This window comes from Pseudoduganella sp. R-31, assembly GCF_049913235.1.
Classification (GTDB): domain Bacteria; phylum Pseudomonadota; class Gammaproteobacteria; order Burkholderiales; family Burkholderiaceae_D; genus Rugamonas.
On the sequence record NZ_CP183986.1, the window covers coordinates 3,571,239 to 4,032,611 of the forward strand.

Here is a 461,373-nt window from a genome sequence, read left to right on the forward strand (position 1 = left end):
TCCGTCCAAACATGCGGCCATATCGCCCGAGATCGCCGCCCGGATCATCAACCAGTCGAAACCGACGCTGGAAAAGATCGTCGACGATATCGCCACCCGGCAGGCAAAGGGCAAGGACGGCCAGCGGACCATCACAGATATCGGGTCGGGTATCAAAGTAGCCAAGGCGCTGTCGGCGGCGGTGGACGTCGCAGCTGCCGGCGGCGACTGGGAGAAGAAAGAATACAGCAACCCTGAAATCAAGGCTGCGGTGGAGGGCATCGCGCACCTCATCGCCACCAAACCCGCGTCGGATATTACCCAGCTGGGCTTCAAGGATGCGGTGGCCGACGGCCACGCGACACTTGCCCTGGAAACCGTGCGCCAGGTATCGACCCTGAAAATGGATGAAGTTGATATGGGCGCGGCCGGGAAGTTCCACGATGCGGGCCGCTTTGAAAAGCAGCAGGGGGTGTGGCGCGATGCGACGCTGCGCGCGATCAATGACGGCCTTAACGGCTTGAAGAAAAATAACGAGGGCATGCTCGACAAGGCGACCAAAGGCATGGCGCCCTTGCTGGTCCAGGGCAAATACTCGCAACTTCTGACGGAGGACGATTTCGTCAAGGGTCAACGGGCGATGATTGAAAAATTCCCGGGACTCAAAAAAGACATCATCGACGGCCGCAAGGACATCGACGATATGGGATACAGGCTGCTGCGCACCAGCGAGGCCGTTGATTTCTACAACAAGGACCTGGGCGGGATGGACGGCTACAAGAAGGCCGATGGCACTCGCAAGTCCCTGATGGCCGATGAGAAAGTGACCTCGACCATCCTGCTGAGCGATAGCGCTTCGATGCGCGCGAGTACCCAGATTGCCCGCAAGATGCTCTCGGACGATCTGAAAAACGGCGGCGGCGAGGCGCAGAAATTCGGTATTGGCGCGCAGCTGACCGGCGACCTGGCGGAATTCCTGGCCGAGACTTATGTCATCGGAAAGGTGAACGGCGGCGTGAATTTGCCAGGCGCCGCGATCAACGCCTCGCGCGCGGCCCACCTGCCTTACTTTGGCGGCACTGTGATCTGGGGTGTCGGCGGCGCCTTCCAGGCAGCCTTGACCGGGTATCTCTTCGACAACGTGCAGGTCGGTGACGTCGGCGGGCCCTTGCGCAAAGCCTTGTTGCTCGGCCTGGTGGGCGGTTTCGCCGGTTTCCACCTGATGCAGGCCGGCATGGGCGCGGCGCGCATCCAGCCGCATTCGCTTGGCGACGGCCTGCTGGGGAAAGGTGGCGATAAGCTCGACACCAAAATCAAGAATTTCGGGACGAAATTCTTCGATGCCGCCGAATCCGGCGAGAGCAGCTGGGGTCTTTATGTCAAGGAAGGCTCGGTGCGCGACCGCTGGACACGACTCGCGACCGAGGCGACACAGCCGCTGGTCAAGCAACTGGTTGGCCTGATGACGATAGCCACGGCATGGGATGGCAGCGGCGTATTCATGAATCTCAACGGAACACTGCCCTTCAAAAACCCGGATGGCACGGCGGCCACCGATACGCAACAGTTTAAGCTGGGCACGCAATCCGTCAATCTCGCCAGCGACGCCATGCTGTTGCGCCTGCAGGTGCGCGAGATGACCTTGCGTTCCCTCGGCGCCAAGGTCATGGCCGATCCGGCGCTCAAGGCTGCCGCCGAAACCCGCTGGAAGATCGAACGGTTTGCCTTCGCTGCGTCGGAAGGAAAGAAGGTCGCCGAATTGAAACCGCATGAGTTCAGCTTCAATACGCGGCTGGCAGGCAAGTATGCGCTCGGCGAATCGGGAGTCGACGGTGCCACCGCCCGAACTGCGCTCGGTGAAGCAAGTGCGACCAGGAAGTTCCTTGGCACGAGCAAAATGCTGGATGTGTTCGAGCATCTGTTCGGCACCGGATCAAAGGGCAATGCGGCGAAGTGGGCAGAGACGCTCAGCCCGTCGGTCAGGGGCCTGCTGTTCAGAAACATCGTCAAAGAGGGCGCCACGAAAACTGTGGGGCGTTTCGCCGTATTCGGCAGTAACCCGATCGGCTGGGTTGTCAACATCGCCTACCTGGGCACGACGGTCGCCAATTGGGCCTGGGACCACAACAAGAACATACAGAACTTCCAGAACTATGATCGGACCTTCATGGAAGGCGTCGGCCTCGACAAGGCGCATGCCGACGTGATGGCGGAGCACGATTGGTGGAGCAGCAACGCCAAGGTCGACGGCTTCCTGAAAGCCTACGCAACCACCGGCGGCGACCCGGAAAAGTTCATCGACTACATCAACAAGACCGACACCAAGGTGCTCGGGAAGATGCTGGAGGCCACCGAATCGCTCACCGATCATCTTGACGGCAACGGTAATGTGGCCGATGCCAACCCGTTCTATGACAGCTACCTGGCCCTGCCGCCCGAGCCGGCCGACGTGGACCTGTCCAAGCATCCGACGATCCATTTCAATGCCGAGAAAAACCGCTATGAAGATTCGGCCACAGGCATGTTCCACGAAAAGGGCAAACTCGACTGGCGCCTGGATCGCAATGGCAACATTACGTCCTACTTCCCTGAGGAACGCAAGCTGACGTTCTATTCGCTGGCGGGTCCGCACACCACGACGATCCATATCAGCAGTGCCGCCGGGTGGAAGAACTGGCTGGCAGCGCGCGATCTGCCGCTGCCGCCGCAGGCGCCGCCGCCGTCGACCGTGCCACCGGATTTGCCGGCCGCGCCGCCGGTATCGACCCAAAATGTGTATACCGTCAAACCCGATGACAACGTCTGGGATGTCGCGGGTAACGATCCAGGCATCGTCGCCAAGATCTATGATCTGAATCCCTGGCTGAACGAACGCCTGGAGGCTAGCGCCAAGGACAGCGGGCATGGCCGGAATCCAAACATCCTCAATGCTGGGGAAATTCTGATCTTGCCAGAAGGCTTCAAGGCGCACGGGTGATCTAGCGCCGCCAGCCATCGCTTTCCCTGACCCTGCCGCCGGTGACCTCGTCCGTCACCGGCACAGCGGCCCCGTCTCATCCGGACCCGACCTCTGCCTAGTCATTTGCAATAAATTGTATCGGGACAACCTCCCGTACCGCTTTCCGGTATTCTGGTCAACCGTCACCGCGCGGTCGTGCGTCGGGACCCCCGGTAAAACCTCTAAATCACCAAGCGCTCACCATTTGAGGTGATTTTCAAACCGGTTTGAATTCGTTAAGCTGTATTTATTGTTGTTTCCAATGCAAGAGCAGGCGGGGACATTCATCGTTGCTGTCCCGGCCGCCTAGAATGGATCAGTAATCAGATGAGCGATTTGTCCCACCATCCCTGCCAAGTCTTGCTGGCCGACCAGATTCTGTCGACCAAATTCGTGATCCCCGCCGCCACTGCGCACTTGCTGGCGCGGCCGCGCTTGCAGCAGCCGGAACAAGCGCCGCGCGTGGTGCTGGTCTGCGCACCCGCCGGCTACGGTAAGACGACACTGGCCGCGAGTTGGGCCGCCGCCAGTTCCACGCCTGTCGCATGGCTGTCGCTGGATGCCGGCGACAACGACCCACTGCGCTTCCTGGTGCATTTCATCCGCGCGATTCAAGGCCAATGTGCCGAGTTCGGCAAAGTCCTGGCCGATATGTGTGCCTTGGTTCCACCGCCCCCGATCGATGTCCTGATGCGGCCACTGATCAATCAGCTGTGTGCGCTGCCGGAACGGCTGTGCTTCATCCTGGATGACTTGCAGTTGGTGACTGAGCCGGCCGTGCACAAAGCCATTGCGTTCCTGGTCGACCATCAACCGGCGCGATTGCAGCTGATCTTCGCGAGCCGCAGCGAGCCGCCATTCTCGCTGGCGCGGCTGCGCGGCCAGGGGCAGATTGCGGAATACCGCAGCGAAGACTTGCGCTTCAGCCTGGAGGAAACGGAAGCGTTCTGCAACGATGTCATGCAGCTCTCTTTACCGCATGAGCAGGTCAGCATACTGGCTGAGCGCACTGAAGGCTGGATCGTCGGCCTGCAGCTGGCGGCAGTGTCCCTGAGCCATCATCCCGACAAGGCCGGTTTCGTCCGGAACTTCGCCGGCGACAACCGGCACGTGACCGATTTCCTGCTGGACGAAGTGTTGCAGGGCCATGCCGCTGATATCCAGAACTTCCTGCAGCAAACCTCTGTGCTGGAACGCTTCAATGCGGCGCTGTGCGATGCGGTGACCGGGCGCGACGATAGCCGCGCCCTGATCAGCGAGATAGAGCGGGCCAATATGTTCATCTTCGGGCTCGATGAGCAACGCATTTGGTATCGGTATCACCATCTGTTTGGCGCCTTGCTGCAAAGCCGGCTGCGCCTGGCCGCGCCGGACTCGATCCGGCTGTTGCACCGGCGTGCCAGTCAATGGTTCAGCGAGAACGGTCTCATTACGGAAGCGGTCCACCATGCGCTGGCAGCGCGCGATCACGAATGGGCTGCCGATTTGATGGAGAAGCACCACAGCGAACTCTTTTCCCACGGCCGGATGGGCAGTGCGCTGGCCTGGTCGAGACAGCTGCCGGAGACTGTGCTCGCGCAGCGCCCCTTGCTGTCGATGGTTTGCGCCTGGGGCTATCTGTACCGGGATGACTTGGCCGAGCTGGAACGCCACCTTTGCCTCGTGGACAAGTGCCTGGCCGGACTTCACGACGCGCCTTTCGGCGGCAAGGAGCGCGCGATGCTGGGCCAGCTTGCGCTATTGCGCGGCTGCCAGTCGGCGTACGAGGGCAATATCGACGAGGGCCTTGCCCATCTGGACGAAGCGCAGGCGTCGCTGGCGCCAGCCCGGACCCTGTATCGCGCCGCAGCCGTGGCACGCGGCGTGTTTTACTTTGTCAGCGGGCGCCTGGATGAGGCGCAACGGCTACTTGAGAACAACATCCTGGTCCGGGAAGCGACCCACAACGTCCAGGTGCCAATCACCGCCGCCCTCGCGCTGGCGCGCAGTCATTTGCTGCGAGGCCGACCGTTGGCAGCGAAGCAGATCTACGACAAGACCATCCAAGCCCTGATGGTGTGCGGTTGGCAGGACCTGCCGGCGTGCGGCATGCTGCATATCGGCCTTGGCGAGGTCGCCTACGAAATGAACGAGCTCGTGTTGGCGGAACAGCATCTGGCGCGCGGCGTCGAGATGACTGCGGCCGGGATGCAGTACGCCAATGCCTGGGGCCGGGTGCTGCTGGCGAAGACGCGCAAGGAACTGGGGGCGGCCGTGGAAGCTTGCGACCCCCGGTTCGAGGTCCTGTTGCTACGCTACGCAGGCCGCCTGGTAGTGGAGGTCGCGCCGCTGTCAGCCGTGATTGCGGACTATTGGCTGAGTCTCGGCCAGATGGATGCGGTCCAGCTCTGGAGCGAAGCCGCGCGCTTGCCGCTCGAGGAAGCGCTGGCCCCTGGCCGCGAGGCAGAATACCTCGTGCTGGCGCGCTTTTTCATCCTCGCCGAACGGCGCAACCAGGCGCTCGACCTGTTGGACCGCTTGTGGTATCCGGCTCTGCAAGACCAGCGTCTGGCGGTGATGACCGAGATCCTGGTGCTCAAGGCGATCTGCCTGCAGAAAGACGGCCGCAGCGACGAAGCGATGACGGTGCTGCAAGAGGGGGTCAGCCTGGCCGAAAGCACGCATCTGCTGCGTGTATTCATCAATGAAGGTGACGCACTGACCGGAATGCTTAAAAAGCTGGCGCGCGGCGCTGATTACAAATCCTATGTTCATACCTTGCTTGGTCATATGGGCGCAGATGCCGCCCAGGACTCGACGCAGACTTTCGAGCGCCTGCCCCAGTTGTTCAGCAAAAAAGAAAAGCTCGTCGTCAGTCATATTGCGCGAGGTGCGACGAACCATGAAATCGCCGAGAGCCTGTTTATCTCATTGAATACGCTGAATTCGCACGTGAAAAAAATCTACGTGAAATTGGGCGTGAACAGCCGGCTGCAGGCAGCCGAACGCCTGCGCCAGCTTGGCCTTTCCGATTAGCTTGTCCGCGCCGCCGGACGCACGCGTGGCGCTTGTCAGCATCGACCCGCCTGCAAAGGCTATAGCGCTAGTTCGCTGGCACGGCGTCGAATTCAATCAGCGTGCCGTCGGACCAGCCGTGCTGGTCCGACGGCAGGGACAGCGACAGTTGAGGGGTTGGCCAAGTACGGCGCTCTGTGCGGTCGCCGTCGTGGAATGTCACGGCCTGGAAGGCGAAGGGAGCCCGCACGGATTGTCCGCCATGGCGTCCGACAACGCACCAGTCGCGCTGGCCCGCCATGACCGATAGGGCCGCGCTTTCCCAGAAGCCCAAGTTCTTCTTGAGGATGGCCATGTTAACCTGGCACGCCAACCTCAAGTCTCCGATTCGCAAGACGTGGGATGACAAGCCAGGGGTACGTACTGCGGCCGTCGGCCAGTGCTGGTCGAACAGATCCTGGTGCTTGTTCACCGAAAGAACAGCGTCGTCCGGGTCATACCGGGTAAGACGTGGTAAAACGAAACTCGTCTTTTCCGCGTCCAGCACCAGGCGCTGATCGCCATGTTCGATGACGATTTGAACGTTGTCGAGAGCTAGACCTGGATCGTTTGGCACCAGATGAAAATGCAGCTCGCTCTTTGGCGCCAAATGCCTATGCTCCTCAAAAGCATCCAGGCCGGCGCGGAATGGATCATAGGGCCAACTCGCGGGATTGCGCAGCGCCGTGACGTGGACAACGGCGTCCTGTGCCAGGACCGGGCCACAAGGGCCGCAACTGGCAGCGATTAGAGCAGCAATCAGCAGGGAGGTCAGGCGCATGAAGCAATAGTACTGGCCGATGGAATGCAATTTAATTTGGATGCGATCGAATGCCGATTGGAGCGGACGAACGGTAAAATCAGCCAGTGGAGCAGTTCTATGGGATGCGGAGTTATGGAAGCCATTGCGACAAAAGTCGAAGCAATTACGGACGATGATGATGACCTCTCGTCTTTGTGCATTTGGTTTGACAGAGGGGGGTATATCGCCCTTGCAAGGGAAATGGGTGATCGCGATATCGAGTGCGAATTTCTGGATCAGATGAATGGCTTCAAGCCGAAGCGGCTCGAGTACGAGTTAGAGAAACGGGTACTGCAGTTGACGGTATTCGATGACGAGTACTTTGATAGAGAACGGACGCTGCAACAGTTGAAGGTCAATCTTCCTGAAGGGCTCTTTAAACTTGATCACGTCATCGAATGCCTTGAATCAATCTTTGCCGGGTGTGCGCTTTGATCGTTGATCCTGCAAGTTGCCGAATAATGAAAGGCAAGCTCAAGCCGCTATCACGCTGTAGTCTCCCTGCCGGACCCGATCCAGCATCGTCAGCTGGGCAGGCAGGCAGATGGAGTGCAGGTCATACCGTTCAATAATGGTCTGGCGCGCGCGCAGGCGAATCTTTGTGAACGCTTCGGGATCGGCCAGGACCTGTATTGCGCGCTCTGCGATTTGTTCAGGGGAAAAGAAGTCGACCAAGAACCCGTTGTCGCCATCCCGAATAACTTCTTCCACCGGCGGCGTGCGCGAGCCGATGACTACGCAGCCGCTGGACATCGCCTCCAGCATCGACCATGACAGTACAAAGGGATAGGTCAGGTAGACATGGGCGCGCGACAGCGCCAGGATGCTGGTGAAGTGGGAATACGGCACCTTGCCAAGGAAGTGCACTCGGCTCCAATCGACTGAATCGCCCAGCTCCTTCAACATGACGTCTTTCCAGGAGCCGCCTCCAGCAGGCGCCGCGCCATAACTGACGCCATCGCCGCCGACAATCAACACGCGCGCATGCGGCCGGCGGCGCAGGATCTCGGGCAGGCTGCGCATAAAGCTTGGGAAGCCGCGATGCGGTTCCAGGTTGCGGCCGACATACGTCAGGACTTCGTCGCCGGCCTTGACGGTAATGCCGGCACCCGGAATCTGGTAGCTCGCGTTGGGATTCGGGCGTATGCGTGCCGTATTGACGCCTTCGTGCAGCACGTGCAAGCGTTCGCGATAGGGCTCCGGGTAGAGCGATTGCTGCCAGCGCGTCGGTGTCATGCCGGCATCGGCCGCGTCGAGTGACAGCAGGTTCACCGTGTTGCGGGCACGCAGGCGAGGTGCGGTGTCCGGCGTGACAGGTTCGTCGGGTGCAAAGCCGACGTCGCCCTTGCTGATGTGGTAGAAGTACTCGAAGTAGCCGACCAACGGCACGTGCGGAAATACGTCCTTGAGGAACAGGATCTCGCCCCAGCCGCTATGGCCGACAATCAGGTCGGGCTTGAAGCGGTTGTGGCGAAGCCGCATGGCGACGCGCGCCACTCCTTGCCCATAAAGCACCGCCGATTCTGCGCTGCGCAGGTAGTGGTGGGTCTGGCGGGACGCCCCACGCTCTGGCTGGTAAACCATCGTGCGCACCCCGGGCACTTTCATGCCCTTGCGTTGTGTTATGAAAATGACATGATGGCCGGTGGCTGCCAGGTGCTGCATCAGGTGCAGGAATTGGCCGGGCATGTTCTGGTGGACAAAGATGATATTCATGGCGGCAGCACTTTACACCGAAAAAAAAGTTCATACATCCCTAAATTGTTGCGGAAATCGATGGATATATTGATATGAGGTTGGCGCGGTGCAGGCCGTGGACAACGAAAAATATCAATTGGGAGTGGTGGATGGTTGCAGTAGTTAGCGGTAGCGGTGCGGGTTTGTCGAATTCTTCGCTGGGTTTGATGGGGCAGGGCGGCGTGGCGGGGCGCTGGCCGCAAGGGGCGGCAGGCGAGGCTGGCTACCTGAATATCGCTAACGGTAACCTTGTATTACAGCGGCGCGATGACTTTGTGGCGGCCGCCGGCGTCGACCTGAAAATGGTACGCACCTATAACTCCCAGGGTGCTTTCGACGAAGGCGCCGGGCGCCAGTGGAAAATCGGCCTGCACAAGCAGGTCGGATCGCTGATCGGCACATTGAACGCTTCCGGCAGCAACATCACCCGCCTCGAGGGCGATGGCAGTTCCTCTGTTTTCGTTTTCGACTCCACCAGCGGTCGTTACCTGAACGAGAACGGCAGCCAAAGCCTTGTCTTCGGCTCTTACCAGAAATGGACGTGGCGCGACGAAACCGGCACGGGTCTGTACGAGGTTTATGACGAGGCTCACAATGGCCGCCTGCTGCTGGCCGGGGACCGCGAAGGTGTGCGCCTGAACTACGAGTATGGAGAAAGCGGCCTTGTCGCTGCCATCCGCACGTCTTCCGGCGACACTACCCATTTCGACTACGACTCCAACGGCAACCTGACCCAATACCGAACGGTGACCGGCGATAGCGCACGGGAGTTGATCCGGGTGCGCTACGCTTACGACGGCCTTGAACGCCTGGCCAGTGTGACGACCGATTTGAGCCCGGAAGACAACAGTGTCGCCGATGGCAATACGTACGTGGTGCAGTACACCTACGATGGCGACAGCAACCGCGTAGCAAGCATTGCGCAAACAGATGGCACGTTGGTCAGGATGAGCTACGTGTACGCGGACGATGCGTGGAAGGTTGCGAGTATTACAGATGCGCAGGGCACCCTGGCCATCGAATACAAGCAAGGGCAGACGGTGCTGACGGATGCGGCTGGCAAGGCCGTCGCCTATAGCTTTGACGGCGAAGGCCGCCTGCTGGCAGTCGGTACTCCTGGCAGCCTGCCGCAGGCAAGCTTTGAATACGATGCGAATGGCAACGTGGTTCGCGCAGCTTCTGCCGATGCCGCGACCATGTCTTACGAGTATGATGCACGCAGCCAGCGCGTCGCCATCCGCGGCGCGGACGGCATGCTGGTCCTGCAGCGTGGCTTCGCGCCCGATGGCCGGTTGCTGGCGGAAATTTCATACGATGCCACTTACCAGGCGTCGTTGACGAATTATGTTTACGATGGCGCCAGCAGGCTGGCGTTCGTGGTCGCGCCTGACGGTCAGGTACAGCAATATCAATATGACACTGCGGGCCAACGCATCGCAACGGTCCGCTATCCGGACTCGCGCTATGGCAGCGGCCCGCGCACGGAAACGGCCCTGCGCGCCTGGGCTGCCAATGAAGTGCAGCAAAAGCATGCGGTACAGCGGACGAACTATACGTATGACGTGCGCGGCCTGGTTGCGACCCGAGCCGACGAGCACGGCACAACGTCATTCGTCTACGACCAGGCAGGCCAGCTGCTGCAGGTGATTTCCCCTGACGGCAGCACCACCCAATACACCTACGATGGACTGGGCCGCTTGCTGACGACCACCACCGCCGCTGGCCAGGCAGAAGTGACGGACCTCGATGCCACTGCCAACGTAATGGCCACCTCCTACGACAAGGGCTTGGCGAGCAGCAGCGTGATGAGCGGAGCCGACATGATGTTCATGGGCGCCGTAGCGATGAGTGCGCCGGTATATGCTTCGATCGTCACCGGCACTACCAGCGACGAATCGTTGAAAGGCAACTCCGGCGACGACTATATCAACGGCGGTGAAGGCCGCGATTCGCTGTCTGGCGGCTACGGTAATGACGTGCTGGAAGACGCCTTCGACGCCAACATATTGCATGGAGAAGCCGGCAACGACACGCTTGCGGGCATCAGCGCCTCTGACGACACCCTGTACGGCGAGGCAGGTGCTGACACCTACCTTTACAGCCTCGGATATGGCAACGACATCATCTACGGGCAGCGCAACGAGGATACGTTGCGCCTGGGCGAGGGAATCAGTCCTGCTGACGTGACGTTCGAGCGTTACAGTTACGATAGCCTGCAGCTTGTCATCCGCCAGGGTGGCCTGGAAAGGGGCCGCGTTGCCCTGATGGGCATGGCGGCCGAAGTCACTTCCGGCTCCGGCGGGGTCATGCAGCTCATTTTTGCGGACGGAACAGTATGGGATGCGGCGACGATTCGCGCGCGCGCCCTGATCGGAAGCGATGGGATCGACGACAACCTGACCGGCTACAGCAGCAGCGATTTCATCGCCGGCAATGCCGGCACGGATACTTTGGCCGGCGGCGCCGGAGCCGATACCCTTGATGGGGGGGCGGGTGCCGATTCGATCGATGGCGGCTCCGGTAACGACAGCGCTTTCGGCAACTCTGGCAACGACACCCTTACCGGAGGCGATGGCAACGATATCCTGGATGGCGGCGAAGGTGCTGACGACCTGTCGGGAGGCATTGGTGATGACACGCTCAGTGGCGGCCTTGGCATCAGCGCGGGCGACGACACCCTGAGGGGCGACGCCGGCGCAGACACGTACGTCTATGAGCTGGGTAGTGGCAAGGACTGGATCTACGGCCAGCGCAATGAAGACACGCTGCGGCTGGGCGCTGGCATCAATCCAGCCGACGTCTCGGTGGAGCGAAATGGCAACGACCTGGAGTTGGCGATTCGACAGCAGGGAGTTGAAGTCGGGCGCGTTGTGCTGGTCTACCAGGGATATGACTCTGCCAATGCCTACGACGGCGTCAAGCAGGTCGTCTTTGCCGATGGATCGGTATGGGATGCCGCCTCTCTTCGCGTGCGCACCCTCTCCGGGTCCGCGGCCAGTGAAGCAAGCCTGAGCGGGTATGGCAGCAACGATGCGATCCAGGGCAATGGCGGCAGCGATACCATCTCTGGCGGTGCGGGAGATGACACCATTGACGGCGGCGCAGACTCCGACCTGATCTACGGTGACGCGGGCAACGATTCCTTGCTCGGAAACAGCGGCAACGATTCACTGTATGGTGGGAACGGCAACGACGTCCTGAACGGCGGCCAAGGCAATGACGAACTGAGCGGCGGAGCGGGCGCCGACACCTATGTCTATGAACTGGGTGACGGCAATGACTGGATCTATGGCCAGCGCAATGAGGATACCCTGCAATTGGGGGCTGGTATCAATCCTTCCGATGTCAGCTTCGAACGCGTCTATCATGGTGTCTCCGGCCCCTGTCTTGATGTCGTCATTCGACAGAGTGGTGTGGAAGTCGGCCGTATCGTGCTGTCGAACCAGGCTAACGATTCCGACACCACCAGCGGTGTCCAGAAAATGGTCTTCGCCGACGGCACAGTGTGGGATGCGGCAACGATCCGTGTACGTTCATTGGTCGATGATGCCAACCGCAACAACGGCGAACTGCGGGGATATAACGGCGGCGACATAATCCTGGGCAATGGTGGTGCCGATACACTGTACGGCGGTAACGGCAACGACTTACTGAATGGCGGCGCTGGCGACGACTTCCTTGACGGAGAAGCCGGAACCGACACCTATGTCTACGAGCTGGGTGACGGCAATGACACCATCTTTACCAGGCGCTATGAAGACACGTTGAAGCTGGGTGCTGGCATCAGTACAGGCGACGTTACCCTGGTTCGGCGCGGCAACGACGTAGAGGTGATGGTGCGCCCAAATGGCACTGAGGCCGGTCGCATCCTTTTGCAGGGCCAGGCCTACGACGCTAGCTACGGCATCGGCATCAAGCAGATCATCTTTGCCGACAATACGGTGTGGGATGCGGCGAAGATTTTGTCGATTGCCGCGATTCCACCGGCAGGCGAAACGCGAAATGGAACAGAGTATGGAGGTGTGGTACTCGGCACTCCAGGCGACGACAAGTTGAATGGCGGTGCCAGCACCGATTCCATTGACGGTGGCGCTGGCAATGACAATATATCTGGATATGCGGGTAGCGATTCCTTGCTCGGAAAGCAGGGCAATGACTACTTGTATGGCGGCGATGGCAACGACCTGATCGACGGCGGCGAAGGCACTGATCGATTGTACGGCGACGCCGGCAACGACACGCTCAAGGGCGGCACTGGCTACAGTGATGACACTTTGCAGGGCGGTAGCGGTTCCGATACTTACATCTATGAGCTTGGTGGCGGGAAGGATGAAATTAATGGGCAGCGTGATGAAGATACGCTCCGGCTAGGGATTGGTATCGATCCGGCCGACGTGTCGATCGTGCGAAATGCTGCGAACCTTGAGCTGGTGATCCGCAAAGACGGATACGAAGCCGGCCGTGTCGTCTTGATCAATCAAGCGTCGGACGCAACAACCGACGTAAGCGGTGTCATGCAGGTTCAATTTGCGGACGGCACGTCCTGGGATGCTGCGGAGATCCGGACGCGTGCGCTGACCGGTTCAGTATATGACGACGGCAACCTGGACGGGTACAGCAGCAGCGATTTCATTTCCGGCAGTGCCGGTGACGATCGCCTGTCCGGCGAAGCTGGTGACGATATCCTTGATGGCGCAGCCGATACCGACACCCTGTACGGCCACGCAGGGAACGATGTTCTGCTTGGTGATTCCGGCAACGACTTCTTATACGGCGGCGATGGCGACGATACGCTGGACGGCGGGACTGACACGGACAGGATGTATGGCGACTCCGGTAATGACGCCTTGTTCGGCAAAGGCGGCAATGACGACCTTTCTGGTGGCGACGGCAATGACCTCCTGGATGGAGGGGAAGGGGGCGACAACCTGCACGGTGGCACCGGCAACGACACCCTCGCTGGCGGGACTGGCAACGATTATTTGTACGGGGAGGCCGGCGCCGATACTTATATCTACCAGCTGGGTGATGGAAAAGAGACGATCTACGGCCAGCGCAACGAGGACATCCTGAAGTTTGGCGCAGGGATCTCGCCAGATGATGTGACTGTCGTGCGAAACGACATTCACCTGGAACTTGTGATCCGCCAGCGCGGGATGGAGGTTGGCCGCGTTGTACTGCACTACCAGGGCGCTGATTCCCAATATAGCGAGGACGGTGTCAAAGAGGTGGTTTTTGCTGATGGAACGGTGTGGAATGCCGCGAAGTTAAGAACCCTGTACCTGGCTGGCACAGACGCCAACGATCGCTACTACGGCTATGCCAGCGGCGATTCCATACTGGGTGGTGCTGGCAACGACTTGCTGTCGGGCGGTGCAGGCGACGACCTGCTTGACGGCGGTGGTGACGCCGACAATATCTCGGGCGAAGCCGGCAACGACACGTTGCTTGGGGGCGGTGGCAAAGACATATTATACGGTGGAGACGGCGACGATTCCCTTGATGGCGGAGAGGGCGGCGATTCCCTGTACGGTGGCAATGGCAATGACACGCTCAGGGGCGGCACAGGTTTTGGCGGCGGCGACGACGAGCTGACAGGCGGCGCCGGCGCAGATACCTACATCTACGAACTTGGCGGTGGCAGGGACAAGATCACTGGCGAGCGCAATGAAGATGTCCTGCAACTTGGAATCGGCATCGATCCAGCCGACGTATCGATCGAGCGATACAGCGATAACCTGGACCTGGTCATTCGCCAGGCGGGTTCAGAGGTCGGGCGCATTGTGTTGGTTAATCAAGCTTCCGACTACTATGAATCTGGCGTCAGGCAGGTCATTTTTGCCGACGGCACGGTGTGGAGCGCGGACATGCTGCGTGCCCGGGCATTGATCGGCACGGAATTTAGCGAAAGCAACCTGCGAGGCTACAACAGCAACGACTCCATCGTTGGCAACGCGGGCAACGATTCCCTCTTCGGAGGAAGTGGGGCCGATACAGTTGAAGGCGGACGCGGCAACGACTCCCTGGACGGCGGCGATGGTGACGATTACCTGGACGGCGGTGAAGGCAACGACACGTACACGGGCGGGAACGGGGCAGATACCTTCAACTATGAACTGGGCGATGGCAACGACACGATCTTCGGCCTGCGCAACGAAGATACGCTGAGGCTGGGGGCGGGCATCAATCCAGGTGACGTCAGCTTTGTGCGTCCGATCGACAGCTACAACCTTGAATTGATGATTCGCCAGGGTGGGGTTGAAGTCGGGCGCATTGTGTTATCCAACATGGCGTCCGATACCACAGCCAGCAGTACCGGTGTGAAGCAGATTGTCTTCGCCGATGGTACGAGCTGGAGTGCGGAAACGATCCGGGCGCGGGCCCTGATCGGCACGGAAGCCAATGACCCTAACCTGCGCGGCTACAACAGCAATGACAGTATTGTTGGCAACGGCGGCAATGACTTTATCAATGATCCGGGCGGCAGCGACACGACTGATGGCGGCGCGGGCAACGACACGATCAGCGACGCGGGTTCCGGCAGCAATCTGATATTGGGTGGCTCGGGCAACGATTCCATCACCTACAGCAATTCGTCGAACAATACTATTTTCGGCGGCGCTGGAAGCGACACGGTGACCTTTTATAGTCCCGGCAATTTTGCCTACGCAAACCAGCTTGCCGGAGGCCGCGGGAACGATCGCCTGGTTGGCTCGAACGCGGCGGACTCGTACATGTTCTACCGTGGCGACGGACAGGACACGATCTCCGACTACGATGTCAATGCATATGGAAAAATCGACCGCCTGGTGCTGGGCGAGGGCATTTTGCAAAGCGACATGGGCTTCAGCCGCGTCAATGCCTATGACCTGCTGATTTCAATTGGCGACGCGGGCAGCCCAACCCTGGATACCATCCTGGTCGAAAACTGGTTCAATTCAACTGGCGCCTACCAGTTGGAGCGGATCGAATTTGCCGATGGCGCCAGCCTGTCGAAGGACCAGGTCAACGCGCTGGCAAACGTGCGCAACGGCACGGAGTTAAATGACGGGTCGCTTGGGCCGATCGCTGGCGAGAACAGTGCGACTTATGGACTGGGCGGCAACGACACAATCACTGGCACCTCCAGCGGGAACGACACGATCGACGGCGGCAGCGGGAATGATTCGATCAGCGACTCCGGCGGCACGCGCAATGTGCTCCTGGGGGGAGACGGCGCCGACACGATCCAGTTCGCGTCCACCAGCGACAACACGGTCAAAGGCGGCACCGGAAACGATTGGGTGAAGATTTCCTCGGCTGGAGCCGGACAGGGCAAGACCAATGAAGTGGAAGGTGGCAAAGGCAACGATCGCCTGGAAAGCGGTTCCAGTACCGACACCTACCTGTTCAACCGGGGTGACGGCCAGGATACGATCTACGATTACGACAGCGCGAATGGCGGCGCCACGGACCGCGTGCGCTTTGGCATGGGCATCGCCCCGTCCAACCTGAGTTTCATGCGGATGGGGAACGACCTGGTGATACTCGTCGGTGGCGACGGCAAGCCGGGGCGTTCCGACCAGGTCACCATTGAGAATTGGTTCACGAACGCACAATACCAGATCGAACGCTTCGAGTTTGCAGATGGCAGCTCCATCGCAAGCAACGCTCTGCCGGCGCTGGTGAACTTCATTGCCGGCACCAGCGTTTCCGATACGCTGACCGGCGACTCCGCCAACAACACCATCCTTGGCGGCGCCGGCAACGACAAGATCACCGATACGTCGGGCGACAACAACCTGCAGGGCAATGGAGGCACCGACACCATTAACTTCAGTGGCGGCAGCAATTACGTCGATGGCGGCGCGAACGATGACCAGATCAGCGGTAGCGGTGTGGCCGGCAGCAACAATGTCATTGTCGGCGGCACCGGCAACGACCGCATGGTCAGTGGCGCCAGCAACGATACCTATCTCTTCGCGCGCGGCGACGGCATGGATACCATTGCCGATAGCAGCAATGCCGACCTTGACGTGCTTGAATTTGGCCCAACGATCACGTTGGCACATTTGAATGTTACCCGTAACGCTAACAATCTTGTCGTGCGCGTAGTCGACCCAGCGAACTCCTCCCAGGTCGACCAGGTCACGTTCGAAAACTGGTTTGTCGGTACCAGCAACATCATCGAGAGATTCCGCTTTGCCGATGGCACGGAAATCGCCACCGCGCAGATTGTTGCCATGATGAGCAACGGCTCCAGCTTTGGCGGAATGGGTATCGAGAACCTCGATGCGGGCGCACTGCAGGCAGCAGGCAGCGTCGGTACTGACGCAATGCTGACGCTGGTAAATACCGGCAACGGCAATTTTGTGCTGCGGGAGCAGGATGCAGCGCTGGCGTCGCTCGGCCTGGATGTGAGTCTCGGCCGAACCTATAACTCGCAGTCCCAGATTGGCCTCACTGGCTGGACCAACTGGCAACTGAGCACCGGCAGGACGGTGCGCCTGGATTCCGCCACCAATACCGCCTATCGCAGCAACGGCGATGGGTCCAGCGGTAAATACACTTGGGATGCCTCGATCGCTGCCTATCGCTCGCTGGACGGGCAGGGCGCCTACGACAAGCTGGTATTCAATGCGAGCTTGCAGCAGTGGATCTGGACGGACGGCGCTAGCGGTGTAATTGAAACATATGACGCGGCCAACAATGGCCGTCTTATGAACTCGCGCGACACGAGCGGCAACGTCACTACGTATGCCTACCGGACCGACGGCCAGTTGGACTACATCGCCGGCGCTTCCGGCGAAAAAGTGGTGATGGTATATAACAACGCGGCCCAGCTGATTTCGGTGCGCGTGGACTACACCTCGAACGGCCTGGCGAAGAACAGCACCCGTGTTTATTACGACTACGACGGTCAGCGTCGCCTGACGATGGTGCGTACCGACCTGACACCGGACGACAACAGCATCGCCGATGGCGACGTCTACTGGACGATGTACAGCTACGACGGCGACAGCGGACGTATCGCCCGCATCTCGCAAAAGGATGGCAGTTCCTTGCGCTTGACGTACAAGCAGGACCCCGTGAGTGGCGCATCGTGGGTTGATACGATGACTGATGGCACAGGACGTATGACGCGCCTGGTTCGCGGTGCGGACGGTACTGTTATCGAAGACCCCGCAGGCCACCAGGTCAAGTACACGTATGACAGCGCAGGCAAGCTCGATAAGGTGACCGACCTGACGACCCTTCAATCGTCGGACTACGCCTACGACGCTAACGGCAACATCCTCAGCGTGACCGACGCCAATGGTGTCGTCAATCAATTCGCCTACGACAGCGACGGCAACCAGGTTCTCGACCGAATTGCCGGCGTGCGTGAGATCAGCCGCACTTTCGCAAAACCCGGCCTCGTGCAAACCCAGACGGTTAACGGCGAGACCACCCGCAACGTCTATGATGCCCAGGGCCGCCTGCGCTTCCAGGTATCCCCGGAGGGACGCGTCACCGAATCGCTCTACAACGCCAAGGGCGAGGTGGTAACGACATTCGAATACGCCGGTGAAAAATTCAATGTGTCCACCCTGGGGGCGACGGAAGCGCCGTCGGAGGCCGCGCTGGCGGCCTGGGCTGAAGGGATTGATCGCCGCAACAGCGTGCGCACCGATTTCATCTACGACAGCCGCAGCCAGGTACGATCCTCGACCACCTATGCCGCGCTGGCGGCCGACGGAAGCGGTGTGGTGGATGGCACGGAGTCCGTCCGTCGCTATACCTATGACCAGAACGGCTTGCTCCTGCAAACCATCGACACCAATAACAAGCAGGTCAGCTACAGCTACGACGGCCTTGGCCGCGTCATCGCGACGCTGGATTCTCGTCCGGAGATCGCACAAGCCACGGCAACGGTGTACGACGATGCAATTCGCACGGTAGTCACGACCGACGTGAACGGCAACACGGTCAGCGAAGTCCTCAACCGCGCTGGCCAACTGCTCAGCAGGACCGCCAGCTCGGCCGTGGCAACCGGCACCTCGCGCATTCTCCATGATGCTGCTGGCCGCCCGGTCATGACCGTGGATGCTGCCGGTATGCGCAGTTTCGTCATGTACGATGCCGCAAGCCGCAAGATCGCCGACATCGATGGCGACGGCAGCCTGGTCGAATACCGCTATGGATCGAACGGCCAGCTGACGCATAGCATTGCCTACGCCACGCCGGTCGATACGTCGGCACTGGTCGATGCCGGCGGCAAGCCGGTTGCCAGGACGCTGGCGAGCGTAAGGCCCGACGCGAAAGCCGCTGACCGTCATGCCTGGAACATTTATGACTCCGTGGGGCGCCTGGTTCAGGCTGTTGACGCTCAGGGGGAAGTCACGGAAACCCTGTACGATGCGGCCGGCCATATCGCATCGGTAGTGCGGCACGCAGAAACCGTAGACGCGTCTGCACTGAAACTCACCGATGCGCCGGCTGCATTTGCGCTGGCAACCGACCCGGCCGACAGCGTTACGCGCTACTTCTACGACAAAGACGGAAACCGGCTGGGCGCGCTCGATGGTTCGGGCAATCTTACGGAATTCGTCTACGGCGCCACTGGTGAACTGGTATCGAGCATCGTCTACCGCCAGGCAACCAACACGGCTTTGCGCACGACTGGCAGCCTTGCCGATCTGCGTGCAGCAGTCGCAGCCAGCGCCGTAGCGACGAACTACTTGTATAACGGCAAAGGCCAACAGGTAGGCACGGTGGATGCTGGCGGCACGCTGACCGAGACCGTCTACGACAAGGAAGGCAATGTCTCGCGCAAAGTACGCTATGCCACGACTGTGAACTGGCAGGCTGGCGCAACCATCGCTACCTTGCGCCCTGGAGCGTCCATCGCCGACCGCACCTGGGACTACACCTACACTGCGCTGAACCAGCTTGCGACCGAGACCGCACCTGACAAGACGGTGACCCAGTACAAGTACGACAAGCTGGGCAAAGTCACTTCGGTGATGCGCTTTGCGGGTACCCCTGTAGCCGAATCGGCATTGGCGCGCTATGACGTAGAAGGCCGCCTGACCGCAGAACTGCCGGCCAGCGCAGCATGGCGCATCATTGAAGCGGGCGCAGCTCCCGCCGCGATCGATGCGGTCTGGAATACCTACGGCGTAAGCTACCAGTACGATAATGCTGGCCGCCGCATCAGCATGACTGCGCCGGGCGGAGCGCGTACGCTGTACTTCTATGATACAGATGGCCACCTCGCGCATACGGTCAACACCCTGGGCCAGGTTGTCAGTACGGAGTACAACGCCTTCAACCAGGTTGCGCGAAATGTGACCTATGACGGCGTGATCGATGCGTCGACGCTGGCAACGCTCAACGGCGGCAATGTATCTGCCCTTGCCGGGGTCCTGCAAGCCCTGGCGCCGGTTGCCATCGCCACTCGTACCTTGTACAACGAGGACGGCCAGGTTGCCGCCACCGTGGATCCGATGGGCGCGCTTAAGGCCTATCGCTACGATGTGCTGGGGAATGTGAGCGAGACCTTTGCTTTCGCCACCCCGATCAACCCTGCCATGACGGAAGCCGACATCCTGTCAGGCATTGACGCCGGCAGGTTTACCAACGCCGCACACGACCAGCACCAACGCTTCGTTTATGACAGGGCAGGCCGCCTGGCTGCCACCTTCACGGCGCTGGAGGCCGGGCAGAACGGTCAGCAATGGTCGGTCTCCACTCGCAGCTACGACGGCGCCGGCAACCTGGTCGGCACCACGTCCTTCGCAACGCCGCTCACCCACGGTGCTCCCACGGCAGATCAACTGGCTGGCATGAGCCCTGCCGCAGGCGACGAGCGCGTACGCATTGTCTACGATGCAGTAGGCCGCGTTGCAGCCACGGCGACCGCCCAGGCCTGGGATGGCGACAAATACACCTGGACACTGCAAACCCGGGAATATGATGCCAACGGCCTGCTGGCCGTGCAGCGCACATTGGCAACGCAGATTACGTCGGCCGAACCGAGTGCCGCTGAATTGTCGGCGGCCTCATTGAAGTACAGCATCAACGATGCCATGCAGCGTTTCGCGTACGACGAGATGGGCCGGGTGACGCATACCGCCACGGCGCAAGGCGTGGTGGACGGCGCGTTGCGCTGGGCCGTGTCGAGCGCAGCCTACGACAAGGCAGGCAACGTTACCGAACGCACGGCTTACGCGGCGGGCTTGACCTCCGCCACGCTGCCTGCCAACCCAACGCTCGCCGACTACACGGCCTGGCTGAAGAGTGGCCAGGCCAATGCCACCCGCGACTGCACCACACGCTATGTCTACGATGCCGGCAACCGTCTGCAATACACCATCGGCGCCCAGGGCAATGTCGTCGGGCAGGAATACGATGCACGCGGCAACGTCGTGGCGGTGACGGAATACGTCACGCAAGTCTTGGGTGCTGTACCTGTCAACTTCACGCCCGGTGCGGCGTATAGCGTTAGCCGCACGATCTATGACGCCGCAGGCCGCGCGCAATACACGATCAACGCGGAAGGTGGCGTGAGTGAACTGCGCTACGACGCGCTGGGACGTGTCGCCACGACGATCGCCTACGCAACCCCGATCTCGGCGGACTTGTTGTCGGGAATGAATAGCGCCAAACTGGTCGGCGACTTCATCAAACTGCACCTTGATGCCGACAACGACCGGACCAGCCGCAACGTCTACGACAAAGACGGGCGTGTGAGCTTCAGCATCGATGGCAAGGGCTATGTTAAGGAAATGCGGTACGACGCCCTGGGGCAGGTGACCGATACCTACGCCTACCAGGACCAGATGACCCTGTCCGAGGCCGACCAGACGCTGGATAAACTGGCAGAGTTTGGCACCGCGCAGATCGCGGCTGGAAAGAGCCGTCACGAATCGTTTGATTACGATTCGCAGGGCCATCTTGTGCGCTCGACCGACGGTGAGAAGCATTCGGAGGTCTTCCATTACGATGGCGCAGGCAACAAGATCTCCTTCACCAACAAGCTTGGCAAGGAATGGATCTATCGCTACAATGCAGCCGGCCAACTGATGGAAGAAGTGGCACCGCCGGTGCAGGTAATGGGCAACGATCATGTCACGGCCAACGTCTCGCTGACGACGCGCCTGGATTACGACGCGTTGGGCAATCTGGTATCGCGCACAGAAGCCGCCGGCGTGGCTGGCTACGAGCGCACTACCAGCTATCGGTACGACCTGGCCGGGCGGCAGGTGAAGACCATCCTGCCGCGCTTCAGCATTTACAATTCTGCTGAAACGCCTTCCACCGAACAGGATGCCGGCATGGCGGAGATGGACTCGGGTGAAGTCGCTGTTACGGTAACGTACGACCTGATGGGCAATGCCATTATGAGTCGGGACGTCGGCGGCGGGATCAGCCGCAAGGTCTATGACCGCATGGGCCGCGTGAAGTACGACATCGATGCGAAAGGCCAGGTCACTGGATTCGAGTACGACGCTTTTGGCCAGCAGACGGCGTTGACGCGCTATGCAGTGGTGCCGAACTTGACGGGTAGTGACTTCAGCGAAGCGGACGTCAAGCAACGCCTGGAAGCGCTGGATCACAGCCAGGATCGCACGATCAAGACCAGTTACGACCGCCTTGGCCGCGTGGCTACCGTTGCCGAGCCGGGCAGCTACGTCTTCGATAACGTGAATGGCGCGCCAGGCTACCGCATGCTGGTGCGTGTCACCGCCAATGAGTACAACGCTTTTGGCGAACTGCGCCACAAATTCGTCTACGGTGCAGATCCCGCAAACATCAACGCAAAACTTACCACGCCAAGCGAAGAACGCTACTACTACAACCAGCGCGGTGAGCGCATTGCGCAGTTCGTAGCGGAAGACGCAGCACGTGGCTTCCTGACCACGACGGAATACAGCGCATTCGGCGAAATTGACAAGGTCACCGAGTTCTCCAACCGGGTCAATGCAAGCTCCATGACCGATTCCGCCTTTGGTGCCGCGGACGTGAGCGAACAGGACCGCGTGACCAGTTATGACTACGACAACGTCGGCCAGAAGACCGCCCAGACACGCCACAATGTTGACGTTGGGGCGTGGGCGAACAACGCCATGGCGACTGACCATGTCCTGGTGACCACCCGCTATGAATACGATGCCGTCGGCAATTTGCTCTCAACCAAGGATGCCAGCGGCGCCGAGACCCGTAGCTACTACGATGCCACGGGACACGTGGCCGCGATTACGGTCAAAGGAAGCAAAGACGGCAAGTTGGCACTGACCACGTTCGACCGCGACGTCTACGGCAATGTGGTCAAGCAGACTGCGTACGCCACGGCAGCTTTTCTGGACGCGGCCGGGAACTACATTGTCCCCGCCTCGGATAGCGCAGATCGTACTACCTGGACGACTTACAACATCAACGGTCATGCCATCGCGCAGACGGATGCTGAAGGGAAGACTTCCTATACCTCGTACGATATTTATGGCCGCGTAGCCAAGCAATGGCAGAACGTGACCAGCATGTTGTCGGCCAGTGAGTCCTTTGTGCGGACAACCTTCACGATCACACAGTACGACCAGCTGGGCCAGGTGCTGAAGGTCATCACCCCGGGTGTTGCAGTAAAAGCAGAGAACAACCAGGTACTAAGCTCAATTGAGTTGAGTGCGCCGAATACTGGTTATCCCACCCTTGCGAGGGAACTATCTTCCTCGTATACCGGAACCAATAGGGTACGGTTGAATTATCCGGACCTGGGTAATGGGCCAGTCAAAGTCGAGCTGAATTACAAGACGAAGATGGGCTATTTCCAGGAGGCGAGAGAGCAGGGCGGTGTGGCCCCGCCCAACTATGTCGAAGAAGGTATCGACCGCGTCAAGGTGCTGGAGGAGACGGAAAATGGACCAGGCCTCTGGACGCCCTTGTCTGGAACTACAGGTGTCACCGTTTCCTGGAGCGACTCTTCCGAAGCCTTTGGCGGTATTGAATCTATCAACAGCGTTAAGGTCTATATCCGTGACGGGCAAGGCCAGTGGGTGCTGAAATATGACAGCACAGGTACGGACCCATCTCGCGCAGCTTCGGTTACCGATCATATGCGCGGCGATGTCGGCACGACTGTCAACGAGAACGAATTCAATGCCTTCGGCGAACTCGTAGGCAAGAGCCTCAACGGAACCCTCTACGAGACTGCCTCGTACGACAACGCCGGCAATATGTGGCGCACCAATGCCGGCGACCGGGTCGAAAAGGTTATGTTCTATAACGTGGCGGGCCAGATGACGGTCCAGATCCGCAGCGCAAAGGACATCGACCTTAAATCGTACGATTCCGCCAAGGCTGTAGCGGAAAAACTTGATCGCAACCTGGATACAGCCAACGGTATCATCCGTAACGAAACCAGCTATGACCTGATGGGCCGGGCTGTCAGCCAGACCGGCACCGCGCACGGCACAGGCGCTCCCGCCAACATACCCGCAAACGGTTCGGTCGTTAATGCCAGCGTTTCTGCGGAGGAGAAGGAAACCTCTCGGGTTGCTTGGAGATATCATTCTCCTGACGGTTCGGACATCGTCGAGGTAGACGGGCCGAACTGGAGCTACTACTGGTCAGGCAGCAACGTCGTTAACGTCGGATTCACCCTGCCGGATGGCCTGGGCAGCGGCGATATCAAGATCGAGGTCTCTTACTACAACGGTGGCGTTTCACCGCTGGATCGCGGCACCAGCTTTGCAGAGCCAAGCTCGCCGACATTCGAGCAGATTCTGCGAGTTGACCAATTGCCTGAGCCCGATAAAGATAGCGGCGTTCGGCACACTACCCTGAGTATGTATGGCTGGCCGTCAATCGATGGATGGAACGCGGTCCGCATCTATAAGAAGGACGTGACCGAGGGCTGGGTGCTCCTGAGTGAAAACAAACAGGTAGACAACCCTCAGGCCGCACGCGGCGGGCCATACGTGACAATGCCGATGCCTGCCGATGGCCTGGCGACGCCACGCATGGAATACACGCTGCCAAACGGACAGCTTGTCTCGTCGAGTGGCGGCCAGGTCCACAACTTCGGCGACCAGGCCCTGTTCGATATGTCAGCGGCGCCTGCAGGTCAGTACGATGTCCGCCTTTACTACACCCCACAGACAGGGACATCGGAGATACTGAAGGAAACCGTCCGGGTGCTGGTCACCATCGATGATGCGGGCAAACGCACTGTCAAATACCTTGGCAGCACGGCCGGACCGGTCGAGCAGAATGTGCGCGCCACCAGCATGCAGCGCCTGGATCGCTGGGGCAACGTGCTGGAAGTGACCGATCCCCGCAATCCCGACTGGTTCATCCGTTATAGCTATAACGACAATAACCAGATGGTCAAGCAGGAGGCAGTGGACAGTGCCCTTGGCGAAGTGCGCTATCTGGGCGAAACCTATTTCGATGAAGCCGGCCGCGAAGTCGGCCAACGGGATGGCCGCCTTAACCTGCAGCGCAAGGTCTATGACGCCGATGGCCAGCTGGGTGAAGAACATCACGCCGACGGTGGCCTGATCGAGTACAAGTACAGCATGTTTGGTGACCGCACCGACATGTTTACCTTTACCAGTGCAGACCGAAGCGTCCACACCCAATACGCCTATGATCACCTGGCCCATTTGAGCAAAGTCTCCAACTTTGCCGAAACCTGGCATACCTACGAAGACAGCAATGGCAGCTTGTGGGCTGGACAACTGAACGCAGAAGGCGAAGTGGCCGAGTCGTATGCATACGATGAGCTTGGCCGCCGCACGGTGACCACGGACGGCATGAACGGCAAGCGTGTGGTGCGTTACGACCACGCCGGCAATATCCTGGCCGAAGTTGACCAGGTAGGCGTGACCACCTCCTACGCCTATGACGCCTTTGGCCACAAGACCGCCATGGTGATGATGGACGACGGCGGCCCGCGCATTCAGTACTGGGAGTACGACCCGCTCACCGGGCGGCTTGCCTCGCATACCAACGGCGGTAACGTCAGGACGACCTACACGTACACCGGCCTCGGCCAGTTGGCGACACAGACTTCGCCCGAGCGCGGCACGCTGCCGGGCCAGAACCTGAAATACACCTATGATGGCGACCGCCTGATGCGGATCGACGACCTCACCAACAACAAGGTGACCAGTTACGCCTACGACCTGGCCGGCAACCACCTGCGCGAAAGGACGGAAGCAGGTGGCCGGGTGGTGCAGAACAATTCCATCGAATACGACCAGCTGGGCCGTATGGTCCACGTCGGTGATGGCCGTTTCGACCTGCAAATCACTTATGATGCGGCTGGCAACAGGGAGACAGTCCGCACGACGTACACGAACGACAGCGGGCAGGAAAACGAGCGCTGGGTAATGAACAAGTTCGATGCGATGAATCGCCAGACCCTGGTCGATGGCATAGTCACGTTCGAACTCCTTCCAGGGAACACGCGCCAGATTGCCCAATTTGGCCAGGGCAGCCACGAAATCACTTACGACTGGGCCGGCAATCGTACCAGCGACAAGTACTACGCCTCGAACGTGGTGGCCACCGAACGCTTTGAATATGACGGCGCGGGCCGCTTGCAGAAGACCTTCCGCGATGAAAACCTGATCGACCTGCGTTATTACGATGGCGCAGGCCGCGTGGTGCGCTCCGGCGTCGACGCAGGCGCGACCTGGGGCTGGCTGATGGACGAATGGAAGCTGGCCAAGGAATACCGGATCACCGAATACGACGCCGCAGGCCGCATGACGCGCCAGAAGATGCGCGACCTGGGCAACAACGCCCTGGACGACATCTTCTTCAAGATGGTTACCGGCTACGTGATCGACGGGACGCATATCGGTTACAGCAAGGCGGGCAACCTGCGCGGCTACATTGTCGTGCCGCCCAACGGCGGCCCGGTCACGCAGTTCACAACGGACTACCTTTGGTTTGATACGGCGAAAGAATCGCTCGCGTCGGCGCGCAACGCAGATGGGATCTCATACACTACGACCCAATACGACAGCAATGGCTTCGCCGTTAAAGTCATTGAAAAGCCGGACGACGCAGAAGAGAAGTCCCGCACCTTCATCAACGATGTCAACGGCCAGATGTTGATCAGGAATGACGGCGGGCTCGATACGTACTCCTTGATCGTCAACGGCCAACTGCTGGGCCGCAGCAAGGTGAACGATTACGACGCCAGCTTCGTCAACACCTACCAGCCAGCGACCGCCAGTGGCCTGTCGGCGCCGCCAAGCGCCTACGTGGTGCGCGGCAACGGCGAGACGCCATCGAGCATCGCGCAAGCGCTTTGGGGCGACAGCAAGCTGTGGTATCTGATCGCCGATGCCAACGGCATGGCAGGCGATGACCAGCTCGCTGTCGGCAAGACGCTGCGTATTCCAGCGCGCGTGAATACGGTCCGCAACGACTACCAGACCTTCAAGCCGTATGATGCGGCCGATGCGGTTGGCAACACCACGCCTGCAATGCCGATCCCAGCTGCCCCGGCGGGCAGCAAGGGATGCGGTGTGGTTGGGCAAATTGTCGCCGTTGTTGTGATCGTTGTCGCGACCATATACGGCCAGGAGTGGGCAGCGAAACTTGCAGCCGAGGCGGCGTGGACGGGGGCCGCTGCCACTGCGGCAAGTATGGCGGGGGCGGCGGCCGGCGCGATGGTCGGCAGTGCCATCACTCAAGGCGCCTCGGTCGCCATGGGGTACCAGTCCAAGTTCAGTTGGAAACAGGTCGCGGTTTCCGGTATCGGTGCTGCGATCACTGCTGGGATGAGCGGAGTGGGCGAGGGTATTGCCGGCGCAGCGATGAGAGGTGCGTTGAGCAATGCAATGACACAAGGCGTCAGCATCGTGCTGGGCCTTCAGAACGGATTCAAGTGGCGCGGGGTCGTAGCAGCCGCAGTCGGTAGCGCAGTGGGCAAGGCCATGGGGGATGGGCTGAACCTTAATGATAAAGTTGCCGTCGCCCAGATGGATTGGGGCGAGCGATTGTTCAAAGCCTCTCTTGTCGGATTTGCAGCGGGGACCGCAACCGCTGCTATGCGTGGAGGGAAGATAAGCGTAGCTCAGGTGGCGACAGATGCATTCGGCAATGCAGTCGGGTCAAGTCTGGTTGAAACAATGAACGGCAGCGCGCGACGTGCTCAGATAGCCGAGGATCAGATGCGTTCGGGACGCGAAGACGCTGAAGCGGATTTATATCGGTGGACTAAGCAACAAGAACAGGCGCCGGCGCCGTTAACGCCAATTAAACTGGGTCAGTATTTAGATGCGCTTCGCTCAGGCGGCGATCTGAGAGCGTCATTGGATTCTGACGTAGAAGATGACGAGAAGTTCATTCCCGGTGGTGGGGGGCGTTCAGCGCCACGACCAATGAATCGAGGCCCATTGTCGGCTCAATTTGAGTTGGCGATAAATGGGCGGGCACACAGTCTCGCAGAGGCGCTTTCGGACATTGATCAACTTGGTGACTATGCTCAGGCCAAGAATGACATTGCCTTAGTTGGTGAATGGACACGACATTTACAGCGTGGTGAGTTTATTGAGAAAGTCCGACAAGAATTATCCAGCGATGGTTACAATGCCCCTGACCTTGGAAAACGTTATTTGCCTGCGCTCGACGGTTCGAGCAGGCGAATAGAGGTGCCAGATTTTAGTGCCTCGGTACTTGAAAATCATATCGAGTACAGCCGGCTCGTAGCACTAGAAAAGATGGGGGCGATTGCACTCAATAGCGATCTTTCGATCAAGTTCATCGGGAATAGCGGGCATACGCCTGAAGCCTTCAGGGCAATGCTGCAGAAAGAGTACCAGTCGGCAGTTGACATGGGACACACAATTGCATCGCAACAGTTGGAACGGGGCGAGTTGTTCGTGCCGTATAGCTATTTCAAGGATCGCTATACCGCTGAACAAATCGCGAAAGGCGGAGCAACAGATCGATTCGCAAAGACTGCAATGGAGAAGGTGCTTGCTTTTTATGGTGTCCCAGATGGTCCATTTAGTGTCGTTTCGCTCGACAGGCACTTTTATCGGTACTCTGATCCATCGACGTATAAGCGTCCTGATCTCCTAATGCGCTTTGGAGTTCAAGATATTCATGTTTTGGACGCCACACTTGGAGTTAAATCTGCGTCAACGCCCCAGGTTAGTGTTACGTTGAAAAACGGTGCAAGTTCCTGGACCAATATTTCGCCGAACCAGCCCGCAAGTACCATTTATAGGAAGAAATAAATATGTCGGAAACAAAGCTCAAAAAGGCCCTTACGGACTACGCCGGGGAATTGACATATATGAGTTTTACCGCTGACCAACCGGAAGGAACGTCTATGTTCAGTCACGAACAGAACCGCGCAAGCTGTGCGGCAAAGTTTGAGACTCTAAAGTCATGTTGGAATCGCGACACGCAGACAATTGAACGGCTAGAGGTGCTAACAAAGAATGCGATTAATTACTTTGCTGCGGCCGAATTCCACGAAGGTCGACTAACAGTAAAGTCAATCGAAGAGATACTCTGGGGCATTCGCACTGGGAATCGCGAGACTTGATCCTATGCCAGGCAGTCATGACTATCGCCGCGTCGGGCTAGGCCAAATGCATTCGGCAATGCGTTAGGGAGCACCTTGGTAGAAGCAGGGAAGGATGCTGCGCGACGCGCACAAATTGAAGCCGATCAGATGCGCGCCGGTCAGGAAGAAGCCCAAATTGAGAAAGAAGTGTGGGAGGCAAGTTCTTCGCAAAATTATCTAGTGCCGAAGCCTCGGTCGTTGGCAGAGGCATATGCAGCGACATATGGATTGCAGCTCACTGATGGCGTATATCATCCAGGAACAGATGACGCCGACTACCTGGATGCAGGGTTCATCGGCGATTACAAAAAGAAATCGCTTTGGGAGCAAGTTAACAAAAGCAGAGTACGGTCAGATGAACTTATCCCTTATCCGAAGGACTATAATGTCAAGGAACCAAAAAACTGGGTCGCCAAAGGCGAAGAGGTTGATCCTGTGTTTCGGATAGGCGCAAGCGATCCACCACGCCGTCCTGATATCGGAAGTGGCACTTGGAAAAGTGAGGATGCGACGCTAGTATCGAGAATGGAAAAGCAGAGCATTCTTTCTTCGCTTAATGGCGTAGAGGTTATTTGGCCGGATGCCGTGGCGCACTTGCGCCACTACTTCGAAAATACCGGTGAGCCTTTAACAGTAAACCTGCAGCGTATTGTCGAAACAACGCCGGCTGGACGTGATTTTTATATAAATCAACGTAACGCAGCACTTATCTTTTGCTCAAGATAATCTGCGCGATGGCGAAACTATTACTTTTACATCAACGCAATGGAGCAGCGACGATTTTCCGGAGATGAAAATTGGATTCGTGCAATAGGAACATTTTCAGGCTGGTCTACTGCTACCGCTACTAGATCCGGAAATGACTACAGCATGAGTTTTGATCTTAAAATTTACGATAAATACAACTGGAATTCCGGCCAGTCGTTCGATTCATTTGGAAAAGATATATCCGATGATTTTATGGGGAAATTCCATAAGCAGGGCATAGCTCGCGAGTATGAGGTGTTTGGGAACTTGCCACTTAAATTCACGTGGAAAGGCAATCCTTATGGCGACAACGTAACAACTGCAGTAAGAATTCAAAAGAATGGACTAAAATGAAGAATGGGTTTAGATTGCTATTGATATCTGAATTGAGCTATCTTGTATTCATATCTTCAATTTATGTTGTTGACTATCTCAAGTTGGGCACTGAGGTATCTTCAACTGCAGAGATTTCTATATTTTTGTTTGGTGCGGCGACCTTTTTAATTATGCAATTCTGCTTAGTGTTTTCGCTGATGCGATTATTGGGAAATAAAGACCTTTGCGATTTGAAGCATCTATCATCAATTGGCACAGGAATTCTATTAACGGCAGTCACTTGGTTGCACCTGATGGGAGTATTCTCGGCAGCCCTCAAGCCTCAAGGATAGTTGCGGCTATCTAAGTATTGCGATAGTTGCATTCGGCAATGCTATCGGGTCCAGCCTAGCGGAACAGATGCAACAAGGAGGACAGGATGAGGCCACACGCAAGAAGTTATACAGTGTCGGTGGAATGAAGTCGGGAATGAGATTAAAGAGCACGGGAGGCTTCAGTCTAGGCAATGTGAGGGTTGACTTTGACCCGGAATATTCTGCTGGCTCGGAAATCTCAGACGATCAGAAATTGGCATTGAGCGAGGGGGCGGGACCACTTGCCGCCGATGTGGCTAGAAACTGGCTCGCACTTGGAGACGACATTGGTCCGGCAGCTAATGGCCGTCAACTGCCTTCGTCCGATAAGCAAAAAGCTGAAAGTGCCGCCGTGCGCAGGCGCCTTGCCCAACTGGCCACTGATTTCGGTACGGGCACAGGAGAATTTGCTCCCACAACCAAAGATAACAAGAGTCTATGGAGCGCAGTGAAGGACTCTGCGAAAGTTCCATGGAACCTTGCAATGGATGCAGCAGAGTTGGGTGAATACACGCCACTGGGCATGATGCAACGCGGAGCGTACCGTGCTGCTGGCTGGGACTTGCCTCGTCCTGCCGAATTGCGTGCAGGGTATGAAACTCCGGCGTTTGGCTTGTCGCTAGAGTTCCTTGCTCCGTTAGTGCCTGTGTCTAGAATTGCTCGCATTCCTCGGACGCTCGGCGGTGCGGCGTTTGTTGAAGGAAAATTTGTTCATGACCTCAAACCGCTCACCAATTTGGAACTGTACGGGCGGGAGATTTCTCGGACGCCAGACGAAGCAGTGGCACTCTTACGCCGAGTTGGTCACGATGCCGATGAGTTGGCAGGTTATCGCTTTGTTAAACTGAGTGATGGACAAATCGACGAAGCTGAAGATGTTGAAGCGATGGGCCTGCTCATGCGTGGGAGCCGGGAAGACATTGAATTCGCGCGTGCTGCCTTCAAGGATCAAAAGGACATCACCGACGGGACCTGTCAGGAATTTTGTGTGCCGGGGTCGCTGTTAGTTAATTGAGCGCGTTGGTAAAACGTTCCCCAAACAGGATGGCAAACTGATTGGCGGCCATCTTCCAGGTCCGCTGCGGCATCTTCCAATCTTTTTCGATATTGCGCAAGGCCAGGTAGAGCAATTTCGTCGCTGCCTCGTCGCTCGGGAAGTGTCCGCGATTCTTGACGATCTTCCGCAAGCGCATATGCAGGCTCTCAATGGCGTTCGTTGTGTAAATGATCGAGCGTACTTCCGGTGGGTAGGCAAAGAACGGAATTACCTGCTCCCACTGCCGGCGCCACATGGCTACCACTGTCGGGAAGCGTTGGCCCCAAGGGCCTGCCGCAAAGGCATCCAGCGCCGCTGCCGCCGCATCGGCGTTAGAAGCCTGGTAGATTGGCTTGAGCGCTGCCGCAAGCTCCTTACGATCCTTCCAGGAGGCCAGCGTCATCGAGTTGCGAATCAGGTGCACGATGCAGGTTTGGATATGCGCCTGTGGGAACACCGCTTCAATCGCCTCAGGGAAGCCGCGAAGGCCATCAACGACGGCGATCAGAATGTCTTCCAAGCCGCGGTTGCGCAGCTCGTTAAAGACCTTCAGCCAGAACTTGGCGCCCTCTGTTTGCTCGATCCACAGCCCCAGCACTTCTTTGCGGCCGTCGGCACGAATGCCCAGCGCCAGGTACACGGCCTTGTTTTTGACGGTGCCTTCGTCGCGGATCTTCAGGCGCAATGCATCGAAGTACACGATTGGGTACATCGCTTCCAGTGGACGCTGCTGCCACTGCGTCACTTCGTCCATGACCTCGTCGGTGATCGTTGAGATCAGGTCTGGCGACACTTCGGTGCCGTACAGCTCCAGTAAATGTGCCTGGATTTCGCGCACTGTCATGCCTCGGGCATACATGCCGATCACATGGTCGTCAAAACCCGGCATGCGGCGTTGATGCTTGGCTACCAGCTTAGGCTCAAAGCTGGAAAGTCGGTCACGCGGGATCTCCAGTTCGAGCTCGCCGCCCGGTGCCAGCACGGTCTTGCGGCTTTTTCCGTTTCGGTGGTTCTTGGCGTCGCCTTCGGTGGCGAGATGGTGGGTCAATTCAGCCGTCAACATGCGCTCGGCCAGCATTTTCTTCAGCTGGCCGGCAAGGCCCGATTCACCCAGAATGGACTCGGCGTCCTTGTTCTCGACCTGGGCCAGCAACTGGTCGATCAGTTCAACGGGGAATGGGTACTGCTTCTTGGTCTTTGGCTTTTTAGTGGTCATTACGTCGGTCATGGACAATCCCTTTCGGTATTATTTCATGACCCCGGTTTCACACTAAAATTCTGACAGGCTCCACCGACGAATATCAATCGATGCAGATCGGCACCTACTTCCACGGCGAGGCGAATGCATGGCGGCGCGGAGACACCTTCATCATCATTGGAACCCACGAGCTAGGATACGATCCCGTGGAAATGGCCTTGCATCTGGAAATGGGCACCAAACGGGGCCTGGCCGACATGGGCAAAGACCTGAACTCCTGCGGCAAACCCAAATAGGTGCCGTACCGGGCACGCGCTATGCCGCTATTTCTGGCGTAGCGTTTCAATGGTGAGGACGGCCTTTTCCGTGTCATGCGGGAATTTCAAGAATTGTCGCAAGCCCTCGAAGACGGGGCCGACCAACTCCGAGTTCGCTTCCCGGTCGAAGAATGGACTCAAGCCGGCTGCGCTGGCCAGCACCTGGCGGGCTTCATCTCCCAGCCGGATATTCCCAAACGAAGCGTCGGCTTGCGCGGGCAAGGTCTGGTCCGCTTCGGCGATGTGGCGGATGGCGCCGGTTTCGGCGAGGAAGGTCAGGAAGCGCTTTCGACCGTGGGGATTTGCTGCTCGCGATGGCAAGACCAGCACGTCCAGCGGCGCGTCTTCATATTGCGGCATGTCGCGAACAATGCCTGGAAATGCGAAGAAGCCCATATCGTCCGCAATCGCCTCGGGAAATTTTGCGGCAACAAAGCTCCCCATCAACGTCATGCCCACCTGCTTGCGATAGATGTAAGGCAGTACGCGTTCGTGATCGAGCTCGATGGTCGGTTCGAAGAAGTAGCCTTTACGCAGCAGTTCACCCCAGGCATCGAATACTTTTCGAACGCGGGGATCGGTAAAGGGCACATCGCCGCGCAGTACTTTGCGATGGAATTCCAGGCCATTGAGGCGCAAATCGAAATAGTCGAACCAGCCGGTGGCAGGCCAGTTGTGCGCGGCTCCCAAGCCGAGCGGGGTTACGCCAGCACCTTTCAGGCGTTCGCAGACTTTCAAGAAATCATTCCACGATGCCGGTGGTTCGATCCCGAGGCTTTGGAACAGCGATTTCCGATAGACGAAGCCCCAAGGGTAGTAATACATCGGGAATCCGAATACCTCGCCGTCGATCCGGGTTCCCTCCAGCGTGACCGGGTAGAACTTCTTCTTTTTCAGCAGCGCCACCGTATCGGCATCAAGCGGCACCAGCAGCTTGCTTTGGACTGCGTCGCGCAGCCGCTCTCCCGCGTACCAGAATGCCAGGTCGACCTGGCCGCTGCGCAGCCGCGCGGAGAAACTGCGCTTGTATTGCTCCTGCGGATAACCGTGATGTACCACCTCTAGATCGGGGTTTGCCTTCGAGAATTCATTGATGATGCGTATCCATGCAGTCCTTTGGGCGCTGTGCGACACGATATAGTCGACGACCAATTGTTCGGCCCCTACAGCGATCGATGGCAGGCTGGATGACAGGCATAGCGCCACTCCCATCAGCCAAATTCGGCGACGGTCAACCATGTGGATCGATCGCTTCGTCTGCGTAGCCAGCATGAAACAAGTTTGTCCGCAACAACGAATCGTGTCAACGGAGGCCAGCGCGACGCACCGATTCGGGCTATGTCCGTTTCCGCACGGAGTGGCTTTATGCTGAGTCGTATGCTCAGGCTATGAAGATGACAGCAAATCCCTCTGCAATTCCGGATGAACCAGCGCCATCGAGACGGCGCCGTGTTCCCCCATTGTCGCTGGCCGCATGGAGGCAATTCATCAGCGTGGCAAAGCCGTACTGGCTTGGAGATGAAAAGAGGTCTGCCTGGGGCTTGCTGCTGCTGTTGATTGTGCTGATGCTTGCCGAAACCGAGCTTGCCGTGATGCTGAACAACCAGTCCGGCGAGATGACTTCGGCGCTGGCCGGTCGGGATGGCGACCGTTTCTGGCAGTCGGTGCGGGCTTGCCTGCTGATCCTGGTGTTTGCAGTGCCAATCTACGCCTTCTACTACTACATGCGGGACATGTTCGCCAACCAGTGGCGGCGCTGGCTCACCGGACGCTTCCTCGATGGCTATCTGCAGGGGCGCAAATACTACGAACTGACCTCGGAAGGCGAGATCGATAACCCGGACCAGCGTATCAGCGAAGATGTCAACACATTCACCGGCCGCTCGATCCATTTCCTGCTGATCTTTCTGGGCTCGATCATGCAGCTGGTGGCGTTCAGCGCGGTGCTATGGTCGATTTCGCATCTGCTGGTTGGCGTGCTGGCCGTGTACGCCCTGACGGGTACCGTGGTCGCGCTCTACGTCTTTGGCACGCCACTGATCCGTCTCAATTTCTCGCAATTGCGGCGCGAAGCGGATTTTCGCTTCGGCCTGATGCGTTTGCGTGAGAATGCCGAATCGATCGCCTTTTACCGGGGCGAGGCGCAAGAGCGTGCTTACCTCGACGGCAAATTCGACAAGCTGTTCCACAATTTCAGCAGGCTCATCAAGAAGCAGCGCACCCTGAATTTGTTCCAGCGCACGTTCAGCCAACTCACATTGGTGCTGCCCGGGGTGATTCTCGCCGAAGGCGTGCTTTCCGGCCAACTGGAAGTAGGGCGGGCAATCCAGGCGGCAGGCGCCTTTACTGCAGTGCTTGGCGCTGTGGGTGTGATCGTCGATAACTTTGAGAGCCTGAGCCGCTTCGTGGCGGGTACGGAGCGCCTGCAAACCCTGTCCAAGCTCGTGCTGCCGGTGCCGGAGGGCGAGGCAGTTAGCGGGAAAACACGTCCGCGGATCAGGATGCGGCCTGGCAAGCAGATCGCCGTCGATGCCCTGACGGTGTGTCCACCGCAGTCCGAGCGCGTACTCGTGAAAGACTTGTCTTTCGTCCTGGCGCCGGGCGATGCGCTGCTGATCACAGGCGATAGCGGTTGCGGAAAAAGTTCGCTGTTGCGAGCAATCGCCGGCCTTTGGGATACCGGCAGCGGCCTGATTCATCATCCGCCGCTGGAAGACTTTTTCTTCCTGCCACAGCAGCCTTACCTGCAGCAGGGCACGCTGCGCAGCCAGCTCATCTACCCAAGCGTGCAGACGCGGCTGAGCGACGAGCAGTTGCTGGAGATCCTGGTGCAAGTACACCTGCCGCAGCTCGCCGAGCGTGTCGGCGGGCTCGATGCGGTACAGGATTGGGAAAAACTGCTATCGGTGGGCGAGCAGCAGCGGCTCGCCTTTGGCCGTGTGCTGGTGCATGAACCGAGCATCGTGATCCTGGACGAAGCGACCAGCGCGCTCGACTGCGGCAATGAGGCTTCGCTCTACAAAAGCCTGCGTGAAAGCGGAGCTACCCTGATCAGCATTGCCCACCGGGCAGCCGTCAGGCGCCACCATACGCATGTGCTGCACTTGAAAGGCGACGGTGGATGGGAATTGCGTGAGGTGGCTCACGCGTTTTCAAGGTCCCAGGGAACCCGATGAATGCGGATGATCTGGAAGTTGTACTGCTCGGCAGCTAACGAGGTGTCAGTGCTGCTTGCCTGTTGCTGCCGTAGGTAGTCGCTCACCAGCATGGCTGCACCTTGCTCCGTCAGCACGCCAGCCGCCTTTGCCTGTATCTGATGCTCAGACCGGTCGGCATTCCGGTAGGCAATTACCCAAGTTGACACCTGCTTTTCTTCCTGCTGTTCTTGTAAGGGAATCGCGTATGTTATCAAAGCCGAACGCGTACTAGCGCCCGCCTGGCGGCTGCCGTTCATCATATTTCCCAAGTGCAAAGTTTGATGTCGTAAAATTTAACACATCCCTCGTAGCAGATTTTGCTAACTCAGCATAATCAAGTACTTATCTCGTAGGCATGATTGATGCTTCGGTCAGCTTGTAGTTTTCTCAACCTAAATATGGAGCGCGATATGAAAGCTAATACGCTGTTCAAGTCTTGCCTGCTGGCCTGCTCCGTTCTGGCGGGTGCTCAAGCGATTGCCGGTCCTGGCACCGTAAACAGTATCGAATTTAGCTTCATGAACTACAGTAATACCGCTTCACAGTCTTTCAGCAGTTTGCCGTTGACGAGTTTCGACAATACGCCGTCGGTCTCGCCGATCTCCATCCCGACGCCACAGGAAATCCTTCCGGTCGTTGAGGTATTCATCCCCTCGATGCCGGTCCAGACCACTGCACCTGAAGTTATTGCGGTGGTGGATTTGCCGCAAGCGCCAGCGGCCATCCCTGAGCCAGGCACCGCCGCCTTGCTGGGCTTGGGCTGTGCCTTGCTCTTCCTGCGTCGCCGTGGGGGATTCCATGCATAACTCGCGGAGTTTTCCGGCGCTTGCCCTGGCCTTGCTGCTGGCGGCTTGCGGTGGCGGCGGTGGCTCGGGGGGCGCGCCGGTAGTGTCTCCTGCTCCAACCACGCAGACGCCATCGCCTACCGAAGGCAACATCGTCACGTCGGTTCCGGCGCCGACTTACGCGGCAGGCAGCGGCAACCTGAGCATCTTCAACGCCATCAATGCCTTGCGCAGCAAGATCGGTTCCGGGTTGCTGGCCCAGAGCCTGTTGCTGGACAAGTCGGCGGGGGCGCACTGGAGCTACATCAACCAGAACGGCATCAGCGAACTGCATGGCGAAACGGCGGGCAAGCCTGGGTACACAGGCGTTCGCGCGGGGGACCGGATTGCCGCGGCGGGCTATACCGCCTCGGTCTCGGGGGAGGCGATCTTCAGCACAGTCGGTACGGACAAATACATGACCTGTGTTGCGGAGTGGGCCAATTCGGTTTATCACGCGGCCCTGCTGTTTGCCAGCACCATTGATATCGGTGTAGCGGCAAACAACTTCAACCCGGCGGAGGGCGCGTCGACCCTGTGCGTGGTGGACGTTGCGACGAGTACAACGCAAACGGCGCAGTTGCCGGGCGCGGGCAGTATTCGCGCATATCCCTACGCAAACCAGGCGGACGTGCCTTTTGTCTTCTTCAATCGCACCGAAACGCCAACGCCTGTGCCGGACCTGGTCGAAGCGGGCACGCCCGTAACGGTCAGTTTCGAAACCAGGGGAATGGCAGTGACGGCGCCGATTGCGATCAGCCAGTTCACGCTGACGCCTGCGGGCGGCACGGCAGTCGAAGCGCGCATCCTGGTGAACAAGGGAGGCAAGCTGGGCCCGGTCATCGCGAGCAATGGTCCTGCACTGACGGATGACGGGAACATGCAAGGTTTCACCGCAACGCTGGTGCCGGTGCTGCGGCTGAAGGCCGCTACCGCCTACAACGTGGCGCTGATCGCTGTCGTGGATGGAAAGACCATCAACAAGTCCTGGACGTTCACAACCGCCGCACAGTAATGCTCGTACCGAGGGCCGGCAATCCTGTGCGGAATGCCGGCTCATTTCATTTACTTCGGGCGCGGGGAACGCACGCCTTTATCGGGCCGCGCAAGGGTGCCTGAGCGCAGCATGCGCACGGCATGCCCGACGGCGCGCGCGACGTTGCGGACTTCTTGCTTGAGGGCTTCGTCCTTGTCCATCGCATCGTGGCTAGTGGCGTAAGGCTCGTAATAGCCAAGGTAGCGGTCAAGCCGGGCCTGCGCGCCGGCATCGATCAACTCCATCCAATCGAGCCAGTCGGAGAGATTGCGCCGCAGGCTTTCCACGCCGGCGACGTCGCCATGCACCACAAGGCCATAGGCGCGCCCGGCCAGGTGTTTGGGGTAGGGCCAGCCAGCCAGCTCCAGGGCCTTGGCTTCCTCGGGCTTCTTGCCATGGGTGCTGGTCGGGTCGGGATTGCCGCCGTCTGCGCATACCAGGCGATCGATCATCAGCTTCAGCACGGAAGGCGCCTGGTACCAGTACACCGGCGTAAAGATGATGACACCGTGCGCGGACACCCACTTTTCATATATATCGTTCATCCAGTCATTGACCTGGCCAAGGCCGTGATTGGGGTAGCAGCTGCAGGGCCAGTGGCAAAGCGGCATGGCGGTGGAAACGCAGCCCTTGCACGGATGGATGCGCAATTCAAACTCGGAGGTCAGGCGGCTCAGATCCAGGACGTCGGTATCGATTCCTTCGCTGGCCAGCGTGGCCTCCGCCAGCTTGAGCATGCGCCAGGTTTTCGACATTTCGCCGGGGCAGGTGCCGTCATTCCGCGCGGCGCCGCAGATCAACAGGACGCGTGAAGGCGTGGCCGGATCTTTCTGTCGCTGTTCGGCTGCTTGCAGGCGGGCAGCAGCGGCCTTCCATTCAACTGACAGCTCGTAGCCAGGATCGGCATATCCCGACCCGGCCGGTTCCGTCACCGGCGCCTTGCGGCTGTCGCTGAAATCTTGCCACGCCACTTCCTCCAGCTTCGCCACCTCGTCGCGCAGTCTGTCGAAGCGCGGGTCGGCAAAATTGCGCGTAAAGCGCAGGTGGAACTCGGCGCGTTCCAGCTTGGCGGGGGCCTGGCCTTTGCGGACTTCACTCATGTTTGTCTCCCGTTCACGGGCAATGTGCCATGGCTGGATCAGCGGGTCAGTTCGACAGCGAACGCAGGGTTAGTGGAAACTTGATCTGGATCAAGGTTGAGGCGAGGGTGAGAGAGCTAGGATTGAAGCATGGCAAAGAAGTTTCCAATCATTCCCTTGCACCCGGAGCGGGTCTGCTGGGGTTGCGACAAGTACTGTCCCGCTGACAGCCTGGCGTGCGGCAACGGTTCCGAGCGAACCCAGCATCCATCGGAGCTGTTTGGACCCGACTGGATGGAGTGGGAATCTCCTCTCCTGGAACCCCAGCCGGAAGCCAAGGCGAAGAAGAGCGCCTGACGCGGGCCTATTCAGGCAGCCTGTAAGAATACGAGACCGGGAACTTGCGCTGCGTCCCCGGCGGGAACACCTTCGTGTGTTGCAAGGTCCGGGCAACCGCTTCGTCATACGCCGGGTCGCTGGATGACTGGGTTCTCTGCACGTTGATGACTTTGCCCATCCCGTCCAGCTCGACGTCGAAACTCACTTTCAGCACTCCTGACCCTTTGCCCCGTTCCGGTACATAGAAGATCTGTCGCCGAACTGCCTCCAGCTGCTCCTCGGTGGGCGGCGTCTCTTCCGGGGCGATCTGCAGCGTCCTGGCGGCTTGCAGTTCTTCGTGCATGGCCTGGTTGACCGCATTCTGGTAGGCGACCGGGTCGGCTTGGCGCGTCGTGGAGGTATAGCTTGGTCCGTGGCTGCCGCTGGTAAGAAGCGCGGCGCATCCTTTCACCAGCAAGATGATCATGAAAGTGATCTGCCAGCCCGACCAGCTCCAGCCCGACTTGCCGCTGCTTTCCACCGGAGCTTCGCCAAGCGGAACGGCGCCCGTTGTGCCGTTGCGCGCGATCTCGGCCTGCGCTGCCTGGTGCCATTTCTGCAGGATCTCGCGATCGATGATGATTGAGAACCAGTGATAGAAGCGGTCCGTCAGCTGATGGAACAGAATCAGGTCGTCCCTCGCCGCGACGCGTTCGGGATTTGGCGTATTGCGGACCGTCTGGATCAACTGTTTGACGGTCCCCATGGCGTGTGCCGACATCGATTCATACAGTTTCCACTGGTCTATGGCACGGTCCACCATGGCGCCGGCCTCGCCAAACTGCTGGATGCGGCGGCTGTCGCGTGCCCAATCCAGTACTTCACTGGCGGCGACGAACAAGGTTTCGTGCCCGGGCTTCCAGCCGGTGGCCAGGAGATGGGCAATGCGTGCCTCGAAGATGGTGCGCGCAGTCAGATTGAGCAGGCTGTCGTGTGATAGCGATGCCTGCAGCGCTTCCCGCCAGCGGGACTGGTGCCTGCTCTCGTTTTTCGACACCAGTTCCTGTGCGCTGGACTGGAATTGTGTGAAAGCCTGGTCGGCGAGTTGGTATGGATCGTCGGGAGCCGGCTGCGCGACAATGACGGGCTCGGTTTCGGGGGCGGCGGCCAGCGGGGTGCCCACGTCGTCGACGCCGGCGGGAGCCGCTGCCTGGCGCTCGACTTCCAGGTGCGCTTGCCATTGAAGTGCTACTTCATAGGCCTGGCGAAGTTCCTGGAAACCGTCCGGGTCAGCCTCCTGGTCGATCTTTTTCAGCTCGCGCGCATAAGCACGGCGAATATCCTTGGCGTCCGCGCCGGCATCTAGTCCAAGCCGGAGCAGGAAGGGGAAAGTGTCGCGCATGCTAGGAATCCAGGTTCAGGAAACTCTGGTGCTCGAAGTATTCCAGCGCTTCGTTGAAGGTGCGGGCGGCCTGGCGCGAAACCCGCATGTCCTGCGCCTCCAGCGCGCGCTCGAACTGCATGATCTGGCGGCCCAGGTGTTCGCGGGCTTCGCCGCGCAATTGCTGGTACAGGCGTTCGCCGCGGGCCAGCATGGTGCGGAATTCGATGCGCTCGCGCGGGTGGATCTTCAGCTCGGACAAGGCTGCGAAACGTTCCTTGATTTCTTCCTGGGTCAGCATGCCTGGATTACCTTCAATCACCAGGGCGTGGGTCTGCTTGGTCAGGAGCACCGTCGCTTCCACTTGCAGCAAGCCGTTGGCGTCGTAGGTGAAGCGCACGTCCACGCCGTTGTTCTGGCCAGGCACCTGCGAAATCGGTACTTCGATGGTTCCGAGCTCGATATTGTCGCGGGCCATGCGCGCTTCACCCTGGAAGACGTTGATGCGCAAGGCAGTTTGCCGGTCGCTGGTCGGATGGTAGTTCTTGACCTTGCTGACCGGGACCACGGTGTTGCGTTCGATGACCGGATCGAAGTGGCCGTGCGAATACTGGTCGCCACCCAGGTGCATCGATACCTCGACGCCCAGCGAGTAGGGAGCCACGTCGGTCATGACCACTTCATCCAGGGCGGCATCGTTCATTTTCAGGCCGGCTTGCACGGCCGCGCCCAGCGCTACCACTTCATCCGGATTGATGTCGCAGGATGGGAAGCGGCCAAACATGCGTGCCACCATGCGGCGCACGATCGGCATGCGCGTGGCGCCGCCGGCCAGCACGATGTTATCCAGGCTGGCAGTCTGCAGGTTGGCGTCACGCAGTGCGCGCTCGACCGGCGAGCGCAGGCGAGCCAGCAAGGGCGCGGTAATGCGTTCGAGGCCTGCCTCGTCCAGCGGCATGGAATAGGTGATGCCGGCGTGGTTGGTCTGCAGCAGCGCTTCCGGCGCTTCGCTGAGCTTGCGTTTGGCCTGCTCGGCTTGCGCCACCAGGCTTTGCATGAACCGGCCGTCCTGCTTCAGTTCGACGGGAATGGAAGCCTGCTTGAAGAACTCGTCGATCAGCAGGTTGACGAAGTCTTCGCCGCCCAGGAAGTTGTCGCCGGCGGAGGCCCGCACTTCCATCACGCCTTCAAACAGGTCGAGTACGGAAACGTCAAAGGTCCCGCCGCCCAGGTCGAACACCAGGAATTGGGTTTCCTTGCCGCGCTGGTGAATGCCGTAGGCGAGGGCGGCGGCCGTCGGTTCGTTCAGCAGGCGTTCGACCTTGAGGCCTGCCAACTGGCCTGCGGCGCGGGTTGCCTTGCGCTGCGCGTCGGAAAAATAGGCCGGAACGGTGATGATCGCTTCGGTGATTGGCTGGCCGAGGGCCGCTTCTGCATCCTCTTTCAAGGCGCGCAGGATCAGCGCCGACAGTTCCTCGGCGCGGAAGTTGCGCCCGCCGAGCGTGAACTGCTTGTTGCTGCCCATATGGCGCTTGAAGACGGAAGCGCTGTTGGTGGGGTGGGTCTGCAGGCGCTCGCGCGCCGCCTTGCCGATCAGGATGGTGCCGTCTTCGTCAACGCTGACGCAGGACGGGGTGAGGAACTCCCCCAGGCTGTTGGGGATCAACCGTGGCTCGCCGTTGTGCCAGGCGGCGATGAGGCTATTGGTGGTGCCGAGGTCGATGCCGACGATCATTTGCTGCTCCGATGTAAATTTCACAAAAGAGTAGCCTAGCATTTATTTCTGAATGAGAAAAGTCGTTGCCTTTTATGAAGGCTTCGGCGCCATAGATTAGTCATGAAAGCGACAGTCCGCCCGATTGCCAGAATCTGTGGCAAGCCGCCTGATCGAGGCCTAAAATATTGTCGCATTACGAGAAAGGAGGAAATCATGGCTAATCTGAGGCGTTACGATCCATTGACTGAGCTGGCCCGTTTCGATCCCTTCCGCAACTTTGAAGACCTGTTCCGCGACTTCAGGATGGCAAACATCACGCGCGAAGGAGAGGGGCAACAGCCGATCCGCATCGACGTGCACGAAAATGAATCCTCGTACACCGTTCGAGCCGACGTGCCGGGCGTGAACAAGGACGACATCAAGGTCGACATTTCCGGCAACCGCGTGACGATCGCCGCCGAGACCAAGCGGGTCGAGGAGGAAAAGCAGGGCGGTACCGTTGTGCGGAGCGAACGCTATTTCGGCGAGCAGTATCGCAGCTTTACCCTGGAACACGATATTGATGACAGCCGGGCCACCGCCAAGTGCGAAGGCGGCGTGCTGGAGCTGACTTTGCCGAAAAAGGCCAAGCAGGGTAGCCGCAAGCTGGAAATCCATTAAACCCTGACCGGCAAGGTCAGGATGAAACTGGTGCCCTCTCCGAGGGCACTTTTTACGTCTATGCGCCCGCCGAGCAAGCCATACACGATGTTGTAGACGATGTTGAGCCCAAGGCCGGAGCCGCCGCGTCCCAATTTGGTGGTGAAGAAGGGATCGTAGATCTTGCCCATGTTTTCGGGAGCGATGCCGATGCCGTTGTCGCGTACCGAGATCGCTACCGAGTCCGTGCCGATGGCGTCGGCCGTGATGACGATTTCGCCATGCTCCTTGCCTTCAAAGGCATGAATCAATCCATTGTTGACGAGGTTGATGAGCACCTGGCCGAATGGTCCCGGGTAGCTGGCCATGACGATCCCGCGCGGTATGGCGTGGCTGACCCGGATGCCGGACTTCTTAAACGTCGGCATCAGCACCAGCAGGATTTCTGATACCAGTTCATCCAGCTGGAATTCACGGCTTTGCGAAGTCGCCCGGTCGACGGCAACCTGCTTGAAGCTCGACACCAGGTCCACCGCACGATGAAGGTTGCGCAGCACGATCTGGCTGCCGTTGTTGACGTCGCCAAGATAGGCGGCGAGTGCGGAGCGCTTGACGCCGGATTCCACCGCGGAGGCAAAGGCCGTGGTCTGGTCCAGCAGGGTGCTGACGGCCAGCAGGCTGTTGCCGATAGGCGTATTCAATTCGTGCGCCACGCCGGCAACCAGAGAACCCAGCGCCGCCAGCTTTTCGCTGCGCACCAGCTCCTCTTGCGCGCGCTGGAGGCTGCCGAGGGAATCGGCCAGTTCGCGGTTGGTGTCGGCGATCTGGCGGGTACGCACATTGACCAGGTCTTCGAGTTCCAGTTCGCTGCGCTTGCGGTCCGTGATGTCGGTGGAGACGCCGCCCAGCGCCCAGATATGGCCGAATTCGTCGATCAGCGGGAATTTCTCGGAAATATAGGTGCGTGGGCCGCCCACCGTGCCGCCGGAGGTCTCTTCATGGCTGGAGGCCCGCCCGCTCGCCAACACTGCGCGGTCGGCCTGGCGGATCGAATGCGCCATGTCGCGGCTGAACAGCACTTCGTCGGTATTCCCGAGCGGCTCAGGCGACCCGGGAGGCAGCAGCATGCGGAAGCTGTGGTTGACCATCAGGTAGCGGCCGTCGAGGTCTTTGACGTAGATCACCGCTGAGGACTTCTCGACGATGTTGGTGAGCAGGGCCTGGCTGCGGCGCAGGGCTGCATCGCGCGCTGCGATGGTGGCGAGCATGGCGTTGAAGGCCGTGGCCAGCCGGCCGACTTCGTCTCGGCTGCTGACCGGCGAGCGCAGGTCGAAGCGCTGCTCGCGCGTGACGCGGTCGGCGACGGCAGACAGCGCGAGCAGCGGCTGCGTGACCAGCCGGCGTGAACTGAAGGCATACAGGATGCCGCCAAACGACAGGGTGAGCAGCACCACGCCGAGCACCAGGCCGTACTGGCGCAGTCGCTCCAGCACCGACGGCAGGTGGTAAATGGTCGCCAGGTAGCCGACCAGCTCGCGCTCGAACCGGATGGGGGATAGCGTCGCCAATGCGTAACCGTCGAAGCGATGCCCTTCGCGTTCCAGTTCCTGCGACCATTCGCACCTTTCGGAGGGATCGCGGTTGAAGTGGCTAAACACGCGTTTGTCGGCAGTGAACAGGCAGGCCTGGGTAATCTCGGGACTGCTGCGCAAGGCTTCCAGCTTGCGCGCCGCGGCGCTGCTGTCGCCGAAGTTGAGGTCCGAATCGAAGCTCAATGCGAACAGTTCGCTGCGCACGGCGAGGTCTTGCACCACGCGCGGGCGGGCGACCAGCAAGTCGTAGCTGGCCAGTGCAAGCAGTGCAACGAGCATGGCCGCAATCGTCGTGAGGACCGACACCAGCAAGAGTTTGCGCTGGAGTCCTAGATCACGGAAGAAGCCCTGGAAGCTTTTCATGGGTGTGGCCCATTTGCACCGGAGTAATTATCTTAGCTCAAGCGTCACGTGAGCCACAAGCATGCGACATTCCCATGTAATTGTTGCTATGTTTGGCGTATGACAGAACAACAAGACGACAGCGAAAAGCCACAGCCGCCGCCGGCGCAGGATGCGGGCGCGGAACCGCCTGTGCGTCCCGGCCGCTCGTCGCGGGCGCGGCTGCTGGAGTGGCAAGGGCCGGTGTTCTGGATGTCATGCGGGGCGCTGCTGGCCGGCCTGGCGGGTGGCGCGGTCGTCCTCGCGCAGCGCGTAGGCATTGAACGGGACCTGATGGCAGTCGCCACCACGCTTGCACCGGATGGCGGCAGGGCGCAGGCGGCGCCAGGGCCGCAGGCCGTGGCGCGGGCGCCGGCGCTTGCGGAACCGGGAATGCAGGGCGCCAGCAGGCAAGGCGGGTCGGCGTTGGAGGGTTCATCGGTGACGGAGCCCGCAGCAAGCAAGCCCGTCGCGGCTCCGCGCCACCGCGCGCGCCCTGGGAATGGCGCTACTGCGCGCTCGAAGCATCAGGCCAGCGCCAAACAGCCGCCACGCAAGAAAAGTGCACTGCGCCGCAAGCTTGTAGCCGAACCGGAGAGGTACGCGGAAGTCTTCAAGCGCTGCCCATGGCCTGGGGAGCGCGGCGCCGTGGAGTGCCGGCGGCATATCTGCAATGGCGCGGAAAGCGAAGGCCCGGCATGCAGGCCATACAGGTCGAAGCTGCGTTAAGCGGCAGGAAGCGAGATGAAGGAGCGCTGGCGTTCGGCGAGTTCCTGGCATGCCAGGCAAGTCGCGGCCCCAGGCTGGGCCTGCATGCGCCCCGCGGAGATCGCGCCCCCGCAGCGCAGGCACTGGCCAAAGGTCCCGGCCTGCAAACGCTCCAGCGCAGCATCGATCGCCGCCACTTCGGCAGAGTCGCGGCCAGCCAGTACCTCGCGCCGCTGGCGCAGGACGGCAGTCCAACGGTCAATTTCTTCAGGTAGCATGGCTAGTCTCCACTTTTGGGGCACTTTAACGGGCATCTTGCGCCGCGTCACCAGTGTCGCTTGACCTAAGTCAAGTTTGACCGCCTTATTCTTGAGGAGCCGCATTTGGCCTCTTGCCCCAAGGGACGCTACAATCTTAGGATGACTGGATTTGACCACCGACAGGACCAGGCTTTGACACATTCAACGATTGCGGAACGCAGCCTGCAATGGCTGCTGGCGTCGGCGACGGACGCGATGCTGATCATCGACAAGGAAGGCCAACTGATCCTGGTCAACCCGGCGCTGGAAAACCTGTTTGGCTATGAGCCGGGCGAACTGCAAGGCAAGTCGCTGGAATCGCTGATTCCCGAACGCTTCCGCCACGGCCACGTTGGCCTGCGCGGCAGCTATTTCGAACGCCCGCATCCGCGCGCCATGGGGGCCGGATTCGAACTGTTCGCCACCCGCAAGGACGGCACCGAGTTCCCGGTCGAGGTGAGCCTGTCGCCCCTGCAGGATAATGGCACCCAGCCGATGGTGATGGCGACCATCCACGATATCAGCGCCCGCAAGAAGGCCGAACACGCGCTGCAGGAAAGCGAAGCGCGCATGCGCGCGATCTTCGAAACAGCGGTCGATGCGATCATCACGATCGACGAGCACGGCATCATCGAACGGGTCAACCCGGCCGCAGAGCGCATGTTCGGCTATCCGGAATCGGAAGTCCTGGGCCGCAACGTCAAGATCCTGATGCCGGCGCCGCACCGCGAAGCGCACGACGGCTACCTGCAGCATTACATGACCACCGGCGAAAAGCGCATCATCGGCAAGGGCCGTGAAGTGCAGGGCCTGCGCCGCGACGGCAGCATCTTTCCGATGGACCTGGCCGTCACGGAAATGTGGCTGGGCGGGCGCCGCATGTTCACTGGACTGGTGCGCGACATCACCGAGCGCAAGCACGCCGAAGAAAAGGCGCAGCAACTGCTGCAGGAGCTCACCAGCGCCAACGAAGAACTGACCAACTTTGCCTACGTCGTGTCGCACGACCTGAAAGCGCCGCTGCGCGGCATCGGCTCGCTGGCCGACTGGCTGGCGCATGATTACGCCGACAAGTTCAATGAAGAAGGCAAGGAGCACATGCGGCTCCTGATCAACCGGGTCCACCGCATGGGTGCCCTGATCGACGGCATCCTGCAGTATTCGCGCGTGGGCCGCATCAAGGAAGCCGTGGTGCCGGTGCAGCTCGACCAGCTGGTGGCCGAAGTGGTTGACCTGCTGGCAGTTCCGGCGCATATCAAGGTTACCGTGATGCCCGGCATGCCGACAGTTGCCGGCGAACCGACCCGCATCCAGCAGTTGTTCCACAACCTGGTGTCCAACGCGGTCAAGTACATGGACAAGCCGGAAGGCGAAATCGAAGTGGGCTGGGCCGACGAAGGCAGCCAGTGGCGCTTCCACGTTCGCGACAACGGCCCCGGCATCGCGGAGCGTCATTTTGAACGGATTTTCCAGCTGTTCCAGACGCTGGCGCCGCGCGACCGGGTTGAAAGCACGGGTGTCGGCCTGGCGCTGGTGAAAAAAATTGTGGAAATGTACCAGGGCAGGGTGTGGCTGGAGTCCGAGCTGGGCAAGGGCACGACCTTCTATTTCACCCTGCCAAAGAAAAGAAAGAATAACGCATGAATAATACGAGCAAGCCGATCCTGCTGGTGGAGGACGACCAGGTCGACGTGATGACCATCCTGCGCGCGCTGAAGGAAGTCCATGTCAGCAACCGTGTCGTGGCGACGGAAAACGGCGAGGCCGCGCTGGAATACCTGCGCGAGCCGGGCAACGAACAGCCATGCATCATCCTGCTGGACCTGAACATGCCGATCATGAACGGCATCGAGTTCCTGCAGAACGTCAAGCAGGACCCGCTGCTGCGCCGCATCCCGGTCATCGTCCTGACCACGTCGGAAGAACAGCAGGACAAGATGCGCAGCTTCGACCTGGGTGTCGCCGGCTACATGACCAAGCCGGTGGACTACCGCCAGTTCGTGGAGGTGGTCCGCTCCATCAACCTGTACTGGACGATCAGCGAGCTGCCATGAACAGGGTAAGGGTCCTTATCGTCGAAGACGATATCGTTGACCGTATCGCCTGCCGCCGCGCCTTTGCGCAGGCGCCGGGCTTCAACTGCGAATTGCTGGAAGCGGAAAGTGGCCAGGAAGGCCTGGATATCGCCTTGCGCGAAGAGCCCGACTGCATCCTGCTCGATTATCACTTGCCCGACCTGACCGGGCTTGAATTCCTGGCACGTCTCGCGGCAGACCGCGGCGAACCCCAGCCAAATATCCCGGTGATGATGCTGACCGGCGCCGACAGTGCCACCGTTGCGGCGGAAGCGATGCGCCGCGGCGCGCGCGACTACCTGGTGAAGGACAACGACGGCCGCTACCTCGACTTCCTGGCGGGCGCCATCGACCGCCTGCTGCGCGAGCAGCGCCTGATCGACGAGAAACAACTGGCTGAACAGGTGCTGCGGCAGTCGCAGAAAGAGCTGCGTGAACTGGCCGCGTACCAGGAAAAACTGAAGGAACACGAACGCACCCGCATCGCCCAGGAAATCCATGATGAACTGGGCGGCCTGCTGACCGGCATCAAGGCCTATATCTCGGTCGCCATCGAGCGCGGCGGCGAGCAATCGGACCCACTGTTGAAGGATGCGGCCAAGCTGGCGCAAGATGCGATAGAGACCGTGCGCCGCGTGATTACCGACCTGCGTCCAAGCGTGTTGGACCAGCTGGGCATCTGGCCTGCGCTGGAATGGTATGCGGAACAGGTGGCGCAGCGCAGCGGCTTGCAATGCACCTGCAATATCACGCCGGAGGCGCAGGCGCTGGAGCTCGATGCGGAGCGCAGCACCATGTTGTTCCGCGTCGCGCAGGAAGCGCTGACCAACGTGGTGCGCCATGCCGAAGCGAGCGAGGCGCGCGTCATCGTGGATATTGACGGCGAAAACGTGGTGCTGCGGGTGGAAGACAATGGCAAGGGTATCGAAAGTGCCGGCTTGTCCGACCGGGAATCGTGGGGCTTGTTCGGCATGCACGAGCGCACGCGCCGCTTTGCCGGCGAACTGAATATCAGCGGCAAGGCCGGGCAGGGCACTACCCTGCAGCTGCGGCTGCCTTTGGAGGACAAGAATGGGTGACAAGATCACCGTTTTGCTGGTCGACGACCATGCGATTGCACGCAATGGCGTGCGCCTCATGCTGGGCACGGCGCCCGACATCAGCGTGGAGGGCGAGGCCGGCAACGCCGTCGAAGCGATGCAGCGCGTGGCCGAGCGCAGTTTCGACGTGGCGCTGGTGGACATCAAGATGCCGGGCAAGAATGGCCTGGACCTGTTGAAGACCCTGCGCAGCGAATGCCCGCGCATGGCGGTGCTGGTGCTGAGCACCTATTCCGAGGAAATTTACGCGGTGCGCGCGCTGAAATCGGGCGCCTCCGGCTACCTGACCAAGGATGCGCCGACGGCGACCCTGATCGAGGCCGTGCGCAAGGCTGCCTCGGGCGGCAAGCACGTGAGCCCGGCGTTGCTTGAAAAACTGGCAACCCTGGTCGGCGGCGGCCCGAGCGGCGACCACGAAGAGCTCTCCAACCGCGAACTGGAAGTTTTCAAACTGATTGCCCAGGGCGAGTCCCTGGTGCGCATAGGGGAAAAACTACATCTCAGTCCTAACACTGTGACAACCTATCGCAGCCGCATCCTCGAGAAAATGGGCATGTCCACGAATGCTGAGCTGACCCGCTATGCCCTCGAGCACGGGCTGATCTGAGCGGCTGTAGGGGAACCACTACAGCAACTACACAGGATGCTTGATACCGGGAAATGACGCCGGGCGCGATACTGCTTCCATCGAAAACAAGGAGCAGCAAAATGAGCCCGGTCATCCCAATCACCCCTGCAAACGCCACCAAATCCTGCGCACCAGTCGCAGCCAAATGCTCGCTGTGCAGCTTCAACCGCCTTTGCTTGCCACAGGGCCTGGCCGACGAAGATGTTGCTCGCCTTGACCAGATCATTTCCCGCCGCCGCCGCGTGAACCGCGACGAGCCGCTGTACAAGACCGGCGACAGCTTCCACAGCCTGTATGCCGTGCGCTTCGGCCACTTCAAGACCGTGCAGGTGAACCAGCGCGGCGAACAGACGATTGGCGGTTTCCACATGGCCGGCGACCTGCTGGGCATGGAAGCCATCGGCAATGGCCAGCATTCCTGCAATGCCGTGGCGCTGGAGGACAGTGAAGTCTGCGAGATCCCCTTCAACCGCCTGCAAGAGCTGGTGATGCAGATTCCCGGCTTGCTGCAGCAGTTCCACCGCACCATGAGCCGCGAAATCCAGCGCGAGCAGTCGGTGATGCTGTTCCTGAGCCATATGCGCGCCGAACAGCGGCTGGCCATGTTCCTGCTGAACCTCGCTGGCCGTTACGCCCAGCGCGGCTACTCTTCGACCAGCTTCCAGTTGCGCATGTCGCGTGAAGATATCGGCGGCTACCTGGGCCTGACCGTGGAAAGCGTCAGCCGCCAGCTGGCCCGCCTGCGCCAGGATGGCTCGATCGTCCTGAGCAACCGCGATCTGCGCATTACCGACCGCGCCAGGCTCGAGGCCATGTCGTCCGGCGGCATGGCGCAGGAACTCGCTGTCGCCTGACCGGCTTACCAGTTTTCTCACCTGTAGGGGGTGTATGGGGCAGCTCTTGCTGCCCCTTTTTTATTGCGCGAACACTTCTTTGGCGGCCATCAGGCCGTTGAGCGCAGCCGGAAAGCCGGCGTAGACGGCCATCTGCATGATGGTCTCCACGATCTCTTCGCGGCTGACGCCGACGTTGAGGGCGGCGTGGATGTGCACCTTGAGCTGGGGCGCAGCGTTGCCCATGGCGGTCAGCGCGGCCACCACAGCGATCTCGCGTGATTTCAGGTCAAGCCCCGGGCGCGAATAGATGTCGCCAAAGGGGAATTCGATCAGGTAGCGGGCGAAATCGGGCGCAATATCTTCCAGGCTTTGCACGACGCGGTCGCCGGCCTGGCCGTCGACTTCACGCAGTTTTGCGAGCCCGCGCTCGTAGCGGCTTTCGGTGTTCATTGGCATGTGCTCCATCGGTGGTTGGATTCGACGCCAGGGACTGCTCCAGGGAGCGGTAATACTCGATCTTGGCCTGCAATGATGCTGCAGATTGTTGCATCGCCTCGATTTCGGCGAGCACGTTCTGCATATGCTCTTCCAGCATCCGGCGCCGTTCCGGCACCGTCGAGTCCCCAGCGCCGCGAAGTTTTGCGAATGACTGCATTTTGCCGATTGGCATATGGGTCGTTCGCAGACGCAGCAGGAATTCGATCCAGGCAAGGTCCGAGGCCGCATAGCGCCGCCGGCCGCCCGCTGCACGATTGACCGGGGCAATCAGCCCGATGCGCTCGTAATAGCGGAGGGTGTAGGCTGTGAGGCCGGTACGTTTGGCGACTTCGTCAATGCTCAGGTGCGATTCCATGGGGTGATCGTAAAAGTTAGAGTGCACTCTAAGTCAAGCACTTTATTACTCTAACCGGGAAGCCGCAACTGCGAGCGCAAGGTCCATCGTGTTGATGTGGGCTTCGAGCCAGTCCGGCAGCGTGCGGATGATGTCGCGTGCCGTGGCTTCCTCGTCGTCCTTCAGCAGGCGCAGGGTGCGGGCGACCTTTTCCAGCAAGTAGCCATGGGCTGCGCGGTGGGCCTGGGCAGCCGGGTAGGCGATGCGCTCCATCAGGCTGTTTTCTTCGCGCAGGTGTTCCATGAATTCAGCTGCCAGGTCGCGGCAGGCTGCGTCAAAGGCGGGACGGGGCAGGCTTTCCATGGCGTCGAGCATGTCGAAGACGATGCGGTGCGACTGGTCGAGAACGGGAATGCCCAGTGCGAGGTCCGGCCCGAAGACGATGGAATCCATGGGGTTCTCCAGTAGTGTCGAACCGCAATTGTGCCGCTGGAAAAAATTCGGGCACATGATCCATGTCAATTTTCACTTTTGACAAAGTCTATGAAGGCGCGCAAGGGCGGCGGAACCAGCCGGCGCCCTGGGTAGTAGAGGAAAGGGCCCGTAAAGGATTGCCACCAGGGTTCCAGCACCGCTTCCAGGGCGCCATTGTCCAGGTGCGGGCGCAGCCAGTCTTCGAACAGATAGATGACCCCGCTTCCTGCCTTGGCCGCGTCGACGATCAGTTCAACGGCACCGGATGGCTCCACCAGCAAGGGGCCGTTGACATCGACTTTCACGGTTTCCCCATCGCGCCTGAATTCCCATGGCGGTACGGCGCGCCCGGCAAAGCGCATGCGCAAGCAATCGTGCTGGAGCAGTTGTTGCGGATGGTCGGGCCGCCCGCGTTTGTCGAGGTAGACAGGCGCGGCAGCGGCGGCAAAGCGCTGGACCCGTGGGCCGATGGGTACCGCGATCATGTCCTGCTCAAGGCGCTCGTCATAGCGAATGCCTGCGTCGCAGCCCGCGGCAAGCACGTCGACGAGGCCCTCTTCTGCGGCAATTTCCAGTTGTATGTCGGGATAGGCGGCCAGGAACGCCGGTACGATGGCCGGCAATACCAGTCGTGCTGCACTGATGGGGACGTTCAGCCTCAATCTGCCGGCTGGCCGGTCGCGCAAGCCGTTCACTTCGGCGAGGGCGGCATCGACTTCTGACAGGGCGGGCTGGAGGCGCGCCAGCAGGCGCTTGCCCGCTTCAGTGGAGGTGACGCTGCGCGTGGTGCGGTTCAGCAGCCGCACTCCCAACTGGGCTTCCAGGCGGCGCACCGCTTCGCTGAGACCGGATGCGCTGACGCCCATCGCACGCGCGCCATCGCGAAAGCCTTGGGCGCGTGCAACGGCAATGAAAGCATTCAGGTCGGCAAGATCGACGCGCATTGTGCAAATTTTCGTACGGGCTGTTTTGATTATACCGGCTTATCGAACGGTCGATTCGCTTCTAGACTGGGAACCTCATTGAAAAGGAGCTCTACCATGTCCCAGCAACCATCCACTTACTGCCTCGGAGACCTGATCGTCAATCGCATGGGTTACGGCGCCATGCGCCTTTCAGGGCCGCATGTTTTCGGGCCGCCGGCCGATACAGCAGGCGCATTGAAGGTCTTGCGCACGGCGGTTGAATCCGGTGTCGATCACATCGACACCAGCGATTTCTACGGCCCGCACGTAACCAACCAATTGATCCGCGAAGCCTTGCGCCCCTACCGCGATGGCCTGGTGATTGCCACGAAAATTGGCGCCCGGCGCGGCGCCGATTCTTCCTGGCTGCCGGCTTGTTCGCCTGCTGAACTGGAACAGGCCGTGCATGACAACTTGCGCAACCTGGGGCTCGACAAACTGGATGTCGTCAATTTGCGCCTGATGATCGATCCGATGCAGCCGGCTGAGGGCTCGATCGAAGAGCCGCTTGCCGCGCTGGCCGAGCTGCAGCGCAAAGGCCTGGTACGCCACATCGGCTTGAGCAACGTGACCCATGCCCAGGTAGCCGAGGGCCGGCGGATGTGCGAGATCGTGTGCGTGCAAAACCAGTACAACCTGGCCCACCGCAATGACGACGCCTTGATTGATGAACTGGCACGCGATGGTATCGCCTACGTGCCGTTCTTCCCCTTGGGCGGGTTCTCGCCGCTGCAGTCGTCTACCTTGTCGCGTGTCGCCGCCCGCTTGGGCGCGTCCCCGAACCAGGTGGCCCTGGCTTGGCTGCTGTACCGGTCGCCGAATGTGCTGTTGATTCCGGGGACCACCTCGATTGCCCACCTCAAGGAGAACCTTGCCGCGCAGGCGCTCGATTTGCCCGGCGAGGTCCTGGCGGAACTGGATGGCATGGCGCGCTAGCGGCGCGCTTAGAGGAATCGATCGAGGATCTTCTTGCTGTGCTTATCCAGCGCGAACTGGTCGCGGATCAGGAAGTGGATGCCGTGGCTGTCCGACACCAGCAAGGAAACGCTGCCGATGCGGCGAATATCTTCTTCGCCGCGCAGCACGAAGGTGGTATCGCCGCGGTCGGTTTCGACGCTCCAGGTGGAAGGGCAGGCATAGCTGCCCACGTCCACGATACGCTGGATGACCGGCATGAATTCACGGCCGGCCAGTTCTTCGCGCACAATGTCCGCCAGTTGCGGCGACAGGTCGGAAATACGATCCAGCCAGGCCACTTCCTTGCCGTCGGTGTTTACCAGCGACAGGCCTTCATCCGGCGCCTGGATGGGAAACGCGCGTACCGGCGACACGCCTTCATGCAGCACGCCGTTGGCGTCGATCAGGTTCAGCTTACCGAAGCTGTCCCGGCTCAAAGTAAAATTAATCATCTTCACGGCTCTTTGCCTTGTCATCCATGTCTGTATCGACGTTACGTGCCTGCGCCTGGTAGAGGCGGTAGTAGGCGCCTTCCCTGGCCATCAGTTCTTCATGAGGGCCTTCTTCGACGACCTTGCCGCGGTCCATCACCACCAGGCGGTTCGCGCGTTGCAGCGTTGAGAGACGGTGCGCAATGGCAATCGTGGTGCGGCCGGCGACGAGGTTGTCCAGCGCCTTCTGGATTTCTTTTTCCGTTTCCGAGTCCACCGATGCAGTCGCTTCGTCGAGGATCAGGATGCGTGGATCGATCAGCAGCGCGCGCGCAATCGAAATACGCTGGCGTTCACCGCCCGACAGGCCCTGGCCGCGCTCGCCCACCATCGAATCGTAACCCTGCGGCAGGCGCAGGATGAAGTCGTGGGCGTGCGCTGCGCGGGCGGCCTTCATGATTTCTTCGCGGGTGGCTTCCGGCTTGCCGTAGGCGATGTTTTCCGCAATGGTGCCGAAGAACAGGAATGGCTCCTGCAGCACCAGGCCGATATTGCGGCGGTAGTCCGACACCGCGTAGTTGCGGATATCGACGCCGTCCAGCAGGATCGCGCCTTCCGCCACGTCGTAGAAGCGGCAGATCAGGTTGACCAGGGTCGACTTGCCGGAGCCGGAATGGCCCACCAGGCCAATCATTTCGCCGGCCTTGATCTCGAGGTTCACCCCGCGGTTGACGGCGCGGTTACCGTAGCGGAAGCCCACTTCGCGCAGCGTGATGTCGCCGCGGACCTTCTCGACCTTCACCGGCTGCACCGGATCGGGCACGCTCGACACGTGGTCCAGGATGTCGAAGATGCGCTTGGCGGCCGAAGCGGACTTCTGCGTCACCGACACGATGCGGCTCATGGAATCCAGCTTGCCATAGAAGCGGTTGGCGTACAGGACGAAGGAGCTCAGGACGCCGACGGTGATGTTGTGCTTGGAGATCATCCAGATGCCGAACACGTAGATCACCAGGATGCCCAGTTCGGTCAGGAAGGACACGGTCGGCGAGAACAGCGACCATACCTTGTTCAACTTGTCGTTGACGGCCAGGTTGTGCTTGTTGGCGGTACGGAAGCGGGTTGCTTCGCGGGTTTCCTGCGCAAACGCTTTCACCACGCGGATGCCTGGAATCGTATCGGCCAGCACGTTGGTCACTTCGCCCCAGACGCGGTCGATCTTTTCAAAGCCGGTACGCAGCTTGTCGCGCACCAGATGGATCATCCATGCGATGAAGGGCAGCGGCAGCAGGGTGGCAATGGCCAGCCAGGGATCGATGGTGAACAGGATCACGCCGGTCATGATGATCATCAGGACATCGGAGGCGAAATCGAGCAGGTGCAGGGACAGGAAGACGCAGATGCGGTCCGATTCGGAGCCGATGCGCGACATCAGGTCGCCAGTGCGCTTGCCGCCGAAATACTCCAGCGACATGCGCAGCAGGTGTTCATACGTCGTGGTGCGCAGGTCCGCGCCGATGCGTTCCGAGACCAGCGCCAGCACATAGGTCTTGGCCCAGCCGAAGATCCACGCCAGCACGGCGGCGCCGGTCAACGCTGCCATGTACTGCACCACCAGCATGTGCTCCACCGGCTTGCCGTTCTGGTAAGGGATCAGCACGTTGTCCGTCAGCGGCATGATGATGTACGGCGGGATCAGGTGCGCGCCGGTCGACAGCAGCATCATTGCAAAGCCAAGCGCCAGTTGCCATTGGTAGGGGCGCGCAAAGCGCCACAGGCGGAACAGGGTCCAGGTGGACGGCGGCGTGTGGACGACTTTGGTGCAGACCGGGCATTCTTCCTGGTCGGCTTCCAGCGGCGCCTTGCAGGTAGGGCAGGAATTCTGTTCGACCTGCTGCAGCGGCTTGCCGTGCACGTGCGCTTCCAGCAGGCGCGGGAAGTTCTCGGACAGGCGGATGGCGAGCAGGTTCTGGCCAAGCGTAAAGCGCCACGCGGCCAGGCGCTGCTTGTCATCCACCAGTTCCAGGTGGCCGACACCGGCGTGATCGTGCAGTTTTAGCGACATGCCAGGACGATAAGTCCAATCTCGCCATACCGTTTCACCGGGTGCGCGTGCCATAATGCGGCGCTCCGTAAGGAGTACCAGGCCTTTGTTGAAGTGAAGCTTGGAGTCCAGGTCAACCTCCAGCGCGCCAAGTACGTTTTCTTCGGGGGCAAGCGCTGGCAACTCTGTGCGCCACCTGTCGGGAAGTTCTGTCAGGCTGAGCTCAGAGGAAAGTTGGTTTGTTATCATTGTGGATCAGACTCCGGCACTCTTTGCCAAGTGGCAAGAATTGCGAAACAGTGGGAAAATAGAAGGACGGGCGGAGTATACCGCAAGAGGTACAAGAGCTAAAACATGACAAAAAAGAAAGACATTGAGTTTCTCCGTGTAACACACCTGCGCGGACCGAACATCTGGACCTATCGCCCGGTGATCGAGGCTTGGCTGGATATCGGCGAGCTTGAAAACTACCCCTCGAACAAACTCCCCGGTTTTTATGAACGCTTGACGGCCTTCCTGCCTGGCCTGATCGAGCATCGCTGCGGCGTGGGCGAACGCGGCGGCTTCTGCGAGCGCCTGCGCGACGGCACCTATGCCGGCCATATCCTCGAGCACGTGGTGCTGGAATTGCAAAACCTGGCCGGCATGCGTACCGGCTTCGGCAAGACCCGCCAGACCGCCGAAGGCAGCGGCATTTACAAAATGGCATTCCGCACCCGCCAGGAGCAGGTTGGCCGCGCCGCACTGGCCGCCGGCAAGGACCTGCTGATGGCGGCCATCGAAGACAAGCCATACGACCTGGCCGCCACCGTTGAAAAACTGACTTCGATGGTCGAATCGCTGTGCCTCGGCCCATCGACCGCCTCCATCGTGGACGCGGCGACCGACCGCAAGATTCCGCATATCCGCCTGACCGACGGCAACCTGGTGCAACTGGGTCACGGTGCGCGCCAGCGCCGCATCTGGACTGCGGAAACCGACAACACCTCCGCCATCGCCGAAGGCATTGCCTCAGACAAGGACATGACCAAGGACCTGCTGAAGTCCGTTGGCGTGCCGGTGCCGGAAGGCACCCTGGTCAAGAGCGCCGACGAGGCCTGGGAAGAAGCGCAGGACATCGGCCTGCCGGTGGCCGTCAAGCCTTACGACGGCAACCATGGCCGCGGCGTGTCGCTGAACCTGATGACCGAAGCCGACGTGCGCGCTGCTTACGATATTGCCGTTGTGCGCGGCGGCAGCAAGAGCGTGATCGTCGAGAAATTCATCGTCGGTAATGAACACCGGCTCCTGGTGGTTGGCCGCCGCATGGTGGCAGCGTCCATGGGCGAATCGCTGTGGGTGACTGGCGACGGCAAGTCCTCTGTGCAGGAGCTGGTGGACAGCCAGATCAACACCGACCCGCGCCGCGGCACCACTGAAGAATTCCCGCTGAATATCGTTGAACCGAAGAAGTCGGAAGAAGTGCAGCTGGACCTGAAGCGCCAGGGACTGACGCCGGACTCGGTGGTGGAAGCCGGCCGCAAGGTCCTGATCCAGGTCAACGGCAACGTGGCCAACGACGTGACCGACCTGGTGCACCCGGCGGTTGCCGAAATGGCAGCACTGGCGGCCCGCACGATTGGCCTCGACATCGCCGGCATCGACCTGGTTGCCGCCGACATTTCCAAGCCGCTGGAAGAGCAGGGCGGCGCGATCATCGAAGTGAATGCGAGCCCCGGCTTGCTGGCCCACCTGAAGCCTGCCGCCGGCGGCGTGGCGCGTCCGGTTGGTCACGCGATTGCCGACCAGCTGTTCGCGGAAGACGACGATGGCCGCATCCCGATCGTGGGCGTGGCCGGCAGCCGCCAGAACGCGCTGATCGCACGCCTGATCGGCTGGCTGCTGCAAATGAGCGGCCGCTACGTCGGTACTGCAACCGAGCAGGGCGTGTTCCTGAATGGCCGCAATGTGGCGCGCGGTCCGCTGACCGAATGGGAATCAGGCGAGCGCCTGCTCCTGAACAAGAATGTGGAAGCGGCGGTATTCGCCAATTCCGGCCGCATGATCCTGAGCGAAGGCTTCTCTTACGACAAGTGCATGGTGGGCGTGGTGACCGACGCCGCCGGCCACGAGGAACTGGGCGAGTTCTACATCAACACTGCTGAACAGATGTACGGCGTGCTACGCACTCAGGTCGACGTCGTGCTGCCGGAAGGCGCTGCCGTGCTGAATGCCTCCGATGCGCAAGTGGTCGAAATGGCCGAACTGTGCGACGGCGACGTGATCTTCTACGGCACCGACGAACACGTGCCTGCGATCGACTCGCACCGCCAGGATGGCGGCCGCGCCGTGTTCCTGCGCGATGGCGGTTTCGTCATGGCTGCCGGCCGCGACGAACTGGCTGTCTTGCCGCCGTCCTGCCTGCCGGCCAGCGGTGAAGACCGCAAGGAAGCAGTGCTGGCTGCAATCGGCGCCGGTTGGGCCATGGGCCTGTCGCCGGACCTGATTGGTGCCGCGCTGCGCACCTTCGAGTGGAATACCAAGAAAAACTAAGGATTACCAGGAATGGAAGTTATTCGCCTCCGCGCACTGCGCGGCCCTAATCTGTGGAGCCACCATACGGCTGTTGAAGCCATCGTGTCCTGCACGCCGGAAGAACGCTCCGTCGACAAGATCCCTGGTTTCGAAGTGCGCCTGCGCACCCGCTTCCCGCGCCTGGCGCAGCTGCAGCCGGACGGACATGCCGACACCATCCCGATGGCGCACGTGCTGGAACTGGCGGCCCTGGGTCTGCAAGCCGAAGCTGGCTGCCCCGTCACCTTCAGCCGCACCACGCAGACCCTGGAAGATGGCATCTACCAGACCGTCGTGGAATACACCGAGGAAGCGGTAGGCCGCCTGGCGATGGAATGGGCTGAGAAGCTGTGCAAGGCCGCCATGGACGACGCTCCATTCGATCTGGCAGCTGCCTTGCACGAACTGCGCGAGCTGGACGAAGATGTGCGCCTGGGCCCATCCACCGGTTCGATCGTGTACGCCGCCGTGGCGCGCAAGATCCCGTTCCGCCGCATGACCGAAGGTTCGATGGTGAGCTTCGGTTGGGGCTCCAAACAGCGCCGCATCCAGGCTGCTGAAATGGACAGCACCAGCGCGATCGCCGAAACCATCGCGCAGGACAAGGAACTGACCAAGAAGCTGCTGGACGCCGCCGGCGTGCCGGTGCCCGTTGGCCGGACCGCGGTCGACGCAGAGGACGCATGGAAAGCCGCGCTGGAAATCGGCCTGCCTGTCGTGGTCAAGCCGAAAGACGGCAACCAGGGCAAGGGCGTAACGGTCAACATTACCACCCGTGAGCAGACCATCGCAGCGTACAACGCGGCCAAGGAATTCCGCGACGACATCATGGTCGAACGCTTCCTGGCCGGCCACGACTTCCGCCTGCTGGTGATCGGCAACAAGCTCGTTGCTGCCGCTCGCCGCGATCCTCCGCATGTTGTGGGCGACGGCGTGCACTCGGTGCGTGAGCTGGTGGACATCGTCAATTCCGACCCGCGCCGCGGCACCGGCCACGGTACCGCGCTGACCAAGATCCGTTTCGACGACATCGCCCTGGCGCGCCTGGCGCTGCAAGGACTGGCGGCCGATTCCGTGCCGCCGATCGGCCAGCGCGTCGTCCTGCGCAATAACGCCAACCTGTCGACCGGCGGCTCAGCCACCGACGTCACCGACGACGTGCATCCTGAAGTGGCGGCGCGTGCGGTGGAAGCGGCGCAGATGATCGGCCTGGATATCTGCGGCGTGGACGTGGTGTGCGATTCCGTGCTGCGTCCTATCGAAGAACAGAATGGCGGCGTGGTGGAAGTCAACGCCGCGCCTGGCCTGCGCATGCACCTGTCGCCGTCCTACGGCAAGGGCCGTCCGATTGGCGAAGCAATCATCAACACCATGTTCCCCGAGGGCGACGATGGCCGCATTCCGGTGATTGCGGTGACCGGGACAAACGGCAAGACCACCACCGTGCGCCTGACCGCGCACCTGATCGCGTCCTCCGGCCTGCGCGTGGGCATGACCAATACCGATGGCGTGTACGTCAACGGCCGCCAGATCGATTCAGGCGACTGCTCCGGCCCGCGTTCGGCGCGCAATGTGCTGCAGCATCCCGACGTGGATGCGGCCGTCTTCGAAACCGCCCGTGGCGGCATCCTGCGCGAAGGCCTGGCTTATGACCGCTGCAAGGTGGCCGTGGTGACCAATATCGGCGCCGGCGACCACCTGGGCCTGAACTACATCACCACCGTGGAAGACCTGGCGGTGCTGAAGCGCGTGATCGTGATGAATGTCGACGAGCATGGCTACGCCGTGCTGAATGCGACCGATCCGATCGTGGCTGCGATGGCGGCCAAGTGCAAGGGCAAGGTGATCTTCTTCGGCGCCGATCGTTACCACCCGGTTGTAGCGACGCACCTGGCGCAGGGCAAGCGCACCGTCTACATCGAAAATGGCCAGCTGGTGGCGGTGGAAGGCAAGAACGAGCAGCGCATTCCGCTGGCCGATGTGCCGATCACCTTCAATGGCACCATCGGCTTCCAGGTGGAGAACACCATGGCGGCGGTGGCAGCGGCCTGGGCTGCCGGCATTGACTGGGATTCGATCCGCCGCGGCTTGCTGACCTTTACCACCGATAGCCATAACGCGCCGGGCCGCTTCAATATCTTCAAGTATCGCGGCGCGACCGTGATCGCGGACTATGGCCACAATCCGGATGCGATGCTGGCACTGGTGCAGGCAGTCGATGCGATGCCGGCCAAGCGGCGCTCGGTGGTGATTTCCGGTGCGGGCGACCGCCGCGACCAGGATATTCGCGAGCAGACCGAGATTCTCGGCAAGGCGTTCGACGATGTGATCCTGTACCAGGATGCTTGCCAGCGCGGGCGCGCTGACGGTGAGGTGGTGGGCTTGCTGCGCCAGGGACTGGTGGGGGCAAGCCGTACCAGGAATATCGACCAGATTACCGGAGAGTTCATTGCGATCGATACGGCGATGGACCGGCTGCAGGATGGGGATCTTTGCCTGATCCTGGTGGATCAGGTGGAAGAATCGCTGCGGCATATTGCCGACCGGATTGCTGCCGGCTAAAACCGGTAAACCAGGGTCTGACCCGCAGGGTCAGACCCTGTCAGATCGACTGCTGGCGGTGTTAGGCCTGGTCTTTTGATCTCCGACGAAAGTCCAAGGCGCACAACCCGAACCAGCGGCCTTCGAACAGACTGGGTCTGACCCTGCGGGTCAGACCCGGGTTTACCGGTTTTCAGGCAGCCAGAACAGCCTTCGGCAGCACCAGCCGCGCCGTCTCGCCTTCCACGAACTGCGCAGCAAACACCCGCTTCTCCGCCTCATGCTCCCCATCAGCCTCGATCAGGTTGCAGATCAGATCCGCAGTCGCCACCGCCATTTTGTGCAATGGCTGTTTCAGTGTGGTGAGCTCATAGCTCAACCAGGTTGAGCCCTCAACCGCATCGCACCCAACCACCGACATCTGCGACGGCACGTCGATGTGCAAATGCTGGCGCGCCGCGTCCACGCAACCCATGGCCATCGCATCATTCCCGCAGATCACTGTATCGGGCACCGCGCCGATGCGCGCAATCAGCTCGTGCAGCCCGGCGACGCCGCTGGAATAGTCAAAGCAGCCATGGAACACCGGCGCGTCAGGCAGCCCCAACTCCGCGATCCGGTCCAGCGCGCCGCGCAAGCGTTCGCGCGCCACAGAGTTCTGGGCCGGCCCGCCAATCAGGGCAAACTGACGGTGCCCGGCCGCGGCCAGGCGAGTCACCAGCGCACGGCTGGCCTCATACTGGTCGCACAGCACCGTATTGACATCCAGGTCGCGCAAATGGCGGTTGAACACCACCAGCGGCACCTTCCTGCGCTTGAATTCCGCGACATGCGCCTCGGTCAGGCGGGATGCGGCCACCACGCCGTCGACCTGGAATTGCCAGATCTCGGTCAGGATGCTCTCGATCTCGCCCTCGTGCTGCATGGTGAAGAGCAGGGCGCGCTTGCCGCGGCGGTTAAGCTGCTGGCTAAGCTCCGACAAGGCCGCCGGGTTGTACAGCATGCTGGTGTGCGACACCACGATCGCAACGATATTGGTGCGGCGCGTGATCAGGCTGCGCGCCGCCGCGTTCGGGATGTATTCCAGCCCTTCGGCCGCCTTCATCACCCGCGCATAGGTCGCTTTCGATACGCTGGCGCCAGGCTTGAAGCAGCGCGAAACCGCCGATTGCGATACGCCGGCCACGAGCGCGACATCATAAGACGTGACGCGGCGCCCTTCCCGGAGGATGATGGCCTTTTGCTCGGCAAGGCTGATCGCAGGTTGTGGCTGGGTTTGGCGCATGAAAGCGATTTTGCGGCAAGGTTGCTTGCGATTTTGAAAATAAACCTCAATCTTACCACATGGCAATAGTTTCCCTCGGTTTATACGAGCCAGCCTGGCTTTGGTGTGGCGCCCAAGCCGCGCCGCGCTCTGGTAAAATATCGCCCCTTTTGGTTTTCGGATGATTAAGATGGCACAGGCTTGCGGCATCGACTTTGGCACTTCCAACTCCACCGCAGGATGGGTGCGCCCCGGCCAGCCCATCATGCTGGAACTCGAAGATGGCAAGATGACCCTGCCGTCCGTGGTTTTCTTCAATGCTGAAGACGAGGAAACCAGCTATGGCCGCGCCGCGCTGGCCGAATACCTGGCCGGTTGCGAAGGGCGCCTGATGCGTTCCCTGAAAAGCCTGCTGGGCACCAGCCTGATTGATGGCCAGACCGAGGTTGGCGGCCGTGCGCTGCCATTCCGCCTGCTGCTGTCCCAGTTCATCGGGGAAGTGAAGCGCCGCGCCGAAAGCGCCGCCGGCCGCCATTTCGACCATGTGGTGATGGGCCGCCCGGTGCATTTCATCGATGACGACAAGGTCGCCGACCAGCTGGCGCAAGATACCCTGGCCGACATCGCGCGCAGCGTCGGTTTCCGCGAGGTCGCTTTCCAGTACGAGCCGATCGCGGCCGCTTTCGAATATGAAGCGCAGATCGACCGCGAAGAGCTGGTCCTGATTGCCGACATCGGCGGCGGCACATCGGACTTCACCCTGGTGCGGCTTGGGCCTGACCGTGTGGCGCGTACCGAGCGGGTGGACGACATCCTTGCCACCGGCGGCGTGCATATCGGCGGCACCGATTTCGACAAGTACCTCAGCCTGTCAAGCGTCATGCCGCTGCTGGGCTATGGCAGCCAGTTCCTGAGCGGCGCCGAGGTGCCGTCCAGTTACTACTTCAACCTCGCGACCTGGCACACCATCAACCAGGCTTACACGCGCAAGATGCAGGCGCAGTTGACGGAAATGATCCGCGATGCGCGCGAGCCTGCGAAGCTGGAACGCTTGCAGCACCTGATCGTGGAGCGCGCCGGCCACTGGCTGGCATTGAAAGTGGAAGAGGCCAAGATCGGCCTGTCCACCGAGGACCAGGTGCAGCTCGGCCTGGAGCGCTTTGCGCCGCCGGTGCTGCTGGAGGTGACGCGCAGCGGTTTCGACAGCGCGGTGGAGCACCTGGTATCGAGCGTCGGCGCCACGGTGACCCAGTTGCTGGCCGATGCCGGGGTCCAGCCAGGACAGGTCGACACCATCTTCTTCACGGGCGGTTCCAGCGGCGTGCGGCTGCTGCGCGAGCGCATTGCCGCGTTGGTACCGGGCGCCCGCCGCGTCGAGGGCGACCTGTTCGGCAGCATCGGGGCCGGCCTGGCACGTGATGCATTGCGCAAGTTTGCATAATCTGCTTACAATAGCCGCCGTGAAGAAAGCCAATCGCCATTTCCTGCACGTCTTGCTCGCGGTGCTGCTGGTCCTGTCCCAGCAGCTCGGGATGGCGCACGCGGTATCGCATTGGTCGGACTTCCGACATGGCAGCGAACAGCAGCAGGCAAGCGATGTCGACGTCGATGGCAATGGCCTGAGCGCCGGCCTCGCGCTGGATCACAACTGCAGCCAGTGCGCGGCCTTTGCCTCGCTGGCGACGGCGATCCACACGCCAAGCTTCACCTTCCCGTCTGTCGACTACAACGCGCCGCAAGCCGGCGCCGCCTTGCCGCAGCTGCACAGCGCGCGCACCGCACGCGCCTACGATTCGCGCGCGCCACCCCTGGCCTGACACAAACAACGTCGTGCTTTTGCCGCCGCCGCGGCCTTGCGCCGCGCGCTGCCTATTGTTTGTCGTATCCAGAGGTTAAATATGAATTTCAAGTACTCCTTGCTGGCAGGCGCCGTCCTGTCGGCCGTATCCGCCATTGCCTGCGCCGATGACGGCGAAGTGACCAAGGTCGTCGTGACCGCCAACCCTTTCCATAAAGGCGAAACCGAGCAAATCCTGCTGCCGGCCAAAGTGCTGTCCGGCGACGAATTGCGCGACAAGATGGCCAACTCGCTGGGCGAAACGCTGTCATCCGAGCTGGGCGTGTCGTCCTCGGCCTTCGGCGCCGGCGCTTCGCGCCCGATCATCCGCGGGCTGGAAGGCGCCCGTGTGAAGATGCTGGAGAACGGCATGGCCGTTTCCGATGTGTCGGGCTTGTCCAACGACCACGCGGTATCTGCGGAAGGTTCGGTGGCGCACCAGATCGAAATCCTGCGCGGCCCGGCTTCGCTGATGTACGGTTCGGGCGCGATTGGCGGCCTGGTCAACGTGGTGAACGAGCGCATTCCGCCCGCGCTGGAGCCGAAGCTGACCGGCCAGGCGGAAGCGCGCTACAGCACCGTCGATGACGGCAAGGCGAGCTCCGGCACCATCGACGGCGCTATCGGCAAGTTGGCGCTGCACCTGGATGCGAACACCCGCCAGACGGGCGACTACAAGATTCCGGGCAACCGTATCGAGGGCGATCCTGACTCGGCTTCGGGCCGCCTGCCGCATTCCGGCACCAGGGAAAAGGGCGCCGGATTTGGCGGTTCCTACATCGATAGCTGGGGTTATGTCGGCGCCTCCGTCTCGGGCCTGGACAACAAGTACGGCATCCCGAGTGCGGAGGGTTCGACGATCGACCAGCACCAGACCCGTTACGACATCGACAGCCTGTTCAAGAACCCGCTGCCCGGCATCGAATCGGCCAAGTTCAAGGCCGGCTACACGGACTACCACCATGCTGAACTGGGCGACGATGGGCAGCCGGAAGTGCTGTTCAAGAACCGCGCCGTCGAAACCCGTGCCGAGGCCGTGCACAAGGCGATCAGCGGCTGGCATGGCACTTTCGGCATGCAGACCGAATTGACGCACTTCTCTGCGCTGAGCGCGGAAGGCGGGCCGGACACCGTGCCGGTGACCCGCTCGAATTCGACCGCCGGCTTCCTGGTCGAGGAAAAGGAATGGGGACCGGTGCGTGTCAATGCCGGCCTGCGCCTGGAACGCATCAAGCGCGAGCCGGTGAGCGGGCTGGATCGCTCGTTCTCGCTGCAAAGCGGCGCCCTGGGCGCCTTGTGGTCGTTCACGCCAGGTTATGCGACCGGCCTGACGCTGTCGCGCGCGCAGCGCGCTCCATCGACCGAGGAGCTGTACTCCGGCGGCCCGCACGATGCGACCATCACCTTCGACCAGGGCGACCCGAACCTGCGCAAGGAGACTTCGCGCAATATCGAGTTCTCGCTGCAAAAGACGGCCGGCCTGATTCGCTGGAAAGCCAACCTGTTCCACAACAGCATCTCCGACTTCATTTACGGCCACGTTACCGGGCGCACCCTCGATGAAGAAGGAAATGATGGCGGCGAATTCCGCGAACGCCTGTTCAGCCAGGGCGACGCCACCGTGCGCGGCGCCGAGGCGGAGATCGAATACAACCCCTTGGCCATGGGCCTGAACGGCCGCCTGTTTGCCGACACCTCGCACGGCGACCTGAAGGACAGCGGCAGCCTGCCGTTGCAGCCGGCGTCGCGCGTGGGCGCCACCATCGGCTACCGCACGGCCAACTGGCGCGCTGGCGCCACGTGGATTCACGCACAGGCGCAAGATCGCCTGGCAGCTTTCGAGTCCACGCCAACCGGTTCCTACAACCAGTTGAACGCAAACCTGTCGTACACGCAGAAGCTGAAGGACATGGACCTGACCTGGTTCGTGCTCGCGAAGAATCTGTTGAATGACGAAATCCGCGTATCGACCTCGCTGCTGAAGGATGTTTCGCCTTTGCCAGGCCGCAGCTTTGTCTTTGGTGTGCGCGCCAAGTTCTGAGTTTGCGCAAAATCAAACGTAGCACGGAGTCGCTTCTTATACTTTAGATAACAATCCAGGGTATGGGAGGCGACGATGGGCAAACGTGTGGCAGACCGGGAGCGCATCTTCCGGTGGTTTCTTGGCCCCGCCCAGCGGGGCAATCCCTACGCCCAGTTCAACCTGGCGCTTCTTTACAAAAACGGGCACGGCGTCGAGGCCGACGCGCGCCAGGCATTCAGCTGGATGCGCATGTCGGCGCTCCAGGGCCTGGCCTTCGCCCAGAACCAGCTTGGAGCCATGTACTACAAGGGCCTCGGCATCGGAAGCAGCGATGCCGAAGCCCTGTACTGGTTCCGGCGCGCTGCGCGCCAGGGCGACCCCGCCGCGCAGCAAAACCTGGGGCAGATGTACCGGCGCGGCCGCGGCGTGCCGGTGAATGAGGAGATGGCGGCGCGCTGGTTCAGCCGCGCAGCCGAGCAGGGCGTCTCCAGTGCGCAGGCCTTGCTGGGCGAGGCCTACCTGAACGGACGCGGCGTGGCAGCGGACTGCAAGCTGGCGCAAGCCTGGCTGCGCAAGGCGGCGGTGCGCGGCGAAGTCCACGCGCAATGCCTGCTGGGCAGCATGTTCGCCCACGGTACCGGCGTTGAGCGCGACACGATGCAGGCGTTGATGTGGTACACCCTGGCCGCGGAAGGCGGTTCGGCCCAGGCCCAGTTCAGCGTCGCCGTGCTGTATGCCTGCGGCGACGGCGTGCAGCGCGACCTGGTGCAGGCCGTGCACTGGTATCGCAGCGCAGCTGAAAAAGGCGATGCTGCGGCCCAGAATAATCTTGGCGTGCTGTATGCAACGGGGCAGGGTGTGACGCAGGACCAAACCGAAGCACTGCGCTGGTACAGGCGCGCGGCCGCCCAGGGCCACGCCCTGGCGCGGCACAATCTGGCGGGCTTGCGTGGCGGCGCGGTGAATGCGGCGCTGCCTGACGAGCAGGCCCACGGCAATATTGATTTCGATGAAATCTTGCGCTCACGCCCCCATGTGCCGGAGGCGCGCAACAGCCCGCGCTGATGCGGCTTAGCGCTGCGCGGACAGGGGATGGTCGGTGCCCGGCGCCAGTACCACCGTGGTGGTCAGGCGTTCCAGCCCGGCTTGGGCCTCCACGTTCTCGATGCGCACGCTGTAGGCGCCCCGGGACAGGGGGAAGATGCCAAGGCTGCGCGAACGCTGATTGGCCCATTTGCTGGCCACGCACAAGGTATTCACGGTGCGCGAATGAACCAGCAGATTGTCCGGTTTGTGGCGCACCTCCACCTTGAATGTCATTCGGCGGCCGAAGCTGGCGCGGTCCTGCCTGGCAACCTTGGCCAGGTCGACGTTCTCGTCGCATTCTTCCACGCGGCGGTCGCCGATGATCGACACTTCCTGCTTGCTCAGGGATTCGCCGGCAGGATTGCTCATTTCAAGCACCAGGGAGTAGTTCAGATCCACCGGCACTTCGACGTCGGCTGCGGCCACGCTGCCCGCTTCGCCGAGCTTCATCTGGACGTCCTTCATGAGCGGAGGGAATTCACACAGTGCGACAGTTGCCATCGCCAAGCCGACAATGGGTTTCTGGCACAGGTTGTAGATGAATGGGCTCATGAATCCAATATAGACTACGCCCCCTGCGTTTGCAGCCTTCGGTCAAGGAAAAGACTGTTGCCATGTATCTTTTTGGCCTGTTTCTTGGCGTCGGCTGCGCTGGCTGCGATCTGGTGGTGCGAATAGTACTGGTGCGGCTCGACCCGGATCACGCCCACCGACAGGCTCATGAGCGAATAGAAGACCTTCTTGCCCTGGCGGTCCTCGCTGATATAGCCGCCGCGCTCGCGGTCTTCGTTGCTGTAGAAGCCGGCGATGGCGGTGGCAAAATCTTCCAGCACGGCATGGCAGCGCTGCTCCCAGTCTTCGCTCTGGAACAGGATCACGAAGTCGTCGCCGCCGATATGGCCGACGAAATCGCGATTGCGGTCGCCGTGTTTAGCCAGGATATGGCCTGTCAGCTGGATCACGTCGTCGCCGCGGCGATAGCCATAGACATCGTTGAAGGGCTTGAAGTGGTCAAGGTCCACATAGCAGACCCAGAACCGCGTGCCGCTCTCCAGCAAACGGTCGATATGTTCGTTGATCGGCACATTGCCCGGCAGCTGTGTCAGCGGATTGGCGTAGCGCGCAGCGTTGATCTGCATTTGCGTGATCTCGCGCATCAGGTCATGGCCCGTGCCCATGCCCACATAGCTGCCGCCTTCGGTGATGATGAAACCATTGAACAGGTGGTGCGCATCCGATTCGGCCATGCGGCAGGACAGGTCCTGCAGGCTGGTGTCGACGTCGGCAATGATCGGTTTGGCATCCATGAAAAGCGTGCATGGTTTCTTGCCGTACAACTCGCGCTGGTAGGGGCGCGCGAAGTGGTCGATCATGTCGAAGCGCGATACCAGGCCAAGCGGGCGGCCGGCGTCCACCACGGGAATGATCATCAGCTTGGGATCGGCCATGAAGATTTCATAGACGTCGTTGTTGTTCATGGACGGCGGCACGGCGGCCACGTCGTGCAACAGCTTGCGGATGGACACGGCATTTCTCTCGGCAGCGCGTTGCGGATAAACCGCCACGCCATTGCGGCCCAGTACCTTGACGACTTCCGCCGGCAAGGCCCGTGCCGGCTGGATGTGGGGGCGTCCCAGGTGGTAACCCTGGCCGTACGCGATGCCCAGGTCGCGCAGCACCAGCAGCTCCGCTGCCTTCTCGATGCCTTCCGCGATGACCAGGGTGTTGGATTTGTCGGCAATCTCCTGGATCGAGCGCACGAACTGCAGCTTGACCGGGTCGTGATCGATGCCCTGGATGAAGTGCATGTCGATCTTGACATACTCGGGGCGCAGCTCGGACCACAGGCGCAAGCTGGAAAAGCCCTCGCCCAGGTCGTCGATTGCGATCTGGAAGCCCATTTTGCGGTAATGCAGCACCGCTTGGCGCATCCGCTCGTAGTCGTAAGTGGGCTGGTTTTCGGTCAGCTCGATGATGACGTTGGCGGGATTGAGGCCGAATTGGTGGATGTAGCCGAGTGTTTCACCCTGGCTGCCGGCGTGCTGGCGCACCAGCGACTCGGGGCTGACGTTCAGGAACAGCTTGCCGGGCAGCTGCAGTTCGGCGAAGCGCTCCAGGACGATGCGGCGGCACAGGTATTCCACTTCGCGCGACAGGTTGTTGGCGCGCGCCAAGCGGAACAGGTTGAGGGGCGAATGCAGGGGGCTGTCGGAAGGGCCGCGAACCAGGCCTTCGTATGCGATGATCTCGCCGCTTTGCATGTGGACGATAGGCTGGAACAGTGCGTGCAGCTGGCGGCGCTGGATGATGTCCAGCAGGTGCTGGCCGAGCATGTCGGTTGGCGGAGGACGCAGGTAGCTTACGTTGTGCGGGAGGGTGGCGGTAGAAGTGCTCACGATGGTGGTCGCAAAAATGGCAACCCCATCATTGTGTGTCGCAATTGTGACGGCATGATGAACGCTGGAAACACTTTTTGGCGTTACAATAAGCTTCCACGTCCTTGACTGAGACCGATGCCGAGCCAGTTCTTGATCCGTTCCGCTGCATTGGCGGCCTGCTGTTTTTCCGGTGCCGCCGTCGCGGCCAGCGTTGCCGTGCACGTCGCCGATGGAAACGGCAAGCCGCTAGCCGATGCCGTGGTCTATCTCGAAGCCGATGGCGGCCAGCCGCTGCCCAAGCTGCAAAATGCCGGTGAAATCAGCCAGAAGGGCTTGAAGTTCATCCCCCTGGTAACGGTGATCCAGACCGGCAGCAAGATCTATTTCCCGAATAACGACAAGGTGCGGCACCATATCTATTCTTTTTCTGCGCCGCACAAATTCGACCAGAAGCTGTATTCCGGCACCACCGCCGACTCACAGACGTTCGACAAGCCGGGCACCGTGGTCCTGGGCTGCAATATCCACGACAAGATGATCGCCTACGTGCGTGTCGTCGACACGCCGTATTTCGGCAAGACCGATGCCACTGGAGACGTGGTGCTGGACGCTCCCGCCGGCAAATACATGCTGAAGGCCTGGCATCCCGATATGGCGGGCGGCAATCCTCAGGAGCAGGCCGTACGCCTGGCCGACGGCCCGGCTAGTGCCGCCTTCCGGCTCACGCTCAAGCGTCCTGCAAGCGATCCGGACGCGCAAGGCTACTGACCATGCGATTCCGCAGCCTCGAAAGCCGTATCGTCACGCTGTTCCTCGTGCTGCTGATCGTGGTGCAGCTGGTCGGGCTGGTCGTTATCCAGCGCGGCATCGATAGCAACGCACGGGCTGCGATCGCCTCGGAACTGGTCAACGGCAGCAAGGTCTTTGCGCGGCTGATGGACCAGAACGCGCAGAACCTGCGCAACGGCGCGCGCCTGCTATCGCGCGACGCCGGCTTCCTGTCGGCGATCGGGAATACGGACGACGATGATCGCGCCACCATCGAATCGGCGCTGGCCAACCATGGCCGCCGCATCAAGGCCGCCATGACCATGCTGGTGAGCCCGGAGCGCAAGGTTGTCGCTTCGACCAGCGATGCGCAGGCCGCGGGACTGGAGCACATGGTGATGGCCATGCTGGACAAGGCCGAGCAGGGCGAAGGCGCGAATGGCATTGCCATCGTCGAGCGGCTGCCGTACCAGGTCGTCGTGGTGCCGGTAAAGGCGCCGGTGACGATCGGCTTCGTGGTGATGACCTTCCCGCTGGATGAACGCCTGGCGCGCGACATGCAGGAAACCACGGCGCTGCAAACCCTGCTGCTGACACGCGATGCGAACGGGCGCTGGCTCCCCGTGGCGTCCAGTCTTGCGCCGGCCGCCGTGGAGCGCTTCATGCAGCAGCTGCAAGGCATGGGCGGCATGCCAGCCGAAGCGTTCGACGTCGACGTCGGCGGCGACAAGCTCAGCGTGCACATGACCAAGATTGGCGTGGACGATGGCAATGTCGCGGTGGCGATGCTGGGCCGCTCGATCGACGAAGCAACTGCGGAATATGCGCGCCTGGAGCGCTGGCTGCTCGGCTTGACTGTCGTTGGCATGGTGGTGTGCGTGGTGGCCAGCGTGCTGACAGCCAAGCGCATCGCGCAGCCGCTTCGCCAGCTGGCCGATACCGCCAAGAAGCTGGAGCAGGGCGATTACAAGGTCGATATCGGCTCTTCCCGCGCCGACGAGATCGGCGAACTGGCGCACGCCTTTGGCAGCATGCGCGACGGTATCGCCAAGCGCGAGCAGGAAATCCGCCGGCTGGCGTACTGGGATCCCCTGACCAACCTGCCGAATCGCGCCCAGTTCCTGCTGCTGCTGAACGAAGCCATTGGCGAAGCGCGCAAGCGCGGCGGTTCGGTGTATGTGCTGATGATGGACCTGGACCGCTTCAAGCATGTGAACGACGTGATGGGCCACAGTTTCGGCGACGCCTTGCTGAAGCAGGTGGCGGGCCGGCTGATGCAAAAGCTGGCCAATCGCCGCCAGCCGGCCCAGGTGGCGCGCCTGGGCGGCGACGAATTCGCCGTGCTGCTGGCCGGCTCCAACCTGGACCAGGCCGTGGTCGTCGCAGCGGAGGTCCTGCAGGCGCTGGAATCGCCGCTGTCGCTGGACGAGCAGATGGTCGACATCGGGGCTGGCATCGGCATCGCCGGCTTCCCCGAGAACGGCGTCGACGGCGAAGAGTTGCTGAGCAAGTCGGAAATCGCCATGTACACCGCCAAGCAGCGCAACGAAGGCGCCGTGGTCTATGAGGACGCGATCGATAAAGGCAGCCAGCAAAGCCTGTCGCTGCTGACGGAACTGCGCCAGGCGGTGGAGGGCAATCAGTTGCGCCTGTTCGTGCAGCCGAAGGTGACCCTGGCCACCGGCCACGTCGTGGGCATGGAAGCGCTGGTGCGCTGGCAGCATCCGGTGCGCGGCAACGTTTTCCCCGACCAGTTCATCCCGTTTGCCGAGCAGACCGGTTTTATCCGCGTGATCACGCACTGGGTGCTGGAGCGCTCGGCGGAGTTGTGCCATGAACTGGCGCAACGCGGCATTCACCTCAAGGTCTCGGTCAACCTTTCCACGCGCGACCTGCTGGACCAGGAATTGCCATTCAAGTTCGGCGAGATCTTCATGCGCCACCACGTTTCGCCTGGCGCGTTCTGCCTGGAGATCACGGAAAGCGCGATCATGGACGACCCGGTGCGCGCCCAGCAAACGCTGGAACGGCTGCATGGCATGGGCTGCGATCTCTCGATTGACGATTTCGGCACAGGGTATTCTTCGCTGGCCTACCTGAAACGATTGCCCGTCGACGAACTGAAAATCGACAAATCGTTTGTACTGAACATGGCGAATGACGTGGGCGACGCAAAGATCGTGCGCTCGACCATCGACCTTGGCCACAATATGGGCCTGCGCGTGGTGGCCGAAGGCATCGAGAGCGAGGCCGCGTGGAACATCCTGGCGGAGATGGGCTGCGACCAGGGGCAGGGCTATTACATGAGCCGCCCGATGCCGGCCGGCGAACTGGCGGGCTGGGTCGAGAACTGGAAAGCGTCAGCATTGGCCGAATAATAGCTGGCGCCGCCGGCTTCGGAGAGTTACTTATTCGTCAAAGTTCACGTTATGATCGCTGCCGCATCATAACTACTCTACGGACGACAAATGCCATTCAAGCGCGCCACCCTAGCACTCTCGCTGTTCGCCGCCTTCTCCGCACCTGCCTTTGCCCAGACCTGCCCGTCGACTGCGCCGGCCGTGGCCTATCCGGATTCCAGGAAGGCCGACCAGCAGGACAACTACCACGGCACCGTGGTCGCCGATCCATACCGCTGGCTGGAAGACGCCAACAGCGACGAGACCAAGGCCTGGGTGGTTGCGCAGAACAAGGTAACGCAAGCGTGGCTGGGACAGGTCCCTGAACGGGAGGCGATCAAGGCGCGCCTGACGAAGCTGTGGAACTACGAGCGTTATGGCGTGCCATCGAAGAAGGGCGGCCGCTACTTCTACAGCCGCAACGACGGCCTGCAGAACCAGGCGGTCCTGTACACGGCGAGGAGCTTGTCCGAAACGCCGCGCGTGCTGCTCGACCCCAACACGCTGGCCGCCGACGGCACTGTGGCGCTGGCCGCCACCGCCGTGAGCCCGAATGGGAAATTCCTGGCATACAGCACCGCCGCATCAGGCTCCGACTGGAACGAAATCAAGGTGCGCGATATCGCGACCGGCAAGGACCTGGCCGACCATATCAGGTGGGTCAAGTTCTCCAATACCGCATGGGCCGCGGATGGTTCCGGCTTCTACTACAGCCGCTACGACGAGCCGACCGAAGAGAGCAAGCTGGCCGGCGTGAACTACTTCCAGAAGGTCTACTTCCACAAGCTGGGCACCCGGCAAGACAGCGATGCGCTGGTTTATCACCGTCCGGACCAGAAAGAATGGGGCTTTGGCGCTGAAGTAAGCGACGATGGCCGCTACCTGGTGATCAACGGTTCGCATGGCACCGAAGCCAGGAACCGTGTCTTCGTCAAAGACCTGAAGGCCAGGGACGCGCAAGTGGTTGGCCTGCTGGAAGCCTTCGATGCCTCCTACAACTTCATCGACAATGAAGGCCCGGTGTTCTACTTCCTGACCGATAAGAATGCGCCGCGCTCGCGCATCATCGCTATCGATATCCGCAAGCCCGCCATGGAAAACTGGAAGGAAATCGTTCCGGAAGCGCAGCAAACCCTGGCCGGCGCCAGCATCGTCAACAAGCAGCTGGTGCTGAATTACCTGAGCGACGCGCATAGCGCAGTCAAGGTGTTCGACCTGAAAGGCAAACCGGTACGCGAGATAGCGTTGCCGGGCCTGGGCACCGCATCCGGCTTCGGCGGCAAGGCAAGCGACACGGAGACGTTCTACGCCTACACCAGCTTTACCACGCCGACCACGATCTACCGCCTGGACATGAAGAGCGGCAAGTCGAGCGTCTATCGCCAGCCGAAGGTCGACTTCGATCCGAGCGCCTTCGACACACGCCAGGAGTTCTTCACCAGCAAAGACGGCACCAGGGTGCCGATGTTCATCGTGTCGAGGAAGGGGATGAAGCTGGATGGCAGCAATCCCACCTACCTGTACGGCTACGGCGGCTTCAATATTTCTCTGACCCCGAGCTTCTCGGTCTCGAACCTGGCATGGGTTGAAATGGGCGGCGTGTACGTCGTTGCCAACCTGCGCGGCGGCGGCGAATACGGCGAGGCCTGGCACAAGGCCGGCACCAAGCTGCAAAAGCAGAACGTGTTCGATGACTTCATCGGCGCGGCGGAATGGCTGGTGGCGAACAACGTGACCTCGCCAGCCAAGCTGTCGATCGGCGGCGGCTCGAATGGCGGCCTGCTGGTTGGCGCCGCGATGACCCAGCGCCCGGACTTGTTCGGTGCGGCGGTGCCGGCGGTGGGCGTGATGGACATGCTGCGCTTCCAGAAGTTCACCATCGGCTGGGCATGGGCTTCGGATTACGGCTCCTCCGACAACGCGGACGAGTTCAAGGCCCTGCTCAAGTACTCCCCGCTGCATAACCTGAAGCAGGGGGGCTGCTACCCGGCCACCATGGTGATGACTGCCGACCACGATGACCGTGTGGTGCCGGCGCACAGCTTCAAGTTCGCCGCCGCAGCGCAAGCCGCGCAGGCAGGCGCCGCTCCAATCCTGATCCGCATCGATTCCAAGGCAGGCCATGGCGCAGGCAAGCCGACCACCAAGCAGATCGAGGAAGTGGCAGACCGTTGGGGCTTCCTGACCCGTGCACTGGACATGCATCCCGCGGCAGCGGCAACGACCACCGGCGGCCAGTAAGCATGCGCGCGCTCCTGCTGCTGTGGACAGCCTTGCTTGCGCCGGCCGCGGCGGCGCAAGCGCCTGAATCATTTTCCGAGCAGACCCGGTCGCTCGCGGTGCAGCCGGGCTTCATCGAAGTCTGGCGCGACACGGCGAAGGGCAGGGTGCTGCTCTCCGTGCGAGAACTGAACCAGTCCTTCCTGCTGGTCTCGTCCTTGCCTTATGCCCTGGGCTCCAATGACGTCGGCCTGGACCGCGGCCAGCCGGGCAGCCCGAAACTGGTAAGTTTCCAGAAGTTCGGCAACCGCCTGTTCCTGGTGCAGGAGAACACGCGCTTTGTAGCCCGTTCCCTGGATGCAGACGAGCGCAATGCCGTGGCGGAGTCGTTTGCGGGTGCGGTGTTGTGGTCGGGCGAGATCATCGCCAGCGAGGGGGCGCGCCACCTGGTCGACTTCTCCAGTTTCCTGCTGGCCGACCAGCACGGCGTGGTGCAGCGGCTCGACGAGACCAGGCAGGGCGCCTATCGCGTGGATGAAAAACGCAGCGCCGTGCTGGCGGCGGAAGCCAAGGCATTCCCCGACAATATTGAGCTGGAGTCCTTGCTGACCTTTGCCGGGCCAGGTACCGGTGAATACGTCAAGCAGGTGGCGGCCGATCCGGCCAGCCTGTCCATGCGCCAGCATATTTCGATGGTGCGACTGCCGGACAATGGCTACAAGCCGCGCCGCTACCACCCGTTTTCCGGCGGCTTTGACACGGGCTATTATGATTTCGCCACGCCACTTGCCAGCAGCCTTGACGTGCGCTGGCAAGTGCGCCATCGGCTGGAAAAAGGCGGCAAGCCTATCGTCTACTACCTGGACCGCGGCGCGCCGGAGCCCGTTCGCTCCGCGCTGCTCGAAGGTGCGCGCTGGTGGACAAGCGCCTTTGAAAAAGCGGGTTTCAAGGACGGCTTTCGTGTCGAGCTGATGCCGGAAGGGGCTGACCCGGCCGACGTGCGCTATAACGTGATCACATGGGTGCACCGCGCCACGCGTGGCTGGTCGTATGGCAATGCGATTGCCGATCCGCGCACGGGCCAGGTGATTCGCGGCGCGGTGACGCTCGGCTCGCAGCGCGTGCGACAAGATATCCTGATTGCGGAGGCCTTGCTGGCGCCTTACGGCAAATCCGCCCCCGCCGAGCGCCGCAAGCTTGCAGAGGAAATGGCGCTGGCACGCCTGCGCCAGCTTGCAGCCCATGAGGTAGGACATACCCTTGGCTTTGCACACAACTTTGCGGCGAGTCGGCAGGGCAACGGTTCGGTAATGGATTACCCGCATCCAGTGCTGAAACTCGGCTCCGATGGCGCGATCGACTTGCAGGACGCCTACGGCGCAGGCGTTGGCGCCTGGGACGATTACGTGGTCAAGCACATTTATGGCGATTTCGGCAGCGGCGAAGCAGAAGCTTCCGGCCTGGCCAGGTTGCGCAGCGGCGCTCGCGCCGCTGGCCTGCAATATGTCTCTGACGAGGACTCGCGCGGGGCCGGCGCATCGCATCCGAATGGGCTGTTGTGGGACTTTGGCCCGGACACCCTGAAAACCTGGGACCAGCTCGGCGCCATCCGTCGCCAAGCGCTGGACAACTTCTCGCTTGACGTCCTGCCCGACGAGCGCCAGGCCGGCGAACTGGAGGCGCGCCTGGTACCGGTGTACCTGTTGCAGCGTTATCAGGGTGAAGCCGTGGCCCGCTTGCTGGCTGGCGGCGAATACGAATCCGCCACCAGTTCCGACATCCGCGCCGGGCGCGCTGCCGCGGGCATCAAGGTTATGCCTGCCCCAACCCAGCGCGCTGCGCTGTCAAGGTTGGCCGATACGCTGCGTGCCGAATACCTTGCTTTGCCGGCGGGTGTACTCGACCAGCTGTCGCCGCCATCGACAGGCTTTGAACGCAACAAGGAGTACTTCGGCACCCGCATGACCGCTGTCTTCGATGCGCTGTCCGCTGCCGAAACGGGCGCAGCGCAGACAGCGAACTTCCTGTTCGAAGGCGGCCGCTTGAACCGCCTGTACTGGCAGCACGCGCGCGACGCTGCAATGCCAGGCGCCGACGAAGTCGTCGAAGCCGCGCTGTCGCGTGGCTGGAAGCGCGGCCCAATACCCGTCAAGGTGGTCGGTGGCGAGGCCGTCCAACTGGCCGCAAACTGGGTTGTGCTCGATGCGCTCCTCCAGGCGCTGGACGGTGGCAAGCTCCATGCCAACGTCGACGCCGGGCTGCGCCAGCAGCTGCGGGCGTTCGCCGGCTGGTTGAAAGCAAATCCGGGCAAGGGCACCACCGCCGCCAGCCGCGCCCAGGCAGCCGACCATGTACTGCGCTACCTGGCCGATCCGCGCAGCGTCAAGCTTCGCGCTTTGCCGGCCATTCCGCCTGGCGCGCCAATCTGATTGAGGGCCGCCGGGGTCAGGGCGGGGCCATCGGCGGCAGTTGCGGCATGACGGTGGAAAGCCAGCAGAGGATCTGCAGGCCTTTTACCTCCAGGGTGTCCTTGTTCAGGGTCGAATCGCGAATGTCGAAATAGCCCAGGGCAGTCGCCTGACCGAGGTTTTGCCGGTCCTCCTTCGACCAGTTGGCGGTAATCTTCAGGTCACGGATGACGATGAACGATGTGGGCAGCAACGGGAACATGCCTGGATTGTCGGTGCCGGAGCCATTGGAATATTCGCCGGCCTTGGTGCCGTACATGTACCAGTTTTTGGTTTTCAGCAGGGCGAGCTTGAACCAGCTGCGGTCGATGTTCACGCGGCAGTACCTGAAGGAGATGCTGAAGTTGTCGCTGGCGCCGGCGGGTTTGGTCTGCAATTCTTCGTTGACCAGGTTCACCAGGTGGTAGCGGTTGGCGACGTCAATGCGTCCGACGTTCAGATCCTTCTGCGTCAGGTCAACCGCCTGGAGCTGCTTGGCCAGGTTATACCTGTTGTAGGAGCTTGCGGGCGCGCTTTTCTGCTTGAACAAGGTCTGGGCGTTCGCCTTGGCCAGGTTGGCGACGAATACGGGTGACTTCGTCACATCCATGACAGCCGGCTTGGCTCCGGCGAGGGGAGCGATGGCAGGCATTGCCTTGATTGCTGTTGCCGCATGCAAGTTCAAGGGCTTTGTCACCACGGGGATCGGCCCGATGGGCTTGGCGAGCGCCACCTGTGCTCTTTTTACGATCAGCTGGTTTGCATTGGCCTTGATCAAGTTGGCCTTCGTGACGTCTGCCGGCCGCAGTTTCCATACGCCTTTGTTGACCAGTGTCGGCCCGCCTGCCTTGACAAACTGGGAAGTTTGCGCCGCCGGCTTGATTGCTCCGGATTGCATGTTAAGCGTAGGCCAGAACTGCGCTGCAGCCTCGTCGTACCAGTTGGACGGTGTTGCAAGGCAGGGATAGTAGAAGGAATTGGGATCGGTTGCGCTGCCGGTCCTGGCTTGAAGGAACTCGTATTGCGAGTCACTGAACATCTTGTACATCGGATTGGTGCCGATGTTGTCCGGTGTTGCGCCGCCCGGGATTGCGCCGGTCAGCAGGATTTCGTACAGGTCATCCACTTCGAGCCCGGAGTTCTGGAAGTAGGCGTTGGCCAGCGATGGCGCGATGTTCGCTATATGCGAGAACGTTTCCTTTGCGACCTGGGGATCGTAGGGACCGTTCGGGTTGTTGGCCGGCTTGAAGTCCTGCGCGGAGAGCGAGAATCCCGGCCAGGCCATTTGCATGACGGTGGAGGGATTCGCGTCCGATATGTTCAGCAGCCTTGCCAGTTCGTCATACACCGCGCCGATAAAGTCGACGGTATTGGACATGGAACCCCCTTGCTGAAAGCAGCGTGCTCAAATGGCGGCTCCGTACGGAGCCGCCTCTCATGGCTTCAACCAGGGCGAAACACTAGGCCGGCGGGCTGTATGGCACGACCTGGCTGATGAAGCCGATGATCTGCACGCCCGGTACCGTGATCGTCCCCGCCGCCAGCGCCGACGAGAATTTCTGGTTGGTGCTGGAGTGGGCATAGTTGCCGGAGATGCTGAAAGGCCCGATCCCGAAACCGCCTCCGCCGCTGGTTTTCGAAGTGATCAGGTCCCAGTCCGCCTTGGCCCAGTTGGCGGAGATCTTCAGCTTGCGCACAACCACGAAGGAGGTTGGCAACAGCGGCATCAGCTCACCGTCCTGGTGTGCCTTGCTGCCGTTGGAAAGCGTTCCTTTCTTGTACAGGTTGCCGAGGTCCCAGCCCTTGGTTGAGAGCAGGCTGGCCTGCATCCACGGGCGGCGGATGGTGACCAGCGTGTATTCAAAGCTGACGCGCAGGCCGTTGGTCTCCGAGCTGGCGTGCTGCTGCGAGCTGCTATGCCCGGCCGAACCGCCAATGCTGAACAGGCCGAGGCTGAAGCCCGCCGAACCGCCATAGGACGTGAAGTCGGACGAGGAACTGTTTGCCACGCTGCTCGATGCCGAGTCGAAGGTGGTCCAGCCGCTGGATTTGCTGGTGCTGCTATACCAGTCCGACGGCAGCAGCTGCACGCGGTACAACTTGGGCGAGAGACCGGTGCCGGTGTCGTTCAACACCACGCCGTAGCCTTCAAACAGGTCCTGCGCCTGCTTCCAGGCCAATTGCAGTGCATTCTGGACGGAGGTCGTTTTGATCGCCAGGTTTTGTTCGACCTTGTTGGCATCTTCAGCGCGCCAGCGGTCGTAGGCGGTCTTCACAGGGATTTGCAAGGTCGATGCGACCATCGGCCAGGTATTCTTGCCGGTCGTGGTTTTCTGGGCTTCCAGGAAGGCGCCAATGTAGGCGATACGTGCATTGTTGTACGCGGCCTGGTTGTCCAGGTAGTCGCGGTAAACCTGCGATTCGATCTTCTTCTTCGACTCTTCGCCGGTGTCGGGATCGGTCACGGTAATCGTGCGGAAGAGGTAGTTCTCAGCATCGGTGAGCTGCTTCTCGACTGCCGGATTAGGCGGTTGTGCAGGAATGTGCACGCCGTCCAGCATCTGTTTGTACATTTCGCTGATCTTGCGCGTGCTGTCGGTATAGATGGCCGACATCTTTGGCGCTACGTCCACCAATTCTGCGGTGTTGATGGCGGCGTCCTGGCTGCCATTGCTGTTACCCGGAGTCCAGGGATTGCGGAAGTCGGCTGAATTGATGGCGAGGCCGGGCTTCATCAATGAGAGTACGGTGGACGAAGCCTGGAGGACGGGTTTGCCGCCAGGTTCAGCCTGCGTGACGGAATTGAAGATGTTGTCGAAGATGTTTTGGATCAGCTTTGCTACTTCAGCTTGTGTCATGGTAGCGCTCCTCACCAGATGATTGAGTTTTTATGGCGCGCCTGTACGCGCAGGATCCGTGCTGCTTGCAACCGGTTGACGATGAATGAATTGAATGGATTGCCAGTTAAATATAGACGGCCGAGCCGCCTAGACATACACGCTTTGTCACAGCCTCGAAATTTGTTGCGGAGCGCTTGGGCAGAAACGCAGCCGTGCTAACATTTGCGGAATTTTCAATCAACTGTGTCCTTCAGCATGAGTGAATTCCGCATCACCACAAAAGCAGGCGAGCTGGATACTGGGCTCGTGCACCGATTCCTTTCGGAGCAGAGCAGTTGGGCGAAGGGCATTTCCCGCGACCTGGTCGAACGCTCGATTGCGAACTCGCTTTGTTTTGGCGGCTTCCTGGGGCGGGAGCAAATCGCATTTGCGCGCGTGATCTCCGATTACACGACCTTTGCAAACCTGGTGGACGTCTTCGTCCTGCCCGGACATCGGGGAAAAGGGTACAGCAAGGAGCTGATGGCTGCAGTCTTCGCACATCCCGAACTTCAGGGTTTGCGCCGCTTTACGCTTGCCACTGGCGATGCGCATGGACTGTATGCGCAGTATGGCTTCACTGCGCCTTTGTATCCGCAATCGCTCATGGAGCGCTATTTCCCGGGAATGTACGAAGCGAAGCCAGACCTTCAGGTCAAACATCCAACAGGAGCAATGCGATGAAAAAACGCCTCGCGTCTTGCAGTTGTGGTCAGCTCACCGCCGAAGTGATTGGCGAACCAGTCAGGATCTCGATCTGCCATTGCCTGGCGTGCCAGCGCAGGACTGGCAGTGTGTTCGGCGAGCAGGCCAGGTTCCCGCGTGAGAACGTCACCGTGTCTGGAACTTCCACCGAGTACGTGCGGATTGGCGATGAAGGCGGCAAGGCCACATTTCATTTCTGCCCGACTTGCGGTTCGACGGTCTATTACGGCCTCGATAGCATCGATGGCTTCGTCGGAATTCCGGTCGGGGCTTTTGCAGATCCTGGCTTTCCCGCGCCGCGGGTGTCGGTCTACGAAGAACGAATGCACGCCTGGGTGGTTCCGCCGCCCGATGCGGAGCGGATCCCCTGATTGCCGCCGCACGGTTCCACCGCTAGCGGTGGATCACCACCAGCAGTGCCTTGGCTTCAGTCTTGCCTGGGTTGCGGATGGCGTGGTGCACGTCTGCGGCGTAGCGTGCCGTGCCGCCCAGCTTGATTTTCTTCTTGTTGGCGCCGACTTCCAGCTCCATCGAGCCGTGCAGGATGGTGAGGTGCTCGGTGGTGCCGGGATCGTGCGGTTGCGACACCAGTTCGCCGCCTGCCGACAGGGTCAGCTCGTACCATTCGTATTTGCCGGCCAACTCCATCGGTCCCAGGATGCGCAGCACATAGCCGGCGTGGGCGCCGGGCAGGGTAGGGGTTTCGTGTGCATCGATCAACTTTATCGCTTCGACATCCTTCTCGACATCGGAGAGCAGTTCGCCGATCTGCACGCCCAGCGCATTGGCCAGGCGCCAGGTGATGGCAATGGTCGGATTGGCCTTCTCGCGCTCAATCTGGGACAGCATGGATTTGGAAACCCCGGCAATGCGGGACAGGTCTTCCAGCGTCAGGCCGCGGGCCAGGCGCAGTCGTTGCAGGGCGGCGCCGACTTCCGGCGGGGCGTTGGTTGAAATGTTCGGCTTCACGCTTGCAGAGTTCAATATAGTAAAGTAGGATTCCGTATATCGAATTTACGTTCAATATAGTGAATTCCGGCCTTATTAGTGAAATAAGAGTAAACTTTACATCAGAGGACGACCATGAGCCAAGCGACGAATGCGTTTTACACCGGCCTGCAACAAAACCTGGAAAAGCTGCGCAGCGATGGCCTCTACAAGCCAGAGCGCGTGATCGCTTCCCGCCAGGGCAGCGAGGTGCAATCGGAAGACGGTCGTACCCTGATTAATATGTGCGCCAACAATTACCTCGGCCTGTCGGGCCAGGAATGGGTGGCGCAGGCCTCCATCGCGGCAACCGAGAAATACGGTTACGGCTTGTCCTCGGTGCGCTTCATTTGCGGCACCCAGACCGTGCACAAGCAACTGGAGAAGGCAATCTCCGAATTCCTGGGCACCGAAGACACCATCCTGTACGCGGCAGCATTTGACGCCAACGGCGGCGTATTCGAGCCTTTGTTCGATGAAAACGACGCCATCATCTCCGACGCGCTGAACCACGCATCGATCATCGACGGCATCCGCCTGTGCAAGGCAGCGCGCTTCCGCTACGCGCACAACGACATGGCCGACCTGGAAAAGCAATTGCAGGCGGCCGCCGACAAGCGCCACAAAGTCATCGTGACCGACGGCGTGTTCTCGATGGACGGCACGATTGCGCAGCTGGACAAGATCGTCGAGCTGGCGGAGAAATACGGCGCCCTGGTCATGATCGACGAATGCCATGCTTCCGGCTTCATGGGCAAGACCGGCCGCGGCACCCACGAGCACCATAATGTGCTGGGCAAGATCGACATCATCACCGGCACCCTGGGCAAGGCCCTGGGCGGCGCGATGGGCGGTTTCACTTCCGGCCGCAAGGAAGTCATCGACACCCTGCGCCAGAAATCGCGTCCTTACCTGTTCTCGAACACCCTTGCGCCGGCCATCGCCGGCGCTTCGCTGGAAGTGTTGAAGCGCTTGTCCGCTTCGACCGAGCTGCGCGACCGCCTGCATGAAAACACCGCCTACTTCCGCAAGGAGATCGAGCGCATCGGCTTCACCATCAAGCCGGGCACCCATCCGGTCGTGCCGGTGATGCTGTTCGATGCGCCGGTAGCACAGAAGTTCGCGGCCCGCATGTATGAACTGGGCGTGCTGCTGTCCGGCTTCTTCTATCCGGTGGTGCCGATGGGCCAGGCGCGCGTGCGCGTGCAGCTTTCCGCCGCCCACACCCGCGAGCAGCTGGACAAGGTCCTCGCAGCATTCGAACAAGCCGGCAAAGAGCTGGGCATCATCAAGAACTAATCTGGAATATAGGTAGGAATCATGGAACGCATTCTCGTCATCGGCGCCAACGGCCAAATCGGTAGTGAACTGGTGGAAGCCCTGGCAAGACAGCACGGCGAACAGAACGTCATCGCAACCGATATCAGCCCGGTCAACAAGTACAACGCAGCCCGCTACCAGGTGCTGAACGTGATGGACAAGGCCGCACTGCAAGCATTGGTTGCTGCCGAAGGCATCACGCAGGTGTACCAGCTCGCTGCGATGCTGTCCGCCACGGGCGAGGCGGCTCCGCTGAAGGCGTGGGACCTGAACATGGACGGCCTGCTGAACATCCTGGAAGTGGCGCGTGAACGCGGCGAACAGGGCAAGCCGCTGCGCATCTTCTGGCCGTCGTCGATCGCCGCCTTCGGCCCGAACACTCCGGCCGAGAACACCCCGCAGTACACGGTGATGGACCCGACCACGATTTACGGCATTTCCAAGCTGGCCGGCGAACGACTGTGCGAATACTACTTCCTGAAGTATGGCGTGGACGTGCGTTCGATCCGCTACCCAGGCATCATCAGCTTCAAATCGCCTCCAGGCGGCGGCACCACCGACTACGCAATCGCGATTTTCCACGCCGCGCTGCGCGGTGAACGCTACGATTGTTTCCTCGGCCCGAAGACCACTTTGCCGATGATCTACATGCCTGACGCGATTCGCGCAACCATTGAATTGATGGACGCACCGGCTTCACAAATCAAGATTCGTTCGTCGTACAATGTCGCCGGCGTTTCCTTCAACCCGGAAGAACTGGCCGCGGCGATTACCCGCGCACTGCCTGAGTTCAAGATCGCCTACACGCCGGACAGCCGGCAGGCCATCGCCGACAGCTGGCCGCGCAGCCTGGATGACTCCCAGGCGACCGCGGACTGGAACTGGAAAGCGAAGATCGGCGTGGAAGAGATGGTGAAGGATATGCTGGCAAATATCGACGTGAGCCTCAGCGAGGCCGCATAACTAGAGAGAGACAAGCAACAATGGACATGAGTGTTTTCGACTTATTCAAGATTGGCATTGGCCCATCGAGTTCGCATACGGTGGGACCAATGGTGGCGGCACGCCGCTTCCTGGTCGAAAACTGTCCATTGGACGATGTCGCTTCGGTGACGGCCGAGCTTTACGGTTCGCTGGCCTTGACTGGCGTCGGCCACGGCACTGACAAGGCCGTGCTGCTTGGCCTGATGGGCGAGACGCCGCAGGGCGTCGATCCGGATGCGGTGGAAGACATGCTGGCGGCAGCCGACGTGGACGGAGAGTTGCGCCTGCTGGGCGAAAAGGCCATTCCATTCACGCGCAAGCAGCACCTGGTGTTCCATATGGCCGAGAACCTGCCGGAGCATCCGAACGGCATGCGCTTTACGCTGACGCGCGCAGACGGGAGTTCGGTTTCCAGGATTTACTACTCTGTGGGCGGTGGCTTCATTCGCGCAGAAGGCGAAGAGGCAAGCACGGATGGCAAGCCTGCCGTTCGCCTGCCATACCCGTTCAACACAATGGCCGAGCTGCTGGGCCATGGCGTCAGCAGCGGCAAGACCATTCCGCAAATGCTGCGCGCAAACGAGCTGACGCGTATCAGCGAAACTGAACTCAACGAAGGCATGGACCGCATCTGGCACGTCATGCGCGACTGTATCCAGCATGGCCTGGAGACCCGCGGCCAGTTGCCGGGCGGCTTGAACGTGAAGCGCCGCGCGGCCGATCTGTGGCGCCAGGCCCAGGGCGGCGACCGTGCCAATCAGCTGCCGCACGATGCGCTGAACGGCGTGAGCCTGTATGCGATGGCGGTCAATGAAGAGAATGCAGCGGGCGGACGTGTTGTAACGGCACCTACAAATGGGGCTGCCGGCATCATTCCCGCTGTGCTGAAATACTATGCGGAAGACTGCAAACCGGTCGACCCTGTTTCCGGCGTGCGTGCGTTTTTGCTGACGGCTGCGGCGATTGGCATGCTGTGCAAGCGCAATGCTTCGATCTCCGGTGCGGAAGTAGGGTGCCAGGGCGAAGTTGGCGTTGCATGCGCGATGGCGGCTGCCGGCCTGGTGGCGGCGCTTGGCGGTTCCAATGCGCAGATCGAAAATGCGGCGGAGATCGGGATCGAGCATCACCTGGGCATGACTTGCGACCCGATCGGCGGCCTGGTGCAGATTCCTTGCATCGAACGCAATGGCATGGGGGCGGTGAAGGCGATCACCGCTGCATCGCTGGCCATGAAGGGCGATGGAACCCACTTCGTCACGCTGGATAATGTGATTGAGACCATGCGCCAGACTGGCGCTGACATGCAGGCCAAGTATAAAGAGACTTCGCTGGGCGGCCTGGCGATTCATGTGGTGTCGGTGAATCACGCCGCCTGCTAAAACCGGCAAACCAGTGTCAGGCCCGCGGGGCCTGACACTATGACGCGGCGGCTGCGGGGCAGGCACCGGTTCACCGGTTTTCGATAGAAAATTTCAAAAACTGGCTTAATTCACATAGAAACTCCGGCCAGACTATAATAGGTGTCCGTTTTCACCCGCCACCGGACTTTCTACTTTATGCAATACGTGTCTACCCGGGCCGACGCGTCGGCTGCATCGCACTCCCTCCAGCAATTTTCCGACATCCTCCTGGGTGGTCTGGCGCCAGACGGCGGCCTGTACCTGCCAGTCGAGTACCCTCAGGTTAGCGGCGAAGAGCTGAACAAGTGGCGCCACCTTTCCTACGCTGACCTGGCGGTAGAAATCCTGAAGAAATTTGCCGGCGACATTCCGGAAGCCGACCTGCGCTCCCTGGCTAAAAAGACTTATACCGCCGACGTGTACCGCAACGTGCGTGAAGGTGAAAACGCCGCCGACATCACCCCGCTGCGCGTGCTGGAAGAGACCGACGGCAAGAAACTGGTGCTGCAATCGCTGTCCAACGGCCCGACGCTGGCCTTCAAGGACATGGCAATGCAGTTGCTCGGCAACCTGTTCGAATATGCCCTGGCCAAGCAGGACGCGCAGCTGAACATTTTCGGCGCCACCTCGGGCGACACTGGCAGCGCCGCCGAATACGCGATGCGTGGCAAAAAAGGCATCAAAGTCTTCATGCTGTCGCCGCACAAGAAGATGAGTGCCTTCCAGACTGCCCAGATGTTCAGCCTGCAGGATCCGAACATCTTCAACATCGCGGTAGAAGGTGTGTTCGACGACTGCCAGGACATGGTGAAGGCGGTGTCGAACGACCTGGAATTCAAGGCCCGCCACAAGATCGGCACCGTGAATTCCATTAACTGGGCGCGTGTCGTGGCGCAGGTCGTGTACTACTTCCGTGGCTATCTCGCGGCGACCAGGAGCAATGAACAAAAGGTGTCGTTCACCGTCCCATCGGGCAATTTCGGCAATATCTGCGCCGGCCATATCGCCCGCCAAATGGGCCTGCCGATCGACAAGCTGGTGGTCGCCACCAACGAAAACGACGTGCTGGACGAGTTTTTCCGCACCGGAATTTACCGCGTGCGCAAATCGGCCGAGACCTACCACACCTCCAGTCCATCGATGGACATCTCCAAAGCTTCCAATTTCGAGCGCTTCGTGTTCGACCTGGTAAAAGGCGACGGCAAACGCGTGCGCGAACTGTTCAGGAAAGTGGAAACCGACGGCGGCTTCGACCTGTCGGGCGCGCCCGGCAGCGACGGCGACGAATTCAAGCTGGTGGCCAATTACGGCTTCAAGTCGGGCAAATCCACGCACGATGACCGTGTGCAGACCATTCGCGACGTGGCTGACGATTACGGCATCGTGATCGACACCCACACCGCCGACGGCATCAAGGTTGCCAAGGAATACATGGAGCCGGGCGTGCCGATGATCGTGCTGGAAACCGCTCTGGCCGCCAAATTCAATGAAACCATCCTGGAAGCACTGGGCGAAGATGCCGAGCGTCCGGCAGGTTTCGAGAACATCGAAGCGCTGCCGCAGCGCTTCGAAGTCATGCCGGCCGACGTGAGCAGGATGAAGGCTTACATCGCCGCCAATACAGGACTGTAAAACATGGCAATGCTCGCCGTACGCGAAGCCCTCGATTTCCTCCTCGCCGCCGCCCGCCCGGTGGCTGGGACCGAGCAGATTCCAACCCTGGAAGCCAACGGCCGCGTGCTCGCGAGCGCCGTGGTGTCCGCCATGAACGTGCCGGGCCACGACAACACGCAGATGGACGGCTATGCGGTGCGCTCCGCCGATTGCGCCAGCGGTGATGCGACGCTGACGGTAACACAGCGTATCCCGGCAGGGCACGTCGGCCAGCCGCTGCTGCCCGGCTGCGCCGCGCGCATTTTTACCGGCGCGCTGATTCCCGAGGGCGCCGATGCTGTGGTCATGCAGGAGCAATGCGAGGCGAAGGACGGCCTGGTGACGATCCGCCACACGCCCAAAGCCGGCGAATGGATCCGCCGTACCGGCGAGGACATCAGCGTTGGCAGCGTGATCCTGGCGGCCGGCACGCGCCTGCGCAGCCAGGAACTCGGCCTTGCCGCCTCGATCGGCATGGCGGAGCTGAACGTCCACCGCAAGCTGCGCGTGGCCGTGTTCTTCACCGGCGACGAGCTGGCGATGCCGGGCGAACCGCTGGCGCCGGGGGCGATCTACAATTCCAACCGCTTCACCCTGCGCGCCCTGCTGGAAAACCTGGGCTGCGAAGTGCGCGATTTCGGCATCGTGCCCGACTCGCTGGAAGCGACGCGCAAGGTCTTGCGCCAGGCAGCCGACGGCAATGACCTGATCATCACCTCCGGTGGCGTGTCGGTCGGCGAAGAGGACCATATCAAGCCGGCTGTCGAAGCCGAGGGCAAGCTGAATATGTGGCAAATCGCCGTCAAGCCCGGTAAGCCGCTGGCATTTGGCGAAGTGGGACAGGCCTTCTTCCTTGGCCTGCCGGGCAATCCGGTATCGAGCTTTGTCACTTTCCTGCTGTTCGTGCGGCCATTCCTGCTGCGCCTGCAGGGCGCAGACGTGCCGGCGCAACCACGCGGCATGCTGGTGCGCGCCGATTTCAGCTGGCCGAAAGCCGACCGGCGCAATGAATTCCTGCGCGCCAAGCTGAACGGGCAAGGCGGCCTGGACCTGTTCCCCAACCAGGGCTCCGCTGTGTTGACCTCGACCGTTTGGGGCGATGGCCTGGTGGACAATCCGCCCGGCAACCCGATCGCGCCAGGCGATGTCGTGCGCTTCATCCCATTCAGTGAACTGATGTATTGATATGCTGATCAACCTTAAATATTTTGCCAGCGTGCGCGAAGCGCTGGGCGGCGGCGAGCAGGTGGTGCTGCCGCCGGGTGCCGAGACGGTCGGCGATGTGCGTACATGGCTGCTGGCGCGCGGCGAACCGTGGGCAAGCGCCCTGGCCGAGGGCCGCGCCTTGCGCATGGCCTGCAACCAGCGCATGTGCGACGCCGGCACGCGCGTTGCACCGGGCGATGAAGTTGCCTTTTTCCCACCTGTGACAGGCGGTTAAGGCCTATTGCTGTGCCCGCGCAACAGTCGAGTACTGACTGTTGACCAAAAGCATTGTCACGTTATACTTGACCACAGGCGGCCCAAAACCTGCGCCGCGCCTATCACCGCACACATTCCTGTCGCCTCTTCCCTGCGGCTTTTTCCTTTCACTGCAAGGAGAGTCGCAATGGGTTTTGTCTTTGCCGCCCTCGGCCTGAATGGCATCACACGGGGCCACGTTCCCGTCCCGCCGCGCAAGCGTGCGCAAAAGCTCCACATCGCCGGTTCGACCACGATGGGGCCGTTGTTGCAGGAGATCGCCGCCAAGTACCATCTGGCGCACCCTGAGATCGCCGTTGATGTCGAACTGGGCGGGTCGTCGCGTGGCCTGGAAGACGTGCGCTCTGGCCATGCGCATATCGCCATGCTGTCCCGCGCTCTCGCACCGGCGGAACGCGACCTGTACGGCATCCCGATTGCGCGCGACGGCGTTGGCGTCGTGGTGCATGCCAATAACCCGCTGCGGGAGTTGAGCGTGGAAGCACTGCAAGGCATCTTCACCGGCCGCCTGCGGGACTGGCGCGCAGCCGAAGGCAGCCCAGGATCGGTGTACGCGCTGGGCGGGCTGCACGATGGCGCCTCAAGTGCGCTGTTTGCCCGCTTTCTCCGTCAGCCGCTGGAGGCATTCAGCCTGAACGCGGCTGTGGAATCGAATATTGAACGTCTGGCCGTAGTGGCCTCGTGCGAGAACGCAATCGCCTACGTCTCGGTCGGTACGGCGGAGCGCGCGATTTCGCAGGGCGTCCCGGTGCGCTTGCTGCCTATTGCCGGCGTGCCAGCCAGTACCGCAACTATCCGCAACGGCAGCTATCCGATCTGCCGCATCCTGACCCTGGCGAGCAGGGATGCGCCAACCGGGGTCGCGAGAAGCTTCTTCTCTTTTTGCCTTTCCGCTCAAGTGAACGGCATCCTGTCGGCATTCGACTTTGTCCCCTACCTGGACTGACGCCATGGAAAACTACATTTTGCTTGGATTGCTCGCTGCATGCGCAGCGGCGGCAACGGTCTGGGGCGTCCTCGCGCGTGAAGACGAGCACCAGCGCGCCAGTGCACAGGCAGACGAACTGCTGCGTGCCAACCAGGCCTTGCGCATGGCCTCGAGCTGCCGTGCGGCGTTGCTGCATGCCAGCAGTGCGGAAGAGATGATGGCGGCCATGTGTCGCGTCATTTCAGCCGAAGGCGCTTACTCGCTGGTCTGGACCGGCCTGTCGATGGCCGGCAGCAGCAAGGATCTGCTGGCCAGTGAGATCCAGGGCACGCCAGCGGGACGCTTTGCGGCGGCTGCTGGTGGATTGCAGCGCGGTTGCGCCTGTGAAGGCATCGCGCTTGATGTGATGGGGGACGGCCAACTCCGGCTGCGCCACGGAACGCCGGCGGAGTACGGTTATCCCAGCGTGCTTGCTTTGCCCTTGGACGGCACCGGTGAAGATGCGTCGCCGACGGGTGTATTGTGCGTGTACTCGATCGATCCCTGCGCCTTCGACGCAGATGAAGTACAGGTTTTGCAGGAACTGGCGGCCGACCTGGCGCTCGGACTCAGGAATATGCACGAAGCACGCAGGCGCCGGGCGGCAGAGCAGGCCTCGGCCAGCCATGCCCACCATGACCCGGCAACAGGCCTGGCCAATCGCGCCTTGTTCAATGACCGCCTGCGCCAGGCCCTGGTGGCTGCCGAACGCACCGGCCGCAAAGTGGCGGTACTGGCCCTGACCATGGACCGCTACCGCGGCGTCAAAGCCAGCCTGGGCCCGGAAGCCTGCAGCGCCTTGCTGATGCATGCGGCTTCCGCCATGAAGTCCTGCCTGCGCGAAGGCGATACCGTCGCCCATCTGCTCGGCAACGAATTCGCGGTGATCCTGTCCGACATGGCCAATGATGACGATGTGCTGCCGGTTGCGGGCAAGCTGCTCGAGGCGATCAAGGCTCCTATGCGCTGGAAGGACAACATCGTCAATACCACCGCCAGCATCGGCGTTGCATTGATGGGCGAGGGTGGCGCTGAGCCCTCAGTCATGCTGCGCTCCGCCAACTCGGCCATGGCGCACGCGGTCGGTCACGGCGGCAATCGTTTCCGTTTCGTCGCACAGGAGATGAACGAGCGCGCCTCGCGCATGTTTGCGCTGGAGGCTGAGCTGCGCAGCGCCCTGGTGCACAATGAAATGGTGGTCCATTACCAGCCGCGGGCGGCGTTGAGCGACGGCAGCCTGGCCGCTGCCGAAGCCCTGGTGCGTTGGCAGCACCCGGTCCGCGGCCTGGTGCCGCCAGCGGAGTTCCTGCCGCTGGCGCGCCGGTGATCCTGAGGCGCGAATGGCTGTGTGACCATTACTGCGACGAGATGCAGGGCTGCTTCGTTGCCCTGCCCATGGCGCCGGAGGACTTTGCTCAACTGCTGGCAGCCGATCGTCCGAGATCGACTACAATGCTGCCCCTATGGAAAGCAATCAATTACAAGGTGTAGCGGTGATCGGCGGCGGGCCGGCGGGCTTGATGGCGGCTGAAGTGTTGGCAGCGGCAGGTGTGCGTGTGGATGTGTATGACGCCATGCCATCGGTCGGCCGCAAGTTCCTGCTGGCCGGCCGCGGCGGCATGAACCTGACCCATTCCGAGCCTTACGAAGCATTCGTGGCCCGCTATGGCAGCCGTGCCGCTGCCTTGCGCCCGATGCTCGATGCTTTCAAGCCCGACGATCTGCGCGCCTGGGTGCACGGTCTGGGCATCGACACTTTTGTCGGCACCTCAGGCCGGGTCTTTCCTACCGAGATGAAGGCAGCGCCCATGTTGCGCGCCTGGTTGCATCGCCTGCGCCAAAGCGGAGTGCATTTCCACCAGCGCCATCGCTGGCTGGGCTGGACGGAGGAAGGTGGCTTGCGTTTTGAGACGCCGGAAGGCGAGCGCAATGTGCAACATCGTGTGGTATTGCTCGCACTGGGTGGGGCAAGCTGGGCGCGCCTCGGTTCGGATGGCGCCTGGCAGCCCCTGTTGGCCGGGCGCGGCGTCGAAGTTGCGCCGCTGGTGCCGGCCAATTGCGGTTTCGATGCCCGCTGGAGCGCGCATTTCTCGCAGAAGTATGCGGGGCAGCCCCTGACCACCGTGGCCATTGGCGGCCGGAAGGGCCAGATGGTTGTCACCGCGACCGGCGTGGAAGGCAGCCTGGTGTATGCGCTGTCCTCTGGGATCCGCGACCGTATCGCAGCGCATGGCAGTGCGACCATCGAGCTGGACTTGTTGCCGGACTGGCCGCTGGAGCGCTTGCAACAGGAACTGTCGCACCCGCGCGGTTCGCGCTCGATGTCGAGCTTCCTGCAAAGCCGCCTCCACATCAAAGGCGTCAAGACCGGCCTGTTGCACGAAGTTCTGGACAAGGACGCCTTCCATGACCCGATGCGCGTGGCAGCAAGCTTGAAGGCCTTGACAATCACGCTGTATGCGCCGCGCCCGATTGACGAGGCGATCAGCAGTGCTGGTGGCGTGCGATTCGAAGCGCTGGAAGGAACGATGTTGAAGGCAATGCCGGGCGTGTTCGTAGCCGGAGAAATGCTGGACTGGGAAGCGCCGACCGGCGGCTACCTGCTCACGGCCTGTTTCGCCAGCGGCCTGGCCGCCGGCAAGGACATGTTGCGCTACTTAATGCACCCAGCTCACGCCGCCTGAGCCGCTGCGGCTGACGTTGCGTTCGGAAGGGTTGCCAAACACGCGGATATTGCCGGTCCCCTTGACGGTGAGATCGGCCGACTGGCGGGCGAAGACATTGGTGGTGCCGGAGCCCAGCAGGGCCACCACCACTTTGTCCGTCGCCAGGTGCTGGGCGTCCAGGTCGCCGGAACCGGTCACTTCGGCCGTCAACTCCTTGCAGCTGCCGCTGGAAGTAATGGCGCCGGAACCGACCATTTCCAGGGCGACTTTCTCGCCGTGGCCGGTGTTCAGGTTCAGGTCGCCGCTGCCGTGCACGCCGGCTTCCACATTCTTGTAGCGGCCATTGAAGGTCAGGTTGCCCGAGCCTTGCAACTGGATGCTCAGGTGCTCGCCGCTGAAGCCATTGACGTTGCTGTCGCCGCTGCCATTGACCACCAGCTCGTTCAGGGACGGCAGTACCAGCTCGACCTCAATCGGGCGGCGTGGATGCAGCAGCAAGCCCTTGGAACCGATGCGGAGCGTTGCGCCATCCTGTTCGGTGCCGATATTGCCCAGCAGGCGCTGTTCGCCGCGCACCTTCAGGGATGGCACATCGCCCTGTTTCAGGCGCAGGTCGATGGGTCCGACCAGTTCGACATTGGAAATCGTTGCGCTGATTTCGCGCACTTCGGTGCGGGCGGCGCGGCCGGCCACGCTGGTGGGATTGGCGGCGCCCTGGGCGCGCAGCATGCTGTAAGTGACGGCCGTCAGCAGCACCGCCAGCAATGCCATGCCAAAGCCAATCTTGAGCAGGGAACGGATGTTCATTGCGTTTCCTTTCATTGGCCGCGCAGCAGCGCAACGTTCATCTGGATGTAGCGTTTCAAGCCGATCAGCGAGTAGCGCGTGATCACGATGCTTGCCAGGCTCAATGCGATACCGAGCAATACCAGGCCGATGCCGACCGCGGTTTGCGTGGCGCGCGATTCGTTATCGAGGTCGGAGGTGATGCGTACGCCGCCTTCAGCCATGGCTTCCGCGCCTTCCAGCCACTGTTCGGACTTGCTGTCCGCTTCATCCCATTCCTTGCGCAGCCCCGCCGAAGGTTCCTGTAACACTTCGACACCCTGGTCGCTGATCGAAATCCTGGTCTGCATGCGGGCATCAACCTGGTCGCCATCATCGAAGACGACGAGGTGGCGCAATGGGCCGGTGAGGACCAGTTCATTGGCTCCCGCCAGGCCGGTTGCAGTGATGGCGATCCCGCTGATGTAAAAGGCAAAGGCGCTGGCGTAAATCGACACCAGCAAGGCAGAAAAGACCGCGGCCGGGACCACCATGAAGAGGTTGAAGATGCCGAGGCCAATGAGGGAAAACACCATGCGGGCGAGGTTGGCCGGGTTGCGCTTTTGCTCGAATGCGCTGCGGTGGGCGTTGGCGCGCAGGGTCATCGCGATCTTGCGCGGTTCGTCCAGCTCGGCGGCGATTTCCTCTTCAGTCTTGCCGGCGGCCAGGCTGTCGATAAAACGCTGTTCGTAGTAAGCCATCGTCTTGGCCGCCACGTCGGGCGGCAAGCCGGCGAGGGCTTTCTTCAGTGCGTCGAGGTACTCATTCTTGCTCATTGGAAACTCAAGCCTCCTGTTGTTCCATGATTGCACTGTATCGCTGGCACTGGAGGGGCTCGAGCTGTTTACGACAGGATGCAGAAATGGGGGAGCAGGCGAGCAAAACGCCGGACAGGCGGGACATCAAGGTTTCGCCTTCGCGAGCAGGTGCGCCGCCTGGACGCCGCTGCGGACGGCCATCTCGAGGGTGGCGGGGTATTCCCCGGCCGTGTAATCGCCGGCCAGGACCAGCCCTTTTGCCGGCGTTTCGTTGGCTGGGCGCTTGAGGGCAGGCGTGCAGGCGTAGGTGGCGCGCTTTTCCGTGATGACCCTGGACCAGGCCGGATTGCCAAGCTCGGGCCGCGCCAGGTCGGCAGCCAGTTGTGCGGCGATCGCCGCTGCCAGCTCCTCCTGCGGCAGGCTTGCGGCGTCACTTGAGGCGCTGATCACGACGGCGAACAGGCCGGCATGCTTGGCATCGAGCTGGCCGCGATCGAAGACGAACTGGCCCCAGCGCTGGGTTGCCGGATCGTCGATCAGGGCGTAAAACGGGATTGCCAGCCGCGTGTCCGGGGCATATTGCAGGTAGCAGGTCGTGATCGGTTCGGGCTCGAATGCCGCAAGCTGGCTTGCCAGTTCGGCGAATTCCGAAGGAATTGCGGCTTCGCTGGCCCCGGCGCGGTGTGCGCTGGCGAGCAGTGCGGCGGTCGCAGTGGGGGAGGTGGCGAGTACGACGCCATCAAACTTGCCGGTCCAGTCGCCGCCAACAGCCGCGCCGCTTGCCTCGACGGTCCAGCCTCCGGCTTCGGAGCCGATGGAAGTGACCTTTGCGCCGAGATGGACGGTGTTGCCCTTGCCTTGCAGCCAGGCGGCGGCGGCATCGGGGAAGAGGGCGGACAGGTCGGCACGGGGAACCAGCATGTCCGATGCTGCCCGTCGTGCGCCGAGGCTGTCGCGCAGCACGGCAAGGAACACCTGCGCGGAAGCACGTTCCGGCGGCGTATTCAGGGCGGCGAGGCACAACGGCCGCCACATCAACGCCACCAGCCTTGGCGTCTGGTCGAAGCGTTCCAGCAACTCGGCCACGCTGCAATCATTGTTCAAGCGCCAATCCATCCAGCGCGCAGTCGTGGTAAAGCGGGCCAGGGCCATCTTGTCCTCGCGCGCCAGGCCTTTCGCCCGCAACAGGGCAATGCCGACATGCAGCGGCGCAGGCAAACGCGGCGCCAGGAAATCCATGCCGTCGCCACCGGGCGGATAGCGCATCTGCAAGGGCAGCGTGAGTACGGCGGAACGCAAATCCACGCCAACCGCACGCATGATGCGAAGCGATTCCGAATAAGCCCCCAGCATGATGTGCTGGCCATTATCCAGTTCACGCCCGTCGAAAGATACGCGGCGCGCCCGGCCGCCCAGCGAGCGGGCAGCCTCGAAAACGGTCACCTGGTGGCCGGCCCGGGCGAGTTCTACGGCGGCGGCGAATCCCGCCCAGCCGCCGCCGGCAACGGCGAAGTGCTTAGCCACGAACCCAGGTCTTCCACGCCAGCCACAGCTTGCGGATAGGCGTAAGGGAAATGCGCTGCTTGAGGACGTGGTAGCCATCCTCCTCGATTTCATTTAACAGGGTGCGGTAAATGGCCGCCATGATCAGGCCCGGGCGCTGGGCGCGGCGGTCTTCCTTCGGCAACAGCGCAAACGCCTCGTCATAAGCCTTCTGGGCACGCGCCACCTGGAATTGCATCAGCTTCGAGAAGTTCTCGGTCTCGCGGGCATTCAACAGGTCCGCGGCAGTTACGTTGAACTGCTGCAGTTCGTTGACAGGCAGGTAAATGCGGCCTTTGCGCGCATCTTCGCCCACGTCACGGATGATATTGGTGAGCTGGAAGGCATGGCCCAGCTTTTCGGCATATTGCAGCGTCTCCGGCCTCGTCACGCCAAAAATCGACGCCGACAGGATGCCGACCACGCTCGCCACATGCCAGCAGTACTTCGTCAGGCCGGCGTAATCGAGATAGCGGGTCTGGTTCAGGTCCATCTCCATGCCGTCGATGATGGCCTGCATATGTTCCTGCTTCAGGTCATACGTCGCAATATGCGGCTGCAAAGCCTGCGTCACCGGGTGGGTCTGCTTGCCCTGATACATCTGGGCGATCTCATTGCGCCACCAGGCCAGCTTGATGCGCGCCAGCGATTCATCGCTGCACTCGTCGACGGTGTCGTCGACTTCGCGGCAAAAGGCGTACAGCGCAGTGATAGCGCGGCGGCGCTCCGGCGGCAGGAACAGGAAGCTGTAGTAGAAACTGGAACCGCTGGCGGCGGCCTTCTGCTGGCAGTATTCGTCGGGGGACATGTTCTTATGGCTTTGGTAATGCTGACAAAGGCGCTATTTTATAGTGAAGACGGCTTCATCCGAAGCGCGCGCCAGAAAACCTTGAACCAGTCGCGCTTTTCAAGCTTGGGCCGACGCAGAAAAACGTCGTAATCGACTTCCTCGATTGCCTCCAGAATACGCAGGCCGCCCTGGACCACCATGCGCAACTCCAGTCCAATGCGGCCTTTCAGGCGGCAAGCCAGCGGCGCGCCCGAAAGCATCAGGGCGCGGGCGCGGTCGACTTCGAATTTCATCATGGCGCGCCACTTCGCCCTGTTGTCGGGGCGTGCCAGGTGGGCTGGCGACAGCGCGTAACGCGCCAGGTCTTCCATCGGAATGTAAATACGCTCCTTATGTTCATCGATGGCGACATCTTGCAGGAAGTTGATGATCTGGAGCGCCGAGCAGATGGCCTCCGACTGGCGGATATTCTCCTCATCGGCCGCGCCGTACAGGTGCAGCATCAGCAGGCCGACCGGATTGGCCGAGCGGGCGCAGTAATCGAGCAGGGAGGCGTAGTCCTGGTAGCGGTGCACCACAATGTCCTGCTTGAAGGCGGAAAGCAGGTCGTAGAAAGGGCGCATGGGCAGCTTGTGCTGCGCGATCACGGCTGCCAGCCGTTCGAACATCGGTTCATGGCCGCCTTCGGCGCGCTCGATGCGGCCCAGGGCTTCCTCGTAAGCGGTCAGGCCCGCCAGGCGCTGTTCCGGCGTGGCGTCGCCCTCGTCGGCGATATCGTCGGCGCTGCGGGCGAAGGCGTAAATCGTCTCCACCGCCGGGCGTAAACGGCGCGGCACGAGGATGGAAGCGACAGGGAAATTCTCGTAATGGTCAACGGACATAGAGGTGCTGTTCTAAATTAATGACGCGAAAGTCATTTGCAAGTTCGGTTGACCCGGCTATAATTTTTTTCTTACTAAACGGAAAGTCATTTAGTTCCAAACGGGAAATAATAATGGCAAACATATACACCCGGCAATTGCCAGAGACACCAAAAAGGAATTCCATCGTGTTCGCAGCGAAAAAACTACCCCTGGTTGCAGCCTGCGCCTTGCTGCTTGCAGCCTGCTCGAAAGAAGCCCCCAAGACCGAAGACATCCGGCCCGTGCGCGCCATGGTGCTGCAAAGCTCGGATATCGATGTGAATGCCGAATTCTCCGGTGAAGTCCGTTCGCGCGTCGAATCGCGTCTCGGGTTCCGGGTTGGAGGCAAGATTATCTCCCGTAAAGTGGATGTGGGCAGCGTCGTCAAGCGCGGCCAGGTGCTGATGGATCTCGACCCGCAGGACCTGAAGCTGTCGCAGGCCCAGTCGATGGCGGCTCTGCGCGCTGCTGAAACCACGCGCGACCTGGCCAGTGCAGAATTGAAGCGCTACCAGGAGCTGCGCGAAAAGAATTTCGTCAGCCAGGCCATCCTCGATGCCAAGCTGTCCGCCTACAAGTCGGCGCAGGCCCAGGTGGACTCGGCGCAAGCGGCATATCGCGGCATGTCCAACCAGGCCGGCTACGCGAGCCTTGAATCGGACATCGACGGCGTTGTCACCGCCGTGGATGCGGAAGTAGGGCAAGTCGTATCGCCGGGGACGCCGGTAGTTCGCGTTGCCAAGACCGACGAAAAGGAAATCGTGTTTGGCGTGCCGGAAGACAAGGTCGATACGCTGCGCAATATCTCGGACGTGCATGTGCGCCTGTGGGCCAGCCCGGATAAATCGGTGCCGGGCAAGATCCGCGAGATTTCGCCGGTGGCAGACCCGTTCACCCGTACCTACGCCTTCCGCGTCTCGATCCCTGCCAGCCTGGCCGAGGCCAAGCTGGGCATGACCGCCTTGGTGGCTTTCGCCTCGCGCACGCCGCAACCGCAGATCAAGGTGCCGCTGACGGCGCTGTTCCATGAAAAGGCGGCGACCTCCGTCTGGGTGGTCGAGAACGGCGTGGTGCGCCTGGTGCCCGTCACGGTGAGCGGGGTATCGGGCAATGACCTGGTGCTGGGCAGCGGCGTCAAGCCCGGCCAGACCGTGGTCACCGCCGGCGTCAACCTGCTGAAGCCTGGCCAGAAAGTGACCATCCTCGGAGCCGCCAAATGAAGGGCTTCAACCTTTCGCGCTGGGCGCTGGAGCACATCCCGCTCACGCGCTACCTGATTGCGGTGCTGCTCCTGGGCGGCATGCTCGCCTACAAGAACCTGGGGCAGGATGAAGATCCGCCGTTCACCTTCCGTTCCATGGTGGTGCAGGCCTTCTGGCCGGGCGCTACCTCGCTGCAGATGGCCGAGCAGGTTACCGACAAGCTGGAAAAGAAGCTGCAGGAAACGCCGTTTGTCCACGAGATCACAAGCTATTCAAAGCCGGGCCAGACACTGATCATTCTTAGCTTGCGCGAGTCGACGCCGCCGAAAGAGGTGGCGCAGGCCTGGTATCAGGTACGCAAGAAGATCGGCGACATCCGGTCGACGCTGCCGTCGGGCGTGCAAGGACCCGTATTCAACGATGAATTCGGTGATACCTATGGCTCGATATTCGCGCTGTCCGGCGATGGCTTTACCTATGCGGAGCTGAAAGACTACGCGGACCTGGTGCGCCAGCAGCTTCTCGGCGTGAAAAAGGTATCGAAGGTTGAGCTGTTTGGCGTGCAGGATGAGAAGATCAACATCGAATTCTCGCACAAGAAATTTGCCCAGTTGGGACTGACCATCGAACAGATTGCCAACCAGATTACGACCCAGAACGTAGTGGAGGCGACCGGCGTCGTGGTGACGCCAACCGACAACCTGCAAGTGCGCGTTTCGGGTGCGCTGCGCACGGTCAAGGACCTGGAAGAACTCGAGCTGCGCGCCAACAACACGACCTTCCGTCTTGGCGACTTCGCGACCATCAAGCGCGAATACCTTGATCCGCCGCGCGACAAGATGCGCTTCAACGGCAAAGAAGTCATCGGCCTGGGCGTGTCGATGGAGAAGGGCGGCAACATCATCCAGATGGGCAAGGACCTGGAAAAGACCGTCAATGCCATGAAGACCAAGCTGCCGGTCGGCATTGAGCTGGAGCGCGTGTCAGACCAGCCGGCCGCTGTCACGGCGTCGGTGGGCGAGTTCCTGCACACGCTGGTCGAGGCGGTGCTGATCGTGCTGGCGGTAAGCTTCGTCTCGCTCGGCCTGCACACCAAGCCCAAGCTGCGCCTCGACGCGCGGCCTGGCCTCGTGGTGGCGCTGACAATCCCGCTGGTGCTGGCGGTGACCTTCCTGTTCATGCGCATCCTGGACATTGACCTGCACAAGATCTCTCTGGGCGCGCTCATCATCGCGCTTGGCCTGCTGGTCGACGATGCCATCATTGCGGTTGAAATGATGGTGCGGAAGATGGAAGAGGGCCATTCGAGGCTGGAAGCGGCGACCTTCGCCTACACCTCCACGGCCATGCCGATGCTGACGGGCACCCTGATCACCGTCGCCGGCTTCCTGCCGATCGGGCTCGCCGCATCGGCGGCGGGCGAATACACCTTCTCGCTGTTCTCCGTCAACGCGATTGCGCTGGTGACTTCGTGGATCGTGGCCGTCGTGTTCACGCCTTATATCGGCTACATCCTGCTGAAAGTGAAGCCGCACTCGGAAGGCGGCGGACACCACGAACTGTTTGATACGCCGGGCTACCGCAAGTTCCGCGCCGTCGTGAACTGGTGCGTGGAGTACCGTAAGACCACGATTGTGGCGACGCTGGTCGTGTTCTTCCTTGGCGTGTACGGCTTCAAGTTCATCGAGAAGCAGTTCTTCCCTGACTCCAGCCGCCCTGAACTGATGGTGGAAATGTGGTCGCCGGAAGGCACTGCATTCGCGCAGACTGAGCGCCAGGCGAAGAAATTCGAGGAATTCATCCGCAAGGAGCCAGGCGTGGCAAGCGTGACGACCTACGTCGGCACTGGCAGCCCGCGCTTCTACCTGCCGCTGAACCAGATCTTCCCGCAGACGAACGTCTCGCAAACCGTGGTGCTGGCGAAGGACCTGCATTCACGAGAGGAATTGCGCAAGAAGATCAGCCATGTCTTCAAGACCGACTTCCCGGAAGTTCGCGGCCGCGTGCAGTTGCTGCCGAATGGTCCGCCGGTGCCGTACCCGGTGCAGTTCCGCATTACTGGCACCGAGGTTGATGGCGTGCGTTCCATTGCCGACCAGGTGAAGGACATCATGCGTGCCAATCCCAATGCAGTGGGCGTCAACGACAACTGGAATGAGTCGATCAAGGTGCTGCGCCTCGACCTGGACCAGGACAAGATGCGCGCGCTGGGTGTGACTTCGCAAACAGTGATGCGTGCCGCGAACACGATCCTTTCCGGCACGCCCATTGGCCAGTTCCGCGAAGGTATTCGCCTGATCGACATCCAGGTGCGCCAGCCGCTGGACGAACGCAGTACCATTGCGGTCCTGAATGACACCTACATCCCGACCAATAGCGGGCGTTCGGTGCCGATCTCGCAGCTGGCGCGCGTGCATTTCGTGTGGGAGCCGGGCGTGGTGTGGCGCGAGGGCAGGGAATGGGCGATCACCGTTCAGTCGGACGTGGTGGAGGGTGTGCAGGGGCCAACCGTGTCGGGCCAGATCAATCCGAAGCTGGACGCACTGCGCGCCAAGCTGCCGCCGGGTTATGAGATCAAGGTCAAAGGCGCCGCCTCGGACAGCAGCGCGGCGGAGGAGTCGATTGCCGCCAACCTGCCGCTGGCCGTGTTCATCATCTTTACCTTGCTGATGCTGCAGTTGCACAGCTTCTCGCGTGCGCTGCTGGTGTTCCTGACCGGGCCGCTCGGCGTGGCGGGTGCGGCGATGGCGCTGCTGGTGATGGGAAGGCCGCTGGGCTTCGTGGCGAACCTGGGCATTATCGCGCTGTTCGGCATGATTATCCGTAACTCGGTGATCCTGGTGGACCAGATCGAGCAGGACATCAAGGCTGGTGTGCCGGCCTGGGATGCGATTGTGGAATCGGCTGTGCGGCGTTGCCGTCCGATTATCCTGACGGCGGCAGCGGCGGCGCTGGCCATGATTCCCTTGTCGCGGTCCGTGTTCTGGGGGCCAATGGCGGTGGCGATCATGGGTGGGTTGATTCTGGCGACTGCGTTGACGTTGCTGTTCTTGCCGGCTTTGTATGCTGCGTGGTTCCGCGTGCCCAGGCCAAACCGGTAAACCGGTGTCAGACCCATGGGGTCTGACACCCGACCTGCGGCTGCCGCGAATCGGTGTCTGACCCTGTGGGTCAGACACCTGGGTTGCCGGTTTTGCCCAAATGTTGCGCAATACGCAAAAAAGCACTACCGCACTCCAGAAACACCGTATAGAATGCCGGGTTGAAGTTGAAAGCCCCGGGCGACCCCGTTTTCACTGTAAGGTCGCCCTTTGCTTTTGTGCAAATATGCCGCGAGGATGGCGAAATTGGTAGACGCACCAGGTTTAGGTCCTGACGCCAGCAATGGTGTGGGGGTTCGAGTCCCCCTCCTCGCACCATAAGTACACTTAAATTTTTATTGGACGATTTTTACAATGGCCACTGCAGTTGAAACCCTGGGCAAACTCGAACGCCGCATGACGATTTCCTTCCCACTGTCGGACGTGCGTTCCGAAGTGGAAAAGCGCCTGAAAGTGCAGGCTCGCTCCGCACGTGCTCCTGGCTTCCGTCCAGGTAAAGTGCCAATGAAGATGGTTGCCGCACAATACGGCTACCAGATCGAAACCGAAGTGCTGAACGACAAAGTCGGCCGCGCTTTCAACGACGCAGCCAACGAAAACCAGCTGCGCGTTGCCGGTTTCCCACGCATCGAGCCAAAACAAGACGCACCAGAGGGCCAACTGTCCTTCGACGCAACCTTCGAAGTGTATCCGGAAGTTGAAGTCGGCGACCTGACCAAGGTTGAGATCGAAACCGTCAAGTCCAACGTGACCGACGTAGAAATCGACAAGACCATCGACATCCTGCGCAAACAGCGCGTGCACTTCCACGTGAAGGGCGAGAAGGGCGAACACGGCGACGGCGGCGAAGCGATCGCTGCTAACGGCGACCGCGTGACGGTCGACTTCGTCGGCTCCATCGACGGCGTTGAGTTCCCAGGCGGTAAAGCTGAAGGCTACCCGTTCGTCCTGGGCGAAGGCCGCATGCTGCCGGAATTCGAAGCCGCTACCGTCGGCCTGAAGGTCGGTGAATCCAAGACCTTCCCGCTGTCGTTCCCAGAGGACTACCATGGCAAGGACGTGGCTGGCAAGACCGCCGAGTTCACCATCACCCTGAAGAACCTGGAATGGGCGCACCTGCCGGAAGTCGATGCCGAGTTCGCCAAGTCCCTGGGCGTGGCTGACGGCGACCTGGCCAAAATGCGCGAAGACATCAAGGTGAACCTGGAGCGCGAAGTTGCAGGCCGCGTCAAGGCTCGCAACAAAGAAGCCGTGATGGACACCCTGGTGAAGACCGCGACCCTGGAAGTGCCGCAGTCGCTGATCGCGCAAGACACCGAGCGCCTGGCTGAAATGACCCGCCAGGACATGGCCCAGCGCGGCATGAACGTAAAAGATGTACCATTCCCTCCAGAGCTGTTCAAGGACAAGGCTGAGCGTCGCGTGCGCCTGGGCCTGATCCTGTCCAAGCTGGTGGGCGACCAGAACCTGCAGGCTACCCCTGACCAGGTGAAGGCACAGATCGAAGACTTCGCACAAAGCTATGAAGATCCACGCGAAGTGCTGAAGTACTACTACTCCGATCGCCGCCGCCTGGCTGAAGTCGAAGCTCTTGTATTGGAAGAAAACGTCGTTACTTACGTCCTGGGCCTGTGCAAGAACGTCTCGAAAGAAATTCCTTTCGACGAACTCATGGGAAGCGTACAAGCTTAATAGCTTGGTTAACCGCCAAACCGGTAACCCGGGGTCAGACCCACAGGGTCAGACCCCAGCAACGCGGCAGTCGCCGACCGGGGTCTGACCCTTGGGTCTGACCCCGTTTTTATTGGTTTGGCAGCAAAACAAGGAATTGGAATGAATCGTAATCCCGCACTCGATACGGAAATGCTCGGCCTGGTGCCGATGGTGATCGAACAAAGCGGCCGCGGTGAGCGCTCGTACGATATCTACTCGCGCCTGCTGAAGGAACGCGTGATCTTCATGGTCGGTCCGGTCAACGACCAGATGGCCAACCTGATTGTTGCCCAGCTGCTGTTCCTGGAAAGCGAAAATCCGGACAAGGACATCTCGCTGTACATCAATTCCCCAGGTGGTTCCGTTTCCGCGGGCCTGGCGATCTTCGACACCATGCAGTTCATCAAGCCTGACGTGTCGACCCTGTGCACCGGCATGGCCGCCTCGATGGGCGCCTTCCTGCTGGCCGCAGGCGCCAAGGGCAAGCGTTTCTCGCTGCCGAACAGCCGCATCATGATCCACCAGCCGTCCGGTGGCTCGCAAGGCATGGCGTCGGACATCGAGATCCAGGCCAAAGAGATCCTCTACCTGCGCCATCGCCTGAACAGCATCATGGCTGAGCGCACCGGTCAGTCGATCGAGCAAATCGCCAAGGATACCGACCGCGACCGCTTCATGTCCTCGGACGAAGCAGCGGAATATGGCCTGATCGACAAAGTCTTGACCAGTCGCGCATAAGCGTCCTTGCAAGTCGACGCCCGGACGCTACAACGTTCGGGCGTTTTGCTTTTATTTCGGGTAGCATGTGGTTGTGCGCAGGATTTCTTGCTTGTGCGCACGGTAAACTTGCACCAAAACTAAAGATTAGTCCCATGTCAGAGAAAAAATCCTCCAGCGGTGAAAAACTCCTTTACTGCTCGTTCTGCGGCAAAAGCCAGCACGAGGTGAAGAAGCTGATTGCCGGCCCGTCCGTCTTCATCTGCGATGAATGCATTGACCTGTGCAATGACATCATCCGCGACGAGACGTCCAGCATCGAATCTGTCACGGGCGCGAAATCGGACCTGCCAACCCCGCAGGAAATCACCGATCTGCTGAACCAGTACGTGATCGGCCAGTCGACTGCCAAGCGCATCCTGTCCGTGGCCGTGTACAACCATTACAAGCGCCTGAAGCACCTGGGCAAGAAGGACGACGTCGAGCTGGCCAAGTCCAACATCCTGCTGGTGGGCCCGACCGGCTCCGGCAAGACCCTGCTGGCCCAGACCCTGGCGCGCATGCTCAATGTGCCGTTCGTGATCGCCGACGCCACCACCCTGACCGAAGCCGGTTATGTGGGCGAAGACGTGGAAAACATCATCCAGAAGCTGCTGCAGAGCTGCAACTACGATGTGGAAAAAGCACAGCGCGGCATCGTCTACATTGACGAAATCGACAAGATTTCCCGCAAGTCCGACAACCCATCGATCACCCGCGACGTATCGGGCGAGGGTGTGCAGCAGGCGCTGCTGAAGTTGATCGAAGGCACCATGGCTTCCGTGCCTCCGCAGGGCGGCCGCAAGCATCCCAACCAGGACTTCGTGCAGATCGACACCACCAACATCATGTTCATCTGCGGCGGCGCCTTTGATGGCCTGGCCAAGATCATTTCCAACCGTTCCGAAAAGTCCGGTATCGGCTTTGCCGCGGAAGTGAAGAGCAAGGAACAGCGCTCGAACAGCGACCTGATGATGGACGCGGAGCCGGAAGACCTGATCAAGTTCGGCCTGATCCCTGAGCTGGTGGGCCGCCTGCCGGTCGTGGCAACCCTGGCCGAGCTGACTGAAGAGGCCCTGATCGAGATCCTGGTCGAGCCGAAGAACGCGCTGGTCAAGCAGTACTCCAAGCTGTTGGAAATGGAAGGCGCGGAACTGGAAATCCGTCCTGCCGCCTTGCACGCCATCGCCCGCAAGGCGCTGGCCCGCAAGACCGGCGCCCGCGGCCTGCGTTCGATCCTGGAACACGCCCTGCTGGACATTATGTTCGACCTGCCAAACCAAACGAACGTCACCAAAGTCGTAATTGATGAAAATACGATCACCAGTGGCGCAAAACCCCTCCTGATTTATCAGGAAACCCCAAAAGCAGCAGGGGAAAACTAAATAGGGTTTTGAATCCCTGAGGCAAGGCGTTACAATCGGTCTCAATAACCATAACGCCGGCTTCAGTCGAAAAGCCACTCGCGATCACCTGTCGCGCGTGGCTTTTTTTGTTCCAAAAATGGCTTTATTGCGGCGTTTAGTTAGAGTAAAACTGCATTTTCTCAAAGCAAATATAATTGCAGCATAGGGCTTGTGAATTGGCCGCTGGGGCCTATATCAGAACCAAGCTTTTAAAATAAGGTACGCCATGACAACTACCAAATTAACTGAGCAAACTCAACTGCCTCTGTTGCCACTGCGTGATGTCGTTGTCTTCCCGCACATGGTAATTCCGTTGTTCGTTGGCCGACCAAAGTCCATCAAGGCGCTCGAAGCTGCCATGGAGCAGGGCAAGAGCATCATGCTGGCAGCACAGAAAGCCGCTGCCAAGGACGAACCTTCGCCATCGGATATCTATGAAATCGGCTGCGTGGCCAACATCCTGCAGATGTTGAAGCTGCCTGACGGCACCGTGAAGGTGCTGGTCGAGGGCGCCCAGCGTGCACGCATCAAGAAGATCACCGATAGCCCAACCCATTTCATTGCCGACCTGATGCCGCTCGAATCCGAGCAGGGCGATGAGTCGGAGATCGAGGCCATGCGCCGTGCGATCGTCCAGCAGTTCGACCAGTACGTCAAACTGAACAAGAAAATCCCGCCTGAGATCCTGGCTTCGCTGTCGGGCATCGACGACGCCGGCCGCCTGGCCGACACCGTGGCTGCGCACCTGCCGCTCAAGCTTGAGCAAAAGCAGGTGATCCTGGAAATCATCGAAGTCTCGAAGCGCCTGGAGCACCTGCTCGGCCAGCTGGAAGGCGAGCTCGATATCCTGCAGGTGGAAAAGCGCATCCGTGGCCGCGTCAAGCGCCAGATGGAGAAGTCGCAGCGCGAGTACTACCTGAACGAACAGGTCAAAGCCATCCAGAAGGAGCTGGGCGAGGGCGAAGAGGGCGCCGATATCGACGAACTCGAGAAGAAAGTCGCCGCCGCCAAGATGCCGAAGGAAGCGCTGGAAAAGGCGCAGGCCGAGCTGAAGAAGCTGAAGCTGATGTCGCCGATGTCGGCTGAAGCGACCGTGGTGCGCAACTATATCGACACCCTGGTGTCGCTGCCATGGAAGAAGAAGTCCAAGGTCAACAACGACTTGGCCAACGCTGAGAAAGTGCTCGATCACGACCACTACGGCCTGGAAAAAATCAAGGAACGCATCGTCGAGTACCTGGCAGTCCAGCAGCGCGTGGACAAGCTGAAGGCGCCGATCCTGTGCTTCGTCGGTCCTCCAGGCGTGGGCAAAACCTCGCTGGGCCAGTCGATCGCCAAGGCCACCAACCGCAAATACGTGCGCATGGCGCTGGGCGGCGTGCGCGACGAAGCCGAGATCCGCGGCCACCGCCGTACCTACATCGGTTCCATGCCGGGCAAGGTGCTGCAGTCGCTGGCGAAAGTCGGCGTGCGCAATCCGCTGTTCCTGCTGGACGAGATCGACAAGATGGGTGCGGATTTCCGCGGCGATCCATCGTCGGCCCTGTTGGAAGTGCTGGATCCTGAACAGAACCACACCTTCTCGGACCACTACATCGAAGTTGACTTCGACCTGTCCGACGTGATGTTCGTGGCGACTTCGAACTCGTACAACATTCCGCCGGCACTGCTGGACCGCATGGAAGTGATCCGCCTGTCCGGCTACACGGAAGACGAGAAGACCAACATCTCCTTGCGCTACCTGTTGCCGAAGCAGGTGAAGAACAACGGCCTGAAGGACGAAGAAATCTCCGTCAGCGAAGCAGCGGTGCGCGACATCATCCGCTACTACACCCGCGAAGCGGGCGTGCGTTCGCTGGAGCGTGAAATCTCCAAGATCTGCCGCAAGGTCGTGAAAATGCTGCTGCTGAAGAAGTCGGACAAGAAGGTCAGCGTCACGCCGAAAAACCTGGACAAGTTCCTGGGCGTGCGCCGTTACGACTTCGGCGTGGCCGAAAAAACCAACCAGGTGGGTCAGGTGGTCGGCCTGGCCTGGACCGAGGTGGGCGGCGACCTGCTGACCATTGAATCGGTTGGCATGCCTGGCAAGGGCAACGTCATTCGCACCGGCACCCTGGGCGACGTGATGAAGGAGTCGATCGAGGCAGCACGCACCGTGGTGCGCAGCCGCGCTTCGCGCCTCGGCATCAAGAACGAAGTGTTCGAAAAGCAGGACATCCACATCCACGTGCCGGAAGGCGCAACGCCGAAGGACGGTCCATCGGCTGGTATCGCGATGACCACGGCGATGGTGTCGACCTTCACCGGCATTCCAGTCCGCGCGGACGTGGCGATGACCGGCGAGATCACGCTGCGCGGCGAAGTGCTGCCGATCGGCGGATTGAAAGAAAAACTGCTGGCAGCGCATCGCGGCGGCATCAAGACCGTGCTGATTCCTGAGCAGAACGTGAAGGACCTGGCCGAGATTCCGGACAATGTGAAGAACAAGCTGGAAATCGTGCCGGTGCGCTGGATCGACAAGGTGCTGGAAGTTGCACTGGAACGCCAGCCGGAGCCGATCGTCGAGGCGGCCGCGCCGGTTGAAGTGCCGGCAGTCGCAGCGACCGCCGACGGAAGTGAAGTAGTTAAACATTAAACCGGAGGGCAAGTGTCTGACCCAATGGGTCAGACACTGGTTTGCCGGTTTTGCCGGTAAAAAAAGGGCGCCAGAAACGGCGCCCTTTTCATTTCTACCCTTGACACAGTGCAACCCCCGCCTGTCTAATACGGCCCTGAGATTTTTATACGCATCAAAACGCGGCATAAAAAACGGTATAAACGATATAAACCTTTGTGACGGGGACTGTAATGAACAAGACCGAACTGATCGACCACATCGCGACTTCCGCTGACATCTCCAAGGCCGCTGCTGCACGCGCCCTGGATGCTGTGATCGATGGCGTAACCACCACCCTGGCCAAGAACGACAGCGTCACCCTGGTTGGCTTTGGCACCTTCTCCGTGAGCGAGCGCGCAGCCCGTACCGGCCGCAATCCGCGCACCAAGGAAGAGATCAAGATCGACGCAGCAAAAGTTCCTAAATTTAAAGCTGGTAAAGCGTTGAAAGACGCTGTACAATAATGGCCTTCGGTAAGCAGTGATGCTTACCGGGCAGTTTAAGCGGGCGTTTAGCTCAGTTGGTAGAGCGGATCCCTTACAAGGATTAGGTCGGGAGTTCGACCCTCTCAACGCCCACCAAGGCTTAAACAAGACGTAGTACCTGTGTTGTGAATGCTGGAGCGGTAGTTCAGTTGGTTAGAATACCGGCCTGTCACGCCGGGGGTCGCGGGTTCGAGCCCCGTCCGCTCCGCCAGCAAACGCACACACACTACCTGGAGCGGTAGTTCAGTTGGTTAGAATACCGGCCTGTCACGCCGGGGGTCGCGGGTTCGAGCCCCGTCCGCTCCGCCAGAATCCCGATAAAGCCCCACCAGTCCAAAAGACGGTGGGGCTTTTTTACATATTGCACCATCAGCAACTGCCCTGTAAAATCGCGCGAGCAGTTTTAAAGCCTCCACTCTAGGAAACCACGCTGACATGTTTGATTTCGTACGTACGCATCAAAAGCTGATGCAGATTATCCTGGCGCTCCTGATCGTGCCGTCGTTTGTGCTGGTCGGCGTGAGCGGCGTCAAGCTGTTCGGCGAAGACGCGAACACCATCGCTAAAGTCGCGGGCTATCCGCTGACCCAGCAGGAATGGGAAAATGCCCAGCGCCGCCAACTGGACCAGATGCGCCAGCAAATGGGCAAGAATTTTGACCAGAAGGCCTTTGACACTCCTGAGTTCAAGCAGAACGTCCTGGACCAGCTGATCGCCCAGCGTGCCGTGAACGCGGAAATCCGCAGCGCCCACCTGACCACCAGCGAGCAGAAAGTCCAGGAAGCGATCAGTACGCAGCTGCCAATGCTGTTCAAGGCCGATGGCACTTTCGACAAGGAGCAGTACCTGCAGATCCTGGCTGCTCAAGGCATGAACGCCGGCATGCACCAGGAGCAGGTTCGTCACGACCTGGCGCTGCAACAGGTGGCCAATGGCGTGGAATTGAGCGGCTTTGTGCCACGCACTGTCTCCAAGGCGATTTCCGATTTCGGCTCGCAAGAGCGTGAAGTGCAGGAGATGGCCCTGCCAGTCTCGCAATTCCTGCCGAACGTGAAGGTTACCGACGACATGGTGAAGGCCTTCTACGATAAGAACGCCAAGCTGTTCGAGATTCCTGAGTCGGCCAAGATCGAGTACGTCGTGCTGAACACCGATGCCGTGGCTGCACAAGCTACCGTAAGCGACCAGGAAGTGGCCAGCTACTACGAATCGAACAAGAAGCGCTTCACGAGCGAAGAAGCGCGCCGCGCGTCGCACATCCTGATCAAGGGCGAAGGCGACAAGGCAGCCGCGAAAGCCAAGGCCGAAGCAGTGCTGGCCGAAGTGCGCAAGAATCCAGGCGATTTCGCCAAGATCGCCAAGGCCAAGTCGGATGACCCGGGCTCCGCAGCCCAGGGCGGCGACCTGGACGTGCTGGTGAAGGGTTCTTTCGTCAAGCCGGTCGAAGATGCAATCCTGAAGCTGAAGCAAGGCGAAATCAGCGACTTGGTCGAATCCGATTTTGGCTATCACATCATCACCGTTACGGAGCTGAAGCCGGCACACCTGAAGCCGCTGGATGAAGTGAAGGGCGACATCGCTGCGGAAATCAAGAAGCAGAAAGCCGCTAAGCTGTACTCGGAGATGTCCGAGCAGTTCACCGATACCGTGTTTTCGGATTTCGAAAGCCTGAAGCCGGTTGCCGACAAGCTGAAGCTGAAGATCGAAACCGTGGAAGGCGTTCGCCGCCAGCCTAACCCGATCCTGGGCGCGGCTCCTTTCAACAACGCCAAGTTCCTGGCCGCTCTGTTCTCCGACGATTCGCTGAAGAACAAGCGCAATACCGAAGCGGTTGAAGTCGCACCGCAAACCCTGGTTTCCGGCCGCATCGTCGAATTCAAGCCTGCTGCCAAGAAGCCGCTGGCTGAAGTCGAAGCTGCCATCAAACAGCAGGTCGCGCTGGAAGAGGCTGTGAAAGCTGCGAAGAAGGCTGGCGAAGAAAAGCTGGCAGCAGCCAGGAAGTCCGGTGACGCTGCTGGTTTCGGCGAGGCGAAGACGATCTCCCGCGCCAAGGCAGACGGCATCAACCCGGCTGCCGTGGCAGCGGTGATGAAGGCCGATGCCGCCAAGCTGCCAGCCTACGTTGGCGTGGAAATCCCTGGCCAGGGCTACGGCGTGTACCGCATCAACAAGGTCGGCCAGCCGGCTGAGCAGGATGCTGCCCGCCGCGAACAGGAAGGCCAGCGCATCAACCAGATCGTCGCGCAACAAGAGATGACAGGCTACATCGACGCGCTGAAGCAGAAGGCCAAGGTCAAGATCCTGCACCCGGTCCCAACGATCAAGAAGCAAGCCGAATAAGCAGTTGAACGCTCTATGAGGGCCGGTGTCCGTGCAAACGGACCCCGGCCTTTTTCTTATGTGCGGATAATGTCCTGCGGGGCGGCGCCCCGCTGCCCATGCCTTGGGAGGAGCACATCATGCACATGATCCGTTTAGGTCTCGCTGCGCTGTTCTGCGCTTGCGTCGGCGCCGCCGGCGCCCAGGAACCGCCTGCCGCGCCCGGCACCAGCGAAATCGTCCTGCAGCTGTCGGACCTCGAATTCGACGCGTATTCCCTCGATCCGCTGGGAGGAACCGCTGCGGCGGGCTTGTTGGGACAGGAGTATCGTGCGGCCGCGGAAGTGCTTGGAACGCGGGAGCAGTTTTCCATGGTGCATGCCGGTGCCGGTCCGGTCAGCGCCTACGCACTTGGCGATTCGACCCGCATGGAGTACGCCAGCAGCATCTTTATCGATTGGAATCGCTATTCCGACGCCACGGACTACGCTTTCGATGCGCATGCCAGGCTGCGCGATCCGCTGAGTCAATGGTATCTCGCGGAAGGAACGGCAAGCTGGAGCGCCACCATACACCTGACGCCCAACTCCGTGCTGGTGGTGAGCGGCCATCTGTTCGGCACGCAGGAAGTCGGCGCCGGGGCCCCCTTCGGTGCAACGGCGGGAGGGTTTTTTGATATCGGGCTTGAAGGCGCCGGCGCTGCAACGGCTTATACAAGAAGCTTCGGATCGGACAGCGCACAGCCGGGCATCGACGAGTCCTTTTCGCTGTCGATCTTCAACCGCAGCGACACGGCCAAGGACCTCAGCTGGAGCGTCGTAGCCGGCGCGAGCGCCGCCAAGGCCATTCCGCCGGTGCCGGAACCGTCCGCCCTGGCGATGACCCTGTGTGGATTGCTATTGCTCGCTATGCGCCATGCAGCCTGCGCGCAGCGGCGATGAAGGATTCGGGCGAGATGTCGGCAAGCGCCACTTCAGTGGCCTGGTCGTATTGAACGAAGTTGCGGTGGATCGATTTGAGATAGGCCGGGTCGTAATGGTCGACCAGGAGTTCGTCGACCAGGGCGGGCATCTCGCCCGCAGTGGCCATGGCCTGCCAGCGTTCGATGCGTTCGCGGCCGTGCAACTGCACCAGGAATTCCAGCTGCGCGTTGAGCGCCGGGGCGTTGCAGGCGAAATGCTGGTAGTCCTCGATCAGCAGCTTAACGCGGTCTTCCCGCGCCACCTGCATGGCGATGCAGGGCGAAGCCCGCATACGTTCCATCAGCGCGCCCGGCACGCGCAGGCTGCCCACCTTGCGGCTTTCCGATTCGACGAAGACCGGAAACTGCGGGTCGAAACGGCGCAGGCGGTCCCAGATCGAGGTTTCGAAGGCCTTTTGCGAAGGCTGCGGCTGGCATGGAATGTTGCCCAGCACCGAACCGCGGTGCGCCGCCAGCTGCTCCAGGTCCAGCACCTGCGCCCCGATCGCCTCCAGCGTGTCGAGCAGGCGGGTCTTGCCGCTCCCGGTGGTGCCGCAGATCACGCGGAAGTCGAGTTCCGGCGTCCGTTCAAGCTGCGCATTGATGGCGGCGCGGAAGGCCTTGTAGCCGCCATCGAGTTGCACCACGGGCCAGCCGATCTTGGCCAGCACCGTTGCCATGGAGCCGCTGCGGTTGCCGCCGCGCCAGCAATAAACGAGGGGCTTCCAGTCGCGCGGCTTGTCCAGCCACAGCGTCTCGATATGGTGGCCGATATTCTTTGAGACCATGGCCGCGCCGACCTTCTTCGCTTCAAAGGAGCCGACCTGCTTGTACATGGTGCCGACGGTGATGCGCTGCTCGTCGTCGAGCACCGGACAGTTGATCGCGTTCGGCAGGTGGTCGAGCCCGTACTCGGATGGGCTGCGCGCGTCGATGATGGTGTCGAAATCGTCAAGGCGGGCCAGGACGTCTTCGATCGGCAGGATTTCTGGATACTTCATTTTGTTTTCAGTATTGGCTGGAGGTGGGGCCAGATATTGCCCAGGATGATAGGGTGGGCCGTTGCCAGCGGGTGCAGGCGGTCTGGCTGGAACAGCTCGGGCTTTTGCGCGACGCCATCAAGCATGAAGGGCGCCAGGGGTACTTTGACATCCTTGCTCACGGCGCCGTACATGGCGAAGAATTTGTCGGCGTAGTCGCGGCCATAGTTGGGAGGAATGCGAATGCCGACCAGCAGCACCTGTGCACCTGCCTTGCGCGATTCATCCACCATGGCGCGCAGGTTGGTTTCGGCGGCGGCCACCGGCAGGCCGCGCAAGCCATCGTTGGCGCCCAGTTCGATGATGACGATATTCGGCTTGTGCTTGCTCAGCAAGGCAGGCAAGCGGGTGCGGCCGCCGCTGGTCGTCTCGCCGCTGACGCTGGCGTTGACCACAGTTGCCGGCAGTTTCTGGTCCTTCAGCCGCTGGTCGAGCAGGGCGACCCAGCCGGCGCCGCGCGAGATGCCGTATTCGGCCGACAGGCTGTCGCCCACCACCAGGACGGTTTTTGATGCAGAATAGGCGTTCGTGGCGGCGCTGAACATCAGGATCAGCATCGCGAAGCAGCGTACACTATTTTTGAACATGACCATGCGTGATATTCCTCAAACCTCCAGTCAGTTGGCCAAGGCGGCTATTTCCGTTTCCGGCCTGGGCAAGCGGGTGGCCGACGCCAGCGGCGAACTGACCATCCTGCATGGAGTGGATTTTACAGTGCAAAAGGCGGAAACGCTTGCCATTGTAGGGGCTTCCGGCTCCGGTAAATCGACCTTGCTTGGCCTGCTGGCGGGCCTGGATACGCCCACCGAGGGCAAGGTGGTGCTGGATGGCGTGGACATTTTCGCGCTCGATGAAGATGGCCGGGCTGCTTTGCGCAAGGAAAAACTGGGCTTTGTGTTCCAGTCTTTCCAGTTGCTGCCTCATTTGACGGCGGTCGAAAACGTGATGCTGCCGCTTGAACTGGCCGGCGACGGCGCGGCGCGCGAAAAGGCGGAAGCCATGCTGGGCCGCGTCGGTCTTTCAAGCCGCTTGAAGCACTATCCGAAATTCCTGTCCGGCGGCGAGCAGCAGCGCGTCGCCTTGGCGCGCGCCTTCGTGACGCAGCCGCCCTTGCTGCTGGCCGATGAGCCGACAGGAAGCCTGGATGCGGCCACTGGCGAATCCGTCATCCAGCTGATGTTCGAATTGAACCGCGAACACGGTTCGACCCTGGTGCTGGTCACGCATGACACCCATATCGCAGCGCGCTGCGGGCGCGTCATCACGATCGCGGCGGGGCGCATCGCCTGATTGTTCAGGAGCCGTGCTGCGCCGCCAGCCGGTTGACGGCGGTGCGGATGGCTGGAATCAGTTCGCTGGCCGTCAGGCCGATGGGTCCTGCACCCTCCGTGACGAGATCGTCGGCCGCCATGCCATGCAGCCAGACCGCGGCCAGGGCTGCCTCCCATTCCGGCCAACCCTGGGCAAGCAGGCTGCCGCACAAGCCGGACAGCACGTCGCCGGTACCGGCAGTGGCGAGGGCCGGATTGCCGGTTGTATTGATCACAATTTCCCCGTTGCGGGCGGCAAGCACTGTTCCCGATCCTTTCAGTACGACCGTCGCCGCCAGCCGCGAGGCCAGCATGCGTGCAGCGGACGGGCGGTCTGCCTGGATTTCGGTGGCCGTCACTCCCAGCAAGCGGGCGGCCTCCAGCGGATGCGGCGTCAGGATGCACGGCGCCTTGCGCTGCGCCAGTTGCGTGCGCAGTGCTTCGGAACCAGCCAGCAGGTTGAGCGCGTCGGCGTCAAGTACGGCCGGGCTTTGGCTATGCAGCGCGCTGGCCAGCATTTCGGCGCTTGAGGCGGACCCGCCCATGCCGGGGCCGATCACCAGCACCGCGCTGTTGAAATCATATTCCTGGGCGCTGCGGCACATCAGTTCTGGCTGTGCGGCATCGAAGGCCGGCGGCTCGCCGACGAAGCAGGCGTAGACGCGGCCGGCGCCGCTGGTGAGCGCAGTTCGGGCGGCCAGGATCGGCGCGCCTGCCATGCCGCGTGCGCCTCCCACCACGGCCACGCTGCCATGGCTTCCTTTGTGCGAACTGTGGCGGCGCCGGCGCACGCAGTGGGCGAACAGCGCCACGTCGTTCAGTCGCGCGCGCGGCGCCGGAAAGAGCTCGGGCTCGATGTCGAGATTGCTGACCGTGACAGCGCCCGAATGATCGCGGCCCTCGGCCGTGTGCAAGCCGGGCTTGTCGCCGATGAAGGTGAGCGTGCGCGTGGCGCGCACCGCGATGCCTGTCTTGCCGCCCCCAACGACAGCGCCGGTGTCCGAGTCAAGGCCGCTGGGGACGTCGAGCGCGAGGATGGGGCAGGCCAGCTCGTTGACGGTCGCCACCAGCGCCGCGAAGTCGCCCGTGATTGGCCGGGCCAGCCCGATGCCGAACAAGCCATCAATCATCAGTGTCCAGGCGGTGCCAGTCACCACGGCACGGGCGTCGGCGGCCTCGGTGATTGCGGCGAAGCGGGCAGGGGAACTGCGTGCACGGCGCAAGGCCTCGATGCGCTCCGCTGCGGCTGCGTCTGCAGGCGGAAAATGCAGCACGGTGACCTGGGCGCCGGCATGGCCGAGGTGCGCTGCGGTTTCCAGTGCGTCGCCGCCGTTGTTGCCCGGGCCAGCGAGCACCAGTACCTGGGCGCGGTGAATGGTAAAAGGAAGCAGGTCCAGTGCCTGGTTGGCGCCGGCCTGGCCCGCGCGCTGCATCAGTGCACCTTCGGGCAAGCGCTGCGCCGCAGCGTGCTCGATCGCGCGAAGTTCTGCAATCGTAAAGAGGGGCGTCATGCGGGGCATTCTAGCACTACAATAACTGCTTCACGATTAGAGCGAGGCAGCGCAATGGATTGGCAATTCTGGATCGACCGTGGCGGTACTTTCACTGACATCGTGGCGCGCCGCCCCGATGGCGGCCTGATGACCCACAAGCTCCTGTCGGAAAGTCCTGAACACTACCGTGATGCAGCCATCGCTGGGATTCGCCATCTGCTGGGCGTTGCAGGCGGCGCTGCCATCCCGGTCGGGCAGGTCGAGGCCGTGAAGATGGGCACAACGGTCGCCACCAACGCGCTGCTCGAGCGCAAGGGCGAGCCGACCGTGCTTGCGATAACGCGCGGCTTCCGCGATGCGCTGCGCATTGCGTACCAGAACCGTCCGCGCCTGTTCGACCGCCACATCGTCCTTCCCGAACTGCTCTACCGGCATGTGGTGGAGATTGATGAGCGCATGGGCGCGCACGGGGAAGTGGTCAGGGCACTGGATGCAGCGGCGGCGCGGGCCGGCCTGCAGGCGCACTTTGACCAAGGGCTGCGTTCGATCGCGATTGTCCTGATGCATGGCTACCGCTACAGCGCGCATGAAGCGGCGCTGGCGCAAATTGCCCGCGAAATCGGCTATACCCAGGTCTCAGTGTCCCACCTGGTCAGCCCGATGATGAAGCTGGTGGCGCGCGGCGATACGACCGTGGTCGATGCCTACCTGTCTCCAATCCTGCGGCGCTATGTGGACCAGGTTGCATCCGAGCTGCCGGGCGTGAACCTGCAATTCATGCAGTCCAACGGCGGCCTGACCGACGCGCGCACCTTCCAGGGCAAGGATTCGATCCTGAGCGGCCCGGCCGGCGGGATTGTCGGCATGGTGCGCGCCAGCCGGGCGGCAGGATTCGAAAAGATCATCGGCTTCGACATGGGCGGTACTTCGACCGATGTCTCGCATTTTTCGGGCGAATTCGAGCGTGTGTTTGAGACCCAGGTGGCCGGCGTGCGCATGCGCGCGCCGATGATGAGCATTCACACGGTTGCTGCCGGCGGCGGCTCGATCCTGCATTTCGACGGCAGCCGTTTCCGCGTCGGACCAGACAGCGCGGGCGCCGCTCCGGGGCCGGCCAGCTATCGCCGCGGCGGTCCGCTGGCTGTAACGGACTGCAACGTAATGCTGGGCAAGATCCAGCCAGCGTTCTTCCCGAAACTGTTCGGCAGCGATGGCGCGCAAGCGCTCGATGCGGTAACCGTGCGCGAAAAATTCGCCGCCATGGCCGCGGAAATCCAGGCGGCGACAGGCGCGCCGTCCTCGCCGGAGCAGGTGGCCGAGGGCTTCATCGAAATTGCCGTCGGCAATATGGCCAACGCCATCAAGCAGATTTCCGTGCAACGCGGTCATGACGTGACCGAGTACGCCCTGACCAGTTTTGGCGGCGCCGGCGGCCAGCACGCCTGCCTGGTTGCAGATGCGCTGGGCATGAAGACAGTCTTCATTCATTCCCTGGCCGGGGTGCTGTCGGCCTACGGCATGGGCCTGGCCGACCAGGCTGCGATGCGTGAAAGCGCCGTCGAACTTCGGCTGGCGGCTGAAGCGCTGCCGGCGCTGGAAGCGCGCCTGCAGGCGCTTGCCGCGGAGGCTGTGGCAGAGCTGCACGCTCAGGCGGTGGCTGGCGAGCGTATCAGCGTGGTGCACCGTGTCCACCTGCGTTACGAGGGCACGGATTCGGCCCTGATCGTGCTGTTCGGCACCATCGACAGTATGAAGGCTCAGCTCGAAGCCGCCTATCGCAAGCGCTTCTCCTTCCTGATGCCGGCCAAGGCCCTGATTGTGGAGGCGGTCTCAGTGGAGGCCATCGGCAAGTCCAACGCCCCGCCGGAAGCGGCGCCGCAGCAGGCGCCGCGCCACGCACCGCTGCAGCCTTCGCAAACAGTGCGCATGTACAGCGCCGGGCAGTGGCACGACACCGGCCTGTTCAAACGCGATGCGACCCGCATCGGCGATATCATCAAGGGCCCGGCCATCATTGCCGAGACCAACGCCACGACGATCGTGGAGCCGGGCTGGCAAGCCGAAGTCACGCCACAAGACCATCTGGTGCTGACCCGCGTCGAGGCACTGCCGGTGCGCCGCGCCATTGGCACCACGGCCGATCCGGTCATGCTGGAGATCTTCAACAACCTGTTCATGTCGATCGCAGAGCAAATGGGCCTGCGCCTGCAGAACACTGCCTACTCGGTCAACATCAAGGAGCGCCTGGACTTCAGTTGCGCCATCTTCGACGCTGAAGGTAACCTGATCGCCAATGCCCCGCACATGCCGGTGCACCTCGGATCAATGGGCGAGAGCATCAAGACCGTCATGCGCGAAAACGCAGGCCGGATGCATCCGGGCGACGTCTACATGCTGAACGATCCGTACAACGGCGGCACGCACCTGCCGGACGTTACCGTCATCACGCCCGTATTCGATGAGGCAGGCAGCGCGATCCTGTTCTACGTCGGCTCGCGCGGCCATCACGCCGACATTGGCGGCAGTACGCCGGGCTCGATGCCGCCGGACTCGCGGAATATCGAAGAAGAAGGCGTCCTGATCAACAATTTCAAGCTGGTCGACGGCGCCAGCGGCAGCCAGTTGCGCGATGCGGAGGCGCGCGCCTTGCTGGCCAGTGCACGCTACCCGGCCCGCAATCCCGACCAGAACATGGCCGATTTCCGCGCCCAGGTCGCCGCCAACCAGAAGGGCGTTGAAGAACTGCGCAAGATGGTCGCGCACTTCGGCCTTGACGTGGTGCGAGCCTACATGGGCCACGTGCAGGACAACGCCGAAGAGGCAGTGCGGCGCGTGATCAGCGCCCTGCGCAACGGCAGCTATGAGCTGAAACTCGATAACGGGGCGGTCATCAACGTCGCGGTGCGCGTGAACGCGGCCGAGCGCAGCGCCGAGATCGACTTCAGCGGCACTTCCAGCCAGCTGGATAACAATTTCAACGCGCCATCCGCCGTTTGCATGGCGGCAGTCCTGTATGTCTTCCGCACCCTGGTCGACGATGACATCCCGCTCAACGCCGGCTGCCTGAAACCGCTGCACGTGATCATTCCACCGGGCTCGATGCTGAACCCGCATTTCCCGGCATCGGTGGTATCGGGCAATGTCGAAACCTCGACCTGCATCACCAATGCGCTGTACGGCGCGCTTGGCGTGCAGGGCGCTTCGCAGGGAACGATGAACAACTTCACCTTCGGTAACGCGAGGTACCAGTATTACGAAACGATCAGCGGCGGTTCCGGCGCCGGCGATGGCTTCAACGGTACCGACGTGGTGCAGACCAATATGACCAACTCGCGCCTGACGGACCCGGAAATCCTGGAGTTCCGTTTCCCGGTGCGGCTGGAAAGCTATGAAATTCGCCATGGCTCCGGCGGCGCCGGCCGCTGGCACGGCGGCAACGGGGGCGTGCGCAAAGTACGCTTCCTGGAGCCGATGACGGCTGCCATCCTGTCGAATAACCGCGTGCACGCGCCGTTCGGCATGGCCGGCGGCGCTCCAGGGGCCTTGGGCCGCAATACGGTCCTGCGTGCCGATGGCAGCATCGAACAACTGGGCCACATCGGCAAGACCGAAATGCAGCCCGGCGATATCTTCGTTGTCGAGACGCCGGGCGGGGGCGGTTACGGTCCGGCAGGCGGCGAGGGCGCTTAGGCGGTCGTCGAAATACCGTATTTGCGCTGGGTGCCCGAATACTGCATCAGCAGGGCTTCCAGCGCAGGGCTGCCGGCGTCGAGACGGCGGATGCGGTCGATCAGGGCGCCCGCCTGGTCGCCCAGCGGTGCTTCCCAGCCCAATTCGTCCAGTTGGCGCAGGATGGCCTGCACGGCCGCGTACAGCACCTTCAGGTTGCCCGGCGTGCGACGCAGGGCCTGGTGCAGGGTCGCCACTGCCGCGCGATGGTCGCCCTGGCGGGCCATCGACTCCGCTTCCGTGACCAGTTCCTGCATGACGTTGTCGATCTTCTCGCCAACGCCGCGCGCCAGGTCGTGGCGGCCTGCCTTTTCGAAGACGCTGACAGCTTCTTCCATGGTGATCGGCTTTTCATTGTCGTTCATCATGTGCATGACGACGTCGGCAGCGTCCTTGTCCAGCCGGTGCTTGAGGCAGGAATCCACCAGCCCTATGCGCAGGCGGTTCGACAGGCCGCGCGCCATGCCGACCGCCGTGACGGCGTTGGACAATTCGGAGGCGGCCTCGGTTGCGTGCCCGGTCACGTCCAGCAGCAGGGCCGAAGAAATATGCTTGCACACTTCCGTGTTGGCACTGGCGCGCAGCGTGCGCTCCATATCGCGGATCACGCCCGAAGCCTGGTTGACGTCGCCCTTGCGTACCAGGGCGCGAACCAGGTTCACGTGGTCTTCAGGATCGCGGAATTCGGAGTAGCGGGCCTTGGTCACCACCTGGCGGAAGGCCTTCTCCGCCGCCGAGATATCACCGGTGCCGTAGGCGACCTCGCCAAGGTGGCGCAGGCGCCGCACCATGTTCGGCGACATGGCAACTGCATCTTCCAGGATCTTTTTCGCCTGCTGCGACTGGCCCATGGCCTCGTACGAGCGGGCCAGCAGGTCGTAGGCCGCCATCATGTTGGGATTGGCCTCGAGCAGGCGCTCCAGCGTCCCCATTGCGTCGGCATAGTGTTCGAGGCCGAACTGGCATCGCGCCAGGCCAAGCTGAGCCCAGCCCGCCGGGCGGCCGATCAGGATCGACTGGTAGATCAGCTCGGCCTGCGCAAGCTCGCCGATTTCATAGTGAAGTTCGGCGCGCAGGCGGGCAAATTCGGTGGCGTAGCGCGGATTCGCAGTCTCGGCTTCCTGGCAGGCATCGATGGCTTCGCGCTGCTTGCTCTGGGCGATCAGCTGATAGACCGGCATGAATACTGCCCGGCGTTCCACGGCTCGGCCGATGCGCTGCATCAGGCCATCGACAGTGAAGGGCTTCAGCACGTAATCGGTTGGCGTCAGTTCTGCGGCGCCAATCACCTTGGATTGCACCGCCTCCGAGGTCAGCATGATGAAGATGGCCGAGCGGTCGATCAGCTTGTGGTGGCGCAGGTCTTCCAGTAGTTGCTGGCCATCCTGGCCGTTGTCTTCATTGCCGCTGCCCAGGTCGTACTCGCACAGGATGACGTCAAAGCGCTTGTTGGTCAGTTGGCGGATCGCCGTGCCCGAGCTGACGGCATACTCGATCCGCGTGATCGAGGCCTGGTTCAGCATATTGTGCAGGTTGCCCCGCATTGCCGGGTTGGGGTCGATGATCAGCACCGACAGGTCGCTATACGATTGCATTGACTTCGTCTCTTATTGTTTGCCCCGCAGGGTGACATATTGTGATGATAACGCAGCCAGCATGGGATGATGGGGATCTGCCTTGCGCATGCGTATCAGCAGCGCAGCACATTGCTCGCCCAGCGCGGCTTCCCAGCCGCTGTCGCCCATCAGGCGCAGCATGGCGGAGGCGAGGGCGGAGATCAGTCCGGCATTTTCGGGCCGCCGCCGGACCGCCACCTGGAGCACGTCGATGGCGCCACGCTGGTCGCCCTGGCCGCTGCGCGCGGCCGCCTGCCGCACCAGGCCGTCAAGGTAGCGTTCCACGCTGTCGCCGCGGTTTTGCGCCAGTTCGGCGCGGCCGCTGCGCTCGTAGACGGCCGCCGTATCGGATTCGCTGATGCCGCTGGCGGGGTCGCTGGCCAGCGCATCGAGCAACTGCATGCCTTGCTCGTCCATGCCTTGCTTCAGGCAGCTTTCCGCGATGCCGAGTTTCAGCGCGCTGGAAAGGGTACCTGCCTCGCCGGCAGCGCGCACGGCATTGGCCAGCTCCGACTGCAGCGCCGCGCCATTGCCGTTCAATTCCTGCAGCAGGACGGCGGAAAAAGCCTTGCAGGCATCTGTCGCCGGGCCGCTGCGCGCCGAGCGATCGAGCTCGCGCAGGGCGTTGGCTGCGCCGGCGGCATCGCCTTTCCGGACCAGGGCCCGCACCAGGTTGACGTGGTCTTCGGGGTCGCGAAACTCGGAATACCTGGACTTGGCGACGACTTGTTTGAAGGACTTTTCGGCTGCATCGAGATCGCCGGCTTCAAGCGCCACCTGGCCCATGTGGCGCAGCCGGCGCACCACATGGGGAGAGATCGACACCGCAGTTTCCAGCGCGGCGCGGGCATCGGCCGCGCGGCCGAGGGCCTGCTGGGTGCGGGCCATGAGGTCGTAGGCCGCCATGTACCTGGGATTGTCGTCGATCAGGCGCTGCAGGGTCTCCAGCGTTTCAGCGAACTGGCCCTGGTCGAACTGGCAACGGGCCAGGCCAAGCTGGGCCCAGCCCAATGGGCGGATTTCGAGGATTTCCCGGTAAATCGCTTCCGCCTGCGCCTCCTCGCCCAGCGCGGCATGCGCCTCCGCGCGCAGGCGGGCGCATTCCGTCGCATAGCGCGGATTGGCCGCGGCCGACACTTCACTGGCCAGGATGGCTTCGTGCAGCCGGTCGCGTTCGATCATCCGGTGCACCGGGAGGAGGGCGGCGCGCCGGTCGACGGCCCGGGCAATGCGCTGCGCCAGCACATCGACTGTAAAAGGCTTGAGGATGTAATCGGTCGGCGTCAATTCCGCTGCGCTCACCACCTTGCCGTACACGCCCTCGGTGGTGAGCATGATGAAGATGGTGGAAGGGAGGATCAGCTTGTGGTGGCGCAGGTCTTCCAGCAACTGCTGCCCGTCCTGCCCCTGTTCGTTGCCCAGGTCGTATTCGCAAAACACCAGGTCGAACGCCTTCTTCTCGAGGTGGCGGATGGCAGTGCCTGCGCTCACGCCGTGCTCGATGCGGGTAATCCCCAACTGGCCGAGCATATTGTGCATTCCGCTGCGCATATGCTGGTTGGGGTCGATTAGCAGGACTGACAGGTCGCTATATTCTTGCATTTTGAAGGCAGAAGGCTGTCATAGAGGGAGAATACCCCAAGGCCGCTCAAAAAACAGGCGTAAACGCAGCAAATGTTGCTTTCGGACCAATGAAGGAAGGGTGGGAAGTGATGCCTGAAACAAGTATAATGTCGGCAAATCGAAATACAGCAAGACCAGTCAGCTCGTGCACAGTATTCCTTTAAACCGCAGCAACGCTGCATTCTTCACGCCCCCACTATGTTGATTCTGCCGGGTTCCAACGCCCTGTCCTCTTTCCGTAGCCAACGCCTCCTCAACCAGCTTCAAGCAGTTCTGCCGTCCATTACGTCGGTCCAAGCCCGCTTTATCCACTTTGTCGACTCCGCTTCGCCCCTGTCCGAAGACGATCTGAACCGCATGAATGGCTTACTGACCTACGGCGAGCCAGCCTTGCCGGAGCATGCCGAGGGCGTGGTGGAAGAGTTTGTCGTCATTCCCCGTTTCGGCACCATTTCGCCATGGGCTTCCAAGGCCACCGACATCGTGCACAACTGCGGCATGGCGCATATCCACCGCGTGGAGCGTGGCGTTGCGTACCGTATCAACCTGAAGGGCGGCATCCTGGGAACCGGCCTGGGCGCGGCCAGGAGGCTGGATAGCGAGCAGGCGCAAGCTGTTGCCGCGCTGCTGCACGACCGCATGACCGAATCCGTGCTGCGTCACCCGGACCAGGCTGCCGGCCTGTTCTCGAGCCTGGAAGCCAAGCCGCTGGAATCGATCGACGTGATGGGCGCCGGCCGCAATGCGCTGGAAAAGGCCAATACCGACCTGGGCCTGGCGATGTCGGACGACGAGATCGACTACCTGCTGGAAGCCTTCACCAACGCCAAGCGCAACCCGACCGACGTCGAACTGATGATGTTCGCGCAGGCCAACTCGGAGCACTGCCGCCACAAGATCTTCAACGCCGACTGGACCATCGACGGCGTGGCACAGGACAAATCGCTGTTCAAGATGATCAAGAACACGCACGAGAAGAACCCGCGCGGCACCGTCGTGGCTTATTCGGACAACTCCTCGATCATCGAAGGCGCCGAAGTGACCCGCTTCTACCCGCGCGAAGGCCAGGAATACGCGCCGTCCACCGAGCTGGTGCACACCCTGATGAAGGTGGAAACCCACAACCACCCGACCGCGATTTCCCCGTTCCCTGGTGCTTCGACTGGCGCCGGCGGCGAGATCCGCGACGAAGGTGCAACCGGCCGCGGCTCCAAGCCCAAGGCAGGCTTGACCGGCTTTACCGTGTCCAACCTGATGATCCCTGGCGCCGTGCAGGCGTGGGAAAACGCCGCCAACGTGACCGCTCCGGTCGGCAAGCGCGACGAAAGCCAGGTGTACGGCAAGCCGGAGCGCATCGCTTCGCCGCTGCAGATCATGATCGAAGGCCCGCTGGGCGGCGCGGCATTCTCGAATGAATTCGGGCGTCCCGTGCTGGGTGGCTACTTCCGCACCTACGAACAGAATATCGGCCAGCAGTTCGCCGGCGGCAAGGACACCGTGATGGGCTACCACAAGCCCATCATGATCGCCGGCGGTATCGGCAACATCTCCGCTTCGCATACCCACAAGAACGACATTCCGGTCGGCAGCCTGCTGATCCAGCTGGGCGGCCCGGGCATGCGCATCGGCATGGGCGGTTCGGCTGCCTCGTCGATGGCGACCGGCACCAATACCGCTGACCTGGACTTCGATTCGGTCCAGCGCGGCAATCCTGAAATGGAGCGCCGGGCCCAGGAAGTCATCAACGGCTGCTGGCAATTGGCCGACAAGAATCCGATCATTTCGATCCACGACGTGGGGGCGGGCGGCCTGTCGAATGCCTTCCCTGAGATTACGAACGACGCCAAGCGCGGCGCGATTTTCGACCTGCGCAAGGTGCCGCTGGAAGAGTCCGGCATGGCGCCCAAAGAAATCTGGTCCAACGAATCGCAGGAACGCTATGTGCTGGCGATCGCCCCGAGCGACCTGGCCGTGTTCCAGGCCCTGTGCGAGCGTGAGCGCTGCCCGTTCGCCGTGGTCGGCGTGGCAACGGAAGAGCGCCAGCTGAAGGTGATCGACCAGGAAATGGGCAATAGCCCAGTCGACATGCCGATGGAAGTCCTGCTGGGCAAGCCACCCAAGATGCACCGCGATGTGAAGCATGTCCAGCACGACCTGCCGGCCATCGACCTGACCGCCATCCAGCTGGAAGAGGCTGCCAAGCGCGTGTTGTTGCTGCCAACCGTGGCCGACAAGAGCTTCCTGATCACCATCGGCGACCGTACCGTGGGCGGCATGTCGGTGCGCGACCAGATGGTCGGCCCGTGGCAGGTGCCTGTGGCCGACTGCGCCGTGACCACCCTCAGCTACGACGGCTATGTGGGCGAGGCGATGGCAATGGGTGAGCGTACCCCGCTGGCAGTGATCGACGCGCCTGCGTCCGGCCGCATGGCGGTGGGCGAGACCGTCACCAACCTGGCAGCGGCGCCTATCAACGATATCTCCGACATCAAGCTGTCGGCCAACTGGATGGCTGCCTGCGGCCAGCCAGGCCAGGATGCAGCCCTGTTCGATACGGTCAAAGCCGTCGGCATGGAGCTGTGCCCGGCGCTGGGCCTGTCGATCCCGGTCGGCAAGGATTCCCTGTCGATGCGCACCACCTGGAAAGACGAGGGCGCCGACAAGGCCGTGATTTCGCCGGTGTCCCTGATCGTTTCCGGCTTCTCGCCGGTGTACGACGTGCGCAAGTCGCTGACCCCGCAGATCCGCACCGACCTGGGCGTAACCTCCCTGATCGTGATTGACCTGGGCCGCGGCAAGAACCGGATGGGTGCTTCGGCCCTGGCGCAAGTGATGGGCCAGCTGGGCAATGCCGCGCCGGACGTGGATTCGCCGGAAGACCTGAAGGGCTTCTTCAACGCCATCCAGCAGCTGAACAAGGAAGGCAAGATCCTGGCTTACCACGACCGTTCCGATGGCGGCCTGTATGCAACCCTGGTCGAAATGGCCTTCGCCGGCCGCGCCGGCCTGTCCGTCAACCTGGACATTCTGACCCTGGGCGAAGAGGGCACCATGGATCACGGCGACGCCAAGAACTGGGCCGGCCAGGTGGCTGAACGCCGCAATGAACTGACCCTGTCCGCGCTGTTCAACGAAGAACTGGGCGCGGTGATCCAGGTACGCGCCGACGAGAAATCGGCGGTGATGGACGTGCTGCGCAGCTTCAACCTGGGCGCTTGCAGCCACATCATCGGCAAGCCGAACGACCGTGGCGTGATTGAGTTCACGCGCGACGCCAAGATCATCTACTCGCAGCCGCGCGCCGACCTGCACCGCCTGTGGAGCGAAACCAGCTGGCGCATTTCCCGCGTACGCGAAAACCCGGCCACGGCGGATGCCGAATACGATCGCCTGCTGGATGAAACCGACCCGGGCATGCAGCCGAAAATCACCTTCGATATGGCGGAAAACGTCGCGGCGCCTTTCCTGGCGACCGGCGTTCGTCCACGGGTTGCCATCCTGCGCGAGCAGGGCGTTAACTCGCATATCGAGACGGCCTGGGCAATGCACCGCGCCGGCTTCGCCGCTGTCGACGTGCACATGAGCGACCTGATTTCGCGCCGTGTATCGCTGGCTGATTTCCAGGGGATCATCGCTGTCGGCGGCTTCTCCTACGGCGACGTGCTGGGTGCGGGCGAGGGCTGGGCCAAGTCCATCCTGTTCAATCCTGAAATGGCTGAGCAATTTGCCGCCTTCTTCCAGCGCAAGGACACCTTCGGCCTGGGCATTTGCAACGGTTGCCAGATGATGTCGAACCTGAAATCGCTGATTCCGGGCGCGCATGCGTGGCCGAAGTTCACCACCAACAAGTCGGAGAAGTTCGAAGCACGCTTCTCGATGGTGGAAGTGCTGGATTCGCCATCGATCTTCCTGCAAGGCATGGCCGGCACCCAGACGCCGATCGCGATCGCGCACGGCGAAGGTTTCGCCGACTTCAGCCAGACCGGCAATATCGATGAGGCAATCGGTGCGTTGCGCTTCGTGGACAATCAAGGCGGCGCCACCGAGGGCTACCCATATAACCCGAACGGTTCGCCGCGCGGCTTGACCTCGGTGACCACGCCTGACGGCCGCTTCACCGTGATGATGCCGCACCCGGAACGCGTTTCCCGCACGGTGCAGAATTCCTGGCATCCGGACGGCTGGGGCGAGGATTCGCCTTGGGCGCGCATGTGGGGTAACGCGCGCAAATTCATCGGTTAAAGGCTAAGCGCGCCTCCGGCGGGCCGCCAGCAAGGCGGCCATGCCACCGAGCATCAAGACGGCCCCGCCCGGGGCCGGTACCTGGGTCGCATCGACGAACTGGAAGTCGTCGGCGACCCAGTTTCCATTCTGTTGTCCGAGTTCGCGCCGGTCGATCCGGTAGCCTGTGATCGGGCCCAGCGCAGCGAAAATGCTGGTGTTGACGAACGACAGCGGCTCCGGCAAACCCGGATGACTTTCTGGCAAGTCGAACACGACTGAGCCCAATTCACTTGCACCATTCAGCGCCACGATCGTGACCTGGTCAGCGCCACCCTCGCCGAAACCGTAGTACTGGTTGCGGCCGAACCATGCGCCGGTCAGGATTTTATCGGTCGTGATCGTCATGCCGCTCGATCCGCTCGAATTGGAGACAAAGTAGTGCCCGGAGTGGGAAATGCCGAATAATGGGCCGCTCGGCCCGCCAACGCGATATTGGTCGCCCACCACGCCGAACCTGGCATCCCAAATAACACCCTGGTATTCCAGGCTGCTGCTGGCATTTGTCCATTGGATGCCTGTCGCACTATCAAGCGCAGGAGGGAATGGCAGATCGTCGAAAGTAGCGATAACGCTTGCCATGGCAGGAGCCGCGGTAATAAAAGCGCCGCACAGGATTAACTGCCGTAATGCGAGTTTATTCATTGTCAGCCTCCATTTAGTTGTCACGAGTTTAACGCGACATTTTCAGGAGCGGCAATTGTGCGAATTATTTCTGTTGTTTTGATGCCGAGTGGCGGCTAGCAGGATAAACGCTAACTTCTGGCACATATGCGCCAGCTCCTGGCTTAAGCAAAGGGCGCAAGGTGCTTGCCGGCCTCGCGAACGCTCAGCTTCGACAAAGACGCCTTATTTTCATTAATAAAATGAGCGACATTATGTGGAGCGTGCCGCGCATAATCCCGCAAGGCCCAGCCAATTGCTTTTTGAATGAAAAATTCATTTTCATGGCCGAGCGCAAGTGAATAGCGGAACAGGCGCATTTCATCGGTTTTGCCCCGCCACCCTAATTGGTGGAGCAGGGCAATTCGCCGCATCCAGAAGCTGTCATGTTTTATCGCTTGGTCCATGCCATCGTGCCCGAAACGCAGGACATCACCGATAATCGCAGCCATGCCGTCCACCGAATCCCACCAGGATTTGCGCATGACAAAAGCCAGCAATTCCGGTAAATCGCCGGCGCTGAACTGTTTCCAGTGTGCGGCCATCAAATCCAGTGCCGCGTACTGGTATTCACGTTCCGGCAGGCGCCATAGCTTATCTGCAATGCCGAGGAGTTCAGCCGGCGGCGCGCCCTTGAACGCGCGGATGGCTGGCTTGAGTGCTTCGCGTCGCGCCGGCGTGGGAATGCCGAGGAAAGGGAACTGCTCGCGCATATAGGCGCGCATGGCTGGCGCCCGCGAGGCGTCGGCCAGCGGTGCGAGGGCGGAAATGATGTCTTTGCTTGTTGGCATAATAAAAAAGCGCCCCGTGGGGCGCTTCGTGAAGATCGCCTGTAAAGGCGCATCTGGATTATTGCACTTTGGCCTTGGCCACCAGCTGGTCGCGGTACGCTGCGACTTTACGCTGGGTCAGGGATTCGGCGATCTGCGGCTTGATTTCTTCCAGCGACGGCACCTTGGCGGCGCGCGAGCCTTCCAGCTTGATCACGTGGTAGCCGAACTGGGACTGCACTGGCTTGTCGGTGATCTGGCCGTCTTTCAGGGCGACCATGGCGTCGGCAAACGGCTTCACGTAGTTGCCTGGCGCTGCCCAATCCAGGTCGCCGCCATTGGCAGCCGAGCCTGGGTCTTGCGAGGCCTTGGCCAGTTCTTCAAACTTGGCGCCGCCTTTCAGCTTGGCGATGATGTCGGTCGCTTCCTTCTCGGTTTTCACCAGGATGTGGCGAGCGTGGTATTCCTTGTCGCCCTTGGAAGCCTTGAACTGGTCGTAAGCGGATTTGATTTCTGCGTCGCTCACTGGGTTCTTCTTGACATAGTCAACCAGCAGGGCGCGGATGATGATGTCCTGGCGAGCTTGTTCCAGGGCTTCTTTCACTTCCTTGTTGGCAGCAACGCCTTGCTTGGTGGCTTCCTGCACCAGCACTTCACGGCCGATCAGGGATTTCTTGATCATGTCGCGCAGTTGTGGCGAGTCAGGCTGGCCTTGGGCAGCAGCTTGCTTGACAGCGGCTTCCATCTGGGCCGATGGGATAGCTTTACCGTTCACGGTAGCGACGTTCTGGGCAAATGCAGGGGTCGCTGCAACTGCGATCAGGGCCAACAGCAGGGTGGCTGGTTTGAATTTCATTGAGTATTTCCTTAGTTAAAATAAATCCGGCGCCGCTTGGGCGCCGGATCAGGTCCGTGACGGATTATTGTACTTTGGCTTTCTTCACCAGGGATTCCTGATAGGCCTGCAGTTTCGCGCGCATCAGGGAATCGGCGATACGTGGCTTCACTTCTTCCAGGGTAGGCAGCTTGACTGGACGGGTGTCTTCCACCTTGATCACGTGGAAACCGCTTGGGGTTTGCACTGGCTTCTCGGTAACCTGGCCTTTTTGCAGGGAAGTGAACGCGTCAGCGAAGACTTTAGGGAAGTTGGCTGGAGTGCCCCAGTCCAGGTCGCCGCCGTTGGCAGCGGAACCGGTGTCCTTGGAGTTCTTGGCCAGGTCTTCAAACTTGGCGCCGCCTTTCAGCTTGGCGATGATGTCGCTTGCTTCTTTTTCGGTTTCCACCAGGATGTGGCGCACGTGGTATTCCTTGTCGCCTTCGGCGGCAACGGCGCGGTCGTATTCAGCCTTGATTTCGGCGTCGCCAACCGGGTTCTTTTTCACGTAATCAGCAGCCAGGGCGTTCAGCATGATGTCCTGGCGAGCCTGTTCCAGAGCAGTGGTAACGTCCTTGCTCTTGGCCAGGCCTTGCTTTTCCGCTTCCTGGATCATTACTTCGCGGCCGATCAGGGACTTCTTGATCATTTCGCGCAATTGAGGGGTGTCTTGCTGCTGGCCTTGGGCAACGACTTGCTTGACCAGGGCGTCAACTTTGGCGGTCGGGATGGCTTTGCCATTGACGACAGCGGCGTTCTGGGCGAAAGCTGGTGCAGCGGCAACGGCGATAAGTGCGAGCAGCAAGCGGGCTGGCTTGAAAGTCATTTAGTTTAATTCCTAGGGAAAGTTTACTGAATTGCGGGGATTTTGGGCTGGTTCGCCGAGATGTCTCTACTATTCAACGATCGAGGTTCTTTTTGATGTTTCCCAAAAACTCCGCGCATATCATACTTCGGACGGTGCCAATGCGGTAATGGCCAATGCATGAATTTCTTTATGCATCATATCGTGCACGGAATCATACACCAGACGATGGCGCATGACGAGTTTCACACCTTCGAATTTAGTAGAGACAATTTTCAGCCTGTAATGTCCGCCGCCGGAGGCTGCGCCGGCATGGCCGGCATGCAGCGCGGATTCATCTTCCAGCACGATTTCCGATGGCGCCAGCGAGGCTTCCAGGCGCTCGCGAATCCTGGCAAGGCGCGGGTCGCTCATGCTTCATCCTTAATATGTTTAGAGAGGTAGAAAGCCTGTGCGATAAAGAACACCAGCATCAAACCGGTAACTCCGAAAGCCTTGAAATTGACCCAGGCGTCGTTATCGGACTTGAACAGGATGAAGGCGACAAAGAGGTTCACAAAACCCAGCACCAGCCAGAAGGTAATCCACATGAAATGCAGGCGCACCCAGACATGTTCCGGCAGTTGGACCTGCTTTTCCATCGCCAGGCGGATCATGTTTTTATCGAAGAAGCGGTACGCCACCAGCATGGCCGTCGCAAGCGACCAGTAAATAATGGTTGGCTTCCACTTGATAAAGTCATCGTCGTGGAAATAGATGGTCATGCCGCCGAATACGATAAACACTACCAGGGAAACCCATAGAGCCCCGTCGACCTTCTTGCGCCGGGCCAGCAGATATAACACCTGGGCAGCGGTGCCGATAATGCCGACAATAGTCGCGACCACGATCGGCGCCTGCGATGCCGGAATCGCTCCGCCGGAAACCAGGCCGCCAAGATGGGCATTCAGCATGGCATGCGCGGCCTCCTGGTGACTGCCGGCAAATTTGTAGCTGACAAAAAACAGGATCAGCGGAAACAGGTCAAAAATAATCTTCATCTTTTCAAGGCTTCGGTTCAAAGCGCAGCGAGGCCGAATTAATGCAATAGCGCAATCCGGTCGGCGGCGGGCCATCAGGGAAGACGTGGCCCAGGTGGGCATCACATACTGCACAGATGATTTCGGTGCGCAGCATACCATGCGAGCGATCCGTTTTCTCTATGATATTCGCAGGATCGAGCGCCTTGAAGTAACTCGGCCAGCCGCAGCCGGAATCGAATTTGGCATCCGACTCGAAAAGCGGGGTGTTGCAGCATACGCAGGTGTAAATGCCATGCTCGTGGTGGTCCCAGAACTTGCCCGTAAATGCGCGCTCGGTGGCGGCATGGCGGGTAACCTGGTATTCCATCGGGTCGAGCTGGGCGCGCCATTCGGCATCGGTCTTGACAACTTTGTCGCTCATTGTTGATCTCTCACGAAGAGCAGCTTACCGAGAGCTGGCTGGACCAGTCTGGCGGAAAGCCTGCATATTGTTCATTCTCTGCTTGTTCGTCGAAGGGGCGTTCGAGCAGGGTCAAGAGGCGCTCGACTTCGGAAAAGTCCTTATTTTGCGCCTTTTCGATGGCGAGCTGTGCCATATAGTTTCGCAGCACATACTTGGGATTGACCTGATCCATCGCAAGTTTGCGCGCAGCATCGTCGCTGTTTTCGGCGCGCAGGCGCGCACGATAAGCTTCGGCCCATTGATCGAAAGCGGGGCGATCGATGAACAAGTCGCGCAAGGGTTCGTCGCCTTCCGAGCTGCCGGCGCGCAAGGCGCTCAGGCGGCGGAAGAAAATCGTGAAGTCAGTGTGGTTGGCTTGCAGGATGGCAAACAGGCCGTCAAGCAGTTCGCGGTCGCCTTCTTGCGTGGTAGCCAAACCGAGCTTGGCATGCAGCAGCTGATCGATGTGACGCGCGAACTCCGGCTGGTAGACGTCGAGCGCTTCCTGGGTCAGTTCGACTTCGCCAATCAGCGGCAACAAGGCTTGCGCGAGGGCGTAGCAGTTCCAGTGACCGATCTGCGGCTGGTTGGAATACGAGTAACGGCCACGCTCGTCGCTATGGTTGCAGATCTGGTTGGCGTCGAATCCGTCCATGAAACCGAAGGGGCCGTAATCGAGAGTCAGCCCCAGGATCGACATATTGTCGGAATTCATTACACCATGCATGAAGCCTACTGCTTGCCAGTGCGCAATCATGCGCGCGGTGCGGCGGGTCACTTCTTCCAGCAAGGCAGCGTACGGGTTTTCCTCGTCGCGCAGGGAAGGGTAGAAGCGGTCGATGACGTAATCGGCTAATTGCTTGAGTTCATCCGGCTTGCGATTGTAGTACCAGTGTTCAAAAGAACCAAACCGGATGAAGGTTGGGGCCATGCGGACGACGACGGCCGCGGTTTCGATCGATTCGCGCACGATTCCCTGGTCAGAACCGACTACCGACAAGGCGCGGGTGGTCGGGATGCCGAGGCCATGCATCGCTTCCGAGCACAGGAACTCACGGATGGACGAGCGCAGCACGGCGCGTCCATCGCCCATCCTCGAGTATGGCGTCATGCCGGCGCCTTTCAGCTGCAACTCGATCGGGCCCTCGGGAGTGGCTAGATCGCCGAGCAGGATGGCACGCCCGTCGCCGAGCTGGCCGGCCCAGACGCCAAACTGGTGGCCGGAATAGACAGCCGCAAGCGGCTTCGAACGCTCCGCGAGGCGGTTGCCGGTCAGGATATCAACCGCTTCTTGCGTCGCCAGCGTTGCTGGTTCAAGACCAATGAGACGTGCAGCCGCAGGACTCAGCCCAACAAGGTAAGGCGCCGGCAATGGAGTCGGCATCAGGTGAGTGTAGAACGCTGGCGGCAAACCTGCGAAGGAATTTTCAAACTGGAAGTTAGTAGCGCTCATGTCCAGCGCATTTTAACGCAGGCACCCGATGCCGTCTTGCGCCCTAAGGGAAACCTAAGTTTCCGTACGAAATCAGTGGTGACTTTCATGTCAATGTCGAGAATTCTTACAATTTTTGGGGTCAAGATTTAACTGCTGAGGTTAACCGATTGATTTCGTTGGTGAGTAACTTTTAGGCACGCTATATGCGTATAGGAGTTCGTACCATAATAAAAGGGGGTGTAACATGAAAAGTATCAAAACTGCGCTGGGTGTCTTGGGAGCAGCACTGCTGATGGGGGTTGCTCCTTTGTCTCATGCGGGCGAATGGACGCTCAATTTTAATAACGCCAACGTCTACACCGGAGACGCGCCACCCCTGCAGTCTGGGGCGACCGCAACCGACTCGTGGGCGCAACTGAAGTTTACCGACTATGGCACGAATTATGTGGACATCAGCCTGAGCGTCGCAACCGGCGTGCTGGAGTCTGGCATCTATGTGAACGACTGGTGGTTCAACGGTGATGCACTGGCCCAGACCGGAACGTTCTCCTTGTTAAGCGGGGTGAACGCCAACACCAGCATCTGCTCGGATTGCCAGAACGGAACCGGGTCCGGCAGCTACGATGGTGTGTTCCATTTTGTGAATGCGAACCCGGGTGAGCTGGCGCAGGGGAACGAATCGGTCTGGCGTCTCTCTGTCGACCTAAGCGAGACGCTAAGCGTCAATGATTTCATGTTCCTGTCGTGCATGCCAGGCCGTACCTGCGGAACGGACGGCTTGTTTGCAGCAGTGCATGTCCAGGGCTATGCATCTTCCGCTAAATCCGGTGCCTGCGTGGACGGAGAAGAAAACTGCAATCCGCCTGAATGCCCTCCAGGCGACACACGTCCGGAATGCGGAGGCGGTGAACAGGAAATTCCAGAGCCTGCTACGTTGGCTATATTCGGTGTCGGCCTGCTGGGTTTGGCGCTCAGCCGCCGACGCAGTATCCGCTGATCGCGACCTGATGAAAAAAACGGCAGCCAAGGCTGCCGTTTTTCATTGGAGAGCCGCTTACTTGCGTACGCTCACGCTGCTGGCAGCAGTGTTACCGGCGCGATCACGTGCGACTGCTTTCAGGGTATGGCTGCCGTTGCTGGGTTTCCAGCTGTAGGCCATGCTCGATCCGCTGCCCGAAGCAACCAGCGCGCCGTCCACGTAAAGCGACATCGAAATCCCAGCCGCGCCGCTATTGTCCGATGCATTCACGGTAACGTTGACGTTGCCGTGAACGGTGCCGCCATTGCTTGGGTTGGTGATAGCCACAACGGGCGCAACCGTGTCGGTCGTCGGAGAAATGGTGGTGGTACTGTTCGAGACGTTCACGCTGACTGGCGTGGAAGAGGTCACATTGCCGGCAGCATCACGCGCGACGGCCGTCAGGGTTGCCATACCGTTGGCAACGCCTTTGGAATCCCACGCAAAGCTAAATGGGCTGCTCGCATCGCTCGCTACCACCGTGCTATTGACTTTCAAGTCCACGCGCGCCACGCCGACGTTATCAGCAGCGTTGACGTTGACCGAGACGATGCCCGACACCGTGCTGCTGCCCAGCGGGGCAGCGATCGAGACCGTTGGCGCAGTGGTGTCGGCCGTGGTTGTGGTACCCGCAGCTTTTGCTACGGCAGCCGAAGCATTCACACGGCCATAGCCGAAGTAGATGTCGCGGCCGGCAGTGCCCAGGTCGACAGCGGTGGTGAACAGGATGCTCTTCACCTGGTCTGCGCTCAGGGAAGGATTGGCCGACATCACCAGGGCTGCCACCGCTGCGGCGACCGGGCTGGCGAAGGAGGTGCCATTGACCGCGCCGTAGCCGCCACCCTGGACAGTGGTGTAGATGCCCACGCCCGGCGCCGACAGCGCGACAAAGGCGCCATAGCTGGAGAAGCTGGCACGGTTGTCGGCCGAATCGGTGGCCGAGACCGGGATCATGGTGTCGGTCGGGGTGAAGCCTTCATCGCGGTTGTAGTTGCCGGCCGAGACGAACAGCAGGCCGCCCTTGCCTTTGAGGTAGTTGGCAGCGCTTTGCACGGCCGAGCTGGTTGGCACGTTGGCGTAGCTGATGTTGACCACGCGGGCGCCGTGGTCGGCAGCCCAGGTCACGCCGCTGGCCATGGTCGAGAAGTAGGCGTAGCAGGTGCCGGAATTGTTGTAGGCAATGCGCACTGGCATGATCCTGGCTTGGCCCGCCACGCCGGCGACGCCGATGGCGTTATTGGACGCAGCTGCCGCGGAGCCGGCAGCCTTGGTGCCGTGGCCGCAGACGTCGGCGGTGTTGGTGTTATTGTCGTAGGTGTTATAGCCTGCTACCAGGCGGCCCGAGAAGTCGGGGTGGCTTGCGTCAACGCCCGAATCCAGGATGGCAATGGTGATGTTGCCGCCCTGTGTCTTGTCCCACGCGGCGCTGGCGCCGATCTTTCCGATGTGCCATTCGCTGCCCAGGTAAGGGTCGTTGGTGGTCGCGCTGACTTCCACACGCTGGTCAAGTTCGGCGAACTTGAAATGGGGATTGTGTTTCAGCTTGTTGGCAATCGCCCTCTCGGAGCCATGCGGCACGTCAATAATATGGATATTGCTCTGACCAAGCTTCTGGGCCTTGCCGGCGCCATGGCCTTTCAAGTCTTTGGCGAACTCATCGGCAGTCAAGCCTGCCTGAGGTTCGACCAGGATACGGCCGGGAGCAAAATCAGTATCGTTGCCTGGGGCTGCAAATACGATAGGGGCGGCGCCAGCGAGGATGAGGGTGGCGATGCAGGTGCGGTTCTTCATTAAAGCAGATCCTTTTTCAAGGTTTCAGAAAAAAGGACTGCCGGCCACTCCCAAGGGAGTAGTTGGAGAGCACACCGGGGACATCAGGGGCACCTGTGTATCTGGCAGTCCAGCCGTCATGGACGCTTGCGCGTCGTTAGACCGTTGACTTTGCGTCCCGTGCTTTCGCGCGGTTTGCCTTTGTCAGACTTCAGGTTCGATAGTAATTCACGATTTACCGCGAGGCAAATGAAATTTCCCTCAAATTACATCCTGATACAAATCCGTCTGAGCATTTGTGCAAAGTTGGCTTGCAGGATTGTAGCGATTAATAATATTCAGTCAAATCAAAGGGTTAATTAATGTCGCGAAGAAATTGATATTAACTTCATTTCATTTGATATGGAGTTAATTGATATTTCCAGCGGCTAATAAAAAAAGGCCCGGCAGAGCCGGGCCCAAACAGGGTATTTATATTAATTAGCGGGTTACCTGGACGCTGGTGGTCGAGGTATTGCCGGCAGCATCCCTGGCCACGGCTTGCACGGTGTGGGTGCCGCTGGCGAGCTTGCGGGTGTTCCAGCTGTAGGACAGCGAAGAGCCGGCGCCGGAAGCCTTCAGTTGGCCGTCGATGTACACGCTCATGTTGATGCCGGCAGCGCCGCTGTTGTCCGAAGCGTTGACGGTGACGTTGACGGTACCGGAAACAGCGCCCGAAGTCGGGTTGGTGATGGCGACCACCGGGGCAGTGGTATCGGCTACCACGGCTGGAGCAGCGTTGGACACGTTGACCGACACGGTGCTGGAGGTGGCGACGTTGCCGGCTGCATCGTAAGCGATGGCGATCAGGTTGTTCATGCCGTTGGCTACACCGGCAGAATCCCAGCTGAAGGCATAGGGGCCGGCGCTGTCCGAAGCGACCACGGTGCCGTTGACTTTCAGGTCGACGCGGGCCACGCCCACGTTGTCGGCGGCGTTCACGCCGATCGAGACCAGGCCGGAGACGGTGCTGCCGCCTACTGGATTGGCAATGGCCACGGTCGGTGCGGTGGTGTCGGGAGCCGGTGCGGCCTTGGCGGCGGCCACGGCGGCGGCGGCATTGACGCGGCCGTAACCGAAATAGATGTCGCGGCCGGCAGTGCCCAGGTCGACAGCGGTGGTGAACAGGATGCTCTTCACCTGGTCTGCGCTCAGCGATGGATTGGCTGCCATCACCAGGGCCGCGACGCCGGCGGCAACCGGGCTGGCGAAGGAGGTGCCGTTGACCGCGCCGTAGCCGCCACCCTGGACGGTGGTATAGATGCCCGCGCCCGGCGCCGACAGCGCGACAAAGGCGCCGTAGCTGGAGAAGCTGGCACGGTTGTCGGCCGAATCGGTGGCCGAGACCGGGATCATGGTGTCGGTCGGGGTGAAGCCTTCATCGCGGTTGTAGTTGCCGGCCGAGACGAACAGCAGGCCGCCCTTGCCTTTGAGGTAATTGGCAGCGCTTTGCACGGCCGAGCTGGTTGGCACGTTGGCGTAGCTGATGTTGACCACGCGGGCGCCGTGGTCGGCAGCCCAGGTCACGCCGCTGGCCATGGTCGAGAAGTAAGCGTAGCAGGTGCCGGAATTGTTGTAGGCAATGCGCACTGGCATGATCCTGGCCTGGCCCGCCACGCCGGCCACGCCGGTGGTGTTGTTGATGGTGGCCGCCGCGGAGCCGGCAGCCTTGGTGCCGTGGCCGCAGACGTCGGCGGTATTGGTGTTGTTGTCGTAGGCGTTGTAACCGGCGACGGCGTTGCCGGCCAGGTCAGGGTGGGCCGAATCCATGCCCGAGTCCAGGATGGCGATGGTCACGCCGCTGCCTTGGGTGTTGTCCCAGGCGGTGCTGGCGCCGATCTTGTTGATGTGCCATTCGCTGCCCAGGTAAGGGTCGTTGGCGGTGGCGGACACTGGCACGCGCTGGTCCAGCTCGGCAAACTTGAAGTGCGGGTTGTTCTTCAGCTTGGCAGCGATGGCTTTTTCCGAACCGTGCGCCACATCGATCACGTGGATATTGCTCTGGCCCAGCTTGCGGGCCTTGCCGGCGCCGCTGGACTTGAGGATCTTGTCCATTTCCGTCACGGTCAGGCCGGCACGCGGTTCGGCGATGATGCGGCCCTGGGCGTAGTCTTCCGCTTGCGCGGCGAAGGCTGGGGCAGCCAGGGTAGCGATGGCGGTGGCGATGGCTGCGGAGATGGTGGTGATGGTTTTCATGGTGCGAGTCCCTGTTTTCAAAAAATAAAAAACGAGGACTGCCCGCCGGTCTTTGCCGGTAGAAGACTGCATCACAAAGCGCACTGGGCTACTACCCGGTGGCAGGGATACTTTTGTCTGGCAGTCCTGCCGTCATGGGGCCGAAGCCCGTTAGACCGATGACTTTGCGTCCCACAGTTTCCCGTGGTTTGCCCTTATCAGATCTTGCTGTACGGAATCTTAGTCAAGCAATTGCCGCGTGGCAAGCGGATTTTAAAAACTTTTTTTGAATGTCGCAATTAAGTCTGGACTATTAGAAACACCTATTAATTCAAAGACTTGGATTATTTCTTATGGTCACTTTTACTTTCGAAGTCTCAATATTGAAGATTAATAAAAAAAGCCCGGCCGAGGCCGGGCTGAAACAGGGTATTGATATTAATTAGCGGGTTACCTGGACGCTGGTGGTCGAGGTATTGCCGGCAGCATCCCTGGCCACGGCTTGCACGGTGTGGGTGCCGCTGGCGAGCTTGCGGGTGTTCCAGCTGTAGGACAGCGAAGAGCCGGCGCCGGAAGCCTTCAGTTGGCCGTCGATGTACACGCTCATGTTGATGCCGGCAGCGCCGCTGTTGTCCGAAGCGTTGACGGTGACGTTGACGGTACCGGAAACAGCGCCCGAAGTCGGGTTGGTGATGGCGACCACCGGGGCAGTGGTATCGGCTACCACGGCTGGAGCAGCGTTGGACACGTTGACCGACACGGTGCTGGAGGTGGCGACGTTGCCGGCTGCATCGTAAGCGATGGCGATCAGGTTGTTCATGCCGTTGGCTACACCGGCAGAATCCCAGCTGAAGGCATAGGGGCCGGCGCTGTCCGAAGCGACCACGGTGCCGTTGACTTTCAGGTCGACGCGGGCCACGCCCACGTTGTCGGCGGCGTTCACGCCGATCGAGACCAGGCCGGAGACGGTGCTGCCGCCTACTGGATTGGCAATGGCCACGGTCGGTGCGGTGGTGTCGGGAGCCGGTGCGGCCTTGGCGGCGGCCACGGCGGCGGCGGCATTGACGCGGCCGTAACCGAAATAGATGTCGCGGCCGGCAGTGCCCAGGTCGACAGCGGTGGTGAACAGGATGCTCTTCACCTGGTCTGCGCTCAGTGATGGATTGGCTGCCATCACCAGGGCCGCCACGCCGGCGGCAACCGGGCTGGCGAAGGAGGTGCCGTTGACTGCGCCGTAGCCGCCACCCTGGACGGTGGTATAGATGCCCGCGCCCGGCGCCGACAGCGCGACAAAGGCGCCGTAGCTGGAGAAGCTGGCACGGTTGTCGGCCGAATCGGTGGCCGAGACCGGGATCATGGTGTCGGTCGGGGTGAAGCCTTCATCGCGGTTGTAGTTGCCGGCCGAGACGAACAGCAGGCCGCCCTTGCCTTTGAGGTAATTGGCAGCGCTTTGCACGGCCGAGCTGGTTGGCACGTTGGCGTAGCTGATGTTGACCACGCGGGCGCCGTGGTCGGCAGCCCAGGTCACGCCGCTGGCCATGGTCGAGAAGTAAGCGTAGCAGGTGCCGGAATTGTTGTAGGCAATGCGCACTGGCATGATCCTGGCCTGGCCCGCCACGCCGGCCACGCCGGTGGTGTTGTTAATGGTGGCCGCCGCGGAGCCGGCAGCCTTGGTGCCGTGGCCGCAGACGTCGGCGGTATTGGTGTTGTTGTCGTAGGCGTTGTAACCGGCGACGGCGTTGCCGGCCAGGTCAGGGTGGGCCGAATCCATGCCCGAGTCCAGGATGGCGATGGTCACGCCGCTGCCTTGGGTGTTGTCCCAGGCGGTGCTGGCGCCGATCTTGTTGATGTGCCATTCGCTGCCCAGGTAAGGGTCGTTGGCGGTGGCGGACACTGCCACGCGCTGGTCCAGCTCGGCAAACTTGAAGTGCGGGTTGTTCTTCAGCTTGGCAGCGATGGCTTTTTCCGAACCGTGCGCCACATCGATCACATGGATATTGCTCTGGCCCAGCTTGCGGGCCTTGCCGGCGCCGCTGGACTTGAGGATCTTGTCCATTTCCGTCACGGTCAGGCCGGCACGCGGTTCGGCGATGATGCGGCCCTGGGCGTAGTCTTCCGCTTGCGCGGCGAAGGCTGGGGCAGCCAGGGTAGCGATGGCGGTGGCGATGGCTGCGGAGATGGTGGTGATGGTTTTCATGGTGCGAGTCCCTGTTTTCAAAAAATAAAAAACGAGGACTGCCCGCCGGTCTTTGCCGGTAGAAGACTGCATCACAAAGCGCACTGGGCTACTACCCGGTGGCAGGGATACTTTTGTCTGGCAGTCCTGCCGTCATGGGGCCGAAGCCCGTTAGACCGATGACTTTGCGTCCCACAGTTTCCCGTGGTTTGCCCTTATCAGATCTTGCTGTACGGAATCTTAGTCAAGCAATTGCCGTGTGGCAAGCGGATTTTAAAAACTTTTTTTGAATGTCGCAATTAAGTCTGGACTATTAGAAACACCTATTAATTCAAAGACTAGGAATATTTCCCACTGTTACTTCAACTTTCGTAGTTACAATAATGTCTTTAAATAAAAAGCCCGGCTTTGGCCGGGCGTATTCAGAGGAGAAATGAATGGGAGCGGCTTATCTGGAAGCCGCTCCATTGGCCACATTCACCTGGGAAACGGTGGAAGTGTCGGCATTGCCGGCTGCATCGTAGGCGATCACGGCCAGGCTGTTCATTCCGTTGGCAACGCCATTGGAATTCCAGCTGAAGCCGTACGGGGCGGACGTGTCGGAGGCGACGACGGTACCGTTCACTTTCAGGTCGACACGAACGACACCCTTGTCATCGGATGCGGCCAGGTCAATTGCAACCAGGCCGGAAACAGTGATGCTCCCCTCGGGGCTGAGGATGGACACGGTCGGCGCGACAGTATCAGCTGCCGGCGCCGCCAGGGCGGCAGCAACGGCGCCCGCTGCATTCACCCGTCCAAAGCCGAAGTAGATGTCACGCCCGGCAGTTCCAAGATCGATCGCAGTATTGAACAGGATGTCCTGGACCTGGTCGGGCGTCAGTACAGGATTAGCGGACATGACCAGCGCCGCAACAGCAGCGGCAATCGGGCTTGAAAAAGAGGTGCCGTTGACGCCGCCGTAGCCGCCTCCGCTCACCGTCGTGTAAATGCCCAAGCCTGGTGCAGACAACGCGACGAAAGCGCCGTAGCTCGAGAAACTGGCCCGGGCATCGTTGGGATCAGTGGCTGAAACCGGGACCATGGTATTCGTCGGCGTAAAGCCTTCGTTGCGGTTGTAATTGCCGGCTGAAACGAAAAGCAGGCCGCCTTTGCTGCGCAGGTAATTCGCTGCGCTTTGCACTGCCGAGCTGGTCGGAACGCTGGCGTAGCTGATATTGGCCACGCGGGCCCCGTGATCGGCTGCCCAGGTCAGCCCGCTCGCCATGGTCGAGAAATAAGCGTAGCACGAGCCTGCACTGACGAAGGCGATGCGGATCGGCATGATTTTGGCCCGGCCGGCCACGCCGGCGACGCCGAGCGCATTATTGCTTATTGCAGCTGCAGTGCCCGCGACCTTGGTGCCGTGGCCGCAGACGTCGGCGGTATTGGTATTGTCGTCGTAGGCGTTATAGCCAGCAACGAGGTTGCCCGCCAAGTCCGCATGGCCTGAATCGACACCCGAATCCAGGATGGCGATGGTGACGCCCGCTCCCTGGCTCGAATCCCAGGCGGTATTGGCCGCAATCTTGTTGATGTGCCACTCGCTGCCGAGATAGGGGTCGTTGGCTGTTGTGGCGACCGGTACTGCCCGGTCAAGTTCAGCAAATTTGAAGTGTGGATTGTGCTTCAGCTTATTGACCATGGCCCGTTCGGCGCCCACAGGTACCACAAGTACGTGAATATTGCTCTGTCCGAGCTTGTGCGCCCGGTTGCCGCCGTTCTCTTTGAAAATTTGCGACACCACTTCCATTGTCAAGCCTGCGCGCGGCTCAACAAGAACGCGGCCGGAGGCAAAAAATTCAGGCTGCGCGGCACTGGCGGATGTATTAAAGGCGGTGGAAAGCGTTGCGATTGCAAGACAATGGGCAATGATCTGTTTCATGATGCAAGTCCCTGTTTTCAAATGGTTTTAAAAAACGAGAACTGCTGTGCCTGGTGTTTGAACGATATTATGCGGACCATTAATGTTGGGCAAGCGTATTTTTAAAAGATGAAGTCACTGGCGGAGAAATCTGATTTATACCTGATTGATATTTATTCGATGAAAGCCTGATTAATTTCAAGGAAGTTTTATATAATTTGCGACAAGCGCCGCCAGCGAAGCGCACGATCGTTCGATTTGTGGGTTATAGTAGCTGCTCGGCATCGGACAACCACACCAACAAAGAAGAGACAATCCATGAGCGCAGATTACGCAGTCCACGGTTCCATCGCTGTCATTTCGCTGAACAATCCCCCGGTCAACGGCCTTGGCCTGGCGACGCGCACTGCGGCAATCGAAGGCATTCGGCGGGCGCAGGAGGACGGCGCGGTCAAAGCTGTCGTGCTGACTGGAGCCGGCAAGGCATTTTCCGGTGGGGCTGATATCAAGGAATTCAATTCGCCGAAAGCACTGACCGAGCCGACTTTGCACAGCCTGATCCGTGCGGTGGAAGGCTGCAGCAAGCCAGTGGTGGCAGCAATTCATTCGGTCGCCATGGGCGGCGGCCTGGAACTGGCACTTGGCTGCCATTACCGAGTAGCGCTTCCGGGCGCCCAGATTGCACTGCCAGAAGTGAAACTGGGCTTGCTGCCAGGCGCAGGAGGTACGCAGCGCCTGCCGCGCGTGCTGGGCCTGGAGATGGCGTTGAACATGATTGTGTCCGGCACGCCGGTGTTGTCGGAAAAACTCGCTGGCACGGCACTGTTCGACAAGTTGCTGCCGGCCGGCGCCGACCTGCTGGCCGAAGCCAGTGCCTTCGCAGAAGGCATCGCCGACGTGCGACCCCTGCCGAAAGTACGCGACCGCAAAGTGGACTACCCGAATCATGAAGCCTTCCTGCAATTCAGCCGCAATACCGTGAAGGCGGTCGCCGGACCGTTCCCAGCGCCGCTGGAATGCCTCGAAACCGTGGCTGCGTCGGTCACCATGGACTTCGAAGCCGGCCTGAAATTCGAGCGCGAGCGCTTCCTGCACCTGATGCAGACCACCGAATGCAAATCGTTGCGCCATGCGTTCATTTCGGAGCGGGCCGCGAGCAAGATTCCAGATGTGCCGCCCGATACTCCGGTTCGCGAGATCCGCAAGGCTGCTGTGATTGGCGCCGGCACCATGGGCGGCGGTATCGCAATGAATTTTGCCAACGCCGGCATTCCGGTCGTCCTGCTGGAAACCAGGCAGGAAGCGCTGGAAAAGGGCCTTGCCACCATTCGCAAGAACTATGAGAACACCCTGAAGAAGGGCAAGCTTACCCAGGAAAAGTTCGAGCAGCGGGTAGCGCTGATTGGCGGCACTCTTGATTACAGCGCCATTGCCGACGCCGACATGGTTATCGAAGCTGTTTTCGAAGACCTGGGCGTGAAGGAAACCGTATTCCGGAAACTGGACGAGGTGATGAAGCCTGGCGCGATCCTGGCTTCCAACACCTCCACGCTCGACCTGGACAAGATTGCAGCCTTTACCAGCCGTCCGCAAGACGTGATCGGGACGCACTTCTTCAGCCCTGCCAACGTGATGAAGCTGCTGGAAGTCGTGCGTGGCAAGGCAACCGGCAAGGACGTCCTGGCGACCACCATGGCGCTGTCGAAAAAGTTGAAGAAGACCGGCGTGGTGTCCGGTGTGTGCGACGGTTTCATCGGCAATCGCATGATCGAACAATACTTCCGCCAGGCCGGGTTCCTGCTGGAGGAGGGCGCCTTGCCTGAGCAGGTGGACAAGGCTATCGAGAAGTTTGGCTTCCCAATGGGACCGTTCCGCATGAGCGACCTGGCAGGCAACGATATCGGCTGGTACATCCGCAAGCGCCGCTACATCGAAAAACCGGAAGTGGTGTATTCCAGGACAGCCGACCTGCTGTGCGAAATGGGCCGCTTCGGCCAGAAGACCGGCGGCGGCTGGTACGACTACAAGGAAGGCGACCGCAAGGCTTCCCCTAGCGCGCTGGTGAACGAAATGATCATCAAGCATTCGGCGGATATCGGCGTCGAACGACGCCAGGTCGGCGAGCAGGAAATCGTCGAGCGCCTGGTCTATGCGCTGGTAAACGAGGGCGCCCTGATCCTTGAAGAAGGCATCGCCTTGCGCGCCTCCGACATCGACATGGTCTACCTGACCGGCTATGGCTTCCCGTTGTATCGCGGCGGCCCGATGTTTTACGCCGATACGGTTGGCCTGGCCAATGTATTGGGCACCATCGAGAAATTCGCCCGGGGCCGCCACGGCGAAGCCTGGAAACCGGCGCCGCTACTGGCCAGGCTGGCTGCGGAAGGCAAGGGCTTCAATAGTCATTAAGCAATGCGCTTGCGCATGCGCGATAACGGTACGGCGACGTCGCCTGGAAGCGCCAGCGCAAAATCTTCCACTGTCTCGAAGCCGCACGCAATGTAGAGCGGCACGCCGGGCATGGTGGCTGCCAGTTCCATGAGCAGGAAGCCCGCGGCAGCCGCCTGGCGCTCGCAATGCTCCATGAGCATGCGGCCCAGGCCTTGGCGTGGAACCGAAGGGTCGACGAAGAAGGCCCGGATGCGTGCCGGCTGGGTGGCTGGGTCCAGCAAGGGATCCGGTCCGGCTTTGTGGCGGTCGCCCCCGAACAGCGTGGCGCGCTTGCTCCAGCCGCCGCAGGCCCGCAGTTCGCCGTCGCGCTCGATGACGAAATAGGTGCCGTCTTCCACCAGTTGCGTATCGACGCCGAACACGTGACGCGTTACGGCTGTCGCCTGTTCATCCGTATAAAACCCCTTGCTGAGCTCGATGCCGGAGCGCCGGATCAAGGCTTCCATGGCCGGGATATCAGCCTTTGTAGCGGCGCGCAATGTGACTGGATTTGTCATTCGGAAATGCTATCATAGGGTGGCACCGAGGGAGAAATCATGCGCAAATTCGCTGCTGCTATCTTCGCCTTGCTTTGCTGCCTGCCGGCGGCGGCCCGCGACCTGCTGGTGATCGGTACCCATTTCGAACGCGTCTATGAACGCGGCCAGGAGGGTGAGATTGTTGGCCTGGGCCCCGAAATTGTGCGCCTTATCGCCGAGCGCCTGGGACATCGGGCCATCTTCGAACTCTATCCGTGGGCACGCGCCCAGGCCCTGGTCGCGCAAGGCAAGGCCGATATCCTGGTTGGCCCTTACAAGACTTTCGAGCGCCAACAGCTGATGTCGTTCTCAAAACTGCCGTTCTACCAGGACCAGATGGTGTTCTACGTCCGTAAAGGGGCGCTGCAGGATTGGAGCGGCGACTACGCGTCCCTGTCAGAACAGCGCATCGCCATCGTCAACGGCTGGTCCTATGGGCCTGCCTTCGACAAGGCAAGGCCGCAGCTGCGGCTGGATGTTGTGAACAGTGTCGACAGCGGGCTGAAAATGCTGGCGGCGCAGCATGCGCAAATGTTTGCCAGTAACCGCCGCAACACCGAACCGGTGCTGGGCCGGCTGGGGCTGTCAGGCCAGTTGGTCATGCTGCCACGGGTGATCGAGGTGCAGGATGGGTACTTCGCATTTCCCAAGCGCCCCGCAGCCGACGCGCTGCGCAAGGAATTCGATGCCGAATTCCAGCGCCTGGTCGAAAGCGGGGAGTTGAAGCGCCTGGGCTTGCGGCACGAGGTGAACGTGCCTTAGCGGCGCTCCGGCGTGAGCACGGTCGGCAAGGCTTTGGGCAGCGTAGCCGGGTAATCGCGGCTGAAATGCAGGCCGCGGCTCTCGCGCCGCTGCAGCGCACTGTTGACGATCAGCGAGGCAACTTCCACCAGGTTGCGCAGCTCCAGCAGGTCGCTCGTGATGCGGAAATGGCGGTAGTACTCGTCGATTTCTTCCTTCAGCAGGGCGATGCGGTGCTGGGCGCGCTCAAGGCGCTTGGTGGTGCGAACGATGCCCACATAGTTCCACATGAAGCGGCGCAATTCGTCCCAGTTGTGGGCGATGACCACTTCCTCGTCCGCGTCGGTGACGCGGCTTTCATCCCAATCCGGCAGGTAGGGCGTGCTTTCCTTGTCCTGGGCCAGGATGTCCTGGGCGCAGGCGCGCCCGATCACAACGCACTCGAGCAGGGAATTGCTGGCTAGGCGGTTGGCGCCATGCAGGCCGGTGCAGGCGGTTTCGCCCACGGCGTACAGGCCAGGCAAGTCAGTGCGGCCAAACAGGTCGGTCACCACGCCGCCGCAGGTGTAGTGCGCCGCCGGCACGATAGGGATCGGCTCCCTGGTGATGTCGATGCCCAGTTCCAGGCAGCGTGCATGGATGGTCGGGAAGTGCTCGATCAGGAAGTCGGCAGGCTTGTGGCTGATGTCGAGGTGGACGTAGTCCAGGCCGCGCTTCTTGATCTCGAAGTCGATCGCCCGCGCAACCACGTCGCGCGGCGCCAGTTCGGCCCGTTCATCGTGCGCCAGCATGAAACGCTGCCCGGCGGCGGCGCCGGCTTCCGGCGGCAGCTTGAGCAGGCCGCCTTCGCCGCGGATCGCTTCCGTGATCAGGAAAGACTTGGCGTAGGGATGGTACAGGCAGGTCGGGTGGAACTGGATGAACTCCATGTTCGACACGCGGCAACCCGCGCGCCAGGCCATGGCAATGCCGTCGCCGCTGGCGGTATCGGGATTGGTGGTGTACAGGTAGACCTTGCCTGCGCCGCCGGTCGCCATCACCGTGTGTTCGGCCGTGACGGTGTGCACCTGGCCGGTTGTCACATCCTGGACATACAGGCCGTGGCAGCGGGGCTGCGAATTGGCGGGGCGCGGGCCCAGCTTGTCCGTGGTGATCAGGTCGATCGCGCAGTGCTGCTCGAACAGGCTGATGTTCGGATGCGCCCGGACTTTCTCTTCCAGCGTCACCTGCACCGCGTGGCCGGTTGCGTCGGCCGCATGGATGATGCGGCGCTGGCTATGGCCGCCTTCGCGGGTCAGGTGGAAGCCCAGTTCCGCGCTTTCGTCGCGAGTGAACGGAACGCCGAGGTCAATCAGCCACTCGATGGCTTCGCGTCCGTGTTCAACGATGAAACGGGTGGCCCCCTCGTCGCATAAGCCGCCGCCGGCAACCAGGGTATCGGCAATATGCTGCTCGTGGCTGTCGCCGGAATCGAGCACCGCGGCGATACCGCCCTGGGCCCAGTTGCTTGCGCCGTCGAGCAAGGCGCGTTTGGAGATGATGGCTACTTTGCGGCTTTCCGCCAGGTGGAGTGCAACAGAGAGGCCGGCCAGGCCGCTGCCGACGATCACGACATCGAATTTCATGGTGTTTCGGGCTGTTTTTTCGCGTAATAAGCAACAATATAAACTATTTGCCGTTGCGCTGCCTCAAAAGCCCCACCGCCGGCATGCTGCATCATGGGCTCATGACCAAGAAAAAGCTGCTCGTGGTGGAGGATGACCTGGGCCTGCAAAAGCAGTTGCGCTGGGCCCTGGACGCGTACGAGGTGGTGTTTGCGGGGAACCGCGACGCCGCCCTTGGCCAGTTGCGCCGGCACCAGCCGGCGGTGGTGACCATGGACCTCGGCCTGCCGCCGGAACCCGATTGCGCAAGCGAAGGCTTGCTCTTGCTGCAGCAGATGCTGGCAATTGCTGCCGATACCAAGGTGATTGTCCTGTCCGGCAACCAGGACCGCGAAAACGTGCTGAAAGCGATGGCGCTTGGCGCCTACGATTTCCACCAGAAGCCACTGGATGGCGAGATGCTGCGCTTGATGGCGGAACGCGCCTTCTTCCTGCACACCGTGCAGCAGGAGAACCGGCGCATGCTGCAGACCGAGGCTGATTCGCCGCTGGCCGGCCTGGTCACGCGCGACCCCGGCATGCTGCGCGTATGCCGGAGCATAGAAAAAGTTGCGCCAAGCTCCGCTACCGTGATGCTGATGGGGGCGTCTGGCTGCGGCAAGGAAGTGCTGGCCCGCGGCCTGCACCAGCTGAGCGCGCGGCACGACCGGCGCATGGTGGCAATCAATTGCGCGGCAATTCCGGAGCATCTGCTGGAGAGCGAATTGTTTGGCTATGAGAAGGGTGCCTTCACCGGTGCCGAGCGGCAGACGCTGGGCAAGATAGAGCTGGCCGCCGGCGGCACCTTCTTCCTCGACGAAATTGGCGACATGGCGTTGCCGCTGCAGGCAAAGATGCTGCGCTTCCTGCAGGAGCGCGTGATCGAACGCCTGGGCGGCCGCAGCGAGATCGCGGTCGACGTGCGCATCGTCTGTGCCACGCATCGCAACCTGAAGGCGATGGTGGATGAGGGACGTTTCAGGGAAGACTTGTTCTACCGGCTGAGTGAAATCGTGCTGGTGGTGCCGCCGCTGCGCGAACGGATTGGCGATGCAGTCCTGCTGGCGCAACACTTCCGCCATCGTTTCCTGCAGGCTGAAGGACGCCCGCCGCTGCCATTCCATCCGGATGCGCTGGCCGCGATTGAAGCCTATGGCTGGCCGGGCAACGTGCGCGAGATGGAGAACTGCATCAAGCGTGCCGCCATCATGAGCGAAGGCCCGCATATCACGCTGGAGGACCTGGGCCTGCCGCCCGGCGCCCCGCAGGCCGAGAACATCGACCTGCGCGATGCGCGCGATGCTGCGGAATACCGGGTGATGGTCAAGGCCCTGGCCAGGACCGGCGGCAATATTGCGCGCGCCTCCGAACTGCTGGGCGTGAGCCGGCCCACGCTGTATGACTTAATGAGCCACCACGGGATCAAGTAAATCCGCTTCGCGCCATTCGCGCGCAGCCTTCAATTGCTGCCGCAGGCCGGGGAGCGGGAATCCAAGGCCATATGCCTTGTGTGCCGCATCCAGTGCCGCCGGCCAGTCCTTCTGCCTTACCCGGGCCAGGCCCAGGTTGTACCAGGCGGCGGCATTGCCTGGCTGTGCCTGCAGCGCCGCCTGCAAATGCTCTATCGCATCGGCATCGCGCCGCAAGGACAGCAGATAGGCGCCGAACAGGGCGCGTGTTGCGCCATCTTTGGGCGCGAACGCGATGGCGCGCTGGAAGTAGCACTCCACTGTGTGGTGTGCCCCCGGCGCTTGCGCCTGCTTTGTGCGCAATGCAAGGCGCGCCATTGCCGACAGGGCGCGGGGATGGTTGGGAAAGTGTTCCAGCGTGTAGCCGATATCGCCGCCCAAGGTGCCCGACATCCCGCGCTGCAGCGCTTCCACCTGCGGGCCGAAATGGAAGGTCTCGACCACAGCCAGGCCTTTGGCATCCTCGGCGTCGTAGTAATCGCCGCCGGTTGCGCCCTTGCTGTAGGGCGGACAGTCGGCCGTGAGGGCGGCGAGCAGGATCAGGTAGGCTGGCATTGCGATTCTCCGTGTTCGAGCGGGCGCGTGTCGAAGACGAGTTGCGGCCGCGACCTGGGGCTGGCGGACAAGTGGACGTAAGGAGGGCGGTTGGCGAACATCAGCTGCCAGCGCCCCAGCGCAATGAACGTCGCGCTGCCAAGGTGGACTGCGCCGATGCGATGATGGGCTCGCAGCGACCCCGGATTGAAAGCCGAAATCCGGCTGCATGTCCACTGGATCCCGCGTGCATGCATGCAGCGGTGTGCCTCATCCCAGATCCGGCAGAATGCCGTACCAAGGCGCATATGCGGCTGCACGAACACATCATAGTCCCAGCAAGAATGCGGCGATGGCAGGCAGTAGCGGGCGCGGACTTCGTCTTCTTCGTAAGCGCCGAACTGGTACCACAGGATTGCGGCGAGTTCGCATCCTTTCCAGGCCGCGATGCTGCAGCCGCCCTGGCGGAAGCGCGCCGCCACGACTTCACGCGGCCTTGGATACTCCGGCGGCAAGTCGGCCAGGCTGGCGATGGGAGACATCAGCAGCCTGCCGGGTGCACTGCGCATGGCGCTCGATGCCACGCGCTGCGCGACAAAATGGTAGCGCCACATATGCAGGCCGAACAATTGCAAGGCCCGCGCGGCGGCATACCAGGCCGCATTGCCGGCGCCGAGTTCCGAAACTGTGTGCAGTAAGCGCGTGAACATAAAGTCATTACAGCAAAGCTTCGCGCGGGCTCTTTGAGCTAACGCAAGCGGCTGCGCCGGCGCCTTGCATAGACTGGGACCTCCAGGGAGGAATCATCATGCTTACTGTGCTGATGGCTACGTTCAACGGCGTGCGCACCTTGCCGCAGGTGCTCGACGCCTACACGCAGTTGCATAGCCCTGAGGAAGGGTGGCGGCTGCTGGTGGTGGACAACGGCAGCGACGACGGCACGCGCGAGCTGTTGATGTCCTACACCAGCCGGCTTCCGCTGCACTACGCCTACGAACCGCGGCGCGGCAAGAACGCTGCCCTGAACCACGGCCTCGCGTTGGCGATGAAGGGGCCAGAGACACGGTTGTTCGTTTTCACCGACGACGACGCCACTCCCGACCGCGACTGGCTCGTACGCTACGCCGACGCAGCAACGGAGCGCCAGGGCTTCGCCATCTTCGGCGGCAGCATCGTTCCCGACTGGAGCGTGGCGCCGCCGGAATGGCTGCTGCGGCTGGTCCCTTGCGGCCTGACGTACGGCCTGACGGACCCGATGCTGCCGGAGGGACCTGTCTACCCCGGACTGGTCTGGGGCGCCAACATGGCGGTGCGCGGCGAAGTATTCCGTCACGGCTACCGCTTTGACGAATCGATCGGGCCGGCCGCGGGCGAGTACGCGATGGGCGGCGAAGTCAGTTTCACCCGGCTGCTGGAAGGCGCCGGCTTCCAGTCCTGGTTCTGTCCGGCGGCCCGCGTTGCCCACCACATACGCCCGGTGCAGCTGACACCGGACTGGGTGATGGCGCGCGCCCGCCGTTATGGCCGCGGCGCTTGCCGTTTGACCCGGCCCGGCCAGTTCCCGGAACTGTTCGGCGCACCGCGCTGGATGCTGCGCAAATACGTGGAAGAACTGTGCGGGCTCGGCGCAGCCATGCTGTTGCGCCAGCCGGAGCGCATATTCCAGCGGCGCTGGGAACTGGCCTACCTTGGCGGCTATATCGCCGAAGCGGCGGCTGCCACCAGGCGTCCGGCAAGCCGGCGCATAGTGCTCACCAGCTTTTCCGGCGAACTGGGCGGCATGGAGCTGCGCATGCTCGACGAGGCCCGCTTCCTGAAGGGCGTTGGCTACGACTGCGTATTGGCGCCACCGCGCTTTGCCGGCGATGAACGCTGGCGCCAGTCTGCGCAGGATGAATGCGTCGAAATCGCCGACTTGAACGTGCCGCCCATGCTGGAGGAGTGGCCGTGGCGGCGCCTGAACCGCTTGCGGGCGATGGCCTTCAGCGCGCCGGCATTGCGCAAGCTGCGTCCCGACCTGGTGCACGTGGCGTTCTGCTGGACGACATACGGGGCCAGCGCCTTGTGGCTGGCACAGCATTGCGGGGTGCCGGCCGTGATCAGCGTGCACAATGCGTTTCCTCACACCGAATTCAATGAGTGGCAGCGCAGCCTGCTGCAGCGGGCAATGGCAGGCGTGAAGGGTGTGTACGCAGTTTCAGGCTCCGCGATGAAACACTTCCTGTCCCTGTACCGGGAATGGTTGCCTGCCGACGTGCGGCTGGCCGTCATTCCGAACTGCGTGGACCTGCGCCGCTTCCAGGCTTCGCCCCGGCGGCGGTCTGCTGCGCGTCGCCGATGGGGAATCGCTGACAATGACGAAGTGATAGGCAGCGTAGGCCGCCTGTCGGCGCAAAAGCGCCCGGAGGAGTTGCTTGCGATCTTCGCTCATTTGGCCAGGGTGCGGCCCCGTCTGAAACTCCTCTTGGTGGGGACCGGCCCGCTGGAATCGTCATTGCGGGACATGGTGCGCCGCCAGCGCCTGACGCGGCGCGTCATCTTCACCGGCTTCCAGGCCCAGGTCGAGTCGATCATTCCAGCCATGGACCTGCACCTGCTGGTCAGCCGGCGAGAAGGTTTCGGCATTGCGACGATCGAGGCGATGGCATGCGGGGTGCCAGCGCTGGCCACGCGGGTCCCCGGCAGCGAAGATATCCTCGAAGGCAGCGCAGGCGGGCTGCTGCTTACTCCGGGCGATATTGACAATGCGGTCGCGACGATCGGCGCCCTGCTCGACGACCCCGTGCGCCGCACCGAGATGGGCCGCCAGGGCAGGGTCGAGGTGGAAGCGCGCTATGCAGTGCCGGTGATCAGCGCACAGGTGGAGGCTTTCTACGACGGGCTGGCGTGAGATGCGTGGAGTCGCCCGCAACTTTGCCTTTGGCTTTGCCGAGAAGTACCTGCAGGCCGCCCTGGCCCTGGCATCTTCCATCATCCTCGCCCGGCTCCTGTCGCCGTCCGAGATCGGCGTCTATTCGATCGCTGCGGTGCTGACCGGGCTGGCGCAGGTGTTCCGCGACCTGGGGACCGGGCAGTTGCTGGTCGCGCGGCGCGAACTGTCGACCGCGGAACAGCGCGCTCTGCTGTCCATTTCCGTGGCGATGGGATGGAGCCTGGCTGTGCTGCTGGCTGGCCTGGCAGAGCCGTTGGGAGTGTTCTATCGGCAGCCGGATCTGGCACAGGTGCTGCGCATCCTGGCGCTGAATTTCGTACTGGTCCCATTCTCGTCGCAGATAACCGCGATGCTGCGCCGTGAAATGCACGCAAGCGCGCTTTTGATGGTATCGGCCAGCTACTGCTCGACCCAGTTCGCTGCCACCATTGCGTTGGCGGCAGGCGGATTGGGGCCGTGTGCGCTGGCCTGGGGAAGCTTTGCCGCGACCTTCGCAGCCTTCCTCGTCGCGCTCACCCGGCAACCTGCAGGCATGGCGTGGCGCCCGGGCCTGCAGGGGATTCGTGCGCTCGTGCGGCCCGGCGGGCTGGCCGTTGCCGGAAATGCGATCGACGAGATCGGCGTGGTAGCACCGGACCTGATCGCCGGCAAGCTGCTTGGCGCGGAGCAGGTCGCGCTGCTGGGCAAAGCGCAGTCTGTGCTGTCCCTCTTCAACCAGGCCGTTACCAGCGCTGTCTCGCCAGTGATCTTTCCGCTATTCGCGCGGCATGCCCGCGAGGGAGGCGATGCCCTGCAGGCCTATGTGTCGGCTGCCGCCTGCATTACGGCCTTGTCCTGGCCCTTCTTCCTGTTCGCCGGCCTATACGCTGAACCAATTGTGGCGTTGCTGTACGGACATCAGTGGCAAGCCTGCGTACCTTTGATCCGGATCATGTGCGGTGCTGCCGCGCTGTATAGCATGTTCAATATGGGGCGCTACCTGTTGCTCGCCACCGGCCATATCGGCGAGCAGGCGAGGATAGACGCGATCGCTGTACTCGGGCGCTTGTCGATGCTGCTTCCGGCGGGCCTGGCGGGCCTGGAATGGCTGGCGGCAGCAATCGCTTTCAGCCTGGCTTTGCGCAGCTGGCTGGTGTTGCGGTGCTTGCAGAAGTTGTTCGGCCTGCAGCCGGCAAACCTGCTCCGGGCGCTGCGCAAGAGCGCCATGGCTACCCTTGCTGCCATCGCCCCGGCCATGCTGGTGCTGGCGATGGCCCGCAATGAAGCGCCGGGTGTACTGCATTTGATGGCGGGCGCCGGCAGCGGAGCGCTTGGATGGGGGCTCGCAATCTGGCTCCAGCAGCACCCATTGGCGGGCTTGCTGCGCCGCGCCGGCTGGCAACAATGAGGGGAGGGCGCTATGCGAATCGGAATCCTGTCGTATCCCATGTTGTTCCAGCGCGAAGGGGGCCTGCAGGTGCAGGTGCGTGAGACCATAGCGGCGCTGAATCACCTTGATGCGTCGATGTCGGCCGAACTGGTCGACCCTGCGCGCCAGAAGCTGGCCGACTTTGACCTGATCCACGTTTTCTCTGCCTTTAACGGCAACTTTCGCGTGGTGGAATCGGCGGTCGAACTGGGCCTTCCCGTCGTGCTGTCACCGCTGGTGTCTCCCACCTGGAACCGCAATGCGGGTTTTCGCGCGCGGGTGGCGGACCGGCTGGCCGGGCGCATCTGTTCCTACAATCTCCAGACAAGCTATGCCCAGACAAAGCGCGCCCTGCAGCTAGCCGACCTGGTGATTGCGCTTGGCGAGGCGGAGCGGGAAGCAATCATCAGCGGCTTCCTGACGGAGCGCTCCAAGATTCGCGTCTTTCCCAATGGGATCAGCCGCCAGTTCTTCACGGCGAAAGGCGAGCTGTTCCGTCACCGTACCGGGATAGTCGGTCCCTTCGTGCTCACGGTGGGCACCGTTTCGTCATACAAGAATCAACTTGGCCTGGCGCAGGCGCTGGAGGGCAGCGAGCTGCCTTTGGTAATGATTGGTCCCGTCGCGTGCGAAGAGCATGATTACTTGCAAAGGGTGCTGAAATCACCCTGGGCGCGTTGGCTTGGGGCGCTCAATCATGAAGACCCGCTCCTGGCCAGTGCCTATGCAGCGGCCTCGGTAGTGGCGCTGCCCAGCCAGGGCGAGATCTTTCCCTTGTCGGTGCTTGAAGCCTTGGCTGCCGGAACCCCTGTGGTCATGACGCAAGACAGCGCGCTGCAACTGGATGGTTCAGATGCAATGCTGCGCAAGGTCGGCTGGGATGACCAAGCCGGGCAGCGCGAAGCAATCATCGCACTGGCTTCCCGGCCGCCGGAGCGCACCACCGTGCAGTCGATGGTCGAGCAGTTTACGTGGCAGCGAGTCGCCACGCAGGTCGCCGCCTGCTATCGGGAATTGGTACCGGCCAAGGCCGCCTGACCTTCAAGCTTTAGGCTTGTAGCGCAGCATGGCGGCGCCCTTTTCACAGGGCAGCGAGCTGATTTCAAGCTCCGGGAATTCGGCTGCCCAGCGTTGCAGGGCCGTGCGCTCGCCGGGACGCATTGCGTCGTCAAGGAAGATCGCGGCACCCGGAGCCATGCGCGGGAACAGGATGGGACCGGCCGGATAGCGCGCGGCGTCGCTTGTCGCCTGCGGCGGGCCATCGATCACGACCATCTCGATCGCTTGCCCGGTCGACAAGCCGCTACAGTCGTACCAGGGCTGCTGGCGGCCGCCGAACGTTTGCGTCAGCAGTGGCGCGTCGATGACCGTTGCCCAGTCCGCCAGGCCGTGCAGTTCCAACTGTCGCCGCGTGCGCCGGGCATAGGCGGGATCGTGTTCGAGGCTGTACACCTTGCCGGCGCCGTTGATTTGCATGCATCGGGCCAACACGAGGGTCGAAGTCCCGCTGCTGCATTCGACGACGCATCGCGGCTTCTCATCGAGGGCATGGGCTGCCAGTTCCTGGAGAAAATCCGGCGATGCGGCCCAACCCCGCGTCAGGGGCAAGGCACGCTGCAGCCCCAGGCTGATGTAGAGCCCCTGCAGGGCTTCGAGCTGCCTGAATAGCGACGCATGTTCCTGCCGCGAATCATCCTTCATCGCGTGCACCAGCAAGTGCATATTCCGCACCTTGTGCAGGATATAGGCGCACATGAGCAGTAGCCCGATGGCAGCGGCATCTATCATTCGTAATACCCGTAGTATTGGGCGCCGGGGAAGGCGCGCGACTTGTTGTAGACCAGGTTCACGTGCCGGCAATGTTCGATGCGCTGCAGGGCTGCCTGCACGGCGGACTGGGTCGTGGTCTCGGCTTCCACCACCATGACAACCTGTCCCATTTGGGAGACGAGCACACTGGCCTCGGTGGTCAGCAGCAAGGGCGGCGAATCGAAAACGATGATGCGATCCGGGTAGCGACTGGCGAGCTCTTCCAGCAGGCGGCTCATGCTATGGCTGGCAAGGAGTTCCGTCGCGTGGCGGCTGGAGGGACCGGAAGGCAGCAAGGTCAGCGACGGAACATTGGTGCGCATGATCACGTCGGACAATTCCACGCTGCCATCGAGCAGCACATTCATCAGGCCCCGTTCAGCCTGCAAACCCAGCACTTTCAGTACCGACGGGCGCGCCACGTCGGCGTCCACCAGCAGCGCGCGTGCATCCTTTTCCATGGAAATGCTCATTGCCAGGTTGACCGCGCAATAGGTCTTTCCTTCTCCCGGCAGGGCGCTGGTGACGACGATCAGGTTGCCGTGCGGGATGGCGTTGGCGCCGCCGGAGCGCGCGTCATTGAGCAAGTGGCGCTTGACGATCCGAAAGTCCTCGGCGACGGAAGTGCGGCCGCTCTCATGCGTCACCATTCCGCGCTGCCGCATCCGGACCAGGTTGATGTCGGCGTAACCGAGTTCGGTCGGCGGTGCAAGTTCCAGCAGGTTGGGCGGTAATTGCATGGGGCCTCCATCTATTGGTAGAACAGGGTGAACACCATCACGCCGCTATAGCCAAGCAACAGGCAGGCGCTGCCGGCGCTGAAACCCAGGCGGTCGCGCGCATGCCGGCGCTTCTCTTCATCGGTCCAGTTCATGCCAATGGTACCGAGCACCCGCAAGCCGGTCGCCGCGCGCAAATCGGCCGGACTCAGGAACGTGGGGCGCAGTTCGGACAGCCCGAGCGCTGCCGCTGCGCCACCGATGAGGCCGGCGGCCAGCACTGCGCTGTAATACAGGGCGCGGTTGGGGCCGATGGGGCGCTGGGGCATGGTTGGCGGATCGATGATCTTGAAACTCATCATTTCTGTGGTGGTTGTCAATTCCCCCGACAGCTTGGCTGCCTCGCGGCGCGCAACGAGCTTCTCGTAATTTTCCTTGTTCACCTGGTAGTCGCGTGTCAGTTGGCCGAGCTGGGACTCGAGTTCGGGCACGGCATTGCGCTGCTCCTGGAGCTGCGCCTGGCGCTGTTGCATGGCCTCGACACGCGCCCGTAATGCGGCCACCCGCGCTTCCGATTCCGCCAAAGCCACCTTCATTTGCTGGAACAAGGGGTTGTACTGGCGCGCTGTGTCGCCGGGGTCAGCATGCTTCTGGCGCTCTTCGCGCCGTTTCTCTTCAAGCTGGGCGATCAGGCGCAGGGCTGCCACGACATCGGGATGCAGGTCGGTGTATTGCATGCGCAGGGCATCGAGGCTCTTGTTCAAGGCGCTGATGCGCGAGTCGAGCTCGGATACCTCGCCCGGCGTGCCGACGCCCGCAAGCAGCGGCTCGTCGCCGCCGAATTGGGCTTCAATGGCCTTGCGCGCCTGTTCGGCCTCGGCCAGCTCCAGCTGGGCGCTGGCCAATGCGTCGTTCGCGGTCAGCAGCTTGCCGCCATAATCCTGGCCTTCGCGCGGCAGCAGGTAGTTGTGTTTGAGACGGAATTCCTTGACGGCGTTCTCCGCCGTGAGCAGGCGGTCTTCGTAATTCTTGATCTGTTCGTCGATGAACTGGACCGCCTTCTCGGAATCGCCTTTCTTTCCCTTGAAACTGCCTTCCACGAAGATCGACAGCAAGGCCTGCACCACGTCGCGCACCTGGCGCGGGTCGGAGTGGGTGTAGCCGATGGTGTAGATATCGTAGGTGCCGGTGCCGTTGATGTGAATCCGCTTCAGCATATCGTCGACCATCGCATCGTGGTCGCGTGCGGACACCGAGCGCACGTCCAGGTCCACCATGCGCAATACCCGATCGATATTCGGCCGGCTTAGCAAAGTCCGGCTCATGATGGCGACTTGCTGCTCGACGTTGGGCATGCTGGTCATGCCCACCATCAGCGGCTTCAGGATGCTTTGGGTATCGACGAACACGCGGGCCGTGCTCTGGTACTCGTTGGGCAGGGAGTAGACCTTGGCCCAGCCTATCAGCACAATCACCCAGGCGATGCTGAATCCCGCCCAGCGGTGCTTCCAGATGCCTTTCAGGCCGGACAGCAATTGGCTGAAGAGATGCTCCATGCTGCGCTCCCTGGTGATACGCCTCGGTCCTCTGGATTATATGGGCGGGATTCCAGCCTGGCTGGCGAACCCGCCCGAACGTTGAGGCCTGTCAAGAAGTGCTCAGGATTTGCGGCGGCGCAGCGCAACCGACATCGCCAGCATGCCTGCAGCGAGCACGGCCAGCGAATCCGGCTCCGGCAACTCCTGCTGCAGGGCGTTGGCCAGAGTGTTGTGCTGGATCGTGATCTGGTAACTGGTGCCGGCTGTCAGCAAAGGCGACACCTTGGTGAGCGGCACCCCGGGCAGGGTCGCAAAGGTGTACGTAAGGATGCCAGGGCTGCCATCCGTGCGGCTGCGTACACTGAATGCGTTCAGGTCGTCTGGCGCGAAGTCGAAGATCCGGCCCTGGGTGGTCAGGTCGATGATGTTGATGGACCACGACAGCCGTGCATTGGCATTGGCGTCCGGTCCCGATCCGGGCGACACATAAGCCTGGGTGAAGGCGGTTGCGTCGAACGACACAGTCATGGTGTCGGCTGCTCCCAGCGTGAACTGGAAGGTGGTCGAGGTACCGACGTCGGAATTGCCCGATGCGATGGCGTTCAGGGCGGTCGAGGCATCGGCCCGCGTGCGGGCGTGTGCCCCGGCCGGCGCTGCGCCGATGGTAATGGAGGCGCCGGTCAGGTCCTGGTCGGCATAGCCGAAAGTGCCTGGCACTGGCGGCGGGCTGGGCAGCGGGGTGAAGTTGTTTTCGCCCAGCCCCCCGCAGGGGGCGCCCATGCATTGATGCGGCACGTTCGGGACACCAAGCAGGATCGGGATCGACGAGGTTCCGTTCGCGAAGACGCCGTTCAGCGAAGCAGTTGCGTGGGCATCGTTGGTACCCTGCAAGATCGTGAAGTCGGTCGTGCTGTAGGCGGTGCCGTTGGAGTGGAGCAGCCTGAAGTTGTTGATGTCGAGGATGGCCGAGGCAAAGGTGGAGGCCTGGACCGGTACGCTGGCAAGGCTGGCCGCCAGCAAGGCGGCAGTTGCCAGTAAAGACTTGCGCAAGGTAGTCATAGCGTGGATCTCCCGATTGGATTGCGGCAGGTTTGCCGGCATGGTCGTATGAGCAGCATCCGTGCCATGCCGTGGCGCCCCGTTGGCCGCGGCCCGTGAAAAGAAATCCGACGCGTGCGGAACCTTGGGCCAGCCCGAGCATCCAAGCCCTATACTGATAGGAGGACGCACCGTGGACGACGACACCATTGTTTCCCTGTTGATTGACGAGAACGCTGGCGGCGAGCAGCCGTTGCACGCGATCGACCAGCAGCTTTTCCATATCCGGCTGGCCAATTCGGCCGGCAAACGCGAAGCGGCCAGTGTGCTGCTGCAAAAGATGTATGGCTGGCGCGGCTATGAAGTGGATCCCAACGCCCCCCACCAACCCAACCGTATCACCCTGGCGGCCGATAGCCAGGGTGATACGGTTGGCACCATGTCGCTGTGCCTTGACGACCCCGACATTGGCCTGCCGGCCGATGAAAACTTTGGCGACATCCTGTCCGCACTGCGGGAGCAGGGACGACGCCTGTGCGAACCGGCGCGGCTGGCCATCGACCGCAATGTCAATATGCGCGTGTTTGCAGCGCTGATCCACATCTCCTATGTGTACGCGCACAACCTGCACGGTTGCACGGATTATGTGATCGAAGTCAACCCGCGCCATGTCAGGTTCTACAAGCGCATGCTGGGTTTCCGCGATGCGGCGCCGGAGCGGCACTGCAGCCGGGTCGGCGCGCCGGCGGTGCTGCTGCGGCTGGACCTGGCGCACATGGCGGAGCAGATACGGCTCTATGGCGGGCGCATGGAATCGGTGCCTAACGAACGTTCCTTCTACCCCTTCTTTTTCTCGCCGCAAGATGAGGCCGGTATTACGGTCCGCTTGCGCGAGGGGAGGGACTGAGATGGCGAACCTCCAACCCGCACTGCAGGCCTGGCGCCTGCTGCTTGGTCCAGCCCGGGTGCTTGCCTCGCCCAGCGAATTTGCGCCGTACACTGCCAGCACCTCGGGCCAGCCCGTCGCGCCCCTTGCAGTGTTGCGTCCGCTATCGCACGGTGAGGTGGTGGCCGTGGTGCGCAGTGCCGGCGAATTTGGCGTCCCGCTGTATCCGCTGAGTACCGGCCGCAACTGGGGATACGGCGACGCCAACCCAAGCAGCGAAGGCCAGGTCATCGTGGACCTGGGCGGGATGAACCGCATTCTTGAGATCGATCCGGACCTTGCCTATGCCGTGATCGAGCCCGGCGTCACGCAGGCCCAGCTCGCCGGTCAACTGGCGGAGCTGCAACTTCCCCTGTGGATGGATTGTACCGGCGCCGGGCCGGATACCAGCCTCGTCGGCAACATCCTGGAGCGCGGCTTCGGCCATACGCCCTATGGCAACCGCATGCTGCATGTAGCCGGCATGCGCATCGTGCTGGCCAGCGGCGACACGCTCGAGACTGGTTTCGCCCATTTTGCCCACGCCAGTGCCGCCCACCTTTACCCGTATGGTGTCGGGCCATGGCTGGACGGTTTGTTCACGCAATCGAACTTCGGCATTATTACCAGCCTCGGCTTCTGGCTGATGCCGCAAACGGAAGTGGTAAGCCACCTGGTTGCGAGCGTCCCCGGCTTCGAGGGCATCGCCGCAGTTGTGGATGCGCTGCGCCCACTGCGCCTGGACGGCACATTGCCCAGCGTGGTCCATATCGGGAACGATTTGCGCGTGCTGTCGGGAGGAATGGTGTTCCCAGCGTCGCTGGCGCCGCAAGGGCCGCCGCTGCCGCTTCCATTGCGCGCCGGCCTGTGCCGGCAGGCCGGGATCGGCGCCTGGACTGTGTCAGCTGCGCTTTACGGCCGGCCGGCCCAGGTGGCCGATGCGCGCCGTGCCCTGCAGGCGGCCATTGGCAGGCTGGCCACCTTGCGCTTTATCGATGACCGCACGCTGGCACTCGGAAGCATCGCGGCCCGCCTGATGGGAAAAGGCAGGCTCGGATCGCGGTTGTCGGCGCAGGTCGACCTTGGCCGCTCCCTCTTGAACATGAACCGCGGCATTCCGGATGGCCGCTTCCTGGCAGGCGCCTACTGGCGTCGCCGAGGTGGCCTGCCTCAGGGATTCCCACTGGGCGCCAATCCGGCGCGCGACGGTTGCGGAATGATGTGGCTGGCACCCGTGCTGCCGATGCGCGGCACCGACTTGTTGCACGTGCACTCGCTGGTCGAGCCGCTGTTTGCTAGCCATGGCTTCGATCTGTTCGAAACCTTCAGCATGATCAACGAGCGTGCACTGGGCGGCGTGCTGACCATCTGCTTTGACCAGGAAGATGCGGCGGAGGCGGCGCGCGCCCGGCAATGCTACGATGCCTCGTTTGCACGGCTGATGGGCGCTGGATACATTCCCTATCGCGTGGGTCCGCAATCGGTGGGGGCCCTGGACAGCGGCCACGATACGTATTGGGACACCGTGGCCCGCATCAAGTCGGCGCTTGATCCGCAGCACATCATCGCCCCGGGCCGTTACCAGCCGCGCTGACGGCGCATGCGTAGCAGGAACAGCAAGGCAGCGCCAATCGGCAGCAAGGCAAGGGTGGAGGGTTGGCCCAGCGCCACCTGGGCGATCACCGGATCGGACAGGCGGGCTGACCAGCCATTCTGGCCAATGGCCGTCAGGGCCAGGATGCTGGTCATGGTATTGGTGCCATAGAAGTCAGCTCCCCCTTGCTGCATACCGCTGGTGAAATAGCCGCATGCCGGACCGCCCGTGCAACGCGCCAGGAAGCTGCCAAAGCCGGACGAAGGCGAGGTGAGGCCGCTTAGCTGTTGCACCAGGGTGACCGGCGTTCCGCCTGGCGTAGTGGGCGATAGTCCCGGTACGAACTCCCAGCGCATCAACAGCTCGCCATCGGTAATGCCGCCAAGTTGCCTGAAACCCTGGCGTTGCGAGGCCTTGATGCCGCCAATGCCAAAGCCTGGGTTGGTTCCGCCGCTCAGTTTATCGAGGTAGAAGTCGAGGTGGATCTTGCCGTCGCAACCGAAGGCAAGATGGGTGCAACCGGTGCCGAAGACCTGGTGTGCCGACGACCCAGCCACCGGGAGCACTGCGGCATCGCCGGCACCATACATCAAGAAGGAAATACTCTGGTTGTCCTGTCCGCTGCGCCAGAGCTGATTGGCGGGGTTGCCGAGTTCATGGATGCTGGTCATATAGCCTGCACCGAAGCTGGCTTCGTGGATGCCGGGCGAAGCGCCGGTGTCGCCGCTGCGGGCCAGGTAGCCGCTGAACTTGATTTCGACCGCGCCCGGCGTGTGCAGCACAAACGGGGCGAGCGGGGTTGCGGCGGCGGTTCCGGCGATCGCCATGGCCGAAAGCCAGGCTGTGCCCTTGCAAAGTACGCTCTTGAACATGGTGTGCTCCCAGTGATGGATAAGCCCCACGTTGCAAGGAACGCGCCAGCGCCGGCGCCAAGGGGCGGCGCGCTCAGGCGTAAATTAGGCCGACACCTTACATCTTCGCCAGCAAGCCCTCGACCTCTGCCCTGTGCGCAAAACCCTGGACTGCCAATAATTGTTCGCATTGGCTGCGCGCGGCCCGCTTGTCGCCACTGCGGAACAGCGCGTGGGCGTAATGCAGCCGGATATCGCTGGCTGTCGGCGCAGTTTCCAGTGCTTTCTTCAGCAAAGGCAAGGCGCGCGCCGGCTTGCCGCTTTCGGCCAGGCTCCAGGCCAGGGTATCGGCTACTGCCGGATTTTGCGGGGCAAGCTGGTAGGCCCGTTCGGCGGTCCGCACCGCGTCCCCGCCTTTGGTATGAAGCAGCGTCCAGGCCAGGTCGTTCAAGGCAAGTACATTGTCCGGGTCGCGTTGCAGGATGATTTCGTACTCGCGCTGGGCGGCGCCAAACTGGGCCTGCTGCAGCAAATGACTCGCATAGTAGAGCCTGGTTGCCTGGTCGGAGGGATGTTGCCCAAGCCAGTCGCGCATGCTTTGGCTCGCCGCCTCAGCCTTCCCGGCTGCCAGCAAGGCGCGGTGCAGGGCGATCAATAGCGGCCCGCTGCTCTGCAGTCGGAAAGCACGCTCATACGAGGCCACGGCGTCAGCTGCCCTGCCTTCTTCAAGCCAGGCATCGCCTTCGAGCTTGAAGCCCATGCCGGAATCAGGCTGACGTTGCTGCACCGAGCGGGCCAGTTTGCGGGCCTCGTCGAATGCGCGGGTATCGAGCAGCAGCGCGCTCACCAGCAGCAGGGCATCTTCCCGGCTCGCGTCGAGCGCGACGGCCTTGCGTGCAGCCAGCAAAGCGGGTCCTTTCTGGCCGAGGGCGAGCGCGCTGCGTACAATACGCAGTTGCACTTCGGGCTCGACGGGGCGGAGAAGCGCCAGCTTCTGCAGGATTTCGAGCGCCAGCTTGTGCTGGCCGTTGGCCGCCGCTGCCTGCGCCAGCAAATCAAGGCTGGCCGGTTCGTTTGGGCGAACTGCTTGCAGGCGCTGGGCTTGCTGGAGTGCCTTGGCTGCCTGGCCGTTGCGCAAGTAAAGTGCTGTCAGCGCCTGCACGGGGGCAGCCGCATCGGGGGAGGACGCAATGGCCCGCTCCAGCCAGCTGATCGCTGCTGCGGCGTTGCCTTGCCTTGACTCGAGTTTGGCGAGCGCCATCATCAATGGCAGGCTATTGCGCTGGCGCTCCAGCGCGGCGGTGTAGCGCTGTCGCGCCAGCGGTACCTTCTTTTCCAGCAAATCGAGCTCCGCCAGGTTGTCCAGCGCAGGCATATGGGCAGGGTCGAGTTCCAGTGAACGCGAAAAGGCCTTGCGCGCGCCAACCAGGTCGCCGCTGGCAAGCAGCACGCCGCCCTTGAGGTTTTGCACCGACGGATTGTCGCCCAGCGCTTCCATTTGCTGGACTTGCTGCATGGCTTTGCTGAAGTTGCGGTTGCGCAGGTAGCTCATGACCAACAGGGAAGCGGCGCGCGAAGCCGACGCCCCTTCCTTGCGTGTTGCCTGTTCAAGGGCGTCGACGGCCCGTGCGTCCTGGCCTTGGCTGAGCAGGCTCAGGCCACTGGCGGCCAAGAGGCTGCTCGACTCCGGCGCCAGGCTGCTGGCACGGCCAAACCAGCGTGCGGCCAGCTCGTGTTGTCCGGCACGCATGGCGGCCTCGCCACCAAGCGCCAGCAAGTCGATCTCTTGCGGATGCTCGGCGATTGCCGGCTCAAGTAGCGCCAGGGCGTCCCGGGGCTTTCCTTCTTGCAGATCACATTGAGCCTGCAGCCGCAGCGCGAACATTTCCCTGGGCTGTGACTGGCGATAGCGCAAGATATGGGCCCGCGCTTGGGAGAAGGCGCCGTTTTCCAGTTCGACAGTGGCAGCCAACAGCATGCTCGGCAAATGATCCGACGCTGCACGCAAGACCATCTGCGCGCGCTCCAGGGCGGCCTTGTGTTTGCCTTCGGCCAGGTCAAGCAAGCCCTGGGCGTAGAGGATCACCAGGCTGGCCGGCTGGATCTTCCTTGCCGCTTCGAGCCCCTCCCGAGCCAGCGCCGGCTTTCCCTGCACAAGATGGACCGATGCAATATCAGCAAAGGCTTGCACATTGCTTTTATCGCGTTCAAGGATGGCGCGGTATGCCGCGAGGGCGCCGTCCAGGTCGCCTCGCATGCGCAGCAGGTCCCCCTGGAAGCGCAAGGTTTCGCTATTGTGCGGGTCGGCCGCAAGGGCGTGCTGCACCGACTCGCCTGCCGCATCGGTGTCGTTGCGCAGCAAGGCAAGCCGGGCCTGGCCCAGGTGCGCCTCGACCAGCTTGTCGTCTCGATGGAGTGCACGGGTGTAAAGCTGGCCGGCATCTTCTGCCTTGCCTAGCCCAAGCAAGGCGTGGCCGCGCCAGGCCAGGACGGCCGGGGTCAGCGGCTCAGCCTGCAATTCGTCGAGCACGCCCTGCCAGGACGTCTGGGCCAGCATGGCACGGACCAGCAGCGGCAACAGTTCCTGCCGGGGCTGGCCAAGGGCCAGGGCGCGTCGCAGTTCCTTTTCGGCCGAAACGGCATCGCCCATTGCCAGGTGCAACTCCCCCAGCATGCGTCTTGCCGCGCCATGGCCCGGCTCCTGCTGCAGCAGGTTCTTCAGATGGATGACGGCAGCCCGGTCTTCGCCGCTGTCGTGCGCCTTGCGCGCATCGGCAAGTACATCGGCGACCGGCTTCATTCTCTGGCAAGCGAGCAGGGCGGTCAGAGTCAATCCTGCGGCAATGGTAATCACGCGTGACATGGAAAACTCCCAGGCTGGTGGAGTTACCAGCGTAGGGAGCTCTCAGATCTGCTTGTTGATCGCGCTCAAGAAAGCACGCGATCCGTCGGGGGCTTACTTGGTACGGTGCTGGTTGGACAGCTGTACATACAGCGGCCAGCTGCGCGAACCGTCGGCATTTGCGACAGTGGCGCTCGAACGGAAACGGGTAGACAGGTAGTCGACGGAAACGGAGTCGCCGGCGAGGGCGGCCTTCTCCAGCAGACGCATCGCTTCTTTGTGCTTTGCAACATCCTGGCTGTACAGGAGGCCCAGCTCGCGAGCTGCAACAGGGGAGCCTTGCTCGGCCCATTCGCGCAGGCGGCGTTCTGCCGCTGCCCCGCCATGCACGGCCAGTTTCTTTGCTACGGCTTCGACGACAGGTGCTGGCGGCTCGACGTCTTCCTTGGCTTGGCAAGCAATCAACATGCCGACCATCACAAGGGTGGATGTCACAATCACTCCCGCCTTGTTAAACATTTCCATATTTCTTATTATCCCAGAATGGATGGCATTATATCAATTAATTGCCGTACGTCAAGTTGCGGGCAACTTTCACGATTTTATGAAATGCGAGGCGATACTGGCGCACGGCTCGCAATACTGCCAAACCTATAAGTATTTCGAATCATAACATGCGGGTATTGCGCCGCACAAAAATGGCTGGGGTAACAGATGTAACGAATTGCTAGCGGGCGGCCGCGCGTCCGGCGTGCTGGTCGAGCCAGGCGCCGGCATGGTCGTGCACCAGCTTCAATTCACCTTCCAGGGCAGTGAAAAGCAGTGGTATTTCAACAATACGGCCTTCTTGCAGGGCCAGTTCCAGTGCGAGCGAGGCAGCAACAAAGCGTTTCGCCCCCAGGTTGCCAATCGATCCGCGCAAATTGTGCAGGATGCGGCGCGCTTCCATGAATTTGTTGTCCCGAATTGCGTCGCCAGCCAGATTCAGCGGTTCGACGCCTGGACCAATGCCATCGCGGACGATCTTGACCACGGTATCCAGGGCTTTTTCGTCCTGCCCCATGTATTGCAGTAGTTTGTCGACACAAAAGACTGCTTCATCCGGCGCACTTGCGTAACTCATAAACAAAGTCTCCGTTATACGCGGAACGTCCAATGGCGTCCCATCGCACTTTCGACTGCCTGCAGGCCAAAGCGCTCGGCAGCCCTGGTATGTTGCTTCATCAGGTAATACATATCGCTCAAAGCCGAGCGCTGCTCGGCAAAATACGTGTGACCGATGAAACTTGTCGCCACCTTGCTGGCGTCAATTGTTTCGACACCTTGCGCCACCACCAGGCCGGGGCCGCTTTCACCGGCACGGGCATAGCCATGGACGGATTTGGAAACCCGCAAGGCGCTGTCTTCCGACGACGCATACAGAGTCAATGGGTTCGGGACGGCAGCCAGCGCTGGCAAAACTTGCTGACGGAAAACATCGGCATCGATATCCGGTGCCGCCAAAATTACTTCCCTGATACGGCTCGCAAGTTCCGGTCGCGCGGCGACGACGCTGGCTGTCGCCTGGGCCAGGGCCCGGCTGCCCATGCTGTGCGCGAGCAGGTAGACATGCTCGGCATCGGATTGCTGCAGCACGTCGGCCAGAAAGGCAGCAAGGTCGGCCTGGGTCCACTCCACATTGGCTTCATCCAATATATATCCTGAAAGCTTGCCTTGCGAGGGCCAGCTGTAAAAAATCGGCGCCCCTTGGAAGCCCAGGTCGTATGCCAGCTGGCCAGTGCGACGGGCGGCATCCTCGAACGTGGTACGGTAACCGTGAATGAAAAGCAGGGCGCTGCGCGTGCCACTGGCGGCGATCGACCTGCGCAAATCTTCGAAGTAGCTGTCGCGCTCACTCAAGTCGGCAGAAAGCAACACCACATGCTGCTCAGGGTCCTGGCGAAACTCCAGCCGTAATAGCGAAGGCGATTCCATCTCGCCCATGCGATGGTCGCGAGGAATGCTGACTTCGCAGCTTCCATAACGCAACTGGCCACGCGTGCTGCCGAACAAGCGGGCAGGGTGCCGGTCACCGCTCAGCTCGCGATCGGTGGAAAAGAACACTTTCATCACCGCATGGTCGGGCGCTCCGTCCAGGCTGGCTTTAGGCGAGGTTCGGCCGCTGCGCCGGCGCTCGACTTCATCGATGAGGTTGCGCGCTGCGGCACGCAGGTAGCGGTCACCAGCCAGGCCGGCCGCGGCCAGCGCATCGCTCAGTGCAAACTGGCGCGATCGCGAACCGGGGTCTTCCTCAACGTCGGCAATGGCATCGGCGACCGAAGGAGACTGGGCCGCCAGGCGGGACTTCAGCATCTGATAGGCAGCACTGATGCCGCCCTCGCCGGCACCTGCCGTCACTGCTGTCGTAATGACGTCCATGCTCTTCTCCTGGCTGATTCATGCATATCTGACCACACACGCAACGCCAAGTCCAGTGCCGCGTGAAACTAATGCTCAGGAGCCAGTTCAAGCCGGTTGATGCGGGCCGCCTTGTTGAAGTCGATGGCGATGCGCAGGGCTTGCGGCTGGCATTTCGCACGGTACACGTAAAGCCGGTCCTCCCCGTTTACGTTTCGCGAAAGCAGCTCCAGCACGAGGGGCCGGCTACACCCTTTCATCAGGCCAGGCAGGCCGGGCGCGGCGAGATAGCTGCTCCCCCGTTCGGTGAAGCGTTCCGCAGCGGCCTTGCCGTCGGCAACGGCTTCCAGCACCTCGGCTACCTGGGCCGTAACGTCGGGCTCCATATCGGGGATCGCCGCTGCCGTGTCCATCAGGCAAAGGCCTGTAAAAATTAACAGAATGTTCAATTTCACTGATGACTCCTTCTAACGTTGCGCGCGCGGTCTTGACTGAATTCTTTTGCGTTCTTGAGCAAAATTTCAACTAAATCGGCGAACTTTTCGTAGTTATACTCGGCCCTCACGCTGTTGAGTGCCAAGCCCGGCGGGGCTCGTTGTTCCATCCAAAAACTAGATCTATAACTGCTTCAGGAGAGAATTACAACATGCGCTACACAACCCGTACCACGATCGCTTCCATGGTCATGCTGGCATGCGCCGGCCTGGCCCAAGCCGGTGAAAAAACCATCGACAACCTGACCGTCTTCACCAATACCAAGGCTGCCTCCGCAGAGGGCGTGCTGAGGGTTCACGCGGCACGCTTCGGCCTGCCGGCGAACCTGAACAACCTGGTGCTGGTTTCAGTCAAGGAATCGCTGACCGGCAAGCATTACTACTACCAGCAAATGCTGCGCGGCCTGCCAGTCGACCGCGCCCAGATCGTCGTGTCGATCGGCAAGAACGGCGACCTGCAAAAGATCTTCAACGAAACCCGCCACATTTCTGCCAAGGTTGAGGCCGACGCCGTCAATCAACTGTACAACAAAGCCCAGATCAGCGACGACGAAGCGTTGGACAAAGGCTGGAAAAACATGAAGGTACAGCACAACCTGGTGAACGTGCCATCGTCCACCCTGGTGTGGGTGCCTACCAAGGATGGCGTGCAACTGGCGCGCAAGGTCGACATTGAAGCGGAGATGCCTACCGGCGGTTTCGTCCAGTACCTGAATGCACATGACGGCAGCCTGATCGATTCCTACTCCACCTCGTTGCCACGCACCAACAAAGGCGGTGAGCGCAGCCTGGCCGCGCGCGCCGCAGCGCCGGGCCAGATGCTGGACCGCCATGCCGCTACCGAGGCAGCCAAGGCCAGCACCAGCGTGAACACCCTCAAGGCCGGCAGCACCGCCACGGTGATGGCGGCGTCCGGCATCAACGGCAGCGGCTATGCGTTCGATCCTGACCCACGCACCACCCTGAACACCGATGCGCTGACCGATACCTCGGCCGCGTCTGCCTTCGATGCAGCGTATTCGACTAAAACCTTGCGCGACCTGACCGTGACCGGCGGGGTATATTCGCTGACCGGACCGTACGTCAACATCAAGAACATCGAGTCGCCAAACACGGCACCAAGCACCACCACCAACGGTGTCTGGACCGCAAAGCGCGGCAACAATGCTTTCGATGACACCAACGTCTACTTCCACATTGACCAGAGCCAGCGCTACATGCAGTCGCTGGGCTTCACCGGCACCAAGTCCATCCTCAACCGTTCGATGGACATCGATACCGACGGCGTCAACGGCGACGACAACTCGCACTTCAGCGGCAGCGGTGCAACCGGCTACCTGGCCTTTGGCCATGGCTGCGTCAACGACAGTGAAGATGCCGACGTCATCCTGCACGAGTACGGCCACGGCATCCAGGCCAGCATCAACTCGAGCTGGTCGGGCGGCGACACTGGCGCCATGGGCGAAGGCTTCGGCGACTACTGGGCTGCGTCGTATTCTTACAGCACGCCGAACGGCCAGGTCTACCACCCTGAGTGGGCCTTCAGCTGGGATGGCCACGGCTCCTGCTGGGCCGGCCGCATGCTGAACCGCACCGACGCTAAGTACAACAGCAGCAAGACCTATAGCGCACACAGCTCGGTGACCGAGAACGGGGTGACCTTCCAGTCCGACGAACTGTGGTCGGCGCCGCTGTACTCGTCGATGGTGTCGCTGATCGCCGCCGGCAAGCCGCGCGCGAACATCGACAAGATCATCCTCGAAGCCCACTTCGGCCTCGGCTCGAACATCAAGATGCCAGCGATGGCAACGGCCATCGTGAACGCTGCCAAGACACTGTTCCCGTCGGACCTGAGCTACGCCAACACCTTCCAGGCCAAGTTCGAGGCGCAGAACATCCTGAGCGGCGCCTCCTGCACACCGGTGAACATGTCGGAAACGGAGAGCAATAACACCATCGCCACTGCGAATGGCATCAGCCAGTCCTGCACCACCGCCAGCGCCAATATCGGCACCAGCAGCGATGTGGACTACTTCGCCATTACGGTTCCAGCAGGCAAGACGCTGACCGCCACCATGACGCCGAACGCCTCGTCGGACTACGACCTGAAGCTGTACAACAGCGCTGGTACCGAGCTGGCATCGAGCGTGAAAGGCACGGGCCAGGCGGATGTTGTAACGCGCGCCAATACGGGCTCGACTGCTGTAACGTGGTATGCCAAGGTGTACTACTACTCGGGTGGCACTGGTTCGACCAGCGGCACCTACACCTTGAAAGCCTCCTGGTAATACACAGCGCACCCCCGCGCTATCGACCGCCTGGCCGCAAGGGCAGGCGGTTTTTTTTCGCCCGAATTCGCTTACAATTGGCATCGCCGAGTCCGCGAAAAGACCAATCATGCAAACTGACCTGGGCAAGTTCATCCTCGAAGAAGCTCCCGGCGGAATCATTGCCACGGACGGCCACGACACCGTGATCTTCTGGACCCGGGGCGCAACGGAAATCTATGGTTATAGCGGCGAAGAAGCGCACGGCCACAGGCTGGAGGAACTGATCGGCATGCCGGGCCATCCGGTGCGGCGCGAGTTCGGGGCCGATTTCGAATACCTGCGGCGCCGCAAGGATGGCCAGGCAGTGTATATCGGAGCCGCCTGCAAGCCGGTCTACTCGGCCCAGGGCGAAATCGAGTACATCATTCACAGCCAGAACGACATCACCGACGCCAAGGCATTGCGCGATGCGCGCCAGGTCGAATCGCGCTACCGCGGCCTGCTCGAGTCGATGCCCGATGCCATCGTGATGGCCAATTCCACCGGCCGCATCGTGCTGGTCAACAGCCAGGCCGAGCGGCTGTTCGGCTTCGAACCGCGCGAATTGCTGGGGAAACCGGTTGAAGTATTGCTGCCCAATCGCTTCCGCGGCGGCCATGTCTCGCATCGCGCCCAGTATTTCGTGCAGCCGCGCACGCGCACCATGGGGGCGGGGCTGGAACTGTATGGCTTGCGCAAGGACGGGCTGGAATTCCCGGTCGAGATCAGCCTCAGCATGATCCAGATGGAAGAGGGCGCGATCGTCATGAGCGCGATCCGCGATATCGGCGACCGCAAGAAAGCCGAGCAGAAGTTCCGCGGCCTGCTGGAATCGGCGCCGGATCCGATGGTCATCGTCAACGCGCGCGGCGAGATCGTGCTGGTGAACTCCCAGACCGAGCAGCTGTTTGGCTACCAGCGCCAAGAGCTGCTGGGCAAGCCGATTGAAATCCTGATCCCGGCCCGCTTTGCTGGACGGCATCCGGCGGCGCGCAGCAGCTTCTTCGCCAAAGCCCAGCCGCGCGCCATGGGGGCGGGCACCGAACTGTATGCAATGCGCCGCGACGGTTCGGAATTCCCGGTGGAGATCAGCCTCAGTCCCTTGAAGACCGAGGACGAACTGCTGGTATCGAGCGCCATCCGCGACATCAGCGGACGCCGCCAGATCGAGCGCAAGCTGATCGAACAAAAGCTCGAACTGGAGCAAGCCAGCAAAGCCAAGGATCGCTTCCTGGCCAGCATGTCGCATGAGCTGCGCACGCCGCTGAATGCCATTCTCGGCTTCGGCCAGTTGCTGCATAACGAAAAGCTCCCGCTGTCGCAACAACAGCGTTACGCCTTCGCCGGCAATATCGTACAGGCCGGGCAGCACCTGCTGCACCTGATCAATGAAACGCTGGACCTGGCGAAGATCGAGGTCGGCGCCGTCACGCTTTCTCTCGAACCGGTGGCGCTGGACGACCTGCTGCATGAAGCGAGCAAGATGGTCGAGGCCATGGCCGATGCGCGGCAGGTCGCGGTTTACCTGTCCGAACCACGCGGCATGCATGTCAAGGCCGACCGCATCCGGCTGCGCCAGATTGTGCTGAACCTGTTGAGCAATGCAATCAAGTACAACAGCAAGGGCGGCCATGTCTGGGTAGCCTGCGGGGCGGCCGATCCCGGGCGGGCCTGGCTGGCAGTGCGCGACGACGGGCCAGGGCTCAGCGGCGAACAGATGGCGGGCCTGTTCCAGCCCTTTAACCGGCTGGGCCAGGAAGGCGGCTCCGAAGAAGGCAGCGGCATCGGCCTGGTGCTGAGCAAACGGCTGGCCGAGTTGATGAACGCGACCATTGGCGTGACGAGCTCGGTGGGCCAGGGCAGCACCTTCACGGTCGAGATGGAAGCCACGGCGCCCCAGCAGTTGCCCCGCGGCGAGGACCAGGAAGGCATGCCGGCGCCGGCAGCGGTGCGCGGCCACCACAGCAAGCCCCGGCTGCTCTATGTCGAAGATAACCCTGCCAACCTGAAGCTTGTGGAAGAGATCGTCAAGCTGCATCTCGACGTTGAGTTGTTGTCGGCCACCGACGGCAATTCCGGTGTGGCCATGGCGCGCGAATACCTGCCGGATGCGATCTTGATGGACATGAACCTGCCCGGCATCAGCGGCCGCGAGGCACAGCGCCGTTTGCGCCAGGATGCCGCAACGCGCGAGATCCCGATCATTGCGCTCTCCGCCAATGCGATGCCGCTTGATGTACAGGCTGCTCTGGAGGCCGGCTTTTTCCGGTACCTGACCAAGCCCTTGAACATCAATGACTTCCTGGAGGTGGTTGGGGAAGCATTGGAACAGTCGCGCTAAGAGAAGTTTCACGTGTAACGAGGTCTGGAGTGAAAATCAATATTGCAGCCTTGCTAGCAGTCGGCGCGCTGTCAGGGGAACCGAAAATGCTGGAAGTGACATTCACCGTCAAAGAGGCGGGCGGCCACCCCGTCTTGCACATCGACTTGGCCAACCAATCGGCGCGGCAGCTGAAGGTCCTGCACGCGCTGGCCACCGAAGAAGAGATGTTCGGCAAGCTGTTCGAGGTGCGCGACGCCGAGACCGGGCAACTGCTCGACTACCAGGGCATCATGGTCAAGCGCGGCCCGTTGACGGAAGCCGACTACCGGGCCATGAAACCCGGGGCGCACCTCAGCAACGCCATCGACCTGGCCCCCGCGTACGGCTTCAGGCAAGGACGTCATGCGTACACCATCAGCTACGCCGGGCACTACCTCATGGACGGAAAGGAAATACCGCTCACCGTTGGACCGGTACGCTTCGAGCATACCGGCAGGTGAGCGGCGGCAGGGCAGGCCTTATGGCAGGGCCGGGGTGTTCTCGCCGAAATATTCGTGCGAGTCGGCGTTGTCGATGGCCTTGTTTGGATCGCTGATCGCCAGGCTGGCGGCGCCGGACTGGCCGTAGACCCAGTCATCGGTACCAGCCACCACATTGAAGTGGCTCATCTCATGCACCAGGGTACCGCCCTTGGAGTCGGTGCCGGACATTGGCGCGCTCCAGAATGCCTTGCAGACATAAATCTTGTAAGGCTGGGTTGGATACACATAGGCGTAGTACGTCTTCTTGCAGCCGCAGTCGACGGTGATCGGCTTGGTGGCGAAGGCATCCTTCAGCGCGGCGAAGTGCGATTTCACGGTGGAGTAGCGGCCGGAATTGTAGCTGCCGAACCATTTCGTGTAGCGGGTGCCTGTCTTGTTGGCGCCCAGGTAGGCGTCGCCGTCGTTGGCCATGCCTTGCGCGGTCGACACGGCAGTTGTAATGTCGGCCTGCTGCGAAGTGGTGCACTTGCTGAAGGACAAGCCGGCTGCGCTTGGCAGGGGCTGTTCCGGCGCCTTGGCGATGCTGCCGCGCGGCAGGGTGCCTTCGATCGACACGCTGAGCTCGGCCGATTGCAGGGTGTCCGGCTGCTTCTTGTCAACTGCCTTGCCGGCCGGGTCGACGTTGCTGAACAGCTTGGGCGACTTGGTGCTGTAACGGATGGTGTAGTCGCCCGAGATGCTCATGTTATACATCTGCGACAGTTCCACCGTGACCTTGTGCGATTTGCCCGGCTGGATGACGTAGTAATCGGCTGCCGTGGGCGCCGGGCGCTTGACGTGCATGCCTTCGTACGGCACCCTGGCGCCGTCACGGGTCACGTCGAACAGGGATTCTTCAATGTCGCCGAACGGGGTATGCCATTTCAGGACGTATTGCGGCACCGATGAAGTATTGGTCAGCGTGACCTGCACGACCACGTCGTCGCGCGGGCCCAGCGCGCGCTTGTCCATGCTGATGCTGGCTGTGAGGCCGTCGGCCGCATAGGCGCCCAGGCTGAAGGAAGCTGCGAGTGCGAAAGCGCCAAGGTGTTTCAAGTTCATTCGTCTCTCCGTCCGGTTGTGGTTGGGGTGAGCCAATCTTGACGGGGAGACTGCGGCAATTCAATCGAAATCGGTGCGCTGTCGCTATTTCAACAACGGTTCCGTTATGCCCTGAACAGGAGCCGGGAAATATGTCCAATCCCGGACATTTGTAACAGGCTCAGACCTGGCTTTGACGACGGATGGCCATCAGGATGCCGCAGCCGATTCCCAGTGTCACCAGGGCAGTGCCGCCATAGCTGAAAAAAGGCAGCGGCACGCCAACCACCGGTACCACGCCGCTCACCATGCCGATATTGATGAAGGCATAGGTGAAGAAGATCATGGTGATGGCGCCGCCCAGCAAACGCGAAAATGGCGTCACCGCGCTGGAGGAAATCTGCAGGCCGCGCCAGATCAGCAAGGCGTACATCACCAGCAGCGCAATCCCGCCGAACAGCCCGAATTCTTCGGCGAAGACCGAGAAGATGAAGTCGGTGGAGCGTTCCGGAATGAAGCCGAGGTGGCCCTGGGTGCCATCCATCCAGCCGCGGCCAGCCATCCCGCCGGAACCGATCGCGATTTTCGCCTGGGTGATCTGGAAACCCTTGCCGGCCGGATCCGAGTCCGGGTTGAGGAAAGTCAGCACCCTTTGACGCTGGAAGTCGTGCAGCAGCTGCCACACCACTGGCACCGCAGCCAGGCCGCAGACAGCCAGGGCGGCAAGCGCCTTCCACGATAGCCCGGCCAGCACGATCACATAGAAACCCGCCGCCAGCACCAGCATCGCCGTGCCGAAATCGGGCTGCTTGGCGATCAGTCCCACCGGAATGGCCAGCAGCACCGCGGCCGCGACGAATATTTGCCAGCCCTTGGCGCCATCGAAGCGGTGGAAGTACCAGGCCAGCATCATTGGCATCGCGATCTTCATCATCTCGGACGGCTGGAAATCGTGACCGAGATTGAGCCATCGCGTCGAGCCTTTTTTCGTAACGCCGAACAGGAACACCGCTAACAGCAAGGCGACGCCAAGCGAATACAGCGTGACTGCATGGCGCATCAGCATGGGCGGCGGGATGTTCGCGACCGCCCACATCAGGCCCAGCGCCATCGCCACGTTACGCAACTGCAGTTCGAAGCGCCCCGGGAAGTCGGCCGAGGCGGAATACAGTGTCAACAGGCCAGCCGCCAGCAGCAAGCCAAGGATGGCAGCCAACGGCGCGTCAACAGCCAGCACCGGCCGCAGGCGGCGCCACAAAGAAGAATGACCGGTCATTGGAAGGCCTGCAGCCAGATTACGCGGCCAGCCAGGACGGCAAAGCCGGAAAATGCGATCGCGCCAATCACGGCAAGCCGGCGGCGGAATTGTTTTTGCTCATTATTCATGGCCGAAATTATAAGGCCAGGGCTAGCGCTCGCGCACGTAGTTTCCGGGGGCATCGCCTAGCCAGGGATAATCGGCATGGGCCGCCGGCGCCGGCGTGCGCCACTCGCCGCAGCGCCCGTGCAGCCAGGCGGTCCAGTCCTGCCACCAGGAGCCTGGAGTTGGCGTTTGCACCGCCAGCCAGTCCTTGGCGTCGCGGCCCGCAATCAGGGGAGCCGACCAGTATTGCTGTTTGGCGCTGCCGCCCGGCGGATTGATGATGCCCAGGATATGGCCGGAGGCGGTCAGCACAAAATGTACCGGAGCGCCCACCAGCGCCGCGCTGCGGTAGGTGCTGCGCCAGGGGGTGATGTGGTCCGCCACCGCACCCACGGCATACAGGGTTTGGCGGATGCGGCCAAGGTCAAGCTTCTGGCCGCGGATTTCAAGCGCATCCGCGTGGGCCAGCTTGTTGGCCTGGTATAGCTCGCGCAGGCAGAAACTGTGCGTGGCGCGCGGCTGGCGCGTGCCGTCCGAGTTCCAGGCCAGGGGCGCCAGCGCTGGTGCAGGCTCGCCGAGCAGGTACTTGTGCACCACATAGCGCCAGATCTGCGTATTCGGGCGCAGCATGCGGAAGCTCCAGCCGATCTGCTGCGAGTCGAGAAAACCCTGGCGCGCCATCAGGCCGTCCAGCAAGGCCACGCTTTCGTCGTTGATGAAGCTGGCGATGTCGCCAGGCTTGGAAAAATCGGTGAGCGTGGCCAGCAGCGTCCAATGCGCAACCGGGACATTGCGCGCCGCCCGATGGTGGCGGTTCAGCCACGCCATCAGCGCCGACAGGGCGGTGCCGCCGATGCAATAGCCGACCGCATGCACTTGCGGGACGCCGGCGATATTGCGCGCCGCGTCGACGGCAGCGAGGATCCCATCGAACAGGTGGTCTTCGAAGCTGGCATCCTGCATATTGGCGCGCGGATTCTTCCAGCTCATGACGAACACGTCGAAACCCTGTTGCACCAGGTGCCGCACCATGCTTTGCTGGGCGGTCAGGTCCAGGATGTAGTACTTGTTGATCCAGGGCGGCACCAGGACCAGCGGCATCGCCCGAACTTGCGGGCAATCAGGCGTGTACTGGATCAGCTCCATCATCTGGTTGCGCATCACAACGCGCCCTGGCGTCGCGGCCAGGTCGCGTCCGAGCTGGAACTGGGCCGGATCCACCATGCGCAGGTCGCCCGCCAGCACATCGCGCAGCCATTCTTCAAAGCCGTGCTTCAGGCTGGCCCCGCCGCTGTCGAAGGCGCGTCGCAGTACGACCGGATTGGTCCAGGGGAAGTTGCTGGGGGCTAGAGCGTTGCACCAATGGCGCAGCCAGAAGGCAGCACTGCGGGCTTCGCTTTCGTCCACGCCCGGCGTGTCGTAGACCTGCCGTTCCAGGGTGCGCGTGAAGCCGAGGTATTGCTGCATCAGGCCATGAAAGAACGGATTGTCGCGCCAGGCGTCGTCGCTGAACCGGTCATCGCCCTCCGCAGCTTCCGCCAGCGGCGCAGGCATGCCGGTCGCCCAGGCGACTGTGGCAAGCTCCTGCCACGCCCGGGCCATCTCCAGTGGATGTGCCAGCCATGCGGCGGCGACATTGGCGAACGGATTTGGCATGCAGGCCAGTATAGACCTAATGCGGACCTAATGCGCCATCAGCACAGGAAGCGTCATGCTTTGCAATACCGTACGGGAAGCACCGCCCAGCATGATTTCGCGCAAGCGGCTATGGCCGTAGCAACCCATGACCAGCAAATCGGCATCGAGATCCGAGGCGAAGGAGAGCAGGGCAGAGCCGACGTCGATCGCCGTCGCTTGCGAGGAGACTTCGACCTTGATGCCATGGCGCGCCAGGTAGAGGGCCATGTCTGCGCCCGGTTCGCTGCCGTGGGCCTCGGGTTCGCGGCCGGCATTGAACACAGCCAGCGTGACTTTGCCGGCCTGCTCCATCAGCGGAATGGCAGCGGTGATGGCGCGGGTGGCCTCCATGCTGCCGTCCCAGGCCACCAGCACACGCTGGAACGGCGCTTCGAAATGGCCGGCATAGGGCACCACCAATACCGGCCTTGCGCTGTTCATGGCCACATATTCGGGTGTTTCTTCTTCCATTGGCGAAATCGGATCGTCCGGGTTGACCTGGCCCAGTATCAGGAGGTCGCCGTAGCGCGACTGCAGCACCAGGCCATCCGCGGCCTGGTCGTCAAGCAGGCGGGATTCGAAGGACGGCAGGTCCAGCATCGCGCATTGCAACTCGAAACGCCGTAAGCTGTCGCGGGCGGCTTCCCGCGCTTCGTCGATGCATTGGGCTGCCAGGCTGACACCCATGGCGGTGGCATGGTCGGCGTACAGGAAGCGCGAAATGCCGCTCATCGCCGCACCGACCAGGCGGCCTTTTGACATGCGCACGATCTGGGATGCCAGCCGTACCCGGCGCTCGGTATCGGCGGAACTATTCACGTGCACAACGACAGTCTTGAACCCCATGGCAGCCTCCGGGATGGATAGATGTGAAAAAGTCTAGGGTTATGCGCAATCCAGCGGCATGATCTGGGTCAATTTCAATCTAATCCGGTAACTTGCATAAGCAAGTGTTGACTTTTAGATGCGAATGGTTATCATTTGCGTCTTCTAATAAAGCCAGCTCCTCGCCAGCTAATCATTAATAATTAGCTGAGGTAACGATGGACAAGAAGAAGTTGGCGGTATTGCTTGGGTTGGCATTTCCGGGTGCTGTCCTGGCGGAAGACGCTGCAGTGATGCCGCAGATCCAGGTCACCGCGCAAAGGCCGGACACCTACACCGCGGAACGCAGCCGGACGGCCACGCCGCTGAGCATTTCGCCGCGCGACACGCCGCAATCGATATCCGTGATGACCCAGCAGCGTATCGAGGACCAGGCGTTACAGACCGTGACCGATGTGGTCAACAATGTGACCGGCGTTTCGGTCAACCAGTATGAGACGCATCGCGCCGGTTTTACCGCGCGCGGCTTCGACATTGACAACCTGCAGATCGACAGCGTGCCGACGGCTTGGGAGCAGGCATGGAGTTCCGGCGAAGTATTGGGGAGCCTGGCCCTCTACGAGCGTGTGGAAGTGGTGCGCGGCGCCACAGGCCTGATGACGGGCGCCGGCAATCCTTCGGCGGCCATCAACCTGGTGCGCAAGCGTGCGGCCAGCAAGGAGCTCACCGGCAGCGCGCAGCTTGGCACCGGCCGCTGGAACGAGCGCCGCGCCATGGCAGACGTTTCGAGCCCGGTCAATGCCAGCGGTAGCGTACGCGCCCGGGTGGTCGGTGAATACCAGCGTTCCGACAGCTGGGTCGATCTGATGAAGAGCAAAAGCCACACTTTCTATGGCACTGTAGAAGCCGACCTGGCGCCCGGCACCGTGCTTTCCGCCGGCTACAGCCGCCAGGAAAACGACCCGCAAGGCCCGATGTGGGGCGGCCTGCCGTACTGGTACACCGACGGCAGCAAGACCAACTGGGATGTCTCGAAAACGTCGGCGGCCGGATGGACGCGCTGGGAAACAGCGTACGAGAACGCCTTCGCCGACCTTGAACACAGCTTCGACAACGGCTGGAGGCTGCGCGCCGGCTTCAGTCATGGCGACCGCAAGGCCGATTCCGCGCTGCTTTACCTCTCAGGGGTACCTGAGCGCGCGACGGGACTGGGCATGGGCGCGTTTGCAGGCTCCTACATTACGCACACCCGGCAGGACGACTTCAGCCTTCATGCCAGCGGACCCTTTGCGCTCGCCGGGCGCAAGCATGAAGCGGCGTTCGGCTACATGCACTCGAAGCAGGAATTCAATGCCGACAGCCGTGCCGCCGATTACGGCAGTGACTACCCTCCGGTAGGCGATTTCAATCACTGGAATGGTGCAGCGTATCCTGAGCCGAATTGGGGCGCGCCGACATTTTACGAAAAGAGCGTGACCCGGCAGGAAGCGTTGTACGGTGTTGCGCGCTTCTCGATCACCGATCCGCTGAAGGCGATTATCGGTACGCGCCTCACCAACTACGACAAGACCGGCGCCGGAGCCTGGAGCCCGGCTTATCAGCTGAAGCACGACCACGAATTGACGCCTTATGCCGGCGTGGTATACGACCTCAGCGACAACCTGTCTGCCTACGCCAGCTACACCGACATTTTCCAGCCGCAGAACCGCAAGGACCTGGCGGGAAATATCCTGGACCCGGTAGTCGGCAAGAGCTACGAAGGCGGCGTCAAAGGCGAATTCCTGGACGGCCGCGTGAATGCGTCGTTTGCGGTATTCAGGATCAAACAGGACAAGCTCGCCCAAGAGGCTGGCCTGGTCGACCGCGATGGAACAAGCCCGCTTGCGCCGGAAGCGTACTACCGCGCCGCAAGCGGCGCCAAGAGCGATGGCTTTGAGTTCGAGGTCTCGGGAGAACTGGCTCCCGGCTGGAACGCCACCGCGGGATATTCCCAATTCAGGGCCAAGGATGCCGCAGGCGCCGATTTCAACAGCGTCTATCCACGCAAACTGTTCCGCGTCTTCACTACCTACCGTCTGGAAGCGCTGACTGTGGGAGGCGGCCTGAATTGGGAAAGCCGTACCTACACCCTGGATCCGGCTGCTCCCTCTGGGACCAATGGCGTGATTGAACAGGGTTCCTTCGCGCTGGCCAGCCTGATGGCGCGCTACGACTTCACCAGGCAGCTTTCGGCGCAGGTCAACGTGAGCAACCTGTTCGACAAACAGCATTTCGGCATGTTCGCCGCCTATGGCGCCATCACCTACGCCGCACCGCGCAGTGTATCGGCGAGCCTGAAGTATCGTTTCTGATGCGAGGCTGACATGCGCGCAAGCTGGACGCTGCTGCACCGCTACATTGGCCTGCTCACGGCAGGCTTCCTCTTCATCAGCGGCCTGACAGGCGCTGTGATCTCGTGGGACCACGAGTTGGATGACCTGCTGAACCCGCACTTGATGGAAGCTCATACGCCGGGCCGGCCGCAGTCTTCGCTCGCGCTTGCACGCCAGGTCGAGCAGCGCCATCCGAAAGCCAGGGTTTCATACATCCCCCTGCATGCGGAGCAGGGAAAGTCGCTTGGCTTCGGGTTGGATGCCACCGGCTTCAACCAGGTCTTTGTCGATCCGGTCAGCGGCGCGGAATTGGGCAAGCGTGAGTGGGGCGCGGTCTGGCCGATCAGCAAGGAGACGCTGGTCTCATTCCTCTACCGCCTGCATTACTCGCTGCACGTCCCGGAGATGTGGGGCATAGACCGCTGGGGCATCTGGCTGATGGGCGTGATAGCAATGGTGTGGATGGTGGACAGTTTTGTCGGCTTCTACCTCACGCTGCCAGTACGCACACGCACGCCCGGGGCACGCGGCTGGTGGCAGCGCTGGAAGCCCGCATGGAAGGTCCGCTGGAGCGGCGGCAACGCCAAGCTCAATTTCGACCTGCACCGGGCCTTCAGCCTGTGGACATGGGGGCTGTTGTTCGTCCTGGCGTTCACCGCCTTCTCGCTGAACCTGTACCGTGAGGTCTTCTACCCGGTGATGCAGGCGGTCTCGGAGTTGACACCAACTCCCTTCGATACCCGCACGCCAAGGGATTTGCGCAATCCGATCCTGGCGCGTATCGGCTATGAAGAAGTATTGCAACGGGCAGCGCAGGAAGCGGCGCGCCGTACATGGAAGGAACCGGCCGGCAGCGTGTTCTATTCCCAGGCCTACGGCATCTACGGCGTCAGCTTCTTCAAGCCGGGCGACGACCATGGCGCAGGCGGCGTCGGGCCTGCCGTGCTGTATTACGACGGGGTCGATGGACGCCTGCTCGGAGATCGCCAGCCCTGGAAAGGGACTGCGGCAGACATCTTCGTGCAGGCCCAGTTCCCATTGCATTCCGGCCGCATCCTCGGCCTGCCCGGCCGGATCCTGGTTTCCGCAATGGGTGTCGTGGTGGCGATGCTGAGCGTCACCGGCGTGGTGATCTGGTGGCGCAAGCGGACTTCGAGGAACAGGGCGGCTGCGGCGCAACGGCGGGGGATGCAGCCCGCCGGTTGAATGTCATGGGCGCCGCTCCCGGCGGCGCACGCAAGCCAAGGCGAGCAGGCCGAGTGCAAACACCGCCATGCTGGCCGGCTCCGGAACCACCTGTATCGCACCGCCAGTCGCTGCCACCAAGTAGTCCAGGTAGCTGTGCAGGACGATGCCGCCGAAGTAGGAGCCGAACGCGCCGGCGACAATTCCGTCCGGCGTGCCGCCGAACGTGTTGGTGGCAATCAGCATCAGCTCGCCATATTGCTCGATGAAAGACGGCCCGCCGGAATCGCCGCCGCCAATGCCCGACTCACGGTCGTTCGGCAGTTGGGCCGAGCAGGCGAGGCCCCATTCGCAAAACGAATCGTGGCCGTTGCCGTCGAAGTCCGCATACCAGACTTCGTTCGGGCCATTGAAGCCCTGTTCGTCGTCGGCGTCGAAGAGGTCGACGACGTTCTGGCCGGTACGTTTGATGCGGAAATCGGGGCTGATGGTGTAGCCATTGATGCCATCGCCGGAGGTGCCGTAGCCAGCCATGATGATGCGGGTATTTGCCTGCAGTTGCTGGCCGGCCAGCTTGTAGACCTTGGCGGAGGCCGGGGCGTCCTGGCCAAGCGTGATCACGGCGAGGTCATCGTTCACGCAAAAGCCCGGCACGCCAGCAGGGCAATTGCCGAAGCCTCCGTAATTCGGGTTCATCTGGACCTTGGTGGCGGTGACGACGGCGCGGCCAGGATCGCCCGGCGTGGAGGAAGCGTTAAAGACAACGCGTACGTCATTGCCGGGCTTGTTAAGGTCGATCAGGCTGCCTTTGCCATTGGTATCCACGCAGTGACCGGCCGAGACTACCTGGCGTTTGCCGACCAGGGCGCCGGAGCAGATATAGCTCAAGCCGTCATAGCGGATATTGATGCTGACGACGCCCGAAAAGGGCGATGCGGCGTTGTTTGGGTCCACGTGGGCTGCCGGCGTATCAGGCAGGGCGCCCGAGGTGATCAAGGGGGTGATGGTCCCGTTGGGAACCGCTTGGGCCGTGCCGCTGATGGCCGCCATCGCTACCGCCATGCCGAGCAGCCTGCTTGCAATGAGTTGTCGCACGTCATTTCCTCCCGAGAATATTGCCCAGTGAATCAACATGTCGGGAAAACGTTTAGCAATTTTCGCGCCTGGAAGGGAAGCTTCTTTACTTTCAGTCACTTGCCGCGAGGCCATGGCAGCGTGCTTGAAAAAGCGTAAAGCTTTCCGACATTGCATTGCAAATTGATACAGATTGACCGGGGAGTCTACTGCCTGGCCGCCAGCCGTCGCCGGGCAGCGATGAGGGTGTCGGTAATGGAGCCGATGCTGAAGGGTTTGACGATGAAGCCCAGCGCCCCGCGAGAGACTGCTGCCCGCACGACTTCCTGGTCGTTATGCCCGGATACGACAATGACGAAGACGTCCGGCGAGCGCGCCTTGAGTTCGGAAAGCAGTTCCAGACCGTCGCCATCGGGCAGCCCGAGGTCCAGCAGGACGATGTCTGGCATCAGTTGCATGCAGCGTGCAAGGCCAGCCTGGGCGGTACCCGCTTCGCCGAGAACCGCCAGTTCGGCTTCGTTTGCCCCGAGGCGCATCATCGACCGCATCATTGCGTTGTCGTCAATGATGAAGACGGTCTTGGATTGTTGCTTATGAAAGGGAGCGATAGTATCAGAATGCATGGCGCAACCTGTATGCCAGCTGTCAGCAGCGGCAGGTTAACACCATGCTGCGCCGGGCGGCGCGCGTATCGGACGCTCAGAAGCGGTAGCCCACGTTCAGCCACGCCATTGGCTGGCTATGGTGAGGCTCGGATCGCGGCTCGCCGCCGCGCGTGCGCCACGCCGCGATCAGGGAAGCATTGAAGGCGCGGTTGTCATAACGCAGGCCGGCACCTGCACCAGCCAGGGTGCGGTGATTGCTGTCGCTGGTCCAGGGGTCGCGGTTGGAGGTGATGCGGCCGGCATCGTAAAACAGGTAAGGCATGAATGCTCCGGCGGCATAGCGCACTTCGAGTTGCAGCAGGGCGCCCGCATCGCCGTAACCTTCGCCACCGGGATAGGCGCGCACGCCATTGCGGCCACCGAGGCCGAATTTTTGCGACGAGTCCAGGTTCTTGCTGGCCCATTGCGCTGACAAGCGTCCATACACGTCCACGTGCTCGGCGACCGATTGGATGCGAGCGAGGTCGAGGTTCAGTTTCGAAAAGCGGCCGGCGCTGCGGGCCGTGGCTGCGTCGGTCTCGAGCAAGGCGCCATCGAGACTGAGGCGGCCCGGCGTCCAGGAAACGGCACCGTAGGTCACGCCGCCCCGCAACAGATTGTCGCGCACGTCGAAATTGACGGCGATCGGCACGGTGTTGCTGCTCTTGTCGCTGTTGCTGTCCGTGGCGCCTTGCTGGTCGCGCAGGCGCTTGTGTTCGAGCGTCGCCGACAAGGTGATGTTGCGGCGCTGCGAGCGCACCAGCGGGTAGCTAAGGCCCGCACTGCTGCCGTTGGCTGTACCGGTCGCATTCAGAGCTGCGAAGCTGTCTCCCAGCGCATAGTACGAACGGCTGTAGCCGATACGGCCGTGCAGGCCCGTTGCGCCGAGAGGCAAGGCGTATGCGGCGGAGCCGAACCACATTTGCTCGTTGGTGTACATGCCCTGCAGCGAAATCTGGTCACCTAGCGTGAATGGGCTATCGATGTCCAGGCTGGCGTGTGCGCGCGTGCGACCGGTGTAGCGGGTGCCGTTGTTGTCGAGGCCGATCTCGCCCGCATAGCGATGATCGCGCTGCACTTCGATAGCGAGGTCGCCGGTGCCGACCTCCTTGCCCGGACGGACTACAGGCACGCTGCGCACGCCCGGCTGGTCGTCGAGGATCAGGGTGACGCGTTCGAGTTCGTGGCTTTCGATGACGCTGCCCGGCTTCAGCGGCGACAGGAAGTGCTGGGCCGCGGGGCTCAGGGACGTGTCGCCGTTTGCGGTGATGGAACCGTAGCGGCCTTCCAGCACCTCGATGCGCAGGACGCCCAGCTGCAAATCCTGTTGTGGCAGGTATGCCCGTGCAAAAGGATAGCCTGCGGCACGGTAGTAGGCGGATAACTTGTCGGCCAATGCGCTGAGGCCGGTGAAATCGAACGTCTTGCCAACCACAGGGCCCAGTTCACGCAAGAGTTCGTCTTGCGTGATCAGGGTGTTGCCGGTGACCATTACCTGTTTCAGCGTGACTGTCAATCCGCCAGGTGGAACCGTCGCGGGGGGAGGTGGGGGAGGTAGCGGGAGGGGCGGCGCGGGAGTGGGTTCCCGCAGCGCCCGCTGCCCGTTTTCCTGTAAGGATTGCGTACCTTGCTGTGCAAGGGCTGCCTCGGCAAAGGCGTAAAAGATGGCGATGGTCAGAATGGTGTTAGCTGGTCTCATGTCGGCTTTCAACGCTGTCTGATTGGCAACACCATTCTATCGTTACTTTTGGTCGTTTGTCGCGGTTCCTTGGTTGCTTGCGTCGGCCGATGGCATCTGGATGCCGCCGGAGACCACAAACACGCTCAGGAACTTGACGTCGCGGCCTGCGGTGAGGCTTTGCGTCGCTGGCATGTTGTCACGGTTGCTGGTTCCGGATTGCACGTTGCTCGAGTCACTTACATCGGTGTAGTTCAAGCCACCCACGCTCAGTGAAGGCAAGGTCGGGGTCGCGCCGCCGATGGTTACGGGGCTCGCGGCCTGGGCTGCAATGGCGGTCCTTGCGTCAGGGGCGGCTGCTGGCGTAGCGGCCGGTGTTGGAGTTGCGATTGGGGTTGGCGCTGGCGTGGCTACAGGCGCAGGTTCAGGCGCAGCGACGGGAGCAGGTGCCGGAGCCGGTACGACTTGCGGAACCTGGGCCGCCGGAGTCGGAACAGGCGCAGGTTCAGGCAGCGCGACTGGCGCAGGGGCTACCGGTACGACTGGTGCCGGGGTTGGAATGGCCACTGGCGTCGGCGCAGGCGTCACTACTGGCGTCGGCGCTGTGACCGGTGTCGGTATTGGAGTTGGAGCCGGCGCTGGCACCGGAACTGGAACCGGCGTTGGCGCAGGCACGATGACCGGTTCAGGAACCGGCGCCGGGACAGGAACGCTCACCGGCTCAGGGACAGGCGCCGGGACGGGCACACTGACCGGTTCAGGAACCGGCTCCTGTGCAGGTACCGAAACAGGTTCAGGTGCAGGCGCCGGCACAGGCGCAGTCTCCGGAACAGGAACGGGAACAGGTGTCGGCGTTGGCGCTGGAACAGCCGTAATGCTGGCCGTGCTTGCCCCGCTACCGGAGAAGCTGTAGTTGCCGGCATCGCTTCCTGCCAGCGCAAGTCCAGCCACGCTGACGCTCAGCCCGGTACCTGGAGTAGCCTGCGCAAACTGCGCGCTTGCCGCACTGCTGTCGATGCTCACATCATCGCCGCTGATGACGCCGGACAGGGAACCACTGGAGGTGAGCGCCGCTATGGTATTGCCGTCCTCCACTTTGTCTGCGGTGGCCAGGTCGCCCACGCTCAACGCTTTAGGGAAGATGGAGGCCGTCATCCCGGCCGGCATCGTCAACTGATAGTTCGAGGCCAGGCCGGTACCATCAGCGAGCACAATGCCGCTCACGGAAACCGCCTTGTTATTGCCCGCGTTGCGATCTGCAAACGCCCCGGTCTGGCCGGAGAAGCTCAGAGTTTCCGAACCGACCAAGCCACTCAAGGAACCGCCTACAAGGCTGGCGCCCGTGGTCCCGTCATAAGTCTTGTCGGCCGCCGACATGCCGACGATTGTCAGCGCTTTGCGCGCGATGGACGCACTGGTGTCGGACTGGCCCGTGATGATGTAGTTGCCGACGTAATCGCCGCCGTAGCTGCTGGCGATGTTGACCACCTTGGCAGCGCCGGCATTCTTGTCTGCGAACGCGCCGGTTGCCGAAAGGCTGATCGTCTCGCCGGAGACGAGGTTGGAGAAGACGGCATTGCTGGTGTCAAGCTGTGCCGCAGTGGTGCCATCATAGGTCTTACCGGCTGCAGTAATGCCGGACACAGTCGTCGCGCGCGGTGTGATCGCCGCAGTAACGCCGGTTGGCATCGTCAGCTCGTAGTTCGATGCCAGGCCGGTACCGTCAGCGAGGACGATCCCACTGACGGAAACAGATTTGTTGACGCCGGCATTGCGATTCGCAAATGCACCGGTCTGTCCGGCGAAACTCAAGGTCTCCGAACCTACCAGGCCGCTTAACGCGCCGCCGGCCAGGGTGGCGTCAGTCGTGCCGTCATAAGTCTTGTCGGCAGCCGACATGCCGACAACGGTGAGGGCTTTGCGAGCAATAGTCGCGGCCGTACTGGCTTGGCTGGTGATGGTGTAGTTGCTGCCGCCGCTATAGTTGCTGTTAATGGCCACGACCTTGTCGCTTCCGGCATTCGCATCGGAGAACGCGCCGGTCGCCGAGAGGCTGATGGCTTCGCCGGCAACCAGGTTGGAGAATACTGCGTTGCTGGTATCGATCTGCGCCGCCGTGCTGCCGTCGTAAGTCTTACCGGACGCGGTGATGCCCGACACCGTGGTAGCGCGCGGCGTGATCGTGCCAGTCACCCCGGAAGGATTGCTGATGGTGTAGTTCGAAGCAAGGCCGGTTCCGTCCGACAGCTGCAGGCCGCTCACAGTCACTGCTTTGGCCGCGCCGACATTCCTGTCTGCGAAGGCGCCGGTCAAGCCCGAGAAGTTCAAGGTCTCAGCGCCAACCAGGCCGTTCAAGCTTCCGCCGTTCAGCGTTGCCGAGGTATTGCCGTCGTAGACCTTCTCGGCCGCCACAAGCCCGGTCAGGGTCAAGGCCTTGGCCGCGACGGATGCGGAATTCGCCGCGCCGGCTGAGCCCAGGCCGGGCAGGCTGTAGTTGGACGCCAGGCCGTTGCTGCCGTTGGCCAGCGTAATGGCATTCAGATAGCTTGCACCGTTCACATTGGCGCTGTTCGCAGTGGCGCCCGCGTAGTTCAAGCTCTCGCCGGAGACCAGGTTGCCCAGCGTGACATAGCCGCTCAAGTCGGTGCTGCCATCATAAATCTTCGCCGCCGTCAGCGTGACGGGACGAGCAGTGATGCTGGCGGACGCGCTGGCCGAAGTGTTGGCCAGCGTGTAGTTGCCGGCGTCGGCGCCACTGAGGGTGATGTTGCTGATATCGACCGTGTAATTGCCAACGTTCTTGCTGCCAAAGGCGCCGCTGCCACTCAGGCTGACCGCATCGCCGGCCACGATGCCGGTTGCAGAAACAGCTGCTGCAGTCGTCCCGTCATACACCTTGCTGGAAGCAGTCGGGGTCAGGTTCTTCGGCGTGATGGTATAGCTGCCCGTGTTGAAATAGCCCACGGCATAAGTAGTCCCCGCGCTGGTGTAGCTGGATGGATTGGCCGCATCGGCGTTCAGGCTGGCATAGGAAGCTGCATTCTTGCTGCTGGTTGTGTAAGACACCGCTGGCGTCAGCGCCGAAACGGAGAAGCCATTCGGGCCGCCCATCGTGGTGAAGGAAAGGCCGGTGGCGGTATTGTTACCGTCGTAGGTCTTGGTGCCGGCAGCATTCTGGATCACGTAAATCGGCTGCGTCGACATGCTGACGGCCTGGTAGGTCGCGTACAGGTAACTGTTGTTCGAGCCCGGGATGACCAGCGTGCCGCAGTTCGGGTAAGGCGAAGCGCAGCTCGACAACTGCGGCGACTGGGTGTAGGCCGACAGTTGTGGAACGCCGTTCACGAGCACCAGCCAGCTGGCGACCGAGTTGCCCTGGAATGCCACGCGCGCCCGATTGCCGTAGGAGACCAGTCCGATCGCGCCCTGGTCCAGCACCGCCTGGGTATTGCCCGCAGTAGTGTTGACGGCGTTCAGCAGCATGCCGCCGCCAGCCGAGTTGCCGACCGTGGTGAGGGTGTTCGAATTGCCCTCGAAGGCGACGCCAAACGTTTTGTTGCCGGCGGTGCTGACGCCGGTGATGAACAGGTTGCCGGTGCCGGAGTTGATATTCGCATTCGACATGATGTACACGCCGCCGGTGACGCCCGTATAGCTGCCGTTGTTGGAGCCAACCAGCGACTTGCCGTTGATGACGATGTTGCCGCCGCCGGACAGGACATTCATGCCGCGCTCCACGACCACGGCAGCGGTGCCGGAGCTGGAATTGAGTGCATAGCCAAAACCATTCGCCTGTGCGCCCGCATTGCTGCCGACCATGATATTGCCGCCATTGCTCTTGATATTGGCATTGATGTCGACACCACCCAGCGTGGCGTTCGCCGCGTTGGCCGCGCTCAAGGTCACGCCAAGCTTGCCGACGGTGGAACTGATCTCGCTGTTCACGGCGATATTGCGGTCGGCGCGCAGCGTCAGCGTCGCATCGCCGCCGGCGGTCTTGCTGATTGCGCTGGCGACGGTGATGTCGCCGCTGCCAGAACCGGTACTGCCGTAATTCGCGAGGCTGGACTGGGTGGTGATGGTCACGCTGGTGCCCACGTTCAGGGCGCTGACGATATTGCTTGCCGCGCTGGCGTCGATCGTATAGTTGTACGGATCGATCAGCCAATGGCCTCCCTGTCCATTTGCTGCGCTGGCGTCGATCTGCACGGCACGTGCCGTCGCGACGTGCGCCGCGGAAGTCTCGATAAAGCCGCCGTTGCCGCCGACCGGCGCGCTGGCATCGAGCTTGCCTGCGATGTCGATGCGGCCGTTTTCCATATCGCCCAACAGCAGGATCTGGCCCTGTTCGCCGGTGGCCAGGGTGCGCGCTTGTACCACGCCATCGTTGTTGATGACGGTGCTAATCAGGTCGCCGGCCGCTTTTGCAGTCATCAGCACATTGCCGCCGTCGGCACGAATGGCGCCGCCGTTCTCGATCAACGCATCAATGGCGCCTTTCCGGACCTGCAGCTTGACCGGGCCGCCGAGGTCCAGCATCACCTCGCTGCCGGCGCCCAGCAGCACATTCCCGCGTTCGGCCGAAATCTCGCCGACGTTGCTGACATGCGCCGCCACCAGGGCTACCGAGCCGCCGTTGAAAGCCTTGATGTTGCCCTGGTTGATGACCGCGTTGGCGCTCGCGCCTTGCAGCGTGTAGTTACCGGACATGAAGTCCTGGTTGCTCATGTTCAGGGTCGAGGCGAGCAGGCCGCCCACATTCACCTGGGCCGTAGGCGAGAACAGCACGCCGTTCGGGTTCAGCAGGAAGACCTGGCCATTTGCCTTCAGTGCGCCCTGGATCTGCGAAACGTCGCTGCCGGTGACGCGGTTCAGGGCGACTGCGGAAGAGGAGGGCTGCACGAAGTTGACAGTATTCCCTTTGCCGATCGAGAACGAATTCCAGTCGATCGCCATCCTGGCGCCGCCCTGGTTGATCGTCATCGAGCTCCCTTGCTGGCTGATCTGGCCTTGGCCGGCGACGACCACGCCGCCGGTAGGCAGGTCGGCCGCCAACGCTGCCCCACCAAGCAAGGACAGGCTCGCTGCCGCCATCGCGCGACGCGTGGCGCGCGCGCTGCGTGCTTTGCCATGGGCTCCGCCCAGTTCGGAACGTACTTGCCACATGCCCATGCTGGCATTCCACACAACTCGGAAAATCCTGTTCATAACGCTACCTCGGACGTTGAAATGAGACGGATCGGGCAATCGCGTTTGGATAAACGGAGCCAGACTCGGAACAGCAGGATTCAGGGCTGTGGGAACTCGGTCGCCTTGGACGGCGGAGCGGTGCGCGGAGGTAGGGCGTCACCAGGAAGATGCAATTTCTCTACGGCAATGACGATATTACACAGGTTTACCAGTTTTCACACGGCAACTTCGAAAAATAGTTCTCGGCGTTGGTACAGCGCATCACCTTTCGAAACGCAAGCCGCCTCAGGGCAGCCAGTTGATGCGGCCGCACGCGGCCAGGGGCTTGCTGTCGCGCGGAAGACGAATGGAATAGCGATCTTCGGCGCCGCCGATGATATGGGTGGCCCCATCGAAGGGAATGACCTGCACCGGTTGGCAAGCCTGGTAGTAGCCTGGCGTGCCCGGGTTGATGCCGCGCATGACAAAGGCGATCCAGCGCCCATCGGGCGACCAGGCCGCGCCTTGTACCGATAGTCGAACCGAGCCATTGGCGATGCCTGCGGAAGGCTGCGTAAGCAGTTGCAATTTGCTGTCGCCGATGCGGGCCGCGTAAAGCAGACCGAGCGGCACCCTGGCCTGTGTCTCAAGAGTCAGGATGACATGTTTGCCGTCCGGACTGGCTTTCAGGCTGGCGCCTTCCACATCGGCGCCGCCCGGTATCTCGAGCCTTGTTTGCGAAATGATCCCTTCGCCGGGCCTGGCGACGACCAGGGCGTTGCCGGCCAGGTAAACGTAGCGGCCGTCAGGCAGCCAGTCGAGCGCGTGCGTCGCGCCTTGTGTCGGGTAGCGTAGCGGCGAGCCGTTCTCGATCAGCTTCAGTTCCCGGCCGATGACGAAAAGGCGCGGCTTGCCCTCCTGGTTGGGTTGCCAGTATCCCAGCAGGTATTTGCCATCGGGGGAGGGGATGGCGGAACGGAATTGTGGGTCCAGGCCTCGTTCGCGCAACGGCACCAGGTTGATGGCAGCAAGCACGTCCATCGTGCGGCCATCCATGAAGGCGAGGTTGCCGAGCGGATCGGTTCGCAAGAGCGTTCCGCTGCCTGCGGGGTGCCCGGCGGCCCAGGTGTCCGCGCTGGTTTGGCCTTTCGCAATTTCGCTGCGGGGCATGCGTTGCGTCTTCCCGCTGGAAAGTTCAACCAGGCTCGTCTCAAAAGCCTGCTGGCGGCCGTCTTCAATCAATAGCCTGCCCGGCAGGACCGGCGGGGAGCGGCGCATATCGGCTGCTTGCGACGCAAAGCTGGATAAGAGAAGCGCCAACAGGAGCGTGCGACGAGTCAGTTCAGGCCTGGACATGGGCTTTGCAGGGCGAGTGTCGAGGCCGGCCATCGTAGCACGGTATCCGGCGCCTTTGAAAAATAGGGGGCAACCGAACTCAAAACTAGGTGCCAGCACCAATTCGCGCTTCGTCCCAACTCCCTAAAGTGCTGGACATGCAGCCGCGCCACATCGCGTAGCCAGCATGTTCGCAGCACTTTCACAGACCCGAAGTCCAAACAAGGAGTTATGCAATGGATGCCCAAAACAATGCTTCCGCCATGCAATCGAACCAGATGTTTCCCCCGATGCCCGACGCACTCGATATGCCGTCGCCACAATCCGCTGCCGACATTCGCCCAGGCCTGACTGGCCCCGGCGAACTGGTGAACCCGGAACTCCTGCGTATCAAGAGCGTGCGGCCAGGCTGCTACTTGCTGAACTACACACCGAGCGGGATCCACCTGGCGACCTACGACGGCACGATGCGCGTGGAAAAGCATGCCGATGGACGCACTGCGAGCGGCGACCTGTATCAGCGCCCGGTCCTGTTCTTGCCCCTGAAGAGTGCCCTGCCGGCTGACCTTGCGCGCCCGCTGCTCCTGGCGGGGCCGAATCCGGCCAACGGCATCCCGATCCTGTCGCGCAGCCGTTATCGCTACTACCTGCGGGTTACCAAGATCCTGGAGAACTTCACCTTCGGGAACAGCTTCACCCTGGGCTTCGAGATGTGGCGATTTACCAAGAACCCCGGCGCATGGAATACCGGCGGCACCTGGAGCAAGGAAGAGATGACCGCACAGATGAGCTGGCAGCCCGCCCCCGCAGGGTTCCCGGCGCCTAACCACTACCTGGCCGGCGACGTGAAGAATGCCGCCAATGTCATTGTCGGCCGCTTGACGATGGGCTGGGTCTCCGAATTCCTGCGCAAGGCAACCATCGAGGTAGACCGCGTCAGCCAGTCCGAGGCCGTGATCAACAATGGCGCCGGCGTGGACTGGGCTGCCGTCGGCAAGAGCGTCGACTGGGACATCAACGCGATCCAGAGCAATAACAATGTTGCCGAACCAAGCGGTATTTCGTGGTCCAACGGCGAAGCCCATGCCGCCATGCTGGCGAAACGCGACGCGTCCAACCTGGATGTGGAATGGCGCTACCACGTGCTGGCCATGCGCAGGCTCGACGAGACCGAGCGCGGCATCATGTACGACAACGGCGGCACGGATTCCAATAACGTCCCGCGCGAAGGCTGCGCCATTTCCTCCCACTGGACCATGCCGAACACGGCGGAGTGGGGCACGGTAGCCGGCCAGCGCTTCGGCACCGCGGCCGCGCCATATTTCCGCACCGCGGTGCACGAAATTGGCCATGCCATGGGCCTGTACCACAACACCGCCGACAACGGCTACCTGTGCACCACCGACGTGATTGCCTCGCGCTCGCTGAATCCGGGCAGCCTGCAATTCCCAGCCAATATCCAGTGGTCCTACAACCCGGATGATGCCAAGCGCCTGCGCCACATGCCGGATATCTACGTGCGTCCAGGCGGCCTGCCATTCGGCACCAGCTACGGGTCCACGCCAATCAGCCCGACCGACATGGAACTGGAGATCGACGGCCTGAGCATGTTCGTCACCCCGGTCGCCAGCGCGGTGCCAATCGGTGCACCGGTGCGCGTGAACATCACGATGCAGAACCAGTCCAGCACCCCGATCGCCGCCCCTAACACATTGAGCATGAAGAGCGGCATTGTGCGAGGCAAAGTCATCGACCCTTGCGGCACGATCCGCAGCTTTGCGCCGATCGTCATCTGCGTTGAAGACGACCAGGTTGAACCGCTGGAAGCGCAGGGCACCGTGGAGCACTCGCTGACCCTGCTGCGCGGCGGCCAGGGGGCACTGTTCCCGATGCCAGGCGCTTACCGGATCATCGTCGAAGCTCGCTGGGACAATGGCGGCCTGGAATGCACCTGCACCGGCGAGAACACGGTGATGGTGACATCCGCAGTCGACCAGGCGCATGCGGAAGCAGCCTTGAAAGTGCTGTCAACGCCCGACACGCTGTTGTCACTGGCCATCGGCGGCGACCACCTGTACGAAGGCATGGCCGCTATTGACGCTGCAATCGCCAATCCGGTGCTGCGCCCGCACTTCGCCTATATCGAAGCCAAGCGCATGGCAACGCGCTTCCGTGATCGCAAGGCCGACTTCGGCGCAGCCGCCAAACTGATCGACAGCAGCACGGTCATGAGCCCGGCCGAATTGAAGCGCGCAGCGGCCTGGGTCAAGGATGCAGGCCCCAGCACGGCGCCGGGCAAGCAGCTGGCCAAGGAGTTGACCAACAAAGCCAAGGGAATGAAGATCAAGGACGGATTGAAAGATCTTGCTGAACAGGCTTGATGAACGGAAGGGGAGTTCACTCCCCTTGCATATCCGCTGAAGGATCAAGCACCCATCAATCCCTGGCCACACACCCGGATCGTCTGCCCGCTGATTCCGCAGGCGCCGGGTGTGCACAGGAAGGTCACCAGCTCGGCGACATCGCGTGGTTTGCCGCCTTGCGCCAGCGAGTTGAGGCGCCTTCCGATCTCACGCGTCATGAAAGGCATTTTCCGGGTCATTGGCGTTTCAATGAAGCCCGGCGCGACGGCATTGAAAGTGATCCCGCGTGGAGCATGCAAGCGCGCCTGTGCTGCAACGTAGCCGATCAAGGCTGCTTTCGAGGTGGCGTAGTTTGTCTGGCCAAAATTGCCGGCGATGCCGCTGATCGAAGACAAGCAGACAACGCGCCCACTTTCGCGCATCAAAGCCTCCTCCTGTATTCGCTTGTCGATCGCCGCGATGGCCGCAAGATTGATGTCAAGCACCTGCTCCCATTGGCGCGCTTCCATCTTGGCCAGCGTCCGGTCACGTGTCACGCCGGCGTTATGCACGACAATGTCAACGCCGCCGAAGTTCTCCTTCAGGAATCGTGCAAGCTGCGCCGGGGTATCAGAAGCGGCGATATCGAGCGCCAATGGCAATCCGCCGATTCGCCTGGCGACGGCACTCAACTCATCGGTGGAAGCCGGCATATCGAGCGGCACCACTTTGGCCCCTTCCTGCGCCAGCCGTTCGGCCGTTGCAAGACCAATGCCGCGCGCGGCGCCGGTGACCAGTGCGACTTTGCCTGCCAGGGTCGCAGTCAAAGGCAGGGTGCCTGGAGCATTCGTTTCGGCCGAAACGTGCACCACCTGGCCGGTGACGTACGCGCATTGCGGCCCGCAGAAGAAGCGCACCAGGCCGTCAAGCCGATCCAACGCCTCTTTCTGCACGCTGGCCAGGTTCGCAGTAACACCGCGCCGGCCAAGTTCCTTCGCCAGCGAACGGACAAAGCCCTCCAATCCACGCGCCACGGCCGCCGCCACAGGATCCTGTGTGGAATCGACCGGCGGAGCAACCAGCAGCACGCGTCCATTGCGAGCGATGCGCCTGATCTCCTGGTGAAAAGCCGAATACACGGCCCGCAGGTCGACGACGCTGCGGCAGCCGGTTGCATCCATCACAAAAATGTCGACGGATTCCACCGCTTCCTTGGCGCCTGCGCGCTGGAGCGCAGCCGTAAGTGTAGAAGACGCATAAGCACCCTCCGTGGTCGCAAGCAGGAAGGACTTTGACAGGAAGGGCTGCGCGACGTAGGGATCGGCAGAACGATGCAACTCAGTCGGGTTAGGCAGCCCAATGGCGCGGACGACAGGACCGATGACGGGCCAACGGTTAATTTTGATCAGGGTATCGGACATGTACAGTTCAGGGCAAGTTGGCAATCCGGGACGAAACTATACTACCGAACCCCGGCAAGGCTAATAGAGCAATCCCACGAATTCTCAGGCAGCCTTTGGAACTGTCGTCGGCGCGGCCTTGCCCGCAACGTCAAATTGGACCCGTTCGATGTCTGGAATTGTCTTGTACCGCAAGACTCGGTATCCCGCGCTCTGTAACAGGGCATCCCTATTGGCATCCTGCGACTCACGGCCACGGTGGCTTGAGTCGTCGAGTTCAATGACAGCTGCAATCTCAAATGCTTTTGTGCAGACGACAAAGTCCGCGACCTTTTTATCGAAGCGATTCCGCGTCGCCCGGTCCTTGGAGGTTATGAGAGCGGAGAAGGCGACTTGTGAAAGCACTACAGCATTGGGGAATGCTTGAACCAAGCGGAAGTACATGGCTTGCTCGTTTTCGGACACGGGTCTGCGAGCAGTTATCACCCCAATTTTCCCGCGGCTGTTCTTCTTTGCTATGGTTGCGAGCGCGCTGATCATTGCGACAACGAGCGCCATGATCAGCAAATACGAGAGTTTCAACGTCCACCTCCAGGCTATAGAAACGGAAAATTATAGCGAACCGTTCCTCACATTTCCTAAAATCAGATGGCAGATTCACAATATACCGCCCAATAAGACGCTGACTTTCCCGCAACTAGGTAATAATGCCGCCTCAGTTAATTGTGCCGTATGGCAATAAAGAGGCTAATGATGAAAACGACAACAGCATCCCCCGCAGCGCGAATCCTGGTGGTGACTTTGACGGCGATGATGGCGGGTTGCGGCGGCGGCGGTTCCGAGCCATCCAGTTCGTCCGGGCAATCGCTTACTTCCCCGGGCACCACGCCGACTACCCCGACTACTCCCACGTCGCCGACTACGCCCACCACGCCCACCACGCCCACCACGCCGACCACTCCGACGACGCCGACTACACCCACGACCCCGACCACCCCAACAACGCCATCCGGCGGCATGGCGGCAATCAACACCAGCAGCAGGGCGGAAGTGGCGGCCTTTTACAACACAACCATGCTGCCTGCCTTCTCGGTTCCGATGCAGTGGACGGGGTCGACCCAGGGCTGTGTCGCCGGTACCACCTCTGCCGAATATAAGGCGGCTGTGCTCAATACTGTGAACAGCTTCCGGGTACTGGCCGGTTTGCCAGGGAATGTTTCCCTCAATCTCACGCATTCGGCGATGGCACAGCAAGCGGCCTTGATGATGGATGCGAACTCCCAGCTAAGCCACTCGCCGCCGACTTCGTGGAGTTGCTATACGGCTGATGGCGCGACGGCAGCGGGCAGGTCCAATCTGGCGCTGGGCAACGCAGGACCAAATGCTGTGCGGGCGTATATTGCCGATAGCGGCACTTCGAGCCTGGGGCACCGCCGCTGGGTGCTCTATTCGCGCCTTGGCGAGGTTGGGACTGGCGACACGACGCGAGCCAATTCGTTGTGGGTATTTGACGGAACCGTCACCGCACCGGCGACTGTGGCGGAAACAGGCGTCGCCTGGCCGGCGCGTGGCTACGTGCCCTGGACCACGAAAGTCGCCGACCCTAGCCACCCTTGGAGCTTCTCTTTGCCCGGCGCAGACTTCAGCGGCGCGAGCGTGACGATGAATAATGACCAGGGCAAAGTGCTCTCCGTCAGCAATGTCGGTCAGCTGCCAAGCGGTTACGGCGACAACACCATGAGCTGGAAACTGGATGCTCCCGCAAGCGAATGGTCACGCTCTCCGGCCGACACCAAGTTCAATGTCCAGATCAGCAATGTGAAAGTTGGCGGACAAGCCAAGTCTTTCCAATACAGCGTTACCTTCTTCGTGCCATAAGTTGAAGATTTTCCCGGCACAGTAGAAGAGGGGAGTTGACCAGCTACGTCCGCAGTGTGATCACTGATCACTGGACGTAGCATCAAGTCTGAATTGCTGAAACCAGTCGGTGCTTGTGACGTTTGCACTCGGCATAGATCAGGTCCATTAACTTCCTGTCCGGTTCAATCGTCCCGCGCATCACTGGAAACGGTTTGCACGCATTTCCGCGTTTAGCCCGGAGTTGAAACTCCATACGGCGGTCGCTGTGCCCGAAGCGGCTACCACTAGCGCCGGCGAATTCGCAAACAGATAGGGACTCGCCACGTACTCGTGGATGGCCGCGGTGTTCCACTGTTTGGTCCTTGAATAGAAATGGGCCGCAATCGGAAGATTGTCTTGTACTGCTGTGACGATTACATTGCCAGCTGAATCGGCACCGATTCTTGGTTCAGCCAGAATACCTGCGCGGGGAAGCACGGTTTGTGGCTCTGACCATTGAGATGAGGCGGCATCAAAGCGAGCGCCATTGATCGCATCGCCTTCGAGCCAAACTGCCGTGACATTGCCCGTGCTGTCGATCGCGATCACTGGAGGATTCACCCCGACGAATGAGGCGCTCTTGTCCAGGCGACGTATCGGACTCCAGGCAGCCCTTCGCACGTCGTAAATCGCTGCGTGCGCGGTTGGACTTGCCATCATCCCATATTCGCGCTTCCAGCTGAGTGCAACATTGCCGTTTGCCGATGCAGCGAGTCGCAGCCCATACACAGCAGATTTGTCGAGTTCAAGAGGGGCACTCCAAGAGCCATCGCTCTTGTTATATCGCGAGACCTTCAATCCATTCTCGACCCATGCCGCGACAGCATTGCCGCTACCGTCGACTGCCAAGGCATAACCGTAGAAGTAGTTGCTAGACGCGGTGTCCAGGCGCACTGGAGGGCTCCATGTGGATGTCTTCAGATCGTAGCTTGACGCAAACAAACCCGGCGCAGTGGCAAATCCGTAGGCCTGGCTGAAAAAATACAACTTTCCAGATGGATCTGCAGCCATAACTGTCCCGTCGAACTTCGCGGTGGCGGGAACCACGCTTACTTCGGTCGCTGCTTCCCACGTCGCGAGATCGGCACGATAGCGCTTCAGTAGAAAAGCGGAATCGCCATTCCGGTACTCGTTCCAACCCAGGTAGACGTCCCCTGTTGGTGCGCTCACCATTTGCACGCCACCAATGGGATTGGATTCGGCAGCAACATATAGAGGCGCCGGGGCGCTCCAACTGTTCTTTTGTGCATCGAGCAGGCTGAAATATATTGTGTTGGGGGCGGTCACTGCGTACCAGACAGCGACGGTATTCCCCTTGCCATCATTAGCTATCACCGGCGCCGTCCCGGCTGTGAAATAGCTCAGGCCACTAACTTTGCTCGACGCAGCAGCCCAATGTTGTGCCGCTGTCGTAAAGCTCCGGCTCGTCGCTGCTCCGAGTGTTCGTCCATTGGTACTGGCGATGGTCGCGCCAAGGTCCAGTTGATATGTCGTGTTGCCTGGAAGAGGAAGTGTGGTGGGGAGTACCCGAAGTTCGTTGCCGGTCGCCGATACGGTGACTGGTACGACAATCCCATCCGGGCCAGAAAGCTTGAGCGCGCTCGCGTTGGCTGTGCCTGCATCGATTGGCTCGCTGAAGGTCAACGTTAGCGCAGCTTCGCGCCCCACGTTGGCCGCCTTGTCACCAGGTTGGCTGCTTAGCAAGGTGAATGGCTGCGGCGCCGTATTAGCTTCGGTACTAGGGGAAGAACTGCTACCCCCGCCGCTCCCGCAGCCAGTAATGGTAGCGAATAACAGGGAGGCGGAGACTTTGAGGAATAGGGCTGGAATTTTCATAGGGTGCCGATTTTGCCAGTAAGCACCCTGGTTGTCCATCTGGTAATAAATGATTGCTTATTGTCATATTCCAGACGCTGTTGTGAGAGGAATTATCAATTCGTTCTAAAGATTAGGCGGCTTCGGTCCAGAGAATTTGGTTAGAGCGCGGTCATCAACTTTGCGTTTGACTGCTGAGCGCTACGATGGGCAGGCGTAAGGGCGATAACGGCCACGCAGCATTTGACATAATATAGATTATGCGAAGTTATGGCTATTCCCATAGATCCTTCAATCCAACCGCCAAGGCATCAAAAACCGTCTTGCAACGTGCACTGTGCCGCAAATCCGAATGCATGGTGATCCATGTCGTCATTGTCATGTGCATTTCCCTTTCCAGGACACGAACCAGGGTCTTATCGCGCTCCGCCAGTCCAACCTGGTATGCGCCAATGCCCGCGCCTGCACGGACCAAGGCCATTTGCGCCAGATTGCTGTCTGTCCGGTATGCGAACCCTTCACGCTTCCAGGCGCCCAGTTTTGCGCTGGCCGCCCGCAGGAATGGCGTCTCCATGTCGAATCCGATCAAGCTGTGACGCGCGAGGTCCGCAACATTTTTCGGTTCGCCTTGCGTCGCCAAGTAATCCCTGTGCGCGTAGAAACCGACGGCGACCTCACCGACGCGCTGCGCCAATAAAAGATCCTGCTGCGGCTGCGTCATCCGCACGGCGATGTCGACCTCTCGACCAAGCAAGTCCTGGACTGCGTCGCTCAGCACGAGTTCGATCGCCAGTTCAGGATGTTTGGCGCGAAGCGGCGCCAGGATCGATGGCAGGATTTCTATGCCTACGACTTCACTTGCCGAGATCCTTACGGCGCCGCGAACGGCACTGTGTCCGTGGGCGCTGCGTTCTATCGACGCGGCGGCGTGCTGCATTTCTTCGAGTTGGGTCCGCAACTGCAGTGCGGCCTCCGTTGGCTGCAGCCCTGACTGGGAGCGCGTAAACAAGGCCAAACCCAGGCCGGACTCGAGTTCGGAAACGTGGCGCCCGACCGTTGGCTGCGTCAATCCCAGCGATCGCGCGGCGCCGGATAAGGACTGGGCGTCCAAAACGTGCAAAAAGGTCCTGTACAGATCCCAGGGAATCGACTTTGTCATACAAATTTGTATAGCCGCTACAAGGATTTAGGGAATTTTCGTTGGGCCTGAGTTTGGCCATAATTTGCTTCATCGTCAACTCAAGGGAGCATGTCATGGATCGAAAATCGGTATTGATACTCGGCGCGAGCGGTGGAATCGGCGGCGAAATGGTTCGCCAACTCGTGGCGCGAGGCTGGACAATTCGTGCGCTGAAACGTGGCCTGGGCGTAGCAAACCGCATGGCTGACGGCGTCGAATGGATTGAGGGCGACGCAATGAACGCGCTGGATGTCGGCAGGGCGTCTGAAGGGTGTTCTGCCATCGTCCATGCCGTCAATCCGCCAGGCTATCGAGGCTGGAGCCAGCTGGTCTTGCCGATGATTGACAATACGATTGCCGCTGCGGCCTCGCAAGGCGCGACCATCGTTTTGCCGGGAACCGTCTACAACTTCGGCCCCGACGCCTTCCCGGCCCTGCGTGAAGACTCGTTGCAGCGCCCTCTTACACGCAAAGGCAAAATTCGCGTCGAACTGGAGACGCGGCTACGGAAAGCCAGCGAGCGTGGAAACGTGCGAACAATCGTCGTCCGTGCGGGGGACTTCTTTGGACCCAATGCCCGGAATAACTGGCTTTCGCAAGGGATGATACGGCCCGGCGAGGTGCCGGCAGAAGTCAAATTGCCAGGTTCACCCGGTATTGGGCATCAGTACGCATACCTGCCGGACGTTGCGGCCACCATGATTGCTTTGCTCGAAATGCGCGACAAGTTGCCGCGTTTCGCCAGCTATCACATGGCCGGTTATTGGGATCATGACGGCACCGAATTCGGACGCGCGATCCAGAGCGTAATCGAGTCGCACGGCGCAAAGCCTCCGAAGCTGAAGGCCTTTCCCTGGTGGCTGGTCCGCCTCGCGGCGCCGTTCAACGAAACCCTGCGTGAAATGCTGGAAATGCGCTACCTGTGGCAGCGCACCGTTCGAATGGAAAACCAGCGGCTGCGGAATGTACTCGGCGCCGAACCGCATACACCGCTGGAAACCGCCCTCGCCTGCACACTTGGCAGCCTTGGCTGCCTTCCTGCCAGGTCTTAACGGGCTTTGGCTGCAGCCTTGGCGCGCGCCGCGTGCAATTTCCTGTAACTGTCGATCTTGCGCTGATGCCTGTCGAGGCCTTCCAGCTTCATGCTGGTCGGGGTCAGGCCGTAGAAACGCACACTGCCGTCGACCGAACCGGTGACCGCGTCCATTTTTTCGTCGCCAAACATGCGGCGGAAATTGACAACGTAATCGTCCAGCTCCATCTCTTCATCCAGCAGCACTTCGAGCACCGCGCTCAGGGCCTGGTAGAACAGGCCGCGATCCAGCGTGTTGTCGTTGTACTGCAGGAAGGCGTCGACCAGTTCGCGCGCGGCTTCGTATTCGTTGAGGGCCAGGTTAATCAGCAGCCTCAATTCGAGCACAGTGAGCTGGCCCCAGACCGTGTTCTCGTCGAATTCGATGCCGATGAGGGTCGCAATATCGCCGTATTCATCAAGTTCGCTGTTTTCCAGGCGTTCGAGCAGTGCTTCTAGGCTCTCGTCGTCCAGCCGGTGCAGGTTCAAAATATCGTTGCGGAACTGGAGCGCCTTGTTGGTGTTATCCCAGATCAGGTCTTCCACCGGATAGATTTCCGAATACCCTGGCACCAGGATGCGGCAGGCAGTCGCTCCCAGCTCGTCGTACACGGCCATGTAGGACTCCTTGCCCAAGTCCTGGAGGATGCCGAACAAGGCGGCGGCTTCCTCGGCATTCGAGTTTTCGCCCTGGCCGGAGAAGTCCCATTCAACGAAGTCAAAGTCCGATCTGGCGCTAAAGAAGCGCCAAGACACGATACCGCTGGAATCGATGAAATGCTCGACGAAGTTGTTTGGTTCGGTCACGGCGTTGCTGACGAAAGTCGGACGTGGCAGGTCGTTCAGGCCTTCAAAGCTGCGCCCCTGGAGCAATTCGGTCAGGCTGCGTTCCAGCGCGACTTCAAAACTCGGATGTGCGCCGAACGAGGCAAACACGCCGCCCGTGCGCGGATTCATCAACGTCACGCACATCACCGGATAGGTTCCGCCCAGCGATGCGTCTTTCACGAGTACCGGGAAGCCCTGTTCTTCCAGGCCTTTGATGCCGGCCAGGATGCCCGGATATTTCGCCAGGACTTCCTGCGGAACCTCCGGCAAGGCCAGTTCGCCTTCCAGGATTTCCCGTTTGACCGCCCTTTCGAAAATCTCGGACAGGCATTGCACCTGCGCTTCCGCCAGCGTATTGCCAGCACTCATGCCGTTGCTGACAAAGAGATTCTCGACCAGGTTGGTCGGGAAGTACACCACCTCGCCGTCCGATTGCCTCACGAACGGCAAGGAGCAGATGCCGCGTTCGACGTTGCCGGAGTTGGTGTCGTACAGATGCGAGCCACGCAGTTCGCCATCCGGGTCGTAGATTCCGCGGCTGTATTCATCCAGGATCTCCGCCGGCAGCGCGTCTTTGCGGCCCGGCTTGAACCATCGCTCATTCGGATAATGCACGAAGTCGGCGTTGGCGATATCTTCGCCCCAGAATTCGCCGGCGTAGAAATGGTTGCAGCTGATTCGCTCGATGTACTCGCCCAATGCAGACGCCAGTGCGCTCTCCTTGGTCGAGCCTTTGCCATTGGTGAAGCACATTGGCGAGTGCGCGTCGCGGATGTGCAGCGACCAGACATTGGGAACGATATTGCGCCAGGATGCGATTTCAATCTTGATGCCGAGATTGGCCAGCAGGCCCGACATATTGGCGATGGTCTGCTCCAGCGGCAGGTCCTTGCCTGGAATGTAGGTGCTCGTGCCGGATGCCGCGTCGATGGTCAGCAAGGCCTGTGCATCGGCGTCGAGGTTTTCCACTTCCTCGATGATGAATTCCGGGCCGGCCTGCACCACCTTTTTGACCGTGCAGCGGTCGATGGAGCGCAAGATGCCTTCGCGGTCCTTGGCCGAGATATCCGGCGGCAGCTCCACCTGGATCTTGAAGATCTGCTGGTAGCGATTTTCAGGATCGACAATATTGTTCTGCGAGAGACGAATATTCTCGGTCGGGATATTGCGAGTTGAGCAATACAACTTCACAAAGTACGCGGCGCACAAGGCCGACGAAGCCAGGAAATAGTCAAACGGCCCAGGCGCCGAGCCGTCTCCCTTGTAGCGGATTGGCTGGTCGGCGATGACCGTGAAATCGTCGAATTTGGCTTCCAGGCGAAGCTTATCGAGAAAGTTGACCTTAATTTCCATGGGAATGTTCCAAAATAGTGCTCAAAATAGCGTGCCCGCTATTATCGGCTCTTTTCAGGCGCACCGCAAAGACTGTCAGCCGATCTTGCTGGGCGTGACGAACGCCAGCGCCTCTTCGAACGATTGCAGCACCAGGTCGACGTGCGAAGCGATGGTTGCGTGCTCGTTGCCCACATCGTCGCGCGGGCGGATCGTTACCAGTTGCACGTCGGGCAAGGCCGCCCGCAACTCGGTCACGGCCGATATCCACGCTGCCGGCGCACTCTCGATCGGGTAGGCAATGAAGACCGTGGACACAAGGTTGTCGGCTCCCGGGTCGTCCTCTGGTCCTGCAGGATCAAGGACAAAGCTGCGCGCGTCCAGCTTCGCATCGCGGAACACCAGGACCAGCAACTCGCTCAGGAACTCTTCGCGCACGCCTGGCATGGAGGTGCAGACAATGACCGAACGCGCAGGCACGTCCAGCGAACCTTGCCAGCGCCCCAACCTTTCCTCGCGCTGATGGCGCAAATGGGCGCCAACGTTCTCGTCGAGCATGGAGATGTTGCGGCGGCGGGCGCGGCTTGGCGCGTGGCCGGCGTCCAGCGTATCGGCCACCATTGCGACTGTCGCGCGCAGACGGCTTTCCTGGCCGCTTTGCAGCCCTGCCCCCGCCATGGCGAGGCCGGGCAGCAGCACCCTGTCGCAATAGCGAGCCAGGGTCGACTTGCGCAGGAAGGTGCGTGCGTCTTCGATAATCGCGTTGGCATCGCCGCTCAGCACCCGGTGGTAGAAGCGCTGCGCTTCATTGGTATTGGGCGATTCCGCGAACATGATGCTGATCGGCTCCAGGCTCTTGATATAGCGGCCGCCGACCACGATGCACAGCGTGAGCGGCGTGGAGAGCAGCAATCCCAACGGACCCCAGATAGCCCCCCAGAACAGCGCCGACACGATCACCGCCAGCGGCGACATGCCAACGCTATGGCCATACACGCGCGGCTCGATCACGTTGGCGACGAATACTTCGAGCACGATGAACAGCACGATGGCGTAAACAGCGAGCGTCCAGCCAGGTTCGACGGCGGCGGCAAACAGGGCGATTGCGGCGCCAGCGATCAGTGCGCCGATATAGGGCACGAAACGAAGTGCTGCACAAAGTGCGCCCCACAGTGCGGCGTGCGGAATGCTGATCAGCCAGAGCGCGATCGAGATCACAACGCCAAACGTCAGGTTCAGGAGCAACTGGGTGAAGAAGAAGCGCGATACGCCCTCGGCCGCGTCCTCCAGGCCTTTGATGGTGCGACTGACTTCGCGCTGGCCCACCAGCCGCAGGACGCGATCCCGCAGGTTTTCCCGGTCCAGCAGGATGAAAATCATCAGCACCAGCACGAGGAAAGCCTCGCCCAGGGGTCCCGAAACCACGCCGATGGCCTTGGCGATGGAATCGCTGGTGCTGGCGTGTTCACGAATCTCCACCGGCACCGGCCGCGGGCCCGTTTCAAGTGCGCTTGCCGATGGCTGCTCTTCCAGCAGTTGCGGCGCCAGGCGTGCCAATGGATGCTGGGCCAGTTCTTCCAGCGACTTTGACTTGGAACGGATTTCGGCGGTGTATTGGGGCAGGTCCGAGGTCAGCGCCATGACATTGGCGCCCAGGATCGCGAAAGCGCCGGCAAACAGCACGATCACCAGCGCCAGCGCGCCGAAGGTCGCATTGACGCGGGAAAGTCCGAGGCTGCCCATGGTGCGGATCAAGGGAGCCAGCGCGAGGCTCAGCACCAGCGCCGTGACCACAGGCTGCAGCACCTCCCTGCCAAAATAGAGAAGGCCAAGCATACACGCCGCCGTGACGGCAAAATTCACTTTCATTCGGTTCCACCCATGCCAATGCCAGCCGCGATCATACTTGATCTTCGTCGGCCTGATGGCAATGAGCCCAGGCTTCATAACTATCAAGTGCAACGCACGCTTGACTTTGGTGTCCAGATGGACAATATTGCCTACCAGCAATTGGAAAGGATTCCACTTACGGAGGCGTCATGTTCACCAAACACAGGATCACCCGCGGCTTGCCCCTTGCCCTCGCCACGCTGCTGGCAGCTTGCGGCGGCGGTAATGGAAGCGACAGTACGGCACCGGGAACGGTGCTCAAGGCCGAGAGCGCGGTGCAAACAACGGAAATTGCCTTGACGCCGGCAGGCGCCACCGCTTCTGCGGTTGAACGCGGCGACCTGTCTGCCGCTGCGGCCATCGACCATAGCGACGGCACGCGCTGGAGCAGCGGCTTTACCGACGACCAGTACCTGACGCTGGATTTTGGCAAGCCGGTCGCCATCAACCGCGTCAGGATTGCCTGGGAAAATGCCCACGCAAGCGAATATCAGCTTCAGGTATCCGATGACAACGCTACCTGGACCACGATCAAGTCCGTGCAAAACAGCCAGGGCGGCACCGAGGACTGGTCCGGCCTCGCTGGCCAGGGCCGGTATTTGCGCATGAAGGGTATCAAGCGCTCCTCCCAATACGGCTATTCGATCGTCGAGATCCAGGCGTTCTCCGGCACGCCGGCCTCCCCCACCCCGACACCGCAACCGGAACCGCTGCCTGGCGACCCTGCTGCGCCTGGCGTTGCGGTGAAGCCGCTCGCCGCAACTTCGTCCTCGGTGGAGAACGCGGGCATGTCGGCCTCCGCCGCGATAGACGGGCTGGCCAGCACGCGCTGGGCCAGCGCTAGGGAGGATGGCGCCTGGATCCAGTTCGATTTCGGCGCCCGGACCGCCATCGGTTATATGAAGCTGGCTTGGGAAAATGCCTATGCGAAGCAATATTCCCTGCTCGTCTCAGACGATGGCAGCAACTGGTCGCAACTGCGCCTGGTCAGCAACGGCCGGGGCGGCACGGAAGAATTCTTCAACCTCGGCATCAATGCCCGCTATGTCCGCATGCAGGGCATTGCCCGCGCAACGCAATACGGCTACTCGCTGTTCGAGGTGGAGTTCAAGTCGCCGGGCAGCGACAACACCTTGCAGCCCGGCGCGACGTCGGCGTTGCGCTTCCCGGCCAGCGGCCAGGATATGGTGCCGTTGCCAGCGGCGCCATCTCCACTGGAGACGCTGCAATTCACGCTGGCGGACGGCACCCTTGTCACCCGCTTCGGCGCACGCGGTTTCGCACGCCACGGCCGCGAGCGCGGCGAGGAGTGGAATGAAATCGGCTACGGCCCGAACGAGACCGTCGATCCGGCAACCGGACAGGCTGTCGATAAAGGCCCCGGCAACTACCTCACCTTCGTGCCGCAGTACTTCAAGAACCGCACCTGGGGCGTTGAAATCGTCGACAACAGCCGCGTTCCCGGCGTCACCAAGCCTACCCTGGTCGTCAACCAGTACACGACGGTCGATTTCCTGTCCGGCGGAATTGCCTTCTTCCGCGCCATCGACCGCCCGGGCGTCACCGGTTATGGCTGGATGGCGCCGGGGGAGCTGGTCGATCACAATGTCAAGGTATGCAAACCGACGCCCTACCCTGCGGCCGGCCAGCTCTCGGCCCCGGGAGGCATCAATGGCGCCTGCACGCTGCTGGTCAAGCAGTATCCCGGCATGAACGGGCTCGATGCAGACGGCTTCCCGAATGGCAGCAATATCCCGGCGCGGCCGCTGGTGCTGGGCGATGCGATCGAAGTTTCTCCCTCCATGTTTTCCACTACCGAGTCCATGCTCGGCAAGGGCGATAGCGGCGGCATCCGCTACTATTCTGCGGAATGGATCTATGTGGTCGGCACCGGCCTGCGCCCATGGTACGGCGTGCAGCCGCGCCTCAATTCGGTGCCGCTGCCGCCGGAGACCCTGTCGGGCGGCCTTGGTTCGGTGTCCTACAACTATTCGGACAACGGCCTGTTCATGTTCCAGCAGCCGCAGAACAATGCAGGCATGCAGAATATGCAGCGCTTTGTCGAAGGCCGCCGCCTGATCCACACCAGTTTCGCCACGGGCGACCATAATGAAGCCGGCAACGACCGCTACACACCTGCCGTGGGCCTGCAAGGCCCGCGCTTCAACCAGTCGGCCTGCATCGGATGCCACGTCAACAATGGCCGCAGCCCGGCGCCATTTGCCGTCAACCAGAAGCTGGACACCATGTCGGTGCGGGTCGCCGTGACGGGAGCGGACGGCCAGCAGTTGCCGCACCCTCTGTACGGAACCGCGGTGCAGATGAACGCCTTCTCCAGCACCGGCGCTCCACAGAACTGGGGCACCGGCGTGCGAGTTTCCGGCTTCGAGGCACGCTCGGTAACGCTGGCCGACGGCACGGCAGTGGAATTGCGCAAGCCCCTGCTCGCCTATGAAGGACCGGCGCCGGAGATTGCGTCACTGCGCGCCGCGCAGCCGATGATCGGCACCGGCTTGCTGGAAGCGGTTCCCGAAGCCGATATCCTGGCCCGCGTCCGCAGCGCCCCGGATGCGGATGGCGTCAAAGGCATCGCCAACTTCGTCTTCGATCCCGAAACCGGCGCGGTGCGCCTGGGCCGCTTTGGCTGGAAAGCCGCCAAGGCAACGCTGCGCCACCAGGCCGCAGCGGCACTGTTGCAGGACATGGCAGTGACATCGCCGGTCTACCCGAATCGCAGTTGCGGCAGCGACCCTGCCGGCTGTAAAACTGCCACTGCACAGCGCGGTGTGAGCGAGGCCGAACTACAGCTGATCTCGCAGTACCTGGCCCTGGTCGCCGTTCCTGCACAGCGCAGCCTGCCAAGCGGTTTCCCGAAAGGCGTGGCGCCGCTCGAAGAATTGCGCGTCGACGCGCAGCAAGTAGGCGCCGGATCGCGCCTGTTCCAGGCCATGCGTTGTTCGGCATGCCATACGGTGGAAATGCGCACCGGCCCTGGACATCTGCTGGCGGAGCTGCGCAACCAGGTAATCCGCCCCTATACGGATCTGCTGCTGCACGACATGGGCGCCGGACTGGCCGACAATTTTGTCGAAGGCCAGGCCAGTGGCGGCATGTGGCGTACCGCGCCGTTGTGGGGTATCGGCTATACCGACAAGGTGATGGGCAATGGCGGCAAGGCCGGCTACCTGCACGATGGCCGTGCGCGTAACCTGACCGAGGCCATCATGTGGCACGGCGGCGAGGGTGAGGCCTCGCGCCAGCGCTTCGCCGCCATGTCCCCGGCGGACCGTGAAGCCTTGCTGGCCTTCCTGAAATCGCTGTAAGTACGACAGCCGTGCCGGCCCGGGGCGTTAGTCCCAGGCCGGCGCCAGGCCTTCCGGGTTGACCATGCGGCAGTTGCGTTCCAGCGCTGCGATGTCGGCCATGTCCTGCGCGGTCAGTTGAAGGCCGGTGGCCTGGAGGTTTCTGGCCAGGTTTTCGCGCTTGGTTGATGTATTGTTCGACCGGCACCTTGCTCAGCGGCCAGTGGATCAGCGCCAGGTCGACGTAATCTGTGCGCAGCTTGGCCAGGCATTCTTCCAGGCTGGCGACCAGCCGGTCGGCGGCAAAGTTGTCGTTCCAGACCTTGGTGGTCAGGAACAGCTCCTTGCGGGCGACGCCGGATTCGGCGACAGCCTGGCCGACTTCGGCTGCCACTCTAGCTTCAAGACTTTTGCGGAAAAGGCGGGTTTTCCGCGAAAGACATTTGAGCAATAATCAAAGATATGAAGACTACCCTTGACGAAATGCAGGCCTTTATTGCCATTGTGGCCACAGGATCGATCAGCGCCGCCGCTGAACGCCTGGGACTGACGGTTTCCGCAGCCAGCCGCACCCTGACCCGTCTCGAAGAGAAACTCGAAACCACGCTGGTCCGCCGTACCACGCGCCGCCTCGAGCTGACCGAGGAAGGCAAGGCTTTCCTCGAATGCGCCCGCACCATTGTCGCCAAGGTGGAGGAAACCGAAGAGAAGATGTCGCTGCGCCGCCAGGGCCCAGCCGGGAGGCTGCGCATCGATGCGTCGACGCCCTTCATGTTGCACGTCATCGTGCCGCTGGTGAACGGCTACCGCGAACGTTTCCCGCGCGTGGAGCTTGAACTGAACAGCAATGAAGGCATCACCGACCTGATGGAAAAGCGTACCGACGTCGCCTTCCGCATCGGCCGCCTGCGCGATTCGACCCTGCACGCGACGCCGATCGGAACCGGCCGCCTGCGCATCCTCGCCAGTCCCGCCTACCTGGAAAAGCACGGCCCGCCGGCCAACGTGGCAGACCTGGCCAACCACACGATCCTGGGCTTCAACCAGCCGGAGACCCTTAACGACTGGCCATTGGAGGACGCCGACGGCCAGCCCGTGCACGTCACGCCGGACATCTACACCTCAAGCGGCGAAACCCTGCTGCACCTGGCGCTGCACGGCGCCGGCGTTGTCTGCCTGTCGGACTTCCTGAGCAATGCCGACCGCAAGTCCGGCCGCCTGGTACAAGTCCTGGCCGAAGAAACGTTGGAGGTTCGGCAACCGATCAATGCCGTCTACTACCGCAATACGGCACTGTCGGCGCGGATCGCGTCGTTTGTCGACTACATGAAGGAAAAACTGGGCGATCGCGCCTTCAGCGAGCCGGTATAATATCCACCCTTGCAACTGTAGGGTTATCTCAGAATGTCATTGCTTGATCACGAGCTCGAACTGCTGGCGCCAGCCAAGACCGCGGAAATTGGCCGCGAAGCCATCCTGCACGGCGCCGATGCCGTCTATATCGGCGGTCCCGCCTTTGGCGCTCGCCACAACGCCAGCAATCCGATCGAGGATATTTCCTCGCTGGTGGAATTCGCCCACCGCTACCGCTCGCGCATCTTCGTGACCATGAACACCATCATGCACGATTCGGAGCTTGACCTGGCGCGCAAACAGATCTGGCAACTGTACGAGGCCGGCGTCGATGCGCTGATCATCCAGGATATGGGCCTGCTCGAACTGGACCTGCCGCCGATCCAGCTGCACGCTTCCACCCAGTGCGACATCCGCACGGTGGAAAAAGCCAAATTCCTGGGTGACGTAGGCTTCTCGCAGCTGGTGCTGGCGCGCGAACTGACGCTCGAGAAGATCAAGCAGATTCGCGCCCAGGTCGATACTCCGCTTGAATACTTCGTACACGGCGCGCTGTGCGTGGCCTTCTCCGGCCAGTGCTATATCTCGCATGCAGACACCGGCCGCAGCGCCAATCGCGGCGATTGCTCGCAGGCTTGCCGCCTGCCATACACGCTGTCCGACAACCAGGGCCGCGTCGTCGCCTTTGAAAAGCACCTGCTGTCGATGAAGGACAACGACCAGAGCGCCAACCTGGAAGCGCTGGTCGATGCCGGCATCCGCTCCTTCAAGATCGAAGGCCGCTACAAGGACATGGGCTATGTGAAGAACATCACCGCCCACTACCGCCTGTTGCTCGATGAACTGCTGGAGCGCCGTCCCGAGTTCGCCCGTGCCGCCAGTGGCCGCACCCGCGTGCTGTTCACGCCCGACGTCGACAAGACTTTCCACCGCGGCCACACCGACTACTTCGCCAATGGCCGCCAGGACGATATCGGCGCCTTCGATTCGCCGAAATACGTCGGCGTGGAACTGGGCACCGTGGTGCGCATGGGCGGCGACCATATCGACGTCATCACCAATGCGCCGATGGCCAACGGCGACGGCTTGAATTACATGAACAAGCGCACCACGGTCGGCATCCAGGCCAACAAGGCCGAAAAGCTGGGCGATAGCGAAGACGGCCAGCGCTGGCGCGTGTTCCCGAATGAGCAAATGGCGGCCCTGCCGGGCTTGAAAGTCGGCACCGTGATCCACCGCAACCGCGACCACCAGTGGGAAGCGGCGCTGCACAAGAAGTCTTCCGACCGCCACGTGGGCCTGCAACTGACCCTGGCCGAGACTGAGGGCGGGCTGCGCCTCTCGATCATCGATGAAGACGGCATCGTCAGCGTCACAGATGCGCCGATGGCGCTGCAGCCGGCACAGAATGCCGAGCAGGCAGAAAGCGGCTTGCGCGCCAGCTTGGCGAAGCTGGGCAACACCATGTTCGTGGCCGACCACGTGGAGCTGAAACTGTCGCAGCCCTGGTTCGTGCCTTCATCGGCAATCAACGCCCTGCGCCGCGATGCGGTGGCCGCGCATGAAGCGGCCCGGCTGGCGGCCTGGCAGCGTCCACAGCGCAAGGCGCCCGCCGAACCGCGCGCTGTCTATCCGGATACGCAACTGAGCTACCTCGCCAACGTCTATAACGAAAAGGCGCGCGAGTTCTATCACAAGCATGGCGTTGCGCTGATCGATGCGGCCTACGAGGCGCACGAGGAAGCGGGCGAAGTGCCGCTCATGATCACCAAGCATTGCCTGCGCTTTTCGTTCAACCTGTGCCCGAAACAGGCCAAGGGCGTGCAAGGGGTGCAGGGCCAGGTCAAGGCGGAACCGATGACGCTCGTCAGCGGCGACCACACCTATACGCTGCGCTTCGATTGCAAGCCGTGCGAGATGCACGTGGTAGGCGCCATGAAGCCGGGCATCCTGAACTCCCCTCCTCCATCGGCGGTGCCATACAGCCCGCTGGTGTTCCACCGCAAGCGGCCGAACTAAGCCAGCAAGGCGCGCGCTTCTGCCAGCAAGCCCTCGGCGCAGGGCTTGCCAGTCTTCGATTCCCTCAATGAGACATGCCACAGGCCGATGACGCCGGCCAGCTGGCTTTCGTCTTTTGCATGTTCGATGCGGCGCACCAGGTCGGCCGCCATCAGGCCGAGGTGCTTGCGCGCTGCGGCCACCATGAATTCGCGTGCCGCCGCCAGCGCTGCCGTACCGATGGCGGCAGGATGGCTTGCCGCCGGCACCGGCGCTGGCGCCGAACTGATCCCCACCAGTCCCTTGCGCAGCAAGGCTTCCACCGCCTCCAGCATTTCGTCTTCACCCAGCCAGGTCTCGATTTCACCGAAGGCCTTTTGGCCGTCGATCAGGATCAGCACGGAGCGCTGGCGTGCCGAGAGCCCGGCGCTACGCTGGACAAATTCCACCCGGCCCGCCTCGGTCTTGCCAAATACCGTGCCGCGCAAGCGGATTCGATTTTCTGGAGTCAATTGCATGTTGACATGCTACGGGGCAAATGTGACAACTTCATTTCAGCCTTGTACATCTTCCATGATATAAAGGCATCACCACTGACCCGCTCTCCGCACCATGCCACTTCGCCTGCGTACGCTGACAGTCCTGCTGCTCGCTACTGGAGCGTATTACCTGCTGGCGCGGCTTGGCCTGATGCTCGCACTGGCGCAAAGCAATGCCAGCCCGATCTGGCCGCCATCGGGCTTCGCACTGGTGCTGCTGTTGCGCTTTGGACGGCAGTTGTGGCCTGCGATCCTCGCCGGTGCCTTCTTCGCCAACCTGGCTGTCTTCCATAACAACAACGTCGCCTCCTTGCCGGTGCTGCTGACAGTCTCGCTGACGATTGCCATCGGCAATACCTCAGAGGCACTGGTGGCCAACTGGCTGTCACAGAGGCTTGGCATCGCCGGCATGGCTCTGAATAACCAGCGTGAGGTATACAAGTTCGGCGCAGTGGCTGCTGTCGCCGCCCTTGCATCGGCGGCAGTTGGCGTGGTCTCGCTCGAACTGTCCGGCATCATCCCGCCGGCACTGACCTGGCAAGTCGCTGCCACCTGGTGGACCGGCGACTTCCTCGGAATGTTGCTGCTGGCGCCGCTGGCGATGGCGATTCCCACCCATCCAGCCTGGCCGCAATGGTCGCCAGGCCAATGGGCCTTCCTCGCTGCGCTGGCGATTGCCACGCTGGCTGTCTTCCTGAGCGATTCGCATCTCGCCGCAGCCCAGTTCCTGCCTTACTGCCTGCTGTTCTTCCTGGGCCTGGCGGCAGTGAAGCGCTGGCGTTCCATGGTGCGCATCGCGCTCGCCATCATTTCCGGCATCGCGATACCGGCCACGGTCATGGACCACGGGCCCTTTGTTTCCGGCGTCCTGCACCATTCGCTGCTCTCGCTCTCGACCTACCTCGCGATCAGCAGCATACTGGCCTGGGTCCTGGCCACGGAGGAGGAACCCGGGCTCGCGGAAAGCTACGTCTGGACCCCGATCCTGATCCTGTTGGCCTGCATGACGCTGACCGTAAGCGCCTGGGGCTGGATCACCTACGACACCGAATCCCGCACCAGCGAGCGGTTCCAGCGTGCCGCGGACAATGTGCGCGAAACCATACGCCTGCGCATGGAGGGCTACGAATCCCTGCTGCGTGCCGGCACGGCGCTGTTCGATGCCTCCTATAGCGTCGAGCGCGAAGAATGGCAGCAGTTCGTGACCGGACTGGAGCTGCCAAAGCAGTATCCGGGCGTGCTCGGCATGGGGTATGCGCGTTTTGCGCCAGCTGGCGCCGTCGCCGCGCTGAACAAGGAAATCAAGGTCTGGCCGGAAGGCGACCGCGACCTGCATGCAGCAATCGTCTACCTGGAGCCGCAATCGGAACGCAACAAGTTCGCGATCGGCTACGACATGATGTCCGAACCGACGCGCAGGGACGCCATGGTTGCGGCCATGCAAACGGGCAAAATGACTGCCAGCGGCCCCATCACGCTGGTGCAGGAGATCAAAGGCCCCAAGCAGGTCGGCTTCCTGATGTTCAATCCGGTTTATAGAAAAGACAGCGCGGGACATCGCGAATTGCAGGGCTTTGTCTACAGTCCCTTCCGCATGGGCGACCTCATGCAAGGCATCTTTGGCAGCGACCTGCGTGAGGTGCGCCTCGACGTCTACTTCCAGGACACCAAGGGGCAACTGATGTACACGAGCACTGGCAGCAGCGGGGGACAGAGCTTCACCCGCCTTTCCAGCCTGCAGTCCGTGCCGGTCGGCGACAACGGCCAGACCTGGGCATTGAATGTGCGCCCGACCGCCCTGTTCGACGCCGCGGTCGACCAGGGCAAATCCTTCATGGTGCTGGTGATGGGCACGTTGATCAGCCTGCTCTTCTTCGGCGCCAGCCGCAACCTGGTGCATGAACGTATTGCTGCCCTGCGCGCCAAGGACCAGTCGGCAAAGCAGCTCGAGCAACAGACTGCCAGCCTGGAAGAATCGGAAGCGCGCTTCAAGCTGCTCACTTCCCACATCCGCAACCACGCCATCGTGCTGCTCGACCCGACCGGCACCATCACCACCTGGAATGATGGCGCCGAAAAGCTGTTCGGCTACAAGGCGGCAGAGATCGTCGGCCAGCCCCTGAAGGTCCTGTCGACCGAAAGCCATGCGATCACCAGCATGACCCTGGCCCTGGAACACGGCCAGTATGAAGCGACCTCGCTGCGCCGCCGGCGCGACGGCAGCACCTTCCTCGGCCTGAAACAGCTGTTCCCCGTGCGCGACGACCATGGGCTCTGCATCGGCTACGCCATGATCATGCGCGACGTCACGGCCGAAAAGGCCGCCGAGAAGGAACTGAACGACGCCAAGACCCAGGCCGAATCGGCCAGCGCCGCCAAGAGCGCCTTTGTCGCCAACGTCAGCCACGAATTGCGCACGCCGATGAATGCAGTGCTGGGCGTCAGCCAGATCCTGGCCCGGACGCCGCTCAATGCCGAGCAGCGCCAATATCTCGACATGGTCTCCGGTGCCGGCCGCTCCCTGCTTGCCTTGCTCAACGATGTGCTCGATTTCTCCAAGATCGAGGCCAACAAGCTGGAACTGGTCGACGACGATTTCCTGGTCGAGGACGTGCTGTGCGCACTGGCCGCCGTGATGGCCATGACCAGCGCCGACAAGGGCCTGGCATTGTCCCTGTGCGTGGATGCGGACGTGCCTGTCTCGCTGCACGGCGATGTGCAGCGCATCCAGCAAGTGCTGCTCAACCTAGTCAGCAATGCCCTCAAGTTCACCGACAGCGGCAGCGTCACCGTGCATGCCAGCCGCGATTCGGCCGACCCCGGCATGCTGCGCTGGGAAGTCAGCGATACCGGCATCGGCATCAGCCCCGAGCAATTGCAACGCCTGTTCACACCGTTCAGCCAGGCCGACGCTTCCATGGCGCGGCGCTATGGGGGGACCGGACTGGGGCTCGCGATTTCCCAGCGCCTGGTGCAGATGATGGGCGGCACGATCGAAGTAGCGAGCACGCCGGGCCGCGGCACCACTTTCACCTTCCTGATGCCGCTGCGCGAGGGCGACCTGCCCGACCCGTACGCTTTGACCGGGGCGAAGCGCAACTGGCGCGTGCTGTACGCCGACCCCGGGCCGCACTTGCACGACGACGTGGTGCAGTTGGCTGCGCGCTGGGGCTGGCGCTGCGACACGGTTGATTCCGCGGCCGGGATCGGCGCCGCCCTGGCGCGCGCCAATTACGATTTGCTGATCTATGACAGCAGCTTCGCCGGTACCGCGCGTGCAAGCGATGTGCCGCAACGTATCTGCGTGCGCAGCGGCGCGCAGGATACAACGGGCGGCCCGCGGCCCGACCCCGAGCTGTTGCGCCCCCTGACGCGTTCCGCCCTGTTCTACGCCCTGAGCACCCAGGCCGACAAGGGAGGCGCCCAACAGGGCGCCTTCAGCAGCGGCAGCAAGGTGCTCACAGGACAATCTATCCTGCTGGCCGAGGACAATGCGCTGAACCAGCTGGTCGCGCGCAGCATGCTGGAAGCGGTCGGCGCCAACGTCCATATCGCCGAGAACGGGGCGCAGGCTGTCGATTTCCTGCGCCATGGCGAGCCGCCGGTGGACCTGGTCCTGATGGACGTGCAAATGCCGGTGATGGACGGCTTCAGCGCCACCCAGGCAATCCGCAAGGAACTGGGCCTGGACGTGCCCGTACTTGCCATGAGCGCCGGCGTCACCCTCGGCGAACGCGCCGAATGCGATGCCGCCGGCATGAACGGCTTCGTTGCCAAGCCAGTCGATGGAGATGACTTAATTACAACGATTTTGCAATTTGTTCATGCCAAGGCCCGCAATTGAAATCTAAGGAAATGACACAAACGCTATAATTGGCCGGCAGTCATTAAATTTTTGGAAATAAATGAAAAAGCTTTTCATTGGGGCTACCTTTGCTGCCCTGTCGATGCCGGCGCTTGCCGACACCTTTAGCGTGATTGAAAACCAGCCGTTATCCGAACTTTGGGTAAATCCGGGCTTCTACTCCTATCACTTCCAGCGCGACAAAGGCTTCGACGATACCAATCCCGGCTTCGGGGCCGAATACCGCTTTTCCACTGTTGCCTCAGTGACTGCAGGGCGCTTTCACAACAGCGACCGCCAGATGTCGAATTACGCCGGCGTGTATTACCAGCCCTGGGCAATCGGCCCGGTGCGACTCGGCGCCGTGATCGGCGGCTTCGATGGCTATCCAAAAATGCGCGATGGCGGATGGTTCCTCGCGGCAATTCCAGTGATCAGCGTGGAATATCAACGCGTTGGCGTTAATTTTGCTATCGTACCTACATACAAGGAACGTTTGCATGGCGCTCTCTCCGTGCAGCTCAAGTTCAAACTGATGTGATTCAAATGAACAAGCGCACATCCATTGAACACTTGCAGTCCAGCTCGCTGGAGGAATTACAGCGGCTGGCTGGATTTGTGTGTGGAAAACCGGTGCCGGCCGAGGCACTGGAGGATGAGCAGCTCTTGTTCAGCCATTTGCCGGATAAGCATTCTCCCGAACAGCATGCCGCGCTGGCCGATATCGCCCATTGCCTGCGCACCCAGCAAAGCCTGCGCCAGGGGCTGGCCCGGGCCAGGGGTTTCCTGGCCGGGTTCGCCGAGCACGCACCGGCCCCGCTCTGGATCAGGGATGCGGCCGGCAATTACGTGATGGGAAGCGGCCTCGAGCAGCAGGACGGCGCGCCTGAGAATCCGGACGTCACCAAGACAATGGAGACAACCGACGAAGGCAAGCGCCATTGGCTGGTGCATAAATTCCCCATTCATGTGAATGGCGAATCCTTTACCGGCGGCTCCGCGATCGACGTCACCACCGAGGTGGAAAAAGAACGCGCCCTGATCCGCCATGACAATTTTTATGTGCTGCTGTCGCGCATGAGCGCCCTGATCCCCCGCTCGCGCACGCTGGAGCAGCTGTGCCTTGATGCCTGCCGCCTGGCAGCGCACCAGCCCAGCCTTGATTGCGCCGCCATCAGCCGCCGCGCCGACGATGGCACGCTCTACCTGTTTGCCTCGGCCAGCCGCGAAGGCCAGGAGCGCCACTGGAGCGCCGGCGAAACGCCGCCGGACTGGCTGGCGGCGGAACTGGCGGCCCATGTGCTGGCCACCGGTCGCGTCCAGTCGGGTTCGCGCAAGGGCCACGAGATCGCGTCCTGCATGGCGGTGCCGCTGTTCGTCAACAACCAGCCCTGGGGCGTGGCGACTTTCTATTCGCGCCGCGAACAGCATTTCGACGCCTTCTATCGCGAGCGTGCCGGTGAGTTGAGCAACGAGCTGAGCTACGGGATCGAGCGCCTGGTCAATGCCCAGGAAATGCACCGGCTGGCGCGCACCAATGTGCTGTCCGGGCTGCCAAGCCGGCTGCAGTTCGAGGAAGAGATTGCCGCCCTGGCCGCTTCCGACGCGCGCGGCACGGTCCTGCTGGTCAACATCAACCGTTTCGACGAAATCAGTTCCGCCTACGGCAATGCCGCCGCCGTCGGCCTGATGCGCCATATCGCCCAGCGCCTGCGCTCGGTGGTCGCGGAAAGCATGCTGCTGGCCCACGTCGGCGTCGGCCGCTTTGCAGTCTTCCTGCCCGCGCACGGTACCCAGACTGCCGCGGAATTCATCCACGAGACGGCGGTGCCGATGCTGCAAGGCGCCTACCAGGTCAAGGAGCACAAGATCTGGTGCACCATCAACGCCGGGGCCGCCGCCCTGCCCGACGATGGCACCACGGCCGACGAGTTGCTGGTCAAGGCCTGGGACGCGCTGGCCGCGGCACGCGACCTCGACCTGCGTTTCGGACAGTATGACCGCGCCGCCGACCGCGTGGTGGCGCGCCAGATCAGCCTTGAAGTGGAATTGCGCGACGCGTTGGAACGCCAGGAGTTCGTCAATTTCTACCAGCCGAAAATCGACCTGCGCACCGGCAAGCTGACCGGCGCCGAAGCGCTGGTGCGCTGGCGCCATCCCCTGCGCGGCCTGGTGCCGCCGTCGGAATTCGTGCCGGAGCTCGAGCGCACCGGCCTGGTGATCGCCGTTGGCCGCCAGGTCATGCAGCGCGCCATGCAGGACTGGCGGGCCTGGCACGATGCCGGGCTGCAGCCGCCGCAAATTGCCGTCAACGTGGCGCCGGCCCAGTTCCGCTGCGATTCCCTGTTCAGCGACATCGAACATGCCCTGCACACGGCCGGCGCCGACAAGCAGCCGTTGTCGATCGAGATTACCGAAAGCTCCCTGGTCTCGGACCATGACCGCGTGGTCGAAATCCTCAATAAGGTGCGCGCGCTGGATGTGCCGGTGGCCATCGACGATTTCGGCACCGGCTATTCCTCGCTGTCCTATCTGGTCAGCCTGCCGGTGGACGTGATGAAGATCGACCGTTCCTTCGTCACCCGCATGTCGCTCGATGCGGGCTATATGGGCCTGGTCAGCACGGTGGTGTCGCTGGCGCACAACCTTGACCTCAAGGTCGTGGCCGAGGGGATCGAGACCGAAGAAGAAGCCAAGCTGCTCAAACTGCTGCGTTGCGAACAGGGACAGGGATACCTGTACGGCCACCCTGTCCCGGCCGACGAATTCGCGGCCTTGCTCGAACCGGCCTAGTGCTTCGATGCGGCGCGCGCCGTCGCCACCTGGTCGAGGATGTGCTTGGGCACCGCCGCGTAGTGCTGGAACTCCATGGTATAGGTCGCCCGTCCCTGCGTCAGCGAACGCAGCGAAGTGGAATAGCCGAACATCTCCGCCAGCGGCACCAGCGCGCGAATCTGCTTGCCGCCGCCACCGGGGATTTCGTCCATGCCCTGCACCATGCCGCGCCGCGTGGTCAGGTCGCCCATCACATTGCCCATGAATTCCTCGGGCGTCTCCACCTCGACGTGCATCATGGGCTCCAGCAGCTGCGCGTCAGCCCTGCGCATGCCTTCCTTGAAGGCCATCGAACCGGCCATGCGGAAGGCGTTCTCGTTCGAGTCCACGTCGTGGTAGGAGCCGAAAGTCAGCGTGGCGCGCACGTCGACCACCGGATAGCCAGCCAGCACGCCGGTATTGAGCGTCTCGCGGATGCCCTTCTCCACCGCCGGAATGAACTCGCGCGGCACCACGCCACCCTTGATGGCGTCCACGAACTCGAACCCCTTGCCCGCTTCCATCGGTTCCAGCTTCAGCACCACGTGGCCATACTGGCCCTTGCCGCCTGATTGCTTGATGAACTTGCCCTCGATATCGCTGACCGCCTTGGTCACGGTTTCGCGATAGGCCACCTGCGGCTTGCCTACCGTGGTTTCGACGCTGAATTCGCGGCGCATGCGGTCCACCAGGATTTCCAGGTGCAGCTCGCCCATGCCGGACATGATGGTCTGGCCCGATTCCTCGTCGGTATGCACGCGGAACGACGGGTCTTCCTGCGCCAGGCGGTTCAGGGCGATCGCCATCTTTTCCTGGTCGGCCTTGGTCTTCGGCTCCACCGCCTGTGAAATCACGGGCTCGGGGAAGACCATTTTTTCCAGGATGATCACCTTGTCCGGATTGCTCAGCGTGTCACCGGTGGTCACGTTCTTCAAGCCCACGGCAGCGGCGATGTCGCCCGCGAACACTTCCTTGATCTCCTTGCGTTCGTTGGCGTGCATCTGCAGGATGCGGCCCAGGCGCTCTTTCTGCCCCTTGGTCGGGTTGTACACGGTATCGCCCGAATTCACGATCCCCGAATAGACGCGGAAGAAGGTCAGCTGGCCGACGAACGGGTCGGTCATGATCTTGAAGGCGAGCGCGGAGAACGGCTCGTCGTCCGATGGATGGCGTTCGATCTCGTTGTCGTCTTCGTCGTGACCCGCGATGGCCGGCACGTCGACCGGCGACGGCAGGTACTCGATCACCGCATCCAGCATCGCCTGCACGCCGCGGTTCTTGAATGCGCTGCCGGCCAGCATCGGCACGATCTCGTTGCGGATCGTGCGTTCGCGCAGCGCCGCCTTGATCTCGTCTTCGCTCAGGGTCTCGCCATTCAGGTATTTCTCCGTCAGCTCGGGCGTCGCCTCGGCGGCGGCTTCGATCATATGGTCGTGCCACTGCTGCGCCAGCTCTTTCAGGTTCGCGGGAATGTCCTCGTAGGTGAACTTGACGCCCAGCGTCTCGTCGTCCCACATGATGGCGCGCATCTTGACCAGGTCGACCACGCCGTGGAAATTCTCCTCGGCGCCGATCGGGATCTGGATCGGCACGGCAGTGCCTTTCAGGCGGTCCTTGATCTGCCGCTGCACGCGGAAGAAGTCCGCGCCGACGCGGTCCATCTTGTTGACGAAGGCAAGGCGCGGCACCTTGTACTTGTTGGCCTGGCGCCAGACGGTTTCCGATTGCGGCTGCACGCCGCCGACCGAGTCATATACCATGACCGCGCCATCGAGCACGCGCATCGAGCGTTCGACTTCGATCGTGAAGTCGACGTGGCCCGGCGTGTCGATGATATTGATGCGGTGCTCGGGGAAGTTCCCGCCCATGCCTTTCCAGAAGGCGGTGGTCGCTGCCGAGGTGATGGTGATGCCGCGTTCCTGCTCCTGCTCCATCCAGTCCATGGTCGCGGCGCCGTTGTGCACCTCACCCAGCTTGTGGTTGACCCCGGTGTAAAACAGGATGCGCTCCGTCGTCGTGGTCTTGCCAGCGTCGATATGGGCACTGATGCCGATGTTGCGGTAACGCTCGATAGGTGTCTTGCGGCTCATCACAATCTCCTTGAACGATGCCTTGCGGGCATCTTCGATTCTATCAGTAACAGGAGTGCGAAGATTGGGCGGCTCAACAAGAAATCAAGGGAGCGGTTTCGCTTTTATCATCGCACTCGCACGCGCAAAATGTCCGGCACCAAGATGGTGCAGGGTGTGCAGATCGGCATTGTCGTCACGGAACGACCAGTGCCCGTCGGAAAAGACTCTTTCATCGGCAGCGGCCGCCACCACTTGTGCGAAGCAGGTGTCGTACGCGTCTTCGGCATGGCGCTCGGGGATCAGGCGGCACTCCAGCCAGGCCACGCAGCCGGTGGCGAGCAGCGGCGCGCCGGTGGCCGTGCCAGGCCGGGAGTCGAGCCTGAAGCGGGCGAACTTGTCGCCTTCGCGGCCGCTCGACGTGCCAACGGCGTATGCCAGGTCGGCTGCCGCGGCGCCGGGGATGCAGACCGCGAACACGCCGCTGGCGGCGATCAGCTCGCGGCTGAAGGTAAGCTTGTCGATCACGACGGCAATGCGGGGCGGCGTAAATTCGACCGGCATCGACCAGGCAGCGGCCATGATGTTGCGCCGGCCCTCATGGGCGCTGGTGACGAGTACGGTCGGGCCGTGGTTGAGCAGGCGGCTGGCTTGGTTCAGGGCAACCGGCTTGAAGTGTTCAAATTGCTGAGTCATCCCCCATTCTAGCGCCGAAGCGCATTTCCGGCAGGCCGACCGCGTCGGTCACCGGCATGCCAAACACGCCGCCGGCATAGCGTTCGCTTTCCAGCAAATCCACCAGGGCACTGGTCACGAACAGCTGGTCCAGCCCGGGGCCGCCAAAGCAGGGGCAGGTCGGCTGGCTGACCGGCACCGCCACCGCGCGCTCGATGCTGCCATCGGGACGGTAGCGCACGATCCGGCCGGCGCCCCATTCGGCATTCCAGAGGAAGCCGTCGGCATCGATCGCAGAGCCATCGGGCTCGCCGCAGCCGGGCGGCAAATGGGCGAAGATGCGTTCGCCCGCCACTTGATCGCCATAATCGCAGCAGCGGATTATGCCGCTCAGGGAGTCGCAGAAATACATGGTGGCGCCATCCGGGCTGAAGCAGATGCTGTTGGCAATCGCAACCGGCGCCAGCGGCAGCGTTTCCAGCTGCAGATTGTGGCCGAGGCGGTAGAAGCGCCCGATCGGCGCCCTGCCGATCGCTTCGTTCATGGTGCCGAACACGAAACGGCCCTGGCGATCGCAACGGCCGTCGTTGAGCCGCGTGCCGGGGACGTCGCTCTCCACTTCCACGATCGTCATCACCTCGCCAGCGGCAAAGTCGAACCAGGCCAGCCGGCTTTCCAGGCCGAGCAACAAACGGCCTTCCGACGCCGCCAGCGCAAACGACGCCAGGCGCTCCGGCATCTCCCACTGCTGCGTCACCCCGGTCGCGGGCCGGTGCCGCCACAGGCGGCGCCCCAGGATATCGGTCCACAGCAGGGATTGCGTACGCTCGCACCAGACAATGCATTCGCCCAAGGCATTCTGGGCATCCACGATCAGCTCCACATTCACCTCCACCTGTCGATGACATAGCGCGTGCTTGCGCTGTAGGGGGCGCCGGGGCCGCAGAACGCATTCGGGAAGCCGGGCTGGTTCGGCGCGTCGGGGAAATGCTGCGGCTCCAGGCACAGGCCTGCATGGCGTGTGAAGTCGCGCCCCTTGCCGCCGAGCGCGCCATCGAGGTAATTCCCGCTGTAGAACTGCAAGCCAGGGCAATCGGTATAGATCTCCATCTGGCGCCCGGACGCGGGGTCAGCCAGGCAGGCCTGCGGGCCGCGCCCTCCCGCCAGCACGAAATTGTGGTCATAGCCGCGCGCCAGGGCCAGTTGCGCATCCGCCTCTGCCAGCGCGCTGCCGATCCGGCGCTTCAGGCGAAAGTCGAACGGCGTGCCGGCCACTTCCCTCACCTGCCCGCTCGGCAGCAATCCCGTGCGCACCGGCAGGTAGTGGGCAGCGTCCAGGCGCAGCTCGTGCCCGAGAATGTCGCCCTCGCCAGCGAGGTTGAAGTAGCTGTGCTGGCTGATGCTCACTGGCGTCGGCCGGTCGCACACGGCCTGGTAGTTGCAGCGCAGCTCCCCGCTTGTCGTCAGCTCGTAGGTGACCATGACCAGCAGGTTACCCGGATAGCCTTCTTCGCCGTCGCGGCTGAGGCGGCACAGGCTGATGCGCGCCGCGTCGTTGTCGCTGCTCGCGTGGCCCTGCCAGCTTTGCTTGTGGAATCCGCGCCGGCCGCCATGCAGGTGATTCTCGCCTTCATTTTGCGTCAGCTGCACCACGCGGCCATCGTGCACGTAGCGGCCGCCCGCTATGCGATTGGCGAAGCGCCCGACCACGGCCCCGAAATAGGCCGTGTCGCGTTCGTAGTCAAGCATGGTATCGAAACCCAGCACAAAATCGAGCGGTGGACGATGCCGTGCCAGCACGCGCCAGCTACGGATGATGCAACCGTAGTCAAGCACCGATAACAGCATGCCCTGCCCGTTATCGAGCGTGAATTCCATGACCGGCTCGCCGTTGGCAAGCTCCCCGAACAAGCGGCTTTCGACACAGGGCTTCATCGGGCGCGCCAGGCGGCAATCAGCTCGCGCGCCCGCGACTCGAGCTCGGGCAAGGCAATGCCCGGCTCATACAAGCGGCCGCCAATCCCGAAACCGTCGGCGCCGGCGCGCACCCATTCATGCAGGTTGCCGGCACTGACGCCGCCGACCGGCCACACCCTTGCCGATGGCGGCAGGATGGTCTTGACACTACGCAGCCCGCTCGGGCCCAGCGTCTCGGCGGGAAACCACTTGACCGCATCCGCGCCCGCCGCCAGCGCCGCCAGCGCTTCGGTCGGCGTGGCAACGCCCGGCAGGGTCAGCATGCCCAGGTCGCGCGCGCGCCGCATCACCGCCGGGTCGAAATTCGGCGCGACCATGATGCGGCCGCCGGCCGCGTGGACCGCGTCCACGTCGGCGACGCTGGTCATCGTGCCGCCGCCGACCAACCCATCGTTGGGCTTCATGCCGTCCAGCAGACGGATGCATTCCAGGGCGCCCGGGCGGTTCAGCGGCACTTCCAGGATCCGGAAACCGCTGTAGAACAGTGCTGCCGCGACTGCCGGCGCTTCCGCAGCGGTCAGTCCGCGAAGAATCGCAACCAGCGGCGGCTGGTACTCGTCGATTGCGCTCATCAGATTGCCTCCATGAAGCGAGCCAGGGCCGCGCAATAGGCTTGGTCCGGGTCAATCAACTCTGTCGCGTAGCCGAGCATTTGCGCGACCTCGCGGTACGGCGCAGTCAGCTCGGCCGAGGCGATCAGGTGCAGCACAGGCATGCTGCCGGCTGCAGCGGGCGCCTCTTCACGCCGCGCCGCGAACTCCGTGCCGATCAGCAGGCCGCTGACATAGGAACGCGTTTCGCCTGCGTTCGAATCGCCCGCCACGACGCGGGCGCGCGCTTCAAACAGAGTATGGCTCAGGGCTTCGGCGCTTTGCGCACGGTTGGCGCCGGCGCGCAAGGCATCTGCGTCGGCATGGCCCTCGGCCATCAGTGCTGCCAGGGTTCCCGATGAGCGCAGGGATGCATACAATTCGCCGGTGATGAAGGTGGTCAGGCGCGCTATCTTGCCGTCGGCAACTTCCACCCATTTGCTGTGCGTGCCCGGCAGCACGTAGCAGCCGTCGCCATGCCTGAGGAAATGCGCGCCGAAGAGCTGGGTCTCTTCGCCGCGCATGACGTCAATGCTGCCGTGCTCGCGATAACAGTAGCCCGGCACGATGAAGCAGCCTGGCGCGCCGCTGACCGGCACCAGGGTCTCGGGCAGGCGCGCCAGCGGCACGCTGCTATCGAGGTAAGCCACTTCCTGCCAGCCCTGCGCACTGCCTACCATGCCCGACATGACGACCGGCACCAGCGCGTCGAGCTCGAGCAGCTGGCGCAGCGCCTGCAATGACTCGGCAAAATGGCCCTGGGCCGCCAGGGCGCCCTGCGCGTCCTCGTGCTTGCGCAGGCAACTCCCTTCCGCGCCGATGACATAGGCGCGCCGGTTGCTCGTGCCCCAGTCAATGCCCAGCAGGCAGGCTGGCGCTACCATTCGGCCACGCTGCCATCGGCGTGCCGCCACAGCGGATTGCGCCAGTCAGGCGCTGCGCGGCTGGCCTCGATGACCCGTTCTTCATTGATGTCGACACCCAGGCCCGGCAGAGGCAAGGGGTCAATATAGCCGCCTTCCATGCGGAAGTCGCCCGCGTTGTGCACGTAGTCGAGCAGCTCTGCCCCCTTGTTGTAATGGATGCCCATGCTCTGCTCTTGCAGCACGGCGTTATACGAGACAAAGTCCACTTGCAAGCAGGCTGCCAGCGCCACCGGGCCGAGCGGGCAGTGCGGCGCCAGCGTGACGTCGTAGGCTTCCGCCATGGCGGCGATGCGCAGGCATTCGCTAATCCCGCCCGCGTGCGACAGGTCCGGCTGCAAGATCGCCAGTCCGCCCTGCTCCAGCACGCGCTTGAATTCGAAACGCGAGAACATGCGCTCGCCGGCCGCCAGCGGAATGCTGGTCATGTCGGACAGGCGGCGGTAATACTCCGACTGCTCGGCCAGCACTGGCTCTTCGACGAACAAGGGGCGGTAGGGCTCGAGCGCGCGCAGCAGCGGCTTGGCCATCGGCCAGGCCACCCGGCCGTGAAAGTCGATGCCGAACTCGATGTCGTAACCGAAGGCGGAGCGGATGCCGGCAATGCGCTCGACGGCCGCGTCCACCGCCGTGGCGCAGTCGAGCATGGCCATTTCCTCGGTACCGTTCATCTTGAAGGTATTCAGGCCGATATCGCGCAAGGTCTGGATGCCCGCCACCACATCGGCCGGCCGGTCGCCGCCCACCCAGCTGTAGATCTTCATGCGCTCGCGCACCTTGCCGCCAAGCAGCTGGTACACCGGCACCCCCAGCGCCTTGCCCTTGATGTCCCACAAAGCCTGGTCGATGCCGGCAATGGCGCTCATGAAGACCGCACCGCCGCGATAGAAGCCGCCGCGGTACATGGCTTGCCACAGGTCGCTGATCTGCGCCGGATCGCGCCCGACCAGCAGCTCGCCCAGCTCGTGCACCGCCGCTTCCACGGTGCGCGCACGGCCTTCGATCACCGGTTCGCCCCAGCCGCTGATGCCCTCGTCGGTCTCGATCTTGAGGAACATCCAGCGTGGCGGCACACGATAAGTGCTGAGTTGCGTGATCTTCATGGTCAGGACGCCTTCGGTGCAGCCCGGCTGCGAAGGCGCGCCACCTGCTCGGCCGCGCGCTTGCCGGCCAGGAAAGCATGGTCGGAGTTGTAGTACTCCCATTCGCTGTAGCGGCCGGCCAGCAGGATGTCATGCTGCGCCAGCCATTCCCGCACGATGGCGACGTTGCGCGCACGCTGGTGGTCGTAGACGACATAAGCCACCGGCATGTCGACCTGGTTCGCCACCACCACCTTGTCGTCCGCACGCAGGAAGCCGACCTTGACCGCATCGGCAATGCAGCGCTCGATCAAGGCGTCGCCATCAAGCGGCAGCGGTTTCCATGGCGAATAAGAGATTTCGCAGGTAAAGCCGAAGCCGCCCGGCGCATTGCATTCAGGACTGGCGTTGCCTTGAACGAAGATGCGATGGAAGATGCTGTCTTCGGGGTAGTAGATCCAGTGCTTGTCCGTCACATCGCTGCGCGCGATGCCGATATTGACGCAGCGGATCGAGATATGGCGCAAGCCGTGCGCCGCTTCGCGCACTTCCGCCGGCGCCGCTGCGCCGATCAGCTTGACCAGTTCCGGCAGCGGCATGGTGCTGATCAGGTTGCCGTACTTGAATCGCCGGCCATCAGCCAGCGTCACGACGTGCTCCTCGGGCAGCACCTGCGCCACTTCCGCATTCACTTCGATTTTGCCGCGGATCAGGGGCAGGAAGCCATTCATCAGGGCCTGGAAGCCGCCGCGGCGCGGATAGCCGAAGCGGGCATTCGGCCCCATCGGGCGCGGCACCGGGCGCAAGGCGCCTTCGATAATCTCGGACAGGTCCGGCAGGGGCACGCGGCCGCCAAGCCAGGAGGTTTCCATTTCGCTTAATGGCACCGTCCACAATTTGCGGTTATAGGGAATTGCAAAGTGCTTCGCAATGCCTTTGCCCCATGCCTTGTAGATAAAGTCTTCAAAACTCTCGGTCTGGGCTGCGCGCGCTTCCTGGCTGGCTTTGGCCGCCTCGGCGCCGCCGTCGGCGCAGCAGTCCTCCACTTCCACGCTGGAGCAAGCCTGGCCGCTGCCGGCATCGCCATAACGCGCATCGATGGCGCCCACGATGCACTCCTTGATCACTTCCGGCGGCAGGCCATACAGCGCGCCCTGGAAGGGATAGCGGGTATACACGCCCTTGCTGTGGACCCAGGCTTCGCGCATCTGCCAATGCTGGTTGTCGCCCAGCAGCTTGTCGTACAGTTCGAGCACGTAGGGATCGTTGGAAAACATGATATGGCCGGCATGGTCGAAGGTGAAGCCGCCCTCCTCGATCGAGCGGCACCAGCCGCCCACCGTCTCGTTTCGCTCCAGCAGCAGGTTGTCCGCGCCCACGTGGTAGGCGGCGGACAGGCCGGTCGGTCCGCCCCCGATCACAATGCTGCCGAACGACTGGCCGCTGGCCGAGCCGCGCAGCGGGTTGACGTTGGGCGCCGCGCTGGCGCCGGCCAGCTTGCGCGGGGCGCCTTTGCCGGCCAGGCGCGCCGCCTTGCCGCCTGGCGGTGTCTGGTCGATCAGTTCGTGCATGCGGTCAGCCGTTGCATCCCACGAGGTGCGCGCCACCACCTCGCGCATGGCCGCCGCCATCGCCGCCGCTTGCTCAGGTGCCTGGGCCAGCGCCGCCTCGCAATGGCAGATGAACTCGTTGTGGTCATGAGCGATTGCCACGATGTCCCCATACGGCTGTTCCACGTCGCGGATGGCAGTGCTGACAATGGGAAGTTCCGCGGCCATGTACTCCAGTACCTTGGTCGGGCTGATGAAGCGCGTCGCTTCGTTTAGCGCAAACGGCAGCAGGCAGACGTCCCAGCCCGCCAGGAACTGCGGCAGGGCCTTGTACGATTGCTGTCCCAGGTAGTGCACGTTCTGGCGCTGCGGCAAGGTGGCCGGGTCGATCTTGACCACCGGGCCCACCAGCACGACCTGCCAGTCCGAATGCGCATCGGCGATGTCGGCAATCAGTTCGGCATCGAAGCGTTCGTCAATCACGCCGAAAAAGCCCAGGCGCGGACGCGGGATGGCCGTGTGCAGCGGGTGGCCGTTGCTGCGGTCCAGCGCCTGCTCGAAATGCACCGCATCGACGCTGCTTGGGAAGCAATGCGCATTGTCGTGGCGCGAGCGCTTGGCTTCGTACAGGCTGGGCCCGCCGGTAAATACCAGGTCGGCAATGTTCAGCAAGGCCGTCTCGCGCTGCAGCAATTGCTTGGGCGGGTTCCGGAAGGCGCTCAGTTCGTCCATGCAGTCATAGATGACCAGGGAAGGATGCAGGGCTTGCAGCAAAGGCAGCGCCATCGGGGTGTAGAACCAGACCAGCACTTCCTCGCCGTCCGGCGCCAGGGCCGCCACCAGCGGCTGCAGCAGCGGGATCTGGTCGTCGTGGAAACCGCGCGCGTCGACCGGTGTGTGGGGCTGGCAGACCGTCAGGTTCGGTGCGGGATGGGACATGACCATGCGTGCCTCCCCTTCCTCATACACCGGCTCCTCGACGAACACCACCTTGTAGTACTTGGCCAGGCGGGTGAGCAGGTGCTGAGGACGCTGGTATACGAAATCCCAGCGCAGGTGGCAGAAAACAATCAACGTTTGCATGGCATTCTCCTTGGTTTCACACAGGCTGTCGGTCAGCCGGATCGATTGGCGCAATGCAGTGGCGTACGGTGCGACGAGGACGCGGGCCAGCGGATCGGGCCCGTCGCGGTCCAGGTCCCACAGCCCGCTGTGGTGCCAGTGCTCGGCGTTTTCCCAGTCGGGCCGGTCGATGGCGGGGTACAGGCAGATGCCGCATACCTCGGCGCCGCGTTCGCGCGCCATCATGCTTTGCTCCGCCATTTCCCTGATCCAGGTGCCGCGGCCGCTGCCGACATGGCTGGTCTCCGCCAGCAGCACCGGCCGGCCGTAGCGCTGGTGCAGTTCGACCAGGATGTCGGACAGGGGCCGGCGGCGCGGGTCGTCCAGGTGCCACCACAGCCGCATATTGGTGCCGCTTTCCCACTGGTTGCTGTGATAATAGTTGCCGCCCACCAGGTCCAGGTAGCGCGGGTGCCCGCCAAGCTCCGGTTCGACGCGGCCGCACAGCATGTCCAGCGCCTCGTATTGCGAAGCGGTCCAGCCGGCGGCCTGCGCCGCCCAGTCGGGACGGTCCTTGGGCGCGATGACGTGGATCAGCGGGTCGCACTGGAAAAAGCGCGCCCCCGGCGTGATCTCGCGAATGGCGTCGATGGCGGCGATGGAAGCGCGCACCAGCTGGCGCTTGCCCAGTTCACCGGCCCGCTCGTGGTACATGTTCAGGCAGCGGAACATATGCACCGACAGGCCCCAGGCCGTGAAGGACAGCTCGTTCATCGGCGAGTACACCGGCTCTTCGCCCAGCCAGGGCGCCAGGAAGCGCGCGCTGGCCTGGCAAAAACGCACGAAACGCGGCACGAAGTCGTCGCTGTAGATGTCGACGTCTTCCGGCCAGCCGTAGTGGCAGAAGGTCCAGCAGCTTTGCAGCCCCAGCGCGCGTGCGGCTTCCAGGCGCGGCAGCAGCGGCGAGAAATCGAACTGGCCGTCGCGCTCGACCAGCCGCCAGCCGATCGATTCGCGCACCGTACGGATGCCGAACCGGGCCAGCAGCTCATAGTCGGCGCGGGCGCGCTGCAAATGGCCGGTGACCAGGTTCATGTCCTGCGGCTGGCCGGCATGGTTGACGTGGTCGGCGCCCTCATAGCCGGCTTGCCAGAAGGTGGCGAAGGGATGGCAGGCGGGGGTCGTCACGGCGCACCTATTGCACGTTGCGCGTCGCGGCGCTGATCAGCTCGAGGGGAATCTTGGGCGTGCGGTCGGCGTTCAGCAGGCCGTTCGTTTCCTGGAAGGTGTCGGCGAACTGGGTATAGCAGAAGCCACTGAACATCATGGTTTCGTTGACGACCTTCAGCAAGGAACGGTAGTGCTCGAGGAAGCCCTCGGCCGTGTTCTGGCGCGAATAGCCCCAGGTATGGTGGGCCGGTGCGTTCGGGTCGAAGGCGATGCCGCCGAACTCGGTCAGCACGATCGGCTGGCCGCGGTGCGGGAAGCCGTCCAGCGTGAGGATGCGCCCGCCCGGGCGGCGCTGGTCGAACAGGGTGCGCACCGGATCGGTCACTTCATAGCGCTGGCGCACGCGCTCCGGGTCGGGATCGTAATCGTGGATGCCGAGGATGTCGGTGGCCGAAGCCTCCCAGCCGTCATTGCCGATCACGGGCCGGGTCTGGTCCAGCATGCGCGTCAGGTGGTAGAGCGCTTCGACTGCGTTGCGGTGCGATTGCACGGCGGTCAGGTTGGGCACGCCCCAGGATTCGTTGAACGGCACCCAGACGATCAGGCTGGGGTGGCTGTAGTCGCGCTCGATCGCTTCGCTCCATTCATGCAGCAGGCGCGTCATGGCGCGCGCCGAAAAGGCGTAGGCCGACGGCATCTCTTCCCAGACCAGCAGGCCAAGGCGGTCGGCCCAGTACAGGTAGCGCGGGTCCTCGATTTTCTGGTGCTTGCGCACGCCGTTGAAGCCCATCGCCTTCGCCAGCTCGACATCGCGCCGCAAAGCCTCGTCGGAGGGCGCGGTCATCAGGCTTTGCAGCCAGTAGCCCTGGTCGAGCACCAGGCGCAGGTGGTAGGGCCGGCCGTTCAGCATGAAGCGGTCGCGGTTGATCGACACCGAACGCATGGCGGTATAGGAGCGCACGCGGTCCAGTACCTGGCCATCGCGGTACAGGGTCAGCTCGGCGTCCAGCAAGGTGGGCCGCTCGGGGCTCCACAGGATCTCGTTGCGCGAATCGTCGATGCCCGGGTCCGACAAGGCGATCTTGCGGTTGGCCTCCTGCCCCACCATCAGATAGCTGTCCGCGGCCAATAGCTTGCCGCCGTGCCAGACCTTGACCTCGACTGCCAGGCCGGGCGCGGCGTCGCCGCCGGCCAGTACTTCGCAGCCCAGTTCATAGCCGTCGAAGATCGGTGTCCAGCGCAGCCTGCGGATATAGGTGGCCCCGACGTTTTCCAGCCATACGGTTTGCCAGATGCCGGTGGTGCGCGGGTACCAGATCGAATGCGGCTCGAGCTGCCAGTCCTGCTTGCCGCGCGGCTTGTTCAAGTCGGCAGGATCATCTTCCACGAACAGCACCAGGGTCTGTTCGCCCTCGACCAGTTCGTCGGTAATGTCGGCCGTGAAGGAAGTGTGCCCGCCTTCGTGCTCGGCCACCATGTGGTTGTTGATCCACACCCGCGCCTGGTAGTCGACGGCACCAAAATGCAGCAGCGTGCGGGCGCCGCGCTGTTCGACCTTGAAACGGCAGCGGTACCAGCAAGCGTTGTGGAAACCGGTGTCGCCGATCCCGCTCAGTTCCGACTCCGGTGCAAACGGCACATTGATGCGGCGCGACCAGGGAATATCGTCCGAAGGCAGGCAATACCTGTGTTCGTCGTCGAACTCGAACTCCCACTCGCCATTGAGCGACTGCCATTGATCGCGCACCAGTTGCGGCCGCGGATATTCGAATTGCCCCATTGTCTGCCCCGCCCATCGTTGTTATTCGATGGGCCATCGTAGCAGCGCGATTGCCACAGTGCGCTTACGATACGGGCCGGAAAAATTTCCGCCGGCTTCGCATAAAACCTTTAGATACTGGCGGTATGCAAAATGCCGCGCCAGGCGGTTAGCGCGGCGAACCACCCAGCACGCGCGCCGGCAGCATGACGATGGCGCGCAGCAGTTCGAACACCGCTTCGACACCGATGCCAAGCAAGCGGAACGGCAGCAACAGCAGCCAGACGATGGGATACAGGACCAGGGCAAGCAAGGCCAGTGGCCAGCACAGGAACAGCAACAACAGCCATAAGATGAAGCCGAACATTCCAGCACCTCCGATTGAAGTTGAGGCAACTGTAAAGTGGACGTCCGGCCCGGACAACGGACATGCGACCAAATGCAGATTAGGCCGACAGAGAGCGAAAAAGCGGGGTCAAGCTGCAAAGGCCGGCAAGGCGGCCGTGGTGCGCAGGGCAACCGCGCGCATGGTCGCTTGCAGGGACTGGATCTGGCCGCCGGCACGGTAGGCAAAGCTGACTTGCACGGCCTCGCCGGCCCGCAGCTGGACCGGCTCGGCCAGCGGCAAGGTCATGTAGTGGTTCAGCCAGTCGATGGTGCTGTTGCGTTCGGACACGACAGCCAGGATGTTCTTGGTGATGAAACGCAGCGCGTTGAGCTGGCCGTCCCTTTCGGCGATGAACTGGCCTTCCCAGCGATACAGCATTTCGTTGGGCTGGGTGAAGTCGATCAGTGCATAGACCTGGGGCTGGGACAGTTCCACCGTGGCATTCTGGATCTGGCCCGGCTGCTGGAACTGCACGATCGGGGCGATGAAACCGTCGAAATCGTATTCCTGCTGGACCGGCTGGACCGCCATCAGCACCGCCTCCGGCATGAACACAGGCAGAGGGCCGCCAAAGCGTTCCAGGTAGCGCTGCTTGAAATGCTCGATGACCTCGACCTGCTTTTCGCGCAACATGGCGACGTGGATCATTTCGCAGATGACGACATCGACCGGCTCCGGCGGCAGGTATTCGAAGGCATCGGCATGCACCACTTCGACGCGCTCGCCATTGTTGTTCATTGCCAGGAACTTGCGCGCTTCCTGCACCATGTCCGGGTTAAATTCAACACAATACACCTTGTCGGCCTTCTGCGCCGCGAAAAAGGACAGCACGCCGGTGCCGCCGCCCAGTTCCAGCACCTTCATGCCCGGCTTGACCACATAATCGATGGCGGCCTTGAAGTTGTGCATGCGGTTGGCATCCATCAGCATATTGTGATGGTAGTGCAGCGGGATGAACTGGCCGAGGTAGCAGCTTTCGATTTCGCGTTCGTTCAGCATGGCAGTGGCGCGGGCGCGCGGTGGGTTGTCGACAACAGGATTGTCGCCCCAGGCACGCCTGGCCATTTGCACGATATGAAAGGGAAATACCGCCTTATTTGCCGCCGAGGTGCTGGCGGATTTGCTCGGCGATCCACGGTTTTTGCGCGCGGATGGCAAATTCGGCGGCATTTTCGCGCCAGGCTCGGTCTTTCAGGCGCGCGTCGGCGCCCTCATCGAGCAGGAGCTTGACCGCATCTTCCTGTCCTTCGCGGGCGGCCAGCATCAGCGGCGTGGTGCCAGTCGGCGACGCGGCGTCGATGTAGGCGTGGCGCTCGAGCAGCAGCTTCATGATGTCGAGGTCGCCGGACGCGGCGGCGTAATGCAGGGCCGTCCAGCCGGGGCGGTTGACCTGCGCACCGCGCTCCAGGATGGCGAGCACGGCGGGCTTGTTCTTTTGCAAAGCTGCCATCATCAAGGCCGTATTGCCGTTCGGCGACTGTTCATCGATTCTCAAGCCCGGCTGCGCGAGCAGCAGCCTGGCAACGCGCATTGCGTCGTTGCGCATCGCAATGATGAGACCGGTCTCTCCGCGCTGCGGGTCGTGCAGGTTGGGATCGAGGCCGCGCGCCAGTACGGCCTTGACGGTGCGGTCGTCGTCGATCTGGACAGCGCGGAAGAACGCGACCTGCTCGGCTTCGGCGTCGAACGCCTCTCCGGCCGCGTTCGCGCTTGCCAGCCCGGCGAGCAGCGCCGCGGCAGCTCCGGCCAGGAAGGCGAGCGCGGCGCGGCGGCTCATCATCAGGCTGCCGCCTTGAACAAGTCGAAGAAGTTGGCGGAAGTCTGCTCGGCGACCTTTTCCAGCGGGATGCCTTTGAGCTTGGCAATGAATTCGGCAACGTGGGCCACATAGCCCGGCTCATTCATCTTGCCGCGGTACGGTACAGGCGCCAGGTAGGGCGAATCGGTTTCGATCAGCATCCGTTCCAGCGGCACTTCCAGCGCCACTGCCTGCAGCTCCTTGGCGCTTTTGAAGGTCACGATGCCCGAGAAGGAAATATAGAAGCCTTGCTCCATCGACGCGCGCGCTACCTCCAGCGATTCGGTAAAGCAATGCATGACACCTGCCACGCCGCCCTGACCGGTGCCGGCGCCCTCTTCGCGCATGATCCGAATGGTGTCTTCCGAGGCGGAACGGGTGTGAATGATCAATGGTTTGCGCGACTCGCGCGAGGCGCGGATATGGGTCCGGAAACGCTCGCGCTGCCATTCCAGGTCGCCTTCCAGGCGGTAGTAGTCAAGGCCGGTTTCGCCGATGGCGACGATCTTCGGATGCCGAGCCAGGTCGACCAGCTGTGCAACCGTCGGTTCAGGCGTGTCTTCGTAATCGGGATGCACCCCGACCGAGGCGTAAATATGCGGATACTGCTCGGCCAGCGCCAGCACGCGCGGGAAGTCCGGCAAGTCGACCGACACGCAGAGCGCGTGGCTGACCTTGTTTTCCGCCATCTTGGCGAGAATTTCAGGCATCCGGGCAGCCAGCTCCGGGAAGTCGATATGGCAGTGGGAATCGATGAACATCCCGGCATTTTATCCGATGCCGCTTGCTTTGCGCAGGAGCCGGAGCTTTTCCGGAAGCCGCCTGCCCAAGGTCAGTACCAACCGGAGCAAGCCGCAGCAAAGTAGCCCTAGACGACGCGCTTGCCCAGGATGACCAGGTCGCGCTCGACGCCGTCCAGGTTGGCGACGCGCGGCAGCGTGGCCCAGGTCTCGAAGCCGAATTTCTCGAACAGCGCCAGCGATGGCTTGTTGTGGCCGAAGATGAAGCCGAGCACGGTATGCACGTTTACCTGCGGCGCGAAATCAATCGCTTCCTGCAGCGCATAGCGCCCGACGCCCTTTCCGCGCCACGCCTGGTCGATATAGATCGATACTTCCGCCGTGCCCGCATAGGCGGGACGGCCATAGAAGTTCGAATAGGAAATCCAGCCAATGATGCCCTCGCGCCCCGCCTCCTCGATCACCCACAGCGGCCGGCGGCCGGGCTCGTGTTCGTGGAACCACGGCAGACGCGATTCAAGCGACACGGGCTCGGTATCGGCTGTCACTTCGCGGGAGGCGACGGTGCTGTTGTAGATCGCGACAATCGTCGGCAGGTCGTCGAGTGTGGCGAGGCGGTGGCGGAAATGTGGGTGGCGCAACTTCGTCATGCGTTAAAGCGTGTGGGTGGCACGGGACGAGCGCAGCGCAGCGCCCAGGATTTCTTCGATGCGCAGGCGGGTACGGGTGCCGGTCTCGTCGTCCGGAAAATGCACGCCGATGCCCTGCGTCTTGTTATTGGCCGCGCCGGGCGGCGTGATCCAGACGACCTTGCCGGCGATCGCGTACTTGGCAGGATCGTCCATCAAGGTCAGCAGCAAATAGATCTCGTCGCCAATCTTGTATGGCTTTTGGGTTGGCACGAACATGCCCCCATGCTTCAGGAAAGGCATATAGGCCGCATACAGGGCCGCTTTTTCCTTGATTGCGAGGGACAACACCGTTGGCCGGTTGACGGCCGCGGCACCTGGTTCGGTTGGGCTTGCGCTCATTTTTTCCTTTCTTCAGCTACAGCAAGCAGTGTAGTCAAGAAGCATATCTTCAATAAACAGTTTCGGCGACAGCGGATGGTCGGACGTCGCGCGCCTTTCGTTGGCGCCCTTGACCGCTGCCATCAGGCGGCTGATGTTCACCTTGTCCGCCAGTCCGGCCAGCTCGCGCTGGTAACGGGGATAATAACGGATGTTACCTGCAAGTTTGTACGAAAACAGATCGTAAAGCCAGCGCTGTTGCCACGATACCAAGGCGCTGAGTGGTACTTTCTGCAATTTGTCGGCAGTTTTCAGGGCTCCCTCCACGCTCGGACGGGCCAGGTACTGCAGTAAAGCGTCCAATTCTTCGCGGTTGCCGGTTTCAGAGGCAGCTACGGCGGCCAGCGGCGAACCGCCCTGCTCGCGCAGCCAGCTGTCGGCATCGGGCACGCCCTGCTCCTTGAGCCAGGCCAGCGCTTCGGCATGGGAAGGCATCGGCATGGCAAACTTGCGGCAGCGCGACAGGATGGTCGGCAGCACGCGGTCCAGGCCGTTGGATGACAGCAGGAACACCGTGCCTGGCGGCGGCTCTTCCAGCGTTTTCAGCAAGGCATTCGAGGCCGGCATGTTCAGCGCTTCGGCCGGATAGAGCACCACCACGCGCAAACCCTGGCGGTGGGTCGAGATGTTCATGAAATCGGCCAGGGCGCGGATCTGCTCGATCTTGATCTCTTTGGAAGGCGCCTTCTTGGCGGCCTTCTTGTCTTCGCCCTCTTCGCCCTCGCCCGGCTCGTCTTCGAAGATTTCCGGCCGCACGCGGCGATAGTCCGGGTGGCTGTGCTGCTGGAACCAGCCGCAGCTTGGACACTCGCCGCAAGCGTGGCCGTCCGGGCGCGCGTTTTCGCACAGCAGCGCCTGGGCGAACTGCTCGATGAAGTCGGCCTTGCCGATGCCGTTGGCGCCGTGGAACAGGATGGCATGCGGCATGCGCTGGCGCAGCTGCTGCAGCTGTTGCCAGGCGCCCTGCTGCCATGGGTAGACCTGGCCGCTCAAGCAAGCGCTCCCACGATGCGGGCGAGCTCGGCCTGGATATCGGCAATGCTGCGGGTGGAATCGATGACGCGGAAGCGCTGCGGCGCCTCGGCGGCGCGGCGCAGGTACTCGGCGCGGGTAGCCATGAAGAAATCGGCTTGCTCGCGCTCGAAACGGTCCAGTTCGCGCGTCGCATCGAGGCGGGCGCGCGCCACATCCAGCGGCACGTCGAACAGGATGGTCAGGTCCGGTTCCAGGTTGGGGTGCACCCAGTGCGCCAGGATGTCCAGTTTTTCCCGGCTCAGGCCACGGCCGCCGCCCTGGTAGGCAAAGCTGGCGTCGGTAAAGCGGTCGGAAATGACCCAGGCGCCGCGCGCCAGGCCCGGTTCAATCACTTGTGCCACGTGTTCGCGGCGGCTGGCAAATACCAGCAGGGTTTCAGTCTCGACGTGCATGGTTTCGTGCAGCCACAATTCGCGCAGCTTCTCGCCCAGCGGCGTGCCGCCCGGTTCGCGCGAACTGACCAGCTCGAGGCCGCGTGCCTTGACCAGCTCGCCAACGAACTGGATATGGGTCGACTTGCCGGCGCCGTCAATGCCTTCGAAAGTGATGAATTTACCGCGTGTTGTCATTTATTGTTTTTGGTACTGGTTGACCGCCCGGTTATGATCGGTCAGGTTATCGGAGAACTGGCTGGTGCCATTGCCGCGCGCCACGAAGTACAGTGCGCCGGATTTGGCCGGTGCCAGCGCAGCCGTCAGCGAAGCCACGCCCGGCAGCGAAATCGGGGTCGGCGGCAAGCCGACCCGCATATAGGTATTGTAGGGGGTGTCGGTTTCCAGGTCCTTCTTGCGGATATTGCCGTCAAACCTGGGGCCGATGCCGTAAATGACGGTCGGGTCGGTTTGCAGCAGCATGCCCAGCTTGAGGCGGTTCACGAACACGGCGGCAATCATATTGCGTTCGGACTTCTGGCCGGTTTCCTTTTCCACGATGGACGCCATGGTCAGCGCCTCGTAGGGCGTTTTGTAGGGCAGGCCGGGATCGCGTTTCTCCCAGGCTTCGCCCAGGCGCTTCATCAGCATGCTGTGCGACTGGCGGAAAATGGCCAGTTCGCTGGAATTCTTGGCGAACAGATAAGTATCAGGGAAGAACAGGCCTTCCGGATCCTTGAATTCGGGGTTGACGCGCGCCATCAGCTCGCGGTCGCTAAGCTCGGCGGTATCGTGCTTTAAGCCGGTATGCGCGGCAATGGCCTGGCGCATCTGGCGGAAGGTCCAGCCTTCAATGATGGTCAGGGACTCTTGGGCAAACTCGCCGCGCACCAGCTGGCCGATCAGGCGCATCGGCGTCGTGCCAGGTTTGAGCTCGTACGTGCCAGCCTTTAGTTGCCCGCTCTTGCCGGTCACGCGCGCCAGCAGGTTGAACATCAGCGGCTGGATCGGCACGCCGGCAGCGGCCATCTGCTGGCCGGCGGCGCTGGCCCCGCTGCCTTTGCTGATGGTGAACTCAATGGCAGGCTCCTGGCCAATGACAGGCTGGCCCGCCCACCAGGCAAACCCGCCCACGGCCCCGGCCGCGGCCAGGATACCCAGTGTGATCGACTTCTTGATAAACGCCATTTCCAAATGCCCGTTCGATAATCCAATCTTGAACCAGTTTCAGCCTGGACGACAGCGTTTTCCAAGCCCCCGGCGGAATTTGCGCGGGATCACTATAATGAAGGCCGTAATGATAATGCTTTCATCGCCAGAATATGGGAATTTATGAATAACTGGAATCAACTTTTGACACAGGAACAAGAAACACTGAGCACGAGCCAGCTCGCGACCGGTTTTGTCGCCCCGCTCAGCGACCAGGGCCTGATCGCCTTCACCGGCGAAGAATCGGCCAGTTTCCTGCATAAGCAGTTGACCAACGACGTCGAGCACCTGGGCCTGGGCGAGGTGCGCCTGGCCGGTTATTGCTCGCCGAAGGGACGCATGCTGGCGTCCTTCCTGATGTGGAAGACCGAAGAATCGATCTTCCTGCAACTGCCGCGCGCAATCCAGCCGGCGGTGCAGAAGCGTTTGCAAATGTTTATCCTGCGCAGCAAGACCAAGCCGGCCGATGTCACCGACCAGTACGTGACGCTGGCCATTGGCGGCGGCGATGCGGAGGCTGTGCTGCAGACCTGGTTCGACGTGCTGCCGGCCAAGCCGTTCAGCAAGATCGACCACCCGCTGGGCACGGTACTGCGCGTGGCCGATGCCTTCGGCGCGCCGCGCTACCTGTGGCTGGCGTCGCCGGAAGCGGCGTCGACCGCCGCTTCCGTGCTGAAGGACCGTTTGGTTGTGGGCGGCAACGAGGCTTGGCGCCTGTCTGAAATCCATGCGGGCGTGCCACAGGTTGGCCCGGGCACCCAGGAGCAGTTCGTGCCGCAGATGGTCAATTTCGAGTTGCTGGGCGGTGTGAACTTCAAGAAAGGTTGCTATCCGGGCCAGGAAATCGTGGCGCGCAGCCAGTACCTGGGCAAGCTGAAGCGCCGCACCGCGCTCGCTTCCATCGACGATGCATTGGTGGCGCCGGGCGCCGAGGTATTCTCGCCGGCCGATCCGGAGCAGCCCTGCGGCATGGTGGTCAACACTGCGCGCAACGGCGCAGGCGGCGTCGATGCCCTGGTGGAGATGAAGCTGGAAGCGCTGGAAGCGGGCGACGTGCGCTTCGGCTCGGCCAGCGGGCCGGCTTTGCAGTTCAAGCCCCTGCCCTACCTGCTGGACAAGCTCGACGTCTGAACATGGACCTCTACGTGTATTACAAGGTGCAGGCCGCACAGGCGGCTGGCCTGCAGGCGGCGGTTATCGCCATGCAGTCGTCGCTGTCGGCGGCGCATGGGGTGGGCGCGCAACTCAAGCGGCGCCCGGAAGCACCCGGCGGCGTGCAGACCTGGATGGAGGTTTATCCGGGCGCCGGCGACGCATTCCTGGCCGCGCTCGACGCAGCGGCGGCGCAAGCCGGGCTGGCGCGCTGGATCGCAGGGCCGCGCCACGTCGAAGTATTCGAGGATATGCCGCCATGTGCCTGATCGTATTTGCCTGGCAGGTGGTGCCTGGCGTGCCCCTCATCGCGGCGGCAAACCGCGACGAATTCTACGACCGCGATACGACGCCTGCGGCACCGTGGCCGGATGCACCCCACATCTATGCCGGCCGCGACCTCAAGGCCGGCGGCAGCTGGATGGGGATCACGCGGCCAAGCACCCCGGCTGGCGCCGCCGCTACCGGCCCCTCGCGCTTTGCCGCGATCACCAATGTGCGCAATCCGCAGGAACACAACCCGCTGGCGCCATCGCGCGGCCAACTGGTGGCCGATTTCCTGGCCGGCGGGATGACAGCGCAGGAATACGTGGCGCAGGTGGCGCCGGCCGCGGGCGAATACAACGGTTTCAACCTTGTCCTGTGCGATGGCAAGGAACTGGTCTGGTATTCGAACAAGGGAAATGACGACCCACGGAACGGCAGGCCGCTGGAGCCGGGCATCTATGGCCTGTCGAACGCCCTGCTCGACTCGGCATGGCCGAAAGTACTGAAGACCAAGGCGCAATTCGCCAGCCTGCTGTGCCTTGGCGCGCCGGAAGACGCCTATTTCGAGATGCTCTCCGACACCACCCGGGCGCCGGACATGCGCTTGCCGGAAACCGGGGTGCCGCTGGAGCTGGAACGGCTGCTGTCAGCCGTGAAGATCGAGTCGCCGAACTACGGCACGCGCAGTTCCACCGTGGTCAAGCTGTACGCGGACGCCCCGGCACAACTGCACGAAGTCCAGATCCGTTAAGGAAGCTGCTCCCGCACACAGGATGGCTTTTCCTTGCCCTGGCGGGAGCAGGAAATCAAGGTACGGGTCCCGGTGTCGATGGCATAGAAATGGGTCGGTCCGTTGGCCGTGGCGGGAGCTGCAGCGGCGGCCGGCCATTGCACGCCTGCGCCGCCAACCTGGGCTTGCGCCACCTGGATCGGGCTGATGGAACCGGCGAGGAAGCCCGCGCCAAACACTGCGCAGACACCGAGCGCGATGATCGAACGTTTCATTTTCAACTCCTAGAATTCGTAGTGCATTTCGATGTGGGGAATGCCCGCTTCGTGGAAGACATCACCTGCCATGGCGAAGCCGTGGGCCAGGTAAAACTCCGCCGCGTGGGTCTGGGCGCTGAGGACAACCCTGGTGTCGCCGCGCTCGCGGGCCTTTTCCATCAAGCCCTTGAGGATGGCGCCGCCCACTCCCGCACCGCGCGCGCTGCGCAGCACAGCCATGCGGCCGATATGGCCATCAGGCAGCAGGCGCCCAGTCCCGAGCGCCTTGCCGGCCGCATCATAGGCCACGGCGTGCAGGCACACGGCATCCCTGTCGTCCATTTCCAGGTCGGCAGGCACGTTCTGTTCCCGCACGAAGACTTCGATGCGGATCGGTGTCGCGTCGGCCTGCATGGCGGCCCAATCGCCAAAGCGGAGTGTTGTCGTCATGCCGCGCATTCTCTCACAACATTGCGCGCAGGGCCTCACGAACCTGCGGCGTGGCTTCATAGGGATCGGCCGGATTGTTCCGGGCCACCATGTCGCGCGCCCTCTGCGCCACACCGTCCAACGCTTGCGGGTGGGTGAAGATGTAGAATTTGTCGCCCGCGATGGCGGCGAACGTCAGTTCGGCCACGTCGTGCGCCGACACCTTGCCGGAAGTAACCGCCTTGGTCACCATGGCTTGCGCCGCCATCTGGCTGGCGGTCGGCTTGCCTTCCATCGGCGTGTCGCCAGGACGATTGCGGTGCGACTGGTGGATGCCGGTCGGCACGAAGAACGGGCACAGCACCGAGGCGCCGATCGGGGCCTGCACCAGCGCCAGGTCGTGATACAGGCTTTCGGTCAGCGCCACCACGGCGTGCTTGGACACGTTGTAGACGCCCATCACCGGCGGGCAGAGCACGCCCGCCATCGAGGATGTGTTGACGATGTGGCCTTCGTAGTCCGGGTCGCGCCGGGCGCACTCGAGCATCAGGGGCGTGAAGATGCGCACGCCGTGGATCACGCCCGAGACGTTCACCCCCATCACCCAGTCCCAGTCCGCTTCCGTCGCTTCCCACAGCAGGCCGCCGAAGCCGACGCCGGCGTTGTTGAAGACAAGGTGCACCGCGCCGAACTCGCGCATCGCCGCATCGGCCAATGCCTGCACTTCGGCCGATTTGCGCACGTCGCAGCGCACGGCCACGGCCTGGGCGCCCTGCGCGCGCAGTTCTGCGGCTGTGGCGTCGAGCGCGTCCTGCTGCACATCCGCCAGCACCAGCTTCATGCCGAGCGAGTGGGCCTTGAGCGCGAATTCACGGCCAAAGCCGCTCGCGCCCCCGGTGATGACTGCAACCTTGCCTTGGAAGTTTTTCATGAGGTAAGTCTCACAAGTTGTTTACCGAAGTTGTGGCCCTGCAGCAGGCCGATAAGGGCTTCCGGCGCCGAGGCCAGGCCCTGGGAAATCGTTTCACGGTATTTGACCTGGCCCGATGCGACCAGCCTGCCCATCTCGGCCAGGCCTTGCGGCCACATATCCATATGCTCGGTGACGATGAAACCGCGCAAGGTGATGCGGCTTAGCAGCAGCTTCTTGGCGTTGCGGATCGGGATCTCGGCGCCGGCGTAGCCGGCCAGCAGGCCGCAAAGCGCGACGCGCGCAAAGGCATTGCTGCGGCCCAGCGCAGTATCGAACACTTCGCCGCCCACGTTCTCGAAAATGGCGTCGATGCCGTCCGGAGTGGCGGCTGCCAGGTCGGCCTTCAGGTTGCCGGCCTTGTAGTCGACGCAGGCGTCGAAACCCAGTTCATTGACCACGTAATCGCACTTGGCCTTGCCGCCGGCAATGCCGACCGCGCGGCAACCGGCAAGCCTGGCCAACTGGCCGACCGCGCTGCCCACCGCGCCGCTGGCTGCGGACACCACCACAGTCTCGCCCAGCTTCGGGCGCAGGATTTCATGCATGCCGTACCAGGCGGTCATGCCGGGCATGCCCACTACGCCGAGGTGGGCGGAGGCCGGGACGACGCTGGTATCGACCTTGCGCAAGCCGGCGCCGTCCGACACGCCCATCTCGGCCCAGCCGAACATGCCGGCCACGAATTCGCCGACGACGAAGCTGGCGTTGCGCGATTCGACCACCTCGCCGACCGTGCCGCCGATCATGGTCTGGTCCAGCGGCTGGGGCGCAGCATAGCTTTTCGCCTCGCTCATGCGGCCGCGCATGTATGGGTCCAGCGACAGGTAATGGTTGCGCACCAGGAGCTGGCCTTCGGCCAGCGCCGGTACTTCCACTTCTTCAAGCCGGAAATTTTCCGGCACGACGACACCGCGCGGACGCGAGGCCAGCACGATGCGATGATACTTGGACATGCAAACTCCTTAGACCGCCGAGACCCCGCCATCCACTGCCAGGACCTGGCCGGTAATGTGCCGGCCGGCGTCGGAGGCAAACAGCGCAACCGCGCCCTTCAAGTCCTCGTCGCCGCCCAGGCGCTGCAGCGGCGCTGCAGCCGCCAGCTTGTCTTCACCCATGGCCTTGATCACGCCTGCGCTCAATTTCGACGGGAAGAAGCCCGGCGCCAGCGCGTTGACGTTGATCCCATACTCGCCCCACTCGCCTGCGAGGGCGCGGGTGAAGTTGATCAAGGCCGCCTTGGACGTATTGTAAGCGACGGTCTTCATGGTGCCGGGGCCATTGCCGGCCAGGCCGGCAATCGATGCGATATTGATAATGCGGCCGGAGCGGCGCGGAATCATGGAGCGCTTGCCGACGGCTTGCGACAGCAGGAAGATGCTGCGCACGTTCAGGTTCATCACCTTGTCCCAGGCTTCCAGCGGATAGTCTTCCGCCGGGGCGCCCCAGGTGGCGCCGGCGTTATTGACCAGGATGTCGATATGGCCGCCCAGCGCGTCCAGCGCGGCGTCCACCAGCGGGTCGATCGATGCTTCCTTGCCCAGGTCGGCGGCGATGGCGAACGCTTCGACGCCGTTTTCCTTCAGCACGGCAACCGCTTCGTCCAGGTCGGCCTGCTTGCGCGAAGTGACCACCACCTTCGCGCCCAGTTCGCCCAGTGCCAGGGCCATTTGCAGGCCCAGGCCGCGCGAGCCGCCGGTGACGAGTGCAGTCTTGCCTTTGAGGTCGAAGAGTTCCTGGGTAGTTCGCATGGTCGAGTCCTTAAATTGTGTAATCCATGCACTGGCGCGCATCGCGCACAGCGCTGAAGAATGGTTTGAGTGCCTGGTGCTGCGGGTGCGACTGGTAGGCGTCGAGCGCCTGCTTGCTTTCGAATTCGGAATACAGCACGACGTCGCAGGTCGCTTCCAGGCCCGGTTCGGCGATGGCCACTTCGAGCTTCAGGATGCCGGGGACGATGCCGGCACAGGCCAGCAACTGCTCCTTCATTTTGGCCGCGTTGGCGGCGCGGCCGGCGCCTTCGGCATAGTCTTTCAGCTTCCACATGACGATGTGCTTGATCATTCGTTACTCCTCAGAACCACGCGTCCTGCATGTCGAGCGTGGTCGTATCGAGGGCGGCCAGCAGGTCCAGCTGCGGCTGGACCCTGGGCAGCTCCCATTGGTAGAAATAGCGGCAGGCTTGCAGTTTGCCGCGCCGGAAGTTGTCCTCTTCCGGCAGCCCGGCCACAGCCGCCATGGCTTGCTGCAGCCAGATCCAGGCCACCACCACATGCCCCACCGCCTCCAGGTAGACCGTGGCGTTGGCCAGGGTCCGGTTAAGGTCGGGGGCAGCATACAGGGCCTGCGTCACTTCTTCAACCCGGCGCCAGGCGGCATCGAGGGCATTGGCGTGGGCGACAAGCTGGCGCGCGTCCGCGCCGCGGCCGGCGCCGCGCGCGCTGTGCGCCGTGGCGCGGATTTCCTCGGCCATGGTCTTGAGCAGCGCACCGTCATGGATGCTGGCCTTGCGGCCCAGCAGGTCCAGGCCGTGGATGCCGTGCGTGCCTTCGTGGATCTGGTTCAGGCGGTTGTCGCGGTAGAACTGCTCGACGTTGTACTCGCGGGTGTAGCCGTAGCCGCCATGCACCTGGATCGCCAGGTTATTCGCCTCCAGCCCCCATTGCGAGGGCCAGGACTTGGTGATCGGTGTCAGGAATTCCAGCAAGCGGCCGGCGCGCTGGCGGATCTCCGGCGTTTCGCCGGTATGCTCGTCGTCCACCAGGCGCGCACTGTACAGGCACAGCCCCAACGCCCCTTCGGCGTAGGCTTTTTGCGCCAGCAGCATGCGGCGCACGTCGGTGTGGGCAATGATGGGCAGTTGCGGCGAGGCCGGATCCTTGGCTGCCGGATGCCGGCCCTGCGGGCGCTCACGGGCGTAATCCAAAGCGTGCAGGTAGCCGGTGTAGCCCAGTACCGCGGCCGCCAGGCCCACACCGATGCGCGCCTCGTTCATCATGTGGAACATGTTGAGCAGGCCCTGGCCTTCGCGGCCGACCAGGTAGCCGACGGCGCCGCTGCGGCCGCCGGGCAGTTGCCGCCCTTCGCCGAAGTTCAGCAGGCAGTTGGTGGTGCCGCGATTGCCCATCTTGTGGTTCAGGCCTGCCAGGGCGATGTCGTTGCGCTCGCCGTTGTCGAGGAACTTGGGGACAATGAAGAGCGAAATGCCCTTCACGCCGGGCACCAGCTTGCCGTCCGGGCCGGGAATCTTGGCCAGCACCAGGTGTACGATGTTCTCGGCCAGTTCGTGCTCGCCGCCGGAAATCCACATCTTGTTGCCGGTCAGCCGGTACTGGCCTTCGGTGTCGGGATCCGGTTCGGCGCGGGTGGCGATGTCGGACAGGCTGGAGCCGGCCTGCGGCTCGCTCAGGCACATGGTACCGAACCAGCGTCCTTCCAGCATTGGCCGCACGAAGCGCTCGACCTGCGCCGCGGATGCGCACTTGAGCAGGGTATTGGCGTTGCCGATAGTGAGGAAGGCGTAGCTCGCAGTGGCCATGTTGGCCGCGGTGAAGTAGGCGGTGACCGCCTTTTCCACCGTCAGCGGCAATTGCATGCCGCCCAGCGCGTAGTCCTGGCCGGCGGCCATCAGGCCCGCTGCCGAGAAGGCGTCCAGCGCGCGCTTCACTTCCGGGATCACGCTCACGCGTTCCCCGTCGAACTGCGGCTCCTGCTGGTCGCTCAGCTTGTTATGCGGGGCGAACAGGTCGGTGGCGATCTGCTCGGCGGTGTCGAGGGCCGCAGTGAAGGTTTCGCGGCTATGGTCGGCGAAGCGCGGACGCGCGGCCAGCCCTTCGGCGTCGAGCCAGTCGTACAGCATGAATTCGATATCGCGGCGGTTCAGCAGCCGGGACGACATCACACCACCTCGAACAGGCCTGCCGCGCCCTGGCCGCCACCGATGCACATGGTGACTACCACATATTTCACGCCGCGGCGCTTGCCTTCGATCAGCGCGTGGCCGACCATGCGGGCGCCGGAGACGCCATAAGGATGGCCCACAGCGATGGCGCCACCGTTCACGTTCAGCCGCTCCATCGGGATGCCAAGCTTGTCGGCGCAATACAGCACCTGCACGGCGAAGGCTTCATTCAGCTCCCACAGGCCGATGTCTTCGACCTTCAGACCCGTGCGCCCGAGCAGCTTCGGCACCGCGAAGACCGGGCCGATCCCCATTTCGTCCGGCTCGCATCCGGCAACGGCGAAGCCGCGGAAGACGCCCAGCGGCTGCAAGCCTTTGGCAGCTGCAATGCGGTCGCTCATGACGATGGCGCAGGAGGCGCCGTCGGAGAACTGGCTGGCATTGCCCGCCGTGATCACGCCGCCCGGCACGGCAGTGCGGATGCCGCGCACCGCTTCCATGGTGGTGCCGGCGCGGATGCCCTCGTCGGCCGCAATCGTCACTTCGCGCGTGCCCAGCATGCCGGTCGCCTTGTCGGCCACGCCCATGGTGACCGTCATCGGCACGATCTCGGCATCGAAGCGGCCGGCGGCCTGCGCGGCTGCGGCGCGCTGCTGGCTCTGCACGCCGTACTCGTCCTGGCGTTCCCTGGCAATGCCATAGCGCCTGGCCACGATTTCGGCGGTCTGCAGCATCGGCAGGTAGATCGCGGGCTTGTGTTCGTTCAGCCAGACGTCCTTGTACATGTGCATATTCATTTCCTGCTGCACGCAGGAGATCGACTCCACCCCGCCGGCCGCGAAGATCTCGCCCTCGCCCGCCAGCACGCGCTGGGCGGCGCTGGCGATGGCCTGCAGGCCGGAAGAGCAGAAACGATTGACGGTCATGCCGGGAACGGTGACCGGCGCGCCGCCGCGCAAGGCGATCTGGCGCGCAATATTGCCGCCGGTGGCGCCTTCCGGATTGGCGCAGCCCATGATGACGTCCTCCAGCTCGCCCGCTTCAATGCCGGCGCGTGCGATGGCCGCCTGCAGCACGTGGCCGCCGAGGCCGGCGCCGTGGGTCATGTTGAAGGCGCCTTTCCAGGATTTGGCGAGGCCGGTGCGCGCGGTTGAAACGATGACTGCTTCGGTCATGGGTGTCTCCTCTGGATGAATGTTTCGAACCAGCATAGCACAGGTTTAGCACGGTCGTTCGCTAAATTAGCGCTGTTGTAAGTTTTGTGTAAGTTTCAAGAAAGAATGCTGTAAGAATACTGGTCCAGACTCCATCCTGCCGTTGAAGCATTTGGAACACTAACTATTAATCTGGAGACAAGCATCATGGCAATTAGTTCTGGCACCGCCGACGGGCGGAGCATGGGCGGCGGCAAGGCCGCGCCGATGACCAAGGAAGAGAAGAAGGTCATCTTCGCCTCTTCGCTCGGTACCGTGTTCGAATGGTACGACTTTTACCTTTACGGTTCGCTGGCATCGATCATCGCCAAGCAGTTCTTCGTCGGCGACCCGACCACCTCCTTCATTTTCGCGCTGCTGGCCTTCGCTGCCGGCTTCATCGTGCGCCCCTTCGGCGCCATCGTGTTCGGCCGCCTGGGCGACATGATCGGCCGTAAATACACCTTCCTGGTGACCATCCTGATCATGGGCCTGTCCACCTTCATCGTGGGCCTGCTGCCGAACTACGCCAGCATCGGCATCGCGGCGCCCATCATCCTGGTCGCACTGCGCCTGCTGCAAGGCCTGGCGCTGGGCGGCGAGTACGGCGGCGCGGCGACCTATGTCGCGGAACATGCGCCGCACGGCAAGCGCGGCCTGTTCACGGCCTGGATCCAGACCACCGCAACGCTGGGCTTCTTCCTGTCGCTGCTGGTGATCCTGGCCTGCCGCAATTCGATGCCGCTGGAAGAGTTTGAATCCTGGGGCTGGCGCATTCCGTTCCTGGTGTCCGTGGCACTGCTGGGCATCTCGGTCTGGATCCGCCTGTCGATGAACGAGTCCCCTGCTTTCGCCAAGATGAAGGCTGAAGGCAAGACCTCGAAGGCGCCGCTGAGCGAGGCCTTCGGCCAGTGGAAGAACCTGAAGATCGTGATCCTGGCGCTGCTCGGCCTGACCATGGGCCAGGCGGTGGTGTGGTACACCGGCCAGTTCTACGCGCTGTTCTTCATGATCCAGACGCTCAAGATGGATATCGCGACTGCCAACATCCTGATCGCCATTGCGCTGATCCTGGCAACGCCGTTCTTCATCTTCTTCGGCAGCCTGTCCGACAGGATCGGCCGCAAGTGGATCATCCTGGGCGGCTGCCTGATTGCAGCAGCAACCTACTTCCCGCTGTTCGGCGCGCTGACCCACTACGGCAACCCGCAGCTGGAATCGGCGATCAAGAATTCGCCGGTGGTCGTGGTGGCTGATCCTGCATCGTGCCACTTCCAGTTCAACGCGACCGGCGAGAAGAAATTCCCGTCGTCCTGCGACATCGCCACCTCGATGCTGTCGAAAGCTTCCGTCGCCTACACCCGCCAGGATGCGCCTGCCGGCAGCGTGGCCGTGATCAAGGTCGGCGACAAGGAGGTCCAGTCCTTCAACGCGACCATGACCGCCGACGGCCTCAACTTCGATGCCGATTCGAAGAAGAAGGAAGGCGAGCTGAAAAAGTCCGTCGCTGAAACCGTGAAGGCGGCAGGCTATCCGGCCAAGGCCGACCCGGCGCAGATCAACAAGCCGATGATGGTGCTGATCCTGTGGGTGCTGGTGATTTACGTGACCATGGTGTACGGCCCGATTGCAGCGATGCTGGTGGAACTGTTCCCAACCCGCATCCGCTATACCTCGATGTCGCTGCCATACCATATCGGCAACGGCTGGTTCGGCGGCCTGCTGCCCACCACTGCTTTCGCACTGGTGGCGTTCAAGGGCGACATCTACTACGGCCTGTGGTATCCGATCGTGATCGCACTGGCCACCCTGGTGATTGGCGCCCTGTTCATCCGTGAGACCAAGGACAACAACATCTACGCACAAGACTGAGCCGCCAGCGCGTTCAGCCCAGGCCGCCTTCGGGCGGCCTTTTTCATTGCGGCGTCGACCGCACAAGGCGCGGGAGCTTTGAGATACCTCAATCCCCGCGCATTCAAGGGACTTGAAATATCGACCGCCTCCTATACTCAAGCTGCTCCCATGGCCCCGTATTCACAGGGTAGAGCAAGCAGGAAATCCCATCAGCTTCATCAGGAGAAGGCCATGACTATTGAAACCATTTCCCTCCAGCAGATCAAGGATGCACTCGCAAAAGAAGGCGATCCTTGGGAGGCTGGAGTGACCACCATGTCCGTACTGCTGCCCGACGAGCAGCAACTGCGCCTGGGCGTCAAGCCGCCGCCCGGCGAAGCATCGATCGACCAGGTTGCGGCACGCAGCCAGCAGAACCGGGAAGCATTGCGCGCCCGCGCATCCGAGAACATTGCCGCGCCAAGCGCCTACGATCTGCGCAATGTGGGCGGGAAGAACTTCGTCACCGATGTCACCGACCAGGGCAATTGCGGCTCCTGCGTGGCATTCGGCACCATCGCAACCGTGGAAGGACGCCTGCGGGTCCAGCGCAACAACCCTGCGCTGAGCATCAACCTGAGCGAAGCGCACCTGTTCTTCGTGTATGCCAAGGCGGCGGGCTACAACTGCGATACCGGCTGGTGGCCGGAGTACGCGTTTGACGCCTTCAAGCAAGGCGTGGTCGACGAAGCCTGCTACCCCTATGACCTGAATCACCGTGAAGGCAACCTGTGCAGCAATGCGGCCGAGCGGCTGACGCGCATTACCGGCTATACGGCGTTGACCAACAACCCGGCACAGATGAAAGAGTGGATCGCCACCAAGGGCCCGGTCAGCGCCTGCTTCGTGGTCTACAACGACTTCTTCAGCTACAAGAGCGGCATCTACCGTCACGTGACGGGGGGCCAGGCCGGCGGCCATTGCGTTTCCATCGTCGGCTATAACGACAATCCAGGCTATTGGATCTGCAAGAACAGCTGGGGCAATGCCTGGGGCGATGCCGGCTTCTTCAATATTGCCTACGGCGAGTGCGCCATAGACAGCTGGCGCAACCACGGCGTGGACGCCATTCAAAACACCGGCTGGCAGAACAATGCGCGCGTCACGGGCCTGTGGGCCATCGACCAGCAGCGCAATGCCTGGGCCTATTTCCAGGGACTCGGATGGCGCAAGATTTCCAATGAAACCGATGCCATTTTCTACGACATGCTGACCGACCTGATTGCAGCCAAGGCATCAGGCCGCGCTGTCAACTTCTACGAAGTGGACAACGTGATCAAGCAAGCCTATGTATTCTGAACCGCAGTAATTTCGGAGAACATCATGACTGAATCACAACCGACAATGACACCTGGCGGCGCCCAGGCATCCGGCGTCGTGGAGTACGACGCACCAAGCATGAGCCCGGCAACCGTGCTACCCGACGGCGATGGCGCGACGGCGCTGCTCCTGCAAAGCCCGCCCGTGCCCACTATCGGCCTCGAACTGTTGGCACGGCAGAGCTCTCCTGCCCTGCCGGCCCAGGCTGCCGGCACCGCTGTGGGCGCGGTGACGGCGTGGCAAAATGACAAACGCTTCACCGCACTGTGGACCATCGCCGAAGACCGCAACGCCTGGGTTGGCGTGTCCGGCATCGGCTGGAAGAAGCTGTCCAACGCAAGCGAAACGGCGACCACCGGCCTGGCCATGCTGTCTGCCCATGCGCGCGACCGCGAGCGCCAGGTCAACTACCGCGACGAAGCCGATGGCATGATTCACGAAATGTACGTCTGGTAAACGGGAGGCCGGGATGCAGGTGGATGAGTCGCAAGCTGGCAGCAGCGTCGACCTCGCCGAGGGTGAGCTGCTGATCGTGCGCCTGAAGGAAAACCCAAGCACGGGATACCGCTGGGCCGTCGAACAGGCCGGCGGACTGGCGTGGGAGGATGGCGGCAGCGGTCCGGCCGGCGTGCCCGGCGCTGCCGGCATCCACGAGTTCCGCGCACGCGCCGACCGCGTGGGCCGGCACGACATCTGCCTGAAACACTGGCGCGACTGGGAAGGCGAGCGCGGCATCATCGCCCGCTATCCCTTGACCCTGCAGGTTCAGCCGATGATACGCAGCGAGTAATCGGTGGCCTTGATGTCTTTCGTCAAGGCGCCGATGGAAATGCGGTGTACGCCGGTTTCGGCAATGGCGCGCACCGTGTCGAAATTGACGCCGCCCGAAGCTTCCAGCAGCGCCCGCCCGCCGTTCAGTTGCACGGCTGCGCGCATCATGTCGAGGTTGAAGTTGTCGAGCAAGATGGAGACCGCGCCGGCAGACAAGGCTTCTTCCAGTTGCTCCAGCGTTTCCACTTCAACCTGGATGCTGACTTTCGCGTCCAGGCGCTTGGCCGCCGCCAGTGCAGCCGTGATGCCGCCTGCCGCCGCGATATGGTTCTCCTTGATCAGGATACCGTCGTACAACGCCAGGCGCTGGTTCTGGCCGCCGCCCACGCGCACCGCGTATTTCTGCGCCAGGCGCATGCCCGGAATCGTCTTGCGGGTATCGAGGATGGCCGCGGTGGTGCCTGCGATCACGTCGACATAGCGACGGGTCGCAGTGGCAACGCCGGACATCAGCTGCATGAAATTCAGCGCCGAGCGCTCGGCAGTCAGGATGGCGCGGGCCGGGCCGACGATGGTGCAGACAGGCGTGTCGGCGGCCATCAGGTCGCCTTCAGCGTAATGCCAGTCGATGCCGATGGACGGATCCAGCGCTTCCATCACGCCTTCGAACCAGGGCGCGCCGCACAGGACCGCCTCTTCCCGCACGATCACGCGCGCGGTGGCGCGGCCGTCTTCGGGCACCAGCTTGCCGGTCAGGTCACCGGTGCCGATATCTTCCATCAGTGCCGCCAGCAGGTTGCGCTCGTACGCGCCCGCCAACGCATCGTCAAACGGTGCGAATCTATTTTTCAGGGTACTCATGCGGGACCGATGCCTTGGAACAGTTGCGCTTCTTTCGCCAGGTCGGCGCCTGGCGCGACCTTGGCTTTCCTGGCCGCCGCGAAATCGAGCATGCGGTTGATCGAACGCTGGGCCAGCTTGCCGACTTCGGGATCGACGTGGATCTCGTTATTCATGTTCTCCAGCACGTCGGCCAGGTTGCGCAAGCCGTTCATCGCCATCCATGGGCAGTGCGCACAGCTCTTGCAGGTCGCGCTGTTGCCGGCGGTAGGCGCTTCGATGAAGGTCTTGCCCGGGGCCGCCATGCGCATCTTGTGCAGGATACCGTTGTCGGTCGCGACGATGAATTCGGTGTTCGGCAGGCTGACAGCAGCGGCGATCAGCTGCGAAGTCGAGCCCACCACGTCGGCTTGCTCAACCACGCCGGCCGGCGACTCCGGGTGCACCAGCACTTTGGCGTTCGGGTGCTCGGCCTTCAGCAGGTCCAGCTCCACGCCTTTGAATTCGTCGTGCACCAGGCAGGAGCCCTGCCACAGCAGCATGTCGGCGCCAGTCTGCTTCTGGATGTAGGAACCAAGGTGCTTGTCCGGCGCCCACAGGATCTTCTTGCCCTGCTCGTGCAGGTGCTTGACGATGTCCAGGCCGATCGAGGACGTGACCATCCAGTCTGCGCGCGCCTTCACCGCGGCACTGGTGTTGGCGTACACCACCACGGTGCGGTCCGGATGCTGGTCGCAGAAGGCGATGAAGTCTTCCGGCGGGCAGCCCAGGTCCAGCGAACAGGTGGCGTCCAGGTCCGGCATCAGCACGGTTTTCTCCGGACTCAGGATCTTGGAGGTCTCGCCCATGAACTTGACGCCGGCCACCACCAGGGTCTTGGCCGGATGGTCGCGCCCGAAGCGCGCCATTTCCAGCGAATCGGAGACGCAGCCGCCGGTTTCCTCGGCCAGGTCCTGCAGGTCGGCGTCCACGTAGTAGTGGGCCACCAGCACGGCGTTGCGCTCGCGCAGCAGGGTCTTGATGCGTTCCTTCAGCAGGATCTTTTCATTGGCCGGCACGGGTGCCGGGGTGCGGGCCCACGCGTGGGCCACGCAGCTGCCGCCTTCGACCGGCTTCTCGAATTCGACAGTCTTGATCGGAGTTTCAATCATTACTCGATGCCTTGGCTCTTCAGATATTCCTCATAGCCGCCGCGGAAGTCCACGACTTCGTTTTCCTTGATCTCGATGATGCGGGTGGCCAGCGAGGAAACGAACTCGCGGTCATGCGACACGAAGATCAGGGTGCCGGCGTACTTTTCCAGGGCGATGTTGAGCGACTCAATCGATTCCATGTCCATGTGGTTGGTCGGCTCGTCCAGCAGCAGGACATTGTGACGGCCCAGCATCAGCTTGCCATACATCATACGACCTTTTTCGCCACCCGACAGGACCTTGACCGATTTCTTGACTTCGTCGCCGCCAAACAGCAGGCGGCCCAGCGAGGAGCGCACCGCCTGGTCGTCGTCGCCTTCCTTGGTCCACTGGCCCATCCAGTCGGTCAGGTTGATGTCCGCAGCGAATTCCTCGGTCGGATCCTGCGGCATGTAGCCGACGTTGGCGTTTTCCGCCCACTTCACAAGGCCGGTATCGCTGTCCAGGCCCGTGATGTCCTTGCCGCCGATGCAGCGCAGCATGGTGGTCTTGCCGGCGCCGTTGGCGCCAATGATGGCAATGCGCTCGCCCGCTTCGATCATCAGGTCGACGTTCTTGAACAGGGTGCGGTCGTAGGTCTTCGAGATGCCCTGGGTTTCCACGGCCAGGCGGTGCAGCTTTTTCTCGCCGTCGAAGCGCACGAACGGATAGGCACGCGACGATGGCTTGATGTCCTCGATCTTGATCTTGTCGATCATCTTGGCGCGCGAAGTAGCCTGGCGGGCCTTGGACTTGTTGGCCGAGAAGCGGCGAACGAAGTCCTGCAGTTCGGCGACCTTCTCTTTCGCCTTGGCGTTGTTGGCCAGCTGCTGGTTGCGGGCCTGGGTCGAGGCCAGCATGTATTCGTCGTAGTTGCCCGGATAGATCTTCAGGGTGCCGTAGTCCATGTCGGCGACGTGGGTGCAGACCTGGTTCAGGAAGTGACGATCGTGGGAAATGATGATCATCGTCGAATCGCGCTGGTTCAGGGTGTCTTCCAGCCAGCGGATGGTGTTGATGTCCAGGTTGTTGGTCGGTTCGTCCAGCAGCAGGATGTGCGGATTGGAGAACAGGGCCTGCGCCAGCAGCACGCGCAGCTTCCAGCCCGGCGCCACGGCGCTCATCGGGCCCTGGTGCAGGCTGATGTCGATGCCGGCGCCCATCAGCAGCTCGCCGGCGCGCGCTTCGGCGGTGTAGCCGTCATATTCGGCGACCTTGCCTTCCAGTTCGGCCGCTTCCATGTAGTCGTCGTCGGTGGCTTCCGGGTTGGCGTAGATGGCGTCGCGCTTGGTCATCGCTTCCCACATCTCGGTGTGGCCCATCATGACCACGTCCAGCACGCGCATTTCTTCGTAGGCAAACTGGTCCTGGCGCAGCTTACCCAGGCGCTCGTTGGCGTCCAGGCTGACGTTGCCGGCGGACGGTTCCAGGTCGCCGCCCAGGATTTTCATGAAGGTCGACTTGCCGCAGCCGTTCGCTCCGATCAGGCCGTAGCGGTTACCGTCGCCAAACTTGACGGAAATGTTTTCGAACAGCGGCTTGGCGCCGAACTGCATGGTGATGTTTGCGGTAGAAAGCATGCTGGGAAAATGGTGAGAAAAAGCGAATCGGGCATTATACCCCGCCGACCACAGGGGCGCATAGGAGCGGCCATGATTGAATGCATTAGAAAGTTGCCTTGTTGATCACAGATCATGACGCTTTTACGGCAGAGCATCGTCAACCAACGGCAGCAATACGAGGCCGTTGTCGATTTCGGGAAAAGTCCTGTGCGGTCCTAAATGGTCTTTTTTGGTCTGGCGCGGTCTGGTTTGGTCTGGAATTCCATCATTTTCTTGCGTAGCGCCATTGCGGGTTGCCATTCGTCTTCATTGGGAAAGCGTAACCACAGGGTACGCCAGGCATTGCGCTCGCACTTGGCGACCTGATTCACAAACTGACCAGGTGAGACGCCTTGGCCTTCGTACAGCACCTCGCTGCCCTCCACATGAGCCAGGTAGTTCGTGCGCTTATAGACGGTACGCAACGTCGTGCCACTTGGCAAAAACAAACATTTCCATTGGTACCCATCAAGGGTTGATGCTGAACGCCGGTTTTGCTGGTCCTGGAATTTCGCCATCCATTCATTGATCGCGATATCGACCAACTCAAACATTTCCTGTTTGATTCCGTGGTTGTACATAAAATTCCCCAGGCCCTGGTACGTTTCCAAAGACGCGGGCAGGCTGAACAAGATCGGATGCATGGCAATCTCCAGTTCTTTGAAAAGGACATGCCGATTTCGACCCAAACCAGACCAAAAAAGTTCAATCCAGACCAAAAAAGTTCGATCCAGACCATTCCAGACTTTTCCTGAAAATCGCGACCACCCCTCTATTGCCGCATCCAGTCCCGCAGTTCGTAGTACCAATACGTCAACTGTGCAGCGAGCAGGCCGGCCGGACCGCCAGTAGTCGGCAGCCCCCATGTCGCAAACTGTTCGACCTTACTGAGTTCGCCCATCAAGGCGGCCGACAGCACGTCGCCGGCCAGCGAAGTCGGGCCGACGCCATGGCCACCGAACCCCATGCCATACCAGACCCCATTGGGCAGTTTGCCAAGCTGCGGCATTTTGTGGCGGCCATAGCTCATCAATCCGCTCCAGGCGTATTCGACCCTGGCACCTTCCAGTTGCGGATAGACCTTCAGCATGTCGGCGTACAGCAAGCGCGCCACATCCTCCGGGCTGCGCGAGCGCACCGAAATCCGCCCGCCCCACAGCATGCGGCTGTCGCGCAATGGACGGTAGTAATCGAAGGCGAAACGCGTATCGTAGATGGCAGCGTCGGTGGCAAGCGCTTGCGGCATGCGCGCGCCCAACGGCTCTGTCACCATGACATACGTCGCAATTGGCAGGATCGCGCCGGCCAGCGCCGGATAAAGGCGTTCGATATAACCACCGCAACAGACAACCACCTCATCGGCCAGCACTTCGCCGGCATCGGTGGCGACGCGCCAGCCACCGTTGCTGCGTGCTTCAATTGTGGTCGCGCGGCTGCCTTCATGCAGGCGAACACCGCCAGCATGCAGCGCCCTTGCCAGGCCCTGCGCATACTTCAAAGGATGGAAATGGAAGGCATTTTCTTCGTACAGGGCGCCGAAATAGCGTTCGCTGCGGGCACGCTCGGCAAAATCGGCGCGCGCGATGCGCTGCCATTCCACACCAAGATGTTCCTGCATGAAGCGCTGGCGTTCGTCCAGCACGCGCGGGTCGTCGAACCAGTTCGCAAGATAGATGCCGCCGTGCGTCGCATCGCATTCAATCCCGTATCGCGTGATTCGGCGCCGGATCTGGTCGACGGCGCCAAGCGTTAGCTGGTAAAGCCGCCTGCCCTGCTCCGCGCCGACCGTCGCGAGCAAGGCTTGCTCGTCGAGCGAATAGCCGCCAAATACAAAACCGCCGTTGCGGCCGGACGCACCGTGACCGACGGATTCGGCCTCCAGCAGCGCGACATCGCGCTCGCCATGCTCCATCAGCGACATTGCAGTGGCCAGGCCCGCGAAGCCCGCGCCGATAATGCAGACGCGCGCCCGATGGCTGCCGGACAAGGGGGCGTAGCATTCTCCGGGCGCTGTGGCTCGGTAGTAGCTTTCCGCACCGTTCATGGCAGGGTGGGATATCCGCTTACAGTCAGGTCGAAGCCTTCGATATCGCTTACAAGGCGAGCTTGCGCACCAAACGGCAAGGTGCAGCGCTCCTTCACATGACCAAACGGCAGCCCGGTCAGCACCGGTATCGGCAGCAGGCCACGAATGAAGGCCAGCATCGCTTCGAAATCATAGCCATTATCGTGTGCGCCCAACTTGTACCCGGAAAAGTCGCCCAGCACGATCGCCTTCTGGCGCTCCAGCACGCCCGCGTAATGCAACTGCAGCAGCATGCGCTCTACGCGATACGGATGTTCGGCGATATCTTCCAGGAACAGGATGCCGCCCTCGATCTGCGGCCAGAATGGCGTGCCGACCAGATGGTTGACCATGGCCAGGTTGCCGCCCCACAGCGTGCCCTGCACGTCGACCTGTGGATTGCCGGCTGCCGTGCCGCGCACCTGGTGGGTCGGCCCCCGCAGGCAGTCCCAGAACTGCCGCAGCGTGTATTCGACAGGCTCTTCGCGGATGAAGTCATCGCACATCATCGGCCCGGCAAAACTGATCCGGCCGGTGGCCTGGTACAAACCCATATGGAAGGCCGTGAGATCGCTGTAGCCGCTAAACAGCTTGCCACAGTGGGCCATCTTGCGGAAATCGATGCGCGGCAAGATGCGGCTGATGCCGTATTGGCCGCGCAGCATGATCACGACCTGGCAATCCGGATCCGCCGCAGCGGCATTGAGCTGCGCCAGGCGGCCGTCGTCGGTGCTGGCAAAACGCTGGAATTTGCGCTCGGCGTCGTAATAGTTGTGGACGATGCAGCCCTGCGCTTCAAGGCGGGCGATGCCGCGTGCCAGCGCGGCGTCATCGAGGGCGTAGCCGCCGGGTGCGGCGATGGCAATTCCGATATTTTTCACCCGGCCATATTACTCCGCAGGTGTTGATCGAGCAAGGTTAGCAGCCTGCCAACCAGGGCGGGCGGCATGTCGTGCCCCATGCCTTCGATCAGTTCCAGCCGCGCGCCCGGAATCTGGCGCGCCGTGTCGATGCCGCAGGCGCACGGCACCAGCGGATCGGCGTCGCCGTGGATCACCAGCGCCGGGCAGCGGATCTTGCGCAGCAGCGCGCTGCGGTCGCCGGAGGCGGCAATCGCCACCAGTTGCCGCGCCACCCCGTCGCCGCTCACATTGCGCGCCACCGCCTCGCCGACCATCTGGCGCAGCAGGCCCTCCGGCATGGGAAACGCCGGACTGCCGATGGTGCGGAAGGTATCGACCATCTGCTCCACCACGCGCGCCCGGTGGTGGGCGCTTGGCGTGCGCCGCAGCAGGATGCGCCGGGCCGCCGGCGTCGGGCCCGGCAAGCCGGGGCGGCCGCTGCTCGACATGATGGAGGTCAGGCTCAGCGTGCGCGCCGGATAGCGCGCCGCCATGATCTGCGACACCATGCCGCCCATCGACACCCCAACAACATGCGCGGCCGCGACGCCCAGTGCATCGAGCAGCCCCACCGCATCGCCGGCCATGTCGTTCAGGGTATAGGGTGCGAGTTGGCGCCAGCCGAACAGGTGGCGCAGGTAGGCCAGCCAGAGGTTGGGCGCGCCCAAATGGTCAAAGTGGGAAGACAGGCCGGCATCGCGGTTGTCGTAGCGGATCACGTGGAAGCCGCGCTGCACCAGCCCATCGACAAATTCACCGGGCCAGGAAATCAGTTGCAGCGCGAGCCCCATGTTCAACAGCACAGCCGGCCCGGCCGGGTCGCCGCTCGACTCGTAGGTAATCGTAATACCGTTTATATCAACGCAGGCCATGGCTCAGCATAGCACCGCAGCAGCGGCGCGTGGCGCGCGCTCAGGCGACGTTGTTTTTGCGCACGGCGCGCCGTTCGGCGAAGAAATCTTTCAGCACCTGGCCACAATCCTCCGCCAGCATGCCGCCCTCCACCTCGGCATGGTGATTCAGCTGTTCGCTCTCGAAAACGTTGACAACCGAGCCACAGGCGCCGGTCTTGGGATCGGTGGCGCCATAGACGATGCGCGACAGGCGCGCATGCATCATGGCGCCGGAGCACATCACGCAAGGCTCCAGCGTCACATACAGTTCACAGCCGGGCAGCCGATAGTTGCCCAGCGCTTCGGCAGCCGCGCGCATCGCCATGATTTCTGCATGGGCGGTCGGATCGTGGCGGCCGATCGGCTGGTTATAGCCGCGCCCGATCACCACTCCATCCTTGACCACGACAGCGCCTACCGGCACCTCGCCTTCCGCCCAGGCGCGACGCGCTTCCAGCAGCGCCTCGCGCATGTACAGCTCATTCGACAATTTCAGCCCAGCAGTTAGGGGTTTCATGCAGCACCAGCTTGTGCAGGTGCAGGCCGGTGCCGTAGCGGTCCTTGAAGGCGGCCTTCAGGATGTCCCAGGCCACCGCAGCCAGGTTTTCTACCGTCGGGATACGGTCGATCACCACGGTCTTGTGGTTGGGCAGCGAGGACAGGAAATCCTTCACCGCGGCATCCTTCTCGTACACCAGGAAGGCGTGGTCCCACACATCGACCAGGTGTTCCTTGGCGATGGTCTTGACGTCGGAGAAGTCCATGATCATGCCGTTGTCGGAATTGCCTTCGGCGTCGATCACCTTGCCGGTCAGGGTGATTTCCAGGGTATAGCGGTGGCCGTGCAGGTTGCGGCACTGGCTCTTGTGGTCCGGGATGCGATGGCCAGCATCAAATTCCAGCTTGCGGGTGATAGTCAGCATTGCTTAAGGGATGTTCAACAGTTTATGGGTTTGCAGGCTCAGCTTCCACTTCGGGTTGCGCTTGCAGGTCTCGATCGCCAGCGTGGTATTGAAGGCCGCCAGCGGGCCGTCCATCGGCTGCACGAAGAAATTCTCGAAATCCAGGCCTTCATAGGCGGCCAGGTCCTGGTCCTTCTGCGGGATCACGACCTTGATTTCATTGCCTTTGCTAACCACCAGCTTCGAGCCCATTTTCGGGCTGACGCAGATCCAGTCCACGCCGGCCGGCACTTCGACGGTGCCGTTGGTCTCGATGGCGATGGTAAAGCCCGCCGCGTGCATCGCATCGATCAGCGGCGCATCAAGCTGCAGCAAAGGTTCGCCGCCAGTAAACACCACGTACTTGTGCCCATGGCCGGGCGGCCACAGGCTGTCGATTTCCTGCGCCAGCGCCTGCGGCGTGGCAAATTTGCCACCGCGCTCGCCATCAGTGCCCACGAAGTCGGTATCGCAGAACTGGCAAACGGCGCTGGCGCGGTCCTGCTCGCGGCCCGTCCACAGGTTGCAGCCGGAAAAACGGCAGAATACGGCGGGCCGCCCGGCATGGGCGCCTTCGCCCTGCAGGGTGTAGAAAATTTCCTTGATGCTATATGTCACGGGTGAATCCAGTGGTCGGCAACCCTACATTATAGCGCGTTTCACGAAACGAAACGGCTTTGCGCTTCGTCAACGTTTACCCCTTGCGGCAGCGGCACAATCAAATTCCCGACGCAGTGAACAACAAACAGGGCCGCCGCCAAATGAATAGTCTCCTCAAGATCTCCCATCTGATGGAAGCACCCTCCCCCGACCAGCCGCAGGGCTTTGCGCTGAAGCTGATGGAACTGCTGGTCATTCCCACTTTCGTGCTCGACGCCCAGGGCCGGGTCGTCATCTGGAACCGGGCCTGCGAACGCCTGACCGGCGTGCCGGCGCACGAGCTGCTCGGCACCAGCGGGCACTGGTGCGCCTTTTACGCCCATCAGCGCCCGACACTGGCCGACCTGGTGATCGCCGGCCGCACCGGCGAGATCCTGGACCTGTACGACGGCCAGTCGCGCGGGCCGGCCGGCGCCAAGGACAACCTGTGCGCCGAAAACTGGTGTGAAATGCCGCGCACCGCCGGCCGCCGCTACCTGGCCGCCGACGCCAGTCCGATCTACGACAGCGACGGCCAACTGGTGGCCGTGGTGGAAACCCTGCGCGACCTGACCGAGGAAAAACAGGCCCAGATCGCGCTGGAGCAGCTGGCAACGCGCGACGGCCTGACCGGGCTAGCCAACCGGCGCTGCTTCGACCACACCCTGCTGGCCGAATGGCAGCGCGCCTTGCGCCAGGCGCAACCGCTGTCGTTGCTGATGGTCGACGTCGACAACTTCAAGCAGTACAACGACGCCTACGGCCACGTCGGCGGCGACGACTGCCTGAAGCGCATCGCCGCCGCCGTGGCGAGCGAAATGCGCGCCAACGACCTGGTGGCGCGCTACGGCGGCGAGGAATTTTCCGTGATCCTGCCCAACCAGTCGCTCAAAGGCGCTGCCATCGTGGCGGAACGGATACGCTGCCGCGTCGAAGCGCTGCGCCTGCCGAATATCGGCGCTGCCCAGCACTATGTCACGGTCAGCATCGGCGCGGCCACCGCGATTGCCTCCCACGAGCACCAGCCGGCGCAGCTGGTGGCGACGGCCGATGCGGCGCTGTACCGCGCCAAGCACATGGGGCGCAACCGTATCAGCTTGCCCGGCACTTAGCGCTTGCCGCGCCGTCCAGCACGGCGCGGTTGCGGCCGGCCCGCTTGGCTTCATACAAGGCCTTGTCGGCCGCTTCCAGCACGCTGGCCGGCGTGTCGTCGACATCGGGCGACAGCGAGCACAGGCCGGCGCTGATGGTGACATGCGGCGCCACCGGCGAGGCGGCATGCGGCATGCGCAGCCCGGCCACATGCTCGCAGATCCATGCACCGTAGCGCTGCACCTCGTCTTCGCAGCTGTTTGGCAGCAGCACCACGAACTCCTCGCCGCCGTAGCGGGCCACCAGTTCGCCAGGCCGGCGCGTGCACTGCGCCAGCGCTTGCGCCACGGCGCGCAGGCATTCGTCGCCCGTCTGGTGGCCGTAGTGGTCGTTATACAGCTTGAAGTGATCGACATCGACCAGCGCCACCCCCAGGGCCGCGTCCTGGCGCCGGTGCCGCGCCAGTTCCACCGCGAACTGCTCGTCGAAATAGCGCCGGTTGTGCAGCCCGGTCAGGCCATCCTTGTGGGCCAGTGTGTCGAGGCTGGCCAGCGCCGCCTGCAGGCGCAGGTGGGTGCGCACCCGCGCCTGCACGACCGGTCCGCTCAGCGGCTTGGTGATGAAATCGACGGCGCCGGCATCGAGGCAGGCAATCTCGCTCTCCACGCCGCTGCTGGCCGTGACGAATATCACCGGGCAATGGCGCAGGTCGGGGTCGGCCATGATGCGCTCGCAAACGGCAAAGCCGTCCATGCTCTTCATCTGCAGGTCAAGCAGGATCAGTTGCGGGCGCTGGGCGCGCGCAATCTCCAGGCCCGCCAAGCCATTGGTGGCAAACAGCACCCTTGCCTGCTCGCGCAACATGGCGCTCATGAGGCGGATGGTGTCGGGGTTGTCATCGATGATCAGGATGGTGCTTTCCATGCTTCCTCACTCAGGACGTCGAGCGCGGTACCGAAGTCCAACGCTTCTATTGCTGTTTCCAGTTGGGCCGCCGCATCGTCGCCGCGCTGGCTGGCCAGTTGCGGCCGCAGCTGGCGAAACTGTTCGAGCGCATCCAGGTCCTGGCGGCGCAGCATGTCGACCAGTGTCTGCATCGCGCCCTGCAAATCCTGCTGCACCCTGGCGGCGGGCGCCGGCTGCTCCAACTGCAGCCAGCGCGCGCCGGCCTGCAGCGTTGCCGACAGTGCCTCCTGCACCAGCGCGAACTGGCGGCCGATGGCTGCCGCGTCGCCTTCGCGCAAGGCCTGCTCGGCCGCCACCGTGGCTTCCGAAAAATTGCGCGCCCCCAGGCTGCCGACGCCGCCACGCAAGGCGTGCAGCGCGGCGGCCGCGCCGGATGCGTCGCCCGCTTGCCAGCGCGCCTGCGCGGCGTCGAATTCGGCTTGCGACTGGCGAACCACGCGCTCTACCAGCGCAACGATATTCTGCCGCTGCGGCCCATGGCCGATCACGGACAGCAGCTTGCGGATGGCGAATACGCCGGGCTGCTGGTCGGCGTCGGCGCCGGCCGCCGGCTCCGCGGTCGCCGTGGCCGCCGTTGGCGCCGGCGCCGGCCGCTGCGCCGCGCCGCCCAGGTGGGCCGCGATGGTGGCCAGCATCTGGGTGTAATCGACAGGCTTGGGAATGAAGCCGTCCATGCCGCACTCGAGGCACTTGGCTTGCTCGGTATCGAGCACGCCCGCGCTCATCGCCAGGATCGGCAGCCGCAAGCCCATTTGGCCGCGCAGGATGCGGGTCGCTTCGAAACCATCCATCACCGGCATCTGCACGTCCATCAGCACCAGGTCGAAGGCCGCCGCGTCGTCGCGCAGCAAGTCCACGGCCTGCTGCCCATGCTCGGCCACCGTCAGCTGCGCGCCGGCCGGCTCGAGCACGCCGCGCGCCACCACCTGGTTGGTCGGGTTGTCCTCCACCAGCAGAATGCGCGCGCCGCGCAGCACGCTGGCATAGGCAGCCTGCGCGGCTTCCTGCGCCGCTTGCGGCGCGCCGCCCTGCTGGCGCAACCCCTGCAACAGCAGGCGCAGGGCGGCAGGCAGCACCGGCTTGGCCAGCGCCGCCGCCTCGCCCGGCAAGGAATTGCGGTCCAGGCTGCGGTTCAGCGCCACCAGGCACATGTCCTCGAACGCTGCCGTGCCATGCGCGTCAAGCAGCACCGAGTCGACCAGGGCCACGTCCCAGCTTCCTGTGCCGGCAGCCGGCGCCGCCGCATGCGCTTCCACCACGCAGCCCCATTGCCGCAGCTGGCCTTCCAGGTAATGCAGGGTCGGCACATGGTCGTCCACCAGCAGCACGCGCAGGCCGGCCAGCGAGCTGCCGGCCGGATCGCCGGCGCGCTGGCGCCGCGCCACCTGCAGCGGCAGGGACACCACGAACTCGCTGCCGCGTCCCGCTTCGCTGCTGACCGTGATGGTGCCGCCCATGAGCTGGACCAGCTGCTGCGAAATCGACAGGCCCAGCCCGGTGCCGCCGAAACGGCGCGCGGTCGATGTGTCGGCCTGCTCGAAGGGATTGAACAGCCGCCCCAATTGTTCGCCGCTCATGCCGATCCCGCTATCGCTGACCACCAGTTGCAGGATCTCCATCGAGCTGCCGGGCGCACTGCTGCCGATGTGTACCCGCACCTCGCCTTCGGCCGTGAACTTGATCGCGTTGCCGACCAGGTTGAGCGCCACCTGGCGCAGGCGCTGCAAGTCGCCCACCAGGCTTTGCGGCATGTCCTGGTCGAGCGTGAGCAGCAGGTCGAGCCGCTTGCCGACGCTGGCCGACTGCATCGCCGCCGCCACCGCCTCGGCCAGCTCGTCGACCTGGAATGGCGCCGCCGCCACGGCCAGCTTGCCGGCCTCGATCTTCGACAGGTCGAGAATGTCGTTGACCAGGGCCAGCAGCGCGCTGCCGGAGGCGCGGATCAGGCGCACATATTCCTTCTGCTCGGCGCTCAGGGGCGTGCGCTCCAGCAACTGGCCGATGCCGAGCACGGCGTTCATCGGCGTGCGGATTTCATGGCTCATATTGGCCAGGAACGCGCTCTTGGCGCGGCTCGCCTCCAGTTGCTGCAATTCGGCTTTCTTGCGCGCCGTGATGTCCAGCGCCACGATGTGGAAGCCGCACACTTCGCCCTGCACGTCGGTGTCGGGAATGTAGTCGGTCATGAAATGGCGCTGCCAGCCGGCGCGCTCGGTGTCGGTCTCGAAGTGCACCCGCTCGCCGCGCAGCGCCGCCGCCGCGTGCGGCTCGATTTGCCGGTACAGGGCCTCGCCCAGCACTTCCTTCATGCTGCGCCCGATCATCGAGGCCGGGTCGATGCCGAGCAAGGTCTGGTAGCTGCGGTTGGCAAAGCGGAACACCTCGTCCTGGTCGACATAGCCGATGGCGGCCGGGTTGTGGTCGGCCACCGTGCGCAGGAAGCGCTCCTTGTCCGCCAGTTCCAGCTGGGCGCTGGCCAGGGCCGATAGCTGCTCGGCCGCCGCCTCTTCGCTGCGCCGGCCCTGCGTGGCGTCGGTGACGAATACCGCATAGGCCTGCGCCCCATCGGCCGCGTGGCGCCGCAGCGTCAGCTCGGCGTCGAAGCGCGCGCCGTCGCGGCGCCAGCCCGTCAGCGCCACCGGCTGCCCGACGCTGCCGTCGCCCAGGCGCGCCAGCAGGCCGGCGCCGGCCTGCAGGAACTGGTCGACCGGCTTGCCCAGCACCTCGCCGCGCTGCCAGCCGAAGATTTCGCTGGCGCGCCCGTTCCAGTCCGTGACGTTGCCGTTTTCGCTCAGGCCGATAAAGGCTTCCTGGGTCGCATCGAGCATGGCGCACATGCGCGCTGCCAGGGCCCGGCCCTCGCCTTGCGCGCGCGCCAGGTCCGCCACGGCTTGTTCGAGTTGCTGTTGCAGTCCCGCCTTGTCGTGCGCCAGTTGCCGCGCCTCGCCGCCCTGGCGCTGCAGCACGGCGTTGCAGGCCGTGCGCAAGGCCTCGAGTTCGCTGAAGCTGCCCGCCAAGGGCGGCACCTCGCTGGCGCCGCCCTGCTCCACCCGGCGCAGCGCCGCCTGCGCCTGCTGCATCGGCTGCAGCACTGCGCGTCCGGTGCGCCAGCCGATCAAGGCGAACAATACCGCCAGCGCCATCCCGCCCAGTACCACGCCTGCCTGCAGCCGGCGTACCGGCGCCAGGGCGCTGTCGACGTCCTGCCGCACCAGCACGGTCCAGCCCAGGCCGGGATAGCCGTCGTAGCCGCGCGTGCGTCCGTAGCCGACCAGGTAGTTGCGCCCATCGGCCCAGCGCTCTTCCACGTAACCGGCGTGCTGCAGCCGCGCCTGCGCCAGGGCGCCGCCTTGCAAAGGCTGTCCGAGCAAGGCGTCCGGGCCTGCCAGCACCTTGCCGGCGCGCGAGACCACCATCACGCTTTCGCCCAGCAGTTCGCGGGCCCAGTTCCAGTGCAGGTGCACGCCCAGCACGCCGGCAGGGCGGCTGGCGCCGTCGTAGTACGGGAAAGCCAGGTCCAGCACGCGCAGCGCGCGCCCGGCGCTGGACGGCAGCAACTGCCCAAGCTGCGGGTCGGCGTGCACGTCGTGCACGTACACCCCGCTTGGCGCATCGGCCCACCACGGCTGTTGCGACACGTCGGCGCCCTCCAGCACGGCGCCGGTGGCCACCGTGACCTTGCCGGCCGCGTTGGCCAGTCCGATCCAGGCATACAGGGGATAAGTGCGCTGCAGGTCTTCCAGCAGGTGGCGCCGCTGCGCCACACCCAGCTCGCCCGCCGCGGCGCCGGCGCGCCGCGCCAGCAGTTGCACTTCGCGATAGCGTTCGAACATGGCGGCATCGAGCTGGTCGGCGCTATCGCCGGCGCGCTGCGCCAGGCCATGGCCGATGCTGCGTTTGAGTTCGTCGGCAGTGCGCCAGCCCAGCAGTGCTGCGCACAGCAAGGTCAGCAACAGCACCGCGATCGCCAGCAATCCGGCCAGCACCGTCCCCAGGCCCGCCGGGCCAATCCTGTGTCGCAGGGAAGGACGTTCGGGCAAGGCTTCGTCTGGCATGGCGGACTCCGGTGATCCGAAGTCCCGAGTATAACCGACTCTCCAGCGAAAAGTTGCCAGAAAGTCTTGCCCCAAGCGCCTTCCCTAATGCACTTTACGTCCCGAGCGCGCTTTCTGCGCCTTGGTCTCGCCGTGTTCGCGGCGCTGCTTGTTGACGATGCGCGCCGCCACTTCCTCTTCGCGCCCGGGGTAGCGGTGTTCCTGCTTGAACTCCTGTTTGAGCTCCTTGTATTCGCGCTCCCGTTTCTGGCTGGCTCCTCTTGGCATGATAGGCCTCCGTGTTTCAGATGCTGCCCCCATGCTAGCCAAGCTTTGGCAGGCACAGCGCACGTAATGGCTGGTCACTTTCACCACTTTATCGACACGCAACTGTTTGACTGGGGAGACACCGATGCAAGACCATTACGCCAAGGCCCACAAGCTGTTCATCCCGACCCTGTGGCTGCTGCTGGCGCTTTCGCTTGGCCAGGCGCCGTGGTACGGCACCTGGCAGCCCGCGTTGCTGGCGGGCCTGCCGGCGGCCTTGCTGCCAAGCCTGCTCGCCTGGAAGGCGCCGCAGGCGCTGGCCAGCCGCATGGCTGTCGGCATCGCGTGCATGGGGTTCTGCGCCCTGCACATCCACCAGGCCATGGGCATGATCGAACTGCACTTCGGCATCTTCGTCTTGCTGACCCTGCTGGTCGTCTACCAGGACTGGCGCGTGATCGTGGCCGCGGCAGCCTTGTCGCCGTGCACCACCTGCTGTTCAATTTCCTGCAGCAAGCCGGCTTCGGCACCATGTGCCTGAGCCGCCCTTCGCTGCCCGTCATCATCGTGCACGCGCTGTACGTGGTGGTGGAAACCGCGGCGCTTTGCCATTTCGCGCTCAGCTTCGCGCGCCAGCGCCGGCAGACCGAGGCCGACCGCCGCGGCCTGCAGGCCGGCTTCGACCGCATGCACCGCACCGTGACCGAGGCCCATGTCGGCCTCGATGCCATCAGCAACGCTGCGCATGCGATTGCCAGCGGCAACCAGGATTTGTCGGCGCGCACCGAGCAGCAAGCCGCCGAACTGCTGCGCACCGTTGGCACAGTACAACAGCTGGCCCAGGCGGTGCGCCGGAATGCCGCCGATGCGCACGCTGCCACCGAACTGGTGTCCAGCGCTTCGCAGGTGGCGGTGCAGGGCGGCGCCATGGTGGCCCAGGTGGTCGGCACCATGGGCGCAATCCATGACAGCGCGCGCCGCATCCACGACATCATCGGCGTGATCGACGGCATCGCCTTCCAGACCAATATCCTGGCGCTCAATGCGGCAGTGGAAGCGGCGCGCGCCGGCGAGCAGGGGCGCGGCTTTGCCGTGATGGCGGGCGAGGTGCGCAGCCTGGCCCAGCGCAGCGCCGCGGCCTCGCAGGAAATCCGCCAGCTGATCGGCGACTCGGTCGGCAAGGCCGAACAGGCCAACCAGTTGGCCGGTGCTAGCGGGCAGGTGATGGAAAAACTGGTGGGATCGGTCCAGCAGGTGGCAGCACTGATGCAGGGCATTACCGCCGGCAGCCGCGCCCAGTCGGACGGCATCGAACAGCTCAGCGGCGCCGTCAGCGGCATGGACCGGGTCACGCAGCAAAACGCCGCGCTGGTGCAGCAGGCAGCCAGCGCCTCGGCCAGCATGCTGGAACATGCGCGCCGCCTGGTTCAGCTCATGGGCAGCCAGGACGACGGCGCGCCGCAGCAGCGCGCACCGGCGCTGCGCTGATCAGAACTGCTCGACCCAGGCCGCCAGCTGCGACGGGGTCAGGGCGGCGTCGGCCTGCACCAGCCGGCATTCCACGCCTTGCGCGCCGCTGGCCATTTGCAGCGAAGCGCCGCGCTTGCCCATCCACAGCAGGCAGGCCAGCCAGAACGCGTGCTGCGACGAGACCGGCGCGCTGGTCGGCGTTTCCAGGAATTCGGTGAGCTGGGACGCCTGCAGGAACAGGGCGTGGCCGGCATCCACCGCGCGGAACGTCGGGCCGAACGCTTCCGCCAGCAGCGCAAAAGCGTGCGCCGGGTCGGCATCGGCATAGCGCTGCTCCAGGTCCTGCAGGTGGTCGCGCACGGCGCAGCCGAAAGCGGCGCTGCGGAAGGCTTCCGAACTGATCAGATCGGAGTGGTCCAGCATCAGCCAGTCCGGTTCCGGCGGCGTCATGCCGGCGCTGAGGGCGCCCGCCAAGTAGCTCTCCACCGGCACGAAGGACGGGCCGGCCGACAGGCTGGCTGCCAGGGTGTACAGGGTGCCGATGCGGGTGGCCACGGCCTGCTTCTGGCGCACCAGCAGCTTTTCGCGCAGCAGTTGCGAATGTTCCTTTTGCAGCTTGGCCAGGGCCAGGGCCTGCTTCAGTTCCATGCGCAGCGCCGCGATGTCCCACGGCTTCTGGATGTAGCGGTGGATCTGGCCCTGGTTGACCGCGTCGACCGTGTGCTCCAGTTCCGAATAGGCGGTGGTCAGGATGCGCACGATGTGCGGGTAGCGGTCCCACGCATAGAACAGCAACTCGTTGCCGTAGGCGCCGGGCATGCGCTGGTCGGACACCAGCACTGCGATTTCGTCGGCGTGCTCGTCGAGCATGCGCTTGCCCTCCTCCACCGACTCGGCCACGTACACTGGCGCCAGCGAACCCAGGGCGCGCTGGAAATATTTGAGGGCGGTCGCCTCGTCGTCGACGTAGAGGATCGCCGGCGCTTGTCTGGTCGGTTGTTGTTCGTTCATGCTCGTTCCTTCTCTAACTCCGGGAAATTCATGGTGACGGTGGTGGAGCAACCCTGTTCCGACTGCACCCGCAGGTGGCCGCCGAACGATTGCATCACGCGGTTGCAGAAGATCAGTCCCCAGCCGCTGCCGCCTTCGTCGCCGTGCATGGACACCGGGTCCAGCAGCAGGCGGTTCAGCAGCGCCGGCGCGATGCCCGGGCCGTTGTCTTCCACGACGATATAGGGGCGCTCTGCCACGCCCACGGTGATCCTGATCCGGGGACCAGGCAGTCCTTGCAGCGCGCGCAGCGCATTGCTCAGCAACGAGGACAGCACCAGCGCCACGCAGTTGGGCGAGGCCCGCACAGTGAAGTCGGCTTGCACGTCCACTTCGATGATGTCGCGCTGGCCTGGCGCCAGCGGGTACATGCCCAGCAAGGCCGCCACCATCTGCTGCGCGCTGCCGCTGGCCAAGCGCGCCGCCGGCACGACGCTGGCGCGCTTGGCCGATTCGACAAACGTGGCCAGCACCGACAGGCAGTAGCGCGCATTGTCGTGCATGTGCGCCGCAGCGTTGCCGATGTCGGCCCGCGGCGGCAAGCCGCTCTCTTCCTGCTGGGCGTTGTGGGCGTTGACGCGGCGCTGGATATTGCGCGCGAAATTGGCGATCGTGGCCAGCGGCGTGTTCAATTCGTGCGCCAGGAAAGCGACGGTTTCTTCGATTGCGAGCAGGCTCTGGCGGCGCAGCGCGCGTTCGCGCGCGTTCTCGCTGGCCAGGCGCAGCGCATCGCGCACGGTATGGGCATCGAGCGGCTTTTCCAGGATGCGGAAGATATCGCCGCCGTTGATGGTCTCGAGCAGCACTTCCTTGTCGGCATAGGCCGTGACCAGGATGCGCACCAGGTGCGGGTAATCGCGCTCGACCTGGCGCAGCAGCTCGCCGCCGACGCGGCCCGGCATGCGGTAGTCGGTCACCAGCACGTCGACATCGCTGTCGGGCTTGGCCAGGATCTCCAGCGCCTCGTCCACGCCGGGCGCGGTCAGGACCGTGAAGTCGTTTTCCACCGCGCGGGCGAAGTACTTGCGCGCCAGTTCCTCATCGTCCACGTACAGCACGGTCGCCGGCTGGCTGCGATCGCTCATTTCTCGCCTCCGGTCACGCGCGGCAAGTCAAAGGTGAACCTGGTCCATTCGCCCGGCATGCTCTCGGCGGCCAGCAGGCCGCCGTGGCGCTGGATCACGCTGTAGCAGATCGACAGCCCAAGGCCCAGGCCCTGCCCGACTTCGCGCGTGGTGAAGAAAGGTTCGAACACGCGGCCGATATTCTCCGGCGCGATGCCCGGGCCGTTGTCGCGCACCGTGATCTTCAGCCGTTCGCCGCGCGCTTCGGCATACACGTCGATGGCCGGCGCCTGGGTGGCGCCCTTGCGCATGGCCAGCGCCGCATTGCTCAACAGGTTGATCAATACGCCGATGATGGCCGCTTCATCGCCGCGCACCAGGGTGTCCGGCTGCAGGTGGCGATTGACCTTGATGCCCTTGATCTCGTGGCCCACCAGGCGCACCGACGATTCCAGCGCGCGCTCGAACAGGAATTGCGCACTTTCGTGGTCGGTGCCGGACTTGCGGTAGGCGAAGGTCTTCAGGTCGGACACGATGTACTGCACGCGCTGCATGCCCGACTTGGCATCGGTCAGGCATTCCAGCAGCACTTCGCTGCCCTTGGCAGCCGGCTCCTCCATCGCGATGTCGATCGCCATCATGCAGAAATTGACCGGATTGTTCACCTCGTGCAGCAGGCCTGCCGCCAGGGTGCCCAGGGCCGCCATTTTCTCCTGCTGCAGCATCTGGCCCTTGATCTCGGCCAGGCTGCGGTTGTTCGCCTCGAGCTGGGCGTTCTTGTCGGCCAGCTCCGCCTTGAGCTGGAACAGGTTGAAGCGCGCCTGCTCGTTGTAATAGGTGCAGACCGCACTGGCCACGGCGCTGAACGCCAGCAGCAGCGAATTGACGGCAAACGCGCCGCCCACCGGCGGCTGGCCGTCATGCACCCAGCAGGCGGCCGCGTACAGCAGGTAGGTCAACAGGCCAAGCGTCAGGTTCTGCCACATGCGGAAGGCAAACGCGATGGCCGAGGCAAACACGCCCAGGTTCAAGCCTGCGTAATAAATCGACGAGGCGCCTTCGGTGACGGCAATCATCCAGGCGATCATGATCTGCGGCAGCATCAGCCAGGTGAAGCTCATCGCCTCCACATTGCGCGCTCCCCATGGCTGGCGCATCACGCCGATGATGGCGAGGATGGCCAGCGACACCAGCACGCGCGCCAGGGTAAATGCGCCGAGGTGGTCCGGATAGAGGCTGAAATCGAGCCCGATCCCCAGCAGCACCAGGCCGATCGCGGTCCACGCGCCGCCGCGGCTGAAGCGCAGGCGGTAGGCGCGCAGGTCCGACTCATAGGCCGAATGCAGGTGCGGGCTCACGTAGGGTGCCGGTCCAGTCATGGCAGCGACGCTTCGGCAAACACATTGACGCCGGTCGCATCGACATAGGTGAGGCGCTCGCGCGCCTGCGGCGGCAGGAGCTGCTCCATCTTGGCCTCGTCACGATAGATCAGGTACCACTCCAGCAGGTGCTCCATGCCAGGGCGCTCCGGATTGCTGCTGTGGACGTTGGTCACCAGCAGGCGCCCGCCGCGCTTCATGCAGGAGGCGAAGTAGCTCAGCAGGCGGCTGCACACCTTGTCCGACAGGTAGTCGAACAGGCCGGCGCAGTACACCACGTCGAAATCAGCGCCCACTTGCGGCCCGTCCACGCGGCGTTTCAGCAGGTTGTGCACGGAATCCTGCACGAAGCGGATGTCCGGCTGGCGCGCCAGGCCGGCGCTGATGCCGCCCAGCTGGCCGCGCGTCCAGGCCAGCGTCTCTTCGCTGAAGTCGACCAGTTCAAACGAGAGCCAGTGCGGCTCATCGTACTCGCGCAGGAAGCGCTGGATCTCCTGCGCTGGCCCGCAGCCCACGTTCAGCACGCGGTACGGGCGCCCCACGCGCCGCGCCGCGTCGGCCTGGCGCTTCAGGAACTCGACCAGGATATCGATGCGGTTGCGGTGCGCCACGGCGACCGCGGTCTGCAGGAAGGCCGCATTGACGATCTGGAAGTAAGTGCTCGGTCCCTGGCGCGGGTCGCCCAGGATCTGGTTCACCATTTCATAGTCGCCGGCATAGCCGAGCGGCTTGCTGAAGGTGCGGAAGACGAACGGCGCGCGCAGGATCAGCGGGTGCAGCGCCGCCTGCGCAAAAGCGCGGTGGGCGGCGGCAGCATCGGCCTCGACCATTCCCGCTTCCTTGTTCAAGTCGTCGAAGTAGCGGCGCACGCGCATGATCAGCGGCTCGGCCAGTTCGGCAAACACGTCGGCGCGCAGGCGCCCGCCTTCCTTGGGCAGCGAATCGGACAGGTCGACCTGCTCGACCCAGCGCGCCACCTCGGCCAGGTAGGCCCGCGATTCGTTGACGGCAATCTGGTAGTCGCGCCGGATGCGGAAGCGCTCATCCCAGTCCAGCACGAACTTGCTCGCTTCGCGGCCCACCGCACCCGGCAGCATCACCACCTCGCTCAGTTCGCGCCACTCGTCGATCAGGGTCACCGACACCACGGCGGTCAGGCCGGTGTTGACCATGCTGATCACCACGGCCTTGCCGATGTAGGCGCTGGCCGTGCCCATGCGCACCGTCAGCTCGCTGAGCACCTCGCTGACCTGCACGATGGAATACGGGTTATACACTTCCATGACCAGCGACTTGCGCTGGAGTGTCACGATGGTGCCGCGCACTGCCTCACCCTGCGTGTTCAGGAAACTGACGACCGGATCGATTTGGGCCTGTGAATACACTTTTTGTCGGAACTAAATGGTTGCCGTGAATTAAATCGAGTGTACTGACTTGTGGCGCAAATCGCAACGTTTCCCCAAGAAGAATTGCCAGGAAGATAGTAGGGCTTATTTAAATGGCAAGCGCGGCCGGATGTCAAAGTTCGCTGCCGCACAGACGCGATCATTGCCAGATGCCAAACTGGACGCAAGTCATGGAGATCACGATGGAGCAGTTACGCAAGCAGAGCGCCGCGGAACTGGAGCGGGCGGAATTCCACGAACGCTTTGCCCGCAGTTTTACCGATGCCCGCTTCGACGGCCTGCGCGACGCCGTCGCAGCCCTGGAAGAACTGGCCTGGCGCCAGTACTGCAAACAGCGCCGGCCGCCTACAAGCCATTAGGCGTTCGTTGCCAGCAACTCCAGGCGGGCAGCGAGGCGGTCGGCCATCTGCGCCGGCGTAAAGCCGGCGTAGCGGTTGGCCACGCCGCGCGCCGCCATCAGGGTACGCCCATCCATCAGCAAGCTGCGCACCACGCCGCGCCAGTCTACCGTGCCCGGCAAGCGCCCACCATTGACCGCCACCCCGGCCTGCTCCAGGCGCGCCGCCAGCAGGTAGCGTTCGAGCTGGGTCGGCAGCAGCAGCATGGGCACCGCCGCCAGCACGGAATGGGCAATGGTGCCCTCGCCTGCCTGGCTGACGCAGATGCGCGCCTCGGCCAGCGCTGCCGCCAGGTCGACCGGCCCGCGCGCATACGCCAGGCTGGTGGCATGCACTGGCGGCACCGCGCCGGCAGCGACTTCCGGCTGGTAGCACAGCACCCGGCAACCTTCCATGACCAGCGCGTGCAGCACGGCGGCGTGGGCCGGATGTTCCTGGCGCAGGTAGACGAACACCTTGTGGCCGTGGCCGGGCGGCCACTGCGGCGCTTCGCCGCTGGGCGCCACGAAGGCCGGACCGTACCATTGCTCGCGCTCCGCCGGGCGGCCGTAGTGGTCCAGCTCGGGCCAGGCGCACAGGAAATGCTGGCGCCCCAGCAGCGCGTCGGCCGCCTGCACATAAGGCACGCCGCCGTGGTGCACCAGCACGGTGTTCATGATCTTGAGGGTATGCAGTTCGGCCGTGGCCAGGCGCTGCAAGTCCATCGCTTCCCATGGGCGAAAGTTGGGCAAGGGCTGGCCGGGCGGCGGCAGGGTAAAGCCGGCGCCGATCGCGGCCGACGGAATATCCAGCGTGCGCGCCGCCAGCAAGGCGGTGGGGGCGAATTCCGCCACCACCACGTCCGGCTTCAGCAACTGCAGTGCGGAGCGCCAGCCGCGCACCAGTGCGTCGAGCGACTGCGCCTCGCGATAGCCGGAAGCGAGCATGATTTCAGCCAGGCTGGCCGCATGCTGCCCGGCGCCGTGCAGCCACAGGGGCGCCTGCAGCATCGTCACGTTGAGCGCGCCCAGCAGGCGGCGCGCCTGGCCCAGGTCGCGTACCGACAGGCTGACGGCATGGCCGCGTGCCAGCAGGGCTTGCGCAATGACCCGCAAGCGTCCCGCATGGGCGGGATCCCCGCCTAATTCCCAAGCCAGGTGGAAGTGAGCCATTCTCAGTTCACCCAGCCAAGTGTCATTGCATTTTTCACATTATTTCCAATCAAGGCCGTGCCTTGGATTTTAGAACACACTCGCAAACAGGTGTGCAATACTAAGCCATGGCCCTCCACCGACTGCTACCACAGAGCTTGCGCGCGCGCATGACCTGCGTGGTCATCTTGTTCGTGCTTGCGGCGACGACCATCGTGACCTGGCTGGCCCTGTCGCTGTCGGAACGGGACATGAAAAGCGTGATCGGCCAGCAACAGTTCAGCCTCCTCTCGGTGGCCGCCGCGCACATCGACGAACAACTGACCACCAAGCGCTTGCTGCTGGCCTCGATTGCCGACGCCATCCCGGCCGCCCAGCGCACGCCGGCCGCCATCCAAGCCGCGATCGAACGCCACGCAGCGGCCTCGGCCGAATTTGCCAACGTGGCTGCCTTCGACAGCAGCGGCCGGTTCCTGACCAGCCTGCGGGCGCCGCAGCAAGACAATCCCAATGTTGCCGACCGCTCCTACTTCACCCAGACCCTGGCGCAAAAGCGGGCCATCATATCACCGCCCCTGCGCGGACGCGTGTCCAGCTTGCCAGTGGTCGTGCTGACCCATCCCATCGTCGATAGCGGCGGCGACGTGCAGGTGGTCCTGGTGGGCAGCATCGACTTGCTGAACTCCGACTTCTTCCATCATTTCAATGCCATGAAGCCGGGCAAGACCGGCTTCATGTTCATCATGACCACCGAAGGGCTGCTGGTCAACCATCCCAACAAGGCGCGCCTGCTCGAGCATATCAATGCACGGCCCGGCCTCAACCTTGGCACCCAGCGCGCCCTCGACGGCTTCGAAGGCTGGATGGAAGCGACCAACAAGGACGGCGTCGACGGCATCTATTCGTACAAGCGCCTGAACTCTACCAACTGGATCGTGGCGGCGCGCTATCCGACTGCCGAAGCGTTCGCCCCCATGATCAGCATGCGGCAACAGGCCGCGCTGGCGGCAAGCGCCTTTGCCGCCGTGGCCGGGGTCCTGAGCTGGCTGATGATCAAGGGACTGCTGTCGCCGCTGCAAAGGCTGCGCGCCAACCTGCATGCCATCCGCCACCGCGGCGGCGATATCAGCCTGCTGCGCAGCGGCGGCAAGGATGAGATCGGGGAGCTCAGCGAAGCGCTGTATGAATTGACGGCCGAACGCCAGGCGGCGCAGGAGCGGCTGGCTGAAAGCGAAAAGCGCGCGCGCGTGATCGCCGACAATATCCCGGCCCTGGTGGCCTACATCGATCGCGAGCTGCGCTTCCGCTTCACCAACGAACATTATCAGTTCCTGCTCGGCATCGATCCGCGCGCCATGGTCGGCAAGCGTTTCGACGAAGTATTCGGGGCCGAACCCTTCGAGCGCTGGAAGGACTGCTTCGAGATCGTGCTGGCCGGCCGCCGCATCCACGTCGAGCGCCCCGGCGAGGAACTGGAACGCCACCTGCACCTGATGACCGAGCTGGTGCCGGACCTGGCGCCCGATGGCAGCGTGCCCGGCTTCTATATGATGTGCACCGACATTACGGAACGCAAGACTGCCGAACTGGCGCAGGCCGCCAGCGAAAAGCGCCTGCGCCTGATCGCCGACCACTTGCCGGTGATGATCAGCGCCATCGACCGCGAGCATGTCCTGCAATTTGGCAACGCCACTTATCGGCGCTGGCTGGACACCGATCCCGATACCCTGCCCGGCCGCCCCATGTCCAGCGTGAGCGGCGAAGAGGCTTACCAGCAAGCCCGTCCCTGGCTGGACCGCGCCTTCGGCGGCGAAGTGACGGAATACGAATCGACTGCCCGCCTGCATGGCGAGCCGCGCGTGCTGGAAACCACTTTCGTGCCCGATGTGCGCAAGGATGGCAGCGTACCCTTCGTCTACGCCCTGACCACCGACGTCACCCGCAGCCGCGAGGTGGAAGCGGAACTGCTGCGCCAGGCGCGGCGCGACCCGCTGACCGGCATTCCCAACCGGCGCCAGTTCGAAGATGTGCTGGACCAGGCCATCGAGCGCGTACGCCGCCAGGACAGCCAGATGGCGCTGGCCTACCTCGACATCGACAACTTCAAGCATATCAACGACAGCCTGGGGCATGCCGGCGGCGACGAAGTGCTGAAGGAGTTCGCGCTGCGCCTGTCGGGCAGCGTGCGCACCACCGATACCGCCGCCCGCCTGGCAGGCGACGAATTCGTGATCGTGTTCGAAAATATCCGCCATGCGGACGAAGTGCGGCTGCTGGCCGAGAAAGTCATGGCGGCGGTGGCGCCCGACTTCACCGTGCTGGGCGCCCCGTTGCGCGTAACCACCAGCATCGGCATCGCGCTGTATGCCGGCGGCACCGAAACTGCGGGAGGCCTGATCGGGCGAGCCGACATGGCCCTGTACGACACCAAGCGGCGCGGCCGCAACGGCTTCACCATCGACAACGGCCGCGGGCTGCCCGAAGCCGCCGTTTCGCCGCCTTAGGCTTCGCGCAGCAGCGCGATGAAGCGGCGCCCCGCCGGACCTGGCGGCGCATCCTTGCGCCAGCACGCATACATCGAAAAGGCATGGCCCAGCACCGGGCTCGCTTCCAGCGACAATTCGACCAGCGCGCCGCTGGCCAATTCGTCTTCCACCATATGGCGTGGCATGCCGCCCCAGCCCAGGCCCGCGCGCAGGAAGGCATGCTTGGCGCCGAGGTCGGCCAGGCGCCAGCCCTGCGGGTTGACAACGCCGAACTGGCGCCCCGCGGTCAGCGCCGAGCGATCGCTCAGGATCAATTGCACATGGCGCGCCGCCTCGCTGCGCGCAATCGGCGCCGGCAAGGCGGCGAGCGGATGGCCGGCCGCGGCCACTACCACCACCGGCACCTCGAACAGGAAATCCGTGTCGCACTCCGGCGGCACGTCGGGATAGGAACCGACGACTGCCAGCCGGCAGCGCCGCTCGAGCAGGGGCTGCACCACGGCACCCAACGCTTCGACGTCCAGCCGCAGCGGCGTGCCCGGGAATTCCCGGTGAAAGCGCCCTACCGCCGCGGTCAGGCGCGCGATCGGAAACATCACGTCGACCGCGACCGACAGCTCCGCCTCCAGTCCCTCGGCCAGCGTGCGCGCCTTGGCCTTGAAGCCATCCATGCTGCTGGCGGCAGCCCGCGCCGCATCCAGCAAGGCACGGCCCTGCTCGGTCAAGCGGGGATAGCGGCCGCTGCGGTCGAACAGGGCAAAGCCCACTTGCATTTCGAGATTGGCGAGGGTCTGGCTGACCACCGATTGCGCCCGTCGCAGCTTGCGTCCTGCCGCGGAAAAACTCCCCGCTTCGGCCGCCGCGATGAATGTGCGCAGCTGGTCCATCGACATTGCGTCAAGCATGTGCGATCCTGTGTTTTGCCAATCGCGGCCGATTTTACACGACGGTGTAAGACTGGTCCGACATGGCGGCGCGCTTCTCTCTGCTAGGAAACACTGCCTTGCACTTGGATACTGGTTGACATGATGACCACACTTCCACTCAGCCGTAGCCCCCAGGCCGCAACGAGCGGTCCCTCGCAGCAGCTGTACCTGCTGCTGCGCGAAGCGCCCGACCGTGCCGCTGCGACGGCCTACCTGCAGCGTCGCCTGGCGGAGGCAGCGGCCCTGCCGCCCGCCTGGAGCGGCGGCCTGCAAGAGCTGGAAGAGTGGCTGGAGCTGCGCAGCCGCAACCGCGCGGAAGAATTCCGGCAGTACCAGCAAGGACGGCAGCAAGGCGGCCCGCGCCGCCATTTCGCCACGCTGGCCCAGGCGCGCCGGTTCCTGTGCGTGCAGGCGCCCGGCTTGCTGGTCGAAGGCGCCTGGCTGCATGGTGTGCTCGACCATTGGCGCCAGCCGGCCTATATGCCGCTGGTCAAGCTCTACCTCGATTACCTTGGCAAAGGCGTGCCGGCCGCCAACCATGTTGCGCAGGTGCGACAAGTGCTCGCAGTGCAGGCCTGCAGCACCTGGCAGGACCTGGAGGACAGTGGCTTTGTGCAAGGCGCCATCCGCCTGGCCCTCGCCAGTGCCGGCGAGCGCTGTCTTCCCGAGCTGCTGGGCTACCAGCTGGCGGTCGCCGACCAGCCCGCCGCCCAGCCGTCGATCCTGCAGGAGCTGGCAGAACTAGGCATCGCCCTGCCGTCGCCGCCGCCTTCCGACACGCTCGTCCTGAACGTCTTGCGCGCCATGCTGGGCCAGGCGCCGGAGACCGCGCCGCAATTCCTCCAGCAGGTGGAGCTGGGCTACGCCCTGGGGCGCATCGGCCTGCAAACCCTGCCTGCCACGCCCGAAGACGGCGCGCCGCAAGACCCGCCTGTGGCCAACAGCAGCGCCGCCATCTTTGCCGCGCCGGCCGCTAACGCTGGGCAAGCGGCCGAAGCGGCGCCAGCGCCAGATGAAGCGCGCCCCATCCTGCGCCACCGTTTCGATGGCGATGAACACGCATGGGAAACCATCACCAGCGACCTGGGCCTGCTGGAAGCCCAGATCGCAGCCTGCAGCGGGAAAGGCGAGGCAATGAACCTGCTGGCCCGCCATATGGGGCCCGCCGTCCACCACCAGCCATTGGGCCTGATGGCGGCCCGCATCTATTCCCAGCTGTTCGCACTGGCCTAGGACGCCAGCGAAGCCCGCAGCAAGGCCGGCGTCAGTCCGGTCCAGCGCTTGAACGAGCGCCGGAAATTCGCCGCATCGTGAAAGCCGAGGTAGTCCGCCACCGCTTCATTGCCGGCGTGCCGCGACTGGAACAGGTACAGCGCCACATGGGTGCGCACCTGGTCCAGCTCCGCAACGAAATGGGTTCCGTAGCGCGCAAGGTGGCGCTTCAGGGTGGCCGGGCTGACGCCGAAGGCCGCGCTGGCCCCCTCCAGCGTCGGGTTGCGGCGAATCTCTGCCAGCAGGTAATCGTACAGGGCATCGGTCAGGCTGGGTGTGGCGTCCAGCGCGCTAGCAGCGGCCAGCGAGGCGGCACAGGCACCGGGGTCCGCCTCCGGCCAAGCCTGCGCCAGCGAGGCAGCATCCAGCAGCATCGCATCCAGCTGGCAATCGAAACGCAGTTCGCCGCCAAGGTGCACCTCATGCTGCTCGACGTGGCGTGGACGGGCGCGGTTGAAACAAAACCGCCACGGCAGGCGGCGTCCGCCCAGCCAGCGCGCCAGCGAGACCACGGCCGTCATGTGCATTTCCACCAGGGCCGCGCGCAGGCCCGGTGCGCCCTGGCTGTCAACCCAGTACAGCACCATCTGGCCGCCGGCGACGTGCAGGCGTGGACGCAACAAGGGCAACAGGCGCGACGGCCACTGGCACAGGATGTCCAGCGCCTGCTGCAGCGACGCCGCGCGCCGCAAAGCGCCCGATAGCGCGGGCTCTGTACCCGGCAGCAAATGCTGGCCGAGCATGAAGCTGGTATCCGCGCTATCCAGCGCGCGCAGTACATTCGCGAGCAGTTGCAGGCATTGCTGCGGGCTGACCAGCGCTCCCGGCAAGGGCGGGCCGCCGTCTCCAGGCATTCCCGTACCGCGTGCAATCGCAGCCGGCTGTACCTCCTGTTGCAGGGCGTAGTCGAGAAAATGCCAGGGCAAGCCGCGCGCGGGAATGGTCGCCTCCCCTGGCAGCGAGTAGCGCATCACAGCGCAGGCATCGCTTGCGGCAAGGTCCGGCCAGGGCCGTCGATCGCAGCCGACAGGCGCGCCAGCAAAGCATCCGCCTCGCCCTGCGCCGGTTCGCTGGCAAAACGCAGGCTGACCTGCAGCGGGCCTTGCGGCCCATGATGGCGCATCATCGCCACCATGCCGCACAAGTGCCGCGCCACGTCTCGCGCCTCGGCATCGCCGGTGCCCGGCAACAGCAGCGCAAAGCGATCGCCTGCATAGCGGCACAACAGGTCTTCATTGCGCAGGTTAAGCAGCAGCATATGCCCGACCGCTTGCAGCACACGGTCGCCTTCGCGCGGCCCGTGTTCGCGGTTGATGCGGTGGAAGCCGTCGATATCCAGCAGGACCAGTGCGCACTGGCCGGACGGATCGCGCTCTTGTTCGAGCCGGATCTGCTGCCTCAAATAGGCCGCATCCGCCAGTTGCGTCACCCGGTCGAAGGCGCGGTGCTGGCGGAACAGGCGCTCGCGCTTGGCCAGGTGGTCGTTCAGCATGAACTGCTCGTGGCGCCAGTAGTAGATGCCAGCCGTCAGCACCAGCATGCCGAATGGCACCAGGGCTTCAAGCCAGTTATCCCAGGCCGCAGCCTTGTTGATGCGAAAGAATTCGTCAAGGCAGTCGGCCCAGGAGCCCAGCATGATCGCCGCGAGCCCGCCGGCCAGCAGGCGCGTGACCAGGCCGCCCGGCCTGCTGCTCAAGGTCATCACGAACCAGAGTCCTGCCATGGCCGCCATGCCGCCTTCGGCAATGATGTCCATCCAGCGCCAGGCGCTGAAAGGCTTGGTCTGGCCCGCGCTGGCATACAGCAGCAGGCATGCGATCACGGCCATTGCCGCGGCCAGCAGGGAATGTCGATGGAGTTTCAGCATAACCGCGCAGCTTAGCCACGCCTTGTGACAGGCGCATGACAAGCGCAGGGTCATTTCAGCTCACTGCCGCGTAACCAGCTTGTCATCCGCCCTTCACATAATCCGCTGCATTCTCCACTCCGACTGAATGCACATGAAAACCCGATTGACCGCCCTCGCCGCCGGCGTGCTTGCCCTGTCCAATGCCACCGCCTCCGATGGCGCGGACGCTTCCCTGGCCGGCGCCAGCGTTGTCATTACCGGCCAGCGCGCCGTATTGGCCAGATCCATCGCCGCGCAAGACAAGGCCGACAATATCATCAACGTTTTGAGCAGCGACGACATCGGCAACCTTCCCGACAAGAACGCCGCCGAGGCGCTGGCACGCCTGCCCGGCGTTTCGGTGCAGCGCGACCAGGGCGAAGGCCGCTACATCACCGTGCGCGGCTTGGGGCCGGACCTGAATGCCGTCGCCATCAATGGCGCCCTGGCGCCGTCCCCGGAAGCCAGTCGCCGCGCCGTAGCGCTCGACGTGCTGCCGTCGGGACTTATTCGCTCACTGGAAGTCAGCAAGACCCTGACGCCGGAACAGGAGGCCAGCTCGCTTGGCGGTACCGTCGAAGTGAAGACGCTGTCCGCCTTCGACCTGCCTGGCTCGCTGCTGACGGTGAACGCGGCAGCCTCCCACGACCAGAACACCGGCAACAACAGCCCCAGCGCCGGCATGCTGTGGGCCAGCCGCTTTGGCGATGGCAAGTTCGGCGTGGCGGTGGGCTTGAGCGGCGAAAAGCGCAAGTTCGGTTCCGACAACCTGGAAACGGGCGGTGCGTGGGATGGCGAGCGCCTGTCGGGCTTCGAGCTGCGCGATTACCTGCCGGTGCGCGAGCGCCGTGCCGCCGCGCTGAACCTGGACTTCCGCCCGACGGCGGGCAACAGCTGGTTCCTGCGCAGCTTCCTGAGCCGCTTCAGCGACGACGAAGTACGCGACCGTCTCACGATCAGCAACGTCAGCGGCGGCGCCCTGACTGAAGGCGTGCCCGCCAGTGGCCGCCTGGAGCGCCGCATCCGCCAGCGCAAATATACCCAGGAAATCCAGTCGGCCGTCTTCGGCAACCAGCAAAAATTCGGCGCCTGGCAGCTTGACCTGCAGGCCGGCCGCAGCACAGCCGACGAAGACACGCCGGAAGCGCTGAACGATGGCCGCTTCCGCGGCACAGCCAATTTCAAGGACATCAGCTTTACCAACAGCGAGCGCCCAACGCTGAAGGCCCCGGCAACGGCTTTCGACCCCGCCAGCTACAGCCTGAACGCGATCACCTTGCAACAACGCTACTCGAAAGACGCGGAGCATCATGTCAAGTTCGACCTCGGCCACGAATTTGCGCTGGGCGAGATGCGTTCCAACATGAAGTTCGGCGCCAAGGCCAGCCGCCGCGAAAAAACCAACGACACGAACCAGTGGAGCTACGGCAGCAAGTCGGTACCCGGCACCCTTTCCATGGCGTCGTTCGTCCAGGACTACCAGCTGGATTATCCGTTTAGCCTGGTTGGCGCGGCGCTAAACCCGGCCGCCATCCGCGCCCGCGTCGCGGGGCTGGACCGCAACGCAGCGCGCCTCGCCACCGAATCAGCCATCAACGACTTCACCCTGAATGAAGACATTGATTCCGCCTACTTCCAGGACACCCTGACGCAAGGCGACTGGCGCCTGCTGGCCGGCGTGCGCGCCGAACATACGGCCTTCGACGCAGCTGGCGTGCGCGCCAACGGAAGCAGCGTCACGCCGCTGCAAGGCAGCCGCTCCAACACCAACTGGCTGCCATCGCTGCAACTGCGCTATGACCTCGACCGCGACACCAGTTTGCGCGCCGCCTGGACCAATTCCGTGGTCCGGGCCAACTTCAGCCAATTGGCCCCAGGGATTGCGCTGGCCAGCGCCACCGAAGCCACCATCGGCAATCCCGACCTGAATCCGCTCAAATCGCACAATCTCGACCTTGGTGTTGAACGCGTGATCGGCAACGACGGTGCGCTGTCCGCCTACCTGTTCTACAAGGACATCAAGGACTTCACCTACACAACCAATCTGGCCGGCAGCGGGCTGTGGACCGGCTACACCAGCGCCACCACCTATGCCAACGGCGACACGGCCACGGTGAAGGGCATCGAATTGTCCTGGCAGCGGCCGCTGCGCATGCTGCCGCCGCCCTTCAACGGCTTGCTGGTTGGCGTCAATGGCGCCTTGACCGATTCGCGCGCCAATATCGCACGTTTTGACGCCAAGGCCGGCGGCATGGCCGCCCGCCGCATCCCCATGCCGGGCCAGTCCGATCGCGTCATGAACCTGATGCTCGGCTACGAGGCCGGACCAGTCAGTACCCGCATCGCCTTGAACTACAAGTCGCCCTACCTGCTGGAACTGGGCTCGGATATTCTTAACAGCAGCCAGGACCGCATTGTCGATACGCAGAAGCAGGTCGACTTTTCCTTGTCCTGGCAGTTGTCCAAAGGCGTCCAGCTGAGCTTTGACGTCGCCAACCTGAACGACGAGAAGTACTACGTCTACCAGGGAGTGAAGGCACATAACGCGCAATTCGAGCAATATGGCCGTACCTATAAACTGGGCCTGAAAGCGAGCGTGTTCTGATGCGCCGCCTGTCCTTGCTTCCTTTCCTGCTGGCCTGCGCCTTGCCGGCAAGTGCTGCCGAAACCGTCGCCCTGCCCGGCGGAGCTGTGCTCGCACTCGACAAACAAGGCCTGCACCTGCGCGCTGCGGACGGCGCCGAACGTGCCACGATCGCGCTGCGCGGCCGCCATCTGGACTATCGCAACGGCACCGCCCTGGTCGTCGACGCCAACACCGAACGCGCCATGGCGGTATCAGTGGATACGGCCGCGGGGACCCTGACTACCGCCGCCATTCTCGACGGCGCCGCGATCGCGCCGGAAGCAGCCTGCCTTTACCGCGATGCCCAGGGCCTGCTCTACGCCTTCCTCGCCGGCAAGGACGGCCAGGCGGAGCAATGGCTGCTGCACGGCCGTCCACAGCTGGTGCGCAGGCTCGCGCTGCCGCCGCACAGCGAGCAATGCCTGGTTCACGACGCCAGCGCCAGCCTGGTAGTCGCCGAGAAAGACCTCGGCGTCTGGTCCTACAACGCCGACGCCGAAGCCCCGCCAGGCCGCCGCGCGCTCGCCATCAACACAGCGCCATGCGACAGCACGCGCAACGCTGCCAAAGCCACCGAGCATGCGACATATCGCCTGGCCGTATCCCCTGGAGGCGTCACCCTCCTCGACCGAAACGGCAAGCCCCGCCGCACAATCGCGCTGCAGGGCAGCTTGCCGCCAGCCGTTATCATGCAACCGCGGGTGCAGACCGAAAGCATGCCGCGCCTGGGCGACGCTGCCGACGACCCGGCAATCTGGATCGACCACCAACATCCGGGCGTCGCCCGCGTGCTGGGCACGAACAAGAAACAGGGCCTGCACGTCTACGACCTTTACGGCCGGCAGTTGCAGCTGCTCGAATCGGGCCGCCTGAACAACGTCGACCTGCGCCAGGACGTCATGCTCGATGGTCAACGCTATGATCTCGCCGCCGCCACGCAGCGCGATGAAAACGCGCTGGTTCTGTACACCATCGACAGCGCCGGCACGGTGGCGGAAGCGGCCCGCTTCCCTACGCCGCTGGAGCGCATTTACGGCATCTGCCTGTATCAGCCGGCAAGCGGCGGCCTGGAAGCGTTCGTCAACGACAAGGACGGCAGCTACCTGCAATACCGAATCGGCCGTCAAGCCGGGGCCTTCACGGCCACCGAGGTGCGCCGTTTCAAGCTGCCTACCCAACCGGAAGGCTGCGTGGCCGACGACCGCAATGGCCGCCTGTTTGCAGGCGAAGAGAAACGGGGCGTGTGGTCCATCGACGCCCGCGCCGATGCCAAAGCCAAACCGCAAATGATCCTGCCGGTGGGCGGCCCGCTGCGTGCCGACGTCGAAGGGATGGCCATCTATCACGGTGCCAACGCCAGCTACCTGGTGGTTTCCAGCCAGGGCAGCAACAGCTATGTGGTGGCCGATGCCGCCGCTCCGCACCGCATCCGCGGCAGCTTCCGCATCGGCATCAACCCCGAAGCCGGCATTGACGGCGCTTCCGAGACAGACGGCCTGGACGTCACCTCCGCCAACCTGGGCGGCCGCTTTACGCGCGGCATGCTGGTGGTACAGGACGGTTACAAGCGCCTGCCGGACGGTGCCCAGAACTTCAAGTATGTTGCATGGGACGATATCGCCCGCGCGCTGGACTTGCCGTAGTGGTATGCTCCCCGATAGTCAAAACCGGGGAGCAGCGTTGTGTCGATCGTAGAAAAACTATTCAAACTCAAGGAAGCCGGCAGCGATGTGCGAACGGAAGTGGTGGCAGGGATCACCACCTTCCTGACCATGGCGTACATCATCTTCGTCAACCCCGCCATCCTCGGCGACGCCGGCTTGCCGAAAGAAGCAGTCTTCGTCGCCACCTGCCTCGCCGCAGCCCTGGGCACGGCGATCATGGCCTTGTACGCCAACTACCCGATCGGCATGGCGCCCGGCATGGGCCTGAACGCCTACTTCGCCTACGCCGTGGTGCTCGGCATGGGCATCAAATGGCCGGTCGCACTGGGTGCTGTCTTCATTTCCGGCTGCCTGTTCCTGATTGTCAGCCTGCTTGGGCTGCGGGAAGCCATTGTCAACGGCATCCCCCGCTCGCTGCGCATTGCGATCACCGTGGGCCTGGGCCTGTTCCTCGGCCTGATCGCGCTGAAGAGCGCCGGCATCGTCATGGCCAACCCTAACACGATGGTTACGGTGGGCGACCTGCACAAACCGCCAGCACTGCTGGCCGTCGTCGGCTTCCTGCTGATCGTCACGCTGGACCGGCTGAAAGTCAAAGGGGCAATCCTGATCGGCATCATGACCGTCACCGTGTTGAGCTTCTTCTTTGCCGGGAACCAGTTCCATGGCGTTTTCTCGGCGCCGCCATCGCTGGACGCGACTTTCCTCAAGCTGGACGTTCCCGGCGCGCTGGGCGTGGGCGTGTTGAACGTGGTCCTGGTGTTCTTCCTGGTCGAACTGTTCGATGCCACCGGCACCCTGATGGGTGTCGCCAGCCGCGCCGGCCTGCTGGTCAGCGGCAAGATGGAGCGCCTGAACAAGGCCCTGCTAGCCGACAGCACCGCCATTGTGGCAGGCTCCGTGCTCGGCACTTCCAGCACCACCGCCTACCTGGAAAGCGCCTCGGGCGTGCAAGCGGGCGGCCGCACGGGGCTGACTGCGCTGGTGGTCGCGCTGCTGTTCCTGGCGGCGTTGTTCATTGCCCCGCTGGCTGGCGTGGTGCCGCCTTATGCGACCGCGCCCGCGCTGCTGTTCGTTGCCTGCCTGATGCTGCGCGACCTCGGCGACTTCGACTGGAACGAAACCACCGAGTGCATACCGGCAGCGATTACCGCCTTGCTGATCCCCTTCACCTATTCGATCGCGCACGGCATCGCCTTCGGCTTCATCACCTATGCAGCCCTCAAGCTGCTGACCGGCCGCTACCGCGAAGTGAAGCCGATCGTGTGGGTGATCGCCATCGTCTTCAGTTTCAAGTACGCCTATATCGGGGCGTAAGCGCGCGACTGCACGCGAATCTTCAACACGCCGATCAGGTTACACAGGCGCATCCGGGCCAGCACGAGGGCATCTTCGCCCTCGGCTGCCACATCCAGGTCAAGGTTCATGCCGTGCACGCCCGGCGCCATGCGCATCGCATGGAGCTGGACACCGCCGCGGCGCAGGGTCGCCAGCACAGCCTCCGCAGCATCCATGGCGGAGCAACGGTCGAGGCGCAAGCGGAAAGTTCTCTGTTCGGTATTCATGTGGAAGATTATCCGGCTGGCGCGCCGGAATAGGCATCTGAAGTTTGCCTCGTTTTCCATGTAAAATAGAAGAATCTTCTTCATTTCAACAAATTCATGGAACACCTTGATGAGATGGACCGCAAAATCCTGCGAGAACTTCGGCGGGATGGACGTTTAAGCAACACCAGGCTGGCCGAAACCGTGGGCCTGTCCACCACGCCTTGCTGGAACCGCGTCAAAGCCATGGAGGAGCGCGGCGTCATTGAAGGGTACACTGCGCTGCTCAACCAGCAGGCACTCGGCCTGCCGGACACCGTCATCATCGAGGTCACCCTGGATCGCCATGACGACGACATGCTGCACAAATTCGGCCTGGCGCTGGCCGACCTTCCGGAAGTGATGGAAGCCTACCTGCTGACGGGCGAATACGACTACCTGATCAAGGTCGCGGTGGCCGGCACCGCGGGCTACGAAGAATTCCTGCGCCGGAAATTGTATAAACTGCCCGGCATCCGCCACAGCCGCTCGACTTTCGTGTTGCGCTGCCTGAAGCGGGCACATTCCGTAGAGCCCTGATAGAATTCAGTCATGAAATACCTGATACCCCTGATTTTCGCCTCCGGCATGGCCGCAGGCAACGCACTGGCAGAAGATAACGAAGTTGACCACACTGGCAATATCATGCTGTCCGCCGAAATCGGCGCCATCAGCACCAGTGGCAATACCGCCGGTACTTCCGTCACCGGCAGGTTCGAAATCCTGCAAGACACCCTCCGCTGGAGCAACGAGTACACCGGGAACGGCTACTTCAAGGAGGACCGCGCCCGCGTCAACGGCGAAGAAACCAAGCAACGCTCGGCTGAACGCTACCAGTTCGGCGCCAAGGCCGGCTACAAGCTGCTGGAAGAAAATTCCACCCTGTTTGTGCTGGCAGGCTTCTCGGAAGACCGGTTCGGCGCCTATACCCGCAGCGCCAGCGTCGGCGTCGGTCACGGATTCCGTGTTTACCAGAGCGATGACAAGACCCTCGACATGGAAGCCGGTCCGGGCTTCTTCAGGGCTACGCGCGCGAATGGCGAAGAGGATCGCGGCCTCGTTCTGCGCGGCCGCGCCGCCTTCCGCTGGAAACTCAGCGACAATGCCACGTTCGCGCAAATGCTGACGGTGGAACGCGCTTCGTGGAACACTCACTCCACTTCCGAGACTTCGCTCAGCGCCCGCATCAACGGGTCGATGCACATGAAAGCCGCCTTCAGTGCCATCAACGACTCCACCGTGCCGATCGACAAGCAGAACACCGACACCCAGACTTCGGTCACGCTGGTCTACTCGTTCTAAACCAGCCGAAGCAGAACCAGGCCCGCCAGCGCCTGCAACACGGCGCAGTGCCACAGCAGGACAGTGTTGTCCAGCGTGGCACGGCTGGCTGCCCGCAGTTTTCCCCTCGCCGCAACGTAGAGCGCCGCCGGCGCCAGCACGGCAACGTGCAGGCCCTGGTAAGCCAGAAGCGCGGCAACCGCTGCACTCCACGCATCGCGCGACGGGGCAAGTCCCGCATGCCGGTGCGCATCCAGATCGTATGCAAACGCCGCGACCAGGCATGCGCCTGCCGCCAACATCGGCCAACCTTGGGCCGGGCGGCGTGAACTCCACCAGGCCAGGAGGGAACTGGCCGCCAGGAAGGCAGCCTGCAGCCACGGCCAGGGCGCAGCCGGCAAGTGCGCGCCAGGCGGCGGGCAAACCTCCAGGCGCATCGACAAGTGCAAGAAAGTAAAGGCCAGCGAGGCGAAAATTGCCGCATCCACGACGACCAACACCCAGGTAGCCCACCAGGAATGCGATGCCCGTCCTTCGGCGCCGATCGGCAACTCGACCCCTTCCGCGACAGTGGCCTGCGGTGGCAGCGGCCGGTCTGCCTGCCACAACCAGGCCAGCAGCGTGGCAATGGCCAGTGCGCCGAACAGCCACGCGGCGATGGCTTGCTGCACCGTCATCAAGAGGAAGAAGCCCGCCGTCCCAAGCGCACAAAGGAATGGCAGCCAGCTGTCGCCCGGCAGCACCAGCAAATACCGGGGCCGCGCGTCGCGCCAGCCGGTCACCAGCGTCTCGCGCATGCCGGTCACGCTGCCGGGTAGCCAATGCATGCCGGTTTCCACTTCCTGCACGAGCAGCGGCTGCCGCCACAACGGCTCCGCCGAGCGAACGTCCGGCTGGCTGCGGGTCGCATATTCGTCCTGTGGCAGCCACTCCAGCGAGCTCGCTCGCCAGGGATCTCCGTGCGCCCGTTGAGGTCGGCGCAGCGTCCGGATCAGATCGATGGTGAACAGCGCGACGCCGCAGGCCAGCAGCAAGGCGCCGACCGTGCTGGCCATGTTCAAGTCTGCCCAGCCCGTTTCCGAACCATAGGTGTAAACCCGGCGCGGCATGCCAAGCAAACCCGATACGTGCATCGGGAAGAACGCCACATTGGTTCCCGCGAACACCAGGCCAAACACCCAGCGTGCCCAGGCCTCTGACATGCGGTGCCCGTTGAACAAGGGAACCCAGAAATACGCGCCTGCCAACATCGGGAATACCAGTCCGCCTACCAGCACGTAATGAAGGTGGGCGACAATGAAGTAACTGTCATGCGCCTGCCAGTCGAATGGCACGGCGGCCACCATCACGCCTGTCAGGCCGCCCAGTACAAAGACCAGCAGGAAACCAAGGACGAATAGCGTCGGCGCGTTCAACTGCACCCTGCCCCGCCAGAGGGTTGCGATCCAGGCGAACACCTGCACCGCCGTAGGGACTGCGATGGCCATGCTCGCGGCCGACACCAGCGTGGTCTCCAGCTGCCCAAGGCCGGCGGTGAACATATGGTGCATCCACAAGGCGAAACTCAGCGCTCCCACGGCCGCCAGCGAGAAAATCACCGCCCGGCGCCCCACCAGCGGGGTTTGCACCAGCGCCGGCAACATGGACGACACCATACCCGCAGCAGGAAGGAAAATGATGTACACCTCCGGATGCCCGAAGAACCAGAACAGGTGCTGCCACAAGACCGGGTCGCCGCCGCGCGCAGGGATGAAGAATGGCCAGTCGTAGGCCCGTTCCAGTTCCAGCAGGGCCGTTCCCGCAATCAACGGAGGAAAGGCGAAGACCACCATCGCAGCCACCACCAGCATCGACCAGGCAAACACGGGGATGCGCGCCAGCGTCATGCCGGGCGTGCGGGTGAACAGGATGCCGATAATGAGCTCGATGGCGCCGGCGATCGCCGAAATTTCGATGAATCCGATGCCGAGCAGCCAGAAGTCAGCGTTCAGTCCGGGCGAATATTCCTTGCCGGTCAGGGGCGGATACATGAACCAGCCGCCATCGGGAGCGAGCCCGAAGGCCAGCGTCACGATAAAGCCTGCGCCGCCGAAAGCATACGCCCAATAGGCGTAGGCGGACAGGCGCGGGAACGGCAGGTCCCGGGCCCCCAGCATGCCTGGCAGCAGGAAGACGGCAATGGCTTCCACCATGGGAATGGCGAACAGGAACATCATTACCGTGCCGTGCATGGTGAAGAACTGGTTATAGGTCCCCGGCTGCAGCAAGTCATTGCCTGGGACTGCCAGTTGCAGCCGCATTGCCAGCGCAAGGACGCCTGCGAACAGGAACAAGGCAAACGCGGTCGCCAGGTACAGGCGGCCAATGCGTGTGTTGTTGACGGCGGTCAGGGCGCGCCAGCCACCCGGTTTGCGCCATGCGCGCTCCAGCGCTTCGTACTCGCCCGGCGGGCGCGGCAGGCTGTTGGGGGGACGTCGAGGAGCGCTCATTCCAGCGTCTCCAGCCAGCTTGCCAGGGCTTGCAGGTCGTCGGGTGACAGGCTGCTGGGCGGCATGCGGGCACCGGGTTTGGCAGACTGGGGGTTGACGATCCATCCAAGCAGCCCGGCACGGCTCATTGGCAGCGCCCCGGCTGCAAGATGGCGGCGGCCAGCGAGGTGCGTCAAGTCCGGGCCCGACTTTCCACCTTCCGCGATGCCTCGCACCGTATGGCACGCGTTGCAGCGCGCGGCCAGGAACACCTCGCGCCCGCGGTGTGCGATTTCGCCCTCGCCCGCCTGCATCGTTGCCGCACGCGGCGAGCTGGCCGCTGGCGCGGCCTGGTGCGCCAGCCAGGCTTCGAATTGCTGCGGCGTGACTGCCACCACATCCAGCGCCATGGCTGCGTGCTGGGTGCCGCAATACTCAGCGCACTGGCCCCGGTAGCGGCCAACTGTCCCGGCACGCAGTGTGAGGCCATGGACGCGGCCCGGCACCATATCCACCTTGCCCGCCAGCGCCGGCACCCAGAACGCATGCAGTACATCCGCCGACGCCAGCGCGAGGTAAACCCGCTCGCCCACCGGAAGCCGCAGCTCGTTCGCCAGCACCGCCTCCCTCCCGCTCACCGTGTCGCGATAGCGCACTTCCCACCACCACATATGCGCCGTGACGGTGACCTGGATACGGGTCCCCGAAAAGGGCCACGCCAGGAGCGAAGCTTGCCACCCCGACCACCCCATGAGCGCAACCAGCAAGGGTACCGGCAAGAGCAATCCCCCGCCCACCACCAGCCTGCTCGACCAGGACTTTCCGCGCTTGCGTGCAACACTGGCGAGAACGAGGGCCGCGACCAACAGGAATATCACGGCCCCCGAGCCGAACAACAGCCAGCTGAATCGGCTAAGCAGCGCCGCATCCGGCCCCGCAGGCGACAGGACCGATTGCAGCGCCGGCGTCATTGGAGCGAATAAAGATAAGCCGCCATGTGGCGTGCATCTTCGGGGGAAACACCCATGTCCGGCATCAGGGTCGCGGGGTCCATGCTGCGCGGAGTCGAAATCCAGCGCACCAGGTCGGCCTGCCGGTTCGGCCAGCGCCCTGCAATATAGCTGCGCAGCCCGAACTCGGCGAGCGACGGCGCCGCCTTGCCGCGCGCAGATTCCACGCCGGGAATGTGATGGCAGCTGCCGCACTGAAATTGCGCCAGCAGCGCCTTGCCGCGCCGGGCGTCGCCGCCCTCGCCGGCCGGTGGAGTGGGCTTGCGCGGCTGGCAAGCGCACAAAGCTAGCGGCAAGAGCAAGGCTGCCACGCATGCGCGATGCGTGCTCCCATTTTTCCGCAAACGCACAGTGATTGCTTGCACGAATCGTCCCTGCCTTCCCGCTGCCGATCCCTATAATTTGCTCAAGACATCATCGCCCTTTTCCCGATTGTGCGTCGCCTTATTGCTACCGCCGCTATGAGCTTGTGCCTGGCCGGACTGGCCGGAATACTGGCGGCTACCGTGGTGCTGCAGGCGGGCTGGTATGACGCTTCCGCGCTGCGCCCGCATTTCCAGTTCGTGCACACCCTGATCGAGCGCGGCATGCAGCAATCGGTACGCTTTCACGCGCGCGAAATCGCGCCCCCTTCGGCGACGGCGGGCGCCTCGACGCGCGGCGGCGTCCTGTTTCGCCAGCACTGCGAACAATGCCATGGCGGACCGGGCGTGCCGATGGGCGTGATCGGCTTGAGCATGCAACCGGTCCCCGGCCCGCTGGCCGACGCGGCACGGCGCTGGAAAGCGCGTGAAATGTACTGGATAACCGCAAACGGGATCAAGATGAGCGGGATGCCCGCATGGCGCTTCCACCTGAGCGAGCGCGAAATCTGGGATCTCGTTGCCTTCCTCGGCGCGCTGCCTGCAATGACGCCCGCGGACTATGCCGCTATTGAAAGGCCGCCTGCGCTGCCCCCGCTGGACGCCCAGGTCGAGCGCGCGGTGGGCCACGTACCCGACCGCGAGCGCGGCAGGCTGGCGCTGACCCAGTTTGCCTGCCAATCCTGCCACCATGTCCCGGGCGTGACCGGCCCGCTGACCTTCGTTGGACCCAATCTGGACGGACTGGCACAACGCGGCTTCATCGCCGGCAAGCTGCCGACAAGCGAAGAAAACCTGGTGAAATGGATTCGCGCACCGCAGCAGGTCAAACCCGGTACCGCCATGCCGCAGCTCGGCGTGCCGGAGCGCGATGCGCGCGACATGGCAGCCTACTTGCTGCAGGCCACCCGCTGATTATTGGTCCAGCTGCTTCTGCGTCTGGTACAGGCGGGCGTAAATGCCGCCCTTCGCCAACAGCGCTTCGTGGCTGCCCTGCTCCGCAATCGATCCCGCCGACATGACCACAATGCGGTCGGCGTTTTCGATGGTGGACAGGCGGTGTGCGATGACGACCGTGGTGCGGCCTTCCATCAGCTTTTCCAACGCCGCCTGCACCTGGCGTTCGGACTCTGTGTCCAGGGCACTGGTTGCCTCGTCCAGGATCAGGATAGGCGCATCCTTGTACAAGGCGCGCGCGATGGCCAGCCGCTGGCGTTGGCCGCCCGACAGTCGCATGCCGTTTTCGCCGACCTCGGTCTGGTAGCCCTGAGGCTGGCGCATGATGAAGTCATGCGCATAGGCCGCACGCGATGCCGCTTCGACCCGTGCCATATCCGGCGCCGGATCGCCGTACGCGATATTGGCAGCCAGCGTATCGTTGAACAGGACCACGTCCTGGCTCACCAGGGCGATCTTGCTGCGCAGTTCAGGCAGGCGGTATTCGCGCAAGTCCACGCCATCCAGCAGGATCCGGCCGCTGCTGACGTCATAGAAGCGCGGCAGCAGGCTGGCCAGCGTGGTCTTGCCGCTGCCCGAGCCGCCCACCAGCGCCACCGTCTCGCCGGCCGCGATGTCGAGCGACAGCGAGCGCAAGGCCGGCGCCGCTTCCGGGTCGTCCGCGTTGTAGCGGAAGCCGACATCCACCAATTCGATGCGGCCTTTCACATTATCCGCCGGGCGCGTACCGGTATCGGCTTCCATCGGCGCATCGATCAGGCCGAACACCGATTCCGCGGCAGCCAGGCCGCGCTGCAGGGGTTCATTCAGCTTGGTCAGGTTCTTGATCGGGCCTTGCAGCGACATCAGGCAGGTGATGAAGGCGACGAAAGCACCGGGCGTCAATGCGCCCGCCTGCGCGCGCAGCAAGGCGTAATAGATCACGGCCGACAAGGTGGCGCCGACCATCAACATGATCAGGCCGGAATTCATCGCAGCAGTCGAAGCGTGCTTGACGGCCAGTTGGCGATTCAGCTTCACCACTTCGTCGAAGCGCTTTTGCTCATAGGCCTGGCCGCCGAAAATCTTCACTACCCGCTGGCCGCCGATGCTCTCGTCCAGCACGCGGGTCAGCTCGCCCATAGCATGCTGGGCGCTGGAACTGAGGCGGCGCATGCGGCGGGCCGCGATGGTCACGACCAGCGCCACCAGCGGCAGCAGCACGAGGCAGAACAGGGCCAGCTTCCAGTCGATATCGAACAGCGAACCAAGGAAACCGATCACCGCCACCGTGTCGCGCACGGCGATGGTGAGCACGCTGAGGCCGGCCTGGGTCACCTGCGTGGCATCGAAGGCAATGCGCGACAACGTGGTGCCGGTCGAAGACTGGTCGAAATAGCGGTTCGGAAGACGCAGCACGCGGGCAAACATCTGCTCCCGCACATTGGCCTGGACGCGCTGGGTCAGCCATGCGGAGCCGTAGTCGCCGGTAAATGTGCTGACCATGCGCAGCAGCGCCAGGGCCATGATCAGGGCCGGGATCGCCCACAGTGCAGCGGCGCCGGGATCGGTAGGCAGGATGCTGTCGAGCCAGGCGTGCACCGTCGCCAGGGCCCCGCTCTGCGGCGCCGCGCCGGCGACCGCGTTCGGCTGCACCGCATCGACCACATTCTGCAGCTGGCGTATCAGCAGCACGTCGGTCATCGACGCCACGCCCACGCCGGCCAGGGTCACCAGGGCGGCCCACTTATAGGGGAGGAATTCCTTGATCAGGCGGACGTAGAGTTGGCGGCTTTGCACTATGGTTGGGGATTGATTGGCAACCCCGAATTGTACCAAAGCAGGAATGTGGGAACCGTGGCAGAATGGCCAGCTCCTCAATGTTAAGGAAAAAACCACATGCGCAATGACACCCAATTCCATGCCCTGCACCAGGATGGCATCCTGCTGCTGGCCAATTGCTGGGACGGTGGTACCGCCCGCATCGCCGCCCTGGCTGGCGCCAAGGCACTCGCCACCAGCAGCGCGGCAGTCGCCTGGGGCCACGGCTACGCCGACGGTTCGCAGCTGCCGACCGCCCTGTTACTGGAAACAGTGCGCGACATCGTGCGCGCCAGCGCCTTGCCGCTGACGGTCGATATCGAGGACGGCTATTCTTCCGATCCGGAAGTCGTTGGCCAGTTTGTCGGGCAACTGGTCCAGGCCGGCGTGGTCGGCATCAATATTGAAGATGGCGGTGCGCCGCCGGAGCTGCTGGCGCGCAAGATCGGCGCAGCGCGCGCTGCGGCCGCTGCGGCCGGCATCGACCTGTATATCAACGCCCGTTGCGACGTCTACCTGCGCGGCCTGGCCGAGCCGGGCGCCCGCGTGGCGGAAACCCTGCGCCGTGCGGCGCTGTACCAGGAGGCTGGAGCCAGCGGCCTGTTTGCACCGGGCGTCACGGACGAGGGCGAAATTGCCGAGCTTGCAAAAGGCACAACAATGCCGCTCAATGTGTTGGCCCGTCCCAACCTGGCCGCGCCATCACGCCTGGCCCAGCTGGGCGTGCGCCGCCTGAGCGCAGGATCGTCGCCGGCAGAGGTAATGATGGGCCGGCTGAGGGTGTATATGGAACGCTTCCACCAGACCGGCGCCATCGACGATGAGCAGACCTTCCACTACGGTCCGCTCAACCAACTGATGTCTACTGCACGATAGTGGCAGGTTCGCTCCAGTAGAAGTACAGGTCCTTTGTCCGTCCAGGCTGCACTTGCACCTCGCGGCGTTGGACCTGGCCATCGGCCGCCGTAGCGGTCACGCGGTAGCGGCCAGGCTCCAGGTTAACGAACATCAATGGCCCGGCATCGCGCGCGTTGACGTTGGTATGGCCTTTCGCATCAGAGATCTCGACCTGGACGTCCGAGCGGTACTCGCCGGTGCCGCGGGTCGCGAAGGTCATGCGCACGTTGTAATCCGGCTTGCTGGCGAGCATTTGGCCACGCTCTTCAAGGCCGACGCCGCCGGTCACGAATTGCGGCTCATCGGCCGCCACTGCTGCGCCGATGGCGCTGCAAGCCAGGGTGAAGGCGAAAGTAATGTTTCGTACAAACATGATGCACTCCTTTCCTTTTTCAGGCTTGCCGCCAGTATTCTCCCCTCGCGCCCGGCACGCTATCAGCCATCGTGTCGTTTCTATGTCGGGGAAAGCCTACATACCCCCTATTTCCTACGCTGCCAAACTGTTAGACTCTTGAACTTTGCTAGCAACACTTTTAAGTAACGTTGCAAAAATAATCATATAAAGCAAGGCACTAGGGGTAATCATGTCGAATTGCGGGGCGCATCTGCGCCCGACCATGTTGGCGGCCGCGGTCTCCAGCATTCTTTGCGCGCCTGTCATCGCGCAAGGTCAAACTGAAGAGCAAATTCCGGAAGTCCTCGTGACGGCCCAGCGCATCGCTGCGCCCGAATCGCGGACACCGGTCGCCATGTCGGTCCTCACTGCCGAGCAACTGGACAAACTCGGCATCGACAACGCGGCAGCCATCGGCAAGCGCCTGCCCAATGTGCACCTGGACGGCGCCCCGGACGGGCTGCGCATCACGATCCGCGGCGTGTCCAATTCGGACGTGACGGAAAAGGGAGATCCTTCCGCCGCGTTCATGATGGACGGGATCTATATCGCCCGCCCCCAAGCCCAGACCCTGGGCTTCCTGGACGTGGACCGCATCGAAGTGCTGCGCGGTCCGCAAGGCACCTTGTATGGCCGCAATACCACGGCCGGCGTGGTGAACGTCATCAGCAACACGCCAATCCAGCGCTGGGAAGGCGCCGCCAGCCTTGCGCTGGGCAATTTCCATTCGCGCGTAGCGAACGGCATGCTCAACCTGCCGGTCAATGACATGCTCGCCCTGCGCGCTGCAGTAGCGCTCAGCAAGCATGACAGCACCCTGCGCAATGGCCAGGGCACCGGCTATGAACTGGGCCAGGACCGCGACGACCGCGCTGCGCGCCTGTCCGCCAAACTGGCCCTGGGGAAATCGGCCTCGCTGCTGCTGCGCTACGAACACGCTACGCAGAACGGCAATATCGACAACATCGTCCCGGACACCAATTTCTACAAGGGTGTCGAGACAGGCAGGCCCACCTGGTATGACGCCGGCACCAATGAGCGCCTGACTAACAATTTCAAGCCATTCAATACAAAGCTCGAGCAAGGCTACAACCACAAATCGACCGACAGCCTGGGCGCCGAACTCTCGTGGAACCTCGGCCCAGTCACCCTGGACTACCTTGGCTCGCACCGCAAGAACGAACACGACTTCCTGGCCAACTTCTACTACCGTGTGCAACCAACACTGGCAATTGGCGTGCACGAGAATTTCTGGGGCGACCAGCGCCAGGATTCCCATGAACTGCGCCTGTCCACCTCCGGCAGCGGCCCGTTGAAGGCGCAGGGCGGCTTGTATTACTTCCGAGAAGAATCGCATCAGCTCTATGTGTTCCGCGACCTGCAGCTGGTTAAGCTGCCGCCTTACTACGTATTCCCGCATGGACCGACGAGTTCGCGCAGCAAGGCCGCCTTCGGCCAGCTGACGTACGGCGTAACGCCGTTCCTGCGCGCCACTGCGGGCCTGCGCTACACGGAGGACGACAAGTCGCGCGTGGGCTCGACCAACTTCCAGCAGGCGCGCGAATTCAACGCCGCGACCGATCTCAAGATGCTGAACGACGCCACCCTGGCCACCCACAAGACGACGTGGAAGCTGGGTGCCGAGGTCGACCTGGCGCCGGCCACCATGGCTTATGCCAGCATCGCCACGGGCTACAAGTCGGGCGGCTTCAATGACGGCTGCCTGGCCGGTTCCAGCGCGCTGGGCATCGCCTGCCCGGCCGTGATTGCCGTGCCGGCTGAAACCCTGTTCTACCGGCCCGAAACGCTGAAATCCTGGGAAGCCGGGCTGAAAACGCGGTTCTGGAACAAGCGGGCTAGCATGAACCTGGCCATCTTCCACTACGACTACACCAACCTGCAGCTCTCCGGCGTTGCGATCGTGGCCGGCGCGCCGCGCTTCGTCACCCAGAATGCCGGCGCCGCCAGCGTCAAGGGCCTCGAGCTCGATGGGCAGGTACGCGCCACCCCTGCCGACAGCTTCACCTACGGCCTGACGCTGCTGGATGCCCATTACGTAAGCTACCGGCCGAACGGCCTGGTTTCCTGGGCCGGCGAGCCGCTGGACCGGGCGCCGCATTCGGTGCTGAGCCTGGGCTGGGACCATCGCTTCCGCCTGCCTGGCGCAGCACTCACCGCCGGCATCAGCGCGCGCCGCAGCGCGGCCTACAACATCAGCGCTTCCAGCCAGTTGCTGCAATACCGCATCCCGCCGCGCACCGCCAGCGACCTCTCGCTGGCGTATCGCCCCGACGGCGCCAATTGGAGCCTGATGGCCCATGTGAAGAACCTGGAAAACAAGGTGCAGCCTGTCACCATCGACAGCTTCGGCATGGCTGCGCCGAGCGATCCACGGACCTTTGACATCCGTTTCGACTACCACTTCTAACCCGGAGACGTATGAAGTCGCTGCTGAACCAACTGCCCCGCATCACCCTCGTCCTGCTCGCCGGATTCCTGATCGCGCTCGCATCCCGCAGCTGGAGCGAAACGACGACCCTGTTGATCGTCAGTTCGATCCTGATGTTTGCCTGCTGCTGGGCCAGTGCCAGCCACTTCCTCGGGCACGCACCGGCGCTGCGCTTCGTCGTCATCGGCGTCGTCGTCGGCTGGTTCGCTGAGGAGATGGGCGCGCGTTATGGCTGGTTCTTCGGCTCGTACACCTATACCGACGTGCTGGGCCCGCGCATCGGCTCCGTGCCCTTCATCATCCCGCTGATGTGGTTTGCGCTGTGCTATGTCGCCTATGTGATCGCCAACCTGATCGTCTGGCAAACGCCGACCGACGGCGTGCCGTCGACGCTGATGACTTTCATCATGGCCTTCCTTGGCGCGATGATCGTGACCGCCTACGACCTGGGCGCCGACCCTTACATGGTCTTCACGCTCAAGGCCTGGATCATGACCAAGACCGATGGTGGCTGGTTCGGCGAAACGCTGCAGGGTTTTGTGGGCTGGATGACGATTTCCTTCGCCATCATTTACGGCTTCCGCCTCACGCTGCGCAAAAAGCCGCCGGTTCCAAGCAGCAGGGTCACGCCCCTCTACGCTTTGGTACCCTTGTTGATCTACGGCGGCAGCATGGTGTTCCAGGCCCTGAAAGGCAATCCGATCGAGACCCGTACCATCGCCCTGTTCGCCATGGGAATTCCCGTCCTGGCGGGCCTTTGCGGCTGGATGCGCTGGAAGGAAGCGCAATGAACGCGCCCATCGCAGTGGCGCCGACCCTGCGTGCCGACCCGCTCGCCGACGACGCCATCGCAGCCATCCTCCACGGCCACGAGGGCAGCCAGTGGGAAGCCATCGCCATTGTGAACCGCCTGCTTGGCGAGTGGCAAAGCAACGCCATCATCGCCGGCTGGCGCGCCCCCGAAGGCACCCCCGCGCCAATCGCGGCCGCGCTGGAAGCCTACCTTGCCGCAGGCTCGCGGCTGCCCGAATGGGCCGATGCCGCCCGCATTGCGCGCTCGGAGGAGCTGTTCTTTGACATGAGCATGCTGTCCTGCAGCCTGCTGTTCTGCGCCAGCCTGCCCGAATGCTATGTCGTCCCCGACCTGGCGGGCGTGCTGCACGTCGCCGGCCAGCTCGAAGCCCATACCGACTACCGCGTGCGCTCCACGGCCGCCATGATCTTCCCGGTCATGATGCACGGCGGCCTGACCAGCCCGGATGGCGGAGGCGTCGCACAGATCCTCAAGGTTCGGCTGATCCACGCCACCATCCGCCACCTGATCTTGCGCGGCAACCCTTCCGACGCGATCCTTGAAGGCGGCAGCGCCGTGGCGCCGATGGATGCGCCCTGCCGCAATGTGCACGATACCCTGTACAACCATGGCTGGGACGTCGCCGCGAACGGCCTGCCCTGCAACCAGGAAGAGCTGGCCTACACCCTGCTCACCTTCCACTATATTTTCCTGCGCGGCCTGCGCAAGCTTGGCCTCGGCCTGCCGCAGCAGGACGAACAGGCCTACCTGCATACCTGGAACGTGGTTGGGCACGTCCTCGGCATCGAATCCAGCCTGATGCCGCAAACCATGAAGCAGGCCGAGGCCAGCTTCAACGACATCCAGGCACGCGCCCGGCTGTCGCCCTACCTGCCCGACCCGCGCCCGGAGCTTGGCGCGGCACTGATGAAAGCAATGCAGGACCAGATCCCGCTGCGCATCCTGAAGCCGTTCCCGGTCCTGCTTACGCGCTACCTGTGCGGCAAGTCCGCCCGCCTCGACCTGGCGCTCAATCAGCGCGTCAACCTGCTGTCGCGCGCACTGTTCATCAGCGGCATGGTCGTCGTGCGCGGCGTCGACGCCCTGGTGCGCCTGGCTTTCCCCAATTTTTCGATCTGCCGCATGATCACCCGCATTTTCGGCTACCAGTTCACCGTGAAGTTCCTGATGGACCAGACCCGCCCGCTGAAGCTTCCGCCTGCGGTGCTGAACCAGGTTGACAGCGCCGTGCGCGGCTGGGGCAAGGATCCCAAGGCGCCAGCCTGGATGAACGCACTGGAAGCGCGCCTCGCCGGCCGTGCCCCGGCCAAGCCGGCAGGAGACCAGCAGCCATGCTGAAGCGCGTCCCCTTCGTTTTCTTCGCCCTCATGCTGGCGCTGGCCTCGAGCCTGTGCCTGGCCAGCGCCGCGGGAAGCGCAGCGCCGACCCCGCTGGTGCTGGACGAACGTTCCGGTTCGCACGACGCCTGGCCCGCCGTCACGATCCTGAAGGACCCGGGCGGCACCCTCAGCGCAGCCGAGGTCCTGGCCGCTGCCGCCGGGTTCCAGAAGCCGCAATCGGCTTATGCCACGCTGGGAGTGAACAAAGGCACCGTGGTCTGGGTTCGCATCCCGGTCTTCGTGCCGGCCGACGCCACCGGCGAATGGACCCTGAACATCGATTATTCGCAGATCAACCGGGTCGACGTGTTCGCCGCCACCGATGGTGCGCTCCACAGCCACACCGTGACCGGCAACCTGCAGCCGGTGGTGGCTCCGGGCGGCGGCGGCCGCACGCCTGCGGCAGCCTTGCGCCTGACGCCCGGCGCAGACCATGTGGTCCTGCTGCGGGTCGAGAATGTCGGCTCGATGATCCTGCCGATTCACTTCTCCAAGGCCGCGGTCTACCACGCCTCCGCGCTGGCCGAGCAAATGCTGCAAGGGATGCTGATGGGCCTCAGCCTGTGCCTGCTGCTGTATAGCCTGGCGCAATGGGCCAATTTGCGCGAGCCGCTGTTCGCCAAGTATGCGCTGCTGATTGCCGGCACCACCCTGTTCTCCTTCGAATTCTTCGGCCTGGGCAGCCAGTACATCTGGCGCGACAATGTGTGGATGACGCTGCACGCCGGCGGCCTGTTCGCCCTGATGGCGTCCTGCGGCGGCTACCTGTTCGTCGAGCAGTCCCTGGCGCGCCCCGGCGTCGACCGTACTTTCTCGGTCCTGATGAAGGCCGGTGCGGCGCTGGCCGCCCTGTTTGCCGTGGCCTATTGCCTCGATGTGATCAGCGTCGAAGGCCTGGTGGTCATCGTCAGCACCCTCGGTTTGCTGCCCATGCTGCTTGGCTTGCCGGGCGCCTACAAGCGCGCGCGCCGCGGCGATTCGGTCGGCATCTACTTCATGCTGGGCTGGGCGGTCAGCTTCTTGTCGTCGGTGGTCCTGAGCCAGGTCATCAGCGGCAAGATGGCGGCCAACTTCTGGACCATGCACGCCCTGCAGTTCGGCAATGCCTTCGACATGCTGGTGTTCATGCGCATCCTCGGCCTGCGCACCAAGGCCATGCAGAACGCCATGCTGCGCGCCGAAGCGGCCACCCGCCTGAAGTCCGATTTCCTGGCCAATATGAGCCACGAGATCCGCACCCCGATGAATGCCATCATCGGCATGAGCCGCCTGGCGCTGATGACCGATCCCAGTCCGAAGCAGCGCAACTACCTGGCCAAGATCCTCGGCGCAGGCGAACACCTGCTCGGCATCATCAACGACATCCTCGATTTTTCCAAGATCGAAGCCGGCAAGCTGGCCCTGGAAGCCGTGCCGTTCAGCCTGGACGAGATGCTGGACCACCTGTCCACCCTGACCGCCGTCAAGACCGATGCGCGCAAGGTGGAGCTGGTGTTCCGCGTCGAACGCGGCGTACCGCAAAAGCTGGTCGGCGACCCCTTGCGCCTCGGCCAGGTGCTGATCAACCTGACCAACAATGCCGTCAAGTTCACCGAACGCGGCGAGATCGTAGTGGCCGTCAAGGCCGTCGAGCGCTCTGCCGACGGCGTGGTGCTGCAGTTCAGCGTCAGCGATACCGGCATCGGCATGAGCGAAGAGCAGCTCGCCCGGCTGTTCCAGTCCTTCAGCCAGGCCGACAGCTCGATCACGCGCAAATACGGCGGCACCGGCCTGGGCCTGAGCATCTCGCGCCAGCTGGTGGAACTGATGGGCGGCAGCATCAAGGTGACCAGTACGCCTGGCGTCGGCAGCCGTTTCAGCTTTACCGTCAGGCTCGGCCTCGGCGATGCCAGCGAGGAGCCTCTGTCCTCGCCGACCGGCGGGCTGCAGCAGGCCCGCGTGCTGGTGGTGGACGATAGCGCCACGGCGCGTGAAGCGCTGGTGGAAATGCTTGGCACCTTCGGCGTGGCTGCCCACAGCGCGAGCTCCGGCGAACAGTCGCTCAACATGCTGCTGCGCGGCGTGGAAACCGGCATGCCCTACCAGGTGGTGCTGATGGATTACATGATGCCGGGCTGGGATGGCGTGGAAACCATCCACCGCATCCACGCCGACCCGCGCTTCGCTGCCCCGCCGTCGATCCTCATGGTCAGCGCCTGCACCCGCGAAACGGTGCTGCAGGAGGAAGGCGAACTGCCGCTGCAAGGCTTCCTGACCAAGCCGGTCGGCCCTGCGCTGCTCTATCACAGCCTGCTGCAAGTGCTGCGCCCCGAGATCGCCCAGCCGGCATCGCTGCAGGCGGAACAGCGCGGCGTGCCGGCCGAGGAGCTGGCGCGGCTGCACGGCGCCCGCGTGCTGCTGGTGGAAGACAATGCCAACAACCGGGAGGTGGCAGTCGACTTCCTGGAAACGGTGCGGGTGCACGTCGATGTCGCTGTTCACGGCGGCGAGGCGGTGCGGATGGTGCAGCAAGGCGATTACGACCTGGTGCTGATGGACGTGCAGATGCAGGTGGTCGATGGCCTGAGCGCCGCGCGCCAGATCCGCGCCATTGAAGCGCTGCGCGGCCTGCCTATCCTGGCCATGACCGCCCACGCCATGCCGGAAGACCAGGCCAGGAGCCTGGAAGCGGGCATGAACGACCATATCACCAAGCCGATCGATCCGGACGTGCTGTTCCGCGCCATGCTGAAGTGGATCGATCCTGCACGCCTGGTCGGGCGCGCCATTCCCGGCGCGCCTGCCGCAGAAATCCCCGCCGCGCCGGTCGCCGCAGCCTACCCGCCGCTGGCAGGCGTCGACTGGCAATATGCGTTGGCGCGCGCCGAACGCGATCCGGCCATCCTCGCCAAGCGCATGCGCAGCTTCTGCACCGAATACGGCGGCGGCCCGGCCTTGCTCACTGCCGCACTGGCCGACGGCGACTGGGCCCAGGTCGAGCGCCTGGCCCACAACCTGAAATCCAGCGCCACCTACCTCGGCGCCATCGGGCTTGCCCAACTGTCCGACATCGTCGAAGCCGGCATCCGCGATGGACGCCCCGAGCGCTGCGCACGGGAGGCTGCGGACATGGCCAAGTCGCTCGGGATCATCCTGGCCGGCTTTGCGAATGCCTTGCAGGCGCCGGCCGGCGCCAGCGAAAGCCAGGTGGCCGATTTTGGCCGCCTGCTGCGTGAACTGGACCGCTACCTGCGGGCCGACGACGCCCGTTCCGAAGATTTGCTGACCGAACTGAGCGCCCTTCTGGCCGCTTCAGCCCACGCTGCGCTGCTGGCGCGCATCCAGCGTGCTGTGGACGAAATCGAATATCATGATGCCTTGAAACCGCTGGCCGAACTTGCGCAAGCACTCGGCGTCGATATGGAATTGAGTGCATGAGTCAAAAGGTCTTAGTCGCGGACGATGACGGCATCAACCGTCAGGTTCTCGCGACCTTGCTGAAACCAGAGTATGTGGTACTGCTGGCCAAGACCGGCGAGCAGGCCATCGAGCGCGCCCAGCGCCACTTGCCCGACTTGCTGATGCTGGACGTGATGTTGCCCGACATGGACGGCTATGAAGTGCTGCGCCGCCTGCGCGCCGACGCCGCCACTGCCCACATTGAAGTCATCTTCATCACCGGCATGGGCCGGCCCGAGGACGAGGCGCGCGGCCTCAAGCTGGGCGCAGCCGATTACATCACCAAGCCCTTCAACACCACGGTCGTGATGGCGCGCGTGGCCACCCACCTGGAAGTGGTACGCCAGCGCCGCATGCTCGAGCACCTGGCGCATATGGACGGCCTGACCGAACTGGCCAACCGCCGCCGCTTCGATGAAGTCTACGCAAGCGAATGGCAGCGCGCCGCCCGCCACGCGCACGCGATTTCAGTGGCGCTGCTGGACATCGACTGCTTCAAACAGTACAACGACCATTACGGGCATCCGGCCGGCGACCGTGCCCTGCGCGCCGTGGCCCGCGTGGCGCGCAATGCCATGCGCCGGCCCTGCGACGTCGCCGCCCGCTATGGCGGCGAGGAACTGGTGATCCTGATGCCCGAAACCGACGCGGCGCAAGCCTTGTATGTAGCGGAGGGAATTCGCGAGGCGGTGGCCCAGCTGCTGATTCCGCATGAGCAGTCCATTGCCAGCCCGATGCTGACGGTCAGCATCGGCGGTGCAACCCTGGCGCCGGGCAGCCAGGAAAGCGCCCCCGCGCTGTTCGATGCCGCCGACGCGGCCCTGTACCGCGCCAAGGAAGCAGGCCGCAACCGCGTCAACTGGAGGATGTGATGGCCAAGCGATTGATGATCGAAGGTCTGGTGCAAGGCGTTGGCTATCGCTACGCGCTTGCAGAACGCGCAACAGCGCTCGGCCTGGCGGGCTGGGTGCGCAACCGCGCCAACGGAGCGGTCGAAGCCAGCGTGCACGGCCCAGCCGACGCGGTGAAAGCCATCATCGAATGGGCGCACAAGGGTCCCAGCGCCGCGCGGGTCAACAGCGTCCACGTTGCGGACGATCCGGAACCCGCACCGCTGGCCGCCACCTTCGACATCCGCCCGACGCTCTAGGCGTAGTCACGCGCCAAATACGCGCAGGAGCAGCCAGCCGGGCAAGGCGAGGTAAAGCGCAACATGTCCGGCACGCTCCAGGCCCAGGCGGATGCCGGCCGCATGGCCCGGGCGCAGCGCTGCCGCCATCATGCTTGCCGATTCAATCAAGGCGCGCACCAGTGCCGCCCCCAGCACCACGCCGATTGTCCACGCCGCCCACCACAGTCCGAAAGCACTCAGGTAGGCCGCCAGCCCGAAGCTGTAGTATTCGCCCAATGCGCTGCCATAGGCGATGTGCTGATGCAGGTGGAAGGCGGGAAGCGCCAGTACCAGCGGCAACAGGACAAACTTCGCAAGCGGATGGTCAAGCCGCGTCGCCGGCGCCACCAGCATGCGCCACCCCGGCATATCCACCATAGGGGGGCCGCCGGCAGCGGCCAGGCCCGCGGCGAACGCTGCCGGGTCCGGCAAGGCGAGTCCAACATCCCAGTAATTCCCGGAGCGCAGGCGCAACGCCGCGCCGCGGCCCGGCACCGGCAGGCGCCAGGGTTCGACGGCAGCCACCTGGTCCAGGGCCAGCGCCAGTTCCTGCGCACCACGCGCCAGCAGCAGCCGGCCCTCGCTCAACGTCGCCCGGGCCGAAAACGCCATCAGCAAGCACCAGGCGATGGCCTCCGGCAGCAGGAATACCAGGGAGAAGATGCGCAACTGCCCAAGAGTATTGCTGCGCAGCGCTTCGTTCAGCAGCAAGGCCGCTCCCATGCCCAGCAAACCCGCACGAGAAATGACGCGCAGCAGTCCGGCAACGACGCGTGCCGCCGGCGGCAGCACCGCCACGCGCATCGGGAATGCCGGCCTGGACCTGCGCGCCCTGGCGCCATCGTAGTGCGGCCGCCACGCCTGGCTAAGCGGCCTTACCGTCAGCACCAGCAATACCGCGCAGCATGCCAGGCCAAGCCAGTCGCCCCACAGCACCATCAGGGTGGGTGCGGGCGAGCGCACCGGGAGGTCCGCGATGACCAGCGCAGGTTCGCCGACGCTGGTTCCGGCGAGGATGTCGCCGCTCGCATCGATCGCTGCGCTGTAGCCGTTTGGCGTCACGCGAAATTGCGGCAGGCGCGTTTCGATGCTGCGGAAGGCCGCCGCCGCCTGGTGCAGCCGCGCACCCGGCCCCTCCCCGCTGAACCAGGAATCGTTGGACATCGTCAGGATCACCTGCCCTCCAAGCCGCGCGCCGGCGATGGCCAGGGCCGGGTCGACGTCATCGCGGCAGATCAAGGGCAGCACCGCAATCTCGCGCCCGTCCGCCAGGCGCAAAGGGAACACCCGCGCGCCGCCGCCGGCCTGCCAGTTGCCAGCCCAGGGCAGAAGCCTCCGCAAGGCCGGTACGTCAAGCCAGGCCGGCAGGTATTCGGTGAACAGGAACAAATGCGACTTGCGATAGAACCCCAGCAAGCCCCGGCCCGGCTGCACAAAGGCCGCGGCGTTATATTCGCCCTGTTCATCCCGGTCATAGGTGCCGAACACCAGGGGGACCGCGGCCGCGTTCACGTATTCAATGATCTCCCGGTCGAGTTCCGCGCCGGCCTCGCTCTTTGGCTTGCCGAACGTGGTCGGATACGCTGTCTCGGACCAGAGCAAGGCTTCCGCACGCTGGCGCGTCACCGCGTCATAACCCATCGAGAAATGCCGGTCCAGCACCTCGCGCACGACCGCAAAAGCGCCCTTCTCCAGGCGCTGCCTTTCATAATCAACCATGTTTGCCTGGATTAGCCCCATGCGCAGCGGCTTCCCTGCCGGTGCAGCGCTGCCCGAAAGCGCCAGCGCACCGTACGCCGCCAGCACGGCAGGGACCAAGGCCGCCAGTGCCGAGGGCTTCGCGATTGCCCGCCAGCCTTGCCCATGCCGGGCGACGGCCGCCGCCACGCCCTCGTTGGCCAGCAGGAGCAAGAGAGTCAGTCCTGCGCTCCCGCCCACATCGGCCGCCTGCCGCAGCAGGCGCGAAGGGTACAGGCCGTAACCGAGCGTATCGCCAAGCATGCGCGGCACCAGCCATTCCACCGCCACCCATGCCGCAGCCGCCGCCAGCGCGCATACGCCCCGCCCGTACCAGCGCCCGGCGGCGAGGCGGACCAGCCCATAAGCAAGGAACTGCGGCTGGAACAAGGGCGCGGCAAGCAGCAGCAAGGCAATTCCACTGGCCTCCCCGGCCTGCGTATAGCGCCCAAGCGCAGCGCCAAACCACGCAAAGCCGGCCGCCGTGTAAGCGAGCGACATGGACCAGGCAAGCAGCAGCGTTCCGGCAAGGGAGCGGCGGCCGTCAAGCGCCAGGAGCCAGGGCACAAGTAGCAGGAATCCGAGCACCCAGGCCGCGCCGCCCTGTGCATACAAGGCAGTCATCGCAGCGCTGGCGAAAATGCAGGCAAGCGGCTTCATTGTCCGGAGGCGTCAAGTGGAGGCGGGATCACGATACGCCGCAACGGCAGCCCCGGCGGCGCCATTTCAGGTGGAACGACGCGGTCCTTCGGCATCTCGATGGGCCGGTTCGACGCATCGTAGAGCTGGAAGTCCGGCGCAAACATCAGGACAGGTTCGATGGACTGGCCATCGTCGGTGACCTGGTGATGCCGCACATACCCCGCAGGCAGCGGGAAATCCTTGGGCACGGCCAGGCCGACCAGGGGCGGACTGGTGCCGGGCGGATTGAACGCGCCCAGGCCGGTGTGCACACCTTGCTCGTGCAAGCGCTTGATCACTTCATTCATGGTCGGCTTCTCGCCCCGCATGACGTAACTGCGCAAGTCGCGCGTCGGATCGGCGTCGCCTTCCGGCGCTGGCGGCGTCTGGCGCTGGGGCCCTTCGCGCGCAACTGCCGGCCCGGCAATGGCGGCCGAGGCTGGTCGTCCGGCAGCCGCCACGCTTGCCGGGGGCGGCGTCTGGCCAGCCCCGGCTGCGGCGTCGCCGCGCGCAAAATACCAAAGAAAGAAAGCCAGGCTGGCCGCGCCAACGGCCAGCAGCAGCGCCGCCGCCAGGTAACCCGGGCTGGGGCGCCAGGAACTCACGGCGTTGGCGAGTTGAAGACCGAAACCGCCCACCCCATGCGTTCATGCCCGAACTGGTTCCAGATCGGGTTCTTGCCCGAGCTGAAGGAGGTGTAGCGTGGCGCCCCGGTGCCGGTGGTGCCGCCGAACAGCCCTGCCGTGACCGTGCTGCCGGTATAAGTCGGGTGCGTATCGTCCGACTGGATGTAGTCGTAGCTGCTGCCGGCAGACACGAAGTGCGTGTTGGCGTCGCGGATGGTGGAGCGCAGCGTCGAGGTGATGCGGGTCACATAGCTGGCCTGGCTCTCGCCGGCCACGTAGCGCAGCGCATCGGAATCGGCAATGCCGTCGCCGTTGCTGTCGTAATCGGCCCCCATGTACTGCGCGAAGTTGTCGGCGCATTGGAAGCCTTTCTGGCGCGCGGTATCGCACATCATGAAGTTCATGCGCGCCAGGGCCGGCAGGAACTTCTGCTGCATGTTAACGGTGGCGCCGGTATTCGGATCCTTGCAGGAGCTCTGCACATTGTCGGCCGCATAGCCGGGATAGTGCAGGTTCGAGATGACCTTCACCTTCACGCCCGAATAGGCGTTGGCGTTGATGTAGTCCATGGCCGCCGCGACGTAGGTCTTGCAGCTGTTCTCGGCGGCGGTCAGCACCGAGTCGTCGCAAGTGCCGGTCTGGCCCTTGAAGGCGGAGCGGGCCTGCAGCCCGTCGTTGCCGCACATTTCGAAGGTGACCACGCGCGTGTTGCTGGCCTGCATGTAGGATCGCTCGGCGACAATTTTGTTGTTGTAGACATCAGAGGCCACGGCGCCGGACTTGGCGCGGCGCACGCTTTCAATGTCGGCATTCCAGGCCGCGGACAGGTATTCCGCGTCCACCGTCGGCGCCGAATACTTGGCCGCGCTGGTAATCGAACCGTTATAGCCCGCATAGATCGAATCGCCATAGGCCACGGCGCGGTACTTGGTGCTGGTGCCGGCGCGGTCGATGGTCCAGGATACGTTTTGGGTCAGGGTGTTTGCTGCTGCCTGTCCCCCGAGGGTGAAGAAGACTACTGCGGCCAGAAGCGTGCTGCGAATGCGAGTTTGCATAGAGTGTCTCCGATCATTGAAGTAATTGTTCGAATCGACCAGCCAACAACTCATCTTAACGCCGCCCTGCGCGGCCTTCACGGCCTGGCTCGCCAGGACACGCAAATGGCCGCCAAGGCACTGGCGCCTGTCGCGCGCGGGCCACGAACCGGCCCTGATGCGGCATAATATGGCATGCTGAAACTGACCTTCCTTGGCACCTCATCCGGCGTGCCGACCATCCGGCGCAACGTCACCGCGCTGGCCTTGCACTCAACAATGAACCGCGACTGGTGGCTGGTCGATTGCGGCGAAGCCACCCAGCACCAGCTGCAGCGCATTCCGCTCACCGTGCATGACCTGGCCGGCATCTGCATCACCCACGTCCATGGCGACCATAGTTATGGCCTGCCTGGGCTGCTCGCAAGCGCCTCCATGACCGGCCGCAAGAAGCCGCTGATCCTGATTGCGCCGGCCGCCGTCAAGGCCTGGCTCGATGCCACCATGCTGCACACGGAGCTCTTCCTCACGTTCGAGATCATCCATGTCGACGTCGCGAACCAGCGCCTGGTGCACCACCAGGATGGGCTGAAGATCGAACGCTTCCCGCTGTCGCACCGCGCGCCAAGCTTCGGCTTTAAGTTTAGCTTCGAAAAGACTACATGGAAGGTTGATAGCGACGCCTTGCGCGCACGCGGCGTGTCGCCCGGCCCGGCCTGGGGCCAGCTCCAGCACGGCAAGGACGTCCGGCTGGACGATGGCACGCTGCTGGCCGCTGCCGGGTTCCGCTCGGAGCACGTCGAACGCGTGAATGCGGTCATCGGCGGCGACAACGACACCCCTTCGCTGCTGGCCGAAGCCTGCCAGGGCGCCGACCTGCTGGTCCATGAAGCGACCTACACGGAAGCCGTGCTGCAGAAAGTCGGCCCGGGGCCGCAGCACAGCTCAGTGCAGCGCACTGCCCATTTCGCTGCCCAAGCCGAGGTGCCGAACCTGGTCCTGACGCACTTCAGCCCCCGCTATGACAGTAAGGAAGGCATGGCAGAGGTGGAGGCGGAAGCGCGCCAGCATTACAGCGGCCGGCTTTTCCTGGCCAGCGACTTCGATACCTATGAACTCGACGATGGCGTACTGGCCAAGATGGTGCCGGCGCCGCGCGTATAATGACGCCATGACTGCAATCACAGAATTCCGCGCTCAGGCTCCAGCCCCCGAATACGACCATCCGCGCGAAGACCGCCGGCTCGACGGGAACCCGCTGCGCACCACATGGAACCATTTCAGCAACGCCAGCGGCGAAGTCCATGCCGGCATCTGGGCCTGCGAGAAAGGCAGCTGGCGTATCGCCTTCGCGCCCAACAAGGATGAGTATTTCTGCGTCCTCGAAGGCCGCTGCCGCGTGATCGATGAACAGGGACACGCAGCCGAAGCCGGGCCGGGCGACGCCCTGGTCATCCCGGCCGGGTTCAAGGGCGTGTTTGAAGTCCTGGAACCGGTCCGCAAGCACTATGTCATCGTTGAGCGCAAAACGAACGGCCCATCCTGATGTTTTTTTGCTACCATTCGCTCCTTTTCCCCACAGGAGCCTCGAATGAAGTTCACCATCCACGCACTTGCCGCCAGCCTTGCCACCGTTTGCCTGGCCAGCCACGCTGAAGTCATCCCCCTCAAACTGGCACCGGGCCTGTGGGAAGAAAACCGTGTCACCATGATCAACGGCCAGAATGTAGAGGAAACGATGCGCAAAGGGCGCGAACGCATGATGGCGCGCCTGACGCCTGAACAGCGCAAGCAGATGCAGGACCAGATGGGACAAGGCGGCAACGCCGGCGGGACCCGGACCTGCCTAACGGCGGCCCAGGTGGCCAAAGGCGTCGACACCGAAGACATCAAGCGCAAGATGGAGCAGTCGGCGCAAGGCTGCAAGCTGGACATCATCTCGGCCAGCAGTTCGGGCGCCAAGTTCAAGGCGGCCTGCATTGGCCCGCAAGGGACCACCTACAATGGCAGCGGCGAGTACATCGTCGCCAACAGCAAGGAATGGCGCTTCAAGATGGTCGGCGACGGCAAGGTCACCGGCCCTGATGGCGCCCCGGTCCCGCAAGCGGGCGACTTCCACGCCACCCAGGAAGTGACCGCCCGCTGGAAAGGCAGCGACTGCGGCAGCGTAGCGCCGCAGCAGGAAGGCTAAGGCTTGACCGCCACCAGGTTGATCAGGGTTTCCTCGCGTTCGGCCGGCGGATTGATGCGCAGCACGCGCTCCATCAATCCCAGGTCCTCGCGGCTCCACCACAGGAAGGGGTAGGAAACCGCACTGTCAGGCACGCTGAAGCCGGCGTTACGCACCATCGCCAGGTATTCAGGCGCGGTTTTCTGCACGTCCATCGGATGGCGGAACAGCAGGCGGATGATCCAGGAATGGATGTAACGCCTGGTCGATTCGGCGAACAGCAGGACGCCGCCCGGCTTGAGCACGCGGAAGAACTCGCGGATCGCGTTTTCCTGGTCCACCAGGTGGTGGAAGGTCTGGTGGCAGAACAGCAGGTCCACCGAATTGTCTTCCAGCTTGATATTAGAGCTCGAACAGCAGATGAATTCGGCCTTGATGTCATGCGCGGCCACTTCCTTCGCCGCGTGCTGCAGCATCTCCGGGTCGATGTCCATGCCGATCAGGCGCTGCGGCACGAAGCGCTGGTGCAGTTTCGGCAGGGAGCGGCCAAAGCCGCAGCCGACATCGGCCACCACGCCGAAACTGGCCGGCGCATCCGGCATCAGGCGCTGCAGATCCTTCAGCGCACGCTCCAGCACGTGCACGGTCCACGTCTCGGTACGCAAAAACCATTTGCCAAATGCCGTCTCTTCAACGTGAACCTCACCGGACGACTGGATGCCTTCTAAACTAGCGCTCATATTCTTTTCTGTTTAAGTTGATACAAACGGCCTGCGAGAGACGCTTGGTCAAATCACGTACAATATCGGGCCGACCTGTCCTGACGACCTTTTGCCGTGCTTTTCCTGCGCCTGCTGCTTGCTGCCTTAACAATACTGCTACTTCCCCCGGGAGCGGCAGCGCAGGCCGACCAGGCCCCTGTGCGCTTCCTGCTCACGTTCGATGACGGCCCGGCCTGGGCCCCCTACTTCAATCCCACGGTGCGCATCCTTGAAACCCTGGAGAAGAATCCTTACCAGGACAACATCAAGGCCGTGTTCTTCACGCAGACGCGTGCCTGGAGCGGCGGCGGCACCGACAGGGGCCGCGCGCTGATCCGGCGCGAGCATGCCGAAGGCCACGTGGTCGCGCTGCACTCTGCCACGACCTTCCATTCCAACCACCGCCTCATGAGCCGTGAAAAGCTCGATGCGACCCTGCAGCTTGGCGTCGCCGACCTGCTGGCAGAAACCGGCGTCGTGCCCAAGCTGGTGCGCCCGCCGTTCTGGGCCTATGACGCCGATACGCTGGCGTCCTACCATGCCTATGGCCTGCACATGCTGCTGACCGACCTGAGCGCCAAGGACGGCGTGGTCTACGTCTTCAACATGAGCTTCCACAAGCGCTCCAACATGCTCAACATGCTGGCCGAAACCCGCAAGCGCTGGGCCGCCGGCGCCATGCCGGCCGTCGACGGCGCCACGCCCGTCGTCGTCACCTTCCACGACGTCAACAGCCATACCGCCCGCCATTTCGAGGAATACCTCGGAATCCTGCTCGACGTTGCGCGCGAGCTGGAGATCCCGCTGGCCGACAAGCCTTTCTACGACAACCGCGACGAGCTTGAGCGCGCAGCCCTGGCCTCATCCGTCGACACCCCGGAAAACGCCCCGCCCCTGCCCGGCCTCTGGCACTGGCTGTGGGAGCATTGATCAGGGCAAGGCGACCAGCACCGGCTGCGGCACGCTCGCCAGCTGCACGGCACTGCATAACACCACCGACAGCTCCCGGTGCGGCACGACGACGCAATGGCCGCCCACCGCCAAGCCGAGCTTGATGCGCGCTTCCTTTTCGCTCCAGAGCCGATAAAAGCCTTCAATTCTTGCTGCGTCATCCCAGCGCTGCATCTGCTGCCAGCGCGCCATTTCATCGGCGTCGAAGGCCTGCTTTGCCAAGGCAGCGAGGTCGCGGGAGGCATCGCGCATTTCAATGTCCAGACCCACCGCATGGTCGCCGACGGCACAGGCCACCCAGCGGCCGCTGTGGGAAATGCTGAAGCCTGGCGTCGCGCCGCCCGGCGCCGGCGTCAGCAGCCGCGGCGCCTGCCCGTTGCGTTCCTCCAGCAGCACCTGCTGCGGCTGAACACCCAGCAGCGGCGCCAGCGCCATCCGCAGCAACACCCGCCCGGCGACAAACTGGCGCTTGCGCAGTTCGCGTACAAAGCGCCCATGGCGCGCCAGTTCGCCCGGCGTCAGCCATGCGAGGTAGCGCTGCAGGCTTGCCTCGGGCAGTGCACCCGCATCGGCCAGCCAAAGCAGCATCCCGCGCGCCATGCGCCGCTTCTCCTTACCTGGCCAGCTTGACGAAATCGCCCTTCAGCGCCACGCCGGCCATCAGTGCGCCGTCGGCGCATTGGAACTCGGTAGCGCTGGCGAACTCAACGTTATTGAAATTGCTGACGATATTGACCACGGCATCAGCGCCAACGTCCTGCGCGCGCTTCTGCAACTGCAGCATGGCGGACAGGAAGACGTAATTGCATGCCTTTTCAGCCGACTTGCCAAAACCGTTGGTGCGCTGGCTGGTCTTGTCGCTAATGATCTTGGAAGCGATGGCCGGCGTTGGCTGGCCGGCGAAGTAGAACTTGACCGAATCGCCCAGGCGTGCCTGCGCGTCGTTAGCGGCCATGGCGCCCTCGATCGGAAACTTCAGCATGTCGTTGCCAGCCGAAGCTGCCGACGATGCCATGGCGGCGGCGGCCATCACTACTACAGAAATCATCTTTTTCATCTGGTCTTCCTTCTATTTGTTGTAGCGTTTAAAAATCAGCGAGGTATTGATGCCGCCGAAAGCAAAATTATTCGACATCACGTATTCGCAATCGAGTTCTCGGCCGGTGCCGGCGATGTAATCCAGCGCCGCGCACTCGGGATCGGTTTCCTCCAGGTTGATGGTCGGCGCGAACCAGCCCTCGCGCATCATCTCGATGCTGATCCATGCTTCCAGCGCACCGCAGGCACCCAGCGTATGGCCCATATAGCTCTTCAACGAACTGATCGGAATGGCGCCGCCGAACACCGCCAGCGTGGCATGCGATTCGGCGATGTCGCCCTGGGCGGTGGCGGTGCCGTGGGCATTGATGTAGCCGATGTCCGATGCCTCCAGGCCTGCGTCCTGCAGGGCCAGCTCCATGGCGCGCTGCATGGTGGCCGCATTGGGCTGCGTGACGTGGCAGCCGTCGCTATTGGTGCCAAAGCCGACCACTTCCGCATAGATCGTGGCGCCGCGCGCCTCCGCATGCTCCAGGTCTTCCAGGATCAGGCAGCCGGCGCCTTCGCCGATCACCAGGCCATCGCGGGCGCGGTCGAACGGACGCGGCGTCGCTTGCGCCTGGTCGTTGCGCACGCTGGTGGCGAACAGGGTGTCGAACACCGCGGCTTCCGTGGCGCACAGTTCCTCGGCGCCGCCGGCGACCATGGCGACCTGCTTGCCGCTCCTGATCGCCTCGTAGGCGTAGCCAATGCCCTGGCTGCCCGAGGTACAGGCGCTGGAGGTGGTGATCACTCGCCCGGTCAGGCCGAAGAACACGCCGATATTCACCGGCGCCGTGTGCGACATCATCTTGATGTAGGTGGTGGCGTTGATGCCCTTGGTGGTGCGCTCTTCCATCATGCGGCCGAAATCGCCGATGGCGCTTGGGGTGCCGGCGGACGAACCGAACGACACGCCCATGTCGCCGCTCCTGGTCAAAGGGTGTTCGAGCAGGCCCGCGTCTTCCAGCGCCAGTTCGGTCGCGCGGGTTGCCATCAGGGCTACGCGGCCCATGCTGCGGGTGGTCTTGCGGTTATAGCGTGCGGACAGTTCGAACGGCGCAGCCGGTGCGCCCAGGCGGGTATTCAGGCCCTCGTAGTCTTCCCACTCCTCCATGCGTACCACGGCATTGCGGAACTGGCCAAGCCGCTCTCGCACCGCTGCCCAGTCGTTGCCCAGCGGGCTGATGCCGGCCATGCCGGTGATGGCGACACGGCGGCTCATGCCAGGCCTCCGTTGACGGAAATGACCTGGCGGGTGATATAGCCCGCATCTTCGCCGACCAGGAAGCTGACCGCGGCCGCCACCTCTTCCGGCTTGCCGACGCGGCGCGCCGGGATCATCTTCAGCGCTTCTTCCATCGGCACTTCCTCGATCATGTCGGTTTCGATCAGGCCGGGCGCCACGCAATTGACGGTGATCGAACGCTTGGCCAGTTCCAGCGCCAGGGCCTTGGTGGCGCCGATGATGCCGGCCTTGGCGGCGCTGTAGTTGACCTGGCCCCGGTTGCCGATCAGGCCCGAGACGGACGCCAGGGTGACAATGCGGCCCGGCTTGCGGCGCTGTACCAGCGGCATGATCAGCGGGTTCAGGACGTTGTAGAAGCCATCCAGGTTGGTTTGCAGGACAATGTCCCAGTCCTCGCCCGACATGGCCGGGAAGGCGTTGTCGCGCGCCACGCCGGCGTTGCAGACCACGCCGTAGTAGCAGCCGTGTTGCGCGATGTCCGCTTCCAGCGCAGCGGCCGTGGCGGCGCGGTCGCTGATGTCGAACTGCAGCACGCGCGCGACGCGGCCCAGTTGCACGATCTCCTGCGCGACCGCTTCGGCTTCGGCGCGCTGGCTGCGGCAGTGCAGCACCACGTCGTAACCGTCGCGCGCCAGGCGCAGCGCAATCGCCTTGCCGATACCGCGCGACGATCCGGTCACCAGCACGCTCATGGACTTGTTCTGATTCATCCTACGTTTCCATCTTTGAGAAATTGATTGACATTATCTGGCTGGAATACCGTGACCGTTGCGGCGGCGGCATTGGCCGGCCCGCCCGCGATGTCGATGCGGCATTCGAAGGCGCCCAGCCCGTTTTCGGACTGCAGCACGCGGCGCACATGCACCCGCAGCACGCTTCCCAGCGCAAAGCTGGCGACATTGGCTTCGTACTTGCGCGAGCCGAGCAGGAAGCCAACCTTGACTTCCTCGCCCCGCTGCAGCGCGAGCCAGCCGGCGTGCGCGGCAATCGCCTGCGCCATGTATTCGATGCCCACCCAGGAGCCGACGCCGTCGGCGCCCGCCAGGATGCTGGCTTCGTGGATGCACACTTCGGCGCACAGGCGCTCAGCGTCGGCTTCCAGCACCCGGTCGAGCAATACCATCTGGCCGGAATGGGGCACCAGCTGGCGGATGTCCGGCATGTTCATCCAGGCCTCCCCAGCAGCAGCACGGCATTCGAACCGCCGAACGCGAAAGAGCTGCTCAGCACCCGGCGCAGCGGCCGGCCCAGCGCAGCGCCCGGCGGCGCCAGGTTCAGTGCCGGCAATGCAGGATCGGCGGCGCCGTCCCACAAATGCGGCGGCAGCCGCCCCTGCGCGTTATCGTCCTGCATGGCCAGCCAGCACAGCGCTGCTTCAACGGCGGCGGCCGCGCCCAGGGTATGGCCGGTGAACGGCTTGGTCGAGCTGACCGGCACTTCTTCGCCGAACAGGGTCGCGATCACGCGCGACTCCATGGCATCGTTCTGCGGCGTGGCGGTACCGTGCATATTGATGTAGTCCACCTCGGCCGCACCCACGCCCGCTCGGCGCAATGCCTGTTCGAACGCCAACCGGGCGCCGGCGCCTTCCGGATCGGGCGCGGAGATGTGGTGGCCGTCGGACGATTCGCCCCAGCCCATCAGCTCAACGGCTTGCGGGCCGCCAGGTATGGCTTCCATCAGGAACAGGGCCGCGCCTTCGCCGATATTGATCCCCTTCCGGTTGGCGCTCATCGGGTTGCACTGGCCGGGGCTGACCGATTCCAGCGCCGAGAAGCCCGCCACGGTAAAGGCGCACAGCGAGTCGGCGCCGCCGGTCACCACCGCATCGCACAGGCCCATGCGGATCATGCGCGCGGCACTTGCCATCGCCTTGGCGGCCGACGAGCAGGCTGTTGAATGCACGTAGGCCGGGCCTTCCAGGCCCAGCTCCAAGGCCAGCAGTTCGGCCGGCGAGCCCATTTCCTGCGCACGGTAGCTGAATTCTGGAGGCAGTGCGCCGTGCGCCACGTGGTGCGCCAGCGCCTGTTCGGTCTCGCCGATGCCGGAAGTGCTGGTGCCGAGCACCACGCCGACGCGTCCCGCACCATAACGGTTGACGGCCGCCTGCACCGCCTCGCGGATTTGCGCCAGGGCCGCCAGGGCCAGTGCGTTGTTGCGGCTGCGAAGGTGGGCAGGCAAATGCGCCACCGATGGCAGCTCGCCCGGCACTTCACCCAGCGCCAGTTCGCGGCCTTTCGACCAGCGGCCGGTTGTGGACACGCCGGCCTGTCCCGCAAACAGGCGCGCCTTCACCTGCGCCTGGCCTTCGCCCAGCGCACAGATGATGCCGCATTCATTCAGGTAGATCTTCGACATTGCTCGCCCTCGCACTCAGTCCGCATTCGCCGCGAACTGGATCGTCAGCTTATAGCGATAGCGCAGGTTTTCCAATACTACGGTGCCACTCCAGCGCTGCGCGTCGCTGTAAGTGATCTGCATCACAGGCGCATCGTCCAGGTACAGGGTGCGCAAGCGCCCCTGCTCGGCCACCCGCCAGCCGGCAGGCAAGGCTGCCGCCACGGCATCGGCCGGCCACAGGGTGAGCTGGATATCTTCCAGCACATCCTCGGCCCGCACCTGCGCCGGCAGCATCACATGGCGCCAGGAAGTGAGTTCCCTGCCGTCGTAGTGCAGCGACAGCACGCGCTGGCCGAATGCCAGCCCGACCACGTCCACCGCTTCCGGCTCCACCTGCAAGGCCACGTCCAGGTCATCGGTGCGGCCGTTGCGCTCGACCTTCAGGTGCTGCTGCACGCTCAGCGAAGTGCCCAGAGCAGCGGGCGCCAGCTTCAGGCCAAGGCGAGCCTGCGGTTGCGGCGGCGTGGCGGCACAGGCGGCCAGCAGCAAGGTGCCGGCGACGGCGGCAAGGCGGCGCGGAAGCGCGTTAAACATTCCTGATTTCCTTCACAATAGCAAAACACGGAACCAGCAGCCAGACCAGCGTGGTCCCCAGCAGCATCGTCAGGCCGAAGGCCTGCAAGGCCGGCGTCGCGCTCAGTCCCAGCAAGCCAAACGACAGGATGGTGTTGGCGGCCGACATGCCGACTGCCAGCCACGGCGTGCGGTCGCTGCGCTCCGGGTGTTCCTGCATGAAGATGCCATAATCCACGCCCACGCCAAGCAGCAGCATCAGGGCCAGTACATGGAATAGCTGCAGGTTCTGCGATGCAAAGCCAAGCATGGCCAGCGTCGCGATGCTGGCCAGCGCAGTCGGCGCCAGCACACGCCAGGTACGGCTGCGATAGCGGTGCAGCAACAGCACGAACACCACGGCGTAGGCGCCCAGCACCACCCAGCCCATGTAGGCGCGGTAGCGGCCCAGGACCGAGGAAATCTCGGCCACCTTGTCGACCCATTGCACGCCCTGCAGGCCATCGGCAGCCAGCATGACCTGTTGGGCGGCCTTGTTGTCCATGCCGCGCAAGGCAACGATGCTGGCGTACGCGCCTTGCCGCTCGCCCAGCCACAAGTGGCGCCAGGGCTCGCTGGCAGGGGAAGCAAGGAATTCGTCGAGCAGCAGCGGCTGGCCGGCTGCCAGCAGCGCCTTGCGGGTGGCGGCAATCCATTGCTCGTCCTCGCCGGCCTGGCCGGCGATGCCTTGCAGCGGGCCGTCGTCGGCCAGCAGCTTCTGTTCGACCAGCGTGCGGCGCGCCGCCTGCGTACGTGCCGACGGCACCCAGTTCGACATGGCCTGGTAGCCCGTCAGGCGCCGGGCCGCCACGTGCCGGTCCAGGCGCGCTTTCAATTCTTCTTCGCGCTGCAGCACCTGTTCGGCCGAATCGCCGCGCACCAGGAAATACTGTACCGGCGTCGGCGCATCCAGCAGCTTGCCCAGCTTGAGCTGGTCCGCCACCAGGTGCTTGGGGGGATTCTGCAGCAGGCGGATGTCGTCGTTTGCGCCCAAGCGGCTGATGCCCCAGGCGGCCAGTACGGCGAAGAGAACGGCAGCTGCCAGCGTGCCCCGGCTGCCACGCCACACCGGCCAGCGCGCGAGCGCCGCGCCATAATGCTTCACCAGCCAGCCACTGCGCAGGGTACGGCCGTTGATCAGTGCCGGGAACCAGCACACCACCGTCAACCACGCAAACACCAGGCCCAGCGCCGAGAACACCGCCATCTGGCGCAGGCCAGGGAAAGGCGTCAACGCCAGGCCGGTGTAGCCGATCACCGCCGCCAGCAAGGTCAGGCCAAGGCCCGGCAGCAGCCGCTTGAGCAGCGTCACGGAATCGAGCTTTTCATCGGCTGCGAGGCGGTTGCACAGGAAGTAGATCCCGTAGTCCTGCGCCACGCCAATCAGGCTGGCGCCAAATACCAGGGTCAGGAGGTGGATGCGGCCGAACAGCAGCCAGCATACCGACAATGCGCCCAGGCAGCCGATACCGATCGACAGCAGGATCAGCGCGATCGGCTTGAGGGAGCGGAAGGTAAACCAGGTCAGCACGATAATGCCGACCAGGGAGCCGATGCCGATGGTCGACATCTCGCCGCTGGCCTGGGCGCTGGCGCTGGCGGCGTGCAGGATGACGCCGGCCTGGATCAGCTCCACTTGCGGGGCTGCCTTGCGCGCCGCCGCTTCGGCCTGCCGCAGCACGGGCAGCACGGTTTCCTGCGCGGTCATCGACAGCGCGGGAACCTTCAGGGTCAGCGGCAACAGCACGTACTGGCGCTGCGCGTCGGCGACGAACAGGTGGCCGTCGCGCGGACGCACCGGCGTTTCCTGGGCGCGCTCCTGTACCCAGCCGGCAAACAGGCCGTAGGGATCATCCTGCCACGAGCCGAGCTTCGGGCCGCCGAAAGGCGCATACAGCCTGGCCAGCGCCGATTCCAGCCAGAATTGGGACGGCTGCTCGCGCAGCTGCTGCTCCTGCTGCGCCGTCAGCAGCGCCAGGCGATGGCGCTGGAACAGGCCAAGCCAGTCGTTCTGCGTCTGCTCGTTGATCGGGGTGGCTTCGAACAGATCCTTGCGCGCCGCCAGCACGCCCTGGTAGGCGTCGGCGGCACGGCGCGCATCATCCCATTCGGCGGCGCCGGCCAGGACCAGCACGCGCTGCTGCGCCGCGTCGACCATATGGCCGAACGAAGCCTGCAGCACCGGGTCGCGCTCCTGCACCGGCAGCAGCGCCATGATGTCCGTGTCCGGCACGATGCGCTGGACCAGCCACAGGGTGGCGTTATGGCCCAGCAGCAGGCAGGCCACCAGGGCCCACAGCCACGCGATTTTTCGGGTTTGCCTCAAAACAGCGCCGCCTCTTCCTTGTTCATCGCGCCGTCCCCGGTCTGGATGCCGGAGAACACGATGGTGGTGCGGTCGCCGCTGGCCTCGTTCATCACGATCTGCCTGACGTAGGCGCCGCCTTCGAGCTTGATGGTGCCGATGGCCTTTTCCAGTGCAGCCTGGCGCGGCTTGAGCGCCACGTTCCAGCTGTTGGCGTCCACGCTGCCCTCGCCGTCGAACAGCGTGTCGAGCTGGCCCAGGTCGCCCGACAGCAGCGAGAACAGCACATTGTTAATCATGCGCACGGTCGGCTCGGTCTTGGCGTCCAGCCGCATGGCCACGCGTTCGCCCTGGTAGTTCACGATCTCTTCGCGCGTCAGGCGCAGCGTGTTGGGGAAAGGCTTCAGGGTGCGCCATAGCACGCCCTTGCCGGCGACGACGCAGAAGCGCCCTTCCGACGCCAGCGGCTTTTTCATGCCCGCCAGTTGCTTGGTCTGGTCGAAGCGGCCGCACATGACGGCCGGCTTGGCCAGCATTGCCTGGATTTTAGCGCTTGGCACGGCGGCCTGCGCGCTGCCCGCGGCGGCCAGCGCCAGGACGGTTGCAAGGTATTTTTTCATGCTGGTTCAATCCCCAGTTTCTCAAATAGTACCGGCGGCGAGGCAAAGCACATCTCCTTCGTCGCGATATCGACGGCAACCATGGTGGTGCTGGCGCGGTTCAGGCGCTGGCCGCTGGCCGCATCGATGATCAGGTAATCGATCTTCATGCGGTTTTCCCACTCGACCAGGTCGGCGCGCAGCTTCAGCTTCTGGCCGAACACCGCCGGACTGACGTAGCGCAGTTGCATGTCGATGACCGGCCAGGCGTAGCCCGATGCCTTCATCTGCGGATAGTTGTAGCCGATCTTGTCGAGCAAGGCGCAGCGCACGATTTCCAGGTACTTCACGTAGTTGCCGTGCCAGACGATCTCCATCGGGTCCAGGTCGAAGAACTGGACATCGATCTCGACTTCCGCGAACCAGCGGCTTTGCTTGTGCTTACGCATACAGCGCCCATGCCTTGCTGCGGATGCGCTCCAGCATCAGGCGCAGGTCCGGTTCCAGGCGGCGGTCTTCTTCCACCGGGGCGATGTCGGCGGCCAGGGCCTGCTGCATTGCAGCCAGCGGGCTTTCCGGAAGCACGCCCTGGTGGTCGCGGCAGCGCAGCCACACGGCCTGGCGCACGGTCACCAGCAAGGCCGCCACCACCTGCTCGGTGAGTTCCAGCACGCGCAGGCAGTCGCGCGCCGCGATGGTGCCCATGCTGACCTTGTCCTGGTTGTGGCATTCGGTGGAACGCGAGAACACCGAGGCGGGCATGGTCGCTTTCAACGCTTCCGCCGTCCATGCCGAGGCACTGATCTGCAGCGCCTTCAGGCCGTGGTTGATCGGCGCCCGGGCACCCACCGCACCGGACAGGTTGGCCGGCAAGCCATGGTTGTAGCGTGCATCGACCAGCAGCGCCATCTGGCGGTCCAGCAGGTCGGCCAGGTTGGCCACCGCATTTTTCATGCCGTCCATGGCGAAGGCGATGTGGCCGCCATAGAAGTGGCCGCCGTGCAGGATGCGTTCGTTTTCGACGTCCACCAGCGGGTTGTCGTTGGCGCTGTTCAGTTCATTCTCGATCAGTTGGCGGAACATCGGCATGGTGTCGGCCAGCACCCCGATCACGTGCGGCGCGCAGCGGATCGAGTAGCGGTCCTGCAGGCGCTTGCCGTTGCGTTCCCATTGGTCGGTCGGCAAGTCGCTGCGCAGCCAGGCGGCTACCCGCTGCATGCCCGGATGCGGCTTGGCCGAGAACAGCACTTCGTCGAAATGGTGGGCATTGCCGTCCATCGCGAACGACGCCATGGCGGTGATGCGCGTGCACAGCCTGGCCAGGTAATCGGCCCGGTCGTAGGCCAGGCAGGCCAGCGCCGTCATGACAGCGGTGCCGTTCATGATGGCCAGGCCCTCCTTTGGACGCAGGCGCAGCGGGGTGATGCCCGCCTCCTGCAGCGCCTGGGCGGCAGGCACCTGCTCGCCGTTGCGCCAGACTTCACGCTCGCCGCACAGCACGGCAGCGAGGTAGGACAGCGGGGTCAGGTCGCCGGAGGCGCCGACCGAGCCTTCGGAAGGGATCAGCGGCAGCAGGCCGGCGTCCAGCAGGCGGGTAATCTGCAGCAGCAGTTCGACGCTGACGCCGGAAAAGCCCTTGCTAAGCGAGGCCAGGCGCGAGGCCAGGATGGCGCGGCTCTGGGCCGGCGTGAAGTACTCGCCCAGCCCCACGCCGTGATAGGTGTACAGGTGGTGCGGCAGGTCCGGCACCAGGTCCGCCGGGACCGTCACGGTGCAGGAATCGCCGTAGCCGGTGGTCACGCCATAGATGGTGCCGTCTTCGCGCAGCAGGCGGTCGAGGAAGCCGGCGCCGCGTTCAATGGCGGCGCGGAACTCCGGATCGTCCGACAGCACGGCGGCGGCGCGCCCTTGCGCGATGTCCACGATGTCTTCGATCGTCAGGTTGTTGCGGTCGAAACGCACGCTGCGCTGCGGGTTATTCAGTTCGGCGATGTCAGCGAGATGCATCGTTGTGTTCCAGTCCAGGTAAATGCCAGAAATCGTAGAAATTGAACCACTGCAGCGGCGCGCGCAGGGTATGGTGTTCGAGCCGGCGGGCATAGTCGGCGGCCAGCACTTGTAGTGCGGCTTCGCGCCCCTGGCGCGGGATGCGCACCTGGTCGCGGAAGTGCTCGAAATGCACTTCCGAACGGCTGCCCCGGCGCACCGAGAACAACAGGTACACCGGGCATTGAAGAATGCTGGCCAGCATATGCGGGCCGATAGGGAACGCCGCGGGGGCGCCGATGAAGTCGGCTACTGCCACGCGCGGATTGAGCGAGACGGGAACGCGGTCGCCGGCAATCACCACAAACTCGCCGCGCGCAACGCGCTCCGACAGCAGCATCGCCGTGGCGGGCGACATCTCGGTCACCTGCAGCAGGTTAAGCTGGCTCTCCGGGTTCAGGCGGCCCAGCATGGCGTTGAAGGCTTGCGCGTGCTTTGTATGCACCAGTACCGTCAGCTTGATGTCCTGGCGCTGGCGCGACAGCACGCGGCACAGTTCCAGGTTGCCCAGGTGGGCGCAGACCAGCAGGCCGCCGCGTCCCGCCGCCACCGCATCGGTCATCAACTCGCCGCCGTGCAGGTCGACAGAGCTGAAGTCGAACAGGCCGCCCCACAGCAGCATCTTGTCGAGGATGCTCTCGCCGAAAGCGCCGAAATGGCGCATCACGCCCGCCGGCTCGGTGGACGTGTGGCCCGCGACACGGCGCAGGTATTCCCGGGAGGCGCGGCGCGGCAGCGGCTTGGCCATGACGTACCAGGCCAGCACCGGATACAGCACCAGGCGGAACGGCCAGCGGCCGAACACGCGGAAAATCCAGAACATCAGGCGCATGCCTGCAACGAAGCTCACTTCGTTGATGGATGCCCAGTGCAAGCCGCGCGCGCTCAATTTGCCCGCCATTTCCGCGCCAGCAGCTTGGGAATGCGCGGCAGCATGCCGAAGAACAGCACGGTGTGCATGCGCGTGATCAGCACGTTGTCGCGCCAGACGCGGAAGTGCGACACGCCGTCGACCGGATAGGACACGCGCGTCCCAACGTTCACTACGCGCAGCCCGTCCCAGAACAGGCGCACGATGATGTCGGTGTCGAAATTCATGCGCGAACCGATTGCCTGGCGCGCTGCCAGGGCATTGACTGCCGCCACCGGATAGACGCGGAAGCCGCACATGGAGTCCCTGATTTCCAGCGAGATGGTGTTAATCCAGACCCAGACATGCGTGGCGTAACGACCGTACAGGCGCGCTTTCGGCACCGACTCGTCGTAGATCGGGTAGCCCGACACCACGGCTTGCGGGTGGGCAGCCGCCTGCGCCAGGAACTTCGGCACATCGGCAGTCTGGTGCTGGCCGTCGGCGTCGATCTGCACCGCATGGCTGTAGCCGAGTTGCCCGGCACGGCGGAACCCGGCCAGCACTGCCGCGCCCTTGCCCTGGTTGCGCGGCAGGCGTTCCAGCACCACGCGTTCGCCATGGCGGGCCGCCAGCGCATCGAGCACCGCCGCACAGGCGGCTGAACTGCCGTCGTCGACCAGGATCACGGGCACGCCGTGCACCAGCAGGCCTTCCAGCACGGTGCCAATGGCGTGTTCGTGGTTATATACCGGCACCACGACGCAAGGCTTGAAATCAGCCATCGCAACCTCCCAGCGCCACGCGCCCGCCCGAATGCTGGCCGGCTGCGGAGCTGTAGCTGAAACGCAGGCTATGCTTGGCAGCGTCATACGCCAGTTCCAGCTGCACCGGTTTTTCTGGCCCGATCACCTGCTGGAACTTGAGCTGGCTCATGCTCTTGAACTGCGCCGGCAGATCGAAATACTGGCGGCCATAGTGGATCGCCCAATCGACCTGCACCACACCCGGAAGGATAGGCGCCACGTCGAAGTGACCGTCGAAATACCGCAGGCGCGCCGGGGCCGTAATTTCCAGCAGCACGCGCCCGTCTTCGTTCGCCAGCTCGCGCACCAAGGGGAAGCGCGGGCGCTCGTCGCCCAGCAATGCCAGCAAGGCGGCCACGGTGACCTTGCCCTGCGCATTGACCGGCATCTGTTCCAGGTAGCGCCAGCGGCGCGGCAACGCCACCGCGTCCACCACGCCGGCCAGCACTGCGCGCAGGCGGGCGTTCAGGGCCTGCTTGCCCTGCTGTTCCAGCAAGGCGCGGCCACTGTCAGCAGGCACCACGAAAGCGGCCAGGCGCTGGCGCTCGCCCGGCACCGGTTCGCACAGCGCCACGCGGGCTTCGGCAGCCAGGCCGGACGCCAGCAGTGCAGCTTCCATCGCGCCGAGCGATACGCGCTTTTCCTCGATCTTGACGATGCGGTCGCTGCGGCCCAGCAGGCGGAAGCCGCCGCCGGTCGCCGCCACGCGGTCGGCCAGCGCGAACCAGTCGTCGTCGGGAAGGTGTGGCGAACGTACCGCCAGCGTGCCGTCTTCTTCGTTGATGCGCCATGCCACCGTCGGGAACGGCTGCCATGCGTCATCGCCGACGTCGCGGCGGCGGCGCCAGGCGATGCCGCCGGTCTCGGAACTGCCGTAGACTTCCGTCGGCACCTGGCCAAGCAGTGCGCCGGTGGCCAGCGCCGCATCGGCCGCCAACGGGCCGCCGGAGGAGAACACGCCGCGCAGCATGGCTGCGGCAGGGCTCCAGTCCAGGTGCGCCGGCAGGCGTTTCAGGTGCGCCGGGCTGGCCACCAGCATGCACGGTCCGGCTGCCATGGCAGGCAGCAGTTCTTCCGGATAGACGATGCTGGCGGCATGGATGGCGCGCCCGCTGGCCAGGGGCCACAGCACCTTGAACAGCAGGCCGTAAATATGCTGGTGCGAGACCGTCGCCAGCACGTCGGCGGCGCCGATGCGTGCGCCGAACAGCTCTTCCAGGGTCGCCACTTCGCTGGCGACCTGCGACAGCTTCTTTGGAATGGCCTGTGCCGCGCCGGTGCTGCCGGAGGTGAACACCACGAGTGCCGGCATGTCCGGGTCGAGCGCGGCAAGCGCCGCTGCAGCCGCTGCAGTTGCCGCGCCAGGCGCGGCTTGCAACGGAGCCAGCTCCGCCGGAAACTCGCCGAGGAAGCCATCCACGGCGCCGCGCAACGCCGCGCAGCTGACGGGCAGCGTATCCGCGCTCAGCCAGATGGTCTTGCCCGCGTGCCAGGCGCCCAGCAGTGCGGCGCCGAATTCAATGCTGTCCTCCAGGAACAGGGCGAAATTCCTGCCGGCCTGCGCGCTCAGTAGCGCGTGCCAGCTGCGAACACTGGCCAGGAAATGCGCGTTGTCGACGCCCTCGCCCGCGCGCCAGCCGGCCAGTGCATTGCCGGAGCGCGCCGCAATGGCGGCGTAAAGATTTTCAATACGGTCAGACATTATGCAAGCGCCTGAAACGCAGGCGCACCAGGTACTCTGCGCCGAACAACAGCGCCATCAGCGCATAGGAAATCACACCGGTGTACAGCGACCAGACGGCTTCCGGCGCCCACAGTGCGGTGCCAAGGGCAAGCGCGCCATTGACCACAAAAAAGCCGCACCAGACTTGCGTCACCTTGCGCATATAGGCTTGTGCCACCGGAGGAAAGTCCTCGCCGCGCAGGCGGGCCATGCGCTCGACGGCGGACATCGGCGTGCCCAGGCTATAGGCGAAACCGGCCAGCAGCGCGGCGTTCACCAGCACCGGGTAGAGCTTCAATGGCAGCAGCAGGTTGCTCCAGATCGCCGCAGCTACCAGCAGCAGCGCACCGGCAACGGACCAGCGCGCAACACCGCTCAGCTTCAGCGCGGGCAGCCGCGACATGGCGGCAAGCAGCAGCAGGCCGGCCAGCCAGCGCGGCTCGATGCGGCCGTGGCCAAACCAGATCGCCAATGGATACAGCAGGGTAATCGCTGCCGCCAGGACACTCATCCTCATCTTGCTTACGCAACCTGCTCCGTCTTGCCGGCCAGTGCTTCCACCACGTCGCCGATGGTGCGGATGGTCTTGAACACTTCCGGCTGCAGGCGCTGGCCGGTAAGCTGCTTCAGTTTCACCGCCAGGTCGACCGCATCGATGCTGTCGATATCCAGGTCGGCATACAGGTTGGAATCGGCGGACAGTTCCGACTTATCCAGTTCAAACATTTCAGCGAGCAGGTCGACCACCCAGGCTTGCAATTGGTCTTTGCTCATTTCTTTCAGATTAACCATCTTCTACCCCTACGTTGTTTTATTTCTGTCGGTGGCTCTCGATCATCGCGGCCAGCGCCTGCACCGAGGCGAAATGACGGCGCGTCTCTTCCGAATCGGCCGAGAGCGAGATCCCGTACTTCTTTTGCAAAGCGACGCCCAGTTCGAGCGCGTCGATCGAGTCCAGGCCCAGGCCTTCGATGAACAGCGGCGCTGCGCTGTCGATATCATCCGGTGTGATGTCTTCCAGCTGGAGGGCATCGATGATCAGTTGTTTCACTTCGAGTTCAAGCATTGCTTTGGCACTTTCCGGCAAAATAATTTTGTAAGAAGTCGGTCAATTGGCGCGCGGCCATCACGTCGCTGGCGCCCTCCGTGAATCGTGCGACCGCCAGGTCGTCCTGCACGTCGATCTGGATCAGGAAGCGGCGCGACGGCACGCGCCACCATTTTTCGCCCTTGTGCAGCGTGGGCGGATCGCATTGCAGCAGCACAGGCGTGATGTCGCGCCCGCCGCGCACCGCAATATTGGCGGCCCCGCGCTTCATGCTGATCACGCCGTTCTTCGGCGTGCGCGTCCCTTCCGGGAAGATGATCAGGTTGTTGCCGCGCTCCAGGGAAGCGATGCAGTCGTCCACCAGTTCCGCGCCGCCCTCGTTATTGATATAGCCCGCGCCGCGCACCGGGCCGCGCGTGAACGGGTTGTTCCACAGCGCGCCCTTGACGATGCAGTCGGCGTTCTTCACGAAGGCCATCAGGAACACGGTATCGAGCAGCGTCGGGTGGTTGGCCAGGATCAGCATGCCGCCCCGCTCCAGCTTTTCCAGCCCGCGCACCTCGTAGCGCAGCACGCCGATCACCCGCATCATGTCGATATAGACGCGGAAGGCGCAGCGGATCACGGTGCGGGCGGCACTGATGCGGCGCTGCCTGTCGCGGATCAGCAGGTTCATCACCGGGAACACCAGGAGGCCCAGTACGATTCCGCCGACGCCGAAGACCACGAAGCTCAGGCCCGTCACGAAAATGCGCCAGTAACGGTCAAGCATCGCGGCTCCATGTCCAGCGCAGGCGGCCGTCGCAGCGTTCGAGCTTGCGGGCGCCGCTGGCGTAAAAGGCTGCCACTTCCAGGCTGCCCGGCATCTTGGCAGACGGCGACTCGGCGCAAGCCTGCCATTCGAGCCGCACTGCATTGGCGCCGGCCGGCGCGATCAGCCATGCCCAAGCGTGCGGCTGTTCTTCATATTCCTCGAATGGCCTAAATAATTCCGGCAGCGGGCAATCGCAGGCAAGCAGCAGTACGCTAGTCGCACCGTCGGCCAGCAGGCCGCATGCTTCGATGAGCGCATGTTCGACCGACGCCGCGCCGGAAGCCAGCGCAGTGTAATTGGCGCGATCGCTGCGGGCGATGCTGAACAGGCCGGGGATGGCATTGTGCACGGCCATGCCGAACGCCATCGGCGACAACGGTTCGCTGCGCGCCAGGTCCGATAGCAATTCAACTGCGCGCGCCACGTCGCCATGGCGCGAACAGAACACGGTGGGCACGCCGCTGCGGCCTTCGAGGCAGTCATAGGCCACTTCCAGCGCCATCTTGCCGAGGAAGCCCGCGCGGCGGCGCAGCATGGCCGGCATCGCTTTCACGCCCGGCTCTTCGCCGGCACGGATCGCAAACGGCGCTTGCGCCCAGGCTTGCCAGGCTTCAGGCGTGCTGATGCCTGGCGCCCATGCGGAATGCCTGAGAATTGAAAAACTAATGCCCTGGGTGCGCACTTTGCTGAACTATCGGAAATCTGGAGGAAGCCGGCGATTATAAACGATCAGCCCGCCCGAACGATAGAAACATTATCCCAGCAGCAACACTTTTTTGCATATTAGCACCTAAAAACCGCAAAACTTAGCGCAAATTCTCACCAAAACTCACATTTCACTTCTCTTATTGGCATCATTGCTCGTGATAAACTCCGGGCGAGCGATTTTCAGGAAAGATTTGAATGGCAGTAATGTCGTGGTTTGGCTGGTCTGTGCTGTGGACACTCCCCCTGCTCTGGCGCCTTGTGAAGGTGTTCCTGCTGAAGAGGACCACCTTGCTCGGGCAGGGCTTCATTAGGTTAGTGCTGGGCACCGTGCTGATGTTGCTGGCCAACTCGATTGGCGCTGCAACCGGCGGTCTTGCCGGCATCTTGCTCATCCTTGCCATCGGTACCGTCGCCGTCCCGTGGATGTTTGGCCATCGCGCCCTGGCATTCATGGCCTGGTGCGGCCGTGCCGCGCGCCTGCTCAAACGCCCGGACCAGGGGGAGCGGCGCGCGCCGCCGCGAACCGCTTCCCACGCCGCGGCGCCGGCCAGCCCGGCCCGCGGCGGCGAGCGCTTCTCCGAAAAGCGGCCGGCCTGGGACCACGCTGCGGCAGCATCGCCTGCCCGCTTCTTCGGCGCGGAGGCACTTGAAAAGGCGCGCGCCCCGGCGGCGCGTCCGGCAACCGAATGGGCCGAAGTCGAAAGCCTGCGCCCTACTCCGGCCATGCTGGCCCGGGCCAGGGCCAGGGAAGAAGCCGATGCCCTGGCCCGCCAGGCGCGGCCCGCCAGGATCGTGAAATTGCCGCAGCCGGCCGCGCCGGTACCGGCTGCACACACGCCTGCTCCGCTGCCGGTCCAGGTCCAGGTGCCGCTGCCGGCAATCGTGGAAGTGCAGGTGATCCACGCAGCGGTCGAAGTGCGCACCATCACGAGCCCTGTGCCGGAAGCAAGGTGGGTCGACGAGACGCCCGGCCTGCCGCAACAGCCGCCTGCGCTGGAAACGACGCCGGTTGAGGTGGAATACACGCCATTCCGGGCTGCTCCGGAACCGGCGCCGGCGCTGCCTTGGCAGGAACCAGTTCCTGCTGTTTACGCCGAGCCGCCGCCGGCTCCTGCGAGCGCGCCGCCGGCAGTGCCGCCAGCCCCGCCAGTTCCGGCAGCGGTGCCGATCACGCTCATGTCCCAACCGGAAGCCGACGTCGAACTTCCCGGCCTGGACTTGCTGGACGCCTATACGGAGGCGAAGTTCGAAGTCTCCGGCGCCGAGCTGGAAGAAACCGCTCGCCTGATCGAGCAGCGCCTCAAGGAATTCAAGGTCCCGGTCACCGTGCTTGGCGCTTCCGCCGGTCCGGTGATCACCCGTTTCGAAATCGAGCCGGCCATCGGCGTGCGCGGCGCCCAGATTGTGGCGCTGGTGAAGGACTTGTCGCGCGCACTGGCCGTGACTTCGGTGCGGGTGGTCGAGACCATTCCGGGCAAGACCTGCATGGGCCTCGAGTTGCCCAATACGCGGCGGCACATGATCCAGCTGTCGGAGATACTGGCAGCGGACGCCTACCGCGCCTCGCGCTCGCAATTGACGCTGGCAATGGGCAAGGACATTACAGGCGCCCCGGTCGTGACGGACCTGGCGCGTGCGCCGCACATGCTGGTTGCGGGCACCACCGGTTCCGGCAAGTCGGTGGCGATCAATGCCATGATCGTCTCTCTGCTGTACAAGGCCACGCCGACCGACGTGCGCCTGATCATGATCGACCCGAAGATGCTGGAACTGTCCGTCTATGACGGCATCCCGCACCTGCTGGCGCCCGTGGTCACCGACATGAAGCTGGCAGCCAACGCGCTGACCTGGTGCGTCGCCGAAATGGAAAAACGCTACCGGCTGATGTCCGCGCTGGGCGTGCGCAACCTGGCCGGGTTCAATCAGAAAATCCGCGACGGCAAGGCCGCCGAAAAATACATTACGAACCCGTTCTCGCTCACGCCGGATGCGCCGGAACCGTTGTCGACGCTGCCCACCATTGTCGTCATCATCGACGAACTGGCCGACCTGATGATGGTGGCCGGGAAAAAGATCGAAGAACTGATCGCGCGCCTGGCGCAGAAAGCCCGCGCCGCAGGCATCCACCTGATCCTCGCCACGCAGCGTCCTTCCGTCGACGTCATCACGGGCCTGATCAAGGCCAACATCCCGACCCGCGTCGCCTTCCAGGTGTCGTCCAAGATCGATTCGCGCACCGTGCTTGACCAGATGGGCGCCGAAACCCTGCTCGGACACGGCGACATGCTGTTCCTGCCGCCCGGCAGCGGCTACCCGCAGCGCGTGCACGGCGCCTTCGTGTCCGACGAAGAAGTGCACCGCGTGGTCGACTACCTGAAACAGTTTGGCGAACCCGAATACGAAGAAGCGATCCTGGCCGGCACGCCGAGCGAAGAACCGGCGCCGGATCTCCTGGGCGACGTCAGCGCCGGCGAAACCGACCCGCTGTACGACGAAGCAGTGGCTTTTGTCATCCGCACGCGGCGCGCGTCGATCTCGTCCATCCAGCGCCAACTCCGGATCGGGTACAACCGCGCCGCGCGCATGGTGGAAGACATGGAGGCGGCCGGCATCCTGTCTTCGATGTCGACCAATGGCAGCCGCGAGATCCTGGTCCCTGTCTCATCCGATTGAGCGCCCCGTCAACGGTGCGGCCCTCAAGCAAGGCAATTGCTAAGATTTGGCATCGAAGCTTTGTTTGGATCAAGGAGGCACTATGGAGCGATTCCTGCTCGTCTATCGCGGCGCGCCGGACGGATCGGCCGAGGCCTGGCAGCATGCGCCGCAACGCTGGGCAAGCTGGTTCGATTCGCTGGGCGCCCGCTTGCTCGACCGCGGCAGCCTGACCCACGCCAGCGTCGACATCGACACCCGTCTCGCCGGCCCCAAATCGTCCAGCAGTTCACTGGCCGGTTACTCGGTGCTGGCGGCCGCCGATTTCAACGAGGCCGTTGCCCTGGCCGAACAGTGCCCGATCTTCGACGAACACGGCTCGCTCGAGATTGCGCACCTGGCAAATTGAGCGCCTGGGCCAAGGCTAGAACTTGATGCCGATCACGTTCATCAGCCGGTTCAGGTCTCCTTCTTCCTGCATGACTTCAGCCAGCACTTCCGGCAACGGCATGCGGCCCCAGCGTGCGGCACGACGCAACAGGAATGGCGTCGGGCTATGCGGCTCCACCGCCACCAGGTAGTCGGCCAGTGCATCGAGCGTGACATAGGCTTCGTTGCGATCGCGCCATTGGCCGACGACGATCGGGTCCAGCTTTGGCGGCGGCGCCGGCGCTGCTTCCGCTTGCACTGCTAGCGCCGATTCCTCTGCAGCCGGCGCCGCGCCCTCTTCCTCCTCTTTGCCGGGCTGGATCTGTTGCAGCACGCGCTGGACCGCTTCCAGCACGCTTTGCAGCTTGCCCAGCTTGGGCGCCTGGTCTTGCAGATGCGCGTGCAGCATGGCCGACAGCGAATGCAGGTAATCAAGGCTATGCGTTACAGCGGCAAGCGTGACGGCCAGCTCCGCCGCCCGCGCTGCGCCGGCGGCCAGGATATCGCCGCGCGTGGCCGCAGGCAGGCCGTCGCGTCCTGCGCTGGGCGTTTCTCGCGGCGCCGCAAGGCACTCCCACTCCGCCAGGGTGACCCACGGCGGCTTGAAGCCATCGAGCGACAGCAATGGGGCCTGGACGCGGATGCTCACGCTCAGCGACTCGTTCAGCCATTCCAGGGGCGCCAGCCGTGCATCGCAATCTCCGTCGTCCTCGACCAGCGGATGCAATGCCGGCCAATATACGCGCAACAGCGCGTCGAGCAGGCGCAAGCCGTGCAACAGGCCGACGAAACCTCGCTGGCGCATCCAGGCCTCGGCCAGCCATGCGGCGAGCTGCAAGTCTTTCGAGCGCGTGGCCAACATGGCGCTGCAGCGCTGGGCAACCTGCTGCCACTGCGCGACCTTCAACGGACGCTCCCATTGGCCCATCGGCAGGCTCGGGTCGTCTTCTTCGCGCAGCAGGCGGATCTCGGTGAAGGCGGCATCGTCGCGCGCCGGCGGCCCGCACGGCGCGTCCTGCGACACAGGCGCCAGCAATTCGTCCAGCAATTGCTGTTCGGCGGCGCTGACCAGGAAATCGGGAATCGCTTTCATTGCTATGCCTTTTCTGAAGTGCCGGCAAGGAGCTTGCCAAGCTGTTGTACCAGGAACTTGGCCGCCAGCGGCGAGGTGCTCTTGTGCAGGTCGACCACGGAGGCGCCAGGAGGAAAATAGATGCGCTCCGACAGCGCGACGAGGCGACCGGTGTCGAAGCCTTCGTCCACCTCATGCAAGGCGATGACGACGTGGTCGGAACCGTCATCCAGCAGTGCCTGGAAGGGGTTCGGCCCCGCATAGCCGGACGGCCAGCCATCGTCGATGCAGGGATGCAGGTTATAGAAGCCATGGCGGGGATAGCTGCGCAGCCGCGCATCGATGCGCTGGCCGAACGTGGCGGCAATGCACAGGTCCGGCCGCCATTCGTCTTCATACAGGCGGTAGAAGGCCTCGCATTTCACCCGCCCCTTGTAGACCGGCAGCCCGTGTGCGCCGGCCAGTTGCTCCACCATCGCTTCCTCGCAAGCGCCATGCGGGTAAGCCCACACCCGCCGCGCTGGATTGACGAAGCTGGCCGCGGCGTCATCGGTCGCGACGCCTGCAACCAGCACCTGGCGGCCCAGCGGGCCTTTGAGCAGCTCGCTCAGCACATGGAAGCCGCGGTAGAAACTGCCGAATACCGCGATCCGGACCGGGGTGGTCATGTCCATGGCACGCTCACTCGCCCAGCGCCGCCTGCGCCGTGCGGCGCGCCGGCTCGGTGGTCCGCGCTGGGTCTTCCCACGCCGGCGCATGCGTCGGCCACGCCAGCGGCCAGGCCAGGGGCGCGCGCTTGCCGGGGGCGCTGACCAGCAGGCGCACGAACACGCGGGCGCGCGTGTCAGGTGCGGCCGGCTCGCTGTGCGCCAGCGGAAATTCGAAGCGCAGCAAGGGCACGCGCCCGTCGCCGGCACTGGTGTCGGCGTCGCGGTAGGCGCCGATAAAGCTGAACAGTGCCCACGGATCGTCGAAGCGATAGCTGACGGTGCGCGCCTCGACCGTCATGTTCGGATGGCCGCCTTCCGCCTTCGGCTGCACCATGCCGTCGCGCGCGAAGCGCAAGGACAGCAGCACCGGCATGCCCGGCTCCCAGCGCAAGGCGCGCGGCGTTTCGCCCTGGCGCACCGTGCTGGCGCCAATGGCCAGGCTCCATTCGATGATCTTGTTGGCCTCCGCTTCCGCCGCGACGTTGACGCGGAACTGCGCCGTTACGTCAAGGCCGCCGGCCTGGCCTTCCTCGGCCGGGAACAGCGGCGCCAGCACGTCGCGCACGCGGCGCCATTGCAGGTCGGCCTGCCGCACGGCGGCGCTGGCGACCGGCCGCCCGGGCTCGCGCTCGGCCCGCGCAGCGGCGGCACGCACCCGTTCATACTGCCGCAGCGCAGCCCCCACCTCGTCGACGGCGGCAGCCGCCGTATCGCCGCCGCTGCCGGGCCAGGCCACGAACGGCAGTCGCCTGCCGAGGTCGCGGTTGTAGCCCTCGGCAAAACGCTCCCATTCCGCCCTGTACTGATTGGCCGACAGCTCGCGGCAGCGGGCCAGCAGGCTGTCCTGCAGGCTGGCCAGGCGCTCGGCAAACAGGTCGGCGCCGCGCCGCGGCGTGCCGCGCCCTGCCAGCTTGTCCTGGCAATTGCCGGCGTCGATCTCGCTCGCGCCCAGCAGGATGAACTGTTCCAGCGCGATCAGGGAACTGGTCGGGCTCTTCAGGCGGTAGCGCCGCAGGTCGGCCGCGATGCCCTGCCAGCGCGCAACCGCCGGCGCGCCCGCCGCCGTGGCGCCGGCCAGAGGCAGCACGCCCTCCACCTGCTTGCCCGCCACCTCGATGAATTCAAGCTGTTGCGCCACGTAGTCCGGCAGCGCGCCGGCGTCGCCGCCGGCAAAGGCATCGGCCAGCGCCCCCTTGCCGCCCTTCCACGACTGGAAATTGCGCTCGCGCGGCTGGAACACCTCGGCTGCGCTGAAATAGTCGTCCATGCGCTGCAGGCGGGTCAGCGCGTCGCGCGCCAGCGCCGCATCCAGTTCGGCCAGCGCAGGGCGCGCGCCCAGTTCTTCGAGGAAGGCCCGCACGCGCAGTGCCGCGGCGCGTTCGGCGTCACTGGCGGCGCTGGGCAAGGCGGCCGGCGCAATGCTGGCCGCCTGCGCCAGGGCATGGTGGGTACTGTCGGCCAGCGCGAGGTCGACCAGCGCCGCGGCGGGCAGCTGCAAGGGGGCCGGCAAGTGCAGGTAGCTGCCGGCCTGGAAGGCCTTGCGTGCCTCAGCCATGCTGGCTGCGCGTTCGAGCTGGCCCTTGTCCCAGGCCAGGGTGGCGCCGGGCGGGACGTCGGGCAAGCGGGCCGGCGCGCCCTCTTTCATGTAAGGCTGCGCCAGCAGCGCCGTCACCGTCTCGTGCAGCAGTTTGCGCTCGGGCGTGAAGGCCCAGTGTCCCTCGGTCCAGGCCAGGCCGGTGCTACCGCCGTCGATCGCCAGCGGCGTTGCCAGCAGCCCGTCCCAGGCGGCCTTGAAGCGGGTGAAGCCCTGCGCCGCGCGCTCCTTGCTGTCGCGCGCGAGCGCAGGGCCCAGCAGCCCGTTGGCGGCAATGCGCGCCAGCAGCGCCTCGTGCGCGGCGCCCAGGTTGACCGTGCCTTCACGCATCCAGCCGCCCTTGGCTGTGGCCAGCATCGCCTTCTCGTCATCGAGCGCGCCGCGCAGGGCTGTCCATAGCTGCAGCTGACCCGCCAGTTCGGGCGAGCGCGGCGCGGTGTCGAGCAGGCCAGCCGTGCTGGCAGCAACGGCCTGTTCGGCGCGCAGCAAGCCATTGCCATCGAACAGGCGGCGATACAGCGCATGGCTGGCCAGTTGCAGCGTGCAGCGTGCGGCCTGCTGCATCGGCGCCAGGTCCAGGGCCGGCAACTGCTGCGCCGTGGCGCGGAACATGGCCGCCGTGCGTGGCGGCAGGCCTTGCAGTTGCACGCCCAGCAGCACGCGCACCGCCAGCGCCAGGTCGTCTCCCGTGGCCGGCGCCGCCCCGGGATCCTGCAGGCGCCGCAAGGCTTGCAGCGCCCCGTCGAGCCGGTCGAGCTGGTCCAGGTATTGCAGCATGCCGAGGTATTGCGGCAAGTCTTCCAGGTTCAGTGCGCGCGCCGATCCCGCAGCCTCGCTCCAGCGCGCCGGCAGGCTGCATTGCGCACCGGGGATCAACTGCCCCGCCGGGTCGCGCGGCACCCCGGTCAGGGCCGAGGCCTGCGCCAGCGCGGCGCGGCGCAGGGGCTCGAAAGCGTGCTGCGCAAAGTCCTGCGCCAGGCGCTGTTGCAGGCGACCATGCAGCTTGTCGAACAGCGCCCAAGAACCTGGCATGAAGACCGAGGAGAAACGGCGCGCTCCCAGTTGTTCCAGGCTGCGCAAGGCGTCTACCGTGCGCTGCTGGCCTGCCTGGGGACTGGCGGCGTCGGCCGCGCTGTCCGCCAGCGACTGCCGCAGCAGGTAGTCGTGCGCAGCGCCGCCTTGCTGCGCCAGCTGCACGGTGGCGACGACCAGCCCGACGCCCCACATGGCCGGCACCGCCCACAGCGCAAGCCGGCCGGCATGGCTCAATGCCGGGCGCCGCGGCCGGGAAGCGCCGCGCAGCAAGCCCATTTCCGCGAAGATCTTGCGCTCGAAAATATCGCGCAGGAAGGCCGGCATGCCGTGGCCTGCCGGCGCTGCGCCTTGCTGCACCGCCGGCTCGGCCTGGCCCGCCGGCAAGGCGGCGCTGCAATCGCCGCTCAGGTAGATGCCGCGCAGCAGGAACGGCTCGTGGTAGGCGCTGGGGCGCATCAGCTCCCCGCAAAACAGCTTCAGGCCACTGCGCAGGCGTTCCAGCTGCGCCGGCAGCAGGAAATAGGCGGAACTGCCGCCATCGCTGCCTTCCAGCGCGCACAGTTCGGCGCAGGCATCGGCCACGCTGCCCGTCACCTGGTCCATCGCCGCGTCGACCCAGGCTTCGCGGAACGGTGCCACCACTTCATACGGCGCCGCCCATCCCAGCATGGAACGGCGCAGCGCCTCGGGCAAGGCGGCGGCGAAGGCGGCGAAACCGGGTACCTGCTCGCATTCGGTGATCACGATGTGCAACGGAAAACGCAGGGCCAGGCGGTTCTGCGCCAGCCACAGGCGGCGATGGATGGCCTTGGCGCGCGCCGCCAGTTCCTGCTGGCCTTGCGCATCCGAGGCCAGCAGGGCCGAGCAAGGCAGGGCCAGCACGATGGCGTCGAACGGCCGTTGCGGGCGGTACTTGCGGCACAGGGCGATGAAGTCGTCCCAGATGCCGGTATTGGCCGCGCTGTCCGGGTCGGGCGAGCCAAGCTGGCTGGCCTGCAGCTGCGCCACCACGCCCTGGTCGAAAAAGTGCCAGCCCACGCCGAGCGCCGCGGCGCTCTGGCTGCTGTCGGCGCTCAGGGCGCTGGGCAGGCCCGATTGCGCCAGCGGCAGGCCGGCGCCGCTGCCTTCGTCCAGCACCAGGGTCCAGCACAGCTTGTACCGTTCAGCGCGCGTGGCGAGATTGGCTTCGATCAGCTCCAGCGCGGTGCGGAACGACTGGCGCAGCGAATCGCTGGCCAGTTTCGGCGCCGCGGCAGCGGCGGCCGCGTCCTGGCCGGGGGCACGCAAGGCCGCGCTGACGACCACGGCCAGCAAGGCCAGCACCAGCAGCGTCACCAGGAGCAGGCTGACGATGGCCAGGTTATCGGAGAGGAAGTTCAGCATGGCAGCCCCTTTGCCGGCGGAGGGCCCGACCACGCCATGGCCGGCGCCGCCAGCGCCTCGCGCACTGGCCACGATTGCCACAGCCAGAGCACTTCGGATAGACCCAGCAGGATCAACAGGACCAGCCCGAGCGCCAGGTAGCGCCGGCTCAGGCTTGCCAGGCGCCGCGTGCCGAGGTGGGCCAGCGTGCTGGCATATGGCTGGTCGCTCAGCACCGCGTCGCGCCCGCCCAGTCCCGGCGCGCGCTGGTAGGCAAACTGGAACAGCTCGCGGCGGTAGGCGGCCAGCGGCGCCAGGCTTGGTCCATCGCGATAGCTGCCCTGGAAGCCCAGCGCCAGGACATGCAGGAACATGCGCGCCTGGCTGCGCTGGGCCGGCTCCCGTTCGCGCAGCAGCTGGTCGATGTCGGCAAACACCCGTTGGCCGGCCTGGCTGGTCTGGAACAGCACCGCCTCCAGCAGCACATGTTGCCAATGCTGGCGTCCGGCCCAGTCGGTATGCAGCAGGATCTCGTCGGCCAGTGCCGCCTTCAGGTAGCGCGCCTGCGCCGCGGCGTCGGCCCCGCTGCGGCCGGCCACGCGCCCCGCTTCGCGCGCCTGCTCCTCGATCAGCGCGCACAGGCGCTGGCTCAGGGCGTCGGCCCCGCTGCGGCCCTCGCCTTCACCCAGGCGCACGGCGGCCGCCACCTCCTGCTGCAGCACGCCGAAGAAGGCGCGCATCTGGGCCGAGGCAAAGTCGTCGCCGCCGGCACTGGTGTCGTAGCTGGTCATGATCAGTCTTTCACAAAGAGCACCACTTCGCGCGGGCGGCCGGCTTGCGAGTGCTCCAGCTGGTTGCTAAGCAGCAGGTCCTGTCCCGCCACGATGAACTGCGGCGCCGCTTCGATGGCAAACAGGCTCCAGCCGGCGCCGCCGCGCAGGCCCAGTTCGGGCGCGCCGTCGATCAGCCAGCGCGCCGCGCCGGGCACCCTGCGTTCGGCCAGCGACGTCGATACCGTGCGCGAACCGATCACTGCGCGTTCCATCCAGTCCTGCAAGCCGCGCTCGTCCTGGCCGCGCAAGCCCACCACCAGGCGCGCACCCAGCCATGCTTCCTCGATCGGCAAGGCAAATACCCGCCCCTCGTCGCGGAAGGTGTGGCTGCGCCATTCCTGGCTCACTTCCCCGGCCAGGTCTTCCAGGTTGTCCAGCACCTGTTCGAAAGCGCCATGGCTGTCCGCATGCAGGTACACCGGCGGCGCCAGCGGCACCGCCCCGGGACGCAGCGCAGCCAGCGGCCCCAGTTGCGCGCACAGCGCCAGGTAGAGCGGCAGGGGCTGCACCTGCGGTGCGAAGACAGCTGCTTCCAACAGCGGCAGGTGCAGCGTCAGGCTGGCCAGGCGCGAGCGCAGTTCCAGCAAGGCCAGCCTCTCTTCCGGCAACGAAGAACCGGCTGCGCTCTGGCGTGCCAGGAACAGCGCCTTGCTGCGCATCTGCGCCGCAAGCGCCTTGGCACGCTCCAGCAGCGGCGCCTGCGGCGCCACCGTCAGTTGCGCCGGCCAGAACGGCGCGCGCCGCACCGCCTCGTTCTCGCGCATCAATTGCATCAGCTGCAGCGAGACGTAGGCGGCGCCCGGCGTCGTGCCGGCCATCAGCGCCAGGTTGGCCGCCATGCGCGGCACTTCTTCGGCCAGCGCCTCCGACACTTCGTCCTCGACCAGGCTGCCCGCGATGCGGCGGAACCGGGCCGGCTGGCCCACCAGCCGCAGCGAGCGCGCGCTGCCGACCGCCAGGTAGACCGGCAATGGCTGCTGTTCCATGCTGTTGCGGTATTGAGCCAGGTCCAGCTGCAGCGCATGGCCCTGGGCCAGCGCCGCGTCGTAGTGCACCGCCATGCCGTCCGGCAGGATGGCCTCGATGGCGGTAATGCGCAGCAGGCCGTTGCCTAGCAGCGCTTCGTCGACTTCCAGCCGCCGCACGCCCCAGGCGGCCGGCTGGCCGGCCAGGGTTTGCCAGCCCACCAGCGCGTCGACGCGCGCACTCTCCTGCTGGAAATGCTGGGGCGCCAGGAGCATTCCTTCATGCCACTGGATATGTTCGGACAAGCGTGCTTCGGCCATGGCGGCTCCTTCTTTCAGTGGGCGGCGCCGGGCCGGATGTCGCTCGCGACAAAGCCCTGGGCGTTCAGTTGCAGGACATAGCCGCCGCGTTCGAGCAGCAGCCGTGCGCGGTGTTCGCCCGGCGCCGCGTAGTTGGCGAAGGCCAGCGCGGCCCAGGCCCGTTCCGCGCCGAAGCGCTTCGGCTCGAGCTGGATGACCTGGCCCGGCGTGATTTCCACCGCCAGCACGGTCAGCGCTTCGGGAAAGGTGCGCTGCAGGTCGGCGCGCGTTGCGAAGTAGCGCGCGGCCGGCATGGCGGCCAGTGTATCGAGCACGCCCTTGTCCTTGACCAGCACCACGTCGACCGCCAGCGCGCTATTGCCATTGGCATTGTCGGCGGCGGCCAGGGCCAGCGTCTGCCAGCGCGGCGCTTGCGGACGCGGGCCGCCGGCCAGGCTGGCCAGCGTGCCGCAGGCGGCCAGCACGCCGGCCGCCAATAACGCCGCCAGCAGGTGGGCGGCAGGCTTCGCGTATCTCATGGCATCTCCTAAAAAGTGGCCAGCAGATGCTTGCGCAGGCCGGCCCCGAGCCCGGCGCAAAAGACCAGCAGCAAGGTGCCGCCCAACAGCAGCAGGCTCAGTACCGCCTGCCGCCGCCCCAGCACCAGCACCACGGACGCCCCTTGCACGCTGTCGCGCGCCGTTGCCGCCGGCAAGCGTCCCGGCTCGGCAGCCAGGGCCACCAGGGCTGCCGCGGCAAGGTAGGACACCAGGCTGCGGGTGCCTTCGCACAGCACTTCAACTGCCACCAGGACGGGCAACAGGGCATCCAGCGGCAGCCCGAAGCGCGCCTGCAGCACGCCGGACCACAGCGCGGCCTTGGCGCCCGGCAGGCCGCTGGTGGCCAGCGTGAACCAACAGGACAACAGGGCCAATAGCACAAGGTCCTGCAAGGCCAGGGCATGGCCGTAGATATTGGCCGCGTAGACAGCCAGCACCGCATGGAACAGCGCTTCGCCGCTGCGCGCGAACACCGGAAATGCGGAAGCCAGCAATTCCACCGTGCCGCGCGGGAAGCCGAGCCGTACGCTGAGCGCTTCGATGAATTCCGGCAGCGCGGCCGTGCCTACCGGCGAGAACAGGCACACTGTCAGCGGCATGCGCAATGCCGTCAGCACCGGCGCCGGCGCCGACTTGAGCCGCCAGCACAGGGCCGCCAGCGCCAGGCCCGATGCCAGCAGCGCCGCCACGGCCCAGCTTCCAAGGAAGCCGCCCAGCAGGCTGATTTCCGTGCCGGCGGCGCCAACTGCGGCCGCCGCCAGCACGAAGGCGATCAGCGGCAGGCCGGTATTGACTAGTCCGATCACCCCTTCCAGGCCGCGGTAGACTGCCTCAAGGATGCTGCCAAGTTGCGCCGCCCTCTCCATTTTCTGTGCGGCGACCGCGGCGCCGAACAGGATCACGCCCACCAGCACCGAAGGCACGGCGCCCGCCGCCAGGGCGGCATACAGGTTGGCCGGCACCAGGTCGGGCGCCGCCGGCATGGCCGCCGGCGGCGCATCGCCGCGCAGGCTGATCGGCGCCCCGATCTCAGCGCGCGCTGTCAGGCGGCCCAGCGCCGCCGCCTTGTCCGGGGCCATGCCGGCGCCACCGGCCGCGGCGCTGGTCAGCAGGGCCCCCGCCAGCGCACAGGCGAGCATGCCGGCCAGCCCCGCCGCCAGCAGCCAGGCAAGGCGCCCCCAAGGCGCCCCGCCGGCGACGCTGCGCTGCAGGCCGAAATACACGGCCAAGACCAGGAACGGCAGCGTGGCAGCCTGCACCAGTGACAGGTAGAGTGCCGCCAGCGCCGCAAACAGCGGACTGGCGGCAGGCCAGGCCAGCCCGCACCACGCTCCCAGCAGCATGGCTGCCAGCAAGGCCGCTGGCTGGTGCAGGATGGCGTGCAGCGCTTTCATGGCATGTCCCTCACAGGCCGAGCGGCCGAGCGCAGATCAACGACACCGCAGCGCAGCCCACCAGCACGCTCACTGCGGTACGCGCCATCGCGCACAGCGGATCGACCGCAACAAAAAGCACGAAGGCTGCTTCGAACGGCAGCGAGAAGTACGCGCAGACCGTGCCCATCAGCGCTACCGTCGCCACTCCGCCCATGCCGGACGAAGCGAAGCCGGTCAGCGCCGCCACCGCTGCCAGCAGCACCAGTTCTCCCGGCCCCAGCGTACGCCCGTACAGGGCCGCGATGAACATGGTGCCGCTGACGAAATAGACGACCGGGCCGGCGCGCAGCAGGGCCGTGCACAGCGGCACCAGCAATTCCACGCGGGCCCGCGCAAAGCCCAGGCGGCCCGCCAGCGCCTCCACCATGGCCGGCATGCAGGCGGCGCTGTTGTTGGTTGCCACGCCAAGCGCAAACGGTTCGCGCATGGCCTTCAACACCGGTTTCAGCTCACCGCCTGCGCGCTGGCGAAGCAACAGCACGGCCAGGCAGATCACCAGGGCGCTGACGAACAGGAAGCCCAGCACATAGCCGGCCATTGCCGCCATCGCAACGACGCCGGTATGCGCCACCTGGCCGGCTGTCATGCATACCACGACCAGCGGCAGCGGCAGGTTGATCCAGCGCGTCAAGGTCTGGCAGGCTTCGTACACGGATTGCAGCGCCTGTTGCAGGCCGCCGGCGATGCGTTCCGGAACCTGTCCGACCGATACCCCGAACAACAACGCAAAAACCAGCACTTTCAGGGTTTCGCCTTCGGCCAGGGCCGCGAAGATATTCGAAGGCACCAGCCGCCGTACGATGTCCTGCGCCGTCGCCGCCGGCGGCGCGACATCCGCCTGGTGCAAGGCCATGGCGGTATTGGTCTGGTCGGCATCGCCGCCAACCAGCTGGCCCAGCTCCTGCCTTGTGGCGTTCGACAGGTTCTCGCCCGGGTGCAGCACCAGCGTGCCGGCAGTAGCCAGCACGGCGGCCGCCAGTGCCAGCAGCACGAACACCAGCACCACGCGCCGCGCAATCTTGCCGGTGCCGCCTTCGCGGTACAGGGTCTGCAGGCTCAGCACCACGGCCGACATCATGAACGGCAGCACCACCATGGTCAGCAGGTTGACGTAGACGCTGCCGACTACCGCCAGGCGCAGGCCGGCCGCCGGAGCGGCCCAGCCGATCGCCCCTCCCAGCAGCACGCAGGCCAGGACCACCAAAGGATTGATGGCCAGGGACCGCACGCGCCGCCAGGCAGCTGCGGGCAGCGGGCCGGCAAGCTGGGCCAGTGCGCTCATGGCTTGATCCTCCTGTCGCCGGGAGGGCGCCTGCCGGCGCGCGATGCAATCACCTCATTGACGAACGCCAGCAAGGTGCCGTCGCGCACGCCCACCATCACGCTCAGCGCCGTTTGCGCATCGGTGAATGTCACCGTGCGCAGGCTGAGCGCCAGGCGCGGGTCCTGCTCCAGCACCTCGCGCACTGCCAGCTCGTCGCGATAGGCGGCCAGCACTTCGCCGCGGCGCACCGCATCGACCAGCGCCTGCCAGGTGGGATACGGTTGCAAGCGGGCCGCCGGGAAGTCGCGCCGGGCGAACTCCACCCACGATGTGTTGGCCATCACGCCCAACGGTCCTTCGAAGTTGCGCATGGCTTCCTTCAACGGCTGCTTGCCGTATCTTTCGGCGAAGCGTACACGGTGGATCAGCATGGCGTGGCCCAGCACCAGGTAGGGCGTCGAAAACAGCACCATCTGGCTGCGCCGCAAGGTGCGCCCGAGGCGGCTGATGCCCAGGTCGGCCTGGCCGTTGCCGACCATTTCCACCACTGCATCGACGCTGCTGGAACTGCGGTCGAAGCGTAGCTTCACGCCCAGTTCCCCGGCAATCGCCTGCGCCAGCTCGATGTCGAACCCGCTCATCACGCCGTCCTTCTGCGCGTAGAACGGCGGGCTGTCGACCTGGTACATGGCGATCACCAGCTCGCCACGCTCGACAATGCGGGCGATATCGGGCGCCAGCAGGCGGCCATCGGCGGTGCGTACCAGCGGCGAGGCCGGCGGCAGCGCAGCACTGGCTGTTGCCGCCGCCGACGTTGCGGGCGCGGACATCAGGCCCATGGCCAGCAGCACCGGGGATGCCAGGCGGGCCAGGCGGGCGTTCATGGCGCCTCCTGCGCGACCGGGGCCGGCGGCGCGGCCACGGCCGGGGCGGCCGATTGCGGCGCCGCTGCCAGGACTTGCGGCGCATGTACGGCCGCCTCCGACATGCGCACGCCGAACTGGAAGCCCAGCGCAAACATCAGCACCAGCAAGGCCACCACGCCGCATGATCCCACTGCCAGCAGGCGGGGTGTCAGGCTCAATCGGTATTCCATCATCGCACCTGTCTGTCCGGATCCGGGTTCAGGGCACGGACACCGTGGCCTGACCCGGCACGCATACTTCGATCACCCCGCCGGCCATGCACATCAGCTTGGAGGCATTGTTCAGCGCCGGCAGCTTGCCCAGCAGGACTGTCGGCGAACCGGGCATCCAGGGAGCACTGGTCATCGGCACGCAAGGCATCGGCGTCAACACGCCCAGTGCCGCAGCAGTCGCCGCCGCCACTTGCGGATTGCCCAGCGAAGTGCACATGCCGAACGGCAGGATGTTCACCATCGGCTTGCAATCCATGACATTCGCATCGGGCATCGTCGATACGACCTGGCTGGCCGGCGGCACCATCAGAGTGCCGGGCGCCAGCCCGAACGAGCATTTGAGCATCGCTCCAGCGCATACTTGTTGTCCCATCAGTCGCCCCTCAGTAGTCGTTTGATGCGTTCCATCAGGGCCGGCGCCGCTTCGGCATTGCCCAGCCGTCCCCCCTGCGCATTGAAGCGCACCGGCGGCCCCACCGGAACGCCGTCGCGATACAGCACTTCCTCCATCAGCGCCCCGTTGGGCCAGTAGCGGCGCAGCGAACCATGCAGCAGGTTGGCGCGGTAGCTGCAGCGCTGCACCACTTGCCCTTCCGCGTCCAGGTCGACCGACTCGCCCTCCAGCAAGCCGCTGCGGTACACCGAGTTGCGCACCTGCCGGCCTTCGTGGAAGAAGGCAGCCGGCCCTTCGATCTGGCCCGACTCCAGCGACAGGCGCGCCGTAACCTGGCCTGCCTCGTCATAGGACAGCGCAGGCCCGCTGGCGACGCCTTCGGCCATGGTCTGCGCCATCACCCGCCGGCCGTGCACATAGGTCTCCACCAGGCCATGCGCCAGCCCGCGCTGGAAGGCACTGCGTTGCACCAGGGCGCCGTCGGCGTCGTACAGCGTCATCGGCCCATGCAGCTTGCCGTGCTCGAAATGGGCCTGCATCGCCAGCTGGCCGCCTGGCCAGAACTGCTCCAGCGGGCCATGCAGGACGCCGCTGGCCATGGCGCTGCGCAGCAGTATGTTGCCGTCGGCGTCGCGCTCTTCGACCACCGTCGGCACTGCGCTATTGCTGGCGGTTTGCAGTGGGGATTCCATTCAATTCACCTTCGCCATGGCGCCCTTGAGCGTCAACACCGCCCCCGCCTCCACCGTCTGGGTGGCATCGGCCTTGCTGTTGATGATGGGGGCCTTGTGGTCGATCTGCAGGCCGGCCTGCAACTGCAGCGCCTTGCCTGCCTTGCACCCCAGGTCGGTGCCTGCCTCGCATTGCAGCGCGGTACCGGCCTTGTTGCTCAACTCCGTGCCAGCCTTGGCCGACAGCGCTTTTGCCGCCTCGAGCGCCAGGCTGTCGTCCGACACCAGCTTGATGCCGCCTTTGACGGAAATGGTCAGGCTGCCGTCGATCGTCAGCTGGTAGTCGCCCTTGACCGTATGTGTGAACGCGGCCTCGTTGGCGTGGGTCTCGGCTCCCGTCACTGCCAGTTCGCGGCTGCCGGCCACCTGGTGCACTTCCTTGCCCTTTTTCAGGACGATGGTGCGGTCGCCCTCTTCCAGCGTGTGCAGTTCCACGCCCTTCTTTACCGTCGTGGCCAGGGCATTCTCGATCTCCACCGCCATATCCTTCTGCGCATGCATGTAGAGCTGCTCGGCGTCCTTCTTGTCTTCGAAGCGCAGTTCGTTGCCGGCCTTGCCCTGCTTCGACGACAAGGTGCGCAAGATCGACTGGGTCTGGTTTGCCGGCAGTGTTGCCGGCGGCACGTTGTTGCCGTTGTAGACGCTGCCCGTCACCAGCGGCCGGTCCGGGTCGCCGTTCACGTAGCTGATCACTACTTCATGCCCGATGCGGGGCAGGAAGAATGCGCCAACGCCCTTGCCCGCCGCGGCTTGCGCCACGCGGATCCATGGCGCCCGCTTGTCGTCGGCGGCCGCGCGGTCCCACGGGAAGCGCACTTTCACGCGCCCGTGCTTGTCGGTCCAGATCTCTTCCCCGGAAGGCCCCACCACCATGGCCGTTTCGCAGCCGGCCATGCGGGGAAGCGGCGCCCGGCGCGGAGGACGGAACGGCACGGCGCCGGGAAACGCTTCGAAAGCGTTGCTGTATACGTCGTCACGCACCGTATGCCGGACCCGGCGCAGCACGAAGTCGGCATTCAGCGCGGAGACGAAATGCCCGGCCAGCGTGAAGCGCGTTCCAGCACAGAAGGGATAGCAGAAGCTGTCTCCGTGCAGCACTTCCGACGCGCACTGGCTCTCCTCCACCTGCAACTGGGCCAGCGCCCGGCCGGCCTCCACCGTGCCATGGCCTGTGGCGAATTCATAACTCGCGCCGATGCCCGCCGTTGCCTGGAAACTGCCCTCGAGCGAGGTGTCAGGGGTGACGAAGTCATAATCGCTGACGGTCGCCTGCTGCAGCACGATCCGGTGCTCATGTGCGAAACGCGAGACGGCATCGACCGGTCGCAGCATACCCGTTTCGGGCCAGAAGCGAACCTTCGCAGCGCCGGCGCAGTCGGCAAACTGGCTCGATGCATCGGCCAGCACCATGGTGTGCCCGCTGGCGGCAAAGGTAAAGAAGTAGCAGATGCCTGCCTGTTCCATCAGCCGTGAAATGAAGTCGAAGGCGGTTTCGTCGTATTGCACGCAGTATTCGCGGCTGGCATAGCTCTTGCCGAGCCGGGACTCGAAGGCCACGCCGAATCCACCCAGTACATCCTTGATGATCGCGTCCACGCCCAGGTTGGAAAAGATCTTGCGGTCCCGCGAGAGGGTCAGCTTCCACAGTGCCGGCACCAGCTCCGCTTCGTAGAGCGCAAAATCCTTATCCTCGCCGCTTTGCACGAAACGCATCACCATCCCGCTGATGTAGCGTGTGCCGCCAGGGCCGCCGATACTGACCGTCATTTCCTTGCCGACGGCGGCGGCCGCGCGCAGGCTGGTGCTGGCGGAACGCATATGCAGGGTAAACCCGAACAGCTCGGACAAGCCTTCGCTACCAGCCAGGCTATCGAGCAGCAGGTCGTCGGCGCCGAAGGGCGAAGTCAGTTGCATCAGGCCGCCGGCCTGTTTGAAGCCGGTTTTCATGCCGCCCTCCCGATCGGACTGTCACGGAAACTATAGGAAAACTGCGTGCCCGCCACCGACATGTGCACGGCCGAGAATGCCGAAGCGGTGGCGATCCGTTCCAGCACCTGGCTGGCCAATTGCGGCAGCACGGTCTGGGTCAGGATGAAGTCGATATTGCGCGCGCCGCTGTCGACTTCCGTGCAGCGCGCCGCAATCGCGGTCGTCACCGCATCGTCCCAGCTGAAACGGGCGCGATGGTGGGCGGTAAAGCGTTCGGCCAGCCTGGCCAGCTTCATGTCGACGATCATGCCGATACCGGCGTCGTCCAGCGGATAGTACGGCACCAGCACGACGCGGCCAAGGAAGGCAGGGCTGAACTGGCGCAGCAGGGCTGGCCGCAGCAACTCCACCAGGGCGGCTGGATCCGGCACTGCACCGTTGTGGCAGGCACGGGTAATCACATCCTGCGCGGCATTCGAGGTGAGCAGGATCATGCAGTGCCTGAAATCGATCGCGACGCCCTCGCCGTCCTCCATAGTGCCCTTGTCGAAAACCTGGAAGAACAGCTCCAGCACATCCGGATGGGCCTTTTCCATCTCGTCCAGCAGGACCACGCTGTAGGGCCGGCGCCGCACGGCTTCGGTCAGCACGCCTCCCTTGCCGTAGCCCACATAGCCGGGTGGCGCTCCCTTCAGGCTGGAGATGGTGTGGGCCTCCTGGAATTCAGACATGTTGATCGTGATCATATTGCGCTCGCCGCCATACAGGATGTCGGCCAGTGCGCAGGCGGTTTCAGTCTTGCCCACCCCGCTCGGGCCTACCAGCATGAACACGCCGGCCGGCTTGCCCGGATCGTCAAGTTCGGCGCGCAGGGTACGCACCCGGCGGGCGATGGTGTCCAGCGCCTGGTCCTGCCCGACGATGCGCTCGCACAGGCGCTCGTTCAGCTCCAGTACCGCATGCACCTCGTCGGCCAGCATTTTCCCGACCGGGACGCCGGTCCAGCCGGCGATCACTCCCGCCACCATGGCCGAATCGACGCACACGGGCACCAGCGGTTCATCGTCGCGTATCGCTTCCAGGCCTTTCTGCAGGCGCTGCAACCGGGCGGCCTGGGCCTGCTGTTCTTCGTCACCGGCGTTGCCGGCATCGGCGCGAGCCGCGATCTCGCGCCGCAACGCCAGGATTTCCTCCACGGCGCGGCGCTCCTCCGCCACCTTGGCCACCAGGCTTGCGCGACGGGCAGCCAGGCGTTCCAGGGCGCCCGCCAGCTGCGCCGCTTCGGCGGCATCACCCTCGCCGCGCCCAAGCTGATGGCGCGCCAGGCGCAGCCCCTCCTGCGCCAGCACCATCTCGTGCTCAAGCGCCTCCAGCGCGGGCGGCGTCCCGGCCTGCGCAATGGCGACACGGGCGCAGGCCGTGTCCAGCACGCTGATCGCCTTGTCCGGCAGTTGGCGCCCTGCGATATAGCGCTGCGACAGGCGCACCGCATCGCGCACAGCCTCGTCCAGGATCTCCACCTGGTGGTGCCGCTGCAACGTTCCTACCATGCCGCGCAACATGCCGATTGCCGCCTCCGGCGCCGGTTCATCCACCTTCACTACCTGGAAGCGCCGCGCCAGCGCAGGGTCGCGCTCGACGTGTTTCTTGTATTCGGCCCAGGTAGTTGCCGCAATCGTGCGCAACTCCCCTCGCGCCAGGGCCGGCTTGAGCAGGTTGGCGGCATCGCCCTGCCCTTCGCTGCCGCCGGCGCCGATCAGCTGGTGCGCCTCGTCGATGAACAGGATCACCGGAACGGCAGCGGCACGCACCTCGGCAATCACCGATTTCAAGCGCTGCTCGAATTCGCCGCGCACCCCGGCGCCGGCCTGCAACAGCGCCAGGTCCAGCGCGCACACGCGCACGTCCGCCAGCGCGGCCGGCACGTTGCCGTCGGCGACGCGCTGGGCAAAACCTTCCACCACGGCCGTCTTGCCGACGCCGGCCTCGCCGATGAGGATGGGATTATTCTGGCGCCGGCGCAGCAGTACATCGATAATCTGGCGGATTTCCTCGTTACGGCCGCGCACCGGGTCGATGCGCCCGGCGCGCGCCAACGCCGTCATGTCGACCGTGTACTGCTCCAGGGCCGGCGTCGAGCCGCCCGCCTGCGCTCCTCCGCGCCGCACTTCGGCGCCGGCGCTGCCGCCCAGCAGCGAAGCCAGCTCGTTTTTCAGCCGCTCACGCGGGATCTCGAGCAGGGCCGGAGCGGTCTCGATCAGCATGCCGCGCATGCTGTCCAGATCCAGCATGGCAAGCAGCACAGCACCGGAGCGGATTTGCTGCGCCCCCAGCAGCATTGAACCGGTCAGCCAGGCTTCGCGGAACAGGGCAGCGAAATGGGGCGACAATGCTGGCGTGCGACCGTTGCCGCGCTTGAAGCCATCCAGGCAATCCTGCACCTGTCGCCGCACTGCATCGGCGTTCACGCCATAGTGATTCAGCAGCAGCATCAGGTCGGAGGCGGCGCCATCGATCAGCGCTATCAGGAAGTGCTCCACCTCGACGTTGAAATGGGTTTGCTGGACACACAGTTCAGCGCCCGCGTCCATGGCCCGCCGGCATTCGCGGTCAAGGCGCGACAACAGGCTGCGGATATCGACTTCCATGCCTTAGCTCCCTTGTCCCGGCAGCACGAAGCGCACCGCCCGGTATTCGCATCCCGGCCCAGACGGCGCCGCGCGGCCGCACAGCCATGCGCTGCGTCCCAGGCGTGGCGCAAGTCCGCCCCCGTGCTGCGCGCCCAAGCGGGACTCCGGCCTGCCCGCCAGCTTCAGTTCCAGCGTCACCTTGACATCGCGCTGCAGGTGACGCGCTACGAGCCAGCCCAGCAAACCGCATTGCCGGCCGTCCGGCAGCAGCGCCGCGAAACGGTCAGGCGCCAGGGATGGCGCGCGAAGCGCAATGCCCGCAGCCTGGTCCCAGGCACGCGCGCCCAGGCTGGCGCCGCCGCCAAGCCGTTGCGCCGCCTGGCCGCCGCCAAGTCCCCTCAGGCGCGCCCGGTCGCAGTCAGCCAGCGGATGCCAGTGGCCGACGAACTGCCTTCCCTCGAATGCGACGCCAAGGCGATCGCGCAAAAGCGTCAGCAAAGTCGCCAGCGAGCGAGGCGCTGCTCCTTGCAATCCCGCGTGGCGCAACCAGGCCAGTTCACCGCCTGGCCCAAGGGCGCCCTCCGCCAGGCCAAGTCCCGACAGGGCGTCCAGGCTGCGCGGAAGCGGCGCCCGCGCAGCGGTCCCTTGCAATGCCAGGTGGTGCTTGCAACGGGCGCGATACCAGAACCCGATCAGGCGCTGGTTGAAGATGTCGAGGAAATCCAGCCCTGCGCCATCGCGCGCCCTGCGGCGTGCCAGCAGCAACTCGGTGAACGGCGCCGCCAGCGGGCCTTGCGCGCCGGCCAGCGTCAGCGCCGCAGTGCGCAAGGTCAGCGGTGGTCCAGGGCGCGCGCTCTCGCCCAGGCTGGCGATATCGCTCGGTGCAAACGCCATGTCCACCTGCGCTGCCAGCCGCAGCGCCTCGTTGGCGCCGACGCCACATCCCACCGGGCTGCGCGCCGGCTCGCTGCGCTCCACCAGGCTGATGGCCTGGAACAGGTTGAAATCCTGCGGTGCAGCCCGCAGTTGTGCGATCAGGTCAGGCATTGCCGCCCCGCCATTGCAGGCCACTGCTTCCAGGTTTCCCCGGCACGCCGTACCGACAGGCGCACGAAGGAATTGGCTGTGGTGTACAGCGCAAAGAATCTCGCCAGGACGCCCGCCAGCACCAACGGCGAGGTTCCGTCAAAGGCGGCGGCATCGAATTCCAGCGTGACGTCGGTGCCGCGGCAATGGCCACGCCACGAATCGCCGCCCAGGCGAGCCGTTCCCGGCTGGGCATGCAGCCGCTTGATGCCCCGCACCTGGAGCTGGTCGCGCGCGCTGCTCCCGGCAAACAGCGACAGCATGTCGCGCAGCGTCGCCGCACCGTTCGTGCCATCGGCCAATGAACGGTGGTTCAGCCGCAGCAGCGCAACCAGGGCCCAAAGCGCATCGTTGCCCAGGGCCGGCTGGCGCGGTGCACTCGGCTGGTAGACCGCGCGCACCGTAGTCGACTTGGCCACGCCATCGCCCCAGAAGCGCGTGCCTGGCAAGACCTGCTCAGCCAACAACCGGTTGGTGCACAGCAGGCTGGCGTAGACCACATGCTCGGCCAGCGCCGCCCGCACATCGCTGCGGTCGACAAATCCGAGGTAGACGTCGCTGCCGCTGATCCCTTTGCGCAGGCTAGCCTCTCGCCGCATCGTCCAGCGCACTTTCGCCCCGCTGGAACCACCTTCCGTCACTGCGAACGCGCTCGGAATCTCCACGCCACGTTCGCCACGCGGGTCCGCCGCACTGACTGAGACGATCGAATGCACTTCCAGCACCGCATCGCGGCGGCGGTCCGGAATCAACAGGTATTCATAATGGCGCCGGTCCAGCACGATCGGCTCGCTGGTGACCGGGAAAAGGTTCAAGGCCGGAAGACAGCCCAGCAGCACATTTTCCGGTCGTAGCTGCGACAAGACCGCCGAACTGTGGGTGAACACCAGGCGTATTGAAAAGCCGGCGCCGCGCCCCAAGCGGCCGCGCAGTCCGGACAAGTCAAAGAACTGGAATTTGCGCGGAAACGCGAAATACTCCTGTAGCAGGCAGTATGCGGGGTGGACGTGCCCCGGCCGCGCCAGCATTGCCTGATCCTCTGCGAAGCCCACGTCCACCAGGTGGTGCGCAGACATGCGATAGACGCCAGCACTGCCTACTACCTCTATATATTCCAGTGCGCTGATCAACAGCTCGTGCAAGGGCATCGTGGTCAGCAAATCGCCCGACAAATGGAGGCGCAGCGTATCGAGCTCCAGTTCCGCCACATCGATACCACCATCGCACCGCAGGTCGAGGCGCAAGATCCTTGGATCTTCCTGCACGACGGCGCCGACCCTCAGTGGCCACAAAGTCGTGTCCCATCCCACCTGGAAACGGCATTGTTCGCCCGTCGCGGCTGTGGTGGACAGCATGGTGCCGCGCTTCACCGGCATCCCGGCCGTGACCTTGCCCTCACTTGGGTCGAGCGTCATCTGCATGACAGTCATGGCGGGCACGGGCTGCGTCAGGCTTGGGCACAGGTTGTCGAGCATCGCAGCGGCCACGGTCGGAAAATCGCGCTCGAGTTCACGGTGCACGCGGGCATTCAGGAATGCCACCGACTGGATCAGGTGCTCGGTATGCGGATCGGCCGCCTCGTCTCCCGTCAACACCAGCCGATGCGCGACCTTCGGGTAGCGCGCCGCAAAGTCGGCAGACTGCGTGCGCAGGTAGGCCAGTTCGCGGCGGTAGTATTCGAGCAGTTCATCCTGAGCACGGATCACAGGTTTCTCCCTCGGGTTCACGCCGCCGGCTCCAGGGCTGCCACATGGCCGTCCAGCACACAATTGAAATGCATCCGTCGCTGCTGTCGCCCCAGTGTCACCGCGCCGCTAATCCTGATGCGCGCCGAAATGGGCTTGCCTGGCTCTGGCTCCACCTTTACCCCCACGTGCATCAGGCGCGGCTCATATAACGCGAGAGCGCGCGTCACCACCTGTTCCCATTGGGCGAGGTCGGCGGCAGACTGGGGCGACAGACGCAGGGTATCCGGCAGGCCGTAATGTAGAGAATTTGGCTTATCGCCCAGGAATTGTTCTATCGTCAGGCCGTTTCGCGAATTGAAAAGCCTGGATAAGTCGGTCAACACCGACTGCTGCACACCGTCGGCATCCAGCAAGCGGCTACCTCCTGCGGCATCAGCTATCCCCGTGAGGCGGTCGAACAACGGTGATACGGAATTCGATGACATGAACTTCATGTGAGCACCATTTCAAGGCTAGTCGACAAAAGGGCTTGAATTGATATTAGGGTTTCCCGCCAGCGTTACACAAGTATCAGCCGCGTAACAACTGAGCGCAATTCAAAGGGGGCCAGAGCCCCCTTTTTGAAAAATGCCGGATCAGACAGGCAGTCCGATCCTATCCACACTCGTTCATTGCCCTGGATTGCGTGGCGCCATCCAATTCACCACTCCCGGTGCCTGAGTGGTCACCATCCTGATAGCAGTTACCGCCCTGGGAACCTGCCCAGCAACCGCTATCATTCCGCCCATCCCGGAAGTGACGACGCCCACGGCATGTACCGCTCCCTCGCGAGAGTTGCCGTTGCTAAATGCCTGAACACTCTTATAGCCGTGATATCCGGCCATACCTATCGGTATCAAGAATGGAAACATAACTGAAAATCTCCTGTAATAGTTGCCAGACCTAAATTAGTTCAAACGTATTTACCCCGCTTTCCCATTAAGCACTCATATCTTCTTCCTTTCTAGCAGACTCGAATCGCCCCGAGGCGCAAGACGATTGCAATACAGCCGGCGCGCTAGCAAAACGAAAAGGCGCCGCAATCTCCCTGCACAGTGTTTGTAACTGCCACTCGGCGACTTCTTCACGCGTTACACCTGGGACCAGGGATTTGTGCATAAAAAGCAGCCGCTGATCTTCTTCGATGCAGACTTCCATTGCAGTGAAACCCAAACTATCCAACGCGCGACGAGACCTATAATTGCCTTCTTGTACCGAGGTGTACACGGAATGGACTCCCGCTTCCTTTGCCATTTCGAAGAGCAAACGAGCGGCATTGCTAGCGTATCCGCACCCCTGGAAATCACAACCGGCCCAGAAGTAGAAATAGGCATTGCGCCCGCTACGGCGGAGAAAGACCATACCTACCAAGCCCCAGCGCCGGTGAATGATTGCCTGTGCTGCAAGTCCTCCCGTAAGCCGCTGCGAGCGAATCCATTGCCTGACCTGGGCCAGCGTCTGCAGTTCCGGCAGCCCGGCCATGGCCGCAATGCCTCGGTCCCGATATTGACGCAAGAGTGCCGGTGCATGGTCCATGTGCAGTGCTTCCAATACAAGAACCCCGGATGGATCGCGGCGTCCGGGATCAACTGGCAGTCGGCCCACGTCCGCCAAGCGCCGCTTGATCGCTTCCAGTTCGCTTAGTGTATTTGTATCGGATGGGGCAAGGGCGACCGCCTGGAGTAATAGATCGTGGGCGCGATTCAAATTTCCACTTGCGCTTTCACAGCGCGCAAGGAAAACCAGATCTACTGGATTGTCGCCGTGAAGTTGAAGACCAGACTCGATGCATTGCTTTGCCAACCCCCAGTCGCCAACCGATGCGGAATATTCGGCCACGCACCGATAAAAGCGGTCGAAAGCACTTTGAGTGCGATAGTTGTTCCATGTCTGCTCGAGAACAGCACGCCACTGTTGCGCTACACCAGAATGGAGAGCGCTGAAATCTATGTGGCGGGGGCAAACCTGCAGCAGCGCAGGAAAGTAAGACGTGGACGCCAACATGGCAGGAATAAGTTTCGCCGCCGCTGGCGCCGTCAGATAGGATGCCGCTTCCATTATGGCCAAGCTTCGGTAGGCTTGCCCTTGTTCGAGAATCTTGCCAATCACCTCGACAGCCGCGAGTGGTACCACGCTCCCCGCGACAAGATAGGTCGCCAGTTCTGCGTCGCCGGGCTGGCAGCACCATGTACGTGCCCCATGCCATGTCCGGTCGAGAAGGAGGGCGTGCAGGTTCAGGTACTCCCTGCCGATCACCTGCTCCCGTAACGCCGGTTCGTTGACAATCCCGAGGTCCGCGCCTAAGAAAAGATAACGCTCCCCACTCTGGCTAGCCAGTGCTGAAACACATTCAATCGCCGCCAGCGGCAACACTACGGGCGATCTGCCGCAGCAGATGGCGTAGTACGCAAGCAGCGCATCCGCATGCCCGCTACTGGGCGGTTCCTGCATTTCCGCAATGTAGACATTGCCGCGGTCAAGCGCATAGTGCGCTGAAGCAAGCGATCCCATGCACTTCCAGCCAACGCAAACCAGGGGATTGCCCCCGACATCAAGTCCTTTGACTCCGTCTGCAGGGCAATGTTTATAGGATATGGCCATTCCGGCGCGAGATGAACGCTCCAGGCGTTCTGCCAACAGGCGGGGCAACGCCCACGCAATGAGCCCACTGGGCGCCCCCAGGTCGAGGATTATTAATGGCTGAGAGGCGTCGATCGCGCCCAGCGCCCACATTGCCTCCCAAAACAGCACGGCCGCATCTGCCCAGGCATGTTGAAGGACTGGCGGAGGTTCGTCCCTGGCCCTTTCAAACGCTTCAGAGCATTGCGATTCCTCGAAGGTATCGATCAGTTGGCGGTTCAGGGACATACTTGCCTCTCAATCAGCTTTCATCGTCTCGAGATTCCAGTTCCAGGTACCAGTGCCTTTTGCAGTAGAGTCAGTTTTCTGCTGGGTGAAATCGGCTTTAATTTTGGTGAAGTTGATCGAGAAGGCATCGGCCGGAATTCCGGTTGCGCCGCCACCGCTTGAATTCATCTGCGAGATCATGGCGTTGTCAAGGGTGTAGGTCATGAAATTCATGTACACGCCATTTTCCACGCGTCCAACATGCAGTTTGGCGGTTCCAAGTTTGGTTCCCCGCGTACAGGCTTTGAACAGCTCCGTGGTGGACAGATCGGAGAGTTTGACGAGCCCCATTTCAGAGAGTACGGGCCGACCGGCCGTGCGCTCGGTATTCGCGGCGTCGTTCGCCATTGGAATATATGCGCCATGGCTGAATGAGTTAATGATGATCTTATTGGCGTAGCCATCTATAGCGCAGTTCCCCTTGATGCTATCGCCCAGGTCCAGAATGAATACGTCAGACATCGTAGACTCCATTGAAAGTTTTGCCGCATGGGCAGCATCGCAGGACTGCCCTCCATACGGCGTGCATTGAAGAGGATCGATCAGGCCCCTGCCGCTGGCAGTTGTGCCACCAGGCGGATCGAAGTTGTCAACTCTTCCATCTGGAAGTGCGGACGCAGAAATACGGTGGCAGAATACGCGCCGGGCTTGCCTGGCACTTCGGTGACGTCAACCCGTCCCTCCGACAACGGGAAGCGCGCCTTCTCGCCCTGCGAAGCATTGGGACTTAGCAGCACATAATCGCTCAGCCAGTTGTTGAGGAAGTTCTCCACACTGTCGCGGGTCTGGAAACTGCCGATCTTGTCGCGCATGATCACCTTGATATAGTGGGCGAAGCGCGAAGCCGCCAGCACGTATGGCAAGCGCGACGACAGCGCAGCATTGGCATTCGCCTCGTCCTTGTTGTACAGCTTCGGCTTGCTGACCGTCTGTCCGCCGAAGAAGGCGGCCATGTCCGAACCTTTCGAGTTGACTACGGCGATGAAGCCAAGGTCGTTCAACTCCTTTTCGCGGCGGTCGGTGATCGACACCTCGGTCGGGCACTTCAGGGCGATATCGCCTTCGTCGGTCTTGAAAGTGTGCGCTGTCAGGCCGGTGATCTTGCCGCCGCCTTCCACGCCGCGGATCGCGGTGGTCCAGCTATGCTTGGCGAAGGCATCAGTGATGCGCAGGCCGAGCTGGTAGGCCGAATTCGCCCACAGGTATTTGTTGTGGTCCTTGCCGTTCACGTCTTCCTCAAACGCGAACTGCTCCACAGGATTGGTCTTGGCGCCATACGGCAGGCGGGCGGCGTAGCGCGGCAACACCAGGCCGACATATCGCGAGTCTTCCGAATCGCGGAAGCCGCGCCAGGACACCAGTTCATCGCTTTCGAAGATCTTCGCCATGTCGCGCGGCACGCCCAGCTCGGTGAACGATCCCATGTCGAACAGCGATGGCGCAGCGGCCGCGATGAACGGCGCATGCGCAGCCGCGGCGACCTTGGACAGGCGCTCGAGCAGCGCGATGTCCTGCGGATGACGGCCGAAGTAGTAATCGCCGATGAACAGCGAGTACGGGTTGCCGCCGAAGGTGCCGTATTCCTCTTCGTAGACTTTTTTGAACAGCACGCTCATGTCGTGGTCGACCGCGCCTTCCAGGTCCTTCAACAATTCCTTTTTCGAGACATTCAGCAGGCGCAGCTTGAGCATCGTACCAGTCTCGGTGCCGAACACCATGTCATGCAGCCCGCGCCACGATGCCTCCAGGGCCTGGAAACGCTCGTCGTGCAGGATCGCGTTGACCTGGTCGCTCAGGATCTTGTCGATCTGCGCCACGCGCTCGTTGATCATGGCAACCACGCCCACGTCGGGCGCCTTCTTCATGCCTTCGTCCAGCACCTGGGTGGCGAACTGTCCCAGGAGCTGGCGCGCATATTGGCTTTGCGATGGCTCGACTGCCATTTTTCCTTCTTGGACGATGCGATCCAACAGGCTCAATTCCTGGTTGGTCGTGCTGGCACCGGCCTGGACTTCCTCTTGATTACTGGCCATTTTGGACTCTCTCTGATGAGTGGAGAAGACAGCGCGTTGGCGCTATCAGGACTGGACTTCCTCGGCTTTCTCTTCCGCGGCCTCGCCGCCGGCATCGGCCCCGCTTTCAGCCTTCAGCGTTTTCAGCTCTTCGGTGTTTTCGACGATCTTCTCGAGCAGCGTGTCGAGTTCATCGTTGCCATCGAGTTTGCCGAGCAAGTCGCGCAATTGCTGGCGGACGAGCAGCAGCTTGGCCAGGCGCGGCACCTGCTGCGCGATGGATTCGGGATGGAAGTCGTCGATCTCATTGAACTTCAACTCGATCTTCAGGTTGCCGTCTTTCTTGTAGGTGTCCGGCACCGACAGGTCAAGGCGCGGCGCAATCTTCGCCATCACTTCCTTGAAGTTGTCGCGGTCGATTTCCACAAGGCGGCGCTGCTTCAGCTTGGGCAGCGGCACCAGCGGCTGGCCCGACAGGTCGGCCAGCAGGCCCACCACCAAAGGTAGTTCCTTCTTCTCGACGGCGCCGCCGACTTCTACATCGTAGGTAATTTGTACGCGTGGGGGACGGTTCCGTCCCACCCATTTTTGCAAGCTGTCTGACATCACGCCCTCACTGGAAATGTTATATGGGACAGACCGGGTGTTTCGGATTTGAGATTAGGACTGCGCTTCCGCGTAACACAAGTATCAGCGCCGTATCAAGCGATATCGTGCCAATTCTGCGTCGCAACTTTTCGCGGCAATCGTGTTAGCATGCGCCATCGTCTCTCCAGCGCACGTCCGACATGCCCGACTCGAATGCCGCAGCAGCAGGATTGAAAGGAACAAGGAGCCCCTTCCGCTTTGGTGCATGGCTGATCGACCCATCTACCAACTCGATCGAGGGCGAGCAAGGCAGGCGCCAGATGGAGCCGCGCACGATGGATGTGTTGCTTGCCTTGTGCAATGCGCATGGTGCCGTGGTCAGCGCAGACGAATTGCTGCAGCAGTGCTGGGGCAACATCGTCAACAGCGACAGCTCGCTGCACAAGAACGTTGCGCAACTGCGCCGCCTGCTCGGGGACGACGCGAAATCACCGGAATACATCGAGACCATCCGCATGCGCGGCTACCGCGCCGTGGCTCCGATTGATTTCGAATCGCACGGCACGCGCAACTGGCAGGCTGGTTCTCCGTTCCGCGGCTTGATGGCCTTTGACGAGGCGCACGCGGATGTTTTCTTTGGCCGCGACGAAGCAACCCGCAACCTGGTCGAAACGGTGACAGAGCAAGCCAGGCATGGCTTCGCCCTGACGATGGTGCTCGGCCCTAGCGGCGTCGGCAAGACATCGCTGGTCCAGGCCGGCCTGTTTCCCGCGTTGTCGGCGCGGGGCCCGGATTGCGAAGTCGCGGTGCTGGATTCCACAGCCTTCGACCTGGTGGAACTTGGCGAGCAAACCCTGTTCACCGGCCTCGCCGGGTCCCTGATCGACCTGCAATGCGGCGAGCAATGCGCCTTCCCGGGGGAGAGCGCAATCTCCCTTGGCATACGCCTGCAGCAATCCTGCGCCTCCGTGATTGCGGTGATGGAGGCGGCGCTCGATAGCTATGCGCCGTCGCGCAGCGGCCTTCGCTTCGCGGTTTTCATTGACCGCTTCGAGGCCTTCTTCAACGATGGCCGCATCGCCGAAACCGAACGCCAAGCCTTCCTGAGAACGTTGGAGCAATTGGCGCGCAGCCGCGCCGCGCTCCTGGTAATTGCCTGCCGCAACGACTTCTACCCCAGCATAGCGAAGTACCCCCTGCTCACTGAGGGCAAGCGGCATGGCGGCCACTTCGACCTTGGCGCTCCCGGCTTCAGCGACATCGCTCAGATCATACGCCGGCCGGCGGCTGCGGCCGGACTCAGTTTCGACACCGATCCCGCGACCGATGCCAGGCTGGACGACGTACTGTGCGAAAGCGCGACAGACAGCCCGGATGCGCTGCCGCTTCTACAGTACTGCTTGCAGGAGTTGTACCGCCTGCGCACGGAACAGGGAGTCCTCAGCTTCGAGGCCTTCCACCAACTGGGCGACCTGGAAGGCGCGATCGGCCAGCGCGCGGAGCAAGTGGTGCTGGAGCTGAGCGACGCCCAACGCGCCACCATTCCCCACATCATGTCCCTGCTGATCGTGCTGTCCCTCGACGGAGACACCGCCACCAGCCAACGCGCGCCATGGTCGGCGCTGCGGGGCGTTGCCGCGCACGAGGCAGTGCAGGCGCTGGTCGAAGCGCGCCTGTTCGTCAGCGACCTGGCCGACGGCAATCCGGTTTTCGGCATCGCGCACGACGCCATCCTGCGCCGCTGGCCGCGCATGACCGACTGGATCGCGGCGCATCGGGTGGCGCTGCGCACGCGCGGCCGCCTGGCGCAGCAGGCAACGCGATGGCGCGACGAGGGACGTCCGGCCGACTTGCTCCTCCCGCGCGGCAAACTGCTGGACGAAGCGCGCGAGCTGCAGCATGCGGGCGTGCTCTCGCTTTCGGACAATGAATCCGAGCTGATCCGCGCCTCGCACCAGCGCGCCCGCCAGCGCGACCGCCTGCAAATCCTGGCTCTCTCCGCAATCATCACCCTGGCCCTGCTGGCCACCGGCCTGGGATTGAGCGCTGTCGCTGCCAAACGTTCCGCCGAACAGCGGCGCAACGAAGCGGAAAGCATGATGGACTTCATGCTCGGCGACTTCGCCGACAAGCTGCGCCCGCTGGGCCGCCTCGACCTGCTCGAAAGCGTCAGCGGCAAGGCAATGCAATTCCTGCGCGGCTCCGATGACGACGACTTGAGCGCAACCGCCCTCACCTTGCGCGCCAAAGGCTTGCAGGTGATCGGCGAGGTCGCACGTTCACGGGGAGATTCCAAGGTAGCGATTGATGCACTGAACCAGGCCAACGCGATCCTGACTCGCCGGCACCAGGCTGCGCCTACAGACATCCAGGTGCTCAAGAGTCTCGGCGCCAATGCATACTGGGTCGGCCAGATGCACAAGGACCGCAACGACTGGGAGGCCGCCGGCGCCGCATGGCGCGACTACCTCGCCTATTCGGACCGGCTGCACAGCCTCGAACCGGAAAATGACGAATGGCTGATCGAACAATCGTACGCCCACAATAATCTCGGTAGCCTGGCCTTCCAGCGCGGAATGCCGGAACTGGCGGTTCCGGAGTTCCAGCACTCGATAGGATTGAAACAGCGCGTCCTGGCCAGCAAGCCCGATGCCCGTTCAGTCAAGAGCGACCTTGCAAGCAGCTATTCGTGGCTGGCCTCGGCCAAGGAGGCTTTGGGTGAGTTGCAGGAAGCGCAGCAGTTGTATGCGCAGGAGATGCAATTGATCCTGGAACTCCGTAAGCAATTCCCGGACGAGTCAACGCTGGCACGCCGCCATGCACTCGCCCTGCAGCATCGGGCAACGCTTGGCGTAGCGCTCGGCCTGGATGCCATCGCACTACGCGATTACGACGAAGCAAAACTGCTGTATATCCAGTTGACCTCGCACGATCCGGAAAACCGTGCCTGGCAAGTTGAAATGGCCGGCCTCGATGTGGATCGACTGAGGATCATTGCCCGCCATTCACCGCCTGCCGACCTGCTGCCAAGAACGCGGGATGTGCACCGGCGCCTGCAAACCATCCTCGCCTTCGACCCAATGAACTCGGACTGGAAGTTGCGCGAGGCGGGTGCGCGCACGCAAGTAGCGGCAGCCATGCGGGCGAACGGTGAAGTGCAGGCGGCGGAGCAGGAAGTTAATGGCGCAGTCGCCAGCCTTGAACCATTCTACAAGAGCAACCTGTCCAACTTGAACGGAAGACTGGTGTTGATCGAAGCACTGCAGCTCCAGGCCGTGCTGCAGCTACAAGCGAAAAACGCGAGCGCGGCGGCCCAGGTCTGCAGGAAGATCCACGCCTTGATCGAGAGCGATGCCGGCCGGTCCATGAATTATCAGATCCTGGACCCGTGGGTTCGGGTAAACGCTTGCCTGCAAAATCAAGAAGTCTTTACGAAAGGAGCCAAACTACTCAGCCAGATCGGTTATCGTGACAGTTCGTACTTCCAATTTATTTCTAGCCATTAGAAGGGAAATACATGCACCCACTCGACAGACCTACTGTTCAACGCCGCATCGTTGTCAGTATCTTCGGCATCGAAAGCGATGCCAATGCCACCTACACCTACATCGAGCCGGTCACCGGCGAATCGTTCGTCCAGTCCGACACTTGCAATATGAAGATCAACCGTCCATCGGTCTGCCTTTTTGTGCTGGACGACGACGCCTCGATCAGTGGCTGGACCATCAAGGAAATCACGGCCAAGCCGGCAGGGGCGCCGCTGCTGCCCAGCGCAAAGGGTCCCTTCGGCCTGTCGCTCGCCACCTATAACGACCACAGTGACGATACGGCAGTGTTCAACTACTACATCCACTTCTACAACACGGTCACCGAGGCCACGTTCAAGGAAGATCCTCAGGAAGAGAACATTCCGCGGCCACGATGATCTACCAGGTAGAACTGTAAAGCGTCGCAAATCGCCCCGGCCAGCTCTTCCTGCAATGACATGCAGAGTTCGCCGCGGCGATCGAATTGCGAGAGCCAGGCGATGCTTCCTGCTCCCGGGTCGACCAAACGAATGGAAGCGCGCACATGGTCATCCTCCACCCGCACGCTGCCTTCCAGCCGCGGCGATTGATTGGCATCCGATACAGCGCTGACTTGCAAGCCCTTGCCCAAAGTCTGGAATAGCCTTGAGCCCAGCTCTTCGTCCAGCCCGCAGACAAAGGTATTGCTGGCGCCAGCGCCGGTCAGGTTACGCAAGGGGGTCAGGAGAATTCGCTTGTAGCGCAGGAGCTTTGGCGACGTACCAGGGCAGGCAATGACGGGTACATAGCTTCCCATCGGGATCGAGACATGAATCGCAGGCGTGATTTCCAGCGCAGCATAGTAAGCCGAAAGCCGCTGGCGCAAACGCCCAATCTGTACCCGGACCTGTGGGTCGAGACTGGTATCGTACGTACTCGCATCGCGACCAAAAAGATCCAAACCGATCGCATATTCGTTGATCTCTTGCTCATTGCCGCTCAATTTTTTTTCGAGCAGGAAGGTCAGCAAGCGGCACATCCGGGGCGCCTTCGCGAAGGTTGGGCTGGCCAGCAACTGGTCGACTTCGCGCCAGAGCTCTTCGTTTGACAGGGAAATGCCATTCTCTTCCAAGGGCTGCATCAATCGTGCGTTCATTTCCGTTTCCAGTTAGAAGTGATCGAATTGCACTTGCGACGTGCTGCAGCTACTCTAATTTCCCTCCCGGCTTCTTGCCTTACGGCGATCTTACGGCTGAAAATTGTTGCGTTATCCGCCTTTCACGCATGGTTTGAGAAAGATCAAAACGACCCAGACAGGCCGGAGAGGTTGCGCATTTGTTGTATTTGCAGGCGACGTGAGTATCGGAGAGGATTGAGCGCAGCCGTTGCCCGCAAAATTCGAGACTCGCCAACAAGGGAGCAACAAAGATGAAGAGCGCCGTCGCGACACTGTTGATGCTTGCCGCTTACGCGCTGATCGCCGGCGAAGCTGCGGCCCAGCATCCCGCCTTCACCGATGGTGTCCGAAGCGAGCCCGATGCCAACTCATCGCTTGTCGAGATCGTCAAGGCCCTAGCGTGGCCAGTAGTGGCGCTCGCGATGGGTATCGTCTTTTATCGGCCGATTACACTCTTCGTCGCAGCCCTTGGAAGCCGCATCACCAGGCTTTCGCTCTTCAAGGTCGAACTCGAGCTGGTGCCTGCCGCTCCCGCCACCACCATGCCACTTCTCGACAACATCCGTTCGGCGACCCTGGCGGCGGAAATTGCCGACTCTTCGTCGGCCATGCTGGATCAGGTTCAAATTCAGACACCCGCAGATTATGTGCTGGTCATGCTTGGCGATGGCACTGAATGGCTGACCTCCCGCCTCTTCATCGCGATTGTCATGGTGGAGCGGATGCGAGGGGTCAAGGCATGTGTCTTCGTAGAGCGCTCAGCAAACTCTGAGCGCAGTTTCCTCGCCGTTGCGACAATCAGGGAGTTGCGCCAAGCGCTATCCCGCCGCTATCCCTGGCTCGAAGTCGCCTGGTTACAGAGCCTGCTTTCAATTTACCCTGGACTTCCGCCCATCGCTCCCAATACTGAGTGGCATCCCGACCCAAAAAGAATCAGTGCAGGCGGTCCGCCACAATTAAACGAATCTGGAAGCTTTACCCCATATGACGCGCGATCGATAGTTGCCAGATTCATCGAATCGCTGCAGCGAAATGAGATGAATCCCGATCCAGGCCAGGTGTACATAGAGACCGAATGGGTATCCCTGCGGTCAAGCAAGGAACGCGCCCAATGGGTCTCCAGGGAGCTGCTCGCGACCTTATTGCCCAATGCCGCATTCGAAGCCTGGGCGCCAAACCTGCGAGATGCGCCCAGGGCTCAATTGACCCGTGCGGTGCTGCGCCGGCCCGGCCCCTTCGTCGCGCTGGTAGACGGCAACCGGGAATTCTCGCGGCTGACAAACCGCGGCGCCTTATTGGAGGAAACCGCAGCGAAGCTAGGTGAAGAGCCGGACGACAAGCCACACTGATTCAGCGCGCAATGCTCGCGACTTCCCCATCGCTCAGGGCCGAACCATAGATGCGCAAGTCATCCATCGAACCCTTGTAAGGCGCATCCCACCAATTGACCCCCAGCGCGAACACGCCGTTGGTCGTTGTGAAGACATTCGGGAAGTTCACGCCGCTGAAACGCTTCGCGCCGTTGACGTACACATTGACCGCGCCGTTCTTGACCGTGAACGCCACGTGCGACCATTGCCCGGCCGGGATGTTCATGCCCAAGCCGGCGTCATACCATGCCGTTCCCGACCACAGCATGCTGGCGCCGCCAACAAAGTCGTGTCCCTTGGGCAGGAAGCTGATCCACGAATCGCCGTTGCGCGCGCCAAAGAAAGTGGTCGAGAACGCGGTCAGCTGGGCAGGCTTGAGCCACATGGCGACCGTGTAGCTAGTGCCCGTGATGAGCCCATCCGGCAAACGCACGCCAGATGCGCCATTGAAGACGGCGGCACTGCCTTTCATCCCCGGCTCGTACGCCATGCTGCCGCCGGCGGCATCTATCTTGCTGCCGACGACGGTGCCGGCGCCGAAGCCACCCGTCGCTTCGCCCAGATTCCCGTCAAAGGTGTAATGGGCAACCATGCTACCCAGCTTGCGCACCATGACCACGAAGGTCTTGACGGCACGCGCATGTCCCTTGGTGATAGTCGCTGTCAGCGTGACGTTCACGTCATTGGCAGGGCTGGTGACCTGCCCGGTATTGCTCAATACCGAGGGATTCGATGATACCCAGCTGATGGCCGAGTCACGCGCAGCGCTGGTCGGCAGCACGATATCGCCAGTGACTGCATTGGTGTTACCGAGACTGAGTTCGCCATAGACAGCCTGCACCACCTGCATGTCGCTACGGGGCGCCAGGCGGCTGCCCATGATGGAGATGCCATCGCGCGACGTCGCAGTAAACGTCATCACATAGCTGCCGGAGGTCTCATCCCACTGGTTCAGGAACACGCCCTTGAAAGGCGGCGACCCAGCCAGGTTGATTTCAGCCTGGTTGCTCCCAACCAGCGCCCAGCTGCCGGTTACCGCCCCGCTGATTGTGCCGTTGGGATTCAGCGTGACCAGCCGGGACTTCTTGATCGTGGCCGAGATGTCCTTCCCGTGATTGACGAACATATAGTCGCCAAAGACAAAACCGCGCGGAACAGCAGCCAGCGTTTCATTGGTATTGCGGTATGGCGCCACCACCGGCCACCCGTCAGCGTTCATGAACATCTGGTGCACGCGGATTTCGTGCTGCTCGCCACGTTCAGGGAAGCGGCTATGGAAGATCAGGAAGTGCTTTCGGCTTGCGGCGTCGTAGTAAGCCGAGTTGTGGCCCGCCGACACATAGCCGGTGCCGATACCGCTGCCCGCTTCGCCGATCTTGCGCTCGAACAGGAAATTGCCCATGACTTTCACGCCATACGGGGCAATCGACGCATCGTCGAACAAGGGCTTTGCAGGATCCGCCTTGACGTTCGCCATGTTCACGCCCTGCGCGTCGAAATAGGGACCGTCCGGCGCAACGGATCGCGCCACGCGCATGTTGTAGCCCCCTGCCGCATCCAGCCCGCCGAATGAGGTGAACAGATAGTAGTACTGCGTGACAGGGCTGTACATCACGTAAGCCCCTTCTATCCGGCTGTGATTCCCGCCCGTCAGGCGCTTCCCATAGCCCTGCCCCGGCAGCGGCATGCCAGTCGCGGGGTTCATTTGCATGATGAAAATGCCGCCGGAGTAAGAACCGTAGACCATCCACAGCCGTCCGCCGTTATCGAAGAAGACGTTCGGATCGACGGTATTTGGATGCTTGAGGGCATCGTAGATGGTGCCGTCGTAGCTGGCCTGCCCCCACATGCCCGACTTCAGGATGATGCCCTTGTTCACATAAGGGCCCTCGATCTTGTCGGCGACCGCAACGCCCAGGGCCGAACGCGGCGAATCGCCCTTGCAGGCGTTGTAGTACATGTAGTAGCGGCCGTCGGCCAGGCGGACGATGTCCGGCGCCCACAGGGTATTCGTTTGCGCCCAGCTGAAAGTCTCGGCAAGTTCGGTAAAGACGTTGCTGGCGCCGTTCAGGAACAACTTGTTGGTGGCGCTGACGGAACTGGTGACCTGCGTCCAGTTCATTAGGTCCGTGGACTTGGCCGAAGCAAGATGGGAGCCGAATACATAGTAGCTGCCCCCCGCCCTGATCACGGAAGGATCGTGCACTGAGGCGTTCTGGAAAGTCACCGGCGCATAGGGCGCTCCGGCCAAGGCGCTGAGGGACAGCATGGAGGAAGCCAATACAGCAGCAGCCCCCCATAGCGAGAAGGGTTTGGTCACGTTAGTCTCCAATAATGTTTTTACGCAAGTTAGCGCGCAGGACTTGGAGTGTCCAATGACCTTTTCCGTAAATGCGATAGCGAAACCGGCATCGAAAGCGGCGAATCAGCCGATGTGAGCCCGGAGGAAGGCGCATCCCTCGTCGCGCGCTGCGGCGCCTTCCGGGAAGTGTTCAGCATCCTTGAAAAACTGGATGAACCCGTGCTGTTGGTCCTTGTAAACCCTGGCCCTGGCATCGACGCCCGCATCCTTCAGGGCCTGCGCATAAGCAACGCCCTCGTCCCGGAGCGGGTCATGCTCCCCGACCTGGACCAACGTAGCGGGAAGGCCCTCATGCCGCGCCCACATCGGCGCAAGCAGGGGCGCGTTCGCATCCATCCCGCACGGGACATAGGCAGCAAGCACTTTCATGTTCATGGCGCGGGTAGGGAAATTCTTTTCGCCGTATGCATGCCAGGACGCGGTGTCCATCCTGTTGTCCAGTGCAGGATACATCAGCCATTGTGCGCCGATCCCGGGGCCGCGCCGATCCCGCGCCAGGATAGCCGCTCCGGCCACCAGGTTCGCACCAGCGCTGTCCCCGCAGACCGCCATCCGTTGAGGATCGCCGCCAATGCTGCCGCCCTCCTTCGCCAGCCATTCCAGCGCAGCATAAACGTCGTCCAGTCCAGCCGGGAAAGGATGTTCCGGCGCCAGGCGGTAATCGACTGCAATGACAAGCGCGCCCGATCTGTTCGCGATGGCGCGTGCCAGCACGTCATGGGTATCGAGGTCACCCGCGACAAAACCGCCGCCGTGGGCAAAGAGAACCATCGGAAGGGCATTGCCGGCCGCCCCCAGCGGAACATAAAGCCGCGCCGGGATCGGCAGCCCTCGAACCGCTGCAACGGGATCTGGCGCCCCGGTCGCCGGGATCTTCGACCGATAATTCGCGCGCATTTCACCGGCAAATTTTGCAAGCTCCGCTTCAGGTAATACCGGCCTTTGCATGGTTCGCTCCCTGTTTCTCGCGCCAGCAACTATGCGTCGCACACTTTTGCATGTCAAGCCGAGGCCGGGCGGGCAAATGTCATAAAACTGTAACCTTGCTCCGTTATGATCCGGCATTTTGCATGAGCACCCGAACTTATCATGTGCTGTTCCTCAGCACCCAGAACACTGCACGCAGCATCATGGCCGAGGCAATGTTGAATGCTGTCGGCGGACGCCGGTTTCGCGCGTTCAGCGCAGGCAGCCACCCTGCCGGCAAGCTCAATCTCTTCGCCGTCGAGCAAATCCGGGCGCTTGACAATACCCTGGCAGGCCTGCGCAGCAAATCCGTCGATGAATTCTCGGCGCCGGACGCGCCGGAGATGGATTTCGTCATCACCATGTGCGACCTGGTTGCGGGCGAACCATGCCCGAACTGGCCCGGCCAACCTGCAACAGCGAACTGGAACTTCCGCAATCCCGCCGCCGTGCAAGGGCCGGTTGAGCAGATTCGCCAGGAGTTCTTTACGGTCTGCCGCGAAATCAAGACGCGCATGGAGATCTTCCGCAACCTCCCCGATGAGGCACTTGACAAAATGGCACTGCAACGCAAAATAGCGAGGATCGCTGGCGTCCAGCTCTAACCCCTCGCTCCTTACACCAACACATGCTCCTTCCATTACGCGCCCTCGCCGCCTGCCGGAAACCGCGGCAATGGTACGCAAGATGCGGCTGAAGGATGCAGACGCCTTCATCGAGCATCTGCGCGGCCTTGCACGCGACGCGAAGAAAGTTGATCTCGCAAGCCAGGTCCAATCTGAATTCTGGCGCGAGAATAGCAGCAAGGTCGCCTTGGCCGCGGCTGAAATCACGCGCCGGCAGAAGGCCTATGTACCGCCCGAATTCTCGGCCAATCTCACCGTGCACTTCGTCTTCGGTGGCAACGCCATGGGCTTCGCCTTTGACGACATGCACGACGACGTTTATGTCGAGCTGTCGCGCCTTACGCAGGCTAGCAGGAGCTGGCTGGAGTGGTATCGCATGAGCTGTTTCACGCAGTGCAGTCGCATGTGATGAGCGCCCCACCGCGCCCTCCCGCCGACATGGGCCACCCGTGGCAAGGAGCGAATCGCACGCAACGGCAAACCCAACGACGTCGACCATTATGAAGGCGAGAATGGCCTGCACGATACGCGGCAAGCCATCATCGAAGCCCGGCAAACCGGCATTTCGCCGATCTGCCTGGCGATCGACCACCAGGCGCCGCACTATCTCGGCCAAGTCTTTGGCAAACACCAGTTTGCGATCTTGCCGCGTACCGAACTGCTGCCCGGCGTGCTGCTGGCGTGGCTGCGCAAAATGCTTGCCTGACCGACCTGGCAGGCGCTTAGTAGGCGACGCTGAAACGCTTGCCCGAATGGGCAGGATGTTCCAGTTCATCCAGCATCGCAACGGCGTAATCCTGTACCGAAATGCGGCTCTGGCCCTGTGCATCGACCAGCAACTGATCGCCGCCGATGCGGAACTTGCCGGTGCGCTCGCCACGTTCAATCAAGGCGGCTGGGCTCAGGTAGGTCCATTCCAGCTCCTGCTCCTTGCACAGCTTCTCCAGCGTGTCGCGGGCGCCCAGCGCGGAGGCCTTCCACTGGTCGGGGAATTGCGGAGTATCGACGGCCTGCACGCCCGGCGCCACTTCCAGGCTGCCAGCGCCACCTACCACCAGCAGGCGCGGCACGCCGGCACGCTTGGCGGCGCCAACGATCGAGTCAATTCCGCGGCCATAGTACTCGCGCACGTCTTGCTGGGCATGGCCGCTGAATGCACTGATGACCGCGTCATGGCCGGCCAGCTGCCCGGTCAGTTTCTGCTGGTCGTGCACGTCGGCGCCAAGCGCCGTCAGGCCAGCTTGCGGCGCCAGCCGTTCCGGACGGCTGACCAGGGCTGTCACCTGGTGGCCGCGCGAGAGCGTCTCAGCCAGCAGGCCATTGCCAATGAAGCCGGTAGCGCCGATTAATGCGATTTTCATGGGGAACTCCTGGGTGATTGAAGGTGGATTCAGTATGACGCCTTTACGATCCCCCGATAAGAGGGCAAAATCCACAATCACTATGAAGCAACTCTTAACAATCGACCGACTGAGGCGCATGGCCGTCTTTGCCCGCGTGGTGGAAGCTGGCTCCATGAGTGCCGCTGCGCGCGAGCTGGGCATGACCACCTCGGCAGTCAGCCAGCAGATACGGCAACTGGAAACGGAAACCGGCCTCGCCCTGCTGCACCGCTCGACCCGGCGCCTGAGCACCACGGTGGCCGGCCAGGCCTACTATGAGGACTGCGCCGCCATGCTGCACGCGGCACAGGCAGCCGAGCAGCGATTGTCCGACCTGCGCGACGAGCCGCGCGGCGAACTGCGGGTGGCCTTTCCCGTCGGCTTCAGCGCGCACCTGGCGGCAGCGCTGGCGCCTTTGCTGCGCGCCCACCCGCTATTGTCGCTGCGCCTGTTCGCCGAGGACCGCCGCGTCGACTTGATTGCCGAACGCATCGACCTGGCGATCCGCGCCGGAACGCTGAGCGATTCCGCGCTGGTCGCACGCCGCCTGACCGAATGGCGCCATGTACTAGTGGCCGCCAGATCATTCGCGCAGGAGCATGGCTTGCCGCGCACGCCGGAGGAACTGGCCAGGTTCCCGGTGCTTAACCTCAGCGTGATCAACCAGACCGAGTTCATCGAACTGCACCGGCCGGGCGAGCCGGCGCACCGCGTGCGCGTCAACGGCCCCGTTGCCGGCAACAGCTTCATCGCGCTTCAGCACATCATGCTGCAGGGCGCCGGCATCATGCGCATGCCCGGCCCGGATGCCGCGCCGCTGATCGAAGCCGGACTCGCCGTGCCGGTATTGCCGGAGTGGTCGATGGCGCCGATGGGCGTCTATGCAGTGACGGTACAGCGTGATTCGCAGCCGGCCAAGGTGCGGCTGGCAATTGCCGCGCTGCGCGACTACCTGGAAAAGATGCCACCCTAGCCCGGCGACGGCCTTGGATGGTGTATGCTGCGGGCATGACTCAAGACACCGATATCCAGCTCAGCGGCCCCTTCAAGGCCATCGACGGCAACGGCCGCGCCATTGACATCAAATCCCTCCGCATATTCGACGAGGGCTATGGCGTGGTCGACCTATATGTCGACCTGGCCGCCCCAGCCACCGACGGCTTGCACAAGGATCATCAATTGATCGCCGAAATTGGCGCGCGCCTGCGCGCCATCGGCTACAACGGCCCCGACCTGAAGCCAGGCGATCCGGTGATCCAGGAAAAGCGCCTGATCGTGCTCGACACGCCGGACGAATTCCTGCCCTTCGCCGTGCGCAAGGGTTTCAAGGACCTCAGCTCGGAATTCGACGAGCAGTAATCCGGCCGCCTAGTCCCAGGCCCGCGCTTGCGAACGATAGGCCGTCCAAGTAAAACCGAAACCAAGCGACAGCCCGCTATTCTTGCGGAACAGCGGGCTGTCGCGGTTGGCAGCATGCGTGTAGTTGTCGTAGCGGGTAAAGCCGAACACGCGCCAATCGGGCCCCAGCGAATGCGACAGGCTCGCGCCAAGGCGCGTCATCATCAGTCCACTCCCGGCTTGATAGGCTGGACGGGTGGCGTTCGCATATTGTGGCGCGACCTCGTAAAAATACTGGTTCAGGCGAGTATTGCCAAACACCGCGCCGAGATTGGCGTCGGCCTGCCATTGCTGGTTGCTGCCGCTGGTTTCGAACACGACGCGCGGCTCAAAGACCAGGCCCTGGCGGCGAAAACCGTTCCCCACTTCAAGCGGCACCCGCAAAGGCAGCTCCAGCCTTACCCGATTGGGGGCCGAAGGCTCCGACAGCAACACTTTCAGGCGCGGGCCGAATTCCAGCAAGGAGTTCAGGTCCGGCATGCCGGCGCGGGCCGGCACGTCGTCCGAACGCGCCGGCAGCGACATCTGGAAACCAAGGTCCAGGTCCACGCGCTCGGTATCGAACAGGCGCGCGCTCACGCCGGAACGATCCGCACGCACGATCTTGCCGCGATAAATCACCATTGGCAGCACCAGCCCGCGCATGGAGCGTTCGGATGAACCCGGGTAAGCCGGCGTGGACGCCGCACCGCCGAACAGGCCGGCTTCCCATAGCGGCAAATCCGGACCCGGCGCTGGCGCCGCGCCGGCCGGCAACGCCAGTACCGACATCGCGATGCCAGCCCACATTCCCTTCTTCATATTCATGCTCCGCAAAAAGTCGTTGATGATACAGCCAAAGACGCGGGGCAACCATGCCATAATTTCATTTTTTACAATGTGCGACTGCCATGAAGCCCATTCACGTCTTGCCTGTCTTGCTCGTGCTCGCAGCATGCGGCCAGCAAGCCCCGTCAGCAGCTCCGTCCAAAGGCAACACCATGACTTGCGTAGCTGGCGGCCTCAAACTGGCCGGCGCCGGCGAACCAGAGGTTGGGGTTGGCAGTTTCGGCATCCAGGGCGATACCATCGGCGGTTTCGGGCTCGGACTGACCGTTGAGCATGGGGGCAAGGTGCATGAGATTTCCAGCTCGCTGATGTCCTTGCCGATGCAGAGCGGCACTTATCACTTTCCCTCAGTGTCGGAACCGGGCATGACCCTGGCTTCCTACAAGGTCAGGACCATGGACCGTGATCTGATCAGGGACTACAACGGCGGCATCTATAGCCAGCAGTTCTCGCCCATCGAGAACGACCCGGAAGCGAAGCTTAAGCTTCAAGTGGACAAAATGCTTGTCTCGGACGCGCCGCTGCCCGGATTCAAGCGTATCCACGCCGTCGGCAGGTTCCAGTTCAACGCAGCGGCGCTGCCCGGGCCGGAGCCCAGCGACGCCTGCGTGCGCGATAGCATCATCCGTTCGATCAAGGGCGCAAACGCCGGCAAGCGCCAGCTGCCGCTGTTCGACGCCGCACTTTGCGGCGCGGAAAAGATGCACGTCCAGTGTGATTTCGATGTCGTAGTGGACCTGGCTAAGGTGCAGTAGCCAGCGGCGATGACGCGTCTCCTATGCTGGTGGTGCGGCATCCGTAACAATTGCTTACCGGCGATACACTTTTTGCGTCACCGTGTTTTCATCCTGAGGCGTTTTCCAGGCAAGCGCCAACGATGGCGAGTTCAGGAGAAAACAACATGGAAAACAGCCCACGCACCAAAATTCATCCGATGATTGTCGCCGCAGCCGCTTCGGTGGCACTGGTAAGCCTGGTGGGAGCTGCATCAATTGCAGGCCTCCTGCCAAACTCGCAAGCGACCACGATGCCAGGCGCCGCAGCCGCACCGATCGCCGCTGTAAGCCCTGCAACGCCAGCAACAGTCGCGGCGCCAGCGCCGGAACCGGAAGTACGCAAAGTCGTGGAGCACAAAACCGTGGTGCATCATACGTACACGCCGTCGACGCGTGTCGCGGCAGCAGCGCCGCAAGCGGCCTCGCCTGCGCCGGCACCTGCTCAAGCACCTGCACCGGCGCCGGCACCAGCCCCCCAGAATAGTGCGCTGGGCATCGGCATCGGAGCTGTGGTGGGCGGCTTGATCGGCAACCAGGTAGGCGGCGGCAACGGCCGCAAGCTGGCTACTATCGCCGGCGCGGTTGGTGGCGGCTATATTGGCAATGAAATCGCCAAGCGCAACCAGCAGCAAGCACCGACGCAATCGCCATCGCAACAATAACGCCAATCGCAGCGGTGCAGGCCATCGACGGCCTGCACGCTCGCAGCAGGGTCAAATGTGCAGCGCATGCCCCAGGGCGCGCAAGGCAGCTTCCTGGATCGCCTCGCCCAGGGTCGGATGCGCATGGATCGTGCCCGCCACATCTTCAAGCGTCGCGCCCATCTCGATGGACTGGGCAAATGCGGCGGACAACTCGGATACCGCCTTGCCCACCGCTTGCCAGCCCACGACCAGGTGATTATCCCTGCGCGCCACCACCCGCACGAAGCCGTCCTTTGATTCCAGCGACATGGCGCGTCCATTTGCGGCGAACGGGAACAAAGCTTCGATGCAATCGATGCCCTGCGCCCGTGCCTGCTGGGGAGTGGCGCCGACCACCACGACTTCGGGATCGGTAAAGCACACCGCCGCAATCGCCGCTGGGCTGAAATGGCGGCGCTTGCCGCTGATGATCTCGGCGACCATCTCTCCCTGCGCCATGGCACGGTGCGCCAGCATCGGTTCACCGGTCACGTCGCCGATAGCCCAGACATCGCGCATCGAAGTGCGGCACTGGTCATCGATCTTGATGAAGTGCCCATCCATGTCGATGCGCAGCTTTTCCAGGCCGAAGCCGCGGGTGCTCGGGCGCCGGCCAACGGCAACCAGCACCTGGTCTGCGGCAAGTACCGATTCCTCCCCAGCGGCATTCCGGATGCGTACCGCATTACCCTCCCCGCCCAGGCCGAGCACTGAGCTGCCCAGGTGGGTTTCAATGCCCAGGCCCTTGAGCGCGATCGCTACCGGACGGCTCAACTCAGCGTCGTAGGCAGGAAGGATGCGCTCCTGCGCCTCCACCACCTGCACCTGCGCCCCCAGCTTGGCATAGGCGATGCCCAGTTCAAGGCCGATGTAGCCCGCTCCCACCACTACCAGCCTACCCGGCACGGTCTTGGGCGACAGCGCTTCCGTCGCACTGATCACCGGCCCGCCGAACGGCATGAAGGGCAATTCGGTAGCGTGCGACCCGGTGGCCAGCAGTAAATGCTCGCAGCCGATGCGCTGCGGACTTTCGCCGTCGCGAATCACTTCGACGGTCTTGCCATCGACAATATTGGCCCAGCCCTTAACGACACGCACGCCGCTTTTTTTCAGCAGCGCCGCCACGCCGCCGGTCAGGCGCCCGACGATGCCGTCTTTCCAAAGCACGGTCTGGCCGATGTCGATGCGCGGCGCCTGCACCGAAATGCCAAGCGCCGAGCCGCTCGCGTAATGACTGGCCTTTTCAAACTCTTCAGCCGCATGGATCAGCGCCTTGGAGGGGATGCAGCCGACGTTCAGGCAGGTGCCACCCAGTTCTCCGGCTTCGACCAGGGTGGTGGGAATGCCAAGCTGGCCGGCGCGAATGGCCGCGATATAGCCGCCAGGACCGCCGCCGATCACCAGCAGCGTAGTGGTGTGTTGATTCATCGATTACTCCACAAAGAGCATCGCTGGACATTCCAGCAAGGCGCGGATGGCTTGTACAAACTGGGCTGCGTGCATGCCGTCGACCACGCGGTGGTCGAACGAGGACGACAGGTTCATCATCTTGCGCACTACCAGCCCGCCCTGGCGCACCATGGGCCGCTCCACGATCTTGTTGACGCCGATGATCGCCACTTCCGGATGATTGATCACCGGCGTGGTGACGATGCCGCCCAAGGCGCCCAGGCTGGAAATGGTGATCGTCGAACCGGACAACTCGTCGCGCGTGGCCTTGCCAGTGCGCGCGGCATCGGCAAGGCGTGCGATCTCCGCGGCGCACGACCACATATCGCGTGCTTCCGCATGGCGCATGACCGACACCATCAGGCCGGCATCGGTCTGTGTGGCGACGCCAAGATGGACAGGACCGTACTGGGTAACCACGCCGGCATCGTCATCGAAACGGGCATTCATCTGCGGGAACTGGCGCAAGGCGACCACCAGCGCGCGTGCCAGCAAGGGCAGCACGGTCAGCTTGCCGCGCTCCTTGCCCCATTGCTCGTTCAGGCGCACGCGCAGGGCCTCAAGCTCGGTGACGTCGATTTCCTCCACGTAGGAAAAGTGTGGGATACGGCGCTTCGATTCCTGCATTTTCTGAGCGATCTTGCGGCGCAGGCCGATCAACGGAATTGCCTGCTCCCCGTGAACCTCGCGGTAGCCGCCCGGGCTTGCGGACGGCGCCCCATGCACACCGCGCGCGACGTAGGAATCAAGGTCGGCATGCAGGATGCGGCCGGCCGGACCGCTGCCGTGCACGAACTGCAGCTCGACACCCATGTCCCAGGCGCGCTTGCGCACAGCCGGAGAAGCCAGCGGACGTTCGCCAGGCTCGCGGGCCACGCGGGCCGGAGCCTGCACCTGCTGGCCCATCGCCGTCGCCGCAGGCTTTGCGGGCGAGGCGACGGGAGGCGCTGCCGGAGCAAGCGATCCAGCTTGCGCCACGGCGGGCACGGCCGCAGGCGCCGGCATCGCAGCAGAAGCAGCAGCAGCCGCGCCGGCCTGCGGCTTCAGGTTGCCAGCCCCCTCCACTTCAATATGGATCAGGTCCGCCCCCACAGCCATCACCTGCCCCGCCGCGCACCCAAGCATGGCGACCGTGCCGTGCACAGGCGATGGAATCTCGATGGTGGCCTTGTCGGTCATGACGTCGGCCAGGATCATGTCTTCCGTAACAGCGTCGCCCACCTTGACATGCCACATGACCAGTTCAACTTCTGCAATGCCCTCGCCAATATCAGGCATCTTGATGACGTGAATACCCATCGTTATGCCTCCACCGTACGTTTGAATGCCGCGCCGACGCGCGCCGGCCCAGGGAAATACGCCCATTCCTGCGCGTGCGGGTAAGGCGTATCCCACCCCGTCACACGTTCAATCGGCGCTTCCAGATGGTAGAAGCAATGTTCCTGCACCAGCGAGACCAATTCGGCGCCGAAGCCGCAGGTACGCGTGGCCTCGTGCACGACCACGCAGCGCCTGGTTTTCCTGACCGACTCGACAATCGTCTCGAGGTCCAGCGGCCACAAACTGCGCAGGTCGATGATCTCGGCGTCGATGCCGGTCTCGCGTGCCGCCGCCTCGCATACCCACACCATGGTGCCGTAGGCGAGCACCGTCAGTTGCTTGCCCGGCCGGAAAACTGCCGCCTTGTCCAGCGGGACGGTGTAATAGCCTTCCGGTACTTCCCCCAGCGGGTTCTGCGACCATGGCACCACAGGTTTGTCGTGGTGGCCGTCGAACGGCCCGTTGTACAAGCGCTTCGGCTCGAGGAAGATTACCGGATCGTCGTTTTCGATCGAGGAAATCAGCAGGCCTTTGGCGTCGTAGGGATTCGACGGCATCACCGTGCGCAGGCCGCATACGTGGGCAAACACGGCCTCAGGGCTTTGGCTGTGGGTCTGGCCGCCGTAGATGCCGCCCCCGCACGGCGTGCGGATCGTGATGGGCGCCGTAAAGTCGCCGGCCGAACGAAAGCGCAAGCGCGCCGCTTCCGACACGATCTGGTCGTAGGCCGGATAGATGTAGTCGGCAAACTGGATCTCGATGCATGGCCGCAGCCCGTAAGCTCCCATGCCGATTGCCACGCCGACGATGCCGCCCTCCGAAATGGGCGTATCGAACACGCGCGATTTGCCATATTTCTTTTGCAGGCCCTCGGTGCAGCGAAACACGCCGCCAAAGTAGCCCACGTCCTGGCCGAAGACCACGACGTTTTCATCCTTCTCCATCATCACATCCATCGCCGACCGCAGCGCCTGGATCATGGTCATGGAAGTTTTCACCGTGTTTTCCGCCATCTCAGATCCCCAGTTGCTGTCGTTGTACACGCAAGTGTTCCGGCAGCTCCTTATAGATGCCATCGAACATTTCTGCGGGACTGAAGGTATGGCCGCTGGCCATGGTGCCGTATTGTTCCGCCTCCTTCTGCGCGGCCAGGACCTCCGCCTCCAGCAGCTTCTGGGTTTCTTCGTGCTCCTGTTCGGACCAGGCGCCAGCCTTGATCAGGTACTGCTTCAGGCGTGCGATCGGGTCGCCCAGCGGGAAATGCGACCAGTCGTCGCCGGGACGGTATTTCGACGGATCGTCCGAGGTCGAATGCGGGCCGGCGCGGTAGGTGACCCATTCGATCAGGCATGGTCCGAGGTTGCACCGCGCCCGCTCGGCCGCCCAGCGCGACGCTGCGTACACCGCCAGGAAGTCATTGCCGTCGACACGCAACGAGGCGATGCCGCAGCCGACGCCGCGCGCCGCAAACGTTGTATCCTCGCCGCCCGCGATGGCCTGGAAAGTCGAGATCGCCCATTGGTTATTGACCACGTTCAGGATCACCGGGGCGCGATAGACGTGGGCGAACGTCAGGGCGGTATCGAAGTCCGCTTCGGCCGTGGCGCCGTCGCCGATCCATGCCGAGGCAATCTTGGTATCGCCCTTGATCGCCGACGCCATGCCCCAGCCTACTGCCTGGATGTACTGCGTCGCCAGGTTGCCGGAAATCGAGAAGAAGCCGGCCTTTTTCACCGAGTACATGACGGGCAACTGGCGGCCCTTGAGCGGGTCGCGTTCGTTCGACATCAGCTGGCAGATCATGTCGACCATTGGATAGTCGCGCACGACGAGGATGCTTTGCTGGCGGTAGGTGGGAAAACACATGTCGTCCACATTTAGCGCCAGCGCCTGCGCGGTGCCGATCGCCTCTTCGCCAAGGCTTTGCATGTAGAACGACATCTTCTTCTGGCGCTGCGCCATCAGCATGCGGCTATCGAAGATGCGCGTCTTCATCATGGCGCGCAATCCTTTGCGCACGACTTCGATATCGATTTGCGGCACCCAGGGCCCCACGGCGTTGCCTTCGGCATCGAGCACGCTGATCAGGGAATACGCAAGATCGCGCGTATCCATTGGGGCTACGTCGACCTCGGGACGGCGCACAGCACCGGCCGGCGACAGCCGGAGATAGGAAAAATCAGTTGCACAGCCTGGACGTCCCGTGGGTTCGGGCACGTGCAGGCGAAGTGGTTCGCCCTTGCTCATTCAGATTCCTTCAATTGCGATGGTGACGCAGGATCATTCCCGGCGGGCCTGCGGCGGGTAGCCTCGGCCGGCCTGGACTGTGGAACCGCCCGCTGCGGATCGCAAAGCGGGCACGAAAAAACATTTCCTTCAAAGCAATGGTAGGGTAGCATGCTTTTTCGTGGCGAAGGGTCACAATTAAAGTTTCATTAATAAATCGCCGTTAAGGGGGAATGAGCCCAATCTCCTCCCTCTCCAACTGGCAACCGGCCGCCCGCTATCCCGTGCCCGCCCCCGCGCGGAAGGCCGATCCTCTCCTGTCCAGGCTGGACGCGGCCACCGCTCCACCAGTTTCCACCATCGTGACGCTGAGCCCGGAAGCGATCGCCGCAGCCTCCGCGCCCGTCCCGACCAGCCTGCGCTACCAGGACCTTGGTGCAGACATGCTCAAGCAGCTCGGCGCCGGCTCGGTCATAGCGCCGGACCATGCCAGGCTGCCGGACAGGGTCGACAACAAATTCACGCTGGGCATCACCACGCGCAGCGGGACCCAGGTCGAGCTCACGCTGGCCGATGTCGATGACGAAATGATCTACCAGGTCAGCTCGAGCGCCAGGCTTGATGATGATGAGCGTAAAGCCCTGTCCACGCTGGCAGCGGGCTTCCAGGCTGCTATCGATGGGATGGCGGGAGCGGCCCCTCAGGTCCGGCTGAGCGGCCTGACACAGTTCGACAGCAAGTTTGTTCAGTCGATCGACTTCCATGCCGAAGTGTCCGGTCCTGAGCCTGCGCCGCAGACCCTGGATTTCCACATTGACGACGCGTTGCGCAAGGCACGCATCAACGGGCCTGATGGCCAGGCTGAAGTGAACGTGGACACAAGCACCCTGGAACACCTGGGCACCAGGAAGCAGCAGGCAAAAGCCATCAACAACTACCTGGCGCAATTCGACCAGGCGCTCGCACGCGGGCACGGCGACAAGAAGTTGATGTCCATGTTCAAAGACGCCTTCTCGGACATGAATCGAACGGCCGTCGCCGAAGAGACTGACGACTTCCTGCACATTCCATCGAAGTGGCAGCTGAATTCGGACGACCGTTCCGCGCTGACAGGTCTTTCCGATTTCAGCGCCTCCCTGACCCAGACGCCCAAGTCCAGCAATCCGCTCAAGGCATGGGAACAGGACACGTTCTCCTATGAGGTATCGCAAGCGACCAAACTGGAGGGGACAAGCCGCGACGACCGCAAGATTGGCCAGGACCAGCAATCGCGCCTTAGCGCCCAGTACCACACCGATATCGGCAAATCCAGTCCTCCATGGTTCGACGGGACCCTGCAGACCCAGAACTACGAATACCACCAGGTCGAGGATAGCGCGCGCAGCAATGTCTCCCTCGAATACCGGCTGGGCAAGCTGAAAAAAGCAAGCCTGGAACAGATCGCCGGCCAGTCGGAGCAAGTAAAGACGATCATCCTGGGCAAGCTGAAGTCAGACAAGTCCATTCCGAGCCAGCAGTCGCTTGTACGCGACCTGCTCCCATCGCTCACCTCATACGAACACATCAAAGGTGCGGATAATCTGAACGATCATGTCTTCCTGCTTGGTTCGCCTGGCGAAATCGTCGCGCGCAACGAGCAGTTCTAGGTCTCAGGCCACTGGCGGAAAACGGAAGGCGCCGTGATCCGAAGGCAGCACCTGCTGCGCGATTGAAGCGGCGAGCGGCATGCCCCGTTCGCTGTTTGTCAGGACCACAAAGCCATCCTTCGTCGTGGTCGACGCCATCGCAAATGCGCGGAAGCCGGGGTTGTTCCCCCACTGCCAGACATGGCTTCCGCCCGAGCCGCGCTCGATACCCCAGCCCAGCCCCCATGCCAGGCCAAGCGGCTTGCTCACGTCTACAGGCGCGGCAAGCGCCATCTGCATCAGCGCATCGTCGGCCAGGAAGGCCGACATGAAGCGCGCATAGTCTGCTGCCGTGGTGTAAAGGGTGAATGCGGCCAGCGCGTTCTGGAAACAAGCCCGCCGCGAAAAGCCAAGAAACATCTTGCCTGGGACGGCCCGTTCCTCGAATGCCTCGCGCCAGACCAGGCTCGTGTCGCGCATCTCCAGCGGCGCAAACAGATGCTGGTCGAGATAGGCTGCAAGGCCCGTCCGGGTAATGGCCTCCATGATGCCTTGCAGGAGCACGTAGCCTTCGCCGGAATAATTCCAGCCCTGGCCAGGTTCCGCAACAAAGGCCAGCGGTTTCATGGCTTCCCGCCGGGCGTAAAGTAAGGCGGAAAGTATTGCCCAAGCGATAACCGTTGTAAATTAAGTAAAGCTTAAAGCAGCACGCACGGTGCCGGGCGTCGCGCTTGCTGCAATAGCTCCGCACAACATGCCGCCTGCCCCTGTGCGGCAATCAGCGCCTGCTCATACGCGCGCAACTGGCTAAGCGAAGGGAGCACCCCGCTGCCTTTCACCGCCCTGGCCGCGACTGCCGTGATTTCCGTCATCAGGCGGTTGGTCTTGTCGTGCGCCGCCTTGAGTTCGGCCAGGTGATCCAGCAACGCTTCTTTTGCATCCATAGCTCCTCCTCGAAAACGTCGTAACCGGGCCAGTAATTTTTGGCCTGGCCTGGAAGATTTCAAGAGGAGTCGTGCGGCCTGTAACGCGCCAGGATCGATCGGATCGTGCCGCGGGCCTTGAGCGTAGCGATCGCCTGGTTCAGGTCCCTGATACCGAGTTTGCCTTGTGGATGAACTGCGCAATAAGTATCAAAATCCGTGATCTTCAGGTTATGGGATGCCAGGCGCGCCCGCTCAGGGTGAACCTTGCGCTGGTAGTCGAAATAGATGCGGTTGGTGAAAATGAAGTCGAAGCGCCCGAGCAGCAACTTTTCAAGGTTCTGGCTATCGTTCGCCGCGTTATCGCGCAGGATTGGTGGCTGCAAGTGTTCAATCTCCGGGTACCTGTATCCCCGGATCGTTCCCACCCGCAGGCCCGCGATAGCGTTCAGGGAGGCCGGCACTGGCGTTTCACTGCGCATGGCGACCATCATTCGATTCGAAATAATGGCGTCCGACCAGAGGAAGCCCTGGTTGTCGAGCCATTCGGGCCGCAGGTCGCACAGCAAATCGGCATGTCCCCGCAGCAGCGCGCCTTCAACACGCGTGCGCGGCAGGATCATATAACGGGGCTCGAGATGCAGCAAACCGCCTAGCGCGTCGCCGAATTCCTTAAGTATCCCGCCCTTGAGTTCCTCGCCGCGAATATCGGTCATCGGCATGCCACTACCGTTGGAGATTGCCATCACCAGATCGGATGCATGGACGGTCTTTGAAGCTAGGAGGAAAGCGAATAGTAATTGACGCGTGAAGTACATCGTGGACCCGCGAGTTATCGTAGGGCAAGCGTTATTGATCGGTTTTGCTGATGATAACCCTTCCGGAAGACGCGGAGCTTCACAATTGCGGCAATGCAGGCGTGCCTGGCCCTGCGCACGCGCCCTTGCCCGCTCCTGTTATCATGCGCACGTTTGCCCACGCAGAAAACTTACATGCTTGTGACCACCGAACCAACCACCGCGCAGCCATTCCTGCGCCAGATTATCCAGCCTTTCCTGCGCGACCGCCTGATGCACCTGCTGCTGCTCGCCGCCATTGCTCTTTCCATCCTGTCGCCGCATCCGCTCACGGAGTATAAGAACTGGGTAGACTGGCACACCATCGCGACGCTCGCCGGCATGCTGTTGCTAACCACCGGCATCGAAGCCAGCGGCTACCTGGAACACCTGGGGCGGCTCATCATCAACAGGCTGCGGCAGGAGCGGGTGCTGGCGGTGTTCCTGGTGGCGGCATCCACGGTGTTGTCGACCGTACTGACCAACGATATCGCGCTCTTCATCGTCGTGCCGCTGACTGTCGGCCTGTCCGGCATCCGCGGCCTGCCTGTCGGGCGCCTGGTGATCTTCGAAGCGCTGGCAGTCAACGCGGGTTCGCTGTTGACGCCGATCGGCAATCCCCAGAACATCCTGCTGTGGCAACGCTCGCACCAGTCCTTCGCTGAATTCACCTGGCAAATGGCGCCGCTTGCGTTGGCGGTTTTTGCCGTACTGCTGCTGGCGACCTGGTTCTGCTTCCCCAAACAGACCATCCATGCCGAGCTGAATGACGATCCCGCGGCCTACCATGTCGGCTTGCTCAGGACTTGCGGCATGCTTTATATCGCCTTCCTGGTGACTGTGGAACTCGGGTATCCCGGATGGGGCCTGGCCGGCGTGGGGCTCGCTGTCCTGCTGTCCTGCCGCGGCATCATCGCCAAGGTTGACTGGAGCCTGATCGTTGTCTTCATCCTGATGTTCATCGATATCCGGTTGCTGTCACAGCAGCATTTCATCCAGGGCTGGATTGAATCTGTTCCCCATTTCTCCCGACTGGAACTGTTCCTGGCAGGCCTGCTCGGTTCCCAGGTGATCAGCAACGTCCCGGCAACCATCCTGCTGGTCCAGCATTCCGTCGACTACAAGGTCATCGCCTATGCCGTGAATGCAGGAGGCTTTGGGCTGGCGATCGGCTCGCTGGCCAATATCATCGCCCTGCGCATGGCGCCCGAACGCCGCCTGTGGCTGCGCTTCCACCTGTACTCCTTCCCCTTCCTTCTGCTGTCGGCGCTGATTGCATGGGGGCTCCTGCGTTAATTGGCAACTCCACCGATTAATACGCGGTGTTCTGCAAGATTCTTATTGCCTTTGCGTTCTCCAGGCACCCCCATCTTGCTTTATAGTCCACCGCGTTGCGGCCGGCTCCTTTCATTCCCTGCCCTGAAGGACGGGTTTCTCGGAGCAACTCTGATAAATGATGTAGATACACGGCTGGGTTTCCGGCGCCGGGTTCTCCGATGAGGTGACTCGGAAGGATGATAGAAGTGCGCAGCGAGGTAATACCAGTATCAATGGGTATCTGCAAGCGCGGCGCGGTGCACAGGCCATTGGTCGCTGCGGTATGCCATTTTCAGCGTATTAGCGCGGGAAAACGCTCAAGACCGTGCGCTCCCTCGAAAGTATCCTTGCGACGACATGTAGAACGATCCAAATCGTCCATGAAGTACAAGGAGACAAACGTGAAGCACAGCAAGAAGTTGAAGTACAGCGTCCTGGTCGGATCAATCGTTGCCGCCTTCCCCGCGATCACCCTGGCACAGGCTGCGCAAGACAAGAACGTCCAGCGCGTCGTCGTGACGGGCTCGAACATCAAGCGCGTGGACCAGGAAACCGCGTCCCCGGTTCAGGTCCTGTCGCGCCAGGAGATTGAACAAAGCGGCGCGCAGACCGTTGCGCAAATCCTCGACAACCTGACCAGCAATGACCGCGGCGCGATCAGCGACCTGGGTGGTACCAATTCCTGGGCGAGCGGCGCCACCGGCGTCTCCCTGCGCAACCTCGGCACGGGTGCGACCCTGGTCCTGCTTAATGGCCGCCGGCTCTCCTCCTACGGTTTTGCGGACGGGCTTCAATCGAACTTCGTCAACATCGATTCCATTCCAAGCGACGTCATTGAACGCGTCGAGATTCTCAAAGACGGCGCTTCCGCGATCTATGGCTCCGATGCAGTTGCCGGTGTCGTCAACATCATCACCCGCAAGAATTATCGGGGCGTTGGCGTGAAAGCTTCGGCCCAGCAATCGCTGAAGCGCTCCTTCCTCGATCGCGAACGCAAGGCTTCGATCATCGGCGGCACCGGGGACTTCGAGGAGGACGGCTATAACGCCTTCGCTCATCTCGAAGTCTATTCGCGCGGCAAATTCACCGATCGCCAGGTGCGCCCCTTGCTCCCCGACTGGTTCATCCGCATGAACCCGGATCGCGACGCGACTTCCACCGGCTCGATTCCCGGCAACTATGTCGGCCGCTACCCCGCCAATTACCACGATCCTGCCCTGGCCGGCAAATCGATCAATGTCGCGGCCCCTGGCTGCGCGCCGGAGAACCTGAGCGGCGGCCTGTGCTTCTATGACTATTGGCAGGACAGCCTGGCCCGTGCGCCTGCCGAGAGGGTAACCTTCCTGGGTTCGGGACGCCTCAAGCTTTCCGGCGATACGGTAGCCTACGGCGAACTGCAGCTTGCCAAGACGCGCAACAACTACAACACGGCGCCTCCGCGCAGCAATGTCACCGGTGTTCCCCTGTCCTGGTATGATTCGATCAGCGGCACGATGCAGTACTTTACCGATCCCAAACTGCCGGTCGGCCATCCGAACAACCCATATGACTTCCCCATTGGCCTGAATTACCGTTTCGCCGACGATCGCGACATGTTCAAGAACGTCGGATCATCGGAGCAGTTCCGCGCCCTCGCCGGCATCCAGGGCGCAAGCTTTGGCTGGGAGTGGGATGGTGCAATCGGCCATATGGGCTCCAAGGCCCGCCAGCGCCAGCACCTGTACCGCGATCGTTACGGCTACTACGATGCCATCGTCAGCGGCGCCTACAAATTCGGCCAGCAGAATGACCGCGCCCTGCTCGAAACCATGTTCCCTGAAATGGGTTCGCATGGCGAGTACCGCCAGACCTTCCTGGACTTCAAGGCGAACCGCGAGCTGTTCATGCTGGGCGGCGGTCCACTCCAGCTTGCGACCGGCGTCGACCTGCGCCACGAGTCCTTTGAGCATCAGAGCAGCGACAACGTCCTGGCCGCGCGCATCGTCCAGTTCAGCGGCGTGAAGATCAATGGATCGCGCAAGGTCGCGGCGGCCTTCCTGGAGCTTGGGGCGCCATTCACCAAGCAGCTGGAAGCGAGTTTTGCGGTCCGCGGCGACAAGGTGATCGACGGGGCCGGCGCGGTCGTGCCCAAGCTTGGCCTGCGCTATACCGTGAACGACATGCTGATGGTGCGCGGCACGGTGTCCAAGGGCTTCCGCGCGCCAAGCCTGCCGGAGACCGGCAACGGCGGCGCGTCCTGGTTCAACAACGGCTACAACGACCCCAAACGCTGCGCAGCCGCCACGGAGCTCAGGAACATCCTGAATACCGGCAACGCGGCCGACAAGAACCTGGCCCTGACCGCCTATGGCCTGGGCTGCTCGGTCAGCTTCCCGTCCGCGGTCACTCCAAATCCCGACCTGAAGCCAGAATATACCAACAGCTTCACGGCGGGCCTGGTGCTGCAGCCGATTCGCGCGCTCAGTTTTACGATCGACTACTACAACATCAAGCGCCGCGATGAAATCGCCGTCAAGAGCATCGACCAGACGCTCGCCAACGAAGACCGGCTGGCCGGGCTGGTGGAGCGCGACCCGCTGACGTCACAGGACCTGGACATCGCACGCCGTGCCTTCGAGCTGTCCGGCAGAACGGTCGGCTTCCCTGTGGGACCAATCAGGACCATCGCAGCCCAGTATGAAAACTACGGCAAGTCGCGCGTTTCCGGTATCGACCTTGATGCCAAGGCGCGCTGGAACCTTGGCGAAGCCGGTACCCTTAACCTCGGCCTGGAACTCAACCGCCAGTTCAAATACCAGAGCTGGGATAGCTTTGCCAAGACCTACACCGAGAACTATGTCGGTTATCGCGACAAACCTCGCACGCGCGCCGTCGCCAAGATGTCGTGGGAACGGGGCCCGCTCGTTGCAGGCCTGCGCGCGAATTATACGGACTCCACCAAGCTCGCCTGGGGCGTACTTGATACGACCAGCAGCATCGAGGGATGCGAGGACCGCGGCGTGAGCGCGGGCGAATGCCATATCGCTTCTGATACGACGGTCGACCTGTGGACCCGCTATACCTTCCAGCCTGGCACCACCGTATCGGCGAACGTATTCAACCTCTTCGACCGCAAGGCCCCCGTCAAGCTGTATCCGGGAAGTTCCCTGCCCCTGCGCTCGCGTACCTTGATGCTGACGGTTGAGCACAAGTTCTGAGGAAATTGAGAAACATGCTTCCAATCGAAAAGCTGAGCCTGACGGCGGCGGCCGCACTCCTGTCCTGCACAATGGCGCAGGCACAGGCACCGGCGGCCGATGCCGATCCTTATCTTTGGCTTGAAGAAGTCAGCTCGAAGCGGGCGCTGGACTGGGTCAAGCAGTGGAATAGCCTCACCACCAACCAGCTGGACGGACTGCCGGGCATCCAGCAGACCACCAATGCAATCCGCGAAGTCGTCGACTCGCGCGAGCGGATTCCTTTCGTCGAGAAACAAGGCCAGTACCTCTACAACTTCTGGAAAGACGCCGAGCACCCGCGCGGCGTGCTGCGGCGTACCACGCTGGAACGCTACAGGACTGATGCGCCGCAGTGGGACGTGGTATTGGATCTCGACCGGCTGGCGCGGGATGAGAAGGAAAACTGGGTCTGGCATGGCATGGAGTGCCTCAAGCCGCACGCGGAGCGCTGCCTGTTCTCGCTGACCCGGGGCGGCGGGGACGCGCATGTTGTGCGCGAGTTCGACACGAGCAGCCTGCAGTTTGTCCCGCAGGGCTTCTACCTTCCCGAAGCGAAGAGCGACGTCAATTGGGTGAGCCGCGACCGCCTGTTCGTAGCGACCGACTTCGGCCCCGGCTCGCTCACCAGCTCAGGATATCCGCGCATCGTCAAGGAATGGAAACGGGGAACGCCATTGCAGTCTGCGAAGCTGGTGTTCGAGGGCAAGCTGGCCGACATCAGCGTGTCCGGGTACTCTGACCACTATCCGCGATTTAAGCGCGAATTTGTCCTGCGCTACACCTCGTTTTTCACGAACGAACTGTACTTCCGCCATGCCGGGAAGCTGGTCAAGCTCGACAAGCCGAACAGCGCAACGGCCTTCACCTTCAAGGACCAGCTCCTGATCCGCCTGCGCGGAGACTGGAACGTCGGGAATCGCCAGTACCAGCAAGGCTCGCTCCTGTCGATCGACTTTTCCGGCTTCATGGCGGGCAAGCGCAACTTCACCATTCTGTACGAGCCAGACGCCACCCGCTCGCTGCAATCGGTCGCGACGACCAGGAGCGCGATCCTGCTGACAGAGCTGGTCAATGTGCGCAGCCAGGTGCAGGAGCTGCGCATGCAGAAAGGAAAATGGGAACGCCGGACGGTACCGACGCCGGCATTTGCCAGCGTCTCGATCTCATCGCTGGACTACCTGGATTCAGACCAGTACTTCATGGTGCAGAACGACTTTCTCACCCCCACCACGCTGCACCTGGCTCAGGTCAGTTCCGACGAACGGCGGCAACTGAAATCGCAGCCGGGCTTCTTCGATACTTCGGGCCTCAAGGTGGAGCAGCACTTCGCCTCCGCCAAGGATGGCACGCGGATTCCGTATTTCGTCGTCATGCGCAAGGACCTCAAGTACGACGGCAGCAATCCGACGCTGCTGTACGGCTATGGCGGGTTCGAGATATCGATGAAGCCCTCGTACAATGCCACGGTCGGCCGCGCCTGGCTGGAAAAAGGCGGCGTGTACGTGCTCTCGAACATTCGCGGCGGTGGCGAGTTCGGGCCGCGCTGGCACGAAGCCGCGCTGAAGGAAAAGCGCCAGGTATCGTATGACGATTTCATCACAGTGGCCGAAGACCTGATTGCGCGGAAAGTCACGTCGCCGCAGCATCTCGGCATCATGGGCGGCAGCCTGGGCGGCATGCTGGTGTCCGTGGTAGCCTTGCAGCGCCCGGAGCTGTTCAATGCCGTCGTCAGCCAGGTGCCGCTGGCCGACATGAAGCGCTACCACCGCATGCTGGCAGGCGCCTCATGGATTGACGAGTATGGCGACCCGGACCGCCCCGAAGAATGGGACTACATCTCGCGCTATTCTCCCTACCACCTGCTCGACAGGAACCGGTCCTATCCGCCGGTGTTTTTCACCAGTTCGACCAGGGACGATCGCGTGCATCCGGCCCATGCCCGCAAGATGGTCGCGCGCATGAAGGAACAAGGCCACCAGGTCCTGTATTGGGAGAACATGGATGGCGGCCATGGCGGCGCGGTGAACGGTGAACAGCAGGCCCGCCTCTACGGCATGGTCTACAGCTTCCTTTGGGACCGCTTGAAGTAGGTATTTGCCGGCCGCGCGGGGACCACAGTCAAGTCCCCGTGCGGCCCGCCACGCGGCTGTATTCGGTCGGACTCATTCCCACCACCGATTTGAACTGGCGGCTGAAAGCGCTGTGGTCGGAATAGCCGCATTCATGAGCGATGTCGGCGATCCTGGCGTCCGGCTTTTTATCGATGATGGCCCTGGCCGCCGAAAGCCTGCACTGAACCAGCATTTGCCGCGGCGAGTGATGAAAGACTTTCTGGAACAGGCGCTCAACCTGCGAGAGCGATAGCCCCGCCTGGTCGGCCAGCTCCTGGACGCACACGTTGCGCTGATAATTCTCGCGAATGTAGTCCGCGATATGGGCAATCTGGCGGTATGCGGGATTCACGTCGTCGGGCAAGCCGAGATCGCGTGAAGTGCCGATCAGGCCGACAATCCTGCCCTTCGTGTCCTGCAAAGGCATCTTCCTGGTGATGCACCAACCGCGGCTGCGCCCCGGGTAGATGTGCAATTCAAGGTGCCTGTCGATGCAAGCGCCGCTGTCAATCACCTTGCGGTCCTGGGCAAAATAGGTTTCCGCCAGGGCCTGAGGAAACAGGTCCAGCGCGGTTTTTCCGATCACCTCTTCCTTGTCCCGCGCCCCGCAACGGCGCACCATCGTCCGGTTGATGCCGAAATAGCGCCCTTCCCTGTCCTTGACGAAAAAGGCAATGTCATTCAAAGCGTCGAACATGGTCAAGATGGCGTCGATATTAATCGCCTCCAGCTCGCCAAAGCATGCCTGACTGATCATCTCCATTCCTCCGCAGCACGAAAAATGTTCACTTTGCATTGGCTTGGCAAGGATGGCAACGCCACTGTTGCGCCCCGTGCCAGGACATGGCCGGACTATGCCGATTTCCGTGTGATCCCGATCGAAAACATGCAAATTGGAAGTCAGCAAAAACGTTGTAATCACAACGAAATTGCGACTTGCATGTGCTCCAGTGCGCACAAGTCGCACAACGTTGCATACACTGCAATTGTTCCATAACAACTCAAGCTTAGTTAATCGGGTACGAATACCAACTTACGAGGACTGATCGCATGAAAATACCTGGCACGCACAAGGCATCGGCATTCCGCCGCTCCCAATGCACCCATGCTGTATTGCTCGCACTTGGCTGCATGAGTTTGGACGCCGTCGCGCAAACCATGCCGCGCGTGGAAATCACCGGCTCCAGCATCAAGCGCATCGAGGGCGAGTCCGCACTGCCAGTTGAAGTCATCAAGCGCGAAGACATTGAAAAGACGGGCGTGACCACGGCTGCCGAATTGCTGCAAAAGATCTCCTCGAATGTGGGCGGCCTGACCGATGGCACCAGCGTCAGCGATGTCATGGGCGGCCAGCGCGGCTTTAACGGCGCCAACCTGCGTGGCCTGGGCGTCTCCAGCACGCTGGTGCTGCTGAATGGCCGGCGCATGGCCAACTTCGCCAGCCCTGGCGACAATTCCGGCGTCGACCTGAACAACATTCCCGCCGGCGCCATCCAGCGCGTGGAAGTGCTCAAGGACGGCGCATCGGCAATCTACGGCACCGATGCCATGGGCGGCGTGATCAACTTCATCACCCGCAAGGATTACCAGGGCGGCGATGCCAGCGTGTATGCCCTGCGTACGGACGAAGGCGGCGGCGGCAAGAAATCTGCCTCGCTGTCCGGCGGCGTCGGCGATCTGAACACCGACCGCTACAACCTGTTCGGCGCACTGGACGTGCAAAAGACGAACCGCCTGGCCAGTTCGCAACGCAAATTCATGCAGGAATATAGCCTGCCCGACCGCCTGTCGCCGCAGCTGTCGAGCTACTCATTCCCAGCCAACGTCGACCTGACTCCCGCCCAGTTGGCAACCCTGAACCAATCGAGCTACCTGAAGGGCTCCGGCCCTGGCGGCACCTGGGTGCCGTCGCCTGGTCGCCGCGTCAATTTCGGCAAGGAGTCCTGCGTGGACGGCAGCCCGAACGTGGTGCGGCCGCTCGGTCCCGGCGGCACGGAAGGCTGTTCCTTCAACTACATGGGCGATTCGGAAGTCTATCCGGAATCGAAGAAGCGAAGCTTTATCGGCCGCGCCACCTTCCAGGTGACGGATGCCCACCAGGTGTTTGCTGAAGTTCTGCTGAGCAGGGCCGAGACCAGCTATGCCGCCTCGCCTGCCGTATCGAGCAGCATCAACGGCACGACCAGCGGCATCTTCCTGCCGGCCGACCTGCAAGCCAGGACCGGCATCACGGACCCGATCAATTTCCGCTTCCGGCTGTCGGACGCAGGCCGCCGCACCTCGGAAGTGACCAGCAAAGCGTCACGCCTGGTGCTCGGTGCGACCGGCAAGGTGGGCGACTGGGATTACGATACGGCCTACAACCACAGCGTCAACAAGGCAACCGACCTGGATATCGATGGCTGGGTGTCGCACAGCAAGATGTTGGCCGGTATTGCCAGCGGCCAGTACAACCCTTTTGTTCCTGCCACGGATGACTCAGGCCGCAAGTTCATGGACTCGATCAAGATCCATGACGCGGCGCGCATGTCCAAGGGCACCAGCGACAGCATCGATGGCAAGGTGAGCCGTCCCCTGATGGCGCTGGGCGGAGGCGATGCCGTGCTGGCCATCGGCGCCGAACTGCGGCGCGAAAAGACTTCGTTCACCTCCTCCGAAGCACTGCGCAGCAACGATGTGCAAGGTGACCGCGCCAGCTCGGACGAACTGCTGGCCGACTCGTCCAATTCGCGCCGGATCACCGGCATCTACGCGGAGATCGACGCGCCGTTCAGCAAGGAATGGGAAGGCCAGTTCGCCATCCGTCACGACCGCTACAAAGGCGTACATGATCCGCTGACCAATATCACCACGCCGGCACTGAACACCACCAACCCGAAAGTCGCAATCAGCTACCGCCCGAGCAAGGAAGTACTGGGGCGCGCCTCCTACGGCACCGGCTTCCGCGCACCTTCGATTTCCGAAATGTTCCTGCCCGTCCGTTCCGATACCACGGCAAGCTTCGTGAAAGACCCGATCTCGGGCGAAGTAGCCCAGTTCGACCTGGACCGCTACGGCAACCCGCAACTGAAGCCGGAAAAGTCCAGGCAGTTTTCGGTCGGCCTGGTACTGCAGCCAAACAGGAACTGGAATGGCAGCCTCGACTACTGGATCATCCGCAAGACCGACATCATTTCGGAAATCGGCGAACAGACCGTGTTCGACAATCCGGTCTACTACAACGATCCCAACATCGTGGTGCGTGATGAAGATGGTGTCGTGTCCTTCCTTCAGTTCAAAAAGGAGAATCGGGGCAAGCTCAACACAGCCGGTCTCGATATTGACCTGAACTGGCACGGCGATGCCACTTCAATGGGCCGCTTCAGCGCCAGCCTGAACGGCACGCTGATCACCAAGTACAAGTTCCAGTCCGATCCGCTCTCGCCGATGACGAATGGCCTGGGCGTCTTCCGCGACGACAAGGCTGTGCAGCGCTGGCGCCACAAGCTGAATATCGACTGGAGCCAGGGACCCTTCAGCCTGAGCCTGGGCAACACCTTCTTCTCCAGCTATCGCGACCAGAACATCGCCGGCCTGGCTGATCCGGGATGGAACGACCGTGACGTGAAAGCCTATTCGCTGTGGGACCTGACAGGCAGCTATGCCTTCAACAGCAAGCTCAAGCTGCGCGCCGGCGTGATCAATATGTTCGATACGCCGCCGCCATTCACCAACCAGTCGCGCTACTTCGAAGTGACCTGGGACCCAACCTATGGTGATCCGCGCGGCCGCTCGTTCTTTGCCAACCTGCAGTACAAGTTCTAGTGTGACGTCGTTAATTCAGCCTTCCGATTACCGACGCGTTTGAATGGAGAGCGATCACGACGCAGTATAAGATTTACATCATTGCACTGCGTCGTGCTCTGACATTCTTCGCGAAAGGATAAACCTTGAAACTACTGTCCTCCCCTCTGGCACGCCACTTCGCCGCCACCGCATTCTGCCTGTCTTCGTTTGCTATCGCCGCCCCCGCCTCCGCCGGACCTGACTGGGCAATCGATGTCGCAGGCGGAGAAGACCATCCCCTGATCCAGCGCTATAACAATTCCTGGATGATGGCGTACAAGAAAATCGGCTTTGACCAAACGACTTTCCCCGGCAAAATGGGCTTGGACAGCCATAATGCATTCCAGGCGCCGGTCACCGTGGAAGGCCAGATCACCCGCATGGTGTATTTCGCCCCGCTCGGCAAGTCGCCGCTGGAAGTACATCGCAACTATGAACAGGCCCTGAAGGCAGCGGGATTCAAAGCCATCGTCAGTTGCACGCCGCGCGACAAAGGCTGCGATAGCATGCGCTACGGTTTTGACGATCATTATGGCGCCATGAAGGAAGCCGACTTCCGTGCCAACCGCTCACGCCATCCGGAGAAATCCGCGCTGTATAACCAGATGTATTCCCTGGGCGGTTCGAACATGCTCGGTACCGATGACATCTATTTTACTTACGGCACCTTGTCAAAGGATGGGAACCTCGTCCACGTGATGGTGAATTCAGGAAAGGTATATCGCACCGACTTCACCACGACTTACATCGAAATCGCCGAACCCCAGGCGATGCAAGGCGGACAGGTGACTGTCAACGCCGATGCATTGAAGACAGCCTTGCAGTCGAGCGGCAAGATTGCCCTGTACGGCATCTACTTCGATACCGGCAAGGCAGAGATCAAAGCCGCGGAATCCAGGACTCAGCTGGACGAGATGGCGAAACTGTTGAAAAGCCAGCCTGCCCTCAAGGTCTACATCGTGGGCCACACGGATAACCAGGGCAATCTCGACACCAACCAGCTGTTGTCGCAGCAACGTGCACAAGCGGTTGTCGCCGCGCTGGCGAAGCAGTACCAGATCCCTTCCACGCGCCTGGCGAGCAAAGGTGTCGCCAGCCTGGCCCCCGTCGCTTCCAACGGAGATGAAACTGGTCGAGCCAGGAATCGCCGGGTGGAACTGGTCGTTCAGTAGATCAGCGAAAGTCCCGGCGTGCGCCCAGCCGGCAAGCACTAATCTGGGTATGGGACTCGACCTAAATTAGGTGGCAGTACCGATTCCCGCCCCGCTCCTCCAGCCCATGATAAGCAGGCCGTTGCTCTCGCGAGCAGCGGCTTCGCGGTACAAACAGTAGCGTTTTGATAGGAGACTGCCATGTGGATTGGATCGATCAGGCTGATTGTGCAAACAAAAAACGCAGCAAACGCCGGAACAGATAGCCTTGTTCAAGCCAGGATCTTGCGGGATGGCCACGAACTTCGCTTGCTCAATCTGGACTATCCGACGGAAGATGACCTGGAGGCCGGGGCCATCAGGAATTATGACTACATGGGGCCTACGAAACTGCCCCGGCGGAATGACAAGACACCGGAACTTCCACCGGGCGTGGGGCAGATACCCATGCCGTATCCGGGTTACGGCTTTGAATTCTCGAACGGGATGAGCCGTCACTTGCAGATTCAGTTGCGCATTCGCGGGGACGATATGTGGATCAAGGACAACGTCGACCTGTACGTCAGGTTTATCCGCCAACGCGCCACAAGTTTCGATACCTTGGCCTGGATCGAGGACCCGGACTGGACATACATCGCGAGCTGGGGCCGCGACGTCGCAATGAGCACGGACGCAAGAGAAGGCGTTACCACCTGGACCTTGAATTTGTCCTGATGCAGACAAGTGCACTGCGCCTGCAACGGCGAACTTCTTTGAGAAACGTATGGGGGAGAAATGATGCGCAAGATCGCCGTTGTAGGCAGTGGACAGGCCGGCCTGCCTCTGGCACTGGGCCTGTTGGCCAATGGCTTTGACGTCACCGTCGCGACCAACCGCACGCCCGACGACATCCGTAATGGCCGCGTCATGTCGAGCCAATGCATGTTCGATGCCTCACTGCAGATCGAACGGGACCTGGGCCTCAACCAATGGGAGGACGCATGCCCGACGGTGGACGGGATCGGACTGGCCGTTCCGAATCCCGATGCCCCACATGAAAAACTGATCGACTGGAGCGCCCGCCTGCAGCGTCCTGCGCAGGCCGTCGATCAGCGGATCAAGATGCCTGCCTGGCTGCAGCAGTTCGAAAGGCAAGGCGGCAGGCTGCTGATCGAAGACGTCGGCATTCCGGAACTGGAACGGCTCGCGAAGGAAAATGAACTGGTGATCGCGGCCGCGGGCAAAAGCGAAATCGTCAAGCTATTCGAACGTGATGCCATCCGATCCGCATTTGACAAACCGCAGCGCGCCCTGGCCCTCACCTACGTGAACGGTTTGCGACCAGCGCAGGAATATTCGCGCGTCGCATTCAATCTGATCCCGGGTGTCGGCGAGTATTTTGTCTTCCCTGCCCTGACCACCAGCGGCCCTTGCGACATCATGGTGTTCGAAGGCGTTCCCGGCGGCCCGATGGACTGCTGGCGCGATATAGCAACGCCCCAGGCCCACCTGGCGCAAAGCCTCGCCCTGCTGCGTACCTTCCTGCCCTGGGAAGCCGAACGTGCCGCGCATGTGGAGCTGACCGACGCAAACGGCATCCTGGCTGGCAGCTTTGCGCCCACCGTGCGCAGGCCAGTCGCCACCCTCCCGTCAGGGAAAATGGTCTTCGGCCTGGGCGATGCCGTCATGCTCAACGACCCGATCACCGGCCAGGGTTCGAATAACGCCACTAAGGCAGCGCGCATTTATCTCGACGCCATCCTTGCCCATGGCGACCAGCCCTACAGCCTCGAGTGGATGCAGCGGACTTTCGAACGCTTCTGGGTGTACGGCGAGCAGGTCGTTGCATGGACCAATTCGCTGCTCCGCCCGCCGCCGCCCCACGTGCTCAACATGCTGGGCGCGGCCGGCAATTGCCCTTCCCTTGCCAGCGCTGTCGCCAATGGCTTCAACAATCCGCCAGACTATTTCCCATGGTGGTTCGACGCCGAGGCCTGCGAACAGTTTGTCGCCCTTCACATGGCCAACGCTTCGCGCGCGGCAGCCTGATTGCGCGCCATGACGATCCACGCCGCGCCGTCGAACATCACCGACCGATCACCGGGTTGACGCGCGAACACAGCTCGCAGCGCGGCCGAGGCGTTGGCGCGGATGCCGTCGGGCTGGTCAGCGAGCGCACGCGACAACGGGCCGACCTCGAGCGCCATCTTTACCGCGTCGTCGATCGCAGCTTCGCGCGTCTCGCCTTCGCCCAACGGGATGGAAGCGTCGAAGGGCATGATGGCAATATCGGTGAAGCCGGCTGCCGCCAGGATGCGCGCCACGCGCTCCCGGTCGCCGAACGAGAATGGGCCAGGCGCTTGTGGATCGGGCTGCGCGGCCGGCGGAACGATGCCCTTGATCGCACCCATCGGCAGGCGCACCCAATCGTTCTCGGCCGCTCCGCGCCAGCACACGAAAGCGACCCGCCCGCCCGGCCGGAGCGCGCACCGCATATGGGCGAACGCACCTGCCGGATCATCGAAGAACATGACCCCGAAACGCGAGAACAGGATGTCGAACGCGCCCTCGGGCAGCTCGGCGCTGCCGGCATCGGCCAACTGGAAACGGACCGGCGCATCCGGCGGCGCCAGCGCGCGCGCCCGGCCGATCAGCGGTTCGGAAATGTCGACGCCCAGCACTTGCCCGCTCGCACCGACGCGGGCGGCCAGCGCCAGGCTCGAAGTGCCCGCGCCGCAGCCAACGTCCAGCACGCGCTCGCCCGGCGCAGGAGCCACGGCGTCGATGGCGGCCTGGCCGAACACCGCCACCATGGCGTCAAGCCTGGCCTGGTGGGCAACCCAGCGCTCCCCGCTTTGACCATTCCAGTCGGCGACCTGGTAGATATTCCTTTCTGCCATGTCAAATCCTCACGCCAGCAGCGATTGCTGGGCGAAGATGCCCGCCATCGCGCCTTGCGATGACGCCTGGGTGACCGAAGGAAGGAAAGGCGTGGCGAGGTCGCCCGCGGCGTAGATGCCGGGCACGCTCGTTTGGCGGCGCTCGTCGACCTTGAGGACGATGCCGGTGGGCGTATCCACGGTGGCCAGGCCCAGTGTTTCGTGCAGGCTTGCGGACGGCTTGTTGCGCGGTTGGGCGAACAGGACGTCGACCGCGACATGACGGCCGGTATCGAGATCGACGGTGGCGATATGGCCATTGCGATGGGCGATCGCGGCGATCCGGCCGGCGACGACTGCTATGTTGCGGCCCGCCAGGTCGGCCTGGATATCGGCCGGAATGTCATGACCATCGGCGAAGACAGTCAACTTGTCGGTCCAATGCTGGAACAGCTTGACGGACTGGTGCGACTGCGGGCCTGTCCAGAGAACGCCCCAATGCCGGCCCGCGACTTCAAAACCGTCGCAATAGGGACACGGCACGATCGACGTGCCCCAGCTTTCGGCAAAGCCAGGTACATCAGGCATCTGGTCGGCGACGCCATAACTCAGGATCACGCGGCGCGCCGCAAAAGTTTCGCCATCGCCCGTGAGAACGGAGAAATGGTCGATGGCGCCGGAGACGCTGTCGGCCCGGGCATTGACCAGCCTGATCGCGGGATAACGCGCCAGCTGCTGCCGCGCCTCGGCCAGGATGTCCAGCGGCGGCTTGTGATCGTGGCCGAGCAGGCCATGCGAGTGGCCGGCGAAGCGATTGCGCGGCAGGCCGCTATCGAGAACGGTGACCGTGCGGCGGGCACGGCCAAGCTGCAGGGCGGCGGCGAGACCGGCAAAGCTGCCGCCGATGATGATGACGTCATTCATGATGATGGGCTCCGTTTGCAGATTTGAATACTACGTGGTATCCTAAATCCTGACTTTGAATACTGTCAAGTACTATAATTATCATGACTGAAAACAGCCAGGGCCGGCGTGGCCGGCCAGCGAACGAGGCGCTTGCCCAAACGATCGTCGACGCCGCGTACGAACTCTTTTTGGAATTGGGCTTTCAAGCAACGACCATGGACAAGGTCGCCCAGCGCGCAAAAATATCCAAGCTCAGCATCTATCGGCACTTCGAGAACAAAGAGGCGCTATTCAGCGCCGCCATCTCGGCCCGCTGCCATCAGTTTGCACCGCAAGCCCTTTTTGAAAGCATCGGCGGGTCGGCCGAGGACCAGCTCATGGCGGTCGGATCATCCCTGCTGCGCACGCTGATGAATCCGGAAGTCCGCGGTGTCGAAGCCATGATCATGGCCGACAAGACGAATCAAAAGTCGTTAAGCAAGCTCCATTACGAAGCCGGGGCCGCCCATGTCACCGCCCAAATCGAGGTCCTGTTGCGCCAATTGCAGGCGAAGGGGGCGATGAAGGTGCCAAATCCTCGCCAGTCCGCCCGCTTGTTCGCCGCGCTTGTCAAAGGAGCCGACCTGCTGGCGATCGCACGCTTCGATGAAGCGAAAGCAATGGACGCCAGCGAAATCGAATCCTATTGCCGGTCGGCCGTCGCCATGTTCCTCGCCGCACACGGTTCTGCGCTGCCCAATAAAGGAATTGCGAACGCTGCATAGTGCTTCTTGGCTAAGCCATGTTTCCCTGCCTGAAAACATCACACCATCTGGACTACTACCTTGCCCTTGGCGCGCCCTTGTTCGAGGTGCGCCAGCCCTTCCTTCGCGCTCGTGAACGGAAACACCTTGTCGATGACAGGCCGAATGTGCGACGACTCCAGCATTTCTCCGATCTTGCCAAGCTGGCGTCCATCAGGGCGAACGAACAAGAATGAGTACCGCGCGCTGCGCTTTTGCGCCAGCCGAATGATCTTGCGGCTCAAGAGACCGAAGACGAACTTCATCAGGAAGTTCATGCCGCGCGCACTTGCAAATGCGGCATCCGGCGGGCCAACGAGGGAGACCACGCTGCTGCCAGGCTTCACGATCTTCAAGGCATTCTCAAGCCCGTCGCCGCGCACCGTGCCCAACACGGCGTCATAGCCACTCAGAGTATTCTCAAATTCCTGCTTCTTGTAATCGACGACTTCATCCGCGCCGAGACTACGCACCAGATCGACATTTGCCGTGCTGGTCGTGGTGCCCACTTTCGCGCCAAGCTGCTTGGCCAGCTGGATGGCAAAGGAACCAATGCCGCCAGAACCTGCCGGGATAAATACCTTCTGCCCTGGCTTCAACTGGGCGCGCTCGTTGAGCGCCTGCCACGACGTGAGGCCAACCATCGGAATCGATGCTGCCTGCACAAAATCCAGGTTGGCAGGTTTATGCGCTGCAGCGCGCTCAGGCACCGCAGCATACTCTGCCAGGGAGCCTGTGCCGAGATCGAACACGCTGGCGAAGACGGCATCGCCGACCTTGAAGCGGTTGACGCGGCTGCCGACTTCGACCACCACCCCAGCCAGGTCGCTTCCCATCGTGGCGGGCAAATCAAACTTGAGGATGGGCTTGAACGATCCTTTCGGAATCATGTAATCGATAGGATTGAGGCCGGCGGCATGCACGTGGACCAGGATCTCATCGGGTTTGATGCTTGGCCGTGGGACATCGGCAAAGGCGAGCGAGTCAATGCCGCCATAACGTTTCAGGACAAGTGCTTTCATTTGGACCTTCCTTCTTTATAAAAATAATACGGGCGGTCCTGGAGACCGCAATCCTGCTGCATCAATATGATGAGCATCATATTTTTGCGCAAAAAAAGTCAATGCCTCATTCGGCGGCAGCCGCAAACTGCTTCATCGTGGCTTCACACAACGCTTTGGACAAACGCGGGTCATCGACAGCGCGCGCCATTACCGTAGTGCCGATCAGGGCGCACACCAGCGCCATCGCCTGCTCATGCGCCTTTGGCTGGCCCCAATCCGGCATCTGGCGCGCGAACACGTCGATCATTTCCTTGATATGAATCGTCGCGGCTCGCCTTACTTCGGGCGATTGCCGCGGCATCTCCGAGCCCAGCGCCGATACAGGGCACCCGGTCTCGATCGCAGCAATATGCTGCGGCGACAGATATGCCTGCATCATGGCCTGCACGGCTTGGCCAGGGGGTGCGGCAGCCGCCACCCGCGCAGCCAGGGCAACCGACTCGGTGCCGGCACGATCGGCGGCTTCGGCCAGCAAAGCATCGCGCGATTCAAAGTGCGCGTAAAAGCCCCCGTGCGTCAGTCCAGCCTCTTTCATGATGTCGGCCACGCCGGTACCGTCATACCCGCTGCGACGAATGGCGCGCGACGCCACCTCCACGATACGCTCGTGGGTGAGTTCCTTGCGGCTGACAGGCGGGCGCTTGCGGGATTTGGTCGGCATGATGGTCATCATATACGATTTCAGCTAGATGTGCACGCAGCACATGCTGCCCGCCGTCGCCAACAGCGGCCATGGTTCGGTTGCCAAAAGTTTAAACTGCGAAAACGCTGGCCAGCGCGAATCAACCCGCGCCACGCCAGCGTTAATGGAAACCGGTACGGCCGGTCCAGGCCAAGCATTCACAAGTTCGAATGCACGATCGTTGCTCCCGTCTTTTTGTCCCGGACTGTTACGCTGCGTGCGCCAAGCGGACGGCCATCTGCATACAAGGGCACGACCAGGGCCCAGTCAAGCGTCCCCGTTTCATCAACCCATTGATAATCGGCGTGCGCCCTGGGGTATGCTTCGGCCTCGCGCCTCGCAGGGCTGTCGACATAGAAGGTGCGGGGCGTATCGCCCTCGATCATAACTTCCCACATCCCGCCCTCGCGGGCAAAGACCTTGGGCGCGTACGCCGCAATGCGCTTGACCGACTCGACCCGTGCGGCACGCACTTCGCCCTTCGCAACGTCAAGCTTGATCGCCAGTACGGCAACCTGCTGTTGTCCGGTCGGTGCGGCGGCTGGCCTGGCGCTTTCGATGCGCGCAGAACTTCGAAGCTCCCTCGCGCGCTCAGGGTCCTGTTGTTGGGCTTGCGCCAGGCCGAGGCCTGCCCCGCACATGCCGATGGCAATCCAGATCTTGTTCATGATGTTCTCCTCTCAATCAAGGGTGCCAAGGCGGCGGAACCGTGTAGCTCCAGTGGGCTGGTGCAAATGCGGCAGGCTGGGTGATGGTCGGGGAACCGGACAAGCCATGATAGGCCGCCCGCATCACTGCCCAATCGGCCGGCCCGGCCTCCCACACTTCGTCGCCGGCGTTGCGCATGATCAGGTTATCCGTGATATTGCCCTGCGAGCGCCACCAGACCGATCCATCCCGGCTGGACGTCATGGATTGGCAATTGCGCCAGCCGGCATTGGCGCCGTCCCCGTTACAGGCTGCCTGCGAACTGTACATGACCGGCGGCTTCACGAAGTATCCGCCATCGCAGCAATATTCGTCCGGCAGGCCGAACAGGCCATGGCCGGTTTCATGGACGATCGTTCGATAGCTGGTCGGTTCTCCAGTCGCGCGCCCGCCACCGCCGCAGTCACGCAATTCATTGCGGTGGATGAGCACGATCTGGTCGGCGAATACGCCGTCCGTGTTGACCTGCCCCGGCCAGGTAACGATCGGGCAGCGGAACTGGCCGCCCGGTCCCGGCGCTTGTTCGACAACGGAACCGCTGGCTGTCATGTAGAAGTAGTTGTACAGGCCCCAGGCGTTGAAGTAGGCGCGGTTCTGCCAGTATCCGTTTTCAATCACATTGGCCAGGTCGTTGACGAAAGCCTGGCGGTTGGCCAGGACCGACATGTCTCCATAAGAGGTGTCCGGAACGAAGAGCACGTTGAAAGCGCGATCGCGGTCGCTTTGTACAACATACATTTCGAACACCGTACTGCCGGACGCAGGCGGGTCGTCATCATGGACGACCCGCGTAATCTGACATCCCATGAGTAGCGATGCTGCAAGCGCCGCGAGCATCGCTCCCGGCAGGTTCCGTAGTTTTAGAACGTATTGCCATGACATGATGAACTCCCTTGTTTTGTTGACCGAGGCGGGCAGCAACCGCGCTGGCGCCTTGCGATGAACTTTAGGGAAGTGCGGACCGGCACGGATTGGTACTGACACCCAAATTTAGATGGCCGCGACACCCAGATTTCGGCCCAGCGAGCGTGTTTGATCAATTTCATTAAACCCGGTGGAAATATTCATAATTGCCAAGGTATGCAGCCGCGCCGACAATTGCCATAAAGCAATTTTAATCGTTGGAAGGATGGCATGAAGAGTTACAAGATGCGGACGATCGCCCTGTCGGTCATCGCAGCGAGCATCGCCGCGGGCTGCGGCGGCGATTTGAAGACTACCGGGAATACGGCTGCACCAAACAACGCCAGCAATTCCCCGGCTTCAAATGACGCTGGCGGAACGTCCGGCACTGGCGGTGCGGGCAACATTGGCAGCACGCCCGGCGCCGGCAGCACACCCGGCACAGGCACCACACCCGCAAATGACAGCGCTGTGGCGCGCGTTTTCACCCATCCAGGCGCCCCGCTCACCCGTTCGGACCTCCTCACGCTGAAGTCCTACGTCGACCAGGGCCGGGAACCATGGAAGTCCGCCTACGACCAGCTGGCAAACGATGGCAAGGCCAAGCTCACCTATGGCATGGCCGGTCCTTACGCGACGGTCGGTCGCGCGCCGAACGTCAACCTGTGGGCATGGCGCAATGACATGGTCGCGATCTGGAATCTCTCGCGCATGTGGCATTTCACTGGCAACCAGGAATACGCAAAGAAGGCGCGCGAGATCCTCATGGCGTGGGCCACAACCCAGGTGGAGTTTTCCGGCCGCGAGTCGATGCTCGACCTGGGCGACTATGCCTACATGTTCGTTGGCGGCGCTGACATCCTGCGCGGCACGTGGCCGGGCTGGACCGAAGCCGATACTGCCACCGTGAAGAAGTACTTCAAGAATGTCCTGATGCCGGCATCGAACCCTTATGGCGAACATCAGTTTGGCGCCGCCAACAAGGGGGCGTTGGCCCTGGTCGCCCTCGGCTTGATGGCCATTTTCAACGACGATACGGCGGCGCTGGACAAGGTGGTCTACCAGGTACGCACTCTGGCCCACATCGGACTGCGCAATTCCAACGATATCGGCATGCTCGGCGACTCCCTGCGCGACCAGGGCCACTTCCACGGCCAGCTGAGATCGCTGACCATGCTGGCAGAGGCGCTCTGGAAGCAAGGCATCGACATCTATTCCGACCTGGACGACCGCCTCCTGGCAGCTGGTGAGTATTTCGCGCGGGTGAACGAGCTCGTGCCAACCACCGCACTGCCTTTCGGCACCACCGATGCCTATTACACTGCTGACGTGACCAACCGCGGATGGGACGGCTGGGGTGGCGGGAACATCGTACTCAATCAGATCCATGCCGCCTACGTCCTTCGCAAGGGCATGCAGGCGCCGTTTATCGAACAAAGGCGCCGCTGGATGCCGGTGGACGGCAACAGCTTCATGTTCTTGAAGGAGGCCGACGCCTCCATCGCGGCGCCTGCACCACAGCTCAACCAGCCGTCTGCCACCTCGCTTACAAGTGGGTTGAACGGCATCGATATCGGCGGCGCCGCCCCCGGCGGCAGCGCCAGCTATAGCGCCGGCAAATGGACCGTAACGGGCGCCGGTTCAGAGATCTGGGGCACAAACGACAGCTGCCACTTCGCGTACAAGGCGCTCGTCGGCGATGGCGCCATTATCGCCAAGGTTGAATCGGTCCAGAACACAGGTCCGTCTGCCAAGGCGGGCGTGATGATGCGCACAAGCCTTGACCAGGGCGCCCCGCGTGCGTGGATGGCCATCAGCAATCGCATCCAGGCCGAGCAGAACATGCAGAAGCTCACGGCATATGGCGGCAGCAACTACGCGAACAAGGCCCTTCCAATTGCGAACCCTGCGGCCTCGTACTGGGTGAAACTCGAGCGCATCGGCAATGTCATCACCGGTTACCTGTCCCCCGATGGGACCAACTGGGCTGCCACGGACGTCGGCCGCATCGACGGTCCCCTGCCGGACACGATCTATGCAGGCCTGGTGGTCTCTTCGACCGTCAACGGCACACCTAACAGCTCAGTGTTCAGCAACGTCCAGATCACTGGAGGCGACGGTAATGCGCCGGCCGTGATCCCGGCAGCGCCGAGCGCACTGCTTGCCGCGCCGGGCGATGGCGCCGTTCCGCTGCGCTGGCAGCGCTCATTCGGCGCCACGCGCTACCTGGTCAAGCGCGCCACATCCAGCGGCGGCCCCTACACAACCATCGCAACGGATGTCAAGGGCGCCAGCTACACCGACAGGTCGGTGGCCAACGGCATGACCTACTACTACACCGTCGCTGCCGCAAACTCCGCCGGCGTGAGCGCCAATTCTCCCGAGGACGCGGCTACGCCGCTTCGGTCGATGGTCAACGTCGCCAGCGGCGGCACCGCCAACGACAGTGCGAACAATGCCGACAACGCGAAGCGCGCCTTCGACCATAACTCGGCGACGCAATGGTTCTACAAAGGTGTGCAGGGATGGCTGCAGTATGACCTGGGACACACGGAGACGGTCCAGCGCTACACCATCATCAGTTCCAACGACCAGGTTGCGCGCGATCCGAAGGCCTGGGAGCTCTTGGCTTCCAACGACGGCGTGACCTGGCAAGCACTCGACGCACAAACCAACCAGGCGTTCGCCCGGCGCTTCGCGCCGAAGAGCTACCCGGTCTCGCGACCGGGCGCCTATCGCTACTACCGGCTCAACATCACAGCCAATAACGGCGACGCTACCTTTACCGACCTCGCCGAATTCGGACTGTTCGCGGCCAGGAAAAATTGAAAATCATCGACAGCATCGGGCGCACCTCCGGGAGGTGCAACCGATGCTATTCAAACTGCCAGTAATCGATGCCGAACGGAACGTGGCGACCATGGGCGTTTAATACGAGGTAGAGGTCCTGCGTGCCGGTCACGTTCTCCGCAGGGACTGTGACGCTGCGCCAGGCGGACAAGGTACCGGTTGCGGGCACCTCGATGGTTGCGATCAACCTGCCTTCCGGCGAACCGGCCCGTACTTCGATCTTCCCTCCCGGCGCCTCGCTCGCGACGCTGATCGTGAACGTCTTCGGCCCCTTGCGCCCGAAATCGACGCCTGCCACCTGCGTGAACGCGCGTGCAGCCACAGGGGCAATGTACACGCCGGTCTGCCGATCCTTGACGCTACGCACCCCCGGTGCCCAATCAAACGGCATGTCCCGGTCGCGTTTCAGGCGCGATTCCCAGGCCATCGTCTCGGCCTCCACGCGGCGATACGGCGACAAGGGCTCCACTTGCTGGACGCCCGTCTTGTTCCAGAACGGCAGCGTCGGGATCGTGCCATCAGGACGGTAGGAAAAGTCGGCCAGGTTAACAGACCGCCGTTCACGGTGTATCGGCGTTTCAGCCCAGTTCAAGCGGTAGTTGAGCCCAAAGACATAGGACTTCCCCTTGAAATCGATGATGCCAGGGTGGTTGCCGGTTGACAGAGGGCTCGGGTCCATGATCTGCCCCCGGTATTCCCACGGACCGGTCGGCGCATCGCTCATCGCATACCCCAGTCCCTCGGAACAGCAGCTCGAGGCATACGCGAGGTAGTATTTGCCGTTGCGCTTGTAGACCCAAGGGCCCTCCTGGTAGTTGCGTGGCTTGGCGTCGATACGTGCGATCTCGCCGGCATAAGACACCATGTCGCGATTCAGCTTGACGTATGACAGATGGGGGTTGCCCCAGTACAGGTAGGCCTGGCCATCGTCGTCGATCAGGACTGTCGGATCGAAGTTCCCTTCCCCGCGTCCGATCAACGGCCGGCCCAGTGGGTCCTTGAATGGACCGTAAGGACTGTCCGATACCGCCACCCCGATGACGTTGCCGGGCGATCCGGCGACCGTAACAGGAGCGTACAAGTAATACTTGCCGTTGCGCGCAACGACTTGCGGCGCCCATGCATCGTTGTGCTGATTCGCCCAGGGGAATATGGAAAGATCGGCTACCGTACCATGGTCAGTCCAGTTCACCATGTCCTTCGAGGTGTACAGCTTCCAATCGACCATCTTGAACTCGAGCGCGTCGTCTTCGTCGTGTGTCGTGTACAAGAACACGGTGTCGCCGACTACCAGCGGTGCCGGATCGGCAGTAAAGCTGGTCTGGATGATCGGATTGGCAGCGAAGGCGCAGTTGCTGGCGAAACCGGCCACCACAAAAGCCAGGAGCGCCGCACGGACATCGGGCAACGCGGGTCTACGAACCATTTCCTTGATGATCGGCATGGGGCCGGCTCTCCTCATTGAACTACTTGAACCGGTCAAAGAAGGTTTTCGATTCCTGCGCCGAGAAGTTGGGGTACCAGTGACCGCCAGTCTCGGTGCCGCACCAGATCACCGGCTTGCCGCTGTCGCAGCCCTGGTACTCTACGCAGCCGTTGCTACCCAGCTGCACTGTGGCGGCGCCACAGCTATTGCGCTTAAGGAAAAGATCGCGCGCCTCCATCCCCGCGGTGTAAGGCACGACGTTATCGTCCTTGGCGTGAATGAACATGGCCGCCACCTTGTTGGAAGAACTGGCGCAGCCGCTCCAGAGCGAACCGGCCATGGGCACGATGGCCCGCACCACATCGCCCATCTGGCATCCGATGGCGTTGGACATCATTCCGCCGAAGCTGAAGCCGGTAGCGAAGACACGCCGGGTGTCGGTGCACGCGCCCTTCTGCACCTCGCTGATCATGGCGCGCAAGAAGCGGATATCGCGGTCGCCAGTGTTGGCCCACCCCTTATCCAGGCCTTGCGGGGCCACAAAGATGGCATTGTCGCCGTACAGGTTCTTCAGCCCGAAAAAGCCGCTCCAACCGTAGACATCGGCGGCGCTGCCATCGCGCCAGTGCAGCCCGATGATCACGGGATAGGCCTTGTTGCGGTCATAGGTGGCCGGCATCTCGATCCAGTAGCTGCGCTCGGTACCGTCGCTGGTGAGCGAGCGCAAGCCAGTGGTCAGGCTGGAACTGCCGCCGCAACCCGCAGTGCTCGTTGACGGCGGGGCGACGGGCGTCGAGGATGTTGATCCCAATGCCGGTGTTGGTGCGGTGCTGCTGGCGCCTGTTCCCCCTCCGCAAGCTACGACCGTGGTGAACAGTAACGCGGCCCAAACATATCTCATGTCTACTCCTTATTTGCATTGAGACGTTTCATGCGCGCTAAGTCTAATGGCCACGATCGGGACCGTCATTTATGTTTTTCGCCAACAGCCGACATGTTTTTGAATTTCAGGCATCGTCGCCACCCGGCTTCCGCCCGCTGGCGGGGCCGGTGCGCTTTTTCACCTCGGCTTCGCGCAGGAACGGAACATCTTCCATGATCGGCTCAATGGCCCGGAATAGTTGATCGGCATCCCGGCCATACAGATGGAGGCAGACCTCACTGCCGTCTGGCGCAGCTTCCTTGCCGCCATATTCACCAGCCCCCGCCCTGGCCAGTGCATGCCGTATCCGGTCCTCCAGTTCAAGCACCCGGCTCAGGTCACGCGATCCGTACTGGAACCTGATGACCAGCGCCGGTCCTGGGTGAGGCCCTGCGTGGGCAAGCAAAAGCGTGCCCGGATAGCTCATGCCGAGAAACCCGGCAAGCGAAGCGAAAACTTCCATGCTGTCTGCTCCTTGGTAAAATCAGGCAGCGGTCAATCGGCGCGGGCCGCGAAAGCCGCGGCCTTCGCCTGGCCCGGTTTCTGCCCGAGGTAAGGCAGCAAGCTGAGCAGGCCTAGAAGCGCAAGCGCCACACCGACCCACAGCGGCGAGAGCAAGCCGTAACCGGCAGCGATGCCCGCTCCGCCGATCCAGGCACCGGCACTCAGGCCGATATTGATGACGGAGGTGTGCACCGTATTGACCAGCGGCCCGGGATGGGCGACGCGCATCACGCGCGCAATGATGGCCGGGTTCATCGACATGCCGACCAGCCCGATAACGACCAGCAAAGCCAGGCTGGCGCTCTGCCGGTGGGCAAAGACGGCGAACAGCGCCAGGGCGATGCTGAGGACCACCATGCCGCCGGCCAGGATGGGTATCGTGTGCCGGTCTGCGAAGCGCCCTACCACGCCATTGCCCACCACGTTGGCAATGCCGTACACGCCCAGCAGCCAGGGAATCGCGCTGGCAGGGAAGCCGCTGACCGTGGTCAGGATGGGCGCGAAATAGCTGAAGGCGGCGAAAATCGCGCTGATGACAAGGGCGCTGGTGGCAAAAGCCGCCCACAGCTCGCGCTTGCGGAATTCGCCCAGTTCGCGGCCAAGGCTGATGTCCTCGGCCGGCCTGGAGCGTGGCACGAACAAGGCGACCAGCACCATGCACAGCAACGCCAGCACCACCACCAGCCAGAAGCTGGCCCGCCATCCCGCTTGCTGATCGATGAGCGTCGTGAGCGGCATGCCCAGCACCGACGCCAGCATGAGGCCGCCGATCACGACTGCTGCGGCGCGTCCGCGCACCGGCGGGCTGACGGCTTCGGCGCAGATGGCCAGGGAGACCCCGAAACAGGCGGCGCCGGCCACGCCGGTGAGCAGCCGGGCAGCGGCCATGAGTTCATAGCTGGCAGCCGAAGCGGCAGCCGCTTGGGCAACGGCATACATGGCGAGCAGGCAAAGCAAGCCCTGTCTGTTCGGGACGCGCAGCTTCAGCATGCCGAAAGTGACCAGGGGTCCGCCGATCACCATGCCCAGGGCATACAGTGAAATCAGGTAGCCGATGCGCGCTACCGGCTCGCCCAAGGCGTGGGCCAGCGATGGCATCATCCCCGCCACCATGAATTCAGAGGTGCTCAGCGAGAACACCGTCAATCCCAGAACATAGACAAGCAAAGGCATACAGATCTCCTGCAAAAGCCGGGCTCATGCCGGCATGAGCGGCAAAGGTGGGCGAACAGCACATGGACGGCAAACGCGGCGGGGCTCAGCCTGGCGGCGTCATGAACACGCTGTCCGGAATATCGCCGGCAAAGAAGTTGGGGAAGTCGCGCACCGAAAGATGCTGCGCGTCGTGGCCGGTAACCATGCGCAACAGGCGGTTGCCGCCGGCCTGGAGATAGAAGACCGACGGCGCCCGGCCGGCGTGCTCCACTACCCAGGCGTCGGCGGACTGGCCCAGCACGGCATGGCAGCCGTCATGGCGCGCCGCGCCGTCCTGCAGGATCGCCTGGGGCAGGAACAATTCCTGGAAAGGCGTTACCGTGTCGGGCAGGGCCGTCTCGTACAGCCGGACGCCGGCCGCCGCCGTTTCCCTGGCATACGCCACCTTCTGCTTGCGGCTCTGGCCGCGCCCGGCATCGCCGATTTCCGACATCCAGAGCCGATGCCCGGTATCCCGTTCCGACCAGGGATTGAACAAGCCGTCGATGCGGCAGATGTTGCGGCCATAATCGAACCAGCAATAGCCGGAGGTGATCTGGTCTTCCTCCCGCATCGGCAGCCAATACGAGATATAGGCACTGCTCCATTGCTGCGGCAGCAGCGGCGGTGTGGCGTGGACGGGCATCGGCGTCTCCTCAACGGCCCAGGGCGTAGCCCAGGGTGGCCATCAGCGCATCCTGCAGCGGCGGCAAGTCCTTGCGCCGGGCATCGAAGCTCGCGGTCAATTCCGCGTTGCTCAGTCCCATGCGTTCAGCCACGCTTTCAAACCACAGGCGGCTGCTGTTGGCATGCTCCTTGAACAGATGCGCCACAGGCAGCGCGCGGGCGTTGAAGTTGGCCAGGGCGGCCGCCGGATCGGTGTCGGCGTTGAGGGTTTTCACCAGCAGCAGGGCCAGCACCACCGCCATGGTCGTGCCGTGGCCGATCGAGAAGTGGCCCGATTGCAGCGCATCGCCGATCAGGACAAACTTGCCCTCGCAGGCGCGGTCGTGGCTGAGGGTCATGAAATTGCGCCAGCCCTGGCCGGGCTGGCTGACCAGGGCGTGGCCGCCCAGTTCGGCCTCGAACACCTTGGCGACATAGGCGGCGGCATCGCGCTCGGAGCGCATTTCCAGCTCGGCCCGGGCGTACGCCTGTTCATCGCATTCGACCACGAACGTGCTCATCGTGTCCGAATACCGGTAGGCATGGCCGATGAACATGCCTTGCGCATTGCCGCGGAACACCAGGTTCATCTGGTCGAACAGCTGGGTGGTGCCGTACCAAATGTATTTATTGCGCCCGAAGTCGATCTGCGGCGCCAGCGACGGCGGCAGCTCCAGCGTTTTGTGATTGACGCCATTGGCGACCACCACCAGGTCGTACTCGGCTTCGAGCTGCGCCTGGCTGGCCGGCGCCGTTTCGTAGCTGATGGCGATGCCGGCCGCCACGCATTTGGCGCGCAGCGCCTGCACCAGCGCGCGCCGCTCCACGCCGCACAGGGTGACGCCAGTGCTCATCAGATTGGGCTGGTCGTGGTGCACCAGCTTGAATTCTTCCAGGTACTGCGGATTGAGCCGCTCCGGCTGCTCCAGGTAGGACAAGGGATTGGCAGGATGGCGCGGCGGCCGTCCCGGCAACACCACGCCCCAGCCCAGCACTTCTTCCTGGGTGTTCCTTTCCACGACACGGATGTCCCAACCTGGCTGGGCTTGTTTCATTTGGCTGGCAAAGATCAATCCTGCCGGGCCGGCGCCGATAACGAGAATCTTCATTAATTTACCCTTCCAAGTTTGTACCACACGTTTTGCTTCTTCTGGATTTGCTGCAGTTCGGCGTAAGGAACCGATGTGAAATACAGTTTCTCGGCCATGTCAGGTGGATAGACCCGCGGGAATTTCTGGTGCATATAGCGGGTGTAGCGCGCCTGCAGGAAGAAAAGAAAGTTCGGATTGCTCAGCACCTCGTAGTTGGCGATCGCCATCTCCTGCATGGCGTCGGCCTGCACCTTGCGCTGGCGGGTGAACTCGGGCAAGGCCAGCTCCAGGGCATTGCCATGCTTTTCGAGCAAGCCGACGAAGACCTGCACATCTTCCAGCGCCATATTCATGCCCTGCCCGAGGAAGGGCGCGGTGGCGTGGGCCGAGTCGCCGATCAACAGCACATTGCCCTTGAAGTGGAAGGTGCTGGAGCGGACGTTGATGAGGTCATTGCTGGGCAGCGCGAGGAACTGCTCCACCAGTTCCTCACGGCTGGCCGGCGGCAGGTTGCCGAAGTAGCGGCCGAAAAAGCCGCGCATGACGTCGCGGTCTTGCGTGTGCAGGCTGGGCGCGCCGGTATAGCCGGTATATGGCAGGCAGATCGCGAAACTGATGCTGCCGTCCGGGATGACGGCGGCCCGGCCGGCAAATTCGCCCCGGGAGTCCATGCCGAAAAAGTACAGCAGATCCTTGCGGAAGCCGAGCGCTTCGGCATTCGGCAGCACCATCGTCTTGTAGCCATGGCGGAAAAAACTCTGCTTGAATTCGAAACGCCGCATGCTGCTCTGCATGGCGCGCCGCACCGCCGAGTGCGCGCCGTCGGCACCGATGACCAGGTCGCCATGCAGCTGCTGCACGACGCCGTCCGGCCCCTGGACCAGCACGATCTTGCGCTCCAGGTCGACATCCAGGCATTTATGCTCGAACGAGTATTTCACCTGGTGCCGGGCCGCGTACTGGTTGAGCAGGCGCTGGAAGGCATTGCGGTTCAGCGACAGCGGCAACACGCCCTCCAGCGGGTGCAGCTCGCGCACCTTGTATTGGCCGCGGATGGAAAACGCCATGCCGGCCACGGGTTCGCCGCACTGGCCCAGCTCCTGCATGCTGATGCCGGCCCCCAGCACTGCCTTGATGCCGCGCACGGTCATGCTGACGCCGATGGCGCGTGTGCTGACGGGATCGGCATTGGCCGGCGGTTCCTGCAGCGGATCGGCGCGCTTTTCGACCACATGGACATCGTGTCCGCGCTGCGCCAGATAGATGGCGGCCAGGCTGCCTGCCAGGCCGCCGCCGACGATGATAATTTTATGCATATCAAGCCTCTCTAGACATCGTTCCCCGGGATAAGTCGGTCAATTGCTGATTAAAAAACTCCAACATCTCGATCGGCGCCAGGCCGACCACGCCAGCATCCAGGCTGCGCGCATAGCGGGCCAGCGCCAGGCATTTCTGCGCCAGCTGAGCGCAACCCTCGCTGTAGTCCGCGCTGACCGAGGCGGCGGGCGGCACCGGCAGCGGCGGGCCGGCGTTGCGCCCCGGCAGGCCGGACGGCATATTCATCAGGGCCGCCGACAGGGGCCGCAGCACGCCGGTCATGATGTCGATCGAGGCGTTCATCAGGCGTGAGCGGCGCAGGCTGCCTGCGGGCTTTTGCGCGAAATGGTGGGCCATCAACAGGAAGGTCAATTCGTAGCCGCCCTGGTACAGCCGCATCAGGGCAAGCGCTTTGCCATCGCTTACCCGGCAGCCCTCCGCGCCCGCATCGGGCAGCGGATTTTTCAGCGCCGGCAAGGCCGGTTCGAAGGGCTTGTCGCGCGCCGCAAACCGGCCGGCCAGGGCGCGCAGCCGGTTGAAGTGCGAGCTCTCGAAATGCGGCGAATCGAGCGCCACGCCCTCCCCCTGTCCTGTGACGAAGTCGATCGCGAACAGCGCGCTGTCGCGGTCGCTCACCTCGAGCTGATAGGCGGGATAGGCGCGGTTGGTCAGCTCCTTCAGGAACAAGTGGTGTTCGCCGCCGCTCTTGCCGCTGCCGGCCGCGAACAGCTGCGGCAGGTCGGCGAGGGCGCGCCGGATCGCCGCGTAGAAGGTGGCCACCGATTTGCCCGGGGTCGGCAGGTAATCGGGCCACTCGAAGCGCACGAAGCGGGCCAGCACATGCTCGGAAAAGGGCTCGAACGCAAACTCCGTGTCCAGGCCAAAGCGCTGGCGCGCCTGCTCGCCCAGTAGCGGACGGCCGGCGTAGAACGGCTCGCCGAGCGCCATCAGCACGTTATTGACCACCAGGTAGTGAATCATTTCCTCGTGGGCGATTTCCAGCAGGGTGCCGCGCGCGCCGCTGTTGCGGCGCCGGTCCGCCCCGCCGCAAGCCAGCTCCAGCTCGCCGGCCTGCCAGCGGCCTTCCGCGACCAGCTGCACGCCTTGCTCATAGTTGGGGATGGAATAGGCGGCATACAGGTACTGCAGCATGAGCGACAACTCGAGGTCGATGGCCTTCTTCAGCTCCTCGACCAGCTCGGCCTTGCTGCCGATGGCCGGCGCGGGCCCGGGCGGTGCCGCTTGACCGCTTTTCGCGCCCGCTTCAACCTGGGTCAGGTATTTCAGGAAAAGGCGTGCTTTCGGCAGCGACAGTTCGCGCGTGCTCGGCATGTAATAGCTCTTGTCGCGGTTTTGCGGATCGCACATCTGCCACATCAGGCGCGCATAGGTTTCGCATTTGCACTGGTCCGCCAGGCTGAACACCTTGTCCGCCATGAAGGGATAGATCAGCTCGTAATAGCTCATCACATGCCGGTAGAGGAAGGCGTAGTCGACCTGTCCAGCCGGGACTTCGTCCAGATGCCAATCGTCCGGCAGCACGCGTACGCCAATGTGCTGGCGTTCCAGGCCATCGCCAAGCACGATGCGGGTGACGCCGGGAACGCGCCCCGTGACGCGCAGCTCGGCATAGCCACAGCCGCGCGCCGAAGCTTGCAGATCAAGGGCCAGCATCGCACCGTCTTCGGCCCGTGGCGCCAGGGCCGGATGGTCCGCCAGGACGCCGCGGAAACGGCTTTGCAGCGTGATCGTCTGCGGATAGTCCAGTCCTTTCGCGCGGTTGGGCGCCTCCAGGTACAGCTGATTGCTGTCGGACTGCAGCACCCAGTCCGCTTCCTCCCATTGCCCCAGCGCGCTGCCCAGGCGCAGCCCACCTTCGGCCACGCCAGCGTGCAGCAGCGGCACGTCGACCACCCCATGATGGCGCCAGTAATCGAGATACAGCGCCTCCGGGATGCGGGCAAGCAGCCTGCCCGCGCCATCCTCCAGCCGCAGGTCGCCCAGCGCCTGCTGGCCGCCCAGCGCATGCGTCGGGTGCTGCTCTGAAACGGCGCTGGCCGCGCGGGTGGTAAACGGAATCGCGGTCGGCATGTTCAGCGACACCCGGTCCGCGTCCAGTTTCACCAGCACCGGCCCCAGGCTGCCCTGGCGCGGCAGCAGCAGGCGGCCCGCCGGATAGGTGGCCAGTTCATCACGGCGCCACAGCCCAATGGTGCCGGCCAGGTCGTAGAACACCGGCGAATCGGGTTTCAGCGGCGTCGACATATTGAACAGGGCATACTGGACCGTCAATCCCAGCACGTCCTCCTCGGCCAAGGCTTCCTGCAAGGCGCACAGGCTGGCCGGTAGCGGCACCTCGGGGTTGAACAGGAAATGCGGCCCCTGCTTGGCAAGGGAAAACTGGAACAGCCGCGCACGGCCGAATTCCTCGTCCAGAAAATGGCCGCTGCGCTCGGTAATGTGGCCTCTTCCCAGCCAGCGCACCGAGTGCGCCTGCTCGATCTCGGCACTGAACAGGCTGGGGGTGTTGGGCCCGGCCTGCTCGCCGCTCAGCGTGAACTGCCCGGCGTAAATCAGCGTGGTATCGGGCTGGGCCGGATTGTTGTCCACCCAACGTGCGCGGTTGAACGTGGTGCGCAGATAATCATTGTAATGGCCCCACAGGGCCAGCCTGGCGCCGACCAGGGCATCGCCGGTATCGACGCCGCCCTCCCCGAGCTGGACGCCGGTGATCCGGGTGTTTTCCCAGGAAAAGTGATTATTGCCGCAGGAATTGTAGCCGGCGGCCTGGCTGAAGATACCCTCCGGATCGGGCTTGCCGGCGGCATCGAAGCGCGGCTGCAGCTGCTTCAGGTGCGCATGAAATTCCGACGGCGCCCGGCTCAGGTCGAAGGGCTGGCCCGCCATCGATACCACGTTGGTGGCCATATCGATATGCCCGTGCGTGTTGCGGTTTGCCGTGGGCACGTTGGCGCGGGCAAAGCCGCGGAAATGCAAACGGGGGAAATCCAGAATGCTCATGCGCTCTCCGCAACCGGGGTGTCGAGCGTATCGTCACCACTTGCCTCTTCGGGCAGCCAATTGCAGCGCTCCTGCAAGAGCTGGCAGGCCTGGTGCGCGCTGATCAGGCTGCCCTCCATCCAGCCGCAGTGCGAGGTATACGCGTCCGAGCAGGCGATGATGCCGCTCGGATGCACGAGGGCGGCCGGATGCTTGGCTTCAGGTTCCAGGTAGAACTCGACGCCATGCGGCCAATGCTTGTAGAAGTGCGATTGGATCGGCGGCAGCGCCCTGCCCTTGAGCGGCAGGGCCTCCTCCAGATGCCGCCGCACGCGCTCCAGGTAAATTTCTTCGCCCTGCTCCACGCTGTCCTGCCAATAGAGGGCGCTTTGGCTGTCGGTATAGAACAGCAGGTATTTATCGCTCTTGAAGTAGATCTTGCGCAGGGGATTATTCGCCATCAGCATCTTGTCGCCCAGCCCCAGGCACTCGAACCAGCGTTTCTCGAACGTCAGGAAGCCCTTGAACAAAGGCAGGGAATCGTACTTGAACGTGCTCCAGGCGGCCGGGAAGTCCAGGTTCAGGCCCGCCATGGCGGAGGGCGGCATGGCCAGGATCACATGGCGCGCACGCTGCATCTCGATCTCGCCATGATGGCTGAAAGCCAGCAGATGATCGGCGCCGGACTTTTCCAGCGACAGCAAGCGGTGTTCGAGGCGAAACTCCACACCAGCGGCCTGGGCCTGGCGCTGCAACTGGCGCAGCAGCTCTCCATAGCCATCCGGGGCATAGCGCCATTCGTTGCCGGCGTTTTCGGTGCAGTTTTGCGTTTCCGGATGCTTCTTGATGATGTCATACGCCATGGCAGCCGTGACGATCGGCAGTTGCAGCGCATCGTAGCCGGTGGCCTTGAGGATCCGGAGCGCTTCGGCAGCGCCCAGATAATGGCTGACGAATTCAAGGAAGGATTCCTGCGGATGCTCTTTCACCATGGGCTGCAAGCTCAGCAGGGTCTCCTTCAACTCTTGCTGCTCGCGCTCCTGGGACGCCACTTCCGTGAACGGGTAGACCGCGTGCGCCAGCCCGCTGTCCTGCATGAGCTCCTGGAAATGCGGATGGAGTTGCGGCGAATAGCGGGCAGCGCCGAGTTCGGCGACCTCCTCGTCGATTTTGCGCGACTGGATGCGGCCACCCACGAAGCCATTCAGGTCGAACACCCGGATGCGCATCTGCTGGCCAAGGCCGGCGTTGATCAAACGGGTCGCGCAGGTCAATCCACCAATACCGGCGCCAACAATGCAAATGTCGGAATAGTTTGTCATTTAGAAATCCTTTTAGCTAGTCAAGACCGTTAACCAAACTGGCCACGCCGCATTCCGACAGTGGGAGAGGCGCGCACGAACCCGCCCGCCGCTGGCGTGAATCAAGAATGGTTGACTTTAGGTAAAGCTTTTCGGTTGCTCGGACCAGGGGTCCGTCTTGCGGGGCAAAGCGAGTACTGCTCACTGACTGCAAATTCACCAAAGCGTAACGGCGCCCCCGTTCCGGCATTAGAAAAATGCCGCTGGCAGCGATTGCCGCGGGGTCTTACTTACTTGCAACTATGACATTGCGGTGCCCAGTTCCCTCAGCACTCGTAGCTCTGAGCGGGTAATTGATCTGGATCAAATTTGTCTAGACAATATCCGATGTCCAAGCCTCGGATTTGATAAAAATCAAACGAATTACTGAATGATCCACTTATCAATAAATGCAGGATGAAAACCGAATTTCATTCATCCGACAGCGATTTCAAGAACATTTCCACCGGGCGCCCGCGCGGCAGTTGGCGTTTCGGGCGCGCATGGTGATCGCGCACGAATGATCTTGATTGGCCGGTGCCCTCAGGCCGCTTTCGTTCGGCCGGCAGAAACAAAAAAAGCCCCTGGGGAGTCAGGGGCTTGGCTTGGTGGATGACCTGGGTGCAACTGCGAGAACAGAGCGCGCTTCAGGTCACTTCTCGAGGAGGTCGACGCCCAAGGGGCCAAGGCGCAGCACGCCTGGCCAGCGATTTCCGGTGAGCACACCGTTCATGGCGCCACCAAGCACCACGTCCTTGGTCTCGCCCGTAGTGTTGACGTAGAGCGTACGGCCAGCCACAACGCGCGCGTAAACCCCATCGGGCGTCTGCGGCCCCGGTGCAATGCCCAGGCTCGCGTAAAGCTGGCGGTACAACGGGCGCATGAGCTGCGGATGCGCAGCCGTGGCGACGTAGATGGCGCGTCCCTGGCCGTAGCGGTTGAGCGTGATGGCGGGCGTCTTGCCGTCAACATTGTCAAAACGTGCCAGCACTTCGGCCGTGGAAGGTTCCAGCACCTCGTAGGTCCCCAGTTCGGCCTTGATTTCTGCACCAGCAACCGTGGTCTGCAATGTGCCTGCGTTGTAGAACGCGTTGGTACGCAGGCCAAACACGTCGGACAGGCCGCCGGGCAGCGGAGTGTCGTGCCACTGATTGTTGTCATTCACCTTGGCCGACTGCGCGGTCATGATGACAGTGCCGCCGGCGGCGACGAACTCGCGCAACCTGGCGGTCGATGCCGCGTCGAGCAGATACAGGCCGGGCACGATCACCAGCTTGTAGCGTCTCAGGTCCTCGTGGCCGATGTGAATGATGGCCACGTCGATATTGTCCTTGAACAGCGGCTCGTAAGCGTTATGTGCCTGCTTCATGTAACCCGGGTTGAGGTAAGGGCGCACCGTGTTGTTCATGCCCTCCTTCGGCAAGTTGGTGGCGATCATATTGTCAAACGCGTAGGCGATCGCGACCTCGGATTGCTGGAGGCGGGGGAAGCCCAGCTTTTCCAATTGGCTGAACTCCTTCGCGATGGTAGCAAACTCATCGAGCTTCCATGAGGGCCGGTCATCGTGGTCGACCAGGCCGAACAAAGCCTGCTCCTCGCCGCCGTGGTGGCTGTGCCACGTCCATGGCATCACCGCCTGCGCGCCCATCAGCAGGCCAAAGTGCGCCCACATCCGGGAGCGCCCCGGGGTGCCATAATATCCCGGGCCGCCAGCAGTGAATTCGTTGAACCAGATCGGAGCCTTCATGCCGGCACGCATCATCGTCGCTTCGAAGCCGGCGCCCAGCGGATCGCCAGGGTAGAAGCCCATCGCGCCGTAGCTCACATAATTGCGGTACGTGGCCAAATAGTCGAAGCCCTTGCGCCCTGCGCTGTCCCATAGGTTGGAGATGGCGGGCTTGTCCGGCACATTTTTCTTGCGTACCGCTTCGAGCAGCTCCAGCACTTCAACAGTCTGGTCGGACCAGAAACGACGCATGTCGAGGTAGCGCTCGTAGGGACCAGCGCCTTCGATATACGGCAGGCGCACCTCATCCCAGTTACTGAGGTGGCGCGACCAGCGCTGCGCAGCCCAGGCCTTGTTCAAGGCGGCCAGGCTACCGTACTTGCGTTTGAGCCAGCGGATGAAGCGCTTGCGGTCAGCCTCGGAGTACGACACCATGCCATTGCCGCTTTCGTTGTTGTAGCCGATGGCGAACAGCGCCGGGTGCTTCGCATAGCGCCTGGTCATGGTGTCGGCCAGGCGTAACAGCAGGCGCCGGTAGTCGGGGTCGCTGGTATCGTCCATGTAACGCTCGACCGGATCGAGCCACGCACCGCGCTCGGTGACGATGCCGACGCCGGGATACTTCTTGTGCAGCCATACCGGCGCCGGCTGTCCCGGGATATCCATGATGACCTTCAGGCCGGCGGCCTGCATCCGGTCCATGATCCAGTCGAACAGCCTGAAGTCGAATTTCCCCTCGGCTGGCTCGAAGGCATCCCAGGCCAGGTCGCCCATGCGCACCACTTTCATCCCAGCCTGCTTCATGCGCTGGATGTCGCGCTCAATCTGATCGCGGTCCCTACGGTCGAAGGGTTGGTAGTTGGTGCCGACAAATAGCTGTCCGGCGCCAGGCCATCCGGGATGGCCTTCCGCAGATTGCGCCCAAACATCGGCATTGGAGAAGGAGGCTAGCGCCAGCGTGCACGCGGCAGCGATTGAATTGAATTTCATGACTGTGCGGGGTGCATTCGGAATTTTTAGCCTCGCATTCTGCGAGCATCCGCATCGCACTGCAATTGCGAAAATGGTCAACGCATTCAATGAAATTCAACAACTGGAAAAACGGGGGCACATTGCCGAGCGTGGCCGCGGGATGGATCAATCCATTGTGCGAGCGGTGCCAGAGGCGAGGCGATTGCGAAAGTTACCAAGCTGGCCAACGAAATTTCGTACTCTGAACTCCAGTGCCCTGGTATCGCTTGTCCATGCAACCGTTTGCCTCTAACCTGTCTCCATCCCTACAAGTTCTTAACATCCGGAGACCGAATGCCGAATCGCCGCGCCACATTGCTGGCCTTTGCCGTGCCACTGCTCACCTCGTGCATCCCACTCTCGGCTGTCCACGCCGAGGATTCCACCCTACAGTTAACCAGCGTTCCGGGGCCATTCCGCGCGGACGCAGCAACGTTCAAAACTTACCAGGCTCCCGACTGGTTCCGCGACGCGAAGTTCGGCATTTGGTCGCACTGGGGGCCACAATCCGTGCCGCGCGCGGGCGACTGGTATGCGCGCAATATGTACATCTACGGGACCGATCAGTACAAACACCATCTTGAACACTATGGGCATCCGTCCAAGTCCGGCTACAAGGACATCATCCCCCTCTGGAAAGCGGAGAAATTCGATCCCGATGCCTTGATGGCCCTGTACAAGAAGGCAGGTGCGCGCTATTTCGTCAGCATGGGCGTCCATCACGACAACTTCGATTTGTGGGACTCGCGCTTTCATGAATGGAACGCAGTCAAGATGGGGCCGAAGCGCGACATCGTCGGCGACTGGAAGAAAGCCGCGTTGAAGGCTGGCCTGCGCTTTGGCGTATCGGAACACCTGGGCGCAAGCTACAGCTGGTTCGCACCAAGCCATGGCTACGACCAGGCCTGGCCCATGCTGGGTGTGCCATATGACGGCGCCGATCCAAAATACACATCGCTCTATCACCGCCCGACCGACCAGCCCTACCGCAATTCAAGCACCTGGTACACCACCGATGCCCGCTTCCAGCAGGAGTGGTTCAACCGCATCACCGACCTGGTGACGCGCTACCAGCCCGACCTGCTCTATTCCGATGGCGGCATTCCCTTCGATAAAGTGGGCCGCACCCTGGTGGCCAACTTCTACAATGCCAACGCCGCCAAGCACGGCGGCAAGCTGGAAGCGGTGTACAACCACAAGGATATCGGCTCGGGCGAATTCATCCGCGAAGCCGGCGTGCAGGACGTGGAGCGCGGCGTCATGGACGGCATCAATCCCCGTCCCTGGCAGACCGACACCTCGATCGGCGACTGGTTCTACAGCGAAGGCTATAAATACAAGAGCACCAGCGAGGTGGTGCATATGCTGGCCGATATCGTCAGCAAGAACGGCAACCTGCTGCTGAACGTGGTGCAGTACCCGGACGGCAGCTTGCCGCCCGAGCCGATGCGTTTCCTGAAGGAGATGGCAGAGTGGATGGCGGTCAATGGCGATGCGATCTATGGGACCCGCCCCTGGAAAGTCTTTGGCGAAGGGCCGACCAAGGCGTCGTCCGGCCATTTCAATGAGAACGCCGCCTATACACCGCAGGATATCCGCTTTACCGCCAAGGATGGAGCTCTATACGCCATCACCCTTGGCACGCCCGGAACCGAGGTGCGCGTCCAATCGCTGGGCCGGAAGGCCGGGTTGGAGCCGCGGCCAATAAAGACTGTCACCCTGTTGGGCAGTCCAGCCCCGCTGTCCTGGGAACTGTCTGACGAGGCCTTGACAATCCGCCTGCCTGCCGGCCGGCTGGACACAATGGCAGCCAGCTTCCGCGTCACCTTCCAATAGCGTGTAAATCTCTTCAACTTTCTGCACATTCAAGGATTTGCAAGCCCGAATGCGACACCCGGTCCCGGCTTCCGCGTAGGCTGGGCTGGACCGGCCGAACGGTCTGTCAATCCAACTATCGCAGTTCAATAAATTCTCGTGGAGCCAAAGGATGAAGAAGCAAACTCTCGCCCTCGCCTGCCTCATGGCCGGCCTGGTGGCGGCCTGTGGAGGCGGCAGCAGTCCGTCTACCCAGTCGCCTGCTTTCGCCGCCACTGTCACCGCCAGCACCAGCGCCAGCACCAGCACTACCACGGCAACAGGCACGCGCTGGATGAACGTGAAGTACGGCGGCAGCGGCTATGTACCCGGGCTGGTCTTTCACCCCACCAGCCCCAACGTGCTGTACGCGCGTACTGACATGGGCGGCAGCTACCGCTGGGATGCGGCGACCTCAGCCTGGACCCCGATCACCGACGGCTTCGGGATCAGGGAAGAATTTTTCAACGGTGCGGAAAGCATCGCGCTGGACGCCAACGACGACAAGCGCGTGTACCTGGTCACGGGAATGTATGACTGGGCCGGTACCAATGGCCGCCTGTATATTTCAACGGATCGCGGCGATAACTGGACCCACGTCGATCTCCCCTTCCGCGTCGGATCCAACGACCCTGGCCGCGCCATCGGCGAACGCCTGATGGTCGATCCTAACCAGTCCGCCGTCCTGTATTACGGTTCGCGCACTGCCGGTCTCTGGAAGAGCGCGGACTATGGCCAGACCTGGGCGCAAGTCAGCGCGCTGTCGTCGTTCCAGTATCCCGCCGAGCAGATCCCCTCGCTGCCCGGACGCACCTCGGCCGGCATCGAAGCAGTGTTGTTCGACACCTCGAGCACCGGCGCAGGCACCGCCACGCAGGGGCTTTACGCTGCCGTCGGCCCCGATTATGCAACTGCGGCAGGCCTGCCCTTCAACCTGTACAAGTCGAACGACGGCGGCGCAAGCTGGGCGGGTGTACCCACCCCGGTGACCGGATACCACATCCCGCACATGGCCCGTGCCAAAGACGGCATGATCTATGTCGCGTTCACCCGCGATATGGGCCCAGGCGCTGGCGGTCCGGCAAAGCTTTACAAGTTCGACGGCAGCAACTGGACCCTGTTGAAAAGCTACGATACGCAACAGTGGGTCAACTTCGGCATGGGCGGCCTGTCAGTCTCCGGCTCGGGACCGGCCACCCGGATTGCGCTCGGCGTCACGAATTCCTGGGGCAACTGGCAGGGCCAGCCTATCGTCCAGCTCTCGGACGACGCGGGCCTGACCTGGCGTGAAATCGCTTCGATGACGCCCCATACCCCGGCTGACGTCGACTTTTCCGGCTGGGTGGACGATGTCGAAATCGACCCGCACAACCCAGACCGCATCCTGCACGTATTCGGCGGCGGGGTCTGGGAAACCAGGAACGCTTCAGCAGCCTCGCCCAGCTGGAATCTCGCGGTCACCGGCCTCGAAGAAACCGCCACGCTTGCCCTGATGACGCCACCAAAGGGGGCCAGCTACACCCTGCTGAGAAGTTCGGGCGATATCGGCATGCACGTCCAGACCGAACTCCTGAAAACGCCAACGCGCGGCCCCCGCGGATGGTTCGGCAATGGCAACAGCGCCGACATGGCGTGGTCTGCCCCCGCTTACATCGCTGCGATCGGCACGCCGGTGTGGAACACGCCGAACGTCGCCGGCGCATACTCCACCGACTCCGGCGTGACCTGGACGGCATTTGCCGCCAACCACCCGGATGCCCTGGCCGACCAGGGTGGCGAATCGAACATCGCCGTGACCATGCCAGGGAACATTGTCTGGGCGCCTGCCAACTCGCGGCCCGCCTACACCACCAATAACGGCGCCAGCTGGGCCTATACCAACCTGCCAGCCCTCAGTGCGGTGGGTATCAACCGCGGCTACCGCATCGTTGCCGACCGCAAGAATCCACTCAAGGTGTACGCCTTCAACTCGGGCGGCGCATGGTGGAACCAGTGGTCCGATACTGCGCACTTCTGGTACTCGATCGACGGCGGCCACACCTTCACCGAGAGCACCGCCTTCACTGCTGCCGGTGCGCGGGTTGCAGATTTCTCCCACTCGTCGGTCGCCGTCAACCCGAATGCAGAGGGCGACATCTGGGTGGCTGATGGCTTCAGCCTCCTCCACTCGACCGATTCGGGCGTGACCTGGACCAGGCTGCAGGCCACGGCGCCCGACTGGGGCAGCCAGCCGGCGTGGATGTACCCGGAAGTATACGGTGCAACTTCGATCGCGCTGGGCAAAGCGACCGCCGGCGCCACTTATTCCTCGACCATCTACATCGTTGGCACCATCAGCAACGTATGGGGCGTGCATCGTTCCGACGATGGCGGCGTGACCTGGCGCCGTATCAACGACGACAAGCACCAATACGCGGGCCTCGGCAACCTCGCAGCCGACCAGTCCGTGCCGGGACGCGTGTTTGCCAGCGCCGCAGGCCGTGGCGTCGTGTTCAGCTATTGAAAAAGGGAGAAACCGTGAAACTCAATACTATCCTGGCCGCCTTGTGCTTCAGCATGGCAGCAAGCAGCGCTAGCGCGACCGTCCTGGAGTTCAGCAAGCTTACCGAGATGATGTATGGCGACGGCTTTCCGCTGGCGGACACCATGCGCTACGATGGACCGAACCTGAAGTACGAGGAGTCGGGTTTCCAGCTAACCCTGCACGCCCCTAATGCAGCACCAGGTGCGGCCAATGTTGGCAGCGGTACTTTCGAACCGCAGACCTACAACTGGCATGACGGCCTTGACAACGGCTCCGACACGTTCGTCACGCTGACCCGCATCGGTGGCGGCTTGTTCAACCTGAGTGGCTTTGACTACTTCGCAGACTGGAGCTCCGTCTCCGCCGATGGGAAACTGGTTGGCGTCATCCAGGACGCAGGCATCTGGGCCACGGCCTTGACCGGCATCATGGAACTGCGCATCAGCTCCGGCGCATTCACCCAGATCGACAACATCGATGTCGAAGCTTCCACCCGGGCCGTAGGCTTGCCAGGGACGTTGTCGCTGATGCTGGCGGGATTTGCTGCCGCCGGATTCACGCGACGCCGACGCTAATCCTGTGAAGCCGCGGCAAATGGATCGCATCCACCTGCCGCGCGCCCCTTGTCCGGCTCATTGCCTGCAGGGGAGACTATGAATCAGGCCCGCCGCCAAGGCACCGGGCAGCCAGGCCAGCAGGTTGGCCCGCATGTCGTGCTCGGACAAATCGGCGTGCCGCGCCGCCAGTGGCAAACACTGGCTGGCTAGCATGCCCTCGGGACCGGCGGCCACCAGCCGGGCCAGGAAATGGTATTGCCACTCCTGCAGTTCCTTCATGCCGACGCGGAATGCCATGCGCGTCACGGCGAGCAGCGAACGTGCGCGTGCCGGCGCGGGCGGTACGTCGGCGGCGGCACGCAGGGCGCGCGCATAGTCAAGCGCCGGCACGTCCAGGTCCAGCAGGCGCAGGCAGGCCGGCGTGCGCAGCAAGGGATCGCACCCCATCAACCAATCCAGCGGCGAGACGGCTTGCCCGGCGGCTCGGCCGGCAGCCTCCAGCCCGGGCGCTCGGCCAGCCTCGGTGCAGGCGCGCTCCAACTGCGCCAGCGCGACCGGCAACCGCAGTGCCCCATCGGCGCCCTGTCCCGCCTGGCTCGCGGCCAGGAAGCCGGCAAAACCCGCGCCCAGGTCATACAGCGATGTGGTGGATGGAGGATGGCGCCAGATGTAGCCTCTCGCAAAGAAGGAAAACAAGTCCTCGCCCAACAGCTTGTGCAGCAGTGGGTAGTCGGCGCGCAGGCAGTCCAGCAGTCGCAGCACATAGCCGTCGGCGTAGATGCGCATGCGCGCGGCAGGCGCTGCCCCATGGCCGTGGGCGATCACGTCGTCCAGGCGCCAGCCATGGCGTTGCAACGCCAGCGCCTGCCCCTGCTCGACGCCACCCGGCGATGTCATCACCGTCAGGAACCAGGCTTGCAAATCAGGCAGAGACATCGACGCCATCCCCCTGCCCCAGGCAGAAATCGAGCGGCGTCGAAACGGCGTCTTCGCGGCGCGCCGCGGCAACGCTCTGCGGCATCCCGCCGTTGAGGACCTGGCGCGCCTTACCCAGTTCGTCCAGCAATTCCGGGTAGGAGGGAATCTTCGCGTCCCATTCCAGCAGGGTCGACACCCCGCCTGTCAAGCGCTGGGCCAGCGCGTACAGCTGCCATACCGGCCCGGGCACCGGCGCATCGTGCGTGTCGACCAGGTAGGCGCCGCAGTCCGCCGGCCCGGCCAGGTGGATCTGGACGATGCGCTCGTGCGGCAGGCGCCGGATGTATTCCGCCGCGTCAAAGCCATGGTTGAAGGCCGAAACGTACACATTGTTCACGTCGAGCAGCAAGCCACAGCCGGTGGCTTCCGCCAGCCGTCCGAGGAACTCCCATTCCGGCATCTGCGAGACGCGGAACTCCGCATAGCTGCTGGGATTCTCCAGGACCAGCGGGCGCTCCAGGTAGTCCTGCACCTGGCGCACGCGCGCTGTCACGTGGGCCAGGCAGGCGTCCGTCAACGGCAGCGGCAGCAGGTCGTGCGCGTTGTGCGACGCCACGCCGGTCCAGCACAGGTGGTCCGAGACCCAGGCCGGCCCGATGTCGCCGGCCAGCCGCTTCAATCCGTCCAGATAGGCGAAGTTGAGCGGCGCCGTGCTGCCGATCGACAGCGACACTCCGTGCATGACCAGCGGCACCTGGCACGCCACGGTCTCCAGCACATGACGCGCATGGCCGTGGTGGCCGATGAAATTCTCGCTGATGATTTCGAACCAGTCGACACCGGGACCATGCGCCAGGATGTGCTGAAAATGCGGCGTGCGCAGGCCCAGGCCGAGCCCAAGATTGGGCAGGCCCAGGCGCTGGCGCACATTGTCGGGCGCTTCGCCTGCCATCAGGTGGATGGCGGCAGGGCCACGCGCAGGTCGGTCGGCTCCGGCATGGGCGCCGTCACCGGGGCGCCGCGCTTGGCCATTACCGCCTTGTAGGCTTCCCATGCCTTCTCGTACACCGAGTCGCCCTTGGTGAACGCCATGGTCTGCCCCAGCGGCACCGCCTGGTGGTCCGGCCCCTCGAAGTCGTACAGCTTCATGGCCGGAGGCGGCGCCGTCTCCGGATACAGCTGCGAGGCCGAAATCGGCACCGCGCAGCCGCCGAAGCTGGCGCACTTGTTGTCGCTCGGCGCGCTGTATGGCGTCACTTTTCCGGTGCTGCCTGCAGCAGGCGCCTGCGCCACCTTGGCGCCGCACAGTCCTCCGCCTCCCGTATCGCGCTGCGCGAAGCCGCAGCCGCCCTGTGCATGGCAACCGTTGGAACCGCGGCAGGTATGGTAGATCTCGATTGCCGCACAGCTGGCGCCGGTATCCGGCTTGGCCAGCGACAGGCCCTGGCAGGCGTGGTACAAGGTATCCTTGCCGGGCGCGTCCAGGCCGTGGCGCAGGTCCGCCGACTGCCCCGTGATGGCCCAGCAGATCGACATGCGGTCACCCGATCCCACCATCGATGGATAGGGGAAGCTGGCGCCCTGGTCCTGCCAGTATGTGTCGAGCACCGTGGTGATGCCGGCGATGGCGCCCACGGCCACCTCGCTCAGCATCTTGCGGGTGGCGGAACCCTGCGCCTTCAGGCGATTGAGCGCATCGGCTACCTGCTGCGGCGTGGGGATGTTGTGGGGCGCCGTTTCGGGATCGTACTGCGCGTTGGTCAGGTCGGCGGCGCTCCAGCCCTTGCCCTCCTTGTCCCATGCCGCATGCCACGATTCCCAGGTCACGACCTGCTTGAGGATTTCGCGCACTTCCAGAAAGCGCTCGAAATGGTCCTGCTTTTTGCTGTCGCCGCGCGCCGCGGCATCGCGCGACGGCGCCTGCTTGCCGTCCTGGTCGTAGGATGGATAGTCCGCTTCCAGCGCGGCGCGATCTTCCTGGTATTTCCCATCCACCGCAGTCAACAGGCGTTGCTTGCGGTAGCGCTGGATCTCGATGGTATTGCCCTCCCCCTGGTCGGAGATCGCACTCATCATGTCGATCACCTTGTCGAAGGCGGTGGCGGCGCTGCCCTGGTCTTCCGTCGTCAGCAAGGTGTCGAAGCGCGGGAACTCTTTCTTCGGGTGGCCATCGGCCTTGGAGTTGAACATGTCCTGCTGCACCGAGCCGGCGCGGAACATTTTCGTAAACAGCGACTCGCCATCCGCATATTCGATGCTCAGGTACTGGGCATAGCATTCGTACATCCAGCCGATGGTGCCGAACATCGGCAGGTTGCGCTCAGTGTAGTCCACCTGCCAGCCCGCGAACGGGACCTCGGGGAAATACCTCTTCGCGTTCTCAGGATCGGCTTCCAGCTCCTTGCGCGCATCCTTTTCCGGCTGCTCGATGGCCAGGAACAGCTTGCACTGGTTTTCGTTCAGCGCTTCCAGGTTGACGCGCACATGGCTGTAGTTACTGGTGTTCTTCAGGTCGACGATGTGGGGAATCACACTGCAGTCGGGTCCATAGCAATGCCAGCCATGCTCTTTCGTCTGCAGCGACAGGCTGGTGAAGGAGGCCTTGACGTCCAGCGCCGTGGCGATGTTGGAAGCCATCTGCAAATGCAGCATCTCCTGGATGAACACACTGAAGATGATGTTGAATGCCTTGGCGTTCGGCGTGCCCGGCATGGCGCGGGTCGACATGCCCGGCCATTCGCGGCCCTTGTAGTAGGTGGTGCCGTCGGAATTGATCTGGTGCATGCCGTGGATCGAGTACATGGTGCTCATGTACAAGGGGATGGTGAACAACTCCACGTTGATGGCCGCTTGCGCCATGGCGCGTGCGGCCGACTTGTCTTCCTCGACGAACTTCAGGCTGCGTCCGGTAATCGGCTTGATGGTCTTGCCCAACAATGGAATCTGCATGGAGGTTCTCCTCGGGGTGGTGAACCAGCGGGCGGCCCGCTGTGCCGCTACGACCTATAGCTCGGCAAGTGTGCCCGAGTCCCCTGCCTGGAATTCTCTCCAAATATTTACTTCGCGGAATATTTCGTTGCCGCTCCTTGAATTGCTTGGAGTTTCGCAACACTTGCGAATTACGAGCCGGACAAAATGGACTGATAATTGGTTATCAACGCAAGGACGTATTAATACTTTTATAACAGTAGAAAAGCATGCGCCCGCCTTCCCGTTTAATTCTCTCCAATGCTCACATGTTGAATTGAAAGCCTAAGTTCAAGCCCAGCCTCCTTTTCCTGAAGGTTGCGGAAATCCTACACATTCGTTCGGAAGCGTAACAGAATATTGTTTTTCCAGAGGCAAGTCTAAAATCCCATGTATTTTATGATCCTATGCGCCAATAAGCCAAACCCTTACCTCCTCGATAACCTGGCACCATTAACCTGAGAAATCAAATTAATGCGCTCCGTCCCTTGCAAGCTTCAAAATAAATATCGTCCAATAAACAAAATCGCGCTTGGCGCCGCAAGCCTGCTAATCCTTTCAGGCTGCTCGACGCTGAACGTCGATAGCGCCAAGTTGACGTTGCCTGAAGTGCGCGCCACCCTGCAGGAGGACAAAACCGCCCTGGCCCGCGACGTCGAGCCGCTGAACGGCCCGCTGACCTTGGACAACGCCATCGCCCGCGCCATCAAATACAACGCTGACCGCCGCTTCCGGGCCATGGAACTGGCAGTGGCTCAGGACAGCTTTGAAGCAGGCAAATACGATATGCTGCCCAGGCTGGTAGCCTCGGCCGGCTACCGCGACCGCAGCAACGACCTGATCACGCGCAGCACCGATTCGGTCACCGGTGAACCGTCGCTGGCCCACCCGTATATTTCTTCCGAACGCCAAGCGCTGAATACTGAAATTGGCATTTCCTGGAGCCTGCTCGACTTCGGCCAAAGCTATTACGCCGCCCGCCAGAACGCCGACCGTGTATTGATCGCCGCCGAGCGCCATCGCAAGGCCCTGAATAACCTGGTGCAGGACGTTCGCTCGGCCTACTGGCGGGTCGTGGCGGCGCAAAAACTGCTGCCGCAGCTGCGCCAGACCATTGCCGATTCCGAAGCGGCGCTCAAGGATGCACGCAAGGCTGAGGACGACCGCATCCGTACGCCGCTGGAACCGCTGCGTTACCAACGCCAGCTGCTGGAAAACCTGCGCCTGCTGGAAACGATCGACCAGGAGCTATCGACCGGCAAGGTCGAGTTGGCCACCCTGGCAAACTTGCCGCTGACAGCTGACTACACCGTGGTCGAGCCGGCCAGCGAAGTCAACGCTGCTTGGCTGCAGCAGCCGGTCGATCGTCTGGAAGAGTACGCATTATTGCGCAACCCGGACCTGCGCGAGGGCATCTACAACGCCCGCATCGCCCAGCAGGAAACCCGTCGTGCGCTGCTGAAGATCTTCCCTGGCCTGTCGTTCAACTATGGCGTCAAGCACAGCAATGACGACTACCTGATCCACCGCAACTGGAACGAAGCCGGCGCACAGGTTTCCTTCAACCTCCTGGGCTTGCTATCGGCCCCGGCACAGATGCGCCTGGCCGATGATGGTGTTGCGCTGGCCAACCAGCGCCGCATGGCGACCCAGATGGCCGTGCTGAGCCAACTGCATATCGCGCGCCTGCAATATGCCAACACGATCCGCCAGTACGAGCGCGCCGACGCCATTGCGGGCGTCGACAATCGCATCGCTCAGCACGTCGCCAACCAGGCCGAAGTGCAGAAGCAGTCGGCCCTGGACCGCATTTCGCAGCAGAGCAGCACTGTCCTGTCGCAGCTGCGCCGCTACCAGGCGCTGTCCAACGCACAGGCCGCTGCCTCGCGCCTGCAGGCGACGCTGGGCATGGAGCCGGCCATCGCAGGTGCCGCCACCATGCCGCTGGACCAGCTGACCGCGGCCGTCGGGCAGTCGCTGCAACGCTGGAACCAGGGCCAGCTGCCGCCGCTTGAGGACGGTAAATGAGCGCTGGACGCACCACTCTGGCCAGCCTGCTGGCAGCTGCCACCCTACCCCTGTTGAGCACCCAGGCCGCCACGCCGCCAACGGTCGGCGCTGCGCTCGATAGCCGTGAGATCCGTGCCCAGTTGATGCCGCGCCGCTACACGACCCTTGCCGCCGAGATTGGCGCCAAGATCAATCGCCTGCCGCTGGCCGAAGGCGCATCTTTCAAGCAGGGCCAGTTGCTGGTGCAGTTCGACTGCACGCTGCAGCAAGCGCAGCAGGCCAAGGCCGAGGCGGCGCTGATGGCGGCCGACACCAACTGGAAGGGCAACCAGAAGCTGGCTCAACTGAATTCGGTTGGCAAGGTCGAACTGGACGTGTCGAAGGCGGAAATGCTGAAGGCCCAGGCCGAAGTGGGGGCCAGCCGCGCGCTGCTGGGCAAGTGCCAGGTCAGCGCGCCATTTGCCGGGCGCATCGCCGAGCAAAAGGCGCGTGAGCAGCAATATGTGCAGCCCGGCCAGGCATTGATGGAGATCATCGACGACAGCGCGCTGGAACTGGAATTCATTGTGCCGTCGCGCTGGCTCAACTGGGTGCACAGCGGCAGCGCCTTCCAGGTCAGTATCGATGAAACCGGCAAGACCTACCCGGCCAAGGTGCAGCGTATCGCTGCCAAAGTCGACCCGGTCAGCCAGTCGGTCAAATTAACAGCAGTCATCGAAGGCCGCTACGGCGAGCTGATCGCCGGCATGAGCGGCAAAGTGCTGATGACACCGCCAACGCCGAAGTGATCTTTTACCACAACGGAAAGAAAGGGGATCCAATGAATTCGCGCTCTCACCGCATCACCCGTTGTCTCACCCTGACTGCGACCCTGGCTGCTGCCGCTGGCTGGAACAGCGCCGCCTATGCCTGCTCGGCAGAACCGTATTTGTCGTCAGTCTGCATCATGGCCTGGAGCAGCAATGACTTCCGCGGTTTTCTGCCGGCCGCCGGTCAGCTGCTGAACATCTCGCAAAACTCCGCCTTGTTCTCCCTGCTTGGCACGACCTATGGCGGCAACGGGCAGAGCACGTTCGCCCTGCCCGACCTGCGCGGCCGCGTGGTGGTAGGCGCGGGCACCGGTGCCGATGGCATCCCCTATACCGTGGGCCAAGCTGGCGGCGTTGCCAACGCCACCCTGACGATGGCGCAAATGCCTCTCCACGTCCATAGCTCCGGCGCGGCCAGCCTGAACGGCGTCGCGGTCACGCTCGACCTGAGCAAAGCCACCGGCGCCACCGCCGCGCTGAGCGGTGCGACCTTCACGGCGAATACCAGCGCCCTGACGCTGAAAGCGTTCAGTGGCAACGGTACAGCCTCGGCTCCCGGAGGTGCTGCACTGGCGACTACGGCCTCCCCAAGCAACAAGATTTACTCGACTACCGCGCCTGACGTCAACATGGCGGCGGGCACCTTCGGCGGCAGCATCGCGGTGAGCTCCACCAGCACGATCCCCGTCACCCTGCCGGCATCGGCCAGCGCCACGCTGAGCGGCACCGCGCCGGGCAGCGGCAACACCGGCCCGGCCGGCGGTAGCACGCCGTTCAGCAATATGCAGCCTTACCTTGTGATGAATTACTTTATTTCCACCCAGGGCGTTTACCCTTCCCGCAACTAAAGCAACGCGGCCGCTCTTCAGGGAGAGCGGCCAGTGGAACGATATGCAGTCTATTCGCATTTCCCTCCTGCTCGCCGCCGCGCTGTCTGCGGCGCCAGCGAGCGCAAAAAAGGCATCCGACCATGCGGAGCCGCTGCATGCCGCCTACGCTTTGCTGGACAAAGGCGATTATGCGCACGCCTATCCTGCATTCCTGCGCCAGAGTGGCAAGAATCCACTGGCTCAATTCATGCTCGGGCTGTTTCACCAAATTGGCTGGGGCCGCCCCGTTGACCAGGATGCCGCCTGTGCCTGGTTTGCCAAGGCTGCCAGGGGCAAGATTCCGACCGCCCAGCACTACAGTGCGACCTGCCTGATGCGCACACCCGACGTACCTGGAAACGCGGGCGCCGCGCTGGCCGAATACCTGGCCGCTGCCGATGGCGGCCACAAGATCTCGCTGTGTTCGGCAGCCGAGTTCTACATCCGTGGTCGTTACGTTGCCAGGGATGTGGTGCGCGGCCTGAACCTGTGCGGCCAGGCCGCGATGGCCAATTCGCCGCCGGCCATGCTGTTGCTGGCCAATTACCTGCAAAACGATCCCGACGTGCCGCGCGATCTTGCCGGCGCGCGCCACTGGTACCAACTGGCTGCGGGACACAACCTGCCCGAGGCACGGTACCAGCTGGCCATCATGCAGTCCCAGGGTGATGGCGGCCCGGTCGACAGCAATGCGGCGCTGGGCAATATGGAAGCCCTGGCTGCCGCCGGCTACGCCGCAGCCTACCTGCCTACCGCCGTCCTGTATGCCCATCTGCCACCGCAAGCCGACACCGGCGCGCCCAGCGCAGTACACCTGGCCAAGGCCTACCTGTGGGCCAGCGCAGCCAAGGCCAGCCTGGCCGACCCGGCCCCGGCTGAAAAACTGCTGGCCAGTGTCCTGGCCCTCATGCCCGCCGAATGGCGCCCCGGACTGGACCGGAAAGTCGCCGACCATTTGGCCAAATTTGCCGCACCTCGCGCCACCGGCGCATCCCCTGGAGCCTGACATGAACGATTCATCCTTCCCCGCCGATCGACGCCGCCGCCCCCTGCGCCGCAGCTCCCAACTGCTGCCGCTGGAGCAGCGTTTCATGTTCGACGGTGCTGTCGCCGATGCTGCGCATGCCGCCCAGGCGCACGAAGCACCGCCGGTCCCGCCCGCGGTCACGGTGCGGGCGGCCGAGCCGGCCAAGGACCAAGGCAAGAAGGAAGTGGCGATCGTCGATACCTCGCTGGCCAACTACAAGACCCTGGAAGCCGGCCTGCGCGCCGGCGTCGGCATCGTCGAATTCGACGGCAGCAAGGACGGCCTGGCGCAAATCGCGCAATGGGCTGCCAGCCAAAGCAATGTCGACGCGATTCACATCCTGTCGCACGGCGCGCAAGGTGTGGTCGATCTCGGCACCATGCACCTGAGCGAGAGCTCGCTGTCGTCGGCCGCGACCCAGCGGGAACTGGCGCAACTGGGCAAGGCGCTGTCCAGCGACGGCGACCTGCTGTTCTATGCCTGCGATGTCGCCGCCGGTGGCAAAGGCACTGCGCTGCTGGATGGCCTGGCACGCGCGACCGGCGCCGATGTGGCGGCGTCGACCGACGCGACCGGCGCCGCCGGCAAAGGCGGCAACTGGGGGCTTGAAGTCCGTGCGGGCAAGATTGAAACCGAGGCGCTGCGCATCAGTGACTACCAGGACTTGCTGACCCTGGTCACCATCACCAACAGCGACGCCGATTATTCGAACTACCAGTTCACCAAGAGCGTCAATGGCGTTACCTTTACCTTTGCCGGCGACCCGAGCTTCGGCGTCGGCATGGATGCATCCTTCGGGCCAGACGGATTGTATGCATTCGATACCAGTACCGGGAGTGGCGTCAAGCTGACCATCTCGGCCCAGTCTGGTTATATGTTTGACCTGAGCGGCCTTGATGTGGGCACCAATGCCAGCGGAATAAGCATCCAATACACCGATGCCGGCAACCATACCAACACGGTGTCACCGGGCATGGCAAACGGCAGCTGGCAAACCCTCTCAGGTTTGGGCAGCACGGTCAGGAACGTAGTCAGCATCGTGCTGACCGCAAATGATTTCACCCTTTTCCAGAATTTTAATTTCATCAACATCCAGACGATAGCGCCGGCCGCCGTGGTCAACAGCGCCTCGCTGTCGTCCGATAGCGGCACCAGCAGCAGCGACTTCATCACCAACGTTGCCAGCCAGACGATCAGCGGTACGTTGAGCAGCGCGCTGGGCACGGTCGAAAAGGTGCAGGTCTCTTTTGACAACGGCAATACCTGGAGCGATGCCACCAGCTACACCGTCGGCTCCAGCAGCTGGAGCACCACCACCACCCTGTCCGGCAGCAATACCTTTCAGGCCCGCGTTTCCAATTCCAATACCTCCAGTACGGCCTATACGCACACCTACACCCTGGACACCACGGCGCCGGCCACCACCTTCAGCAACGCGGCGCTGGGAACCGATACCGGCGCCAGCAACACCGATTTCATCACCAACGTCTCCAGCCAGACCATCAGCGCCACCCTCGGCAGTACGCTGAGCGCGGGCGATGTGCTCAAGGGCTCGCTCGATGGTGGCAGCACCTGGGCCGATATCACCGCCAAGGTCTCCGGCACCACGCTGACGTGGAACGGGGCCACGCTCGGCAGCGGGACCAATACCCTGATGCTGAAGGTGACCGACGCTGCCGGCAACGACAGCAGCACCTACAGCAAGAGCTATACGCTGGATACCGTCGCGCCGGCCACCACGATCAGCACCGTCAGCTTCTCGAACGACAGCGGCAGTTCCGGCAGCGACTTCAACACCAACGTCGCGTCGCAAACGGTCAGTGGCACGCTGTCGGCCAACCTGCAATCCGGCGAGACGGTGTACGTCTCGATGAACAACGGCGCCACCTGGACCGCGGCCACCACGACGGTCGGCACGAACACTTGGTCGCTGACAGGCGTCACGCTCACCGCCAGTAACAATATGCGCGTCAAGGTGTCCGACACTGCCGGAAACGATGGCACCGTGCTAGTCCAGGCCTATGTCTACGACGCCACGGCGCCCAGCACGACGTTCAGCGGCCTGGCTTTCTCCAACGACAGCGGAGTCGCCGGCGACTTCATCACCAATACCGCCAGCCAGGCCATCAGTGCCACATTGAGTGGCAGCCTGGCAGGAGGCGATATCCTGTACGGTTCGCTCGATGGCGGCAGCACATGGACGAACATCACCAGCAACGTCAGCGGCACCGCGCTGAGCTGGACGGGCGTTGCCCTCACAGGCAGCAACACCCTGCAGCTGAAGGTAGTGGACGCCGCCGGCAACCAGGGCGCGGCAAGCAGCCAAGCCTATGTGCTGGACGCCAGCGGCCCCGCCGCGCCGTCCGCGCCGGTGCTGACCATCGACAGCGGCATTTCCAGCAGCGACCTGGTCACCAACGTCAACACGCCTACGTTCACGGGAAGCGCAGAGAATGGCAGCACGGTCAGGATCTACGATGGCGCTGTGCTGCTGGGCAGCGTGACCGCCACCGGTGGTGTCTGGAGCTATACTTCGACCACGCTTGGCGAGGGCAGTCACAACATCTCTGCAACGGCAACTGACGCAGCCGGCAATGTCTCTGCATCGTCCAGCGCCATTGCGGTGACAGTGGATACCACTGCTCCAGTGATCAATTCAGTGTCCGTGCCGGCGAACGCCACTTACTACAATGGAAATACGCTGGACTTCACTGTCAACTTCAGCGAAGCCGTATACGTGGACACCAGTGGCGGCACGCCGCGTATCGCGATGGTGATTGGCGCCACCACACGCTATGCCAACTACCTTTCCGGCTCCGGCACCAGTGCCCTGGTGTTCCGCTATACCGTGGTCAACGGCGACAGCGACAGCGACGGCATCACGGTCGGCGCCATGACATCCAACGGTGGCGTGCTATCCGACTTGGCGGGAAACATCGGCGTCAACACGCTGAATAGCGTCGGCAGCACGGCAGCGGTTCTGGTCGATGGCTCGCAACCCAGTGTCACCAACATCAGCTCGACTACCGCAGACGGCGCCTATCGCACTGACAGCACCATCACCATCACGGTCGATTTCAGCGGCACCGTGAACGTTGACACTACCGGCGGCACGCCGACGCTGGCACTCAATTCCGGTGGTACCGCTACGTACAGCGGCGGCAGCGGCAGCAGCACCCTGACCTTCAGCTATACGGTGATGGCGGGAGAAAACAGCGCCGATCTCGATTACACCAGCAGCAGCGCCCTTTCCCTTAATGGCGCCACCATTGCGGACGCGGGCGCCAGCGGCCAAAGCGCCTCCTTGACACTGGCCGCACCGGGCGCCGCCAGCTCGCTCGGCGCCAACAAGAACATTGATATCGACACCATTGCGCCTGTCGTCACCGGAAGCACGGCAGCATTCTCGGCCGATACCGGCATTTCCGGCACGGACCTGATCACCAATGTGGCAGCGCAAAGCATCAGCGGCACGCTGACCGGGAGCCTGCCGGCCGGGGACAGCGTACAAGTCTCGCTGGACAACGGCGCCACCTGGACCACCGCTCTTGCCTCAGGCAACAGCTGGTCGCTTGCCGCACCCGTCGTACTCACCGGCAGCAGCACATTGCAAGTGCGCGTCGTCGACCCCGCCGGCAACGCCGGCAGCGCCGCCTCCTTTGCCTACGTGCTGGACACCGCCGCCCCTGCTGCCGCTTTCAGCAATATCGCCTTCTCCAGCGACACCGGCATCAGCAATATCGACCTGCTCACCAACATCAGCGCGCAAACCATCAGCGCCAACCTGAGCGCCGCGATGGCAAGCGGCGAACGGCTGTTTGGTTCGCTGGACAACGGCGCCACCTGGGCCGACATCACCAGCAAGGTCAGCGGCACGACGCTGAACTGGGATGGCATCACGCTAAGCGGCAGCAACACCTTGCAGCTGCGTATGACAGATGCCGCCGGCAATGATGGCGCCATTACCAGCAAGGCCTACGTGCTCGACATGACGGCACCGGCCACCGCCATCGCCAGCGCATCCTTTTCCGGCGACAGCGGCAGCAGCGCGAGCGATTTCATCACCAGCGTAGCGGCGCAAACCCTCAGCGGCACGCTGTCCACCAACCTGGGGGCCGGCGAAACCGTTTACGTTTCCCTGGACAATGGCGCCAGCTGGCACGCCGCCAGCGCCAGCGTCGGCCAAAGTACCTGGTCGCTTGGCGGCCAGACGCTCAGTGCCAGCAATACCCTGCTGGTGAAAGTCAGCGACGTCGCCGGCAACGATGGTCCGGTCCACATGCAAGCCTATGTTTTCGACACGACAGCGCCAGTCAGTCCATCTGCCAATACAGTGTTCAGTAGCGATTTGGCGCCGGTGCTGTCAGGCAGCGCTGCGCTGGCTGGCGGCGAGACGCTTACCGTCACGGTCGGCGGTGCGAAATACGTCGTCAGCCCGGTCGGTGGCCACTGGAGCCTGGACCTTTCCAGCGCCACGCCCGCCAGCGGTACCCTGGCCCTTGCTCAAAACAGCAGCTACGACATCCTTGCGACCGCCACCGATCCCGCCGGCAATACCAGCAGCGGCACCGGCAAGCTGACCATCGCCTCCACACCACTGGTTACCGGCTTCCAGCTGTCGGCGGATAGCGGCATCAGCAACAGCGATTTCATCACCAACGTGGCTGCACAGACCGTGAGCGGAACGTTATCGGCCCCACTGTTCAACGGCCAAACGGTGGAAGTGTCAGTCGACGGCGGCGCCACCTGGAGCCCGGCAAATGCCAGCGGAAATAGCTGGAGCGCCAACGTGACGCTCAATGGCAGCAACACCCTGATGGCGCGCGTTACCAGCGTCAGCGGGAGCGGCATGCCACTGCAGCATGCATTCACACTGGACACCAATGCACCAACCACCGCGCCATCGCTCATCTCGCTAAGCACGGATGGCATCGTCGACGGTGCCCTCTCGGCCCCTTTGGCTGCCGGCGAAGCCTTGCACGCTTCGTTAGATGGCGGAACCACCTGGTCTGCTGTCAGCACCATCGGTCGAGCCTGGTCCGTGAACAGCAACGGTGCCAGCAGCGTCCAAGTAGCCGTGCGCGACACCGCCGGGAATAGCGGCGCCACGCTGGTGATCAATACTGCGGTGCCGCCAGCGATTCCCTTGCCCGTTACGCCGATGATGGCAGTTGCCCCGCCCAGTGCGCCATTCACCGTCGTTCCGGGTGGGAATGAACAGCAGGGGCAGGACCACCCGGATGCGACGGCGCCATTGGTGCTGCCGCTGACCAGCATGGGCGGGGACATTGCCTCCAGTTGGCCGGGCGCCGCGCCCAAACCGGTGCTGGACATTCTGCCAGCCACCGTCGCACTGGCACCGGTTCCAGGATCCGACCCCGGCCAAAGCGGAGCGGCCTTCAGGGATGTACAAGGATCGACCGGTGTCACCTTCCAGATCGCCATCGTGCCGGAACTGCCGGGTGGCGATACGCTGGTGGCATACCGGCCTATCCCGGATGTCAGCAGCGCTAGCGGCCAGCGGATATCCGTACAGATAGGCAGCGATGCCTTTGCCCAATCGAGCAAGAGCGCGAGCGTCATGTTGAGCGCGCAATCGGCGGACGGTTCACCGCTTCCCGGATGGATCAGGTTTGATGCCCGCACCGGGCGCTTTGAAGGCACGTCACCGCCGGCTTTCGAAGGCACCCTGAGCCTCAAGGTCATTGCGCGCGACAGCAAAGGCCATATCGCAACACAGGTGTTCAAGATTGTCGTTTCCAAGGATGGGCAAGCCGGTAAGCACAGCGAATGGCATGCAGAACCGGCCGGCCGGTCAAGTCTCGGTGAACAGCTGCGCGCGGCGCGCAGTGCGGCTGCGGCCCGTCTGGCGGCGCTCTCGGCATGAACGACGGCGCACTGCAGAACCCCTTGCTGCTCCTGCTGGAACTGGCCCAGCGCGCGCGCGCTGCGGCCAGTGCCAACGAACTGGCCTTCCTGGCGGTGAACGACAGCCGTGCGATGGCGCCTTATCGCCAGGCTGCGCTATGGTTCCAGTCCAGTGGCGTGCATACCCTGTCCGGCGTGGTCACGGTGGAAGCCAATGCACCCTACGCGCAGTGGCTGGACCAGCTTTGCCGCACACTCTCCGAACAGCACACGCTGACGACGCCGCTGGACATCGATCCAGCCCAGCTTCCAACTGCCATCAAAGCCGAATGGGACGAATGGCTGCCAGCGCACGCGACCTGGTTGCCGCTGCGTGGCTTGGCCAGTCCAGGCGGCCTGCTGCTGGCCGGTGAGGCGGCCCTCCCGCCCCATCAACTGGCGCTGTTGAGCGAATGGATGGACATCTGGCAGCACGCCTGGCGCTCCGCGCATCCGTCGCCGGGCTGGTCACTGGGCCGCCTGCCCACGCTGCTACGCGAGTGGTGGCGAGGCAGTACCCAGGGCAAGCACTGGCCTCGCCGGCTGGGCACTGTTGCCGTGCTTCTGGCCGTGCTGGTGTTTCCGGTTCGGCTGACGGTTCTGGCGCCGGGCGAACTGGTGCCGGCCAATCCGGCCACCATACGCGCACCGCTCGATGGCGTGATCGCCGCAATCTCCGTACGTCCGAACCAGGTGGTGACGGCTGGCCAGCCGCTGTTCTCATTCGACCAGGCTCCTATTGGCAGCCGGCTGAATGTGGCGCGCGAGGCCCTGTCCACCGCACAGGCAGAGTATCGCCAGAACGCCCAGCTGATGCTCAACGATCCACGCGCACGAGGCCAGCTGGCCGCGGCGCTCGGCAAGGTGGCGGAGAAGCAGGCGCAGGCCGACTTCCTTGAAGGCCAGGCGCAGCGCTCGCGGGTGTTGGCACCGCAGGCCGGCATCGTCCTGTTCGACGATCCATCCGAATGGATAGGCCGTCCGGTGCAAACCGGCGAGCGCATCATGCAGGTGGCAGCGCCTGACGATGTTGAAATCGAAGCCTGGGTGCCGATTGGCGACGCCATCCCCCTGGCCGACGACGCCCCATTGCATCTCTACCTGGCCACGACGCCAATGTCGCCACTGAACGGTACGCTACGCTACATGAGCCACCGCGCCGTGGCTCGTCCGGACGGAAGCTACGCCTATCGGGTGCGCGCGAGGCTGAACGCCCCCTCCGGCCAGCGTATCGGCCTCAAAGGCACAGCCAAACTGGGCGGAGAGCGTGTACCACTGATCTACTGGATACTGCGCCGGCCGTTGGCCAGCATTCGCCAGTTCATCGCACTTTAAGGGCGCCCCATGTCATCACGCCTTCCCCTGCTGCGCCAGGAACTATCGATCTCAGTCGGGCCGCGCCTGGCCGACGGCCAGCCCAGCTGGACGCTGCACGACCCGGTGCGCAATCTGTTCTTCCAACTGGACTGGCCCAGCTTTGAAATGCTGAACCGCTGGGGCCTGCACGAGCCGCAAGCCTTGCTTGCACAGGTCAACCGCGATACCACCTTGCAGCTGGAAGCAGGAGATCTCGAACGATTGCAGGCCTTCCTCGCAAATCAGCAACTCCTGCAACCAGCGCTTGGCGCTGCTGCGGAACTGGCCGCCATGCGCGACCGCCAGCGCGGCAGCTGGTACGAATGGCTGCTGCATAACTATCTGTTCTTCCGCATCCCGCTGCTGAAGCCGGATCGCTGGCTTGGCAGGCTCACACCGCAACTGACCTTTCTGTTCTCGCCGCTATTCCTCTGGCTGACGCTGGCCGCGGGCGTGTTCGGACTGGCCGGTGCCTACCGCGAGTGGGACCGTTTTACCGCAACGCTGATGGACACCCTGAGCTGGCAAGGTGCGCTTCTGTACGGCTGCGCCGTCATCTTCGCAAAGATCTGCCACGAATTCGGACACGCACTGACGGCCAAGCGTTACGGCTGTCGCGTACCAGCGATGGGCATCGCCTTCCTGGTCATGTGGCCTGTGGCCTACACCGATACCAACGAAGTATGGAAACTGCCGCGCCGTGAACAGCGCCTGGCGGTCGCAGGTGCCGGTATCGTGACAGAACTGATGATCGCCGCATGGGCCACGCTGGCATGGGTGTGGTTGCCGGACGGAGCACCGAAACAGCTCGCCTTCCTGCTCTCCACTACCACCTGGATTTCGACCGTGGTGATCAACGCCAGCCCGTTCATGCGTTTTGACGGCTACTTCCTGCTGTCGGATTATCTTGGCATGCCCAACCTGCACAACCGAGCGTTTGCACTGGCACGCTGGGATCTGCGCGAGCGCCTGTTCGCGCTGGGCGACCCAGTTCCCGAACCTTTTCCGCCGCGTTTGCAGAAAGGGCTGATTCTATTTGCCTGGATGGTGTGGATTTATCGCTTGGTCGTATTCCTCGGGATTGCCGCGCTTGTCTACCACTTCTTCATCAAGGCCGTGGGCATCCTTCTGTTCATGGTGGAGATCAGCTGGTTCGTCGCATTGCCAGTGTGGCGCGAGCTGCAAGCGTGGCGCACGCGCTGGAGCGTCCTTCGCCATAGCCGCCGCGCCAAACGCAGTGCCGTCGTTTTCCTGTTCTTGGCGGGCCTGTTCCTGATACCGTGGCCCAATCGCGTGCTGAGTTCGGGGCTGCTGCAACCCAGCCAGCGCCTGGCGCTGTATGCACCGGGTAATGCAGTCCTCGAGGCGCTGCCGGTAAAGAATGGCCAGCAAGTAGCAGCAGGCATGCCGCTGCTACGCCTGTCTACGCCAGAACTGGCGCTTCGCGAAGGTGAGACCAGTGCGCACCAGGATGCGCTGGCCTGGCAGTCAGCAGCAGCCGGCCTGGACACGGCAAGCCGCAAGGACTGGCAGGTTCTGCATGACCAGCTGGTTTATGCCAATGCAGAAAGCGCGACTGTGGACTCGGACCTGCAGCGCTACCGTCCAGTGGCGCCGAATGCCGGCGTGCTGGTCGATATCGACCCTGACCTGCGCCCTGGCGACTGGCTGAAGGGCCAGGAATACCTGGGATCGCTGATTACGCCAGGGCGTTGGCAAGTTGTCACCTATATCGACGAAGAGGCCGTGCGACGTATCGCCAAAGGAGATCGTGCGCTGTTCATTGCCGACGGCATGTCCGGGCCCGTGGTGCAGCTGAGCGTGTCGAGCATCGACCGCGATGCCAGCCGTACCTTGGGCGAACCTGAGTTAGCTGCAACGTTTGGTGGCGACGTGCTGGTGCGGGAGAAGGCTGGCGCGCTGTATCCTGAACATGCTGTGTACCGCGTGCTGCTCGTGGCGGATGCTGAACTGCCTCCGACGAATCCGGAATGGCGCGGCCATGTCGCCATTGCCGGGCAATGGGAGGCGCCTGCGTTGCGCTTCCTGCGCACCGCAACCTCCGTCGCTTGGCGCGAAGCGGGCTTTTAATTGAGCGTCGCCGTCCATACTGACCAATCGGCCAACTGTGACGCTGACCGCTTGATCAAATGGCGTCCATAAAGTGACGAAACCTTGGTCGAGCAATTTGAATAATAGTGACGCGCCTGTACGTTCAGACGCCTCCCCCGCAGGCATTGGGCGCCGCGAGGCTCGGCCAAACCGCCGCAAAGACTAACGCGGTCACCACCGTGCGCCCTAAGCCGATTACCTTAACCCGTCCGAAATACCAATGGCTTTGAGCACGAACGCCTGTTCATCCATTACGCCTTCAGACGTTGTGCCGCAACCGCTATGAGTTTGTTGATCAAGAAAGTAGCGCATCGTCGCAAGTAACAGTCCGTCGCGGCGATCCCAGACGGTTATGTCGACGGACTCGAGATTACTTTTGGTGTCCTTGGGATCGATCCGAGATACCTTGTATTTCACCAGTACATCGGCGGTCGACTCTGGAACACCGAAGTAAGATGCAGAGTTGTCTCCATCGTTCTGGCGGCGAATGAACGGATGAATCCCGTTCGTTGCAGCACCTTCAAGCTGACAGCACCGGACCTCCGTGAACTTGATCGACTTAGGAAATCTCGGAGGGTCGCTTCGCAAATTCTGAGCAGTACCCCGAGCATCCAAGGTGAAATAGTTGATCCGGGGTGGGTACGTGGCAGGTTCCCAATCATATGCGAGCGACTCCACAGTCGATGCTGGTTTGGCAATGAAGCGCGGCCCCACGTCTTTGCATACGGCTTCGAGCTTAGGTGAGTTGGGTTTAAACGAGTTGAAAGCGATGACGACGGGTATGCTCGCCAACGCGACGATATAGCCCACAGGCAGTGTTAGGCAAGCAGTGCCGATGGCGGTCGACCGTTTCCCCTCAGCGCAAAGTACAAGCGAAACCAACGAAGAGAGAGCAATCCACGAAAAGCCGAAGATCCACACCTGGAACATTCCCTTTGCACTGCCGTCGCCGGCGGCTAGGAACGAAAAGAAGAACAGAACGACGCAGTTCAGGATCGCGATGAGGAGGACGACAATATATGCCATGAGGCGCTAGTGTTGATGCAAAACGGCCTATGGTGCCATGTGACTGTTGGTAAAGCAATATTAGCTCAAGCGCCGATCCTTACCTTGCATCGCGTTCTCACCATCGGCAAATAGAAAAAGCCCCTGAAGAATCAGGGGCTTGGCGGTGTTTTTTTTACCGCGTGCTGCCCTATGCAGCCTGACGGGAAACCTCGACGAGGATGCAGCGACGGCGAAGCGTCGTCTGTCGGAGGCGCCTGATTTGTAGTGGTCGCGATCTGATCGGACAGTGACCCGGTTTGGACATCGGCGCTGTCAGATCAAATTCCGTCGTTCAGTGCGATGATTTTATCGCGCCACGCCTCCTTTCCGTCAATTAGAGTTTGCATCGGCGTCCGGCCACAGCACATCTTCCCTTGATGCGTGCGCTCGTTGTTGTAGTAGCGAAGCCATTCGTCGACGTCCGCCTGCAGTTCATCGATGCTCCGATAGATCCTGCGTCGAAACGCTACCTGGTAAAACTCCTGCAGGATGGTCTTGTGGAAGCGCTCACAGATACCGTTGGTCTGAGGGTGTCGGACTTTGGTCTTGGTGTGTTCGATTTCGTTCAGCGCCAGATACAGCTGGTAATCGTGCTTCTCCGGCTTCCCGCAGTATTCGGTACCTCGGTCGGTGAGGATCCGGATAACGCCCATCCCTTGTTCCTCCATAAACGGCAAGACCCTGTCGTTAAGAAGATCTGCCGCAGTAATCGGGGTCTTCGTGCTGTACAACTTGGCGGCAGCCCACTTGGAGTAAGTGTCCACGAAGGTCTGCTGATAAATCCGTCCGACGCCTTTGATCGTGCCGACGTAAAACGTGTCCTGACTTCCGAGATAGCCAGGATGTGCAGTCTCAATCTCGCCAAAGGCAACGTCATCTTCTTGCTTGCGCTCGAGTGCTACCACCTGCGCCTCTGTCAGTACATCCCCGGTTTCCGCAACGTGCCGCTCAAGCGCAGAAAGGCGCTTCCTAAAGGACTCCAGGTCATGCCGCAGCCAAATTGACCTGACGCCCGATGCCGAGACGAAGATGCCGCGCTTGCGTAGCTCATTGGACGTCCGAACTTGACCGAATGCCGGCTGTTCCAACGAAAAGCCTACTACGGCCGTCTCGATGGCTTCATCGACGCGATTCTTGACGTTGGGCTTCTTGCGATTGGCGTCGATGAGCGCGTCCACGCCGCCAGTCTCCATGGCAGACTGATAGCGATAGAAAGTGTCACGGGAAAAGCCCATCACCTTGCAGGCGCGGGACACGTTGCCAAGTTCGGCGGCCAGATTCAGCAGGCCGACCTTGTGTTTAATGACGTTCTGAGGAACACTACGCATGGGGTTACTCCTTTGCGCTAACGCGCAGGTTTAATAAAGATTCGCACCTCTATCAAACCGGGTAACCCCGCCCTTGGCAAGGCCTTACTGTACGATCAGATCTGAACTACTACACCTGATTCAATGCAGACGGCTCCGCTTTTGCGCATACATTTGTTCGTCTGCCAGGAGGACGTAGTACGACAGGGTCTGGTTCGCAGATGAATCGACCAGCACGACGCCGGCACTGATCGAGACGCAATACGGCCGCTCCTGCATCAAGTTGAATGCACTCAGGTTAGCCTCGATACGCGCCAGGATGACCCCTGGCTGCTCGTCGTCCAGGGTATATGCAACAAATTCGTCGCCGCCGAGACGTGCAACAACATCGGCATGGCGAAACGACTGGCGGAACACAAGCGCGGCGTCCTTGATCATGGCATCTCCGGCCTCATGCCCCAGTTGATCGTTTACACGCTTCAGGCCATCGATATCTGCGAAGATCACGGCACTCTTCGTACGCTTGCGGCGCGCAAGCTTATAGATCTGTTCGGCCTGCAGGAAGAAGCCGCGCCTGTTGTACAGACCTGTCAGCACGTCGGTCAACGACAGCATCCGCATTTCGCTCACCGCTGCGTCCCTTTGCTGCAATTCTTCGGCATGGCTTACTGACGTGTCAGCGATTTCCTGGCGTTGTTCGCGTAGCAGCCGCTCGAGTGAAGTCTGCGACTCGATTTTGCCCAGCGCTGCCCCAGCCAACTGCAAAATATATGAGAGCGTGCGTTCGTAGGCGTCCTGCGTCGCCGTATCCAAGTCGTGATCCCAACTGACTGCGAGGACCACCGCAGCGGCGTGCGCTGGCACGGCCAACACCAGCCTGCGCGGCCCTCTGTATTCGAGCTGCTGTTCATCATAGGACTGGGCGTTCGCAGCCTCTACCGCGTCGGCGGTCATACGCACGGCGGCGCGGTATAGCGGATGGTCTGTGCCGGCCGAACGCGCAATGCCGTGGCTGTCGAATTCGACCAGTTCCGTCCGGTCGCTGCGCAGGAGCAGCAAGGCCGAATCGAACCGGACAGTCTCCGCCAGCGCGCGGCCGATCAGTGCCAACGAACCTTGCGCCTCGTCGGTCTGAAGCAGGTCGCGCGCCAGGGTCAACAACATGCGCAACTGGGCTGGTCCGAGCTGCCGCGTTTCCACCCGATCCTTTCTCATTGGGCATCGCCCTCCATGCTAGTCCTCCACCTCGTCTGTCGTCGGCGGCGCATCGGACGGAGTGATTGCCTCCGAGACCAGTTGATCGGTACTGGGGGCTCGGCGCAACAACGGCTTGTCGAGCACTCGTGCAATCACGTCCGAGGGAACGCGCCTGTATTCCATGTACTTCTGTGCCAGCGCCCGGTTGCGCACCGACTCGATGTTGATGCCGCGCGCCACCGCCTTCGCGGTACCAATGTCAGAGCGCCTTTGCCGTTCGTTCATCTCGGTCCCGATATGCTAAACATGTTGATGCTTCATGACTTCCGGTTCCCCAGCCACAAGGCGTTCTTCGCTTTTGCGGCCTGCACTGAGTGTATTCCTATTCCGGCCCATGCGCCGCCCACTTTCCTGGTCCTTCAAGTGTTGTTTGCTGAGTGGCACCGCCGCCTCGTATTGGCCAATCAACTCATCAACCGGCAGAGCTGACACGTTCCGTGAAAATCGCTAGGTGTTCGTCTGAAAGACCTGTATATTGGATTCACCGCGTATTCAGCACCGCTAAAGAATTGCCGGTTTCTCTCCTGTCTCGCCTATCTTGGCGACTCCCGTCTGATTCCCTCATCTGTTGCCCCTGCTCGTTGGCGCGTATCGCCGGAAACGGCCCGACTCTACATCTTTTGAGGTTATTTGATGACTACCCAAACCGGAATCGTTAAATGGTTCAACGAAGCCAAGGGCTTCGGCTTTATCACCCCAGACGCAGGAGGACCAGATCTGTTCGTCCACTTTCAGGACATCCAGGCTACTGGCTTCAAATCGCTCGCCGAGAACCAGCGCGTCTCGTTCGAGCGCAGCCCCAGCCCTAAAGGCGAAAAGGCGACCAACGTCAGTCCTTCCTGACAATCTGCGCTGCCTTCCGTTCGCGCGTGTGCTGGACCTTCAACCGCTTTTCCCACCAGCCATAATCTGACAAGGTTTCCTTGGCCACCTCCACGCATCGCAAATAGTCGGGGACGGCCTTGGAGCATGGCGGGGCCGGTGGTTCAATGCCCTGGGAGGTGCAATAGCGTACTGCATCCTCCAGGTCGCCGTCATTGAGCAAATCCCGGCACGCGGTCGAGTGAATCAGTGCAAGGTTCATGTCCCTATCCAGAACTCACCAATCGCCTGGAAAAGCGCTGCAGGAGACGCTGGCCGCAACGCTCCAGCGTGGCAAAGGTCGGCTGCCGCATCGCGGTAGAGATCGGTCCGGTCATGTACGCGGTCACCAGTCCGGCCAGCGAAAGCTGCCGCCAGCTTAAGGAGAGACGGCCTTCAGCCCCCCCCCTGCAGATACCTCTTCATACCGGCGCTCCTTCACGATCCTGGGTCTACAAGTTGGGGTGGTCCTCAGCAAACGCGATCGCGTCGCACAGTTGGCCATACCTATAGCCTCCATACAGGAAGTGGCCCTCAATATAGGCGATGCCATGCAGTTTCATCATGCTTTCGTCTTCGTCGGTTGGGTGATATGCCGCCACCCAGCTCGGTTGGAACGCATCATCGCGCAAGAAGCCGGCTTTGGCGTGTTCTGCGACTGCGTAACGCAAGGCATCCCGAAATACATCGTAATGGTGCTGCCGAAATGCATACCGCCTCCCATCGAACGAAATCTCAAATTGTGCCGCCAGGCTTTCATCCGATTCCTGCTGCATATTTGTGTCGCGCGTGCTTTCCATGACCTTCCCACCTGAACTATCCCGACTCCCATTCATTACGCAGATCTGACGCCGGGCCTTTAACATCGCGTCGGTGTTGGCGTCCTCTCGGGATCCGAACGCCTCGTCCGGGAAGATAATCGTTCGCCTGATGCTGTGCGGCCATTGAAGGCTGGTGCAGTCCGATGATGGCGGCATATGTTTGAGTATGGCAGTCGAGGCGTACTTCAGTGCTCCGTCCTGGCACCTGAACTCAGCGCACCTGAGCAGGATATTCCACCCCTGGAACCACGTTGTTGAGTGTTGGCGCATGGCGCCCTCCTTCGCTCGCGTTCAGGAACAATCTCGGAAAGGTGGCGGCAACGAGCAAGCCTTCCTTCCCGGCGCTGCACGCCAACGGCGTGCCAAACGCATGTGCAATACCAATTCAGGACGATTATGGGCTTTGACGCGATTGCGCTGTCAGGCAGCAATGCTGAGGAAGACCGGCACGAAACTCGATATTGGCTAGGTACCTGCTTACCCAATATACGCCCACAAACGAAATTCACCTAATGAATTCGGCAGCCAAGACGAGCCGTGCAAACGGGCCATTGCCGGATATACTGGAATGGTGGATTCGGGCGCTGGGAGGAACCGATGGAGAGCATGCTGCAGTGGAAAGTCTCCTATTGCCGCTCAGATGGGAGCACCGGCCTGGTCTTCATCGCGCTGCCCAGCGAACCTCTATGCACTGACCTGATGGACTCCATTCTTCAATGGGATACGGATCGCGCATACCTTCACCCAGGCGCGCTGCCAGAAACCGATCGGTTTGCGCAAGCGATCGCATTCTTTGAGTTTAATCACATCACAAATATGCGCGTGAAGTCACTTGATGACCAGATAGACTCTACGTCCGACGCCTAGTTCCCGGCAACATACGGCGTCAGTACAGCGCGAAACTGGGACCCGCGTCAATGGCAAGCGATGGCGTCGGCAGGATCACTTTGGGAGGATGTATGGAACTGCTCGAAACAGAAGACATTGCCGAGTTTCGGAAGATTTTGCGCAGGAGTCGCTTACTTCGTGCAGACTTTTCTCTCAGCGCTACGGACACAACCGATCCGAAGACTGATGAAGTGCCGGCATTGCAGGGTGAATTGACGGTGCGACGAAAATCGACCGGACAGACCAAACAATACCTGATCAGTGACAGCACCTCGTGGCTCGACCTGTTTCGCAATGACATCAAGAGCGGCGCGTTTATTGGACAGGATTCTTTGCAAGTGCGCTATCCGGCAAGTTGGCCGCACAAGACCAGCCATTAACGTGCGCTCTGCCCCAGCCTATTCTGCCCATCGAACCTGGCTGCATAGTACAGAATTGTGCCCAGCATCGATGCGCGCCGGTCGCCGACACGCATCGCTCGGCGCTTTAGCGCTCTTTGACTCTGCTCCCGGCGTGGTATCAGTGCGCCCACTAAATGCCCGCAATCGAGCATGGGCCAATGCACTCTTGGCGCCAGGCAGCGGAAGCGGCGGCACCGAGCCCGCAACGGAGCCGCCCCTTGGCGCCGATGCAGGTAGACTCGAGCAATCCCGCACCAATGGACGAATGTGCAGTCATGACAACTGACGGTCCCGGGTGATCCCATCGTTGCAAACTCTAATGCCTTCGTCATATTGGGTCCTCCTTGCAGGCCTCTTGCTCATCGCAATGATGTTGGGCGGGACGTTGCTTGGGCGTCTCCCGCTGAGCGGAGCCATGATTTACCTCGCAGTTGGCTACGTGCTTGGTGTGGCGGGGCTTATCACCCCGGACCCGATCCGCCATGCCGGGGCTCTGCAACTGGCGACGGAAGGCGCCCTGCTCATTTCGCTCTTTTCGGTCGGCCTTAAGCTGGAGCTTCCATTGCTGGACCGTCGTTGGCTCGCACCTTTCCGACTTGCCTTCGCAGCGATGGCAATGACCGTGGCGCTCATCGCTGTTATCACTGTCTATGGGTTCGGCTTGTCTGTTGGCGCCGCGATCCTGCTTGGCGCAATTCTGGCACCTACGGATCCTGTGCTCGCATCGGCGATTCATTCGGAGTCAGGACCGGCGCCCGATCCGACCCGCTTCAGTCTCGCCGGAGAAGGCGCACTCAACGATGGCACGGCATTCCCCTTCGTTCTACTGGGCTTGGGTATCATGCAGCTGCATGATCTCGGGGAATCCGGATGGCGTTGGTGGGTTATCGACCTGCTCTGGTCAACCGCCGGCGGAATGCTGATTGGGGCAGCCGTCGGCGGCATGCTCGGCACACTTGTGATCTACCTGAGAACGCGACACCAAAGCGCAGTCGGATTGGACGAGTTCCTCTCGCTTGGCGTCATCGCGGTCTCGTTCAGCCTGGCACAGTTGGCATTAGCTTCCGGCTTCTTGTCGGTCTTCTTCGCCGGTTTAGCGCTGCGGCGCGCGCGAGACTTTCCCATCACCGGGACGACGCCGATGACGCGGAGCGCGGGCTTGGAAGCCTCGCCCACCAATGCGTCAACCCATTCCCATCATGCCAGTGGCGTCATGACCCGGGCAGTACTGAGCTTCAATGAGCAGTTGGAGCGTCTCGCCGAGCTGGCAATTGTATTGATGATCGGCGCCATGCTGCCTTCGATGGTACTATTTAGCGGATTGTGGTGGCTCATCCCAGCGATCTTCTTTGTCGTGCGCCCCGTGTCGGTCGTGCTTGCATTTGCCGGCTCCAAAGTGCCAACGCACCAGTTGGCAGCCTTGAGCTGGTTAGGGATCCGAGGGATCGGGTCTATCTATTATCTGATGTTCGCCATCCGCAGGAACATCGACGATGGGCTCGCTCAACAGCTCGTCACGTGCACCCTGGCTGTCGTTACGACATCAATCATCGCGCATGGCATCACTGTTCTACCACTGTTGAAATGGTACGCATCCCGTAACCGCGGAGCCGCAAAATGATATGCTATAGCTAGGGCGGAACCCACGGGGATTGGCGTTGACGAGAATGAGTTCGCCACTGCCGCTCTTTGTACCGTACTGCCCTTGAGGACAGGTGGCTTGCGATGAATACGTTACTTGAAAAAGAGCGGAGGCGGGATTGGCGTATGGCCGAGCTTGTACAGTACGGCATGACGCTGCGCGCTGTTATCGGCCTAGCGGAGGCCCAACGATACTTGCTCTCCCGCTGTGTTCCCCAGGCGGTTGTCGATCGCGCTTTGAATGCCGTCGGACCTCGGCCATCCATGCCGACGCGCATCGCGCAGGAATTGGAACGGTGCCTACTCACCAAACCCGTACGATCCGTGCTGGATTAGCTGGGCATAGACTTGGGCAGCACCTCTCCCCTATAGGTCGAACCTCTTCTTGGTTTCAATGGTGGCCCGATCGCTCCAGCGGCCGCCGCGCTGAAGTGTAAATCTTAACAGCGATCTGTCGTGGTACACGGCCCGCAGAAAATGACCATGAGCCTGGTGTGAATTGCCGCGCTCATACCGAACGATCCAGGCATTCTCGGCAGTGCGGCGGCCCCAGGCGTCGTACCGCTCATCTCCACGTCATTCATGGCCAACATTTTACGCCGCAATGAGAATGCAGAGACGGCGAAGCGCCGTTTGCCGGAGGCGCCAGATTCAATGCAGGCGGCTCCGCTTTTGCGCATACATTTGTTCATCTGCCAGGAGGACATAGTAAGACAGGGTCTGGTCCGCGGATGAATCGACCAGCACGACGCCGGCACTGATCGAGACGCAATACGGCCGCTCCTGCATCAAGTTGAATGCGCTCAGGTTGGCCTGTTGTACAGACCTGTCAGCACGTCGGTCAACGACAGCATCCGCATTTCGCTCACCGCTGCGTCCCTTTGCTGCAATTCTTCGGCATGGCTTACTGACGTGTCAGCGATTTCCTGGCGTTGTTCGCGTAGCAGCCGCTCGAGTGAAGTCTGCGACTCGATTTTGCCCAGCGCTGCCCCAGCCAACTGCAAAATGTATGAGAGCGTGCGTTCGTAGGCATCCTGCGTCGCCGTATCCAAGTCGTGATCCCAGCTGACTGCGAGCACCACCGCAGCGGCGTGCGCTGGCACGGCCAGCACCAGCCTGCGCGTCCCTCTGTATTCGAGCTGCTGTTCATCATAGGACTGGGCATTCGCAGCCTCTACCGCGTCGGCCGTCATACGCACGGCGGCGCGGTATAGCGGATGGTCTGTGCCGGCCGAACGCGCAATGCCGTGGCTGTCGAACTCGACCAGATCCATCCGGTCGCTGCGCAGGAGCAGCAAGGCCGAATCGAACCGGACAGTCTCCGCCAGCGCGCGGCCGATCAGTGCCAACGAACCTTGCGCCTCGTCGTTCTGAAGCAGGTCGCGCGCCAGCATCAACAGTATGCGCAACTGGGTCGGCCCGAGCTGCCGCGTTTCCATCCGATCCATTCTCATTGGGCATCGCCCTCCATGCTAGTCCTCTGCCTCGTCTGTCGTCGGCGGCGCATTGGACGGAGTGATGGCCTCCGAGACCAGTTGATCGGTACTGGGGGCTCGGCGCAGCAACGGCTTGTCGAGCACTCGTGCAATCACGTCCGAGGGAACGCGCCTGTATTCCATGTATTTCTGTGCCAGCGCCCGGTTGCGTACCGACTCGATGTTGACGCCGCGCGCCACCGCCTTCGCGGTACCAATGTCAGAGCGTTTTTGCCGTTCGTTCATTTCGGGCCCGATATGTTGAACATATTGATGCTTCATGACTTCCGGTTCCCCAGCCGCAAGAGATTCTTCACGCGTCATAATCGCGACGCCGTCACCGGCACTCTGGGCCAGCGCAGGGAAAGAAAATTTCAGTCCAGCATTATCAAGGTGCTTCGCGTGATTTGCGGCCTGCACCGAGTGTATTCCTATTACGGCCATGCGCCGCCTACTTTCCTGGCCCTGCGACGCAGTCAGCTGCCAGAACTAACAAATTCCGTGAAAATCGCTAGGTGTTCGTCAGAAAGGCATGTACACTGGACTCACCGCGTATTCAGCACCGCTAAAGAATTGCCGGTTTCTCTCCTGTCTCGCCTTTGTTGGCGACTCCCGTCTGATTCCCTCATTTGTTGACCCTGCTCGTTGGCGCGTATCGCCGGAAACGGCCCGACTCTACATCTTTTGAGGTTATTTCATGACTACGCAAACCGGAATCGTTAAATGGTTCAACGAAGCCAAGGGCTTCGGCTTTATCACCCCGGACGCAGGAGGACCAGATCTGTTCGTCCATTTTCAGGACATCCAGGCTACTGGCTTCAAATCGCTCGCCGAGAACCAGCGCGTCTCATTCGAGCGCAGTCCTAGCCCCAAAGGCGAGAAGGCTACCAACGTCTGTCCTTCCTGACAATCCACGCATCCTTCGACTGCGGATAAGCTGCGCGGCTTGCGGCATACTCCCAATACAGGTGAGCCACATGTCCATATGGCGAATTCAATACCAAGACGATCATGGAGCGCATCAAGAATGTTTTGGGGAACGAGACGGCCGGCCGAGTCCTCATGAAGCCATGGAGATCGTGGTCCAAAGCCTTATTCTGGCTGCACACACCGGCATGAGCGCTGTACCAAACTTGACGCTGCTATCGGCAGACGCGCTTTCCGAATTTCGGGTCCACTTCATTTCACCAGTTAGCGCGATTTCCCAGACCAACCGAGAAACCAAGTGCCCGCCCGAACGGTAGTAAATGACAACTGGACCTTCAACCTTTTGGCTCATGTTCTTCATCCATAGGTCGCCAAACACCTGACAAAGCGCTGAAGGGGGCATGGCGCAACAGTCGCTTCGCCTGGACTAAAGTTGAATGCGGGACCAGCCTCGCCAAGGCGCTACGTTCAGCCTGAAATACGTCCAGCGTCAGGATGGTCAGCTCACGCGTCTATAGCGCACGATGGCCAAGGACGGTTCAAAGTCTCCAAGGTCGGCACGAACTGTCCTGCGCATCGCGTCAAGAGCTGCGGGGGGGCCGAAGCCGCCTCCCATTGCCGCGTCATCATCCCCGTCGTCAACCCAAGCCAGCAGCGGAAGCAATGTGCCACGAAAGGTTGCAGCATGAGGGAACGATGGGTCTAACAACGTGCAAATATATCGTCACCGTGACGATCGTCATGTGCGTGGTCACCAGTCAGATCAGCGAAAGCGGCCACCAGATTTAGGCGAGAAGACCTTCAGCCGTCTACTGCAGACACCTCTCCATGCCGGCGATCATTAGCTGGGGGGATTACCAGTTGCCTTGCAATGGACGGCCCGAAGAGATAAGCCGGCTTCAATGTATGCTGGAGTTCCCGCTCGATCAAATTTATAGGCATTCGATAGAAGCGCCGCACATACCCACTACATTTCTTTTAGGTACGGGACTTGTGCAGGATCGACGCCAACACATTCACTCGCCAGACGCGGCTCAAGCAGAAAGTGGTAACTCATTCAGTTCGTCTTCATCTGTCCGAACTTCGACGATCTCTGCGCGCCGTCTGATCAAGCTGGATGCGCGTACACACAAGAGGCCGAACGAAGACCGCTTTGATCAGAGTCATCCGCAGACCATATGACACAGCCGTGCGCAATCCTGCCGTTGTGCCAAAGGCAACTCTAGTTAGAAGGACGATGGACATCTGTTGAGCAGTAACTTGGTCAACGCGTCGTTTCTTTTGCATAGATCCCATCCATCTTCGGAACGCATTTCGGATGAAGCCTTTTTACAAGGCTGGAATGCCGAAGGACTCCTTGCGCCAGACAATAAAGCATGGCGCCAGCCAGAGCGCCTTCGTTCAACAGCTCTTGGCATGTAGGTGAACGTATCGAGAGAACTCATCGCGTCACCCGTAACTGGCCAGTTGCCGCGCGAAGCGCTGCAAGGGGCGCGGCCCACAACGCTCCGCATCAGTGCACCATCGTTGCAGGCGGGCCAACAGTTGCTCTTGCGTTTCAGACGAGCGGTCCCACAGCGTTTCAAGCGTCTTCTGCGCCATATGCATTCGATGAAGACGTTCACTATGCGTCAACACCCGTTCGAGATCCCCGCACTGCGCACCAGAGAGACGGCATGGCGCTTGCTGCAACAACCCCTTGGCTTGCTGTAGGTCTGCCCTCGATATCAAGTTCGCCATTCGCGGACGCTCAGCCTGAAAGACCGCTTGTTTGAGCACAGTCAATTCCCGCATCAGGACCGCGCGATGTCCCAGAACCAATTGCAGCGTGCGCAGGGTCGGCGCGAACTGGCCGGCACAGCGCGTCAATGGAACGGGCGCCTTGCGCAGTGTTGCGAGACGCATCAATCCCATCAGCCTGATATAGACCCAGCCGACGTCCACTTCGAACCAGCGGACGGAGAACTTTGCCGAGGTAGGAAAAGTGTGGTGGTTGTTGTGCAGCTCTTCGCCACCGATCAGTACCCCAAACGGCAAGATGTTAGTCGCGGCCTCTTTGCATTCGAAGTTGCGGTAGCCGAAATAGTGCCCGAGACCATTGACCACCCCTGCGGCCAGAAACGGAATCCACATCATTTGGAACGCCCATAGCGTCAGCCCCGGAATTCCAAACAAAAGTAGTTCAATCACCAATAACAGGCCCACGCCTTGCCAGGTATAACGCCCGTAAATTTTTCGTTCCATCCAGTCGTCCGGACCACCTCCCCCATAGCGCCCAACCAAGCCGGGGGCGCTAGCCGCTTTCCGGTAGAGCTCAGCGCCCCGCCACAAAACTTCATTAATGCCCTCCTGTAACGGGCTGTGCGGATCTCTTGCTGTTTCGCAGTGCGCATGATGACACCGGTGTACCGCCACCCACTCCCTCGTCACCATCCCCGTGGTTAGCCATAGCCAGAAACGAAAGCAGTGCGCCACAACTGGATGTAAGGTCAATGCGTGATGCGTTTGGCACCGATGCAGGTAGATCGTCACGGCGACGATCGTCGCATGCGTCATCGCCATTCCGACCAGGATCAATTTCCACCAGCTCCAGGCCAGCAATCCCCCCATCAACCATTGCACGGTTTCTCCCATCACGCAGATCCTTTCAACTTCACTAAACTACAGCCCCGGATGTGCGATGGCGTAAGTGACCGCATCACGCAACTGGTCGTACCGATAGCCGCCGTAATGAAAGCGCCCTGTTGCAAAGACGATGCGATGCTGACGCATCAAGAAGTCCTCCGCGTCTGTCGGGCGATAAGCGCTCCGCCAATTCGGCCGAAAGCCATCATCAGGTACGAACCCCTCTTTGGCATGTTCAGCGATGGCGTAGCGTAAAGCATCGCCAAAGACATCGTAACGATATTGCCGGAAGGTGTACCGGAGCCCGTCGAAAGAAATCTCGTACTGTTCCGCCAGGAGCTGGTCCGCCGATGGCTTGCGCAACGTGCCGTCAACGCATTCCGTATCCCCGGCCCCACCAGCGACAATGCCGCTTTCCATGGCAATGATTTCGCGCTTGGCGCGCGAAGTGGCGGCAACATTGGCATCCTCTCGCGTATCAAAGGCCTCCTCGGGGAACACGACGGAACGTTTGCCGAGGTTCCGGAGAATAGCAGTCGACGCGAACCTGCGCACGCCATCCTGGCAACGAAACTCGGTACATCGCAAGACGATACGCCATCCATGGAACAAGGTGTCTTCCCGCCATCTCATCGCGCACTCCTTCGCTCGCGTTGGTGAAGGATTAGTGAAATGAGGTCGCGACGAGCAAGCTCTCGTTTCAGGCGAACCACGACTTAGAGAGGAGTGTAGGCCATACCGCCATCCTGGTTAGTCCCGGGAATTAAGGCTGCCCGGCGCCAATCATTGGTCAAAGAAGCGTCATGACCCCACTATACGCGCAGCGTACGAAACCACCTATTCATTTCGGTGGCCCTGCGTGCCTTGGTGCTTCATGAACTCAGCCTCACTGGCAGCGTTGCGCTCTTCGCGCGCGGCAATGGGATCGCCGCCGCTATCAATCCGGTTTGCGGCGCGCTCGGCGTCAGTGTGCGGCCCTTCGGCACCGGTTTCATGCGCGTCATCGTCGCCCGGAGGATGCAGCATGTCCTTCAACATGGCACTTAGTTCAGCAGCATCCGGGGCCAACCCGCGCCTTTTCCTCTGATGGATATAGTGTTGGATTTCGGCTTCTTGTTCGGCGCTCAAGGGCAACCCGTGGAAAGCGGTTTCTGGTTCATTGCTGTGCACGATATCTCTCCAGTCCGGCATGACACCAAGTCTACGCTCTATTCCACAACTATTGGAAACCGATTTCGCTGTCCATGAGCGAACTGCGTTTGCCTGGCTAACTTGTTAGCGACAAGGCATGGTCGCGTGGTTGCACCAGATTGAACTCGGCGATCCGGGCAAGTATCCGCTTTGTGATTGCGCGCGGGGTCGCATTATCGAATGTGAATGCGGCAAATTTATCCCCGCCAACACGTCCCACCACGTCGGCCTGCCGAAAGGCGCTACGAAAGAGCCGTGCTGCTTCGCGAATCAGGTCGTCTCCCGCAGCGTGGCCAAGTTGGTCATTCACATTTTTTAGTCCATCGACATCGGCGAAAATGACGGCGCAGGCAAGACGCTGGCGGCGGGCGATCAACAAACACTGTTCCGATTTGGCGAGAAAACCGCGTCGATTCTGCAGGCCCGTCAGTTCATCCTGAACGGCCATTTCACGTGCTACCACTGCCTCACTCTCACTGATTCTTAACTCTTCGACGAGCCGCGATTCTGCCGCCGCATGGGCCTCGTGCTGTTCATGAACCAGTTCGTCACAGTTCAGCTGATGCAACAGGGTCGTGAGCCGAATGCCCGCCAGTTCGGCGATAAGCGGGAGCACAGCGCGCGCTCCGCGCAAGATAAAAGGGCCCGCGGGCCGCTCCAGCGGGACCTTCTCCAACATCTTCCTTAGTTTGCGGCATTCCTGATGGTTCATTTCCAGGAATTTTTTCTTCCCGGGAGGATCGAGGTAGTAACAACTGTCGCCGCCCCCTCGATTGCTGATCAACAAAACACCGTCAGGCTTCAATGACGACAGATTCTGATAGATGGATCGTAATGCGGCTTCGACGTTTACGGCACTCATCAAAGCCTTTGCAATCCGCAACAGCATCATGAACTCGTTCTTAGACGGTTGGCGCGCATCACCAGAAGGCGCCAGGCTTCCATTCCTCCGAAGAGTCCGAGCCCCGAACACATCTGGGTTCGGGCTCGTTATCGCTCCGAGTTTTTCCATGATGTGTGCCCTCACAGATGGGGGGTGATCTGTCCGGCACTTTGCGGAAAGACCGCGAACCGAGCGGAACGTCAAGGAGCACAGTGCCCCGGACAGGCAATGCCCCACACTAGCACGTGGCACATTCCAAGTCGATTGCTGCTTCTTATCGAACGGGTGCATTGTAGGCACGCTCCGGCTCACTCAATGTTCCTGGCGCGCTCGCTGTCGTTGGAGGCAACGGGCAATGCCTGAGCTAACCACTTCAGTTCCCCACGGCCTTGCGGACCAACAATGATCGCGGTGCAACAACGCTGTAGCATTTACAAATCAGAGAGCCGGCGCTAAGCTAGAAGTTCAGCCGAATACATTATGTCATCTTCGAAATAGGACAAAGGAGACGCAGACGTGCGTGTGTTGACTGCCGCAATTTCGGTGGTAAAAATTCAGATCGATCCGCCTGCAGAGGGCGGACAGACCACCGTGCTTGTTTATCAGCACGTGAATCGCAAATCACTGGTACCTTGCCAACCAGAGACGAGCTATTTTGTTGTTTCGGATGGAGAAGAGAGGCGTATCGCCAGGGCACCAGAATGGGATGACGCACTTGGTGGTTTTGAGAAAGCGTTTTGGGATGAATCCGGAAACGCTTATATTGCTTCGGATTCAATGGGTAAGATCGATCGCATCTTCCCGTCCCCTTCAATGGGCCACTCTACTTGTTTGGATGCAGACAGCCTCGACCTTCGATAAGCGCTTCCAGCCTTCCCACCAAGAGCGCATTCGTGCCCAAGCATCGAAATAGCCAGCTTTTCTCACACGTGGCCACGGTGACTTAATGAAGGGCGGCGTAATCACCCGCTATAGGTGCATTCTGCCGTCGACATCGGCAATACCATTCCATGAAGAGATAAGACTTGCTCATCGTTCTGGCGCGATTCGACGAGGACCGTGACGTCGTGTTGGACGAATGGCGAGACGCATTCGACGAGCGACGCTAGACATGTCCTGTATCCGCGAGCGGACTGCGTCCGAGCTCCTGTTGTGACTGGACAGCCCACACCGTACGTCTGCGTTTGACCGCCCTCCCCATTCCAGCTACTCTCGATCAATGCTTCTCCATTCAGCGCCCCTGGAGCACCTGTTGGGCACATCTTTGCTACCCTGCCATGACCTTCCACGTTAAACGGCTTGCAGCACATCAGTTCGAGCAGTTCATCTCAGAGGTGGCAGACTACGCTATCTATACGATATCTCCGGAAGGCGAGATTACCAGCTGGAATGTCGGCGCGGAACAATCGACGCAATACGCCGAAACGGAGGTGCTGGGCAAGCATTTCTCGCTGTTCTGCACCGCCGAAGATCGCATTACGCGACTTCCTGAGGTGGCACTCCGCGTGGCTGCAGAGCAGCGTTTCGAAGGCGAAGGCTGGTGTGTCCGTAAGGACGGAACCCAGTTTTGGGCAAATACCGTGGTGGATGCAGTGCGTGACGTAACGGCAAAGCTGATCGGCTTTACCGTCATCACACGGGACATCACGGAGCGGGTTCGGGCGCAGGAAGCACTCTATGCGAGCGAACAGCAATTTCGGCTGCTGGTACAAAGCGTAACTGACTACGCCATCTACCTCCTTTCGCCCTCCGGCATCGTCACCAGCTGGAACACCGGCGCCGCGCGCATCAAAGGCTACGAGAGTGAGGAGATCGTTGGCCAACATTTTTCACGTTTCTATACGAACGAAGACAAGGCCGCTGGGCTTCCTGAGATCGCACTGAAGACTGCCGAGCGAGAAGGGAGATTTGAACGCGAAGGCTGGCGCGTCCGCCGGGACGGCACCCGATTCTGGGCACACGTCGTCATCGACCCGGTGCGGGACCGTATGGGCCAACTGATAGGGTTTGCCAAGGTGACACGCGACGTCACTGCGAAACGGTATGCCGACGATGCACTTGCGCGTGCGAAGGACGCGCTATTCCAGTCCCAAAAGGTAGAAGCACTTGGCAAGCTGACAGGGGGCGTCTCGCATGATTTCAACAACCTCCTGAACGTCATCGTCAATGGTTTGCACTTGCTAAAACTCGAATCGAACCGTGAGACGCAACAGCGTACGATCGATACAATGGAGCGCGCCGCAAAGCGCGGCGCCAAATTGACGCAACAGTTGCTGGCCTTCGCGCGCCAGCAGCCGATTCGGCAGGAGCATGTCAACGTCAATCAGGTATTGACAAGTTTTGAGCCCGTCCTCCGGCGCGCAATCCGCAGCGATATCTCGCTCGATCTGTCTCTTGCTCCCCATTTGCCCGACATCCTGGTGGACGAAGCCCAACTAGAAGCAGCAGTGCTCAACCTGGTCGTCAATGCTCGCGATGCCATCCAAGGGAACGGCAGGATCGTGATCAGCACAGAACTGGACGACACCCCTGCCAAGCGGCCAGATACCGGAACTGGGATCGCGTGCGACATTCTCCTGAGAGTAGAAGATACTGGGACAGGGATGAGTGAAGAGGTCGCTCAACGGGCTATCGAGCCTTTTTACACGACCAAGCCGCTCGGCGAAGGCACTGGACTCGGCCTCAGCCAGGTTTACGGACTCGCGGGACAGTCGGGGGGCACTCTCACTCTCGCCTCTTCGCTGGGCCGCGGCACCATCGTCACGCTTGCCATCCCCATAGTAGCAAGCGCAACCGCGAACGCATCCACATCATGTCCCATCAAGGTCCTGGTCGTTGACGATCAGCCTGAGGTACTGGAGATGACCGTTCAGCTCATCGAGAGCCTCGGATACTTAGCTCTCTCCGCGCATAGCGGCCAAGCGGCCCTGGACCTGCTGAGTCACGACCCCGGCATAAGCATTCTCTTCAGCGATGTCGTGATGCCTGGGATGAACGGCCTCGAATTGGCGTCGAGTGCGATCGAACTGGCACCTATGCTGAAGGTGATCCTCGCAACCGGGTACATGAATTCCTTCCTGCTCGAGCAGCGGCACGGCTTCGGATTGGACAATTTCCCACTGCTGCAAAAGCCGTTTTCCTTCGAGGATGTCGCCCGACAACTGAAAGTGCTCGCCACCACATGAAAAGTGAGACCGTGATATTCCCTGGTTGTCGATACGGTTAATCCCGAAGCCTCGACGGCAAAGCCGGCTTGAGCTAGCGCTTGTGGCGCACAAAGGAACTTCCGACGAGACTGGATCTTGG

The 461,373-nt window shown here is 62.6% G+C and carries 359 protein-coding genes, 4 tRNA genes, 3 pseudogenes and 3 riboswitches (1 of these 369 cut by a window edge); of the genes and pseudogenes, 148 read left to right on the forward strand and 218 right to left on the reverse strand.

Annotated features, from left to right (window positions below; translation table 11 throughout):
- On the forward strand, positions 1–2,956 hold the 3' portion of the coding sequence (locus ACN9MY_RS16395) for a hypothetical protein (protein ID WP_426335762.1). It extends 1,088 nt beyond the left edge of the window; the window shows 2,956 of its 4,044 coding nt (coding positions 1,089–4,044); the start codon falls outside the window, past its left edge; the stop codon is at positions 2,954–2,956.
- Positions 2,957–3,412: 456 nt separating this feature from the next.
- Positions 3,413–5,992 carry a LuxR C-terminal-related transcriptional regulator gene (locus ACN9MY_RS16400; RefSeq protein WP_426335763.1) on the forward strand — a complete coding sequence of 860 codons (2,580 nt, stop codon included), beginning with the start codon at positions 3,413–3,415 and terminating at the stop codon, positions 5,990–5,992.
- Between the two features lie 67 nt (positions 5,993–6,059).
- On the opposite strand, the gene ACN9MY_RS16405 is transcribed toward ACN9MY_RS16400, so the two are convergent.
- Positions 6,060–6,821 carry a hypothetical protein gene (locus ACN9MY_RS16405; protein ID WP_426317940.1) on the reverse strand — a complete coding sequence of 254 codons (762 nt, stop codon included), beginning with the start codon at positions 6,819–6,821 and terminating at the stop codon, positions 6,060–6,062.
- Between the two features lie 6 nt (positions 6,822–6,827).
- On the opposite strand from ACN9MY_RS16405, the gene ACN9MY_RS16410 reads away from it, so the two are divergent.
- Positions 6,828–7,247, forward strand: a complete 420-nt coding sequence (locus ACN9MY_RS16410; protein ID WP_426317941.1) for a hypothetical protein — start codon at positions 6,828–6,830, stop codon at positions 7,245–7,247.
- 39 nt (positions 7,248–7,286) lie between these two features.
- Here the strand turns inward: ACN9MY_RS16410 and ACN9MY_RS16415 are convergent, their stop codons facing one another.
- Positions 7,287–8,528 carry a glycosyltransferase family 4 protein gene (locus ACN9MY_RS16415; RefSeq protein WP_426317942.1) on the reverse strand — a complete coding sequence of 414 codons (1,242 nt, stop codon included), beginning with the start codon at positions 8,526–8,528 and terminating at the stop codon, positions 7,287–7,289.
- A gap of 131 nt (positions 8,529–8,659) precedes the next feature.
- On the opposite strand from ACN9MY_RS16415, the gene ACN9MY_RS16420 reads away from it, so the two are divergent.
- The 4 genes from ACN9MY_RS16420 (at position 8,660) to ACN9MY_RS16435 (ending at position 31,557) form a co-directional block, all read left to right on the forward strand.
- A complete protein-coding gene (locus tag ACN9MY_RS16420) occupies positions 8,660–28,771 on the forward strand; it encodes a calcium-binding protein (protein WP_426335764.1) in 20,112 nt (6,703 codons plus the stop codon).
- A gap of 389 nt (positions 28,772–29,160) precedes the next feature.
- Complete coding sequence (locus ACN9MY_RS16425; RefSeq protein ID WP_426335765.1) at positions 29,161–29,832, forward strand: hypothetical protein; 672 nt, start codon at positions 29,161–29,163, stop codon at positions 29,830–29,832.
- 39 nt (positions 29,833–29,871) lie between these two features.
- The gene (locus ACN9MY_RS16430; protein WP_426335766.1) at positions 29,872–30,207 is read left to right on the forward strand and encodes a hypothetical protein; all 336 of its coding nucleotides are present in this window, start codon (positions 29,872–29,874) and stop codon (positions 30,205–30,207) included.
- 450 nt (positions 30,208–30,657) lie between these two features.
- Positions 30,658–31,557, forward strand: a complete 900-nt coding sequence (locus ACN9MY_RS16435) for a hypothetical protein (RefSeq protein WP_426335767.1) — start codon at positions 30,658–30,660, stop codon at positions 31,555–31,557.
- Here ACN9MY_RS16435 and ACN9MY_RS16440 read toward each other — a convergent pair.
- Complete coding sequence (locus ACN9MY_RS16440) at positions 31,550–32,794, reverse strand: IS256 family transposase (RefSeq protein WP_426337627.1); 1,245 nt, start codon at positions 32,792–32,794, stop codon at positions 31,550–31,552. The genes ACN9MY_RS16435 and ACN9MY_RS16440 overlap by 8 nt on opposite strands.
- A gap of 92 nt (positions 32,795–32,886) precedes the next feature.
- Here ACN9MY_RS16440 and ACN9MY_RS16445 point away from each other — a divergent pair, with 92 nt between their 5' ends.
- Positions 32,887–33,072: a hypothetical protein gene (locus ACN9MY_RS16445; protein ID WP_426335768.1), complete on the forward strand. Its 186-nt coding sequence runs from the start codon at positions 32,887–32,889 to the stop codon at positions 33,070–33,072.
- 27 nt (positions 33,073–33,099) lie between these two features.
- Here ACN9MY_RS16445 and ACN9MY_RS16450 read toward each other — a convergent pair whose 3' ends face one another.
- Complete coding sequence (locus ACN9MY_RS16450; protein ID WP_426161484.1) at positions 33,100–34,365, reverse strand: ABC transporter substrate-binding protein; 1,266 nt, start codon at positions 34,363–34,365, stop codon at positions 33,100–33,102.
- Between the two features lie 215 nt (positions 34,366–34,580).
- Here ACN9MY_RS16450 and ACN9MY_RS16455 point away from each other — a divergent pair, with 215 nt between their 5' ends.
- The gene (locus ACN9MY_RS16455; RefSeq protein ID WP_426337640.1) at positions 34,581–36,269 is read left to right on the forward strand and encodes an ABC transporter ATP-binding protein/permease; all 1,689 of its coding nucleotides are present in this window, start codon (positions 34,581–34,583) and stop codon (positions 36,267–36,269) included.
- Here ACN9MY_RS16455 and ACN9MY_RS16460 read toward each other — a convergent pair.
- The gene (locus tag ACN9MY_RS16460) at positions 36,236–36,550 is read right to left on the reverse strand and encodes a hypothetical protein (protein WP_426335769.1); all 315 of its coding nucleotides are present in this window, start codon (positions 36,548–36,550) and stop codon (positions 36,236–36,238) included. The genes ACN9MY_RS16455 and ACN9MY_RS16460 overlap by 34 nt on opposite strands.
- A gap of 150 nt (positions 36,551–36,700) precedes the next feature.
- Between ACN9MY_RS16460 and ACN9MY_RS16465 the strand changes: the two genes are divergently transcribed.
- On the forward strand, positions 36,701–37,096 hold the full coding sequence (locus ACN9MY_RS16465; protein ID WP_426335770.1) for a PEP-CTERM sorting domain-containing protein: 396 nt from the start codon (positions 36,701–36,703) through the stop codon (positions 37,094–37,096).
- Complete coding sequence (locus tag ACN9MY_RS16470; RefSeq protein WP_426161488.1) at positions 37,089–38,129, forward strand: CAP domain-containing protein; 1,041 nt, start codon at positions 37,089–37,091, stop codon at positions 38,127–38,129. The genes ACN9MY_RS16465 and ACN9MY_RS16470 overlap by 8 nt, the downstream gene beginning before the upstream one ends.
- Before the next feature lie 50 nt (positions 38,130–38,179).
- Here ACN9MY_RS16470 and ACN9MY_RS16475 read toward each other — a convergent pair whose 3' ends face one another.
- The gene (locus ACN9MY_RS16475) at positions 38,180–39,250 is read right to left on the reverse strand and encodes a flavodoxin family protein (RefSeq protein ID WP_426335771.1); all 1,071 of its coding nucleotides are present in this window, start codon (positions 39,248–39,250) and stop codon (positions 38,180–38,182) included.
- 129 nt (positions 39,251–39,379) lie between these two features.
- Here ACN9MY_RS16475 and ACN9MY_RS16480 point away from each other — a divergent pair, with 129 nt between their 5' ends.
- Positions 39,380–39,586 (forward strand): DUF3079 domain-containing protein, encoded by a 207-nt coding sequence (locus tag ACN9MY_RS16480; RefSeq protein ID WP_426335772.1) that lies wholly within the window; start codon positions 39,380–39,382, stop codon positions 39,584–39,586.
- A 7-nt stretch (positions 39,587–39,593) separates the two neighbouring features.
- On the opposite strand, the gene ACN9MY_RS16485 is transcribed toward ACN9MY_RS16480, so the two are convergent.
- Both ACN9MY_RS16485 and ACN9MY_RS16490 read right to left on the reverse strand, forming a co-directional pair.
- Positions 39,594–40,949, reverse strand: a complete 1,356-nt coding sequence (locus ACN9MY_RS16485) for a TonB C-terminal domain-containing protein (protein ID WP_426335773.1) — start codon at positions 40,947–40,949, stop codon at positions 39,594–39,596.
- 1 nt (position 40,950) lies between these two features.
- On the reverse strand, positions 40,951–42,663 hold the full coding sequence (locus tag ACN9MY_RS16490) for a molecular chaperone HscC (RefSeq protein ID WP_426172217.1): 1,713 nt from the start codon (positions 42,661–42,663) through the stop codon (positions 40,951–40,953).
- Positions 42,664–42,858: 195 nt separating this feature from the next.
- On the opposite strand from ACN9MY_RS16490, the gene ACN9MY_RS16495 reads away from it, so the two are divergent.
- On the forward strand, positions 42,859–43,305 hold the full coding sequence (locus ACN9MY_RS16495; protein WP_426161492.1) for an Hsp20/alpha crystallin family protein: 447 nt from the start codon (positions 42,859–42,861) through the stop codon (positions 43,303–43,305).
- Here the strand turns inward: ACN9MY_RS16495 and ACN9MY_RS16500 are convergent.
- Positions 43,302–45,239 (reverse strand): ATP-binding protein, encoded by a 1,938-nt coding sequence (locus ACN9MY_RS16500; protein WP_426335774.1) that lies wholly within the window; start codon positions 45,237–45,239, stop codon positions 43,302–43,304. The genes ACN9MY_RS16495 and ACN9MY_RS16500 overlap by 4 nt on opposite strands.
- Before the next feature lie 99 nt (positions 45,240–45,338).
- On the opposite strand from ACN9MY_RS16500, the gene ACN9MY_RS16505 reads away from it, so the two are divergent.
- Positions 45,339–45,986 carry a hypothetical protein gene (locus ACN9MY_RS16505; protein WP_426335775.1) on the forward strand — a complete coding sequence of 216 codons (648 nt, stop codon included), beginning with the start codon at positions 45,339–45,341 and terminating at the stop codon, positions 45,984–45,986.
- On the opposite strand, the gene ACN9MY_RS16510 is transcribed toward ACN9MY_RS16505, so the two are convergent.
- On the reverse strand, positions 45,983–46,243 hold the full coding sequence (locus ACN9MY_RS16510) for a TraR/DksA family transcriptional regulator (protein ID WP_426335776.1): 261 nt from the start codon (positions 46,241–46,243) through the stop codon (positions 45,983–45,985). The genes ACN9MY_RS16505 and ACN9MY_RS16510 overlap by 4 nt on opposite strands.
- A 174-nt stretch (positions 46,244–46,417) precedes the next feature.
- Here ACN9MY_RS16510 and ACN9MY_RS16515 point away from each other — a divergent pair, with 174 nt between their 5' ends.
- The 5 genes from ACN9MY_RS16515 to fnr all read left to right on the forward strand — a co-directional run bounded on the left by ACN9MY_RS16515 (position 46,418) and on the right by fnr (position 50,921).
- Positions 46,418–47,908, forward strand: a complete 1,491-nt coding sequence (locus ACN9MY_RS16515; RefSeq protein WP_426335777.1) for a sensor histidine kinase — start codon at positions 46,418–46,420, stop codon at positions 47,906–47,908.
- Positions 47,905–48,318, forward strand: coding sequence for a response regulator (locus ACN9MY_RS16520; RefSeq protein ID WP_426161497.1), 414 nt, complete (start codon positions 47,905–47,907; stop codon positions 48,316–48,318). The genes ACN9MY_RS16515 and ACN9MY_RS16520 overlap by 4 nt, the downstream gene beginning before the upstream one ends.
- On the forward strand, positions 48,315–49,418 hold the full coding sequence (locus ACN9MY_RS16525; protein WP_426335778.1) for a response regulator: 1,104 nt from the start codon (positions 48,315–48,317) through the stop codon (positions 49,416–49,418). The genes ACN9MY_RS16520 and ACN9MY_RS16525 overlap by 4 nt, the downstream gene beginning before the upstream one ends.
- Positions 49,411–50,046 (forward strand): response regulator, encoded by a 636-nt coding sequence (locus tag ACN9MY_RS16530; protein WP_426335779.1) that lies wholly within the window; start codon positions 49,411–49,413, stop codon positions 50,044–50,046. Before ACN9MY_RS16525 ends, ACN9MY_RS16530 begins: the two co-directional genes overlap by 8 nt.
- Before the next feature lie 101 nt (positions 50,047–50,147).
- Entirely contained in the window at positions 50,148–50,921 is a 774-nt protein-coding gene (gene fnr / locus ACN9MY_RS16535) for a fumarate/nitrate reduction transcriptional regulator Fnr (RefSeq protein ID WP_426161500.1), read from the forward strand.
- 60 nt (positions 50,922–50,981) lie between these two features.
- Here the strand turns inward: fnr and ACN9MY_RS16540 are convergent, their stop codons facing one another.
- The 4 genes from ACN9MY_RS16540 to ACN9MY_RS16555 all read right to left on the reverse strand — a co-directional run bounded on the left by ACN9MY_RS16540 (position 50,982) and on the right by ACN9MY_RS16555 (position 53,153).
- A complete protein-coding gene (locus ACN9MY_RS16540; protein ID WP_426161501.1) occupies positions 50,982–51,353 on the reverse strand; it encodes a carboxymuconolactone decarboxylase family protein in 372 nt (123 codons plus the stop codon).
- Positions 51,307–51,756 carry a MerR family transcriptional regulator gene (locus tag ACN9MY_RS16545; RefSeq protein ID WP_426335780.1) on the reverse strand — a complete coding sequence of 150 codons (450 nt, stop codon included), beginning with the start codon at positions 51,754–51,756 and terminating at the stop codon, positions 51,307–51,309. The genes ACN9MY_RS16540 and ACN9MY_RS16545 overlap by 47 nt, the downstream gene beginning before the upstream one ends.
- A 45-nt stretch (positions 51,757–51,801) precedes the next feature.
- Complete coding sequence (locus ACN9MY_RS16550) at positions 51,802–52,188, reverse strand: bacteriohemerythrin (RefSeq protein WP_426335781.1); 387 nt, start codon at positions 52,186–52,188, stop codon at positions 51,802–51,804.
- Between the two features lie 65 nt (positions 52,189–52,253).
- Positions 52,254–53,153: a LysR substrate-binding domain-containing protein gene (locus ACN9MY_RS16555; protein WP_426335782.1), complete on the reverse strand. Its 900-nt coding sequence runs from the start codon at positions 53,151–53,153 to the stop codon at positions 52,254–52,256.
- Between the two features lie 96 nt (positions 53,154–53,249).
- On the opposite strand from ACN9MY_RS16555, the gene ACN9MY_RS16560 reads away from it, so the two are divergent.
- On the forward strand, positions 53,250–54,110 hold the full coding sequence (locus ACN9MY_RS16560) for an aldo/keto reductase family oxidoreductase (RefSeq protein WP_426335783.1): 861 nt from the start codon (positions 53,250–53,252) through the stop codon (positions 54,108–54,110).
- Positions 54,111–54,118: 8 nt separating this feature from the next.
- On the opposite strand, the gene ACN9MY_RS16565 is transcribed toward ACN9MY_RS16560, so the two are convergent.
- Positions 54,119–54,583, reverse strand: coding sequence for a DUF1854 domain-containing protein (locus tag ACN9MY_RS16565; RefSeq protein ID WP_426161505.1), 465 nt, complete (start codon positions 54,581–54,583; stop codon positions 54,119–54,121).
- The gene (locus tag ACN9MY_RS16570; RefSeq protein WP_426161506.1) at positions 54,576–56,855 is read right to left on the reverse strand and encodes an ABC transporter ATP-binding protein; all 2,280 of its coding nucleotides are present in this window, start codon (positions 56,853–56,855) and stop codon (positions 54,576–54,578) included. The genes ACN9MY_RS16565 and ACN9MY_RS16570 overlap by 8 nt, the downstream gene beginning before the upstream one ends.
- 105 nt (positions 56,856–56,960) lie before the next feature.
- Between ACN9MY_RS16570 and cphA (ACN9MY_RS16575) the strand changes: the two genes are divergently transcribed.
- Both cphA (ACN9MY_RS16575) and cphA (ACN9MY_RS16580) read left to right on the forward strand, forming a co-directional pair.
- Positions 56,961–59,138: a cyanophycin synthetase gene (gene cphA / locus ACN9MY_RS16575; protein ID WP_426317972.1), complete on the forward strand. Its 2,178-nt coding sequence runs from the start codon at positions 56,961–56,963 to the stop codon at positions 59,136–59,138.
- A 12-nt stretch (positions 59,139–59,150) separates the two neighbouring features.
- Entirely contained in the window at positions 59,151–61,721 is a 2,571-nt protein-coding gene (cphA, locus tag ACN9MY_RS16580) for a cyanophycin synthetase (RefSeq protein WP_426317973.1), read from the forward strand.
- Between the two features lie 172 nt (positions 61,722–61,893).
- On the opposite strand, the gene ACN9MY_RS16585 is transcribed toward cphA (ACN9MY_RS16580), so the two are convergent.
- Positions 61,894–62,985, reverse strand: a complete 1,092-nt coding sequence (locus ACN9MY_RS16585; RefSeq protein WP_426161509.1) for a LacI family DNA-binding transcriptional regulator — start codon at positions 62,983–62,985, stop codon at positions 61,894–61,896.
- A 169-nt stretch (positions 62,986–63,154) separates the two neighbouring features.
- Here ACN9MY_RS16585 and ACN9MY_RS16590 point away from each other — a divergent pair, with 169 nt between their 5' ends.
- The 4 genes from ACN9MY_RS16590 to ACN9MY_RS16605 all read left to right on the forward strand — a co-directional run bounded on the left by ACN9MY_RS16590 (position 63,155) and on the right by ACN9MY_RS16605 (position 67,889).
- On the forward strand, positions 63,155–64,405 hold the full coding sequence (locus tag ACN9MY_RS16590) for an Hsp70 family protein (protein ID WP_426337641.1): 1,251 nt from the start codon (positions 63,155–63,157) through the stop codon (positions 64,403–64,405).
- Positions 64,406–64,424: 19 nt separating this feature from the next.
- Positions 64,425–64,781 (forward strand): hypothetical protein, encoded by a 357-nt coding sequence (locus ACN9MY_RS16595; RefSeq protein ID WP_426335784.1) that lies wholly within the window; start codon positions 64,425–64,427, stop codon positions 64,779–64,781.
- A gap of 81 nt (positions 64,782–64,862) precedes the next feature.
- Positions 64,863–66,842: a TonB-dependent receptor gene (locus ACN9MY_RS16600; protein ID WP_426335785.1), complete on the forward strand. Its 1,980-nt coding sequence runs from the start codon at positions 64,863–64,865 to the stop codon at positions 66,840–66,842.
- A gap of 75 nt (positions 66,843–66,917) precedes the next feature.
- The gene (locus tag ACN9MY_RS16605) at positions 66,918–67,889 is read left to right on the forward strand and encodes a tetratricopeptide repeat protein (protein WP_426317976.1); all 972 of its coding nucleotides are present in this window, start codon (positions 66,918–66,920) and stop codon (positions 67,887–67,889) included.
- Between the two features lie 6 nt (positions 67,890–67,895).
- Here the strand turns inward: ACN9MY_RS16605 and ACN9MY_RS16610 are convergent, their stop codons facing one another.
- Entirely contained in the window at positions 67,896–68,462 is a 567-nt protein-coding gene (locus tag ACN9MY_RS16610) for a hypothetical protein (RefSeq protein ID WP_426335786.1), read from the reverse strand.
- 14 nt (positions 68,463–68,476) lie between these two features.
- Positions 68,477–70,243: a GGDEF domain-containing protein gene (locus ACN9MY_RS16615; RefSeq protein WP_426323775.1), complete on the reverse strand. Its 1,767-nt coding sequence runs from the start codon at positions 70,241–70,243 to the stop codon at positions 68,477–68,479.
- A 180-nt stretch (positions 70,244–70,423) separates the two neighbouring features.
- Here ACN9MY_RS16615 and ACN9MY_RS16620 point away from each other — a divergent pair, with 180 nt between their 5' ends.
- The 4 genes from ACN9MY_RS16620 (at position 70,424) to ACN9MY_RS16635 (ending at position 78,104) form a co-directional block, all read left to right on the forward strand.
- Positions 70,424–71,056: a methylamine utilization protein gene (locus ACN9MY_RS16620; protein WP_426161514.1), complete on the forward strand. Its 633-nt coding sequence runs from the start codon at positions 70,424–70,426 to the stop codon at positions 71,054–71,056.
- Between the two features lie 2 nt (positions 71,057–71,058).
- Positions 71,059–73,434: a putative bifunctional diguanylate cyclase/phosphodiesterase gene (locus ACN9MY_RS16625; RefSeq protein ID WP_426335787.1), complete on the forward strand. Its 2,376-nt coding sequence runs from the start codon at positions 71,059–71,061 to the stop codon at positions 73,432–73,434.
- A 90-nt stretch (positions 73,435–73,524) separates the two neighbouring features.
- Positions 73,525–75,696: a prolyl oligopeptidase family serine peptidase gene (locus ACN9MY_RS16630; protein ID WP_426335788.1), complete on the forward strand. Its 2,172-nt coding sequence runs from the start codon at positions 73,525–73,527 to the stop codon at positions 75,694–75,696.
- A gap of 2 nt (positions 75,697–75,698) precedes the next feature.
- The gene (locus ACN9MY_RS16635; protein ID WP_426335789.1) at positions 75,699–78,104 is read left to right on the forward strand and encodes a zinc-dependent metalloprotease; all 2,406 of its coding nucleotides are present in this window, start codon (positions 75,699–75,701) and stop codon (positions 78,102–78,104) included.
- A 16-nt stretch (positions 78,105–78,120) separates the two neighbouring features.
- On the opposite strand, the gene ACN9MY_RS16640 is transcribed toward ACN9MY_RS16635, so the two are convergent.
- Both ACN9MY_RS16640 and ACN9MY_RS16645 read right to left on the reverse strand, forming a co-directional pair.
- A complete protein-coding gene (locus ACN9MY_RS16640) occupies positions 78,121–79,500 on the reverse strand; it encodes a hypothetical protein (protein WP_426335790.1) in 1,380 nt (459 codons plus the stop codon).
- Between the two features lie 82 nt (positions 79,501–79,582).
- The gene (locus ACN9MY_RS16645) at positions 79,583–80,980 is read right to left on the reverse strand and encodes a hypothetical protein (RefSeq protein ID WP_426335791.1); all 1,398 of its coding nucleotides are present in this window, start codon (positions 80,978–80,980) and stop codon (positions 79,583–79,585) included.
- Between the two features lie 237 nt (positions 80,981–81,217).
- Between ACN9MY_RS16645 and ACN9MY_RS16650 the strand changes: the two genes are divergently transcribed.
- Positions 81,218–81,685: a GNAT family N-acetyltransferase gene (locus ACN9MY_RS16650; protein ID WP_426161520.1), complete on the forward strand. Its 468-nt coding sequence runs from the start codon at positions 81,218–81,220 to the stop codon at positions 81,683–81,685.
- The gene (locus ACN9MY_RS16655) at positions 81,682–82,077 is read left to right on the forward strand and encodes a GFA family protein (protein ID WP_426335792.1); all 396 of its coding nucleotides are present in this window, start codon (positions 81,682–81,684) and stop codon (positions 82,075–82,077) included. Before ACN9MY_RS16650 ends, ACN9MY_RS16655 begins: the two co-directional genes overlap by 4 nt.
- Before the next feature lie 22 nt (positions 82,078–82,099).
- On the opposite strand, the gene ACN9MY_RS16660 is transcribed toward ACN9MY_RS16655, so the two are convergent.
- On the reverse strand, positions 82,100–82,675 hold the full coding sequence (locus ACN9MY_RS16660) for a helix-turn-helix domain-containing protein (RefSeq protein ID WP_426161522.1): 576 nt from the start codon (positions 82,673–82,675) through the stop codon (positions 82,100–82,102).
- 114 nt (positions 82,676–82,789) lie between these two features.
- Between ACN9MY_RS16660 and kbl the strand changes: the two genes are divergently transcribed.
- From kbl to ACN9MY_RS16705, 9 genes are all read left to right on the forward strand, one after another.
- Positions 82,790–83,992 (forward strand): glycine C-acetyltransferase, encoded by a 1,203-nt coding sequence (gene kbl / locus ACN9MY_RS16665; protein WP_426161523.1) that lies wholly within the window; start codon positions 82,790–82,792, stop codon positions 83,990–83,992.
- A gap of 21 nt (positions 83,993–84,013) precedes the next feature.
- The gene (locus ACN9MY_RS16670) at positions 84,014–84,976 is read left to right on the forward strand and encodes an NAD-dependent epimerase/dehydratase family protein (RefSeq protein WP_426161524.1); all 963 of its coding nucleotides are present in this window, start codon (positions 84,014–84,016) and stop codon (positions 84,974–84,976) included.
- A gap of 20 nt (positions 84,977–84,996) precedes the next feature.
- Positions 84,997–86,376: an L-serine ammonia-lyase gene (locus ACN9MY_RS16675; RefSeq protein WP_426161525.1), complete on the forward strand. Its 1,380-nt coding sequence runs from the start codon at positions 84,997–84,999 to the stop codon at positions 86,374–86,376.
- Between the two features lie 177 nt (positions 86,377–86,553).
- The gene (gene thrC, locus ACN9MY_RS16680; RefSeq protein WP_426161526.1) at positions 86,554–88,029 is read left to right on the forward strand and encodes a threonine synthase; all 1,476 of its coding nucleotides are present in this window, start codon (positions 86,554–86,556) and stop codon (positions 88,027–88,029) included.
- A 9-nt stretch (positions 88,030–88,038) separates the two neighbouring features.
- Positions 88,039–89,235: a gephyrin-like molybdotransferase Glp gene (gene glp, locus ACN9MY_RS16685; RefSeq protein WP_426172224.1), complete on the forward strand. Its 1,197-nt coding sequence runs from the start codon at positions 88,039–88,041 to the stop codon at positions 89,233–89,235.
- A gap of 1 nt (position 89,236) precedes the next feature.
- Entirely contained in the window at positions 89,237–89,491 is a 255-nt protein-coding gene (gene moaD, locus ACN9MY_RS16690; RefSeq protein WP_426335793.1) for a molybdopterin converting factor subunit 1, read from the forward strand.
- Positions 89,492–89,659: 168 nt separating this feature from the next.
- Positions 89,660–90,478, forward strand: coding sequence for a substrate-binding domain-containing protein (locus ACN9MY_RS16695; protein WP_426161528.1), 819 nt, complete (start codon positions 89,660–89,662; stop codon positions 90,476–90,478).
- A 4-nt stretch (positions 90,479–90,482) separates the two neighbouring features.
- Positions 90,483–91,826 (forward strand): diguanylate cyclase domain-containing protein, encoded by a 1,344-nt coding sequence (locus tag ACN9MY_RS16700; RefSeq protein ID WP_426335794.1) that lies wholly within the window; start codon positions 90,483–90,485, stop codon positions 91,824–91,826.
- Between the two features lie 136 nt (positions 91,827–91,962).
- Positions 91,963–93,183 carry an NAD(P)/FAD-dependent oxidoreductase gene (locus ACN9MY_RS16705; RefSeq protein ID WP_426317985.1) on the forward strand — a complete coding sequence of 407 codons (1,221 nt, stop codon included), beginning with the start codon at positions 91,963–91,965 and terminating at the stop codon, positions 93,181–93,183.
- Here the strand turns inward: ACN9MY_RS16705 and ACN9MY_RS16710 are convergent.
- The 5 genes from ACN9MY_RS16710 to hpnC all read right to left on the reverse strand — a co-directional run bounded on the left by ACN9MY_RS16710 (position 93,157) and on the right by hpnC (position 97,961).
- Entirely contained in the window at positions 93,157–93,972 is an 816-nt protein-coding gene (locus tag ACN9MY_RS16710; protein WP_426161531.1) for a head GIN domain-containing protein, read from the reverse strand. The genes ACN9MY_RS16705 and ACN9MY_RS16710 overlap by 27 nt on opposite strands.
- An 11-nt stretch (positions 93,973–93,983) precedes the next feature.
- Positions 93,984–94,766, reverse strand: a complete 783-nt coding sequence (locus ACN9MY_RS16715; RefSeq protein WP_426161532.1) for a DUF1700 domain-containing protein — start codon at positions 94,764–94,766, stop codon at positions 93,984–93,986.
- Positions 94,767–94,892: 126 nt separating this feature from the next.
- On the reverse strand, positions 94,893–96,272 hold the full coding sequence (gene hpnE, locus ACN9MY_RS16720; protein ID WP_426335795.1) for a hydroxysqualene dehydroxylase HpnE: 1,380 nt from the start codon (positions 96,270–96,272) through the stop codon (positions 94,893–94,895).
- Entirely contained in the window at positions 96,265–97,098 is an 834-nt protein-coding gene (gene hpnD / locus ACN9MY_RS16725; RefSeq protein WP_426161534.1) for a presqualene diphosphate synthase HpnD, read from the reverse strand. The genes hpnE and hpnD overlap by 8 nt, the downstream gene beginning before the upstream one ends.
- Before the next feature lie 38 nt (positions 97,099–97,136).
- A complete protein-coding gene (gene hpnC, locus ACN9MY_RS16730) occupies positions 97,137–97,961 on the reverse strand; it encodes a squalene synthase HpnC (protein WP_426335796.1) in 825 nt (274 codons plus the stop codon).
- Between the two features lie 167 nt (positions 97,962–98,128).
- Here hpnC and ACN9MY_RS16735 point away from each other — a divergent pair, with 167 nt between their 5' ends.
- The 13 genes from ACN9MY_RS16735 (at position 98,129) to ACN9MY_RS16795 (ending at position 112,561) form a co-directional block, all read left to right on the forward strand.
- Entirely contained in the window at positions 98,129–99,202 is a 1,074-nt protein-coding gene (locus tag ACN9MY_RS16735) for an efflux RND transporter periplasmic adaptor subunit (protein WP_426317989.1), read from the forward strand.
- The gene (locus ACN9MY_RS16740; protein WP_426317990.1) at positions 99,199–102,285 is read left to right on the forward strand and encodes an efflux RND transporter permease subunit; all 3,087 of its coding nucleotides are present in this window, start codon (positions 99,199–99,201) and stop codon (positions 102,283–102,285) included. Before ACN9MY_RS16735 ends, ACN9MY_RS16740 begins: the two co-directional genes overlap by 4 nt.
- A 231-nt stretch (positions 102,286–102,516) precedes the next feature.
- Positions 102,517–102,603, forward strand: a tRNA-Leu gene (locus tag ACN9MY_RS16745).
- 36 nt (positions 102,604–102,639) lie between these two features.
- On the forward strand, positions 102,640–103,977 hold the full coding sequence (gene tig / locus ACN9MY_RS16750; protein ID WP_426161538.1) for a trigger factor: 1,338 nt from the start codon (positions 102,640–102,642) through the stop codon (positions 103,975–103,977).
- A 141-nt stretch (positions 103,978–104,118) separates the two neighbouring features.
- Positions 104,119–104,736 (forward strand): ATP-dependent Clp endopeptidase proteolytic subunit ClpP, encoded by a 618-nt coding sequence (clpP, locus tag ACN9MY_RS16755; RefSeq protein ID WP_055927915.1) that lies wholly within the window; start codon positions 104,119–104,121, stop codon positions 104,734–104,736.
- A gap of 134 nt (positions 104,737–104,870) precedes the next feature.
- Positions 104,871–106,139, forward strand: coding sequence for an ATP-dependent Clp protease ATP-binding subunit ClpX (clpX, locus tag ACN9MY_RS16760; RefSeq protein ID WP_426161539.1), 1,269 nt, complete (start codon positions 104,871–104,873; stop codon positions 106,137–106,139).
- A gap of 247 nt (positions 106,140–106,386) precedes the next feature.
- The gene (gene lon, locus ACN9MY_RS16765; protein ID WP_426161540.1) at positions 106,387–108,795 is read left to right on the forward strand and encodes an endopeptidase La; all 2,409 of its coding nucleotides are present in this window, start codon (positions 106,387–106,389) and stop codon (positions 108,793–108,795) included.
- Between the two features lie 212 nt (positions 108,796–109,007).
- Positions 109,008–109,280 carry an HU family DNA-binding protein gene (locus tag ACN9MY_RS16770; RefSeq protein ID WP_055927923.1) on the forward strand — a complete coding sequence of 91 codons (273 nt, stop codon included), beginning with the start codon at positions 109,008–109,010 and terminating at the stop codon, positions 109,278–109,280.
- 41 nt (positions 109,281–109,321) lie between these two features.
- Positions 109,322–109,397, forward strand: a tRNA-Val gene (locus tag ACN9MY_RS16775).
- A 38-nt stretch (positions 109,398–109,435) separates the two neighbouring features.
- Positions 109,436–109,512, forward strand: a tRNA-Asp gene (locus ACN9MY_RS16780).
- A 21-nt stretch (positions 109,513–109,533) separates the two neighbouring features.
- A tRNA-Asp gene (locus ACN9MY_RS16785) sits at positions 109,534–109,610 on the forward strand.
- Positions 109,611–109,736: 126 nt separating this feature from the next.
- On the forward strand, positions 109,737–111,641 hold the full coding sequence (locus tag ACN9MY_RS16790) for a SurA N-terminal domain-containing protein (RefSeq protein ID WP_426317991.1): 1,905 nt from the start codon (positions 109,737–109,739) through the stop codon (positions 111,639–111,641).
- Between the two features lie 119 nt (positions 111,642–111,760).
- Positions 111,761–112,561 carry a hypothetical protein gene (locus tag ACN9MY_RS16795; RefSeq protein WP_426335797.1) on the forward strand — a complete coding sequence of 267 codons (801 nt, stop codon included), beginning with the start codon at positions 111,761–111,763 and terminating at the stop codon, positions 112,559–112,561.
- Here the strand turns inward: ACN9MY_RS16795 and mnmH are convergent.
- Together mnmH and ACN9MY_RS16805 are read right to left on the reverse strand one after the other, a co-directional pair.
- Positions 112,527–113,582 carry a tRNA 2-selenouridine(34) synthase MnmH gene (gene mnmH / locus ACN9MY_RS16800; RefSeq protein WP_426335798.1) on the reverse strand — a complete coding sequence of 352 codons (1,056 nt, stop codon included), beginning with the start codon at positions 113,580–113,582 and terminating at the stop codon, positions 112,527–112,529. The genes ACN9MY_RS16795 and mnmH overlap by 35 nt on opposite strands.
- Positions 113,579–114,214 (reverse strand): arylesterase, encoded by a 636-nt coding sequence (locus tag ACN9MY_RS16805; RefSeq protein WP_426161544.1) that lies wholly within the window; start codon positions 114,212–114,214, stop codon positions 113,579–113,581. Before ACN9MY_RS16805 ends, mnmH begins: the two co-directional genes overlap by 4 nt.
- On the opposite strand from ACN9MY_RS16805, the gene ACN9MY_RS16810 reads away from it, so the two are divergent.
- On the forward strand, positions 114,213–114,911 hold the full coding sequence (locus ACN9MY_RS16810) for an ABC transporter ATP-binding protein (protein WP_426161545.1): 699 nt from the start codon (positions 114,213–114,215) through the stop codon (positions 114,909–114,911). The two genes, ACN9MY_RS16805 and ACN9MY_RS16810, sit on opposite strands and share 2 nt — an antisense overlap.
- A 4-nt stretch (positions 114,912–114,915) precedes the next feature.
- Here the strand turns inward: ACN9MY_RS16810 and ACN9MY_RS16815 are convergent, their stop codons facing one another.
- Positions 114,916–116,442 (reverse strand): NAD(P)H-hydrate dehydratase, encoded by a 1,527-nt coding sequence (locus tag ACN9MY_RS16815; protein ID WP_426335799.1) that lies wholly within the window; start codon positions 116,440–116,442, stop codon positions 114,916–114,918.
- Positions 116,443–116,496: 54 nt separating this feature from the next.
- Here ACN9MY_RS16815 and ACN9MY_RS16820 point away from each other — a divergent pair, with 54 nt between their 5' ends.
- On the forward strand, positions 116,497–120,114 hold the full coding sequence (locus ACN9MY_RS16820; RefSeq protein ID WP_426335800.1) for a hydantoinase B/oxoprolinase family protein: 3,618 nt from the start codon (positions 116,497–116,499) through the stop codon (positions 120,112–120,114).
- Here the strand turns inward: ACN9MY_RS16820 and ACN9MY_RS16825 are convergent.
- On the reverse strand, positions 120,111–121,748 hold the full coding sequence (locus ACN9MY_RS16825; RefSeq protein ID WP_426335801.1) for a response regulator: 1,638 nt from the start codon (positions 121,746–121,748) through the stop codon (positions 120,111–120,113). The two genes, ACN9MY_RS16820 and ACN9MY_RS16825, sit on opposite strands and share 4 nt — an antisense overlap.
- Positions 121,749–121,760: 12 nt before the next feature.
- The gene (locus ACN9MY_RS16830) at positions 121,761–123,371 is read right to left on the reverse strand and encodes a tetratricopeptide repeat protein (RefSeq protein WP_426335802.1); all 1,611 of its coding nucleotides are present in this window, start codon (positions 123,369–123,371) and stop codon (positions 121,761–121,763) included.
- A gap of 219 nt (positions 123,372–123,590) precedes the next feature.
- Between ACN9MY_RS16830 and purL the strand changes: the two genes are divergently transcribed.
- Positions 123,591–127,634 (forward strand): phosphoribosylformylglycinamidine synthase, encoded by a 4,044-nt coding sequence (gene purL / locus ACN9MY_RS16835; protein ID WP_426335803.1) that lies wholly within the window; start codon positions 123,591–123,593, stop codon positions 127,632–127,634.
- 3 nt (positions 127,635–127,637) lie between these two features.
- Here purL and ACN9MY_RS16840 read toward each other — a convergent pair whose 3' ends face one another.
- The 8 genes from ACN9MY_RS16840 to ACN9MY_RS16875 all read right to left on the reverse strand — a co-directional run bounded on the left by ACN9MY_RS16840 (position 127,638) and on the right by ACN9MY_RS16875 (position 133,702).
- A complete protein-coding gene (locus ACN9MY_RS16840; RefSeq protein WP_426161551.1) occupies positions 127,638–128,318 on the reverse strand; it encodes a hypothetical protein in 681 nt (226 codons plus the stop codon).
- Positions 128,319–128,461: 143 nt separating this feature from the next.
- Positions 128,462–129,127, reverse strand: a complete 666-nt coding sequence (locus ACN9MY_RS16845) for a DNA alkylation repair protein (RefSeq protein WP_426318001.1) — start codon at positions 129,125–129,127, stop codon at positions 128,462–128,464.
- Between the two features lie 58 nt (positions 129,128–129,185).
- Positions 129,186–129,962 carry a peptidylprolyl isomerase gene (locus ACN9MY_RS16850; protein ID WP_426161553.1) on the reverse strand — a complete coding sequence of 259 codons (777 nt, stop codon included), beginning with the start codon at positions 129,960–129,962 and terminating at the stop codon, positions 129,186–129,188.
- A gap of 64 nt (positions 129,963–130,026) precedes the next feature.
- The gene (locus ACN9MY_RS16855) at positions 130,027–130,806 is read right to left on the reverse strand and encodes a peptidylprolyl isomerase (protein WP_426161554.1); all 780 of its coding nucleotides are present in this window, start codon (positions 130,804–130,806) and stop codon (positions 130,027–130,029) included.
- Positions 130,807–130,926: 120 nt separating this feature from the next.
- Positions 130,927–131,199 (reverse strand): BolA family protein, encoded by a 273-nt coding sequence (locus ACN9MY_RS16860; RefSeq protein ID WP_426161555.1) that lies wholly within the window; start codon positions 131,197–131,199, stop codon positions 130,927–130,929.
- On the reverse strand, positions 131,196–131,846 hold the full coding sequence (locus ACN9MY_RS16865) for a septation protein A (RefSeq protein ID WP_426335804.1): 651 nt from the start codon (positions 131,844–131,846) through the stop codon (positions 131,196–131,198). Before ACN9MY_RS16865 ends, ACN9MY_RS16860 begins: the two co-directional genes overlap by 4 nt.
- Positions 131,830–132,228, reverse strand: coding sequence for a peptide-methionine (R)-S-oxide reductase MsrB (msrB, locus tag ACN9MY_RS16870; protein WP_426161557.1), 399 nt, complete (start codon positions 132,226–132,228; stop codon positions 131,830–131,832). The genes ACN9MY_RS16865 and msrB overlap by 17 nt, the downstream gene beginning before the upstream one ends.
- A 10-nt stretch (positions 132,229–132,238) precedes the next feature.
- On the reverse strand, positions 132,239–133,702 hold the full coding sequence (locus ACN9MY_RS16875; protein WP_426318003.1) for a protein adenylyltransferase SelO: 1,464 nt from the start codon (positions 133,700–133,702) through the stop codon (positions 132,239–132,241).
- Between the two features lie 226 nt (positions 133,703–133,928).
- Here ACN9MY_RS16875 and ACN9MY_RS16880 point away from each other — a divergent pair, with 226 nt between their 5' ends.
- Positions 133,929–134,681 carry a PEP-CTERM sorting domain-containing protein gene (locus tag ACN9MY_RS16880; protein WP_426318004.1) on the forward strand — a complete coding sequence of 251 codons (753 nt, stop codon included), beginning with the start codon at positions 133,929–133,931 and terminating at the stop codon, positions 134,679–134,681.
- Positions 134,682–134,738: 57 nt separating this feature from the next.
- Here ACN9MY_RS16880 and ACN9MY_RS16885 read toward each other — a convergent pair whose 3' ends face one another.
- From ACN9MY_RS16885 to ACN9MY_RS16900, 4 genes are all read right to left on the reverse strand, one after another.
- Positions 134,739–136,493 (reverse strand): S8 family serine peptidase, encoded by a 1,755-nt coding sequence (locus ACN9MY_RS16885; RefSeq protein ID WP_426318005.1) that lies wholly within the window; start codon positions 136,491–136,493, stop codon positions 134,739–134,741.
- Positions 136,494–136,593: 100 nt separating this feature from the next.
- Positions 136,594–136,682: riboswitch (cyclic di-GMP riboswitch) on the reverse strand.
- A gap of 270 nt (positions 136,683–136,952) precedes the next feature.
- Positions 136,953–138,707 carry a S8 family serine peptidase gene (locus ACN9MY_RS16890; protein ID WP_426335805.1) on the reverse strand — a complete coding sequence of 585 codons (1,755 nt, stop codon included), beginning with the start codon at positions 138,705–138,707 and terminating at the stop codon, positions 136,953–136,955.
- 116 nt (positions 138,708–138,823) lie between these two features.
- A riboswitch (cyclic di-GMP riboswitch) is annotated at positions 138,824–138,910 on the reverse strand.
- Positions 138,911–139,128: 218 nt separating this feature from the next.
- Positions 139,129–140,883, reverse strand: coding sequence for a S8 family serine peptidase (locus ACN9MY_RS16895; protein ID WP_426335806.1), 1,755 nt, complete (start codon positions 140,881–140,883; stop codon positions 139,129–139,131).
- A gap of 116 nt (positions 140,884–140,999) precedes the next feature.
- A riboswitch (cyclic di-GMP riboswitch) is annotated at positions 141,000–141,086 on the reverse strand.
- Positions 141,087–141,310: 224 nt separating this feature from the next.
- Complete coding sequence (locus ACN9MY_RS16900; RefSeq protein ID WP_426335807.1) at positions 141,311–142,786, reverse strand: S8 family serine peptidase; 1,476 nt, start codon at positions 142,784–142,786, stop codon at positions 141,311–141,313.
- Positions 142,787–143,083: 297 nt separating this feature from the next.
- Between ACN9MY_RS16900 and ACN9MY_RS16905 the strand changes: the two genes are divergently transcribed.
- Entirely contained in the window at positions 143,084–145,174 is a 2,091-nt protein-coding gene (locus tag ACN9MY_RS16905) for a 3-hydroxyacyl-CoA dehydrogenase NAD-binding domain-containing protein (protein ID WP_426318009.1), read from the forward strand.
- Here the strand turns inward: ACN9MY_RS16905 and ACN9MY_RS16910 are convergent.
- Positions 145,171–145,713, reverse strand: coding sequence for a GNAT family N-acetyltransferase (locus ACN9MY_RS16910; protein ID WP_426335808.1), 543 nt, complete (start codon positions 145,711–145,713; stop codon positions 145,171–145,173). The two genes, ACN9MY_RS16905 and ACN9MY_RS16910, sit on opposite strands and share 4 nt — an antisense overlap.
- 39 nt (positions 145,714–145,752) lie before the next feature.
- On the opposite strand from ACN9MY_RS16910, the gene ACN9MY_RS16915 reads away from it, so the two are divergent.
- Positions 145,753–146,496 (forward strand): substrate-binding periplasmic protein, encoded by a 744-nt coding sequence (locus tag ACN9MY_RS16915; RefSeq protein WP_426335809.1) that lies wholly within the window; start codon positions 145,753–145,755, stop codon positions 146,494–146,496.
- Here the strand turns inward: ACN9MY_RS16915 and nadB are convergent.
- On the reverse strand, positions 146,493–148,100 hold the full coding sequence (gene nadB / locus ACN9MY_RS16920) for an L-aspartate oxidase (protein ID WP_426335810.1): 1,608 nt from the start codon (positions 148,098–148,100) through the stop codon (positions 146,493–146,495). The two genes, ACN9MY_RS16915 and nadB, sit on opposite strands and share 4 nt — an antisense overlap.
- Positions 148,101–148,201: 101 nt before the next feature.
- On the opposite strand from nadB, the gene prsR reads away from it, so the two are divergent.
- Entirely contained in the window at positions 148,202–149,548 is a 1,347-nt protein-coding gene (gene prsR / locus ACN9MY_RS16925; protein ID WP_426318013.1) for a PEP-CTERM-box response regulator transcription factor, read from the forward strand.
- Here prsR and ACN9MY_RS16930 read toward each other — a convergent pair.
- Both ACN9MY_RS16930 and ACN9MY_RS16935 read right to left on the reverse strand, forming a co-directional pair.
- Complete coding sequence (locus ACN9MY_RS16930) at positions 149,522–150,142, reverse strand: ABC transporter permease (protein WP_426318014.1); 621 nt, start codon at positions 150,140–150,142, stop codon at positions 149,522–149,524. The two genes, prsR and ACN9MY_RS16930, sit on opposite strands and share 27 nt — an antisense overlap.
- Positions 150,127–150,831 carry a hypothetical protein gene (locus ACN9MY_RS16935; RefSeq protein WP_426335811.1) on the reverse strand — a complete coding sequence of 235 codons (705 nt, stop codon included), beginning with the start codon at positions 150,829–150,831 and terminating at the stop codon, positions 150,127–150,129. Before ACN9MY_RS16935 ends, ACN9MY_RS16930 begins: the two co-directional genes overlap by 16 nt.
- Positions 150,832–150,929: 98 nt before the next feature.
- Between ACN9MY_RS16935 and ACN9MY_RS16940 the strand changes: the two genes are divergently transcribed.
- The 3 genes from ACN9MY_RS16940 to ACN9MY_RS16950 are packed head-to-tail and all read left to right on the forward strand — an operon-like array spanning position 150,930 to position 155,499.
- Entirely contained in the window at positions 150,930–153,011 is a 2,082-nt protein-coding gene (locus ACN9MY_RS16940) for a glycosyltransferase (protein WP_426335812.1), read from the forward strand.
- 1 nt (position 153,012) lies between these two features.
- Positions 153,013–154,440 carry an oligosaccharide flippase family protein gene (locus ACN9MY_RS16945; RefSeq protein ID WP_426161572.1) on the forward strand — a complete coding sequence of 476 codons (1,428 nt, stop codon included), beginning with the start codon at positions 153,013–153,015 and terminating at the stop codon, positions 154,438–154,440.
- Positions 154,441–154,452: 12 nt separating this feature from the next.
- A complete protein-coding gene (locus tag ACN9MY_RS16950) occupies positions 154,453–155,499 on the forward strand; it encodes a glycosyltransferase family 4 protein (RefSeq protein ID WP_426318017.1) in 1,047 nt (348 codons plus the stop codon).
- A gap of 3 nt (positions 155,500–155,502) precedes the next feature.
- On the opposite strand, the gene ACN9MY_RS16955 is transcribed toward ACN9MY_RS16950, so the two are convergent.
- From ACN9MY_RS16955 to ACN9MY_RS16970, 4 genes are all read right to left on the reverse strand, one after another.
- The gene (locus tag ACN9MY_RS16955; RefSeq protein ID WP_426161574.1) at positions 155,503–156,249 is read right to left on the reverse strand and encodes a class I SAM-dependent methyltransferase; all 747 of its coding nucleotides are present in this window, start codon (positions 156,247–156,249) and stop codon (positions 155,503–155,505) included.
- Complete coding sequence (locus tag ACN9MY_RS16960) at positions 156,246–157,010, reverse strand: XrtA-associated tyrosine autokinase (RefSeq protein ID WP_426335813.1); 765 nt, start codon at positions 157,008–157,010, stop codon at positions 156,246–156,248. The genes ACN9MY_RS16955 and ACN9MY_RS16960 overlap by 4 nt, the downstream gene beginning before the upstream one ends.
- Positions 157,011–157,021: 11 nt before the next feature.
- On the reverse strand, positions 157,022–158,545 hold the full coding sequence (locus ACN9MY_RS16965) for an XrtA system polysaccharide chain length determinant (RefSeq protein ID WP_426335814.1): 1,524 nt from the start codon (positions 158,543–158,545) through the stop codon (positions 157,022–157,024).
- A gap of 102 nt (positions 158,546–158,647) precedes the next feature.
- Positions 158,648–159,586, reverse strand: coding sequence for an EDSAP-1 family PEP-CTERM protein (locus ACN9MY_RS16970; RefSeq protein WP_426161577.1), 939 nt, complete (start codon positions 159,584–159,586; stop codon positions 158,648–158,650).
- A 172-nt stretch (positions 159,587–159,758) separates the two neighbouring features.
- Here ACN9MY_RS16970 and ACN9MY_RS16975 point away from each other — a divergent pair, with 172 nt between their 5' ends.
- Together ACN9MY_RS16975 and ACN9MY_RS16980 are read left to right on the forward strand one after the other, a co-directional pair.
- Positions 159,759–160,472 carry an N-acyl amino acid synthase FeeM domain-containing protein gene (locus tag ACN9MY_RS16975; RefSeq protein WP_426161578.1) on the forward strand — a complete coding sequence of 238 codons (714 nt, stop codon included), beginning with the start codon at positions 159,759–159,761 and terminating at the stop codon, positions 160,470–160,472.
- Between the two features lies 1 nt (position 160,473).
- Positions 160,474–162,084: an FAD-binding oxidoreductase gene (locus ACN9MY_RS16980; protein ID WP_426335815.1), complete on the forward strand. Its 1,611-nt coding sequence runs from the start codon at positions 160,474–160,476 to the stop codon at positions 162,082–162,084.
- Here ACN9MY_RS16980 and ACN9MY_RS16985 read toward each other — a convergent pair.
- The 6 genes from ACN9MY_RS16985 to ACN9MY_RS17010 all read right to left on the reverse strand — a co-directional run bounded on the left by ACN9MY_RS16985 (position 162,069) and on the right by ACN9MY_RS17010 (position 168,629).
- Entirely contained in the window at positions 162,069–162,956 is an 888-nt protein-coding gene (locus tag ACN9MY_RS16985; protein ID WP_426335816.1) for a hypothetical protein, read from the reverse strand. The genes ACN9MY_RS16980 and ACN9MY_RS16985 overlap by 16 nt on opposite strands.
- Before the next feature lie 97 nt (positions 162,957–163,053).
- On the reverse strand, positions 163,054–165,798 hold the full coding sequence (gene prsT / locus ACN9MY_RS16990) for an XrtA/PEP-CTERM system TPR-repeat protein PrsT (RefSeq protein ID WP_426335817.1): 2,745 nt from the start codon (positions 165,796–165,798) through the stop codon (positions 163,054–163,056).
- A 93-nt stretch (positions 165,799–165,891) separates the two neighbouring features.
- A complete protein-coding gene (locus ACN9MY_RS16995; RefSeq protein WP_426161582.1) occupies positions 165,892–166,272 on the reverse strand; it encodes a hypothetical protein in 381 nt (126 codons plus the stop codon).
- A 232-nt stretch (positions 166,273–166,504) separates the two neighbouring features.
- Positions 166,505–166,900 (reverse strand): Hpt domain-containing protein, encoded by a 396-nt coding sequence (locus ACN9MY_RS17000; RefSeq protein ID WP_426161583.1) that lies wholly within the window; start codon positions 166,898–166,900, stop codon positions 166,505–166,507.
- A gap of 14 nt (positions 166,901–166,914) precedes the next feature.
- A complete protein-coding gene (locus ACN9MY_RS17005) occupies positions 166,915–168,195 on the reverse strand; it encodes an alpha/beta hydrolase (RefSeq protein ID WP_426161584.1) in 1,281 nt (426 codons plus the stop codon).
- A 68-nt stretch (positions 168,196–168,263) separates the two neighbouring features.
- Positions 168,264–168,629, reverse strand: a complete 366-nt coding sequence (locus tag ACN9MY_RS17010) for a hypothetical protein (protein WP_426318023.1) — start codon at positions 168,627–168,629, stop codon at positions 168,264–168,266.
- A gap of 191 nt (positions 168,630–168,820) precedes the next feature.
- Between ACN9MY_RS17010 and ACN9MY_RS17015 the strand changes: the two genes are divergently transcribed.
- The 3 genes from ACN9MY_RS17015 (at position 168,821) to ACN9MY_RS17025 (ending at position 173,800) form a co-directional block, all read left to right on the forward strand.
- Entirely contained in the window at positions 168,821–170,956 is a 2,136-nt protein-coding gene (locus tag ACN9MY_RS17015; RefSeq protein ID WP_426161586.1) for a hypothetical protein, read from the forward strand.
- A gap of 109 nt (positions 170,957–171,065) precedes the next feature.
- Positions 171,066–173,318 carry a PAS domain S-box protein gene (locus tag ACN9MY_RS17020; RefSeq protein ID WP_426335818.1) on the forward strand — a complete coding sequence of 751 codons (2,253 nt, stop codon included), beginning with the start codon at positions 171,066–171,068 and terminating at the stop codon, positions 173,316–173,318.
- Positions 173,319–173,347: 29 nt separating this feature from the next.
- Entirely contained in the window at positions 173,348–173,800 is a 453-nt protein-coding gene (locus ACN9MY_RS17025; protein ID WP_426335819.1) for a hypothetical protein, read from the forward strand.
- A gap of 18 nt (positions 173,801–173,818) precedes the next feature.
- On the opposite strand, the gene ACN9MY_RS17030 is transcribed toward ACN9MY_RS17025, so the two are convergent.
- From ACN9MY_RS17030 to ACN9MY_RS17045, 4 genes are all read right to left on the reverse strand, one after another.
- Complete coding sequence (locus tag ACN9MY_RS17030) at positions 173,819–174,883, reverse strand: M35 family metallo-endopeptidase (RefSeq protein WP_426161589.1); 1,065 nt, start codon at positions 174,881–174,883, stop codon at positions 173,819–173,821.
- 160 nt (positions 174,884–175,043) lie between these two features.
- Entirely contained in the window at positions 175,044–176,138 is a 1,095-nt protein-coding gene (gene rodA / locus ACN9MY_RS17035; protein ID WP_426335820.1) for a rod shape-determining protein RodA, read from the reverse strand.
- A 132-nt stretch (positions 176,139–176,270) separates the two neighbouring features.
- Entirely contained in the window at positions 176,271–177,881 is a 1,611-nt protein-coding gene (locus ACN9MY_RS17040; RefSeq protein WP_426335821.1) for a PHA/PHB synthase family protein, read from the reverse strand.
- Between the two features lie 27 nt (positions 177,882–177,908).
- Positions 177,909–178,748: a universal stress protein gene (locus tag ACN9MY_RS17045; protein WP_426335822.1), complete on the reverse strand. Its 840-nt coding sequence runs from the start codon at positions 178,746–178,748 to the stop codon at positions 177,909–177,911.
- A gap of 197 nt (positions 178,749–178,945) precedes the next feature.
- Here ACN9MY_RS17045 and ACN9MY_RS17050 point away from each other — a divergent pair, with 197 nt between their 5' ends.
- Entirely contained in the window at positions 178,946–181,078 is a 2,133-nt protein-coding gene (locus ACN9MY_RS17050) for a TonB-dependent siderophore receptor (protein ID WP_426335823.1), read from the forward strand.
- 12 nt (positions 181,079–181,090) lie between these two features.
- Positions 181,091–182,305: a PepSY-associated TM helix domain-containing protein gene (locus ACN9MY_RS17055; RefSeq protein WP_426335824.1), complete on the forward strand. Its 1,215-nt coding sequence runs from the start codon at positions 181,091–181,093 to the stop codon at positions 182,303–182,305.
- A 3-nt stretch (positions 182,306–182,308) separates the two neighbouring features.
- Here the strand turns inward: ACN9MY_RS17055 and ACN9MY_RS17060 are convergent, their stop codons facing one another.
- From ACN9MY_RS17060 to ACN9MY_RS17080, 5 genes are all read right to left on the reverse strand, one after another.
- The gene (locus ACN9MY_RS17060; RefSeq protein ID WP_426335825.1) at positions 182,309–183,379 is read right to left on the reverse strand and encodes a trypsin-like serine protease; all 1,071 of its coding nucleotides are present in this window, start codon (positions 183,377–183,379) and stop codon (positions 182,309–182,311) included.
- A 185-nt stretch (positions 183,380–183,564) separates the two neighbouring features.
- Entirely contained in the window at positions 183,565–183,981 is a 417-nt protein-coding gene (locus tag ACN9MY_RS17065; protein WP_426335826.1) for a response regulator, read from the reverse strand.
- A 76-nt stretch (positions 183,982–184,057) separates the two neighbouring features.
- Entirely contained in the window at positions 184,058–185,701 is a 1,644-nt protein-coding gene (locus ACN9MY_RS17070; protein ID WP_426335827.1) for a ShlB/FhaC/HecB family hemolysin secretion/activation protein, read from the reverse strand.
- Positions 185,702–185,743: 42 nt separating this feature from the next.
- On the reverse strand, positions 185,744–190,888 hold the full coding sequence (locus ACN9MY_RS17075) for a YDG domain-containing protein (RefSeq protein ID WP_426335828.1): 5,145 nt from the start codon (positions 190,886–190,888) through the stop codon (positions 185,744–185,746).
- A 267-nt stretch (positions 190,889–191,155) separates the two neighbouring features.
- Positions 191,156–192,127 carry a hypothetical protein gene (locus ACN9MY_RS17080; RefSeq protein ID WP_426335829.1) on the reverse strand — a complete coding sequence of 324 codons (972 nt, stop codon included), beginning with the start codon at positions 192,125–192,127 and terminating at the stop codon, positions 191,156–191,158.
- Between the two features lie 293 nt (positions 192,128–192,420).
- On the opposite strand from ACN9MY_RS17080, the gene ACN9MY_RS17085 reads away from it, so the two are divergent.
- Positions 192,421–194,565 carry a hypothetical protein gene (locus ACN9MY_RS17085; RefSeq protein ID WP_426335830.1) on the forward strand — a complete coding sequence of 715 codons (2,145 nt, stop codon included), beginning with the start codon at positions 192,421–192,423 and terminating at the stop codon, positions 194,563–194,565.
- 44 nt (positions 194,566–194,609) lie between these two features.
- Here ACN9MY_RS17085 and ACN9MY_RS17090 read toward each other — a convergent pair whose 3' ends face one another.
- From ACN9MY_RS17090 to ACN9MY_RS17100, 3 genes are all read right to left on the reverse strand, one after another.
- A complete protein-coding gene (locus tag ACN9MY_RS17090) occupies positions 194,610–195,947 on the reverse strand; it encodes a 3-oxoacyl-ACP reductase (protein WP_426335831.1) in 1,338 nt (445 codons plus the stop codon).
- 84 nt (positions 195,948–196,031) lie between these two features.
- Positions 196,032–196,508, reverse strand: a complete 477-nt coding sequence (locus ACN9MY_RS17095) for a DUF2726 domain-containing protein (protein ID WP_426318033.1) — start codon at positions 196,506–196,508, stop codon at positions 196,032–196,034.
- Between the two features lie 137 nt (positions 196,509–196,645).
- Positions 196,646–196,909, reverse strand: a complete 264-nt coding sequence (locus ACN9MY_RS17100; RefSeq protein ID WP_426335832.1) for a hypothetical protein — start codon at positions 196,907–196,909, stop codon at positions 196,646–196,648.
- Positions 196,910–196,943: 34 nt separating this feature from the next.
- Here ACN9MY_RS17100 and ACN9MY_RS17105 point away from each other — a divergent pair, with 34 nt between their 5' ends.
- Positions 196,944–197,804, forward strand: a complete 861-nt coding sequence (locus ACN9MY_RS17105) for a CAP domain-containing protein (RefSeq protein ID WP_426335833.1) — start codon at positions 196,944–196,946, stop codon at positions 197,802–197,804.
- Positions 197,805–197,984: 180 nt separating this feature from the next.
- Here ACN9MY_RS17105 and ACN9MY_RS17110 read toward each other — a convergent pair whose 3' ends face one another.
- Together ACN9MY_RS17110 and ACN9MY_RS17115 are read right to left on the reverse strand one after the other, a co-directional pair.
- Positions 197,985–199,661: an Ig-like domain-containing protein gene (locus ACN9MY_RS17110; RefSeq protein ID WP_426318034.1), complete on the reverse strand. Its 1,677-nt coding sequence runs from the start codon at positions 199,659–199,661 to the stop codon at positions 197,985–197,987.
- A 253-nt stretch (positions 199,662–199,914) separates the two neighbouring features.
- On the reverse strand, positions 199,915–200,799 hold the full coding sequence (locus ACN9MY_RS17115; RefSeq protein WP_426335834.1) for a LysR family transcriptional regulator: 885 nt from the start codon (positions 200,797–200,799) through the stop codon (positions 199,915–199,917).
- Positions 200,800–200,894: 95 nt separating this feature from the next.
- Between ACN9MY_RS17115 and ACN9MY_RS17120 the strand changes: the two genes are divergently transcribed.
- Positions 200,895–201,872: an NAD-dependent epimerase/dehydratase family protein gene (locus ACN9MY_RS17120; RefSeq protein ID WP_426335835.1), complete on the forward strand. Its 978-nt coding sequence runs from the start codon at positions 200,895–200,897 to the stop codon at positions 201,870–201,872.
- Here the strand turns inward: ACN9MY_RS17120 and ACN9MY_RS17125 are convergent.
- Together ACN9MY_RS17125 and ACN9MY_RS17130 are read right to left on the reverse strand one after the other, a co-directional pair.
- Positions 201,869–204,073: an OsmC domain/YcaO domain-containing protein gene (locus ACN9MY_RS17125; protein ID WP_426335836.1), complete on the reverse strand. Its 2,205-nt coding sequence runs from the start codon at positions 204,071–204,073 to the stop codon at positions 201,869–201,871. The genes ACN9MY_RS17120 and ACN9MY_RS17125 overlap by 4 nt on opposite strands.
- A 75-nt stretch (positions 204,074–204,148) precedes the next feature.
- Positions 204,149–205,921, reverse strand: coding sequence for an AI-2E family transporter (locus ACN9MY_RS17130; protein ID WP_426335837.1), 1,773 nt, complete (start codon positions 205,919–205,921; stop codon positions 204,149–204,151).
- A gap of 170 nt (positions 205,922–206,091) precedes the next feature.
- Here ACN9MY_RS17130 and ACN9MY_RS17135 point away from each other — a divergent pair, with 170 nt between their 5' ends.
- Entirely contained in the window at positions 206,092–209,265 is a 3,174-nt protein-coding gene (locus tag ACN9MY_RS17135; protein ID WP_426335838.1) for a di-heme oxidoredictase family protein, read from the forward strand.
- A gap of 27 nt (positions 209,266–209,292) precedes the next feature.
- On the opposite strand, the pseudogene dkgB reads toward ACN9MY_RS17135, so the two are convergent.
- Positions 209,293–209,436, reverse strand: a pseudogene (gene dkgB / locus ACN9MY_RS17140) (2,5-didehydrogluconate reductase DkgB); the annotation flags it as partial.
- Positions 209,437–209,461: 25 nt separating this feature from the next.
- Positions 209,462–209,632, reverse strand: a pseudogene (locus tag ACN9MY_RS17145) (aldo/keto reductase); the annotation flags it as partial.
- 74 nt (positions 209,633–209,706) lie between these two features.
- Here ACN9MY_RS17145 and ACN9MY_RS17150 point away from each other — a divergent pair.
- Both ACN9MY_RS17150 and ACN9MY_RS17155 read left to right on the forward strand, forming a co-directional pair.
- The gene (locus ACN9MY_RS17150; protein WP_426335839.1) at positions 209,707–210,615 is read left to right on the forward strand and encodes a LysR substrate-binding domain-containing protein; all 909 of its coding nucleotides are present in this window, start codon (positions 209,707–209,709) and stop codon (positions 210,613–210,615) included.
- Positions 210,616–210,648: 33 nt separating this feature from the next.
- Positions 210,649–212,616, forward strand: a complete 1,968-nt coding sequence (locus tag ACN9MY_RS17155) for a peptidase U32 family protein (protein WP_426318041.1) — start codon at positions 210,649–210,651, stop codon at positions 212,614–212,616.
- Here the strand turns inward: ACN9MY_RS17155 and ACN9MY_RS17160 are convergent.
- Positions 212,613–213,113: a hypothetical protein gene (locus ACN9MY_RS17160; RefSeq protein WP_426161658.1), complete on the reverse strand. Its 501-nt coding sequence runs from the start codon at positions 213,111–213,113 to the stop codon at positions 212,613–212,615. The two genes, ACN9MY_RS17155 and ACN9MY_RS17160, sit on opposite strands and share 4 nt — an antisense overlap.
- Positions 213,114–213,207: 94 nt before the next feature.
- Between ACN9MY_RS17160 and ACN9MY_RS17165 the strand changes: the two genes are divergently transcribed.
- The 3 genes from ACN9MY_RS17165 to ACN9MY_RS17175 all read left to right on the forward strand — a co-directional run bounded on the left by ACN9MY_RS17165 (position 213,208) and on the right by ACN9MY_RS17175 (position 219,771).
- Positions 213,208–216,978 (forward strand): CHASE domain-containing protein, encoded by a 3,771-nt coding sequence (locus ACN9MY_RS17165; RefSeq protein ID WP_426335840.1) that lies wholly within the window; start codon positions 213,208–213,210, stop codon positions 216,976–216,978.
- A 61-nt stretch (positions 216,979–217,039) separates the two neighbouring features.
- A complete protein-coding gene (locus ACN9MY_RS17170; protein WP_426161660.1) occupies positions 217,040–217,519 on the forward strand; it encodes a hypothetical protein in 480 nt (159 codons plus the stop codon).
- A gap of 5 nt (positions 217,520–217,524) precedes the next feature.
- Positions 217,525–219,771 carry a putative bifunctional diguanylate cyclase/phosphodiesterase gene (locus ACN9MY_RS17175; protein ID WP_426161661.1) on the forward strand — a complete coding sequence of 749 codons (2,247 nt, stop codon included), beginning with the start codon at positions 217,525–217,527 and terminating at the stop codon, positions 219,769–219,771.
- On the opposite strand, the gene fusA is transcribed toward ACN9MY_RS17175, so the two are convergent.
- From fusA to mltG, 18 genes are all read right to left on the reverse strand, one after another.
- Positions 219,768–221,882: an elongation factor G gene (gene fusA, locus ACN9MY_RS17180; protein WP_426161662.1), complete on the reverse strand. Its 2,115-nt coding sequence runs from the start codon at positions 221,880–221,882 to the stop codon at positions 219,768–219,770. The two genes, ACN9MY_RS17175 and fusA, sit on opposite strands and share 4 nt — an antisense overlap.
- 84 nt (positions 221,883–221,966) lie before the next feature.
- On the reverse strand, positions 221,967–222,557 hold the full coding sequence (locus tag ACN9MY_RS17185; protein ID WP_426161663.1) for a flavin reductase family protein: 591 nt from the start codon (positions 222,555–222,557) through the stop codon (positions 221,967–221,969).
- Positions 222,541–223,419, reverse strand: a complete 879-nt coding sequence (locus tag ACN9MY_RS17190) for an SMP-30/gluconolactonase/LRE family protein (RefSeq protein ID WP_426318044.1) — start codon at positions 223,417–223,419, stop codon at positions 222,541–222,543. The genes ACN9MY_RS17185 and ACN9MY_RS17190 overlap by 17 nt, the downstream gene beginning before the upstream one ends.
- A 2-nt stretch (positions 223,420–223,421) precedes the next feature.
- Positions 223,422–224,471 (reverse strand): aldose epimerase family protein, encoded by a 1,050-nt coding sequence (locus ACN9MY_RS17195; RefSeq protein ID WP_426161665.1) that lies wholly within the window; start codon positions 224,469–224,471, stop codon positions 223,422–223,424.
- The gene (locus ACN9MY_RS17200) at positions 224,468–225,085 is read right to left on the reverse strand and encodes a 2-dehydro-3-deoxy-6-phosphogalactonate aldolase (protein ID WP_426161666.1); all 618 of its coding nucleotides are present in this window, start codon (positions 225,083–225,085) and stop codon (positions 224,468–224,470) included. The genes ACN9MY_RS17195 and ACN9MY_RS17200 overlap by 4 nt, the downstream gene beginning before the upstream one ends.
- Positions 225,085–225,987: a 2-dehydro-3-deoxygalactonokinase gene (locus ACN9MY_RS17205; RefSeq protein WP_426161667.1), complete on the reverse strand. Its 903-nt coding sequence runs from the start codon at positions 225,985–225,987 to the stop codon at positions 225,085–225,087. Before ACN9MY_RS17205 ends, ACN9MY_RS17200 begins: the two co-directional genes overlap by 1 nt.
- Positions 225,981–227,129 carry a galactonate dehydratase gene (gene dgoD / locus ACN9MY_RS17210; RefSeq protein ID WP_426161668.1) on the reverse strand — a complete coding sequence of 383 codons (1,149 nt, stop codon included), beginning with the start codon at positions 227,127–227,129 and terminating at the stop codon, positions 225,981–225,983. The genes ACN9MY_RS17205 and dgoD overlap by 7 nt, the downstream gene beginning before the upstream one ends.
- Before the next feature lie 2 nt (positions 227,130–227,131).
- Positions 227,132–230,908: an NAD(P)-binding protein gene (locus tag ACN9MY_RS17215; protein ID WP_426318046.1), complete on the reverse strand. Its 3,777-nt coding sequence runs from the start codon at positions 230,906–230,908 to the stop codon at positions 227,132–227,134.
- 7 nt (positions 230,909–230,915) lie between these two features.
- Positions 230,916–232,670, reverse strand: coding sequence for a glycoside hydrolase family 2 protein (locus tag ACN9MY_RS17220; RefSeq protein WP_426335841.1), 1,755 nt, complete (start codon positions 232,668–232,670; stop codon positions 230,916–230,918).
- 148 nt (positions 232,671–232,818) lie between these two features.
- Entirely contained in the window at positions 232,819–233,016 is a 198-nt protein-coding gene (locus tag ACN9MY_RS17225) for a hypothetical protein (RefSeq protein ID WP_426318047.1), read from the reverse strand.
- A 108-nt stretch (positions 233,017–233,124) separates the two neighbouring features.
- Positions 233,125–234,036, reverse strand: a complete 912-nt coding sequence (locus tag ACN9MY_RS17230; protein ID WP_426172226.1) for a methyltransferase domain-containing protein — start codon at positions 234,034–234,036, stop codon at positions 233,125–233,127.
- Positions 234,037–234,130: 94 nt separating this feature from the next.
- Positions 234,131–234,817 carry an ankyrin repeat domain-containing protein gene (locus tag ACN9MY_RS17235; protein WP_426335842.1) on the reverse strand — a complete coding sequence of 229 codons (687 nt, stop codon included), beginning with the start codon at positions 234,815–234,817 and terminating at the stop codon, positions 234,131–234,133.
- Positions 234,817–235,596: a TatD family hydrolase gene (locus ACN9MY_RS17240; protein ID WP_426161673.1), complete on the reverse strand. Its 780-nt coding sequence runs from the start codon at positions 235,594–235,596 to the stop codon at positions 234,817–234,819. The genes ACN9MY_RS17235 and ACN9MY_RS17240 overlap by 1 nt, the downstream gene beginning before the upstream one ends.
- 107 nt (positions 235,597–235,703) lie before the next feature.
- Positions 235,704–236,225: a GNAT family N-acetyltransferase gene (locus ACN9MY_RS17245; protein ID WP_426161674.1), complete on the reverse strand. Its 522-nt coding sequence runs from the start codon at positions 236,223–236,225 to the stop codon at positions 235,704–235,706.
- Between the two features lie 3 nt (positions 236,226–236,228).
- Entirely contained in the window at positions 236,229–236,606 is a 378-nt protein-coding gene (locus tag ACN9MY_RS17250) for a PilZ domain-containing protein (RefSeq protein WP_426161675.1), read from the reverse strand.
- 12 nt (positions 236,607–236,618) lie between these two features.
- Positions 236,619–237,638, reverse strand: a complete 1,020-nt coding sequence (locus ACN9MY_RS17255; protein ID WP_426161676.1) for a DNA polymerase III subunit delta' — start codon at positions 237,636–237,638, stop codon at positions 236,619–236,621.
- Positions 237,635–238,249 carry a dTMP kinase gene (gene tmk / locus ACN9MY_RS17260; RefSeq protein ID WP_426161677.1) on the reverse strand — a complete coding sequence of 205 codons (615 nt, stop codon included), beginning with the start codon at positions 238,247–238,249 and terminating at the stop codon, positions 237,635–237,637. The genes ACN9MY_RS17255 and tmk overlap by 4 nt, the downstream gene beginning before the upstream one ends.
- Complete coding sequence (gene mltG / locus ACN9MY_RS17265) at positions 238,250–239,239, reverse strand: endolytic transglycosylase MltG (RefSeq protein ID WP_426161678.1); 990 nt, start codon at positions 239,237–239,239, stop codon at positions 238,250–238,252. It abuts the gene before it with no gap.
- Between the two features lie 144 nt (positions 239,240–239,383).
- Between mltG and ACN9MY_RS17270 the strand changes: the two genes are divergently transcribed.
- The 3 genes from ACN9MY_RS17270 to ACN9MY_RS17280 are packed head-to-tail and all read left to right on the forward strand — an operon-like array spanning position 239,384 to position 241,430.
- The gene (locus tag ACN9MY_RS17270) at positions 239,384–240,391 is read left to right on the forward strand and encodes a YgfZ/GcvT domain-containing protein (protein WP_426335843.1); all 1,008 of its coding nucleotides are present in this window, start codon (positions 239,384–239,386) and stop codon (positions 240,389–240,391) included.
- Between the two features lie 2 nt (positions 240,392–240,393).
- Positions 240,394–240,681: a DUF4936 family protein gene (locus tag ACN9MY_RS17275; RefSeq protein ID WP_426335844.1), complete on the forward strand. Its 288-nt coding sequence runs from the start codon at positions 240,394–240,396 to the stop codon at positions 240,679–240,681.
- Positions 240,672–241,430 carry an NRDE family protein gene (locus ACN9MY_RS17280; protein WP_426335845.1) on the forward strand — a complete coding sequence of 253 codons (759 nt, stop codon included), beginning with the start codon at positions 240,672–240,674 and terminating at the stop codon, positions 241,428–241,430. Before ACN9MY_RS17275 ends, ACN9MY_RS17280 begins: the two co-directional genes overlap by 10 nt.
- Here ACN9MY_RS17280 and ACN9MY_RS17285 read toward each other — a convergent pair.
- From ACN9MY_RS17285 to ACN9MY_RS17320, 8 genes are read right to left on the reverse strand one after another with little or no spacing between them, the layout of a single operon-like run.
- Positions 241,427–241,684, reverse strand: coding sequence for a hypothetical protein (locus ACN9MY_RS17285; RefSeq protein WP_426161682.1), 258 nt, complete (start codon positions 241,682–241,684; stop codon positions 241,427–241,429). The two genes, ACN9MY_RS17280 and ACN9MY_RS17285, sit on opposite strands and share 4 nt — an antisense overlap.
- A gap of 9 nt (positions 241,685–241,693) precedes the next feature.
- A complete protein-coding gene (locus ACN9MY_RS17290) occupies positions 241,694–242,116 on the reverse strand; it encodes a GNAT family N-acetyltransferase (RefSeq protein ID WP_426161683.1) in 423 nt (140 codons plus the stop codon).
- 13 nt (positions 242,117–242,129) lie between these two features.
- Positions 242,130–243,026 carry an SDR family oxidoreductase gene (locus ACN9MY_RS17295; RefSeq protein WP_426161684.1) on the reverse strand — a complete coding sequence of 299 codons (897 nt, stop codon included), beginning with the start codon at positions 243,024–243,026 and terminating at the stop codon, positions 242,130–242,132.
- A complete protein-coding gene (locus tag ACN9MY_RS17300) occupies positions 243,023–244,021 on the reverse strand; it encodes an NADP-dependent oxidoreductase (protein WP_426335846.1) in 999 nt (332 codons plus the stop codon). Before ACN9MY_RS17300 ends, ACN9MY_RS17295 begins: the two co-directional genes overlap by 4 nt.
- A 9-nt stretch (positions 244,022–244,030) precedes the next feature.
- Positions 244,031–244,816, reverse strand: a complete 786-nt coding sequence (locus tag ACN9MY_RS17305; RefSeq protein ID WP_426335847.1) for an SDR family oxidoreductase — start codon at positions 244,814–244,816, stop codon at positions 244,031–244,033.
- A 10-nt stretch (positions 244,817–244,826) separates the two neighbouring features.
- Positions 244,827–245,129: a Dabb family protein gene (locus ACN9MY_RS17310; RefSeq protein WP_426161687.1), complete on the reverse strand. Its 303-nt coding sequence runs from the start codon at positions 245,127–245,129 to the stop codon at positions 244,827–244,829.
- Between the two features lie 10 nt (positions 245,130–245,139).
- A complete protein-coding gene (locus ACN9MY_RS17315; RefSeq protein WP_426335848.1) occupies positions 245,140–246,963 on the reverse strand; it encodes an acyl-CoA dehydrogenase in 1,824 nt (607 codons plus the stop codon).
- Positions 246,963–248,141, reverse strand: a complete 1,179-nt coding sequence (locus ACN9MY_RS17320) for an acetyl-CoA C-acyltransferase (RefSeq protein ID WP_426335849.1) — start codon at positions 248,139–248,141, stop codon at positions 246,963–246,965. The genes ACN9MY_RS17315 and ACN9MY_RS17320 overlap by 1 nt, the downstream gene beginning before the upstream one ends.
- 186 nt (positions 248,142–248,327) lie before the next feature.
- Here ACN9MY_RS17320 and ACN9MY_RS17325 point away from each other — a divergent pair, with 186 nt between their 5' ends.
- The 4 genes from ACN9MY_RS17325 to ACN9MY_RS17340 all read left to right on the forward strand — a co-directional run bounded on the left by ACN9MY_RS17325 (position 248,328) and on the right by ACN9MY_RS17340 (position 252,162).
- On the forward strand, positions 248,328–250,031 hold the full coding sequence (locus ACN9MY_RS17325) for an MFS transporter (RefSeq protein WP_426161690.1): 1,704 nt from the start codon (positions 248,328–248,330) through the stop codon (positions 250,029–250,031).
- Positions 250,032–250,244: 213 nt separating this feature from the next.
- On the forward strand, positions 250,245–251,351 hold the full coding sequence (locus ACN9MY_RS17330) for a C1 family peptidase (protein WP_426161691.1): 1,107 nt from the start codon (positions 250,245–250,247) through the stop codon (positions 251,349–251,351).
- Positions 251,352–251,375: 24 nt separating this feature from the next.
- Complete coding sequence (locus ACN9MY_RS17335; RefSeq protein WP_426161692.1) at positions 251,376–251,828, forward strand: hypothetical protein; 453 nt, start codon at positions 251,376–251,378, stop codon at positions 251,826–251,828.
- 13 nt (positions 251,829–251,841) lie between these two features.
- Positions 251,842–252,162: a protease inhibitor I42 family protein gene (locus ACN9MY_RS17340; RefSeq protein WP_426161693.1), complete on the forward strand. Its 321-nt coding sequence runs from the start codon at positions 251,842–251,844 to the stop codon at positions 252,160–252,162.
- On the opposite strand, the gene nadC is transcribed toward ACN9MY_RS17340, so the two are convergent.
- The 10 genes from nadC to queE form a co-directional block, all read right to left on the reverse strand.
- Positions 252,138–253,004 (reverse strand): carboxylating nicotinate-nucleotide diphosphorylase, encoded by an 867-nt coding sequence (gene nadC, locus ACN9MY_RS17345; RefSeq protein ID WP_426161694.1) that lies wholly within the window; start codon positions 253,002–253,004, stop codon positions 252,138–252,140. The genes ACN9MY_RS17340 and nadC overlap by 25 nt on opposite strands.
- Positions 253,001–254,134 (reverse strand): quinolinate synthase NadA, encoded by a 1,134-nt coding sequence (nadA, locus tag ACN9MY_RS17350; protein WP_426335850.1) that lies wholly within the window; start codon positions 254,132–254,134, stop codon positions 253,001–253,003. Before nadA ends, nadC begins: the two co-directional genes overlap by 4 nt.
- On the reverse strand, positions 254,134–255,735 hold the full coding sequence (locus ACN9MY_RS17355; protein ID WP_426161696.1) for an ABC-F family ATPase: 1,602 nt from the start codon (positions 255,733–255,735) through the stop codon (positions 254,134–254,136). The genes nadA and ACN9MY_RS17355 overlap by 1 nt, the downstream gene beginning before the upstream one ends.
- Before the next feature lie 197 nt (positions 255,736–255,932).
- Positions 255,933–256,400: a hypothetical protein gene (locus tag ACN9MY_RS17360; RefSeq protein WP_426335851.1), complete on the reverse strand. Its 468-nt coding sequence runs from the start codon at positions 256,398–256,400 to the stop codon at positions 255,933–255,935.
- Positions 256,401–256,528: 128 nt separating this feature from the next.
- Entirely contained in the window at positions 256,529–257,800 is a 1,272-nt protein-coding gene (locus ACN9MY_RS17365) for an NAD(P)/FAD-dependent oxidoreductase (protein WP_426335852.1), read from the reverse strand.
- Positions 257,797–258,702, reverse strand: coding sequence for a muramoyltetrapeptide carboxypeptidase (ldcA, locus tag ACN9MY_RS17370; protein WP_426335853.1), 906 nt, complete (start codon positions 258,700–258,702; stop codon positions 257,797–257,799). The genes ACN9MY_RS17365 and ldcA overlap by 4 nt, the downstream gene beginning before the upstream one ends.
- Positions 258,699–259,595 carry an alpha/beta fold hydrolase gene (locus tag ACN9MY_RS17375; protein ID WP_426335854.1) on the reverse strand — a complete coding sequence of 299 codons (897 nt, stop codon included), beginning with the start codon at positions 259,593–259,595 and terminating at the stop codon, positions 258,699–258,701. Before ACN9MY_RS17375 ends, ldcA begins: the two co-directional genes overlap by 4 nt.
- A 40-nt stretch (positions 259,596–259,635) precedes the next feature.
- Entirely contained in the window at positions 259,636–260,133 is a 498-nt protein-coding gene (tadA, locus tag ACN9MY_RS17380; protein WP_426335855.1) for a tRNA adenosine(34) deaminase TadA, read from the reverse strand.
- Positions 260,096–260,539 carry a 6-carboxytetrahydropterin synthase QueD gene (gene queD, locus ACN9MY_RS17385; RefSeq protein ID WP_130312395.1) on the reverse strand — a complete coding sequence of 148 codons (444 nt, stop codon included), beginning with the start codon at positions 260,537–260,539 and terminating at the stop codon, positions 260,096–260,098. The genes tadA and queD overlap by 38 nt, the downstream gene beginning before the upstream one ends.
- 3 nt (positions 260,540–260,542) lie before the next feature.
- Positions 260,543–261,175 carry a 7-carboxy-7-deazaguanine synthase gene (gene queE, locus ACN9MY_RS17390; protein ID WP_426318068.1) on the reverse strand — a complete coding sequence of 211 codons (633 nt, stop codon included), beginning with the start codon at positions 261,173–261,175 and terminating at the stop codon, positions 260,543–260,545.
- Between the two features lie 143 nt (positions 261,176–261,318).
- On the opposite strand from queE, the gene ACN9MY_RS17395 reads away from it, so the two are divergent.
- The gene (locus ACN9MY_RS17395) at positions 261,319–262,308 is read left to right on the forward strand and encodes a diguanylate cyclase (protein WP_426318069.1); all 990 of its coding nucleotides are present in this window, start codon (positions 261,319–261,321) and stop codon (positions 262,306–262,308) included.
- Here the strand turns inward: ACN9MY_RS17395 and ACN9MY_RS17400 are convergent.
- From ACN9MY_RS17400 to ACN9MY_RS17410, 3 genes are all read right to left on the reverse strand, one after another.
- Positions 262,289–263,212 (reverse strand): diguanylate cyclase domain-containing protein, encoded by a 924-nt coding sequence (locus ACN9MY_RS17400; protein ID WP_426161704.1) that lies wholly within the window; start codon positions 263,210–263,212, stop codon positions 262,289–262,291. The two genes, ACN9MY_RS17395 and ACN9MY_RS17400, sit on opposite strands and share 20 nt — an antisense overlap.
- Complete coding sequence (locus ACN9MY_RS17405; RefSeq protein WP_426335856.1) at positions 263,194–267,309, reverse strand: ATP-binding protein; 4,116 nt, start codon at positions 267,307–267,309, stop codon at positions 263,194–263,196. Before ACN9MY_RS17405 ends, ACN9MY_RS17400 begins: the two co-directional genes overlap by 19 nt.
- A gap of 84 nt (positions 267,310–267,393) precedes the next feature.
- Positions 267,394–267,576, reverse strand: a complete 183-nt coding sequence (locus ACN9MY_RS17410) for a hypothetical protein (RefSeq protein WP_426161706.1) — start codon at positions 267,574–267,576, stop codon at positions 267,394–267,396.
- Positions 267,577–267,700: 124 nt separating this feature from the next.
- Here ACN9MY_RS17410 and ACN9MY_RS17415 point away from each other — a divergent pair, with 124 nt between their 5' ends.
- Both ACN9MY_RS17415 and ACN9MY_RS17420 read left to right on the forward strand, forming a co-directional pair.
- Positions 267,701–268,096, forward strand: a complete 396-nt coding sequence (locus tag ACN9MY_RS17415; RefSeq protein ID WP_426335857.1) for a hypothetical protein — start codon at positions 267,701–267,703, stop codon at positions 268,094–268,096.
- On the forward strand, positions 268,039–269,043 hold the full coding sequence (locus ACN9MY_RS17420) for a methyl-accepting chemotaxis protein (protein WP_426335858.1): 1,005 nt from the start codon (positions 268,039–268,041) through the stop codon (positions 269,041–269,043). The genes ACN9MY_RS17415 and ACN9MY_RS17420 overlap by 58 nt, the downstream gene beginning before the upstream one ends.
- Here the strand turns inward: ACN9MY_RS17420 and ACN9MY_RS17425 are convergent, their stop codons facing one another.
- Genes ACN9MY_RS17425 through ACN9MY_RS17440 form a run of 4 tightly spaced genes read right to left on the reverse strand, consistent with a single transcriptional unit; the run spans position 269,044 to position 273,903 of the window.
- Positions 269,044–270,036: a response regulator gene (locus ACN9MY_RS17425; RefSeq protein ID WP_426161708.1), complete on the reverse strand. Its 993-nt coding sequence runs from the start codon at positions 270,034–270,036 to the stop codon at positions 269,044–269,046.
- A complete protein-coding gene (locus ACN9MY_RS17430; protein WP_426318072.1) occupies positions 270,033–271,160 on the reverse strand; it encodes a hybrid sensor histidine kinase/response regulator in 1,128 nt (375 codons plus the stop codon). Before ACN9MY_RS17430 ends, ACN9MY_RS17425 begins: the two co-directional genes overlap by 4 nt.
- On the reverse strand, positions 271,157–272,518 hold the full coding sequence (locus tag ACN9MY_RS17435; RefSeq protein WP_426161710.1) for a sensor histidine kinase: 1,362 nt from the start codon (positions 272,516–272,518) through the stop codon (positions 271,157–271,159). Before ACN9MY_RS17435 ends, ACN9MY_RS17430 begins: the two co-directional genes overlap by 4 nt.
- Positions 272,515–273,903, reverse strand: a complete 1,389-nt coding sequence (locus tag ACN9MY_RS17440) for a class I SAM-dependent methyltransferase (protein ID WP_426318073.1) — start codon at positions 273,901–273,903, stop codon at positions 272,515–272,517. Before ACN9MY_RS17440 ends, ACN9MY_RS17435 begins: the two co-directional genes overlap by 4 nt.
- A 191-nt stretch (positions 273,904–274,094) precedes the next feature.
- Here ACN9MY_RS17440 and ACN9MY_RS17445 point away from each other — a divergent pair, with 191 nt between their 5' ends.
- On the forward strand, positions 274,095–274,283 hold the full coding sequence (locus ACN9MY_RS17445) for a hypothetical protein (RefSeq protein WP_426335859.1): 189 nt from the start codon (positions 274,095–274,097) through the stop codon (positions 274,281–274,283).
- Here ACN9MY_RS17445 and ACN9MY_RS17450 read toward each other — a convergent pair.
- A complete protein-coding gene (locus tag ACN9MY_RS17450) occupies positions 274,280–275,473 on the reverse strand; it encodes a hypothetical protein (RefSeq protein ID WP_426335860.1) in 1,194 nt (397 codons plus the stop codon). The genes ACN9MY_RS17445 and ACN9MY_RS17450 overlap by 4 nt on opposite strands.
- A gap of 107 nt (positions 275,474–275,580) precedes the next feature.
- Here ACN9MY_RS17450 and ACN9MY_RS17455 point away from each other — a divergent pair, with 107 nt between their 5' ends.
- Entirely contained in the window at positions 275,581–277,956 is a 2,376-nt protein-coding gene (locus ACN9MY_RS17455; RefSeq protein ID WP_426335861.1) for a diguanylate cyclase domain-containing protein, read from the forward strand.
- Here the strand turns inward: ACN9MY_RS17455 and ACN9MY_RS17460 are convergent.
- Positions 277,953–278,843, reverse strand: a complete 891-nt coding sequence (locus ACN9MY_RS17460; RefSeq protein ID WP_426335862.1) for a LysR family transcriptional regulator — start codon at positions 278,841–278,843, stop codon at positions 277,953–277,955. The two genes, ACN9MY_RS17455 and ACN9MY_RS17460, sit on opposite strands and share 4 nt — an antisense overlap.
- Positions 278,844–278,963: 120 nt before the next feature.
- On the opposite strand from ACN9MY_RS17460, the gene ACN9MY_RS17465 reads away from it, so the two are divergent.
- Positions 278,964–280,097 carry a hypothetical protein gene (locus ACN9MY_RS17465; RefSeq protein ID WP_426335863.1) on the forward strand — a complete coding sequence of 378 codons (1,134 nt, stop codon included), beginning with the start codon at positions 278,964–278,966 and terminating at the stop codon, positions 280,095–280,097.
- Here the strand turns inward: ACN9MY_RS17465 and ACN9MY_RS17470 are convergent.
- Both ACN9MY_RS17470 and ACN9MY_RS17475 read right to left on the reverse strand, forming a co-directional pair.
- Positions 280,094–281,107 carry an AraC family transcriptional regulator ligand-binding domain-containing protein gene (locus tag ACN9MY_RS17470; RefSeq protein ID WP_426318079.1) on the reverse strand — a complete coding sequence of 338 codons (1,014 nt, stop codon included), beginning with the start codon at positions 281,105–281,107 and terminating at the stop codon, positions 280,094–280,096. The genes ACN9MY_RS17465 and ACN9MY_RS17470 overlap by 4 nt on opposite strands.
- On the reverse strand, positions 281,107–282,003 hold the full coding sequence (locus tag ACN9MY_RS17475; RefSeq protein WP_426318081.1) for a GGDEF domain-containing protein: 897 nt from the start codon (positions 282,001–282,003) through the stop codon (positions 281,107–281,109). Before ACN9MY_RS17475 ends, ACN9MY_RS17470 begins: the two co-directional genes overlap by 1 nt.
- Before the next feature lie 133 nt (positions 282,004–282,136).
- Here ACN9MY_RS17475 and ACN9MY_RS17480 point away from each other — a divergent pair, with 133 nt between their 5' ends.
- The 3 genes from ACN9MY_RS17480 to ACN9MY_RS17490 are packed head-to-tail and all read left to right on the forward strand — an operon-like array spanning position 282,137 to position 287,631.
- A complete protein-coding gene (locus ACN9MY_RS17480) occupies positions 282,137–284,629 on the forward strand; it encodes a TonB-dependent receptor (RefSeq protein WP_426335864.1) in 2,493 nt (830 codons plus the stop codon).
- The gene (locus ACN9MY_RS17485) at positions 284,629–286,293 is read left to right on the forward strand and encodes a phytase (RefSeq protein ID WP_426335865.1); all 1,665 of its coding nucleotides are present in this window, start codon (positions 284,629–284,631) and stop codon (positions 286,291–286,293) included. Before ACN9MY_RS17480 ends, ACN9MY_RS17485 begins: the two co-directional genes overlap by 1 nt.
- Positions 286,294–286,332: 39 nt before the next feature.
- The gene (locus tag ACN9MY_RS17490; protein ID WP_426335866.1) at positions 286,333–287,631 is read left to right on the forward strand and encodes an NCS2 family permease; all 1,299 of its coding nucleotides are present in this window, start codon (positions 286,333–286,335) and stop codon (positions 287,629–287,631) included.
- Here ACN9MY_RS17490 and ACN9MY_RS17495 read toward each other — a convergent pair.
- Complete coding sequence (locus tag ACN9MY_RS17495) at positions 287,616–287,879, reverse strand: hypothetical protein (protein WP_156401456.1); 264 nt, start codon at positions 287,877–287,879, stop codon at positions 287,616–287,618. The genes ACN9MY_RS17490 and ACN9MY_RS17495 overlap by 16 nt on opposite strands.
- A gap of 96 nt (positions 287,880–287,975) precedes the next feature.
- Here ACN9MY_RS17495 and ACN9MY_RS17500 point away from each other — a divergent pair, with 96 nt between their 5' ends.
- Complete coding sequence (locus ACN9MY_RS17500) at positions 287,976–288,437, forward strand: Lrp/AsnC family transcriptional regulator (protein WP_426161724.1); 462 nt, start codon at positions 287,976–287,978, stop codon at positions 288,435–288,437.
- 12 nt (positions 288,438–288,449) lie between these two features.
- Complete coding sequence (locus ACN9MY_RS17505; RefSeq protein ID WP_426318086.1) at positions 288,450–289,199, forward strand: DUF481 domain-containing protein; 750 nt, start codon at positions 288,450–288,452, stop codon at positions 289,197–289,199.
- Here the strand turns inward: ACN9MY_RS17505 and ACN9MY_RS17510 are convergent.
- Genes ACN9MY_RS17510 through ACN9MY_RS17520 form a run of 3 tightly spaced genes read right to left on the reverse strand, consistent with a single transcriptional unit; the run spans position 289,196 to position 292,967 of the window.
- The gene (locus ACN9MY_RS17510; protein ID WP_426335867.1) at positions 289,196–291,667 is read right to left on the reverse strand and encodes a cbb3-type cytochrome c oxidase subunit I; all 2,472 of its coding nucleotides are present in this window, start codon (positions 291,665–291,667) and stop codon (positions 289,196–289,198) included. The genes ACN9MY_RS17505 and ACN9MY_RS17510 overlap by 4 nt on opposite strands.
- Complete coding sequence (locus ACN9MY_RS17515) at positions 291,664–292,617, reverse strand: cytochrome c oxidase subunit II (protein ID WP_426161727.1); 954 nt, start codon at positions 292,615–292,617, stop codon at positions 291,664–291,666. The genes ACN9MY_RS17510 and ACN9MY_RS17515 overlap by 4 nt, the downstream gene beginning before the upstream one ends.
- The gene (locus ACN9MY_RS17520; RefSeq protein WP_426335868.1) at positions 292,614–292,967 is read right to left on the reverse strand and encodes a c-type cytochrome; all 354 of its coding nucleotides are present in this window, start codon (positions 292,965–292,967) and stop codon (positions 292,614–292,616) included. Before ACN9MY_RS17520 ends, ACN9MY_RS17515 begins: the two co-directional genes overlap by 4 nt.
- 150 nt (positions 292,968–293,117) lie before the next feature.
- On the opposite strand from ACN9MY_RS17520, the gene ACN9MY_RS17525 reads away from it, so the two are divergent.
- Entirely contained in the window at positions 293,118–293,933 is an 816-nt protein-coding gene (locus ACN9MY_RS17525) for a c-type cytochrome (RefSeq protein WP_426335869.1), read from the forward strand.
- Here the strand turns inward: ACN9MY_RS17525 and msbA are convergent, their stop codons facing one another.
- Positions 293,934–295,754, reverse strand: a complete 1,821-nt coding sequence (msbA, locus tag ACN9MY_RS17530; protein WP_426318093.1) for a lipid A export permease/ATP-binding protein MsbA — start codon at positions 295,752–295,754, stop codon at positions 293,934–293,936.
- A gap of 99 nt (positions 295,755–295,853) precedes the next feature.
- Here msbA and ACN9MY_RS17535 point away from each other — a divergent pair, with 99 nt between their 5' ends.
- Positions 295,854–296,651: an isocitrate lyase/PEP mutase family protein gene (locus tag ACN9MY_RS17535; RefSeq protein ID WP_426318095.1), complete on the forward strand. Its 798-nt coding sequence runs from the start codon at positions 295,854–295,856 to the stop codon at positions 296,649–296,651.
- On the opposite strand, the gene ACN9MY_RS17540 is transcribed toward ACN9MY_RS17535, so the two are convergent.
- Complete coding sequence (locus ACN9MY_RS17540) at positions 296,638–297,045, reverse strand: carboxypeptidase regulatory-like domain-containing protein (RefSeq protein WP_426161732.1); 408 nt, start codon at positions 297,043–297,045, stop codon at positions 296,638–296,640. The genes ACN9MY_RS17535 and ACN9MY_RS17540 overlap by 14 nt on opposite strands.
- Before the next feature lie 211 nt (positions 297,046–297,256).
- On the opposite strand from ACN9MY_RS17540, the gene ACN9MY_RS17545 reads away from it, so the two are divergent.
- The 6 genes from ACN9MY_RS17545 to ACN9MY_RS17570 are packed head-to-tail and all read left to right on the forward strand — an operon-like array spanning position 297,257 to position 306,296.
- Positions 297,257–299,494 carry a TonB-dependent receptor gene (locus ACN9MY_RS17545; RefSeq protein WP_426335870.1) on the forward strand — a complete coding sequence of 746 codons (2,238 nt, stop codon included), beginning with the start codon at positions 297,257–297,259 and terminating at the stop codon, positions 299,492–299,494.
- A gap of 11 nt (positions 299,495–299,505) precedes the next feature.
- Positions 299,506–300,306 (forward strand): carotenoid biosynthesis protein, encoded by an 801-nt coding sequence (locus ACN9MY_RS17550; RefSeq protein ID WP_426318099.1) that lies wholly within the window; start codon positions 299,506–299,508, stop codon positions 300,304–300,306.
- A complete protein-coding gene (locus tag ACN9MY_RS17555) occupies positions 300,303–301,667 on the forward strand; it encodes an oxygenase MpaB family protein (RefSeq protein WP_426318101.1) in 1,365 nt (454 codons plus the stop codon). The genes ACN9MY_RS17550 and ACN9MY_RS17555 overlap by 4 nt, the downstream gene beginning before the upstream one ends.
- Positions 301,661–305,125: a response regulator gene (locus tag ACN9MY_RS17560; protein WP_426318102.1), complete on the forward strand. Its 3,465-nt coding sequence runs from the start codon at positions 301,661–301,663 to the stop codon at positions 305,123–305,125. Before ACN9MY_RS17555 ends, ACN9MY_RS17560 begins: the two co-directional genes overlap by 7 nt.
- Positions 305,122–306,018 carry a diguanylate cyclase gene (locus ACN9MY_RS17565; protein ID WP_426318104.1) on the forward strand — a complete coding sequence of 299 codons (897 nt, stop codon included), beginning with the start codon at positions 305,122–305,124 and terminating at the stop codon, positions 306,016–306,018. Before ACN9MY_RS17560 ends, ACN9MY_RS17565 begins: the two co-directional genes overlap by 4 nt.
- Positions 306,018–306,296, forward strand: a complete 279-nt coding sequence (locus tag ACN9MY_RS17570; protein ID WP_426318106.1) for an acylphosphatase — start codon at positions 306,018–306,020, stop codon at positions 306,294–306,296. The genes ACN9MY_RS17565 and ACN9MY_RS17570 overlap by 1 nt, the downstream gene beginning before the upstream one ends.
- A 6-nt stretch (positions 306,297–306,302) precedes the next feature.
- On the opposite strand, the gene lnt is transcribed toward ACN9MY_RS17570, so the two are convergent.
- The 3 genes from lnt to ACN9MY_RS17585 are packed head-to-tail and all read right to left on the reverse strand — an operon-like array spanning position 306,303 to position 310,416.
- Positions 306,303–308,714, reverse strand: coding sequence for an apolipoprotein N-acyltransferase (lnt, locus tag ACN9MY_RS17575; protein WP_426318108.1), 2,412 nt, complete (start codon positions 308,712–308,714; stop codon positions 306,303–306,305).
- Positions 308,711–309,340 carry a hypothetical protein gene (locus ACN9MY_RS17580; protein WP_426161740.1) on the reverse strand — a complete coding sequence of 210 codons (630 nt, stop codon included), beginning with the start codon at positions 309,338–309,340 and terminating at the stop codon, positions 308,711–308,713. Before ACN9MY_RS17580 ends, lnt begins: the two co-directional genes overlap by 4 nt.
- Positions 309,337–310,416: an SGNH/GDSL hydrolase family protein gene (locus tag ACN9MY_RS17585; RefSeq protein ID WP_426318110.1), complete on the reverse strand. Its 1,080-nt coding sequence runs from the start codon at positions 310,414–310,416 to the stop codon at positions 309,337–309,339. The genes ACN9MY_RS17580 and ACN9MY_RS17585 overlap by 4 nt, the downstream gene beginning before the upstream one ends.
- 174 nt (positions 310,417–310,590) lie before the next feature.
- Between ACN9MY_RS17585 and ACN9MY_RS17590 the strand changes: the two genes are divergently transcribed.
- The 3 genes from ACN9MY_RS17590 to ACN9MY_RS17600 are packed head-to-tail and all read left to right on the forward strand — an operon-like array spanning position 310,591 to position 312,586.
- Positions 310,591–311,559, forward strand: a complete 969-nt coding sequence (locus ACN9MY_RS17590; protein ID WP_426318112.1) for a ribonuclease Z — start codon at positions 310,591–310,593, stop codon at positions 311,557–311,559.
- Between the two features lie 7 nt (positions 311,560–311,566).
- A complete protein-coding gene (locus ACN9MY_RS17595) occupies positions 311,567–311,941 on the forward strand; it encodes a cupin domain-containing protein (RefSeq protein WP_426161743.1) in 375 nt (124 codons plus the stop codon).
- A 45-nt stretch (positions 311,942–311,986) separates the two neighbouring features.
- Complete coding sequence (locus tag ACN9MY_RS17600) at positions 311,987–312,586, forward strand: DUF3617 family protein (RefSeq protein WP_426161744.1); 600 nt, start codon at positions 311,987–311,989, stop codon at positions 312,584–312,586.
- Here ACN9MY_RS17600 and ACN9MY_RS17605 read toward each other — a convergent pair.
- On the reverse strand, positions 312,583–313,305 hold the full coding sequence (locus tag ACN9MY_RS17605) for a class I SAM-dependent methyltransferase (RefSeq protein WP_426318115.1): 723 nt from the start codon (positions 313,303–313,305) through the stop codon (positions 312,583–312,585). The genes ACN9MY_RS17600 and ACN9MY_RS17605 overlap by 4 nt on opposite strands.
- A 96-nt stretch (positions 313,306–313,401) precedes the next feature.
- Here ACN9MY_RS17605 and ACN9MY_RS17610 point away from each other — a divergent pair, with 96 nt between their 5' ends.
- On the forward strand, positions 313,402–314,256 hold the full coding sequence (locus ACN9MY_RS17610; protein ID WP_426318117.1) for a polysaccharide deacetylase family protein: 855 nt from the start codon (positions 313,402–313,404) through the stop codon (positions 314,254–314,256).
- Here ACN9MY_RS17610 and ACN9MY_RS17615 read toward each other — a convergent pair whose 3' ends face one another.
- From ACN9MY_RS17615 to ACN9MY_RS17705, 19 genes are read right to left on the reverse strand one after another with little or no spacing between them, the layout of a single operon-like run.
- Entirely contained in the window at positions 314,257–314,877 is a 621-nt protein-coding gene (locus tag ACN9MY_RS17615) for a 4'-phosphopantetheinyl transferase family protein (RefSeq protein WP_426318119.1), read from the reverse strand.
- Positions 314,878–314,890: 13 nt separating this feature from the next.
- Positions 314,891–315,334, reverse strand: a complete 444-nt coding sequence (locus tag ACN9MY_RS17620; protein WP_426161748.1) for an excinuclease ATPase subunit — start codon at positions 315,332–315,334, stop codon at positions 314,891–314,893.
- A 12-nt stretch (positions 315,335–315,346) separates the two neighbouring features.
- Complete coding sequence (locus ACN9MY_RS17625; protein ID WP_426161749.1) at positions 315,347–316,579, reverse strand: beta-ketoacyl-ACP synthase; 1,233 nt, start codon at positions 316,577–316,579, stop codon at positions 315,347–315,349.
- Entirely contained in the window at positions 316,576–317,313 is a 738-nt protein-coding gene (gene fabG, locus ACN9MY_RS17630; RefSeq protein ID WP_426318122.1) for a 3-oxoacyl-ACP reductase FabG, read from the reverse strand. Before fabG ends, ACN9MY_RS17625 begins: the two co-directional genes overlap by 4 nt.
- On the reverse strand, positions 317,310–317,771 hold the full coding sequence (locus tag ACN9MY_RS17635) for a 3-hydroxylacyl-ACP dehydratase (protein WP_426318124.1): 462 nt from the start codon (positions 317,769–317,771) through the stop codon (positions 317,310–317,312). Before ACN9MY_RS17635 ends, fabG begins: the two co-directional genes overlap by 4 nt.
- Entirely contained in the window at positions 317,768–318,961 is a 1,194-nt protein-coding gene (locus ACN9MY_RS17640) for a beta-ketoacyl-ACP synthase (protein WP_426318126.1), read from the reverse strand. The genes ACN9MY_RS17635 and ACN9MY_RS17640 overlap by 4 nt, the downstream gene beginning before the upstream one ends.
- 15 nt (positions 318,962–318,976) lie before the next feature.
- Entirely contained in the window at positions 318,977–319,537 is a 561-nt protein-coding gene (locus ACN9MY_RS17645; protein ID WP_426161754.1) for a DUF3261 domain-containing protein, read from the reverse strand.
- Entirely contained in the window at positions 319,530–321,881 is a 2,352-nt protein-coding gene (locus ACN9MY_RS17650; protein ID WP_426161756.1) for an MMPL family transporter, read from the reverse strand. The genes ACN9MY_RS17645 and ACN9MY_RS17650 overlap by 8 nt, the downstream gene beginning before the upstream one ends.
- On the reverse strand, positions 321,878–322,480 hold the full coding sequence (locus ACN9MY_RS17655; protein ID WP_426161757.1) for an outer membrane lipoprotein carrier protein LolA: 603 nt from the start codon (positions 322,478–322,480) through the stop codon (positions 321,878–321,880). The genes ACN9MY_RS17650 and ACN9MY_RS17655 overlap by 4 nt, the downstream gene beginning before the upstream one ends.
- Positions 322,477–322,908 carry an acyl-CoA thioesterase gene (locus ACN9MY_RS17660; protein WP_426335871.1) on the reverse strand — a complete coding sequence of 144 codons (432 nt, stop codon included), beginning with the start codon at positions 322,906–322,908 and terminating at the stop codon, positions 322,477–322,479. The genes ACN9MY_RS17655 and ACN9MY_RS17660 overlap by 4 nt, the downstream gene beginning before the upstream one ends.
- Positions 322,901–324,466, reverse strand: coding sequence for an HAL/PAL/TAL family ammonia-lyase (locus ACN9MY_RS17665; RefSeq protein ID WP_426335872.1), 1,566 nt, complete (start codon positions 324,464–324,466; stop codon positions 322,901–322,903). The genes ACN9MY_RS17660 and ACN9MY_RS17665 overlap by 8 nt, the downstream gene beginning before the upstream one ends.
- Positions 324,453–325,406 (reverse strand): acyltransferase, encoded by a 954-nt coding sequence (locus tag ACN9MY_RS17670; protein WP_426161760.1) that lies wholly within the window; start codon positions 325,404–325,406, stop codon positions 324,453–324,455. Before ACN9MY_RS17670 ends, ACN9MY_RS17665 begins: the two co-directional genes overlap by 14 nt.
- Positions 325,391–326,140, reverse strand: coding sequence for a glycosyltransferase family 2 protein (locus ACN9MY_RS17675; protein WP_426318130.1), 750 nt, complete (start codon positions 326,138–326,140; stop codon positions 325,391–325,393). Before ACN9MY_RS17675 ends, ACN9MY_RS17670 begins: the two co-directional genes overlap by 16 nt.
- On the reverse strand, positions 326,133–327,863 hold the full coding sequence (locus ACN9MY_RS17680; RefSeq protein WP_426335873.1) for an AMP-binding protein: 1,731 nt from the start codon (positions 327,861–327,863) through the stop codon (positions 326,133–326,135). Before ACN9MY_RS17680 ends, ACN9MY_RS17675 begins: the two co-directional genes overlap by 8 nt.
- Complete coding sequence (locus tag ACN9MY_RS17685; RefSeq protein ID WP_426335874.1) at positions 327,856–328,401, reverse strand: hypothetical protein; 546 nt, start codon at positions 328,399–328,401, stop codon at positions 327,856–327,858. Before ACN9MY_RS17685 ends, ACN9MY_RS17680 begins: the two co-directional genes overlap by 8 nt.
- Positions 328,402–328,406: 5 nt before the next feature.
- Positions 328,407–328,658 carry an acyl carrier protein gene (locus tag ACN9MY_RS17690; RefSeq protein ID WP_426161764.1) on the reverse strand — a complete coding sequence of 84 codons (252 nt, stop codon included), beginning with the start codon at positions 328,656–328,658 and terminating at the stop codon, positions 328,407–328,409.
- A gap of 37 nt (positions 328,659–328,695) precedes the next feature.
- On the reverse strand, positions 328,696–328,950 hold the full coding sequence (locus ACN9MY_RS17695; RefSeq protein WP_057263891.1) for a phosphopantetheine-binding protein: 255 nt from the start codon (positions 328,948–328,950) through the stop codon (positions 328,696–328,698).
- Positions 328,943–329,704: a lysophospholipid acyltransferase family protein gene (locus ACN9MY_RS17700; RefSeq protein WP_426161765.1), complete on the reverse strand. Its 762-nt coding sequence runs from the start codon at positions 329,702–329,704 to the stop codon at positions 328,943–328,945. Before ACN9MY_RS17700 ends, ACN9MY_RS17695 begins: the two co-directional genes overlap by 8 nt.
- On the reverse strand, positions 329,697–330,428 hold the full coding sequence (locus ACN9MY_RS17705) for a beta-ketoacyl synthase chain length factor (protein WP_426161766.1): 732 nt from the start codon (positions 330,426–330,428) through the stop codon (positions 329,697–329,699). The genes ACN9MY_RS17700 and ACN9MY_RS17705 overlap by 8 nt, the downstream gene beginning before the upstream one ends.
- A gap of 1,226 nt (positions 330,429–331,654) precedes the next feature.
- On the opposite strand from ACN9MY_RS17705, the pseudogene ACN9MY_RS17710 reads away from it, so the two are divergent.
- Positions 331,655–333,127: pseudogene (locus ACN9MY_RS17710) on the forward strand (DNA translocase FtsK); the annotation flags it as partial.
- A gap of 82 nt (positions 333,128–333,209) precedes the next feature.
- Positions 333,210–333,515, forward strand: a complete 306-nt coding sequence (locus ACN9MY_RS17715) for a hypothetical protein (protein ID WP_426161767.1) — start codon at positions 333,210–333,212, stop codon at positions 333,513–333,515.
- 15 nt (positions 333,516–333,530) lie between these two features.
- Here ACN9MY_RS17715 and tssA read toward each other — a convergent pair whose 3' ends face one another.
- From tssA to tssB, 21 genes are all read right to left on the reverse strand, one after another.
- Positions 333,531–334,628: a type VI secretion system protein TssA gene (gene tssA, locus ACN9MY_RS17720; RefSeq protein WP_426318134.1), complete on the reverse strand. Its 1,098-nt coding sequence runs from the start codon at positions 334,626–334,628 to the stop codon at positions 333,531–333,533.
- 2 nt (positions 334,629–334,630) lie between these two features.
- Positions 334,631–335,281, reverse strand: a complete 651-nt coding sequence (locus tag ACN9MY_RS17725) for a formyltransferase family protein (RefSeq protein WP_426161769.1) — start codon at positions 335,279–335,281, stop codon at positions 334,631–334,633.
- A 7-nt stretch (positions 335,282–335,288) separates the two neighbouring features.
- Positions 335,289–339,401, reverse strand: a complete 4,113-nt coding sequence (locus ACN9MY_RS17730) for a type VI secretion protein IcmF/TssM N-terminal domain-containing protein (RefSeq protein ID WP_426318135.1) — start codon at positions 339,399–339,401, stop codon at positions 335,289–335,291.
- Positions 339,323–340,099: a DotU family type IV/VI secretion system protein gene (locus ACN9MY_RS17735; protein ID WP_426161771.1), complete on the reverse strand. Its 777-nt coding sequence runs from the start codon at positions 340,097–340,099 to the stop codon at positions 339,323–339,325. The genes ACN9MY_RS17730 and ACN9MY_RS17735 overlap by 79 nt, the downstream gene beginning before the upstream one ends.
- 2 nt (positions 340,100–340,101) lie before the next feature.
- Entirely contained in the window at positions 340,102–341,427 is a 1,326-nt protein-coding gene (gene tssK / locus ACN9MY_RS17740; RefSeq protein ID WP_426318136.1) for a type VI secretion system baseplate subunit TssK, read from the reverse strand.
- Between the two features lie 14 nt (positions 341,428–341,441).
- Positions 341,442–341,945, reverse strand: a complete 504-nt coding sequence (locus tag ACN9MY_RS17745; protein WP_426161773.1) for a hypothetical protein — start codon at positions 341,943–341,945, stop codon at positions 341,442–341,444.
- 8 nt (positions 341,946–341,953) lie between these two features.
- Complete coding sequence (locus ACN9MY_RS17750; protein ID WP_426318137.1) at positions 341,954–343,360, reverse strand: cation:dicarboxylate symporter family transporter; 1,407 nt, start codon at positions 343,358–343,360, stop codon at positions 341,954–341,956.
- A 10-nt stretch (positions 343,361–343,370) separates the two neighbouring features.
- On the reverse strand, positions 343,371–344,684 hold the full coding sequence (locus ACN9MY_RS17755) for a dicarboxylate/amino acid:cation symporter (protein WP_426318138.1): 1,314 nt from the start codon (positions 344,682–344,684) through the stop codon (positions 343,371–343,373).
- Positions 344,681–345,550 carry a substrate-binding periplasmic protein gene (locus ACN9MY_RS17760; RefSeq protein WP_426318139.1) on the reverse strand — a complete coding sequence of 290 codons (870 nt, stop codon included), beginning with the start codon at positions 345,548–345,550 and terminating at the stop codon, positions 344,681–344,683. Before ACN9MY_RS17760 ends, ACN9MY_RS17755 begins: the two co-directional genes overlap by 4 nt.
- Positions 345,547–345,750, reverse strand: a complete 204-nt coding sequence (locus ACN9MY_RS17765; RefSeq protein WP_426161777.1) for a hypothetical protein — start codon at positions 345,748–345,750, stop codon at positions 345,547–345,549. The genes ACN9MY_RS17760 and ACN9MY_RS17765 overlap by 4 nt, the downstream gene beginning before the upstream one ends.
- A gap of 40 nt (positions 345,751–345,790) precedes the next feature.
- Positions 345,791–346,177, reverse strand: a complete 387-nt coding sequence (locus ACN9MY_RS17770; protein ID WP_426161778.1) for a DUF4280 domain-containing protein — start codon at positions 346,175–346,177, stop codon at positions 345,791–345,793.
- Positions 346,177–346,890 (reverse strand): toxin-antitoxin system YwqK family antitoxin, encoded by a 714-nt coding sequence (locus tag ACN9MY_RS17775; RefSeq protein ID WP_426161779.1) that lies wholly within the window; start codon positions 346,888–346,890, stop codon positions 346,177–346,179. Before ACN9MY_RS17775 ends, ACN9MY_RS17770 begins: the two co-directional genes overlap by 1 nt.
- Complete coding sequence (locus tag ACN9MY_RS17780; RefSeq protein ID WP_426318140.1) at positions 346,891–348,876, reverse strand: type VI secretion system Vgr family protein; 1,986 nt, start codon at positions 348,874–348,876, stop codon at positions 346,891–346,893.
- Positions 348,873–351,506, reverse strand: a complete 2,634-nt coding sequence (gene tssH / locus ACN9MY_RS17785) for a type VI secretion system ATPase TssH (RefSeq protein WP_426318141.1) — start codon at positions 351,504–351,506, stop codon at positions 348,873–348,875. Before tssH ends, ACN9MY_RS17780 begins: the two co-directional genes overlap by 4 nt.
- Before the next feature lie 3 nt (positions 351,507–351,509).
- Positions 351,510–352,535 (reverse strand): type VI secretion system baseplate subunit TssG, encoded by a 1,026-nt coding sequence (gene tssG, locus ACN9MY_RS17790; protein ID WP_426318142.1) that lies wholly within the window; start codon positions 352,533–352,535, stop codon positions 351,510–351,512.
- Positions 352,523–354,277 (reverse strand): type VI secretion system baseplate subunit TssF, encoded by a 1,755-nt coding sequence (gene tssF, locus ACN9MY_RS17795; RefSeq protein ID WP_426323779.1) that lies wholly within the window; start codon positions 354,275–354,277, stop codon positions 352,523–352,525. Before tssF ends, tssG begins: the two co-directional genes overlap by 13 nt.
- A gap of 20 nt (positions 354,278–354,297) precedes the next feature.
- Positions 354,298–354,756, reverse strand: a complete 459-nt coding sequence (gene tssE / locus ACN9MY_RS17800; protein WP_426318143.1) for a type VI secretion system baseplate subunit TssE — start codon at positions 354,754–354,756, stop codon at positions 354,298–354,300.
- A 484-nt stretch (positions 354,757–355,240) separates the two neighbouring features.
- The gene (locus ACN9MY_RS17805; protein WP_426318144.1) at positions 355,241–357,169 is read right to left on the reverse strand and encodes a GNAT family N-acetyltransferase; all 1,929 of its coding nucleotides are present in this window, start codon (positions 357,167–357,169) and stop codon (positions 355,241–355,243) included.
- Positions 357,170–357,178: 9 nt separating this feature from the next.
- The gene (locus ACN9MY_RS17810) at positions 357,179–357,670 is read right to left on the reverse strand and encodes an Hcp family type VI secretion system effector (RefSeq protein ID WP_426161786.1); all 492 of its coding nucleotides are present in this window, start codon (positions 357,668–357,670) and stop codon (positions 357,179–357,181) included.
- A gap of 80 nt (positions 357,671–357,750) precedes the next feature.
- On the reverse strand, positions 357,751–359,241 hold the full coding sequence (gene tssC / locus ACN9MY_RS17815) for a type VI secretion system contractile sheath large subunit (RefSeq protein ID WP_426318145.1): 1,491 nt from the start codon (positions 359,239–359,241) through the stop codon (positions 357,751–357,753).
- 45 nt (positions 359,242–359,286) lie between these two features.
- Positions 359,287–359,826 (reverse strand): type VI secretion system contractile sheath small subunit, encoded by a 540-nt coding sequence (tssB, locus tag ACN9MY_RS17820; protein WP_426318146.1) that lies wholly within the window; start codon positions 359,824–359,826, stop codon positions 359,287–359,289.
- A gap of 212 nt (positions 359,827–360,038) precedes the next feature.
- Here tssB and ACN9MY_RS17825 point away from each other — a divergent pair, with 212 nt between their 5' ends.
- Entirely contained in the window at positions 360,039–363,314 is a 3,276-nt protein-coding gene (locus ACN9MY_RS17825; protein ID WP_426318147.1) for a winged helix-turn-helix domain-containing protein, read from the forward strand.
- An 11-nt stretch (positions 363,315–363,325) separates the two neighbouring features.
- Complete coding sequence (locus ACN9MY_RS17830) at positions 363,326–363,733, forward strand: hypothetical protein (protein WP_426161790.1); 408 nt, start codon at positions 363,326–363,328, stop codon at positions 363,731–363,733.
- Here the strand turns inward: ACN9MY_RS17830 and ACN9MY_RS17835 are convergent.
- Positions 363,703–364,470, reverse strand: coding sequence for a hypothetical protein (locus ACN9MY_RS17835; protein ID WP_426318148.1), 768 nt, complete (start codon positions 364,468–364,470; stop codon positions 363,703–363,705). The two genes, ACN9MY_RS17830 and ACN9MY_RS17835, sit on opposite strands and share 31 nt — an antisense overlap.
- A 272-nt stretch (positions 364,471–364,742) precedes the next feature.
- Between ACN9MY_RS17835 and ACN9MY_RS17840 the strand changes: the two genes are divergently transcribed.
- On the forward strand, positions 364,743–365,840 hold the full coding sequence (locus tag ACN9MY_RS17840; protein ID WP_426318149.1) for a hypothetical protein: 1,098 nt from the start codon (positions 364,743–364,745) through the stop codon (positions 365,838–365,840).
- Position 365,841: 1 nt separating this feature from the next.
- Here ACN9MY_RS17840 and ACN9MY_RS17845 read toward each other — a convergent pair whose 3' ends face one another.
- Together ACN9MY_RS17845 and ACN9MY_RS17850 are read right to left on the reverse strand one after the other, a co-directional pair.
- Positions 365,842–368,181, reverse strand: a complete 2,340-nt coding sequence (locus ACN9MY_RS17845; RefSeq protein WP_426318150.1) for a family 43 glycosylhydrolase — start codon at positions 368,179–368,181, stop codon at positions 365,842–365,844.
- A gap of 105 nt (positions 368,182–368,286) precedes the next feature.
- Positions 368,287–369,171, reverse strand: coding sequence for an alpha/beta hydrolase (locus ACN9MY_RS17850; RefSeq protein WP_426318151.1), 885 nt, complete (start codon positions 369,169–369,171; stop codon positions 368,287–368,289).
- Positions 369,172–369,314: 143 nt separating this feature from the next.
- Here ACN9MY_RS17850 and ACN9MY_RS17855 point away from each other — a divergent pair, with 143 nt between their 5' ends.
- Both ACN9MY_RS17855 and ACN9MY_RS17860 read left to right on the forward strand, forming a co-directional pair.
- Positions 369,315–369,794, forward strand: coding sequence for an arsenate reductase ArsC (locus tag ACN9MY_RS17855; RefSeq protein WP_426318152.1), 480 nt, complete (start codon positions 369,315–369,317; stop codon positions 369,792–369,794).
- Positions 369,795–369,864: 70 nt separating this feature from the next.
- A complete protein-coding gene (locus tag ACN9MY_RS17860) occupies positions 369,865–370,224 on the forward strand; it encodes a hypothetical protein (RefSeq protein ID WP_426318153.1) in 360 nt (119 codons plus the stop codon).
- Between the two features lie 313 nt (positions 370,225–370,537).
- Here ACN9MY_RS17860 and ACN9MY_RS17865 read toward each other — a convergent pair whose 3' ends face one another.
- Positions 370,538–371,176, reverse strand: coding sequence for an NAD(P)-dependent oxidoreductase (locus tag ACN9MY_RS17865; RefSeq protein WP_426318154.1), 639 nt, complete (start codon positions 371,174–371,176; stop codon positions 370,538–370,540).
- Between the two features lie 118 nt (positions 371,177–371,294).
- Here ACN9MY_RS17865 and ACN9MY_RS17870 point away from each other — a divergent pair, with 118 nt between their 5' ends.
- A complete protein-coding gene (locus ACN9MY_RS17870) occupies positions 371,295–372,170 on the forward strand; it encodes a LysR family transcriptional regulator (protein ID WP_426318155.1) in 876 nt (291 codons plus the stop codon).
- Between the two features lie 35 nt (positions 372,171–372,205).
- A complete protein-coding gene (locus ACN9MY_RS17875) occupies positions 372,206–372,556 on the forward strand; it encodes a hypothetical protein (protein ID WP_426161805.1) in 351 nt (116 codons plus the stop codon).
- 9 nt (positions 372,557–372,565) lie between these two features.
- On the opposite strand, the gene ACN9MY_RS17880 is transcribed toward ACN9MY_RS17875, so the two are convergent.
- Positions 372,566–373,396 carry a MipA/OmpV family protein gene (locus ACN9MY_RS17880; protein WP_426161806.1) on the reverse strand — a complete coding sequence of 277 codons (831 nt, stop codon included), beginning with the start codon at positions 373,394–373,396 and terminating at the stop codon, positions 372,566–372,568.
- An 89-nt stretch (positions 373,397–373,485) separates the two neighbouring features.
- On the opposite strand from ACN9MY_RS17880, the gene ACN9MY_RS17885 reads away from it, so the two are divergent.
- Positions 373,486–374,178, forward strand: a complete 693-nt coding sequence (locus ACN9MY_RS17885) for a hypothetical protein (protein ID WP_426161808.1) — start codon at positions 373,486–373,488, stop codon at positions 374,176–374,178.
- A 146-nt stretch (positions 374,179–374,324) separates the two neighbouring features.
- Complete coding sequence (locus ACN9MY_RS17890) at positions 374,325–374,861, forward strand: glycine zipper 2TM domain-containing protein (RefSeq protein WP_426161809.1); 537 nt, start codon at positions 374,325–374,327, stop codon at positions 374,859–374,861.
- A gap of 51 nt (positions 374,862–374,912) precedes the next feature.
- Here ACN9MY_RS17890 and lpdA read toward each other — a convergent pair whose 3' ends face one another.
- The 4 genes from lpdA to ACN9MY_RS17910 are packed head-to-tail and all read right to left on the reverse strand — an operon-like array spanning position 374,913 to position 379,898.
- On the reverse strand, positions 374,913–376,310 hold the full coding sequence (lpdA, locus tag ACN9MY_RS17895) for a dihydrolipoyl dehydrogenase (protein ID WP_426318156.1): 1,398 nt from the start codon (positions 376,308–376,310) through the stop codon (positions 374,913–374,915).
- A gap of 3 nt (positions 376,311–376,313) precedes the next feature.
- A complete protein-coding gene (locus tag ACN9MY_RS17900) occupies positions 376,314–377,630 on the reverse strand; it encodes a dihydrolipoamide acetyltransferase family protein (protein ID WP_426335875.1) in 1,317 nt (438 codons plus the stop codon).
- A gap of 2 nt (positions 377,631–377,632) precedes the next feature.
- Positions 377,633–378,637, reverse strand: coding sequence for an alpha-ketoacid dehydrogenase subunit beta (locus tag ACN9MY_RS17905; protein WP_426337642.1), 1,005 nt, complete (start codon positions 378,635–378,637; stop codon positions 377,633–377,635).
- 28 nt (positions 378,638–378,665) lie between these two features.
- The gene (locus ACN9MY_RS17910; protein ID WP_426335876.1) at positions 378,666–379,898 is read right to left on the reverse strand and encodes a 3-methyl-2-oxobutanoate dehydrogenase (2-methylpropanoyl-transferring) subunit alpha; all 1,233 of its coding nucleotides are present in this window, start codon (positions 379,896–379,898) and stop codon (positions 378,666–378,668) included.
- 212 nt (positions 379,899–380,110) lie between these two features.
- Between ACN9MY_RS17910 and ACN9MY_RS17915 the strand changes: the two genes are divergently transcribed.
- Positions 380,111–381,523 carry a hypothetical protein gene (locus ACN9MY_RS17915; protein WP_426335877.1) on the forward strand — a complete coding sequence of 471 codons (1,413 nt, stop codon included), beginning with the start codon at positions 380,111–380,113 and terminating at the stop codon, positions 381,521–381,523.
- A gap of 3 nt (positions 381,524–381,526) precedes the next feature.
- Here the strand turns inward: ACN9MY_RS17915 and ACN9MY_RS17920 are convergent, their stop codons facing one another.
- From ACN9MY_RS17920 to ACN9MY_RS17930, 3 genes are all read right to left on the reverse strand, one after another.
- Positions 381,527–382,129, reverse strand: a complete 603-nt coding sequence (locus ACN9MY_RS17920) for a serine hydrolase domain-containing protein (RefSeq protein WP_426318159.1) — start codon at positions 382,127–382,129, stop codon at positions 381,527–381,529.
- A gap of 71 nt (positions 382,130–382,200) precedes the next feature.
- Entirely contained in the window at positions 382,201–382,446 is a 246-nt protein-coding gene (locus ACN9MY_RS17925) for a hypothetical protein (RefSeq protein ID WP_426161817.1), read from the reverse strand.
- A gap of 59 nt (positions 382,447–382,505) precedes the next feature.
- Positions 382,506–383,243, reverse strand: a complete 738-nt coding sequence (locus ACN9MY_RS17930) for a substrate-binding periplasmic protein (protein WP_426161818.1) — start codon at positions 383,241–383,243, stop codon at positions 382,506–382,508.
- A gap of 174 nt (positions 383,244–383,417) precedes the next feature.
- On the opposite strand from ACN9MY_RS17930, the gene ACN9MY_RS17935 reads away from it, so the two are divergent.
- The 3 genes from ACN9MY_RS17935 to ACN9MY_RS17945 all read left to right on the forward strand — a co-directional run bounded on the left by ACN9MY_RS17935 (position 383,418) and on the right by ACN9MY_RS17945 (position 389,886).
- Complete coding sequence (locus ACN9MY_RS17935; protein ID WP_426318160.1) at positions 383,418–384,557, forward strand: SLC13 family permease; 1,140 nt, start codon at positions 383,418–383,420, stop codon at positions 384,555–384,557.
- 422 nt (positions 384,558–384,979) lie between these two features.
- Positions 384,980–387,775 carry a TonB-dependent receptor plug domain-containing protein gene (locus ACN9MY_RS17940; protein ID WP_426318161.1) on the forward strand — a complete coding sequence of 932 codons (2,796 nt, stop codon included), beginning with the start codon at positions 384,980–384,982 and terminating at the stop codon, positions 387,773–387,775.
- Between the two features lie 14 nt (positions 387,776–387,789).
- Positions 387,790–389,886, forward strand: coding sequence for a prolyl oligopeptidase family serine peptidase (locus tag ACN9MY_RS17945; protein ID WP_426318162.1), 2,097 nt, complete (start codon positions 387,790–387,792; stop codon positions 389,884–389,886).
- Between the two features lie 28 nt (positions 389,887–389,914).
- Here the strand turns inward: ACN9MY_RS17945 and ACN9MY_RS17950 are convergent, their stop codons facing one another.
- On the reverse strand, positions 389,915–390,670 hold the full coding sequence (locus tag ACN9MY_RS17950; RefSeq protein WP_426335878.1) for a helix-turn-helix domain-containing protein: 756 nt from the start codon (positions 390,668–390,670) through the stop codon (positions 389,915–389,917).
- A 368-nt stretch (positions 390,671–391,038) separates the two neighbouring features.
- On the opposite strand from ACN9MY_RS17950, the gene ACN9MY_RS17955 reads away from it, so the two are divergent.
- The 4 genes from ACN9MY_RS17955 (at position 391,039) to ACN9MY_RS17970 (ending at position 396,911) form a co-directional block, all read left to right on the forward strand.
- Positions 391,039–393,711, forward strand: coding sequence for a TonB-dependent receptor (locus ACN9MY_RS17955; protein WP_426335879.1), 2,673 nt, complete (start codon positions 391,039–391,041; stop codon positions 393,709–393,711).
- A 125-nt stretch (positions 393,712–393,836) separates the two neighbouring features.
- Entirely contained in the window at positions 393,837–394,904 is a 1,068-nt protein-coding gene (locus ACN9MY_RS17960; protein ID WP_426335880.1) for an OmpA family protein, read from the forward strand.
- Between the two features lie 180 nt (positions 394,905–395,084).
- Positions 395,085–395,597 (forward strand): hypothetical protein, encoded by a 513-nt coding sequence (locus ACN9MY_RS17965; RefSeq protein ID WP_426335881.1) that lies wholly within the window; start codon positions 395,085–395,087, stop codon positions 395,595–395,597.
- Between the two features lie 63 nt (positions 395,598–395,660).
- A complete protein-coding gene (locus ACN9MY_RS17970) occupies positions 395,661–396,911 on the forward strand; it encodes a styrene monooxygenase/indole monooxygenase family protein (protein ID WP_426172231.1) in 1,251 nt (416 codons plus the stop codon).
- Here ACN9MY_RS17970 and ACN9MY_RS17975 read toward each other — a convergent pair.
- Together ACN9MY_RS17975 and ACN9MY_RS17980 are read right to left on the reverse strand one after the other, a co-directional pair.
- Positions 396,878–397,762: a class I SAM-dependent methyltransferase gene (locus tag ACN9MY_RS17975; RefSeq protein ID WP_426335882.1), complete on the reverse strand. Its 885-nt coding sequence runs from the start codon at positions 397,760–397,762 to the stop codon at positions 396,878–396,880. The two genes, ACN9MY_RS17970 and ACN9MY_RS17975, sit on opposite strands and share 34 nt — an antisense overlap.
- Positions 397,763–397,771: 9 nt before the next feature.
- On the reverse strand, positions 397,772–398,665 hold the full coding sequence (locus ACN9MY_RS17980) for an NAD(P)/FAD-dependent oxidoreductase (protein WP_426335883.1): 894 nt from the start codon (positions 398,663–398,665) through the stop codon (positions 397,772–397,774).
- Between the two features lie 83 nt (positions 398,666–398,748).
- Here ACN9MY_RS17980 and ACN9MY_RS17985 point away from each other — a divergent pair, with 83 nt between their 5' ends.
- Entirely contained in the window at positions 398,749–399,411 is a 663-nt protein-coding gene (locus ACN9MY_RS17985) for a TetR/AcrR family transcriptional regulator (RefSeq protein ID WP_426335884.1), read from the forward strand.
- 38 nt (positions 399,412–399,449) lie between these two features.
- Here the strand turns inward: ACN9MY_RS17985 and ACN9MY_RS17990 are convergent, their stop codons facing one another.
- The 4 genes from ACN9MY_RS17990 to ACN9MY_RS18005 all read right to left on the reverse strand — a co-directional run bounded on the left by ACN9MY_RS17990 (position 399,450) and on the right by ACN9MY_RS18005 (position 402,621).
- Complete coding sequence (locus ACN9MY_RS17990) at positions 399,450–400,451, reverse strand: NADP-dependent oxidoreductase (RefSeq protein WP_426161832.1); 1,002 nt, start codon at positions 400,449–400,451, stop codon at positions 399,450–399,452.
- Positions 400,452–400,557: 106 nt separating this feature from the next.
- Positions 400,558–401,166, reverse strand: coding sequence for a TetR/AcrR family transcriptional regulator (locus ACN9MY_RS17995; protein WP_426161833.1), 609 nt, complete (start codon positions 401,164–401,166; stop codon positions 400,558–400,560).
- A 167-nt stretch (positions 401,167–401,333) separates the two neighbouring features.
- Entirely contained in the window at positions 401,334–401,843 is a 510-nt protein-coding gene (locus ACN9MY_RS18000) for a hypothetical protein (RefSeq protein ID WP_426161834.1), read from the reverse strand.
- Positions 401,844–401,859: 16 nt separating this feature from the next.
- The gene (locus ACN9MY_RS18005) at positions 401,860–402,621 is read right to left on the reverse strand and encodes a hypothetical protein (RefSeq protein WP_426161835.1); all 762 of its coding nucleotides are present in this window, start codon (positions 402,619–402,621) and stop codon (positions 401,860–401,862) included.
- Between the two features lie 396 nt (positions 402,622–403,017).
- Between ACN9MY_RS18005 and ACN9MY_RS18010 the strand changes: the two genes are divergently transcribed.
- A complete protein-coding gene (locus tag ACN9MY_RS18010) occupies positions 403,018–405,615 on the forward strand; it encodes a discoidin domain-containing protein (RefSeq protein ID WP_426335885.1) in 2,598 nt (865 codons plus the stop codon).
- A 46-nt stretch (positions 405,616–405,661) separates the two neighbouring features.
- Here the strand turns inward: ACN9MY_RS18010 and ACN9MY_RS18015 are convergent, their stop codons facing one another.
- The 10 genes from ACN9MY_RS18015 to ACN9MY_RS18060 form a co-directional block, all read right to left on the reverse strand.
- Entirely contained in the window at positions 405,662–407,062 is a 1,401-nt protein-coding gene (locus tag ACN9MY_RS18015; RefSeq protein ID WP_426161837.1) for a glycoside hydrolase family 43 protein, read from the reverse strand.
- Between the two features lie 40 nt (positions 407,063–407,102).
- A complete protein-coding gene (locus tag ACN9MY_RS18020) occupies positions 407,103–407,963 on the reverse strand; it encodes an alpha/beta hydrolase family esterase (RefSeq protein WP_426161838.1) in 861 nt (286 codons plus the stop codon).
- Between the two features lie 106 nt (positions 407,964–408,069).
- On the reverse strand, positions 408,070–408,447 hold the full coding sequence (locus ACN9MY_RS18025) for a hypothetical protein (RefSeq protein WP_426161839.1): 378 nt from the start codon (positions 408,445–408,447) through the stop codon (positions 408,070–408,072).
- 32 nt (positions 408,448–408,479) lie between these two features.
- Positions 408,480–409,661 (reverse strand): MFS transporter, encoded by a 1,182-nt coding sequence (locus ACN9MY_RS18030; protein ID WP_426318174.1) that lies wholly within the window; start codon positions 409,659–409,661, stop codon positions 408,480–408,482.
- Between the two features lie 85 nt (positions 409,662–409,746).
- Entirely contained in the window at positions 409,747–410,328 is a 582-nt protein-coding gene (gene vioE, locus ACN9MY_RS18035; RefSeq protein ID WP_426335886.1) for a violacein biosynthesis enzyme VioE, read from the reverse strand.
- 10 nt (positions 410,329–410,338) lie between these two features.
- Complete coding sequence (locus ACN9MY_RS18040; protein ID WP_426335887.1) at positions 410,339–411,457, reverse strand: tryptophan hydroxylase; 1,119 nt, start codon at positions 411,455–411,457, stop codon at positions 410,339–410,341.
- Entirely contained in the window at positions 411,457–412,755 is a 1,299-nt protein-coding gene (locus ACN9MY_RS18045; RefSeq protein WP_426335888.1) for an FAD-dependent oxidoreductase, read from the reverse strand. The genes ACN9MY_RS18040 and ACN9MY_RS18045 overlap by 1 nt, the downstream gene beginning before the upstream one ends.
- A gap of 1 nt (position 412,756) precedes the next feature.
- A complete protein-coding gene (gene vioB, locus ACN9MY_RS18050) occupies positions 412,757–415,777 on the reverse strand; it encodes an iminophenyl-pyruvate dimer synthase VioB (protein ID WP_426335889.1) in 3,021 nt (1,006 codons plus the stop codon).
- Positions 415,774–417,078, reverse strand: a complete 1,305-nt coding sequence (locus tag ACN9MY_RS18055) for a flavin monoamine oxidase family protein (protein ID WP_426335890.1) — start codon at positions 417,076–417,078, stop codon at positions 415,774–415,776. The genes vioB and ACN9MY_RS18055 overlap by 4 nt, the downstream gene beginning before the upstream one ends.
- A 670-nt stretch (positions 417,079–417,748) precedes the next feature.
- A complete protein-coding gene (locus tag ACN9MY_RS18060) occupies positions 417,749–419,812 on the reverse strand; it encodes a beta-galactosidase (protein ID WP_426318179.1) in 2,064 nt (687 codons plus the stop codon).
- A 315-nt stretch (positions 419,813–420,127) separates the two neighbouring features.
- On the opposite strand from ACN9MY_RS18060, the gene ACN9MY_RS18065 reads away from it, so the two are divergent.
- The 3 genes from ACN9MY_RS18065 (at position 420,128) to ACN9MY_RS18075 (ending at position 424,786) form a co-directional block, all read left to right on the forward strand.
- Entirely contained in the window at positions 420,128–421,669 is a 1,542-nt protein-coding gene (locus ACN9MY_RS18065) for an alpha-L-fucosidase (RefSeq protein WP_426161849.1), read from the forward strand.
- Between the two features lie 151 nt (positions 421,670–421,820).
- Positions 421,821–424,190, forward strand: a complete 2,370-nt coding sequence (locus ACN9MY_RS18070; protein WP_426335891.1) for a dockerin — start codon at positions 421,821–421,823, stop codon at positions 424,188–424,190.
- A gap of 14 nt (positions 424,191–424,204) precedes the next feature.
- Entirely contained in the window at positions 424,205–424,786 is a 582-nt protein-coding gene (locus tag ACN9MY_RS18075) for a hypothetical protein (RefSeq protein WP_426335892.1), read from the forward strand.
- 57 nt (positions 424,787–424,843) lie between these two features.
- Here the strand turns inward: ACN9MY_RS18075 and ACN9MY_RS18080 are convergent, their stop codons facing one another.
- Genes ACN9MY_RS18080 through ACN9MY_RS18090 form a run of 3 tightly spaced genes read right to left on the reverse strand, consistent with a single transcriptional unit; the run spans position 424,844 to position 428,635 of the window.
- Positions 424,844–425,704 (reverse strand): putative DNA-binding domain-containing protein, encoded by an 861-nt coding sequence (locus tag ACN9MY_RS18080; protein WP_426335893.1) that lies wholly within the window; start codon positions 425,702–425,704, stop codon positions 424,844–424,846.
- The gene (locus tag ACN9MY_RS18085; protein ID WP_426323783.1) at positions 425,691–426,638 is read right to left on the reverse strand and encodes a DUF692 domain-containing protein; all 948 of its coding nucleotides are present in this window, start codon (positions 426,636–426,638) and stop codon (positions 425,691–425,693) included. The genes ACN9MY_RS18080 and ACN9MY_RS18085 overlap by 14 nt, the downstream gene beginning before the upstream one ends.
- Positions 426,638–428,635 carry a ferritin-like domain-containing protein gene (locus ACN9MY_RS18090; RefSeq protein ID WP_426318184.1) on the reverse strand — a complete coding sequence of 666 codons (1,998 nt, stop codon included), beginning with the start codon at positions 428,633–428,635 and terminating at the stop codon, positions 426,638–426,640. The genes ACN9MY_RS18085 and ACN9MY_RS18090 overlap by 1 nt, the downstream gene beginning before the upstream one ends.
- 612 nt (positions 428,636–429,247) lie before the next feature.
- On the opposite strand from ACN9MY_RS18090, the gene ACN9MY_RS18095 reads away from it, so the two are divergent.
- Genes ACN9MY_RS18095 through ACN9MY_RS18125 form a run of 7 tightly spaced genes read left to right on the forward strand, consistent with a single transcriptional unit; the run spans position 429,248 to position 442,722 of the window.
- Positions 429,248–430,681: a TolC family protein gene (locus tag ACN9MY_RS18095; RefSeq protein WP_426318185.1), complete on the forward strand. Its 1,434-nt coding sequence runs from the start codon at positions 429,248–429,250 to the stop codon at positions 430,679–430,681.
- Positions 430,678–431,451, forward strand: coding sequence for an efflux RND transporter periplasmic adaptor subunit (locus ACN9MY_RS18100; RefSeq protein ID WP_426318186.1), 774 nt, complete (start codon positions 430,678–430,680; stop codon positions 431,449–431,451). Before ACN9MY_RS18095 ends, ACN9MY_RS18100 begins: the two co-directional genes overlap by 4 nt.
- 32 nt (positions 431,452–431,483) lie before the next feature.
- Positions 431,484–432,320 (forward strand): phage tail protein, encoded by an 837-nt coding sequence (locus tag ACN9MY_RS18105; RefSeq protein WP_426318187.1) that lies wholly within the window; start codon positions 431,484–431,486, stop codon positions 432,318–432,320.
- Between the two features lie 43 nt (positions 432,321–432,363).
- Complete coding sequence (locus ACN9MY_RS18110) at positions 432,364–433,347, forward strand: tetratricopeptide repeat protein (protein WP_426318188.1); 984 nt, start codon at positions 432,364–432,366, stop codon at positions 433,345–433,347.
- Between the two features lies 1 nt (position 433,348).
- Positions 433,349–439,255 carry an Ig-like domain-containing protein gene (locus ACN9MY_RS18115; RefSeq protein ID WP_426335894.1) on the forward strand — a complete coding sequence of 1,969 codons (5,907 nt, stop codon included), beginning with the start codon at positions 433,349–433,351 and terminating at the stop codon, positions 439,253–439,255.
- A complete protein-coding gene (locus ACN9MY_RS18120; protein ID WP_426335895.1) occupies positions 439,252–440,610 on the forward strand; it encodes an efflux RND transporter periplasmic adaptor subunit in 1,359 nt (452 codons plus the stop codon). The genes ACN9MY_RS18115 and ACN9MY_RS18120 overlap by 4 nt, the downstream gene beginning before the upstream one ends.
- 9 nt (positions 440,611–440,619) lie before the next feature.
- On the forward strand, positions 440,620–442,722 hold the full coding sequence (locus ACN9MY_RS18125) for an HlyD family efflux transporter periplasmic adaptor subunit (protein WP_426335896.1): 2,103 nt from the start codon (positions 440,620–440,622) through the stop codon (positions 442,720–442,722).
- A gap of 216 nt (positions 442,723–442,938) precedes the next feature.
- Here ACN9MY_RS18125 and ACN9MY_RS18130 read toward each other — a convergent pair whose 3' ends face one another.
- The 4 genes from ACN9MY_RS18130 to ACN9MY_RS18145 all read right to left on the reverse strand — a co-directional run bounded on the left by ACN9MY_RS18130 (position 442,939) and on the right by ACN9MY_RS18145 (position 446,579).
- Entirely contained in the window at positions 442,939–443,769 is an 831-nt protein-coding gene (locus ACN9MY_RS18130) for a hypothetical protein (protein WP_426335897.1), read from the reverse strand.
- A gap of 299 nt (positions 443,770–444,068) precedes the next feature.
- Positions 444,069–445,118: an IS481 family transposase gene (locus tag ACN9MY_RS18135; protein ID WP_426317908.1), complete on the reverse strand. Its 1,050-nt coding sequence runs from the start codon at positions 445,116–445,118 to the stop codon at positions 444,069–444,071.
- 120 nt (positions 445,119–445,238) lie between these two features.
- Complete coding sequence (locus ACN9MY_RS18140) at positions 445,239–446,261, reverse strand: diguanylate cyclase domain-containing protein (protein WP_426335898.1); 1,023 nt, start codon at positions 446,259–446,261, stop codon at positions 445,239–445,241.
- A 69-nt stretch (positions 446,262–446,330) separates the two neighbouring features.
- A complete protein-coding gene (locus ACN9MY_RS18145) occupies positions 446,331–446,579 on the reverse strand; it encodes a hypothetical protein (RefSeq protein WP_426318193.1) in 249 nt (82 codons plus the stop codon).
- A gap of 408 nt (positions 446,580–446,987) precedes the next feature.
- Between ACN9MY_RS18145 and ACN9MY_RS18150 the strand changes: the two genes are divergently transcribed.
- The gene (locus tag ACN9MY_RS18150) at positions 446,988–447,197 is read left to right on the forward strand and encodes a cold-shock protein (RefSeq protein WP_426318194.1); all 210 of its coding nucleotides are present in this window, start codon (positions 446,988–446,990) and stop codon (positions 447,195–447,197) included.
- Here the strand turns inward: ACN9MY_RS18150 and ACN9MY_RS18155 are convergent.
- Together ACN9MY_RS18155 and ACN9MY_RS18160 are read right to left on the reverse strand one after the other, a co-directional pair.
- Complete coding sequence (locus ACN9MY_RS18155; protein ID WP_426161871.1) at positions 447,184–447,438, reverse strand: hypothetical protein; 255 nt, start codon at positions 447,436–447,438, stop codon at positions 447,184–447,186. The two genes, ACN9MY_RS18150 and ACN9MY_RS18155, sit on opposite strands and share 14 nt — an antisense overlap.
- A gap of 229 nt (positions 447,439–447,667) precedes the next feature.
- Positions 447,668–448,015, reverse strand: a complete 348-nt coding sequence (locus tag ACN9MY_RS18160) for a hypothetical protein (RefSeq protein ID WP_426161873.1) — start codon at positions 448,013–448,015, stop codon at positions 447,668–447,670.
- A 618-nt stretch (positions 448,016–448,633) separates the two neighbouring features.
- On the opposite strand from ACN9MY_RS18160, the gene ACN9MY_RS18165 reads away from it, so the two are divergent.
- The 3 genes from ACN9MY_RS18165 (at position 448,634) to ACN9MY_RS18175 (ending at position 450,946) form a co-directional block, all read left to right on the forward strand.
- On the forward strand, positions 448,634–448,903 hold the full coding sequence (locus tag ACN9MY_RS18165; protein ID WP_426161874.1) for a hypothetical protein: 270 nt from the start codon (positions 448,634–448,636) through the stop codon (positions 448,901–448,903).
- 92 nt (positions 448,904–448,995) lie between these two features.
- Entirely contained in the window at positions 448,996–449,304 is a 309-nt protein-coding gene (locus ACN9MY_RS18170) for a transcriptional regulator (RefSeq protein WP_426161875.1), read from the forward strand.
- A 391-nt stretch (positions 449,305–449,695) separates the two neighbouring features.
- A complete protein-coding gene (locus tag ACN9MY_RS18175) occupies positions 449,696–450,946 on the forward strand; it encodes a cation:proton antiporter (RefSeq protein ID WP_426323785.1) in 1,251 nt (416 codons plus the stop codon).
- A gap of 823 nt (positions 450,947–451,769) precedes the next feature.
- Here the strand turns inward: ACN9MY_RS18175 and ACN9MY_RS18180 are convergent.
- On the reverse strand, positions 451,770–452,420 hold the full coding sequence (locus ACN9MY_RS18180) for a hypothetical protein (RefSeq protein ID WP_426318196.1): 651 nt from the start codon (positions 452,418–452,420) through the stop codon (positions 451,770–451,772).
- An 18-nt stretch (positions 452,421–452,438) separates the two neighbouring features.
- Entirely contained in the window at positions 452,439–452,861 is a 423-nt protein-coding gene (locus ACN9MY_RS18185; protein WP_426335899.1) for a hypothetical protein, read from the reverse strand.
- A gap of 277 nt (positions 452,862–453,138) precedes the next feature.
- Here ACN9MY_RS18185 and ACN9MY_RS18190 point away from each other — a divergent pair, with 277 nt between their 5' ends.
- Complete coding sequence (locus ACN9MY_RS18190) at positions 453,139–453,348, forward strand: cold-shock protein (RefSeq protein WP_426161880.1); 210 nt, start codon at positions 453,139–453,141, stop codon at positions 453,346–453,348.
- A gap of 1,469 nt (positions 453,349–454,817) precedes the next feature.
- Here the strand turns inward: ACN9MY_RS18190 and ACN9MY_RS18195 are convergent.
- From ACN9MY_RS18195 to ACN9MY_RS18210, 4 genes are all read right to left on the reverse strand, one after another.
- Positions 454,818–456,002, reverse strand: coding sequence for a DesA family fatty acid desaturase (locus tag ACN9MY_RS18195; protein ID WP_426318197.1), 1,185 nt, complete (start codon positions 456,000–456,002; stop codon positions 454,818–454,820).
- A 27-nt stretch (positions 456,003–456,029) separates the two neighbouring features.
- Positions 456,030–456,626 (reverse strand): hypothetical protein, encoded by a 597-nt coding sequence (locus tag ACN9MY_RS18200; protein ID WP_426161882.1) that lies wholly within the window; start codon positions 456,624–456,626, stop codon positions 456,030–456,032.
- Positions 456,627–456,830: 204 nt separating this feature from the next.
- A complete protein-coding gene (locus ACN9MY_RS18205; RefSeq protein ID WP_426318198.1) occupies positions 456,831–457,163 on the reverse strand; it encodes a hypothetical protein in 333 nt (110 codons plus the stop codon).
- A gap of 97 nt (positions 457,164–457,260) precedes the next feature.
- The gene (locus tag ACN9MY_RS18210; RefSeq protein WP_426335900.1) at positions 457,261–458,196 is read right to left on the reverse strand and encodes a GGDEF domain-containing protein; all 936 of its coding nucleotides are present in this window, start codon (positions 458,194–458,196) and stop codon (positions 457,261–457,263) included.
- 387 nt (positions 458,197–458,583) lie between these two features.
- Here ACN9MY_RS18210 and ACN9MY_RS18215 point away from each other — a divergent pair, with 387 nt between their 5' ends.
- Together ACN9MY_RS18215 and ACN9MY_RS18220 are read left to right on the forward strand one after the other, a co-directional pair.
- On the forward strand, positions 458,584–458,928 hold the full coding sequence (locus tag ACN9MY_RS18215) for a hypothetical protein (protein ID WP_426335901.1): 345 nt from the start codon (positions 458,584–458,586) through the stop codon (positions 458,926–458,928).
- 416 nt (positions 458,929–459,344) lie between these two features.
- On the forward strand, positions 459,345–461,252 hold the full coding sequence (locus ACN9MY_RS18220) for a PAS domain S-box protein (protein WP_426335902.1): 1,908 nt from the start codon (positions 459,345–459,347) through the stop codon (positions 461,250–461,252).
- Positions 461,253–461,373 lie beyond the last annotated feature (121 nt).

Bases quoted from the DNA above. Each gene is read 5' to 3' on its own strand.
- ACN9MY_RS17835 (WP_426318148.1), bottom strand. From the start codon at position 364,470: ATGAACGCACGATTGATGCAGCCCTTGGAAGAGAATGGCATTTCCCTG.
- mnmH (WP_426335798.1), bottom strand. From the start codon at position 113,582: ATGAAGTATCCAGAAATCCTGCCGATCGAAGACGTCCTGGCCCGCCTT.
- ACN9MY_RS18115 (WP_426335894.1), top strand. From the start codon at position 433,349: ATGAACGATTCATCCTTCCCCGCCGATCGACGCCGCCGCCCCCTGCGC.
- lon (WP_426161540.1), top strand. From the start codon at position 106,387: ATGACAACTACCAAATTAACTGAGCAAACTCAACTGCCTCTGTTGCCA.
- ACN9MY_RS17200 (WP_426161666.1), bottom strand. From the start codon at position 225,085: ATGAGCGCAATCGACGAGTACCAGCCGCCGCTGGTTGCGATTCTTCGC.
- ACN9MY_RS18130 (WP_426335897.1), bottom strand. From the start codon at position 443,769: ATGGCATATATTGTCGTCCTCCTCATCGCGATCCTGAACTGCGTCGTT.
- ACN9MY_RS18000 (WP_426161834.1), bottom strand. From the start codon at position 401,843: ATGAACAAGATCTGGATTGCCATCGGCATGTGCGGGGCAGGCCTCGGC.
- ACN9MY_RS16490 (WP_426172217.1), bottom strand. From the start codon at position 42,663: ATGATCGTCGGCATCGACCTCGGCACCACCAATAGCCTCATCGCCGCC.
- mltG (WP_426161678.1), bottom strand. From the start codon at position 239,239: ATGGCGTTTATCAAGAAGTCGATCACACTGGGTATCCTGGCCGCGGCC.
- ACN9MY_RS17600 (WP_426161744.1), top strand. From the start codon at position 311,987: ATGAAGTTCACCATCCACGCACTTGCCGCCAGCCTTGCCACCGTTTGC.
- ACN9MY_RS17315 (WP_426335848.1), bottom strand. From the start codon at position 246,963: ATGTCGTCCCGGCTGCTGAACCGCCGCGATATCGAATTCATGCTGTAC.
- ACN9MY_RS17735 (WP_426161771.1), bottom strand. From the start codon at position 340,099: ATGACCAGCTACGACACCAGTGCCGGCGGCGACGACTTTGCCTCGGCC.
- ACN9MY_RS16430 (WP_426335766.1), top strand. From the start codon at position 29,872: ATGGAGCAGCGACGATTTTCCGGAGATGAAAATTGGATTCGTGCAATA.
- ACN9MY_RS17395 (WP_426318069.1), top strand. From the start codon at position 261,319: ATGAATAGTCTCCTCAAGATCTCCCATCTGATGGAAGCACCCTCCCCC.
- ACN9MY_RS17515 (WP_426161727.1), bottom strand. From the start codon at position 292,617: ATGACGCCGGCGCTGCAATCGGTCCTGTCGCCTGCGGGGCCGGATGCG.
- ACN9MY_RS16985 (WP_426335816.1), bottom strand. From the start codon at position 162,956: ATGTTCAAGAGCGTACTTTGCAAGGGCACAGCCTGGCTTTCGGCCATG.
- ACN9MY_RS17715 (WP_426161767.1), top strand. From the start codon at position 333,210: ATGGAGCGATTCCTGCTCGTCTATCGCGGCGCGCCGGACGGATCGGCC.
- clpP (WP_055927915.1), top strand. From the start codon at position 104,119: ATGAATCGTAATCCCGCACTCGATACGGAAATGCTCGGCCTGGTGCCG.
- ACN9MY_RS17975 (WP_426335882.1), bottom strand. From the start codon at position 397,762: ATGGCAGAAAGGAATATCTACCAGGTCGCCGACTGGAATGGTCAAAGC.
- tmk (WP_426161677.1), bottom strand. From the start codon at position 238,249: ATGACAACACGCGGTAAATTCATCACTTTCGAAGGCATTGACGGCGCC.
- ACN9MY_RS16570 (WP_426161506.1), bottom strand. From the start codon at position 56,855: ATGATAACAAACCAACTTTCCTCTGAGCTCAGCCTGACAGAACTTCCC.
- ACN9MY_RS17690 (WP_426161764.1), bottom strand. From the start codon at position 328,658: ATGAGCAAAGACCAATTGCAAGCCTGGGTGGTCGACCTGCTCGCTGAA.
- ACN9MY_RS17750 (WP_426318137.1), bottom strand. From the start codon at position 343,360: ATGAAAGCGCTGCACGCCATCCTGCACCAGCCAGCGGCCTTGCTGGCA.
- ACN9MY_RS17360 (WP_426335851.1), bottom strand. From the start codon at position 256,400: ATGCATCCGATCTTGTTCAGCCTGCCCGCGTCTTTGGAAACGTACCAG.
- ACN9MY_RS17990 (WP_426161832.1), bottom strand. From the start codon at position 400,451: ATGAAAGCACTTGTCCTGAAACGTTATGGCGGCATTGACTCGCTCGCC.
- ACN9MY_RS17770 (WP_426161778.1), bottom strand. From the start codon at position 346,177: ATGGGACAACAAGTATGCGCTGGAGCGATGCTCAAATGCTCGTTCGGG.
- vioE (WP_426335886.1), bottom strand. From the start codon at position 410,328: ATGCCCGTCCACGCCACACCGCCGCTGCTGCCGCAGCAATGGAGCAGT.
- ACN9MY_RS17330 (WP_426161691.1), top strand. From the start codon at position 250,245: ATGACTATTGAAACCATTTCCCTCCAGCAGATCAAGGATGCACTCGCA.
- fusA (WP_426161662.1), bottom strand. From the start codon at position 221,882: ATGAGCCGCAAGACACCTATCGAGCGTTACCGCAACATCGGCATCAGT.
- ACN9MY_RS17340 (WP_426161693.1), top strand. From the start codon at position 251,842: ATGCAGGTGGATGAGTCGCAAGCTGGCAGCAGCGTCGACCTCGCCGAG.
- ACN9MY_RS16500 (WP_426335774.1), bottom strand. From the start codon at position 45,239: ATGAAAAGCTTCCAGGGCTTCTTCCGTGATCTAGGACTCCAGCGCAAA.
- ACN9MY_RS16705 (WP_426317985.1), top strand. From the start codon at position 91,963: ATGGAAAGCAATCAATTACAAGGTGTAGCGGTGATCGGCGGCGGGCCG.
- fabG (WP_426318122.1), bottom strand. From the start codon at position 317,313: ATGAATCAGAACAAGTCCATGAGCGTGCTGGTGACCGGATCGTCGCGC.
- ACN9MY_RS17080 (WP_426335829.1), bottom strand. From the start codon at position 192,127: ATGCGCCGCTCCCCGCCGGTCCTGCCGGGCAGGCTATTGATTGAAGAC.
- ACN9MY_RS16810 (WP_426161545.1), top strand. From the start codon at position 114,213: ATGCGTGATATTCCTCAAACCTCCAGTCAGTTGGCCAAGGCGGCTATT.
- ACN9MY_RS17860 (WP_426318153.1), top strand. From the start codon at position 369,865: ATGGTACGCAAGATGCGGCTGAAGGATGCAGACGCCTTCATCGAGCAT.
- ACN9MY_RS16460 (WP_426335769.1), bottom strand. From the start codon at position 36,550: ATGATGAACGGCAGCCGCCAGGCGGGCGCTAGTACGCGTTCGGCTTTG.
- ACN9MY_RS16875 (WP_426318003.1), bottom strand. From the start codon at position 133,702: ATGAGCGCTACTAACTTCCAGTTTGAAAATTCCTTCGCAGGTTTGCCG.
- thrC (WP_426161526.1), top strand. From the start codon at position 86,554: ATGCAATACGTGTCTACCCGGGCCGACGCGTCGGCTGCATCGCACTCC.
- ACN9MY_RS16560 (WP_426335783.1), top strand. From the start codon at position 53,250: ATGTCCCAGCAACCATCCACTTACTGCCTCGGAGACCTGATCGTCAAT.
- ACN9MY_RS17980 (WP_426335883.1), bottom strand. From the start codon at position 398,665: ATGAATGACGTCATCATCATCGGCGGCAGCTTTGCCGGTCTCGCCGCC.
- kbl (WP_426161523.1), top strand. From the start codon at position 82,790: ATGAGCCAAGCGACGAATGCGTTTTACACCGGCCTGCAACAAAACCTG.
- ACN9MY_RS16530 (WP_426335779.1), top strand. From the start codon at position 49,411: ATGGGTGACAAGATCACCGTTTTGCTGGTCGACGACCATGCGATTGCA.
- ACN9MY_RS18105 (WP_426318187.1), top strand. From the start codon at position 431,484: ATGAATTCGCGCTCTCACCGCATCACCCGTTGTCTCACCCTGACTGCG.
- ACN9MY_RS16605 (WP_426317976.1), top strand. From the start codon at position 66,918: ATGGGCAAACGTGTGGCAGACCGGGAGCGCATCTTCCGGTGGTTTCTT.
- ACN9MY_RS17045 (WP_426335822.1), bottom strand. From the start codon at position 178,748: ATGGGGTTCAAGACTGTCGTTGTGCACGTGAATAGTTCCGCCGATACC.
- ACN9MY_RS18060 (WP_426318179.1), bottom strand. From the start codon at position 419,812: ATGAAATTCAATTCAATCGCTGCCGCGTGCACGCTGGCGCTAGCCTCC.
- ACN9MY_RS17550 (WP_426318099.1), top strand. From the start codon at position 299,506: ATGAAGTCGCTGCTGAACCAACTGCCCCGCATCACCCTCGTCCTGCTC.
- ACN9MY_RS16440 (WP_426337627.1), bottom strand. From the start codon at position 32,794: ATGACCACTAAAAAGCCAAAGACCAAGAAGCAGTACCCATTCCCCGTT.
- ACN9MY_RS17680 (WP_426335873.1), bottom strand. From the start codon at position 327,863: ATGTCTGACCGTATTGAAAATCTTTACGCCGCCATTGCGGCGCGCTCC.
- ACN9MY_RS16945 (WP_426161572.1), top strand. From the start codon at position 153,013: ATGCGTGGAGTCGCCCGCAACTTTGCCTTTGGCTTTGCCGAGAAGTAC.
- hpnD (WP_426161534.1), bottom strand. From the start codon at position 97,098: ATGTCCCCCGACGAATACTGCCAGCAGAAGGCCGCCGCCAGCGGTTCC.
- ACN9MY_RS17290 (WP_426161683.1), bottom strand. From the start codon at position 242,116: ATGACGACAACACTCCGCTTTGGCGATTGGGCCGCCATGCAGGCCGAC.
- ACN9MY_RS17925 (WP_426161817.1), bottom strand. From the start codon at position 382,446: ATGGATGCAAAAGAAGCGTTGCTGGATCACCTGGCCGAACTCAAGGCG.
- ACN9MY_RS16610 (WP_426335786.1), bottom strand. From the start codon at position 68,462: ATGAGCCCATTCATCTACAACCTGTGCCAGAAACCCATTGTCGGCTTG.
- ACN9MY_RS17555 (WP_426318101.1), top strand. From the start codon at position 300,303: ATGAACGCGCCCATCGCAGTGGCGCCGACCCTGCGTGCCGACCCGCTC.
- ACN9MY_RS17355 (WP_426161696.1), bottom strand. From the start codon at position 255,735: ATGCTTTCTACCGCAAACATCACCATGCAGTTCGGCGCCAAGCCGCTG.
- nadA (WP_426335850.1), bottom strand. From the start codon at position 254,134: ATGATTGAAACTCCGATCAAGACTGTCGAATTCGAGAAGCCGGTCGAA.
- ACN9MY_RS17660 (WP_426335871.1), bottom strand. From the start codon at position 322,908: ATGCGTAAGCACAAGCAAAGCCGCTGGTTCGCGGAAGTCGAGATCGAT.
- ACN9MY_RS17475 (WP_426318081.1), bottom strand. From the start codon at position 282,003: ATGCTGAAACTCCATCGACATTCCCTGCTGGCCGCGGCAATGGCCGTG.
- ACN9MY_RS17560 (WP_426318102.1), top strand. From the start codon at position 301,661: ATGCTGAAGCGCGTCCCCTTCGTTTTCTTCGCCCTCATGCTGGCGCTG.
- ACN9MY_RS17615 (WP_426318119.1), bottom strand. From the start codon at position 314,877: ATGGCGCGCGGGATGCTGCTTTGGCTGGCCGATGCGGGTGCACTGCCC.
- ACN9MY_RS18135 (WP_426317908.1), bottom strand. From the start codon at position 445,118: ATGCGTAGTGTTCCTCAGAACGTCATTAAACACAAGGTCGGCCTGCTG.
- ACN9MY_RS16890 (WP_426335805.1), bottom strand. From the start codon at position 138,707: ATGAAAACCATCACCACCATCTCCGCAGCCATCGCCACCGCCATCGCT.
- ACN9MY_RS17775 (WP_426161779.1), bottom strand. From the start codon at position 346,890: ATGGAATCCCCACTGCAAACCGCCAGCAATAGCGCAGTGCCGACGGTG.
- ACN9MY_RS16855 (WP_426161554.1), bottom strand. From the start codon at position 130,806: ATGACTTTCAAGCCAGCCCGCTTGCTGCTCGCACTTATCGCCGTTGCC.
- ACN9MY_RS17945 (WP_426318162.1), top strand. From the start codon at position 387,790: ATGCTTCCAATCGAAAAGCTGAGCCTGACGGCGGCGGCCGCACTCCTG.
- ACN9MY_RS17885 (WP_426161808.1), top strand. From the start codon at position 373,486: ATGAAGCCCATTCACGTCTTGCCTGTCTTGCTCGTGCTCGCAGCATGC.
- fnr (WP_426161500.1), top strand. From the start codon at position 50,148: ATGAGCCCGGTCATCCCAATCACCCCTGCAAACGCCACCAAATCCTGC.
- ACN9MY_RS18190 (WP_426161880.1), top strand. From the start codon at position 453,139: ATGACTACGCAAACCGGAATCGTTAAATGGTTCAACGAAGCCAAGGGC.
- ACN9MY_RS17900 (WP_426335875.1), bottom strand. From the start codon at position 377,630: ATGGGTATTCACGTCATCAAGATGCCTGATATTGGCGAGGGCATTGCA.
- ACN9MY_RS16935 (WP_426335811.1), bottom strand. From the start codon at position 150,831: ATGTTCACGCGCTTACTGCACACAGTTTCGGAACTCGGCGCCGGCAAT.
- ACN9MY_RS17915 (WP_426335877.1), top strand. From the start codon at position 380,111: ATGAGCCCAATCTCCTCCCTCTCCAACTGGCAACCGGCCGCCCGCTAT.
- ACN9MY_RS16520 (WP_426161497.1), top strand. From the start codon at position 47,905: ATGAATAATACGAGCAAGCCGATCCTGCTGGTGGAGGACGACCAGGTC.
- ACN9MY_RS17115 (WP_426335834.1), bottom strand. From the start codon at position 200,799: ATGACAAAGTCGATTCCCTGGGATCTGTACAGGACCTTTTTGCACGTT.
- ACN9MY_RS17435 (WP_426161710.1), bottom strand. From the start codon at position 272,518: ATGACTGGACCGGCACCCTACGTGAGCCCGCACCTGCATTCGGCCTAT.
- ACN9MY_RS18140 (WP_426335898.1), bottom strand. From the start codon at position 446,261: ATGTTGTTGACCCTGGCGCGCGACCTGCTTCAGACCGACGAGGCGCAA.
- ACN9MY_RS17590 (WP_426318112.1), top strand. From the start codon at position 310,591: ATGCTGAAACTGACCTTCCTTGGCACCTCATCCGGCGTGCCGACCATC.
- ACN9MY_RS17450 (WP_426335860.1), bottom strand. From the start codon at position 275,473: ATGGCTCACTTCCACCTGGCTTGGGAATTAGGCGGGGATCCCGCCCAT.
- ACN9MY_RS16625 (WP_426335787.1), top strand. From the start codon at position 71,059: ATGCGATTCCGCAGCCTCGAAAGCCGTATCGTCACGCTGTTCCTCGTG.
- ACN9MY_RS16860 (WP_426161555.1), bottom strand. From the start codon at position 131,199: ATGAGCGACCCGCGCCTTGCCAGGATTCGCGAGCGCCTGGAAGCCTCG.
- ACN9MY_RS17050 (WP_426335823.1), top strand. From the start codon at position 178,946: ATGGACAAGAAGAAGTTGGCGGTATTGCTTGGGTTGGCATTTCCGGGT.
- ACN9MY_RS17620 (WP_426161748.1), bottom strand. From the start codon at position 315,334: ATGAAAAAGATGATTTCTGTAGTAGTGATGGCCGCCGCCGCCATGGCA.
- msrB (WP_426161557.1), bottom strand. From the start codon at position 132,228: ATGAGCGACAAAGTTGTCAAGACCGATGCCGAATGGCGCGCCCAGCTC.
- ACN9MY_RS17755 (WP_426318138.1), bottom strand. From the start codon at position 344,684: ATGAGCGCACTGGCCCAGCTTGCCGGCCCGCTGCCCGCAGCTGCCTGG.
- ACN9MY_RS16600 (WP_426335785.1), top strand. From the start codon at position 64,863: ATGAATTTCAAGTACTCCTTGCTGGCAGGCGCCGTCCTGTCGGCCGTA.
- ACN9MY_RS18055 (WP_426335890.1), bottom strand. From the start codon at position 417,078: ATGACAAACTATTCCGACATTTGCATTGTTGGCGCCGGTATTGGTGGA.
- queD (WP_130312395.1), bottom strand. From the start codon at position 260,539: ATGCTGACTATCACCCGCAAGCTGGAATTTGATGCTGGCCATCGCATC.
- ACN9MY_RS17875 (WP_426161805.1), top strand. From the start codon at position 372,206: ATGACTCAAGACACCGATATCCAGCTCAGCGGCCCCTTCAAGGCCATC.
- ACN9MY_RS17300 (WP_426335846.1), bottom strand. From the start codon at position 244,021: ATGTCCAAGTATCATCGCATCGTGCTGGCCTCGCGTCCGCGCGGTGTC.
- ACN9MY_RS17965 (WP_426335881.1), top strand. From the start codon at position 395,085: ATGTGGATTGGATCGATCAGGCTGATTGTGCAAACAAAAAACGCAGCA.
- ACN9MY_RS17110 (WP_426318034.1), bottom strand. From the start codon at position 199,661: ATGAAAATTCCAGCCCTATTCCTCAAAGTCTCCGCCTCCCTGTTATTC.
- ACN9MY_RS17725 (WP_426161769.1), bottom strand. From the start codon at position 335,281: ATGGACATGACCACCCCGGTCCGGATCGCGGTATTCGGCAGTTTCTAC.
- ACN9MY_RS17525 (WP_426335869.1), top strand. From the start codon at position 293,118: ATGAGCTTGTGCCTGGCCGGACTGGCCGGAATACTGGCGGCTACCGTG.
- ACN9MY_RS16505 (WP_426335775.1), top strand. From the start codon at position 45,339: ATGACAGAACAACAAGACGACAGCGAAAAGCCACAGCCGCCGCCGGCG.
- ACN9MY_RS17125 (WP_426335836.1), bottom strand. From the start codon at position 204,073: ATGGAAATTAAGGTCAACTTTCTCGATAAGCTTCGCCTGGAAGCCAAA.
- ACN9MY_RS17220 (WP_426335841.1), bottom strand. From the start codon at position 232,670: ATGGGGCAATTCGAATATCCGCGGCCGCAACTGGTGCGCGATCAATGG.
- ACN9MY_RS16670 (WP_426161524.1), top strand. From the start codon at position 84,014: ATGGAACGCATTCTCGTCATCGGCGCCAACGGCCAAATCGGTAGTGAA.
- tssK (WP_426318136.1), bottom strand. From the start codon at position 341,427: ATGGCCGAAGCACGCTTGTCCGAACATATCCAGTGGCATGAAGGAATG.
- ACN9MY_RS17955 (WP_426335879.1), top strand. From the start codon at position 391,039: ATGAGTTTGGACGCCGTCGCGCAAACCATGCCGCGCGTGGAAATCACC.
- lnt (WP_426318108.1), bottom strand. From the start codon at position 308,714: ATGAAGCCGCTTGCCTGCATTTTCGCCAGCGCTGCGATGACTGCCTTG.
- moaD (WP_426335793.1), top strand. From the start codon at position 89,237: ATGCTGATCAACCTTAAATATTTTGCCAGCGTGCGCGAAGCGCTGGGC.
- ACN9MY_RS18025 (WP_426161839.1), bottom strand. From the start codon at position 408,447: ATGGAAGTTTTCGCTTCGCTTGCCGGGTTTCTCGGCATGAGCTATCCG.
- ACN9MY_RS17985 (WP_426335884.1), top strand. From the start codon at position 398,749: ATGACTGAAAACAGCCAGGGCCGGCGTGGCCGGCCAGCGAACGAGGCG.
- ACN9MY_RS17075 (WP_426335828.1), bottom strand. From the start codon at position 190,888: ATGAACAGGATTTTCCGAGTTGTGTGGAATGCCAGCATGGGCATGTGG.
- ACN9MY_RS17920 (WP_426318159.1), bottom strand. From the start codon at position 382,129: ATGAAACCGCTGGCCTTTGTTGCGGAACCTGGCCAGGGCTGGAATTAT.
- ACN9MY_RS16480 (WP_426335772.1), top strand. From the start codon at position 39,380: ATGGCAAAGAAGTTTCCAATCATTCCCTTGCACCCGGAGCGGGTCTGC.
- ACN9MY_RS16445 (WP_426335768.1), top strand. From the start codon at position 32,887: ATGCAGATCGGCACCTACTTCCACGGCGAGGCGAATGCATGGCGGCGC.
- ACN9MY_RS18155 (WP_426161871.1), bottom strand. From the start codon at position 447,438: ATGAACCTTGCACTGATTCACTCGACCGCGTGCCGGGATTTGCTCAAT.
- ACN9MY_RS16650 (WP_426161520.1), top strand. From the start codon at position 81,218: ATGAGTGAATTCCGCATCACCACAAAAGCAGGCGAGCTGGATACTGGG.
- ACN9MY_RS16955 (WP_426161574.1), bottom strand. From the start codon at position 156,249: ATGATAGATGCCGCTGCCATCGGGCTACTGCTCATGTGCGCCTATATC.
- ACN9MY_RS18015 (WP_426161837.1), bottom strand. From the start codon at position 407,062: ATGGTTCGTAGACCCGCGTTGCCCGATGTCCGTGCGGCGCTCCTGGCT.
- ACN9MY_RS16485 (WP_426335773.1), bottom strand. From the start codon at position 40,949: ATGCGCGACACTTTCCCCTTCCTGCTCCGGCTTGGACTAGATGCCGGC.
- ACN9MY_RS17135 (WP_426335838.1), top strand. From the start codon at position 206,092: ATGTTCACCAAACACAGGATCACCCGCGGCTTGCCCCTTGCCCTCGCC.
- ACN9MY_RS16840 (WP_426161551.1), bottom strand. From the start codon at position 128,318: ATGAATAAACTCGCATTACGGCAGTTAATCCTGTGCGGCGCTTTTATT.
- ACN9MY_RS17325 (WP_426161690.1), top strand. From the start codon at position 248,328: ATGGCAATTAGTTCTGGCACCGCCGACGGGCGGAGCATGGGCGGCGGC.
- ACN9MY_RS16830 (WP_426335802.1), bottom strand. From the start codon at position 123,371: ATGCAAGAATATAGCGACCTGTCAGTCCTGCTAATCGACCCCAACCAG.
- ACN9MY_RS17375 (WP_426335854.1), bottom strand. From the start codon at position 259,595: ATGGCCTGCGTTGATATAAACGGTATTACGATTACCTACGAGTCGAGC.
- tssA (WP_426318134.1), bottom strand. From the start codon at position 334,628: ATGAAAGCGATTCCCGATTTCCTGGTCAGCGCCGCCGAACAGCAATTG.
- glp (WP_426172224.1), top strand. From the start codon at position 88,039: ATGCTCGCCGTACGCGAAGCCCTCGATTTCCTCCTCGCCGCCGCCCGC.
- ACN9MY_RS17235 (WP_426335842.1), bottom strand. From the start codon at position 234,817: ATGATGAGCCGCCGCGCCGCGCTCGCCTTCCTGGCCGGAGCTGCCGCG.
- ACN9MY_RS17950 (WP_426335878.1), bottom strand. From the start codon at position 390,670: ATGGAGATGATCAGTCAGGCATGCTTTGGCGAGCTGGAGGCGATTAAT.
- ACN9MY_RS18070 (WP_426335891.1), top strand. From the start codon at position 421,821: ATGAAGAAGCAAACTCTCGCCCTCGCCTGCCTCATGGCCGGCCTGGTG.
- ACN9MY_RS16695 (WP_426161528.1), top strand. From the start codon at position 89,660: ATGGGTTTTGTCTTTGCCGCCCTCGGCCTGAATGGCATCACACGGGGC.
- ACN9MY_RS16635 (WP_426335789.1), top strand. From the start codon at position 75,699: ATGCGCGCGCTCCTGCTGCTGTGGACAGCCTTGCTTGCGCCGGCCGCG.
- ACN9MY_RS18110 (WP_426318188.1), top strand. From the start codon at position 432,364: ATGCAGTCTATTCGCATTTCCCTCCTGCTCGCCGCCGCGCTGTCTGCG.
- ACN9MY_RS17055 (WP_426335824.1), top strand. From the start codon at position 181,091: ATGCGCGCAAGCTGGACGCTGCTGCACCGCTACATTGGCCTGCTCACG.
- ACN9MY_RS17185 (WP_426161663.1), bottom strand. From the start codon at position 222,557: ATGACTCAGCAATTTGAACACTTCAAGCCGGTTGCCCTGAACCAAGCC.
- ACN9MY_RS16805 (WP_426161544.1), bottom strand. From the start codon at position 114,214: ATGGTCATGTTCAAAAATAGTGTACGCTGCTTCGCGATGCTGATCCTG.
- ACN9MY_RS17485 (WP_426335865.1), top strand. From the start codon at position 284,629: ATGCGCCGCCTGTCCTTGCTTCCTTTCCTGCTGGCCTGCGCCTTGCCG.
- ACN9MY_RS16615 (WP_426323775.1), bottom strand. From the start codon at position 70,243: ATGCTCGGCCAGCACCTGCTGGACATCATCCAGCGCCGCCAGCTGCAC.
- ACN9MY_RS17070 (WP_426335827.1), bottom strand. From the start codon at position 185,701: ATGAGACCAGCTAACACCATTCTGACCATCGCCATCTTTTACGCCTTT.
- ACN9MY_RS17565 (WP_426318104.1), top strand. From the start codon at position 305,122: ATGAGTCAAAAGGTCTTAGTCGCGGACGATGACGGCATCAACCGTCAG.
- ACN9MY_RS16415 (WP_426317942.1), bottom strand. From the start codon at position 8,528: ATGAATATCATCTTTGTCCACCAGAACATGCCCGGCCAATTCCTGCAC.
- ACN9MY_RS18010 (WP_426335885.1), top strand. From the start codon at position 403,018: ATGAAGAGTTACAAGATGCGGACGATCGCCCTGTCGGTCATCGCAGCG.
- ACN9MY_RS17635 (WP_426318124.1), bottom strand. From the start codon at position 317,771: ATGAACATGCCGGACATCCGCCAGCTGGTGCCCCATTCCGGCCAGATG.
- ACN9MY_RS17585 (WP_426318110.1), bottom strand. From the start codon at position 310,416: ATGCAAACTCGCATTCGCAGCACGCTTCTGGCCGCAGTAGTCTTCTTC.
- ACN9MY_RS17400 (WP_426161704.1), bottom strand. From the start codon at position 263,212: ATGGAAAGCACCATCCTGATCATCGATGACAACCCCGACACCATCCGC.
- ACN9MY_RS18085 (WP_426323783.1), bottom strand. From the start codon at position 426,638: ATGGCAGGCGAAGCGCCCGACAATGTGCGCCAGCGCCTGGGCCTGCCC.
- ACN9MY_RS18195 (WP_426318197.1), bottom strand. From the start codon at position 456,002: ATGGGAGAAACCGTGCAATGGTTGATGGGGGGATTGCTGGCCTGGAGC.
- ACN9MY_RS17105 (WP_426335833.1), top strand. From the start codon at position 196,944: ATGGCGGCAATCAACACCAGCAGCAGGGCGGAAGTGGCGGCCTTTTAC.
- nadB (WP_426335810.1), bottom strand. From the start codon at position 148,100: ATGAAATTCGATGTCGTGATCGTCGGCAGCGGCCTGGCCGGCCTCTCT.
- ACN9MY_RS16565 (WP_426161505.1), bottom strand. From the start codon at position 54,583: ATGATTAATTTTACTTTGAGCCGGGACAGCTTCGGTAAGCTGAACCTG.
- ACN9MY_RS17130 (WP_426335837.1), bottom strand. From the start codon at position 205,921: ATGAAAGTGAATTTTGCCGTCACGGCGGCGTGTATGCTTGGCCTTCTC.
- ACN9MY_RS17510 (WP_426335867.1), bottom strand. From the start codon at position 291,667: ATGAGCGCTCCTCGACGTCCCCCCAACAGCCTGCCGCGCCCGCCGGGC.
- ACN9MY_RS16795 (WP_426335797.1), top strand. From the start codon at position 111,761: ATGCACATGATCCGTTTAGGTCTCGCTGCGCTGTTCTGCGCTTGCGTC.
- ACN9MY_RS17540 (WP_426161732.1), bottom strand. From the start codon at position 297,045: ATGTTTGTACGAAACATTACTTTCGCCTTCACCCTGGCTTGCAGCGCC.
- ACN9MY_RS17910 (WP_426335876.1), bottom strand. From the start codon at position 379,898: ATGAGCAAGGGCGAACCACTTCGCCTGCACGTGCCCGAACCCACGGGA.
- ACN9MY_RS16640 (WP_426335790.1), bottom strand. From the start codon at position 79,500: ATGTCCAATACCGTCGACTTTATCGGCGCGGTGTATGACGAACTGGCA.
- ACN9MY_RS17545 (WP_426335870.1), top strand. From the start codon at position 297,257: ATGTCGAATTGCGGGGCGCATCTGCGCCCGACCATGTTGGCGGCCGCG.
- ACN9MY_RS17665 (WP_426335872.1), bottom strand. From the start codon at position 324,466: ATGCATCTCGCTGACATCGCCGAACTGAATAACCCGCAGCGCAGCGTG.
- ACN9MY_RS17500 (WP_426161724.1), top strand. From the start codon at position 287,976: ATGGAACACCTTGATGAGATGGACCGCAAAATCCTGCGAGAACTTCGG.
- ACN9MY_RS16820 (WP_426335800.1), top strand. From the start codon at position 116,497: ATGGATTGGCAATTCTGGATCGACCGTGGCGGTACTTTCACTGACATC.
- ACN9MY_RS17405 (WP_426335856.1), bottom strand. From the start codon at position 267,309: ATGCCAGACGAAGCCTTGCCCGAACGTCCTTCCCTGCGACACAGGATT.
- ACN9MY_RS17780 (WP_426318140.1), bottom strand. From the start codon at position 348,876: ATGAAAACCGGCTTCAAACAGGCCGGCGGCCTGATGCAACTGACTTCG.
- ACN9MY_RS16960 (WP_426335813.1), bottom strand. From the start codon at position 157,010: ATGCAATTACCGCCCAACCTGCTGGAACTTGCACCGCCGACCGAACTC.
- ACN9MY_RS16850 (WP_426161553.1), bottom strand. From the start codon at position 129,962: ATGAAATTCAAACCAGCCACCCTGCTGTTGGCCCTGATCGCAGTTGCA.
- ACN9MY_RS17805 (WP_426318144.1), bottom strand. From the start codon at position 357,169: ATGTCCCTGAACCGCCAACTGATCGATACCTTCGAGGAATCGCAATGC.
- ACN9MY_RS17245 (WP_426161674.1), bottom strand. From the start codon at position 236,225: ATGACGAAGTTGCGCCACCCACATTTCCGCCACCGCCTCGCCACACTC.
- ACN9MY_RS17085 (WP_426335830.1), top strand. From the start codon at position 192,421: ATGGATGCCCAAAACAATGCTTCCGCCATGCAATCGAACCAGATGTTT.
- ACN9MY_RS18040 (WP_426335887.1), bottom strand. From the start codon at position 411,457: ATGAAGATTCTCGTTATCGGCGCCGGCCCGGCAGGATTGATCTTTGCC.
- tssE (WP_426318143.1), bottom strand. From the start codon at position 354,756: ATGAAGTTCATGTCATCGAATTCCGTATCACCGTTGTTCGACCGCCTC.
- ACN9MY_RS16470 (WP_426161488.1), top strand. From the start codon at position 37,089: ATGCATAACTCGCGGAGTTTTCCGGCGCTTGCCCTGGCCTTGCTGCTG.
- ACN9MY_RS16970 (WP_426161577.1), bottom strand. From the start codon at position 159,586: ATGACTACCTTGCGCAAGTCTTTACTGGCAACTGCCGCCTTGCTGGCG.
- ACN9MY_RS18120 (WP_426335895.1), top strand. From the start codon at position 439,252: ATGAACGACGGCGCACTGCAGAACCCCTTGCTGCTCCTGCTGGAACTG.
- ACN9MY_RS18020 (WP_426161838.1), bottom strand. From the start codon at position 407,963: ATGAGATATGTTTGGGCCGCGTTACTGTTCACCACGGTCGTAGCTTGC.
- ACN9MY_RS17970 (WP_426172231.1), top strand. From the start codon at position 395,661: ATGCGCAAGATCGCCGTTGTAGGCAGTGGACAGGCCGGCCTGCCTCTG.
- ACN9MY_RS17700 (WP_426161765.1), bottom strand. From the start codon at position 329,704: ATGCTTGACCGTTACTGGCGCATTTTCGTGACGGGCCTGAGCTTCGTG.
- ACN9MY_RS17470 (WP_426318079.1), bottom strand. From the start codon at position 281,107: ATGCGCTACTCGCTGCCAGGGGAGGCGACCATTCCCGCGCGCGGCTTG.
- ACN9MY_RS17365 (WP_426335852.1), bottom strand. From the start codon at position 257,800: ATGAACGGTGCGGAAAGCTACTACCGAGCCACAGCGCCCGGAGAATGC.
- ACN9MY_RS17170 (WP_426161660.1), top strand. From the start codon at position 217,040: ATGAAAAAGCTTTTCATTGGGGCTACCTTTGCTGCCCTGTCGATGCCG.
- ACN9MY_RS17250 (WP_426161675.1), bottom strand. From the start codon at position 236,606: ATGAGCGCAAGCCCAACCGAACCAGGTGCCGCGGCCGTCAACCGGCCA.
- clpX (WP_426161539.1), top strand. From the start codon at position 104,871: ATGTCAGAGAAAAAATCCTCCAGCGGTGAAAAACTCCTTTACTGCTCG.
- ACN9MY_RS16880 (WP_426318004.1), top strand. From the start codon at position 133,929: ATGAAAAGTATCAAAACTGCGCTGGGTGTCTTGGGAGCAGCACTGCTG.
- ACN9MY_RS17040 (WP_426335821.1), bottom strand. From the start codon at position 177,881: ATGCCAAATCCGTTCGCCAATGTCGCCGCCGCATGGCTGGCACATCCA.
- ACN9MY_RS16950 (WP_426318017.1), top strand. From the start codon at position 154,453: ATGCGAATCGGAATCCTGTCGTATCCCATGTTGTTCCAGCGCGAAGGG.
- ACN9MY_RS18170 (WP_426161875.1), top strand. From the start codon at position 448,996: ATGGAACTGCTCGAAACAGAAGACATTGCCGAGTTTCGGAAGATTTTG.
- ACN9MY_RS16700 (WP_426335794.1), top strand. From the start codon at position 90,483: ATGGAAAACTACATTTTGCTTGGATTGCTCGCTGCATGCGCAGCGGCG.
- ACN9MY_RS16895 (WP_426335806.1), bottom strand. From the start codon at position 140,883: ATGAAAACCATCACCACCATCTCCGCAGCCATCGCCACCGCCATCGCT.
- ACN9MY_RS17090 (WP_426335831.1), bottom strand. From the start codon at position 195,947: ATGTCCGATACCCTGATCAAAATTAACCGTTGGCCCGTCATCGGTCCT.
- ACN9MY_RS16790 (WP_426317991.1), top strand. From the start codon at position 109,737: ATGTTTGATTTCGTACGTACGCATCAAAAGCTGATGCAGATTATCCTG.
- ACN9MY_RS17015 (WP_426161586.1), top strand. From the start codon at position 168,821: ATGCGCTACACAACCCGTACCACGATCGCTTCCATGGTCATGCTGGCA.
- ACN9MY_RS17840 (WP_426318149.1), top strand. From the start codon at position 364,743: ATGAAGAGCGCCGTCGCGACACTGTTGATGCTTGCCGCTTACGCGCTG.
- ACN9MY_RS18065 (WP_426161849.1), top strand. From the start codon at position 420,128: ATGCCGAATCGCCGCGCCACATTGCTGGCCTTTGCCGTGCCACTGCTC.
- vioB (WP_426335889.1), bottom strand. From the start codon at position 415,777: ATGAGCATTCTGGATTTCCCCCGTTTGCATTTCCGCGGCTTTGCCCGC.
- ACN9MY_RS16645 (WP_426335791.1), bottom strand. From the start codon at position 80,980: ATGACACAAGCTGAAGTAGCAAAGCTGATCCAAAACATCTTCGACAAC.
- ACN9MY_RS16620 (WP_426161514.1), top strand. From the start codon at position 70,424: ATGCCGAGCCAGTTCTTGATCCGTTCCGCTGCATTGGCGGCCTGCTGT.
- ACN9MY_RS18210 (WP_426335900.1), bottom strand. From the start codon at position 458,196: ATGGAAAAACTCGGAGCGATAACGAGCCCGAACCCAGATGTGTTCGGG.
- ACN9MY_RS17505 (WP_426318086.1), top strand. From the start codon at position 288,450: ATGAAATACCTGATACCCCTGATTTTCGCCTCCGGCATGGCCGCAGGC.
- ACN9MY_RS17280 (WP_426335845.1), top strand. From the start codon at position 240,672: ATGTGCCTGATCGTATTTGCCTGGCAGGTGGTGCCTGGCGTGCCCCTC.
- ACN9MY_RS16915 (WP_426335809.1), top strand. From the start codon at position 145,753: ATGCGCAAATTCGCTGCTGCTATCTTCGCCTTGCTTTGCTGCCTGCCG.
- ACN9MY_RS17305 (WP_426335847.1), bottom strand. From the start codon at position 244,816: ATGCGAACTACCCAGGAACTCTTCGACCTCAAAGGCAAGACTGCACTC.
- ACN9MY_RS17890 (WP_426161809.1), top strand. From the start codon at position 374,325: ATGGAAAACAGCCCACGCACCAAAATTCATCCGATGATTGTCGCCGCA.
- ACN9MY_RS16965 (WP_426335814.1), bottom strand. From the start codon at position 158,545: ATGGAGCATCTCTTCAGCCAATTGCTGTCCGGCCTGAAAGGCATCTGG.
- ACN9MY_RS18200 (WP_426161882.1), bottom strand. From the start codon at position 456,626: ATGAGATGGCGGGAAGACACCTTGTTCCATGGATGGCGTATCGTCTTG.
- ACN9MY_RS17320 (WP_426335849.1), bottom strand. From the start codon at position 248,141: ATGACCGAAGCAGTCATCGTTTCAACCGCGCGCACCGGCCTCGCCAAA.
- ACN9MY_RS16710 (WP_426161531.1), bottom strand. From the start codon at position 93,972: ATGAACATCCGTTCCCTGCTCAAGATTGGCTTTGGCATGGCATTGCTG.
- ACN9MY_RS17155 (WP_426318041.1), top strand. From the start codon at position 210,649: ATGTCATTGCTTGATCACGAGCTCGAACTGCTGGCGCCAGCCAAGACC.
- cphA (WP_426317973.1), top strand. From the start codon at position 59,151: ATGGAAGTTATTCGCCTCCGCGCACTGCGCGGCCCTAATCTGTGGAGC.
- ACN9MY_RS17695 (WP_057263891.1), bottom strand. From the start codon at position 328,950: ATGCTTGAACTCGAAGTGAAACAACTGATCATCGATGCCCTCCAGCTG.
- ACN9MY_RS16675 (WP_426161525.1), top strand. From the start codon at position 84,997: ATGGACATGAGTGTTTTCGACTTATTCAAGATTGGCATTGGCCCATCG.
- ACN9MY_RS16465 (WP_426335770.1), top strand. From the start codon at position 36,701: ATGAAAGCTAATACGCTGTTCAAGTCTTGCCTGCTGGCCTGCTCCGTT.
- ACN9MY_RS17240 (WP_426161673.1), bottom strand. From the start codon at position 235,596: ATGTTCATCGATTCCCACTGCCATATCGACTTCCCGGAGCTGGCTGCC.
- ACN9MY_RS17625 (WP_426161749.1), bottom strand. From the start codon at position 316,579: ATGAGCCGCCGTGTCGCCATCACCGGCATGGCCGGCATCAGCCCGCTG.
- ACN9MY_RS17570 (WP_426318106.1), top strand. From the start codon at position 306,018: ATGGCCAAGCGATTGATGATCGAAGGTCTGGTGCAAGGCGTTGGCTAT.
- ACN9MY_RS17310 (WP_426161687.1), bottom strand. From the start codon at position 245,129: ATGATCAAGCACATCGTCATGTGGAAGCTGAAAGACTATGCCGAAGGC.
- ACN9MY_RS17205 (WP_426161667.1), bottom strand. From the start codon at position 225,987: ATGGTAGCGCCAGCCTGCCTGCTGGGCATTGACTGGGGCACGAGCAAC.
- ACN9MY_RS17905 (WP_426337642.1), bottom strand. From the start codon at position 378,637: ATGACCATGATCCAGGCGCTGCGGTCGGCGATGGATGTGATGATGGAG.
- ACN9MY_RS17195 (WP_426161665.1), bottom strand. From the start codon at position 224,471: ATGAAGCCCTGTGTCGAAAGCCGCTTGTTCGGGGAGCTTGCCAACGGC.
- ACN9MY_RS17020 (WP_426335818.1), top strand. From the start codon at position 171,066: ATGCAAACTGACCTGGGCAAGTTCATCCTCGAAGAAGCTCCCGGCGGA.
- ACN9MY_RS18045 (WP_426335888.1), bottom strand. From the start codon at position 412,755: ATGCATAAAATTATCATCGTCGGCGGCGGCCTGGCAGGCAGCCTGGCC.
- cphA (WP_426317972.1), top strand. From the start codon at position 56,961: ATGACAAAAAAGAAAGACATTGAGTTTCTCCGTGTAACACACCTGCGC.
- ACN9MY_RS17410 (WP_426161706.1), bottom strand. From the start codon at position 267,576: ATGCCAAGAGGAGCCAGCCAGAAACGGGAGCGCGAATACAAGGAGCTC.
- ACN9MY_RS16435 (WP_426335767.1), top strand. From the start codon at position 30,658: ATGAGATTAAAGAGCACGGGAGGCTTCAGTCTAGGCAATGTGAGGGTT.
- ACN9MY_RS18005 (WP_426161835.1), bottom strand. From the start codon at position 402,621: ATGTATGTTGTACAAAGCGACCGCGATCGCGCTTTCAACGTGCTCTTC.
- ACN9MY_RS17850 (WP_426318151.1), bottom strand. From the start codon at position 369,171: ATGCAAAGGCCGGTATTACCTGAAGCGGAGCTTGCAAAATTTGCCGGT.
- ACN9MY_RS17335 (WP_426161692.1), top strand. From the start codon at position 251,376: ATGACTGAATCACAACCGACAATGACACCTGGCGGCGCCCAGGCATCC.
- ACN9MY_RS18175 (WP_426323785.1), top strand. From the start codon at position 449,696: ATGTTGGGCGGGACGTTGCTTGGGCGTCTCCCGCTGAGCGGAGCCATG.
- ACN9MY_RS17175 (WP_426161661.1), top strand. From the start codon at position 217,525: ATGAACAAGCGCACATCCATTGAACACTTGCAGTCCAGCTCGCTGGAG.
- ACN9MY_RS17935 (WP_426318160.1), top strand. From the start codon at position 383,418: ATGCTTGTGACCACCGAACCAACCACCGCGCAGCCATTCCTGCGCCAG.
- ACN9MY_RS17160 (WP_426161658.1), bottom strand. From the start codon at position 213,113: ATGCAATTGACTCCAGAAAATCGAATCCGCTTGCGCGGCACGGTATTT.
- ACN9MY_RS16590 (WP_426337641.1), top strand. From the start codon at position 63,155: ATGGCACAGGCTTGCGGCATCGACTTTGGCACTTCCAACTCCACCGCA.
- ACN9MY_RS17285 (WP_426161682.1), bottom strand. From the start codon at position 241,684: ATGAAACGTTCGATCATCGCGCTCGGTGTCTGCGCAGTGTTTGGCGCG.
- ACN9MY_RS17295 (WP_426161684.1), bottom strand. From the start codon at position 243,026: ATGAAAAACTTCCAAGGCAAGGTTGCAGTCATCACCGGGGGCGCGAGC.
- lpdA (WP_426318156.1), bottom strand. From the start codon at position 376,310: ATGAATCAACACACCACTACGCTGCTGGTGATCGGCGGCGGTCCTGGC.
- ACN9MY_RS18080 (WP_426335893.1), bottom strand. From the start codon at position 425,704: ATGTCTCTGCCTGATTTGCAAGCCTGGTTCCTGACGGTGATGACATCG.
- purL (WP_426335803.1), top strand. From the start codon at position 123,591: ATGTTGATTCTGCCGGGTTCCAACGCCCTGTCCTCTTTCCGTAGCCAA.
- ACN9MY_RS18100 (WP_426318186.1), top strand. From the start codon at position 430,678: ATGAGCGCTGGACGCACCACTCTGGCCAGCCTGCTGGCAGCTGCCACC.
- ACN9MY_RS17830 (WP_426161790.1), top strand. From the start codon at position 363,326: ATGCACCCACTCGACAGACCTACTGTTCAACGCCGCATCGTTGTCAGT.
- ACN9MY_RS17165 (WP_426335840.1), top strand. From the start codon at position 213,208: ATGCCACTTCGCCTGCGTACGCTGACAGTCCTGCTGCTCGCTACTGGA.
- ACN9MY_RS17415 (WP_426335857.1), top strand. From the start codon at position 267,701: ATGCAAGACCATTACGCCAAGGCCCACAAGCTGTTCATCCCGACCCTG.
- ACN9MY_RS17425 (WP_426161708.1), bottom strand. From the start codon at position 270,036: ATGAACGAACAACAACCGACCAGACAAGCGCCGGCGATCCTCTACGTC.
- ACN9MY_RS17270 (WP_426335843.1), top strand. From the start codon at position 239,384: ATGAATAACTGGAATCAACTTTTGACACAGGAACAAGAAACACTGAGC.
- ACN9MY_RS16495 (WP_426161492.1), top strand. From the start codon at position 42,859: ATGGCTAATCTGAGGCGTTACGATCCATTGACTGAGCTGGCCCGTTTC.
- ACN9MY_RS17495 (WP_156401456.1), bottom strand. From the start codon at position 287,879: ATGAATACCGAACAGAGAACTTTCCGCTTGCGCCTCGACCGTTGCTCC.
- ACN9MY_RS16900 (WP_426335807.1), bottom strand. From the start codon at position 142,786: ATGAAACAGATCATTGCCCATTGTCTTGCAATCGCAACGCTTTCCACC.
- tadA (WP_426335855.1), bottom strand. From the start codon at position 260,133: ATGAAACCCCTAACTGCTGGGCTGAAATTGTCGAATGAGCTGTACATG.
- ACN9MY_RS17005 (WP_426161584.1), bottom strand. From the start codon at position 168,195: ATGGACGTCATTACGACAGCAGTGACGGCAGGTGCCGGCGAGGGCGGC.
- ACN9MY_RS16815 (WP_426335799.1), bottom strand. From the start codon at position 116,442: ATGACGCCCCTCTTTACGATTGCAGAACTTCGCGCGATCGAGCACGCT.
- ACN9MY_RS17455 (WP_426335861.1), top strand. From the start codon at position 275,581: ATGGCCCTCCACCGACTGCTACCACAGAGCTTGCGCGCGCGCATGACC.
- ACN9MY_RS18145 (WP_426318193.1), bottom strand. From the start codon at position 446,579: ATGAACGAACGGCAAAGGCGCTCTGACATTGGTACCGCGAAGGCGGTG.
- ACN9MY_RS18090 (WP_426318184.1), bottom strand. From the start codon at position 428,635: ATGCAGATTCCATTGTTGGGCAAGACCATCAAGCCGATTACCGGACGC.
- ACN9MY_RS16420 (WP_426335764.1), top strand. From the start codon at position 8,660: ATGGTTGCAGTAGTTAGCGGTAGCGGTGCGGGTTTGTCGAATTCTTCG.
- hpnC (WP_426335796.1), bottom strand. From the start codon at position 97,961: ATGTCCGTTGACCATTACGAGAATTTCCCTGTCGCTTCCATCCTCGTG.
- ACN9MY_RS17150 (WP_426335839.1), top strand. From the start codon at position 209,707: ATGAAGACTACCCTTGACGAAATGCAGGCCTTTATTGCCATTGTGGCC.
- dgoD (WP_426161668.1), bottom strand. From the start codon at position 227,129: ATGAAGATCACGCAACTCAGCACTTATCGTGTGCCGCCACGCTGGATG.
- ACN9MY_RS16585 (WP_426161509.1), bottom strand. From the start codon at position 62,985: ATGCGCCAAACCCAGCCACAACCTGCGATCAGCCTTGCCGAGCAAAAG.
- ACN9MY_RS17000 (WP_426161583.1), bottom strand. From the start codon at position 166,900: ATGAGTTACGCAAGTGCGCCGGATGAAGCAGTCTTTTGTGTCGACAAA.
- ACN9MY_RS17595 (WP_426161743.1), top strand. From the start codon at position 311,567: ATGACTGCAATCACAGAATTCCGCGCTCAGGCTCCAGCCCCCGAATAC.
- ACN9MY_RS17685 (WP_426335874.1), bottom strand. From the start codon at position 328,401: ATGAGGATGAGTGTCCTGGCGGCAGCGATTACCCTGCTGTATCCATTG.
- ACN9MY_RS17465 (WP_426335863.1), top strand. From the start codon at position 278,964: ATGATGACCACACTTCCACTCAGCCGTAGCCCCCAGGCCGCAACGAGC.
- ACN9MY_RS17605 (WP_426318115.1), bottom strand. From the start codon at position 313,305: ATGAGCGCTAGTTTAGAAGGCATCCAGTCGTCCGGTGAGGTTCACGTT.
- ACN9MY_RS17870 (WP_426318155.1), top strand. From the start codon at position 371,295: ATGGCCGTCTTTGCCCGCGTGGTGGAAGCTGGCTCCATGAGTGCCGCT.
- prsR (WP_426318013.1), top strand. From the start codon at position 148,202: ATGACCAAGAAAAAGCTGCTCGTGGTGGAGGATGACCTGGGCCTGCAA.
- ACN9MY_RS18180 (WP_426318196.1), bottom strand. From the start codon at position 452,420: ATGAGAATGGATCGGATGGAAACGCGGCAGCTCGGGCCGACCCAGTTG.
- ACN9MY_RS16545 (WP_426335780.1), bottom strand. From the start codon at position 51,756: ATGGAATCGCACCTGAGCATTGACGAAGTCGCCAAACGTACCGGCCTC.
- ACN9MY_RS16770 (WP_055927923.1), top strand. From the start codon at position 109,008: ATGAACAAGACCGAACTGATCGACCACATCGCGACTTCCGCTGACATC.
- ACN9MY_RS17065 (WP_426335826.1), bottom strand. From the start codon at position 183,981: ATGCATTCTGATACTATCGCTCCCTTTCATAAGCAACAATCCAAGACC.
- ACN9MY_RS18160 (WP_426161873.1), bottom strand. From the start codon at position 448,015: ATGGAAAGCACGCGCGACACAAATATGCAGCAGGAATCGGATGAAAGC.
- ACN9MY_RS17535 (WP_426318095.1), top strand. From the start codon at position 295,854: ATGCGCAATGACACCCAATTCCATGCCCTGCACCAGGATGGCATCCTG.
- ACN9MY_RS17225 (WP_426318047.1), bottom strand. From the start codon at position 233,016: ATGTTCGGCTTCATCTTATGGCTGTTGTTGCTGTTCCTGTGCTGGCCA.
- ACN9MY_RS17745 (WP_426161773.1), bottom strand. From the start codon at position 341,945: ATGAGATACGCGAAGCCTGCCGCCCACCTGCTGGCGGCGTTATTGGCG.
- ACN9MY_RS18125 (WP_426335896.1), top strand. From the start codon at position 440,620: ATGTCATCACGCCTTCCCCTGCTGCGCCAGGAACTATCGATCTCAGTC.
- rodA (WP_426335820.1), bottom strand. From the start codon at position 176,138: ATGACCGGTCATTCTTCTTTGTGGCGCCGCCTGCGGCCGGTGCTGGCT.
- ACN9MY_RS17445 (WP_426335859.1), top strand. From the start codon at position 274,095: ATGGAGATCACGATGGAGCAGTTACGCAAGCAGAGCGCCGCGGAACTG.
- ACN9MY_RS17995 (WP_426161833.1), bottom strand. From the start codon at position 401,166: ATGATGACCATCATGCCGACCAAATCCCGCAAGCGCCCGCCTGTCAGC.
- tssB (WP_426318146.1), bottom strand. From the start codon at position 359,826: ATGTCAGACAGCTTGCAAAAATGGGTGGGACGGAACCGTCCCCCACGC.
- tssH (WP_426318141.1), bottom strand. From the start codon at position 351,506: ATGGAAGTCGATATCCGCAGCCTGTTGTCGCGCCTTGACCGCGAATGC.
- ACN9MY_RS17430 (WP_426318072.1), bottom strand. From the start codon at position 271,160: ATGAGCGATCGCAGCCAGCCGGCGACCGTGCTGTACGTGGACGATGAG.
- ACN9MY_RS17880 (WP_426161806.1), bottom strand. From the start codon at position 373,396: ATGAAGAAGGGAATGTGGGCTGGCATCGCGATGTCGGTACTGGCGTTG.
- ACN9MY_RS16450 (WP_426161484.1), bottom strand. From the start codon at position 34,365: ATGCTGGCTACGCAGACGAAGCGATCGATCCACATGGTTGACCGTCGC.
- ACN9MY_RS17120 (WP_426335835.1), top strand. From the start codon at position 200,895: ATGGATCGAAAATCGGTATTGATACTCGGCGCGAGCGGTGGAATCGGC.
- ACN9MY_RS16980 (WP_426335815.1), top strand. From the start codon at position 160,474: ATGGCGAACCTCCAACCCGCACTGCAGGCCTGGCGCCTGCTGCTTGGT.
- ACN9MY_RS16555 (WP_426335782.1), bottom strand. From the start codon at position 53,153: ATGCGCGTCGATCTTGCCGACCTGAATGCTTTCATTGCCGTTGCACGC.
- ACN9MY_RS16475 (WP_426335771.1), bottom strand. From the start codon at position 39,250: ATGAGTGAAGTCCGCAAAGGCCAGGCCCCCGCCAAGCTGGAACGCGCC.
- ACN9MY_RS16825 (WP_426335801.1), bottom strand. From the start codon at position 121,748: ATGCAATCGTATAGCGACCTGTCGGTGCTGATCATCGACCCCAACCCG.
- ACN9MY_RS16940 (WP_426335812.1), top strand. From the start codon at position 150,930: ATGCTTACTGTGCTGATGGCTACGTTCAACGGCGTGCGCACCTTGCCG.
- ACN9MY_RS17675 (WP_426318130.1), bottom strand. From the start codon at position 326,140: ATGGCTGATTTCAAGCCTTGCGTCGTGGTGCCGGTATATAACCACGAA.
- ACN9MY_RS16905 (WP_426318009.1), top strand. From the start codon at position 143,084: ATGAGCGCAGATTACGCAGTCCACGGTTCCATCGCTGTCATTTCGCTG.
- ACN9MY_RS16930 (WP_426318014.1), bottom strand. From the start codon at position 150,142: ATGCCAGCCTACCTGATCCTGCTCGCCGCCCTCACGGCCGACTGTCCG.
- ACN9MY_RS16525 (WP_426335778.1), top strand. From the start codon at position 48,315: ATGAACAGGGTAAGGGTCCTTATCGTCGAAGACGATATCGTTGACCGT.
- ACN9MY_RS16885 (WP_426318005.1), bottom strand. From the start codon at position 136,493: ATGAAGAACCGCACCTGCATCGCCACCCTCATCCTCGCTGGCGCCGCC.
- ACN9MY_RS17655 (WP_426161757.1), bottom strand. From the start codon at position 322,480: ATGAAAAAATACCTTGCAACCGTCCTGGCGCTGGCCGCCGCGGGCAGC.
- ACN9MY_RS16910 (WP_426335808.1), bottom strand. From the start codon at position 145,713: ATGACAAATCCAGTCACATTGCGCGCCGCTACAAAGGCTGATATCCCG.
- ACN9MY_RS17670 (WP_426161760.1), bottom strand. From the start codon at position 325,406: ATGGCGGGCAAATTGAGCGCGCGCGGCTTGCACTGGGCATCCATCAAC.
- ACN9MY_RS16845 (WP_426318001.1), bottom strand. From the start codon at position 129,127: ATGCCAACAAGCAAAGACATCATTTCCGCCCTCGCACCGCTGGCCGAC.
- ACN9MY_RS18165 (WP_426161874.1), top strand. From the start codon at position 448,634: ATGGAGAGCATGCTGCAGTGGAAAGTCTCCTATTGCCGCTCAGATGGG.
- ACN9MY_RS17645 (WP_426161754.1), bottom strand. From the start codon at position 319,537: ATGTTTAACGCGCTTCCGCGCCGCCTTGCCGCCGTCGCCGGCACCTTG.
- ACN9MY_RS17640 (WP_426318126.1), bottom strand. From the start codon at position 318,961: ATGTCGAAGATCTACCTGAATGAATGCGGCATCATCTGTGCGCTGGGC.
- ACN9MY_RS18220 (WP_426335902.1), top strand. From the start codon at position 459,345: ATGACCTTCCACGTTAAACGGCTTGCAGCACATCAGTTCGAGCAGTTC.
- ACN9MY_RS18030 (WP_426318174.1), bottom strand. From the start codon at position 409,661: ATGCCTTTGCTTGTCTATGTTCTGGGATTGACGGTGTTCTCGCTGAGC.
- nadC (WP_426161694.1), bottom strand. From the start codon at position 253,004: ATGAGTACCCTGAAAAATAGATTCGCACCGTTTGACGATGCGTTGGCG.
- ACN9MY_RS17030 (WP_426161589.1), bottom strand. From the start codon at position 174,883: ATGAACTTGAAACACCTTGGCGCTTTCGCACTCGCAGCTTCCTTCAGC.
- ACN9MY_RS16740 (WP_426317990.1), top strand. From the start codon at position 99,199: ATGAAGGGCTTCAACCTTTCGCGCTGGGCGCTGGAGCACATCCCGCTC.
- ACN9MY_RS17810 (WP_426161786.1), bottom strand. From the start codon at position 357,670: ATGTCTGACGTATTCATTCTGGACCTGGGCGATAGCATCAAGGGGAAC.
- ACN9MY_RS16655 (WP_426335792.1), top strand. From the start codon at position 81,682: ATGAAAAAACGCCTCGCGTCTTGCAGTTGTGGTCAGCTCACCGCCGAA.
- ACN9MY_RS16540 (WP_426161501.1), bottom strand. From the start codon at position 51,353: ATGAACACCGAAAGCCGCTACGAGCGCGGGCTCGCAAAACTGCGTGAA.
- tig (WP_426161538.1), top strand. From the start codon at position 102,640: ATGGCCACTGCAGTTGAAACCCTGGGCAAACTCGAACGCCGCATGACG.
- ACN9MY_RS18150 (WP_426318194.1), top strand. From the start codon at position 446,988: ATGACTACCCAAACCGGAATCGTTAAATGGTTCAACGAAGCCAAGGGC.
- tssC (WP_426318145.1), bottom strand. From the start codon at position 359,241: ATGGCCAGTAATCAAGAGGAAGTCCAGGCCGGTGCCAGCACGACCAAC.
- ACN9MY_RS16630 (WP_426335788.1), top strand. From the start codon at position 73,525: ATGCCATTCAAGCGCGCCACCCTAGCACTCTCGCTGTTCGCCGCCTTC.
- tssG (WP_426318142.1), bottom strand. From the start codon at position 352,535: ATGCCTGACCTGATCGCACAACTGCGGGCTGCACCGCAGGATTTCAAC.
- ACN9MY_RS16550 (WP_426335781.1), bottom strand. From the start codon at position 52,188: ATGGATTCCATCGTCTTCGGGCCGGACCTCGCACTGGGCATTCCCGTT.
- ACN9MY_RS17930 (WP_426161818.1), bottom strand. From the start codon at position 383,243: ATGTACTTCACGCGTCAATTACTATTCGCTTTCCTCCTAGCTTCAAAG.
- ACN9MY_RS16510 (WP_426335776.1), bottom strand. From the start codon at position 46,243: ATGCTACCTGAAGAAATTGACCGTTGGACTGCCGTCCTGCGCCAGCGG.
- ACN9MY_RS16715 (WP_426161532.1), bottom strand. From the start codon at position 94,766: ATGAGCAAGAATGAGTACCTCGACGCACTGAAGAAAGCCCTCGCCGGC.
- ACN9MY_RS17865 (WP_426318154.1), bottom strand. From the start codon at position 371,176: ATGAAAATCGCATTAATCGGCGCTACCGGCTTCATTGGCAATGGCCTG.
- ACN9MY_RS17460 (WP_426335862.1), bottom strand. From the start codon at position 278,843: ATGCTTGACGCAATGTCGATGGACCAGCTGCGCACATTCATCGCGGCG.
- prsT (WP_426335817.1), bottom strand. From the start codon at position 165,798: ATGTCACGCGTGATTACCATTGCCGCAGGATTGACTCTGACCGCCCTG.
- ACN9MY_RS17230 (WP_426172226.1), bottom strand. From the start codon at position 234,036: ATGCTGAACGAACGCGAAATCGAAAGCTGCTACCTCGGCCAGTTCATC.
- ACN9MY_RS17760 (WP_426318139.1), bottom strand. From the start codon at position 345,550: ATGAACGCCCGCCTGGCCCGCCTGGCATCCCCGGTGCTGCTGGCCATG.
- ACN9MY_RS17480 (WP_426335864.1), top strand. From the start codon at position 282,137: ATGAAAACCCGATTGACCGCCCTCGCCGCCGGCGTGCTTGCCCTGTCC.
- ACN9MY_RS17275 (WP_426335844.1), top strand. From the start codon at position 240,394: ATGGACCTCTACGTGTATTACAAGGTGCAGGCCGCACAGGCGGCTGGC.